This window comes from Streptomyces sp. NBC_01803 (assembly GCF_035917415.1).
GTDB lineage: Bacteria > Actinomycetota > Actinomycetes > Streptomycetales > Streptomycetaceae > Streptomyces.
Genome location: NZ_CP109073.1, coordinates 4,035,852 through 4,497,224, shown reverse-complemented (window position 1 = coordinate 4,497,224; position 461,373 = coordinate 4,035,852). Strand labels below are relative to the sequence as shown.

The window sequence follows — 461,373 nt, the reverse complement described above, 5'->3', positions numbered from 1 at the left end:
GTGAGCAGGGGACACAGGGGAACCTCCTATCGCTCGTGCGCGGACACCGTCGTTCGGCCCGGGGGCGGGCGGCATCGGCGCGTCACCTTGCACCGTGCCGACCGAGTGCGGCGCGATGCGCACTTATTTGTACGGCGGAAGTTTCTCCGGGTCAATCCCCTGGAAACAACCCTTCGATCCGAGCGAGAGGGCACAGCGGAAGAAGCCGCCGAAAAGGGATACGAGGGGGGTGAGGCTCCACTGCCCCGCGATGGGCGGAGACCCAGCCGGACCTGCTCCTGCTTGGGAGAAAGCCTTCGGCGCGGCATCGCCTCACCCTCCGGGGCGACGCATCCGCCCGTGACCAAGGGCGGCGGACCGCACGACGCGGCGAGTGATGCGCTTTTCTTGACGCGCGCAATAAATGACGACGCCGCAGGTGTCCCGGCGCCGCGCGGGCGCGCCTCAGCGCGTGGCCTGGACGGCTTCCCTGATCGCCAGGCAGGCCGCGCCGCGCGCCCACATGTCGTCGTCGGCCACGTGCGTCACCAGCTCGCAGTCGGCCGCGGCCGTGGAGAAGCCGTGCGCCGCGAGCGCGTCGCGGCAGGCCGGGCCGAAGAGGGCGTAGGCGCGCACGCTTTCACCGGTCAGCACGATCTTCTCCGGATTGACCAGGTTGCACACGGTGGCCATGGCCCGGCCCAGCGCCTCGCCCATCGCGGAGAACGCCGCCAGCACCGCCGCCTCCCCCGCCGCGGCCCGGGTCAGCGCGTCCTTGATCGAGGGGCAGGGAATGCCCGAGGTGCTCGAAATCGCCGTCAGGACCGCCGCGTCGGAGGCCAGCGCCTCCACACAGCCCCGGCTCCCGCACGAACATACGGGCCCGTCCGGCTGGATCGGCACATGGCCGAGCTCGCCGGCCAGCCCGGAGGAGCCGGTGAACAGGCCCCCCGCCAGCATCAGTCCACAGCCGATACCCGCGCCCACCGTGACCACGGCCAGCGACTCGCAGTCCCGGCCCGCGCCGAACCAACGCTCAGCCACCAGAAGGGCGTTGGCGTCGTTGTTCACGACGACGGGCAGGCCGAGCACCGCCGACAGCGGGCCGGCCACGTCGACGTCCTCCCAGCCCATGACTCCCGAGCGCACGCAACGGCCGGTGTCCGCGTCGACGTGTCCGCCGATGCCCACGCCGACGCCCAACACCCGCTCCTCCGAACGGTCTTCGGCGGCCAGGAGATAGTTCACCGCCTGCGAGGCGAGCGCCATGACCTCCTCGGGCGTGGCCCCGGCCCCCACGGGCAGCCGACTCCTGGCCACCACGGTGGCCTCCAGGTCGGTCAGGACCGCCGTGACGCTCTGCGGCGCCAGCTTGACCCCGACCACCAGGTGGCGGTCGCGGGCGACCGCGAGGATGCGCTGCGGCCGACCGCCGCCCGAGCTGCGGGCGCCGATCTCCACCAGATATCCGGTCTCGATCAGCGGGTTGACCGCCCGGGTGACCGTGGACTGGGAGAGTCCCAGCCGCCGGGCCAGCTCGGTGCGGGAGGAGGGCCCCGCCGTCAGGATCTCGGCGAAGATCGCCGCCCTGGTGTCGTCGGCGACCACCCCGGACAGCTCGGACTCGGCCGCTACCCGGCGGAAGAGAACGGGGGTGGGCCTGCTCGGCGCCGGGCCTGCTGTCATACCGGGAAGTGTAGGTGGCTGCCGTGGCATTGACCGGCCTCCCTGTCAATCACGTACACGGAAAGAATTTAGTTCTTTCTTCTTGCTTGACGCAAGAAAGCAAAGCTGGACACACTCCCGTCACCTGAAGGCAAAGGGATGGAGACACCCATGGCACTCTCCCGACGGGCGCTGATCGCGAGCGCCGGGGCCGCCGCGGCCGGCGGTCTGACGGCGGCCTCACTGGTGGGCGACGCGCACGCGAGCCCCCTGACGGCGCCCACCACCGGGGCCGGGAACGGGCTACCGGCCGGCGGGGCCGGCACGGCCGCCGCCCCGCTGCCGGTAGCGAGCCGGAACAGCGTGTTCAGCCGGCGCGGTGCCGGGCCGCGCTACTGGAGCATCTACGGCTGGAGCTTCCCGCACAACGCGCCCATCCCCGAGGACGAGTGGAAGGCCAACGTCGACTGGCTGGCCGCCGAGTTCGCCCCGTACGGCTACACCATGCCCTGCACGGACGGCTGGATAGAGGCGTCCAGCAGGACGAACGACAACGGCTACATCGTCACCTACAACGACGGCTGGCAGCACGACTGGGCCTGGTGGGCCGAGTACATCCGGGGCAAGGGCATGGACCTCGGCGTCTACTACAACCCCCTGTGGGTGCACCGGGCCGCCGTCGCGGACACCTCCAAGACCGTCATCGGCCGCCCCGACGTCCGGATCGCCGACATCGTCACCGACGGCGACTTCTTCGCCGGCGGCATCGGCGGCGACACCCTCTACTGGGCCGACGTCACCAAGGACGGCGCCAAGGAGTACATCCAGGGCTACGTGCGGTACTTCAGAGATCTCGGCGTCCCCTACCTCCGCATCGACTTCCTCTCCTGGTACGAGAACGGCCAGGACGCCAACATCGGCACCGTCGGCCTCGGTCACGGCCGCGCCCAGTACGAGACGGCACTGCGCTGGATCCACGAGGCGGCCGGCGACGACATGCAGGTCAGTCTCGTCATGCCGCACCTGTTCGACCACGGCGCCGCGGAGATCCGGTACGGCGACCTGATCCGCATCAACGCCGACGCGGACCGGGGCGGTTGGGACCGGCTCAGCGGCGGACGGCAGAGTTGGCAGAACGGCTGGTCGCAGTGGCACAACCCGTTCGCCGGCTTCACCGGCTTCGCCGACCGCTCCGGACGCGGGCAGTTCATCCTCGACGGCGACTTCCTGATGATGAACACCTTCGCCAACGACGACGAACGCCGCACCTGCGTCAGCCTGATGACCATCGCCGGCTCCCCCCTCACCATCTCCGACCTGCACAGCAACATCGGCGCACACGCCTGGGCCTACCAGAACGAGGAGGTCCTCGCGCTCAACGACCAGGGACTCGTCGGCAAGCCCTACTTCCACAGCGCCGAGCCCTACTCGACGAACCCGGGCAGCCGGGACACCGAGCGCTGGGCCGGGCAGCTCCCCGACGGCTCCTGGGCCGTCGCCCTGTTCAACCGCGGTGACACCGCCGCCACCCGCACCCTCGACCTGGCCGGCGCACTCGGGCTGACCGACAGGGCGGCGGTGCGTGACCTGTGGGAGCACCGCGACCTCGGCCGGATGAGCAGCCTCACCACCGAACTGCCCGCGCACGGCGTGCGGTTGGTCAAGGTGAGCGCGCCGGGTCACAAGCGCGTGTATCAGGCGGCGTTCGCCGCCTGGGGCGGCGGCGCCGGCTTCGGCAACACCCGCCCCGGCCACACCGCCATGGGCTACGCCGATCTGCCCGGCACCGGCGCCTCGGTCACCTTCGGCGTCGAGGCCGCCCGGACCGGCACGTACCGCGTCCGGTACCGGTACGCCGCCGACGCCGACGCGACGCTCACCGTGGGCGCCGAGGAGCTGAACCGCACGCCGGTGGGCCGCCCCAGGCAGGTGGCGCTGCCCGCGACGGGCGGCGCGTGGGCCACCGCCGAGGACGCGGTCCGGCTGACCCGGGGGACCAACATCCTCACCCTCATCAGCACCGAGGCCGACACCGGCGCCGTGTCGCTCAACTCGGTGGAGCTGCGCTGACCGCCTCCCCCACCAGGAAGCGGAAGCCGCGCAGGGCGACCGTGACGCTCGGGCGGTGTCCGGCGAGGAACGCCAACGGTCCGGTGGCCGGGGCCCGTAGCCGTTCGCGGCCGAGCCCGACCGGACCGGACAGCCGCAGGGGCACCTCGCAGACGCTCCCGTCCGGCTTCCGCTGTACGAGCCGGGTGCGCACGGGCAGCCTGACGGCGGGCAGGCGGAGCCGGTCCCGGAAGGCCGTGGTCACGGTCTCTCCGGGGCCGGTGGCCAGCTCTGCCGTGAACCCGGCCGCCGAGTCGAGGGCAAACATGCCCAACTCCTTCGGAATTCCCCATAGTTCATGCCCACCCGCCAGGGAACGCTCGTCGTCCACCCAGACGGCCACCGCCGTGACCACGATGCCGCGCCGGTGGCGGACGAGCAGCGAGACGAGGAACTCGTGGTACTCCAGCACGCTGCCCCGCTGGTAGTCGACCCAGAACGTGGTCAGGACACACCGCCCGCCCATGGTCAGCGGCCGGACCCCGGGCGGCAGGTCCCAGGCGGGAACGGAGCGGAGAGGCAGCCGCCACAGGGAGACGTACATGTCGCCCTTCAGCCGCCAGGGCGCGGGGGGATAGTCGCTCATGTACCGACTGTAGCCCCGGGATTGACACAGAGCGGTGGTGTGGCGGCCGGCGCGGGCGTCGGCCGGCGCGGCGCGCCCCCACCCCGCCCATGAGCGGCGAGAGCTGGAGCGGACCGGGCGTGAGCCGCTGACGATGGCACTGCCCCGCCACACAGCTCACGGTTGGCGCGATCACGCCTCGCGCCGCCACCGAGATCGGCGCGGAGGGCGCGTGGCACGACCCGCCCGGCCGCGCCCCCGACGAGCGGGCGCCGAACACACTGTTCCAGGTCGAGTACGGCGGGATCGCCGAGGAGTTGGTGGGAACGGCATCGCCGCGAGCCTGCGGCTGATCAACAACCTGGAGGTCGACGAAACAGGTGCTGTACGCCCGGATGAAGGACGTACGTGGAGGAGTCCACGCGCTGGAGTGACCGGCCCGCCGGGGCGCGCGCCCCGGCGCCCTCAGGGGTGCAGCCCGAGGTTCGGATCGTTGAAGAGGACGATGGCCGACTCCTGCCATTCGGTCGTCAGGCCGAGGTTTCCGCACTGGTTCGCGGGGCCGGCCACCGGCAGGGACAGCCCGAGCCCGGCGGCGCCCCGGCCCCCGCCGCTCGCACCGCCGGTGATGAAGCAGGAGCTGTCGTGGGTGCCGTTGTGGCCGCCGATGACGGTGGTCGCCGAGGCGGTGGCGGCGGACGGCAGGCCCGCCCCCACCTCGATCAGGATGAGTGCCGCGACAAGGCGGCCGTTGGGGATCACGCCGACCCCAACGAGTCCCGCAAGTCGACGGTTGCGCGGGGCTGTTGAAATCCCCCGGCGGTCACGCGGGCTGCCGGGACTCCAGGTGGGACTTGAGGCGGTCCAGCGTGGTGGCGATGTGCGCGCGGTTGGCGCCGACGCGGTCGGAAACCCCGGTGAGGACAGTGGTGATGGGCCTGAACCACCTCGGAACACGGATCCAGTTACTCTCGGTGATCACGCAACCGGTGCCGTCGGGCACCGGGTCAATGTCGTACCGCCAGAGCGACACCGGGATCCTCAGCGGAGCGGTCGCGACCTCGTAGGCGAACCGGCGGTTACGGTTCGTCTCGGTGATGGTGCAGGTGGTGACCCAACGGCGGCGCCCGTTGCGGTTGACGCCCCGGAAGCGGGCGCCCACGGTGGCGTGCGTGGCGCCACGCAGCCAGCGGGCCTCGACGGTCTCCTCGGCGAAGGTGACCATGAGGAGCGGATCACTGACGACGCGGTAAGCCTCGGCGGGAGTGACGTTGACCGTCACCCGGCCGGTGGCGACAGGGTCCTTGAACGGCATGGAGCACCCTCCCTGTTGGCGATGACTCGGTGATTACCCCACCGGATGCCCGCCGGGCAATGGCGCGGCCGATCCACAGGCACCCGGTGAGCAACGCCCCGGCCGTGCTCGTCCGGCGGCACGAGCCCCCGCGCGCGTCCGGTGACTCCCGTCCGCCGAGGTCGTCATCCGGCCGACCGTCGCCCGCCCGTGTCCGCCACGTCCGCCGCGCCTCCTTCCGCCCGGCCCCCGCGGGCCTCGCAGCCAGAACGGCGGCGGCCCGGCGGCGTGCAGCGGCGGGAGCAGGCCGATCGCGGCGGCGCCGGCCAGGTCCGTGGTCCCGGAGCCGACGCGCGGCCCGATCCGGTCGAGCAGCGGGCCGACGAGCGCCTTGCCCAGCGGGTCCGGGCGATCTCGGCGAACGCGACGAGGCCGGTGCGCACGGCGCTGCCGCTGCCGGCGCCGACCAGCACGAACCCGGGAAGGGGCGACGGCCGAGATCTTGGTGCCGGTCTGTGAGACGGGGCTGGCCGCCGACGCCCCGGCACCCCGGCCAGCGGCCGTATGCCGGGAGGACCGCTCATGGCCGGTCGGCCGGGTCGGGCAGCACATGCGACATGATCACGACCCGCTCCGCCCCGGTCGGCGCGGCGGCGGCCTCCTCCGGCGTGTCCCGCCGGAAGCCGGCGACGACGGACCGCAACTCGTCGCGCAGGCGCCGGGTCTCCGCCGGGGTGAGGAGCAGCGAGACGTCGCTCAAGGAGAGGGCCTGCCCCCACGGCTCGGGCATCGTCTCCACCTCGTTCAGCGCCTGCTGGACGCGGAGCGAGTGCGCCGCGGCGACCGACCGCAGACAGCCCAGGACGGCGTCGGGCTCGCGCGCGATCAGGTCCGGGTCGTTGAGCGAGGTCGTCCGGTGCGCCGAACGCCACCAACGTTCCCGGGCGTTCCCGCGTTCGGTGTCCTCCTCGACGAAGCCGGCGGCGCCGAGCCGGCGCAGGTGGTAGCTGGTCGCGCCGGAGGTCAGGCCCATGCGCTGGGCGAGCAAGGTGGCGGTGGCGGGCCCGCGCAGGCGCAGCAGTTCCAGCAGCCGCACCCGGACGGGGTGGGCCAGGGCGCGCAGGCCGCGCGCGTCGAGGACGACGTCGTGGCGGGGGTCGGGGCTCACTCCGGGATCCGTGGTCACTCCGGAGTCCGTGGTCACTCCGGAGTCGGGAGTCACTCCGGAGTCGGGAGTCACTCCGGGGAGCGGGCCGGAAGTCGCGTCGGTCATGGCGGCCAGCCTAGGCTCCGAAGAAGCCTTTGCGAAGAAGTCTTTGCAGCGATTTCTTGGCGATCATCCCCGGGAGGCATGCGAGAATGACACAAGATCCCTGGTCACGGCGCGCGTTTCCCGCACACGCCGGGACCGCTTGCCGGAGGAGGCATTCATGGTGACGCGACGCACCCCGCTCCCGGGCGTCGGCACCCAGTACGACATCGCGACCAAGGACGGCCGCCACATCTCGGTGGTGGTCCACGAGGACGGCCGCCGGTTCCTCGGCTTCTACCACCCCGAGGATCCTGACGCCTGCCAGGGCACCGTGCCCCTGGAGGCGGAGGAGGCCGCCCGGCTCGCCTCGATCATCGCCCCGGACCGCACGGAAGTGGCGCTGCCGGGCAGCGAGTTCGACCTCAACCTGGTGACCGAGCGCATCCCCATCGGTCCCGACTCCCCCTATCGGGGCCGGCCGATGGGTGACACCAAGGCCCGCACCAGGACCGGGTCTTCCATCGTCGCCGTGCTCCGCAGGACCGGGGCGCACCCCTCTCCCGGCCCCGACTACCGCCTTGAGGCAGGTGACACGCTGCTGGTCGTCGGCACCCGGGAGGGCGTCGACGACTTGGCCGACATCATCGCCGGCTCGTGAGCCGCGCCCGCCCCCACCACGACCCGCACCCCAACGGGCCCAAAGGAAAGGCGCGATGACCGTGCACGACACCACGACCATGCTGATCGAGCTGGGAGCCGTCGTGCTCGGCCTCGGCCTCGTCGGACGGCTGGCCGGACGGCTCGGCCTCTCCCCCATCCCCCTCTATCTGCTCATCGGCCTCGCCTTCGGCCACGGCGGGCTCGTACCGCTGTCCACCAGCGAGGACTTCATCGGAGTCGGGGCCGAGATCGGCGTCATTCTCCTGCTGTTGATGCTCGGCCTGGAGTACACCGCGACCGAGCTGGTGGACAGTCTCCGGACGCAATACCCCTCGGGCATCGTCGACCTCGTGCTCAACGCGGTGCCGGGCGCCGTCGCCGGGCTGCTGCTCGGCTGGGGACCGGTCGGCGCGCTGGCGCTGGCCGGCGTCACCTACATCTCCTCCTCCGGGGTGATCGCCAAGATCCTCACCGATCTGAACCGGCTCGGGAACCGCGAGACGCCCGTCGTCCTCGGCGTCCTGGTGATCGAGGACCTGACCATGGCGGTCTACCTGCCCGTGCTGTCGACGGTGCTGGCCGGGGTCGGCCTGGCCAGCGGCAGCCTGACCCTGGCCATCGCGCTCGGCACCGCCGGTCTCGCACTCTTCGTGGCGCTGCGGCACGGCCGCGTGATCAGCAAGGCCGTCTCCTCGGACAACCCCGAGATGCTGCTGCTGGTGGTGCTCGGGCTGACCCTGCTGGTGGCCGGGGTGGCGCAGCGGCTTCAGGTGTCGGCGGCGGTCGGCGCGTTCCTGGTCGGCATCGCGCTGTCGGGCGAGGTCGCGCGGGACACACGGCGGCTGTTCACGCCGCTGCGCGACCTGTTCGCGGCGGTGTTCTTCGTCTTCTTCGGCCTGTCCACCGATCCGAGCGCCATCCCGCCGGTGCTGGTGCCCGCGCTGGCGCTGGCCGCGGTCACGACGGTCACGAAGATCGCCACCGGCTGGTACGCGGCGCGGCGGGCCGGGATCGGGCCGCGCGGCCGGTTCCGGGCGGGCGGCGCGCTGGTGGCGCGCGGCGAGTTCTCCATCGTGATAGCCGGACTGGCCTCGGCCAGCGAGCCCAGGATCGCCCCGGTGGCCACGGCGTATGTGCTGATCCTGGTGATCGTGGGTCCCTTCGCCACCCGGTGGACGGAGCCAGTCGTGCGCCGGCTCCGCGAGCGCCGCGCGTCCCGCCGGACGACCCCCGCGGAGCTCGTCGGCGAGGTGCGGACGGCGGAGTCCGGCGCCTGACGATCGGCGCCCGATCCGACCGCCCGATCCGACCGTCCGGTCTCCGGCGCCCGGGGCCGCGCGCGGCCGTCCGCGCCGGGTACGGGCACGGCCGTCGTGTCACGGCGTCGAACACGGATGGTCACAAAGTGACCTTATGGTCTGCTCGTCCGAAAGAATGAGGCATCATCTGACCTCATGGGATTGGTCGCAGGTCTGGACAGCTCCGCCGCGGACACCCGCATCGTCGTATGCGACGCGGAAACCGGGCAGGTCGTACGGCACGGCCACGCCGAGCACCCGGCCGGGGAGGCCACTCCCGAGGCGTGGCTGTTCTCACTCGGCGAGGCCGCGGACGGCGGGCTGCTGGAGGACGTCACGGCGATCGGCGTCGCCGCCCAGGCGCAGGGGCTCGTCGCCCTCGACGCCGACGGCCACCCGGTGCGCCCCGCGCTGACCGGCACCGGCGACGAACGCGCGCGGGCCGCCGCGCTCGGCCTCGTGGACGCGCTCGGCGGCCGGGCGGCGTGGGCCGAGGCCGTCGGCTCCGTGCCGCAGCCCGGCCAGCCCGTCGCGCAGCTCCGCCGCCTGCTGCGCGAGGAGCCGGAGGCCGCCAAGCGCACCACCACCGTGCTTCAGGCGCAGGACTGGCTGGTCTGGCAGCTCCTGGGCCGCCCCAGCCGCTGGACCACCGACCGCGGCGCCGCGTCCGGCACCGGGTACTGGTCGGCCGTGGCGGAGGCGTGGCGCTACGAGCTGGCCGAGCTCGCCGTCGGCCACCCCGTCGCACTGCCCGACGTGCTCGGCCCCGCCGAGGCCGCCGGCCGCACTCCCGAGGGCCTGCTCATCTCGGTCGGCACCGGCGAGACCATGGCCGCCGCCCTCGGTCTGGGCGTCGGGCCGGGCGACGCCGTCATCTCGCTGGGCGCCTCGGGCTCGGTCTGCGCGGTGCACGACGAGGCGCTGACGGACCCCACCGGCACCATCACCTCCCTCGCCGACGCCACCGGCCGGCACCTGCCCGTCGTCCAGACCCTCAACGCCACCCGTGTCCTGCGCGGCACCGCCGACCTGCTCGGCCGCGACCTCGCCACCCTGTCGGAGCTGGCCCTCGCCTCGACACCCGGCGCCCATGGCCTGGTCTTCCTCCCCTATCTGGCGGGCGAGCGCACCCCCGAACTCCCGCACACGGCGGGCACGCTGGCCGGGCTGCGGCGGGAGAGCATGAAGCCGGAACACCTGGCCAGGGCCGCGTTCGAGGGCATGCTGTGCGGTCTGGCCGACGCCGCCGAGGTGCTGCGGGAGCGCGGCGTGCGCATCGAACGGGTCTTCCTGCTCGGCCCGGCCGCCGAGCTGCCCGCCGTCAAGGCACTGGCCCCCGGGCTGTTCGGCGCCCGCGTGGTCATCCCCGCGCCCGCCGACTACACCGCGCTCGGCGCCGCCCGGCAGGCGGCGTGGGCACAGGGCGTGGCGGACGGCACGCTGGACGACAAGACACCGCCGCCGTGGCCGTCGGCGCCCGGCGAGGTTCTGGACCCGGGCGACGAGGTCGCGGTGGGTACGGCGATCCGCCGACAGTTCACCGCAGTCCGCGACCAGACCCACCCAGGAGCCTTCGACAGATGACCGTCGTCCTCGGCGTACTCGCCTCCGCGCTCGCCCTCCTCTTCCTCGCCTCGGGCGGGGTCAAGCTGCTGAGACATCCGCGGTCGCGGCGAATACGCGACCGCTTCGGTCTCTCCCCCGCCGCCTGGACGGCGATCGGCGCCGCCGAATGCGTCGGCGCCGTCGGCCTGTTGGCCGGTCTGGTGGTCCCCCTGATCGGCCTCGTGGCGGCCATCGGCCTGACCGGCCTGATGACCGGCGCGCTCATCAGCCGCCTGCGGGTCCACGACCCGGCGGCGATGCTCCTCCTCGACGTGGCCGTGCTCGCCCTGGTCTGGGTGGTGCTGGCCCTCTACGCCTCCGACTGAGCCGTCTCGAACGCCCGCCATCGCACGGCGAGTTGCGTCCGGCTCGTGGCCCCCGTCTTCGCCAGCGCCCGCGTCAGGTGCTTCTTCACTGTGCCCACGCCGACGAACAGGCGTTGCGCGATCTGCTGGTTGGTCAGTCCACGCGCGGCCAGCCCGGCGACCTCCCGTTCGCGCGGCGTCAGGCCCAGGTCACCGGCGGCCGAGGCCACGGCCCGGTCGTCCGCGAGCAGCCGGGTCACCAGCGGCGCCAGGTGACGGCGCAGGGAACGCATCACGGCGACGTCACGTGTGGCGATCCGCTGCGCGCCCCGGACGACGACGCCGACGTACATCACGCCCTCGGCGCCGGCGTCGATGAGCAGCGCGACCTTGTCGTGAATGCCATGAGGCTTCAGAAACCGCTCGACGAAGGCGTGTTGGGCCGGAACGAGCTCCGGGTGCAGCTCGCGCAGGGTGACCACGCCTCGCTCCGCGAGGAGTTGGTGCGCGTGCGACGCCATGTAGGGGTCGGCGGTGATCCAGCGCTCGGCGTACGCCGCGAGGAACTCCCGGGAATAGCCGCTCTTGACGCCGCGCCCGTCGTAGAGCGCGGCGGCGATCGTGGGACCGTGCAGCACGGCGATCGTGGAGTACCCGAACCACTCCTCCAGCGCGCGCAGCAACCGCTCGCGGAACGCGGGCAGATCGGGCTCCCGGTCCACGGCCTCGATCACGCCGAAGAGCCGACGGTAGTCCTCGGGCGGCAGCGGCTCGCCGCCCGGCAGTCGCCTCGGGGCGCCGGGCACGGAGACGAGCGCGTGCGCGGCGGGCAACGGTCTGGGCGGTCGCGGATCGAGGGCCACCTCGCCGTTATAGGCAGGAGATGATCGCGGACGCAAGGCATTACGGGCCGGGCGTTCCACTTTCGGGCCATGTGACGGACGGCCCCTATCAGGCATGGTCGTTGACGACGCCCCTGAGACGCCTTCGAAGGAAGAGAACATGAACGCAGCACCCGCGCCGACGCCGACGCCCGACGCCCGACGCTGGCTGATCACGGGTGCCAACAGTGGGTTCGGTGCCGCCTTCACCCGGGCCGCGCTGGCGGCCGGTGATCTGGTCGTGGCGGCGGTCCGCCGCCCGGAGACCATGGCCGGCCTCGCCGCCGAACACCCGGACCGGCTCGCCGTCGTCACGCTCGACGTCGCGGACCCCGAGCAGTGCCGACAGGCCGTCGACACGACGGAACGGACGTACGGACCCATCGACGTGCTGGTCAACAACGCCGGATTCGGCACGGTCGGTGCCCTGGAGGAGACCGGCGAGGACGCGCTGCGGCACGCCATGGAGGTGATGTTCTTCGGCGCGATGCGGCTGACCAGGCTCGTGCTGCCGTCCATGCGCCGCCGCCGCAGCGGCACGATCGTGCAGGTGACCAGCATGGGCGGGCTGCTGGCGTTCGCCGGGGTGAGCAGCTACTGCGCCGCCAAGGGCGCGCTGGAGCAGGCGAGTGAGGCGCTGGCGGGTGAGACCGCGCCACTCGGCATCCGGGTGCTGATCGTCGAACCAGGCGCGTTCCGCACCGAGTTCAACTCGGCGCTCCGGACCGCCGAGTCGATCGCCGACTACGACGCGACGGTCGGCCCGGTCCGTGACGTGCTCGACTCCGCCCACGGCAAGCAGCCCGGCGACCCGGATAAGGCCGCCGCCGCCCTGCTGGTAGCCCTCGACCTCCCCAACCCGCCGCTGCGCCTGGCCCTCGGCGACGACGCGATGATCGCGATCCGCGACAAGCTCGCGGCGGTCGCCGCCGATCTCGACGCGACCGAGCACCTGGGCACGGGCGCGGCGATCAACTTCCCCTGACGCCCGCCCGCTAGGCCCTGGCGGCCTGCTCCCGCAGTGCCGCCAGGCTGGGCGCGTCGGTCTCGGAGCCCGGCACGACATGCCCGAAGCGCCCGCCACCCGCGTGCACGGTCAGCTCGATGAGCGCCTGCGACGGGGTGAGCCCGCGCGCCTTGCACACCCGCAGATGCCGCGCCCAGGAGACCCCGGCGTGGTAGGCGTCGTCCCCGCCGCCCTCCCGCGGCCGGTATCCGGCGGCGTCGTCGGCGTCCGAGATCCAGAGATAGCCGAGCACGCCGTCCTCGTTCGCCACCTGGACATAGCGGACGGGCCGCTCGGTGGTGTGCGCGTAGTGCTCCTCAGTGACCATGTGCCGCATTGTGCCGGACCGCTCCGGCCTCCCGCAGCACCTGGCGGCTGAGGTGATCGGCTCGGCGCGTCGTCTCCGGCAGCCGGTAGCGGGGCGTGAGGCGGAGAGTGTGCGCGCAGGCGTTGTCGAGCCCGATGCCGCTGCCGACGGAGACGAACACCGGCTTGACCCCAGCCCGCGTCCGCACGGCCCGCCCGACGACATCGCCGTCGTCGTCGGTGAGCGGCGCCATGGCGCCGCGCTCGGGCCCGGGCTCCTGGTACTCGAACGCGAAGGGCGACTTGGCCACCCCGAAGCACGGCACCCCGGTCACCACCCCGAGATGCACCGCGAGTCCGGCCCGGCGCGGGTGGGCGATGCCGTACCCGTCACAGACGATGAGGTCCGGCGCGGTCCGCAGCTTCTCCAGCGCGGCGAGCACGGACGGCACCTCCCGGAAGGCGAGCAACCCCGGCACATACGGAAACGCGCCCCGCCCGGCGACGGTGACCTCCTCCACCACCTCCAACGACCCGGCGTCGAGCACGACGGCGGCGGCGACGTGCCGGTCGGTGCCCTCCTCATAGGTCACATCCACCCCGACCACGGTCCCCACCTCCCCCACCCCAGGCCCAACCCCGACCGGATCCGCCGCCGCCCGCACTTCCTCCTGCACGACGAACGCCTCCTCTTCGGTGGCGGGCACATTCACCGTCCGTGGCCATACCGAGCGGGACTGGATCCCGGCGTTGTACGCCTCGTCCCCGTCAGCCACGCGCGGCACGTACCCGGCGGCGTCGTCGGCGTCCGTGAACCACACGAATCCGAGCACACCGCCGTCCTCGCGGGCCACCCGGGCGTAGCGAACGGGCCGCTCGGTGGTACGGGCGTAGTGGTCCGGCCCACGGGCCGCGGTCGGCCGCAGATCCTCGGTCATCGAAGGCGTTCATGTGATTCTCGCTGCGCCTGTGTTCCATCAACCGCGTCATCCCTCACACCGATGACCGCAAGTCGGCGGCCGGGATGCGGACGGAAAGCCTGCTCCCCGGATTAATGTAGACACTGGCCTGAGACGGAATCTCGGTCAGCAATTCAAGGAATGCCACGCGGATCAGGCTCGGGGAACGCTCGGGTGCGTGCCGGGGAGCCGTGTAGACGGGGAAGAAATCACCCCGGTCATCGGAGTATGCCACTACTCCGGCCCCTTCACCCGGAACGAGATATACGGATGAGCTCAGCAGAACGTTCCGGAGTTGGGCGTCAGTGCCGTAACCGGTGGCAGCCAACTGGAGGGCTTCATCGACAGAATCGGTGGCCTCCGGCAAACTGGCACTTCGCGGCGAAGGGCGATAATGGGGATTGTGACGGAACTCGTCCGAGAGTTGGCCGCTGGTGTCGACCCGCCATGCGCCGACGATGCCGAATGAGGGCACGGCCTCACCGGGATCGAAGTAGGGGTCGATCGAGTACACCCATCCACCGGGCCGCTTGGCCGCTTCGGCGCGCAGGGCATCGGTTACGGGTGGGACCGGCCTATGGGACTCACTCATCTCGAACGACTCCGCCATTCCTGGAACCAGGCAAGCTGCTCCTCAGGGTATACCAGCCTGTCGTGCTCCTTCGCCGGCACCTCGTCGAAGATGTCGACGGTGGCGGGCCGCCCGCCGCCCGACCATTTGTACGCCCGCCGGCCACCCCCCATCTCCCGAGCCATGCGGCTGGGGTAGACGTTCCGGCAAGCGCCTTCGACGGCCGGGCGCAAGCTTTCACGTTCCAGATCTCTGCGGACCTGGACCAGGGCATCGAAGAGGTTCCACGCGGTGTGCTCCACGGCATGTGCGTCATACGAGATGCGCACGAGATACTCGCGCTCGGATGAGCTCGAAACCAGATGTGCCCCCACGATATCCATAGGTCCGACCAGAGAGATCTGCTTGTCGTAGAGCGTCTCGCGTTGAGTGGGCACAGTCATTCCCGGGGTCGGTAATGGGGATTGGGGATGAGTTCGCCCAGTTCACCCGTGGCGTAGTCGTAGGGACGAGCGCCTCTTATGAACTCCGAACGGATTCCCCCCGGGAAGGCGATCTCCATCTCGTATTCCAATGAATGGGGGCCGATGGACTGGTTGACATCGATGCCGCCTGGCACGTCGAGCTCGTACGTGTACTTGCCGCCGAAGTCCTCGCCGATGTCCTCGCGTCGCGATGTGCTGACGAACGCTGAAGGGTCATTGTCGCTCACGTATCACGCCGGTCGGCGACGGGGCCCCGGCGTCGGCGTTCGCCGGGGCGACGGCGCGGGCGGAAGGCACGGCCGACCAGCAACTGCTGCTCACTTTCGTCACCCGGCACCCGGCCGAGCGCGAACTCCTGCTCGGCGGCGCGCTGGAGGCGGTCTGGCAGCGGCTGACCGGCGCTCCGCCCGCCGGGTGGGGTACCGCCGAGCCCGCCAGTATCCCGTGGTCGCGCGAGGAGTTGACCGCGTTGGCCCGCGACCGCGCGCCCGACCCGACCTGGCTCGTCGCCGTGGGGCGGCCGGACCGCCCGGCGATCGCGACGCTGCGGGTGACGCGCACCACGGGCGGTGTGGAGGAGGACGTCACCCTCGCCCTGGGGCGGCCGGCCGGGGCGGAGCCCGCGTTGGACGGGCCGGTGGCCGCACTGCCGGATCTGGCCGAGGAGTTGGTGACACGGCACGGGCTGGTGTCGCTGCTGGCGCAACTGCGGCGGGCCCGGGCCGACCTGACCGTTCCGGCCTGGCTCGAAGCGGCCCCCGAGCCGGTCGCGTTCGTGGTCGGCGCCGAGGATGTCCGCTCGATCGGCCTGGACAACGCCCGCCGCGCCCCGCTCGCCACGCGCCCCGCTCCCCTGGGCCCGGCGTCCCGGCCCGGCCTGTTCTACCCGCTCGCCGACGCGGGCTGGGTCGGCTTCCAGCGTCTGATGACCCACCTGCACGCCCTCGACCGTCCCGCCCGGGCCCAACGAGGGGCCGGCAGGCGCTAGTCCAGGTAGCCGCGGAGCTGCTCGGCGTAGGTGTGGTCGCGCAGTTTGCCGAGGGTCTTGTGCTCTATCTGGCGAATGCGCTCGCGTGTGACGCCGAAGAGGCGGCCGATCTCCTCCAGCGTGCGGGGACGGCCATCGACCAGGCCGTACCGCAACTCCACCACGCGCCGTTCGCGATCGGCCAGCGTGGACAGGACGCATTCGAGCTGCTCGCGCAGGAGCAGGAACGCGGCGGACTCGGCCGGGGAGGGGATGTCGGCGTCCTCGATCAGGTCGCCGAGGTTGACGTCGTCCTCGTCACCGATCGGCGTCTGGAGGGAGACCGGGTCCTGGGCCAGCCGCAGGATCTCGCTCACCCGGGCCGAGGTGATGCCGAGCAGGACGGCGATCTCCTCGGACGACGGCTCGTAGCCGCGCTCCTGGAGAACGCGGCGCTGAACGCGGATCACCCGGTTGATCAACTCCACCACGTGCACCGGCACCCGGATCGTGCGCGCCTGGTCCGCTATCGCGCGTGACATCGCCTGTCTGATCCACCAGGTGGCATACGTCGAGAACTTGAAGCCGCGGGTGTAGTCGAACTTCTCGACGGCCCGGATGAGCCCGAGGTTGCCCTCCTGGACCAGGTCCAGCATGGTCAGGCCGCGCCCGATGTACCGCTTGGCCACCGAGACGACCAGCCGCAGATTCGCCTCGATGAGCTGCCGCTTGGCCACCCGGCCGCGCACGACGAGCCGGTCGAGGTCCAGCACGAGCCGGTCGTCGAGGTCCGTGCCGGTCAGCAGCCGCTCCTCGGCGAACAGACCGGCCTCGATCCTGCGCGACAGCTCCACCTCGTCGGCCGCGGTGAGCAGCGGAATGCGGCCGATCTCGCGCAGGTACTGCCGGAAGAGGTCGCTGGACGCGCCGTTGCCCTCCGGCCGCGGGGTCACCCTGGGCCGGGCGCCGGTGGAGGAACGAGGCGCGGCCGGAGGGGAGCTGGGGAGGGTCGGGGTCTGCACGGGGAAGCCTCCAGGAATTTCGCGGCAGGCGGGAAAGGGAGGAGGGAAAAGGAGAGGAGGGGAAGCGGCGTTGAACCCCAGTGTGGCCGACAGCGCGCACCGGCCACGAGATGCGTGCGAACACTTTTTGGGACGGACGCGACGAACGCGCCTCGTTACCCAACTCCCAGCAGTTTCATGCCTGTTGGCGCGACATCCTGGTTGGCGCGACATGCTTGTCGGCGTCGACGTGCTTGTCGCGCGGCCATAGCTGTCGGCGCGCGGCCGGGCCGGTCAGCCGTAGAGGGCGGCGACGCCGCGCTCCTTCAGGGCCGTCCGGTACTGCCCCAGCGCCCACACCTCCTGGCGCGCGTCGGCCGCCGCCTGGGCGTTGTCGCCCTGGGCCTCCGCGCGGAGCGCGGTGGATTCGAGCTGGCCGATCCGCCGCTCGACGGCGGCCAGCCGCACCTTCACGAGGAACTGCCCCGCGTACAGGTCCACTTCGCGCTGTCTGCGACGCGGCAGGTTCAGCGGCTCGACGGCCAGCTCGGTGATCAGCACGCGCACCGAGTCGTCCGGCGCCGCCTCGCGGACCCGCTCCAGATAGCCGTCGTCGGCCCCCGCCGCGCCGCCCGCCTCGGCGATGGCGCGGCGCGCGACCGTGTACGGCGGCACGGTGAACTCGTCCTCGCCGTAGGCGTCGAACGCGGGCGAGACCAGCTCCGGATACTGGAGGGCGAGCTTGAGCAGCTCCCGCTCGGCCAGCGCGGCCGGACTGCGATGGTTCAGCGCGGGGCCGGAGCGCACGGCGGTGGGGGCCGCGGGCCGCGCGGCGGTCGCGGACCGAGCGGCGGGCGGCGGCGCCGGGCGCTGCCGCTCCCGCCCCCACCGGGCGAGCTGGCCGATGCGGCGCACGACGAACCCCTCGTCGGGGATGCCGACGAGCCCGGCGAGCCGGACGGCGTACTCGTGCTGGATCGCGCTGTCCTTGATCTGCGCGACGATGGGCGCCGCGAAGTCGAGCGCGGCGGAACGTCCCTCCGCCGTGTCCAGATTGTGCTGCCGGACGATCGACCGGATGGCGAACTCGAAGAGCGGCGACCGCGCCTCGATCAGATTCCGCACGGCCTCGTCGCCCTCGGCGATCCGCAGCTCGCACGGGTCCATGCCGCCGGGCGAGACGGCGATCGAGGTCCTGGCGGCGAACTTCTGGTCGTCCTCGAACGCCCGCAGCGCCGCCTTCTGTCCGGCGGCGTCGCCGTCGAAGGTGAACACGACCTCGCCGGCGCTGTGCGAGCTGGAGCTGTCCATCAACAGCCGCCGAAGGATCTTGACGTGCTCGCCGCCGAAGGCCGTGCCGCAGGTGGCGATGGCCGTGGTGACCCCGGCGAGGTGGCAGGCCATGACGTCCGTGTACCCCTCGACCACCACCGCCCGGTTCGTCTTGGCGATGTCGCGCTTGGCGAGGTCGATGCCGTACAGCACCTGGGACTTGCGGTAGATCGGCGTCTCGGGGGTGTTCAGGTACTTGGGCCCGTTGTCGTCGTCGCGGAGCTTGCGCGCGCCGAAGCCGACGACCTCGCCCGTGATGTCGTGGATCGGCCAGATCAGCCGCCCCCGGAACCGGTCGATCGGCCCGCGCCGCCCGTCCTGCGCGATGCCCGACGTCAGCAACTCGCGGTCGGTGAAGCCGCGCCCGCGCAGAAAGCGCACGAGGTGGTCCCACCCGGCCGGCGCGTACCCCACGACGAAGTGCTCCGCCGCCGCCTGGTCGAAGCCGCGCTCACCGAGAAACCGGCGCCCGATCTCGGCCTCCGGCGAGGCGAGCTGCTCGGCGTAGAACCGCGCGGCGACCTTGTGCGCCTCGACCAGCCGCGTCCGCTCCCCCTGCTGTCGCCCCGGGCTGTATCCGCCCTGCTCGTACCGGAGCGTGATCCCGGCCTGGGCCGCCAGCCGTTCGACGGCCTCGGAGAACGACAGGTGCTCCATCTTCATGACGAAGGCGAGCGTGTCCCCGCCTTCCTGGCAGCCGAAGCAGTGGAAGAGGCCCTTGCTCGGACTGACTTGGAACGAGGGGGACTTCTCGTCGTGGAAGGGGCACAGGCCCTTGAGATTCCCCCCGCCGGCGCCGCGGAGCTGGAGATACTCGGACACGACGGAGTCGATCGGGACCGCGTCCCGGACTGTCTTCACGTCCTCGTCGTTGATCCTGCCCGCCACGGCTGAAGTCTACGGCTCGGCTCGGACAGGACCGACGGGCGGTCCGGATTGGGGCGATAAGCCCACCATCACCCCCTATCTCCCCGGCGGTCGTCCGGCCAGGGGTGGCGGAGGTGGCGGAGGTGGCGGAGGTGACGGTATCCGGCCGGTGAGTACCGCGGGGACCCAGCGGTCGGCGAGCACGATCTGCCGGGTCAGGGACGGGTCCAGGGGGTCGGTCGGGGTCAGCAGGCCCGGTGGTTCGGTCGGCATCGGGACGGGTGAGGCGTCCACCAAGGCGTTCTCGATCCGCTCCGGCGGCAGGGCGGCCAGCCCGGCGGCCTGGTCGGGGGACGGCAGCTCATAGGCGACGGCCGGGGCTCCCGGACGGTCGAACGGGCTGACCGGCTCCCCCCCGGCGCGCCCCTGGGCGAGCAGGCCGCCGGTCACGCCGTGGAGCAGCCGGGCGGCGCCCTCGTTGAGCCGGGCGGCGCGCGGCATCCGCGCGGCGGCGGCGTGGTAGAGCGGCCCTTGGTGCTGGCGGGCCACGACCTCGGCGGGCGGCGCCTCCTCGGCGATCGCGTCCAGCGTCCCGCAGGCGCGCGCCAGGGCCGGGTGGATGACGCAGCCGACGGCGGCCGGTTCGGCGCCGGGCGGCCCGCCGAAGCCGGTGAGCACGAGGAATCTGCCCTGGGCCTCGGTGGGGAGGCGGCGGGTCGCGCCGGGCAGCGGTGAGCTGTCGATGAAGCATCCGATCGCCCCGGCCGCCGCCGCGTGGAACGGCGTGGTGGCGACCCGCCAGACGTGGGCCGTGCCCCACCACCCCGCGTGGACGGTATGGGCGGCGATCTCCGCGATGCCGTGGGCGCCGAGCTGGACGAGCCCGTCGTACGGCTCGTCGTCCCGGTAGCGCCGGGCGTTGTACGCGAGGACATCGCCGGCCTTGATGCGCAGCAGGCGGGCCAGGAACTCCATGGCGCCGCCGGCGTCCGGGCGGGCCAGGACCCGCCGGTACTGCGGGGCCAGCGGCAGCTCCACCGAGCCGCCGCCGATGGCGCCGACGACAGTCCGCCCGGTCCGGTGGTCGGGGGCCGAGCGAACGGCGCCGGGCGGCCCGCAGGCGACGTGGACGTAGAGGTGGCTGTCCGGGGAGATCTCGGCGGCGGTGGTCAGGCGTGCTTGGCGCCGGTCCGGCGGCAGAGGCAGGATGTGCTGTTGCAGGAACTCCCGGACGCCGTGGGCGACTTCGGCGTTGGCCGCGACGGGGTCCTCGGCCGCGCGGGCGTTGGCCGCCGCCAGGAGCTGCGGCCCGGCACCCTCGGGGAGGCCGGTCGCCGCCTTCAGCAGGTCGCGGACGTCCCCGGTGGGGAGCGGGACGTGCCGGACGCCCAGCATCATCGCCGGTATCACGCCGGGGTCGGCCCCGGCGGGGCGGCGAGTGAAGACGATCCGCGGTATGACGCCACCGTCCGGCATGGTCAGATCCCTCCGCGCGGGCCCGGGCCGCGGCGGGCGGCGGCTCCCCGGTGGCCGCCGGTCGTGGGTCTCCGCGCGCCACCGGTCGCGGGTCTCCGCGCGTTGAACGTCAACGGGCCCCCTTCCCAAGGATGTTGAGGTGCTCTTCGCGACGGTGCGGCATGTCCTCGAACCCCTCCCGACGCGCCGTCAGGGAACCAGCGAACCAGAGAACCGTCGTCACGTCTCCCTATCTCCCACGGAATTCGGGCACGAGCCGGGTCATGGGCGTGGGATGTTCCGGGGGTTGGAGCGCGCCATCCGCGTCATCCGTCCGACGCCGCCCTCCAGCACCATCCCGCTCGCCGACAGCGCGAAGCCGGTCACCATCTCGGCCTTGATCTTCGGCCGGACGGACAGGACGTTGGGGTCGGTGACGATGTCCACGAGAGCCGGTCCCCGGTGCCGGAACGCCGCGCGCGGCGCGCCGCGCGGCTCCTTCGACTTCTCCACCCGGATGCCGTGCGCCCCGGCGGCGCGGGCCATCGCGGCGAGGTCCGGGGGGCGGAACCGTCCCCGACCACTCCGTTCAGCCGCCGCACCCCGCTGCGCGCCGGGGTCTCGACGCACTGCTCCGCCGCGGTCCGCTCGGCCATCGCTCACGCACCCTCTCTCGGAGACGACACCTAAGGAATCTCACCGCTGTCGGTGATGGAGCCGATTGTGTCCACATCGCCGACGAAGACGACGTGCGGCCCGACGCCCTCGATCACGAATTCCCCGCCCACGACGGCGAAACCGTGCCGCTCGTAGAAGCCGCGGGCCACGGTCCGGCCGTTGCACCACAGCACTCCCGCACCCCGCTCCGCCGCCTGCCGCGCGGCCCCGGCCAGGACGGCCGCGCCGTAGCCCTTGCCCCGGACGGCGGGGGCGGAGGCCATGCCCCGGAAGCGGTAGGCCACGCGCTCCCCGCCCCCGGACCGGGCCTCGCCCCCCGACCGGGTCTCGTCCGCCGACCGGAGCCCGGCCGGGAGCGGGTCGGGGAAGAGCGTGAGGCAGGCGAGCACCTCGGGGCCATCGTCCTCGTACGCGGCCAGGTGCAGCGTCCCCGGCCGCCCGTCCTCGGCGAACTCGGCGGTCTCGCGCGGAAGACCGGGGCGCAGGACCGACCAGCGCAGGTCGCGTATCTCGGGCAGGGGTACGACAGCGGTACGAACGGCCATACCGCCACCCTAGGTGAGCCCTTCGGGCCGGCTCTCGGGGCGGTTCTCGGGGCCGTCCTCGATCCGCAGCACCTCGGAGACCGGCCGGCGCGGGGGCGCCGCGACCGGCGGACCGTAGCCGATGCGCAGGACGGCGTGCACCTGGCCCATCTCGGACAGCGGGTCGCGGTCCGTCCAGCGCAGGTCGGCCCACCCCATGGCGACGGCGCCGATCCCGGTGGACAGGCCGTGCCGGGTCGCCTCCAGCAGCGCGCGCTGCATCGCCTGTCCGGCCCGCACCCAGTCGGTGGGACGGTCCTCTGCCGTGCCGAGCAGCGCGAGCTGCGGGGGCGGCCCGGGGTCGGTGGCGGGCGGGTGGTCGCCGGGGGCGAGCCGGCCGGCGAAGTCCCGGGCCGGCGGACCCCCCTCCGTCGGCGCCCACTGGGCCAGCTCCTCGACCCGCCCCGGAACGGCCAGGTCGCGGCCCTCCGTGTCCTGCACCATCTCCAGCACGGTGGTGAGGTGCCAGGCGGAGGGGAAGTGGAGCTGCGCGCCCTCCCGCTCGGCGGCCTCGCGCAGCGCGGACCGCACCTGGTCGGGCACCCGCTCCTCGTCGAACGGCAGCCGGCTGCTGCGGCGGCGGCCGATCGCCGGATACAGCCCGGCCAGCGCGGCGACCTCCGGGTCGTCGCCGGCCGGCACCAACCCGACGGTGGCCAGCAGCCGGGCGTCATAGGGATCGGGCAGCAGGGTGGTGTCCGGCCGCCACCCGGCGTGGGCGGCGGCGACGCGCAGGTTGAGCAGCGCGGCACCGCAGCCCATGTGCAGGAAGCGGCCGTGCGGGTCGGAGTGCGGCAGGGTGCGGTCCAGGGAGGCCCGCACCTGGAACGTGGCGGCGCCGCGCAGATAGTGGAACCGCCACGGCTGCGCGTTGTGCAGCGAGGGGGCCGCCGAGGCGGCCTCGGCCAGCGCGGTCACGGTCCGCGTACTGGGGGTCTCGACCCGCACCTTGCTGTCCTTCCGCGCATACCCCCGCCGCCGTTCCCCTCACCATGCCGGACGATCCGGCGGCGCGCGACCGGCGATCCGGCCGCCGCGCGTGCCCGGCCGCGCGTGGCCCGGCCGGGCGGCGGGTGCCTCAGCCGTCGAGCAGCGCGGCCAGCGGCACCTCCGGATCGGCCAGCGCGGCCGGGTCGACCGGACGGCCGTCGCCGATCAGCCGCTGGATGGGGTCCGTGACGTCCCAGACGTTCATGTTCAGCCCGGCGAGCACCCGGTTCTCGCGCAGCCAGAAGGCGATGAACGTCCACTTGGCGACATCGCCCCGGAAGACCACGCGGTCGTAGGAGCCCGGCGGCGCCCATCCGGAGTACTCCAGGCCCGCGTCGTACTGATCGGAGAAGAAGTACGGCACCCGGTCGTAGGTCACCTCCCGGCCCAGCATGGCGCGGGCGGCGGCCGGGCCCGAGTTGAGCGCGTTGGCCCAGTGCTCCACGCGGCGGCCCGCGACGGCGGCCACGTCCCCGGCCGCGAAGATCCGCGGATCACTGGTGCGCAGCGCGGCGTCGACGGCGATGCCGCCGCCGTCGGCCAGGGCGAGCCCGGCGGACTGGGCCAGCGCGGTGCGCGGCCCGGCGCCGACGGCGGCGAGCACGGCCCTGGCCGGCAGCTCCCGGCCGTCCTCGGTGACCACGCCCGCGACCATGCCGTCCCGGCCGGTGATGGCGGCCAGCCGGGTGCCGAAGTGGAACGTGACGCCGTGCTCGCGGTGCAGGCCGGCGAAGACGCCGCCCAGCTCCGGGCCGAGCACCGCGTGCAGCGGCGTCGCCTCCGGCTCGATCACCACCACCTCGGTGCCCAGCGTGCGGGCGGCGGCGGCGACCTCCAGACCGATCCACCCGGCGCCCGCGATGACCAGCGGCTCGTCGCCGCCCGCGCGGCTGGTCAGCACGCCCCGCAGGTGGTCGGAGTGGGACAGCCGCCGCAGGTGGTGCACCCCGGCGAGGTCGGTACCGGGCACGCCGAGGCGGCGCGGCTCGGCGCCGGTGGCCAGCAGCAGCGCGTCGTACGGCAGGCGGGTGCCGTCACCGAGCCTGACCTCGCGGGCCTCCCGGTCGATGGAGACGGCCGGCTGGCCGAGGTGGAGCTCGACGCCGTGCAGCGTGTACCAGGCCGGCTCGTGCACGAACAGACTGTCGCGCTCGGCCTGGCCGGTGAGGTAGCCCTTGGACAACGGCGGTCGCTCGTAGGGCTGTTCGTGTTCGTCCCCGATGAGGATGACCCGGCCGGCGAACCCCTCTTCCCGCAGCGTCTGCGCCGCCTTCGCCCCGGCCAGTCCTCCACCGATGATGACGAACGTGTCGTGTGCTTCGCCCACTTGTGACCCTCCGGTCGCTCAGCCGTTCCCGTGCCGTCGCTGTTCCCGTGCGACGAGCCTGCCCGACAGCGGGCTTGGCCGGAAGAGGGCAGGTCATCCCGGGCGCGCCGGGGTCAGGCGCCGACGAGCCGGGCGTGCAGGGAACGGGCGGAGGAGTCCGTGAGTGCCGCGATCTGGTCGACCACGACCCGGAGCCGCTCCGCGTCGCCACCGGCGGCGGCGAACAGCGCCCGGTACTGCGGGTCGAGCCCGTCCGGCGCGCGGGCCAGCAGCGCGTCGCCCAGCTCGGCGAGCAGGGCCCGCTGCCGGACGCGCAGGCGCTCCTGCTCGGGGCGCTGCATGACGTGCACGTCGGCCACCGCCTTGAGCACGTCGCACTCCAGCCGGGTGGCGCGCGGCACGACCAGCGCGGCGGCGTACCGGCGCAGCGGCCCGGGGCCGAACCGGTCGCGGGTGGCGCGCTCGGCGGCCAGGCAGAAGCGGCCGATGAGCTGGCTGGTGGCGTCCTTCAAGCGGGCCTGGGCCGGTGCGCCGCCGTCGTAGCCGTCCGGCCACCACTCCTGGCCCAGCAGCCGGTCGAGGGCCCCGGCCAGCTCCTCGTGGGCGGTGCCCGGCGGGGCGTAACGCTTGGCGGCGACGCCGAAGACCTCGGCCCGCTCGGGTCCGGCGCGCAGCAGGCGCGGGTCGAGGTGGCCGGCGCGCAGGCCGTCCTCCAGGTCGTGCACGGAGTAGGCCACGTCGTCGGACCAGTCCATGACCTGGGCCTCGAAGCAGCGGGTGGCGGGCGGGGCGTCACGGCGCAGCCAGTCGAAGACGGGCAGATCGTCCTCGTACACCCCGGACTTGGCGGAGGCCGGGTCGGTGGGGTGCCCGCCGCGCGGCCAGGGGTACTTGGTGGCGGCGTCCAGGGTGGCGCGGGTGAGGTTGAGCCCGACGGAACGGCCGCCCGCCGCGAAGCGCTTGGGCTCCAGGCGGGTGAGCAGCCGCAGGGACTGGGCGTTGGCCTCGAAGCCGCCGCAGGGCGCGGCGATCCGGTCCAGGACCCGTTCACCGTTGTGGCCGAACGGGGGGTGGCCGAGGTCGTGCGCGAGGCAGGCGGCCTCCACGATGTCGGGGGCGCAACCGAAGGCGGCGCCGAGGTCGCGGCCGACCTGGGCGCACTCCAGGGAGTGGGTCAGCCGGGTCCGGGGCGCGACGTCCGCGCCGGGCGCGTCGGGGGTGACGACCTGCGTCTTGCCCGCCAGTCGGCGCAGGGCGGCGGAGTGCTGCACCCGGGCCCGGTCGCGGGCGAAGGCGGTCCGGCCGGGCCGCTTGTCGGGCTCGGGGTCGAAGCGTTCTGCGGCGGATGCGTCGTAGCCGGCGGCGTGCATACCCCGACCGTAACCGCCGGCGGTGAACGCCGGGCGGACGCTCAGGCGCTGGCGGCCAGGACCGCGCGTGGATAGGGCTCGGAGCGCACGCCCCGGGCCTGGTCGTAGCGGTGCAGCAGCAGCCGGGCCAGCGCCGGGTGGCTGCCGAGCGGGGCGGCCACCACGCCGGGCGCGGCCTCGGCGCAGCGGGTGGCGAACAGCCCGGGGGCGGTGAAGCACGAGGCGACGGCTATCTCCCGGTGGCCCCGGCCGCGGAGCTCCGCGATCGCCTCGGGCACCGTCGGGCGCGCGGCGGAGGCGTAGGCGGGCAGCACCGGGACGCCGCCGAGCCGCGCGGAGAGCATGCTCGCGGTGTACTCGGTCCCGGCCGCCGACTCCGGGTCGAGCGATCCGGCGGCGGCCAGGACGACGGCCCGGCCGCGCCGGTAGCCGGCCTCGACCAGCCGGCTGTGCAGCGCCTCGGCCAGGAGCGGGTGCGGGCCGAGGCAGCCGGCCGTCACGGCGTTCAGGTGCCCGGCGCCGGCCAGGACGGAGGGGATGTCGTGCTTGACGTGGAAGCCGCGGCTGAAGAGGAGCGGCACCAGCACGGCGCCGCCGCGCAGCCGGGCCAGGGTGTCGGCCAGCAGCGGCTCGTCGGTCTCCAGATGGCCCAGCTCGACGCGCAGCCCCGGGCGCAGGGCGCGCAGGAGCCGGATCAGCGTGAGGACGGACTGCCGGGCCCGCGGGTCCGGGGAACCGTGGGCCACGGCGACCAGGGTCGGCGTGGTACTGGCAGCGCTCATGCCGTCAGCCTGCGCCCGCCGCGTTGCGGTCGTGTTGCCGAGGTGTCACCAATGGCCGCACCGTTCCTCACCACGGGTGCCGTGACGTGCTGAGACGGCCGCACCGGCCGAGTAACGCGGAGGGTCCTCCCGTGTAACACGGACGAAGCATCATGCGTAGGTATGAGCGAGGTCATGAGCGACGGCACGAGCACGGACACCCACTGTCCGTACTGCGCCCTGCAGTGCGGGATGCGGCTGCGCCCGAACGCGGAGGCGGCCGGCGGCCTGGAGATCGTGCCCCGCACCGCGTTCCCGGTGAACCGGGGCGCTCTGTGCGGCAAGGGCCAGACCGCCAACGAGGTGCTGGCCTCCGGGGCGCGCCTGACCGAGCCGCTGGTCCGCCGGGTGCGCGGCGGCGATCTTGAGCCGGCGGGCTGGGAGGAGGCCCTGGACCGGATCGCGGCCGGGCTGGGGCGCACCCGCGCCCGCTACGGCCCGGACGCCGTCGGGGTCTTCGGCGGCGGCGGACTGACCAACGAAAAGGCTTACGCGCTGGGCAAGTTCACCCGCCTGGTGCTCGGCAGCTCGCAGATCGACTACAACGGCAGGTTCTGCATGTCCTCGGCGGCGGCGGCCGGGACCAAGGCGTTCGGCGTGGACCGGGGCCTGCCGTTCCCGATGGCCGACATCCCGCGCACCGGCTGCGTCATCCTGGTCGGCTCCAACCTCGGCGACACCATGCCGCCCGCGCTGCGGTACTTCACGGAGCTGAGGGAGAACGGCGGCACGCTGATCGTCATCGACCCGCGCCGGACCAAGACCGCCGAGCAGGCCGACCTGCACCTCGCGCCCCGGCCGGGCACCGATCTGGCGCTGGCCCTGGGGCTGCTGCACCTGGTGGTGGCCGAGGGGCGGACGGACGAGGCGTTCATCGCGGCCAGGACGAGCGGCTGGGAGGAGGCCAGGGCGGCGGCGATGGCGCACTGGCCGGAGCTGGTGGAACGGATCACCGGGGTGCCGGTGCCCCAACTGCGCGAGACCGTGCGGAAGTTCTGCGAGCCGGACGCGGCGATGGTGCTCACCGCGCGCGGCCCCGAGCAGCAGGCCAAGGGCACCGACACGGTCAGCGCCTGGATCAACCTGTGCCTGGCCACCGGCCGCGCGGGCCGCCCGCTGTCCGGCTACGGCTGCCTGACCGGGCAGGGCAACGGACAGGGCGGGCGCGAGCACGGCCTGAAGGCCGACCAGCTCCCCGGCTACCGGCTGCTCGCCGACCCGGCCGCCCGCGAGCACGTCGCGCGCGTGTGGGGCGTGGACCCGGACGTACTGCCCGCGCCCGGCCGCAGCGCCTACGAGCTGCTCGACGCGCTCGGCCGCGACACCCCCGACGGCGTCCGGGCGCTGCTGCTGATGGCGTCCAACCCGGTGATCTCCGCGCCGCGCGCCGCCCATGTCGAGGAGCGGATGCGGTCGCTCGACTTCCTGGCCGTCTGCGACGTCGTGCTCTCCGAGAGCGCGCGGCTCGCGGACGTGGTGCTGCCGGTGACGCAGTGGGCCGAGGAGAGCGGCACCATGACCAACCTGGAGGGCCGGGTGCTGCTGCGCCGCAAGGCCGCGGAGCCGCCGGCCGGCGTCCGCGGCGATCTGGAGGTGCTGCACCGGCTCGCCGCCCGGCTCGGCTGGGAGAAGGGCTTCCCCACCGACCCGGAGGAGGTCTTCGACGAGCTGCGCCGCGCCTCGGCGGGCGGCAAGGCGGACTACTCCGGCATCACCTACCGCCGGATCGCCGAGGAGGACGGCGTGTTCTGGCCCTGCCCCGAGCAGCCGGCGCCCGGCTCGCGCGGCGAGAACGACGACCCGTCCAACGACCACTCCACGCCGCCGCACCCCGGCACCCCCCGGATGTTCCTGGACGGCTTCGCCACCCCGGACGGCCGGGCGCGCTTCGCGCCGGTCACCCACCGGCCCTCGGCGGAGGAGCCGACCGCCGAGTATCCGGTGCTGCTGACGACCGGCCGGGTGCTGGCCCAGTACCAGTCGGGCGCGCAGACCCGGCGCGTGGCACGGCTCAACGCGGCCGAGCCCGGCCCGTTCGTACAACTCCACCCGAGGCTGGCGGAGCGGCTGGGCGCGGCCGAGGGCGACCGGCTGGCGGTGATCTCGCGGCGCGGCCGGGCGGTGGCGCCGGCCCGCATCTCGCGGGACATCCGGCCGGACACGGTCTTCATGCCGTTCCACTGGGGGGGCGAGGGCCGCGCCAACACGCTGACCAACCCGGCGCTCGACCCGACGTCCCGGATGCCCGAGTTCAAGGTGTGCGCGGTCCGCGTCGAGCTGGCGGAGGCCGGTGGTGACGGCGGCTAGCCGAGTTGCGGCCCGGCCGCGAGCCGCGAGCATGGAGTCATGGATCTGGATCTCACGGACAATCTGACCGCCCTCGCGGACGAGCACCTGGCCCTGGCGCGCCACTCGGACCACGGTCGCAGCGCTCATCTCTTCCTGCGCGACGGGCCGTTGCGGCAGAGCGTCATCGCCCTGACCGAGGGCGCCGAGTTGGAGGAGCACAGCGCGCCGCCGGCCGCCAGCCTCCAGGTGCTGCGCGGCCGGGTGCGGCTGCGGACGGACGCCGGGGCGGTCGAGCTGGAGGCCGGCCAGGTGATGCGCGTGCCGCAGGCACGGCACGCGCTGGGCGCCCTGCTGGACTCCGTGGTGCTGCTCACGTCGGTGACGGCGACCCCCGAGCCGGTGGTCGTATACGACACCCGGCGGGTCGGGAACCCTGCGTAGCTTCCGCACGGCGCCCGCGCGGCTTCGCCCGGCGCGCGTGCCGTCCGCGCGGCGGGGTAGGCGGGGAGGCGCGAAGCCCGCCGCCGAGGAGGGGACCAGACCATGGGACGGCTCAGCCGCCTGGACCGCCGGATATTCGAACGTGTCGCCGCCGCGCACCCACCGGGCGTCCAGTTCGTCCTGCCCCGCCTGACCCGGGCCGCCAACCACGGCCGGCTCTGGTTCGGCACGGCCGGGGCGCTGGCCGCGTTCGGCGGCCGGAACGGGCGGCGCGCGGCGGGGCGCGGGGTCGCCGCCCTCGCACTGGCCTCGTTCGCGACGAACACAATCGTCAAGTACGCGGCCAGCAGGCAGCGTCCCCTCTTGGACTCCGTACCGCTGGCGCGGCGCCTGACCCGCCAGCCGCTGACCAGCTCCTTCCCCTCCGGGCACTCGGCGTCGGCGGCGGCGTTCGCCACCGGCGTCGCCATGGAGTCGGGCCGACTGGGCGCGGCCGTCGTGCCGGCCGCCGCCGCCGTCGCGTTCTCCCGGGTCTACGTCGGCGTCCACTATCCGGCGGACGTGCTCATCGGCTGTCTGCTGGGCACCGGCGCGGCGCTGACCACCGGCCGGGTGTGGCCGCGCCGCCCGCAGCCCACGCAGCTCGTCCACCACCGGGTGCCGGTGCCCGCGCTGCCGGACGGCGAGGGACTGACCGTGGTGGTCAACGACAGCGCCGGAGCCGGCGACGCCTCGGCGGACCGGCTGCGCGCGGTGCTACCGAAGGCCGAGATCGTCGTCTGCCGGGTCGGCGAGGACGGCCCGGCCGACCTCGGGGCGCAGTTGGACGACGCGGCCGGACGGGCCGCCGCGCGGGGCGGCGCCCTCGGCGTCTGCGGTGGCGACGGCACGGTCAACGCCGCCGCCACCCGCGCCGCCGACCGGGGCGTGCCGCTCGCGGTCTTCCCCGGCGGCACGCTCAACCACTTCGCGCTCGACACCGGCATCCAGACCTTCGAGGACACGGCGGCGGCGGTCCAGGCGGGCGACGCGATCGCCGTCGACCTGGGCCGGTTCCGCCCCGCGGGCGCCGCCGCCGGGGCGCCCGCGACGCACTTCCTGAACACCTTCAGCCTCGGCATCTACCCCGAAGTGATACGCCTGCGGGAGTCGTTGGAGGTGCTGGAGCGGCGCATCGGCAAATGGCCGCTGGCCGCACTGTCGTTGGCGCGCGTGCTGCGCGGCGCCCGCCCGGTCGAGGTGGAGCTGAACGGCCGCCCGCACAAGCTGTGGCTGTTCTTCGCGGGCAACGGCCTGTACTCGCCGGAGGGGTTCGCCCCCTCTCACCGCACCCACCTGGACGACGGGCTGCTGGACGTGCGCACGGTCTCGGGCGACAAACGGTTCGCGCGCACCCGCGTGACGGTCGCCGCGCTCACCGGCACCCTGGCCCGTTCCCACGTGTACTCGGCGGCCCGGCTGCCCCGGCTGCGGCTGTCGGGGCTGCGCGCGGACAGCACCCTGGCGTACGACGGCGAGGTCGCGCCCGCGCCCGCGTCGCTGGTGCTGGACAAGCGGAAGGACAGCCTGGCGGTCTACCGCCCCGACCCGGGACCGACGCTGCTCTGAGACGCCTCCGCGCCCGCCCGGTCGCGGTACTCGCTGGGGCTGACGCCACGCTCCCGCTTGAACGCGGTGCTCAGCGCGAACGGACTGCCGTACCCGACCCGGCGGGCCACCGCCTCGACCGTGGCGTGCGGCTCGCGCAGCAGCTCGGCGGCCATCTCCAGCCGCAGCCCGGTCAGATACGTCATCGGCGGCTCCCCGACCAGCCCGGTGAAGCGCCGGGCCAACGCGGCCCGGGACACGCCCGCCTTGGCGGCCAGCGAGGAAACGGTCCACGAGTGCGCCGGGTGGTCGTGGATCAGCCGCAGCGCCCGGCCCACCACCGGGTCGCCGTGCGCCCGGTACCAGGCCGGGGCGGCGGCCTCCGGCCGGGCGAACCAGGCGCGCAGCACGGAGATCAGCAGCAGGTCCAGCACCCGGTCGAGAACGACCTCCTGCCCCGGCTCGTCCCGGATCATCTCGGCGCCGAGCAGCGTCAGCAGCGGACTGTGCCACTCGCCCGCGCGCAGCAGGAGCACGGGCGGCAGCGCGCGCAGCAGCCGCCCGCTGACCTCCCGGTGGAGCTGGTAGGTGCCGATGAGCAGCTCGGTCGGCCCGTCCGGGGCCGTGCCCCAGGTCCGCACCCCGAGATCGAACGCCTCGCACAGGTCGGTGCCGTCGCGCCCGACGCTGCACCCGCCCGGCCGGATCTGCGCCTGCGGCTCGGTGGCGGGGTCGTCGCCGACGACGTAGGGCTCCGGCCCGCGGATGACCGCGACATCGCCCGCCGCCAGCCATGTCTCGCCGCCGCCGCGGGCGATCACCGCGCCGCCCCGGGCGGCGCACACCAGCGTCAACGGCGCCTCGTCCCGCACCTCGACGGCCCACGGCGGGGTGAGGACGACGCGCATCAGGAAGGCCCCCCGGGCGCGGGGGCCGTCCAGCAGGCTGGTCAGTGCGTCCACGCCGATCAGCGTAGACGCACGCGCATGCCGGTGAGCCTCCCAACGATGTCCCGCCGACCGGTCCTCGGCTGAACTGGTGGCATGACAACGAACTTCAGCGACTCCGCGGGCCCTGCGGATATCGCGGACATCACGAACATCGCGAACATCGCGAACATCGCGAACATCGCGGACACCGTCCTGATCACCGGCGGCACCGGCAAGACCGGGCGCCGGGTGGCCGCCCGTCTCCCCGGCGCCCGGATCGGCTCCCGCGCCGGCACCCCGCCGTTCGACTGGGTCGACCGCTCGACGTGGGCCCCGGCGCTGGCGAACCGCGAGGCGGCGTATCTCAGTTACTACCCGGACATCACGGCTCCCGACGCGGCGGACGCGATCGGCGCGTTCGCGAAGCTGGCGGTCTCGCGGGGCGTGCGGCGGCTGGTGCTGCTGTCCGGCCGGGGTATGGCCAGCGCGGTGGACGCCGAGCGGGCGGTGGCCGAGTCGGGCGCCGAGTGGACGGTGCTGCGGGCGAGTTGGTTCAGCCAGAACTTCAGCGAGGAGTTCCTGCTCGACGCGGTCCTGGCCGGTGACCTGGCCCTGCCCGCGGTCCCCGGCGTGCGGGAGCCGTTCATCGACACGGAGGACATCGCGGACGTGGCGGTCGCGGCCCTGACGGACCCGCGGCACGCGGGGCGCGTCTACGAGCTGACGACGGCCCGCGCGCTGACGTTCGAGGAGGCGGCGGCCGAGATGAGCGAAGCGGCCGGCCGCGAGATCCGCTTCCGCGCAGTGTCCCCGGGCGCGTACGCGGCGTCCCTGACCCAGGGAGGCCTCCCGCCCGAGGTCGCCGAGATGCTCACCGCCCTGTTCACGGCCGTGCTCGATGGCCGGAACGCCCACCCGACGACCGATGTGGAGACGGTCCTGGGCCGCCCGCCCCTGGACTTCAGCGCCTACGCCCGGCGGACGGCGGCGACCGGGGTATGGCACGCCTGACACGGGTGTGGGGTGTGGCGGGCCTGGCGGGCGGGGGCCCGAACGACGGGGCTCCCTAGGATGTGCGCATGCCCGACAGGGCCGCCCGCCCCGGGACTTCAGCGCCTACACCCGGCGGACGGCGGCGACCGGCGTGTGGCACGCCTGACACGGGTGTGGGGTGTGGCGGGCCTGGCGGGCGGGGGCCCGAACGACGGGGCTCCCTAGGATGTGCGCATGCCCGACCACAGCGACGCCCCGGAGATCCGCCCGGCGACCGCCGCCCACCTCGGCGCCGTCGCGGAGATCTTCGCCCACTATGTGACCCAGACCGTGATCACCTTCACGGAGACCCCGCCCACCCCCGACGACTGGGGCCGCAAGCTGGCCGAACTGGCCGAGCGGAGCCTGCCGTTCCTCGTCGCCGAGGTGAACGGACAGGTGGCGGGCTTCGCCTACGCCGGTCCCTGGCGGGCGCAGCCCGCCTACCGGCACACCGCCGAGGACAGCATCTATCTCTCCCCCGACCACACCGGCCGGGGCCTCGGTCGCGCGCTGCTCGAAGCGCTCCTCGCGCGCTGCGCCGAGGCCGGGGTCCGCCAGCTCATCGCGGTGATCGCCGACGCGGACAACGACGCCTCGCCCGCGCTGCACCGGAAGTTCGGCTTCCGGGACGCGGGCCGACTGACGGCCGTCGGCCACAAGCACGGGCGCTGGCTGGACACACTGCTCCTGCAACGGGACCTGCCAAGCTCCGGACCCAACCGACCACTCCGACCGATCCGATGAAGACGCTCCCCTGAAGCGGAGACGTCCGCCGGCGGGTGGGTCACGAGGCCATGCCCCGTGGCCCGCCCCGCCGGATCACCAGACGTCGCCGTCCCGCCAGTCGCACACCAGTTCCCCCGCCACCTTCAGCCGCGCCGCCACCGGCAGGACGTACACCCCGCGGTCGTCCTCCTCCGTCCGCGCGATGCCCAGCGGCGTCAGCGCGAAGGTCGGGCCCTCCCACAGGCGCCAGCCCCGGACCGCGTAGAACGGCAGCGCCTCGTCGGACGACGACAGCGCGCCCAGGTCGTAGGCGCCGCGTATCACCTTTTCCAGCGCCGACATCAGCGAGGCGCCGTGCCCCCGCCGGCGGCGGTCCTCCCGCACGGCCACCCCTTCCACGTATCCGGCCCGCAGCGCGCGGCCCGCGTGCAGCAGGCGGCGTTGCACCACCGACGCGTGACCTATCAGCTCCGCGCCCTCCCACAGCAGCGCGTGCATGCCGCCGAGCGCGTGTTCCCAATCGTGATCGGAAAGATCTCCTTCGAAAGCCTCGTCGAGCAGGGCGCGGGCGGCGTCGAGCGCCGGCGCGTCCAGGTCTGCGGTGTGGGCGATGCGCACCTCGGTCATAGGTGTCATACCTGCCATCCTTGCGGGTCAACGGGCGCGAGCGAGGGCACGGGTGCCCGGGGCGCAGCTCGCCCGTAGGTGTGCCAGTGCGTCCGGCGCCAGGTGCCGGGAAGCGCCCTGCCGGGTGGGGTCCAGGAGGGAGCCGGCCGCCGTCAGCCAGCTCGCGTGGGAGGTCGCGCCCGCGAAGGCGGCCAGCCGGCTCAGCTCGCGGTCGGGCGCGGCGAGCAGGTCCTCGTACGCCATGGTCGTCCGCAGCCCGGGCGGGACGGCGTCGAGATGGGCGACGCCCTCGGTGATCAGCTCGGACCACAGCGCGCCGAAGCGCGTCACCGGGAGGTCACGGGCGACGGCCGCGGCCGGGTCGAACGGGACGGTGAGATCGGCGGGCGGGTCGCGCAGCAGGGAGATCACGCGGTACCCGACGTGGCGGCTCATCGACAGCGCGCAGTCGGGACCGTTCCGGTAGAGGTGGACGAAGCGGGCCGTCGGGAAGGCGGCGCGCAGCCGCGGGATCCAGTGCAGCGAGTAGCCCGACCGTTCCACGACCGCGTCGCCGCGGCCGAACCGCGCGGACAGCAGGTCGAAGAAGGCGCGGTAGTGTGCGGGCGCCGGGCGGCGCGGCCAGCGGGTGATCTCCCGGGCCAGGTCGTCCAGTACGCTGTCGGGCTCGTTGGTCAGGTGCGGCAGGGCCATCAGGCACAGGGCCGGCGCGGCCGGGCGCGGGCGGAGGAACTCCGGGAGCGGTACTCCGGCGCGGATCAGGGCGTCGAAGACCGGGTTGACGTCGGAGAGGATCCGCCAGAAGGCGTCGCCGGTGACCGGCTCGGCGGGCAGGGCCCGGTCCGGCTCCTGGAGCGAGGCGAACAGCTCGTTCAGACTGAGGATGCCGGGGTGAAGGTTGAGGATGCGGGACAGCAGCGTCGATCCGCTGCGCCCGGTGCCGACGATGAAGGTCAGGTGCCGCACGGCGGCAGCGTAGCGGGCTCACAGCCCATGGGTGGCCGAGCTGAGGGCAGCGTTGCCTATGAGAAACGGATGTGATGCGGACGGGTAACAGCGTCCCCGCACTCTCGGGTGCATGAGTTCGAAAAAGCGTGTGGTGATCGTGGGCGGCGGCATGGCCGGCGCCCGGCTCGCGCAGCAGCTCGGCACGGCTGGGGACACCGTGATCACCGTGCTGGCGGAGGAGCCGCACGCACCCTACAACCGGGTGCTGCTGGCCGATGTGCTGGCGGGCCGGTATCCAGCCGAGGTCATCGCGCTGCCGCGCCCGACCGACGCCGTCACCTGGCGCGGCGGGGTGCGGGTGGCGCGGGTCGACCGCGTCGCGCGGCAGGTCGAGTGCGAGGACGGCTCCGCCACGCCGTACGACGTGCTGGTGCTCGCCACTGGATCGAGCCCGGTACTGCCCCCGCTGCGCGGCCTGGTCGCGGGCCTGCCCGACGGCGTGCACGCCTTCCGTACCCTGGACGACTGCCTGGCGCTGCGCGAGGCGGTCGGCGAGGGATCGAGCGCCGTGGTGATCGGGGGCGGGCTGCTGGGCGTCTCGGCGGCCCGCGCGCTGGCCGCGCGCGGCGCCGGAGTCGTTGTCGCGCAGCAGGGCGAGCACCTGATGGATCGTCATCTCGACGTCGGCGCGGGCCGGTTGCTGCGGGCGCATCTGGGCGCGTCGGGCGTGGAGGTACACACCGAGTGCCGGGTGCGCGGTCTGCGGACCGAGGCCGGCCGGGTGCGGGGCGTCGAACTCGCGGACGGCTACGAGCTGGCCGCCGACCTCGTCGTGCTGGCCTGCGGCGTCCGGCCGCGCACCGGCCTGGCCCGGGAGGCCGGGCTGGCGCTCGGCGCCCGGGGCGGAATCGCCGTCGACGACCGGCTGCGGACCTCCGACCCCGACGTGTACGCGATCGGGGACTGTGCCGAGCACGACGGCGTGCTGTACGGGCTCGCCGGCGCCGCGCAGGAACAGGCCGACGTGCTGGCCGGGGTGCTGAACGGCGGTGAGAACGCGGCCGGTTACGCCGGGACGCGCTCGCTCGTCAGGCTGACGCTGCCCGACGGGCCGCTGGACCTGGCCGCGTTCGGCGAGACGACGCCGTCGCCCGGCGACGATGTCGTGCACCTCGCGGACGCCACGCGCGGTGCCTACCGCAAGATCGTCGTCCGCGGCGACCGGTTGCTGGGCGGCATCCTCGTCGGCGACCTGGGCAGCGTCGGGACGCTCGCCCGCACCTGGGAAGGCGATGAGCCGCTTCCCGCCACTCCCCTGCTCCACCTGCTCACCCACGACGGAGGGTACTGACCCATGTCCACCGCCACCGAGAACGCCCCCGAGACGATCGTCCTGATCGGGCACGGGATGGTCGGCCAGCGCTTCCTGGAGGAGCTCGCGGACCGGGGCGTCACCCAGCGGGCCCGCGTCGTCGTGCTGTGCGAGGAGCCGCGCGCCGCCTATGACCGAGTGCACCTCACGTCCTACTTCTCCGGCAGCTCGCCGGACGAACTGTCCATGGTCCCCGAGGGGTTCATGGAGCAGCACGGCATCGAGCTGCACACGGACGACCCGGCCACCGCCGTCGATCGCGAGGCGCGGACGGTGACCGCCCGCAGCGGCCGGACGTTCCGCTACGACGCGCTCGTCCTGGCCACCGGCTCCTACCCGTTCGTGCCGCCGGTGCCCGGCAAGGACAGCGCCGGCTGCTTCGTCTACCGGACGATCGAGGACGTGCTCGCGATCGAGGAGTACGCGAAGAACTGCCGCGCCGGGCTGGTCGTCGGCGGCGGGCTGCTCGGCCTGGAGGCGGCCGGCGCGCTCAAGGGCCTCGGCCTGGAGACGCACATCGTGGAGTTCAACCCGCGCCTGATGTCGATCCAGGTGGACGAGGGCGGCGGCGCCGCGCTGCGCCGCACGGTCGAGGACATGGGGCTGATCGTCCACACCGGCGTCGGCGGGCAGGAGATCAACGCCGACGGGGACGGCGCGGTGACCGGCATGGTCCTGTCGGACGGCTCGACCGTCGCCACCGACCTGGTGGTCTTCTCGGCCGGCGTGCGCCCCCGGGACGAGCTCGCCAGGGCGGCGGGCCTGGAGGTCGGGGAGCGCGGCGGCGTCGTGGTGGACGAGCTCTGCCGGACGGCGTCCGACCCGGCGGTGTTCGCGATCGGCGAGTGCGCGCGGGCCGTGGACGGCGTGGTGTACGGACTGGTCGCGCCGGGCTACGAGATGGCCGTGGCCGCCGCCGGGGCCATCGCGGACGGCGCGGCGCGGACGGCCGAGGCCAGGACGTTCGCCGGCGCGGACACCTCCACCAAGCTGAAGCTGCTCGGCGTGGACGTGGCGTCGTTCGGCGACCCGCACGGCCGGGCCGAGGGCTGCCTGGACGTCGTCTACTCGGACTCGCGCTCCGGCGTCTACAAGAAGCTGGTGATCGGCCGGGACGGCACGCTGCTCGGCGGCGTGCTGGTCGGCGACGCCGACTCCTACGGGCTGCTGCGCCCGCTGACCGGCAGCGTGCCGCCGGCCGCGCCCGAGCAGCTGGTGCTGCCGGCCGGGCTGGCGCCGGCCACCGCGATCGGCCCGTCCGCGTTGCCCGACGAGGCGATCATCTGCAGCTGCCACAACGTCAGCAAGGGCGTCATCCGGGGAGCGGTCAACGACCACGCCTGCACCACCGTCCCCGAGGTCAAGAAGTGCACCAAGGCCGGCACGGGCTGCGGCAGTTGCGTGAAGACGCTGGGCCTGCTGGTCAACGACGAGCTGGCCGCCAACGGCGTGACCGTCGACACCGGGCTGTGCGGCTGCTTCTCGCAGACCCGCCAGGAGCTGTACGAGATCGTGCTGGCGCTGCGCCTCAACTCCTACCAGGAGGTGCTGGACAACCACGGCCGCCCGGAGGCGCGCGGCGGCGACGGCTGCGAGATCTGCAAGCCGGCGGTGGGGTCGATCTTCGCCTCCCTCGCGCCCACCATCGGCGCGGACGGCTACGTGCTGGACGGCGAGCAGGCGGCGTTGCAGGACACCAACGACCACTTCCTCGCCAACATGCAGAAGAACGGCTCCTACTCGGTCGTCCCGCGCGTGCCGGGCGGTGAGATCACCCCGGAGAAGCTGATCGTGATCGGTGAGGTGGCCCGGGACTTCGGGCTCTACACCAAGATCACGGGCGGGCAGCGCATCGACATGTTCGGCGCGAGCGTCGACCAGCTCCCGATGATCTGGTCCCGGCTGGTGGAGGCGGGCTTCGAGTCGGGTCACGCCTACGGCAAGGCGCTGCGCACCGTGAAGTCGTGCGTGGGCTCGACCTGGTGCCGGTACGGGGTGCAGGACAGCGTGCGGATGGCGATCGACCTGGAGCTGCGCTACCGGGGGCTGCGGTCGCCGCACAAGCTGAAGTCGGCGGTGTCCGGCTGCGCGCGCGAGTGCGCGGAGGCGATGGGCAAGGACTTCGGCATCATCGCCACCGCCAACGGCTGGAACCTGTACGTCGGCGGGAACGGCGGCGCGACGCCGCGCCACGCGGACCTGCTCGCGCAGGACCTGTCCGACGCCGAACTGATCAGGCTCATCGACCGGTTCCTGATGTTCTACATCCGCACCGCCGACCGGCTGGAGCGGACCTCGACCTGGCTGGAGCGGATTCCGGGCGGGCTCGACCACGTGAAGGACGTGGTCGTGCACGACTCGCTCGGCATCTGCGACGAGTTGGAGGCACTGATGGCCGCGCACGTCGCCAACTACCGCGACGAATGGGCGGAGACGATCAACGACCCGGAGAAGCTGCGGCGCTTCGTGTCCTTCGTCAACGCGCCGGGGGCCCCCGACCCGACGATCAAGTTCGTGCCCGAACGCGACCAGGTGAAGCCCGACTTGACCATTCTGGCCGGGCCGGAGCTGCCCGTCCGCACGCTTGAGGGGAGCAGCCAGCGATGAAGGTGGAAGTTCAGGTGGCCGGGGACGAGTGGGTCCCGGTCTGCGGACTGGCCGAGCTGACGCCGGGGCGCGGCGTGGCGGCGCTGCTGCCGGACGGCAGGCAGGCCGCGGTGTTCCTCGACCGGCACGGCCGGACGTACGCGATCGGCAACCGTGACCCGTTCACCGGCGCCCACGTCCTCTCCCGGGGCCTGCTGGGCTCGACGGGCAACGGCGGCAGCCCGTTCGTGGCGTCCCCGCTGCTGAAGCAGCGCTTCGATCTGGCGACGGGCCGCTGCCTGGACGACCCCGACCCGGAGAAGACGGTCCCGGTGTACGCCACCCGGAGCCGCTGAAGCCCCACCGGGAGCCGCCGGCCCTCCCCCACTCGCCCGGGGGAGGGCCGTCACGGTGGCATGAGCCCATCCGGGGAGCCGGCCCGGCCCTCCCCCACCGCACGGGGGAGGGCCGCGGCGGCATGCCTCCGCGGCCGTCCCGACGCCCCGCCCGACGCCCCGCCCGACGCCCCGCCCGACGCCCCGCCCGACGCCCCGCCCGACGCCCCGCCCGACGCCCCGCCCGACGCCCCGCCCGACGCCCTGGGGAGTGATCCGGGGGCGATCTGGTTCGCCCCGGCGGTTGAAACGCGCGAGAGTGGACATACCGGAAATTTTCGGAGGATGTCCCATGACTCGTCCCATCACCGTCGGCATCGACGGCTCCGCCGAGAGCGTGACCGCCGCCGAGTGGGCCGCGCGGGAGGCCGAGCGGCGCGGCGCGCCACTGCACTTGGTCCACGCCTGGATCACCGAGCCCGTCTACGTGCCGCCGACCCCGGACGAGGGCGCGGCGCGCGGCCTGCTGATCCGGACCCGGAACCAGCTCGCCGTCCGCCACCCCGGCCTGACGATCACCACCGAGCTGGTCCCCGAGGTCGCCTCCACCGGCCTGATCGAGAAGGCCGCCGACGCCGAGATGCTGGTCATCGGCTCCCGTGGGCACAGCGCCATCGTCGGCTTCCTGCTCGGCTCGGTCGGCCTGTCCGTCCTCTCCCGCGTCAAGCGCCCCATGGTCTTCGTCCGCTCCGGCACCCAGGAGCGGGCCGACGAGGGCGACGAAGTGGTCGTGGGGTTGAAGGACACGGGCCCGCCCGCCGACGTGCTGCTCGGCTTCGCCTTCGCCACGGCGGCGGCACGCGGCGCGGCCGTGCGCGCCGTCCGGGCCTGGGGCACGCCGTCGATGTTCGGCCCCGAGATGCCGGACGGCCTGGAGGCGGTCGGCGGCAAGGACATGGAGGAGCTGGAGGGCCGCGAGCTGGCCCAGATCCTGGACCCGTGGCGGCGGCGTTACCCCGGCGTGCCCGTGGTCGAGCACCTGCGGCTCGGCAACGCCTCGGAGGTGCTGCTGACGGCCGCCGCGTTCCGGGCCGGACTGCTCGTCGTCGGCCGCCGTGTCCACCGGCCGGTGCTCGGCATGCGCGTCGGCCCGGTCGTCCACGCCGCCCTCCACCACGCCCGCTGCCCGGTCGCGGCCGTGCCGTACGAGAACTGAGAACGTACGAGAACCGAGAACCGAGAACCGAGAACGGCTGACGGCCGCGCCGCTCGCCCACCCCCTCGTACGGCCACCTCCACTCATCCGCCACCCCCCTCGTACGCCCACCTCACTCGTACGGCAGCGGCAGCAGCCGCTCCTCCCCCGGCGCGATGTCCACGGCCCGCCCGTCCAGCATCACCCGCACCGGCATCGGCGTCTCCTCCCACGCCGGCACCCCGATCCACAGCTGCCCCGGCTTCATCCGCACCCGCACCCCGATCCCCCGGTGCCGCACCGAGAAGCCGAACTCCGCCAATTCGGGCACCGGCGCCGGGTCCAGCCACAGCGCGCCCTCCCGCGTCTCCAGCCCGGCCAGCCCGCGTTGCACCAGGTCGAGCGTGCCCGCCATGGCGCCCAGGTGGATGCCCTCGGCCGTCGTGCCGCCCTGGAGGTCCGCGACGTCGCTGGCCAGCGCCTCCCTCAGATGCGTCCACGCCTCGCCGCGCCGCGCCCGGGCCAGCACCCAGGCGTGCACGACGCCGCTGAGCGTCGACCCGTGGCTGGTCCTGGCCAGGTAGTAGTCGACCGTGCGGCGCCACACCTCGTCGTCCAGGCCGTAGCCGAGCCGCGCGAAGACGTCCCGCAGCTCGCCCGGCGCGAACAGGTAGCCCAGCATCAGCACGTCCGCCTGCTTGGACGCCTGGTAGCGGTTGGCCGTGTCGCCCTCCGACTCCAGGATGCGGTCCAGCCGCCGGATGTCCCCGTACCGCTGCCGGTAGCCCTCCCAGTCCAGCTCCAGCAGCTTCCCGTAGCCCTCGAACTGGCTGATCAGGCCCTGGTGGAACGGCACCCGCAGCCGCCGCGACACCTCGTCCCAGCGCTCCAGCTCCTCCGGCCGCAGCCGGATGCGTTCGAACAGCTCCCGGCGGCGCGAGGTGGGCAGCGTGCGCGCCAGCTCCAGCGCGCGGGCGAGCACCCAGGAGGCCGTGACGTTGGTGTAGGCGTTGTCGTCCAGTCCCGGCTTCGGCGCCTCCGGATACCCCTCGTGGTATTCGTCGGGGCCGACCACCCCCCGGATGCGGTACCGCTCGTACTCGTCGTCCCACCGCGCCGTGTCCGCCCAGAAGCGGGCGATCTGGAGCAGCATCTCCGCGCCCTTGGTGTGCGTGAACTCCGTGTCCCCGGTGCTCTGTCCGTACCGCCACACGTTGTAGGCGACCGCCGAGCAGACGTGGTGCTGAAGCCGCGAGTTGTCCGGCGTCCAGCGCCCCGAGCGCGGGTTGAGGTGCGTCGGGGGGGTCTCCTCCCGGCCGTCGCTGCCGCTCTGCCACGGGTACATCGCGCCCTCGTGCCCGGCGGCGCGGGCGGCGCGGCAGGCGGCGGGCAGCCGCCGGTAGCGGTACATCAGCAGCGACTTGGACAACTCGGGGAAGTGCAGGTTCAGATACGGCAGCACGAACTGCTCGTCCCAGAAGACGTGCCCCCGGTATGCCTCCCCGTGCAGCCCGCGCGCCGGGACGCCGACGTCGAGTTCGGGCGTGTGGCGGGGCGAGAGCGTCTGGAGCAGATGGAACAGGTGCAGCCGCAAAATGTGCCCGGACTCCCCCGGCACCTCCAACTCGGCCTGCCGCCACAGCCGTTCCCAGGCGGCGGTGTGCGTCTCCAGCAGCCCGCCGAAGCCGGGCGCGCGCCGCACCCGCGCCAGGGCGGCGGAGAACGGGCCGCTGATCGCGGCGTCGCGGGAAGTGTGCAGGGCGACGGTCTTCTCCACGGTCACCGGCCGTCCCGGCGCGACGGGCAGCGTCAGCCGCTGCCCGGCCCTGAAGTCCGCGAGCGCCGTCCGCCGTTCCGCCGCGCCCTCCCACTCACCGCACGTGGTCCTGGCGGCCATGACGACCCGCACGTCCGAGTCGCTGGTCCGGCACCGCAGCCACACCGTGTCGGGCTCCTCGGCACCCGTGGTCATCCGGGTGAGGTGGTGGCTCGCGAGATCGCGGTAGCGCGCCACGCCGGTGTTGCCCACCATGCCGTCGATCGCCGAGTCCACCTCGACCGTGCCGGACCAGTCCTCGGCGGAGAACGTCGTGCGCAGCGCCGCCAGATGCGGGTCCTCCATGTGCACCAGACGGGTCTGCTCGACGCCGAAGTGGCGGCCGTGCGGGTCGCGGTAGCGCAGCAGCCGGGTGAGCGTACCGCCCCGCAGGTCGAGCACCTGCCGGTACCGCAGCAGTCCGTCGGGGTCCTGGTCCGCGCCGAACCACTGGCCGTCCGCGCCCTCGTCGGGGTGCGGCCGGAAGCGGAAGGTCAGCCAGTTGGGCAGGTTGACGATGTCCTCGTGGGAGAGCTGCCGCCCCGCCAGGGTGGTGGTCAGGCGGTTGTAGAGGCCGGCCGCGTAGGTGCCCGGATAGTGTGCCGGGCCCGCCACGGCCTCGGGGGCGGCGCCGCGTGTCGCGAAGTACCCGTTGCCCAGCGTGCACAGCGCCTCGCGCAGGCGTTCGGCGCGCGGGTCGTACCCCTCGTACTCCCAGATCCAGTCGGAGCTGGTCACCGGCCCGGTCACCTCCCCAGCAGTTCGGCGAGGTCGTTGACCACCAGGTCCGCGCCACGGCCGAGCAGGTCCCCCGCGCTCGTCGGGCCCGCCGTCCGGTCCACGCCCACGACCAGGCCGAACCCGCCGTGCCTGCCCGCCTCCACCCCGGCCAGCGCGTCCTCCACCACCGCCGCCGACCCGGCCGGCACGCACAGCCGGCGCGCCGCCTCCAGGAAGAGCGCCGGATCGGGCTTGCCCGGCAGCCCGAGACGGGCCGCGTCGTTGCCGTCGACGACGGTCTGCACCAGCGAGCGGACCCCGGCGTGGGCCAGCAGGTCACGGGCGTGGCGGGAGGCGGAGACAGCGGCGCAGCGGACGCCGGCGCCGTGCAGGGCGGTCAGCATCCGGACCGTCCCGGGGTACACGTCGACACCGCTCTCCTCCAGGATCCGGACGAACGCGGCCTCCTTCCGGGCCGCCACGGCGGAGACCGTCGCGGGGTCCGCCGGCAGCGTCCGGGCGGCGAGGAACGCGGCGGCGCCGTCCAGGCGCGCCTTGCCGTCCACGTGCCGGCGGTAGTCCTCGTGCTCGTCGAAGGGCGGGTCCACGCCGGGCACCGTGTCGAAGGCTTCCTTCCAGGCGGCGGCGTGCACCCGGGCCGAATCGGTGATCACGCCGTCGGTGTCGAACACCACCGCGCGACACGTCCACAGCTCCGGCACCTCGACCATCACCGCCTCCCGGGGTCCGTGGCACTCCCTCCATGGGAACGCGACCGGCCCGCGCCCGCAAACGGCGACGGCGCTACCGCAGGTAGACGCGCAGCCCGGTGGCCCGCGACGGGCGCAGCCGCACCCACAGATCCCGGTCGCCGGGCGCCCAGGGCTCGGTCGGCGTCGCCTCGGCCAGCCGCGCGATCTCCGCCGGGTCGGTCACCTCCCGGGCCGGGCCGACGAGCAGCACGCTCCAGCCGACCCCCTGGGCCTCGTCGAGGGCGTCCACCTCGAACGGCGTCTCCGCCGCGTCGGGGGCGAACGACGGCCCGGCCCCCGGCATGGTCCGGAACGCGACCGCGCCGTCGACCAGCCCGTAGTTCACCGGGATGATCGCCGGACCCTCGGGCGTCGTCACCGCGACCCGGCCCACGGCGTGCAGGGCGACCAGGTCGTAGCACTCGTCGGGGGCGAGCTTCACCATCTCGCCGTGCGGCGGTGGATTGCCGGAGACGACCGGCGCCTCGGCCCCGGTCAGCTCGGCGACGCTCGTCTCCAGCGCCCTGGCCACCCGGGTGAGGGACGCGACGCTGGGCGAGGAGGGCCGCTCCTCCAGATACCGCAGGTACTGCGGCGCCACCCCGGCCCGGCCCGCCACGTCCTCCCGGCTCAGCCCGAGCTGCTCACGCCGCGACGCGACGCGCCGCCCGACGTCGCTGCGGTGGTTGTGCACGTGCCCGTCCATCCCCTCAGCATCACGCGCGTCACCCGAAGAAGCCACCCGAGGCGGAGGACGAGGGCCCGGCCGGCCGCGGCGCGTGATGCCGCGCGGGCGCGGGCAACGTGGCCGGCGCACCCGCGCACTCCGGCACGCAGCCCCAGAGCCGGTACGTATACCCGTACCGGGCATGCCGCACGGTCCCCAGATCCCGCGCCCGGAAACCGAGATATCTTCCGCAGAGCGCGCAATTGACCCCGATGAGCTGCCGCTGATCCAACCGCTCGGGATCCGGCAGCCTCCCGGTCACCACGCGCCTCGCGGACGGAACGAAACGTTGATCGTGCTCATGACAGACTCCTGTCTTCGCGCCATGACCCGATACTCCATTGATCCCCGGGCAAAGGCGCTCTAAAGGTGCCCGGCCCGCATTCCGGGGTGTCGAATGTCTCCGCGCCGAAACACGGAACCACACGGCTACCAGCGGCCCACGCCGCGTGACACCGACAGGCCCCGCCGACACCTCATGTGCCTCGTCCGTCTCCTTCGCCTCTGCCGTCACCAACGCTCCGCCCCCGGCGGGGGAAACGCGTCCGGGGAAGTTCTGGGCATAGGGTTTACACACAACGCGGGGGCGGGCCATGGGGAGTTGGGGAGCTGGTTGTGGCGCGTGTGGTCGTGGTGCACGGCATAGGGCAGGAGTTCTCGGGGCCTGAGCTGATGGCGCAGCGGGTGTTACCGGCGCTGCGGGACGGCATACGGCTGGCCACGGGCGACGGCGGTCGACTGCCAGGACCGGACGACGTGGCCTGCGTGTTCTACGGGGACGTCTACAACGAGCCCGGCACGCGCTCTCTCGGCGTGCCGCCCTGGGACGAGACCGACGTCGAGGTCGGGCTCGAAGCGGAGCTGCTGTTCACCTGGTGGGAGCAGGCCGCGCGGGCCGAGCCGACGGTGAGCGGCCCGGACCAGGCCGGCACACGGAACGTGGCCGCCTGGGGCGCCTCCCGCACGCTGCTGTCGCGACGGGTCCGTGAGGCCCTGGACGCCCTCAGCGCGTCCCGCTTCTTCGGCGCGGTGCCGGATCGTGTCGTGATTCTCGCGCTCAAGCAGGTCAGACGGTACCTGCTGGAGCCGGGAATCTGTCAGGCCGTGCAGCGACGCATAGCCAGTGCCATCACCGCCGACACCCGTGCGGTGGTGGCCCACTCGCTGGGCTCGGTCGCGGCCTACGAGACGCTGTGCGCGCGAGAGGACCCGCCCGCCACGGATTTCGTCACGCTGGGATCGCCACTGGGCCTGCGCCGGGTGGTGTTCGACCGCCTTCAGCCGCCCCCCACCGACGGCACGGGCGTGTGGCCGCGGGGAGTGGAACGGTGGACGAACGTCGCCGACCCCACCGACATCGTCTCCCTCCCGGGCGCACTGGCACCGCGCTTCGGCCCCGAGGTGGACGACCGCCGCATCACCAACGGCACGCGCATGCACGACCTGATCCGCTATCTGACGGCTCCCACCACGGGCCGGGCCATCGCCCGGGCACTCGGGGAGGAGGCAGGCTCATGACGGGTCGGCGATTCCTGATCAGCATCGGCGTGGGCACCCACCATGACGAGGGCATGGTCGACCTGCCGGGAGCCCGGACGGACGCCCAACGTGTCCGCGCGCTGCTGGAACCGATGGGCTACGAGACCGTCCTGACACACCTGATGACGGACCCGACCTCGACCGACATCCGCGAGGCCATCGATGACTGGACCGACCAGGCGGACCTGGGCGGGGCGGACGTGGTCGTGGTCTATTTCGCCGGGCACGGCCACAAGGCCCCGGACCAGCACTACTTGCTCTGCGCCGACACCAAGCCGGACCGCTACACGAGCCGCGCCGTGGCCGCGATCGACCTCGCCCGGCCGCTGATGTACAGCCCGGTCGGCCATCTGCTGGTCATGCTCGACACCTGCTACGCCGGAGCGGGAGCGGGCGACATCGCCGTCCTGGCGGCGGAGCTGGCGTCGTACCAACGGAACCAGGCCGGACGCTGGATGCTCGCCGCGGCCCGCGGCAAGGAACAGGCACGCGAGCACGCGTTCGTCGACGCCCTCAGCGACGCGTTCCGGCACCCGCGGGCCGGCGCGTACCCGGAGTTCCTGGGAGTCCGTGAGGTCACCGAGCGGGTCAACGTCTACCTGCGGGCCAAGCACCCCGGCCAGCACGCACGTCTCTCCACCATCGACAGCGACGGGCGGGCCCCGTTCTTCCCCAATCCCACGCACATCCGTGACCTCCCGGCCGACGACCTCGACTTGGCCACCCTCACGCGCCTGCGCCGCCAGACGCGTGGCCACTTCGACCCGCGTGCCCGGGGACTGGACCATCTCGGGCAGCGGGGCGACTACTTCACGGGCCGCACCACCGCGCTGACCAAGCTGGCGACGTGGCTGAAGGCCGAACGACATGACCGCAAGGCCCGTGTGATCACCGGCGACCCGGGCTCGGGCAAGTCCGCCTTCGTCGGACGCCTGTTGATGCTCGCCGATCCCGATCACCCGGCCCGCGACTCCACCCCGGCCTCCGCCCTCCCCCCACCGGGCCTGCCCGTTGTGCCCTTGCACGCCCGCCGCACCAATCTGGAGCGCCTGACCGCCGACCTCGCCACCGCCCTGAACCTGCCGGAAGGCGACGTGGACTCGGTACTGGCGGCGCTGAGCGAACGCACCGAACCGCTGCTGCTGATCGTGGACGCCTTGGATGAGGCGGGCACAGCCGGCGACTCCCGTGAGGGCGCACGCATCGCCCGAGAGCTGCTCCAGCCGCTGACCAGCCTGCCCGCGCTCCGGTTGGTCGTCGGCACCCGTCGCCCCCTCATTCCCGCGCTCGGCCACGCCGTCACGGTCCTGGACATGGACGACGCCCAGCACGTGACGCACGAGGACGTCACCGCCTTCGCGCGCGCCGTACTGCTCGACGCGGCCGACCCCGACAGCGTCTCCCCCTACCGGGACCGCCCGGAACAGGCGGAGACCGTCGCCCGCGGCATCGCCACCCGTGCCGGCACCTGCTACCTCGTCGCCCGTATGACCGCCCGTGCCCTCGTGCACGGTCAGACGCTCATCGACACGACGATTCCCGGCTGGGAGAAGGCGCTTCCCAGCGACGCCGCCCAGGCGTTCGCCGCCTACCTCGCGCGCTTCGGCCCCGATCAGCCGAAGGTGGAACGGCTGCTGCGCCCGCTGGCCTACGCGCAGGGAGCGGGACTTCCATGGTCCGCGGTGTGGGCACGCGTCGCCTCGGCCATCTCCGGCGTGCCCTGCCCCGAGGACGACATCCGCTGGCTGCACGAACACGCCGGCGCCTACGTGGTCGAGACCCCGACCCCCGACGGCTCCGTCTACCGCCTGTTCCACGAGACCATGGCCGAACACCTCCGGGTGCGGGACCGAGACACCGACACGCATCGGGCCATCACCGAAGCTCTCGTCTCCCTCGTGCCTGACAACCCCCGCGACTGGACGACCGCCCACCCGTACATCCGCGACCACCTCGCCACGCACGCGGCAGCGGGGTCCCTCGACCCCCTGCTGAACGACGCCGACTACCTCACCCACGCCAACCCAGCCCACCTCGCGCCCGCGCTGAACACCGCCACGAGCACGGAAGCCCGGCTGCGCAGCGCCATCTATCGCACGTCCGCGCACGCCTTTCCCCGGTCGACACCGCGGCAGCGCGCCGACATCCTCGCCATCGACGCCACCCGCTACGGCCACCGCGACCTCGCCGAGGACCTCACCCGCGATCGCCACTGGAGGCCCCGTTGGGCCACCGGCTCCCTCGTGCACCCCGCCCTGCGGAACACACTGACGGGACACACCAACTGGGTGAACGCCGTCGCCTGCGTCACGATCAACGGCGTGCCCCACGCCGTCACCACGAGCCACGACATCACCATCCGGGTGTGGAACCTGGAAGACGGCACCCAACACGCCGCCCTCACCGGCCACACGAACGCGGTGACCGCCGTCGCCTGCACCACGCTCAAGGGCCGCCCCCACGCCATCACCGGCAGCCATGACTACACCGCCCGGGTGTGGAACCTCGAAGACAGCACCCAACGCGCCACACTCACCGGCCACACGAACGCCGTGACGTCGGTCGCCTGTACCGTCATCGGCGACCAGCCGCACGCCGTGACCACCAGCAACGACAAAACGGTCCGCCTCTGGCACCTCGAAGACGGCACCCAGCGCGCCGTCCTGAACGGCCACACGGACTGGGTGAACGCCGTCGCCTGCACCACGATCAACGGCGTGCCCCACGCCGTCACCACGAGCCACGACCACACCGTCCGCGTCTGGAACCTCGGAGAAGGAGTCCGACGCGCTGTCCTCACCGGCCACACCGACGCCGTGACCGCCGTGGCTTGCGCCGCCATCGACGGCATTCCCCACGCCGTCACCACCGGACACGATCACACCGTCCGCGTCTGGGACCTGAAAGCCGGCACCCAACGCGCCGTCCTCACCGGCCACACCGACGCGGTGACCTCGGTCGCCTGCACCACGATCGACGGCGTGCCCCACGCCATCACCACCAGCAACGACCACACCGTCCGCGTCTGGGACCTCAAGGACGGGACTCAACGCGCCGTCCTCACCGGCCACACGAGTTGGGTGAACGCCGTCGCCTGCACCACCATCCGCGACCACCCCCACGCCATCACCACCAGTGACGACCACACCGCCCGGGTGTGGAACCTCGAAGACGGCACCCAACACGCCGTCCTCACCGGCCACACGAACTGGGTGAACGCCGTCGCCTGCACCACCATCCGCGACCACCCCCACGCCATCACCACCAGTGACGACCACACCGCCCGGGTCTGGGACCTGAAAGCCGGCACCCAACACGCCGTCCTCACCGGCCACACCGACGCCGTGACCTCGGTCGCCTGCACCACGATCGACGGCATTCCCCACGCCGTCACCACCAGCAACGACCACACCGTCCGCGTCTGGAACCTCAAGGACGGAACTCAACGCGCCGTCCTCACCGGCCACACGAACTGGGTGAACGCCGTCGCCTGCACCACGATCGACGGCGTGCCCCACGCCATCACCACCAGCGACGACCACACCGCCCGGGTCTGGAACCTCGAAGAGGAGGCTCTTCGCACGATTCTCTCCGGGCACGATGACGCGGTGACGTCCGTCGTCGGCACCACTCTGGATGGCCGTCCGCACGCCATCACCACCAGCAACGACCAGACCGTCCGGGTCTGGAACCTCGAAGACGGCACCGAACACACCACCCTCAGAGGCCACAACGACTGGGTGAACGCCGTCGCCCACACCACCGTCAACGGCCGTCCGCACGCCATCACCACCAGCAACGACCACACGGTCCGGGTCTGGAACCTCGAAGACGGCACCGAACACACCACCCTCAGAGGCCACAACGACTGGGTGAACGCCGTCGCCCACACCACCGTCAACGGCCGTCCGCACGCCATCACCACCAGCGACGACCACACCACACGGGTCTGGGACCTGGCGGTGCACCAGCTCGTGGACACCATCACCCTGCCGCTGCCCGGACATGCGGTCGCGACCTGCGGCCCGTACATCGTCATCGGCATGTACAACGAAGTGGTCGTCCTCGTATGCGTCGAGGAGGCACGCCCCGACCGCTGAGCCGGCCCCCGCGCCGGCCGAGGTCTACCGCGACGGCCGACAGGATCGCGACGCAGAAGACCGCGCCCAGCTCGCGCATCGCGTTGTCGACGCCGGAGGCGACGCCCACGTCCTCGGCCGGGACCGATGACGACCCGGTTCGCGACGGGCGGGAAGACCATCGGGACGCCGATGCCCGACACCAGCAGTGGCGTGACCAACGTGCCGTAGCCGACGCCCGGTCCGGTGACGGCGGCGAGCCGGGCGAGGCCGCCGCCGGTCGCGAGTCCCGGACCTTCGGGCGGTGGGCGAAGGCACATGCGGACGCCTTCGGCGTTGGAGGGAAGTGACAAGGGGCGTCTGCCCGTTCTTCCGCGCCCCTCCGCGCCCTTGTCGGAGACCTCAGGCCGGCGGCTGTCACCTTGGATGGATGTGACATATATGAGCACGTTCCGCCCGCGTAAAGTCGTTTTCATGACCGCTTATGTGATTGCTGAAGCGCAATTGACGGGGGACCCTGCGGAGTTGGGCGAATACAGCGCCAAGCTGGTTTCGACCATAGAGCCGCACGGCGGGAAATACGTGGTGCGGGGCGCGCCGGTCGAGGTGCTCGACGGCGAGAGCGCCGGGTTCATCGGCGTGCTGGAATTCCCCAGCGTCGACGCCGTTCGCGCCTGGTACGCCTCCGACGCCTACCAGGACATCCTTCCGATCCGGCTGCGCAACACCAAGGGCAAGGTCCTGATTCTCGACGGCGTGTGACGGGTGCGGCATTCCGTCAACCGGTCGTCGTGATCCGGAAAACGGGGTGGTCGGGGGCGATATGGCGCAGGTCCTCCGCCGGGGAATCCGGGCCGACGCCGTCGAAGAAGATCCCGACCTCCGCCTTCCAGCGCTGGAGATAGGCGCGCAGCAGCTCCGGCTTTTGATCGTCGGAGATCTCCTCGGCGGTGAAAGGCTCCACCTTTTTACCGAGGTGGAGCTCACCGCCGCCGGCCGCCCGCATGTTGTACGTCCACTGGACGTGCCCCCGGGGACCCGCTGCCCGGGCCGGTGCGCGCGGAGGCCGAGGAGCTGGCCGCCGAGCACGCGCCGGGCCTGCCGGGGCCGGTGATCGCGGTGCTGGTCACCTCATGGGCACAGCTCATCGGCCTGATCGGCTTCGAGGTCTTCGGCCAGTTCAACGGCGTGGTGGGGGCCGCCCGCGCGGAATTCTTCACCCACGCGGTGCGGCGGTTGGCCCGGGATGCGGGCCTGCCCTGAGCCGGGTTGGGCCTACTCTTGGGCGCATGGGCTGGACAGTACGCGACATCCCCGAGCTCAAGGGCCGCGCGGCGGTGGTCACCGGCGCCAACAGCGGCCTGGGCTACGTCACCGCGCTGGAGCTGGCCCGGCACGGCGCGCGAGTGGTGCTTGCCTGCCGCGATCAGCGGCGCGGGCAGGCCGCGTTGGACCGGCTGCTGGGCGAAGTCCCGGAGGCCGACGCCGAGTTGCGGCTGCTGGACCTGGCCGATCTGGCGTCGGTGCGGGCGTTCGCCGAGGACTGGGGTGGCCGGCGCCTGGACATCCTCGTCAACAACGCGGGCCTGATGGCCATCCCGCGCTCCCGGACGGCGGACGGCTTCGAAACACAGTTCGGCGTCAATCACTTGGGGCACTTCGCCCTGACCGGTCTGCTGCTGGAGGGCCTGCTCGCCGCCCCCGCCGCGCGCGTGGTGACGGTCTCCAGCCTCCTGCACTGGGTCGCCAACGTCGACCTGCGCGACCTCAACGCCGAGCGGAAGTACCGTCGTTGGGTGGCATACGGCCGCTCCAAGACGGCGAACCTGCTGTTCACGCACGAGCTGGCGCGGCGCCTGAGCGGCTCCGGCGTGGTGGCCGCCGCCGTCCATCCCGGTTACGCGGAGACCGAGTTGCAGACCAAGGGCCCGCGCTTGGCCGGCAGCTCCTTCCAGGAGCGCGGCACGGCCCTGCTCACCCGGCTGGTCGCCTCCTCCCCCGATGTCGGCGCCGCACCCACGCTGTTCGCGGCCACGGCCCCGGACGTCGCGCCCGACTCGTTCACCGGCCCCAGCATCCTGGGCCGCCGCACGCTGCGCGGCGGGCCGGGCGGTCCGCTGCGCGCGCCGTGGACCCGCGACGACGCCGTCTCCGCCCGGCTGTGGAGCGCCTCGGAGGAGCTGACCGGCGTCCGCTACGTCAGGCACGCCTGACGGCGCGCGCAGCGCGCTCCACACGTGACTTCCGGCGGCTTTCGGCCCGGAACGAAAAGTGTTCGCGTGGGCGGGCGCCCATCGGGAAAGGTGGGGACGCTCGGCGCCGCTCGGGGACGGGGGGACCAGCGGACCGCTACGGCGTGCGCTGGTGACCGTGTGCCACGCCGAGGGCTCTCGCGGAGCCGCCTCTTCCGCACTTCGCGTGGCCCCCGAGCGGTCGCCGACGGCCCGGCCGGTGACCGGTACCCGATCACCGGCACTTGATCACCGGCGCTTGATCACCGACGGAGCATCGCCGGGCACCACCGGCCCGCCGACCGGGAATCGCTCACTCCCCGACGAGAAGATTCTGCGCGAGATGTGGGATTCGGGTGCACGCAGGTCATGAGTGTTGACCTTCACCGTGACCGGCGTCACGCTGCTGTCTGCCTGACTCGTCAGTAACAACTCAACGGAGAGTGTCCATGCTCGGTTCGATGCGGCGCGGCATCGCCGTCACCATAGCCCCGGTGCTCATCGCCGCCGGAGCCGTCACGGCTCTGGTCATCGGCGGCCCCTCGGCCGGCGCGACGGAGGAGTTCTATCAACCGCCCTCACCCCTGCCGGCGGGTGAGGCCGGCGATGTGATCAGGTCCGAGCCCTCCACCTTCAGCGGCGCCCGGGCCACGCGCATCATGTACCTCTCGCAGGACATCAACGAGGAGCCGATGGCGGTCACCGGCACCGTCCTCGTCCCCGACAAGCCCTGGAACGGCCCGGGTCCGCGGCCCATCGTGGCGTACGCGACGCCCACGGTCGGCGCGGGCGACCAGTGCGCGCCGTCGAAGACGATGGCGGGTGAGGGCCAGGCGAGCCTGCTCTCCGTCGCCCACAGCCTGTTCATCAACCCGCTGCTGGACAAGGGCATCGCGGTCGCGCAGACCGACTACCAGGGCCTGGGCACCCCCGGTGACCACACCTACATGATGCGCGAACCGCAGGCGCACGCCGTGCTCGACGTCATCCGCGCCGCCCAGCGCCTCCCCGGCACCGGCCTGCCGAGCGACGGCCCGGTCGGCATCACCGGCTACTCGCAGGGCGGCGGCGCCTCGGCCGCCGCGGCCGAACTCGCCGCGAGCTACGCGCCGGAGCTGGACGTCAGGGGCGCCTACGTCGGCGCCCCGCCCGCCGACCTCGCGGCGGTGGGCGCGAGCGCGGACGGCGGTTACGCCGGTGCCGTCGTCGGCCTGGCGGTCTACGGCGCGCGGGCCGCGTACCCGGAGCTGGACATCGACGCGCTGCTCAACGACCGGGGCCGGCAGGCGCTGGACGATGCGGCCGAACTGTGCCTGGTGGACGGCGTGTTGCGGTACCCGTTCCTCAACACCAAGGACATGACCGCCGACGGCCGGCCCATCTCCGAGTACCTGGCCGAGGAGCCGTACAGCACGGTGGTCGAGGAGCAGCGGATCGGGAACATCGCGCCGACCGTGCCGACCCTCGTCGAGCACACCCCGACCGACGACCTGGTCCCCTACGCCCAGGGCAAGCAGATGGCCCGTGACTGGTGCGAGTTGGGCGCCGAGGTCCAGTTCCGCGACGTGCACACCCTTCCGCTCCTCCTCTCACACGTCTCGGCGGCCCTTCCGGCCTCGGGCAACTCCGCGACGTGGCTGGCCGACCGCTTCGCGGAGCGGCCCGCGACCAGCAACTGCGGACAGTTCTGAGCACACCCTTCGACCGCCCCGGCCCCGGGTTTCTCTCCCGGGGCCGGGGCGGTCGTATGTGTGCCATACTCGGCGCCGATCGACGGGGACCGAGTGACCGGGGGAAGCGCGATGGAGCCTTTGCCTGCCGTGGTGGGGATCGCGGTGTGCCCGGGCGGCGGCGCGTGAACCGGGTGCGTCTCACGACCCCGTACCTCGACACGAGCGCCGACCAGCTCTCGTTCTCCCTGACGACGCCCGCCCGGGACGCGCTCGCCGTCACCGCGGTCGGACTCGGCGGCGTCACCGTCGAACTCCGTTTGCTGGGCGCCTCCCACCAGGTGCTCGCCGGGCCGGTGACCGAGACGCTCGCCTGCCTCCCGGGGTCACCCGGCGGCGGCCCGCCCGCCGTCGTGACGGAGGAGATCGACGGCTGGGCCTACCGGTTCACCTCGGAGCTGCGCCACCACGAGTGGCGCGAGTTCGCCGTCCGGACCGCCCGGCTGCGCGCGGAGCTGGCCGCGCACCCGGCCTCGCTGTACGGCACCTTCCCGGGCTCGCCGGACGCGATCTCCGCGCTCGCCGTGCTGCGCACCGGGGACGTCATCTCCTGGCGCACCTGGCACACCTATCCGCAGGCCGGGCAGATCGTGGAGACCCGCACCATGCTGCGGGTGCCGGGCGAGGAAGCCGAGGCGCCGCTCCCCGGGAGAGAGCCCGAGACAGCGGGCGGCCGGACGAGCGGGCCACCGAGCGGGCCACCGGGCGAACAGAAAGGTGGGGGCGGCGCCTCCGCACAGGCGCCGACTCACTGGCCCTGAGCTGGTAGATGAGCGCCCACCGACGCTCAGAGGGCACTTTAAGGGCACACTAGCCGATGATCTTGTCGATGAGTTCGGCCGTGTCGTCCTCGTCGTCCTCCCAGAGGTGCACGTACAGGTCGAGGGTGATCGACGGCTTCGCGTGGCCCAAGCGCCGCTGTACCTTCTTCACGCTCGCCCCGTGCTTGATCAGCACCGAAGCGTAGAAGTGCCGGACACGGCTTCGCCCACCTCCGCGTTCGTCCGTGAGCACTGCGAGACCGGCCCCGGCCGGGCAATCACGGTGGACGCGTTGTGGGCGGCCTGGCGCTCCTGGACAGAGGACAGCGGCATCCGGCCGGGCACCAAGCCGATGTTCGGCCGCAACCTCCAATCGGTCGTCCCCCAGGTGCGCCGAACCCGCCCACGCGGCGCGGACGGCCGACAGGTGCCCACCTACTCGGGCATCACCTTCAAAGCCCAGCCCGGTGACGCTTACAGCGGCACGGGTCGCGACTCAACGCGACTCACACCCGATGGCGAGCCGCTGAGACGCGTTGAGACGCGACCCAGCCCACTGCGGCCCCAACGCCAGAGCGCACCGGCCTGCGCCGTCTGCGGGGAGCCGATGACGGTCACCGAACCGGGCCAGACCACACACCCCGGCTGCGACACAGCATCCTGAACCGAGAGGAACAACCCCATGGACATGCTCGCGAACGAGATCAACACCATGCTGGCCGCGCTGCGCACGGCCATCGACAACCACAGCAGCGAACACCCCACCGGGACCCTGCCGTCCCCCGGCCGCGCGCAGATCCGCACCGGCACGAACACGGCCTCGACCGTAGGAACGCTGATCACCTCGGCCCACACCACGCTGGAGAAGCTCCGCTGGGACGACACGCTGTACCCGGATGGCCGCAAGCGCATGATGGGCGACGTGCTGACCGATGCCGAGGAGAAGGCACAGCAGAAGGTCAACCAGATCGACGCCAACGCCACCGTGGCCCGCGCCTCGTTCATCGTGGCCGCACTGCCCACGCTCACCAAGGGGCGGGAACTCGTCGCACGCGAGAACGCCCGGATGATCCTCGACAAGGAGGACGACCCCGTTACCGCGCTCGGCCGTCTGGCCCTGCGACAGGACGACGTCGGCGCCCTGGCGGTCACCCAGTGGGGCGCGGACTACCTGCGCTCCCGGGGATGCGATGACCGGGACATCGAGTTGGCCCAGCAGGTGATCATCGGGCACGCGCTCAACGGCGCCGCCGACCAGAACGCCGACCAGGAACGCTCAGCGGCGGCGCGCGGAGCGAGGGCAGCCGAATCGCTGCTCGGCATCCGGGACGCGGCCATGCAGACAGCCAGCATGCTGCTCCAGTCCATGCGGGAGCACTACGGCGCACCCCGGGCCGACACAGCCACACCGCGCGACCCCCGCCGCCCTGCCGCGCCCACCGTTCTGGGAGAGGCCATCGGGCCGCTCACCTTCTGACCGCACGGCCGTCACGCGGCGTTGCCCAGAACGGGCACGCCGCGTGACGGCCGGGTGGGGGGCGCCCCCCGGACGGTCGGGGGTCCGGAACGCGGGGGAGGGCGCTCGGGGGTCTGTCAAGTTCAAAGGGCGCCCATCATCACGCCGTGTCACGGGTAGGGGGGCCCGTATCCCTGGCGGAAGGGAACGCGGAACGCGGGGGTGAGCCGCCTCCCGCCCTGCCAAGTTTCACCAACCGCCGTACCCGCAACCCCCTGTGACAACAACCCACACCCGCCCCGACACCCGCGCGCCCCCGGACGGACTCAGCCCACAGCCACAGCAGCGAGCCAATCCCAGACGACATGAACGACCCCACCAACCACCCACCCCCGAACCCGCCGCTCCCGGGGGAATGGGACCTGTATTGCGCGGCCTCTCATAGAATGTACGGATCTTCGTTTACCGCTTCCCCGATATGGCGCAGGGCGTCGCGGAGGCTACTGGGTGCATCGTCCAGTGCCTCACCTCTATTGGCCACCCGTGCGAGCAGATGAAGGGTCACGTTTGAAGACATTTCACTCACTGCCGGGATGAGCTTTTCCGTTTCCTCTTCTGCCGCTTGCCACGCCTTCACCGCCAGCAAGCAGGCGAGCAGCCGGACGGATGCGACGTTTCGATATCCCACAGTTCCCGAGTCCGGTTGCATAGCTCGTTGAAGAATCGGGATGGCTGCGCCCCATTGCTCAGTTTCATGGAGTACCCGCCCTTGCTGTCTATCGATTTCGCTGTCAGTGATCCACCACGCCCAGCGCGGCGCATCATCCGGGGCACTGTCTTCAAGTAGGGAGCGCGCACGTCCGAAGGAATGATCCGCCTCAGAACTACGGCCCAGCCCTGCTAGCCCCTGTGCCTCCCTGGCTCGGAACATAGCCTCAACTCGCGGAGTCAGACGGCCCTGATCTATTACTGACCGCGCAATGGAAAATTCCTCACGCGCACGCCCGACCCATCCGGCGAGCATCCCCATGTTCTGTAGAATGAGTAGTTCCGTCGAACGGTCCCCAGAGAGCTTCGTGAGGAAAAGAGCTTCTTGGTTGAAGCGCCGGGATTCATTGAATTTTCCCGCGTTGAAGAGTGCCCAGCCTGCGATTTCCGCCAATTCTGCTGCTGCGGCGCGAATGTCCCGCTCATAGCGTGGTTCGTAGGCGCCTTCGCCAAGGCGGCGATGTACGGCTTTGAAAGCACGTGCAGCCATGTCCGCGATCGGAAGGCCGTTCATCTCATTATCGAGGACGATAAGTCGTCTCGACATTCGACGGATGGCGTGCGCGTAATCATCGCCTCTCGCGTCATCCTGATCAGGAAGCGGAACGGGTAGCTGAGTGCTTCCCCGCTGCGCCTTGAGGTCGTTCACGGTCACGCCCAGCGCCCGAGCGATGAACGGTAGCCATTCACGGGGGGTGCGCTTGCCGGTCTCGTAACGGCTGATCTCCTGCCGTCCGATCGGGTCGCCTGGGATGCCTGCCGCGCGGCATGTCTCGCGAGCAAGGCGTGCCTGACTCCAGCCCCGATCTTGGCGCAGACGGCGGATGTTGGCCCCAATGACGCTGGTCATGTCCCCATTGTGGCCGACAGTTGGCCGACACCGGGCCGCTATGCCGGCGTCACCACCGGCGGGACGGTGGGCACGGCAAGCAGGACCCCCGCGACCGTGGCGACGGCCCGGGGGCTTGGACCACCTGAGAAAGGCAGGCAGCCATGCCGGAGCCTACGTCAACCAGAATTGACCGGGGGTCCCCACTAGAGGGGACCCGGCACGGGCCCGCCGACCCCGGGAGCGGGGCGCGGCTGTTGCCGTGGCCGGACACCGATGGCGGTCCGGCCTACCTCGCGCCGGACAGCGCGGGCGAGCAACTGACCGGACTCGCTGATGAGTTGGAGGGTGCGCAGCTTGCTACCGGGGCCGAGGTGCTGCGCTGCGCCCGCGAACTGCTCGCCGATCCGGCCGCGACCGCACGGGAGTTACGGTTTGCGGCCACCCGGCTTGCCGAGTGCCTGTCGGATGCGCTGCGGGTTGCGGAGTCCCGGGGCGCGCGGCTGGCGGAAGGGAGCGGGGAGTGACCCGCGCGACATACCGGTTCCGTGAGACACCATCGGCCCCGACACCGTGCGCGGACGCCGAACCGGTCACCCACACGATGCAGTGCCGGGTGTGCGAGGAGACCGGGCCGACCGCCACGGACCCCGGGGACGGTACGGCGTGGGCGGCCCGGCACGTGAAGGGGAACCCCGGGCATCTGGCCTACCGGGAGCACGTCACCCGCCCCTACCGCTTCACGGCCGGGGAGTGGCAGTGACGCACACGATCATCAGGGGCGCCGAATGGATGCTCACCGCAGAACGGGCCGAGGGCGCCCCGGCCGGGATGTACGCGGCGGAGTGCATGACGTGCGGCGAGGCTTCACCCTGGGTGGACAACGACCCCAAGCCGGTGGGCATGTGGGCCCTCGACCACACCTACCGGCACGGACTGACACACAGTCAGTTCCTCAGTACGGCACAGCAGCACTGGCGCGTAGACCCCGTGCGCCCCGGACACGGCCCCAGCACCCGCCCCGGTGATCGGCCCCCCGGGGCTCACGCACGGCCACCGGCCCGCAGACTCCGGCGCCTGACGACGCGCGCAGGGCGCTTAGCGGGCGCGCTGGTTCTGACCGTGTCCGCACGGTGCCTGCCCCGACTGGGAGCCCGCCGGACACCCGGAGGAGCACGGGCCGACTGACGGACTCCCGCCCGGCCGGGGCCCCGACGGGCCCGCCTGAACTCAGAAACCAAAGGAAGCGATATGCCCACGCGGCGTATGCCCGCGATCCCCAGGAACGAAGCCACCCGGCTCTACCTGGACCAGAAAATCTCCGTCAACGCCCTCGCCCGCGACTATGGAGTATCCGCCCCCTACCTCACCAAACTCTTCAAGGAATGGCAGGTCCCACTCAGGGGACGCAAGGAAGCCGCACGGCTCCGCGAAGCCGATAAGCGCGAGCAGTGACCTGCGCCAAGACGCCGCCACCAACATCGACCGCCGCAATCCACCATGGCCCGCGCCCCCGCCCGCACGCCTACCTTCCCGGCGTGCGGACGGGGTGTGCCCCGGGGCACAAGGAGGGCACACGGTACCGGAAAACGACCCGAAACCATGGGAAACACTGAGAGTAGTTCCCGCAGCTCAGCCGCCAGTTGGGCGCTCATCCACAGGTCACAGAAGGTGGGGGCGGCGCCTCCGCACAGGCGCCGCCCCCGGGTGTTTCCCCTGGGACCGCTGGGCCTCTCCGCCGGTGAGGGTTTCCGGGGAGCGGGGAGAGCCGTCAGCGGTCCCCGGCGGCGGTCAGGAAGCCGCCGTTGCCGCCCGGCCGGCTTCGAGCCGGGCGATGGGGATTCGGAACGGTGAGCAGGACACGTAGTCCAGACCCACCCCATGGAAGAAGTGCACCGACTCCGGGTCGCCGCCGTGCTCGCCGCAGACGCCGAGCTTGAGGTCGGGGCGGGTTGCCCGGCCTGCGGTCGCGGCGGCCCGGACCAGGGAGCCGACGCCATCGGCGTCGATGGTCTCGAACGGAGAGACCCCGAAGATGCCCTTCTCCAGGTACGCGGTGAAGAAGCTCGCCTCCACGTCGTCGCGGGAGAAACCCCAGACGGTCTGGGTGAGATCGTTGGTACCGAAGGAGAAGAAGTCCGCGCTCTCGGCTATCTGACCAGCCGTCAGAGCGGCACGGGGAAGCTCGATCATCGTGCCGATGGGGATGGTGAGTTCGACACCGTGTTCGCGCTCGACCTCCGCGACGACGTTCTCGGACTCGTCCCGGACGATCTCCAGCTCCTGGACGGTGCCCACCAGCGGAATCATGATCTCCGGCAGCGGTGTGCCGCCCGCGAGCCGCCGCTCGGCCGTGGCCTCGGCGATCGCCCGTACCTGCATGCTGAAGAGACCGGGTACGACCAGGCCGAGGCGTACGCCGCGCAGCCCCAGCATGGGGTTCTGCTCGTGCAGCCTGCGCACGGCGGCCAGCAGCTTGATGTCGTTCTCGTCCTTCTCCAGGGCGACCCGCACCGACAGTTCGGTGAGGTCGGGCAGGAACTCGTGCAACGGCGGGTCCAGCAGCCGCACCGTGACCGGCAGGCCGTCCATCGCCTCGAAGAGGTCGAGGAAGTCGCCCTTCTGCAACGGCAGCAGGGACGCCAGCGCGGCCTCCCGCTCGTCGTCGGACTCGGCGAGGATCAACCGCTCGACCAGCTCACGGCGTTCGCCCAGGAACATGTGCTCGGTACGGCAAAGACCGATCCCCTGGGCGCCGAAGCGGCGGGCCCGGGCCGCGTCCTCGGCGGTGTCGGCGTTGGCGCGCACGGTCATCCGCCGGGCGTCGTCCGCCACGTTCATCAAACGGTGCACGGCCGCGACCAGCTCGTCGGAGTCGGCGGTGACGGTGCCCTCGAAGTACTCCATCACGGGCGACGGGACCACCGGGACCTCGCCCCGGTAGACCTTGCCGCTGGTGCCGTCGATCGACAGCAGCTCGCCCTCGCGGATCACCGTCCCGTCGGCGGTGGTGAGTTCACGCCGCGCGGCGTCGACGCGCAGCTCCTCGGCGCCGCACACACAGGTCTTGCCCATGCCGCGGGCGACCACGGCCGCGTGCGAGGTCTTGCCGCCCCGGGAGGTAAGGATGCCCTGCGCGGCGATCATGCCGTCCAGGTCGTCGGGGTTGGTCTCCCGCCGTACCAGGATGACCCGTTCACCGGCCGCGGCCCTGGCCACGGCGGTCGCGGAGTCGAAGACGGCCGCGCCCACGGCCGCGCCGGGGGAGGCCGCGATGCCGGTGACGAGGCGCTCGGCCTTCGCCTCCGCGTCGAAGCGCGGGAACATCAGGTGCGCCAACTGGCCGCCGGTGACCCGGCGCAGCGCCTCGGTCTCGTCGATCAGGCCCTGGTCGACGAGCTGCGTGGCGATGCGGAACGCCGCCGCCGCCGTGCGCTTGCCGACCCGGGTCTGGAGCATCCACAGGGTCCCGCGCTCGATGGTGAACTCGATGTCGCACAGGTCCTTGTAGTGGGTCTCCAGCACCTGCATGATCCGCATCAGCTCGGTGTAGGAGGCCGGGTCCAGGCGCTCCAGCTCGGCCAGCGGAACGGTGTTGCGGATGCCGGCCACCACGTCCTCGCCCTGGGCGTTCTGGAGGTAGTCGCCGTACACGCCCTGGTGGCCCGAGGCGGGGTCGCGGGTGAACGCGACGCCGGTGCCGGAGTCGGGGCCCAGGTTGCCGAAGACCATGGAGCAGATGTTGACCGCCGTGCCCAGGTCGTGCGCGATGCGCTCCTGGCGGCGGTAGAGCTTGGCGCGGTCGCCGTTCCACGAGTCGAAGACGGCGTGGATGGCCAAGTCCATCTGCTCGCGCGGGTCCTGGGGGAACTCGCGGCCGGTGGCATCGCGCACGATGTCCTTGAACTGCGTGACGAGCTTCTGGAGTTCGCCCGCGGTCAGCTCGACATCGGTGGCCACACCGGCGGTCTTGCGCATCTCCTCCAGACGGTCCTCGAAGAGGTCGCCCTCGATACCCAGGACGGTCTTCCCGAACATCTGGATGAGCCGCCGGTAGGAGTCCCAGGCGAAGCGCTCGTCTCCCGCCTGGGTGGCGAGCGCGCCCACGGACTCGTCCGTGAGGCCGATGTTGAGGACGGTGTCCATCATGCCCGGCATGGAGAACTTCGCTCCGGAGCGGACCGAGACCAGCAGCGGGTCGGCACCCTTGCCGAGCCGCTTGCCCATCCGCTCCTCCAGCGCGGCGAGGTGCGCACTCACCTCGTCACGCAGGGCGGCCGGCTCGGACCCGGTGCGCAGGTACTCCCGACACGCGTCGGTGGTGATGGTGAAGCCCGGGGGTACGGGCAGGCCGAGCCTGGTCATCTCGGCGAGGTTGGCGCCTTTGCCGCCCAGCAGGTCCTTGAGGTCCTTGTGGCCCTCGGTGAAGTCGTAGACGTACTTCACCGTGGGCTCCGTGGCGGCTATCGGCGGCTGGATGACGGACGTGATTTGCGTATCCGGCACGGGACTCGACTCCTCGTGAACGGCTGCCCTGACAGCGGGAGGTTACCCCGCCGACTGCTCATCTGAGCGTTTCCGTCTTCATACGTGAGGGGCATCACGCCCACAGAAGGGACATCAGGGGCCAAAGTGCAGCGATTCACCTCGGCACTCAGTGCCATCAAGACCCCGGCCAACGGGCCTTAGAGCCCTCAATACCCCCGGATCCACGCCTCACAAACGGGTGGCACCCAGGGCCACCCCCGGCACGCGCCGCCGCACCGCCGGACGTTCAAGTGATGTAGGACAGTAAGGGAGTCAGGCGGCGAGACCGTTCAGCCGCGCATCGGCCCGGTCCGGCCCGTAGAGCGACTCGACCACCATCGCGGCGGCCCCGATCAGGCCCGCCCGGTCGCCGAGGCGGGAGGTGACGACCTGGAGATAGGCCGTCGTGCGGGGCATCGCCCGCTGGTAGAGCAGCTCGCGCACCCCGGTCAGGAACGGCGGCCCGGCCAGGTCCCCGGCGATCATCAGCACCCCGGGATTGAGCAGCGTGACGACCGTGGCCAGCACCTCGCCCACCAGCCGGCCCGCGTCCCGCGCCAGCCGCAGCGCGTCCGGCTGGCCGATCGAGAGCTGGTCGCGCACCCCGGACCCCGAGGTCGTCGGCACCCCGGACCCCGTGAGCTGCTCGGCCAGCGCCCGCCCGCTGGCGACGGCGGCCAGACAGCCGTAGGACCCGCAACGGCACAGCGCGTGCGGATGGTCGCTGAGCCGGATGTGACCGATGTCCCCCGCCGCCCCGTCGATCCCCCGGTACATCTCGCCGTCCACCACGACCCCGGCGCCGATGCCGGTGGAGACCTTGATCAACAGAAAAGCGGAACAGTCCGGGAAACCCAGGCGCTGCTCCGCGTACGCCATCAGGTTGGCGTCGTTGCCCACCAGCACCGGTATGTCCTCGCCGCCGCCGCTCACCTGAGCGGCGAACGACCGGCGCATCCGCTCGGGCACCGGATACCGGTCCCAGCCCGGCATGATCGGCGGCTGCACCACCTGCCCGGAGACGGGATCCACCGGCCCCGGCACGGACAGCCCGATACCGCACACCGAGGTGGCCGCCACCCCGGCCTTGTCCAGCAGCATCCCGAACCACTGCGCCAGCCGGTCCAGCACCTCACCCGGCCCCTGGTTGATGATCAACGACCCGGAGTGCTCGGCCAGCACCGCGCCGCTCAGGTCGAGAACGGCCGCGCGGGCATGGCGGGTCTCCAGGTCGGCGCAGAGGACCACCGCGTGCGAGGCGTCGAACTCCAGCCGCAGCGCGGGTCGGCCCACGGTCGGCACGTCAACGGGATCGGCCGCGGTCTCCCGGATCCATCCGGCGCGGAAGAGCTGATCGAGGCGGTGGCCGACCGTCGACCGGGAGAGCCCGGTGATCCGTTGCAGCTCGCCGCGCGTCGTGGCCTGCCCCCTGCGGATCAGCCACAGCAGGTGCCCCGCGCTCGCCTGGTTCATGACTGCCTTCCCGGCCGGGCTGGATTTTCTCCCCCCTTTAGCTTGTGAAGTCGATATTACAGGGGTACTTTTGCGTGTTAAGTAGACGTAACTCTACGGTACCTTCGACAAAACAAACGGTGAAGCCGCGTGGCAGCGGCAAAGCCAACGTCCCATCGGAGCCCACGTGGATCGCGCTGATCAGCCGCCAAGACCCGCAACGATCGCATACAACAGCGCACGCAGTGTTCTCTCCGGCAACTGGACGGGTGCCTCCACGGTCCCCTCCCGCACCCTGTACCCCCATCAGTGGAGCTGGGACTCGGGCTTCATCGCCATCGGGCTGCGCCATCTGTCGGCCTTCCGGGCCCAGCTGGAGCTGGAGACCCTCCTCGACGCCCAGTGGTCGGACGGACGCATCCCGCACATCGTGTTCAATCCCGACGTCCCCCTCACGGCGTACTTCCCCAGTCCCGACTTCTGGCGCTCCTCGTCCGCCGGGAGCAAGGCGGGCGCGCCGGCGGCCGTCGAGACCTCCGGCATCGTCCAGCCGCCCATCCACGCGCTGGCCGCCTGGCTGGTGCACCAGGCCGATCCCGCCGCCTCCGCGCGCCGGGGCTTCCTGCGCCGGGTCTACCCGCGCCTCATGGCCTGGCAGCGGTATCTGACCGACAACCGCGACCTCGGCGGCCGGGGCCTGGCGTCCATCGTGCACCCCTGGGAATCGGGCATGGACAACAGTCCGTGCTGGGACCCGCCGCTGTCCCGCGTCGAGCCGGCCGCCACCCACACGTTCCACCGCGCCGACCTCGACCACGGCTGCCCGGCCGACCGGCCGACCGACCTCGACTACGGCCGGTATGTGCGGCTCGCGGCGCACTACCGCGACCTCGGGTACCGCGACGACGCCGCGCGCCATCTGTTCGCCGTCGAGGACCCCGGGCTCAACGCCCTGCTGATCGCCTCCGAGCACGCCCTCGGCGAGATCGCCGTCGCCCTCGGCGACGACCCCTCCGACCACCAGGTCCGCGCCGAGCAGCTCACCAACACGCTGCTCAAGCGCCTGTGGAATCCGGAGGCCGGCCTCTTCCTGTGCCAGGACGTGATCACCGGCGAGCCGATCCCCGAGCGCAGCGCCGCCGGGCTGCTCCCGCTGATCCTGCCCGGCCTGCCGGAGGACATCGTCGACACCCTGCTGCGCACGGCGGCCGGCGAGCACTTCGGCCTCGGCTCCACCACCCGGCTGGTGCCGAGCTACGACCTGACCGGCTGCGCGTTCGACCCCGCGCGGTACTGGCGGGGACCCGCCTGGTTCAACGTCAACTGGCTGCTGGAGCGCGGCCTGCGGCGGCACGGCGCGCTCCAGCCGGCCGACGCCCTGCGCGCCACCATGCTCCAGGCCGCCCGGGACTCCAGCTTCGCCGAGTACGTGGACCCGTTCACCGGCGAGGCACGCGGCAGCCGCGACTTCAGCTGGACGGCCGCTCTCACCATCGACCTGATCGCGGAGGCGGCCCGGTGATCACGACGAACCACTGTCTGCTCGTCCGGGACGGCACCTTCGTCGCGGTCGGGCCGTCCGGGGACATCACCGACGAGCGCGGCTCCCATCCCCTCGGGCTGTTCGCACGCGACGCCCGGCACCTCAGCCGCTGGCAGCTCACCGTGGACGGCTCCACCCCGACCGTGCTGGTGCCCGCCGCCTCGGCCGGCTCCTCGGCGACCGCCGTGCTGACCCCGCGCGGCTCGCGCGCCGAGGCTCCCGCGCTCACCGTGTTCCGCGAGCAGACGGTGAGCGACGGCACCCTGACCGAGCGGATCCGCCTCAGCAGCAACCGGGGGGACGCCTCCAGCGCCCTGGTCGCGCTCACCGTGAACGCCGACTTCGCCGACCAGTTCGAGCTGCGCTGGGACCACCGCTGGTACGACAAGTCGTACGCGGTACGCACCCGCGCCTCCCTGCCGGACGGCGTCGAGTTCGGGTACCGGCGCCGCGAGTGGTCCTCCCGGACGGTGGTCACCGCCCGGCCCGCGCCCGACGCGGTGGAGGAGACCGGCAGCGGCGCCCGGCGCCTGTGCTGGCTGCTCGACCTGCCGCCGCACGGCTCCGCCGAGCTGACGCTGCGCGTCGAGGCCCACCCCAACGGCGCGCCCGAGCCGCACCCCGCCGAGGCCGCCGCCGTCTTCCCGTCCACCGCCGCCAGTGAGACGGAGATCCCCGACGGCTGGCCGGAGCTGGCGCGGGCCTGCGCCCAGGGGTCCGCCGACCTGTCCGGGCTGCGGGTCGCGGCCACCGGGCCCGACGGCGAGGCGCTGCGGGTCCCGGCGGCGGGCGTGCCATGGTTCCTGACGCTGCTGGGCCGGCACGCGCTGATCACCTCGCTCTTCGCGCTGCCGAGCCGTCCCGAGCACGCCGCCGCCACCCTGCTGGCCCTGGCCGCGACCCAGGCGACGGCCGAGGACACCGACCGGATCGCGCAACCCGGCAAGATCGTGCACGAGCTGCGCCACGGCGAGCTGGCGCACTTCCGGCAGGTGCCCTACGGCCGGTATTTCGGATCGGTCGACAGCACTCCCCTCTTCCTGATGCTGCTCGGCGCGCACGCGGAGGCGACCGCCGACGACAAGCTCGCCCACCGCCTGGAGCGCAACGCGCGGGCGGCGATCGACTGGATGTTCGAGTACGGCGGGCTGCGGGAGCATGGCTATCTGCTGTACCGGGCGGACGCGGGCGGCCTGGCCAACCAGAGCTGGAAGGACTCGGCGGGCGCGATCTGCTTCGCCGACGGCACCCCGGCCAAGGGCGTGATCAGGGCCGCCGCCGCCCAGGGGTATGCCTACGACGCGCTGCGCCGCACCGCCCGGCTGGCCCGCACGGCGTGGGACGACGCCGGGTACGCGGACCGGCTGGAGGACGCCGCGCACCGGCTGCGGCTCCGCTTCCTGGCGGACTTCTGGCTGCGCGAGCACGACTTCCCGGCGCTGGCGCTGGACGGCGACGGCCGCCGGGCCGACGCCCTCGGTTCGGACGCGGGCCACCTGCTGTGGACGGGCATCCTCAGCCAGGAGCACGGCGAAGCGGTGGCCGAGCGGCTGCTGTCCGCCGAGTTCTTCACCGGCTGGGGCATCAGGACACTGGCGGCGGGCCAGGAGGCGTACCACCCGCTGTCGTATCACCGGGGCAGCGTCTGGCCGCACGACAGCGCGATCGCGGCGCTGGGCCTGGCCCGTTACGGCCTGCACGACCACGCCCGGGCGCTCGCGCGCGGCATCCTCGACATGGCCGCCCGGCACGAATACCGGATGCCGGAGGTCATCGCGGGCTACGCGCGCGCCGATCACCCCGACCCGGTGCCCTACCCGCACGCCTGCTCACCCCAGGCATGGTCGGCGGCCTCACCGTTCGCCCTGCTGACGGCCGTGACCGGCGACGGTCAGGACCCCTCGGACCGCTGACACCGGCACGCATGGCGTCGCCCGACACCCCGCCCGGCCCGAGGCCGGGCACGCGGGAGCCGCCGCGCACCACCACGCGCGGTGCCCGCCCGGCGGCGGGCAACCAGCCCGACCGCCACCGTCTCCCTGACGGGGCGGCCAAGGTGTCGGACGCCCCCCGCCCAAGGCGCCCTGCCCGCCTCCGGGCCACGAGCACCACCCATCCCCTCGGGTGGCCGACCCGCACCACGACGCCCCGCCCGGCCCGAGGCCGGGCACGCGGGAGCCGCCGCGCACCACCACGCGCGGTGCCCGGCCGCAGGCGTCGGGCGGCTCAGCCGCCCGAGGTGTCCTGTTCGGCCTCGGCGCTCACGGCCGCCTCGTCGTACGGGTCGGCCAGCCAGCCGTCCGGCAGGACCACCCGGCTCCGGCCGGAGGTCCGGCCGCGCGGGCCGTCGGCGCTCGCCGGCCACGGCTGGTCGAGGTCCAGCTCCGCCAGCAGCGCCGCCAGCTCGTCCAGGGAGGCGGCCACCGCCAGCCGTCGCCGCGCCTCGGAGCCGACCGAGAAGCCCTTGGTGTACCAGGCGACGTGCTTGCGGAAGTCGATGACGCCGCGCGACTCGTCCGCCAGCCACTCCCCCAGCAGGGCGGCGTGCCGCAGCATCACGTCCGCGACCTCGCGCAGCGACGGCCGCGCGTACGCCTCCGGCCCGCCGCCGTCACCGCCGTCGAACGCGGCGACGAGATCGCCGAACAGCCACGGCCGCCCCAGGCAGCCGCGCCCGACCACCACGCCGTCGCAGCCGGTCTCACGCACCATGCGCACCGCGTCGTCCGCCGACCAGATGTCCCCGTTCCCCAGCACCGGGATCTCGGGGACGGCCTCCTTCAGCCGGGCGATGGCCGACCAGTCGGCCTGGCCGCCGTAGTGCTGCGCGGCGGTGCGGCCGTGCAGGGCGATGGCCGTCACACCCTCCTCGACCGCGATCCGGCCCGCGTCGAGATACGTCAGGTGATCGTCGTCGATGCCCTTGCGCATCTTCATCGTCACCGGCAGCCCGCCCGCGTTCCCCACCGCGGCGCGCAGGATGGCCCGGAGCAGCGGGCGCTTGTACGGCAGGGCGGAGCCACCGCCGCGGCGGGTCACCTTGGGGACGGGACAGCCGAAGTTCAGATCGATGTGGTCGGCCAGGTCCTCCTCCGCGATCATGCGGGCGGCGCGGCCGACCGTCTCCGGGTCGACGCCGTAGAGCTGGACGGACCGGGGCTTCTCGGCGGCGTCGAAGTGGATCAGCCGCATGGTCTTGTCGTTCCGCTCGACCAGCGCCCTGGTGGTGATCATCTCGCTGACGAACAGCCCGCGCCCGCCGCTGAACTCCCGGCACAGCGTGCGGAACGGCGCGTTGGTGATCCCGGCCATGGGCGCGAGAACCACCGGCGGGTCGACCGTGTGGGGGCCGATCTGCAACGGCTGGATCATGGGCGGTCCTTCACGGGCTCGGACAGGGACGGGTGCGGCACGGATTCCCATTCTCCCCCGGGCCACACCGCCCGTGGCGCGGTCGCCGCTCCGGCCGTCTCCGGCCCGCGGATCAGCGCGTGCGGCACCGCCAGCCGCTCGCGGGACTCCTCGTCGGCCGGCACGCCTGACGGTCCGGCCCCCGAGGGGACCGGACCGGGCGTGGCCGGGGGTCAGCAGCCGATCAGGCGGGCGCCGAGGTAGGACTCGATCTGGTCGAGGGAGACGCGCTCCTGCTTCATCGAGTCGCGCTCGCGCACGGTGACCGCGTTGTCGTCCAGGGTGTCGAAGTCGATCGTCACGCAGAACGGCGTGCCGATCTCGTCCTGGCGGCGGTAGCGGCGGCCGATGGCGCCCGCGTCGTCGAACTCGATGTTCCAGTTCTTGCGCAGCGCCGTCGCCAGGTCGCGGGCCTTGGGCGAGAGCTGCGGGTTGCGCGAGAGCGGGAGCACGCCGACCTTGACCGGGGCCAGCCGCGGGTCGAGGCCGAGCACCACGCGCTTCTCCATCTTGCCCTTGGCGTTCGGCGCCTCGTCCTCACGGTAGGCGTCGAGCATGAACGCCAGCATGGTGCGGCCCACGCCGGCGGCCGGCTCGATGACGAACGGCGTCCAGCGCTCGCCCGCCTCCTGGTCGAAGTAGCTCAGGTCCTGGCCCGACCCCTTGGAGTGCGCGTTGAGGTCGTAGTCGGTGCGGTTGGCGATGCCCTCCAGCTCGCCCCACTCCGAGCCCGCGAAGTTGAAGCGGTACTCGATGTCGACCGTGCGCTTGGAGTAGTGGGACAGCTTCTCCTTCGGGTGCTCGAACCACCGGATGTTCTCCTCGGTCATGCCGAGGTCGCGGTACCAGCTCCAGCGCTGCTCCATCCAGTACCCGTGCCACTGCTCGTCCTCGCCCGGCTTGACGAAGAACTCCATCTCCATCTGCTCGAACTCGCGGGTGCGGAAGATGAAGTTGCCCGGAGTGATCTCGTTCCGGAAGGACTTGCCCATCTGCGCGATGCCGAACGGCGGCTTGCGGCGCGATGTCTGCTGCACCTGCGCGAAGTTGGTGAAGATGCCCTGCGCGGTCTCGGGCCGCAGGTAGGCGACCGAGCCGCTGTCCTGCGTCGGGCCGAGGTGGGTCGCGAGCAGCCCGGAGAACTGCTTGGGCTCCGTGAAGCCGCCCTTGTTGCCGCAGTTGGGACAGTTGACGTCCGCCAGCCCATTGGCCGGGAGGTGCCCGTGCTTCGCCTCGTACGCCTCCTCCAGGTGGTCCGCGCGGAACCGCTTGTGGCACGAGGTGCACTCGGTGAGCGGGTCGGTGAACGTGGCGACGTGCCCCGAGGCCTCCCAGACCTCGGTGGCCAGGATCACCGACGAGTCGATCCCGACGACGTCGTCGCGCGACGTGACCATGGCCCGCCACCACTGGCGCTTGACGTTCTCCTTCAGCTCCACGCCCAGCGGTCCGTAGTCCCAGGCGGCACGCTGCCCGCCGTAGATCTCACTGCTGGGGTAGACGAAGCCACGGCGCTTGCTGAGGCTGACGATAGTGTCGATCTTGTCGGCGGCCACGGTGCTCTCTTCGGGACGAAGGACGAGATGGAATTGCCTCAGGTTACCGGCGTCCGAGGGGGCCGCAGCAAATCGGTGAGCGGGAATCCGCCGGTCCCGCACCGCCCGCCCCGTCGGCCCCCGAGCGTCACTTCGGTCACATCTTCCGTCACGCCCTGTTGACACATTTGACAATGATTTCCAGTTGACTTGAAAATGGCTGTCATGACCGTAAGACGTAGCACCCGTTCCCGCGCCCGAATATCCGCCGCCGCCCTCGCCGCCGGTGCCACCGCCCTGGGGACGCTCGCCCTGACCGGCTGTGGCTCCGACGACGGAGGCGGGGACGGGCTCGACGTGGTCACCTCCTTCTACCCGATGCAGTTCCTCGTCGAGCGGATCGGCGGGGAGCACGTCACGGTGGACACCCTCACCGAGCCCGGTGTCGAGCCGCACGACCTGGACATCAGCCCGCGCCGCACCGCCGACCTCACCGAGGCCGATCTCGTCGTCTATCTGGCCGGGTTCCAGCCCGCCGTGGACGAGGCCGTCGAGCAGTCCGGCGTGGAACACGTCGTGGAGGCCACCTCGTTCACCGAGCTGGAGTCCCACGGCGAGGAGGTCCATGGCGAGGAGGGCGGGGAGGAGGAGCACGAGGAGCACGACCACGGCGAGGAGGGCCTCGACCCGCACGTCTGGCTGGACCCGCTGAAGTACGCGGAGGTCGCCGAGGGCGTCGGCGCCGCCCTCGCCGAGGCCGATCCGGATCACGCCGCCGACTACGAGCGGAACACCACGCGGCTCACCGACGAGTTGACCACCCTGGACCAGGAATTCACCGAGGGCCTGGCGACGGCCGAGAACGACACGTTCATCACCACCCATGCCGCCTTCGGCTACCTCGCGGCCCGCTACGGCCTGCACGAGGAGGCCATCACCGGCCTCGACCCGGAGTCCGAGCCGAGCGCCGCCAGGATGCGCGAGCTCCAGGAGATCGCGGAGGATGACAACGTGACCACCGTGTTCTTCGAGACCCTGGTCAGCGACGAGACCGCGCGTACCCTCGCCGGTGACCTCGGCCTGGAAACGGCGGTTCTCGACCCCGTCGAGGGAATCACCGAGGATTCCGCCGGCGCTGACTACTTCGAGGTGATGCGCGCGAACCTCCAGGCCCTCCGCGCGGCCCTGGGCACGGCCTGACCGCTGGGCCGACCCGGCGCCGACCCCGGCGCCGACCCAACCGCCGCGCGGCCAGGAGCCAGGTGGTCAGACCCCCTCGCAGGGGCCGGAAAGGAAGCACCGACATGGAGCCCGTCATATCCCTGACCGGAGTGACCGCCGAGCTCGGCGGACGCCCGGTGCTGCGCGGCGTCGACCTGGCCGTGCGCCCGGGAGAGGCGCTGGCCCTGCTGGGCGCCAACGGATCGGGGAAGTCGACGGCGGTGCGCGCCGCGGTCGGTCAGGTCCCGATCACCGACGGTGAGCTGGCCTTGTTCGGCACCCCCGTGCGCCGGTTCCGGGACTGGGCCCGCGTCGGCTATGTCCCGCAGCGCTCGACCGCGGCCGGCGGCGTGCCCGCCACCGTCCGCGAGGTGGTCTCCGCCGGCCGCCTCGCCCGGCGCCGGCTGCGCCCGCTCGGCCGCGCCGACCGGGCCGCCGTGGACCGCGCCCTGGAGCTGGTGGGGCTCGCGGACCGCGCCGGGGAGTCGGTGGGCGCCCTGTCCGGCGGGCAGCACCAGCGGGTGCTGATCGCCCGCGCGCTGACCGGCGAGCCGGAGCTGCTGATCATGGACGAGCCGCTGGCCGGCGTCGATCTGGCCAGTCAGCGGGTACTGGCCGGCACCCTCCGCGCACAGCTCGACGCGGGCGTCGCGGTACTCCTCGTGCTGCACGAGCTGGGACCGCTGGAGCCGCTGATCGACCGGGCCGTGATCCTCTCCCACGGCCGGGTGGAGCGCACGGTCGAGCACCCGGCCCAGCTTCCCGAGAACCACGCCTGCCACCCGGCGGATGCCGTGGAACCGTCCGCCGAGCCCACGCTCCAGACCGGGATCCTGTGATGCCCTGATGTTCGAAGTCCTGGACTACCCCTTCATGCAGCGGGCCCTGCTGGCCGCGCTGCTGATCGGCGTCGCCGCCCCGGCCGTCGGGATCTACCTCGTGCAGCGCCGCCAGGCCCTGATGGGCGACGGCATCGGACACGTCGCCCTGACCGGCGTCGCCCTCGGCTTCCTGCTCAGCACCAACCCGGTGTGGATGGCGGTCGCCGTCTCCGCGATCGGCGCGGTCGCCATGGAGCTGCTGCGCTCCTCGGGCCGGGCGCGCGGCGACATCGCCCTGGCCATGCTTTTCTACGGCGGCATGGCGGGCGGCGTGATGATCATCAACCTGGCGCCCGGCGGCTCCACGGCGAATCTGACGTCCTACCTCTGGGGCTCGGTCACCACCGTCTCCCCCTCCGACATCACCGCGATCACCGGGCTCGCGGCGTTCGTGCTGCTGGTCTCCCTCGGTCTGCGCCGCCAGCTCTTCGCGGTCTGCCAGGACGAGGAGTTCGCCCGCGTCACCGGCCTGCCGGTGCGCGCGCTCAACCTCCTGCTGGCCGTCACCGCGGCGGCCACGGTCACCATCGCCATGCGGGTCGTCGGTCTGCTGCTGGTCAGCGCCCTGATGGTGATCCCGGTGGTGGCGGCCCAGCAGGCGACGCGCGGCTTCGCACTGACCCTGGTGATGGCGATGGTCATCGGCCTGCTGGTGTCGGTCTCCGGGACGGTCACCTCGTTCTACGCCGACGTCCCGCCCGGGGCCACGATCGTGCTCTTCGCGCTCGGCCTGTTCGTCGTGATCTCTCTGCTCGCCCTCCCCCTCGCCCGGCACCGGGCCCGCCGGGCCGCCGCCGGGGCGGAGCAGCCGGGTGGGGAGCCCGCCCTGGCCGCCCGTCCGTGACCCCCGGGAAAGCGGATACCCTGGCCAGGCAGGGACGGCAGACGCAAGGAGGCCCACTCGTGGGGACGGCAGAACCGCCGGTGCGCGGCCGGTCGACGCGCCAGCGCGCGGCGGTGGCGGCCGCGCTCGCCGAGGTCGACGAGTTCCGCAGCGCGCAGGAGCTGCACGACATGCTCAAGCACCGCGGCGACTCGGTCGGTCTGACGACCGTCTACCGCACGCTCCAGTCCCTCGCCGACGCGGGTGAGGTCGACGTTCTGCGCACCAGCGAGGGCGAGGCCGTCTACCGCAGGTGCAGCACCGGGGAGCACCACCACCATCTGGTCTGCCGCTCCTGCGGCAAGGCGGTGGAAGTGGCCGGCCCGGTCGTGGAGAAGTGGGCGGACGCCGTCGCCAGCGAGCACGGCTTCGTGGACGTGGACCACACCGTGGAGATCGTCGGCACCTGCGGCGACTGCGCCGGCTGCCCCGACCCGCGGCGCGGCTGACCGTCCGCGGCGCGCGCACGCCGCCGGCGGCCCGGCGGCGGCATCACCCGGCGATCGGACCCGCCTGATCGGTCGGACTCGCCTGATCGGTCGGGCCCATCCGATCGGGGAAGGCGACCTCGTTGGGGATGGCGCCACCGAAGCGGCGGTCGCGGGAGGCGTACTGGAGACAGGCGTTCCACAGGTCGCGGCGGTCGAAGTCCGGCCACAGGACGTCCTGGAAGACCATCTCGGCGTAGGCGCTCTGCCAGATCAGGTAGTTGGAGACGCGCTGCTCCCCCGAGGGCCGCAGGAAGAGATCCACGTCCGGCATGTCCGGGAAGTACATGTACTCGGCCAGGGTCTTCTCGGTGACCTTCTCCGGCGCTATCCGCCCGGCCCGCACGTCGTGGGCCAGCCGCGCCGCCGCGTCCGCGATCTCCGCGCGCCCGCCGTAGTTGACGCACATGTAGAGCGTCATCGCGTCGTTGTCCCGGGTGCGCTCCTCAGCCGTCTGGAGCTTGCGGATCACCGACTTCCACAGCTTCGGCTCGCGCCCCGCCCACCGCACGCGCACGCCCATCGCGTGCAGCTCGTCGGTGCGGCGGTCGATGACGTCCCGGTTGAAGCCCATCAGGAAGCGCACCTCCTCCGGGGAGCGCTTCCAGTTCTCCGTGGAGAAGGCGTAGAGCGAGAGGTTCTTCACCCCGATCTCCAGGCAGCCCTTGACCACTTCGAGGACCACGGCCTCGCCCCGCTTGTGCCCCTCGGTGCGGGGCAGTCCGCGCTCCTTGGCCCACCGGCCGTTCCCGTCCATGACGACCGCCACATGCGAGGGCACGAGCTCGCCGGGCAGCTTGGGCGGGCGAGCGCCGGACGGGTGCGGATCGGGGGCACGGTACTCGCGACGCTGCCGCGACGACAGCATTCCGCGGGGGGCCATAGGAGAACTCCAGTAGTCGGTGCGGTCCTGCCGTCGAGCGTATCCCGGTCAGCCCTTCTCGACGAACCTCAGGGATCGCAGTCCGCGCTCCAGATGCCAGTGCAGATACGCGGAGACCAGGCCGCTGCCCTCCCGGACGTGGCGCGGCTCCGCGCCGTCGGCCGTCTCCCAGTCCCCGGTCAGCAGCGCGCCGAGCAGCCGCAGCGCCTCGGGGGACGGCACGACGCTGCCCGGCACTCGGCAGTCGCCGCACACCGAACCGCCCGCGGCCAGTGAGAAGAACCGGTTGGGTCCCGGCAGTCCGCAGCGCGCGCAGTCGGCGAAGCTCGGCGCGTAGCCGCCGACGGCGAGCGAGCGCAGCAGGAACGCGTCCAGCACGAGCCCGGGCGCGTGCGCCTCGGCGGCCAGGGTTCGCAGCGCACCGATCAGCAGCAGGTACTGCTGCACGTTCGGCTCGCCCTCGTGGTCGGTGAATCGTTCCGCCGTCTCCAGCATCGCCGTGCCCGCCGTGTACCGGCCGTAGTCGTCGACGATGTGCCGGCCGTAGGGCGCGATGGTCTCGGTCTGCGTGCACAGCGGCAGCCCGCGCCCGATCAGGGCGCTGCCCCGCGCGAAGAACTGGACGTCGACGTGGGAGAACGGCTCCAGGCGGGCCCCGAACTTCGACTTCGTCCGCCGCACCCCGCGCGCCACCGCCCGCACCCGGCCGTGTCCGCGCGTGAGCAGCGTGATGATCCGGTCCGCTTCACCCAGCTTCTGGGTGCGCAGCACGATGCCGTCGTCGCGGAACAGACTCATGCCGCCATTCTGGCCCATGCCCCGAGCGGCCCACCTCCGCCGGGCGGTCCGGCGGCGTTCCCGGATGGTGAACCCGTGAGCCCCTCGCTCCCGCGCCAACGGTGGCACCGCAGCCTGCTGTTCCCCCAACGAGCCGGTGCCGCGCATCGGCCGCTGGAACGACGCTGACCGGCGGGCTGCCGCCGGTACTGCGGGTGCCGTTCGCCGCCGACGAGACACTGCCGCTGGTCACCGACGACGTCACGGAGGCCCGCGACCCGGACGGCGCGTTCCCGCGGCTGTCCGATCATCTGGCGCGGGGCGGCGATCCGGCGCCGGGCGCGGTGGTGGCACGGGGGGAGGAGGCCGTCGTGGCCCACACGCGCGGCAGACTCGCGGACGACACCGCGATCCTGGCGGTGCGGCGGACGACTGGGGGGCGTGTGCCGCAGGAGGCCGGGGGAACTAGGCTCCGTCCATGTCGAGCGACAGGTGCCGCGGATACCGGTCGGCCGCGGGCGCGGGCGCGGCGATCTCCGTTCTGCTGACCGCGACGGGCTGCATGGGCGCGGGGGGCGCCGAAACGGCGCTGCCGGGGGTGCTGGAGCAGGTGCGGTACACGGTCCTGCCGCCGGACGGGGTGACGTTCGTGGACGCGGAGCGGGCGAACGAGCTGGTGGACGAGGACCCCGAGCGCTTCGCGTTCGTCGCGGACCTCGGCACCCCGTTGCTGGCCGGCTACGACCTGCCGGGGAACCGCTACGGCCTCGACCCGGCCGGCGCGGAGGCGACCGTGACGGTCGGCTTCCACGACCACTACGGGTACTGGGTGGGCCGCTTCGACGAGGACGATGTCACCGAGGCCCTGGAGGACGACGGGTTCGAGCGGGAGGACGGGCTCTGGCGCGACGAGGAGGCCGGGATCACGTTCCAGGTCTCCGGTGGCCAGATCGCCTGGGGCGACGAGGACTTCACGCCCGCCCGGCTGTCGGAGGGCGAATCCCTGGCCGACGAGCCCGCCTACGGCGAGGTGACGGACTGCTTGGGCGACGTCTACCGGGCCGACTTCATCCAGGGCGAGGAGGGCGCGGCGATCCCGCTGTACGCCTACGGACACGTGGCGGACTCCCCCGAGGAGACGGCGACGGTGCTGTGCGTGCTGACCGACGACGGCGGGACGGCCGACGAGGCGGCCGGGTTGCTGCGGGACACGATCGAGGCCCACCCGGAGACGTACCCGGACGCCGAGGTCACCTCGCTGGACGGCGCGGACGGCGTGCGGGTCACGGTCCCCGACACCGCTCCCGAGCAGGTGCCGGGGCGGCTGCTGAGCACGGATGTCGGGCTGATGCTGACGCTGTCGCAGCTCTGAGCACCGGGGCTCAGGAAAGCGGGACGATACGGCGGCGGCGAGCGGCGCCGCCCACGGCGCGAGGAGCGCCCTCGGCAGGGCGCGTGCTCTCCCGCGCCGGGGCGGTGGCGCCCGCCGGTCCGGTGCGGGTGGTGTCTCCACGGCCGGTGCCCCCTGGTCGGGTCTCCTTCTCGGTCGTCGTCACGGGCTGACGTCTCCGGACGTCCGACGCGCGGGAGCCGTTTCGTCACCCGGCGGACCGAGGTCCCGGGCACTGCGTACGGTGGCCAGGGGCGGCCGTCACTCCCCGTACTCCCCGGTGAGTAACGCGGTGATGAGGTGTGGCCTGTGTCTCGGATGCTGATACGGCGGGGGCCGGTGGCGCGGCCGGGGTTAGGCTTACGTTCGCGATGCGTATCGGGATGCTCCTTCTTAGCCGCCGCGGCGAGGGTCTGTAGTCATACGGCCGACCCCCTCCCCGCGGAGTTCGGCGCTGCCGTCGGCCCTTCCAACCCGCCGAAGATCCCGCGCAACGCAAGGAGATCCACCGCACCATGAGCGACGCCGTGAACAAGCCGACGCCCCTGACCGCCGCCACCGTCCGTCAGCTGCCCTCCCGGATGCCGATCCACAAGTACCGCCCGTTCGAGGCCGTGGACATCCCCGACCGGACCTGGCCGGGCCGCCGCGTCACCGAGGCCCCCCGCTGGCTGTCCACCGATCTGCGGGACGGCAACCAGGCCCTGATCGACCCGATGTCCCCGGCCCGCAAGCGCGCCATGTTCGACCTGCTGGTGCGGATGGGCTACAAGGAGATCGAGGTCGGCTTCCCGTCCTCGGGCCAGACCGACTTCGACTTCGTGCGCTCCATCATCGAGGAGGACGCGATCCCGGAGGACGTCACGATCTCCGTGCTGACCCAGGCCCGCGAGGAGCTGATCGCGCGCACGGTCGAATCGCTGGCCGGCGCGCACCACGCCACGGTCCACCTCTACAACGCGACGGCGCCGACGTTCCGCCGGGTCGTCTTCCGGGGTGGCCGGGACGAGGTCCGGCAGATCGCGGTGGACGGCACCCGGCTGGTGATGGAGTACGCGGAGAAGCTGCTGGACGACCGGACGGTGTTCGGCTATCAGTACAGCCCGGAGATCTTCACGGACACCGAGCTGGACTTCGCGCTGGAGGTCTGCGAAGGCGTGATGGACGTCTGGCAGCCCGGCCCCGGCCGCGAGATCATCCTCAACCTGCCTGCCACCGTGGAGCGTTCGACGCCGTCCACGCACGCCGACCGGTTCGAGTGGATGTCGCGGAACCTGTCGCGGCGCGAGTTCGTCTGTCTGTCCGTCCATCCGCACAACGACCGGGGCACCGCCGTGGCCGCCGCCGAGCTGGCACTGATGGCGGGCGCGGACCGGGTGGAGGGCTGCCTGTTCGGGCAGGGCGAGCGGACCGGGAACGTCGACCTGGTGACCCTCGGGATGAACCTGTTCTCGCAGGGCGTCGACCCGAGGATCGATTTCTCGGAGATCGACGAGATCCGCCGCACCTGGGAGTACTGCAACCAGATGGAGGTGCACCCGCGCCACCCGTACGTGGGCGACCTCGTCTACACCGCGTTCTCCGGCTCGCACCAGGACGCGATCAAGAAGGGCTTCGAGGCGATGGCCGACGAGGCCGCTGCGGCGGGCACCTCCGTGGACCGGCTGGTCTGGGACGTGCCGTATCTGCCGATCGACCCGAAGGACGTCGGCCGCTCCTACGAAGCGGTGATCCGGGTCAACTCGCAGTCCGGCAAGGGCGGCGTGGCATACGTCCTCCAGACGGACCACAAGCTGGACCTGCCGCGCCGCATGCAGGTGGAGTTCTCCCGGATCATCCAGGGGAAGACGGACGCCGAGGGCGGCGAGGTCACCCCGGCGCAGATCTGGAACGCCTTCCAGGACGAGTACCTGCCGGTGCCCGGCGCCGCCTGGGGCCGGATCGCGCTGCGCGAGGCGCAGACCTCGACCACCAGCGAGGGGCACGACGCCCTCACCGTCGAGGCCGTGGTGGACGGCGTGGACACCACGCTGACCGGGACGGGCAACGGGCCGCTCGCCGCGTTCTTCGACGCCCTGGCGAGGGCCGGGGTCGTGGGCGAGGACGTACGGCTGCTGGACTACGTCGAGCACACCATGAGCCAGGGCGCCGGGTCGCGGGCCGCCGCGTACATCGAGTGCGCGGTCGGTGACCGGGTGCTGTGGGGCGTCGGGATCGACCCGAACATCGTGCGGGCTTCCCTGAAGGCGGTCGTCTCCGCCGTCAACCGGGCGACGCGCCGGGCAAGTTAGCCCCTTGCTTCCGGACCGGTTTTGCCGACGCACTACTGACGCGGACGACCGGATATGGCTAGCATCACGCCCACGGCAAGGTTGCCAAACGGTAACGGAGGTACGGCGTGGTGCGCTCCAGGATGGCCCGGCTGGCGGGAGTCCGGACGGCCTGGCGGGTGGTCGACGACGGTGACTTCTTCTGCGCCGCCTGTGGCGGGGACCGCTGCTACCAGCGGCTCGACGGGCGGCGCAGGTTCACCCTGCTGGGTCTGCCGGTGCTGACACGCGGAGCGGCCGAGCCGGTCGTGGAGTGTGTGTCGTGCCGTGGCCGTTTCCCGCTCTCGGCCCTGGACGAACCGACGACCACCCGGCTGTCCGCGCTGCTGTGCGACGGTGTGCACACCGTCGCCCTCGCGCTGCTCGCCGCCGGGGGCGACGACGCCGCCGCCGCGCGCCGGACGGCGGTGGCGTCGGTGCGGGCCGCCGGGTTCGGGGACTGTACGGAGGAACGTTTATTGACGCTCCAGGCCGCGATGGGTGTGCGGAGCCTGCCGCTGCTGGACCGCGAGGTCCGCGAGGCGCTGACCGCGCTGACGCCGCACCTCGCGGCCCCCGGCCGGGAAAGCTTACTTCTCCACGGAGCGCGTATCGCCCTGGCGGACGGCCCCTACGGCGCGGCGGAACGCGAGATGCTGACGGCCGTCGGCGAGGCCCTGCGCATCCCCCCGGCCGACACGCGACGCCTCCTCGCGGCAGCGGCCCTCCCCCACTGAGACCCCGCGTGAGCACCCCGCGTGAGCACCCGCGGGGCCCGGGCCGGACGACCGACAGGACGCCCCGAGCGAACATGCCCCGGAAGAGGAGCGGTCCGGGACCCCCCAAACGCGCTCGGGCCCGCGCCGTCGACCGACGGCGACCACCGGGGCGAGCCACGGACAGGCACCCGGCGCGCTCGGGTCTGGGCCGGGTGCTCCGGGGCGAGAAGCCGTCCGGGCAAGGAGTCCGTCCGGGGCAAGGAGTCCGTCCGGGGCAAGAGGTCCGTCAGGCGGTGCGGCGGCGGAGGGTGATCGAGCCCAGGGCCAGGACGCCGAGGGCGACGCCGGCCACGACGATCACGTCGCGCGGGAAGTCGCCCGCGACGCCACCGCCGTGCAGGACCTCCGTCATGGCGTCCACCGAGTACGACATGGGCAGCACGTTGGACACGTACTCCAGGACCGGCTGCATGGTGTCGCGCGGCGTGAAGAGCCCGCACAGCAGGATCTGCGGGATCAGCAGCGCGGGCAGGAACTGCACCGCCTGGAACTCGGTGGCGGCGAAGGCCGAGACGAGCAGGCCGAGCGCGATGCCGAGCAGGGCGGTGAGCAGCGCCGCCACCAGCAGCAGCCATGGCGACCCGGCGACGTCGAGATCGAGGAACCAGATGGCGAGGGCGGTCGCCATCCCGGCCTGGACGACGGCGAACGCGCCGAGCGCGAGGGCGTAGCCGACGAGCAGGTCGCCCTTGCCCAGCGGCATGGTCAGCAGCCGCTCCAGGGTGCCGGAGGCGCGCTCGCGCAGGGTGGTGATCGAGGCGACCAGGAACATCGTGATCATCGGGAAGATGCCCAGCAGCGAGGAGCCGACCCGGTCGAAGAGGCGCGGGTCGGACTCGAAGACGTAGCGCAGCAGGACCAGCAGGAACAGCGGGACGGCCAGCAGGAGCGCGATGGTGCGCGGATCGTGGCTGAGCTGCCGCAGCACGCGGCGCGCCGTGGCGAGGGTCCGGGCGGCGTTCATGGCCGGTCACTCCTCCTCGACGAGGCGCAGGAACGCCTCCTCGATCGAGTCGCCGCCGGTGCGTTCGCGCAGCTTGTCGGGGGTGTCGTCGGCGAGGATGGCGCCGTCGCGCATCAGCAGCAGGCGGTGGCAGCGGTCGGCCTCGTCCATGACGTGCGAGGAGATCAGCAGGGTGGCGCCGCGGTCGGCGGCGAGGCGGTGGAACAGGTCCCACAGGCGGCGCCGCAGCACCGGGTCGAGACCGACGGTCGGCTCGTCCAGGACCAGCAGCTCGGGCGTGCCGAGGAGCGCGACGGCGAGCGAGACGCGGGCGCGCTGGCCGCCGGAGAGGTTCGCGGCGAGGACGCCGTCGTCCCCGGCGAGGTCGACGTCGGCCAGCACGGAGTCCACGTTGTCGCGGCGGTCGGAGTGGCCGATGCCGAGGACGGCCGCGTAGTAGTCGAGGTTCTGGCGGACGGTCAGGTCGTCGTAGACGGACGGCGCCTGCGTCACATAGCCGAGCCGGTGCCGCAGCGGCGGGCTGCCTGCCGGGCGGCCGAGGACCTCCAGGGTGCCGGTGACCTTGGCCTGCGCGCCGACGACGGCCCGCATCAGCGTGGTCTTGCCGCATCCGGAGGGGCCGAGCAGCCCGGTGACGCTGCCTTTCGGCACCGTGAAGTCCAGCTCTCTGAGCACTTCCTTCCCACCCCGCACGACACGGAGCCCGCGCGCCACAATGGCGGTCCGCGATTCCTGGGTCATGGGTCAGACACCCCCTGTCCTCTTCACCCCCAATTCCACCCGATGCCGGATGATTCCGCGCGTCGAGCACCCCCAGGAGGAGGTGGGGAAGAGGTCAGGAAGAGGTGAGGAGACAGACCGGGCGCCGTCACCACGCGCGGTCCGGGAGAGCGGACGGCGCGTGGTGACGGCCCCGGCCTCACCGGCCGGGGGCGGCACACACCGACGGCCGGCGGGCCAGAGGGGCCGGGCTACGCGCGCTCGGCGGAGAGATAGCCGTTGTGCGGACCGCCGGACGGCGGCCGGCCGTAGGACGCGGCCAGGTCGTCGTTGGCGGCGAACCGGGTCCGCCAGCCCTGGCCCTCCAGCCACTCCGGCGCGTCCGGTCCGAGCCCGCCGGCCGGACGGGCGGTCTCCTCCCGGCCCAGCAGCTCTCGGATGCCCTCAAGGCCCGGCGTGTCCGGCCGGATGTGCTCGCAGGCGAACCGGCTGCCGGGGACCGACATGGCGCCCACGGTGGTCAGCACCCGCCGGGCGGCGTCCCGGGGCAGATAGCCGAGCAGCCCCTCGGCGACCCAGGCGGTGGGTACCCCGTCCCGGAACCCCGCGCCGTACAGGGCGGCTCGCCAGTCCTCCCGCAGGTCGGTGGGGACGACGGCGCGCCGGCACGCGGGGGCGGCGGCCCGGGCGTTCAGGACTTGTTCCTTGAAGGCGAACATCTCCGGAAGGTCGACCTCGAACAGGTCGATCTGTCGCGGCCACGCCAGCCGGAACGCGCGGGTGTCCAGTCCTGCCCCGAGCAGCACGACCTGTTCGCAGCCGGCGGTGACGGCGTCGAGCAGACAGCCGTCGAAGAAGCGGGTGGCCAGGGTGCGGCCCTCGTAGAACACGTCCACCAGCCGCCGCACCGTCGCCCAGGTGTCCGCTGAGCCCGAGGGCGCCGAGGGGGCGAGGAATGCGTCCCGCGCCACGTCGGCGAACGCCTGGGCGAAGGGGTCCTCGTACAGCCGGTCGTCGCGGCCGGTCTCTCTGGCCCGGATCAGGGCGACTCCGATCGCCGTCGTACCCACTCCCGCCAGTGCCTCCGGCAGGCTCGCCGCTGCTGCCATCATCCGCTCCCTCGACTCCCGCTGGACCAGGCTGACGTGGCGAGACGCTATGCGGGATCACCCCGACCGGCCGTCGGCGTTCGCGATGATGCGCGACAGCGATGAATTCGGGGCGTGGGACACTCAGCAGCCGCTAGACGGGGTTCCGGCCAGGAAGGCGGCGATCGCCTCGCGCGGGGCCCGGGCCTCCGGGATGGCGAGGATCGGGTAGACGTGGACGCAGTCGGGCGCGACGACCAGGTCGCAGGGGACGCCCGCCGCGCGGGCGCGGTGGGCCAGGTCGCGGATCTGGGGGTGGAGCGTGTCCCGGGTGCCGGTGAAGACCAGCATGCGGCCCAGGCCCGTGAAGTCGCCGAAGAGGGGGCTGATCTCCGGGCGGGCCGGGTCGTCGGCGCCGGCCCACGCGCGCCCGCAGGCGCGCAGCCCCTCGGTGGCCAGCCAGGGATCGGCGCGGTCGTGCTCGGCGGTGTCCGGGTGGGAGAGGGTGGCGTCGACGAACGGGGAGATCAGCACCGTCTCCGGCGCGTGCCCGCCCTCGGCGGCGAGGGCCTGGGCCAGGGCCAGGGCGTAGCCGCCGCCCGCCGAGTCGCCCATCAGGACAGGCGGCGGGCCGCCCGGGCCCCGGGCCAGGTCCAGAACCCGCGGGAACGAGTCGCGCCAGGTGTGGTCCGGGGCCAGCGGGTACTGCGGGGCGATCACCGTGGCGCCGGTCCGGTCGGCCAGCGATGCCATGAACGCCCAGTGCTGGGAGACGAAGTCGTTGACGTACCCGCCGCCGTGGAGGTAGAGGACCGTGCGGCCCGGCGCCATCGCGGGCCGTTTCGGGCGCAGCGTGTGGACGGGGAAGCCGAGGGCGTCGTCGCGGGAGAGGTGGACCTTGGCACCGAGCCGACCCGGCGGCCGGGCGGGGCCCCCGGCCTGGAGCCTGCGGGCCCCGGCCAGGGTCCGCTCGCCGTCGGACAGGCGGCTCTTCATCGCGTAGAGCCGCAGGGCCGCGACGAACGCCGCCTGCTGAGCGCTGGTCATGCTCTCCCTCACCTGACTCACACGCGCGAAGACGCGCGCGGGGACGCGCTGCATCTCATCTCCTCCTCGACCGAGCCCCGGCGCAGCGAGCGGATGTCGTACAGGTAGTTCATCCGCAGCCGCCACGGCGCCCGCGCGCCCTGCTTGGGGAAGGCGTCGATGGAGCGGAGCACATACCCGGCGGTGAAGTCGAGAAACGGCTCCTCCGCGACGGACGGGTCCCGTTCGGGGACGCACTGACGGTAGCCGCGCTCGTCCATGTGCGCCAGAAGGCGGCAGACGTATGGGCTGACCAGGTCGGCCTTGAGCGTCCAGGAGGCGTTGGTGTAGCCCACGGTGAAGGCGAAGTCGGGCACACGCCTGGCCCGGATCGCGTTCGTGGAGATCCTCGCGGTGAGCGCGACGATCGACGGCGCCTGGCAGACGGTCAACACGACGTTCGTGGACACGATCCTCCAGTTCACCAAGCCTTACCTGGACACCGCCGGGCTCTCGGAGTCCGATCCGGAGATCCTCGCCATCGGGTGCTCGGGGCCGTGGTGCTGTTCGCGCGGCGGTGGGTCCTGGGCGAGCGGGCCCAGCAGATCGAGGCGCTGGTGTCCAACGCGCACACCATCGTGATGGCCGTCCTCACCCGCTTCACCGCCCCGGCTTCCTGAGCCCCGGCCGCCGCGCCCGGACCGCCCGCGCCCGGACACGCCTCCGCCGCGGACCGGCGGGGGGAGCCGGTCCACGGCGGAGGGGCCTTCGGTGGTGCCAGGAGTTACGGGACGAGCCGCAGCAGCTTGTTCGGGGAGCCGCCGCCGAGGCCGGTCAGCACGCCGCTGGTGGCGCCGTTGACGAGGGCGGTGGCGACCTGCGACGGCGTGGAGCCGGGGTGACCGGCCAGGTAGACCGCCGCCGCGCCCGCGACGTGCGGCGTGGCCATCGATGTCCCGGAGATGGTGTTGGTGGAGGTGTCCGAGGTCTTCCAGCCGGCCGTGATGTCCACGCCCGGGGCGAAGATGTCCACGATCGGGCCGTAGTTGGACCAGCTCGGCTTGGCGTCGTTCCGGTCGGTGGCACCGACGGTGATCGCCTCGGTGACGCGGGCCGGGGACGCGGTCGAGGCGTCCGCACCGCTGTTGCCGGCCGCGATGGCGTAGGTGACGCCGCTGGCGATGGAGTTGCGGACCGCGTTGTCCAGGGCCGTGCTGACGCCGCCGCCCAGCGACATGTTGGCGACGGACGGGCCGGAGTGGTTCTGGGTCACCCAGTCGATGCCCGCGATCACGCCCGCGGTGGTGCCGGAGCCGGAGTTGTTGAGGACCCGGACGCCGACGACCCGCGCGCTCTTCGCCACGCCGTACGTGGTGCCGGCGGCGGTCGTCGCGACGTGCGTGCCGTGGCCGTTGCCGTCCTGGGCGACGGAGTCGTTGCTGACGAAGTCGTAGCCGTTGAAGGCGCGGCCGGCGATGTCGGTGTGGGTGACGCGCACGCCGGTGTCGATGACGTAGACCGTCACGCCGCTGCCCGCCGAGTCGGGGTACGTGTAGGTGCCGTTGAGCGGCAGCGCGGCCTGGTCGATCCGGTCCAGGCCCCAGGGAGCGTTGGTCTGGGTGGCGTCGACGTGCACCTCGACGTCCTGGACGACGGATGCGACGGCGGGGTCCGCCGCCAGGCGCCGGGCCTCGGCGGGGCTGAGCTGGGCCGCGTAGCCGTTGAGCGCGGCCCGGTAGGTGCGCTCCACCGTGCCGCCGTACTCGGAGATGAGGTTCCGGCCCTGGCCGGAGGCGGACGCGACGCCGGCGCTCTCCTCCAGGGTGACGATGTAACTGCCGGAGACGGCGTTGGGGGAGCCGGCCCCGATGACGACGCCTTCGGCGGGGGCTGCCTCCGCCGGAAGCGCGCCGACCGCGGCTATCGCGGCCGTGGCGACGGCCGCTATGACCGTGGCGACACCGCGTCTCGGAGAGCGTGCGGGGCTCTGTGCGGAGCGCGTCAATGCCATGTGGGGTTGTCCTCTTCATCGGTGGGCGCCGTGGGTGCGGCACGCCAGTGTGGGGGTGCGCGCACGGGGTGGTGCGCACGGGCGAGGCCCGGGGTATTGGTCATACGTTCGGATTCCCGCCGTCGAAAGATTCGCGGAGCGCGGCGACGACGGCAAGACCGTCCACTGAATGTCATAGACATGACATATAGAGGCAACGTCCATGGCTGGCCGAATCGTTGACGTTCCGGAGGGTGCGGGCTCGGCTGACGGGCGCCGACGTGCAGGCGTTCGGCGATCGCCCGAGGCACGGGACAGGGGCGCTCGGGCGGATCAGCCGCCGGGCCCCGGCGGTCCGCCCGCTCCGCGCCCGCGCCGCGATCGCGCGCATCCGCCGGTGAGGCCGGTGATCCACTCCTCGACGAAGGTGCGGATCAGGCTCCGGCCGACGCCGACCTGGATGCAGTCGTGGTCAACGCCGCGCCCCGCGGCGACCGTTCGGGATCCCACTGGACACGCGCGTCGGCACGGACCACGACCGCCGGGGCCGGTCCGGCGATCGTCGGCGCGTACGCCCGGTGGACCACGATCGTCCGGGCGTCGTGGTCGGCACGGATCTCGTATGCGGGCGCCATGCGCCGCACCCTGCCACCGCGCGGCATTCCCGGCGACCGGATCAACCGCCCGGACGGTCCGTCAGAAGCCCAGCTTGCGCAGCTGCTTGGGGTCGCGCTGCCAGTCCTTGGCGACCTTCACATGCAGGTCGAGAAAGACCGGCGTGCCCAGCAGGGCCTCGATCTGGCGGCGGGCCTTCGTGCCGACGTCCTTCAGGCGGGCGCCCTTCGGGCCGATCACGATGCCCTTCTGGCTGGTGCGTTCGATGTAGAGGAAGGCGTGGATGTCCAGCAGCGGCCGGTCGGCCGGGCGGTCCTCGCGCGGCAGCATCTCCTCGACCACCACCGCGATCGAGTGCGGCAGCTCGTCCCGCACGCCCTCCAGCGCGGCCTCGCGGATCAGCTCCGCGATCATCACCTGCTCGGGCTCGTCGGTGAGGTCGCCCTCCGGGTACAGCGGCGGGCCCTCGGGCAGCAGCGGCACCAACAGATCGGCCAGCAGCCCCACCTGTCGGCCGGCGGTGGCGGAGACCGGGACGATCTCCGCCCACTCGACGCCGACCTCCTTGCCGAGCTGGTCCACGGCGATGAGCTGCTCGGCGAGCGCCTCGTTGTCCACCAGGTCGGTCTTGGTGACGACCGCCACCTTCGGCGTCCGCTTGATCTGGGACAGCTCCTTGGCGATGAAACGGTCGCCGGGGCCGATCTTCTCGTTCGCCGGGAGGCAGAAGCCGATCACGTCCACCTCGGCCCACGTGGCGCGCACGACGTCGTTCAGCCGCTGGCCGAGCAGTGTGCGCGGCCGGTGCAGGCCCGGGGTGTCCACCAGGATGAGCTGCGCTTCCGGGCGGTGCACGATGCCGCGCACCGAGTGGCGGGTGGTCTGCGGGCGGTTGGAGGTGATCGCGACCTTCGTGCCCACCAGGGCGTTGGTCAGCGTGGACTTGCCCGCGTTGGGACGGCCGACGAAACAGGCGAATCCGGAACGGTGCGGGCTGGTCGTGGTCTGCGGGCTCGGCTCAGGGGTGCTCATGACCCGGCGATGGTCGCACGAAGCCGCCCGTCGGGGCCAGCCAGGAGAACGGGGACGTCCTTGCCCCCCGGGCCACCGAGGTCCCGGACGGCCGCCAGATCGCCGTCCGGCACGGCCGCCGCCTCGCTCACCACGGCCGCCGCCTCCAGGGCCGCCGCCCCGCTGGCCACCGCCATCGCCACCGCCGTCCGGAGCGCGCTCAGCCGCAGCGAGTCGAGCGCGACCGTGGTGGCCACGTAGGTGCGGCCGGTGTCGTCGCGCACGGCCGCTCCCTCGGGGACACCGTTGCGGGCGCGGGCGCTGCGGGCCAGCGTGATGATCTTGCGGTCCTCGGGATCGAGAGCGTCGGCGGAGGCGGCGTCAGTCATACGACCGAGCTTATGTGCTCCGCCGAGCTCACAGTTCCGTGGTCCCCGGCTGGTCCGCGGGCGGCGCGGGCACCCGGCCGGCGGCGACCTGTTCGAGCTTCTCCACCGCCCGGTCCGCGATCTTCTCGACGTCGCCCGTATCGCCGTCGTCGCGCCCGGCCTGGGCGACGCGGAGGGTCTGGGCGCCGACCCGGACGATCACCAGATCGGCCACCACCGGCGTGGTGGCGCTCTCGCCGTCCAGCCGCCGGTGGAAGCGGACGGCCACGGACTCCTCGCCCAGCCGCCTCACCTCCAGCGGCGCCGCGTCGTAGGCGACGGAGACGGCCTTGTCCGCCGGCCCCTCCGGGGTGTGGAGGGTGGCGCACTCGTCGAGCGCGGCGCGGAACGCGTCCAGATCGTCTCCGGCCGCCCCGGCGTCCCGGTGCGCGGCGGCGACGGTGGTGACGAACGGGCCGCTGCGGGTCTTGGCGAACCCGGCCCGGGCCACGGTGTCGTCGCCGTCGCCGTCGCTCCCGCCCTCTCCCTCGCCCTCGCCCTCGCTGAAGTCGAAGAGGCCGTCACAGGCGGGCTCGGTCGGCCGGGGAACGCCGAAGCCGCGCTTCTCGGCGCTCTCCTCGCTGTCGCCGGCCCAGCCCTCGGGGAAGTCCACGGCGTCGAGCAGGGCCTCGTGCAACTGGTGCTCACTGAGCGCCTCCCCGGCGGTCGGCCGCCCCGGCGCCAGGGCCAGACTCAGCACGGCCAGCCCGGCGACGACGGCGGTCCGCAGCGTCCGAAGGTGGTGTGCGTACATGCCTCCCATGGCGCCACCCGAACGCCCGTACGGCCACTGCACACCCCCATTCGAGTGAACGCACGCCGGGGCGCCGGCGCCCCGGCCCCCTCAGCACGTCCGCCTCACGGCGGCACGGGACCGGCAGCGCGGGCTGGTGCCGATGCGGCACATCGGCACCGACGGATACCACGGCGGAACGAACGGCCCGGCCCGTCCGGCCCCGGAGGGACGCGACCGCCGGGCGTGAGCAGGCCGCGGGCGGGACCACCACGGCGCCCGCCAGCCGCTTCCCGTCGGCACGTCACCGGCACGGCGGCTCAGCCCCATGCCCCTACGGCCGTCCGGCCGTCCGGCCCCGGAAGGACGCGACCGGCGGCGCGAGCCGTCCCCCGCCACACCCACCCGTGCGGCGGCTCAGGGGTGGCCGTGGTCGCGGCGGGATGGGGAGGAGCCGGGGGGCTCGCCGTTGGTGGCCGGCTCGGCCGGGATGGGCTCGACCAGGACACGGTCGATCCGGTTGCGGCGGCCCGCCGCCGACTCCGCCGTCAGGCGGAGGGCCGCCAGGGGCGGGGCGGCGGGGGTGCGGCTCTGCTCCGACGACATGTCCACGACGGCCCGCGCGCCGGCGATCGGCACCCGGCCCAGGGCCTTGGCCAGCAGGCCACCGACCGTCTCCACGTCCTCGTCGTCCAGCCACAGCCCGTACAACTCTCCCAGCGCGCCGAGGTCGAGCCGGGCGGTGACCCGGTACGCGCCGTCGCCGAGCGCCTCGACCGGCGGCAGCTCCGTGTCGTACTCGTCGGTGATCTCCCCGACGATCTCCTCCAGGATGTCCTCGATGGTCACCAGCCCGGCCGTGCCGCCGTACTCGTCGATCACCACCGCCGCGTGCGTGTGGTCCCGCTGCATCTCGCGCAGCAGATCGCCCGCGTTCTTCGTGTCGGGCACGAACGTCGCCGGCCGCATCACCGTCTCCACCAGCTCGGCCTCCGCCGCCCGGCTGTCGTGCACCTTCCGGGTCAGGTCCTTCAGATACGCGATGCCGACGATGTCGTCGTCGCTCTCCCCAGTGACCGGAATCCGCGAGAAGCCCGAGCGCAGCGCCAGCGTCAGCGCCTGCCGCAGCGTCTTGTGCCGATCGATCGTGACCAGGTCGGTGCGCGGCACCATCACCTCGCGCACCAGGGTGTCGCCCAGCTCGAAGACCGAGTGCACCATCCGGCGCTCCTCGTCCTCGATCAGCGACTCCCGCTCGGCCAGGTCGACCATCGCCCGCAGCTCGGCCTCCGACGCGAACGGCCCCTTGCGGAAACCCTTGCCCGGTGTCAGCGCGTTGCCCAGGATGATCAGGAACTGCGTCAGCGGGCCCAGCACCCGCGCCAGCGGCACCAGCACGTACGCCGCCGCCGTCGTCGTGTTCAGCGGATGCTGGCGGCCGATCGTGCGCGGCGAGACCCCGACCGCCACGAACGACAGCAGCACCATCACGCCGAACGCCACCGTCAGCGCCTGCCAGACCTCGCCGAACTCCTTCAGGCAGGCGTACGCCACCAGCACCGCCGCGCCCATCTCGCTGGCGACGCGCAGCAGCAGTGCCAGGTTCAGATAGCGGGTCGGGTCGGCGGCGGCCACGGCGAGGCGGGCCGCGCCGCGCCGACCGGCGCGCACGGCCTCCTCGGCGCGGAAGCCGGTGATCACCGCGAGGCCGGCCTCCGCGCAGGAGGCCAGCCAGGCCACGGCGAGCAGGGCCACGACGGCGACGAGCAGGGAGCCGGTCATGTCGTGGTCGGGGCCGGGGACGGCCCCGTCAGGCCGCGCTCGGCGCGCCAGCCGTCGACGATGGCCTTCTGGAGGCCGAACATCTCGGCCTTCTCGACGGGCTCCTCGTGGTCGTACCCGAGCAGGTGCAGCACGCCGTGCACGGTGAGCAGCGCGAGCTCGTCGTCCATGGAGTGCTGGGTGGGGGCCTGCTCACCCTGCTTTCTGGCCACCTGGGGGCAGAGCACGATGTCCCCCAGCAGGCCCTGGATGGGCTCCTCGTCGTCCCGGGAGGGGGGCCGCAGCTCGTCCATCGGGAACGACATCACGTCCGTCGGTCCGGGCAGCTCCATCCACTGGAGATGGAGCTGCTCCATGGCCGCCTCGTCGACCGCGATCACCGAGAGCTCGGAGAGCGGATGAATGCGCATCCGGGCGAGGGCGTAGCGGGCGATGTCCAGAACGGACCGCTCGTCGATCTCCACGCCGGATTCGTTGTTGACCTCGATCGCCATGATGACGGGCGGCTACTTTCCGTTCCGGTCGTTCCGGTCGTCGAAGCGCTCGTAGGCGTCGACGATCCGGCCGACCAGCTTGTGGCGGACCACGTCCTGGCTGGTGAGCCGAGAGAAGTGCACGTCGTCCACGCCCTGGAGGATGTCCTGCACCTGCCGCAGGCCGCTCTTCGTGCCGGTGGGCAGGTCGACCTGGGTGACGTCGCCGGTGATCACGATCTTGGATTCGAAGCCGAGCCGGGTCAGGAACATCTTCATCTGCTCGGCGTTCGTGTTCTGCGCCTCGTCCAGGATGATGAAGGCGTCGTTGAGCGTCCGGCCCCGCATGTACGCCAGCGGCGCCACCTCGATCGTGCCCGCGCTGAGCAGCCGCGGGATCGAGTCCGGGTCGAGCATGTCGTGCAGCGCGTCGTACAACGGGCGCAGATACGGGTCGATCTTCTCGTACAGCGTGCCGGGCAGGAAGCCGAGCCGCTCCCCCGCCTCGACGGCCGGGCGGGTCAGGATGATCCGGGTGACCTGCTTGGACTGGAGGGCCTGCACCGCCTTGGCCATCGCCAGGTACGTCTTGCCGGTGCCCGCCGGGCCGATGCCGAAGACAATCGTGTGGGTGTCGATCGCGTCGACGTAGTGCTTCTGGTTCAGCGTCTTCGGGCGGATCGTCTTGCCGCGGTTCGACAGGATGTTCTGCGTGAGGACCTGCGCGGGGCTGGTGGCGCCGCTGCCCTCCGTGCCCCGCAGCATCGCGATCGACCGCTCGACGGCGTCCTCCGTCAGGGGCTGGCCAGTGCGCAGGACGATCATCATCTCGTCGAAGAGGCGCTGGATCAGCTCCACCTCGGCGCGGTCGCCGGTGGCGGTGATCTCGTTGCCCCGGACGTGGATGTCCGTGGCGGGGAACGCCTTCTCGATGACGCGCAGCAGCGCGTCGCCGGAGCCCAGCACCGTGACCATCGGGTGCTTCGCCGGCACGGTGAACCGGGCGGTCGCTTCAGCGGCGGGGGCCGCTGGCTGGTGTGTCGGTGTTTGTGTCATGGGCGGCCCGCTGCGGACCTGCTCATCCCTCTCTGCACTGGAGTACCGGATTCCCAGGGTACGACGCGGGACCGACAGAGCCGTAGGAAATTACGGAGCGCGATCACCCCTGTTCGCTGCGGCCTTGGCCGCCTCGCCGGTGCGCGCCGCGCCGGTATGCGTCACGCCGGCGCGCGCCGCGCCGGTCAGCGCGGCGGCACCCGTGACGGCGCTCCCGCCGGTCAGCCGCGGAACCCCAGCGTGGGCACCGCGCGCCGCCGCGCGCACGGCCGGCCGGCGGCCGACAGCAGCCCCGACAGGAACCCGTACCGCGTGAGGCTCCCGCCCATCGGCCCGTCCTCAGGGGTGAGGGCGCGCACCTCCTGCCACCAGGCCGCCACCTCGCCCCAGTCGGGCGCGGAGAGCGAACCGCCGAACTCCCGCACGGACAGCGCCGCCGTCAGCCCGGCCAGCGCCAGCCGGTCGGCCAACGGCCAGCCGGCCAGCGTGCCGGTGACGAACCCGGCCATGAAGACGTCCCCCGCGCCCGTGGTGTCCAGGGGCTCCACGAGGATGGCCGGCACCTCGGCGGTCTCCCCGGTGCGGCCGTCCACCGCGTACGCCCCCTCGGCGCCCATGGTGACCACGGCCAGCGGCACCACCTCGGTCAGCGCGTGCGCGGCGGCCCGGGGCGAGTCGGCGCGCGTGTAGCGCATGGCCTCGCCCGCGTTCGGCAGGAACGCCTCGCAGTGCGCCAGATCCGGCAGCGCCGCCAGGTCCCAGGCGCCGGTCTCGTCCCACCCGGTGTCGGCGAAGATCAGGCTGCCGGCGCCGGCGGCCTCGCCGATCCACTCCTGCCGCTCCCCCGCCCGCAGCGAGGCGACACAGGAACGGGCCGGCGGCGGGCACCGTTCCCCCGGCACCTCCTGCGGCAGCGGCGCCTCGTGACCGTGCGAGACCATGGTCCGCTCGCCGTCGTAGGCCATGGAGACCGTCACCGGCGAATGCCAGCCGGGGACCATCCGGGACCGGGACAGATCGATGCCCTCGCCCCGCTCCAGCGTCTCCCAGCAGTACTCCCCGTACTTGTCGTCCCCGAACGCCGCCGCCAGGCTGGTGCGCAGGCCGAGCCGGGCCAGCGCCGTCGCCATGTTCGCCACCCCGCCGGGGCTCGACCCCATCCCCCGTGCCCAGGACTCGGTGCCGCGCACGGGCGCGGAGTCCAGCCCCGTGAAGATGATGTCCAGGAACACGGTCCCGGTCAGATAGACGTCGCACCCCGGGTCCCCGGGGACGCGCACCGCGGCGAGCGGGTCAACTTTCTCGATGGTCACCAGTGGCTCCGGTCGTGGTTGTGGCCGGTGTCTACGGTACGTTCCGGCTCATGAGGCTCTCGATCATCGGCGGCGGCGGGTTCCGCGTTCCCCTGGTATACCGGGCGCTACTGACAACGGCCGATCGCGACGCGGCCGGCCGCTGCTCCGAGGTGACGCTGTACGACACCGACCCCGGTCGCGCCCGGGTGATCGCCACGGTCCTCGCCGCCGACGCGGCCGGCCTGCCGGACGCGCCCGCCGTGCGGATCGCCGAGTCGCTGGACGACGCGGTGCGCGGCGCGGACTTCGTCTTCTGCGCGGTGCGGGTGGGCGGCACGGCCGGCCGGACCCGCGACGAGCGGGTGCCGCTGGCCGAAGGGGTACTGGGCCAGGAGACGGTCGGCGCGGGCGGCGTGCTGTACGGGCTGCGCACCATCCCGGTGGCGCTGCGGATCGCGGCGCGCGTCCGCGAGCTGGCGCCCGAGGCGTGGCTGATCAACTTCACCAACCCGGCCGGGATGGTGACCGAGGCGATGGCGTCCGAGCTGGGCCACCGGGTGATCGGCATCTGCGACTCGCCGGTCGGCCTGGTCCGGCGCGCGGCGCGGGCGGCGGGCGCCGACCCGGACGAGGTGACGTTCGGCTATGTCGGCCTCAACCACCTGGGTTGGCTCCAGTCGTTGACGCACCACGGCACCGACCTGCTGCCGGGGCTGCTGGCGGACGACGCGGCGCTGGCGTCGTTCGAGGAGGGCCGGCTGTTCGGCGCGGACTGGCTGCGGGCGCTCGGCATCCTCCCCAACGAGTACCTGCACTACTACTACTTCGGCCGCGAGACCCTGGCGGCGGCCCGCGTGGCCGCCGAGACGCGCGGGGAGTTCCTCGACCGGCAGCAGAGCGCGTTCTTCGCGGCGGCCGGGCGCGACCCCGAGCGCGCGGCCCGGCTGTGGGAACGCGCCCGGCTGGAGCGCGAGGAGACGTACGGCGCCGAGGGCCGCGCGGCCACCGGCGGCTGGCAGCGCGACAGTTGCGACCTGGAGGGCGGCGGCTACGAGCGGGTCGCGCTCGACCTGATGCGCGCGATCGCCACGGACCGGCGCGCCCGCCTGATCCTGAACGTCCGCAACGCGGGCGCGGTCCCGGCGCTCCCCGACGACGGGATCATCGAGACCGTCTGCGATGTGGACGCCCACGGCGCCCACCCCGTGCCGTGCCTGTCGCCGGGGCTGCCGGAGCTGGGCCTGATGCTCCAGGTCAAGGCGGTGGAGCGGGCCACGATCGAGGCCGCGACCACCGGCTCCGGCGCGGCGGCCCTGCGCGCCCTCGCCCTGCACCCGCTGGTCGACTCCCCCACCACCGCCGCCCGGATGCTCAGCGCCGCGACGGGAGCGGCACCCGCATGAGGTCTTCGGCCACCGTCAGTTCGCCCTCGAAGCCGGCTTCCCTCGCCTCCCGGGCGAACGGCTCCGGGTCGGGGTAGCGCTGCGAGAAGTGCGTCAGCACCAGGTGCCGTACCCCGCTCTCGGCGGCGGCGCGGGCCGCCTGCCCGGCGGTGAGATGGCCGTACTCGTGGGCCAGCGCGAGGTCCGCGGCCAGGAAGGTGGCCTCGATGACCAGCAGATCGCAGCCCTCGGCCAGCGCGTAGACGCCGTCGCACAGCCGGGTGTCCATGACGAACGCGAAGCGCTGGCCCGGCCGCCGCACGCTCACCTCCTCCAGCGTGACGCCGCGCAGCCGCCCCGCGCGCCGCAGCAGGCCCACGTCGGGACCGGAGACGCCGTGCGCCGCGAGCCGGTCCGGCAGCATCCGGCGGCCGTCCGGCTCGACCAGCCGGTAGCCGAAGGACTCGACCGGGTGGGACAGCCGGCGGGCCGTCAGCGTGAACGCGGAAGACTCCGCCAGCACCCCTTCCCCGGCCACCGGCCGCGGCAGCAGGCGCGCGGCCTCGCGGTAGGCGGTGGCGTACCGCAGCCGGTCGAAGAACTCCTGCCCGCTCGCCGGGTAGTGGGCGGCGACCGGGTGCGGCACCTGGTCGAGGCTGATGCGCTGGATCACCCCGGCCAGGCCGAGCGAGTGGTCGCCGTGGAAGTGCGTGACGCAGATCCGGGTGAGGTCGTGCGCGCTGACCCCGGCCAGCAGCATCTGCCGCTGGGTGCCCTCGCCGGGGTCGAACAGGATGGTCTCGGCGTCCCAGCGCAGCACATAGCCGTTGTGGTTGCGGTGCCGCGTGGGCACCTGGCTGGCCGTGCCGAGCACGACCAGCTCGCGGGCGGACAACGGGCGCCTAGCCCGGCGGCCAGGTCAGACCGCGTCCCGCCAGCAGGTGGGCGTGCGCGTGGAAGACCGTCTGGCCCGCGCCCGCTCCGGTATTGAACACGACGCGGTACCCGTGGCCGTCCACCTTCTCCTGCGCGGCCACCTCACCCGCCTCGCGCAGCACGTCGGCGGCCACCTCCGGCGCGGCGGTGGCCAGCGCGGCCCCGTCCGGGTAGTGGGCCCGGGGGATCACCAGCACGTGGCACGGCGCCTGCGGGTTTATGTCCCGGAAGGCGACGGTGGTCTCTGTCTCCCGGACGATCGTCGCCGGCACGTCGCCCGACACGATCTTGCAGAACAGGCAGTCGGCCTGGGGTTCTCCCGCCATCGCCGGGGGCCCTCCTCCGAAGCGTCATCGAACGAATACCCACCGGATGCTACCCGCTGCGCGCCCCTCCCGGACGGCACGCTCTAGGATGCGGCGGGTGTGGGGGGAGCGGGTGCGCGTCGCGGGGGCGCGCGGGGTGAGCGGGGCCGGTCCGGCCGTCTTCCGCTGCGCGTTCGGGATCGCCGTCACCGTGAACGCGCTGATGTACCTGCCGGATCTGGCGGACGCCTACTACGCCGACGCCGCCTTTCACTTCGGCTATCCCCCACTGACGTTCGTCCAGCCGCCGCCCGGACCGTGGTTACGTCTGGTCTACGCGGGGATGGTCGTCGCCGGCCTGCTGATCGCGGCCGGGCTGTGGTACCGCGCGGCGTGCGCGGCGTTCTTCACGCTGACCACCTATGTGTTCCTGCTGGACTCCTCGTTCTACCAGAACCACGAGTACCTGCTGTCGCTGCTGTCATTCCTGATGATCTTCCTTCCTCTGCACAGCAGTTGGTCGCTGGACGCGCGATTGCGCCCGGCCGTCGCGTCGCCGACCGTGCCCGCCTGGGTGGTGTGGCTGCTGCGCTTCCAGATCGGCGTGCCGTACGTCTTCGGCGGCCTCGCCAAGCTCAACGGCGACTGGCTGCGCGGCGAGCCGCTGCGGGGCTGGCTCGCCGAACGCGCCGACTTCCCCCTTGTCGGTCGCTTCTTCACCGAGGAGCCGGTCGTTCTCGCGATGGCCTACGGCTCGCTCGTCTTCGATCTGACGGTCGCCGGTCTCCTGTCGCACCGCCGCACGCGCGCCTGGGCGTTCGCCGCGGCCGTCTGCTTCCACCTGGCCAACGCCCGGCTGTGGGGCCTGTTCATCTTCCCGTGGCTGATGATCCCGGCGACCACCGTCTTCTTCCCACCCGACTGGCCCCGGCGGCTGCTCCACCGCGTCCGCGAACCCACGCCCGCGCCCGCGCCCGCGCTCGTTCCCGTCCCTGTCCCCGTCCCTGTCCCCGTCACCGCCCCCGTCCCTGTCCCCGTCGCCGCCCCCGTCGCCGCCCGGCGAGCGGCCGTGCGCCCCGCCCTGGCCCTGTGCCTCGCCGCCTGGGCGACGGTCCAGATGCTGCTGCCGCTGCGCCACCTCCTCATCCCCGGCCCGGCCAACTGGACGGAGGAGGGCCACCGTTACGCCTGGCACATGATGCTGCGCGCCAAGGAGGGCACCGCCGCCTTCATCCTCACCGACGGCCGCCGGGTGTGGCGGATCGACAACGCCGACTATCTGACCCCCGAACAGGAGGCCCGGCTGGCGGGCCACCCCGAGCGCCTCGTGCTCTTCGCCCACTTCCTCTCCGAGGAGTTCGACGGCGCCGAGGTCAGGGTGCGCGCGTGGGTGGCCCTCAATGGCCGCGACCCCGCCCTGCTGATCGACCCGGACGTGGACCTGTCCCGGATCCCCGTGCCGTGGTGGGGTCACGCGGACTGGATCCTGCCGCTCGACGAGCCGCTTCCGGGGCCCTGAGGATTACCACTCGGAAAAGATTCCGCCAAGGACCTGCGGATTCCGCGATGCTTTCGCGAAACTGGACCCCAGCGCGGCGTCACAGTCGACACCGCGGCCCAGGAGGGTACTGAGCTGATGCACGGGAGCCACGTCATCCGAAGGCTCCGCTTCACCATCGCCGTCGATCCCGGTAACGGTGAAGTCTCCGCGCGCCATATCCCGTTGGGGCCACCCGCCCCGGACGGCCTGCCGATCGCGCTGGCGCCCCTGGTGGCCGCCTCGGCCCCGGCTCCCGGCGACTCCCTGAGCTACGCCCGGCTGCCGGGCGACGACGGCGCGGTGCTGTGCCACACCCCGCCCAAGGGCGGCGAGGCCGACGTGCTGTTCCTGCCGAACGGCGCCGCCGGTGACCTGCCCGCGATGTGGCCCATCGACCTGTGGCGCTCCCCCACCTGGCGCCCGGCCCGGCTGGGAACGGCTCCCGGCCGGCGGCTGGGTGAGGACACCGTGCCGCGCCCGGCCATGGAGATCACCGACGGCCGGCTGGCCGACTTCGCGCGGGCCCGGCAGGCCCGCATGATCGCCTTCCTCAGCGACGTCCGCCGCCTGTTCACCGGGTCGGCCCCCGGGCCGCGGATCGTCGTCGCCGAGGAGGACCAGGCGGCCGTCGCACTGTGGATCGCGCTCGCCTGCCGCTTCCTGCACCGGTTCGTGGACGAGTCGCACGCCCGCTCCCTGACGTTCACCACCCGCGCCCGGCGCCCGTACGAGGCGCCCCAGCAGATCGTGGGCATCGGCCCGGACACCGACTTCGACCGCAAGGACCTCGACCTCCTGACGCGCTACCGGGTACACGACGGCCTCGGCGGCGACGGCAGCCGGCCCGAGCCGGACCCATGGGTGGCGAAGGCGGCCCGCGTCTGGCTGCGCGAGCTGCCCGGACGCGCCGGCCCGGTGCCGCAGAGCCCGCCGCCCAGCACGCCGGAACGGCTGCGCCTCGCGGCGGAACGGCTGCGCGGACGCCCCCACCAGCTCCACGGCACCGGCCTCTACCGGGTGCTGGCCGCCCGCCTGCCGAACGGCGGACCGACCGACCCGGACACGCTCCTCCTGATGTACGAGCTGGTCTGGGGCACGGCGGGCCCCGACCTCAAGGGCGCGCTGGAGATCGCCCGCACCTGCCCACCCGAGCTGGTCGTCGCCGCCCGCCTGCACCTGTGGCTGACGTCCTGGCTGAGCCGCCCCGGCGAGATCACGGACGACCGCTGCGCGCTGGCCCAGGAGCTGCTGCGGCACGAGCACGTGTACCGGCTGGACGCCACCAAACGCGCGGTGGCCGAACTCCTGGTCCGGGGCCAGGACATCACCGCCGGCGGCGAAGCCGCGGACGAGGCGGAACGCCTGATCCGCGCCCGCCTGAACCGCCACGACACCCCCCTCACGACAGAGCTCCTCGCCTGGGCCCGCCGCAGACTCCGCCGCTACGAGGAGAGCGCCCGCCTCTGACCTTCACCCCCGAGCGCCCGTCAGACGACCCAGCACGCCCCACACCAACGGCCACCTCGCCCCGACGAACCACGCGAGGCCATCACACGGCGGTGCGCGGTTGGTGGCGACGACCGAGAAGCTCACCGCCGGACAGCATCACCGGGCTCTCCGCACGAGCCACCGCCCCAACCTCACGACCCGCCCACCGCGGCAGCCCAACCCCGCACACGCCAAGGGCGACCTCGCCCTCCGCACGGCGAAGCCGCCCGCGCCCCGCGAGGCCGTCAGGCGGTACGGCCCGCGCCCCGCCGCCGCCCGCGCCCCGCCGCCGCCCGCGCCCCGTCGCCGTCGCCGTCGCCGTCGCCCGAGCAGGGCACCGCGCCCTAGCTCCAGCGTCCCGTCCGGGCCAGCAGCATCGCGGTCGCGGCGGTGCCCGCCGTCGAGGTGCGCAGGACTGTCGGGCCCAGGCGGTACGCTTTCGCGCCCGCCGCCGCGAAGGCCGCCAGCTCCTCCGGTGAGACGCCGCCCTCCGGGCCGACCACCAGGACGATCTCGCCGTCCGCCGGCAGCGGCGCGGTGGACAGCGGCTCCGTGCCCGACTCATGCAACACCGCGGCGAAGGCCGCCGCCGACAGCGTCCGGGCCACCTGCCGCGTCGTCATCGGGGCCGTGACGTCGGGGACGCGCAGGCGCCGGGACTGTTTGGCCGCCTCGCGGGCCGTCGCGCGCCACTTCGCCAAAGCCTTCTCGCCGCGCTCGCCCTTCCACCGCGTGACGCAGCGGGACGCGGCCCACGGCACGACGGCGTCCACACCGGTCTCGGTCATGGTCTCCACGGCCAGCTCGCCCCGGTCGCCCTTGGGCAACGCCTGCACGACCGTGAGCACCGGCCGTGGCGGCGGCTCGTGCCGCACCTCGGTCACCGTCACCACGAGCCGGTCCCGGCCCTCGACCGCCGCCACCGCGCCGAACGCGCCGCCGCCCTCGCCGTCGGTGAGAACGACCGCCTCGCCCACCCGCAGCCGCCGGACCGAGACCGCGTGCCGACCCTCGGGGCCGTCGAGCGCGATCGTCCCGCCCACCCCGGCCGCCGCCAGCGATCCCGGCTCGGCCAGGAAGACCGGTGCCGTACTCATACGCCGCTCATACCGCCCATACCGTGCTCATCCAGCGCTCGCCTACCGGCCGTTGAAAGCATCCTTCAGACGCGAGAACAGCCCCTGCTGCCCCGGCTGGAACTGGCCCATCGGCCGCTCCTCGCCGCGCAGCTTGGCCAGCCGGCGCAGCAGCTCCTCCTGCTCCGGGTCCAGCTTGGAGGGTGTCTGCACCTCCACATGCACCACGAGATCGCCGCGCCCGGTGCTGCGCAGGTGCGTGACGCCCCGGCCGTGCAGCGGGATCGACTGGCCGGATTGCGTGCCGGGCCGGATGTCGATCTCCTCCATGCCGTCCAGCGTCTCCAGCGGCACCTTGGTGCCCAGCGAGGCGGCCGTCATGGGGATGGTGACCGTGCAGTGCAGGTCGTCGCCACGGCGCTGGAAGACGGCGTGCGGCTTCTCGCGGATCTCCACGTAGAGGTCGCCGGCGGGACCGCCGCCCGGGCCGACCTCGCCCTCGCCCGCGAGCTGGATACGGGTCCCGTTGTCCACGCCCGCCGGGATCTTCACCGTCAGCGTGCGCCGCGACCGCACCCGGCCGTCGCCCGCGCACTCGGGGCACGGCGTGGGCACGACCGTGCCGAAGCCCTGACACTGCGGGCAGGGCCGCGATGTCATGACCTGGCCCAGGAAGGAGCGTGTGACCTGGGAGATCTCGCCGCGTCCCCGGCACATGTCGCAGGTCTGCGCCGAGGTGCCGGGCGCCGCGCCCTCGCCATTGCAGGTGGCGCACACGGTGGCCGTGTCGACCTGGATCTCCTTGGTGGTGCCGAACGCCGCCTCGTTGAGGTCGATCTCCAGCCGGATCATGGCGTCCTGGCCGCGCCGCGTGCGCGACTTCGGGCCGCGCTGCGAGGCGGTGCCGAAGAAGGCGTCCATGATGTCCGAGAAGTTCCCGAAGCCGGCACCGAAGCCGGGCCCGGCACCGGCGGACGCGCCGCCGCCCAGCGGGTCCCCGCCCAGGTCGTACATCTGCTTCTTCTGCGGGTCGGAGAGCACCTCGTACGCGGTGTTGATCTCCTTGAACCGCTCCTGGGTCTTCGGATCCGGGTTCACATCCGGATGCAGCTCACGCGCCAGCCTGCGGAACGCCTTTTTGATCTCTTCCTGGGAGGCGTCCCGCTGTACACCGAGAATCGCGTAGTAGTCGCCCGCCACTTAGTTCTCCGCGAGGATCTGTCCGACGTAACGTGCCACTGCGCGCACCGCTCCCATCGTTCCGGGGTAGTCCATGCGGGTCGGTCCGACCACGCCGAGCTTCGCGACCGCCTCGTCTCCTGAACCGTAGCCGACCGAGACGACCGATGTGGACGTCAGGCCCTCGTGAGCGTTCTCATGCCCGATACGGACCGTCATACCCGAGTCCTTCGCCTCCCCGAGCAGCCTCAGAAGCACGACCTGCTCCTCCAAAGCTTCCAGAACCGGCCGGATCGTCAACGGGAAATCCTGTGCGAAGCGCGTCAGATTGGCGGTGCCGCCGATCATCAGCCGCTCCTCGGTCTCCTCCACCAGAGTCTCCAACAAGGTGGACAGCACCGTCGAGACCGTCCCCCGCTCGTCGGCGTCGAACGAGTCCGGCAGATCGGCCACCAGACGCGGCACCTCGGGGAACCGCTGGCCCGCGATCCGGCTGTTCAGCCGGGCCCTCAGCTCGGCCAGCGAGGTCTCGCCGAAGGACGCCGGGCAGTCGACCATGCGCTGCTCGACCCGCCCGGTGTCCGTGATCAGCACCAGCATCAGCCGGGCCGGGGCCAGCGCGAGCAGCTCGACGTGGCGCACGGTCGAGCGGCTGAGCGACGGATACTGCACGACGGCGACCTGCCGCGTGAGCTGGGCGAGCAGCCGGACCGTGCGGCCCACCACGTCGTCCAGGTCCACGGCGCCGTCCAGGAAGTTCTGAATGGCGCGGCGCTCGGGGGCGGTCAGCGGCTTGACGTCGGCGAGCTTGTCGACGAACAGCCGGTATCCCTTGTCGGTGGGCACGCGGCCGGCGCTCGTGTGGGGCTGGGCGATATACCCCTCCTCCTCCAGAGCCGCCATGTCGTTGCGCACGGTGGCAGGGGAGACCTGGAGATTGTGCCGCTCGGTCAGGGCCTTGGAGCCCACCGGCTCCTCGGTACCCACGTAGTCCTGGACGATGGCTCGCAACACCTCAAGCCTGCGCTCACTGAGCATGCCGCACACCTCCCGTCCGGCCGTTCGACTACGACTGCCGCCCTGGCACTCCACCACTCCGAGTGCCAACCCTGCTCCAGTGTACGGCCGGGTAGCACGGCGAGGGAACGAGCAGCCCGGAGTGAAGGCAATCCCGAGACGTTAACGTCGCAGGATGGAGACCAGTTGGGAAGAGGTCGCGCCGGGTGTCCTTCGAGTCCGGCTGCCGGGCTGGGACGAGACGGTGGGCGCGATCGCCGGGGCGGACGGGGTGCTGATGGTCGACGCCGGGCCGGCCCGCGCCACCGCCGCCGGCCTCGCCGGGCAGCTCCGCGCCCTGCTCGGGGCGCCGGTCACGCGGGTGGCGATCACGCACCCGCACTTCGACCACATCCTCGGCCTCGCGGCCTTCCCGTCGGCCGAGGCGTACGGCGCGGCCGGCCTCGGCGCGCATCTGGCGGGCGGCGGCCGGGAGGCGCTGGTGGCGGACGCGGCCCGGCACGGCGCCGACGAACGGGCGGCGGCGGCCGACGCGCCCGCGCTCACGCGGGTCTGGCACGAGGTGGACGGGCGACTCGCCGTCGAGCTGGGCGCGGGCCGGCGGGCGGTGCTGACGGACCTGGGCGCCGCGCACTCGCCGCACGACCTCGCCGTGCTGGTGCGCGGCGGCGACGGCGCGCCGCCCGTGGTGTTCTGCGGCGATCTGGTCGAGGAGTCCGGGGAGCCGCAGGCCGGCCCGGACGCCGCCCCGGCGCGCTGGCCGGCGGCGCTCGACCGCCTGCTCGCGCTCGGCGGGCCGGACGCCCGGTATGTCCCGGGGCACGGCGCGGTGGTGGACGCGGCGTTCGTCCTGGCCCAGCGCGAGGCCCTCGCCCGGCGCTTCGACGCCTCGTCCTGAGCGACCGGGCGTGATCGAATGAGGACATGCGCAGCAGACACTACGGTCCCGATCTGACGCCGCCGTGGAAGCGGCCGAAGCCCGCGCCCGAGGTGCCCGCCGACCCGGGCCTCGTCGTGGAGGAGGCCGGCACCGGCTTCTGCGGCGCGGTGATCCGGTGCGAGAAGACCGCGCAGGGCCCGACCGTGACGCTGGAGGACCGGTTCGGCGCGCACCGGGTCTTCCCCATGGAGCCGCGCGGCTTCCTGCTGGAGGGCCAGGTCGTGACCCTGGTCGGCCCCCGGCCGGACACCCGGGGCATGGCCGCCCCGGCCCGGACCGCGTCCGGCTCGCTCGCGGTCCCCGGCGCCCGCGCCCGGGTCGCGCGCGCCGGGCGCATCTATGTCGAGGGCCGCCACGACGCGGAGTTGGTCGAGAAGGTGTGGGGCGACGACCTCCGCGTGGAAAGCGTGGTCGTGGAGTATCTGGAGGGCGTCGACGACCTGCCGGCCGTGGTCCGCGACTTCGGTCCCTCGGCGCGGGCCAGGCTCGGCGTGCTGGTGGACCACCTGGTACCGGGCTCGAAGGAGTCGCGGATCGCGGCGGAGATCAACGATCCGCACGTGCTGGTCGTCGGCCATCCGTTCATCGACATCTGGGCGGCGGTGAAGCCGTCGGCCGTCGGCATCGCGCGGTGGCCCGACGTGCCGCGCGGTCAGGACTGGAAGACGGGCGTGTGCCGGGCGCTGGGCTGGCCGGAGAACACGGGCGCGGCCTGGCGGCGCGTCCTCGGCGCGGTGCGCGACTTCCGGGACCTGGACCCGGGGCTGCTGGGTCCGGTCGAGCACCTCATCGACCATGTGACGGTCGGCGGCCCGGCCGGACCGGGCGCCTAGGTGTGTTGTCCCGGGACGTTGGTGACACGCGTGCTGGGTTCTTGAACGGGTGAGGGCCTCCCGGTTCGGTGTGGATTGCGACATCTACATCGACCCGAGGAGGCCCTCGTGCCCCACCGTAATGCCCCGCTGACCGAGACCGGGCGACTTCGTCTGGCCCGCTGTGTCGTGGACGTGGTCAGGACCGCGCGGGACCTCGCCGACATCGCCGTGCCCGACCTCGCGGACTTCGTCGCCGTCGATCTGCTGGAGCCCGTGCTCCGGGGCGGCGAGCCCGCGAGCCCCGCCGGGTCCGGGGCCGGCACCGTCCCGCTGAGCCGCGCCGGGCAGCAGTCGGTGCGCGAAGACATCCCCGAGGCGGTGGTCCGCATCGGCGAGAGGGCCGACCACCACGCTGGTCGCCCCCCGCGCGCGCCCCCGTCGGCGGGCAGGCGTGGCGCCAGGAATGGCTGGACCCGGTCGCCCACGAGTGGTCGGCCACCATCCCCGGCGGCCGGGCGGCCCGGTCCAGCGGGGTCAGCCGGTACCGGGAGCGGTAGCGCTCCGTGACATCGGTGACGCTGCAGAGCACGCCCAGCGGCTCCCCCCGACTCGTCCTCCATCCGGACGGCCGACCGCGAGTGCACGCGCTCGCCCCCCGGCTCGGTGCGGGACCGCACGACGTGCTCGTGATCGCGCACGGCGGTGCCGGACAATGGGCGCATGCCCTCCACGCTCCCCGACGGCGAACCCGTCCCCGAGGACGGCGCGCTGCCCGCGTCCGCCCTGGCCGGGGCCGCCGACCGGCCGCTCGCGTTCTACCTGCACGTGCCGTACTGCGCGACCCGCTGCGGGTACTGCGACTTCAACACCTACACGGCGGGCGAGCTGCGCGGCCCCGGCGGCGCCCTGGCCTCCCGGGAGAACTACGCGGAGACCCTGGCCGAGGAGATCCGGCTGGCCCGCAAGGTCCTGGGGAACGACCCGCGCCGGGTCAGCACGGTCTTCGTCGGCGGCGGTACCCCGACACTGCTGCCGCCGGCCGACCTGGGGCGGATGCTCGACGCGGTGCGTCAGGAGTTCGGTCTGGCGGCGGACGCCGAGGTGACCACGGAGGCGAACCCCGACTCGGTGGACCCCGCCTCGCTGTCCGCGCTGCGCGCGGCGGGCTTCAACCGGATCTCGTTCGGCATGCAGAGCGCCCGCCGGCACGTGCTGGCCGTGCTGGAGCGGACCCACACGCCCGGGCGCCCACAGGCGTGCGTCGGCGAGGCGCGGGCGGCGGGCTTCGAGCACGTCAACCTGGACCTGATCTACGGCACCCCCGGCGAGAGCGACGACGACTGGCGGGCCTCACTGGACGCGGCGATCGGCGCCGGCCCCGACCACGTCTCGGCGTACTCGCTGATCGTGGAGGAGGGCACCCGGCTGGCCGGCCGGGTGCGGCGCGGCGAGGTGACGGCTCCGGACGACGACGTGCACGCCGACCGTTACCTGATCGCCGAGGAGGCCCTGTCGGCGGCGGGCTTCACGTGGTACGAGGTGTCCAACTGGGCCACCTCCCGGGCCGCCCGCTGCCGCCACAACGAGCTGTACTGGACGGGCGCCGACTGGTGGGGCGCGGGCCCGGGGGCGCACAGCCATGTCGGCGGGGTGCGGTGGTGGAACGCCAAGCACCCCGGCGCCTACGCCCAGGCCCTGTCCGAGGGCCGCTCGCCCGGGGTGGGCCGGGAGCGGCTCACGGACGAAGATGTCCGCGTCGAGCGGATCCTGCTGGAGCTGCGCCTGGCGGAGGGCTGCGAGCTGTCCCTGCTCCGCCCGGCGGGCCTGGCCACGGCGCGCCGCGCCCTGGCGGAGGGCCTGCTGCGCCCGGAGCCCTTCGCCGCGGGCCGCGCCGTCCTGACCCTGCGCGGCCGGCTGCTGGCCGACGCGCTGACCCGCGACCTGGTGGACTGACCGCCCCCGGACGCGCCGCCGCCCGCCCACCCCGGGAGGGGCGGGCGGACGGGCGGACGGACGGGCGGGCGGAGAAGGGCCCGGTGGCGTCACGCCACCGGCTTGTACATCTCCTCGATCAAGTGGCCGAACTCCCGCTCCACCACCGGCCGCTTCAGCTTCAGACTCGGGGTCAGATCGCCGTGCTCGACGTCGAGCTCACGGGGCAGCAGCTGGAACTGCTTCACCGTCTGCCAGCGCTGGAGCCCCGAGTTCAGCTCCTCGACGTACCCCTCGATGAGCTGCCGCGTCTTGCCGTTCGCGACCACCTCGGCGTACTCGCCGGCGATGCCGTTCTCCGCCGCCCAGGCCATGATCGCCTGACTGTCCAGCGCGATCAGCGCCGCGCAGTACTTCCGGCCCGACCCGACGACGACCAGCGACGACACGTACGGACACACCGCCTTGAAGCGGCCCTCGATCTCGGTCGGCGCCACGTACTTGCCGCCGTCCGTCTTGAAGAGGTCCTTCTTCCGGTCGGTGATCCGCAGGTACCCGTCGTCCGACAGCTCACCGATGTCCCCGGTGTGGAACCAGCCGTCCGCCTCCAGCACCTCGGCCGTCTTCTCCGGCAGGCCGTGGTAGCCCTGCATGATGCCGGGGCCGCGCATCAGGATCTCGCCGTCCTCCGCGATCCGCACCTCGTTGCCCGGCAGCGGCTTGCCTATCGTGCCGGTGCGGAACCCCTGCCACGGGTTGACGGAGCTGGCGGCGGCGGACTCGGTGAGACCGTAGCCCTCCAGGATCGGGATGCCCGCGCCGCAGAAGAAGTACGCGATGTCGGGGGAGAGCGCCGCGGAACCGGACACGCAGCCCCGGAGCCGGCCGCCGAAGGCGTCCCGCAGCTTCTTGTAGACCAGCCGGTCCGCGACGGCGTGCTTGGCCGCGAGCCGCGCGGGCACCGACTCCTTGCCGGTGCGCCGGAAGTTCTCCTGCGAGACCCTGGCGTACTCGCGGGCGACCTCGGCCGCCCACGAGAAGATCTTGGACTTGGCGCCACCCGCCGCCTTGGCCTTCGCCGCGACGCCGTTGTAGACGCGCTCGAAGATGCGCGGCACCGCGCACATGGTGGTGGGCCGCACCACCGGAAGGTTCTCGATGATCTTGTCGACCCGGCCGTCCACGGACATCACATGCCCGATCACGATGTGGGCGGACAGCAGCATCTTGCCGAAGACGTGGGCCAGCGGCAGCCACAGGTACTGGTCGTCGTCCTCCACCACCAGCTCGATCGCCTGGACGGCCAGCCCCATGTAGGACCAGGTGTCCTGGCTCAGCCGCACGCCCTTGGGGCGCCCGGTGGTGCCCGAGGTGTAGATGAGCGTGGCAAGCTGGTCGGCGCGCAGCCCGGCCACGGTCTCCCGCACGCAGTCGGGGTTCTTCTCCAGGTACGCCGCGCCGCGCTCGGCCAGGTCGGCCAGGGAGAGCACCCAGCCCTCCGGGTCGCCCTCGGCGGCCAGCGCGTCGGCGGGGTCGATCACCACGACGTGCCGGAGGTCGGGGAGCTCGGCGCGCCGCGCGCGGGCCTTGGCGAGCTGGGCCGCGTCCTCGGCGAACAGCACCTGGGAGCCGGAGTCGGCCAGGATGAACGCGGTCTCGTCCTCGTCGGTCTGCGGGTAGACGGTGGTGGTGGCCGCACCCGCGCACATGACGCCCAGGTCGGAGAGCACCCAGTCCACGCTGGTGGCGCCGGCGATCGCCACCCGGGCCTCCGGGCGGACCCCGAGATCCATCAGGCCGGCCGCGATGGCGAAGACCCGCTCGGCCGCCTCGGCCCAGGTGTAGGCCCGCCAGTCGTCAGGGCCGCTCGCCGCCGACGGCACCGGATAGCGGAACGCCGTCCGCTCGGGTGTGGCCTCGACCCGCTCCAGAAAGAGGTGCGCCACCGACGGCGGCCGGTTGTTGAGCGAATACTGCTTCTCGGTCACGACTTCCTCCGGGTGCCGCGCTGCAACGGGGGTAACTCACGAGTAACCTCGGGTGGCGTTCAGAGTAAAGGTCACGGGCGCCCGTTTGTAAGGGGGTGACTATTTCTTGTTCTTCGCGTCACTTCCGTCGGAGTCGGAGGAGAGAGCGGCGATGAACGCCTCCTGGGGCACCTCGACGCGGCCGACCATCTTCATCCGCTTCTTGCCCTCCTTCTGCTTCTCCAGCAGCTTCCGCTTCCGCGAGATGTCGCCGCCGTAGCACTTGGAGAGGACGTCCTTGCGGATCGCGCGCACGGTCTCGCGGGCGATCACCCGGGATCCGATCGCGGCCTGGATGGGCACCTCGAACTGCTGCCTGGGGATCAGCTCGCGCAGCTTGGCGGCCATCTTGACGCCGTAGGCGTACGCCTTGTCCTTGTGCACGATCGCGGAGAAGGCGTCCACCTTGTCGCCGTGCAGCAGGATGTCGACCTTGACCAGGGCGGCGGCCTGCTCGCCGACGGGCTCGTAGTCCAGCGAGGCGTAGCCCCGGGTCTTGGACTTCAGCGCGTCGAAGAAGTCGAAGACGATCTCCGCCAGCGGCAGCGTGTAGCGCAGCTCGACGCGCTCCTCGGAGAGGTAGTCCATGCCCCGCATGGCGCCGCGCCGGGTCTGGCACAGCTCCATGATCGCGCCGATGAACTCGCTGGGCGCGATCAGGGTGGCGCGCACCACGGGCTCGCGGACCTCGGCGATCTTGCCGTCGGGGTACTCACTCGGGTTGGTGACCGTGTGCTCGGAGCCGTCCTCCATGACCACCTGGTAGACGACGTTGGGCGCGGTGGCGATCAGGTCGAGGCCGAACTCGCGCTCCAGGCGCTCCCGGACGACCTCCAGATGCAGCAGGCCGAGGAAGCCGACGCGGAAGCCGAAGCCGAGCGCGGCGGACGTCTCCGGCTCGTACACCAGGGCGGCGTCGTTGAGCTGGAGTTTCTCCAGGGCGTCGCGCAGCGCCGGGTACTCGGAGCCGTCGATCGGGTAGAGCCCGGAGAACACCATGGGCTTGGGGTCCTTGTAGCCGCCGAGCGGCACGGTCGCCCCGTGGCGCTGCGCGGTGATCGTGTCACCGACCTTGGACTGCCGCACGTCCTTCACGCCGGTGATCAGATAGCCCACCTCGCCGACGGCCAAGCCGTCGGCCGGGGTCATCTCCGGTGAGCTGACGCCGATCTCCAGCAGCTCGTGGGTGGCGCCGGTGGACATCATCTGGATGCGCTCGCGCTTGCCGAGCCGGCCGTCGACGACCTTCACATAGGTCACGACGCCCCGGTAGGCGTCGTACACCGAGTCGAAGATCATCGCGCGGGCGGGCGCGTCCGCCTCGCCGACCGGGGCGGGGACCAGGCGGACCACCTCGTCCAGCAGCTCGGCGACGCCCTCACCGGTCTTGGCGGAGACGCGCAGCACGTCACCCGGGTCGCAGCCGATGAGGTGGGCGAGCTCGCCGGCGAACTTGTCGGGCTGGGCGGCGGGCAGGTCGATCTTGTTGAGCACGGGGATGATCGTGAGGTCGTTCTCCATCGCCAGGTAGAGGTTGGCGAGGGTCTGCGCCTCGATGCCCTGGGCGGCGTCGACCAGCAGCACACACCCCTCGCACGCGGCCAGCGAGCGGGAGACCTCGTAGGTGAAGTCGACGTGACCCGGGGTGTCGATCATGTTCAGCACGTGCGCCGTGCCCCCGGCCGCCCAGGGCATGCGGACGGCCTGGGACTTGATGGTGATGCCCCGCTCGCGCTCGATGTCCATGCGGTCGAGATACTGGGCACGCATCTGGCGCTGCTCGACGACGCCGGTGAGCTGGAGCATCCGGTCGGCGAGCGTCGACTTGCCGTGGTCGATGTGCGCGATGATGCAGAAGTTGCGGAGGAGAGCCGGGTCGGTGCGGCTCGGCTCCGGCGCGTTCGAGGGGATCGCGGGCACGCGGGGTCCTGTCGGGTCATGGCTGTGGGTCGCTTGGTCGCTCCCATCGTCCCATGCGGGCGGGGCTCCTCCGGATTGGGAGCGGGGCGGGGGCCGCTGGTACGCTGGCCCACTGTGTCTTGTCGGGGTCTTGTCGGGGTCCTGTCGGGGTCCTGCCAGGGCGCACCCACTTCCGTAAAAACCTGAGAAGGCTCATTCGTGGCGAACATCAAGTCCCAGATCAAGCGGATCAAGACGAACGAGAAGGCGCGTCTGCGGAACCAGGCCGTCAAGTCCGAGGTCAAGACCGCCGTCCGGCGTGCCCGCGAGGCCGCCGCGGCCGGTGACTACGAGCAGGCCGAGGCCGCGCGCCGGGAGGCCGCCCGCAAGCTCGACAAGGCCGTGAGCAAGGGCGTCCTGCACCCGAACAACGCCGCCAACAAGAAGTCCGCGCTGGCCGCGCAGGTCAACGCGCTCCAGAGCTGAGCCCCTTCCGGGCGCGCCGCCCGGAGAGCCTCGCTCATCACCGGTCCGGTTCCCGCGGCCCCTCTCTCCGCTCCGGCCGGCGTGCTCCGGCACCGCGTTGATCCCAAACGTTCGCCACGCGGGCGCGGTGCCCACAGTCGGGCGCATATCTTTCGCAAGGCCCCTCTCCGCCCTTCCCCGGTGGTCTGGGGCCTTCGCGCTGAACGCGGTACGTTGCCGCCATGTCGACACCGGGGGGACCGCCGCCCACCCCCTACCCGCCGTCCGGCGGCGGGCAGCAGCCGCGACCGTACGGGCCCGCGCCGAACGCGGGTTACGGAGGCCACGGGGGCCACGGGGCCGGCGGCGGCCCGCCGGGGCCGGGCGGCGGCTACGGGCCGCTGATGCCGCCCTCGCCCGGTGGGCCGGGGGGCGGCGGCGCGCGGGGCGGGACGTCCGGCTGGCTGTGCGGACTCGGCGGAGTGGTGCTCGCCTCCGCCGCGCAGGGCGGAGCGCTGTTCGCCACCGGGGTGACCGGCGCCTCGGACGACCCCGTGCTGGACTATGCCTTCGCCGAGGACTGATGCGCCGAGGCCGACATGACGGCCTTCGAGGACGACTACGACCCGTCGCCGGACGGGGAGCCGGCGTCCCGTTCGTTCGCGAGCGAGGATCTCGACCTCGGGCACTGCGAGGTCAGCCTGTCCCCCGCCGGGGCCGGCGCCGACGCATACGAGCTGGTCCACGTGTCGTACGACGCCTCCTGGCACAAGGGCAGCGACCCGGCCGGGGAGTTCGCCGCCCACGCCGAGTCCTACGCGCAGTACAACGACGACCCCGCCTGCTCGTCCTACACGTATGAGACCGAGCCGGTCGACGGCTTGGGCGACGAGGCGTACATCGTCTACGGCTCCGACATCACCGACTCCACGCTGAGCTGGGTCACCCTCTCCGTCCGCGACGGCTGGTTCACCTCCTCGGTGACGTGGAACTCGCTGGTCACCGGCGAGGAATACGTGAACGTGGCCAGCCGGGACCGCGTCACCGAGACGCTGGTGGCCGCCTCCGACGCCACGCTGCGCGCGCTCCGGGAGGGCTGAAGACCACTCAGCGCGACCGGGCGGCCCGCGCGATGGCGACCACGGCCTTCTCCAGCGCGTACGCCGGATCGTCGCCGCCGCCCTTGACCGCCGCGTCGGCGTCGGCGACCGCGCGCACCGCGACCGCCACCCCGTCCGCCGACCAGCCGCGCATCTGCTGCCGGACGCGGTCGATCTTCCACGGCGGCATGCCCAGCTCGCGCGCCAGATCGGCCTGGCGCATGCCGCCGGGGGCCGAGGCCAGCTTGCCGATGGCCCGCACGCCCTGGGCGAGGGCGCTGGTGACGAGGACGGGCGCGACCCCGGTGGCCAGCGCCCAGCGCAGCGCCTCCAGGGCGTCGGCGGTCCGGCCTTCGACGGCACGGTCGGCGACGGTGAAGCTGGACGCCTCGGCACGGCCCGTGTAATAGCGCGCGACGACCGCCTCGTCCACGGCTCCCTCGACGTCGGCGGCGAGCTGGGCGCAGGCCGAGGCCAGCTCCCGCAGATCGCTGCCGATGGCGTCGACCAGCGCCTGGCAGGCACCGGGCGTGGCGCTGCGACCGGCCGCGCGGAACTCGGTCCGGGCGAACGCCAGCCGGTCGGCCGGCTTGGTCATCTTGGGACAGGGGACCTCCCGGGCACCGGCCTTGCGGGCCGCGTCGAGGAGGCCCTTGCCCTTGGCGCCGCCCGCGTGCAGCAGGACGAGGCTGATCTCCTCGATGGGCGCCGCCAGATACGCCTTGATGTCCTTGACCGTGTCCGCCGTCAGATCGTGCGCCTGCCGGACGATCACCACCTTGCGCTCGGAGAACAGCGACGGGCTGGTGATCTCGGCGAGCGTGCCGGGCTGCAGCTCGCCCGCGGCGAGGTCGCGCACGTCGGTGTCGGCGTCGGCGGCCCGCGCGGCGGCGACCACGTCCCGCACGACGCGGTCGAGCAGCAGGTCCTCCTGGCCGACGGCGAGGGTGACGGCGGCGAGAAGGTCGTCCGCGCTGGTCGTTCTGGCAGCCATGCGCCCCAGCATCCCACGCGCCTGTGACAGCGTTCAGAATGGCCGGGTGACCGACGCGCGACACATCCTGGTGCTGCCGGACCGCGACACCGCCGAGGACGTGGCGGCCGAGCTGACCGAGCGGCTCGGCCTGCCGGACGAGCCCCGGCCGGTCCGCGAGGCCCTGGCCGGGGAGGACGACGCCGAGGACGCCCAGTGGCTGGTGGTCCTGGACGGCCTGCCGGACGGCTGCGACACGGCGGCGCTCGCGGAGCTGGCCGAGGCGTACGACGGCTGGCTGGAGACCGACTAGGCACCGGGGACCGGTCCCGTCCAGGCCGTCCGCCCGATGTCCGGCCGCCGCCTCCGGCCCATCGTGACCGATCGGCGATCGAGAAGGCCCCCCACGGGACGGCGCGGCGCGGGCGGGACGTGCTGCGACGGCTGACGGAGGACGAGGACCTCCGGATGTCCCACGGCCGACCGGAACGGTGAGCCGTGACTGGTGCCGCTGTCGTTCGTCTGGCACGAGGGGACGCTGCTGGTCGGCACGCGGGCCACCAACCCGCCGCGGTCAACGTCTGGGAGACCGGCAGGGCTGTCATCTCGCTCGGCCACACCAGGGACGTGGTGGTCATCGAGGCGGACGCCGAGGCGCTCACCAGCGACGCCATCACCGAGGCGGAGGGCGATGCCTTTGCCAGCAAGCTGAACTGGCCCGCCAGGGGCCGCCCGGCCTGGGCGTTCATCCGCTTCCGCCCCCGCGCCGTCCGCGCCTGGCGGGAGGAGAACGAGCCGGCCGGGCGGCACCTGACGGCCGACGGTGACTGGCTGGTCCGAGCCCGGCCCGGACGGCGGCCGGGCCCGCGCGGCGGCTCACTCGCGAGTGTGGCCACGCGGCCCCTCCGGTGTCCCGGTGACGGCGAGCGCGCCGTGGGTGTCCGTCCTGAGCACCGCCGCGCCCGCCGCCTCCAGTGCCGCCAGCGTGGCCGGGGCGGGGTGGCCATACGTGTTCTCCGCGCCGGAGGAGATGAGCGCCAGCCGGGGGCGCAGCCGCTCCAGCAGCGGCGGATGCTGCGCCGCCGAGCCGTGATGGGCGACCTTCACCACGTCCACCGCCGACAGTCCGGGACGCTCGGCCAGCAGCCGCTCCTGGGCGAGCGGCTCCAGATCGCCGGGCAGGAAGACGGTCAGCTCCCCGGCCCGGACCAGCAGCGTGACGCTCGCGTCGTTCGCCTCCAGCCCGGCCGCCTCCGCCGCCGATGGCGGCCACAACACCTCCCAGCTCAGCCCGTCGCCGACGCCGCCCCGCTCCCCCGGCACGGTCGGCACCACTGGCACGCCCGCCCGGGCCGCCACCCGCTCGACGAACTCCGCCTGATCCGGGGCGTCCCGCACGGTGGACGTCTGGATGGCGCCCACCGCCCGACCCGCCAACACCCCCGGCAGCCCGGCCACATGGTCGGCGTGGAAGTGCGTCAGCACCAGCAGCGGCACCCGCCGGACGCCCAGCTCCCGCAGACAGCGGTCCACCGCCGCCGGCTCCGGCCCGGCGTCCACGACCACCGCCTGGCCGCTCCCGGCGGACAGCACCAGCGCGTCGCCCTGCCCCACATCGCAGACCACCAGCCGCCAGCCGGGCGGTGGCCAGCCGGTGAGCAGCCGGGTGACCGGGGGCGGGCGCAGGACCGCCAGCAGAACCAGCAGCACGCACAGCGCCGACAGCCAGGGTCGCCCCGGCAGGCGCCGCGCCAGCGCCGGCGCGGCCAGACCGGCGGCCAGCAACAGCGCGGCGCCGCGCCAGCCGCCGGGCCAGCCCAGCTCCGCCCCGGGCAGCCCCGCGCCGCCTCTGGCCACGACGGCGATCCAGCGCGTGGGCCAACTCGCCGCCCACGCCAGGGCGGTGGCGACCGGCATCGAGACCGGCGCGGCGACCAGCGCGAGCCAGCCCAGCACCACGACCGGCGCGACGGCGGGCTCCGCCAGCAAGTTGCACGGGATGGCCACGAGGCTGAGGCTCGACGCGAAGACGGTGACGACCGGCGCGCACACCAGATGGGCCGCCGCCGCCACCGCCAGCCCCTCGGCGAGCCGGGCGGGCACCCCGCGCCGCCGCAGCGCCAGGCTCCAGCCCGGCGCGACGGTGAGCAGGGCACCGGTCGCCAGCACGGAGAGCAGGAAGCCGAACGAACGGGCCAGCGCCGGGTCGTACAGCACCAGCAGCAGCACGGCCGCGGCCAGGGCGGGCAGCAGCGAACGGCGCCGCCCGGTGGCGACGGCCAGCAGCGCGATGCCGCCGCACACCGCCGCCCGCAGCACGCTGGGCTCCGGCCGGCACACCAGGAGGAACACCACGACCAGCCCGCCGCCCGCAGCGGCCGTTGCACGCAGCGGCAGCCCCAGGCGCCCGGCCAGCCCGCCCCGCTCCGCGCGCGACGCGGTGGCCGGTCGGCCGATCAACACCGCCAGCATGATGGCGAGATGGCTGCCGCTCACCACGATGGCGTGGGTCAGCCCCGTCGCTCGCACGGCCTCCATCAGCTCGGGCGGGATGCCCGAGTCGTCGCCGACGACCAGGGCGGGCAGCAGCGCCCGGGCGTCGCCCGGCAGCCCCTCGGCGGCCTCCCGCAGCCCGGCCCGCAGCCGCCCGGCGAACCGCTGCGGCCCGCTGGGTCCCCCGGCCACCTCCGGCGGCCCGGCCTCGCCCACCCGGAGCACGGCGGCGACCTCAGCCTCACGGCCGGGCAGCGGCGCCACCACCGCGGCCCGGACCCGCAGCCGGGTCGAGGGCAGCAACTCCCGCCACTCTCCCTGGCGTTCGGCCTCCTGACCGTCGACCTCGACCACCACCAGCACCGGGCTGCGGACGGCCCGCTCGGCGCCTCCGGCGCCGATCCGGGTCGCCTCGGCGGCCAGCACGACCGGCCCCGGCCCGCCACCCGGCCGCGACTCGGTGGCCCGGGGGTCGGCGGTGAGGGTGACCTCGGCAGTGACCCGCTGCCCGACCAGCCCCGGCAGCGGCCCGCCGCGCACCCCCGCCCGGTGCAGCCCGGCCGCCCCGGCGCCCGCCGCCGCGCACAGCAGCACCATGACGAAGGCCACCGCCACCGGCCGCACCGGCCGCGACCCCCCGGTCGGCCACCGGGCCCGGACCAGGACGGTCACCGCGGCGAGCAGGCAGAGGCCCACGCAGCAGGCGGTGACCCGCCCCGGCGCGCCCAGCGCCACGGCCGCCGCCGCCCAGGCCGCCACCGCGGGCGGCACCAGCCGCAGGTCACCGGGGAGCTTCTGCCTCGGATGCGCCGCGCCCAGCCGGTGGCCCGAGGCGGCGTGCACGGGATGCCGCCCGGCCGCCGGCCGGTCAGAGACTGACACGGTCCCTGATGTCGGCCAGCCTGCGCTCGCCGATCCCGGAGACCTCGCTGAGCTGGTCGACGGAGGTGAAGCCGCCGTTCTCCTCGCGATAACCGACGATGTGCTCCGCCAGCACCGGCCCGATGCCGGGCAGGGTCTGCAACTGCTCGGCCGTGGCCGCGTTCAGACTGACCAGGCCCCCGCCCGGCGCGCCGCCCAGGGCACCGCCCGCCGCCGTGTCCCCGGCCGGTGCGGCGAGCGCCTCGGCGCCGAACAGGATCTGCTCCCCGTCGACCAGGGGCCGGGCCCGGTTGAGTCCCAGGGTCTCCGCGCCCGGCTCGGCACCGCCCGCCGCCTCGATCGCGTCCGCCACCCGGGACCCGGCGGGCAGCGTGTAGAGACCGGGCTCGCGCACCTCGCCCGTCACGTCGACCACCACCTCGGCGGGCACCTCCGCCGACGGCGACGCGACGGGCGACGCCACGGCGGGCACCTCCCGCTCGGCGACGGGCACCGGCCGGGGCCGCCCCGTCCAGTAGTGATGAAGGGCGAACACGGCCGCCACCAGGAGCACCACGGACAGCGCGGCCAGCGTCCGCGCCTCCATCCCGCACCGCGACCGGACCCACGACGGCAGCCGCTCCCCCGCGGCCAGCCGCCCCCGCCGCCACAGGGACAGCCGCTCCCCGGGCTCGGCCGGCGTCTCCGCCACCTCCCCGGGGGACCGCGCCACCACCTCCCCGGGGGGCCGAGCCGCCGACGTCCCCGGCCCGCGCACCCGCTCCTCCCAGGCCGCCGGGGTCAGCTCGCCCGTCGTCCATGTCAGCCCCGCCGGGAACAGCACCGCCGCGCGCGTCCGCGTCAGCGCCGCCCGCGCCTCGCGGGCGCGCACCGGCCGGCGCCCCGGTCCTCTGCCGGCCGGGCCGGACCCGGCTCCCCGCCTGCCTACTCGCCTTGTCTCCATGCCTCTTGACGCTAGAGCCCGCCAACGCCCCACGGCGGCCCACGGCCGGATCTGTGGACAACCACGGCTCTGTGGAAAACTTCGTCACCGAGGTGAGTACACCTGGGCCCGAGGACTTGTGCGCCCCTCACACAAGGGCAGAGGATCGCTCCATGACCACGCACGCCGTCCGCCCCGACACCGAAGTCCGGTGTCCCACGGCGGTGTGGCGTGCCCTGATGGTCCTCCTCCTGCTCGGCGGAGCCCTGTTCCTGGCCGTCCTGTTCGCGGGATCGGCACACGCCGACGAGTCCGACGACCTGCCGCCCGCGCTGGTCACGGTGTGGGACGCGCCCGCGCCCGCGCCGCCGAAGGAGCCGGTGCCCGGCGCGGTCCGGTCCGCCACCGCGACGGAAGCCACCGACACGGCGGCCGAGCCGGTCCCCACGGCACCTGGCCCGGCGGAAGCCGACCCCACGGCACCTGGCCCGGCGGAAGCCGACCCCGCGGCACCTGGCCCGGCGGAAGCCGTGGAGGGGGCCCCGGACCGGGCCCCGGTCGAGTCATCCCTGCCCGGGATAGCGGACATAGCCCGGGTGGCCGAGGCGGCGCCCAGGGTGCTTGAGCCCGTGGTGACGAGCCTGACGGACCAGCTGCCGCCGGTGCGCGTCTCCCTGCCGTCCCCCTCCCCGCCCTCCGGGCAGGCACCGGCCGAGGCCGGCGACCGCGCCGAGGACCACGACACCGGCACTCCGGACGGCCGCGACCGGGCCGCCGCCGAGCGCACCGAGCGCGAGGACCGGTCCGGAGAGCCCGGATTCGGCCCACCGGTGCCCGACCCCGATCCGCTCGCCGAGCGGTCGTCCGCCGCCGAGCGGGCCACGGCCCCGCCGCCCGCCGCGACAGCCGGGCCCGGCGGCCCGGCAGGTGGCGACGGCCACCCGTCGCCGTTCCCCTCCCGGGACCACACCGCCGACCCCGGGCGGTGTGTCTGCGACCAGACCCCGCGCGGCGTCGACCAGCCGACCGCGCTGCCGACCGGCCACCCACTGCTCTCCGGTGAGGATCAGCCCCCCACGGGGCCGGACCACCCCCTGCGCGACCGCCCGCACGGCGTTCTGGCACTCCCGGGCTGACCCGGCACCACGCGCTCCTCGCGCGTGCGTTCCGATCACCATCAGCCCGAGAAGCAGGACAGAGAGCACATCAGATGTTCATATCCCGCGAAAATCCGGCGCACCGCCCCACTCTTGTGGAGGCGCCGTGAAGAAGTCCGCCGAGGAAGTCATCCACATACTGGTGGCCTACGACGCCACCCAATGCGCGCACGCGGCGGCCAGGATCGTCGGGTGCGACCCGAAGACCGTCCGCCGCTATGTGGCGGCCCGCGACACCGGCCGCCCGGTGGCCGCCCCCATCCGCCGCCCCCGGCTCACCGACATGTACGTGGAGAAGGTCGAGGAGTGGGTCGACCGCTCCCAGGGGCGCCTGAGCGCGGCCCGTGCCCATGAGCGCCTGCGGAGCCTGGGGTTCGACGGCACGGACCGCACCACCCGGCGCCTCGTGGCCGAGGCCAAGGCCCGATGGCGGGCCGGGGTCCGCCGCACCTACCGGCCATGGGTCCCTGAGCCCGGTCTGTGGCTGGAGTTCCGCTGGACCCAGGGCCCGACCGTGCCGGGCCCGGACGGGCAGCCGCGCCGGACGTCGCTGTTCCACGCCTGGCTGCCCTGGTCGCGATTCCGCGTCGTGATCCCGGCGTGGGACCGCACGCTCCCGTCGCTGGTCTGCTGCCTGGACACCGCGCTGCGCGCCATGGGCGGCGTCCCGGAGCACCTGCTGACGGCGCCCGGCGCCGGAATCGGCATCCGGCACTCCGACCTCGCCGAGGTCGGCCTGCACTACGGCGCCCAGGCTCGGGCGCGCGTTCCGTACAGCCCGGCCTCCATGGACGACGGCAGGTGGGCCGAGATCCGGATCGCGCCGGGCGACCTGGTGCCCATCGGCACCGATCTGCGCCAGCGCTACACCTCGTTCGGCGCGCTGCGCTCGGCCTGCGCGCTGTTCACCGAGCGGGTGAACAGCGGGAACGAGCGGATCACCATGGAGCGCCGCCGCCTGCGTCCGGTGCCGTCCGAGCCGTGCGCGCTCGCCCTCGGCCGGCGGCGGACGGTGGACGGCGACCGCGCCATCGCGTACGGGGCGCGGCGCTACCCGCTGCCGCCGAGCCTGGTCGGCCGCGACGTCTGGATCCGCGCGGTGGACGGGGAGCTCGTCGTCGTCGCCGACCTGGCCGGCCCGACCCGGCTGGCGGAGGTGGCACGCCACCGGCTGCCCGCCCGGACCGCGCGGGAGCGGATGTCCCGCGTGGGCTGAGGGCGCGGGCCGGCCGCCGGACCTCCGGCGGCCGGCCCGCCCGGGCTCACCTCGGTGAGACGACCACGCCCAGCAGTCCGGGGCCGGTGTGCGCGCCGAGCACCGCGCCCACCTCACTCACGTGCAGCTCCGCGAGCCCCGGCAGGCGCCGACTGAGCCGCTCGGCCAGTTGGGCCGCCCGTTCTCCCGCCGCCACGTGGTGCACCGCGATGTCGACGGGTCCCGCTCCCGCGTGGTCGACCGCCAGCTCCTCCAGCCGCGCGATGGCCTTCCCCGCCGTCCGCACCTTCTCCCGCAACTCGATGCGGCCCTCGGTCAGTTCGAGCAGTGGCTTGACCGCGAGCGCCGAGCCGAGCAGCGCCTGTGCGGCGCCGATCCGGCCGCCGCGCCGCAGATGTTCCAGGGTGTCGACGTAGAAGTAGGCACGGGTGGCCTCGGCCCGCTTCACCGCGCCCGCCACCGCCTCGTCCAGCGTGCCGCCGACCGCCGTCACCTCGGCCGCAGCCAGCACGGCGAAACCCAGCGCCATCGCGACCATCCCGCTGTCCACCACCCGCACCGGCACCGGCGCCGCACGCGCCGCGACCACCGCCGCGTCGTAGGTGCCGGAGATCTCCGAGGACAGATGCAGCGAGACGATGCCCGTCGCGCCCGCCTCGGCCGCCGCCCGGTAGGCCGCCGCGAACATCGACGGCCCCGGCCGCGACGTCGTCACCGGCTGCCGCTGCCGCAGCGCCTGCTCCAGCCTCCGCCCCGCCTCCTCGGTGCCGTCCTCCAGCGCCTCCCGGCCCAGCACCACCGTCAGCGGCACCACCCGGATCGCGTGGCTCTCGATCGCCGCCCGCGGCAGGTAGGCCGTGGAATCGGTGACGATGACGAGAGAGCGGGACATAGAACGGAGACTAGCGGAGCCGTCCCCGGCCCCCGGCAGAGCACCGGCCCGGACGCGCGTCCGGCATGTGACGGACGCCGCCGGTAAAAGCCCAACTCCCCACACCGCACGGCGACGCGGGCCGTCCCGGACGGGCTCAGTCCGCGTCCTCGACCGCCTTGCGCTCGGCCGCCCGCTCGGCCGCCCGCTCGGCCGCTCGATCCGCCGCCCGATCGGCTGGCGGGTCGGTCACCGGCGACCAGTGCCGCAGCGCGTTCGACTCGAGCGCGATCTGCTGGTGCAGGGAGTCCAGGCCCGCGGTGCCGTCGTGACGCGCCCGGTCCTGGGCGGCCTGGCGCAGCGAGTCCGCGGACGAACGGATACGCTCCGCCCGCCGCCGCAGATCCGGCAGGCGGGCGGCGACACGGGCCCGGTCGGGCTCGGCCGCCATCAGCAGGGCCAGCTCGCCGTCCAGCCGCTCCCCGTGCTCGGCGAGCTGGTCCAGCAAACCCAGGGCCTCGCGCAGCGCCGGATCCCGCTCGGCGCCCGCGAGCAGCGTGCCGCGCGTGCTGTCCAGCGAGCTCCGCAGCTCCCGGCGCATCCGCGCCATCTCACCCACCACGCCCGGCTGGGCGGCCCGCGCGGTGAGCGCGGCGTCGGTCAGCGTGCGACGCACCTCCCGCCGGGCGCGCGTGATGCCGCGTCTGGCGGCGCGCACACCGCGCACCACCACCGCGACGAAGACGCCGAACACGACCAGGGACAGCGCGAGCAGAGCGATAGCTATCTCCATGAATCCCCAGAGTAGGTCCCCAACGGCCGGATCACGCGGGCACGATGTTGACCAACTTCGGCGCCCGCACGATGACCTTGCGGATCGCGGCGCCGCCCAGCGCCTCGACCACAGCCACGTCGGCCAGCGCCAGCGCCTCCAACTCCGCCTCGGACACGGTCGGCGCGACCTCCAGCCGAGCGCGGACCTTGCCCCTGACCTGCACCACGCACGTCACCGACTCGTCCACCACATAGGCCGGATCGGCCACCGGGAACGCCTCGCCGGTGACGCTCTCCCCGTGGCCCAACCGTCGCCACAGCTCCTCCGCGATATGCGGCGCCAGCGGCGCGATCAGCAGCACCAGCGTCTCCGCCGCCGCCCGCGGCACCCGCTCGATCTTGGTGACATGGTTGTTCAGCTCGGTGATCTTGGCGATCGCCGTGTTGAAGCGCAGCTGCTCCAGATCCTGGGTGACGCCGTCGATCGCCTTGTGCATGGCACGCAGCGTCACCTCGTCCGGCTCATCCCCGACGACCGTGACCTCGCCCGTCGCCTCGTCCAGCACGTTGCGCCACAGCCGCTGCAGCAGCCGGTACTGGCCGACGACCGCCCGGGTCTCCCAGGGCCGCGACACGTCCAGCGGCCCCATCGCCATCTCGTACAGCCGCAGCGTGTCGGCCCCGTACGCGGCGAAGATCTCGTCCGGCGCGACCACGTTCTTCAGCGACTTGCCGATCTTGCCCAGCTCGCGGGTGACCGGCTGCCCCTCGTACAGGAACGCGCCGTCCCGCTCCTCGACCTCGGCCGCCGGCACCGGGAAGCCGCGGCTGTCCCGGTAGACGTACGCCTGGATCATGCCCTGGTTGAACAGCTTGTGGTAGGGCTCGGCCGACGAGACGTGGCCCAGGTCGAACAGGACCTTCTGCCAGAAGCGTGCGTACAGCAGGTGCAGCACGGCGTGCTCCGCGCCGCCCACGTACAGGTCGACGCCGCCGGTGGACATGCCCTCGCGCGGCCCCATCCAGTACCGCTCGATCTCGGGGTCGACCAGCTTCTCGTCGTTGTGCGGGTCCAGGTAGCGCAGTTGGTACCAGCACGAACCCGCCCAGTTGGGCATGGTGTTGGTCTCCCGGCGGTACCGCTTGGGCCCGTCGCCCAGGTCCAGGGTGACGTGGACCCACTCCTCGTTGCGCGACAGCGGCGTCTCCGGCCGCGTGTCGGCGTCCTCCGGATCGAACGTCCGCGGCGAGTAGTCGTCGATCTCCGGCAGCTCCAGCGGCAGCAGCTCCTCGGGCAGCGCGTGGGCGACGCCGTCCTCGTCGTAGACGATGGGGAACGGCTCGCCCCAGTACCGCTGGCGGCTGAACAGCCAGTCGCGCAGCCGGAAGTTGACGGTGCCCTCGCCCAGACCGCGCTCCTCCAGCCAGGAGTTGACGCGCGCCTTGGCCTCGGAGACGGTCAGCCCGTCCAGACTCAGCCCCTCGGCCGCCGAGTTGACGATGCGCGCGTCCTTGGAGTTGAACGCGTCCTCCCACATCGCCGGGTCCGTGCCGCGTCCGTCGTCCGGCTCCACGACGCACCGCATCGGCAGCTCGAAGGCCCGCGCGAACACGAAGTCCCTGCTGTCGTGCGCCGGAACGGCCATGATGGCGCCGGTGCCGTAACCCAGCAGCACGTAGTCGGCGATGAACACCGGAACGCGCTCGCCGTTGACCGGATTGACGGCGAACGCGCCGGTGAAGACGCCGGTCTTCTCCTTCGCGTCCGCCTGCCGCTCCACGTCCGACTTGGTGGCGGCCTGCTTGCGGTACGCCGCGACCGCGTCGGCCGGGGTGGCGTGCCCGCCCGTCCACACCGCGTGCGTGCCCTCAGGCCAGGCGGCCGGGACGACGGCGTCGATCAGCTGGTGCTCGGGCGCCAGCACCATGTAAGTGGCGCCGAACAGCGTGTCCTGCCGGGTGGTGAAGACGGTGACGGTGCTACCGTCGCCCTCCTCCCCGACCCGGAAGCCGATCCGGGCCCCCTCGGAGCGGCCGATCCAGTTCCGCTGCTGCAGCTTGATGGCCTCGGGCCAGTCCACAGTCTCCAGGTCGTCCAGCAGCCGGTCGGCATAGGCGGTGATCCGCATGTTCCACTGCCGCAGCTTGGCCTTGAACACCGGGAAGTTGCCGCGCTCGGAACGGCCGTCGGCCGTCACCTCCTCGTTGGCCAGCACGGTGCCCAGGCCGGGACACCAGTTGACCGGCGCGTCGGAGGCGTAGGCCAGCCGGTACCCGCTCAGCACGTCGGCGCGCTCGACGGCGGTCAGCTCACTCCACGGCCGGCCGTCGGGCGTGGCCCGCTCGCCCGCCTCGAACCGCGCGATCAGCTCGTCGATGGGCCGCGCCCGGTCGGCGTCCCGGTCGTACCAGGAGTTGAAGATGCGCAGGAAGATCCACTGCGTCCAGCGGTAGTAGTCCGCGTCGATGGTGGCGAACGAGCGCCGCTGGTCGTAGCCCAGGCCCAGCCGCCGCAACTGGGTCTTGTACGTCCTGATGTTCGCTTCGGTGGAGACCCGCGGATGCGTGCCGGTCTGCACCGCGTACTGCTCGGCGGGCAGCCCGAAGGCGTCGAACCCCAGGGTGTGCAGGACGTTGTGCCCGGTCATCCGCTGGAAGCGGGCGTAGACGTCGGTCGCGATGTACCCCAGCGGATGCCCCACGTGCAGCCCGGCGCCCGACGGGTACGGGAACATGTCCATGATGAACTTCTTGGGCCGGGCGGCCTGCTCCGGATCGTCCGCCAGATCCCCGATCGGGTTGGGCGTCTCGTACGTGCCGTGCCGCTCCCAGTAGTCCTGCCAGCGAGCCTCGATGTCCGCGGCCAGGGCGGCGTCGTACTTGTGTGTCTCGCTCATCGTCTTCGAACTCCATGGGTCGTCTCTGCCACGCAATGAAAAAACCCCTCACACAGGAGGGGATGGCCGCGCTGGCGTCGTGTCCGACGTTCGTCAGCGCGGCCGCGTAAGCAGAAGGCGTACGGCACGCATGCCGACAGGGTAGCGCACTGCCCGAAACCGCCCCCACCGAACAGACCGGGCCCCGCCATGCGAGGCGAAGCCGAGCGGAAACAACAAGAGCGAGGCCGCTCGCGCTTTCCCGGCACACGCCCCGCCCCCACCCCCCGGGGGGCGCGGGTGGCGAAGCCCCCGCCATGCGAGGCGAAGCCGAGCAGAAATGACAAGAGCGAGGCCGCTCGCGCTTTCCCGGCACACGCCCCGCCCCCACCCCCCGGGGGGCGCGGGTGGCGAAGCCCCCGCCATGCGAGGCGAAGCCGAGCAGAAATGACAAGAGCGAGGCCGTTCGCGCTTTCCGCGAACACACCTCGCCTCTCGATCTTGTGGAGCTAAGGAGAATTGAACTCCTGACCTCTTGCATGCCATGCAAGCGCTCTACCAACTGAGCTATAGCCCCTTGTCGCGACGCTTTGGGCTTTCCCTTCCGGGCTTTCCCTCGGCGGCGATGCCTACTGTACACGCCCCCTGGGCTCGTTTGCCAAATCGGTTCCGGCCGGGGTCAGACGCTCGCGAACGAGTAGAAACGCTTCAGCGCGCAGTGCTCGTCCAGCAGCCGGCCGTAGATCGGCTCGCCCTCCAGCTCGCGGTACACCTCGATCGGGTCGCCCTTTATGATCAGCGCCCGCGCGCACTCCACACACCAGTACTGGTAAGCCACGTTGACGGGTTGCAGGTCGCGGACGATGGGCGTACCCGCTCCGCACCAGTCGCACTTTCTGCTGTGTGCACCCATGCGCCTATCAGCTCCACCCTCGGTTGTGGGCCGTGCACACGAGGCATACCCCTCCGTCGAGTCGGTGATCACAACCGGGAGGTCCCGCTCCCGGCGTAGTGACGATTCTGCCATGGCAGGAGCCTGCGGATAAGCCTTGTGATCCCGCCTCCGCACCAAGGGAGACGGGATCGATACACAGGGCTCAGCGGGTCTTCGCGCGGTTCAGCGCCCCGGCCGCCACACCCGCCGCGGCCGTCACACCGAGCACGAGCGTTGTCACCCACAGTCCGTCCGCCGACGACAGCGTGCTCTCCGTCCGGTTGAGGTAGAGCGTGCCGAACGTCGCGATGCCCACCAGCATGCCCAGCTGTGTCATCATCGCCGTCACCCCGCTCGCGTCGGCCGCGTCCTCCGGCCGGACCGAGGCCAGCGAACGGGTCAACGTCGGGCTGTAGGCCAGCGCGTTGGCCGCGCCGTTCACGCCGAACGCCACCAGCGCCACCGGCCCCACGTCGTCGCCGTCGCGCAGCGCGAGGCCCATCACCAGGATCGCCAGGGCGGAGACCGCGAACCCACCGGGCACCAACAGGCCGTGCCAGCGCCCCGGTATGCCGCGCCACATCAGCGAGACGGCGCCGAACGTGACGGCGGTGGGGATGAAGATCAGCCCGGCGTGCAGCGGGCCGTATCCCAGCGCCGCGCCCGCCTCCGCCCCCTGGAGGTGCAGCGACAGGGCGAACATGACGCCGCTGTTGGTCGCCATCACCAGGAAGATCCGGACGGCGGCCAGCGGCATGCCGGGGCTGCCGAGCACCCGGGGCGAGATCAGCGGGGCCCCACCGCGCCGCGCGAGCCGCAGCTCGTAGGTGACGAACAGCGCCACCAGCACCGCGCTGGCCGCCAGCGAGAGCCAGCACCACAGCGGCCAGTCCTCTTCCTGGCCGAGCACCAGCGGGATGGTGAACAGCATGACGGCGGCGGTCAGCAGCGTCAGCCCCGGCAGGTCGAGGGAGCGGGCCCGCTCGGTGCGCGCCGGGCGGTCCAGCGGCACGACCCGCAGGCCGAAGAAGAGCAGCGCCGCGCCGATCGGCACGTTGACCAGGAAGATCGGGCGCCAGCCCCAGCCGAACAGGTCGGCGTCGATCAGCGCGCCGCCCGCGATCTGGCCGGCGGCGGCGCCGGTCGCGATCACCGCCGAGTAGAGGGTGAGCGCTCTGGCCCGCGCGGTGCCGGTGAAGGTGCGCTGGATGAGGCTGAGCACCTGCGGCAGCATCATCGAGGCGCCGGCGCCCTGGAGGAAGCGGAAGGCGATCAGCTGCCCGGTGCCGACAGCCAGGCCGCAGGCGAGCGAGGCGAGGGTGAAGAGTGCCAGCCCGCCCAGGAGCAGACGCCCGGGACCGTACCGGCCGCCGAGCCGGGCGCCGGTGATGAGCAGGACCGCGTAGGAGATGGTGTAGCCGGCGATGACGAGCTGCAACTCGCCGCCGGAAGCGTGGAGATCGGACTGGATCGTGGGTGCGGCGACGTTGACGATGAAGACGTCGAGCAGTGCCATGAACAGTCCGGCGAGGACGATGGTCAGCAGCCAGCCCGGCCGTCCGGCCGGACGGCCCCCCGTGGCCCGCCCGGCCGGCGTGATCGTCGATGTCGTGGTCATGCCCACCAGCGTGCGCCCGACGCGATACCGGTAACGAGAGCCCCTCGATACTGGTATTGACAGCACCTGGCAGCCGGTGCCGGGGAACGGCAAGGTGGGAGACGTGACGACCATGACGCCCGTGACGCGCGGTACGGCGAGCGACCGCCGCAGGCTGGAGCTGGCCGCCTTCCTGCGCGGCAGGCGGGCCCGCATCACCCCCGCCGATGTCGGCATGCCGCCCGGCCTGCGCAGACGCACGCCCGGCCTGCGCCGCGAAGAGGTCGCGCAGCTCGCGGGCGTGGGCATCACCTGGTACACGTGGCTGGAGCAGGGCAGACCGATCAACGCCAGCGCGCAGGTCCTGGACGCGATCGCCCGCACGCTGCGGCTGGACGCCGTCGAGCGCGAGCACCTGTACCACCTGGCCGAAGTGCCCTGCGTCCCCGGGCCCGAGGACGGCACACCGGGCGTGGACACCGTCGACGACGGCATGCGGGTGGTGCTCGACGCCCTCAATCCGCTGCCCGCCGTCGTCTACAACGCGCGCTACGACGTGCTGGGGAACAACGCCACCTACCGGGCGCTCTTCCCCGACGCTTACCAGAGACGGCACGGACCGCGGAATGTGCTGTGGACGCTGTTCACCACGGATCCCGTGCGGTGCCCGGTCGTCCTGCGGGAGCACGAGCTGAAGATCATGGTCGCCACCCTGCGGGCCTCCTACGGCAGCCACGTCGGGGAGCCGGCCTGGGAGTCATTCGTCCGCGAACTGTGCGCGGCGAGCCCGGAGTTCGCCGCGATGTGGGCCAGCGGCGACGTCGCGCCGCCCGGACCGCGGGTGAAGACCTTCCGGCACCCGGACATCGGGGAGATCCGGCTGTGCTCGCAGTCCCTGTCCGTCAACGGCATGCCGGATTCCCGGCTGGTCGTGTACACCCCGGGCGACGAGGAGAGCCGGCGGTACGTCGAGTCGCTCGCCGCCGGGGCCGACCCGCTCTAGACGTCGTCGCCGATGACGGGCTCGGGCAGCGAGCTCGCGTTGTGCTCCAGCAGCCGCCAGCCGCGCACGCTCTCGCCGAGCACCGACCAGCAGCAGTTGGACAGCCCGCCCAGCGACTCCCAGCTCCCCGGGGGCAGCCCGAGCAGCCGGCCGATGGTGGTGCGGATGGCCCCGCCGTGGCTGACGACGACCAGCGCCCGGCCGGGCGGCAGCTTCTCCGCCGTGCGCTCGATGAGCGGTGCCGCGCGGTCCGCGACCTCCGTCTCCAGCTCGCCGCCCCCGCGCCGCACCGGCTCACCGCGCTTCCACGCCGCGTACTCGTCGCCGAAACGGGCGATGATCTCCTCGTGGGTGAGCCCCTGCCAGGCGCCCGCATACGTCTCCCGCAGCGCCTCGTCATAGGTGACGTCGAGCCCGGTCACCTCCGCCAGCTCGGCGGCCGTGTCCCGCGTGCGGCGCAGATCGGAGGAGACGATGGCGAACGGGTCGAGGCGGGCCAGCTGCCCGGCGGCGCGGCGCGCCTGGGCCCGGCCGATGTCGGTCAGCTCGATGTCCGTGGTGCCCTGGAACCGGTTCTCCAGGTTCCACGGCGTCTGACCGTGCCGCCACAGCACGATCCGGCGGACGCCGTTCGCGCCGCTCAGCGCCGCTCACCGCCCTCGCCGACCTCCACCGCGTGCTCGGCGGCGCGGCCCCGGGTGGCCTGGGCGTCCTCGGGCAGCTCCAGCAACGGGCAGTCCTTCCACAGGCGCTCCAGCGCGTAGAACACCCGCTCCTCGGCATGCTGCACATGCACCACGACGTCGACGTAGTCCAGCAGGACCCAGCGGCCCTCCCGCTCGCCCTCGCGGCGGACCGGCTTGATGCCCAGCTCCTTGGACAGCCGCTCCTCGATGCCGTCGACGATCGCCTTGACCTGGCGGTCATTGGGAGCGGAGGCCAGCAGGAAGGCGTCGGTGATGGCCAGGACGTCACTGACGTCGTAGGCGATGATGTCGTGCGCGAGCTTGTCGGCGGCGGCCTGGGCGGCGACCTCGATCAGCTCGGTGGCGCGGTCCGTGGCGGTCACAGGTGCAGCAATCTCCTCGATGTCGCGGGCGGGGGCCCGTCCGTGCTGTCCAGGGTCTCACGCCGCGCCGACCCTCACTCCCCAAAATCCTCGCCCAGGGTGATCGTCACATCGGCATTGCCCGCACCTTCACCCTGGGTGACGGCCTCCTCGGACAGGCCCAGCGTCCTGGCCACCTCGACGGCGGTCCCCCGGTGCGCCTCGTCCGCGTACACCACCGACGACTCGGCGCTCGTCTCGCCCGCCGCGCGGCTGTCGACCACGCTGAAGCCACCGTTGACCAGGGTGACCCTCGCCTGCTCGGTCGAGCCCTGGCCGCCACCGGCGTCCCGGATGCCGACCCGTGGCGCCGCGCCCGGGGCGGCGTCGCTGACGGTGCCGCCCAGCACGTCCGCCACGAGCCCGTCCGCGGTCTCGTCACTGAGGGTCCCGCCCTCCTCGACGGGGAGCTGCTCCGTGGTGTATTCGCCCGCCTCCGCGTAACCGGCGAGCCGGGCGAGGCTGGCGCCGAGCTCCTCCTCGGTCAGCGAGGGGTCGGTGATCTGGGAGAGCGCCTGCACGATCCGGACGGCGCCGCCCTCGGTGTCCGGCATCCTCTCCAGAACCGCCCGCATCACCTGGCCGAACCGCGCGAGCTGCGCGCTCTGCGGCTCGTCCTCGGCCCGGTAGGTGGCGTAGGCGACGGCGGCCCCGCCGTCCAGCGCGACGTCCTCGCCGAGCGGGACCAGCGGTCCCTCGCGCGCCTCGCCTCCCTCGCCTTCATCGTCTCCCTCGCCCGCCTCGCCCGCCTCGTCCGGCACCTCGGTGTCGGTGGTGAGGGTGATGCCGCCGACCAGGTCGACCAGGTTCTCCAGGTAGGGGGTGTCCAGCCGCCAGGTGCCCTTGATATCGGCGCCGAGCAACCCGCCGACGGCCTCCCGCACGGATCCGGCGGCCTCGTCGAGAACGGCCTGGCCGAGCGTGGTGGGGCCGTTGTCGGGGGTCACGGCCAAGTCGTTGGGGAGCAGCAGCATGGTGCCCGCCGAGGTGGTCTCGTTGGCGACCAGCAGGGCGGTGGCGGTCTCGTCGGAGTCGAGCTGGCGCAGGTGGACCACGATCACGTCGCGCTCCTGGGCCTCGGCGGAGGTCCCGGCGCCGCCGGCACCGGGCACGAACGGCAGCCGGTCGGTGGCCCACAGATACCCGGCGCCGCCGAGCAGTGCCAGGACCAGCACCACGGCGAGCAGCCGGCGCCGGTTCCGGCCGCGCCGCTTGGCCTCCTCGCGGCGCTCGGTGCGGCTCTCGGTGAACTTCAGCCAGTCGATGACGTCTTTTGACTCCTCGTCGGGCTCGTCGACGAAGGAGAACTGCTCGGTCTGGTAGTCGTCGTCCGGCGGCTGTCTGGGCGGCGGCACGGCCCCCGGCTGCTCGGCGGGCTCGGGCGGCGCCGACTCGGCGGCGGCGGGCTGCCCGGCGGGCTGCCCGGCGGTGCCGTAGTCGTAGCCGTAACCCGCGTAGACGTCCGTGGCGGGCGGTTGCTGCGCCGTACCGTACTCGTACCGCTGCCGCTGGTGGGCGTCCGGGTGGCCCGTGGCGTACGCGCCGTACCCGTAGCTCTCGTGCGCGGCGGGCTGCTCCCGCTGCTGTTCCTGTTCCTGTTGCTGTTCCTGTTGCTGTTCCTGTTGCTGTTCCTGCTGTCCCCGCTGCTGCTGGGGAGGGGCCGGCATGTAGAGCGGGCGCCCGTATTCGTCGTATCCGTAGACCTGCCCGTACGGATCCTGTCGGTCGTTCACAGTGCCGCCCTTCAAGCCCGCTCAGCGTGTGGGTTCGGTGAGGTCCCGGTACAGCGCACGCTTGTTGATGTAGCGCACGACCCCGTCGGGCACCAGATACCAGACAGGATCGCCGCGGGCGACCCGTTCGCGGCAGTCCGTGGAGGAGATCGCCAGCGCGGGCACCTCCACCAGCGACACGCCGCCCTGCGGCAGGCCCGGGTCGGCGAGGACGTGGCCCGGCCGGGTCACCCCGATGAAGTGCGCGAGCGAGAAGAGCTCGGCGGCGTCGCGCCAGCCCAGGATCTGGGCCAGCGCGTCGGCGCCGGTGATGAAGAACAGGTCCGCGTCCTCGTGTTCGGCGCGCAGCTCCCGCAGGGTGTCGATCGTGTACGTCTTGCCGCCGCGGTCGATGTCGATCCGGCTGACGGAGAACTGCGGATTCGACGCCGTCGCGATGACCGTCATCAGATAGCGGTCCTCGGGCGGGGACACGGACCGGTGCCCCTTCTGCCAGGGCTGCCCGGTCGGCACGAAGATGACCTCGTCGAGGTGGAAGCGTGCGGCCACCTCGCTGGCGGCGACCAGGTGCCCGTGGTGGATCGGGTCGAAAGTCCCGCCCATCACGCCCAGCCGCCGCTTGGCGTGGCCTATCTTCTCGCGCATGCGCCGACCTTAGCGGTCGCGGTTGAGCCGCGTCGTGATCCAGAGCAGAAGAAGCAGGGCGGCGAAGGCGCCACCGCCGACGGCGTAGGCGTTGAGCGTGCTCTCGTGACCGCCCTCCTCGGCGAGGGTGCGCAGGGCCGAGGCGGCGGGCGAAGCGGTGAGGTGGGTCATCGCGAACCTATCCGGGAACGGGACGGCATGGACTCGGTGCCTGTCATCGTATGCGGACCCGTCCGCGACAGCCTCCCGCCCCCACGCTCGCGCGCGCGGCCCGCCGGTCAGCGGCCGTCCGGGGTCGGCATTCCCCCGGCCGGGAAGCTGCCGCACGGCGCGGGCCGATGCTCCTCCAGCACGTACGGATCGAAGCCCGCGGACGGCGGCAGCGAGGCGCGTTCCCCGGCGAGCAGCGGGGTGAGCACGGCGGAGGTGTCGGCGCCGCAGTCCATCGGCCCGGCCACGGTCTCCGTCTGCCGCAGCACCACGTCGCGGTCGCGCAGCTCCTCCTTGCCGAACTGGAGCCGCACCAGCCGCCGCACGGTGAACAGCGCCGCCTCGGTGTCCAGGGCGCCCGGCGGACGCAGCGCGTAGACGAAGACGTGGCGGCCGTCGACCTGGAGGATGTCCTCGGTGACCTGGGTGAACGTGAAATCACCGGCCACCCGCACCTGCGGGTCGGCGAGCAGGGCCTCGTCGGCGTCGAAACGGATCAGCCAGTCCGTGGCGTCCGAGTGCGGATCCCGCCCGCCCACGGCGCTGTCGAACTGCCGCTGCTGCTCGGCGCCGAGCAGCTCGCGCACCGGCGCGGTGGTCGCCCCGGCGAGCACGTTGGGGGTGAGCGCGCTGGCCACCACGTACTCCTTGGCGAGGGTCAGCGCGGTGAGGACCTGCTCGCGCGAGAAGTCCGCCGTCTGCCGCGGGTCGGGCAGGCGCACTCCCCCGGCCCCGGCGCCGTAGTCGTCGGCCGGGCTGCTCGCGTACAGCTCGGCGGCGTCGGCGGACCCGGGCACCTCGCCCCCTGGGGCGAGCGCGACCAGGCTCCCGGCCGGCGGATCGGCGTGAAGGGCGCGATCGACCTCGTACGGATTGTTGGCGCCCAGAAAGATCGCGGCGGCGAACGCCATCAGGACGATCAGCCCCAGCGCGAAGCCCTGCTTCGGCACCGTCCTGCCGAAGCCGTGCCCCGATGCGGCCGGTCGTCTTCGGACGGCCGTGGTGTGATCCTCAAGCCGCTCCTGCGCGGAGAATTCCTCCAGGCGCGCAGCTCTGACGAACGACTCGTCGAAGACGGTCGATTGATATTCCTCGTCCCCGGCTCCCGGAGTGCCCCCGGGAGTCCCTTCTGGAGGGTCGGTCCGCCCGGCCACCCTTTTAGCGTAGGTCGCGGACCCAGGCGTAAACAGACCTCCCGGGCAGGCAATTTCACCGTTCCCGTGCGATGTGCGTACCGCGCGCGGCCCCAACGCCCGTACGGCACGGGCGGCCAGGGAGCTGGAGGGACGGGAAGGATCAGGGGGACCCGGGGGGACCGGAACCGCTAGGGTCCGCCGTCCGGTCCGTTGTCCGCGGACTCCACGTCCTCCGTGGTCCGGCCGCCGCCGTCGCCGTCCGACTCGCTGGCCGGGGCGGGCGGGCCGGGAACCCGGGGCTGGGCGGCACCGGCGCGCTGGATGGCTATGAGCGCGAAGGCGATGACGCTGATGCCCATCACCATGGCCAGCACACAAGCCACGGGGCGCTGCCAGCGGCCTGGCGCGCCGCCCAGACCGCCGCGCGGTCTCGGGGCGGGCCGCCAAGCCGCCGGGGGCGGCTGGGCCTCCCGGCCGCCGGGGCCGCGTATCCCGTCCGCGCCATAGCCGCCGTACGCGGTGAACGAGCCGAACGTCGGCCTGTCCTCGTCGTCCTCGTCCGGCAGATAGCGGGTGTAGTCGGAGCGGTCGAACCGCCCCTCGTCGTCCACGTCGTCGTCACCGTCGAAGCCGCCCAGCCCGTCGGAGGCGCCGGGGTCCAGGTCGGGGTCCCGGTAGAACCCGACTTCTCCGCCGGCTTCGGACTCGGCACGCTCCATCGCCGCGTAGAGGATCCGCTCGGCCGCGGTGGGCTCGTGGATCCGGGCGGCCTCGACGAACGCCTCGTCGAGCACCACGGAGGCGAACGCCTCCTCGGCTGCCCCGAGGTCATGGCTGTCGGGCCCTTCACCGTTCGGGAACGGCTGGCCCCCCACGTCGTCCGGCACGCTTCCCAGCGTAGGCGCAATGAGTCCGCAGGGGGAGGGCCATCCGGATATCGCTGCCGGACCGGACATCAGTCCCGGAGGTGACCGTCCCCGGTGACCACGTAGGTGGTGGAGGTGAGCTCCGGCAGGCCCATCGGTCCCCGGGCGTGCAACTTCTGCGTGGAGATGCCGATCTCGGCGCCGAAGCCGAACTGCCCGCCGTCCGTGAAACGGGTGGAGGCGTTCACCATCACGGCCGAGGAGTCCATCAGCGAGACGAAACGGCGGGCGGCGGACGTGTCCTTGGTGACGATCGCCTCCGTGTGGCCCGACGCCCAGCGGCGGATGTGCGCCGCCGCCGCGTCCAGGTCGGGCACCACGGCGGCGGCGATGTCGTAACTCAAGTACTCCGTCGCCCAGTCCTCGTCGGTCGCCGCGGTCACCTCGGTGCCCGCCGCCCGGCCGGCCGCGCGCCACGCCTCGTCGCCGTGCACGGTGACCCCGGCGGCGGTGAGCGCGGCGAGCGCGCGTGGCAGGAAGCGGTCGGCGATCCCGGCGTGGACGAGAACGGTCTCCGCCGCGTTGCACACGCTGGGCCGCTGGGCCTTGGAGTTGACGAGGATGTCCACCGCCATCTCCAGGTCGGCCGACTCGTCCACGTACACATGGCAGTTGCCCACGCCGGTCTCGATGACGGGGACCGTCGACTCGTTCACCACGGTCTGGATCAGCGAGGCCCCGCCACGCGGGATCAGCACGTCGACCAGGCCGCGGGCGCGCATCAACTCGTGCACCGCCTCCCGGCCCTCGCCCGGCACCAACTGCACTGCGTCGGCGGGCAGTCCGGCCTTCTCGACGGCGTCCCTGAGCACGCCGACCAGCGCTGTGTTGGAGGCATACGCGGAGGAAGAGCCGCGCAGCAGCACGGCGTTGCCCGACTTCAGGCAGAGCGCTGCGGCGTCCACCGTCACGTTGGGCCGGGCCTCGTAGATGATGCCGACGACACCGAGCGGGACCCGGACCTGCCGCAGCTCCAGGCCGTTCGGCAGCGTGGAGCCGCGCACCACCTCGCCGACCGGATCGGGCAGCGCCACCACGTCGCGCACGTCGGCGGCGATCGCGGCGACGCGCCGCGGGGTGAGCGTGAGCCGGTCCACGATCGACTCGGCGGTGCCGGCCGCGCGGGCCTTGACGATGTCCTCGGCGTTGGCCGCGACCACCTCGTCGGCGCGCGCCTCCAGGGCGTCGGCGATGGCCACCAGCGCCGCGTCCCGCGCCGAGCGGGGCAGCGGCGCCAGCGCGGCGGCGGCTTCCTTGGCCCGGCGTGCGGTGGCGAGGACGGGAGAGGTGCCGATGGGGTGTGCGGGACTGCTCATGTCATCAAGCGTAGCCGCCGTCCGGCGGACCCCGGAACGGGCTCGGAGCGGGCACGGACCGGTGCCCCGAGCGGCATGGACCAGTGCCCCGAACGGGCGCGGACCGGTGCCCCGAACGGGCGCGGCACCGGCTCAGAACGGGTGCACGCCCACCGGAACGGCCGGCGGCGGACCGTACCCCTCGGCGACCCGCTGGTGGTACGTCTCCCGGCCGATGACCTCCAGACCGACGATCTCCCAGGGCGGCAGCTGCGCGGTGCGCCGGTGCTCGCCCCACAGCCGCAGCGCGACGGCCGCCGCGTCGTGCAGGTCCCGCGCCTCCTCCCAGTACCTGATCTCGGCGTGGTCGTGGGCGTAGCGGCTGGTCAGGAGGAACGGGTGGTCGTTGGCGAGCTTCTCCAGGGCGCGCCTGACGTCCGTCAGCGGCGCGGCCTCGCCCGCCACGCTGAGCGTGATGTGCCACAGTCGCGGGGTCTCGCGGGTGGGCTCCTCGCGCGGCTGCGCTCCCCCGGAGGGTCCGACGCTGGCCAGTCGTCTCACCGGTGGCCTCCTGACATGGTGCTGGTGCGGTGCGGGTACGGGACTCGGTGCGGGCGCGACATCACTCAAAAGTTGACCAGCTCGCGCGCGACGGCGCGGCCGTTTCCCGGAACCTTCCGTGGAAAGACTGGTCTTTCACAGCTCCGGCACCGGTCCGGCCGCGCCCGTCGCGAGGCTCGCCCCATGGACTATGCCCGCAACAGCACCAGGTCATCGCGGTGTACGACTTCTCTTTCGTAGGCCGGGCCGAGCTCGCGGCCCAGCTCGTGGGTGGAACGGCCGATCAGTCGCGGGATCTCCGCGGCGTCGAAGGTGACCAGCCCGCGCGCCACCGGACGACCCGATTCGTCGCGCAGCTCGATCGGATCACCGGCCACGAAGTCGCCCTCCACACCGGTGATCCCGGCCGGCAGCAGGGAGCTGCCGCGCTCGGTGATGGCCCGCACGGCCCCGGCGTCGAGCGTGACCGAGCCGCGCGGGGCGGAGGCGTGGGCCAGCCACAGCAGCCGGCCGGCCGACCGGCGCCCGGTGGCGTGGAAGTACGTCCCGGCGGCGGACGAGCCCGACAGCGCGTCGGCGGCCCGGCCCGCCGAGGTGAGCACCACCGGGACACCGGCGCCGGTGGCGATCGACGCGGCCTCGACCTTGGTGACCATGCCGCCGGTCCCCACCCCGGCCCGGCCCGGCCGGCCCAGCTCGATGCCCTCCAGATCGGCCGGTCCCGTGACCTCGTGGATCAGCCGGGTACCGGCGCGGGACGGGTCGCCGTCGTAGAGGCCGTCCACGTCGGAGAGCAGCACCAGCAGGTCGGCGCGGACCAGGTGGGCGACGAGCGCGGCGAGCCGGTCGTTGTCGCCGAAGCGGATCTCGTCGGTGGCCACGGTGTCGTTCTCGTTGACGACCGGGATCACGCCCATCGCCAGGAGCTGGTCGAGAGTGCGGTAGGCGTTGCGGTAGTGCGCGCGGCGGCGGGTGTCGTCGGCGGTGAGCAGCACCTGGCCGACGCGGCGGCCGTACCGGGCGAACGAGGCGGTGTAGCGGGCCAGCAACAGCCCCTGCCCGACGCTGGCGGCGGCCTGCTGCCGCGCGAGGTCCGCCGGGCGTCGCGGCAGCCCGAGCGGGGCGAGGCCCGCGGCGATCGCACCGGAGGAAACCAGTACGATCTGCCTCCCGTCCTGTTTCACCAGCACATCGACGAGTGCGTCCACCCGGTCGGCGTCAAGCCCGCCGACCGCGGTGGTCAGCGAGGATGAGCCGATCTTGACGACGATCCTGCGGGCATCGGAGACACCCTGCCGTACCGCTGCGCTCACTGCGTCTCCCTGCTCTCCCCCAGGCTCCGCCCGGGGGTGCCGCCGGCCCCCGCGCGGCGACCGTTCGGGCGTCCTCGGGACCCGCGACCGGACAGCCGCGCGTGCGTCGCTCACCGGGGTACCCCTGCGTTCGTTCGTTCCCGGTCAAACCGGACTGCCGTCCGTAATCTATGCCACCACGCCGATAGGCCGCTCCCTCATATAGGCGCATCTCGCGTCACCCCCTTCCCCGGCGTCCCCCACGCCCCGCTGCGATTGCCGCCCGGGGTCGTCCGGCCTACGCTCGGTGCTGGACCAGCGCATATCCGCATGCCGGGTGACACATCCCCACATCCCCACATCCACCCCATTCCGGAGCCTCACTGTGTCTGCGGGACCGTCGCTTCGTCGCGGCGCGCGATGGATCGCCCTCGCCGCCCTGCTGTGTGCCTTCTTCCTCCAGTTCGTCGGCGCCCTGCTGCCGAACGCCCCGCTGCTGTGCGCGGCGGCGGCCGTCGGCATCGGACTCGACTTCCTACTGCGCCGCTGGCAGCCCGGCATCCTGGCCCTGCTCACGAAGCTGCACTGCGACGAGGCGGTCCGGCAGCTCCTGCGCGACCTGCTGATCGTCGTGGGCCTCGGGCACCTCTCCGGGCTGGCCACCGGCGCGCGGCTGGCCCTCGTCGGCGGCCTGCTCGCCTGCTACGCGGCGCACTTCCTGTGCCGCGCGCTGGCCGTCCTGGTCCGCCGCTCGCGCACGCTGCCGATCGTCACCCGCAACATCGACACCGCCGCGCTGCGCCTGTCCCCCGCGCCGCCCCGGCCGCTGATGCGTCCCGGCCGCCGGATGCCGCTGTTCGCCGTGCCGGCCACCGCCGGGATGCTGGCGACGGCGCTCACCGACCGCACTGCCTGGGGCCTGCTCGGGATCGCGATCTCCCTCGCCCTGTTCGCGGGCGGTACGGCCTACCTGGCGACGTGGCTGCTGCCGGGCAAGCGCCCGCCGGACGACGAACGGACGCTGGCGTGGTTCGAACGCTGGCTCGCGGCCTACCGCCCCGACGTCGGTCTGTACTTCTCCGGCGGCTCGGGCACCGCCTACCAGGCGAACATGTGGCTCTCCACGCTGGCCGCCCTGGACGCCCACCCGCTGGTCGTGCTCCGCGAGCGCGGCATGGTGCAGCAGATCGCCGCGACGGACGTGCCGATCGTGTGCCTGCCGAAGGTCGCGCACCTGATGCTGCTGGAGCACTCCTCGCTCAAGATGCTGCTGCACCCGGCCAACGCCCCCAAGACCTCGCAGGTCCTGCGCATCCCGACGATCAAGCACGCCTTCACCAACCACGGCGAGAGCGACAAGCTGTCGAGCTGCAACCCCTACGCCAAGGTCTACGACGAGGTGTGGGTCGCCGGCCCCGCCGCGCGCAAGCGGTACGCCCTCGCGGACGTCGGCGTGGACGACCGGGACGTGGTCGAGGTCGGCCGCCCGCAGCTCGCGCCGATCCGGCCCGCCGCCGGCCCGCCGGACCCCGCCGGGCCCGTGACCGTGCTGTACGCGCCCACTTGGGAGGGCTGGACCAACGACCCGGGCAACACGTCCGTGCTGCTGGCCGGCGAGAACATCGCCCGCGCCCTGCTGGCCGACCCCCGGGTGCGACTGCTCTACAAGCCGCACCCGATGACCGGCTCGGTGAACCCCGAGGCGGGCGAGGCCGACGCCCGGATCCGCGCGCTGGTCGAGGAGGCCAACGCCGCCGCCGCGCCACACGCCCCGGCCCGGCCGGCGGCTCTGCCCACCCGGGGCGCCGCCGCCGAACGCGGCGCGCTCGCCGCCCCGCCCCTGGGCGGCGAGGCGCGGGAGGCGGACACCGCCGCTCCCGGGCCGCGGGCGCTGGGTGTCAGCGTGCCCGCCGACGGTCGCGGGCCCGCCGCGCAGGCCCACCTCCTGGCGGAGCTGGAGCGCCGCACGGGGGAGCTGGACGCGCTGACCGCCCGCGCGTTCCGTCCCGGAGCGGACGAGGTCGAGCGCATGATGCGGCAGACCGCCCCCGAGCCGGGCCGCGCCGAGGCGGTGGCGGCGGCCACCGAGGCGTGGCGGGCGGCGTTCTGGGCCGCCCAGCCGCCCCGCGCCCATCTGGTGCTCACCGGGGCGCGCCCCGACATCTACTCCTGCTTCAACGAGGCCGATCTGCTGATCTCCGACGTCTCCAGCGTCGTCGCGGACTTCCTGGCCGGCGCCAAGCCGTACGCCGTGGTGAACACCAGCGGCCTGTCCGAGGCCGACTTCCGCGCCGCCAATCCCACCGTCCGGGCGGCCACCGTGCTGTCCCCGGACGCCGAGGGCGTTCCGGCGCTGCTCGACGCGGTGCTCGACCCCGCCCGGGACACGCTCACGGCGGAACGGGCGGCGCTCAAGGAGTATCTGCTCGGGCCGTCCGAGCCGCCGTCGCTCGCCCGCTTCCAGGACGCGGTCCGCGCCCTGTGCGCCGCCTCCGACGCCCGCCGCGCGCGCCAGGCTCGTCTGATCTCCGACACCCCCGTGGAGCTGCCCATAGCGCGCCCGTCGGCGCCTCCGCCGGGCCGGGCGCGCCCGTCAGGCCAGGGTGTGCCGCAGTAGCCGGCCGCTGTCCGGGCCGATGACGGCGGCCGGCGCCTCCTCCCGCGAGACGCCCGCGCTTGTGGGCACCGCGAAGCCGTGATCCCCGTCGGGCACCTCGATCAGCTCCGTGCCGCCCGCGCCGTGCCGCCCGCACCGTGCCGCAGGGTCGGCACGGCGGCACGAGCGGCACGGTCTCCGGGAGCGGTGTGCCAGGTGATACGGGCGCCCCCGGCGGGGGTGCGAACAGTCCGGACCAGGTGCCCGGTCCGCTCCTCGCGCCCGCCGTCACCCGAGGCGACACCGGGCCGTCATCTCCCGTTAAGGTGCCTGGGTGACCCACTCCAGGCAGCTCCCGGCCACCCCCACCGTCGCCCTGCCCCGCCAGAGCGCGACCGTGACCGGGACCGGCGACGCGACCGGGGGCGGCGGCCCCAAGGAGCGCGACGCCTTCTTCGACAACGCCAAATATCTGGCCATCGTGCTCGTCGCCCTCGGCCACGCCTGGGAGCCCCTGCGCGACGGCTCGCGGACCGTCACGGCCCTCTACATGGCCGTCTACGCCTTCCACATGCCCGCGTTCATCCTGATAGCCGGGTATTTCTCGCGGAGCTTCGACGGACGGGCCGACCGGGTCCAGCGGCTGATCACCGGCGTCGCCGTGCCGTACGCGGTCTTCCAGATCGCCTACGTCCTCTTCCTGCGATGGCTGGACGACAGCCGGAACACCTACATCCCGCTGCTGGAACCGCGCTGGCTGCTGTGGTTCCTGATGGCGCTGTTCATCTGGCGGCTCACCGTGCCGCTCTGGAAGGCGCTGCGGTGGCCCGTGCCGGTCGCGCTGGCCGTCGCCGCGCTCGGCGCCGTCTCGCCCTCCCTCGGCGGCGACCTCCAGATCCAGCGGGTTCTCCAGTTCCTGCCGTTCTTCGTGCTGGGCCTGACGCTCAGGGCCGAGCACTTCCGGGCCGTGCGCCGCCGCGCGGTGCGGCTGGCGGCGGTGCCCGTCTTCGCGGCGGCGCTGCTCGTCGCGTACTGGGCGGTCCCGCGCATGGACCACGCCTGGCTCTACCGCAAGGAGAGCGCCCAGGAGCTCGGCGAGCCCTGGTGGACCGGCGTCGTGATGACGGTGCTCCTCTTCGGCTGCGCGCTGCTGCTGACCGCCTGCTTCTTCGCCCTGGTGCCCGGCCGGCGCACCTGGTTCACGGTGCTGGGCGCGGGCACCCTGTCCGGCTACCTGCTGCACGGCTTCCTCATCCGGGGCTCGCGCGCGTGGGGCTGGTACGACCCGGACGTGATGCGCGAGCAGCCGGCGGCCTTCCTCATCGCCAGCGCGATCGCGGCCGTCGGCGTCAGCCTGCTGTGCGCGCCGGTGGTGGGGCGGGTGTTCCGGCCCGTGATGGAGCCGAAGCTGCACTGGCTCTTCCGCCGCCCGCCGGCCACCGGCGCCTGAGCGCCCGAACGCCTGAGCGCCCGGGCCCCGGCTACGCGCCCGGGGGCGGAGCGATCTCCAGCATCCGGTCCACCACCCGGGCCGTCGCCAGCCCGTCCGAGGGCCGGCAGAAGTCCTCGACGAACGCCGCGTACTTGGCGGCGTGGTCCGCCCGCACCCGGTCGATGTTCCGGATCGCGTCGACCAGGTCCGCCGACGTCTTGATCAGCGGCCCCGGGGCCTTCTCCGTGAAGTCGAAGTAGAAGCCCCGCAGGGTGTCCCGGTAGTGCTCCAGGTCATAGGTGAAGAACAGCATCGGGCGCCCGGAGTGCGCGTAGTCGAACAGCACCGACGAGTAGTCCGTGATCAGGACGTCCGCGATCAGGTACAGCTCGGCGATGTCCGGATAGGACGAGACGTCGTAGACGAAGCCCTGCCCGGCCCCCGGGATCGCGTCGAGGATCTTGGGGTGCTTGCGGAACAGGAAGACGTGGTCGTCGCTCAGCGCCTCCCGCGCCGCCGTCAGGTCCACCTGGAGGTCCAGCTTGAACTTCGACGCGGTGTGCCGCTGGTCGTCCCGCCAGGTCGGCGCGTACAGCACCACCTTGCGCCCCTCGGGGATGCCGAGCGTCGCCCGCACCTGCTGCGCGATCTTCTCCCGGTCCTCCCGGTGGAAGATGTCGTTGCGCGGATAGCCCGACTCCAGGATCTCGCCCTCGCAGCGGAAGGCGTTGCGCATGATCGGCGTCGTGAAGGCGTTCGGCGACACGACGAGGTCGAACTGCCGGAAGCGGTGCGGCAGGCTGTCGATGTACGCCGGGTTCGCCTTGGGCGTGCCCAGCAGGTCGGCGCCGATCTTCTTCAGCGGGGTGCCGTGCCAGGTCTGCACGACGCACTGGCCGTCCCGGCGCTCGTACCACTCGCCGAGGCCGACGTTGGTCACCACGTACCGGCTGCGCGCCAGCGCCTCGTACCACTCGCGGCTGTGCCACTCCACCGGCCTGACCCCCGGCGGCAGGCTCACCTGCGCGTCGGCGACCGACCACAGGTGGTCCACCTCGACGCCGCGGCGGGCGAACTCCTCGTAGACCGCGCGCGGCGAGTCGGAGAACTGCTTGCCGCCGAAGCTGTTGTAGAAGACGGCGTCCCGCAGCGGCTCCCGCTGGAAGCGCGGGAAGTGGACCTGGCGCAGCTCCCGCTGCCGGTACGCGCCCCGCTCCTCGCCGGAGAGGACCGGGCCCGCGCCCAGGAAGATCCGGTCGAAGAAGCGGCGGTTGACGGTGTACGTGCGGCCCGCCACACGCTTGCGCAGCGGCAGCCTGTCGATCAGGTCGGCGCGCAGCTTCACCGGCACGTCCGCCGAGTGCCCCCAGGCGTCCTTGTCGCGCAGCGAGAAGTACCAGCGCCCGGCGCGCAGCGACAGGATCGCGTCGTACGTCGTCATCCGGTGCGGGGCCACGGACACGCTGAACCGGCCGTCGGCCCAGGTCAGCGGCAGCAGGTGCTCCTCGTACCGCTCGCCGTGCCGCAGCACGAAACGCATCCGGTCGCCGGGCCCGGTGTATGAGCCCTCGATCAGCAGCTCGCCCTTGCCGGTCCACCGCAGCGAGTCCACGACGGCCTGCCGGGCCCGGTCGTGCAGCTTGAGCAGCCCGGGGCCGTCGGTGGTGACGGCGATCTCCCGGCCGAGCGGGCGCGGGTGGCGGCCGGGCGCGAAGCCGTCGACCACGGTGGCCCGCCGCGAGGTGCCGTCGGCGAACTCGATGTGGGCGATGAAGTCCAGGGTCTTGGTCCGCTCCGCGGTGGCCCGGGACAGGTCGGCCAGCGGGATGTCGACGGTCCAGCGGCTCCAGCGGGCGTCGCCGGCCGCCTCGTCGCGGCGGGCCTCGTGCACCGCCCCGTCCTTCTCACCCTTGAGCGCGACGCGCAGCCCCCGCGGCTCCTTGCCACCGGCCGGGGACCGCAGGCCGAGCCGGAGCGCGTCCCCGGCGGCGGACTGGTCCACCACCTCGGCCTCCGGGGTGTCGACGGTGATCTGGAACCGGTCCTCCGAGAAGCCGGCCACCAGCCGCGCGCCGTCACCGAGGTCATGCGCCTGGGAGTGCCCGGCGGAGCCGATGTCGGTGCGCTCCACCTTGCCGGGGACGTAGCCGCCCGGCCGGGGCAGGGCCAGCGTCAGCCCCCAGGTGCCCGCCCGCCACCGGCCCCGGGTCTTCAGCCGCTCGGGGTCGATGACGATCTCGAACCCGGCGTCGTCGTAGTTGTGCAGCGCCTGCTTGGAGTCCCGGGTGGCCCGCTGCGCCTCCTCGGGGCGGAACTTGACGGGCACCCGGCCGCCGCCCGGCCGGCGCAGCCACGCCAGCCGGGGCATCGGGCCGGTACGGCCGCCGGGGATGTTCTGCACGTAGGCGTAGCCGCGCAGAATCACCTTGCCGTCCCGCCAGAGCACCTCCGTGGCCCTGGCCCGCGCCGGCATCTCGCGCGGGCGCAGGCGGGCGACGGAGGACGGCAGCACGCGGTCGTCCACGCCGGGGATCGAGACGTACGGGCGCAGCCGCCCCTGCACGGGGAACGCCGAGGGGTTCTCCCGCTCGAACCGCAGGACCGTGAGCAGCTCCTCCAGCCGCCGCTCGCGGGCCAGGTACCACTTGACGCGGGCCAGTGGCGGAAGCTTGGTGAGCTTGGCCGCGTCGGCCGACGCCAGGAAGTCCGCGGCCTCGGCCAGGAAGCTCGCGCGGTCTTCGGCGGACGCCTCCGGCAGGAAGCGCATCCGGCGCCGGAGGTCCTCGGGAATCATGTCTTCGGGCTTGGCCACCACGGACGTGCCTTCTCTTCCTGCTGCTAGGGGGTCGTCACCACGGCCGTGGCGCCGGTCTCGCCCTGGGCCTGGTTGCGTGCCTCGGCCCGTGCCGACAGGGCGGCGATCGCCCTGTCGAACCGCTCCAGCGAGGTCGGCTCGTCGGGGCCGAGAAGGTAGTGCTTCAGCTCGATTCGGTCGGCCGCCAGCGGGTCGGCGCCGGGCGTGTGCACGGCGTCGAGCAGCTCCTCCAGCCGGGCCGCGTCGTTGGCCAGGATCACCGCCGCGCGGACGGCGGTGTTCTGCCGGCGGAACTCGTCGGCCCCGAGCCCGGCCGAGTCGGTGACGGCGTACGGCTTGCCACTGGCGATGAAGTCCGACACGACGCTGGAGATGTCCGAGACCAGGGCGTCCGCCTCGTTGAAGCAGTCGAAGAGCTGCGGGTGGGAGCCGGTGATCACGCGGTGCTCCCACCAGCCCTGCGACCGCCAGTACGCCTCGTTCCCCTCCTGGAGCCGGCGCTCCTCGGCCGCGGCGGTCTCGGGCGGCGTCTGGGCGTCTCGGGAGACCGAGGCGTCGTCCCAGACCCCCGCCACGGCGACGCCGGGCAGGCCGCCCGCGTCCTCGACGGCCCGCAGGGTCGCCCGGGCCCGCGCCCGGTCGGCCTCGGTCTGCTCGACCGCGGCGCTCCAGCGCGGGTCGGCGGCCCGCTCGACGGCGGCCCGCTCGATCATCGCCGTGATCCGCTGGTGGACCGCCCCGGCCTCGGGGTCGCGTGAGCCGGTGAACGGGTGGGGCTTGTACAGCACCCGCACGGGCCGCTCGGAGGCGAGCAGCCGGCGGACGATGTTCTCGCCGGCCAGCAGCAGCGAGGTGTTGCCCGGGTCGTCGGTCCAGCCCTCCCAGGTGGGGGCGTACAGGATCGTCGGGATACGGCCGTGCGGCACGTCCGAGGCGGGCCTGATCGGCGCGAGCTGGGGGCGGCCGACCTCCACGATGTCCTCGTCCCGGACACCGACATCGGCCAGCGCGAACCGGTCGCGGCCGGCCCGGCCGGCGGTCCACACCTCGTCGTACGCCTTGGCGTACGGGTTGATGCTGGCGATCTTGTCGCTGTCGCCGTGGCCGATGAAGACGTGCTTCATGGTGGGGACGCGCAGCAGGTGCAGGTTCTTGCCGACGTTCGCCGGGTAGAGCCCGACCCGCAGCATGGACAGGTCCATGTTCATCAGGTCGACCGCGCTGGGCACGCAGACCACGGGGACCGTGGTGGTGGCCAGCCGGTTGTGGATGGCGCGCTCGCGCAGGATCACCAGCGGCCTGGCGTTCAGCCTGGCCATGGTGTCCAGCCACATGTTGACCTGGTAGACGGCGTCCTTGGAGCCGGAGAAGTACAGCGCGACGGTCGGCCGGTAGTCGCGCAGCCAGCCGTCGAACCACTCCAGCGTCTTGTCGGGCCCGGGCGGCAGCCGCCGGGGGCTCAGGTAGGGCAGCAGCGCGACCAGGTAGACCAGCGCCAGCGCGAGCGTCACCGCCGTCCCCGCGTAGCCGAAGCCGGTCGTGTCCGTGAGCACGACCGCCACCAGCCCGGCGAACATCGGCGCCTCGGTGTGCAGCACCTTCTCCACGGCCCGGTGCGTCAACAGGCGCGGGGCGCCGTCGGGCACGCGCAGCGTGGACAGGTCGATGTTGCGGGTGGCGATGGGCAGCCGCCGCTTCCTGCGCAGCATCATGATCAACGCGGTGTGCGGCGCCTGGACCGCGTAGAACGCCAGCAGGCCCACGACGGCGACGTGGAAGACCGTCTCCTCCGCCCAGTCCGAGCGGGCCATCAGCAGCAGGAGCATGAGCTCCCGGAGCAGGAAGCGGATGGTGAGGCCGACCCTGGCCTTGCCGAGCCGGACCAGCAGATAGCTGCCCCTGCGGTGCAGGTAGTGGTCGCCGCCGTACGACAGGACCGCGGCGGCGGCGAACGCGCCGGCCGACGGCAGCAGCGCGGCCAGCAGCAGCAGCGGGTAGCTCACCAGCATCAGCAGGGCGGCGGACAGCTCGGCACCGCCGGTGACGCCGGCCAGCCGGTAGAGCGTTGCCCGGGTCATGCCGTCCCTCCCGCCGCTTGGGCGTTGAGGGAGGCGGCCAGGGCCCGCTCGAAGGAGTCGGCCTGGCTGGCGTCGGCGGTGGGGTCCTGCTGGCGCACGTCGATGACGTGGCCGGTCATGGGCGACAGCAGCACGTCGAGGGAGGTGCGGGCGACGGCCTCGGACGACAGCAGCGTGCCGGCCGGCTCCTCGCCGAAGGCGCGGGTGCGCATCGGGGTCGCGGTCCGCTCGGGGTTGACGCAGTTGACGCGGATGCCGTCGGCGGCCCACTCGTCGGCCAGGGCCTGGGTGAGGTTCACCATGGCGGCCTTGGTGGAGGAGTAGAGGCTGTACTCGGCGCGGCCGCGCGTGTAGCTGCTGGAGGTGTACAGCAGGAGCTGGCCGCCGGTCTCGGCGAGGTACTTGTAGGAAGCCCGGGCTATGCGGACCGGCGCGAGGTAGTTGACGGTCAGCGCCTCCTCGATGACCGCGTCCTCGGTCTCGGCCAGCTTGCCGATCCGCAGCACTCCGGCGGTGTTCACCACGAAGTCCACGCGGCCGGTGTCCGCGTACGCCTTGGCGAGGGCCCCCGCGATGTCCCCGGGGTTCTCGACGTGGGTGCCGGTGGTGGAGCGGCCCAGCGCGTAGACGGTCGCGCCGTACCGCTCGGCGAGGTCGGCGATGTCCTTGCCGATGCCGTAGGAGCCGCCGAAGACGACGACGGTCTTGCCGGCCAGCCGCTCCCGGTAGGCATCCTCGTCGGACTGGGCGGGAGCGGCGGTGGAGGCGAGCTGGAAGAGCTTGTCCGCGATGAACACGTCGACGGGCTGGGTGACCTTCATGTTGAACTCGTCACCCTGCACCACGTGGATCGGCACGTCCGGCAGGTACTTCAGGACGACGGAGCAGTCGTCGGTGGCCTGGAAGTTCGGGTCCTCCGCGGCGATCTCGTAGGCGCGGCGGATGGTGGACAGCCGGAACGCCTGCGGGGTCTGACCGCGTCGCAGCCGCGAACGGTCGGGCACGTCGGTGATGAACTCGCCGTCCTCACCGTGGGTGCGCGTGACGATGATCGTGTCGGCCGACGGTATGGCGACATCCACGGCTCGATACCGGTCGAGGGCGGCCACGCAGTCGGCTATCACGCGCCGGGAGAGCAGCGGGCGGACGGCGTCGTGGAAGAGCACGTAGCGCTCCTCGCCCTCGCCGAGGCCCTCGCCCAGCACGGCTATCGCGCGCTCGGTGGTCTCGTTGCGCGTGGCCCCGCCCTCCACGACCCGGGTGACCTTGCCCAGACCGCTCTTGGCGACGATCTTCTCGACCTCGTGCGCGTAGCCGGGGGCCATCATGACCAGGACGTCATCGATTTCCTCGGCCTCTTCGAAAACGGCCAGGGTGTGCTCGATAACGGCCTTGCCCGCGATCTTGATCAGTTGCTTCGGTATGGAAAGACCCACACGCTGGCCCGTGCCACCGGCGAGGACGACCGCGGTGGTGTGGGGGGACGGTCCATGGGGATGGATGGTCAAGGAAGCTCCTGCCGGGTATCAAGAAGTGTCGCCTACGCGAGGAGAAGGTTAACCCTTGCGGAAGCTTGACCCCCAAGCCCGATGTGCCGTTGTCGGCCGTTACCCGTTTGTGACAGGACGGAGGTGCCCTGCGGCCACCGCCGCAGGGCGCCTCATGTCCGGTATTTCAGTCGAAAGGCGTGAATTCCTCAAATTCCCGCTGTGCTTCGTCGAGGCGCTGCGCCTCCCGGTCCCGCCGCCGCGAGGCCGCCGGGCGCAGCGGGGTCATCCGGTGATCCTCGCCACGCCGGCCCAGCATCTCCGCGCCGCCGGTCATCGAGGGCTCCCAGTCGAAGACCACGGCGTCGTCATCGCCGCCGATCGCCACCCCGTCGCCTTCCCTGGCCCCGGCCTTGAGCAGCTCCTCCTCGACCCCGAGCCGGTTCAGGCGGTCGGCGAGATACCCCACGGCCTCGTCATTGGTGAAATCGGTCTGCCGCACCCAGCGTTCCGGCTTGTCGCCCCTGACCCGGTAGAGCCCCTCGCCTTCCATGGTCACCGTGAAGCCCGCGTCATCGACCGCCTTCGGCCGGATGACCACGCGCGTCGTGGTCTCCTTCGGCTTCGCCGCCCGCGCTTCGGCGACCCGCGCGGCGAGCGCGTAGGAAAGATCCTTCAGACCTTTTCTGGACACCGCGGAAACCTCGAATACGCGAAGACCTCGCGCTTCGAGATCGGGGCGCACGATTTCGGCGAGATCCTGCCCCTCGGGGATATCCGTCTTGTTCAGCACGACCAGCCGCGGCCGGTTGTCCAGGCCGCCGTACTGCGCGAGCTCGTCCTCGATCACATCGAGGTCGGTGAGCGGGTCCCGGTCCGATTCCAGCGTCGCGCAGTCCAGCACATGCACGAGCACCGAGCAGCGCTCCACGTGCCGCAGGAACTCCAGGCCCAGGCCCTTGCCCTGGCTGGCACCCGGGATCAGCCCGGGAACGTCCGCCATGGTGTAGACGGTCGTACCGGCCGTCACCACGCCGAGGTTGGGCACCAGCGTGGTGAACGGGTAGTCCGCGATCTTCGGCTTGGCCGCCGACAGCACCGAGATCAGCGAGGACTTGCCCGCGCTGGGATAGCCGACCAGCGCCACGTCCGCGACCGTCTTCAGCTCCAGGACGATGTCCCGCGCGTCGCCCGGCTCCCCGAGCAGCGCGAAGCCCGGCGCCTTGCGCCGCGGCGAGGCGAGCGCCGCGTTCCCCAGCCCGCCCCGGCCGCCCTGGCCGGCGACGAACGTGGTGCCCGCGCCGACCAGGTCGGCCAGCACCTCGCCGTCGTTGCCCAGCACGACGGTGCCGTCCGGCACCGGCAGCAGCAGGTCCTGCCCGTCCGCGCCCGTGCGATTGCCGCCGGCGCCCGGCTTGCCATTGGTGGCCTTGCGGTGCGGCCGGTGGTGGTACTCCAGCAACGTGGTCACGTCCGGGTCCACGACGAGCACCACGTTCCCGCCGCGCCCGCCGTCACCGCCGTCCGGGCCGCCCAGCGGCTTGAACTTCTCCCGGTGCACGGAGGCACAGCCGTGGCCCCCGTTACCCGCGGCGACGTACAGCTCGACGCGGTCGACGAAGGTGGTCATGACGGTGCCTCCAAATGCTTGCTCATACGGTGCTGAACGCGGCAAGGGCGGACCAGCTTCCCGGCGTGGGAAGGCGGTCCGCCCTCGGAAGTGCTGGTGCGGTCGGTCGACTACTCGGCGACGGCGACGGCGACCGGCACGATGTTCACGACCTTGCGGTCACGGGACCGGCCGAACTGCACGGTGCCGGCCTGGAGCGCGAACAGCGTGTCGTCGCTGCCGCGGCCCACACCCTTGCCGGGGTGGAAGTGCGTGCCCCGCTGCCGGATGAGGATCTCACCAGCGTTGACGAGCTGACCGCCGAAGCGCTTCACGCCGAGGTACTGGGGGTTGGAGTCGCGGCCGTTCCGGGTGGACGACGCGCCCTTCTTGTGTGCCATCTTCGCTCAGTCCCTTACTTCGCGGCCGGGGCGGGGATCTCGGTGACCTTCAGCGCGGTGTGGAGCTGACGGTGGCCCATCCTCCGACGGTAACCGGTCTTGTTCTTGAACTTCTGGATCCGGATCTTGTCACCCTTGTGGTGGTCGAGGACCTCGGCCCTGACCTTCACGCCCGCCAGCACCCACGGGTCGCTGGTGACGGTCTCGCCGTCCACGACGAGCAGGGTGGAGAGCTCGACGGTGTCGCCGACCTCGCTGGTGGAAATCCGGTCAACCTCGATGACGTCGCCCACAGAAACCTTCTGCTGACGACCGCCGGTGCGCACGATCGCGTACACGCGGAACTCTCTCTCACTCGATTCGGAGCCCCTGATGCCAGCGACGGGCGAGCCCGGCCTCTCCCCGGCACGGGAACCGTGCGCGCATCGGGGAGGAAGGTGCTCAGGAGCATGGCGCGCCGGAAACGACACACCAGCGGTCAAGAATACGGAGGCGCCGACAAGGCGGTCAAATTCACCGCCCGGCCGACGCCTCCGCCCGGTCAGTCCTCGGTCGACGCGGACACCGACGGCGGCTGCGGCTGCTCCGCCGCCGCGGTGGCCTTGGCCGCCTTCTTGGTGGGGGCCTTCTTCGCCGCCTTCTTGGTCGCGGCCTTCTTGGCGGTCTTCTTGGCCGGAGCCTTCTTCGCCGCCTTCTTGGCCGGAGCCTTCTTCGCGGGCCCGGCCGTGACGACGGTCACGACCGCCTCCGTGGCACCCTCCGGCGACCCCGCCGGGGCCGACGCCCGGCGCACCGCGCGACGGCGCGGCGGCGCGGCGGCGACCACCGGCTCGGGCGTCTCCGCGGTCGGCTCGGGCGCGACGGCCCCGGCCGGCGGCTCGGCGGGAGCGACGACCAGCACCTCCGGCTCCTCGGCCGCCTTGGGCGCCCCGGCCGGGACGGTGACCTTACGGCTCCCCCGGCGCCGCGCGGGCGCGGGGGCGGGCTCCGCTTTCTCGGCGGTCGGCTCCGGCGCGGCGGCCTCGGCCGGCGCGGCCGGTGTCGCCGCCGCCGGGATCTCCGGCTCCGGGGACGGCTCGGCGGTGACCACGGTCACGGCCGCGTCCTCCGCCTCGGCCGCCGCCGTCTTCGGCGGACCGGCGGGCGCGCTCACCTTGCGGCTGACCCGGCGGCGCCTGCGCGGCTCGGGAGCGGGCTCGGGCTCGGGCTCGGGCCGCGTCCCCGCCGCCTCGGCGGCGGGCTCCACGACCTCCACGGCCTCGACCCGCTCGTCGGCCGGCTCGGCGTCCACCGGCTCGACGGGCTCCATCCTGTCCACCATCGCGGCGTGCACGATCGGCTCGACGGGCTCCTCGGTCTCCAGCGGCTCCAGGAGCGGCTGCGGCTCCTCGGCCGCCGCCTTGCCCCGCTTGCGGCCCTTCTTGCCGCCCCCGCCGCCGACCGGCGCGTGCACGTGCTCCACGTGCACGATGACGCCCCGGCCGTTGCAGTGCACGCACGGCTCGGAGAACGACTCCAGCAGCCCCTGTCCGACCCGCTTCCGCGTCATCTGGACCAGGCCCAGCGAGGTGACCTCGGCCACCTGGTGCTTGGTACGGTCCCGGCCCAGGCACTCCAGCAGCCGCCGCAGGACGAGATCCCGGTTGGACTCCAGCACCATGTCGATGAAGTCGATCACGATGATGCCGCCGAGGTCGCGCAGCCTCAGCTGGCGCACGATCTCCTCGGCCGCCTCCAGGTTGTTCCTGGTGACGGTCTCCTCCAGGTTGCCGCCCTGCCCGGTGAAGCGGCCGGTGTTCACGTCGACCACGACCATCGCCTCGGTCCGGTCGATCACCAGCGAACCGCCGCTGGGCAGCCACACCTTCCGGTCCAGGGCTTTCATGAGCTGCTCGTCGATCCGGTACGTGGCGAACACGTCCACGTCCGAGGTCCACCGCTGGAGCCGCTCGCCGAGGTCGGGCGCCACGTGCGCGACATAGCCGTGGATGGTCTCCCAGGCTTCGTCGCCGCTGACGATCACCTTCGAGAAGTCCTCGTTGAAGATGTCGCGGACCACCCGGACGGTCATGTCCGGCTCGCCGTACAGCAGCGTCGGGGCGTTGCCCTTCTTGGCCTTCTTCTGGATATCGGCCCACTGCGCCTGGAGCCGCTCGACGTCGCGGGTCAGCTCGTCCTCGCTCGCGCCCTCGGCGGCGGTGCGCACGATGACGCCCGCGTCCTCGGGGACGATCTTCTTCAGGATCTGCTTCAGCCGGGCCCGCTCGGTGTCGGGCAGCTTGCGGCTGATGCCCGTCATCGACCCCTCGGGGACGTAGACGAGATACCGGCCGGGCAGCGAGATCTGGCTGGTCAGCCGGGCGCCCTTATGGCCCATCGGGTCCTTGGTCACCTGCACGAGGACCGGCTGCCCGGACTTCAGCGCCGACTCGATACGGCGCGGGCCGTGGCCCATGCCGAGCGCCTCGAAGTTCACCTCACCGGCGTAGAGCACCGCGTTGCGGCCCTTGCCGATGTCGACGAACGCCGCCTCCATCGAGGGCAGCACGTTCTGCACCTTGCCGAGGTAGACGTTGCCGACGTAGGAGGACGACTGCTCCTTGTTGACGAAGTGCTCGACCAGCACGTTGTCCTCAAGAACCGCGATCTGGGTGCGCTCGCCGCTCTGCCGCACCACCATCACCCGCTCGACCGACTCCCGGCGTGCCAGGAACTCGGCCTCGGTGATGATCGGCGCCCGGCGGCGGCCCTGCTCGCGGCCCTCGCGGCGGCGCTGCTTCTTCGCCTCCAGACGGGTGGAGCCCTTGATGGACTGCACGCCGTCCGAGCTCTCGATCGCCTCCTCGCGCCTGCGGCGCGGCTCGCGGACCTTGACGACCGTGCGCTCCGGGTCCTCGCCGGGCGCGCCGGACTCGGCACCCTCGGCGGCGTCCCCGTTGCGCCGCCGGCGGCGACGGCGACGGCGGGAGCCCGCGCCCTCCTCCTGCGGCTCGTCCGGTCCCTCGGCGGCCTCGGCGGCGGCCTCCGGCTCCTCCTCGATGCCGAGGTCGGCCTCGGCCTCCTCCTCGCCCCCGGCGGCGGCCTCGGCGGCGCGCTCCGCGGTCTCCCCGCGGCGGCGCCTGCGGCCACCCCGGCGGCGGCGGCGCGCCGGACGGTCGGCCTGAGCCTCGTCCTCCTCGTCCTCCTCGTCGGCGATGCCGATGATGTCGTCGAGTTCCTCGACGTCCTGCTCGTCCTCCTCCGCCTCGGCGGGGGCGGCCTCGCGCACGGCCTCCTCGGCGGCACGCTGCGGCGTCTGGAACATGGGCGGCTGGAAGACCGGCGCCTGGAAGACGGCGGTCGTCGCCACCGGCACGACGGGCGGCAGCGGAACGGTGCTCTCGTCGGTCTCGACGGCCTCGGGGGCCGCCTCCGCCTCGGCCCGCGTCGCACGGCGGCGCTTGCGCGGCGGGGCGGGCTCAGGCTCCGGCTCGGCCTCGGGCGCGGCGGCCTCCGGCTCCGGCGCCGTCCGGGCACTCGTCGCACGACGCCTGCGGCGCGGCGGAGCGGGCTCCGACTCGGGCTCCGGCTCCACCTCGGCCACCGGAGCGGCCTCGGCGGCCGTCTCGGGCGCCGCCTCCACCGGCTCGGGCGCGGCCTCGGCCCGCGTCGCACGGCGGCGCTTGCGCGGCGGGGCGGGCTCAGGCTCCGGCTCGGCCTCGGGCGCGGCGGCCTCCGGCTCCGGCGCCGTCCGGGCACTCGTCGCACGACGCCTGCGGCGCGGCGGAGCGGGCTCCGACTCGGGCTCCGGCTCCACCTCGGCCACCGGAGCGGCCTCGGCGGCCGTCTCGGGCGCCGTCGCCGCGGCGGTGGCGCGACGCCGCCTGCGCGGCGGAGCGGCCGGGGCCTCTTCCGCTCCGGCGATCGCCTCGGGCGCCTCTGCCGCGGCCTCGGGCGCCTCGGCGGCCTCCGCGGCCGACGCCACGCGCGTCACACGACGGCGCTTGCGCGGCTCAGGCGTGTCCGCCGCTTCGGCGGACGGCTCCGCGGCGGCCGGTGGTCCGGCCGGGCGGGATGCCGCGCGCCGACGGCGCGGCGGCAAGGTGTCACTCGGTGTAGTCGTTGTGGTGGTCTGGTTCTCGATGCGGCCGGCACCGTCCGCTTCCGCGGACTCGTTGGGCTCTTGCATGCGGGCGGTTCTCCCGTCACGCTCCCGGGCGCCTCGCGAAACTGAGCGGGCGCCGCTCGGGAGCTCTCGTTATCACTCGCCGGTTCCGGACCATACGGCCCGGCTACGGCGAAAGTCTTCTGGTCGGTGCGTCGCCCGGAACAGCCGGACCCGAGTGGCTCCCTGGCACCAGGCGGTTCGGCGGCGCAGCAACGGCATCGCTAAACGATGACCCCCGGCACCGCCGCAGCCCGCTGCCCGGCGACCTTGGTCGAGGCGGCCCCGGCAGCTTCGCGGTCAGGCGCGAACGGGTCGGTCACCGTACCGGTCTCCTCATCGAGCGGCCCCTGCGCCAGCCTGGTCACCGCTGCGGGGACCGGCGGCGCCAGGTCGGCCGTAGCGCGGAGACCGGACAGGACGTCGTCGGGTCGCACGGCAGGTGTGAGGTGCCGTACTACCAGCCGCAGTATCGCACAAGGGAGGGGGTGTGGCCCACGGGACCCTGCCGACAGCTCCTCGGAGGGCGGCACGGCGAGCGATACGACCGCCGCGCGGGCGTCGAACGTGCGCAGGCCCTTCTTCGTCTGCCGCCGCACCTCGACGGCCTCCGCGGCCAGGAACGCCTTGACGGCGACCTCGGCCTCGGCCGGCGCCACGCGGTCCAGCCGCAGCTCCCAGTAGGACGCCGCGAGCTGCTCGGCGAAGTCACCGGTAAGGGCCTCGACGGCGTCGGCGATGTCGAGGCCGTCCGGCAGCGACTCGTCGAGCCGCGCCCGCAGCTCCGCGATGTCCCGGCGCTCGGCCAGGGCGATCTCCAGATACTCCGCCTCGCTCGCCGTACCGGTCGGCGCGGCGTTCGCGTAACTGACCTTCGGGTGCGGGGTGAATCCGGCGGAGTACGCCATGGGCACCTCGGCCCGGCGCAGCGCGCGTTCGAAGGCACGCTGGAAGTCGCGGTGGCTGGTGAACCGCAGGCGCCCGCGCTTGGTATACCGCATCCGCACACGCTGCACCGCCGGAGCGGGCGGCGGGCCTACGGGCTGTCGCTTGCCCAGTTCTGTTCAGTCCCTCGTACGTACTGCTTCCCGGGGCCCGGCTACGGGCCGTTGCTTGACTCCAGGTTACGTGCCACACGGACGTCACGCTGTCGCTATGCCATAACGCCGCTCATCCCACCCCCCGCGTTCAGGCCACCGACCGCCGTCCGCCACCTCGTCCGGCGCCGCTGTCCAGGAGCGCGGCTTCTCCGCCCGCTGGGCTGGAGCCCCCACCGCCACCCTCGCACCGTCCGGCGACCGACCGTCAGGCCACCGACCCGCCGTCCGCCGCCTCCTCCGGCGCCGCTATCCAGTAGCGCAGCTTCTCCGCCCGCTGGTCCTCGAAGACTCCCCCGCACGCCTCGATGACCTTGCGGGAGGCGACGTTGTCATGGTCGCAGGTGACCAGCACCCGCTCGTGGCCCAAGGCGCGGGCGACCGGGAGGGATTCGCGCAGCATCGCCGTGGCGTGGCCGCGGCGGCGGGCGGAAGGGCGGACGTCGTAGCCGATCAGGCCGCCCCAGTCCAGCAGCCGGCGGGTGAGCCGGTGCCGGATGGACAGCCGCCCGAGGAAGGTGTCCCCCGCCACGTACCACAGGATCGTGGAGGGCACGAACCCCTGCGGGCGCGGACTGTTCTTCCGGGCGTCCGCGATCGTTCGCTCGACGTACTCCGCGAACGCCGCCGGCTCCCGCCAGCGCGGCCCGTAGACCGCGATATCGCGGCCCAGCATCGAGTTGTCCTGGAGGGTGCCCCGCCCCTCCGCCGTGAACTCCTCGACCGCCTCCAGGAACGAGACGTGGACGGCGGTGGTGGGGACGACGAGCTCCGGCATCGCCTCATCCTCCGTCGGGGAACCCGCGGCGGCAACCCGTCGATTCACGACTGTGCCCGGCCGCCGCCCGGGCGACGGCTCACTTCACGACCGTCAGCGGCAGCAGCTTCTTCCCCGTGGGCCCCGTCTGTGGCCAGGTATCGAACTGCGGGCACACGCCGCAGTCGAAGCACGGCGTCCAGCGGCAGTCCTCGACCTCCGTCTCGTCGAGCGCGTCCTGCCAGTCCTCCCACAGCCAGTCCTTGTCCAGACCCGAGTCGAGGTGGTCCCAGGGCAGGACCTCCTCGTACCCGCGCTCCCGCGTCGTGTACCAGGCCACGTCCACGCCGAACGGCTCCAGCGCGGGCCCGGCGCAGGCCATCCACTGGTCGTAGGAGAAGAACTCGCGCCAGCCGTCGAACCGGCCGCCCGCCTCGTACACCGCGCGGATCACCGCGCCCACCCGCCGGTCGCCGCGCGAGAGCAGGCCCTCGACCGTGCCGGGCTTGCCGTCGTGGTACCGGAAGCCGATGGAACGGCCGTACCGCTTGTCGCCGCGGATCGCCTCCCGCAGCTTGGCCAGCCGGGCGTCGGTCTCCTCGGCGGAGAGCTGCGGCGCCCACTGGAACGGCGTGTGCGGCTTGGGCACGAAGCCCCCGATGGAGACCGTGCAGCGGATGTCGTTGGAGCCGGAGACCTCGCGGCCCTTGGCGATGACCTTGGTCGCCATCTCCGCGATCCGCAGCACGTCCTCGTCGGTCTCGGTCGGCAGCCCGCACATGAAGTAGAGCTTCACCTGCCGCCAGCCGTTGCCGTAGGCGGTGGCGACCGTGCGGATCAGGTCCTCCTCGGAGACCATCTTGTTGATCACCTTGCGGATCCGCTCGCTGCCGCCCTCCGGGGCGAACGTGAGACCCGAGCGGCGGCCGTTGCGCGTCAACTCGTTGGCCAGGTCGATGTTGAAGGCGTCGACCCGGGTCGAGGGGAGCGACAGGCCGATCTTGTCCTCCTCGTACCGGTCGGCCAGGCCCTTGGCGACCTCCGCGATCTCGCTGTGGTCGGCGGACGACAGCGACAGCAGGCCGACCTCCTCGAAGCCGGTGGCCTTCAGCCCCCGGTCGACCATGTCACCGATGCCGGTGATCGAACGCTCCCGCACCGGCCGCGTGATCATGCCCGCCTGGCAGAACCGGCAGCCGCGCGTGCAGCCGCGGAAGATCTCCACCGACATCCGCTCGTGCACCGTCTCCGCCAGCGGCACCAGCGGCTGCTTCGGATACGGCCACTCGTCCAGGTCCATCACGGTGTGCTTGGCGACCCGCCACGGCACCCCCGACCGGTTCGGCACGACGCGCGCGATCCGGCCGTCCGGCAGGTACTCCACGTCGTAGAAGCACGGCACGTACACCCCGCCGGTCCGCGCCAGGCGCAGCAGCAGCTCCTCGCGCCCGCCGGGGCGGCCCTCCCCCTTCCAGGCCCGCACGACATCGGTGATCTCCAACACCGCCTGCTCGCCGTCGCCCAGGACGGCGCAGTCGATGAAGTCCGCGATGGGCTCGGGGTTGAACGCGGCGTGCCCGCCGGCGACCACCACCGGGTGGTCCTCGGTGCGCTCCTTCGCCTCGATCGGCACACCGGCCAGGTCGAGCGCGGTCAGCAGGTTGGTGTAGCCGAGCTCGGTGGAGAACGAGACGCCGAGCAGGTCGAAGGCGCCCACCGGCCGGTGCGCGTCCACCGTGAACTGCGGGACGCCGTGCTCGCGCATCAGCTTCTCCAGGTCGGGCCAGACGCTGTAGGTGCGCTCGGCGAGGACGCCCTCGCGCTCGTTGAGCACCTCGTAGAGGATCATGACGCCCTGATTGGGCAGCCCCACCTCGTAGGCGTCGGGGTACATCAGCGACCAGCGGACGTCGCAGGCGTCCCAGTCCTTCACCGTGGAGTTGAGCTCTCCGCCGACGTACTGGATCGGCTTCTGGATGTGCGGGAGGAGGGCCTCCAGGCGCGGAAAGACCGACTCGACAGGCATGACTGTTTCTTTCGGGAGCTGTTGGGGGCGTGTCCGGGGGCACGGAGCTGACCATCCAGCCTACCCGGACCCGGCGACAGTGGGAGTACCTCCCAGGCCCCAAGGGGCCCGGGGGATCAAGCGGCGGACAACGGTCGTTTCATGCGCACGGACTGGAGCAGCCCTATGCCGATCCAGGAGGCGAACATCGCGGTACCCCCGTAGGAGAGGAACGGCAGCGGGACGCCCGCGACCGGCATGATGCCCAGCGCCATGCCGATGTTCTCGAAGCACTGGAACGCGAACCAGGCGACGATCCCGGCCGCGATGATCGTGCTGTAGAGGTCGGTCGCGCCGCGCGCGATGCGCAGGGCCCGCCACAGGATGAGGCCGACCAGCAGGATGATCCCGCCGGCGCCGAGGAAGCCCAGCTCCTCGCCGGCCACGGTGAAGATGAAGTCGGTGTGCTGTTCGGGCACGAACTGGCCGGTGGTCTGGGTGCCGTGGAAGAGCCCGGTGCCGTTGAGCCCGCCGGAGCCGATGGCGATACGGGCCTGGTTGGTGTTGTACCCGACGCCGGACGGGTCGCGGGACGGGTCGGCGAACGCCGCGAAGCGGTCGAGCTGGTACTGGTCGAGGACGCCGAGGGTCCAGACGAGCACCGCCGCCGCCACCCCGGCCAGGATGAGCCCGATGGACCAGCGCAGCGGCGCGCCCGAGGCGAGCAGGATGCCCAGCACGATGACGCTGAGCACCATGGCCATGCCCATGTCGTCGATGACCACGATGGCCAGCGGCGCGGCGGCCAGGGCCAGGGACTGCCAGATCGCACGGCTGCCGGGCCGCTCGCTGTCCCCGGCGTCGACCTGCGCGGCGAGGATCAGGGCCATGCCGAGGGTGATGGCGACCTTGGCGAACTCGCCGGGCTGCAGGGTGTAGCCGCCGACCGACAGCCAGGCGCGCTGGCCGTTGATCTCGGTGCCGAGGGGGCTGAACACCAGGAGCATCGCGCCCATGGAGAAGGCGAAGAAGAACGGGACCGCGCTGCGCAGCCGGTGGTGGCCGAGCCACATCACGCCGAGGGCGAGCGCGATGCCGACGGCCAGGTTGATCACCTGGCGTATCAGGAAGTACTGCGGGTCGCCGTTGGTTATCTCCGTGCGGTTGCGCGTGGCGGAGTAGATCAGCAGCAGGCCGAGGACGGACAGCGCCGCGGCGGCCAGCAGCAGCACCCAGTCGACGCGGCGCGCCGCGGAGTCCCGCGCGGAGAGCCGGCGCCAGGCGCCGCCGCGCTGCGCGGGCAGGGTCAGGGTGTGAACGCTCACCGGTTCCTCGTCACTCGTTCCGCTCGTCGCGCTGCGGGACGATCGTGCCGTTCTCGTCGATCTCCGGCAGCTCCCGGAGCGGCTCCGGCAGCAGGGCGGCGTCGCGGTCGATGGAGCCGTCCTCGCCGACGCCGTAGATGGCCTCCCAGATGTTCCGCACGGCCGGTCCGGAGGCGCCGGAGCCGGTGCCCGCCTGGGCGATGGTCATCACCACGGTGTAGTCGTCGGAGTAGGTGGCCAGCCACGAGGTGGTCTGCTGGTCGCCGGACGCCTCCGCGGTGCCCGTCTTGCCGTGCAGCGGGATCTCGCCCTGTGGCCAGCCGCCGAACCGCCAGGCGGCGCTGCCCGTGGTGATCACCGAGGCGGTGGCGTCGCGCAGGTTCTCGATGGTCTCCTCGTCGGCCGGCAGCTGACCGGACGGCTGCGGGTCGAACTCCTCGACCACCGTGCCGTCGGCGGCGACCACGGCCCGGCCCACGGTCGGGGTGTAGAGCGTGCCGCCGTTGCCGAGCGCCGCGTAGATGGTGGCGAGCTGGATCGGGGTGACCAGCACGTCGCCCTGGCCGATGGCGAAGTTGAGCATGTCACCGGCGCGCATATTCATGCCCTCGGTGCAGTTCTCCCGGGCGATGCGGGCCTCGTAGTCCTGCCGGTCGGAGTCCGCGAGCTCGCACCAGGTCTCCTCGTTGGTCTCCCAGTAGTCCTGCTTCCACTCGCGGTCCGGAATCCGGCCGGCGGCCTCGTTGGGCAGGTCGATGCCGGTGGGCGCGCCGAGGCCGAACTCGTGGGCGGTGCGGAACAGCCAGTCGTCGGGGTTGTCCACCGGGTCGGTGCCGCCGTCGGCCAGCCACTCGCGGTGCGCGATGCCGTAGAAGACGGTGTTGCAGGAGACCTCGATGGCCCGGGCCAGGGTGATCGGGCCGTAGGAGGAGGACTCGAAGTTGCGGAACCGCTGGCCGCCGACCTCGTAGGTGGACGAGCAGTCGTAGGTGCCGTCGAAGTCGTACCCGGCGTTGACCGCCGCGGTGGTGGTGACCACCTTGAACGTCGAACCGGGCGGCCCCTGGCCCTGGATGGCCCGGTTGAGCAGCGGGTTGTCGGAGTCCTCGCTGGTCAGCCGCTCGTACTCGCGGGCGGAGATGCCGCCGACCCACACGTTGGGGTCGTAGTCGGGCGCGGAGGCCATGGCGACGACGCGGCCGGTGTCGTTCTCCAGCACGATCGCGGCGCCGGAGTCGGCCTCGAAGTTCCGCCCGGAGACGTCGTCGTGCGTGTCGCGGGCGGTCTCGATGGCCTGCGCGAGCTCGTCCTCCACCACGCCCTGGACCCGGGAGTCGATGGTGGTGATGAGGTTCGCCCCGGCCTCGCCCGGCTCGCTCTCCGACTCGCCGAGCACGCCGCCGAACTTGTCGACCTCGTACCGCGTGATGCCCGCCCGGCCGCGCAGATAGCTGTCGTAGGCGCGTTCGAGCCCGGAGCGGCCGATCTGGTCGGACCGCAGCAGCGGCGCGTCGGTGTCCTCGGTCTCCGCGACCTCGTCGTCGGTGACCGGCGAGAGGTAGCCCAGCACCTGGGCGGCGTTGGCGTTGTCCGGCGAGGGGTAGCGGCGCACGGCGGTCGGCTCGGCGCTGATGCCGGGGAAGTCCTCGGCCCGCTCCCTGATCTGGAGCGCCTGCTGCGTGGTCGCCTCGTCGGTGATCGGGATCGGCTGGTACGGCGAGCCGTTCCAGCACGGCTGCGGCGTCTCGGCGTCACACAGCCGCACCCGGTTGGTGACCTCCTCGACGGGCATGCCGAGCAGCTCGGCCAGCGCGGCCAGCACGCCTTCGCCGTCGTCCGGCAGCCCGCTCAGCTCCGTGCGGTCGGCGGAGACGACGAGTCGCGTCTCGTTGTCCGCGATCGGCACGCCGCGCGCGTCGAGGATCGAGCCGCGCACGGCCGGCTGCACGACCTGCTGGACGTGGTTCCCCGCGGCCTCGGCCGCGAACTCGTCGCCCTGGCGGATCTGCAGGTACCACAGCCGCCCGCCCAGGGTGAGCAGGAGCGAGAAGACCAATATCTGGATGACGACCAGCCGAATCGTGATCCGGGAAGTCCGGCCCGTCTCGGGGATGTTGGTCACAGCGTCTTCCTCGTGGCTTCTCCGCCCGCGCCCCGGCGGGGCGCGGTCATCGTCACGGTCCGCGGCCCGGCGGCCGCGTGTGCGTCGCTCACAGGCGCTTGACTCCCTTGATGCGTCCCGCCTTGTTCCGGGCGGATCGGCTGAGCAGTGTCGAGCGCTGGCCGAGCCGGGCGGCCTTGCCGTACCGGCGGCGGCGCGGGGCGCGGGTCCGCAGGCCGGTGCCGACACCGCCGAGCCAGCGCACGCTGACGTCGGCGCCGCCGATCGGGCCCGGGCCGCCGTCGCCGGACAGCGGATCGCTCTCCAGGCGGCGGGCCATGGCCATCACCAGCGGCACGGTGAACGGGGCCAGCAGCAGGTCATAGATGGTGGCGGTGAAGAGCAGCTTGCCGAGGCCGGCGTCCTGGACGGCGGTGTCCCCGACGAGCGTGCCGACGAGCGCGTACAGCAGCGTGGAGCTGACCGCCCCGGCCGCGACGACGAACATCGGCCCGGTGGCCGAACGGTGCTGCCCCGTATCGGGCTTGGTGAGCCCCGCCGCGTACCCGATGACGCACAGCACCAGCGCGTACCGGCCCACCGCGTGGTCGGCCGGCGGCGCCAGGTCCGCGAGCAGGCCGGCGAAGAAGCCGACCAGGCAGCCGCCGACGGGCCCGTAGACCAGGGCCAGCGCCAGCACGGTGAGCAGCAGCAGGTCGGGGACGGCGCCCGGGAGTTGGAACCGGGCGAGCACGCAGACCTGGAAGACCAGGGCCGCGACCACGAGCACGGTCGCGAGCAGGGTGCGGGACACGCGCATCGATCAGCTCCTGGTGGCCGGGTCGTCGTCTTCATCTTCGCCCGCGGCGTCACCGGCGGCTTCGGTCGCGTCGGCGCCCACGTTCTCGTCGGCGTCCGCGTTCTCCTCGGTGTCCACCATCTCGTCGGCGTCCACGGTCTCCTCGGCGTCCGCCACGTTCCCGTCGGCGTCTTCCGCCTCGCCCTCCCGGGCGACGGCGCCCTCGGCGTTCTCCTCCGGCTCCTCCTCGCGCGCCTGGTCCTCCGGCCCCTCGGGCCGGGGCGGGAGCACGGAGTCGCGCGGGTTGTCGCGCGGCGGCTCGACCACCACGCCGACCAGGTCGAGCTGGGTGAACGTCACGTAGGGGCGCACCTGGACGATCCGGGTCAGGTCGCCGGTGGTGCGGTCCACGCTGATGACCTCGCCCACCGGGACTCCGGGCACGAACGGCTTGTTGTCCGAGGAGCCGAAGGTGACCATCCGGTCACCCTCCTCCACCCGGGCCTGCTGGTTGAGCAGCTGGACGTCCAGCGTGTCGTCGCCGCGGCCGGTCGCGAAGCCCAGCTCCTGGCTGTCCTCCAGGCGGGTGCCGACCGTGAAGTCCGGGTCGTTGGCCAGCAGCACGGTCGCGGTGCCCGGTCCGACCGTGGTGACCCGGCCGACCAGGCCATCTCCGTTGAGCACGGTCATGTCGCGGGCGATGCCGTCCTCGCTGCCCGCGTCGATGGTGACGGTCCACGAGAAGCCCTGGGCGGCGCCGATCGCGATGACCTGGGCGCCGACGATCCCGTACTGTCCGGCGCCCGCCGTCCGGAGCAGCTCGTCCAGCTGGTCGACGCGCGACTCGCGGTGCTCCTCGCTGCCCAACTGCTGCCGCAGCTCGGCGTTCTCCCGCTCCAGCTCGCTGATCCGGTCGTGCCGGTCGCCGGAGTCGCGGACGGCGGAGATGGCGTTGGCCACCGGGTCCACCGCGCCGGCCATGCCCTCCTCCACGGGCCCGAAGACGGAGGCCGCGGCATCCCTCGCGCCGTCGAGCGGGGAGTCGTCCCCGCCGCGGATGTCCATCGTGATGAAGGCGAACGCGATGGAGATCAGCAGGACGAGAAGAAGCCGGCTCTCTCGGGTGTCCCTCACGTGCGGCGGCCGTGCCTTTCTGGGTCGTTCCTCGATGCCTGAGCTGATTCGGTGGTGCTAACGATCCGCCACGCGGATTGGTGTCCCGCCACGCGGCGGACCCGCGGCGAGGAGCCGGCTCGCGGGCCGCCGGGTCACCGCCGGGGCTGGGCGTCCAGCACCTGCTGCAGCGCCTCGAACTCCTCCACGCACTTCCCGGAGCCCAGCGCCACCGAGTCCAGCGGGTCCTCGGCGATGTGGATGGGCATGCCGGTCTCCTTGCGGAGCCGCTCGTCGAGGCCGCGCAGCAGCGCGCCACCACCGGTGAGCACGATGCCGCGGTCCATGATGTCGCCGGACAGCTCGGGCGGGCACTTGTCCAGCGTGGTCTTCACCGCGTCCACGATGGCGTTGACCGGCTCCTCCATCGCCTTGCGCACCTCGGCCGAGGAGATCACCACCGTCTTGGGCAGGCCGCTGACCAGGTCGCGGCCCCGGATCTCGGTGTGCTCGTCCGCGTCCATCTCGTGGGCCGAGCCGATGGTGATCTTGATGCTCTCGGCCGTCCGCTCACCGAGGAGGAGGCTGTACTCCTTCTTGATGTGCTGGATGATCGCGTTGTCCAGCTCGTCGCCGGCGACCCGGATCGACTGGGCGGTGACGATGCCACCGAGGGAGATGACCGCGACCTCGGTGGTACCGCCGCCGATGTCGACCACCATGTTCCCGGTCGCCTCGTGCACGGGCAGACCCGAGCCGATCGCGGCGGCCATCGGCTCCTCGATGATGTGCACCTGACGGGCACCCGCCTGGGTGGACGCCTCGATCACCGCGCGCCGCTCCACCCCGGTGATACCGGAGGGCACGCAGACGACGACCCGGGGGCGGGCCAGATAACGGCGCTTGTGGATTTTCAGAATGAAGTAGCGGAGCATCCGCTCGGTGATCTCGAAGTCGGCGATGACGCCGTCCTTGAGCGGACGAACCGCGACGATGTTGCCCGGGGTCCGGCCGATCATCTTCTTGGCCTCGGCGCCGACCGCGAGAATGCCACCGGTGTTGGTGTTGATGGCGACGACGGACGGCTCGTTGAGGACAATCCCGCGACCTCTGACGTACACCAGCGTGTTGGCCGTCCCGAGGTCGACTGCCATGTCACGTCCGATGAACGACATATTGTTCGCCATAGGGATACATCTGGCCTTCCAGCTGGAGCGATTTGTGCGGGGAGGTCGGCAGGGGGTGCGATGAACTTGCGCTGGCGGAGTCCCTCCCGTCCGGGGGAGAGAGTCGCGGCGTAGCCATCGTATCCACGGCCGGTCGAACACGGAGCGCCGGAGCGCCGCTTTCGCCATTGTCGGCGGAACGTGGCTCACCCTCCATCATGGTGACGTCGTGTTCGGGTGAAGGGTTCCCACGTTCGACTGTATCCAGTGCTCCGAAAGACTGCATTCAGACGTACACCTCGGGTGACACCCCCGCTCCCGCGGACGCGCATTCAGCGGATGATCAGGCGAGACCGGGGAAGAAAATCTTGAGTTCCCGTTCGGCCGACTCGGGCGAGTCGGAGGCGTGGATCAAGTTCTCCCGCACGACCGTGCCGTAGTCCCCCCGAATGGAGCCGGGGGCCGCCGCGATCGGGTCCGTGGGACCGGCCAGCGCCCGCATTCCCTCCACGACCCGCTCTCCCTCGACCACCAGCACCACGCTCGGGCCGGACGCCATGAACTCCAGCAGCGGCTCGTAGAACGGCCGACCGACGTGCTCGGCGTAGTGCGTCCGCAGCGCCTCCAGGTCCAGGGTCCGCAGCTCCAGCGCGGTGATCGCCCAGCCCGCCTTGCGCTCGACGCGGCCGACGATCTCGCCGATCAGACCTCTCCTGACCGCGTCGGGCTTCAGAAGGACAAGCGTGCGCTGGCTCATGGGCGGCGGCTCCCGGAAGATCGTGTGGTGCGGGCGAGCAAGATTACCGTGGCGGTCAGCCCGTCCCGGCGGCGGCCTCCGCCCCCGCGCGGGCGGCCTTGATCTCGTCCACCCGGCGGCCGTAATGGATCGAGGCCCACCACAGCGCGGCGAAGGCGCCGCCCAGCAGGAACAGCACCGGCAGCACCAGGCCGCCGGCGATCAGCGCGGCCTGGAGCGTCCACCCGAGCTGCACGAAGCCCGGCCGGTCGGCCAGACCGCACAGCAGCAGGCACAGCGCCATGGCCACGCCGCTGACCGTCCAGACCGTCCCCGTCCCGGCGGACACGTCGGTCAGCCGGGTGGCCGCGAGGGCGGCCAGGCCGATGACGATGAACTCGGCGATGAGCGTGCTGGCGCAGAGCGTGCGCATCAGCGGGACCTCCCCAGCAGCAGGCGGGCCTCGCCCACCGTGACGACGGAACCGGTGACCAGCACCCCGGCCCCGGCGTACTCGTGCTCCTCCTCGGCCAGCGCGATGGCCGCCTCCAGCGCGTCGTCCAGGCGCGGCTCGACCTGCACCCGGTCCTCGCCGAAGACCTCGACGGCGACGGCGGCCAGCTGGTCGGGGTCCATGGCTCGATGGCTGGCGTTGCTGGTGATCACCACCTCGCTGAAGACCGGCTCGAACGCCTCCAGCAGGCCGCGCGCGTCCTTGCCCTCGCTGGTGCCGACCACGCCGACGAGGCGGCTGAAGGAGAACGACTCCATGATCGCCGCGGCGGCGGCCTGCGCGCCGGGCGGGTTGTGCGCGGCGTCCAGCACGACGGTCGGGCTGGTGCGGACGACTTCGAGCCGGCCGGGCGAGGTGACGGAGGCGAAGGCGGTCCTGACCACGTCGACGTCCAGCGTCGTGGCGGGCCGGTCGACGCCGACACCGAAGAACGCCTCGACGGCGGCCAGCGCCACGGCGGCGTTGTGCGCCATGTGCTCCCCGTACAGCGGGAGGAAGATGTCCGGGTACTCGCCACCCAGGCCGCGCAGGGTCAGCATCTGGCCGCCCACCGCGTTCTCCCGGGCCAGCACGCCGAATTCCAGGCCCTCCCTGGCCACCGTGGCGTCCACCTCGACCGCCCGCCGGAGCACCACGGCGGCGGCGTCGATCTGTTGCTGGGCGAGGATCACCCGGGCGTCGGACTTGATGATCCCGGACTTCTCCACGGCGATCTGCTCCGGCGTGGTGCCGAGCCGGTCGGTGTGGTCCAGGGCGATCGGCGTCAGGACGGCGACCTGGCCGTCGACCACGTTGGTCGCGTCCCAGGTGCCGCCCATGCCGACCTCCACGATCGCCACGTCCACGGGCGCGTCGGCGAAGGCGGCGTACGCCATGCCGGTGAGCACCTCGAAGAACGACAGCCGGAAGCCCTGTCGGGAGTCGACCAGCTCGATGTACGGCTTGAGGTCCTCATACGTCTCGACGAACCGCTCGGGCGCGATCGGGGCGCCGTCCAGGCTGATCCGCTCGGTGATGGACTGCACATGCGGGCTGCTGTAGCGGCCGGTGCGCAGGTCGAAGGCGCCGAGCACCGCCTCGATCATGCGGGCGGTGCTGGTCTTGCCGTTGGTGCCGGTGATGTGGATGGCCGGATAGGCGCGCTGCGGGTCGCCGAGCAGGTCCATCAGCGCCTGGACGCGGACCAGCGACGGGTCGAGCTTGGTCTCCGGCCACCGCTTGGCCAGCTCCGCCTCGACCTCACGCAGCGCCCGGTCGACCTCGGGGTCCGCCGGCCGGGTCGGCAGATCCTCCGCGTCCGGTGCCCCGGCTCGGGCCCGCAGCGTACGGCTGCCCGCCTCGATCATGGCGAGATCGGGGTCACGGTCTCCACCGGGCTCCCCGGGGGAGGCCATGGTCTCGTCGAAGGACTCGTCTCCGTCACTGTGTGGGTCGCTCACGGTGCCAGTCTACGAACCACGGCCGGGCCCCGACGCCACGCGCCGGGCCGCCGCCCCCCGGTGCGGGGGGCGGGGCGGACGCGATGGGTCAGGGCAGCCGCGAAAGCTGGTCCGTGATCCGGGAGATGTCCGACTCCGCCGCCGCGCGACGGGCGCGGATCTTGTCGACCACGTGGTCGGGGGCCTTGGCCAGGAACGCCTCGTTGCCCAGCTTCGCCGTCGTCTGGGCCAACTCCTTCTCCGCCACCGCCAAGTCCTTCGTCAGGCGCTTGCGCTCCGCCTCGAAGTCGATGGCGCCGGAGAGGTCCAGGGCCACCGTGGCACCCGCGACCGGGAGGGTGGCCGTGGCCGCGAAGTCCTCACCGGCGGGCTGGAGCCGGAGCAGCGAGCGGATCGCGTCCTCGTGGGCGGCCAGACCCGCGGCGGCGGTCAGGTCGAGGGTGGCCGGGACCCGTTGGCCGGGCTGGAGGCCCTGGTCGGCGCGGAAACGGCGGACCTCGGTGACGAGCTGCCGGACGGCGTCGATCTCCCGCTCGGCCGCCGGGTCGCGGAAGCCGGAGTCCCGCGGCCACGCGGCGACGACGACCGACTCGCCGGACGTCAGCGTGGTCCACAGCTCGTCCGTGACGAACGGCGTGACCGGGTGCAGCAGCCGCAGCGTGACGTCGAGGACCTCGCCCAGGACCCGCCGCGTGATCTCCGCCGGACGGCCACCGGCCGCGAACGTCGTCTTGCTCAGCTCGACATACCAGTCGAAGACCTCGTCCCACGCGAAGTGGAACAGGGCGTCGCTCAGCTTCGCGAACTGGTAGTCGTCGTAGTAGGCGTCGACCTCGGCGACGACCGAGTGGAGCCGGGAGAGGATCCACCGGTCGGTGGACGACATCTCCTCGGGGGACGGCAGATCGCCCTCGACGGTCGCGCCGTTGAGCAGGGCGAAGCGCGTGGCGTTCCAGATCTTGTTCGCGAAGTTCCGCGACGCCTGGACCCAGTCCTCGCCGATCGGGACGTCCACCCCGGGGTTGGCGCCCCTGGCGAGGGTGAAGCGGACGGCGTCGGAGCCGTAGGCGTCCATCCAGTCCAGCGGATTGACCGTGTTCCCGAAGGACTTGGACATCTTCTTGCCGAACTGGTCGCGGACCATGCCGTGCAGGGCGATGGTGTGGAACGGCGGGACGCCGTCCATCGCGTACAGGCCGAACATCATCATCCGGGCGACCCAGAAGAACAGGATGTCGTAGCCGGTGACCAGGACGGCGTTCGGATAGAACCTCGCCAGGCTCTCGGTCTCCTCCGGCCAGCCGAGCGTGGAGAACGGCCACAGGCCCGAGGAGAACCAGGTGTCCAGGACGTCTGTCTCCTGGTGCCAGCCCGCGCCCGACGGCGGCTCCTCGTCCGGGCCGACGCAGACCGTCTCGCCGTCCGGCCCGTACCAGACGGGGATGCGGTGGCCCCACCACAACTGCCGCGAGATGCACCAGTCGTGGAGGTTGTCCACCCACTCGAAATACCGCGCGGACATCTCCTTGGGGTGGATGGTCACCCGTCCGTCGCGGACCGCGTCGCCGGCCGCCTTGGCCAGCGGGGCGACCTTGACCCACCACTGCATGGACAGCCGCGGCTCGATCGTGGTCTTGCAGCGCGAACAGTGCCCGACCGAGTGCCGGTAGGGGCGCTTCTCGTCGACGATCCGGCCCTCGGCGCGCAGCGCGGCGACGACGGCGGACCTGGCCTCCAGCCGGTCCAGGCCCAAGAACGGCCCGTGCGCGGTGATGATGGCGTGCTCGTCCATGATCGTGAGCTGCGGCAGGCCGTGCCGGCGGCCGATCTCGAAGTCGTTCGGGTCGTGGGCCGGGGTGACCTTGACCGCTCCGGTGCCGAACTCCGGGTCGACGTGCTCGTCGGCGATGACCGGGATGGACCGGTCGGTCAGCGGCAGCCGGACCGTGCGGCCGACGAGGTGCGCGTACCGCTCGTCGGCGGGGTGGACCGCGACCGCCGTGTCGCCGAGCATCGTCTCGGCCCGGGTGGTGGCGACGACGAGCGAGTCCTCGCCCTCGCCGTACCGGATGGAGACCAGCTCGCCGTCGTCCTCCTGGTACTCGACCTCGATGTCGGAGATGGCCGTCAGACAGCGCGGGCACCAGTTGATGATCCGCTCGGCGCGGTAGATCAGCCCGTCGTCGAAGAGCCGCTTGAAGATGGTCTGGACGGCCTGGGACAGGCCCTCGTCCATGGTGAAGCGCTCACGGGACCAGTCGACGCCGTCGCCGAGGCGGCGCATCTGCCCGGAGATCTGGCCGCCGGACTCCGCCTTCCACTGCCAGACGCGCTCGACGAACGCCTCTCGGCCAAGGTCGTGGCGGGACTTGCCCTCCTTGGCCAGCTCGCGCTCGACGACGTTCTGGGTGGCGATTCCGGCGTGGTCCATGCCGGGCTGCCACAGCGTCTCGAAACCCTGCATCCGCTTGCGGCGGGTGAGGGCATCGATCAGCGTGTGTTCAAAAGCATGCCCGAGATGAAGACTTCCGGTGACATTCGGCGGCGGGATGACGATCGCGTACGGTTCCTTTTCGCTTTTCGCGTCCGCGGCGAAGTAACCCCGTTCCACCCAGCGCTCGTACAGCTTCCCCTCTACATCGGCCGGCGTGTACTGCGTCGGCAGGTCGGTGGAGGCGCTGTGGGGCCCGTACGCGGGCGGCTGGGTCTTCTCGGTCACGGCGTCAGTCTAAAGGCGCGGATGTCATGCCCTCGAACCGATTCCAGGGGCGGATGTACAGAGCGGCATCTTGTCAGACAGGATGTGCGGAAGTGTTGAGGTAAAGGCTCTTGAGGGGAAGCACATGAGTTACAACCAGCCGGGACCGTACGGGCAGCAGCCCCCACAGGGCCCGCCCGGACAGCCCGGCCCGTACGGGGCGCCGCCGCCGCAGGGTCCGCCGCCGCCACCCGGCGGCCCGGCCCCCTACGGACAGGGCGGGGCCCCCGGTGCTCCCGGAGCCCCCGGCTACGGCTACCCGCAGCAGCCGGGCCAGCAGCCGGGTCCCTACGGCCAGCCCCAGGCGCCCGGCCCGTACGGGCAGCAGCCGCCCGGTGCCCCGGGCCAGTTCCCCGGGCAGCCGCCCTACGGCCAGGCGCCGCCGCCCCCGCCGGCGAAGGGCGGCAAGCGCACGGCGATCATCGCGATCGCCGTCGTCGCCGGGCTCGCCGTCATCGGCGCCGGCGCCTTCTTCCTGATCGGCGGGGACGAGGAGGGCGGCGGCCCGTCCGCCGACGACCCGCGTTACAGCCTGGCCATGCCCGACACCACCGGCGAGTTCACGCTGGTCCCGGGTGCCGAGGACGAGTTCTTCACCGAGGAGGACCTTGAGGCCGCGGGCGTGTCCGGCATGGAGCAGGACACCGCCAGCTACATGAACACCGACCCCGACGCCCAAGTCCCCGAGCCAGGCACGATCGTGCTCCAGACGGGCGGCGCCTGGGGCGAGGTGCGGGACCCCGAGGCGGCCGTGGACGGGCTCTTCGCCACGGTGGGCGAGGGCGACAGCGGCGAGGAGTTCGAGGGCGAACTCATCGGCGAACCGACCGACTTCTCCGACGACGGCGCGATCATCAAATGCCAGACGGCGCAGGGCACCGAGCCCGACCCGGACTTCGGCTACCCGCTGGAGGCGGCGATCTGCGTGTGGGGCGACTACAGCACGCTGGGCGCCACCGTCATCCTGCCGATGCCCGAGTTCCCCACGAACTTCGACCCCAACTCCTCGGATATCCCGGAGTTCACCGCGCCCGCCCCGGTGAGCCTGGAGACCGCCGCCGAGTACACCCGGCAGCTGCGGCTGGACGCCCTGGTCGAGGTGGAGGGCGGCGCCACCCCCACCGCTGACGGCGGGAACAGCGGCGACGCAGGCAGCGGCGGGGACTTCGGCGACATCGAGGTCCCGCCGCCGTCCACCGAGTGAGCGCGGGCCCGTGACGACGCCCGCGGGGCCCGGACCGAATCGCTCGGTCCGGGCCCCGCGGGCGTCTGTGTCGGCGGTGCCCGGCGCGCGCCTCAGGCCGTCTTCTCGTGCGGCGCCGCGCTGCCGCCGCGCTGCTTGGTCAGCCGGGAGCGCGGGACCAGCGTGGGGTTCACGTTGGACCTGACGACGTCCTCGGTGATCAGCACCTGGCCCACGTCCTGGCGGGACGGCACCTCGTACATCACCGACATCAGGACCTCCTCCATGATCGCCCGCAGGCCGCGGGCGCCCGTGCCGCGCAGGATCGCCTGATCGGCGATGGCCTCCAGCGCGGGGAGGTCGAACTGCAGCTCCACACCGTCGAGCTCGAACAACCGCTGGTACTGCTTGACCAGCGCGTTGCGCGGCTCGACCAGAATGCGCAGCAGCGCCTCACGGTCCAGGTTGTGCACGGAGGTGATGACCGGCAGCCGGCCGATGAACTCCGGGATCATGCCGTACTTGACCAGGTCCTCCGGAAGGGCGTCCGTGAGGATCTGGCCCGAGTCGCGGTCGCGCTTGGAGCGGATGTCCGCGCCGAAGCCGATGCCCCGACCGCCCGACCGGGCCCGGATGATGTCGTCCAGCCCCGCGAAGGCGCCGCCCACGATGAACAGGACGTTGGACGTGTCGATCTGCAGGAACTCCTGGTGCGGGTGCTTGCGCCCGCCCTGCGGCGGCACCGCGGCGGTGGTGCCCTCCAGGATCTTCAGCAGCGCCTGCTGGACACCCTCGCCGGACACATCGCGGGTGATCGACGGGTTCTCGCTCTTGCGGGCGACCTTGTCGATCTCGTCGATGTAGATGATGCCCTGCTCGGCCTTCTTGATGTCGTAGTCCGCGGCCTGGATGAGCTTGAGCAGGATGTTCTCCACGTCCTCGCCCACATAGCCCGCCTCGGTCAGCGCCGTGGCGTCCGTGATGGCGAAGGGGACGTTGAGCATCCGGGCCAGCGTCTGGGCCAGCAGCGTCTTGCCGGAGCCCGTCGGGCCGAGCAGCAGGATGTTCGACTTGGCGAGCTCGATCTCCTCGTCACGCGACGAGGCGTCGGCCTCGCTGGCCCGCACCCGCTTGTAGTGGTTGTAGACAGCCACCGAAAGGGCCTTCTTGGCGTCTTCCTGGCCGACCACATAACTTTCCAGGAAGTCGTAGATCTCGCGCGGCTTCGGGAGCTCGCTCAGCTCCGACTCGGGTGACTCGGCGAGCTCCTCCTCGATGATCTCGTTGCAGAGATCGATGCATTCATCGCAGATGTAGACCCCCGGACCCGCGATGAGCTTCTTCACCTGTTTCTGACTCTTGCCGCAGAATGAGCACTTGAGCAGATCGCCGCCGTCACCGATGCGTGCCACGAGGTGCTTCCCCTTCGCCTGCGCACCGCCGGGGAGACGGTGCCTAGTGCTTTCTGAAGACGACGGTACCCTGTCGCCCCGGCGGAATGGTCCCCCCTCGACGGGAATCCCGCTCGGCGGGGCCTTCCCGTCGAAAGGGGGTGGCCAGTCGTTGTCTTGCGTTGTCGTGCCGGGTGATGCTTGAGAGTGCTGCCGGTGAGCGATCAGACCGCCGTGGTGGAGCGGGTGGTGACGATCTGGTCGATCAGTCCGTACTCCACGGCTTCCTCGGCGGTGAGGATCTTGTCCCGCTCGATGTCGTCGCTGATCTGCTCGATCGGCCTGGTGGAGTGCTTCGCGAGCATCTCCTCAAGCTGATTCCGCATCCGCTGGACCTCGCGCGCCGCGATCTCCAGGTCGGAGACCTGACCGCGTCCGGTCTCGCTGTAGGGCTGGTGAATCAGGATACGCGCGTTCGGCAGGGCCATGCGCTTGCCCCGGGTGCCGGCCGAGAGGAGCACGGCCGCGGCGGAGGCCGCCTGGCCCATGCAGACCGTCTGGATCTCCGGCTTGACGAATTCCATCGTGTCGTAGATCGCGGTCAGCGCCGTGAAGGAGCCGCCGGGGCTGTTGATGTAGATCTGGATGTCGCGGTCCGGGTCCATCGACTCCAGGCACAGGAGCTGCGCCATCACGTCGTTGGCCGAGGCGTCGTCGATCTGCACGCCGAGGAAGATCACCCGCTCCTCGAAGAGCTTGGCGTACGGGTCGTACTCACGCACACCCTGCGAGGTGCGCTCGATGAAGCGCGGGACGACGTAGCGCGACTCGGCCGGGAGACGGTCGTAGATGCCGGAGCCGGGGATGTAGTTCATGAGGTGTGATACCGCCTTGGGTTTCGGTCTGCGGACGGGGGCTGCGGGCGGGCCGGATCGATCGTGGCGATCAGGCGCCCGTGCCACCGCCGCCCGCGATGTCCGACGCACTGGTGATGACCTCGTCCAGCAGCCCGTAGTCCCGGGCCTCCTCGGCGGAGAACCAGCGGTCCCGGTCGGCGTCGCGCCCCCACTGCTCGATGCTGACACCCGAGTGCTGCGCGGAGAGGCGGGCCATCTTCGCCTTGGTGCGCAGAAGCTGCTCGGCGTGGATCTTGATGTCCGAGGCGGAACCGGCCAGGCCCGCGGAGGGCTGGTGGATCAGCACCTCGGCGTTCGGCAGCGCGTACCGCTTGCCGGGGGCACCGGCGGTCAGCAGGAACTGGCCCATCGACGCGGCCAGGCCCATGGCGATGGTGACCACGTCGTTCTTGATGTACTGCATGGTGTCGTAGATCGCCATGCCGGCCGTGATCGAGCCGCCCGGGCTGTTGATGTAGAGGAAGATGTCCTTGTCCGGATCGGCAGCCAGGAGAAGCAGCTGCGCGGTGATCCTGTTGGCGATGTCATCGTCGACCGGCTGGCCCAGGAAGATGATCCGCTCGCCGAGCAGCCGGTTGTAGACCTGATCGCCGAGGCCGCCACTGATCGGCTCCGCTGCGGCGGAAGGCATCAAGAGCGTCACGTATCCACCTGCTCATTCTCGGACGGCCCCGCTTTCGCCGGCCGTCGCTCGACATCTGCGTTGTATCTACGGACCCTAACGCGCTGGCCTCACGGACCCTGCCCGACCTGGGAACTGTTCGCTGTCAGCGCAGGGTCGGCCGGGGCGCGGGAAAGCCCGCCGACAACGGACGGGGCCGGACGCGCGCTCCCGCGTCCGGCCCCGTACCGCCAGCCTCAGTCCTCGGTCTTCTCGCTGGTCCCAGCGGCCTCGGCGACCTCCGCCGGGGCCTCGCCCTCGGCGGCCTCGACGGCCTCGACGGCCTCCGCCGTCTCCACGCCGGTCTCGTCCTCGTCCTCCAGGCTGACCGGCTCACCGTTGCTGTCGGTGACGGTGACCGACTCCACGACGGTGGCCAGCGCCTTGCCCCGGCTGACCTCGCCGACCAGCATCGGCACCTGGCCGCCCTCGACGACGGCCTTGGCGAACTGGTCGGGGCTCATACCGGAGGACTGGGCGCGCCGCATGAGGTGCTCGGTCAGCTCGGCCTGGCTGACGTTGAGGTTCTCCCGCTTGGCGATCTCGTCCAGCACGAACTGGGTGCGGATGCCCTTCTCGGCCTGCTCCCTCAGCTCGGCGTCGAACTCCTCGGCGGTCTTCTCCTGGAGCGCCAGGTAGGCGTCGATGTCCATGCCGAGCTGCGACAGCTGGTGGTGCTCAAGGTTGTGCTTGCGGGTCTGGATCTCGTCCGCGAGGAGCTTCTGCGGCATCGGGACCTCGACCAGCTCCAGCAGAGCCTCCAGGACCTTCTCCTGGGCCTCGGTGGCCTGCTGGTACTTCTTCTCGTCGGCCAGCCGCCGACGGCTGTCCTCGCGGAGCTCCTCCAGCGTGTCGAACTGGCTGGCGAGCTGGGCGAAGTCGTCGTCCAGGGCCGGGAGCTCGCGGGCGGAGACGGTCTCGACCGCGACCGAGATCTCGGCCTCCTGGCCGACCGCGGAGCCGCCCTTCAGCTCGCTGGCGAAGGTGGCCGTGCCGCCGGCCTCCAGGCCGGTGACGGCCTCGTCCAGGCCGTCGAGCATCTGTCCGGAGCCGATCGTGTAGTTCACCCCGGTGGCGACGCCGTCCTCCAGCACCTCGCCGTCGACCCGGGCCTCCAGGTCGATTTTGACCACGTCGCCGTCGGTGGCGGCGCGTTCGACGACGGTGGTGGAGGCGAAGCGCTCGCGAAGCCGCTCGATGCTGGCGTCCACGTCCTCGTCGGAGACCTCGATCGCGTCGACCGTGACCGCGATGCCCGAGTAGTCCGGGATCTCGATCTCGGGGCGGATGTCGACCTCGGCCGTGAACGTCAGGAGCTCGTTGTCCTTGAGCTCCGTGATGTCGACGTCGGGCTGGCCCAGCGGGCTGAGCTCGCCCTCGGAGACGGCATCGCTGTAGAACTTGGGCAGCGCGTCGTTCACCGCCTCCTCCAGCACCGCCCCGCGGCCGAACCGCTGGTCGATGATGCGGGCCGGGATCTTGCCCTTGCGGAAGCCGGGCACCTGCACCTGCTGGTTGATCTTCCGGTACGCCGCGTCGAGGCTGGGCTTGAGCTCCTCGAAGGGCACCTCGACAGTGAGCCGAACCCGGGTGGGGTTCAGGGTCTCCACGGCGCTCTTCACGGTCGGTCTCCTTGGGGCTGGCAGCGGGAGGGGGGCACTGTTCCTGGGCCGCGCGGGACGCGGACACACCACAGGCAGGCAGGCTACTCATAGTACGTGGTCGGGGTGGCCGGATTCGAACCGACGGCCTTCCGCTCCCAAAGCGGACGCGCTACCAAGCTGCGCCACACCCCGCGGAGGCTCCGGACGCGAACCGTAGCGTACAGGGCCGCGCGGGTGCGGTCTGCCGGGAAGCCAAGCCCTGTTGGGGCGCTGGTACGATGCAGACCGTGCCGGCCGACCAGAATCGCCGGCCGACGCGGGCGTAGCTCAATGGTAGAGCCCTGGTCTTCCAAACCAGCTACGCGGGTTCGATTCCCGTCGCCCGCTCGCGCGGCCCGGCCCGGCTCCCTCCAGGGTGCCGGGCCTTCGCCTTCGGCTCACTCGCCGTTCGAGCTGTTGATCGAGTCATCGACCTCGTTGACGCCGTCCGTCACGGACTGCAGGAAGTCCTGTATCGGCTCCGCGGCTCCCGTGGAGGCAAGAGAGAAGCCGAAGAGGATCGCCACGATGGCCGGCCCCCACTTGATTGTCCCGGCGCGGATCAGGAAGAACATGATCACGCCGAACAACAGGGCCAGAGAGAACGAGATAACCACAACTGATCACACCTTCGGAAAGTTCGCCTCTGCTCCATCAGGGGCTTGACCACCTCCGCCGCACCCCCGCAGACACCATCGTGCCATCAACCGCAGCCGACGTGGAGAGTGCTGACCGACCGTCTACTCCCAGCTGTGTCCGGGGGGCCACCCTGCGTACCGAGGTGCTCCGTTACCTGTCCGTTAGCCGCCGGGGCCATCCGACCGGGTATTCCCCGTGTTCCGCCGGGGTGTTCCGGATTTCCCCTCCGATGGAAGGCGGCGCACTCTTTGGCATCGCCGGACGAGATGATTCGCCCCATTTGAGATGACAAAATGCCGTCATTTCGGACGCATCGGCCGGACGTCGGGCCGAATTCCCGATAATGGCGCGGCATACCGGGACGAGAATTTACGAATCGCGGCGCGCGCACTATCGTGCGGTCAATGTTGCACGTCCGTAATCAAGGAGCCCCCCTGCCCGCGGCCCGGGCGACGGTGGCTGACCCCACACCGGCAGTCACGGACGCCCCGTCGGAAGTCAAGCCGCGTGACCCCTACTTCGACAACGCGAAGTACCTGGCGATCGTCCTGGTCGCCGTGGGCCACGCCTGGACGCCACTGCGGGACGACTCCCGCGCGGCCTCGGCGCTGTACCTGTTCGTCTACACGTTCCACATGCCGGCGTTCATCCTGCTCGCCGGGTACTTCTCCCGCGGTTTCACCGGCCGCCCGGCGCAGCTCAAGCGGCTGATCAGCGGGATCGGTGTGCCGTACGTCATCTTCGAGGTCGCCTACATCCTCTTCAAGCGGTGGGGCGACGACGACCCGGACTACCCCTTCAGCATCCTCGACCCCTACTACGTCACCTGGTTCCTGATCGCGCTCTTCGTCTGGCGGTTCACCTCACCCGTCTGGCGGATCGTCCGCTGGCCGCTCCCGGTGGCGCTCGGCGTGGCCGCGGTCGCCGCCGTCTCCCCCCACCTCGGCGACGACCTCAACATCCAGCGTGTGCTGCAGTTCCTGCCGTTCTTCGTCCTCGGGCTGCTGCTGCGCGGCGAGCACTTCGCGCGCGTGCGGCGGCCGGAGGTGCGGGCCGCGGCGGTGCCCGTGCTGGTGGCCGCGCTGGCCACCGCCTACTGGGTGGTGCCGCGCGTGGACCACAGCTGGTTCTACCGGACGCACAGCGCCCAGGAGATGGGCGCGCCGTGGTGGGCCGGGGTGACGACGACGTTCGCGCTGACCGGCTGCGGGCTGGCGCTGACGCTCTGTTTCCTGGCCTGGGTCCCGGCCCGCCGCACCTGGTTCACGAGCCTGGGCGCGGGCACGATCTACGGCTATCTGTTGCACGGATTCATCGCCAAGGGCTCGCGGTGGTGGGACTGGTACGCGGCGGACTGGGTCAACTCGCCCGCCGGCCGGGTGGTGGTCACGCTGATCGGCGCCGCGGTCATCACCGTGCTGTGCACGGCCCCGGTGCGCCGGGTGTTCCGTTTCCTGGTGGAGCCCTCGATGGACTGGGCGTTCCGGCAGGAGGCCCTGCGGGCCGACCACCACCCGGCCCCGTCCGGGTGGTCCAAGGCGCGTTAGCGAGGGGCTAGTCGATGGTGACCCCATGGTCGGCGAGGTAGGCGATGGGGTCGACATCGGTGCCGTACTCGGCGCCCGCCCTGACCTCGAAGTGCAGGTGCGGACCGGTGCTGTTGCCGGTGTCGCCGGTCTCGCCGACCTGGTTGCCGGCCTTCACCTGCTGGCCCTCGCGGACCGAGATCTCCGACAGGTGGGCGTAGAGGGTGTAGTACCCGTCCGTCATCTTGACGATCACGAGCTCGCCGTAGTCGCCGGAGTTCTCGGCCAGCATCACCGTGCCGGGGCCGACCGAACTGACCGTGGTGCCGATCGGCGTGGCGAAGTCCACGCCGGTGTGGTGACCGGCCGCCCAGGAGCCGGGCGTTCCGTAGGGCTCGGACACCGGGTGGCCGCTCACCGGGGCCACCCAGGCGTCGGCGTCGCGGACCACCGGCGGGCGCGGCTCCTCCCGGCGCGCGGCCGGGTACGGGCCGAACGGCGCCTCGTAGAGCCAGGTCGACTCGCGCGGCTCGGGACCGCGCGCCGCGGGCGACTCGGAGCGGTCGGCCGCCGGCCGGTCGTGACCGGCGGCCTCGGCGGTCCACGGTCCCGCTATCACCAGCGCTCCCAGCAGCGTGCTGCCGACGGCGCGGCGGGCCAACCGGACCGGGGTGGCGCGGGGCCGCCGGCGCCGGTGCCGCGTCACGGGACGTGCCGGGGGCGCGAAGATCGTGCGTTCGCTCATGACCACGAGCCAAAGTCAGCCCGGGGGCCGCCGCATCCCGCCGCGCGGCCCCGGGCTCCGCCGATCGGCGGACAGGGCGGGTACCGGGCGGGCGTCATCGGCGCAGCTCAGCGCGGCCTGTCGGCGGAGCGGGACGGAGCGTATGCGATCCGCTCCGCCGGGTGATCACTCCCGGCTGATCAGGAGCAGCGCGCGGTCGTCGTTGACATCCTTGGCGACGGACTCGATGAGGTGCCAGGCCGCGCCCCGGAATCCGGTGGTGACATAGCGGTCGGCCTCGCCGGTGAGACGGTCGATGCCCTCGGACAGGTCGCGGTCGGACCGCTCCACGAGGCCGTCCGTGAAGAGCATCAGCACGTCTCCGCGCCGCAGCGTGCCCTTGGCCGGGTGGAACTCGGCGCCGTCGTACACGCCGAGCAGTGGGCCTTCGGCCTCGACCTGATGCCAGCGCCCGGTGCCGGCGTTGAGCTGGACGCCGGGCAGGTGGCCCGCCGAGAGCAGCTCGTAGTCGCCGGTGTCGAGGTCGAGCACCAGGTGGATGGAGGTGGCGAAGCCCTCGTCCCAGCTCTGCCGCAGCAGATAGCCGTTGGCGGCGGGGAGGAAGGAGTGCGGGGGCAGCGAGCCCAGCAGACCGCCGAAGGCGCCGGAGAGCAGCAGGGAACGGGAAGCGGCGTCCATGCCCTTGCCGGACACGTCGGTGAGCACGACCTCCAGGGTGCGCTGTTCGGGCCCGGTGCGGGTGGCGACCACGAAGTCGCCGGAGAACGACTGGCCGCCCGCCGGGCGCAGCGACATCTCCCGGTGCCAGCCTTTGGGCAGGCGCGGCAGCGCGCTCTGGGCGCGGATGCGTTCGCGCAGGTCGAACAGCATGGTGCCGCCGCGCCGCCAGGGCACGCCGACCCGGCTGCGGAACTGGGCGATGAGCAGGCCGATCAGCGCCACCGCGGCCACCACGAGGATGCTGCCCGGGGTGACCGGGTCGGGCATCGAGCGGCGGGCGTCGATGAGCGCGGTCTCCAGCACCAGCGCGGTGGCGGCGACGGCGTAGAGGCCCAGCAGGCTGGCCGGGCGCAGCAGCAGGCCGCCCGCGACCAGGGGCAGCACCAGCGCCTCGGGCGAGCACCACTCGGGCCAGATGACGGTGGCCCAGCCGAGCAGCGGCACGGTGAGCAGCAGGGCGGCGAAGGCGATCCAGTCGGAGCCGCCGCCCCGGAAGTAGTCGACGGCGGAGCGCCGCAGTCCTACGCGGACGCGGTGAAAAGCCTTGTGGGCCCCGGGTCTCCGGGCCTTCCGGGGTGCCGTCTCACTGCCGCGCGCCATGACCTCGGACCCTACCCACCCGTTCGGCGGCGCGTCGAACCCTTGCCATGCCCGGATATCCGTGCGGACCGGCACCGGCCCGGAAAATGTGTCGCTCCACGCGGGAAGCGTTGATAGGCATGGCCCCATGACGATGGAACCGCGCCGCCTCGACGCATCCGAGTGGGACACGTGGTACCGGGCGCTCGAATGGGCGTTCGGCGGGCTGGCCGAGTCCCCCGAGGAACGCGGGCTGTGGCGGGAGCTGACGGAGTACGACCGGACGCTGGCGCAGTGGGACGGCGACCGGGTGGTGGGCTCGATCGGCGCCTTCTCGCTGGGCCTGTCCGTGCCGGGCGGGGCCGTCGTGCCCACGGCCGGCGTGACCATGGTGGGGGTGGCCGCCACGCACCGGCGGCAGGGCATCCTGCGCGAGCTGATGCGCCGGGCGCTGGAGGACTACCGGGAGGGCGACGAGCCGCTGGCCGCGCTGACCGCGTCGGAGGCGGGGATCTACGGCCGCTTCGGCTTCGGGGTCGCCACCCGGTCGGTGGCCGTGGACATCGACACCGCGCGGGTCACGCTGAACGTGCCGCCGGGGACCGACGCCGTCCGGCTGCGGGTGGAGGAGCCCGGAGCCGAACTCGACCGGTGCGAGGCGCTGTACGCGGGGCTGGTCGGCGGCCGTCCCGGCATGCTGGAGCGGCGGCCCGGCTGGGAGAAGGTGGCCCTGCTCGACCCGCCGCAGGACCGCGAGGGAACCTCGGAGATGCGCCTGGTCCTGGCGGAGCGGGACGGCGAGCTGGTCGGCTACGCCCGCTACGCGCTGAAGCCGGACTGGGCGGGCGGTCTGCCCGACGGCACGGTGCTGGTACGGGACCTGGACGCCGTGGAGCCGGCCGCGTACGCCGCGCTGCTGCGCTTCTTCCTGGGGACCGACCTGATGGGGACGGTGGCGCTGCGCAACCGGCCGGAGGACGACGCGCTGCTGCACATGGTCTCGGACATCCGGCGCTGCCGGCCGCGGCTGATGGACCGGCTCTATCTGCGGCCCGTGGACGTCGGGGCGGCGCTGGCCGCGCGGACGTATCTCACCGACGTGGACGTGGTGCTGGCGGTCACCGACGACTTCTGCCCCTGGAACGAGGGGCGTTGGCGGCTGAGCGGCGGCGCCAAGGGGGCGGTGTGCGAGCGGACCAACGACCCGGTCGATCTCGCCGTTCACGTACGGGCGTTGGGCACGGCCTACTTGGGCGGTCCCTCGCTGTCCGGACTGGCCGCGGCGGGGCTGGCCCAGGAGCTGCGCCCGGGGGCGCTCACCGCCACCGCGACGGCCTTCCTGTCGCCGGTCGCTCCCTGGCTGCCGCACGGCTTCTGACCGCCTCGATCGTTCGGTTGGTAAACGCGCGGGACCCGGATGTCCGGATTCCGGGCCCACTTGAGGAGAACGCACCGCCCACCCCCTGACGTTGTGAAGGCCGAGGATACGGGTCGGTGCCGGGCACCGGAATAGTCAACGAGGCTGACACGCCGGACACCAGAAGAGATTGCGCGCGGCGAGGGCGGCGGTGCGGACCTCGCCGCCGCAGACGTGGCACGCGGCGCCGGTGCGGCGGTAGACGTACACCTCGCCGCCGTGGCCGTCGCGGCGGGGCGGGCGCCCCATGGCTTCGGGGGTGTGCTCGGGCCGGACCGTGTCGATGCGGCCGAGCCGCACCCCCTCGCGCATCAGGGCCGCCAGATCGGCCCAGAGCGCGTCGAACTCGGCGCGGGTCAGGCTCCGGCCGGGGCGGTGGGGGTCGATGCCCTGCCGGAACAGGGCCTCGGCGCGGTAGACGTTGCCGACGCCGGCGATCACGGCCTGGTCGAGCAGCAGCGCGGCGACGGCGGACGTGCCGGCGGAGATCCGGCGCCAGGCCCGTTCCGGGTCGGCATCGGCCCGCAGGGGGTCGGGGCCGAGGCGGTGGACGACGGCCCGCCGCTCGTCGGGGGTGATCAGGGCGCAGGTGTGGGGGCCGCGCAGCTCGGCGTAGCCGTCGTCGTTCCGCAGGCGCAGCCGCACCTGCCCCACGGGCGCGGGGGCCGGGCCGGTGCCGAAGAACACCTTGCCGTACAGGCCGAGATGGATGTGCGCCCAGCTCGCGCCGCCGGTGAAGCCGAGGAAGAGGTGCTTGCCGTGCGCCTCGGTGGCGGTGAGGGTCTGGCCGTCGATGAGGGCGGCGCCGTCGGCGAACTTGCCCTGCGGGCTGTCGGCCCGCACCGGTCGGCCGCCGAACCGTTCCCGGTAGTCGGCGGCCAGCCGGTGGATGGTGTGCCCCTCGGGCATCAGCTCTGCTCGGGCAGGGGTGGCAAGGTGCCGTCCGTCTCGTACGCGCCGAGCATGCCGATGCGGCGGCTGTGCCGCTCCTCGCCCGAGTAGGGAGTGGCGAGGAAGGCGGCGACGAACGCGGTGGCCTCGTCGGCGGTGTGCATGCGGGCGCCGACGCTGATGACGTTGGCGTCGTTGTGCTGGCGGCCGAGGCGGGCGGTCTCCTCGCTCCAGGCGAGGGCGCAGCGCACGCCGCGCACCTTGTTGGCGGCGATGGCCTCGCCGTTGCCCGAGCCGCCGATGACGATGCCGAGGGCCTCGGGGTCGGCGGCGGCGCGCTCGGCGGCGCGCAGGCAGAACGGCGGGTAGTCGTCGTCACCGTCGTACTGATGGGGGCCGCAGTCCACCGGCTGGTGGCCCTGGCCCTTGAGCCAGTCGATCAGGTGGCTCTTGAGGTCGAAGCCGGCGTGGTCGGAACCCAGATAGACGCGCATGGGGAGGAGTCTGACATGGGCGCCCCCGGCGGCGGCCATCAGTCCCGGTCGCCCCGGCCGACCAGCTTCCAGGCGGCGGGCAGGGCGCCCATGGCGAGGGCGGCCTTGAGCGCGTCGCCGATGAGGAAGGGCACGAGCCCCTTGTCGGCGGCCTCGGTGAGCGACATGTCGGCGGCGACCGCGAGATAGGGCACGCCGACGGCGTAGATGACGGCCGTGCCGAGGGCCATGGTCGCCACGGTCCTGGGCACCGTCCGGTCGCCGCCGCGCGCCGCGAGGGCGCCGACGAGGGCGGCGGCCAGCGCCATGCCGATGACGTAGCCGAAGGTCGGCATGCCGTACCCGGAGGTGCCCTCCGCGAACCAGGGCGTCCCGGCCATGCCGGCGAGGGCGTAGAGCGTGAGGGAGAGCAGCGCGCGGTGGGTGCCGAGGGACGCGCCGATGAGCAGCGCGGCGAACGTCTGGCCGGTGACCGGCACGGGCGAGCCCGGCACCGGGACGGCGATCTGGGCGGCGACACCGGTGAGCGCCGCGCCCCCGAGGACCAGCGCGGCGTCCCTGACCCGGGCCCTGGGCGCGGTGGCGGCGGGCAGCAGATCGGCGAGGACGGCGGTGCTCATGGGGCGACTCCATGGTTCTGGGGGACGGAGACGCTCCCGACGCTAACCGACCCCGTGCGCGATCCCGGCGTGATCTTCGCGACACCGGAAGGGGTGGGCGCGCGTCGCCGCTGATAGGTTGTTACTGCAAGTGGATCGCATTTACGGGAGATGGGCAACGGTATGGCCACGCACATCCCAGCAGCTGGAAGAGGCGCGGAAGACCGGTGACGGTGGCGGTGAGCCCTTGGAGGGGGACGGCACGGAGGTGCCGGTCCGCGAGCCGGTCACCGGGCGGCCGGTGCGGGAGCACGGGCGGCCGGTGCTGGAGCGGATCCACGACCACCGGCGGGACGTGGACCAGGTCCCGGCAGCGGGGCGCGGCGTCCACCTCCGGTACCGCGACCGGAAGGTCGACTTTCCCGAGGCCCTGTGGCGCGTGATGAACTGGCAGGATGTGACGGCCCGTTACCCGGCGGCGAAGGAGCGGGTCGGCGCACCGCCGCCCCCGGGCCACCCACCGGACCCGCTTCCCCGGACTCCCTGCCGCCTGGATCGTCTTCTCACCCATCGGGCGGGCGGGGACACGGAACGGCCCCCGCGCGAAGGCGTCGCGCGGGGGCCGTCTCCGAGGCCCGGCGATCCGCCGGGGCCGGCCGGGCTCAGTCGAAGCTCGGCTCGGTGTCCCGGGTCCGCTTGATCTCGAAGAAGCCGGGCGTGGACGCCACCAGCAGCGTGCCGTCCCACAGCCGGGCGGCGGCCTCGCCCCTGGGCGTCGGGGTGACGACCGGGCCGAAGAACGCCGTCTGCCCGCCGTCGGCGCCCGGCACCGCGATGACCGGCGTGCCGACGTCCTGGCCGACCAGGTCGATGCCGGACTTGTGCGAGGCGCGCACCTCGGCGTCGTAGCGGTCGGACTCCGCCGCGTCGGCCAGCCCGGCCGGCAGGCCGGCCTCGGCCAGGGCCTCGACCAGCGTCTCGCGGTTCCGCTCCTTGCCCTGGTTGTGGTAGCGGGTGCCCAGCGCCGTGTAGAGCGCCCCGAGCACCTCGGGGCCGTGCTCCCGCTCGGCGGCGACGCACACCCGCACCGGGCCCCAGGCCGTCTTCAGCAGCGCGACGTACTCCTCGGACATCTCACCGAGGCGGGGCTCGTTGAGCACGGCCAGGCTCATCACGTGCCAGCGCACCTCCACCGGGCGCACCCGCTCGACCTCCAGCATCCAGCGGGAGGTCATCCAGGCCCACGGACAGAGCGGGTCGAACCAGAAGTCGGCGGGGGTCTTCTCGGGCATGCGGGTCTCCTCGTCGGCCGGGGCGGGCGGTCACGCGGGGAACACCACGGCACCCCGGCCGCATTCCGCGTGCGCTCCCCGGAACGCCCGTGACATGCTGACTCGCGCCCGCAAGAGCGAAGGGAAGTCGACCGTGCCCGGAGAGAATCTGACCCGCGACGAGGCCCGCGAGCGGGCCGGGCTGCTGACCGTGCACGGGTACGAGGTCTCCCTCGACCTGCGGTCCGCGACCGAGCCGCCGCCGGCCACCGGGCCGCGCACGTTCCGCTCCACCACGACGATCCGCTTCGCCTGCGCGGCGGAGGGCGCGGACAGCTTCGCCGACCTGCTCGCGCCGCATGTGCACTCCGTGACGCTCAACGGCGTGCCGCTCGTGGTCGACCAGGTCTTCGACGGCACCCGCGTCGCGCTGGCCGGGCTGGCCGCCGAGAACGAGCTGATCGTCGACGCCGCCTGCGCCTACAGCCACACCGGGGAGGGACTGCACCACTTCACGGACCCGGAGGACGGCGAGACGTATCTGTACACCCAGTACGAGCCGGCCGACGCGCGCCGTGTCTTCGCCACCTTCGAACAGCCGGACCTGAAGGCGCCGTTCGCGCTGAAGGTGACCGCCCCCGCGCACTGGACGGTGCTCGGCAACGGCGCCGAGACCGGCCGTGAGGAGCTGCCCGGGACGTCCGCCGCCACCTGGACGTTCGCCCCCACGCGGCCGATCTCCACCTACATCACGGCCGTGCTCGCCGGGCCCTACCACCACGTGCGCGACCACTACACGCGCGAGCTGCCCGACGGCTCGCTCCTGGAGATCCCGCTCGGCGCGCTGTGCCGCAAGGGGCTCGCCCGGCACTTCGATCCGGACGAGATCTTCGCGACCACCAAGCAGGGCTTCGACTTCTTCCACGAGCACTTCGGATATCCGTACCCGTTCGGCAAGTACGACCAGGCGTTCGTGCCGGAGTACAACCTCGGCGCGATGGAGAATCCGGGGCTGGTGACGTTCCGCGAGGAGTACGTCTTCCGGGGCCGCACCACGCGGGCGGCGTACCAGGGCCGGGCGAACACGCTGCTGCACGAGATGGCGCACATGTGGTTCGGCGACCTGGTGACCATGGAGTGGTGGGACGACCTGTGGCTCAAGGAGTCCTTCGCGGACTTCATGGGCGCCTTCTCGCTGGTGGAGGCGACACGGTTCGAGGAGGGCTGGATCACCTTCGCCAACCGCCGCAAGGCGTGGGCCTACCGCGCGGACCAGCTCCCCTCGACCCACCCGATCACCGCGGACATCCGCGATCTCCAGGACGCCAAGCTCAACTTCGACGGCATCACCTACGCCAAGGGCGCCTCGGTCCTCAAGCAGCTCGTCGCCTACGTGGGCCGCGACGCCTTCCTGGAGGGCGCCCGGCGCTACTTCCGGCGCCACGCCTACGGCAACACCCGGCTGGAGGACCTGCTGACGGTGCTGGCGGAGACCTCCGGCCGCGACATGGGCGAGTGGGCCAAGGCGTGGCTCCAGACCGCCGGGGTCAACTCGCTGACGCCGCACGCCACCTACGACTCCGCCGGGCGCGTCACCGAGCTGTCCGTGCTCCAGGAGGCGGCCGAGAGCCATCCCACGCTCCGCCCGCACCGCGTCGCGATCGGCTTCTACCGGCGCGCGGAGCCCGGCGGGCCGCTGGTGCGGTACGCGCGGGCCGAGGCCGATGTGACGGGCCCGCGCACGGTCGTGCCCGCGCTGGCCGGGGCCGAGCGGCCGGAGCTGATCCTGGTCAACGACGAGGACCTGACGTACTGCAAGACCCGGTTCGACGAGGGCTCGCTGGACACCCTGCGGGCCCGGCTCGGCGAGATCACCGACCCGCTGGCCCGCGCGCTGTGCTGGTCCGCGCTGTGGAACCTGACCCGCGACGGCCTGATGCCGGCCCGCGACTTCCTGGGGCTGGTACGGGACTTCGCGGGGACGGAGACGGAGATCGGCGTGCTCCAGATGGTGCACGCCTGGGCACACGTCGCCCTGGATCACTACACTCCCCCGGCCCGGCGCGCGGCAGCGGGCGCGGAGTTGGCGGCGGCGGCCCTCGGAGAGCTGCGGCGGGCCGCGCCCGGCGGTGACCACCAGCTCGCGTGGGCCCGTTTCTTCGCGGGCAGCGCCGTCTCCGACGCCGACTTCCAGCTGCTGGCCGGGCTGCTGGCGGGTACCGCCAGGATCGAGGGGCTGGACGTCGACCAGGAGCTGCGCTGGCTCTTCCTGCTGCCGCTGGCCACCCACGGCCACGTCGGCGAGGACGGTCTCGCCGCCGAACTCGCCCGCGACGACACGGCGTCGGGGAAGCGCCACCAGGTGCGCTGCCTGGCGGCCCGGCCGTCGGCCGAGGTGAAGGCGGCGGCCTGGGCGCAGGTCCTGGAGACGGACGAGCTGTCCAACGCGCTGGTCGAGGCGACGGTCGACGGCTTCGCGCGCAGCGGTCAGCAGGCGCTGCTGGCGCCGTACACGGCACGGTACTTCGCGGCCGTGGACCGGGTGTGGCGGGAGCGCACGATCGAGATCGCGATGACGATCGTGCGCGGCCTGTTCCCGGCACTCCAGGGCGACCGCGCCACGCTGGACGCCACGGACGCCTGGCTGACGTCCCACGAGAACGCGCCCCCGGCGCTGCGCCGCCTGATCCTGGAATCCCGCGACGACCTGGCCCGCGCCCTGCGCGCCCAGGAACGGGACGCCTGACCCCTGAACCCCGACGGCGCGCGGACGTCACCGTGGTGCTCATCGCGCGCCCGAACGTCAGTTCATTTTGAGCGGGGTTGTCCCTGTTTACCAACGGATGGGTAACGGAGGTTGCCTGAGTGCCCGTCAGGGGGAATCGGCCGGACATGACCGAGAACTCGCCGCTCACCCCTCGCCCGCTCCGCCAACTCGCCGATGTACAGCGGCTCGTGATGACCAGCCAGCAGCTGCGGGCGCACGGGGTGTCGCTCGCCGCCGCCCATGAGCGCTGCCGGCCCGGAGGCCCCTGGCAGATGCCGCTGCCCGGGGTCTTCCTGCTGCACGCCGGACCGCCCACCGGTGACGAGATCCTGCACGCCGCCCTCGGCTACATCGGCGGGCGGGAGGGCGAGGCCGTGGTCAGCGGACTGGCCGCGCTCGCGCTGCACGGCTTCACCGGGGCGCCGCCGCTGACCGCGCTGGACCGGGTGGACGTGCTGGTGCCGCGCACCCGGCGGCTGCGGACGGCCGGGTTCGCCCGCGTGGTACGGACCCACCGGCTGCCCCGGCCGGTGGAACTGGGCGGGTTCCCGGTCGCCCCCGTGCCCCGGGCCCTGGCCGACGCGATCGCGCGGCTGCCCGACCAGCTCGCCGTCCGGCGGCTGCTGACCGAGGCGGTGCGCGGCGGGCACTGCGATCCCCAGGCGGTCATCAGGGAGCTGACCCGCGCCCGGCTGCTGAGTCATCCGCACGTGGCCACCGCCATCGACGCGCTGCTGGTGGAGGGCCGGACCATGGCGGAGGAGAGGCTGCTGGAGACGGTGCGTGCGGCCGGGCTGCCCGATCCGTGCTGGAACGTGGCCCTGTGGCTGCCGGACGGACCCTTCCTGTGTGCCATGGACGCCTACTGGCCGGAGCAGGCGGTCGCCGTGGAGATCGACGCCCGGGGCCCCCGGCAGCGGGCCGACGACGCGGAGCGGACCGAACACGACCGCACCCGGCAGACCCTGACCGGGCTGGGCATCACGGTGATCCGGACGACCCCGCGCAAGCTCCGCGAATCGCCCGGGCACCAGGCCGACGCCGTACGCCAGGCGCTGCGCGCCGCCGCCGGACGGCCGCCGGCCACTTATGTCGTGGTCATGCCGCGCTGAACGCCGGGCGCCGGAACCCGGCTTCACGCAAACGTAACTGGCCGGAATGCGTCAAGTTCCCGTCAGACGCTTTTCCCCGCACGCCTCTTCCGTATGATGACCGGTCATCCCGCTCCGCATTCCGAACAAGGATGCTCATGCCATTGAGACACCAGCCCATAACCCCACCGGTCGGCGAACCCGGCCGCGGCCGGCTGCGCCGGACGGCACTCGCCGCCGGTCTGGTGGCGGTTCTCGCGCTGACCGGCGCCACCCCTGTCCTGGCGACCGACGACGCGGCCAACACCGGGCCGGACAAGCCGCTCGGCGAGAAGTTCGGCACCCAGGACGCGGCCCTGCTCGCCGAGGCCAGGGCCGCCGACAAGCCGTTCGTCACCCTGCTCGTCGCCGCCGAGCCGGGTGAGACGGCCGAGGTGGCCGATCAGCTCGACGCCGTCACCGGAGCCTCCGTCGGCTTCACCGACGACGAGATCGGCTACGTCCGGGCCACCGTCCCCACCGGCCGGGCCCAGGCCGCCATCGACGAGGCCACCGAGCTGTCGTCGGTGCTCGCGATCGACCTGAACGACGTCATCCAAGTGCCGGACCCCCAGCCCGAGTCCGCCTCGGGCGACCGGGCCACCGCGGAGCGGAGCTACCCGGGGCCCGACGAGGACACCCCGGCCACCAACCCCTACCAGCCGGCCTTCGAGACCGGCGCCGTCGACTTCGTCGAGGACAACCCCCGGTACGACGGACGCGGCATCACCATCGGCGTGCTCGACAGCGGCGTCGACCTGGCGCACCCCGCGCTCCAGGAGACCACCACGGGCGCGCGCAAGATCACGGACTGGGTGACCGCCACCGACCCGATCATCGACGGCGACGGCTCGTGGCGCGCGATGGTCACCTCGGTCACCGGCCCCTCGTTCGCCTACGCCGGGCGGCAGTTCACCGCGCCGACCGGAAGCTACCTGATCAACACCTTCCGCGAGTCCGTCGCGATCGGCGAGGTCGGCGGCGACGTGAACCGGGACGGCGACACCACCGACTCCTGGCCGCTGCTGTACGACCCGGCGGCGGGCACGGTCCGCGTCGACCTCGACGCCGACGCCGACTTCACCGACGAGGCCGTGCTGGACCCCTACGGCGAGGACCACGAGGTCGCCTACTTCGGCACCGACGACCCGGGCACCGAGGTCGCCGAGACCATGCCGTTCGTGGTGGAGATCCGCGAGGACGTCCCGATGGACCCCTACGGCGGCGACTGGGTCGGCCAGGTCCGTGACTTCGTCAACATCGGCATCGTCGCCAGCGACCACGGCTCCCACGTGGCGGGCATCACCGCCGCCAACGGCCTGTTCGGCGGCGCCATGAACGGCGCGGCGCCGGGCGCGACGATCGTCTCCTCGCGCGCCTGCCTGTTCAGCGGCGGCTGCACCTACACCGCGCTCTTCGAGGGCATGATCGACCTCGTCGTCAACCGCGACGTCGACCTCGTCAACGTCTCGATCGGCGGCCTGCCCGCCCTCAACGACGGCAACAACGCGCGGGCCCGGCTGTACGCCGAGCTGATCGACACCTACGACGTGCAGCTCTTCATCTCCGCGGGCAACGACGGCCCCGGCACCAACACCGTCGGCGACCCGTCGGTGGCCGAGCGCGTGGTCAGCGTCGGCGCCGGCGTCTCCCGCGCCACCTGGGCCGCCAACTACGGCTCCGGCGTGCGCACCGACTACGCGATGATGCCGTTCTCCAGCGTCGGCCCGCGCGACGACGGCGGCTTCAAGCCGACCATCGTCGGCCCCGGTGCCTCCATCAACACCATCCCGACCTGGATGGAGGGCGCCCCGGTCGCCGAGGCCGGCTACGACCTGCCGCCCGGCTACGGCATGCTCCAGGGCACCTCGATGTCCTCGCCGCAGGTCACGGGCGCGTCCGCGCTGCTGCTGTCCGCCGCGAAGCAGCGGGGCATCGACCTGTCCGCCGCCGATCTGCGGACCGCGCTGACGAGCTCCGCGGACCCGATCGAGGGCGTCCAGGCACACGAGCAGGGCACCGGCCTGATGGACACCGAGGGCGCCTGGCGGCTCATCACCCGCGGCGCCACGGCCCGCGAGTACACCGTGTCGGCCCCGGTCGACCACACCCTCGACGGCTTCCTGGACACCCCGGGCTCCGGCGACGGCGTCTACGACCGCGAGTCCGCTCCGGCGGTCGGCGCGTCCGAGACCTACGAGGTCACCATCACCCGCACCACCGGCCCCAACCGCCCCGTGTGGCACGAGCTGGAGCTGGTCAACAACGACGAGAACACCTTCCGGCTCGTCGGCTCCGACACGGTCCAGCTTCCGCTGAACGTGCCGGTCACCGTGAAGATCCAGGCCAAGCCGCGCTCGGCCGGCGCGCACAGCGCGATCCTCACCGTGGACGACTCCTCGACCCGGGGCGTCGACAAGCAGATCCTGTCGACCGTCGTCGTGCCGGAGAAGCTGAGTGGACCGAGCTACGCCGTCTCCCGCTCCGGCACGGCCCAGCGCAACAGCACCACCTCGTACTTCGTCACGGTGCCGGAGGGCACGGCGACGCTCCAGGTCGCGATGAGCGGCCTGGCCGAGGGGAGCCAGACCCGCTGGATCGCCATCTCCCCCGAGGGCACTCCGGCCGACGTGAGCTCCACGCCCTACTGCTACCCCAACTACGACAACCCGGCCAACACCTGCCGGCCCGACCTGCGTTCCTACGCCAACCCCACCCCGGGCGTGTGGGAGATCGAGGTCGAGTCGCGGCGGACCTCGCCGCTGCTGAACAACCCGTACACCGTGACGGCCACCGCGCTCGGCGCGGCCTTCGAGCCGGAGACGGTGACCGTCGAGGAGGCCCAGGTCGGCACGCCGGTCCCGGTCACCTGGGACGTCACCAACGGCTTCGCACCGATCGAGGGTTCGCTCGCGGCCGGTGAGCTGGGCTCCGCGCTGGCGGCCACGCCCACCATCACGCCCGGCGAGTACGTCACCAGCGAGGTCGAACTGCCGGAGGGCGTCTCCTCGTTCACCGTCGAGATCGACTCCGCGTCCGACCCGGGCGCCGACCTCGACCTGTACGTGTACCTGGACGGCGAGGAGGTCGGCGCCTCCACCAGCCCGACGGACGACGAGGTCGTGCGCTTCGACGACCCGGCGGCCGGCACCTACACCATCGAGGTGCACGGCTACGCGGTGCCCAGCGGCAGCACCACCTTCGCCTACCGCGACTCGTACCTGAGCGCGGGCCTGGGCGCGGTGGCCGTGGACACCGAGCGGGCCGTGGACCTGGCCACCGGCGCGTCGGCCGAGGTCGCGGCGGAGGTCACGGTCGCGGAGGCCGCGCTCGCGGCCGGCGCCGACCGCCAGGTCTTCGGCGAGGTCAGTCTGCTCAACGAGGCCGGCACGCTCGTCGGCACCGGCCACATCCTCGTGGAGCACGTGACGGAGTGACCCTCCAGCACGGCATCACCAGCACCTTTGGGCACAACCCACCGGGGCGGGCGCGGCGCATCCTCCGCACCCGCCCCGGTGGCGCGTGTCGTGGAAGGATGGCGGCGAGACGTACGACGAAGGAGACCACCAGGTGCCTGGCACGAATCTGACCCGGCAAGAGGCGCAGGAGCGGGCACGGCTGCTCAGCGTGGACAGCTACGAGATCACCCTGGATCTCTCCGGCGCGCAGGAAGGGGGCACCTTCCGCTCGGAGACGACCGTGCACTTCACAGCCCGCGAAGCCGGGACGACCTTCATCGACCTCATCGCCCCCGATGTGGAGGAAGTGGTCCTCAACGGCGTGCCCCTGACGCCGTCCGAGGTCTTCGCCGACTCCCGCGTCGCCCTGCCCTCGGTGGCCGAGGGCCACAACGAGCTGCGGGTCGTCGCCGACTGCGCCTACACCAACACCGGTGAAGGGCTGCACCGTTCGGTCGACCCCGTGGACCAGCAGGCGTATCTCTACACGCAGTTCGAGGTACCGGACGCGCGGCGGGTGTACGCCTGCTTCGAACAGCCGGACCTGAAGGCGTCGTTCCAGTTCACCGTGACCGCCCCCGAGGGATGGACGGTCATCTCCAACTCCCCGACGCCCGAACCCCGGGACAACATCTGGCGGTTCGAGCCGACGCCCCGCATCTCGTCGTACATCACGGCGCTGATCGCCGGCCCGTACCACTCGGTGCACAGCAGCTGGCAGGGCGAGGGCCGCACCGTGCCGCTCGCCGTCTACTGCCGGCCCTCGCTGGCCGAACACCTCGACGCGGAGGCCATCTTCGACGTCACCCGGCAGGGCTTCGACTGGTTCCAGGAGAAGTTCGACTACCCGTACCCGTTCGCCAAGTACGACCAGCTCTTCGTGCCCGAGTTCAACGCGGGCGCGATGGAGAACGCGGGCGCCGTCACCATCCGCGACCAGTACGTCTTCCGCTCCAAGGTCACCGACGCGGCCTACGAGATGCGGGCCGAGACCATCCTCCACGAGCTGGCCCACATGTGGTTCGGCGACCTGGTCACCATGGAGTGGTGGAACGACCTGTGGCTGAACGAGTCGTTCGCCACGTACACCTCCATCGCCTGCCAGGCGCACGCCCCGGGCAGCCGCTGGCCGCAGGCGTGGACCAGCTTCGCCAACTCCATGAAGACCTGGGCCTACCGGCAGGACCAGCTGCCCTCCACCCACCCGATCATGGCGGAGATCCAGGACCTGGACGATGTCCTGGTCAACTTCGACGGCATCACCTACGCCAAGGGCGCCAGCGTGCTGAAGCAGCTCGTCGCCTACGTCGGGGAGGACGAGTTCTTCCGGGGCGTGCGGACGTACTTCAAGCGGCACGAGTGGTCCAACACCCGGCTCGCGGACCTGCTGACCGCGCTGGAGGAGACCAGCGGCCGGGACCTGAAGGCGTGGTCGAAGGCGTGGCTGGAGACCGCGGGGATCAACATCCTGCGGCCCGAGATCGTCCTCGACGAGGCGGGGAACATCGCGGAGTTCGCCGTCCGGCAGGAGGCCCCCGCGCTGCCCGTCGGCGCCAAGGGCGAGGCCGTGCTGCGCCCGCACCGCATCGCCATCGGCCTGTACGAGCTGACCGGCGGCGCCCTGGTCCGCACCGAGCGCGTCGAGCTGGACGTGGACGGCGAGCTGACGAAGGTGCCGCAGCTGGAGGGCCGGGCCCGCCCGGCCGTCGTGCTGCTCAACGACGACGACCTGTCGTACGCCAAGGTGCGCCTCGACCCGGAGTCCACCGCGGTGGTCGCCCAGCACCTGGGCGATTTCACCGAATCGCTGCCGCGCGCGCTGTGCTGGGCCTCGGCCTGGGACATGACACGCGACGGCGAGATGGCCGCCCGCGACTATCTGTCGCTGGTGATCTCCGGGATCACCAAGGAGACGGACATCGGCGTCGTGCAGTCGCTGCACCGGCAGGTGAAGCTGGCCCTCGACCTGTACGCCGCGCCCGCGTGGCGCGAGACGGGTCTGGCGACCTGGTCCGCGACGGCCCTGGAGCAGCTCCGGGCGGCAGCGCCCGGCAGCGACCACCAGCTCGCCTGGGCCAGGGCGTTCGCGGCGACCGCCCGCACCGACGAGCAGCTCGCCCTGCTGGCCGCACTGCTGGCCGGCGGCGAGACGATCGAGGGGCTGACCGTCGACACCGAGCTGCGCTGGGCGTTCCTCCAGCGGCTGGCCGCCACCGGCCGGGCCGACGAGCCGGAGATCGCGGCGGAGCTGGAGCGCGACGCCACCTCGGCGGGCGAGCGCCACGCCGCCACGGCCCGCGCCGCCCGCCCCACGGCCGAGGCCAAGGCCGAGGCGTGGGCGTCGGTGGTGGAGAGCGACAAGCTGCCCAACGCCGTGCAGGAGGCGGTCATCGGCGGCTTCGTGCAGACGGACCAGCGGGAGCTGCTGGCGCCGTACACGGAGAGGTACTTCGAGGTGCTCAAGAGCGTCTGGGAGAGCCGCAGCCACGAGATGGCGCAGCAGGTGGCGGTCGGCCTCTACCCCGCCGTCCAGGTCTCCGGGGCCACCCTTGAGGCCACCGACGCCTGGCTGGCCTCGGCCGACCCGAGCCCGGCCCTGCGCCGCCTGGTCACGGAGTCCCGCGCGGGCGTCGAGCGCGCGCTGAACGCCCAGGCCGCGGACGCGGCGGCGGCCGTCTGACACCTCCCGCCACCCGGGTGCGGCGGCCCACCGGCCGCCGCACCCGGAGGGCGTTGCCCGCCCTGGGAGTTCGGGAAAAATCCCAAAGGAATTCAGCGTCGTGTCGTCCCCTCGGCTTCGTCAGCAATGGGGGCCGGTGAGGCACTGTCCTTGGGGCCTGTCCGGAGAAGCGAGTGGGGCGATGGGCGCGGTCCTGGACAGCACGTCGGACAAGCAGGCCATGCTGAACTCGTCTCCCGCATCAACGAACTCACCGTGGCCAACCAGGAACTGGGCATCAAGCTGGTCCGCGCCGAAGCGGACCGGGACGGCCTGCAGTCCGCGCTCACCGAGGCCCAGGACGATCTGATCTCCGCCCGGCAGGCCCAGCGGAACATGATGCGCGACCAGAACCGCCCCAGCGAGTGACAGCGCGATACCGGGCGGCGACCGCGAGAAGTTCGTACCCTGTCCGCTCGAGGCCGCCCCGCATCAGCGCGTTCAGGGCACTGTTCTCCCGGCCGTGGACCCAGATCCCCGAGGCCGGGGTGCGGAACGGGATGACGCCGACCCCGATGGCGTCGAAGCATTCCGTCTTGAGGTACTTCATGCCGCCGGTCCCGCACAGATAGCTGCGGGCGCCGGTGGCTTCGGTGAGGTCGGCGAGCCGCTGGGACCGGCCCTGGCGGGCGGGAAGCCGACTGCTGCGGAGGATCTGGCCCCTCCAGCCGAGCAGGTCCAGCAGGAGACGAGTAGAGGCTTCGGCGACCTCGGCGGTCTTGTCATTGGTCTCGAACAGGTCAAGCACCACCGCCAGTTCCCCTCGCAGGGCCGGCCAGTGCGGGCTGGCTCCGTAGTACTGCGGCAGCATCTGGGCCACCCGCCGCCGCGACCGGACCGGATCGGCGATCAGGGCCTCTCGGACGGCCGTCCGGCGGCCGTGAGGCAAGTGGGTGGGGATGGTGAGCCACTGGCGCCGATACGGGTCGTCCAGTACGGCCAGGCGGGTGCGGTGCTGGTAGTCGCGGCGGGTGAACTGCACGTCGTCGAGAATGATCCAGTAGTCCGCCGCAAACAGCTTCGCCAGGGTGGTCAGCCGGGGGAAGAAGTTGGGCTGGTGGATGGCGCACAGCTCGCCCGGCGGCGGGAGGTCAGGGTTTGATGAGGCGGCTGTCGAAGCCGTCGTTGAGGAGAGATTCGTACGCGGCATGCACGTCCTCCGGGACGTCCTGATCGATGGCGAACCCGAGTTTCGGATACTCGATCACCCGCTGCAGGTCGCCGACGAGTTGGTCGGTGACGAGCTTCTCGTCACCGATGCTCTTGAGGTAGTCGTCGAACTCCAGCGGCTCCGAGGCACAGATCACCCCGACCTCGGGCCACATTTTGCGGGCGGTGGCGAAGGAGCGTCGCTCCATATAGGGCATGGAGATCAGCAGCACCGTGCTGGGCGTGATCCCGGCGGCGGCCAGGACCTCACGGGAGAGGGTGATGTTCTGGCCCGTGTTGCGGGCGCTGGGTTCGAGCAGGATCGCGGCGTCGGGGACGCCGAGCCCGAGGGCGTGCTCGCGGAAATGGACGGCCTCGCCATGGGGGAACCGCTCGGGCGCGGTTGGGTTGGGGCCGCCGGTGAAGACCAGGGTCGGGAAGAGCCCGGCGCGATACAGCTGGGCACAGAACGCGGGTACTCCAAGATCGTGGCTGCCCAGGCCGATCGCGGCGTCGCAGGGCCACACGTGGTGGTGCATCTGGTGGTAGTCCCAGATCAGCTTGGCCTGCTGCCGCTGGTCGTCGGTGATGGCCCGCTGGTTTTCCGTCACTCGCCTGTCTCCCTGGTCACCGTCGCCGGGGGCCCGATGCCCCCTCGGTCGTCATCCGGATGCCCTCGATGCTGCGTAGCTGATGGCTCAGGCCGAACTTGGCGGCCAGCTTCGCGGTGTCGTCGAGCACGCGCAGCCCATCATTCCGGGTATCCGGGTCCGACAGCAGGATGTGACCATGAGCGGTGTCCAGACGCACGCGTTGCATCGGCGAATCGGTCACGCCGGTGCCGCGGGCGATGTCGATGAAGTACAGGGCGGTGCTCAGGTCGCCGACGCCACGGTGAGCGAGGGCGAGTTTCTGATGGGCGACCGACCAGTCGTCGGGCTCGGATAGATCCTCGAACTCGCGGGTCGCGGCCAGCATGACGCGGACGGCATAGTCGTGGTTGCCGTCCTTGCTCAGAGCGGTCCCCACCCACAGTCGGGCCCTTGCGCGGTCGCGGCGGGAGAGCCGATCATCGACGGCGAGGGTTTCGTAGTGGCGAGCGGCGATCTCCAGCTTGCCCGACATCTCCGCGACCACCGCCAGGGACAGGTCGAGCTGCGCGACGCGGCGGGGGATGTCGAGCTGGGTGAAGACCGAGCGTGCGCCCGCATACGAGTGCTGGGCCGACATCGGTCCGATCACGGCGCCCTGATCGCGCTGGAGATCGCCGAGCAGGGCGGTGGAGCGGGCGAGCAGATACTGGCCCTTGTCGTCCAGCTCCAGCGTCTTGAAACGGGCAAGCCACCGGCGAAGCAGGTTGTCGGCGAAGGCGAAGTTCTGGCGGGACAGCGCGACGAGGGTGCGGTCCAGGTCGTCGCTCCACGACTCGTACTCCCATGCCCGCGGACCGGTCACGGCCACTCTTCGGCCTGGCCCTGATGTGGGGCGTCCAGCCTCGGACAGGTTCGTCTCGAACCGCAGATGCACCGCGGCGTCTGCTCGGGCGAGCGCGGTGTCCAAGATGGCCTGGGTGTCGGGCCTGGGCTCGGTGGCGGTGAGGAGCTTCTCCCACTTGGAGACGGTACGGACCCCGACGCCAAGGTGTTCGGCAAAGGCTCGAACGCTCAGCCGCAGCGCGAAACGCAGGGCCCGGGCCTCCAGGCCGGTCCAGTGGTGCACGGTCGCCACGCGTCGCTCCCTTCCGGTCATCATCGAAACACGCCGCGTGCAAGCGGGGGGACGGAAGTGCGACGGAAGTGCAACAGCCTGTCATTCCCGGTGCGTTGAGTCGCAGTCAGACTCGGAGTGCCACTCCTTTCCGAGCCCTTGGACGGTCACGAGCATGGAAACCCTCACCGAGCATCGCAGCGTCGCCGACCCGGTCGTCTATGGCTATCTGCGGCTGGTGCGAGTCTCCACTGCCCGGCAGAAGGCCCTGGCAGCGTCGCTGGCTGAGTACTGCCGCCAGCACGAGCTCCTGCTGTCCGGAGTGTTCACCGAACGCTCCACCACCGCGATGGCCCCGGCGTTCACGGGGCTACTGGACGTGCTCGCGCTGCCCGACACCTACGGCGTCGTACTGCCCGCCGCCTCCCACCTGGGGCCCAAGGTGATAGCAGCGGGGCGTGAGCAGCATATCGAGGCGGCCCGAGCCCGGCTGCTGTTGGTCCGCGGGGCCCGCAAGCCCCGCCCAGCCGCACACCGCACCACCAGCCCGCCCAGCGGCCCCACCCGCAGCAGCAGCACGGGATGCACACCTGCCTTGGACACCGAAACATGAGGCCAGCCATGTCCGAGGTGATGCAGAAGTACTTCGACGCGAAGCCGGAATCCGTGGACCTGGCACGCGAGTTCGCCACCTCGCCCCTGACGGCCTGGGGGCTGGACGGGCCCGCGGAGGACAACCGGCTGTGTATCTCCGAGCTGGCCTCAAACGCGCTCGCCCACGGGAGCGAGCCTGGGCACGGCTTCTTGGCGAGGCTGGCTGTCGACGACGACTTCGTACGCGTGGAAGTGCATGACAGCCGAAGCCGCCGATGCGGCGACCAGCGGCCACAGGTCCATCACCCGACATCCTCAGAGACCTCCGGGCGGGGCCTACTGATTGTCGAGACGCTCGCGGACGGCTGGGGAGTCGAGGACCGACAGCCGCTCGGGAAGCGCTTCAAGGCTGTCCCCGCCCTCCGGGAGGCGGCATGCTGACCCGCCTCCTGCCTGCGGCTTCCGACGCACCCCCGCCGGACCGAGCTGGTCACCAGCAGGGGGACAGCAGTTGTGCTGGTCGGCTGGACGCACTGCCGCAGCCGGCGGACGCCGCACGCATCGACACCGCCCTCGCTGCCGACGGGCTTCTGTTCGTCTGGCCCGCATCACATGAACGCCTCAGCCTTCCCACGCACGATCCGCACTGACGGATGAGAGGGAACTGTCATGGAATCCTTTGAACGCGCTCGGTTGGACTCCTACTTCGCCAAGATCGCCACCCAGTTCACCCCCAAAGAACCGGCGGCGTCGTTCCTGGTCACGCACCTGCTGCCGGAGAGGCCCGGCTTCGTCCGCGCGGTCGCGGCGGTGAGCCGGCTGCGGGCAGTACTGCCCAAGCCCAAGTCGATCAGCCCGGCCGCCCGGCGCGAGGTCGAGCATACGGTCCCGGTTGACACGCTCTCCCGCGACCTGTTCGCCGACTCGGATGCCGCACTGGAGTACTTCGAATCGCGGGCGGCCGGCGAAACGGTCGTGCTGCTGGACGTCGGCGGCTATTTCGCACCCGTTATCGAGGATCTGCACGGCCGGTTCTCCGGCCGCATCGCCGGAGTGGTGGAGGACACCGAGAACGGCCACCGCCGCTACCAGGAGATCAACAAATTGCCCTGCCCGGTGGTCTCGGTCGCCCGCTCGCCGCTGAAGGAGCCCGAGGACTTCCTCGTCGGCCAGTCGGTGGTGTTCTCCACCGAGGCGCTGATGCGCGGCCGGGGCGACATCCTGCACGGACGGCCCGCTCTGGTGATCGGGTTCGGCAAGCTCGGCTCCTCGATCGCCCGGCTGCTGCACGCAAAGGGCGTCCACGTCACCGTGTTCGACATCGACCCCGTCCGCCGCACCCAAGCCCTCTCCCAGGGCTTTACCGTTGCCCGCGACCGCGAGGCCGCCCTGGCGGGGGCCGGGCTGGTGCTCTGCGCGACGGGATCGGTCTCGCTGCACGGCGAGGACTTCCCGCACCTGCGCAACGGCGCCTACATCGCCACCGTCACCAGCAGCGAAGACGAACTCGACCTCGCCGGACTGCCGGACGTCTACACCCGCACCCAGGTCCGCGACCACATCACCCGCTACCAGACCACGGGCTCCTACTTTTACCTGCTCAACGGCGGAAACGCCGTCAACTTCCTACATGGCGCGAGCGTCGGCCCGTTCATCTTTCTCGTCCAGGCCGAGATCCTCGCCGGGATCAGAATGCTCGCCCGCGACGACCTCAATGCCGGTATGCATGAGGCCGACCCCGCAGACCGGGCCGCCATCGCGGCGACCTGGCTGGGCTATTTCAACCGCTGAAGGAGACCACCTTGCCGATCACGGCAGACCACATCCACGCGACGGTCAACGCCTACCTCAACGACCACCCGAACGAGAAGGCCGACCTCGCCCCCGTCCTCGACCTGCTCGACGACCACGCGGACATCTCCACCCGCAAGGAGTTCCGCGGCCACGCGACCGCCGGGGCGATCCTCGCCGACCCCGACGGGCGAATCCTGCACATCCACCACCTCGCCCTGGACAAGTGGCTCCTGCCCGGCGGCCATCTGGAAATCTCCGACACCACGCTGCGGGAGGCGGCCCTGCGTGAACTGTCCGAGGAGACCGGCATCCCCGCGGACGCCGTCACGCCGGTCAGCGACCACCCCATCCACATCGACATCCACCCCATCCCAGCCAACGACACCAAGGGTGAGCCGGACCACCAGCACTTCGACTTCCGGTTCCTCTTCCGCACCAGCACCGACATCCGCCAGCTCCAAGCTGAGGAAGTCACCGACGCCGCCTGGCGGGCGATCGACACCCTCCACGACGAGCGGCTGCGGCACCGCGTCACCCAGGCTCTGCGCTGACGCCCAGAGCCGGCCGCCCCCGCGCTGCCCGTCGGCGCCAAGGGCGAGGCCGTGCTGCGCCCGCACCGCATCGCCATCGGCCTGTACGAGCTGACCGGCGGCGCCCTGGTCCGCACCGAGCGCGTCGAGCTGGACGTGGACGGCGAGCTGACGAAGGTGCCGCAGCTGGAGGGCCGGGCCCGCCCGGCCGTCGTGCTGCTCAACGACGACGACCTGTCGTACGCCAAGGTGCGCCTCGACCCGGAGTCCACCGCGGTGGTCGCCCAGCACCTGGGCGATTTCACCGAGTCGCTGCCGCGCGCGCTGTGCTGGGCCTCGGCCTGGGACATGACACGCGACGGCGAGATGGCCGCCCGCGACTATCTGTCGCTGGTGATCTCCGGGATCACCAAGGAGACGGACATCGGCGTCGTGCAGTCGCTGCACCGGCAGGTGAAGCTGGCCCTCGACCTGTACGCCGCGCCCGCGTGGCGCGAGACGGGTCTGGCGACCTGGTCCGCGACGGCCCTGGAGCAGCTCCGGGCGGCAGCGCCCGGCAGCGACCACCAGCTCGCCTGGGCCAGGGCGTTCGCGGCGACCGCCCGCACCGACGAGCAGCTCGCCCTGCTGGCCGCACTGCTGGCCGGCGGCGAGACGATCGAGGGGCTGACCGTCGACACCGAGCTGCGCTGGGCGTTCCTCCAGCGGCTGGCCGCCACCGGCCGGGCCGACGAGCCGGAGATCGCGGCGGAGCTGGAGCGCGACGCCACCTCGGCGGGCGAGCGCCACGCCGCCACGGCCCGCGCCGCCCGCCCCACGGCCGAGGCCAAGGCCGAGGCGTGGGCGTCGGTGGTGGAGAGCGACAAGCTGCCCAACGCCGTGCAGGAGGCGGTCATCGGCGGCTTCGTGCAGACGGACCAGCGGGAGCTGCTGGCGCCGTACACGGAGAGGTACTTCGAGGTGCTCAAGAGCGTCTGGGAGAGCCGCAGCCACGAGATGGCGCAGCAGGTGGCGGTCGGCCTCTACCCCGCCGTCCAGGTCTCCGGGGCCACCCTTGAGGCCACCGACGCCTGGCTGGCCTCGGCCGACCCGAGCCCGGCCCTGCGCCGCCTGGTCACGGAGTCCCGCGCGGGCGTCGAGCGCGCGCTGAACGCCCAGGCCGCGGACGCGGCGGCGGCCGTCTGACACCTCCCGCCACCCGGGTGCGGCGGCCCACCGGCCGCCGCACCCGGAGGGCGTTGCCCGCCCTGGGAGTTCGGGAAAATCCCAAAGGAATTCAGCGTCGTGTCGTCCCCTCGGCTTCGTCAGCAATGGGGGCCGGTGAGGCACTGTCCTTGGGGCCTGTCCGGAGAAGCGAGGGGGGCGATGGGCGATTAGGTGGACGAGACGACCGGCCGGTGAACGGCGCGCGAGAGGTGGCGTGTCGTCATCGGGACTCTCGGTCTGCCCGTGGCCATCGTCGCCTGTGTGGGGCAATTCACCCGCTGACGCGGCGGGGGAACTGCCGGAGGTCCGGACGCGGCCGGAGCACGCGCAACGCGGCGAGTCCGGCTAACGGGAGAGTGCCCGGACCGCCCCATGCCGCGGCTGCGGGTGGCGGGGAAGATCAGGGGGGCCTTGGGGTCAGGCCAAGAGCAGAAGGCTGCCCCAGGAGGCGGGCGGTGCGGGGGCGAGGAGACCGGCGTAGTCGGCGAGAGCCAGGGCGGTTCCAGCAGCACCGGAGAGAAACCCGGGGTTGTCGTGGGCAGTTCCCCTCTCAAGGTGGGGAAAGCCGAAGGGGCGTTGGCGGTCATGGTGGGAAGCGGTGTACTCGGCGGCCCGCCGGGCTGTCGCTTCGCATCCGATCTGGGCAGCGGCTTGGAGGACTCCGGCCGATCCGTAACACAGCCCGGGACCTTCGGTGTCCCAGCGGGCGGGGGCTCGTTCGGCCAGGGCAGCGACGGCGGTGCGGCCGACGCGGCACAGGTCGGGGTCATCCAGGGCTTGGCCTGCGAGAGTGAGGGCGCGGCCAATGCCCGGAGTGCCGTAGCACCAGGCGTTTCGCCTACCGCTCGTGCTCGGCAGGCGGCGTGTTCCTGGATCGGGCGGGTTCTCCAGGTCGTTGCCGCTGATGCATGGTGACCAGGAGCCGGTGGGTTCTTGCCAGGTGAGCAGCCACATTGCGGCAGTACGGATGGCTTCGGCCTGCCCGGGGACGGTGCGGCCGGCGGTGTGGGCGATTGAGAGGAGAGCGAGAGGGCCGGCGATGCCGTGAGCCAGGCCGGTGGTGGCCGCACCAGAGGGGTGGACGGTGACGGATTCGGGGTGGTCGGAGGCCGGAAGCCACCATCCGGGCCGGGAGCCGCACCGGGTCTGGATCAGAGCCGTAAGGGTGGTGAGTGCGGCGGTCAGGCCCGGTTCCGCCGCCTTCTGGTACCCGGCGGTGTGGGCGGTCAGGAGGACGCGGCCGATCCCGGCCAGTCCCCTGATCGCGTCGTACACCGCCCAGGGGGCACCCGGCTGTCCGCTGTCCATGCGTCGCTTCTGGTGGCGGGCGAGTCCCTGGGCACGGGCAGACAGCCAGGCGGTGGCTTTCCGTGTGGTGGCGTGGTAGGAAGCGGGGTCAGGGAGGTAGGCGGAGCCGGTGATCAGGGATGCGGCCAGGGCACCGGGGCCGGTGTGGATGCCATTGGGTGGCGCGTGGCCGCGCAGGCGAGCGGCAGCTTCCCAGTGTCGCGCGGCTGCGGTGGTGAACTCGGGGCTGGTACGGGCCAGGCAGGCGTGCAGGAGGGCGGTGCCTGCCAGGCCGTCGGACAGCGTTGCGGCGGCCTGCGGGGTGAGGGCCGCGGCGACCCGTTCCGGGTCGAGAAGGGCGTGGGCCACGGCCACGGCCTGCTCGACCATGGTGTCAGTGCTGGTGGGCATGAGGTTGTGTGTGCAGAAGGTCGGTGGCCAATGAGCGGGCGACGCGTTCGTGCGCGGGGTCGGAGCCGAGGAGACGGTTGCAGTGCATGTGCACCAAGTCGGAGGCGCACAACGCGGACACGTGCGGGTCGGTGAGCGTGGCCTGGTAGGCGGTCAGTGCTCCGTGCCGTGTGCGCCAGGAAGCGGAGAGGACGGTGGGGAAAAGGGAGGTGGGCTCGGCAACCGCTGCACGCAGTCTGGGACGTAGGGCATCGTGGGTGCGGCGGTTGTGGGGGGTCAGCTGGTGGCCGCGCAGTGCCGTGTGGGGCTGGTCGGTCACCGTGCGGGCGATGTCCGCGGCGGACGCGGCGGCGATCACCAGCCGGTCGTCCGTGGAAGTGGTGAGGGTCAGGCCGTGGACGACGAATACGCTGTCGGCGGCGAAGACCTCTTCGGCGGCTCCGATGGCTTCCGGGCCGCCGTAGCGTTCGATCTCCGGCTCGTAGGGCTCCAGCACCATCCGGCCCCCGAGCCGTCGGTCGGCCAGTGCGGAGCACCAGGCAGTGAGCAGCGGCAGGACGTGGACCGCGATGACCTCGGGGTCGCCGTGGGCACGAATGCGCAGATGATCACCCAGAGCCGGGGTGTGGTAGCGCAGCCAGAACCAGCGGTTGAGGTGGTCGGCCGCAGGCGCGAGCACGTCATAGAGTTGCCTGAGCACCCGGTCTTGATGCTCGGCTGGCACCGGGACGGCGGCCGAGAGCCAGCTCCCGCCCGGAAGGTGCACGGTGGCACGGCGGCGAGGTGCGGAACGCGGATCCCGGTGCGGCGTTGGAGGCTTGTCTCGGCGGGAGAGATTCACCACCAGTTCCACAGCGTGCCGACCGCCCGGCCCGTCGAGGACCGCACCGTCCGCATCAGGGCCACCGAGGAGTTCGGTGACGGCCCGCGCTCCGCGTCCCACGCTGCGGCGCAGCAGTTCGCGGTCTTCGTTCTGCCGTAAGTCCAGAGGGATTTGGCGGTCCGACTCCTGGACCACCACGACATCCGGGGACGGCGGAACGGCGTCGGTCCGCCAGGCGGCGAGCGCCTTGTCCCAGGCATGACGGTCGGAGGCGGCGCCGACGAGATCGTCCGGGAGTCTCCAGCGGGCGGGGGCGAGGAGGGTGTTCTTGTACCGGACGCGGGGGGTGAAGGGGGCATAGCCGGCCGGTCCCCAGGACCAGGCGTGCCAGGGCCGGATTCCGGCATGCCCGATCAAGCGCAGGACCTGGGCTGCTGGGGGCAGTAGATCACGGGTCAGGCGGGTGAAGAGCACCGGTATGACAGGGCGCTCGTGCCGGGCGGACCACATGACAAGGTGACGGCCGGTGGTGCCGATCAGTAGCTCATCTGGAGTCAGATCGTATGTATGTTCGGGAACGCCGAGGGGGATCCGGTATTCGGCGAAGCCGGTCTCGACCGCCAGAGCGGCGGGCGCCCCGGTGCGGGGACGGCAGACGACCTCCGCGACCATCGGCCCCTCCGGCCCGGCTGTCTCCGGCGCGAGCCGGGGAAGCCAGTGGGCGAAGCGCCCGGCGGCCGAACCGGCATCCTGCGACCCCATGTCGCAAACCGCTATCCGCAATTGGCCACCGTGGCGAAGTAACCGCACATGGATCTCCGCCGTCCGTGGCGGGACAGCGCCAGCGGTGTGCCCCAACTGATCGGCCAGGTCGTCGTCGAGGGTGATCTCGGCCTGTCCCCGGGCGGTGGCCTCGGCCAGCAGGCGGGCCAGCACCCCGGCCACGCGAGGTTCGATGTCACTCTGAGCGCCGATGTCGTCGGCGTCGTCGGGCGGACCGATACCGATGGCGGGGTCGATGACCTCCAGCAGCGGTACCAGGCGGTGATGCCCATAGGTGCGGACGAATTTCTCGTGGTAAAGGGCCCCGGGAGGGGGCGTCCGGCTGATCCGCCACAGGATGCCGGCAGCCTGCGCGGCCTGTTGCCCGATCGTGTGGGGGAGGGTGAGGGTGGCGTCGGCCAGCGTGTCCACCGCTAATGGGCGTTCGACCGTCACGATCTCGTCGGCGGCCTGTCGGGCGGAGCGCAGCAGCTCCAGCCGTTCCGGCGCGCCGACGGCCAGCTCATCGGCGCGTGCGAGCAGATCTCGCAGGCGTTCCAGAGCAGGTCGCAGCGTGGCCGACGCAGGGAGCCGGGCAAGGAGGTGGCCGAGCGGGTCGTCTCGCATGTTGGCGGGAAGAAGGTCGGCCAGGAGCAGACCCGCGCGGAGCATCTGCCGCACCGCAGTGTTGATCGTGGCCTCACCCGCTGACGGATACCGGGCTGCCAGGCCCCCAAGCACTTCCTCGGCCGGCGCCCCCCTTCGGCAGGTGTCCAGCACCCACACGGATACGTCGGTGGCACGGACGCTGCTGCGCTGGGCGGTCCCGCCGTTCGGCGCCGGATGGTCGGCTTCCAACCGGTCCGCGCGCCGCACGCCCAGGTTGTTGGACGTCAACGTCAGGCGAAGCAGCAGCTCCTCGTCATCCATGATTTGATCTGCCACGGCAATCAGCCATGACGGAGTCACGGTGGTGATGGTCCGGTGCCGGGAGCCGAGACGGAGCGTGGCAGCCTCGCTGGTGAAGGTCGCGGGGGCGACGCCGGAGAATACTCCGTGCGGGGTGGCGCGGGCCCGGGAGCGGATGTCATAGGCGCGCCAGGTAGCCGCGAGACGTGGACTGTTGGCCGCTTGCTCAGCGTCGACGGCCCGGGACAGGGAACGGGAGGCGAGGAACATGCCCTCGGCCAGCAGGCCCGCGCAGTCCCCGGCTGGGCCGGGTACGACCGGGCGCAGCGGAATGCGGGCCATGGCCACCCGCTGGTGGGTGAACACACGGCGGACCAACGTGGGTCTTCCTCCTGTGAGCGAAACGCGCCGTGTGGCATGAAGCTCGTGCCACACACGGCTACTTGCGAGAGGGACGCGAGACGAGGCTGGGGCCTACACGAGGTTGCAGCCGCCACCGTTGCCCAGCACCGGGCCGTCCGGTGCGGCGCACCCCGTGGTGGGGCCGGTGGTGGGGGACGGTCCACAGCCGTCCTGCGTGCACGGCTCGGAATCGGCGAGTGCCGAGCCGATGGAGGACAGGTCGGTTGTCTCCGGGGCAAGGTCGAAGGCGTCATCCAGTGCCGACGCAGCGCTCTGAGGTGTCATGGCTTCCGCAGCTCCTTGAACGGATGGATTGTGGAGACACCCGGCACAAGAGCCGGGAGTCGACGAGGATCAGTAAAGTGGCGTCAGGGCAGGGAGACGACGAGCCGGGAGTAGCGGTTGGTGATGACCCGTCCAGGAGGGAGCCGGTCTTCCGGAGTAGTGGCCGGGTAGACGCGGACGGTCGGTTCCACCGCGCCTCGGTAACCGCTGCTGTCCCAGGCACGGATGTGCTCCGCGAGTCGTTCCGCCAGAAGAACGCGATCAGGGCCGCAGGCGTGCGCGCCGAGTTCGAAGCCGTCATGACCTCCCGTGGTGTTCGGGCGGATCGTGAGGTAGGCGAGGGTGCTGCTCTCCCACGTGGCACTGGTGGCGATCGTCCAGCCGGACAAGCCGCGTTCCACAGCCCTGGTGCTGGCGTAGATCCGCGCACAGGGATCGACGGTGCTGATCAGCCACAGATCCAGCGAGGGCAGGGCGCCCTCGTTTCCGCGCAGGGTCACCCCGGTCCACACGGTGCTGTGTGATGAGGACGCTACTGCGGAGCGGAGCGCCTCGGCGTCGGCCTGCTGGTCGTCGCCCAGACTCAGCCGCAGGTCTTCGCCACTGACGTCGATGGTGTGACCGCCGTGGCGGTTGTCCCCGCGCATGCCGACGAAGCCGCACTCGGTCCGCCCACGGCTGCGCAGATGCCCGCCCTCGTGTTCAAAAGCGAAAACCTGGCGGGTACCTCGAAGGCTGAGCGGCACCACAAGCCGCCCCTGCCCGGCGAGTTGCTCGGACCAGGCCGGCGGTAGATCGGGCGCCTGAGCCGTGACCACGATGGCGTCGAAACCGCTTCCCGGGGCCAGCTTTCCGGCTCCGTAGGTGCCGTCGGCACACAGCACCCGCACGCGGTCGTAGCCGGTCTGTGCCAGCAGCTCGGTCGCCCGGTCGGTCACCTCCTGATCGATATCAACGCTGACGACCTCACCTTGCTCACCGACCAACTCGGCCATCAGGGCGGCGTTGTAGCCACCGGCCCCGATCTCCAGCGCGCGCATTCCGGGACCGAGTCCCGACAGCTCCAGCATCCGGGCCTGCACCCAGGGCGACGACACGGAGCTGATCGGAAAGCCTCGTTCATTTCGCTTGGTGATCACGGAGTCGTTGGCGTACGCCTCTTCCAGCGAAGCGCCCGGAGTGAAGCGGTGCCGCGGCACCGCCGCGAAGGCCGCGGCAACTCGGTCACTGCGCACATCACCCTTCTCGCGTAGTTCCTCGATCAGCTTCTTGCGCAGTGAGTCCGCGTACGCTGCCTGGTCGGTGGTTTCGGCGCTCATAACTGTGAGTGTAGTCCCGTATCGAGTTTCGTTATCGATGATGTGCGGGGCCCATCCTGCCGACATGGCCCATGAATTCGTCGAGAGCTGCTCAGTCCCTTGTCGCGCCATCCGGCCACAGGACGTGCACGGGGACGCCGTTGGCCTGTGCGTAGGCGACAACGTCGGCGGTGCCGCCGTGGCCTCGTGCCGGTTTGCCGTCCCAGACGGCCAGAAGTGCGTCGGAGAGCCCGACCAGGATTTCGCTTCCCGCCATGTGTGCCTGTGAGTCGGACTCTTCCAGGCCGGTGTCGTGCATCTGGGTCGCGCGCCGCAGGAGTTCGTCGTAGGCGGGGTGGTGCCACTCCGGCAGGTCGTCCCGGTACTTCACAGCGGGGACGACGACCTCGATCCGGCCCCCGAGGTCAAGCACGATATCGGCGAACCAGGCGTCGGGGCCGTCGGCGATGCAGGAGACGCCGATGAGTTGGTCCGGTGCGTAGGTGACGAGCTGGGAGCGGAGCAGTTCCCGGACGCGGACCGCGACGTTCTCCGGCAGCCCCCGGTGGCCGGTGATTCCTACTCGCATGTCGGTTACCCCTTGCCTTCGCTCACATGTAGACGCCGTGCAGCCGTTCGTCGAAGTCGCGGACCACTCGCGGAGGAGTGGGCGAGGTGTAGGCCCTGCGCAGGGCGCGAGCCCGTTCCACGGTGCGGCCCGAACGGTAACGAAGACCGGTCTCCAGCGCTCGCATGCCGAGCGTGAATGCGCCATCCAGTCGACCGGCGGCGAGATGGCCGAAGGCGATATCGAGCACCAGTTGTGCCCGTTGCTTGTCGTGGCCCGACGACAGGGCGGCTGCGGCGGCGTCCTGGGCGGAGAAGACCCACTCGTGCAGCCCCAGGCGCGCTCCGCAGGAGAGGCGGCAGGCGGCTACCTTGCTCTCGTTGAAGGCGAACACCCAGGGCCAGGGCGGAGGCTCCTCGCTGTGGATGCTCGCCGCCGCGTCCCATGCGGCGCGCAGTGCCCGATCGGCCGCCGGGGCCGCATGGGCCGACGCGTGGGCGAGGGCCTCGATGGTGAGAAGCCAGGCGTCGGCGATCGCGGGCCTTTCGCTGCCGAGTTGCTGCCTCGCGGACCGGACGAGCGCCAGACTCTGGGGGGCGTTGCCGACATGTGCTTCGAGCTGCGCGAGGCTTCCGAGCTGGTAGGCGGCCAGAAGTCGATCGGAGGAGCGTCGAGCGGCGGTGATGGCGCTGCCGTACCACGTCCTTGCGGATCCGTGGTCTCCCATGTCCCACGAGAGCCAGCCGGCGAGGCTGGCGGCCTCGCTTCCCGCAGCGGCGAGCCGCCCGCGATGCTGATCGTCAGCGGCTTCCGAGGCGAGCTTCTGCGTCAGCCGCAGGTGCGCCAGGACGGGTTCGATCAGGTGGCGTGATGGTGTGGTGCCGTCCAGCCGCCGGAAGGCTGTCGTCGCCGTGCGCAGCGTCGCTGCCTGTCCGTCCGTCGCGTGGCTGCCGGGGGTGGATGAGCCGAATACGGGGACCGCAGCGATCACCGCGCCAGTCGCCAGAAAGTTGCGCCGTTCCACGTCTCCGTCCAATACAGGGAGGGAAGCCAGGTGATCGGCGAGGCCGAGCAGCCGTGGCGGGATGTGCAGATGTGTGGCGGCCCGGGCCAGGACCGTCATGTCGTAGGAACCGGTCCCGTGGGCCTCCAGCCGCGAGACAGCCGATTGGCTGAGGCCGCATGCCTCGCCGAGTTGTTTCTGCGATACGCGGGCGTCCAGTCGCGCGAGTCGGACGACGCGTCCGTAGTCGCCGGTCCTCGATGCATCGCGAATGGCCTGCGTCGACCAGTTCATATGTGTGTGTCCCAACGATTCGTACAGCGCGCTGTCTGGATTCCGTTCATGCCTATGCGGGGGGCGCATAGGCGCATGCGACGGCCGGGTCATTTCTGGTTCGCTCAGGATCGCCTGCGGTTCGGTGAGTGCGCTACCCACTGTCGAGCAGTGGACACCCCCCGTCAGCAGGGGCGTCCCGGGAGGTGTCACGTATGTCGACCACCGCGTTGTTTCTCCGCTGGCCCGTCCTTGAGCCCGATTCGCGGGCCTGCCCCGTAGGCCGTTCTCTCAACGTCGCGCTGTGGTTCCGGCGCCGGTACCACCTGAGGATGATGTTCGGGCAGCGGCCCGCCTCCGCTGTGTGCGGCGGATCTCCCGGCTCCGAGGACGGCTCGGTGTCGTCCGTATCCTCCGAGTGTCGCTTCGCGGTCACACTGCCTGCCGAAAAGCAGTCGACGGGCGAGTTGCGGCGGGCGGTGCGGGAGCATGCGGGCTGGTGGGGTCTGACGGACTGTTCGGATGCCGTGCTCGTGGCGAGCGAGTTGTTCGCCAACGCGGTCGAACACGGCAGCCCGAGCCACGGCACCGTCGACGTCGAGGTCAAGCACCAGGGCGGGTTCGTGTGGATCGCTGTGACGGACCGGCGCCCGGACCGGGTTCCGGTACGGCGTGCCGCGACGGCGGACGCGGAGTCCGGGCGTGGCGTGGTACTGCTGGACGAACTCGCAACCGTGTGGGCCACCACCATCGACGCCTGCACAAAGACGGTATGGGCCCAAGTCCCGGTCAACGCCGCATGACCAAGCCACATGCGCCCGTGACGCACGAGCAAGCGACCGCCGAGCTCAAGGCCGCTGGTTATGACCCGGTGGACCGTTACCCCGGAACCGCCACCGCTTCGTGGAAGGTGCGCTGCGTCCACCCTGCCTGTCGGCAGGTGAGGCGGGTGTGGCTGGCCCACCTCCGCATGGGCCTGCGCCGCTGCGGCCACCGGCCACCGGTCCGCGAGCGTGTTGACCACACCAAGGCTGCCCAGGAGCTGGGGCGGGCGGGCTTCGAGCCACTGGAACCCTACCCCGGCAACGCCACCGTGCCCTGGCGCATGTGCTGCACCCAGCCCGGCTGTCCGGTCGGCGACCGCTTCATCCCGCTGGAACGGATCAGGGTTGGCCAGCGCTGCGTCCACCGCAGGCAGCCCCGCCCTCGCGTGACCCCTGACCAGGCCGCCAGGGAGATGCGTGCCGCCGGCTACGAACCCCTCCAACGCTATCCAGGCCGTACATCCCTACCCTGGACCTCCCGCTGCACCACCTGTGGCAGGACCCGACGCACGTCACTTGGCGCCGTCCGCCATGGCATACGCTGCGCTCACCGATATCCGGACAAGACGACCTGAAATGTCGAACACGCGTTGCTGTCCCTCACCCCTGGCGCGGAGCGGAGACGGCTCACCATGGGCGGGCCGTCCGGTCGCCTCGCGGCGGGCCAGGTCACATGGTCAGGTCCGCCGCGGACGTCACCCGTCCCGTTCCTGTGCCCGCAGCGCGCTGGCCAGGTCGTCGCGGGATTCCAGGACCAGGCGGCGCAGGGCCGGGGGCCTGTCCTCGTGGGACGCGATCCACGCGTCCGTCGCGTTCAGCGTGGCCCAGTCGGCCTGGAGGGTGGGGAACAGGCCGCGCACGACGGGCTGTTCCGGCTCATCGTAGTGCTCCCCGGGGTGGGTCTGGCCCGTGATCGCGTGCCGCAGCTCCGCCCCCGAGGTGAGGCGGAGCTTGATGCCGAGCGGGCGGCGGGTGCCGTTTCGTTCCACGGCTCGGCGGTGGCAATGCCGGGTGCCTTCGCACAGACCCGAGGGCGCACCGACAGACAGGTGACGGCAGTCTACGGAGGGGCGCGCCCCCGTGGCTCAGCGCTTGCGGTCGCTCAGGACCACCAGGCCGGCGATCACGGCGAAGAGCAGGATGGGGGTCACCACGAAGAGACCGAGCGTCTCGGCGACGCTCAGGCCGCTGCCCGGGTCGTCGCCGTCGTCCCGGTTCAGTGCGTGGGCCGCCGGGGATGTCATCAGCGTCAGCAGCACCGTGCCGAGGGAGACGGCGACGGCGCGCTTCTTGTTCAGGTTGACCACGGACACCACAGTAACGAACGCCCTCCGCCGCCTCCTCACGGCCCCGCCATCTCGTCGCGCACCGCCCTCACCAGGGCCGCGACCCGGGACGAGCCGGTCAGCTCCTCCAGGGTCACCGGCCGGCCGGTGCCGTCCGCGACGGGCAGCCGCCAGTTCGGGTACTCCCGCCAGGTGCCCGGGAGGTTCTGCGGGCGGCGGTCGCCGATCGCGTCCGGCAGCCAGATGCCGACCATCGCGGCCGGGGTGCGGGCCAGGAACCGGTAGGCGGCGGCGATCCGCTGCTCCTCGGGGGCCGCGCGCGGCAGCAACCCGAGGCGGGCGAAGGTGTCCAGCCACTCGGCGTTCTCCGCCATCAGCGAGCGCAGCGCCTCGGCCGGGTCGGCCTGGAGGCCGAGCCGCTCCTTGAGCCGGACGTAGGAGCCGTCCAACCGGGCGGCGGTCGGCGGCAGGTCGTGCGTGGTGACCGCCGCCAGACAGGCCGAGCGCCACTCCTCCGGGCGCAGCGGCGGCTGTTTCCGCCGCTCCCAGTGCCGCTCGAACCACAGCACCGAGGTGCCGAGCACGCCGCGCTCGGCCAGGTCGGCGCGCACGCCCGGCTCGACCGTGCCCAGGTCCTCGCCGATGACGGCGACGCCGGCGCGGTGCGCTTCGAGCGCGAGGACCCCGAGCATGGCGTCCGCGTCGTACGCGACGTAGGTGCCCTCGTGCGGCGCGGCGCCCTCCGGGATCCACCACAGCCGGTACTGGCCCATCACATGGTCGACGCGCAGCGCGCCCGCGTGCTGGGTCAGCCCGGCCACCAGCTCGCGGTAGGGGGCGTAGCCGCGCTCGGCGAGCGCGTCCGGGCGCCAGGGCGGCAGGCCCCAGTCCTGGCCCCGGTCGTTGAAGGCGTCCGGCGGCGCGCCCACCGACATGCCGGTGGCCAGCACGTCCTGCTGGGCCCAGGCGTCGGACCCGTGCGGGTGGACGCCCACGGCCAGGTCGTGGACGAGGCCGATCGGCATGCCGGCCAGCTCGGCGGTCCGCTGGGCGCGGGCGAGCTGGATGTCGGTGAGCCAGGCGAGCCAGCTGTGGAAGTCGATGCGCCCCAGGTGGTCGCCCCGGGCCCGGGCGGTCTCGGGCGACCGCGGATCGCGCAGCCCGGCGGGCCAGGCGCGCCAGTCGGGCCCGTACAGCTCGGCCAGGGCGGACCAGGTGGCGTGGTCCTCCAGGGCCTGGCCCTGGCGGGCGAGGTAGGCCCAGTACGACGCGGCGCGGCCGGGGCTGAGCGGGACGCGGCGGACGATCTCCAGCGCTTCCTGCTTCAGCGTCCACACGGCGTCGCGGTCGATGGGCGCGCCCTTGCCGAGCACGGCGGCCCGCAGCGCGGCGGCGCGGGAGAGGATCTGGTCGGCGCGCCGCCGGGCGTCGGCGTCGAGGTAGGCGTACTCGGGGATGTCCTCGACCCGCAGGTAGACGGGGTCCGCGAAGCGGCGCGTGCCGGGGCGGTAAGGGGAGGGGTCGGTGGCCTCGCCGGAGGCGCCGGGGACGGCCGCGTGCAGGGGGTTCACCTGGATGAACCCGGCGCCCAGCGTGTGGCCCGCCCAGCTCGCCAGGTCAGCGAGATCGACCAGGTCGCCCATGCCCCAGGAACGGTGGGACAGCACCGAGTAGAGCTGGACCAGGAACCCGGCGGTGCGGCCCGGCGGGCCGGGCAGCCGGGCCGGGGCGGCGATGAGCGTGGCGCGGGCGGCGCGGCCGTCGGGGGTCTCGGCGCGCAGCGTGTGGCAGCCGAGCGGGAGCGGCGCGCCCGCGTAGTCGCGGGTCTCGCCGTCCTCGGTCTCGACCCGCAGCGCGGTGCCCTCCGGGAGGGCGGACAGGGCGGGCGGCGCCGCGGCCCGGCCGGTGTCGCGCACCACCACGGTGGGCGGCAGGAGCCGGGGCCGGGCGGCGGGTCCGGGGTCGTCGGCGGCCACGCCCAGCGCGGCCAGGACGGCGACGACCGTGTCCCTGGGCACCTTGACCCGGCGGCCGGGCGCCGGTTCGTAGGAGGTGGCGACGCCATGCGTCGCGGCCAGGCGCGACAGCCGGTCCATCAGCCCTCGCCGGCCTCCGCGCCGCCGCGGCCGTTGGGCTCCGCGGTGAGGGGGGGCAGGATGGCCAGCGGCTGTTCCGCGGTGAGCGGGGTGAGGTCGCCCAGCGGCGGCTCGCTGGTCAGCGGGACCTCACGGGCGGAGGTGCCCTCGGACATACGGATCAGGGCGGGCCCGTCGGGATTGGGCACCGTCCATGGGGGTATCCGGGGAGGCACTGCCAGGTCGTGTGCCGGATCATTGATGACCCGGGCGGCTCCTGCCACGGGGGACTCCGTTCGCTGACGGCGGCGGACTGTAGGGAGTGCTCTTACCCAGTCAACGCCACCGCACCCTTTCCCGCGACGGGAAAGCGACGCAGCTCACATGCCTTGCGGCGGAAAATTTGCCGCGACGGCGGCGTCGGGGCGGGATTTTTCCCGAGGGGCGGTGGTCAGGCGTGTCTGCCCTCGATTCTGGCCAGCGCGTCGTCGGCGCCGTACGGCCGCAGATACGGGAGCCACCGCGGGTCACGGTGGCCGGTGCCGATGATGCGCCAGGCCAGCCCCGTCGGCGGCCCGGGCGTATGTCGGAGCCGCCAGCCGAGCTCGGCGACATGCCGGTCGGCCTTGATGTGGTTGCAGCTGCGGCAGGCGGCGACGACGTTGTCCCAGGCGTGCTGACCGCCCCGGCTGCGCGGGATGACGTGGTCGACGCTGGTGGCGGCGCCGCCGCAGTAGGCGCAGCGACCGCCGTCGCGGGCGAAGAGCGCCCGCCGGGTGAGCGGCACGGCGGTGCGGTACGGGACGCGCACGAAGCGCTTGAGCCGCACGACGCTCGGGGCTGGTATAGCGTCGGTGGCACTGCGCATCAGGGCCCCGGAGTCCTCAAGACTCACGGCCTTGTCGTTGAGCAGCAGGATCAGTGCGCGGCGGACCGGTACGACCCCAAGTGGCTCGTACGACGCGTTGAGGACCAAGACGTGTGGCACGAAAACGCCCTCCGTTTCCGTCGGCGGCACGTGGCTCGCGCCGGGACGATCTCCCCCAGTGTGTCCCGCGCACCGCCGCCCGCGCCACCACGATCGCGATATGTACTGATTGTGTCGTTCACCACAGGGCTCCCTTGCCTCCCGCTTTTCCCACCTCCCCGCCGTGGCTGATCCCTTCCGCGCAGGGGCGCGGTGAGGTGGCGCTGAAGGCCGGCGTCGACGGCGCGGATCAGCTCCTCGCGATCCATCGACGCCACTGGCTCCAGCCTCAGTACCTAGCGGACCAGCGCCACGCCCAGGCCCCGGGTGAGGACCAGGCCGGCGCGCGTCTCGATGTCCGGATCCGCCGGGAAGGCGGCTCGCGGGGCGGGGAGGATCTGTTCCGCCGAAGGCGGTCCGGACACTCCGCGCCGCCTCGGGGTGGGTGGGGCCGCGCGGAGCACGGCCCTCTCGGACTTGCTCTCGCCGCGCTCCCAGCGGCCGAGCATGGCCCGCGCGCGAACCGCTCCCCGCTCTCCTCGCCGCGCATCCCACCTCCGGCGGCCGGCCCCGTGGCACCCGCGCCGGCGACGCCCCTTGACCGCGTGCCCTCGCGGAAATGGGCGCCGACCGGGGAACGTGACTACCGTGGGCCGGTGACCGGGGAAGCGGGAGAGGACTGAAGAGGACCGCATGCGAGACAACTGGGAAGCCTGGCTCGCGTCCGGGCTGCGCGTCCTGCTGATCCTGGGCATCGCGTTCACCGCGCGCTTCGTCGTGCGCCGCGCCATCACCCGGCTCATCGCGCGGCTGAACCGCGAGGACAGCGACAAGCGGCGCTCGGCCGCGCTCGGCGGACTGCTGGTCAACCCCGAACGGCGCAGGCAGCGTTCGGAGACGATCGGCTCGGTGCTGCGCAGCACGGCCTCGGTGCTGGTGCTCGGCACGGCGGCCCTGATGGTGCTGGACGAGCTGGGGGTGCGGCTCGGCCCGCTGATGGCCAGCGCGGGCATCGCGGGCGTGGCGATCGGCTTCGGGGCGCGCAGCCTGGTGGCGGACGTGCTGAGCGGCCTGTTCATGCTGCTGGAGGACCAGTACGGCGTCGGGGACACCATCGACGTCGGTGAGGCCAGCGGCACGGTGCTGGAGATCGGGCTGCGGGTGACGACCCTGCGCGGCGACACCGGCGAGACCTGGTATGTCCGCAACGGCGAGATCAAGCGGGTGGGCAACCTCAGCCAGGGCTGGGCCACCGCCGGCGTCGACGTCACCGTGGAGGCGGACGCCGACCTCGACCAGATCCGTAAGCTCATCGCCATGGTCGGCGACGACCTGTCCGACACCGCGCCCTGGGACGAGCTGCTGTGGGAGCCGGTGGAGGTGCTGGGCGTCGAGTCGGTCGCCGGCGAGCAGCTGGTGCTCCGGGTCATCGTCAAGACCCAGCCGGGCAAGGCTTCGGTGGTGGAACGGGAGCTGCGCTGGCGGATCAAACGGGTCCTGGGCGGCGCGGGTATCACCCAGCCGGAGGCATCGGGTCCGTCGCTTTCCCCTGGTCCCCCGGCAGCGGCGGGGGGCGGCGGCCCGGCCGCGGCGGACAGCGCGGGCGGAGGCGGGGGCGGCGGCGGAGCCGCGGAGGGGTAGCGCGGAGCGGCGCGCGTCACTCCGGCAGGGCGCCGGGGTCCGGCGCGTGCTCCCACGTCATCAGCGTGAACCGGTGGTGCGTGCCGTCCCTGAGCATCGGCTCGTCGTCCGTGAGCCGGTAGCCGACGGCGCGCGCCACCGCGTTGCTCGCTTCGTTCTCCCGGTCGATCCGCAGCACCACGCGGGCGGGTGCCAGCTCGCGGTGCGTGAAGTCCGTGAGCACCGTCAGCGCGCGCCGCGCCAGCCCCTGGCCGCGGTGGCGGCGGCCGACCATGTAGCCCAGCTCCACTTCGCGGCGGCCGTCCTCGCCCGGCAGCAGCACGACCTCGCCCAGCGGCGCCAACCCGTCCGTGGTGACGGCCAGTTGGATACGGGTGCCGGCCGACTGGCGGGCCAGCGCGTTGCTCAGGTACTCACGGGCGGCGTCCTCGTCGAACGGGGAGCGCAGCGGCGTCCACCGGGCGATGTCCGGGTCGTCGAAGAGCTCCGTCATGGTGTCGGCGTCCTCGGGCAGCCAGTGCCGGAGGTGGACGCCGTGCCCGGAGAGCCGGACGGTCATGGGCAGCGCGAAATCGGGCTGACTGGTCATACGACGATCCTGCCGCGTGCCGGGAACCACCGGACCGCCGCCCGCGTGATTGCGGGGAAGGGGCTCGCGGCGCCCCACACATCGCGATCACGACAAGATCTCGGCAAGGGCTGTGTGCCCGCTCCGGCCGAACGGCATACTGCTGGCCGTGGCCCGTGCCGGAAACGTGAGGGGGAGGGCCCGGAACGTGACTCACCCGCCCGCTCCGCCAACCGCGCCGCCCGTCCCGGTGGCGCCACCGGCGCCCCTCCGGCCGGCTCCCGCCGCCCCGCCCGAGGTGCCGCGTCGCCGTAGCGCCTTCGCCGAGGGCGTGGCCCGGCTGCGGGCCGCCGCGCGGACCGAGCCGGGCCGGCTGCGGATCATCGGCGCCGTCGTCGCCGGGCTGCTGCTGCTCCTGGGCGGCGTCACGTTCGCCGAGATCTCCGCCCGAGCCGACGACGCCGACACCGTGCGCGGCAGCAGCCAGCCGCTGAGCGCCCGCGCCGCCGAGATCTACCGCTCGCTCGCCGACGCCAACACCACCGCCGCCGCGGGCTTCCTGGCCGGCGCGGACGAGGACCCGGAGATGCGCCGGCGGTACGAGCGGGACATCGACACCGCCGCCGAGCTGCTCGCCGAGGCCGCCGCCCACAGCTCGGGCTCGGCGGAGGCCCAGCGCCACATCGCCCTGCTCAACGAGGCGCTGCCCGACTACACGGGCCTGGTCGAGACGGCCCGCACGAACAACCGGCAGGGCCTGCCGCTGGGCGGCGCCTATCTGCGGTACGCCGACGAGCGGATGCAGCAGACGATGCTGCGCGCCGCCGAGGCGCTGTACGCGCTGGAGACCGAGCGGTTCCAGCAGGACCTGGACGACGCGAGGGCCTGGCCGTTGGCGTCGATGGTCATCGGGCTGACGGTGCTGGCGGTGCTGCTCTGGGCGCAGCGCCGGGACTATCTGCGGACCAACCGGGTCTTCAACCAGGGCCTGCTGGCCGCCACCGCCGCGACCACCGTGCTGCTGCTGTGGCTGGGGGGCGCCCACGCCATGGCCCGCTCCGCGCTGACCGACGCGGACGAGAACGCGGCCCAGTCGCTCAGCTCGCTCTACGGCGCCTGGACCGAGGCGCTGAAGGCGCGCGGCGACGAGAGCATCACCCTGGTGGCGCGCGGCGCGGGCAGCGAGTCCGAGAACAGCTACCAGGCGCACATGGCCCGGCTCGCGGGCGAGGAGGGGCCGGCCGACAGCCTGCTCAACCGCGCGCGGGAGCTGGCCGACGACGCCGATGGCCGCGACCCGGTGGAGCGGGCGATCGACGCCACCGAGGACTGGCGGGCCCGGCACACCGAGGCCCGCCGACTCGAACTCGCCGGGGAGTACCAGGAGTCCGTGGAGATGGTGATCGGCGTCGAGGACTCCACGGGCGAGAGCTTCGACGCGGTGGACGCGTCGCTGGCCGAGGCGGTGGACCACGAGCAGTTCGAGTTCACCCGGGGGGCGAACGACGGTCACGCCGCGCTGGGCGGCCTGCGGGGCGGTGCCGTGCTGCTGACCCTGCTCGGCGCCGCGGGCGCCGTGCTGGGCATCGGCCGCAGACTGTCGGAGTACCGGTGAGGGCGCGGGAGGTGCGGACCATGCCGGAGAACGGACCGCGGGCGTCGGCCGACCGGCGCGCGGCGCACGGCGGCGGGCGCGCGGGGCGCCGCGACGTGCGGGCGCTGCTCCTCGCCGCGGCCGGGCTCGCGCTGGCGGGCAGCGTGCTCGCCGGCTCGCTGCCGCCCGATCTCCTCGCCGGGCCGCCGGCCGCGCCGCACGGCCGGTCCGCCGAGGCCGAGTACGCCGACGACAGGGCGCCGTCGGCCGCGCGCGAGCGGTGCGCCGACGGCCGGGACCCGGCCGAGAGCTTCCCGCCGGGCCGGGTCCGGGGCGCGGCCGTCGAGGAGATCCAGGAACGCGGCCAGCTCGTCGTCGGCATCGACCAGAACAGCTATCTGTGGGGCTACCGCTCCCCGCAGACCGGCGACATCGTCGGCTTCGACATCGACTTGGTGATGGCCATCGCGGAGGACCTGCTCGGTCCGGACCCGGACGTCAGGTTCCTGGCCATCCCCACCGACCAGCGCATCCCGGCGGTCCAGGACGGAACGGTGGACATGGTGGTGCGGACCATGTCCATCACCTGCGAGCGCTGGCAGGACGTCGCGTTCTCCACCGCCTACTTCGAGACCGGCCAGCAGCTCCTGGTGCCGGCCAACTCCTCGATCCAGGGATTCGACGAGTCGCTCGACGGCATGCGGGTGTGCAGCGCGAACGGTTCGACCGCGAGCAAGCGGCTGGAGAGCGAGAGCCACGGCGCCGATCTGGTGGGCGCCGACAACCACTTGGACTGCCTGGTCCGGGTCCAGCTCGGCCTGGCCGACGCCCTGATGACCGACAGCGCGCTGGCGGCCGGGCACGTGGCGCAGGACCCCTCGATGCGGCTGGCCGACGACCCGCTCACCCAGGAGTCCTACGGCGTCGCGATGAACCTGGCCAACACCGATCTGGTCAGCTGGGTCAACGCCGTGCTGGAGGATTACCGGGAGCCCGGTCCGGACGGCACGCGCAGCGAGTGGCGGCAGTCCTACGACCGATGGCTCGCCCGTTATCTCTACGACGAGGAGACCGATCCCCCGCCCGCGCCGCCGCGACCGCAGTACCGAGACTGATCCGATCCGTGACTCCTCCCCGGACGGGGAAGAGATCCAGCCGACGCCGTACCCCGGCGCACCGGCGGACGGCACGGCGTCGACCGGACATGAGCCCACACGACACACCAGGACTTCACAGAGGGGAGAGCGATGGCCCCGGATTCCGGCGGGCAGGTGCTGAGCCGGGAGGAGGTGGACCGCGCGCTGGCGCGGCTCGGCGCCGAGCACGAGGCGATCGAGTCCTCCCTGCTCGCGCTGCAGGACCACGCGGGCCGCAGACTCCTCGAAGGCGCCCAGCTCTCGGGCGTCACCCGGGAGCGGTGGGCACGGGCCGAGCCGACGGCCTCCCGGCTGTGGACGTACTTCGACACGTGCACCGACGCCCTGGAGACGGCCCGGGAGCTGCGGGCCCGACGCCGATTCCCCGGCCGGGACGACCTGCTCCAGCTCAGCATGCTGCTGGACGGCGACCATCTGATGGTCTCCGGCGAGGGCCGGCTGGCCGAGCGCCTGAGCTGGGCCGACCTGGTCGAGCGGATGAACGCGGGCTATGCCGAGGTCCTCGACATCGTGATCGCCGCCGACTCCGTCTGGTCGGCGCTGCCCGCGCGGATAGACCTGCTCTCCGCCGAGTTGCGCCGGCTGAGCGAGCTGGCGCACTCCGTCGGCGTGCGCCCCGGCGCGCATCCGGCGGGCGACGATCTGCAGCGGGTCACCGGCGAGCTGACGGAGCTGCGCGCCGAGGTGATCGCGGACCCGCTCGCCTTCTGGATCGCGGACGGCGGCAGCAGCGCGCCCGGCGGCGGGCGGCCCGACACCGTGCGCTACGACCGCGCCGCGCGGGCCCTGGACGACATCCGGCGGGAGGTGGACGCCGTCATCGGCGTGCGCAAGGACGCCGAGGAGCGGCTGATCCGGCTGCGCGACGTGCTCTCCCGGGCCGACCGGACCCTGGCCGAGGCGCGCACCGCGCGCGGCGAGGTGCTGGCGAAGATCGCGGCCTCCGAGGTGCCCGCGGTCAGCGGCCCGGCCAGCGCGCTGCATGAGCAGCTCGCCACGGCGGCCGACTACCGGCGGCGCGCCCAGTGGCACCGGCTGTCGCCGCTGCTGGAGTCGCTGGAGCAGCGCGCCGAGGAGGAGCTGGACCGGGCCCGCGCCTCGCTGTCGGCGGTCACCGCGCCGCTGGCCGTGCGCGCGGAGCTGCGCGGCCGGCTCGACGCCTACAAGGCGAAAGCCACCCGGCTGGGCAAGGCCGCGGAGCCGATGCTGGCCGAGCGCTACGACCAGGCTCGGCGGCTGCTGTGGACCGCGCCCTGCGACCTGCGCGCCGCCGAGAACGCGGTCCGGCGCTACCAGCGGGCGACGGCCGAGGTCCTGGCCTCCGGCGAGGAGGACCCGGCGGACGGGAGGCGTGAGCGGTGACGGAGTGTCAGCGGCCGGACTGCTCGGGGACGTACGAGGACATGGGCGGCGGCGAGCTGTACTGCGGCGTCTGCGGGCTGGCCCCCGTCGTCTCGCCGGAGGGCATGATCGGCTCCGTCGCGACCGGGGTGACCGGCTCGGTCCGGAGCGCGGACAGCGGCGGCCCGTTCTCCGGCGGCTCGGGGGGCTTCTCGGGGGAGGGCTCGGGGAGCGGGTTGGGCAGCGGCAGCGGCTCGTCGCGCTCGCAGTTCTCCCGCCGCTCGGTCTCCGGACGGCTGTGGCGGGCCGCCTCCGGCGGGCTGCCGGGCCGTTCGGTCACGGTGCGCAGCTCGCGCACGATCACCAGTACCTCGGCGCGCTCCCGGCTGGGCGCGGGCCTGGTCACGATGCCGGAGGTGCCCCGGCCCGACCCGCTCTCCGCCGTCCTGGAGGACCCGGAGGTCCCCGAGCGCAAGCGGTTCTGCGGCAACAGCGACTGCGGCGCGCCGGTCGGCCGCTCCCGGGGCGGGCGGCCCGGCCGCACCGAGGGCTTCTGCACCAAGTGCGGGCACCCCTACTCGTTCATCCCCAAGCTGGAACCCGGCGACGTGGTCAGGGACCAGTACGAGATCGCGGGCTGCCTGGCCCACGGTGGCCTGGGGTGGATCTATCTCGCCATCGACCGGGCCGTCTCGCACCGCTGGGTGGTGCTCAAGGGCCTGCTGGACACCGGTGACGAGGACGCGATGGCCGCCGCGATCTCCGAGCGCCGCTTCCTGGCCGAGATCGAGCATTCGAGCATCGTCCGCATCTACAACTTCGTCGAGCACCTCGACCGGCGCACCGGCAGCGTCGACGGCTACATCGTGATGGAGTACGTCGGCGGCAAGTCGCTGAAGGAGATCGCCAACGCGCGCCGTGCCCCGGACAGCCGCCGCGACCCGCTGCCGGTCGAGCAGGCGTGCGCGTACGGGATCGAGGCGCTCGACGCGCTCGGCTATCTGCACAGCCGCAACCTGCTGTACTGCGATTTCAAGGTGGACAACGCCATCCAGCAGGACGACCAGCTCAAGCTGATCGACATGGGCGCGGTGCGGCGGATGGACGACCACGAGAGCGCCATCTACGGCACGGTGGGCTATCAGGCGCCCGAGGTCGCCGAGATCGGCCCGTCCGTCGCCTCCGACCTCTACACGGTGGCCCGCACGCTGGCGGTGCTGACGTTCGACTTCCAGGGCTACACCACGGTCTTCGCGGACAGCCTGCCCGAGCCGGAGAACATCGAGGTCTTCCAGCGGTACGAGTCCTTCTACCGCTTCCTGGTGCGGGCCACCGACCCCGATCCGCGCCGCAGGTTCGCCTCGGCGCAGGAGATGGCCGACCAGCTGACCGGCGTGCTGCGGGAGATCGTCGCGATCAGGACCGGGCAGCCGCGGCCCGCGCTGTCGCAGCTCTTCGGGCCGGAGTCCCGCGTGGTGCACACCGAGCTGGTGCCGCCGCCGAGCGGCCCGGTGTCGCGGCTCGGCACCCGGGCGCGGGGGCGGGGCACCGCCGGCGCGGGGGCCGCCGCCGCGCTCGTCGCGACGGTGCCGCCGCCCCGGCCGGCCGCGCCGCCGCTGCCCACCGCGCCGCAGACCGTCGCGCTCGACCTGCGGCAGATCGCCCTGGCGCTGCCCGTGCCGCGCGTGGATCCGGGCGACCCCAACGCCGGCTTCCTGGCGGGCCTGGCGGCCACTTCCCCCGCCGACCTGGTGGTGGCGCTGCGCTCGGCGCCCACGGACTCGGTGGAACGCCGGGTCCGCGAGCTGCGCGCCCATCTGGGGATACCGGGCGAGGAGGCGGAGCGGGCCGGCCGGGAGACGCTGGCCGCGCTGGCCGCCCGCAACGCGAGCGACTGGCGGGTCGTCTGGTACCAGGGGCTGGCCGCGCTGGTCGGCGAGGACTGGGAGCTGGCCGCGCTCTCCTTCGACGCGATCTACGACGCCTTCCCCGGCGAGGTGGCGCCCAAGCTGGCACTCGCCGTGTGCGCCGAGGCGCTGGGGCAGCTCGACAACGCGGCGGACTACTACGAGCTGGTGTGGACGAGCGACCCGGGCCACGTCAGCGCCGGCTTCGGCCTGGCCCGGGTGCGGTTGGCGGCCGGGGACCGGCGGCGGGCGGTCGCGGCCCTGGAGTCGATACCGGAGACGTCCGCCCACTGCACAGCCGCGCGCGTCGCCGCCGTACGCGCCCGGCTGCGGCAGCGGGCGGCCACCGAGGATCTGCTGCCCGACCTGCTCGCCGCCGGACAGCAAGTTGCCAGTTTGCGTCGCGCCGGGCTGGAACCATCACTGGGTGAACAACTGTCCTGTGAAGTGCTGGGTTGCGCGCTGGACTGGGTATTGTCCCAACCTCCCGGACAGTCCCGTCAGCAAACGGAGCACCAGAGCGAGCTCCTGGGTGCCGCGCTGGACGAGACCGGTATCAGACTGGGCCTGGAACGCTCCTACCGGCGCCTGGCCCGGCTGGCGCAAACCAGTAGTGAACGGACCGAACTGGTGGAAGCGGCCAATCGCTTCCGCCCGAGGACATGGGTGTGACGATGCCACAGCTCGATCAACTCTCCGCCTGCCCCGGCTGTGGCGAGCCCCTTGAGGACGACGACCGCTTCTGCGGAGTGTGCGGCAGGGATCTGCGAACGGCCGCCCGCCGCCTCCGGTCCCAGGCGCCCGGCGGGGCGGCGGTGACCGCCCCGCCCCCGCAGACGTACACACCTACCGAGCACGACTTCGCCCTGCCGCCGCCGCTGCCCCCGTTCGAGTCGGAGCACCCGCGGGTCGCCGGGACCGCGCCCGGGGCCGGGCCGCCGGCCGGGGCGGGCGACCGGGCCGGGGAGGGCGACCGGGCCGGGGCGGAGCCCGAGCACCGGCACGCGGCGGAGTCGGCGCCGGAGCCCGAGCCAGAGCCCGAGCCGCGGGCGGCGCCCGCCGCGCCGTACCCGCCCATGCCGACGGCGCCGCCGCGCGTCCCGGCCGCCGATCCGCGCGCGGTCGATCCGCGCGCGCCGCTCGCCGCCGACCAGGCCGCCCCCCGGCCCCTCTGCGCGGTGTGCGGCAATGGCGAAGTCGCCGCGGACGGTTACTGCGTGGAGTGCGGGCGCCCGCAGCCCGGCGAGCGCGACCACGTGGAGCGCGCGCTCAGCGGCGTGGCGGCCGTCAGCGACCTGGGCCTGCGCCACCATCGCAACGAGGACTCGTTCACCGTCTCGGCCACCGCGCTGCCCGACGGCTCCCCCGCCGTCATCGCCGTCGTCTGCGACGGCGTCTCCTCTTCCAGCCGCCCGGACGAGGCGTCGGCGGCGGCGGCGGAGACCGCCGGGGAGTTCCTGCTGGACACGCTGCCGCGCGGCGTGGACAGCCGGCGGGCCATGCACGAGGCGCTGGTCGCCGCGGCGGGCGCCGTCAGCGCGCTGGCCGACCCGGCCGAGCAGGAGCCCGGCCGCAACGCCCCGGCCTGCACCATCGTCAGCGCGATCACGTCCGGCCGCACCCTGACCATCGGCTGGATCGGCGACAGCCGCGCCTACTGGGTGCCCGAGGAGGAAGGCGCGGCGCCCGCCCGCCTCACCCAGGACGACTCGTGGGCGGCACAGATGGTCGCGGCCGGGCTGCTCAGCGAGGCCGAGGCGATGAACGACCACCGGGCGCACGCCATCACCGCCTGGCTCGGCGCCGACGCGCAGGAAGTCGAGCCGCACACCCGCTCGTTCGAGCCGGACCGGCCGGGTGTCGTCATCGTCTGCACCGACGGCCTGTGGAACTACGCGGAGACCGCCGAGGAGATGGCCCGCGTGGTGCCCGCCAAGGCGCGGTCCGCGCCGCTGCCCAGCGCCCGGCACCTGGTGCGGCACGCGCTCGACTCGGGCGGCCACGACAACGTGACGGTGGCGGTCATCCCCTTCCCGGTCGAGGCGGACCGGCCCGGGACGGCCTGACCCGCGGGCGTTCCCCAGGTTCTGTCCGGGCTCGCGACACGGCGTCAGGAGGGCACGGCCATAGCCGACTTCGAGAAGTCGCACACCCCGCGGTTCACCGTGGACGTGTACCAGAACGAGTATCTGCCCCGCGGCGCGCGGGAGGTGCACGCGATCGTCACCGTCACGGCCACCGGGAGCGGTGGCCGGCCGGTGCCCGCCGACGGGTCGCCCCGGGCCGCCGTGGTCCTCATGGTCGACTGCTCGGGCTCGATGAACCGGCCGCCGGACAAGCTGCGTCACGCCCGGCTCGCCACCGAGGCGGCGATCGGCGCGCTGCGCGACGGGGTGGCGTTCGCCGTCGTCGCCGGCACCCACCGGGCGGCCGAGGTCTTCCCCGGCGGCGGCCGGCTCGCCGTCGCGGACGACGCCACCCGCGCCGCCGCGCGGGCGGCGGTACGCGGGCTGACCGCCTCGGGTGGCACCGCCATCGGTGCCTGGCTGCGGCTGGCCGGGCGGCTGTTCGACGCCTCGCCTGCCGCGATCCGGCACGGCGTGCTGCTCACCGACGGCCGGGACGAGCACGAGACACCCGAGCTCCTGCGGGAGGCCCTGGACGCCTGCGCGGGCCGGTTCACCTGTGACGCGCGGGGTGTGGGCACGGACTGGGACGTGACCGAAGTCGCTGGCATCGCCTCCGCGTTGCTCGGCACGGCCGATATCGTCGCCGAACCGGAGGCCCTGGCCGCCGACTTCACCGCGATGATGGCGACCACGATGGGCAAGGAGATCGGCGATGTCGGCCTGCGGCTGTGGACGCCGCGCGGGGCGTCCGTCCGGTACGTCAAACAAGTGGCGCCCACCGTCCAGGACCTGACGGGGCGCCGGAGCGAGTCCCCGCCACACTCCGGCGACTACCCGACCGGCTCCTGGGGCGACGAGACCCGCGACTACCACGTCTGCGTGCTGGTGCCCGACGCCGGCGTCGGCCGGGAGCTGCTGGCCGCCCGCGTCGCGCTCGTCGTCCGGGAGCCCGGCGATCCCGCCGGGCCGCCCGCCGCCACGCTCGGCCACGGCCTGATCCGGGCCGTGTGGACGGACGATCTCGCCGCCGCGACAGCCGTCAATCCGGCGGTCGCCCACTACACCGGCCAAGCCGAACTGGCCCGCGCCATCAGGGAAGGGCTCGACCTGCGCAGGCGCGGCGACACCGCCGGAGCCACCGCCCGCCTCGGCCGCGCGGTGCGCCTGGCGCACGCCTCGGGGAACGAGGCGACGGCGAAACTGCTCGCCAAGGTGGTGGACGTGGAGGATGCCGCGACCGGTACTGTTCGACTGAAGGCTAGAGTCTCCGAGGCCGATGAGATGACCCTGGAGACCAGGTCGACGAAGACGGTCAGAGTGAAGAAGACGAGCGAAGACGAGTGACGCGAGTGACGTGAGGGGGAGGCATCACCATGCCGACTTGCCCGAACGGCCACCAGTCGGTGGCCGAGGACTGGTGCGAGGTGTGCGGGCACCGCATGCTCGCACCCGCCGCCGTCCCTCCGCCACCGGCACCGCCCGGCTACCCCGGCAGCCAGGGCCAGGGACCGCCGCAGCCGCCACCGTACCCGGGCGCCGGCGCACCCGGCGCACCCTCCGGTCACCCCGGCTATCCCGGCCAGGGCGCCCCGGCCACCGCGCCGATGGCGCGGACCGAGCTCTGCCCTCAGTGCCACACCCCGCGCGAGGCGCAGGCGCCGTTCTGCGAGGAGTGCCGGTACAACTTCCTGACCAACTCCCCCACCACGTACATACCGCCTACGCCGCCCGGCCCCCGGCAGCCGGTGTACGGCCAGCAGCCGCAGGCGTCCGCGCCGCCGCGACAGCAGCAGCACCACCCGCAGCACACCGAGCACTCGCTGCACACCCAGGCGCCGCCGCAGCCGAGCGGCGACTGGATGCTGCCGCCGCCGTCCCACCAGCCGCCCCCGCAGTACCAGGCCCCGCCACGGCACCAGGCCCCGCCCGGGTACCCGTCGGCGCCCCAGCCACAGCAGACCGCGGGCTGGCTGGTCACCATCGGACCGGACCCGGCGTACTTCGCGGCGATGATGAGACGCTCGGGCCCCGAGGCGGCCCAGCTCACCCTCCCCGCGTACGCGCCCGAGCAGCGGCTGCCGCTGACCGGACCGCAGGTCACGATCGGCCGCCGCCGCCAGTCCACGGGCGAGGCCCCCGACATCGACCTCGCCCAGGCCCCGGAGGACCCGGGCGTCTCCCACCAGCACGCCGTCCTCGTCCAGCAGCCGGACGGCGGCTGGGCCGTGGTGGACCAGGACTCGACCAACGGCACCACGGTCAACGGCGCCGAGGACCCGATCCAGCCCTTCGTCCCGGTCCCGCTGCACGAGGGCGACCGCGTCCACATCGGCGCCTGGACGACCCTCACCCTCTACCGGGGTTGACGAGCTCGCGCGTGGTTGGCCGCCGGCGGGCCGCGAGAGCGTCCCGGCTCGGGACGGGCACCCGCACCTGCCCGAGTTCCTGAGGTCCGGGGGCCCTAACATCACCCGGGTGAGTGACACAGGAGCCGCGATCGCGGTCGAGGGACTGCGGAAGCGGTACGGGGATGTCCAGGCCGTGGACGGGGTGACGTTCGAGGTGGGCCGGGGCGAGTTCTACGGCATCCTCGGCCCCAACGGCGCCGGGAAGACCACGACGCTGGAGCTGGTCGAGGGGCTGCGCGAGCCCGACGAGGGCAGTGCGCGGCTGCTCGGCCACCCCTCCTGGCCACGCGATCCGCGCCTGCTGCGCCGGATCGGGGTGCAGCTCCAGGCGTCGGCGTTCTTCGACAAGCTCACGGCCCGCGAGCAGATCCGTACCTTCGCCGCGCTCTACGGCGTCCCGGCCGGGCGGGCCGACGCCATGCTCGCGACGGTCGGGCTCGCGGACAAGGCCGGCGTCCGTGACGACAAGCTCTCCGGCGGTCAGGCCCAGCGGCTGTCCATCGCCTGCGCCCTGGTCCACGACCCGGAGCTGGTCTTCCTGGACGAGCCGACCACCGGCCTCGACCCGCAGGCCCGGCGCAACCTCTGGGACCTGTTGCGGGAGATCAACGCGGCCGGCCGCACGGTGGTCCTCACCACGCACTACCTGGACGAGGCCGAGCTGCTGTGCGACCGGGTCGCCATCATGGACGCCGGCCGTGTCCTGCGGGTGGGCGCCCCCGCCGAGCTGATCGGCGAGCTGGGCGTGGCCACCCTGGAGGACGTCTTCCTCCGGCTCACCGGACGGGAGTACCGCGGATGAGCGCGTTCACCAGCCTGTCCCGGGCGATGGCCCTCGGCCTGATACGGGACCGCTCGGCGGTCTTCTTCATGCTGATCTTCCCGCTGATGTTCCTCGCGCTCTTCGGGGCGCTGCTCCAGGACGACGGGGTGTCCCGCTCCACGGTGATCCAGGTGGGCGACGTGAGCGTCCTGGACGACATGCCGGACGAGCGGCTCACCGAGTTGTCCGACGCGCTGACGATCCAGCGGACCGGCGCCCTCGGCCCGGCTCTGGAGGACGTGCGCGCCGGGGACGCGGACGCGGTGCTGTGGGAGGAGGCCGGGCGGCTGCAGCTGCGGTACTCGGCCGCCGACCCGGCCCGCGCGGGCACGGTGGTCGGCCTGCTGGAGTCGATCGTGCAGACTGCCAACGTGGCGGCCACCGGGCAGCCGCCGGCGTTCGAGCTGACCACCGGGCAGGTCGAGGACGAGTCCATCAAGCCCATCCAGCACCTCACCCCGGGACTGCTGGGCTGGGCGGTCGCGACGGGCGCCTCGTTCATGTCGGCCTTCACGCTGGTGAACTGGCGCAAGAAGCGCATCCTGCGGCGGCTGTGGCTGGCGCCGGTCAGCCCGGTCACGGTGATCGGGGCCCGGGTCGGGGTGAGCCTGGGCCTGGCCTTCGCGCAGACGGCGATCTTCCTGGCCGTCGCCACCATCCCGTTCTACGGGCTGCGGCTGGCCGGCTCCTGGTGGCTGACGCTGCCGCTGGTCGCCTGCGGCGCGCTCGCCTTCATGTCGATCGGCCTGCTGGTCGGCGCCTGGGCCAAGACCGAGGAGGCGGCCAACGGCGCGGTGCAGGTGGTCATCCTGCCGATGGCGTTCCTGTCCGGCTCCTTCTTCCCGACCGACGACATGCCCGGCTGGCTGCGGACGGTGTCCGACGCGCTGCCCCTGAAGTACCTCAACGAGGCGATCCAGGACGTGCTGACCCGCGGCGAGGGCTGGGGCGCGGCGCTGCCGACGGCCGGCGGGCTGCTGCTGTTCACCGCCGTCCTGACGGCGATCGCGGCCCGGATCTTCCGGTGGGACGACGCCTGAGGCCGGGGGCCGGGGCGCCGCGGGACCGGGGCGCCGCGGGACCGGGGCGCCGCGGGGCCGGGTCGCCGGGAGCCGGGGCGCCGGGAGCCGGGGCGCCGGGAGCCGGGGCGCCGGGGCGCCGGGTCGCCGGGTCGCCGGGCTCAGTCCGGGGTGTTGATCATCGAGCCGGCCGCATAGACCAGGTAGGCCCAGAGCCGCTGTTCGTACTCGGGCGTCAGGCCCAGCGAATCCACGGCGTCGCGCATGTGCCGCAGCCAGGCGTCGTGGGCCGCCTGGTTCACCGCGAAGGGCGCGTGCCGCATCCGCAGCCGGGGGTGTCCGCGACCGTCGCTGTAGGTGCGCGGCCCGCCCCAGTACTGCATGAGGAAGAGCGTCAGCCGCTCCTCGGCGGGGCCGAGATCCTCCTCGGGGTACATCGGCCGCAACACCGGGTCCGCCGCGACTCCCTCGTAGAAGCGGCGGACGAGCTTGCGGAACGTCTCCTCGCCCCCGACCTGCTCATAGAACGTCTGCTGGTCCGTCACCCCTCCATGGTCGCAGATCCCCGACACGCCCAATCGTTATCGATCGTTCACCCCTGCGGGGCATCCCACCCTCCGGGTCACGTGTCTAATTCATGTGAAAGGACGACCGCGCAGCCCCTCGCGCCACCGGAAAACCATGACGAAGAGCCGCGATCCGCACTGGGACAACTTGCGGTACATTTCCGGCACTCTGGTGATTTTCGGGCATCTGACCGATACGGTCATGGACCGTGACGGTCTCCGCTGGCTCCAAATAGCCACCTGGGCGCTGCGCGTCCCCGTCTTCGTCATGGTCGCGGGCTACTTCAGCCGGGCCGACGCGCTCACCGCCCGCGAGGCCAGACGGCTCACCGAGTCGATCCTCGTCCCCTATCTGGCCATCGGCTTCCTGCACACCCTGGAACAGCGGTACTTCTGGGGCGACTGGACCTTCCAGATCGCCCAGCCGCCGTGGGCGATGTGGTTCCTGCTGTCGCTGCTCTTCTGGCGCATGGGGCTGCCGTACCTGGCCCAGCTCCGCCACCCGCTGACCACCTCCGTCGTCGCCGCGCTGGCCGTCGGCTACCTCGCGGACTTCGGCGACTTCCTGTCGCTGTCCAGGACGGTCTGCTTCCTGCCGTTCTTCCTGCTCGGCTGGAAGCTCCGGCAGGGCCTGTTCGCCGAGGCGCTGCGCGCCGAGTGGAGCCGCTGGGCCGCCCTCGCGGTGATCGGCGTCACCTGCGTGACCGCGTGGTTCGTCCGGTCGGACGTGCAGTTCAGCTGGCTGCGCATGAGCAAGCCCTACGACCGCTCCTACGAGCTGCCCATCCTGTGGGACTGGGTGATCCGCGGCGGCGTGCTGTTCCTCGGCACGGTCATCGCGCTCGCCTTCGTCCGGCTGGTGCCGCGCCGGAAGCTGCCGCTGATCACCTACCTCGGCGCGGGCGGCCTCTACATCTACCTGCTGCACCCGCTGGTGCTGCGCCCGGTGCTGCGCTGGTGGGGCCTCGACTGGGTCGGCCCCTGGTACGAGCAGGCGCTGATGCCGCTGTTCGCCATCGCGCTCTCCCTCGTGCTGGGCTCGGCCCCGGCGCGCCGGCTCGCCCGGCCGTTCGTCCAGCCCCGGCTGCCCTGGCTCTTCCGCGACGAGCCCCCGAGGCCCGACCGCGCCGAGGCCACGACCGGCACCGGGGCCGAGCCGACGGTCCCCGGACAACGGAAGACCCCGGCCCCCACGCGGAGCTAGCCGGCCCGCCTCGCCCCGGCGAACCGGTGTGGGTGGAAGAGCCCGATGGGGTGCGCGGTGGCGCCGGTCAGGGCCAGGTCGGCGAGGATCTCGCCGACCACCGGCACGAACTTGAATCCGTGCCCGGAGAACCCGCAGGCCACCGTCACCGCCCCCGCGTGCGCCGGGTGCGGGGCGATCACGAAGTGCTCGTCGGGGGTGCGGGTGTACACGCAGGTCGTCGCGCGCAGCAGGCGCCCGGGGAGGGTCGGTACCCGGGGCGCCGCGCACGCCGCCAGGGCCGCCGTCTCCGCCGGGCGCACCGCGCGGTCGACGGTCTCCGGCGCGCACTCCTCGCCGTCGCCGTGCAGCGCGACCTTCACTCCCCCGTGCGGTCCGTCGATCGCCGGGAAACCGTAGAGCGCGGCGCCCTCCTCGCGCTCCCAGAGCCAGACCGGGTGGCGCTCGGGCGCGTAGGGCGCGAGCCCGCCGGCCGGCTGGAACCAGAACATGACCTGCCGCCGCACGGTGAACGGCACGTCCAGGTCGGCCAGCTGCTCCGCCGCCCAGGCGCCGGGGCAGACCACCAGGTGGCCCGCCTCGTACCGGCCGGCCGCCGTGCGCACGCGGACGCCCGCCCCGCCGGGCAGCACCTCCCAGCGGAGCACCGGCTCGCCGAACCGCAGCTCGGCCCCGGCCGCCGCGGCGAGTCGCAGCTGCGCGGCGACGGTGGCCTCGGGCCGGACCAGACCCGCCTTGTCCTCGTAGAGCGCGACCTCGTCGTCCCGGGGATCCAGGGTCGGGAAACGCCGCCGCAGCTCGGCCGCGTCCAGCAGCTCGTGCGGCAGGTCCCACAGCCGGGCGGCGTGCAGGCCGCCGGTGACGACCTGGCCGTCCCGACGGCCGATCATCAGCCCGCCGCACAGCATGGACAGCTCGCGCCCCGACTCCCGCTCCAGCCGCTCGAACAGCTCGTAGGAGCGCAGCAGCAGGGGAACGTACCCGGTGCCCTCGAAGTACGCCTGCCGGATGATGCGGGAGCCGCCGTGGCTGGACCCCTGGTCGTGGGCGGGGCCGGACCGCTCCAGCCCGAGCACCCGAGCGCCGCGCGCGGCCAGGTGGTCCGCGGCGGCGCTGCCCATGCCGCCGAGGCCCAGCACGATGACGTCGTAGGTGGAAGCCATGAGTGAGATGGTCCTCCGTCGCCGGGACCGGTTCGCGGCGGGGTCTACAGCGGCGTCACGGACAGCCCCGGCGGGGCGGCCCGGCGGACCGCTATCGACCCCATGCCGGTGCGCAGCCGCAGCCAGGAGCCGCCGCTGACCACCCGCGCCGGCGCTCCCGGCGGCAGAAAGCCGAGGGCGTGGGCGGCGTGCACGGCGCGCAGCGGCAGGGGGGTGCCCGGCAGCGTCCGGGACCACAGCTCGTCGGCGAGGGCGTCCAGCGCGGCGCGGGTGCGGTCACCGGGCGCGAGCCGTTCGGTGCGTTCCTTGAACTCGGCGACGACGGACACGGCCGCCGACCGCACCACCTCGTCGCCGACCTCGGCCAGCGGGCGCCAGCCGCCGCGCGGCGGCAGCAGCCCGGCCCACGGCGGGCCGGTGACGGCGGCGGGCACGGCGACGCTCCCGGCCGCCTCGTCGACGGCTTCCAGCAGCTCGCCGGCCGAGACGGTGACGTCGAGGCCGACGGGCTCGCGCAGCCGGGCGGAGCGGACGGCCAGCACGTCGAAACGGGCCGGCCGGGTGAACACGGCGACCACCTCGCCGTCCGCCCGGAGGCGGGCGGCGGCTGTGCGGTCCCAGCGGAGCTGGCGGCCGAGGAACGCCGCGAGCCGCGCCGCCTCGCCCTCGTCGGCGAAGAACAGCTCCTGGTGGCCGGTCATCCGAGGGGTACGCCCCCCGCCTCGTCGTCCCGGTACTTCTCCAGGAACGTTTTCTCCTCCGCGCTCAGCCGGCGCGGGCGGCCGTGCGCGAGGTCGAAGGGGACGATCACGGTCCGGGCGCGGGCGTAGATCGTCTCCCCGTCCTTCACCTCATAGCCCACGGTGACCGAGGCGTTGCCCAGCTCGGTCACCCAGGTCTCGATGAGCACGGGCTCGTGCCGGTGGAGGAGCGGCTTGAGGTAGTCGATCTCGTGCCGGGCCACCACCGAGCCGCCGGTGAACGCGGTGGACGCGGCCTGCCGCGCCAGCCGGAACATGAAGTCGATCCGGGCCTCCTCCAGATAGCGCAGGAAGGAGACGTTGTTGACATGCCCGAAGGAGTCCATGTCCGACCAGCGGAGCGGGCACTGAAACGCGTGGCGCACGGTCAGCCCCGGGTCAGCTTCTTGTGCGAGGCCCGGTGCGGGCGCGCGGCCTCCGGCCCGAGGCGCTCGATCTTGTTCTTCTCGTACGACTCGTAGTTCCCCTCGAACCAGAACCACTTGGACTCGCCCTCGTACGCCAGGATGTGCGTGGCGACGCGGTCGAGGAACCACCGGTCGTGGGAGACGACGACCGCGCAGCCGGGGAACTCCAGCAGCGCGTTCTCCAGCGAGGAGAGCGTCTCCACGTCGAGGTCGTTGGTGGGCTCGTCCAGGAGCAGCAGGTTGCCGCCCTGCTTGAGGGTGAGCGCGAGGTTGAGCCGGTTGCGCTCGCCGCCGGACAGGATGCCGGCCGGTTTCTGCTGGTCGGGGCCCTTGAAGCCGAAGGCGCTGACGTAGGCGCGGGACGGCATCTCGACCTGGCCGACGTTGATGTAGTCGAGGCCGTCGGAGACGACCTCCCACAGCGTCTTCTTGGCGTCGATGTTGGCCCGGCTCTGGTCGACGTAGGAGATCTGCACGGTGTCGCCGACCCGGACCGAGCCGGAGTCGACCGGCTCCAGGCCGAGGATCATCTTGAACAGCGTGGTCTTGCCCGCGCCGTTGGGGCCGATGACGCCGACGATGCCGTTGCGCGGCAGCGTGAAGGACAGGCCGTCGACGAGGACCTTCTCGCCGAACGCCTTCCCCAGCCGGTCGGCCTCGACCACGATGTTGCCCAGGCGCGGGCCCGGCGGGATCTGGATCTCCTCGAAGTCGAGCTTCCGGGTCTTCTCCGCCTCCGCGGCCATCTCCTCGTACCGGGCGAGGCGGGCGCGGGACTTGGCCTGGCGGCCCTTGGCGTTGGAGCGGACCCACTCCAGCTCTTCCTTGAGCCGCTTGGCGCGCTTGGCGTCCTTCTGGCCCTCGACCTTCAGGCGGGACTGCTTGGTCTCCAGGTACCTCGAGTAGTTCCCCTCGTAGGCGAAGGCCCGGCCGCGGTCGAGCTCCAGGATCCACTCGGCCACGTTGTCCAGGAAGTACCGGTCGTGCGTGATGGCGACGACGGTGCCGGGGTACTTCGCGAGGTGCTGCTCCAGCCACTGGACGGACTCGGCGTCGAGGTGGTTGGTGGGCTCGTCCAGGAGCAGCAGGTCGGGCTGCTCCAGCAGGAGCTTGCACAGCGCCACGCGGCGCTTCTCGCCCCCGGAGAGGGTGGTCACGGGCCAGTCGCCGGGCGGGCAGCCGAGGGCGTCCATGGCCTGTTCGAGCTGGGCGTCGAGGTCCCAGGCGCCCGCGTGGTCGAGCTGCTCCTGGAGGGTGCCCATCTCCTCCATCAGCGCGTCGGTGTAGTCGGTCGCCATCTGCTCGGCGATCTCGTTGAACCGGTCGAGCTTGGCCTTGGTCTCGGCCACGCCGTCCTGCACGTTCTGCAGGACGGTCTTGGACTCGTCGAGCGGGGGCTCCTGGAGCAGGATGCCGACGCTGTAGCCGGGGGTGAGGAAGGCGTCGCCGTTGGAGGGCTGTTCCAGCCCCGCCATGATCTTCAGAACGGTCGACTTGCCGGCGCCGTTGGGGCCGACCACACCGATCTTGGCCCCTGGCAGGAAACTCAACGTCACGTCGTCGAGGATCACCTTGTCGCCGTGCGCCTTGCGCGTCTTGCGCATGGTGTAGATGTACTCAGCCAAGAGAAACCGTCCGGCAGGGTTCGTCAGTGGGCATACCGCAGATACCTCCATCCTGCCGCATGTTCCGGCCACGGCGGAAACCGGCGGCCTGGCCCGACACGAAGGGGCGGGCCCGACCGGGCCCGCCCCTGGTGTCCGGGTGAGACGGCTCACGCCGCCGCTCACCGTCCGCCGGGTGTCACTCCTGCGATCCGGCGCCCGCCGCGGCGGTCCGGCGGCGGATGAAGAAGACCGCGCCGCCGCCGACGGCCAGCAGCGCGACGGCGATGCCGACGATCAGGCCGGGGTTGGTGCCGCTGCCGGTCGCGGCCAGGTCGGTCGAGTCGCCGGGGGTGTCCGCGCCGCCCGCGCCGCCGGTGGAGGCGGGGGCGGGCTCGTTGCCGGTGCCGTCGTCGGTGGCGGCGCAGTCGAGGACGTCGCTGAACTCCCAGTCCGCCTCGCCCTCGACCGGGTTGTCGATCACGATGTCGTACGCCTGTCCGTCGGCGACCGGCACGAGCACGGACTCGCTGCCGTCGGCCGCGACCTCGACGGTCTCGCCCGCGAGCTCGAACGCGAAGGGCTCGTCACCGTTGTTGGTGACGGTGACCTCGACGCCGCCCTCGGCGCAGACCTCCTCGGCGGTGATCGACGGGGACGGCTGTCCCGGCGCGGCCCAGGAGACCGAGGCGCCGACGGGGATGGACGCCAGGGAGGTGTCCGCCAGGATCATGGTCTGGGTCGGGTGCTCGGCGTCGGTGCCGGTGAAGGCGCGGCCGACGGGCACCTCGGCGCTGGCGGTGGCGGTCAGCGAGGCGCTGCCGTCCGTCGCGTCCTCGGGGACCGAGAAGTACAGCTCGGTGCCGTCGGCGACGGGCTGGTCCTCGGCGATCAGCTCACCGTTGGCGTCGACGACGGTGACGCCCTGCTCGACGGCGCTCAGGTCGGGGGTGACCACGACGGCGTCCGCGGTGGTGGTCACGGTCACCGGGCCGATCACCTGGCCAGGCTGCCCGGACACCTGCGGCGGGGTCAGCTCCAGCGACACCTCGGGCTCGGCGAGGTCCTGGGCCTGCCCGAGCAGCCACTCGCTCAGCGCCCGCGCCTCCGCGTCGTGCGGCACGGCGGTGACCTCGTCGGAGAGCTGCCAGATCGCCGCCTGCGTGCCGGCCGCGGCGTCCTCCTCGGTCAGGTCCCCGGTGATCCCGGCCGTGCCGGCCAGGGCGTGGACGTCGACCGTGGGGTAGGAGTTCTGGAGGATCCAGTGGATCTTCCCGGCGTCCTCGTCGCCGGACAGGGTGGAGGAGGCCCAGTCGGTCTCCTCGTACACCGCGTCCGGCTGGGTGTGGGTGTTGTAGTCGATGCAGTACGTCAGGAACGTGCCCGCGCCGCCGGGGGCCGTCAGACGGAACAGACCGCCGTTGACCTCCTCGTCCTCACCGCCGTCCGGGAAGGAGACGGTGACCTCCCCGAACACCTCCAGCCCCTCCAGGGTGGCGGTGGCGCCGCCGCCCACCGGCACCTCGTCGGCCGCCGCCGACCCGGCGGTCGCGATCGTCCCGGCCGCGAACAGCCCGGCGGCGAGTGCGGTGGCCGCGAGGCGGGGAGCTGTGCGCCCGCGCACAAGCATCATGTGTGGTCCCTCCACGAACTCACGGGCGCGAGGCCGTATTTCCGGGCCCCACGCTCATTCTGACGTCCCATGTGCAGGCAGGATCGTAGAGAGGGGGTCAGCCAATATGCCCAGTCACCCCATGACTTACACATCTCCGTAAGCAATCGTTATCTGCCCGGCCGTCGGTTCGTCCGGCCAAGTCGGCAGATCACCGGATGACGGTGGGGGCCAAGGTGGGGGACAACTCCGTGCCGCCGGTCGGCGAGGCGGCGATGACGTACCGCTCGCGGACCTCCCGGTAGCGCATCAGCTCGGACGCCACCGGCTCCAGGACCTGGCTGCGCCCGCGGTCGGCCGCCAGCCGCCGCAGCCGCCACTCCTCCTGCTGTCCCCAGGCGCGGGCCGGGCCCCGCGCGGCGATCCGGCAGGCCCAGGCCAGCAGCGGGCCGCCGACCGAGCCGCCGAACAGCAGCGTGAACGGCAACCAGCGGCCCACCACCGGCTGGCTCGCCACGGCGGTCACCAGCCAGCACAGGCCGAGGAACTGAGTGGCCAGCAGCACCGCCTGCCCGATCGCCGCCACCGACCACCAGCGGGGGCGGGGCGCCCGGCCGCGCTGTCCCGGCCGGCCGGCCGCCTGCTCCTCCAGGCCGCTCTCCAGGGCCTGCGGCAGGCCCTCCGCGCCCTGCCAGGCCGCGTCGCGCACGGTGGCGGCCCACGGCTCGGGCAGCCCCTCGGTGGCGTCCTCGGTGAGCTGCCGCACGGCCTGCTCGACGGCCGCCCGCGCCACCACCGGGGGGCTGGCGGTGCGGGTCCGCTTGGCGGCCAGCGCGGGCGGCTCGCCCCGGCGCTCGGCGTGGTGGTGCGCCAGGCGGCGCAGGAGCTGCGCCCACGGCGTGCCGCAGGCGCGGTCGGCGCGGCGCAGCCAGCCGCGCTCGGCGGCCTGGCCGGCGGCCGGGGCGCCGATGGCGGCGGCGAGCCGGTCCTCGAACTCCTCACGGGTCCGCGCGGTCAGCCCGGCCGGGGCCTCGGCGGCGTCAGCGATGTAGACCGGGGCGAGGCGGCGGGCGACGCCGTCCACGTCGGCCGCCAGCCGCCGTCCGGGGGCCGTCCGGCCGGCCACCAGCTCGCCCACGGCCTGCCGCAGCTCGGCCACGCCGTCACCGGTGAGCGCGGAGACGGCGAGCACCCCGGCGCCCGGCTCGCCGTGCTCGCCGAGCGCGACGCCGCGCTCGTCCAGCAGCCGCCGCAGGTCGTCCAGGACGGCGTCCACCGCGTCGCCGGGCAGCCGGTCGGCCTGGTTGAGCACGATCAGGGAGACGTCGGCGTGACCGGCGAACGCGCGCAGGTACCGCTCGTGCAGCACCGCGTCCGCGTACTTCTCCGGATCGACCACCCAGATGACGGCGTCCACCAGCGAGAGCAGCCGGTCCACCTGGTCGCGGTGGGCGGTGTCCACGGAGTCGTGGTCGGGCAGGTCGAGCAGGACCAGGCCGCGCAGCCCGGTGTCCACCACGTGGGCGCGGCGGCGGGCGCGGGCCGGGACGGCGAGCCGTTCGAGCAGGCTCTCGGCGCTCTGCCCGGTGCCCGCGTCCCAGGTGCAGGAGACGGCGGTGGCGGTGGTGGGGCGGCGCACCCCGGTCTCGGAGAGCTGGGCGCCGGCCAGGGCGTTGAACAGCGTCGACTTCCCGCTGCCGGTGGCGCCGGCGATGGCGACGGCCGTGTAGGAGTCCGGCAGCCGCTCGCGGGCCGCCACGTCGTCCAGGACCCGGCCGGCCTCGGCGAGGACCTGTTCGTCGAGGCGGGTGCGGGAGAGCCCGACCAGCTCCCGCAGCGCGCCGAGCCGGACGCGCAGGGCGCCGTGCCTCCCGTCCGGTGCCCCGGTCCGTGCCCGGTCCTGCGTCCCTTCCTGTGTCCCGGTCGGTGTCCCGTCCTGTGTCCCGGTCGGTGTCTCGGTGTAGGCCATGGTGAGATCTCCGGTCGCTGTGGCGGTCGTGGGGAATACGGCGCCGGGGCGTACGGCGCGGGGGCGTACGGCTGCGTCATGCGGCGGTACGGGGCTGCCGGGCCTGGACGGCGGACAGCGCGGCGACCAGCTCGACCTGCGGCTCCGCGGTGATGCCGAGGTCGTGCAGCGGGGCGCCCCGGCGTTCGCGCTCACCGGTGAGCACCCGCTCCACGCAGGCGCGCACCTGCCGGGCGCCCTGGTCGCGCAGCTTGACGGCCGCGCGCGGGCCGAGCACGCCGGCCAGCGCCTGCTGCGCGACGTTGCCGGTGCGTCCGCCGAGCAGCGCGGCGGCCAGCAGCGCCGCGGTCTCGGCGTCCTCGCCCGGCTCGCCGCGCGCCCCGACGGCCGCCCTGGCCTCCTCGGTCAGCTCCTCCAGGCAGCGCCGCAGCCGGCGCACGAGCAGGCCGACACGCTCGCGGATCGCCTCGCTCCCGTCGTCGCCGCCCCCGGGCGCGCCCGGCTCGCGCCGCCAGGCGGCGGAGACGCGCTCGTCGGCGGCGGAGACCGCCTCGACCAGCAGCCCGGTGAGACCGCCGGTCAGCGAGTCGAGGAGCTCCTCGGCGCTGGCGTCCTCCGGGAAGGCCAGCCAGTGGGCGCGGGCCTGCCCGGTCAGCAGCCCGCCGCCGGACAGGCAGGCGCGCACCCGTCGGTCGGCCTCGGCATAGGCGTCGGTGAGCCGCTGGTCGAGGCGGACGGCGGCGGCGTACTGGGCGGCGCCGGCCGAGGCGAGGGCGGCGATCCGGCCGCGCAGCGAGCCGAGGGCGCCGGTCGCGGTGCGGGCGGCGGCGGTGGCGCGGATGGCGGGGTCCTGGGCGCGGCGGCCGAGCCACTCGCGCAGGCCGGCGACGGCGGTGGCCGGCAGCAGCCCGGAGCCGCCGCCGGCCGACTCGGGCAGCTCGGGCACGGTGAAGCGGGGGATGTCGCCGAGGCCGGCGCGGTCCAGCATGCTGTCGTAGTGCCGGGAGACCTCGGCCGCGATCTGGTGCGGCACCCGGTCCAGGACGGTGGCGAGGGTGACGTCGTACTCGCGGGCGCTGCGCAGCAGGTGCCAGGGGACCGCGTCGGCGTACCGGGACGCGGTCGTGACGAGGACCCAGATGTCGGCGGCGCAGATGAGGTCGGCGGCGAGGTCGCGGTTGGCGGCGACCAGGGAGTCGATGTCGGGGGCGTCGAGGAGGGCGAGCCCGGCGGGCAGGGCGCGGCTGGTGACCAGGGCGAGCGCGAGCGGCCCCTCGGCCTCCTGGCGGGGGCCGACGACGCGGCCGAGCTGCGGGAGCACGCGGCGGCCGGAGAACCAGTGCTGGTCGTGGGGGTGGCAGACGAGCACCGGTGTCCTGGTGGTGGGCCGCAGCACCCCGGCCTCGGTGACGTGGGAGCCGACCAGCGAGTTCACCAGCGTGGACTTCCCCGCGCCGGTGGAGCCGCCGACGACGGCGAGCAGCGGCGCCTCGGGGTGGCGCAGCCGGGGCAGCAGGTAGCCGTCGAGCTGGGCGAGCAGCTCGGCGCGCGACCGCCGTGCCCGCTCGGCGCCGGGCAGCTCCAGCGGGAAGCGCGCGGCAGCGAGCCGCTTGCGCAGTTCGGTCAGCGCGTCCAGCAGTTCGGGCCGTGCGTGCAAGATCGCCACATGCGCAGAATGCCTAATTTCAATCCATTTCCCTAGCATTTCCGCCCGAACGCGCCCCAAAGCGGGCGGGCGGCGGCATGCCCGCGGGATAACGAGTACGCAACACCCCTGGCCCGACGGGCCAAAAACGCTGCGCTCCTCGCACTCGCCTGCGATTATCAGGGCTGCTTCACTGGATCTCCACACGAGGGTGTTGCCGTGAAGCAACCGGGACGATCCCCTTGAAGCCCTATCCTGTGCGCGGCGAGGTCACCAGGGGGCACCGTCCCACGCCATGACCGAGACCGGCCCCCGTAGCTCAGTGGATAGAGCAGGCGCCTTCTAAGCGCTTGGCCGCAGGTTCGAGTCCTGCCGGGGGCACGCCCACACTTTGCGTATTCGCACAGGCGAGCGGCGCCCGTCCGGCCTTTCCGCAGGTCTGCCCGGTTGCGGGGCCGGGGCGCGGCCCGCTCCCAACCTCCTTGCCAACGACCGGAGTTCGCGCGGGTGAGCGTCGCCGGGGCCAAGCCGACCGCCCTCTGTCACCCGTGGGGTTGATCTCATCGCGCCGTTCCGCGCCCGGCGCGGCCGTCACGTTCCGCGATGGCCGCTGCTCATCGCGGCTCCGTCCGGGCCCGGAATAGCGCGTCGGGGCCGCCGCGGTGGCCCGGACGGCCCGTTTCGCCCTCCACCGTCTTCACGCCCCGCACCCGAACCAGCACGCGCTCACCGCTGTGCGGGTGATTCCGTGTTTCCCGGGTTTCCGGGGTTTCCGGGACTCCCGGGCGGAGAGCGCCGCCACGCGGACCCGCCTCCGGCCGGGGGTCGGTCCCGGCCGGGGGCGGACGGCGGGGGCGGACGGCGGGGGGCGGGGCCGCCCGCGGTCAGGAGGCCGCGGCGGCGTCCCACAGGTCGTGGTGGCGTCGCCGCCCGCGGCGGCGGTGCGCGGCTGGAGCCCGCCGCCCGGGTGGGAGCCCTGCTCCGGCATGCCCTCCCGGCCCGCGGCGCGCGGCGGCGGGCCGTGGACGAAGGAGTAAGGAGTAAGGAGCGAGGAGGAGCAGATCCGCCTCGCCGGCACCGAGTCGGAGGCCCGGCGCCCAGACGGAGCGGTTCCGTGCCCGCGATATCCGCGAGGAGCCCCGGCCCGCCGGGCCCGGACCGCGCGCGGAGGGTGCGGATGCTCGACCACGTCCACGACGACGGGGGCCGCGCCTCACCGCACCTGTACGGTGGCTGGAGGAGACATTCGTCGAGCTGACGGGTGGGGTGACGGGGTGGGGTGCCGGGGTGAGCGCGCCGACGAACGCCACGCGGTCGGCGAGGACTTGCCAAAACGAGCGGTTTCGGACCTGTGGCGGAAAACCATGCCACCCGTTAACATCGCCGCGCGAGAGGTTATCGCTCACGTGACGACGCGGTGAACGTACGCGGAAGGCCGCGATGTCTCGTGTCCCGCCGCTGAGGGCGACCCCCGGAGTCGCGGCGACCGGGGCAGTGGCCGCGCCCCTCCTCGCACTCCGGTCCACGGAGCAGCGCCTCTCCTCATCACATCTATCTTCGCCAGGCTGGTCGGGAGCCGGGTCGCCCCCCTGTGAGGCGGCGGTACCGCGGCGGCTCCGGGCGGGCCCGCGCGCCGCGATCGAGGAGCAGGGTGACAGGCAGCAGCAAGAGGTGGCTGAGGGCGATAGCCCGGTCGCGGCGCCACGGCAGCATCCGGCTTTCCCTGGTCCTGCTCGTGGTCGTACCCGTGTGCGCCATGACCGCGCTCTGGGGCGCCGGTTCGGCCGTGCTCCTGGACCCGTGGCAGCGGCTCAGCGAGAGCCGGGGGGACTTCCGGGCGACGGAGGCGGTGTGGAATCCGCTCCGGCAGGCGTTGCAGGCCGAACGGCGGCAGACCCTGGTATGGCTGGCCACCGGCGACGGCCGGGAGGAGCTCGAAACGCTGCGGCACGAGACGGACGCCGCGATCGACGGCTACGGCCACGCCGACCTGAACGATCTGTGGCCCGAGGTGACCGGCTTCCCCGCCGCCTCCTCCGAACTGGCGGGCCGGCTCACGGAACTGGAGGCCGCCCGCACCGCGATCGACGGCGAGCGCCTTACTCGCCTGGACGCCTTCGACGCCTACACCCGGGCCGTGGAAGCCGCCAACAACCTGTTCCAGCCCCTCGTGCGGCACGCGGACTTCGGCAGTGAGCTGACCGAGGCGCTGTTCGACCTGCTGTCGCTGATCGAGACCGGCGAGCTGCTGTCCCAGGAGAACGCGCTGCTCGGCGCGGCCACGGTGACCGGCACCATCAGCACCGGGGAGCGGGAGGCGCTGACCTCCGCCGTCGCCGTGCGGCGCCACCTGGTCGAGCGGCTCATTCCGCAGCTCCCCCGCGATCAACAGAGGCTGTTGGAGGAGACGTTCGCGCTCGACGACGGAGCGGCGCTGGCCCTGCTGGAGTCCGCGGTCATCTCGGGCGCCACCCCCGCCGGCTCCGGAGCGGACGGTGAACTGGCGCTGCCCCGCCTCGAACCGGCGTGGGCGCAGGCGCCCGCCGCCGTCGGGGAGTCGTTCGGGCGGCTGGCGCTCACCCGCCGGGCCGCGCTCACCGATCAGGCCACCCACGACGAGGAGGGGTTCCTGCGGCGCGTCCTCATCAGCAGCGCCATCGGCCTGGCGGGCGTCATCGCGTGCGGCCTCGTCTCGTTCCGGATCACCCGGTCGTTGCTGACCCGGATGTCCGGTCTGCGGCGAGCCACGCTGGAGTTGGCCGAGCAGCGGCTGCCCGAGCTCGTGGACCGGCTGCGGCGCGGCGAGCACGTTCCCGAGGCGGACCGGGTGCCGACTCTCGACTTCGGCAGCGACGAACTCGGCAGGGTCGCCAAAGCGTTCGGAACGGCGCAGCGGACGGCAGTGGCCGTCGCCCTGGAACAGGCCGAGTTGCGCGAGGGCACCCGCCGGATGTTCCTCAACATGTCGCGCCGTACGCAGGTGCTGCTGCACCGCCAACTCGGCGTCATCGACGGCATGGAACACAAGACGACCGATCCCGGGGATCTCGCCGATCTGTACGCGATCGACCATCTGGCCGCCCGCATGCGGCGGAACGCCGAGAGCCTGACCATCCTCAGCGGCGCGACGCCGGGCCGCCGCTGGCACACCGCGGTGCCGCTGAGCGAGATTCTGCGCGGCTCGGTCTCGGAGATCGAGAACTACACACGTGTCGTGCTCGACGGCACCGCCGACCACGCGGTCATCGGGCCCGCCGTGGGGGACGTCATCCACCTGCTGGCCGAACTGATCGAGAACGGCACGATGTTCTCCCCGCCGCACACCGAGGTGCACGTCCGGCCGGTCCCGGTCGCGCAGGGCGTGGCGGTCGAGATCGAGGACCGCGGCCTGGGCATGCCGCCGGCGGATCTGGAGGCCGCGAACCACCTGCTCGCCGCTCCACCGGAGTTCAGCCTCACCACCCTGGGCGTGGACCCCCGGCTCGGGCTCATCGTCGTGAGCCACCTGGCCCGGCGGCACGACATCACCATCACCCTCAGACCCTCCTCCTACAAGGGACTTCTCGCCGTCGTCCTGCTCCCGAACGCCATCCTCGAAGAGCCCGTCGCCACCGTGGGCATCCCGCACGACGACCGTGCCGAGCGCCACCTCGCCTCGGTCCCCCACGGCGAGAGCGGCAGACACCGGCGGGTGCTCCCGGCCGTCCCGGGGGGCGATCCGATCGAGCGCGTCGACGCGGCGCCCCCCGGCCCGCCGCCCCCGGCGGCCGGCCTGCCGCGCCGGGTGCGCATGACCCATCTGGCCCCGCAGCTCCTCGACGGCCCCCCGGCCCCGCGACCGGCGGGCGCACCCGGAGCACCCGGAGCACCCGGACCGGGGAGACCGGCGGAGCCGGGAGGACCGGCCGGGAAGACCGCGGCGGACGAGGCCCGGGAAGCCGCCGAGGCCGAACGGAGCGCGGGCCAGGCGCGGGCGGTGCTGCTCGCCCTGCGGCGCGGCACCCGCCGGGCCCTGGACGAACCGTCCCCCCTCGGCCCTCCGCACCCACTTTCCCAACCGGATTCGACAAGGAGACCCCATGACGGCGACCCAAGCCGGTGAGGGCGGGCTGAGCTGGCTGCTGGACCGTCTGGTGGCCAAGACGCCCGGCACCCTGCACGCCATCGTGCTGTCCGAGGACGGTCTGCTGGTCGGCGCCTCCGCCTCGCTGGCCCGGGACGACGCCGAGCAACTGTCCGCCATCGCCTCGGGATTGCAGTCCCTCGCCCAAGGCACCAGCCGCCACTTCGAGGGCGGCGCGGTGCGCCAGACGATGATCGAGATGGACGACCTGTTCCTCTTCGTCACCGCCGCCGGAAGCGGCGCCCGGCTCGCCGCCCTGGCCACCTCGGCCGTCGACATCGGGACGATCGCCTACGAGATGACCCTGCTCGTCCGGCAGGTGGGCACCTTCCTCACGGCCCCGCCCCGGGTCCCGGAGAACGGGCGGCGGGCGGACGCCGCGGGCGGTGAGCCTGGATGACGCACTGGTCGGAGGACTCCTGGGACGAGGAGCGGAGCGGGCCGATGGTCCGCCCCTACGCCCTCACCCGGGGCCGCACCCAGCCCAGCCGGCCGGACATCGAGCTGATCTCCCTGGTCAGCACCGTCCGGCTGCCCGGCCGCGCGATCCGGCTCCAGCCGGAACAGCTCAGGACCCTGGCCCTGTGCCGCACGCCGACCGCCGTGGTGGAGGTCGCCGCGCATCTCGCCCTGCCGGTCTGCGTCGTCAAGATCCTGCTCGGCGACCTTCTCGACCACGAGCTGATCGTCCTGTCCTCCCCCGACGCCTCGACCGCGTCGGACGTCCGATTCCTCCAGGCGGTGATCGATGGCATCCGCAGGCTCTGAGCTCGTCCCCAGCCCGGACGCGGCGACGGGCAAGATCGTCATCGCGGGCGGCTTCGGCGTCGGCAAGACCACGTTGGTCGCCTCCGTCAGCGAGATCGCGCCGCTGCGCACCGAGGAGCTGATCACCGCGACGAGCGCGGGCGTGGACGACCTCGCCGGCGTCGAGGGGAAGACGACGACCACGGTCGCGATGGACTTCGGCCGCATCACGATCGATCGCGAGATGATCGTCTACCTCTTCGGCACGCCGGGCCAGAACCGTTTCTGGTTCATGTGGGACGACCTCGCCCGTGGCGCGCTGGGCGCCGTGGTCCTCGTCGACGCGCGCCGTCTGGACGTCAGCTTCGCGGCCGTCGACTTCTTCGAGCACCGGGGCATCCCGTTCGTCGTCGCGGTGAACTGCTTCGACGGGCACCAGGTCGCGGCGCTCGCCGACATCGGCGCGGCACTCGACCTCACCCCCGGCACGCCGATCACGCTGTGCGACGCGCGCGACCGCGCGTCCACGAAGGAGGTCCTGCTGACCCTCCTGCACCACGTCCTACGCACGGCCGCGGCCTGACCCGGGGCGGTGCGCGGCGCCGTCAGACCTCAGGGGCGGCGTCGGCGAGCGCGGACGCCGCCGGCTCCGGCTCCGGCTCCGGCGGGGCGTCCACGGCGCCCCGGATGAGCAGGCGGGCGGTGTGCGCGATGTGCTCGCGCAGCAGCCGGGCGGCCAGGTCGGCGTCGCGGGCGACGGCGGCGGCCAGCAGATCGCGGTGCTCGCCGACGATGTCGCGGTGCGGCTCCTGCCCGAAGGAGACCGACCAGTGGAGGTACAGCTCGGCCTCCTCGCGCAGCGCGCGGGCGATGGAGAGCATCCGGCGGTTGCGGCAGCCGTCGAGGAGGGCGAGGTGGAACGCGGCGTGGGCCGTCGCCCACTCGTCGGACGGGTGATCGGCGTCGTCGGGGTCGAAGAAGGGCGTGCGGTCCAGCACGTGGAGGGCGGCGACGAGACGGGCCTCCCACCGCATGTCGCCGTCGAGGACCGAGAGCCGCAGGACGGCTGACTCGATCTCGGTCCTGGCTAAGATCAGATCGGCCAGGTCCTCGTAGGAGAGGGGCGTGACCGAGAACCCCTGGTGCGACTGGCCGGTGACGAACCCCTCGGCCATCAGCCGGGTCAGCGCCTCGCGGGCGGCCCCCACGCTGGTGCCGTAACGCGCGCACAGCTCGGGGAACTTCAGCCGCTGCCCGGGAAGGAGACGGCCGCCCAGGATGTCGGCGCGCAGCCGGGCGTAGAGCTGCCCGGCGCGGGTGGTGCCGTTGCCGTTCTTGACCATGGCGTCAACGTAGCAGGGCTGCGAAAGCTTCCGGGAGTTTCGCATCTGATGGGTTTCGAATTTTTTTATGAGATTCGCAAGGCGCTGCGTCGTCCGCGGGCGGTGTTCGCGCGGTGGGCGGAGTTCCGCCTCTGGGCTCACCCGCGCCCGTGCCCGCGCCCGCGCCGCGGCAGGTGCTGGCGGTGGGGCCCCACGACGCAGGGGCGGCCACAGACGCGCCCGTGGCCCAGCCCTGACCCGCCGGGCGCGAAAGGAGCCGCCGGCACGCGACACGCGCGCCGACGGCTCTTCCCCGTGCGAGGGAACGTCAGGGGGTCAGGGACCACCCGATCTTGACCCCGGTGGGGGTGCCCAGGGTGCCGCGGCCGTAGTTGACGCCGCCGGACAGGAGCAGGCCCGAGCCGCCGGAGTCGATCTGGAGGATCACGCCGTTGGCGGCGTCCTCGCCCTCCGCGCCGATCGCCAGGTCCCCGCGGCCCCAACCGGAGAGGTCGGCGAGCAGCACCGACGAGCCGAGCCGGTCGCCGGACTCGGTGGAGCCGGGGACCCCGGCGGTGTCCTGGGTCAGGCTCGTGGCGCCCGAGGCGGTCAAGCCCGAGGCGGAGCCGCGCAGCAGGAGCGCCGCGCCCGCGTTGGAACGGTTGGTCCCGTCGCGGGTGATGTCCTCGCCGGGCAGGCCGGCGAGGACGTCGGCGTAGCCGTCGAGGTCGTAGTCGCCGGCCGTGACCGAGTACCCCATGCCGTCGCCCGACTCGGCGCCGCCGGGGACGCCGGAGGTGTCCTGGTGGACGACCTTCTTGCCGGTGCCGGTGAAGCCGCCGGAGGCACCGCGGATCACGGTCACCTGGCCGCCGCGCACGGCGTCCGGCTGGCCGACGACCAGGTCGTCGTAGCCGTCGGCGTCGGTGTCGCCCGTGGCGACGGAACGGCCGCCCGGGCTGCTGAGCAGGGTGCCCGCGGTGAGGCCGTCGGCCGAGCCCTTGTGGAGGGTCAGCCGGTCCTTGCCGTCGGCGTCCCGGTGGTTGACGACGACGTCCGCGTAACCGTCGCGGTTGAAGTCGCCGCTGGTGGCGTCGAGGTTGGTGACGGCTCCGGCCGCGCCGGTGGCGAGCGGGCCGCCGGCCGAGGTGCCGTCCGCGACGTCGAACGCCCACCAGCCCGCCGGTCCCTGCCGGGAGGCGGTGAAGACATCGGCCGTGCCGTCGCTGTCGAAGTCGCCGACCGCGACGGCCGAGCCGAGCCGGGCGCCGGCGGCCAGGCTGCCGGCCGGGGCGGCGAGGAGCGCGCTGTCGTTCAGGCCGGGGCCGTACACGACGGTGACCGCGCCCGCGTCCGCGTAGCCGGTGGCGTCCTCGCCGGGGGCGCCGACGACGAGGTCGGCGTAGCCGTCGCCGTTCACGTCGCCGTAGGCGGTGGCCGCGCCCCAGGAGTCGCCCTGCTGGGAGGCGCTGATGATGCCCCCGCTGGACTGGCTGAGGCTGATCCGGGCGGCGCCGACCGGGCCGTCCACGCCGCCGGGCACGATGTGCACCGCGCCGGCCCAGGTGTAGCCGTTCACGGTCTGGGACGGGGTGGCGGTCAGCAGGTCGGTGAGGCCGTCGCCGTTGACGTCGGCGGTGGGCGTGGCGGAGCTCGCGGCCGGACTCGCCGCGAAGCGGCGGATCTCGTCGAGCCGGGCGTAGAGGGTGTCGCCGGGGCACTCGGTGGCGAAGGCGTCGCGGTGGCCGGAGACGGTGCGGAGCGTGGCCTGCTCGCCCTCCTCCCACACCCCGGTGTCGCCCATGGCGGTGAGGGTGACCGAGCCGGTCGGGCTCACCCCGTACTGGCCGAGCTTCCAGGCGGCGACGCGGGCGACGGCGTCGGTGATCACGCGGGTGGGCGTGCCGTCGGTCGCGAAGTTGCCGATGACGGCGATGCCGGTGGAGTAGCTGTTGAAGCCGTAGGTGTGGGCGCCCATGACCGGCAGGTCGGTGCCGCCGCTGCGACCCTCGTAGACCGTGCCGCACTTGTCGACCAGGAAGTTGTAGCCGATGTCGTTCCAGCCCAGCGACTGCACGTGGTATTGCATGATCGACCGGATGATCGCGGGGGCGTCGGCGCAGCTGTAGGCGTTGTCGTCCGTGGTGTGGTGGACGAAGGCCGTGTCGATCCGCTCGATGTAGCCGGAGGGCTCCTCGACCATCGACTCGTCGGCGCCCCAGCCGGAGCGAGGGACGATCGCGGGCCGGGTGACGGTCGACGCGGGGGCCGTGGGTGCCTCGCCGGCGAGGGCCTCGGTCTCGATCTCGGCCTCGGTCTCGATCTCGATCTCGGGGGCCACGTTCTCCGAGGTGGCGGCGGTCGTGGTGGCGCTGGTGAGCCGGGTCGGGGCGGCCGGGTCGACGGCCTGTTCGACCTCGTCCTCGGTGACGCCCGGGTCGATCAGGTCGAGCCGCATGCCCTCCGGGAGTCCCGAGGCGGTGCCGTCGTCCGCCACCACGCGGGCCTCGACGCCGTCGGACTCGCCCACCCAGTGCGGGTGGGTGCCGCCGCGGGCCTCGCTCTCCCGGCCCTCCTCGGTCTCGGGGGCCTCGCTGTCGGCGTCCAGCGGCTGCCAGTCCGTCCACTCCCCCGTCACCGCGCTGCGGACCCGGACCTCGACGCGGCCGTCCAGCTCGGCGGCCGAGTCCGGCCACGATATGCCCACACTGCTGAACGGCTCGGTGTCGCGGCTGGCGACCCCGCGTTCGGCCGCTCCCCGGTCCTCCAGCCGCACGCTGTGCAGCGTGGCCGGGCGCTCGGTGACCGGCGGGCCGCCGGAGCCGTGTCCGGATGACGCGGAGGGGTCGGCGGAGGGGTCGGCGACGGCGACCGTGACCACTCCGGCGCCCGCCGCGGCCACCGCCGCCACCGTCAGATACACGCGGGCCTTGACGCTCAGCGTCCTTCGCGCACGTGGGTTACGCGGCTTCACTCGCGCCGCCTTTCTCTTCTCTTGTTCGAGCGGCTCGAAACAGCCCGATGGATCAGCGGAGTTCACGGTACCAGCGGGTAGAACATGTCAAATCACCGCATTTCGCCGAGAACACGGGCGGGCTGCCACGCCCGGCGGGGCAACCCTCACAGCATCCGGGGTCCGCGATGTCGCGGGACGTCCACGACCCGCCTCCCCCTCCGCGCGATCGTGGCCCGCCGGGTGTGGACCACCCGTCCCGGGTTGATAGTCATAGGACGCACAATCCGCGGGTCCGCCCCCGCGCGTGGATGACAAGACCCGGGGGCCGTCGGTGCGCGATCATCGTCTGCTGGTCATGCTGCTGACGAGGTCGCGGGCCAGGTCAGAGGGGACGGAGACGGAAGATGCCGGAGTCCGGAAGGCGGGCGGACAACGCGCCCTGGCTGCAGTTCTATCCGGCCGGGGTCCCGCACGACGTCCGAATACCGGACGCTCTTCTTTACTCACTGCTGGACGACGCGGCACGGGCGTACGGCGGCCGGACCGCGCTGGTCTTCTTCGGGCGGCGGGTGAGCTACGGCGCGTTGCGGCGCGCGGTCGACCGTTTCGCCGCCGGCCTGCGTGACCTGGGCGTCTCGCCCGGCGACCGGGTGGCGCTGGTGCTCCCCAACTGCCCACAGTTCGTGGTCACGTTCTTCGCCGCGCTGCGGATCGGCGCGGTCGCCGTGCCGGTCGGCCCGCAGCTGAGCGAGCGGGAGCTGCGGCACCAGCTCGCCGACAGCGGCGCGGTGGCCGCCGTCGTCGTCGAGGGCGCGCTGCCCAAGGTGCGGCCCGTGCTGCGGCACACCGCGCTCAAGCACGTCATCAGCACCTCGCTGGACGAGGCGCTGCCGATCCGGCTGAGGCTGGTCCTGCGGCTCCCGCTGGCCAGGTCCCGCGCGGCGCGCAGGCGCTTCTCGCCGGGGGTGCCGCGCGGCCTGGACACGATCCCGTGGCATGAGGTGGCCCGGCACGCGCCACTGGGCGAGGCGGCCGGGGAGCCGGCCCCGGCGCGGCCGGACGACATGGCCGTGCTCCAGTACACGGGCGGGACCACCGGCGCCCCCAAGGGCGTGGTGCTCACCCACCGGAACCTGCTCGCCAACGCGCACCAGGTCGAGGCGTGGCACGCCCCGCTGCGCGGCAAGCGGGAGACGACGCTCGCGGTGCTGCCGTTCTCCCACGTCTACGGCCTGACGCTGAGCCTGGGCGCCGGAATCCTGAACGGCGCCCGCACGGTGTTGCTGCCCGCGCCGGACACCGGCCGGCTGCTGCGCGCCGCGCGCCGCTGGAAGCCGACGCTGCTGCACGCGACGCCGCCGGTCTTCGAGGACCTGCTCGCCCGTCCACCCCGGGAGTTGGAGGCGCTGCGGACGCTGCGCGGCTGCGTGTCCGGCGCGCTGCGGCTGTCGCCGGACGCGGTGAGCCGGTTCGGCGAGGTGGGGCGGGCCCGGCTGGTGGAGAGCTACGGGCTCACCGAGGCCGCCCCCGTGGTGCTGGTCAATCCGCTGAACGCCAACGCCAGGCCCGGCACCGTCGGCATCCCGCTGCCGGGCACCGAGATCCGCATCACCCGCGAGGACGACCCGGCGACCGACGCCGGGCCCGGCGAGGCGGGCGAACTCCTGGTGCGCGGGCCGCAGGTGTTCGCCGGGTACTGGAACGATCCCCGGGCCACGGCGGGGAGGCTGCGCGACGGCTGGCTGAGGACCGGGGACATCGCCGTGATGAGCCCGGACGGCTTCGTCACGCTCATCGACCGGAGCGTGGACGTGATCCACATGGCCGGGGCGCAGGTCTTCCCGTCCGAGATCGAACGGGTGCTGTGCGAGCACCCGGCGGTGCGCGAGGCGGCGGTGATCGGCGCGCCGAACCCGGCGGACCGGGGCCTGGGCCAGGTGGTACGGGCGGTGGTGGTGATGGAGGGCGGCCAGGCGGTGAGCAGGTCAGCGCTGATCGAGCACTGCGCGGCCCGGCTGCCCGCCTACAAGGTGCCGGCGCTGATGGAGTTCCGCGGCTCGTCGCTGCCGCGCGGCCAGGTCGGGAAGATGCTGCGCCGGGAACTGCGCGAGACGCCGCCCGCGTAGCGTCAGGCGCCGCCCTCGGCGGCGGTCTCGATCGCCCCTGCGGGTGGCGGCGGCAGGGCGAGCGGCGCCGAGGTGGCGGTCTCGGCGGCGGTCTTGGTCGGCGCGCCCGGTGGGCGCGCCGGAGCGGCCCCGGACGGAGCGGCCCCGGACGGAGCGGCCCCGGACGGAGCGGCCCCGGACGGAGCGGCGTACGCGATCGGCCGCGTCAAAGGAGTGACCGGCCGCGCGAAGCCGTCGGTATCGGCCGGGGTCGGCGCGTCCGCCGGGACGTGTTCCGCCGACCCGGCCCGCGCGGCCGGCCCGACCGATGGGATCGGCGCGCGGCGGCGGGCCCGGTGGCGGCCCGGGCGGCGCAGGGCGACCACGGTGATCAGCGCGCCCAGCAGCACGCAGCCGGCCGCGAGCTGGAGCCCGGTGTCGTAGCCGTGCAGGAACGCGGTGGCCGGGTCCGCCCCGTCCTCGATCGCGGACCGCTCGCGCCGGGTCAGCACCACGCCGACGAGCACCACCCCGAACACGCCGGACACCTCCCGAGCCGCGCTCACCACGCCGGTGGCCATGCCGGTGCGGGTGACCGGCACGCCGTCGAGCGAGCGGATCGTGAGCGGGGTGGTCAGCGCCGACCCGGCCCCGATCAGCAGCAGACCCGGCTGGAGGCTGCCGTACGTCGCGTCCGCGCCCTGCTGCGACACCAGCACCAGGCCACCCGCGACCGCCGCCAGCCCGACGGCGATCACCCGGTGGGCGCCCAGCGTCTTCGACCAGCGCTCCGCGTAGGGCGTGGTGACCAGCAGCGCCGCCGCCAGTGGCAGGAAGGCGAGCCCGGCCTTGGTGGGCGAGAAGCCCAGGATCTGCTGGAGGTAGAGGGCGGTGAAGAAGAACACCCCGTTGACGCCGATCCCCCACAGCACCTGGGCGGCGGTGCCGCCGCTGAGCGCGCGGTTGCGGAAGAGCCCGGGATCGACCAGCGGCAGGAACGTCCGCGACTCCACGATCAGGAACAGCAGGCCCGTCACGGCCGCGCCGATCAGGTACTGCGGCACGGGCGCGGTGCGGAAGCCCTCCGCGCCGCCCTCCACGAGCCCGTACGTCAGCAGGTACAGCGCGAGCGAGGACAGCAGGACACCCGGCACGTCGAGCACGCTCACCAGGCGGCTGTCGTCGTTCTCCGCGCGGGGCACGGCCGGGACGGCGAGGGTGAGCAGGAGCGCGGCGGCGCCGAAGGGGACGTTCAGGTAGAACACCCACTCCCAGCCCCAGTGCTCGGTGATGATGCCGCCCGCCAGCGGGCCCAGCGCCAGCGCGATGGCCAGCGCCGACGTCCACACGCCGATCGCGAAGGCGCGCCGCCGCTCCGGGAGGTCGGTGGCGACGACCGCCAGCGAGGCGGGGATGACCAGGGCGGCGCCCACGCCCTGCGCGGTCCGGGCCGCGATCAGGGATGAGCCGCTTCCGGCCAGCCCGACGAAGACCGAGGAGACGGTGAAGATCACCAGCCCGGTGGCCAGCACGGGCCGACGGCCCAGCAGGTCGGCGAGCCGGCCGCCGACCAGCAGCAGGGCGCCGAAGCTCAGCACATAGCTGGTCGCGACCCACTCCAGGTCCTTCAGGCTCAGGCCCAGGTCGCGTTGGACGGACGGCAGCGCGACGTTGATCACCGTGTTGTCGAGCGTGGTGATGAACCCGGCCAGAGCGATCATGGCCAGCACCGCGAGCTGCCTGCTTCTGCCCACCGTGGCTCCTTCCCTCCCTGTGCCGGGACCATACTCGCGTAGCGGGGCAAGACCCTTGTGTCCGAAGTGACAAAGAGCGATGCGGGAACTGTCATCAGGTTCTCTAACCGACGCGAGCACCGCGCCAGAACCTTCTCTTTGGGGTCACGATCGGGTCTGCGTCGCATACGGATGCCCTGACCCACCCGTTCGTGCCGCACTCGGCAGTCCCCCCATCGCCCTGCCTATGGAGCGTCATGCCACCGAAGTTGATGTCAGAACCGCCCGCCGAGTTTCGTCCGCTGACCGCGGAGTTGCGGCGTTGGTCGGCCGAGCGCGGGCATCTCCGCGCGTTCACCTTTGTGGAGTTTCCCGAGGTGGATTCTCCCGGGGTTCACCGCAGCCTGTCCTGGCAGCGGGTGTACCAGCGTGCGCAGGCGGTCGCCGAGCGGTTGTCCGGGACGGTGCGTCCCGGGGACCGGGCGGCGTTGATGCTGCCGCAGGGGCTGGACTACGTGGTCGCGTTTCTGGGCTGTCTGTACGCGCGCGTGATCGCGGTGCCGTTGTTCAGCCCGGATCTGCCCGGTCATCAGGGGCGGCTGGCGGCCGTGCTGGACGACTGTGAGCCGGCGTGTGTGCTGTCGGACGCGGCGACCGCGCCGTTGGTGCGGGCGTTCGCGCAGGAGCACGGGAACCCGGCGGTGCCGGTGGTGCTGGTCGACGAGCTGCCGGACGCGGCGTCGGAGGAGATCGTGGTGTCCCCGGACGCGGACGACATCGCCTACCTGCAGTACACCTCGGGCTCCACCCGTACTCCGGCCGGGGTGATGATCAGCCACGGGAATGTGGCGGCCAACGCGTTGCAGACGATCTCGGCGTTCGACGGGCACCCGGACCGCTCCACCACGGTGGGGTGGCTGCCGCTGTTCCACGACATGGGGCTGGTGCTGAGTGTCGCCGCGCCGATCGTGTGCGGGGTGCCGTCGGTGCTGATGGACCCGGTGTCCTTCCTGGAGGAGCCGGTGCGCTGGCTGCGGCTGCTGGGCTCCTACCGGGGAACGATCAGCGCGGCGCCGAACTTCGCCTACGACTACTGCGCCTCCCGGATCGACGCGGATCAGGCGGCGGGTGTGCGGGGTCTGGAGCGGGTGCGGACGCTGATCAACGGCAGCGAGCCGGTGCGCACCGGCACGATCGACCGTTTCCAGGAGGTGTTCGGCCCGGCGGGGCTTCCGGCGCAGGCGCACTGCCCCTCCTACGGGCTGGCGGAGGCGACCGTGTTCGTGGCGGCCGATCCGCTGGACCGGGTGCCGCACGCGGTGGTGTGCGAGCGGGAGGCGCTGACGCTGGGCCGGATCGAGCCGGTGGAGGTGTCGGACCCGGCGGCGACCTCACTGGTGGCCTGCGGGGGGCCGGTCGGCCAGGAACTGTGCGTCACCGACCCGGACACCGGCACGGTGCTGCCGGAGGGACGGATCGGGGAGATCCGGCTGCGCGGGCCGAATATCGGCCTGGGCTACTGGAAACGCTCGGAGCGCTCGGCCGACTCCTTCGGCGCCCTCATCCCGGGAACGGGCGAGGAGCCGTGGCTGCGCACCGGGGATCTGGGCGCGGTGTTCGAGGGGCAGCTGCTGGTGACCGGGCGGCTGAAGGACCTGATCATCGTGGACGGCCGCAACCACTACCCCCAGGACCTGGAGGAGACCGTCCAGTCCACGGTCGACGCGGTGCGCCGTGACCGGCTCGCCGCGTTCGCCGTCCCCACCGACGCCGACGGCGACGGCGACGGCCCGGACCGGGTGATCGTGGTGGCCGAACACCGCCGCGACATCGACCCCACCCCCGCCCTGCGCGAAACCTCCGAAGGCACCGCCCGCGCCCAGGTCTCCCGCGCCCACGGCGTGCGCCTGGACCGCCTCCTCCTGGTACCGCCGGGCACCGTCCCGCGCACCTCCAGCGGCAAAGTCTCCCGCAGCGCCTGCCGCGCCCAGTACCTCACCGGCGCCTACGCCGGAGCGGAGGGGAATGTTTCCCACCTCCGCGTGGTGGCGGACGACGGCGCGGAGCCCCGGGAACAGCAACAGCAGGAGGCGCAGTGAGTGTGAGTGTCGGGGAGTCCGTGCGCCGCACGGTCGTGGCCAGGCTCAATGAGTGGTACGGGCTGAGTGCCGATCAGGTGACGGATGACCGGCCGTTCGCCGAGCTGGGGCTGACCTCCCGTGACGCGGTGGCGTTGGCCGCCGATCTGTCGACGGTGACGGGGGTGCGGTTGCCGCCGACGTTGATGTGGGAGGCGTCGTCGCTGGCGCGGTTGACGGCGCTGGTGAACGAGGCGGTCAACGACATCGCCCCGGCCGTTGAGGTGGCGCCCGCGCCCGTTGTCGGTGGTCCGGTGGGTTCCGCCGCGGTGGCGGTGATCGGTCTCGGGTGCCGGTTGCCGGGTGGGGTGAACGGGCCCGGGGCGTTCTGGGATCTGCTGTGCCGGGGTGGGGATGTGGTCGGCACGGTCCCGGAGGGGCGGTGGGATCCGTTCATGCCGGAGGGCGGGGAGGCGGAGCTGGCCGGGGTGAGCCGGCACGGCGCGTTCCTGGGCGGGATCGGGGAGATCGCGGGGTTCGACGCGGAGTTCTTCGGGATCGCGCCGAACGAGGCGGTCGCGATGGACCCGCAGCAGCGGATGCTGCTGGAGGTGGCCCGCGAGAGTCTGGACCACGCCGCGCTGTCCGCGACCGCTCTGGCCGGCTCACGCACCGGTGTGTATGTCGGGATCAGCGGGAACGAGTACGCGCGGCTGACCACGGCGGAGCTGGAGCGGATCGACGCGTGGACGCCGCCGGGCGCGGCGTTGTCGATCGCGGCCAACCGCCTGTCCTACGCGCTGGATCTGCGCGGCCCCAGCATGGCGATCGACACCGCGTGTTCGTCCTCGCTGGTCGCCATCCATCAGGCGGCCCGCGCGCTGGCGGGGGGTGAGATCGACACGGCGCTGGCGGGGGGTGTGAATCTGCTGCTCACCCCGGGGCTCACTCTGGGGTTCCAGCGGGCGGGGGCGACGGCGGCGGACGGGCGGTGCAAGACGTTCGACGCTTCGGCCGACGGCATGGTCCGTGGCGAGGGCTGCGGCGTGGTCGTGCTGAAGCGGCTGGCGGACGCGGAGCGGGACGGGGACCGGATCCTGGCCGTGATCCGCGCCTCGGCCGTCAATTCCGACGGTCGTTCCAACGGGCTGCTCGCCCCGAACGCGCAGGCGCAGCGCGCGCTGCTGGCCGAGGCCCACGCGGGCCTGGGGCCGGTGGCGCCCGGGCTGGTGGACTATGTGGAGGCGCACGGCACGGGCACCGCGCTGGGCGATCCGATCGAGGCCACCTCACTCGGCCGGGTCCTGGGCGCGGGCCGGGAGGTGGACCGGCCGCTGCTGATCGGCAGCGCCAAGACCAACCTCGGCCACCTGGAGGCCGCCGCCGGGGTGACCGGGTTCATCAAGACCGTGCTGGCCCTGCACCACGGGGAGATACCCCCGCACCTGCACTTCACCCGGCCCAGCCCCTACATCGACTTCGACGACCTGACCCTGCGGGTGGTCACCGACGCCGAACCCTGGCCACGCTACTCCGGCACCGCCACCGCCGGGGTGTCCGCGTTCGGGTTCGGCGGCACCAACGCCCACGTCGTCCTCCAGGAACACACCCCGCCCACCACCCGCGCCGCCCGCTCGGCCGCGGGGGCGCCGGCGGTGGTGCTGGTGGACGCGCCCAGCGAAGCCAGGCTGCGCCAGGACGCCGGGGATCTGGCCGGGTGGCTGGGGTCCGCGACGGGCCGACGGGCGCGGGCCGCCGATATCGGCCGGACCCTGGCGGGCCGCATCGGGCGCGGCCGGCACACCGCCGCCGCCGTCGCGCACACCCCCGCCGAACTCGCCGACGCGCTGGCCGCTTTGGCCGGGGGGCGGGCGCACCCGGCGCTGGTCACCGGCTCCGGCCGCCGCACCGCCCCTGGGCCGGGCGCGGTATGGGTGTTCTCCGGCTACGGCTCCCAGTGGCCCGGCATGGCCCAGCGCCTCCTGACCACCGAACCCGCCTTCGCCGAAGCCGTCGACCGCCTCGAACCCCTCATCCAGCGCCACGCCGGCCTGTCCCTGCGCGCCCACCTGCGCCCCGACGCCGAACTCGACATGCCCTCCGTCGTCCAGCCCGTCCTGTTCGGCATCCAGGTCGCCCTGGCCGAACTGTGGCGCTCCCACGGCCTGGAACCCGCCGCCGTCATCGGCCACTCCATGGGCGAAGTCGCCGCCGCCGTCGCCGCCGGAGCCCTCGACATCGACACCGGCGCCCGCGTCATCGCCACCCGGTCCTGGCTCCTGGACAGCCTCAGCGGCGGGGCCATGGCCGTCATCGGACTGTCGGAAACCGACGTCCTCACCAAGGCCACCGGGCTCGACAGCGTGCAGATCGCGGTGCACTCCTCACCCGGGCAGTGCGTCGTCACCGGCACCACCGACGACATCCACCGCCTGGTCCAGGACGTCACCGCCGAAGGCGGCCTGGCCCGCGTCATGCCCGCCGGCGGCGCAGCCGGACACTCCCCCCAGATCGACCCCCTCCTCGGGCCTCTGCGGCGGGAGCTGGGCACCGTCCCCCACTCCGTCCCCCGCCACCGCTTCTACTCCACCGTCGAGGACGACCCCCGCGACACGGCCACCTTCGACGCCGACTACTGGGCCGCCAACCTCCGCCGCCCCGTCCGGTTCGCCCAGGCGGTGACGGCCGCCGCCGAAGACGGCCACCGCGTGTTCGTCGAACTCGCCCCCCACCCCACCCAGCTCCACCCCCTCACCGAAACCCTCCACACCACGGGCGCCCAGGACACCCTCGTCCTGCCGACCCTGCGCCGCGACACCGACGACGCCATCGCCTTCCGCCGCGCCCTGGCCACCCTCACCGTCAACGGCGTCACCACCCCGCCGTCCGCCCTGCACCCGGGCGGCACCGTCATCGACATCCCCGGCCCCCGCTGGCGCCACCACCGCTACTGGGCCACCGACATCACCACCCAGCCCACCGTCGCGACCGAGCCAGAACCCGGCAGCGCCCCCGCCACCACCACCGACCGGCTGCGGGCGCGGGTCGCCGCGATCATGGGCTACCCACCCGACAGCATCGGCCCCGACGTGCCGCTGACCGACCTCGGCCTCGATTCCCTCATGGCCGCCCGCATCATCGCGGCCGTCGCCGACGAGTTCGGCACCCGCGTCGACCCCCGCGTCCTGCTGCGCCAGGGCACCCTCACCCAGGTCGCCGCGCTGCTGGACGGCGCGGACGAAGGCGCGGACGCGGGCGCGGGCGAGGGCGCGGACGCGGTGATCACGCCCGGGGTGGCTGCCGGCGGGCCCGCGCCGCGGGACGAGGCCGAGCGGCTGGTCGCGCACACCTGGCAGGCCCTCACCGACGGGCCGCCCCCCGGCGCCCTCACGGACCTGCGGCTGGCCGAGGCCGACCCGGAGCTGGTGCGCCACCTCGCGGCAGCGCTGTCCGAAGGCACCGGCACCCTGGTGCCCGTCGAGGACCTGACCCGGCCGCCGACCACCGTCACCGCCCTCGCCACCCGCATCCGCCCCGCTCTCACCCCCACCACCGCCACCGGCCCCCTCACCACCCTCGCCCCCGGCACCGGCCTGCCCCCCCTCTTCCTCGCCCACCCCGCCGGCGGCACCACCGCCGTCTACCGCACCCTCGTCCAACGTCTGGGCGCCGACCGCCCCGTCTACGGACTCGAACGCCTGGGCGGCATGGCCGACGTCAGCGAACGCGCCGCCGCCTACGCCGATCTCATCCGCACCACCCACCCCGACGGACCCTGGATCCTCGGCGGCTGGTCCTACGGCGGACTCGCCGCCCAGGAAACCGCCCGCCTGCTGACCGCCGACGGCGGCACCGTCACCGCCCTCGTTCTCATCGACTCCGTCCTCCCCCTGCCCGCCACCGGACCGGCCCTCTCACCCGCCGACGAGGCCCGACGCCGCTTCAGCGCGTTCGCCGCCTACATCCAGCAGACCTACGGCGCCGAACTTCCCCTCCCCTACGACGAACTCGCCGAACTCAGCGACGACGAGCAGGTCCAATGGGTCGTCAAGGCCCTCGAACAGGCCATCGACCTGCCCCCCGCCATCGCCGAACACCAGCGCACCTCCTACCTCGACCTGCGCAGCGCCGAACGCCACACCCCCAGCCCCTACACCGGCCGCACCCTGCTCTACCGGGCCATGGAAGAGGCGCCGCACACCGTCCGCGACGCCCGCTACGAACGCGCCGACGAGGCACTGGGCTGGGACGCGCACTGCGCCGACCTCACCATCACCCCCCTGCCCGGACACCACATGTCGCTCCTGGAACCCCCCGTCGTCGACATCCTCGCCGGGCTGCTCGCTCGCGACCTGGCCGAGAGCTGAGGAGAGAACACCCGCATGTCCGCACAGCACCCGCGCAGACGCGCCGCCACCCGCGCCGCCGTGGCGAGCGCGGCCACCCTGGCCGCCCTGGCCGGTCTCGTCTACGCCCCCGACGCCATGGGCACGGGAACCGGGACCACGGTCACCGCCGGGCCCGCCGTCACCGCGAACGACGGCGCCCGCGTCGTCTCCGAGACGTGGCTGGGCGACCGGACGGTGGATCTTCAGATCCAGTCCCCCGCCGTGGGGAAGACCGTCCCGACGCGGGTGCTGCTCCCGGAGGGCTGGTCGGCGGACGCGGACCGCACCTGGCCCGTGCTCTACCTCCTGCACGGCGGTGGCGACGACTACGACTCGTGGACACGCGAGACGGACATCGAGGAGTTCATGGCGGGCCGGGACGTCATCACCGTCATGCCGTCGGCCGGGCGCACCGGCATCACCGCCAAGTGGCAGGACGGCAAGGACTACGTCACGTTCCAGGCGGACGAGCTGGCGCAGCTCCTCCAGCGCGGCTACCGGGCCGGGACCGACCGGGCCGTGGGGGGCATCTCCACCGGCGGGTACGCGGCGTTCGCGCTCGCCGCCCAGCGGCCCGGCACGTTCGACGCGGCGGCCTCGTACAGCGGCATCCTGCACACGCAGTTCCCCGGGGTGCCGACCCTGCTGACGGCGATCCTCGCCCGGGAGGGCCTGCTGGCCGGCGCGCTGTGGGGCTACCCGTTCCTGAGCTGGTCCACCTGGCAGGCCAACAACCCGTACAACCAGGTCGAGAAACTGCGCGGCACCTCGCTCTACATCTCCGCCGGCAGCGGCCTGCTCGGCAGCGCCGGGGACCTCCTCGGCGAGGGCCTGGAGAGCGCGCTGTGGCCGTCGACGCAGGCGTTCGCCCAGCGGCTGTCGTCACTCGGCATCCCCGCGCAGACCCACTTCTACTCGGGCGGTTCCCACAACTGGCAATACTTCAACCGGGAGTTCGAGAGGTCTTGGCCGATGCTCGCCGAGGCCCTGGGGCTGCCCGCCTGACGCGCCATCCACTCCGCCCACCCCCCAACCCTCACCCTCACCCCTGGAGGGGATCCATGGCACAGCCCACCACCACACCCGGCCCCGAAGCCCTGTGGGGCGACCGGATGGGGACCCGTGACCGCGTGATCGTCGGCATCTTCGTCGGCATCCCGTTCCTGGCCGTCATCGCCTCCGTCGCCGTCCTGTGGGGCTGGGGCGTGTCCTGGCACGACCTCGTGATCGCCGCCGTCATGTACCTCATCGTCATGCACGGCGTCACGATCGGCTACCACCGCCTCTTCACCCACAAGGCGTTCAAGGCCAGCCGGCCCCTCAAGATCACCCTCGCCGTGGCCGGCTCCCTCGCCGTCCAGGGCGACCCCATCACCTGGGTCGCCGACCACCGCCGCCACCACCAGTTCGCCGACCAGCCGGGCGACCCCCACTCACCCTGGCGCTTCGGCACCTCCGTCCCCGCCCTCCTCAAAGGCATGGTCTGGGCCCACATCGGCTGGACCATGAACAACGAGAAGACCAACGAACGCCACTACGTCCCCGACCTCCTCGCCGACCGCGACCTGGTCATCATCCGCTACCTCCAACTCCCCCTCGTCCTCATCACCTTCGGCGCCCCCGCCATCGTCGGCGGCCTGTGGGGCGACGGCACATGGGACAGCGACGCCGCCTGGTCCGCCTTCTTCTGGGCCGGACTCGTCCGCGTCGGACTCATCCACCACGTCACCTGGTCCATCAACTCCATCTGCCACATGGCCGGCGCCCGCCCCTTCAAATCCCGCGACAAATCCGGCAACGTCTGGTGGCTGGCCCCCCTCTCCGGCGGTGAAGCCTGGCACAACCTCCACCACGCCGACCCCACCTCCGCCCGCCACGGCGTCCTGCGCGGACAGATCGACTCCAGCGCCCGCCTCATCCAGCTCTTCGAGAAATTCGGCTGGGCGCAGGAGGTCCGCTGGCCCGACCAACGCCGCATCACCGCCAAGTCCGTGTCGCCCGACACGGTGGCGCACAAGTCCCTGGTGAAGGACGCCGGGAAGTGAGCACGACGGCGTTTCCGCCGCCGGGCGTCCGGCGGTCGACCCGCGCGTATCAGCCGGTTCTCACCCGGTGCGGACGGGAGGCGTTCCCCGCGCCGGGGCGGTAGTCCGGGTCGTCATGTGGTGCCGGCGGTGCCCGGTGTGCCAGTCTCGTCGCATGGACGAGGACGTCGACGCGGCGCTGCGCACGTCGGGCGCGCTCGACGAGTTGATCGACGAGCGGCACCAACTGGCCCTGCTGCTGGACCGGGTGGCGCTGCTGCGGCGGGTCGCCGACGCGGCGCGCGAGGCCGGCGGCGTGGACATCGGGATGGTCGGTGATCCGGGCGGCGGCGACGAGGTCGTGCTGCGCGGGCTCGTGGGTGTCGAACGCGAGTGCCTGCGCGACCTGGTGGTGCCGCGCGGTCTGGGCCTGGGCGGCAAGGCCGCCGCGCTGCTGCGCCCGGTGTGGGTGCAGGACTACGTGCTCAGCGGCACGATCACGCACGACTTCGACGCGCCGGTCACCGAGGAGGGCCTGCGGGCGCTGCTGGCCCTGCCGATGCGCTTCGGGGAGCAGTTCACCGGCGTGCTCTACGTGGGGTTGCGGCGACCGGCCCGGTTCGGCGACGACGCCATCACGCGGCTCCAGCGGATCGCGGACGAGGGCGCGGAGCGGTTCTTCGTGGCGGACCGGCTGGAGGAACGCACCGAGGCGGCGGTGGCCGCCGAGCGCGCGCGGATCGCGGCGGGACTGCACGACTCGGTGGGCGCGATGCTGTTCACCGCCGGGGCCGAGCTGCGCGACCTGCGGACCGATCCGGGCCTGAGCCCGCAGGTGACGGCGCGGCTGCGGAGCGTGGAGCGGCGGATAGCGGAGGCGGCCTCGCTGTTCAGGGAGTCGCTGGCCGGGATGGACGACACCGCGCCGCGCCAGGAGCTGCACGCCACGCTGGTGGCGGACTGCAAGGTGTTCGGGGAGCGGACCGGGATCGTGGCGCGGTGCGTCGTGGTGACGCCCGTGCCGGAGCTGGACGCCGGGCGGCGCGGCGCGCTGGTCGGGGTGGCGCGGGAGGCCCTGCTGAACGTGGAGAAGCACGCGCGGGCCTCGTCGGTGGTGGTGAGCCTCGCGGGCATCGACGGCGGCGTCAGCCTGGCCGTCGCGGACGACGGCGTCGGCTGGAACGACGACTCGCGCGATCCGGCGGTCTCCTCCGGGCGCGGCCTGCCGATGGCCAGGGAACGGCTGGAGCGGCTGGGCGGTTCGCTGTCCGTGGTCTCCGACGAGGACGGCGGCCTGACCGTGCGGGGGTGGCTGCCGTGAGCACGGCCGAGGCGCCGCTGCGGCTGCTCGTCGTGGACGACCACCCCGTGGTGGCGGGCGGCGTCCAGCTCCTGCTGCGTCCCGACCCGACGATCGTGATCGCGGGCACGGCCCGTTCCGGGCGCGAGGCGGTGCGGGTGGCGGCCGAGGTGGCGCCGGACCTGGTCCTGCTGGACCTGCGGCTGCCCGACATGCTCGGCACCGAGGCGATCGGCGCGCTGCGGGCACGGGTGCCGGGCGTGCGGATCGTGCTGTTCACCGCGTACGCCGAGCACGCGGCGCTCCCGGCGGCACTCGCGGGCGGCGCGGACGGGTGTCTGCTGAAGGACTCCTCGATCACCGACCTGGCGGCGGCGCTGCACCGGATCGCGAGCGGGGTGCGGGTGATCGACCCCCGGCTCGGCACCGACGCGGCCAGCCGGGTGACCGAGGCACTGATCCGCACCGGGCTGACGCCACGCGAGTACGAGGTGCTGCGGTGGGTGGCGGTGGGCCGCACCAACCCGGAGATCGCCGAGCAGCTCGGGCTGACGCGGAACACGGTGAAGGCGTACCTGCAGAGCGCGATGGCCAAGCTCGGCGCGCACAACCGGGTCGAGGCGGTCGCCCGCGCCGGCCAGGAGCGACTGCTGTAACGGGCCGGTGGCACCGGTCAGTTGATGCCGCGCTGGTGGCCGACCCAGTACGGCTGGCGCAGCTTGTACTTCTGGAGCTTGCCGGTCGCCGTGCGGGCCAGCTCGGGGCGGAACTCCACGGAGGTGGGCGCCTTGAACCCGGCCAGCCGCCGCTTGCAGTGGGCGATCAAGTCATCCTCGGTCACCGCGAAGCCTGGCTTGAGGACCACCAACGCCTTGACCGTCTCTCCCCACTTGTCGTCCGGCACCCCGATCACCGCCGCCTCGGCGACGGCCGGGTGCGCGAACAGAACGTCCTCCACCTCGATGGACGAGACGTTCTCGCCGCCGCTGATGATGACGTCCTTCTTGCGGTCGCTGATGGACAGATAGCCGTCCTCGCCGATCGTGCCGCCATCGCCCGTGTGGAACCAGCCGTCGCCCAGGGCCTGTTCAGTGGCCTCCGGCTGTTGCCAGTACCCGCGCAGGACGACGTTGGACCGGGCCAGGATCTCGCCGGACCCGGAGGTGCGCAGGCTGACGCCCAGCGCGGGGGTGCCCGCCCGGACCAGCTTCTCGGCTCGGGCCTGGACGTCGAGGCCGTCCCATTCGGCGCGGGTGCGGTTGATCGTCAGCAGCGGGGAGGTCTCGGTGAGGCCGTAGATCTGGATGAACTCCCAGCCCAGCTCGTACTCCACGCGCGCGATGGTGGTGGTAGGCGGCGGGGCGCCGGCCACGATGACGCGCACCCGGTCGCGCCCCGGGATCTCGCCCTCCCACTCGCGGGCGGCGGCCAGCACGGCGTTGACGACGGCCGGTGCCGCGCACATCACGGTCACCCCGTGCTCCGCCACCCGGCGCAGTATCTCGGCGCCGTCGATCCGGCGCTGCACCACCTGCTTGACGCCGAGGCCGGTCATCGCGAACGGCATGCCCCAGCCGTTGGCGTGGAACATCGGCAGCGTGTGCAGGTAGACGTCGCGGTCGGTGACCCCGGCGTGCAGCGCGAACGTCACCGCGTTCACCCAGGAGTTGCGGTGGGTGATCTCCACGCCCTTGGGGCGGGCGGTGGTGCCGCTGGTGTAGTTGATGGTGGCGAGGGCGTTCTCGTCGGCCTCCCACGGCACCGGGGCCACGCCGAACCGGTACAGCTCGGCGTCGGCCTCGGCACCAAGGGTGAACCGGTGCTTGACGGGCAACGCGGCCAGCGGCCTGGCCAGTTCGGGATCGACCAGAAGCACGTCGGCTCCGGAGTGCTCCACGATGTACGCGATCTCGTCCGGCTTGAGGCGGAAGTTGACCGGGACCAGGACCCTGCCGTGCCCGGCCACGCCGAAGAACGAGGTGAGCAGCCGGGCGCTGTTGTGGGAGACGACCGCGATCCGGGCGCCGGGGCCGACGCCGAGCGCGTCCAGCCCGGCGGCCTGGGCGGCGGCCAGCTCGCCGAGCCGGGCGTAGGTCAGCTCTCCCCAGGACTCGGCGGGCTGCGCTGGCTCGTCCACGACCCCGGTGCGCGTGCCGTACACCGCGACGGCGCGGTCGAGGAAGTCGCGGACGCTGAACGGCACGAACATGCCGGCCTCCATCTTCTGTGACTCATGCGGCTGTTGCCGTGCGCTTATCGGGCCATGAACGGGCGATTGCGAACACCCCCAAATGGGTGGGGCGTGGAAGCACTCAGTTCGGCATTGCCGAACGGAGTTTGGGAACTGTACGCTCGCCTCGCTTTCTGGGCCAGGGCTGGAGGAGAAGATGACGGACGCGCGCGAGCACACTTTCACCGGCGCCGGCGGCGGCGAGATCGTCGTGCGGGAGTGGCCGCACGAGCGACCCCGCTATGTCGCCCTCCTGGTGCACGGCTACGGCGAGCACATCGCGCGCTACGAGCACGTGGCGGACGTGCTGGTGCGGCACGGCGCCGCCGTCTACGGCCCGGACCACGCCGGGCACGGGAGGTCGGCGGGCGAACGGGTGCTGATCGAGGACTTCGAGCGGGTGGTCGACGATGTGCGCACCGTGGCGTCGCGCGCCCGCGCGGACCACCCCGGGGTGCCGGTCGTGGTGATCGGCCACTCGATGGGCGGCATGATCGCCACCCGTTACGCCCAGCGGTACGGGCAGGAGCTGGCCGGCCTGGTGCTGTCCGGCCCGGTGATCGGCTCCTGGGCCGCGCTGGAGGCGCTGCTCGCCCTGCCCGAGATCCCCGACATCCCGATCGACCCGACCGCGCTCTCCCGCGACCCGGCGGTGGGCACCGCGTACGCCGGTGACCCGCTGGTGTGGCACGGCCCGTTCAAGCGCCCCACGCTGGAGGCGCTGGACCGGACGCTGGCCACCATCGCGGCGGCGGGCGACCTCGGCAAGCTCCCGGTGCTGTGGATGCACGGCGACGCCGACCGGGTCGTGCCGCTCGCGGGCAGCAGGTGCGGCATCGAAGCGGTGCGCGGCACGGACCTGACCGAGCGTCTCTACCCGGGCGCGGAACACGAGATCTTCAACGAGACGAACAAGGACGAGGTCCTGACCGACACCACCCGCTTCATCGACCGCGTCCTGTCCAACGCGACGTGACCAACGCGCGTCCTGACGAACGCGCGTCCTGACAACGCGACGTGTTCAGCGCGCCCTGTTCAACGCGACCTGACGGACCCGGCCCGGATGTCGGAGCGGGCCGGCCCGGATGTCGGAGCGACCCGGCCCGGATGTCGGAGCGACCCGGCCCGGATGTCGGAGCGACCCGGGCCGGATGTCGGGGCGGGGCCGGATGCCGGGCCGGGCCGGGCCGAATGGGCGGGGCGGGCCGGATGTCGGGCCGGGCCGGGCCGAATGGGCGGGGCGGGTGTCGGGGCGTGGCCGGATGTCGGGGCGTGGCCGGATGTCGGGGCGTGGCCGGATGTCGGGGCGTGGCCGGATGTCGGGGCGTGGCCGGATGTCGGGGCGTGGCCGGGTGTCGGGGCGTGGCCGGGTGTCGGGGCGGGCGGTGCTCGGGAGGTCGTCTCCGGGCCGCCTCCGGTGGGGCGGCATCTCCGGGGACGTGCCGCGCCGGAGGCGTCGTCCGGCTCTTCGTGGATCGGCCGCGTCACCCCGGGCGCCCGGCTCGCGGGCGCGTCAGCCCTTGACCACGCCGATCGGCACCAGGCGGGCCACCTTGCCGCACAGGCCCGCCGTCTCGCTCGCCGCCACCACCGCGTCGATGTCCTTGTAGGCGCCGGGCGCCTCCTCCGCCAGGCCGCGCGGTGTCGAGCCCCGGACCGCCACGCCGGCCGCCTCCAGGTCCGCGCGCAGCCGGTCGCCGCGCACCTCGCGGGCCGCGCTGTGCCTGCTGCGCACCCGGCCCGCGCCGTGGCAGGTGGAGTGCCACGCGTGGCCGCCGTCCGGGCGGCCGGCGAGGACGTACGAGGCGGTGCCCATGGTGCCCGGGATCAGCACTGGCTGCCCGGTCGCGGCGAGATCGGGCGGCAGGTCCGGGTGCCCGGCCGGGAGCGCGCGGGTGGCGCCCTTGCGGTGGACGCACAGCCGGTGCTCGACGCCGTCCACGGCGTGCGTCTCGATCTTGGCCAGGTTGTGCGAGATGTCGTACACGAGGTCCAGGCCCGTCCCCCCGGCGTGCCGCTCGAACGCCCGACGGGTCGCCTCGCCCAGCAACTGCCGGTTGGCGCGGGCGTAGTTGGCCGCCGCCGCCATCGCCGCCAGATACGCGGCGCCCTCCTCGGAGCCGACCGGGACACAGGCGAGCTGCCGGTCGGGCACCCGGATGCCGTAGCGCGGCATGGCCCGTTCCATCGCGCGCACGTGGTCGGTGCAGATCTGGTGGCCGAGCCCGCGCGAGCCGCAGTGGATCATCACGCAGACCTGTCCCTCCCGCAGCCCCATCGCGCGGGCGGCGGGCTCGTCGTAGACGGTCTCGACGGCCTGCACCTCCAGGAAGTGGTTGCCCGAGCCGAGGCTGCCGAGCTGCCCGAGGCCGCGTTCCAGCGCCCGGTCGCTCACCTCCGCCGCCGCCGCGGCGCCGGGCAGCGTGCCGCCGTCCTCGCAGCGTTCGAGATCACGCTCCACACCGTGGCCGCGCTCCACCGCGTACCGCGCGCCCTCCGCCAGCACCCGGGCCAGCTCGCGCCGACCCAGATGCCAGACGGCGCCGCGCCCCGCGCCGCGCGGGACGGTCCGGCCGAGGGCGTCCATCACGGCCTCCAGCCGGGGCGCCAGCGCGTCGCGGTCGCAGCGCGCGGCCAGCAGCCGGACGCCGCACGAGATGTCGAACCCGACGCCGCCCGGCGAGACCACGCCCCCGGCATCGGCGTCGGTGGCCGCCACGCCGCCGATCGGGAAGCCGTAGCCCCAGTGCACGTCGGGCATGGCGTACGAGGCGCCGACGATGCCGGGCAGCGCGGCCACGTTCACCACCTGGTCCAGCGCCTGGTCACCGGCCGCTTCGGGAAGCAGCTCGGGGGCGGCGAAGACGACGCCGGGTACGCGCATGCCGCCCCGCTCCGGAATCCGGAACCGGCAGGGTCCTTCTTCGATCAGCTCCACGACGCCTCCTCTCCCGTCTCACACGTCCAGCGTTACCGAGCACCGCCAGCCGTCCGGCCCCGGCCCGAAGGCCAGGCCGTGCAGCGTCACCGCCTTGGGCACGGCCCCGACCAGCGGCAGCGCGCCCACGTCCGCCGTCCGCCAGACGGCCCGCACGCCGCCGGGGACGGCCTCGGCCCGGACGTCGAGCGGGACCTCGCCCGCCGTGTCGAGCCGGTAGACCAGCTCGTCCATAAGCCCGGTGAGCAGGTCCTCGTCGTCGTCGGCGCGGACGACCGTCTCCCACGGCTGCCCGCCGCCGCCGGCGTCGCCGTCCACCACGCCGGTCACGTCGACGAACGCCTCCACGACGCCGCGCACCGCCTCGGCCAGGCACTCCTCGCGCGTCGGTGCCCACGCCTCGACCCGCAGGTCGGCCGTGTGGGGGACGCCCCGGTGGCCCGCTCGCCGTTCTTCCACCTCTCCATGGTCGACCCGAGGCGCGGAACGCGCGAACCGGCACAGACTGGACCTGATGAGACTCTTCGTCGCGGTCCTCCCGCCCGCCCCGGCCCTGGCCGAGCTGGCCGCCACCGTGCGGACCCTGCGCGGCCTGCCGGGCGCCGACCGGCTGCGCTGGACCGAGGAGGCCGGCTGGCACCTGGCGCTCGCGTTCTACGGCGAGGTGGCGGAGGAGGCGCTGCCCGGACTGCGCGCCCGGCTCGCGCGCGCCGCCGCCCGCCACCCGGCGCCGGGACTGCGCCTGGCCGGCGGCGGGCGGTTCGGGGACCGGGTGCTGTGGGCGGGCGTCGCGGGCGGGACGGATGTGTTGCGGCGGCTGGCGGGAACGGCGTCGGCCGCCGCTCGCCGCGCGGGCGTGCCGACGCCGGAACGCCGCCCGTACCACCCGCATCTGACCCTGGCGCGCGGCGGCCGGACGCGGGTCGCGCTCGGCCCGTTCGCGGCCGGGTTGGCGGCGTTCGCGGGCACGGAGTGGACGGCGTCCACGGTCAGCCTGGTCCGCAGCCACCTGCCGACCGCCGGCCCGGCGGGGCTGCGACCGCGTTACGAGACGCTCGACGCCTGGCCGCTGACAGGCGAGCCGAGGCCGGGCCAGGGGCGGAGCCCCGAGCTGGAACCGGGGCCCGAGCCGGAACCAGGGCCCGAGCCGGAGCCGGGGCCCGAGCCCGGGCCGGGGCCTCCGGAACCGGGGCCAGAGCCGGGGCCGGGGCCCGAGCCAGAGCCGGGGCCGGAACCGGGCGGGTGCTCGGCGAGCCAGCGCTGAAGCTCCTGGTGGCGGAACGGGTACGCCGCCCCGTCCGGACTCTCCGCCGGTTCCCCGGCGTTCGTCGCGCACAGCCACGCGACGACATACGCGAATCGCGCGTCCGCACCGTTCATGGACGCCCCCTCGCATCGGACCGAGCGGCGCACTCCTCGGCTGACACTCCCTCAGTCCTGCTCTGGAGGCCGGAGTACAGCCATCCGACGCCTTCCGCCGGGGCGCGTTCGCGGCAGGTGGTACCCCCGTCCCTCGCGCCGGGTGAAGTCCTCGGCCGCCGACATCTCCAGGGGCCCGTCGCGGAATCCAGCTCCCCCGGTATGTCGCCACGGCAACGCGGCTCGGCCGGGCGGGTGATCCTCGCTCCCGGGGTCGTACCGGGTGGAGGGCGTGGGTCGTTGAAGGCGTCGTGCCGCGCATGCGCCCCGTTCTCGCGGCCGTTGTCCTGGCCGCGCTGGGCACGACGGCCGGATGTGTCACGCCCGGCCCGGCGGGGACCGGCCCGACGGGGACCGGCCCGACGGAGGCCGCGCCGGAGCCGTCCGCCGCCGCGCCCCGCACGCGCGCGGCCGAGGCCCCGACCACGCCGGAACCGACCCCGCCGCAGGGGCCGTTCACGGAGGGCCTGACCCCGCCGTCCCCCACCGCCACCGCGCGGGATTCGCCCCCGGCGCCGTCGCCGTCCCCGCCCACCGCCGGGTCCCGGACGGAGCCGGCGCCCCGTTCCGGTGGGATGTGCGAACTGGGCGCACGGGCCGGCCCGTTGGAGGACGAGGAGCTGCGGTCGATGTGCGGCCTGGTGTTCGGTCCGGTCGGCTAGCCGTACGGACCCACGGGAGACCGGGCCCGGCCCTGACGCGCCGCCGGCGAAAGACTTCGGTGAGCGCTCCGGTGGAGCTGACGCGTGCGCCGGCGTGTGGGAGCGTGAAGAGACACATCTCCGGGTGGGGGACAGTCGGATGGCCGACGAGGGGCACGGGCCGAAGCGGAGAGTCGGGCAGGGGCACGGCGGACGGCTGAGGGCCCGCGCGGCACTCCCCGGCGCGCCGCCGTTTCACCGCGCGAGGGGCCGGGCACCCGGTGCGGGTACGTTTCCGAGCCGCACACCGGAGGGCGCGTCGCGATGACCACCCCACGCCCCGACCCCGTTCCGCCGACCCCCACGCCGCCGCCGGAGCCGGGCGGCCCCGAGCCGGGACCGGCGCCGGGACCCCGGCCAGGACCGGTGCCGGCGCCTCCGCCGCCGCCGAGCCCGCCGCCCGGCCCGCCCCCGGGACCGGCGCCCGACCCCATCCCCCCGGCGCCGCCGGGCCCGGATCACCCGGAGCCGCCCGGTCCGACGCCGCAGCCCACACCGCCGCCGATGTAGGAGCCGACTGCCACCGGGCCGGCCTCAGCCGGCGCCGCGACCGCCGTCGTTCGCCTCCGCCTCGGCCCGCCCCGGCCCGCGATGTCCGCCGAGCGTGATCCATGAGCTGAGTCGCCCACTCTCGTGAGGGAACCGGCCCACGCGCGCCTATCGCCCGTGGCCTCGACGCGGATCAACGCGGCGGCCGGCCCACAGCACGGTCGTGCGGCGAAGGGTGAACGACTCGCCGGTGGTGAAATCCAGCCGCTTGGCACCCCCGGCCGAGCAGGTTCACGTCCCGGACCGTGAACACCCGCCCACCGACAAACAGTTGATCGGAGATTCGGCGCTAATAGTGGCCTCTGACCTGCGGTGTTGCGCCCCCTGGAAACCGTTACCGATCCATGGTGCCGGCGGCTCGGGGTGCGCAAAGTGGCTGGTGAGCGGCTGCCCGGGGCTCGTCATGGTGCGTAACCCCTACGGTCGTCACCGTGTCCTGCGGGGTGCGCACAGAGGCGGCAGCAGGTGCGTTCTGACCTCAGCCGCGCGTTCACCGGTCATCACCGCGCTACCGGGCTGTACCCGGCAGGTACGGCGGTACGGCGGCCCATCCATGACAGACGTGGCGGTCGGGAGTGTGACGGGATCTTCGCTCGGTTCACCCACGCTGCGGCCATGACAAAGGTGTGAGTTTCAGGCTGTTTGACAGGAACATCCGCAAGGGGCTGGTCAAAGATCAGGCCCCGGCCGACAGGAATGGGCAAGTTCATCTGGACCAGTAGGTAATGTGCCGCGCAATCCTTGATCGGAGTTCCACGAGGCACGTTGCTGCCGGGGAGAACCGGGCCGTTCTCCCCGGGGAGCCGTACGAACAGGATGTAGGGGCAGGAGTCCTGAACGCGCTGTGCCTGTCTTTTACTGGGCTCGATACGGGTTCACGCCGGGGCCTCGCAGTGCGGAAGCTTCTGCCCTTCCGCGTCGGGGCACGCCCCAAGCGTCGAACTGGCGGGAAAGCCACGTGGCCGAAACGTTGAGGTTCAGCGCCAGACGGCTCATCGGCTCCTCACCGAAGATGTATCGGTCGACGACTTCCCTTTCATGGGCGACCACCCACTCCCGGGCATCTTTGCCGCTCAGGTTGTGAACCATGCCTCGCCCTCCTTGCGCTCGGGTCGCTTTTCCGTATCGGTAGAAACGGGCGGATCCCAGGGTAGGTAGATGACCATCTTGCAGGAAGGGCATCGCTTTCCCTCCGGAGAATCATCCAGTTGAGAACCCGGGTGCTCGCATTGGCTGCCCATCGCCCAGTCCTTCTACATCTGTGAGTGGTCGGAAATGATGAAGATGTGGATCAGGGCAGGTATCACGGTAATGCGTGACCGGGTAAGCAAGGGGCCTGCCAGAGCGGAGAGAAGGCCGGTGCGCACGATGGGCAGGATCACGACGCCTCTCCGATAAATTCGATCTCCTCGGGGTCTGTGCTCCACTCGCACCCGCCGCCGGTGGGGCGGATGTAGATCTCAGTCGCTCCTCGCTTCTCCTGGCCCATGCTGTTGGCCTTGAACCGCACCAACGCTTCCCGCAGCGTGCCTTCTCGCCCGGTCGCCCGGTCGCGGACCCGGCGGAGTTGGAACGAACCGAGCCGGGGCGTGAGGCTGGCGTACACCAGCCGCAAGAACGCCTCCTCGTCGGCCTGAAGCGGTGGAGGGGAGGCGAGTACCGCCCCTCGGCCCGTAGGCTTCATCATGGCTGCCTGCCTCTCAGGTGGTCCATGCCCCCGGACTGGTCGCACGGTCGCGGGGTGCTGCATTTGCCTGACACACAGTCAACGATCTTCGTCGCCTGCCAACTTGCACATCTCTTGCACAGTTGAGATGCCGGACGGTTGAGAGGGTGGCAGCATTGATGTTGCAGTTCCGAGCGATCGATGGAAGATGATCATGAGCGGACCACCATCAGAGGTGCCGGGGCCCGGCCGGAACGTCGCCATGCTCCGTAAGGCCAGCGGGATGGGACAGACGGCTTTGGCCCGGAAGGCTGGTATCTCCGCTTCGCTCCTCAGCAAGATCGAGGTGGGCGACCGGGCGCTGAGTCAGGGTGTAGCGGCTTCGATTGCTGCGGCGTTGGGCTGCACGCTCAACGAATTGCTAGGAAAAGCCTCCACTGAACCGGCGAACAAGGAGAAGCTGACCGAACTTAGGGGAGTCATCAGACGATTCGACTGTCCCGGCGATCCACCTAGTGGTTCGGAGAAAATCCAAGCTGGACTGTCTGACCTGTTCAAACTTCGCGGTGAGGCAAACCTGGGAGGCGTTCTCAATCACCTCCCGAACCTCCTTGAATCTGCCACGAATTATGCTCATTCAGTCGGCACGCCCGATGCATGGTCCAGCGTGGCCGATGTGTACTCAGGCGTGTACTGGCTTGCCGCACGGCATCGCTGGATGGATCTTGCGGACCTAGCGGTCGTGAGACAGCGCATGGCAGCAGAACGGGCGAATCCGCTGACGGTGGCAATCGCCTCACGTGACGAGGCAGGCACCTTTCTCAACGGTGGCGACTTCGCGACGGGGCTTGCGGTCGTGGATCGGGCAGTCACAGAGGCGGAGGGACGCCTGTCGGGGAAAGCGCGCGCTTTCGGACTCGGCATCCTGCACCTTCGCGGCCTCACTCTTGCCGGTCGCATTATGGATAAAAGGGTCGCTGCTCGTCACCAGCAAGAAGCTCTACGCTGGGCGGATGAAATCCCCCAGGACGTGGGCGATCATGGAATTCATTTCGGGCCAGAGAACACAGCAACACATGTCATGGCTACGTATGTGGACATGGAGAGATATGCCGACGCCATCTCGACAATGGAAGGGATCGAGCGGGAACCGATCACTCTCCCTGCGACGAGGGTCGGCCCTCTACATATGAACGCGGCTAGGGCGCACCTTGCTCTGGGGAATCGTGAAAAAGCTCTCGACTCGCTCTCTGAGGCGTGGGAGATCGCTCCTCAAATGGCGCGCGTTCATCCCCACAGTCAGGAAACACTGCGCGTCCTGACGTCTCTGCACCGCAGAAGTAACAGGCGCCTGATGGCGCTGGCCAAGCGAGCGGGCATCCCGCACTGAGTTCGCTGTAGGTCTGCGAAGCCTGGCCCGTGAGGCACACTTTCCCGTGAGTCTGACCTGATCGGCCGTGTGTGAGCCCCGCTGCGCCTGCCGGTGGTGTGGCGAAGCTTCGTGCCGCCTGAGCGCGCGGTGTGCATCGGGGGGAGCGTGATGACCGGCGGCGGCCAGATCGGTCATGCGCTGGAGATGGTCCGAGCGGCGAAGAAGCGCGAGTCCTGTCCGCCGGTGGTGTTCGGCGGACCCCACGTGAACGTATTGGGCGAACAGACCGTCCGGCATGAGCTGGTGGATGCGGTACCGGTCGGACCGGGACAGAACTCCTTGCCCGGTTCGTGGCGTCCTTCCTCGGCCGGTTGCCGCCGCAGGATGTGCCGGGCCTGCTCACGTGCCGTGGCGGCGAGTTGTTGCGTGGCCCGGTCAATCCGCCGCGCACCGGCGTCATGGGGGCGTATCCGTGACATCTGCTGACGGTGGCGGACTACATCCGCGATGACCCCACCGTGGCGAGCAAGACGCTTCCACTACGTCTCGTCTCAGGGCTGCGTCCACAAGTGCCAGTTCCGCACCTTCATCGTCGGCTTCCCCGGCGAGAGCGAGGCGGAGCAGGAGGAGACCTACGCGTTGATCGAAGAGCTGCGACGTCTGACACCCACCCCGGAGACCCGGGCACACCTGTTCGCCCCTTACCCGGGCGACCCCGCTCTACGGCGACGCACTGCGGCTTGGGTTCACGACGGCTGCGGCGGCGGGCAGTGCGTGGGGCTACCCGGAGGAGACGGGGAGGACAGCGCCTCCGGATCGGGGGCCTCCCGCGATCCCGAAGGCATTCGCCCAGATGTCACTTTCCGTTGGGAAACGGACAACGGCCTTCCTCCTAGGGTGACAGAGCTCTCTCCAGCCCCCCTCGTCCCCGAGAGGACTGCCATGACCGACTCTTCCGCCGAAAGATCCGCCGGCTCCGCTTCCGACTCCGGTTCCGGTTCCGGTTCCGGCTTCGAGCGGCGTTCGCTCCTGCGCGGCGCCGCCGTGGCCGCGACGGCCACCGTGTCGTTCCAGGCGCTCAGCGCGCGGGCCGCCGCCGCCGCGCCCGCCCGGCGCGCCGCCGACACCGGGTACGGTCCCCTGCGCCCGGTCAAGGATCAGGCGACCGGTCTCGAACTGCTGGCGCTCCCAAGCGGGTTCGAGTACATCTCCTACGGCTGGACGAACGACGTCATGGACGACGGGACGGCCACCCCGGGTTCGCATGACGGCATGGCCGCCTTCCGGTACGGCGACAAGCTGCACCTCGTCCGCAACCATGAGCGCGGCGCCGGTGTCGCCTTCACCTCCCCGGCGTACAACCCGGCGGCCGGCGGCGGCACCACCACGCTGGTCTTCGACCCGAACGCCGGGCGGTGGCTGGAGTCCTACGGCAGCCTCAGCGGCACCATACGCAACTGCGCCGGCGGCCCGACCCCGTGGAAGACCTGGCTCACCTGCGAGGAGACCTTCAGCACGACGGCCGGCGTGCGCCACGGCTACATCTTCGAAGTGGCGTCCGAGGGCAAGGGAAATCCCGTTCCCTACACGGCCATGGGCCGGTTCAACCATGAGGCCGTCGCCATCGACCCGGCGACCGGCTACGTCTACGAGACCGAGGACCGGGGCGACGCCGCGCTGTACCGCTTCGTTCCGGCGGTGCCCGGCGACCTGTCCAAGGGCGGCCGACTGGAGGCGATGCGCATCGGCGCCGCCCCCTACGACACCCGCCAGGACGGCGAGAAGTCGTACGGCACCGTCTCCTGGGTCCCCGTCGACGATGTCGACCCGGACGCCGACACCGTGCGTTACCAGGCGCAGGCCGCGGGCGGGGCGGTCTTCGCCCGGCTGGAAGGCGCCTGGTACGGGAACGACCGCATCTACGTGATCAGCACCAACGGCGGCCCGGCCGGGCAGGGTCAGGTCTTCGAACTGGACCCGGAAACGGATGAGTTCCGGGTGCTCTTCGCGTCCCCGGGCGCCGAGGTGCTCAACGCCCCGGACAACATGTGCGTCAGCCCCCGTGGCGGCCTGGTCCTCTGCGAGGACGGCGACGGCACCGAGTACGTCCACGGACTGACCACGGACGGCGAGATCTTCCCCTTCGCGGCGAACACCGTCGACCTGCGGTCCGGCACCGCGGGCAAGAACGTCCCCGCGGTCAATCACACGAGCTCCGAGTGGGCCGGCTCGGTCTTCGAGCCGACGAACGGCAACTGGCTCTTCGTGAACGTCCAGAGCCCGGGCATCACGTTCGCGATCACCGGCCCCTGGCGCCGCGGCGCCCTCTGAGGCGCCGCCGCACGGCAACCGAACGAGCTGAGCCATCCCGAGCCGGCCCGTGGCGGCGGCGAATCCGCCGCTGCTACGGTCGCCGGGTGGCTGAGGTGGGGATCTGGGTGCTGGCGATACCCGGTCCGGGGGCGGCGGTTGACGAAGCCGTGCTGGACGGGGGCGAGGCGGCCCGGGCGGCGGCGTTCCGGAATGCGGCGGACCGGCGGCGTTACGTCGTCGCGCACGTCGCCCTGCGGCAGTTGCTCGGGGCGCGGCTCGGAGTCGGCCCGGCCGAGGTCGTGTTCGCGCGGGAGCCCTGCCCCATGCCGGGGTGCGGTGAGCCGCACGGGCGGCCGGTCGTGGCGGGCCGTCCCGACGTGCGGTTCTCCCTGTCCCATGCCGCCGATGTCGCGTTCTACGCGGTGGCGGAGGCCGACGTGGGCGTCGATGTGGAGGCGGCGGCCGTGGCCGGGGCCGGGGCGGCTCGCAGGCTCGGCGGCATGCTGCACCCCGGCGAGCGGGCCGCGCTCGACACGCTGCCCGAAGAGGTGCGCGACGACGCGTTTCTGGGGTGCTGGGTGCGCAAGGAGGCGTTTCTCAAGGGGCTCGGCACCGGCCTGGCCGGGGACACCCGGGCCCATCACGTCGGCCTGCCCGGGGAGTTCGCCACGGCGGGCGCCGACGACGGCCCCGAAGGCTGGGCCATCGCCGACGTGGCGGCGCCGGCCGGGTACCGGGCCGCCGTCGCCGTGCGGTCGGAGAACGGTGAACCCGCCGTGCGAGTCCGGCCGTTCGTCCTCAGGCCGTCGGCTCCGCGGCGGCGTTCGCCGCGGCCACCACGCGGTTGAGGCGGTCCATCCGGGTGGCCAGCGTCATACGTCCCTCCAGCCGAAACGCCGGGGGCCGCTTGCCGTCCACATCCTGGAAGTCGTAGTGCACGGCCAGGTCTCCGGTGCTGACGACCTGTCCGGACCACTCCGCGACCGCCGGGTCCGCCAGCAGCGAGGCGACCGCGCGGCCGACGTACTCCGGGGTGTGGACCACGGCCGCCGGGCCGCTGCCCAGCGCCTCCCAGGCGGCCTCGACGCGCTCGGTGCGGACGAAGCCGGGGTGCAGGGAGAGCGCGGTGACCTTGCTCTTGCGCAGGTCGTAGGCGAATCCCTTGCACATGCGGTCGGAGGCCGTCTTGAAGACGTCGTAGCCGACCTGTCCGAGGTAGATGTCGCCGTCCGAGAAGCTGATGCCGACGATCAACGACCGTTCCATGGGCAGCATCAGCGGCGTGAGCTGCTGCGTCACGTTGTACTGGGCGCGCAGCGAGCCCTCGAAGAGCTCGTAACGCCACATCGGCTGCTTCCAGTAGGCGGCGTCGAACGGCACCTCGGCCGAACGCTCGTAGCCACCCCAGGCGTTGTTGACCAGCAAGTCGAGCCGACCGTGGTCAGCGCTGATCCGCTCAGCCAGCGCCGCGTTGTCGGCCGGGTCGCGGTGGTCGCAGCGCACGGCGATGCCCTTGCCGCCGCGTGCGGTCACCTCGTCGGCCGTCTCGTCGACCGTTCCGGGCAGCGCCTCGGTGCGGTCACCGTCGCGCGTGCTGCGGCCGGTCACGTAGACCGTCGCGCCGGCGTCGCCGAGCGCGAGGGCGATGCCCCGGCCCACGCCCCGGCTGGCGCCCGTGACCACGGCCACCGAGCCGCCGAGGTCGGGGGCCTTCCATCCGTCGTTCACGCTGAGTCCTTCCATGGTGGAGCGAATTGAGCGAGTGGAGCGAGTCGGGCGGGTGTCAGCTCAGGTGGTCCGAGGCGTACGTGAGGCTGCGCTGATAGGCCACGGTGTCCGCCACGTACGGCACGCCGTAGCGTTCCCGCAGCTCGGGCATCGAGGTGGGCAGCACGCCGCCGCTGCACCAGGTGACTTCACTGACGTCGCACAGCACGGACAGAAAGGAGCGGCTCATCGGCGGCAGCCGTTCCAGCTCCTCCTGGTCGATCCGGCCCGGATCCACGGTGGGCGGGATCCTCAACATCCGGCCGCGCGCGGCGGCGTGCTTGGCGAGGACCTGGAGGCAGCCGTCGACATCCATCGCCTCCTCGCCGTAGGTGACCCAGAAGTCGCCCTTGTCGTCGCCGAGTTCGATAGCGCGCAATACGGCCTTGGAGAGCAGGTCCTGCGGCACGAAGTCCATCCGGATGCCGGGGTGGGCAGGGATGAACGGCGCCCGGCCGCGGCCGATCCAGTCGGACATGAGCTGCACGATCTGGCCCTGGGAGGTCCAGCCGGTGGTGGAGTCACCGACCAGGTTGGTGGGCCGGAAGACCGTGTGCGGGATGCCGCTCTCGGCGAGCAGGTCCTCGGCCGCCTGCTTGGAACTGATGTAGTTCCGGCAGACGTTGGCCGCTCCCAGGGGCGTCGGGGCGGTGTCCGCGAGGGCGGCGACAAAGGCCGTGCTCATGAAGTGCACGACGGCGTCGGCCCGTTCGGCGAACTCGATGATCCGGCGGGTGCCGTCGATGTTGATCGGCTGGTAACGCTCTGCGGGCAGGCCCCATTCGGTCAGCCCGGCGGAGTGGATGACGACATCCACCTCCTCCGCCAGCGCCTCCCAGCCATCGGCGCCGAGCCCGAACCACTCGGCCGTCATGTCCAACGACACGGTGGGGCCGGGGGCTTCGGGCACGGCGCTGCTGTGCGAGGCGGCGATCAGCCGTAGGTCGCCGGGACCGCCGTCGCCGCCACCCCCCGGAAGCCCCCGCGACTCCCGGAGAATGGAGCGGCCGACGACGCCGGAGGCTCCGGTGAGCAGAACGGTGCGTGGGCGTGTACTCATGCCCGCGAGTCCTTCCAGTCCATCAGCCGGGTCACCACACGCGAGCCGATGTAGAGCAGGGGCTCGGGCGGATACGCGGCGGGGGGCTTGCGGTCCTCGTTGTCGACCACGAGCAGGCGGGTGTAGTCGCTGTCCTTCCCGAGGACGAGGTCGCGCAGGACCTTGCCGCCGAGGTGGGTCATGGCGATGCCGTTGCCGCAGTACCCGTAGCCGTAGTAGACGCCATCCCCGATGGTGCCGAAGTGGGGGGCGTAGTCGCGCACCACGTCGGCGGTGCCGCCGTACGCGTAGGTGAACTCGACGTCCCGCCACATCGGGAAGAACCGCAGGAACTCCCGGTGGATCTCGGCGTAGACCTGCTCGCGGTTCATATTGCGCTGCCGCCGGTCGCGGCCCCAGTAGTACGGAGCCGGGCCGCCGGCGAACATGATCCGGTTGTCGTGGGTGAAACGGGCACAGGTCAGCAGGGACTTGGCCTCGACCAGGCCCTCCCGGCCCGCCCACGGCACGCGGGCGAGCTGCGCGTCGGTGAGGGGTTCGCTCACCATGGCGTAGGTCCAGATGGGCACGACCTTGTTGCGGAAGGCCGGGAAGGAGTCCATGTGGACGTTGGTGGCGAGGACCACCTTGTCGGCGGTGACGCGCCCGCCGGGCGTGACGACGGTGGAGCGGACGCCCCGTTCGACGTCCACGCAGGGTGTGTCGTCGTAGATGGTGACGCCCTGGTCGCGCAGCACGCGGGCCAGGCCACGGGTCAGCTTGAACGGATTGACCAGCGCGCCGCCGATGCGCATGCTCGCCTGCACCGCCGGCGAGCCGACGACGGCCTGGCTGTCGGCGCGCGACAGGATCTCGGGCGCGACACCGCCGATCCGCTCGGCCAGGGTCCGGTCGTGCTCCAGGCGCCTCACCTGAGCCGGGTCGGTGGCCACCATGAGGTAGTCGTTGGCCTCGTACTCGGCGTCCACCTTGTTCCGGCGGGTGAATCGGCCGATTTCCAGGATCGAGCGCCCGACGGCCTGGGTGGCCTCCAGAGCGCGCTGCGTCCCGAATTTGTCGACCAGCGCCTGGATGTCCTTGCCGACCGTCGGCGTGACGAATCCATCGGCCCGGCCGGAAGCGCCGTAACCGGAGTGTTTCGCCTCCACGATCCGGATGTCCAGGGCGGGTTCGGCCTCTTTGAGGAAGAAAGCCGTCCACAGGCCGGTGAAGCCGCCGCCGACGATGCAGACGTCGCAGTCGACCGTTTCCCGCAGGGCGGGGCCGGGCACGACGGGTTCCGTGTCGTGCCAGTACACGACGTGTTTTCGATCGCTCAATTGGTGCCCCTTCGCCTTGCTGTGGGAGCTGCCTTCAGACCGCTTCGAGAATCAGCCTGGACAGGCCCAGGTGACGGTTCCGGAAGTGCCCGACAGTGGCGCCCAGATACCTTTCGTAGTTGGCGACGTTCAGCTCTCCGGCGCACTCGACCGCGCGATCCCGGTTGGCCCGCAGCCGGTCCAGCCATTCCTGGCAGGTTCGACTGTAGTGATCCGGGTCGTTGCGCACGGTGACGATGTCGAAGAGCTTTTCGCTGCCCTCGATGACCTCGGACAGAGCCGGAATCTCCGACTCCGGGAAGATGGTCTCGATGATGAACATCAGGTCGCGGACGGCCTGCTTGTCCATGAGCACGTTGTTGCCCTTGATGTTCGTCTGCAGGGCGATTCGGCCCCCCTTGGGGAGCCATGACCGACACCGGGCGAAGAATTCCCGGTATGCCGCCACCCGCTCGGTCCGGGAAAGTCCGGTTCGTGCGAAGTGTTCGAAGGCTCCGATTGAGATGATCGCGTCGTACTTCTCGTCCGGCTCGTGGTCGAGCCAGTTCTCGACGCGCACCTCGGTGCGGGGCAGCTCCCTGGCCCGCAGCAACTCGGCCTGGCTGTCGCTGAGGGTCAGTCCGACGGCCTGACCGACGGCGTGCTCTCCGACCAGCCGGTTCAGCAGGCTTCCCCAGCCGCAGCCGACATCGAGCACCCGGCGGGCACCCGTCGCGCGAGCCCCCTCGATAAGGTAATCGAGCTTCCGGCGCTGCGCGTCCTCCAGCGTGTCACCCTCGCCCCACAGCGCGCAGGTGTAAGTCAGCGAGGCGTCCAGCCACAAGGCGTAGAAGTCGTTCGAGACGTCATAGTGATGCCTGATCGATTCCGCCGTGGCGCCCTGGTAGTCGACCGTCGTCACGCCTCGACGCTGCCCAGCTTCGTCGTCTCCGCGAGGCGCACGAGGTCGCCCACGGTCTTCACCGACGCCGCTTTGCTGGGGTCGAATTGGATCTCCAGGTCGTCCTCGATGGTGTAGACGATGTCGGCGATCTGGAGGCTCGACAGGCCGACCTCGTCGAAGGTCGTACCCTCGTTGAGGGTGAACGAATCCGCCTTGCTGCCGAGCTTCTTGGCTATGAGGCCGCACACTTCTTCAGCGGTGATCACGTAATTAACCTCTCCTTAAGAGTGAATTAATGGGTCCGCCTCGCCACCGTAACGGAAATGAAACCGGGATGGGGCGGGCCGACTCTTCTCGCTCGCGGTCAGGCTTCTCGTGGCCGGCTGGTCCGGCGCTACGCCGCGACATCGCGGCTGGGAAAAGAACTCTGTGACCCGAGGTGGGGGTGGCCACCGGAAGGCACCCTTTGGTTGAACACGCGATGACAAACTCAGGTCAATCCGCGCGTCCCCCGTGGAGCGCCGTGGGCCATCTTGCACGACCGGGGAAGCCATCGCCAGTATCTTCGGCCAACTCATTGCATGAATTTGTGAGTTCGGCGGGAAGGGGGTGCGACGGCGGGTCGTTCGGTGTACTGTCGGCCACCACCGATGGCTACGCACATCGGGTTATCGCCATACACCGCCCTGAAGACGACCACCCTGACCAGGTATGACCAGGTCGTCATCCGGGCCGTATTTCAACGACCACGGGGGTCGAAGATGGCTGAGGTGGAGCTGTCCGCCGGCACCATCGAGTACGAGGACACGGGGACCGACGGTCCCGTCGTGGTGCTTCTGCACGGCGTCGCGATGAACGGCTCGCTGTGGCGGCACGTGGTGGCCGACCTGCGCTCCGGCTTCCGCTGCGTCGTCCCGAACCTGCCGCTGGGCGGCCACCGTCGGCCCATGCGCCCGGACGCCGATCTGTCGATCCTCGGAGTCGCCCGCCTCGTCGAGGAGTTCCTCGACCGCCTTGACCTGCGCGATGTCACGCTCGTCATGAACGACTGGGGCGGCCCGCAGACGCTCGTCGCCGAGGGCCGCGACCAGCGGATCGGCCGACTGGTCATCACCTCGTGCGAGGCGTTCGACAACTACCCGCCCGGCCTCCCGGGCAGCAATCTCCTCGCCGCCGCCAGACTCCCCGGCGGCCTCAACGGCGCCTTCGGGCTGCTGAAGTTGAAGCCCATGCGGCGACTGCCCATGACCTGGGGACGGATGAGCAAGCGGCCGGTCCCGCACGACGTCATGGACGACTGGTTCCACCCGCTGTGGACGTCCAAGGAGATCCGCCGCGACCTGCGCAAGTATGTCTTGAGCGTGCCACCCAAGGCCGAACTCCTGGCGTGGTCCGAGCGGTTACGCGACTTCGACCGCCCCGCGCTCGTCGCGTGGGCCGCCGAGGACAAAGTCATGCCACCCGAGCACGGGCGGCGCCTCGCCGAGCTACTGCCGCACGGCGAACTCGTGGAGATCGCGGACAGCTACACGCTGATCCCCGAGGACCAGCCCCAGCGACTCGCCGGACACATCCGGGAGTTCCTGCTGAAGCGGCCGGCCGGAGCCGGCTGATCCGCCTGCTTCCGCAGGACGACGAACGCCCGACGCCTTCAAGCGCGCGACCGGAGAGCACGGGACCGGACCGGGGGACCAAACGTGGAGGGTGACATGGCTGCTGCTCATTCGGCTGATCGTTCGGACGACTCCGTGGCGCGGATCCATCCGTTCGCGGCCCGCCTCACCGACCTGCCCGACGACGACCGGCACCCGGCCGTGCTCCAGTTGGTCCGGGAGCAGACCGCCGGGCTGCTCGGCACCGCCCCCCACACCATCGACCCGGACCGCGCGTACCGCGACTACGGCTACAACTCCCTGGCCGCCGTCGAGTTGACCGGCCGGCTCGGCAAGGCGGTCGGCCTCAAGCTGCCGCTCACCCTCCTCTTCGACCACCCGACCCCCGCCGACGTGGCCGGGCATCTGCTCTCGCTGCTCGGCTTCCCGCCCGTGTCCACCACCGCCGCGCCCGACGAACCCGAGGCGCCGACGGGCGAGTCGAGCACCGACGAGGACGACGACCCGGTGGCCGTCGTGGGCATGGCCTGCCGCTATCCCGGCGGTGTCGGCTCCCCGGCCGAGCTGTGGGACGTGGTCGCGCGCGGCCTGGACGTGGTCGGGGACTTCCCCACCGACCGTGGCTGGGACCTGGACCGGCTCATCGACCCCGACCCGGACCGGCCCGGCACGAGCTACGCGGCATCCGGCGGATTCCTCGACGGCGTCACGGAGTTCGACGCGGACTTCTTCGGCATCGGCCGGACCGAGGCACTGGCCATGGACCCGCAGCAGCGGCTGCTGCTGCAGACCGTCTGGGAGACCCTGGAGGACGCCGGGCTCGACCCGACGTCGCTCAGACGATCCCCCACCGGCGTCTACATCGGCAGCAGCGGCCAGGACTACGAACAGGTCGCCCGGTTCGGGCCCGGGGAGTTGGAGGGGTACTGGGGGATCGGCTCGGCGGGGAGCGTGCTCTCCGGCCGGGTCTCCTACGTCTACGGCCTCGAAGGACCGGCCCTCACCGTCGACACCGCCTGCTCCTCTTCCCTCGTCAGCGTCCACCTGGCGGCACAGGCCCTGCGGCGCGGCGAATGCTCCCTCGCCCTCGCCGGCGGTGTCGCCGTGATGGCGACGCCCAAGATCTTCACGGAGTTCAGTCGCCAGCGCGCCCTCTCCCCCGACGGCCGGTGCAAGTCGTACGCCCAGGCCGCCGACGGCACCGGCTGGTCCGAGGGTATCGGCGTCATCCTGCTGGAACGGCTCAGCGACGCCCGGCGCAACGGCCACCGCGTCCTGGGCCTGATCCGCGGCACAGCCGTCAACCAGGACGGCGCGAGCAACGGCCTCACCGCGCCCAACGGCCCGTCCCAGACCCGCGTCATCACCCAGGCCCTCACCGACGCCCGGCTGAAGCCGCGGGACATCGACGCCGTCGAGGGTCACGGCACCGGCACCACTCTCGGCGACCCCATCGAGATCGACGCCCTCCACACCGCCTACGGACAGCACCGCGAGCCGGGCCAACCACCCCTCCACCTCGGCTCGTTGAAGTCCAACATCGGCCATAGCCAGGCGGCGGCCGGGATCGGCGGACTGATCAAGATGCTGATGGCCCTCCGCCACGAGACGCTGCCCGCCACCCTCCACGTCGACCGGCCCACCGGCAACGCGGACTGGCCGGGCACCGTCAGCCTCCTCACCGAGCCCCGGCCCTGGCCCCGCACCCCCGACCACGCCCGCCGCGCCGCCATCTCCGCGTTCGGCGTCGGCGGCACCAACGCCCATGTCATCGTGGAAGAGCCACCCGGCGCGGCGGACGAACCCGCGCCGGACGACGCCAAAGCCGGACCGGTGGCCTGGACGCTGTCCGCCAAGTCCGAGGCGGCGCTGCGCGATCAGGCCCGCCGCCTCCACACCCACCTCACCACCCACCACCCGGACGCCGCCCCGGCCGACATCGCCACCGCCCTCGCCCACACCCGGACCCATCACCCGCACCGGGCCGCCGTCACGGGCGAGACCGCGGATGAACTCCTCGCCGCCCTCGACACCTTCGCACGCGACGAGCTGCCGCCGGGCGCCTTCACGGGCCGGGCCACCACCGGCAGGACGGCCTTCCTCTTCCCCGGCCAGGGCACCCAGTGGCTCGGCATGGGCCGCGAACTCGCCGCCGCCCACCCCCACTTCGCCGAAACGCTGCGGGCCTGCGCCGACGCGCTCGCCCCGCACACGGACTGGTCGCTGGACGAGGTGCTCAGCGGCGCGCCCGGGGCGCCGCCGCTCGACCGCGTCGACGTCGTCCAGCCCGCGCTGTGGGCCGTGATGGTCTCGCTGGCCGAGCTGTGGCGCCACCACGGGGTGCGGCCGGACGCGGTCGTCGGCCACTCGCAGGGCGAGATCGCCGCCGCCTGCGTGGCGGGCGGCCTCTCCCTCGAAGACGCCGCCCGCGTCGTGGCGTTGCGCAGCCGCGCGATCCGCGCTCTGGAGGGCCAGGGCGGCATGGTGTCCGTGACCGCCCCGTCCGGGCGGCTGCTGCCGCTGCTGGCGCCGTGGGGTGACCGGATCTCCGTCGCGGCGGTCAACGGCCCTTCCTCCACCATCGTTTCCGGCACGCCGGAGGCCCTGACCGGTCTGCTCGACACGTGCGCCGAGGCCGGGGTCTGGGCCCGGCGCATCAACGTGGACTACGCCTCACACTCCGCGCAGGTCGAGGGCCTGCGGGCGCGGCTGGCCGAGGACTTGGCACCGGTCACGCCGCGCGGCGGTGACGTGCGTTTCCACTCCACCGTCACCGGCGGCGAGTTCGCCACGGGGGGGCTCGACGCGGGCTACTGGTTCCGCAATCTGCGGCAGACCGTCCGCTTCGAGGAGACCGTGCGGGGCCTGCTCGCCCAGGGCTACACCATGTTCATCGAGGTCAGCCCGCACCCGGTGCTCGGCGTCGCGGTCGAGCAGATCATCGAGACGGCGGGCGCCGGGGACGAGCCGGCGAGCGTCATCGGCTCCCTGCACCGCGACGACGGCGGCCCCCGCCGGTTCACCGCCGCGCTCGCCGAGGCCCACACGCACGGCGCGCCCGTGGCGTGGGCGACGGTCCACGACCCGGCCCGCGCCCGCCGCGTCACGCTGCCCACCTACCCGTTCCGCGCCGAACGCTTCTGGGCCGCGCCGCGCGCCACCGCCGACGGCGCCGACGGCGACGTGGCCGGGGCTGGGCTGCGGTCCACCGGGCACCCGCTGCTGGCCGCGGCCGTCGAACGGGCCGACGGCGACGGGTGGTTGTTCACCGGTCGGCTCTCCCGCGACACCCACCCCTGGCTCACCGACCACGCCGTCTACGGCACGGTCCTGGTGCCCGGCACCGCCTTCGTCGAACTGGCCGCGCACGCCGGGGCGCAGACCGGCTGCGGGGTGGTCGAGGAGCTGACGATCGAGGAGCCGCTGGCCATCGCGGACGGCGGCGCGGTCGATCTCCAGACCTCGGTCGGGGAGCCGGACGCCCTCGGGCGCCGCCCGATCGCCGTCCACTCCCGCCCCACCGGCGGCACTTCCGGCGCGGACCCGGCCGACTGGACCCGGCACGCCACCGGACTCCTCGCGCCCGACGCCGGGCAACCCACCCCCGACGCGGCGACCTTCGCCGCCTGGCCGCCGCCGGACGCCGTGCCGCTGCCCGTCGATGGCCTCTACGACGAACTCGCGGACCGGGGCTTCGGCTACGGCCCGGTCTTCCAAGGACTGCGCGCGGCCTGGCGGCGCGGCGACACCCTGCTCGCCGATGTCGAGCTCGGCGCGGAGGCCGGCGCCTTCGGCCTGCACCCGGCGCTGCTCGACGCCGCGTTCCACGCCCGGCTGACCGAACTGACCGGCCCGGGCGCGGAGTCGGGACAGGCGTGGCTGCCGTTCACCTGGTCCGGCGTGCGGCTGCTGCGGCCCGGGGCGACCCGGCTGCGGGTCACCCTGGCCCCGCTCGGCGCGGGCACCGGCCCGGGAACGGTCCGGATGACGGCGGCCGACGAGACCGGCACACCGGTCGTCTCGGTCGACGCGGTGGTCGCCCGGCCGGTGAGCCAGGCCCAGTTGGCGTCGCTGCGCACCACCGCCGATTCGCTGTTCCGGCTCGACTGGACGCCGCTGCCCGCCGTTTCCGTCTCGTCCGCGTCACCGGCCGTCCACTGGGCGGTGCTCGGTGACGCCCTGCCCGAGGCGTCCGACGCCGACGCGCCGCGTCACGCCGACCCGGCCACGCTCGCCGGGGTCATCGCCGAGGGAACGGCCGCCCCCGAAGCGGTGCTGGTCGCGGCCGGTCACCCCGACCCGCACGACACCGCGCACCGGACCTTCGCCCTGCTGCGGGCCTGGCTGGACGAGGAGCGACTGGCCACGACCAGGCTGGTGTTCGTCACCCGGGGCGCCGTGGCCACCGCGCCCGGGGCCGATGTCGACACCGGCCAGGCGCCGTTGTGGGGCCTGGTCCGCTCGGCCCAGTCCGAACACCCCGGGCGGTTCGTCCTCGCGGACCTCGACGGTGACGCCGCCTCCTGGCAGGCGCTGCCCGCCGCCCTCGAATCCGGCGAACCACAGCTCGCGATCCGCGCCGGCCGGCCGCACGTTCCCCGCCTGGTCCGGGCCCGGGGCGCGGCGGGCGGCCCGCTGGCGTTCGACCCCGACGGCACGGTCCTGATCACCGGCGGCACCAGCGGCCTCGGCGCCCTCGTCGCCCGGCACCTGGCCGCCGAACACGGCGCCCGCCACCTGCTGCTGGCCAGCCGGCGCGGCCGAGCCGCCCCCGGCGCCGCCGCGTTGGCGGAGGAGCTGGCCGCGCTCGGCGCCGGCGTCACGGTAGCCGCCTGCGACGTGGCCGACCGCGACGAGGTCGCGGCGCTGCTGGCCGCCGTGCCCGCCGCGCACCCACTGACCGCCGTCGTCCACTCGGCCGGAGTGCTGGACGACGGCCTGATCGAGTCCCTCACCCCCGAGCGGCTGGACCGGGTGCTGCGCCCGAAGGTCGACGCCGCCCGACACCTGCATGAACTGACCGCGAACGCCGAGGGCTTGGCGTCGTTCGTGCTCTTCTCCTCGGTCGCGGGCACGGTCGGCGGCCCCGGACAGGGCAACTACGCCGCCGCCAACACCTTCCTGGACGCCCTCGCCCAATCGCGCCGCGCCCGGGGCCTGCCCGCCGTCTCGCTCGCCTGGGGACTGTGGGAGGAGGCCAGCGACATGACCCGGCACCTCGGCGGCTCCGGCGTGGACCGGCTGGGCCGCTCCGGGCTCGCGCCGCTGACGAACGAGGAGGGGCTGCGGCTGTTCGACGCCGTGCACGGAACGGCCGACGCGCTGCTCGTCCCGGCCCTGCTCGACACCGCCGCGCTGCGCGCCCAGGCCCGGGACGACGCGCTGCCCGCGACGCTGCGCGGGCTGGCGCCCGCCGCGGCGGCCCGCCCGGCCGACGCCTCCTCCGGGGCGGCGCTCGCCGCCCGCGTCGCCGCCGCTCCGGAGGAGGAGCGCGACGCGCTGGTGCTGGAGGTGGTCGCGGCCCAGGTCGCGGAAGTGCTCGGGCACACGGGCGCCGACGCGGTGGCCCCGGAACGGGCGTTCCAGGAGATGGGGCTCGACTCGCTCGGCGCCGTGCGCCTGCGCAACCGCCTCCAGCAGGCCACCGGCCTCACCCTGCCGTCCACTCTCGCGTTCGCGCACCCCACCGTCGCGGCGCTGGCCCGGCACGTCAGGTCGCTGATCGAGGAACGCTCCGACGTGGGGGCCGCCGCACGGGAGTCCGGGGTGCTCGGGGAGCTGGACCGACTCGCCGGGCTGCTGGCTTCGGTCCCGGCGGCCGAGGTGACCGGGATCAGCGCCCGACTGCGCTCCCTGCTCGGTGAGTTGGAGAGCCGGAACGGCGACGCCGGCGCGCCAGCCACCGGCGACCGGATCGAATCGGCCACCGCCGACGAGATCTTCGACCTGATCGACAACGACCTGGGGGTGCGCTGACCGATGTCCGACGTCAACAACGACAAGGTGCTGCGCTATCTCAAGCGCGTCACCGCCGAACTCCAGTCCACCCGCGAGCAGATGCGGCTCACGGAGCAGCGGGCCACCGAGCCCGTGGCGATCGTGGGCATGGCCTGCCGCTATCCCGGCGGTGTCGGCTCCCCGGCCGAGCTGTGGGACGTGGTCGCGGACGGGCGCGATGTGATGTCGGAGTTCCCGGCCGATCGCGGCTGGGACCTGGAGTCCCTGTTCCATCCCGACCCCGACCACGCGGGCACGAGCTACGCGGCGGCGGGCGGATTCCTCGACGGCGCCACCGAGTTCGACGCGGACTTCTTCGGCATCGGCCGGATCGAGGCGCTGGCCATGGACCCGCAGCAGCGGCTGCTGCTGCAGACCGTCTGGGAGACCCTGGAGGACGCCGGGCTCGACCCGGCCGCGCTGCGCGGCTCGCGGACGGGTGTCTACGTGGGCACCACCGGTCAGGACTACTCGTTCCTCTCGGCCGCCGGGCCCGGGGAGTTGGAGGGGTACTGGGGGATCGGCTCGGCGGGGAGCGTGCTCTCCGGCCGGGTCTCCTACGTCTACGGCCTCGAAGGACCGGCCCTCACCGTCGACACCGCCTGCTCCTCCTCCCTCGTCGGCGTCCACCTGGCGGCACAGGCCCTGCGGCGCGACGAGTGCTCGCTCGCCCTGGCGGGAGGCGTGACCGTGATGGCGACGCCCAAGACCTTCACGGAGTTCAGCCGCCAGCGCGGTCTGGCCCCGGACGGCCGGTGCAAGTCGTACGCCCAGGCGGCGGACGGCACCGGCTGGTCGGAGGGGGTCGGCCTGGTGCTGCTGGAGCGGCTCGGCGACGCCCGGCGCAACGGCCACCGCGTCCTGGGCCTGGTGCGCGGCACGGCGGTCAACCAGGACGGCGCGAGCAACGGCCTCACCGCGCCCAACGGCCCGTCCCAGACCCGGGTGATCGCCCAGGCCCTCACCGACGCGCGCCTCGAACCCCGGGACGTCGACGCCGTCGAGGGTCACGGCACCGGCACCACTCTCGGCGACCCCATCGAGATCGACGCCCTCCACACCGCCTACGGACAACACCGCGAGCCGGGCCAACCACCCCTCCACCTCGGCTCGTTGAAGTCCAACATCGGGCACACCCAGGCGGCGGCCGGGATCGGCGGACTGATCAAGATGGTCATGGCCCTCCGCCACGAGACGCTGCCCGCCACCCTCCACGTCGACCGGCCCACCGGCAACGCGGACTGGCCGGGCACCGTCAGCCTCCTCACCGAGCCCCGGCCCTGGCCCCGCACCCCCGACCACGCCCGCCGCGCCGCCATCTCCGCGTTCGGGATCAGCGGGACCAACGCCCACATCGTCATCGAGGAGGCGGCCGAGGAGGACGTGGCCGGGGAGCCGGCGGGAGAGCCCGCCCGGGGCCCGGTGGCGTGGGCGTTGTCCGCCACGTCCGGGGCGGCGCTGCGCGATCAGGCCCGCCGCCTCCACACCCACCTCACCGCCCACCACCCGGACGCCGCCCCGGCCGACATCGCCACCGCCCTCCTCCACACCCGGGCACGGCACCCCCACCGGGCCGCGATCACCGGCGGCACCCGTGACGAACTCCTCGCCGCCCTCGACACCTTCGCGCGCGGCGAGCTGCCGCCGGGCGCCTTCACGGGCGAGGCCACCACTGGCCAAACCGCCTTCCTCTTCCCCGGCCAGGGCTCGCAGCGCCCCGGGATGGGCCGCGAACTCGCCGCCGCGTACCCTCACTTCGCGCAGGCACTTGACGCGGTCTGCGCGGAGCTGGACCCGCGCCTGCCACGGCCGCTGCGCGAGGTGATGTTCGCCGCCGAGGGCACCCCCGAGGCGGCGCTGCTGGACCAGACGGGATACGCCCAGCCCGCGCTGTTCGCCGTGGGGGTCGCCCTCTACCGGCTGATCGAGTCCTGGGGCTTCCGGCCGGATCTGCTGCTGGGCCACTCGGTCGGGGAGATCGCCGCCGCCCACGTCTCCGGCGCCCTCGCCCTGGGCGATGCCGCCGCCCTGGTCGCCGCGCGCGGCCGGCTGATGCAGGCGCTGCCGCCCGGCGGCGGGATGCTCGCCGTCGAGGCGACCGAGGAGGAGATCCGCGCCGCCCTGGCCGACACCGGCACCGGCACCGACTCCGACACCGACGGCCGGCTCGGCGTCGCGGCGGTCAACGGCCCCCGCGCGGTGGTCGTTTCCGGTCCCGCCGACGCGCTCGCCGGCTTCGAGCCGCGGTGGCGGACCCTCGGCCGGCGCACGCGGCGGCTGCGCGTCAGCCACGCCTTTCACTCACCGCACATGCTGCGCCCGATGCTCGGCGAACTCGCCACCGTCGCACGGGAACTGAGAGCCGGCCGACCCACGATCCCAGTCGTCTCCAACCTCACCGGCAAGCCGCTCGACGCCCACACCCTCGCCTCACCCGACTACTGGGTGCGCCACGCGGAACAGCCGGTCCGCTTCCACGACGGCGTGCGGGCCCTGGAGGACGCGGGCGCCACGGCCTACCTGGAGATCGGCCCCGGCGGAGTCCTCACCGCCATGGCCCGCGACTGCCTCGCCGCCCCCTCGATGGCCGTGCTGGCGCCGACGCTCAACGCCAAGCGCCCGGAACCGGATTCGCTGCTCGGCGCGCTGGCCGAGCTGCACACGCGCGGCGCGGCCGGGGATCTCGCCGGGCTCTACGACCCGGCCGCCGCCCGCCGCGTCACGCTCCCGTCCTACGCCTTCCAGCGGCGGCGCTACTGGCTCGACGCCGCTCCCCCGGCCCGGACGGCCGCCATCACGCCCGACGGCGCCGCGTCACCCGGCACCGCGGAGACGCCCGGCACCGCGGAGACGCCCGGCACCCCACAGACTTCCCAAACCGCCGAGGCGCCCCGCGACATGCTCGCCGTGGTCACCGCCGAGGCGGCCGGCATCCTCGGCTACGACCCCGGCGAGACCGTCGACGCCGACCGCACCCTGCTGGAGCTGGGCATCGACTCCATGGGCGCGGTCAGGCTCCAGCAGCGACTCACCGCCGTCACCGGCCTCGACCTCCCCCCGACCCTCCTGGTCGACCACCCCACCCCGGCCGCGCTCGCCGCCCATCTGCGCACGCTGCTCGGCCAGGACGACACTCCGCCCCTGGCACAGCCCGAACCGACGCCGGGCGGCGGCACGTTCACCGGGCTGCTGCGGGCCGCCCACGCGCACGGCGAACTCGCGGGCGCCGTACCACTGCTGACCGCCGCCGCCGCGTACCGCCCGGCGTTCACCGACCCGGCCGAGCTGCCCGAACCGCCCGCCGCCGTCCTGGTCTCCGACGGGCCGGCCCGGCCCGCCGTCGTCTGCGTGCCGTCGTTCCTCGCCGGTTCCGGACCACACCAGTTCGCGCGCCTCGCCGCCGCGTTCGAGCCCAGGCTCCGCACCTCCGCGCTGACCCTCCCCGGCTTCGGCGGTGCCCTTGGCACGCCACCGCCCGCCACCTGGCGGGCCGCGATCGACGCGCTCGCCGCCGGGGCGCTGGCCGCCGCCGAGGGCCAACCCCTCCTGCTCGCGGGCCACTCCATCGGCGGCGTGCTCGCCCACGCCGTCGCCGCCACCCTCGAACGCGCCGGACACCGCGTCGCCGGCGTCGTCCTGATCGACACCTACGAGCCCGATCCCGCCCAGCGCGCCGAGGTGTTCGGGTGGGCCATGGGCCACATCCTCGGCCGCGACCACGCCTACATCGACATCAACGACGACAACATCCTGGCCATGGGCGGCTATCTGCGGCTGTTCGACGGATGGGCGGCCGAGTCGGCCGACCGGCTCGACGCCCCGGCGCTGCTCCTGACCGCCGCCCGCCGCCCGGACGCGCCGCGCGCCGGGACCTGGACCCTGTGGCGCGCGGTGGACACCGTCGAGCCCGTGCCGGGCGACCACTTCTCCCTGCTTGAGGACGACGCGGCCCTGACCGCGCGGACGGTCGGAGACTGGCTTCGAAAGGAAACAGCATGCAACACCTGGGCATAACCGACTTCGGGAGCTATCTGCCCGAGAACGTGGTGGCGCCCGACTTCTTCCTGGACGAGGACGCCCCGCAGGACCCGCTCGCCGCCCTGCCCCTCTTCAAGGTGCCCCCGACCCGCCGCCACGTCGGCCCCGGCGACTCCGCCGCCGACATGATCGCCAAGGCCGCCCGCCCGATTTTCGAACGCCTCGGCCGCGAGCCGGCCGGCCAGGTCGACGTCCTGCTCACCAATGTGCTGCTGCCGGACGAGCCGTTCATGGGCGTCGGCGCCCAGGCCGCCAACCGCCTCGGCATCAGCCCGGAATGGATCGTGGACCTCCACAACGGCGGCTGCGCCTCGTTCATGTACATGGTGTCGCTGGCCCGGAAGATCATGGCGGACGGCTCGGCCCGCACCGCGCTGATCGCCAACGTGCAGAACACCGCGGGCCAGATGTTCGCCCAGCCGGGCGTGCGGAAGAAGCCGCACGCCGCCGTGCCCGGCGACGGCTGCGGGGTCGCCTATCTGGAGCTGGGCGGCCCCTCGCCGGTCCTCGGCGTGCGGACCCGCTCCGTCCCCGCCCACTCGGTGGATCTCGGCATCGCGACCCCGGACGGCCGCAAGTACTGGGAGCCGGGTACGAGCGAGATGGACATCAGGTTCGACGACACGAAGACGACGGAGATCCTCGAACGCGGCAACACCCTCGTTCCCGAGCTGGTCACCGAACTCCTCGACGGGCTGGGCGAGTCCCCGTCCGCGATCGACGTGCTCGTCACCAACCAGCCCAACCGGATCTTCCTCAAGAACTGGCGGGAGGCGCTGGACCTGGACGCCAAGCACCACTTCGACACGTTCGACACCCTGGGCAATCTCTACGGCGCGGCCGTCCCCATCACGCTCGACCAGGCCGCCCGCGCCGGGGAGTTGCGCGACGGCGACCTCGTCGTGATGTCGGGCTTCGCCCACGCGGGGGACTTCGCCGCCGCCGCGGCCGTGCGCTGGAACGCCGCATGAGCGCCCCGGAGGGCCAGGAGCCCCTGGACGTGGTGATCGTCGGCGCCCGCTGCGCGGGCTCCTCGCTCGGCGCGCTGCTCGCCCGCCGCGGCCTGCGGGTCGCCGTGCTGGACCAGGCGACCACCATCGGCTTCACCCTCTCCTCCAACATCCTCCAGGCCGACTCCCTCGCCTTCCTCGACCGGCTCGGCCTCACCGGCCGGCTGCGCGAGGCCGGAGTGCGGCCCATGCGGCGCGTCGACATGCGCCTGGGGGACTTCCGCTGCCTGGTCGACTTCCCCGACCGCGCGGGTGACGTCGGCGGCGCGGCCTGTATCCGCCGCGAAGTCCTCGATCCCCTGCTGGTGGAAGCCGCCCGCGAGGCCGGCGCCTCGGTCCGGCTCGGCACCAAGGTCACCGGCCTGGTGCGCGGAACGGACGGGCGCGTCACGGGAGTCGAGATCGCGGAGCGCGGCGGCGGCCGGGCCGAGCTGTCGGCGCGGCTGGTCGTCGGCGCGGACGGCCGCGCCTCGACGGTCGCCCGCCTGACCGGCGCCCGGCAGTACCACGTCACGCGCAACGAACGGAACTACTACTGGACGTACTTCGAGGGCGTCGACACCGGCGAGGCCCCGACGTTCGTCTTCCACCGCTGGGGCGACCGGCACATACTCGGCGGCACGGCCGACAACGGCCTCTACATCGTGGGCGTTTCGCCCGAGCGGCATGAGCGGGAAAGCTTCCAGGACGACCTGGAGGGCTCGCTCACCGCGCACGCGATGAGCTGCGAGCCGATCGCCAAGGCCATCGCCAGCGCCCGCCGCGCCACCCGCGTCTACGGAATCCGCCGCTTCTCCGGGTACTTCCGCGAGGCGTCCGGGCCCGGCTGGGTGCTGCTCGGCGACGCCGGGCACTTCAAGGACCCGGCCGGCGGGCGCGGCATCGGGGACTCCTTCCACCAGGCGGAACGGCTCGCGCCCGCCATCGAGACGGCGCTCGCCGGGCGCCGCTCCGGGGCCGAAGTCGACAGCGCCACGGCCGCGTTCGGCCGCTGGCGGGACCGCACCTACGCCGAGTACTACGGGCTGGCCGCCGACCTGGGCGTGGCCGGGCCGATCGCCGGGGTCGTCCCCGAGGTCGTCTCCCGGCTCCACGCGCGCGGCAAGGCCGACCAGGTGCTCGATCTGCTGAGTCACCGTGTCACGGTCCTCGGCGTCCTCACCCCGGCCCGCGTCCTCGGCGCCACCGGCCGGATGCTGCGCGACGGCAACGCGAACGGCGGCGGCCGGCGGGCGCTGCTGGCCGAGCTCGGCAGCCTCGGCGCCACCGAGATCCGCCGCCGCCGCGCGATGCGCAAGCCCGAGTACGCGGCGGTGCCGCCGCACGCCGAAACGGAGTTGAGCGTATGACCACCTCGGCCAGCACCCTGCTGCCGCCCGGCGTCACGCTGGGGTTCGAGCAGACCGTACCGCGCGCCCTGGCGCACCGCCGCCAGATCGGCGAGGTGTTCGTCGCGGACTCCGCCCAGGTGGGCGCCGACGACTTCTATCTCTCCTTCGAGATCCCCCGCGCGCACAGCCTCTGGTCCGACCAGCACCCGGCCTTCCACGACCCGTTCGCCTCCGCCGAGGCGGCCCGTCAGGCCATCTTCGTCTTCCTCCACCGGCACGTGGGGATCGAGGTCGGACTGCCGTTCAGCCTCCAGCGGATCAGCTTCCGCGTCGAGGACCCGGAGGCGTACCGCAACGACGGCCGCACCGCGATGCGCGGCCATCTGCACTACCGCATCGCGGAACGCGCCCACCGCGGCGCGGACGTGACCGGCATGACCCTCCGGGGCGCGATGGAGATCGGCGGCCGGCGCGCGATGACGCTCACCGCCCACCTCGCGTTCATGTCGAAGGCCGACTACGACGTCTTCCGCGCCTTCCAGCGCGCCCAGAAGCCGATCGCCGCCGCCCGCCTCACCACGGCCCGCCGCCTCGTCCCCGAGCTGGTCGGCCGCGCGATCCCGCGCAACGTCGTCATCGGCGTGCCCGAAACCGCCACCGGCGACGGGCCGTTCCTGCTCGCCGCCGACACCGCGCACCCGGCGTTCTTCGACCACGAGTACGACCACATCCCCGGCCCGCTGATGGCTGAGGCCATGCGGCAGACGGCGGTCGCCGCCGCGCACACCGCCGGTGTCCTGCCCACCCCGCACGCCCTGATCGTCGGCTGCGAGGCCGCGTTCCTGGACTTCGCGGAGTTCGAGGCGGACCTGGTGTGCGAGGCGAAGGTCGGCCGGACGGCGGACGTCGACGGCCGGCTGCCGGTCGAGGTGGCCCTGCGCCAGTTCGGAAAACAGGTGGTCGAGGGACGCGTCGAGCTGCTCCCCGACCCGCAAGCCGTAGCTAGGGAGAACTGACGGATGCCCAAGGACGCAACAGGAAATCAGCGGCGCGTCGCCGTGGTCGGTGCCGGGATCTCCGGACTCACCGCGGCCCTCCGCCTCCAGCTCGCCGGCCACGACGTCGAGTTGATCGAGGCGGACGAGACACTGGGCGGCCGGTTCGGCGTGGGCCGCCTCGGTGACCGGCAGGTGATGACGGGCGGCAAGAACATCGGCCGCCGCTACCGCACGTTCCGCTGGTTCACCTCCGAACTCGGCGTGGACGCCTACGAGTCGTTCGGCTACAACGCCTCCCGCGTCAAGGACGGCCGGGTGCTGACGCTGGACAGCGAGCGCCGGGGCCAGACCCTCCAGAACATCCGCCGGATGGGCTCGGCCCGCGACGTGGCCCGGCTGGCGACGATGGCGGCCCGCATCCGCGCGGACGAGTCCAATCGATTCCTCGGCTCCCGCTACTTCGGCGGGATCTCGCGCCGCCACGACGACGCCCCGCTCGCGGCCTACTTCGGCCGCGAGATGACCGAGTCGCTGATCCGCCCCATGGTGATCCGCAACAACGGCGCCGAGCCCGACGAGGTCTACCCCGGCACCTTCGGCACCAACCTGGCGATGCTGCTCGACCACTACGACCAGCTCGCGGGCGGCATCCAGCCCGCCCTGGACGCGATCGCCAAGCGCGTCACCATCCGCGCCGGCGCCCGCGCCGAGGGCCTGGTCGTCAACCGCCTCGGCCGCGTCACCGGGCTGCGGATCTCCGAGGGCGGCGGGCCCGCCGAAGCCAGCGAGTACGACGGGGTGGTGCTGGCCACCCCGGCCCACGCCACCGCAGGGATCGTCACCGAGGCCCGGCCCACGATGGCCGAACGGCTGCGGCGCGTGCGGTACTTCCCCTCCACCGTGGTCCTGGTCGAGTACGACGAGCCCGTCTTCACCAGCGAGGTGCGCGCGCTGGCCATGGACGACGGCCCGTGCAGCAACGCCGGCTCCTACGGCAAGGAGGAGCGCCACATCGTCCGTTACACCTACAGCGGACGCCAGGGGCGCCTGACCGACCCCACTCCGGAGCTGATCGACAAACTGACCAGCGAGAGCGAGGACTTGCTCGTCAAGTACCTCGGGACGCCGCGCGCCACCCGCCTCAACGTCCTGGTCAAGCACTGGCCCGCCGCCTACAGCGGTTACCTGCCGCACCACCCGGCGTTCCTGCGCGAGCTGCGCGCGGACGTCGAGACGCTGCCGGGCCTGGAGCTGGCCGGCGACTACATCCAGGGCGTCTCCATCGAGGCGTGCTCCCGCACCGGCAGCGCGGCGGCGAGCCGCCTCGCGGCCCGGCTGGCCGGAGCCCCGGTATGACCGGCGTGACCGGCGACTCGGCGGGCGCGGGCGCGCCGGACCGCCGCTGGGCCGTGGTCACGGGCGCCTCCTCCGGCATCGGGGAATGGCTCGCCCGGGGCCTGGCCCGGCGCGGCCACAGCCTGTGGCTGGTGGCCCGCACCACCGACGCCCTGGAGCGCCTCGCCAAGGAGCTGACCGGCGACCACCCGGGCATCGAGGTCCGGGTCCGCCCCTGCGACCTCGCCGACCCGGTGGCCCGCAGCCAACTGTCGGACGAGCTGACCGAGTTCCCCGTCTCGGTGCTGTGCGCCAACGCCGGCTTCCCGACCTGCGGCGCGCTCACCGAGAACGACCCCGCCCGCGAACTGGCCGAGATCCAGGTCAATGTCGTGGCTCTGCACCAACTGACGCTCGCCGTCCTGCCGGGCATGCTGGAACGCCGCTCGGGCCGCGTTCTCGTCACCGGCTCTGCGGCCGGGCTCCAGCCCGTACCGACCGCCGCCACCTACGCGGCCACCAAGGCGTTCGCCAACACCTTCGCCGAGTCGCTCCACGCCGAGCTGCGCGGCACCGGCGTCACCTGCACGCTGCTGTTGCCCGGCCCGGTGCGGACCAACTTCTATGAGACCGGCGGGATCCCGCGCCTCACCGAACAGCGGATTCTCGCCTGGCTGACGCCCCGGCGCGTCGCCGAAGCCGGCCTGGACGCCATGGCGCGCGGACGCCGCGTCGTCGTCCCCGGGCCGGTCGCCAAAGTCCAGGCATTCGCCGGACGCAACACCCCGCGGGCGCTGCTCTTCCCGGTGCTGCGCACCGCGTTTCTTCCCCGTCTCAGGAAAGCGAGGAGCAATGGACGGTAGAAAGCACCGTTGGTTCATCCTGGGCGCCTCCGTGATACCGCTGATCGCGGTATTCGGCGCCATGGTTCTGCTGTGGAACTCGATCTTCGGCTGGTCGGACATCGTCGTCCTGGCCATCATGTACGCCATCTCCGGCTTCGGCATCTCCACCGGCTACCACCGGATGCTGACCCACCGGTCGTTCGAGACGTACAAGCCCATCCGCATCGCCCTCGCCACGGCGGGCGTCACCGCCGGCCAGGGCCCGCCCATCATCTGGGCCGCCCACCACCGCAAGCACCACCGGGTCGCGGACAAGGAAGGCGACCCGCACAGCCCGCACCTGGACTTCGAGCCCGGCTTCAAGGGCACGATGGCGGGCCTGTGGCACGCCCATCTCGGATGGCTGTTCGACACCAAGCTCACTTCGGACCCGATCCGTTACTGCCCCGACCTGGTGCGCGAGAAGCCCATGCGCTGGCTGAGCGAGAACCTGCTGCTCGTCACCGCCGCCAGCGTCGTGTTCCCCGGCCTCCTCGCCTTCGCCATCACCGCCGGCGACTGGAAGGCGGGCCTCACCGGCATGCTGTGGGGCGGCCTGGTCCGCATCTTCCTGATCAACCACATGACGTACGCGGTGAACTCGGTCGGCCACGTCTTCGGCCGCCGCCGCTTCACCACCACCGACGAGTCCCGCAACGTCGCCTGGCTCGCCATCCCCTCGTTCGGCGAGGCGTGGCACAACAACCACCACGCGTTCCCGCGTTCGGCGCGGCACGGCATGAAGTGGTACGAGGTCGACCTGAGCGCCATCCTCATCTGGACCATGGAGAAGACCGGCCTGGCCTGGAAGGTCATCCGCATCGACCCCGAGCGCCTGACCATGCGCGAGGCCAACATCAGCCGGGTCGACGGCTCTTCGCTCGACCGGCAGGAGCTGCTCCAGAGCCAGCAGGCGCTGGCCCCGATGGCGGAGCGGTCCAAGGAGAACGCCACCGCCTCGGTCGTCGACGTCGAATAGTCCCCGCCGCGCCCCAGCACCGAACAGAAAACGGGGAAAGACCTCCATGCAGTTGTGGAACGCACTGACCAACGGCTCCTCGCATGGCACTTTGCACGTCTGGGCCGGCGAGGACTTCGAGCACACCCCCTGGCGGGAAGTGGCGGCCGACGCCCATGGCATGGCCGCCGCCCTGCGCGGCGCCGGGGTACGCCCCGGCACGCGGGTGGCGACCATCCTGACCAACACTCCCGCGACCGTCCGCGGACTCCTCGCGATCTGGCTGGCCGGCGGGGCGGTGGCGTCACTGCCCCTGCCGACGCGCGGCCAGAGCACCGACGAGTACGGGCGCCAGCTCACGGCTCTCTGCGCCCGCCTCGACCCGGCGCTGCTCCTCGTGGACGACTGGATCGTCCCGATGATCCCCGGGGATCTCACCACTCAACTCCCCACCTGGCCCTGGACCCTGGCCGGACTGCCCGCCGCCTCGGGCCCGTTCGAGCCGAGCCCGCCCGGCCCGGACGACCTCGCGTTCATCCAGTACTCCTCCGGCAGCACCAGCACACCCAAGGGCTGCGCGCTCACCACACGGGCCGTCGAGCGGCAGATGGAGATCATCCTGCACCTCACGGGAGGGCGGCCCGGCAACGACACCGTCACCTCCTGGCTGCCCCTCTCGCACGATATGGGCATGTTCGGCTGCCTGCTCTACGCATGGTCGTACGACTTCGACTTCGTCCTCTCCACGCCGGACCGCTTCGGCATGGCGCCCCGTACGTGGTTCCGGGACATGTCCGAGTACCAGTCGACGATGACCGCCGGCACCAGCACCGCCGTGTACCTCGCGGCGCGCGCCCAGGGCCGGGCCGAACTGCCGCGCGGGCTCGCCTCGTTGCGCGCGGCGGTGATCGGCGCGGAGCGCGTCGACTGGGACACGCTGGCCGCCGCCGGCGAGAAGTTCCGCCCCTACGGCCTGTCGGAGACGGCGTTCCAGCCGGCCTACGGCATGGCCGAGGCGACCCTCGCGGTGACCGGCAAGCCGTGGGCGCGGGCCCCGCGTTCGGTCGTCTTCGACGGGGCGGCCCTGGTCGACGGCACCGTGACCGAGGTGGATCCCGACCACCCGCGCGCCACCCGGCTGGTGTCCAACGGCCTGACGCTGCCCGGCGTCTCGGTCGACACCGGCACCCCGGGCGCGGTCTCGGAGATCGTCGTCGGCTCCCCGAGCCTCGCCCAGGGGTACTACGCCGACCCCGAGCGCACCGCCGCCCGTTTCCCGGACGGGCGGCTGCGGACCGGGGACCTCGGCTTCTCGCACGAGGGGGAGCTGTACGTCGTGGGCCGGGCGGATGACATGCTCTCGGTCGGCGGCCGTAAAATCTACGCCTCCGAGATCGAGTCGGCCATCGACACCCACGCGCAGGTCCGCAAGGGCTGCGTGGTGGTCGTGGACGTCGGCACCTCCGGACTTCCCCGGCTCGTCCTGATGCTCGAACCCCAGGGCAGGCCGCGGGACTTCCAGCCCATCGCCGATCACGCGGCGGCGGTGGCGCTGGAGAAGTCCGGAGTGGCTCTGTCCGAGTGCCTGTTCCTGCCGCGCGGGGTGCTGCCAAAGACCCCGAGCGGGAAGATCCAGCGGTTCCGCTGCCGCGCGCTGCTGGACGAGGGCCGGGTCGACCCGCTGGCCCGCGTCACGTTCGCCTGAGGAAGGACCGTACATGAAGGCGCGGATCACCCCCGCCCCACGACCCGCGGCGGTCGGCTCACCGCACGCCCGCATCCTCGGCGTGGGCGGCTACCGCCCACGCCGGGTGGTGACCAACGACGAGGTGTGCGAGCGCATCGACTCGAACGACGAGTGGATCCGCACCCGCACCGGCATCGTCACGCGGGCGTGGGCGGGGCCCGACGAGACCCTCGCCGACATGGCCGTGTCCGCGTCGGGCAAGGCCCTCGCGGCGGCGGGGATCACGGCGGACGCCCTCGACTGCGTCATCGTGGCCACGTTCACCCACCTCTGGCAGACACCCGCCGTCGCCACCGAGATCGCGCACCGGCTCGGCGCCCACACCGCCGCCGCGTTCGACATCTCGGCCGGCTGCGCCGGGTTCGTGCACGCGCTCGCCCTGGCCGCGGACACCGTCCGCGGCCGGGGCGGGCACGTCCTGGTCATCGGCGCCGAGCGGATGTCCGACCTGCTCGACCTCGACGACCGTTCCACGGCCGTCATCTTCGGCGACGGCGCGGGCGCCGCCGTCGTCGGCCCCTCCTCGACTCCCGCCATCGGCCCGGTGATCTGGGGCGCGGACGGCTCCCAGGCGGACGCGGTCACCCAGACCGTGCCGTGGGACGCCCTCCGCGACGACCGCGACCTGCGCTGGCCGGCCCTCACGCAGAAGGGCCAACAGGTCTTCCGCTGGGCCGTGTACGAGATCTCCAAGGTCGCCCGCCAGGCCCTCGACGCGGCCGGCGTCACCGTGGACGACCTCGACGTGTTCATCCCGCACCAGGCCAACGTCCGCATCATCGACGCGATGGCGCGCAACCTCGGCCTGCCGGACACCACCGTCATCGCCCGCGACGTCACCACGTCCGGCAACACCTCGGGCGCGTCCATCCCCCTGGCCATGGACGCGCTGCTGGCCAGCAACGAGGTCAGCCCCGGCGACCTGGCGCTCCTCATCGGCTTCGGCGCGGGCCTGTCCTACGCCGCCACCGTGGTCGCGCTGCCGTGACCCGGCCCGCCGTCCCACGGGCGGCGGGCCTCCGGGGGTCGGCCTCCGGGGACGGGCCTCCGGGGGCGGGCAACGGCGAGCGGGCAACGGCGAGCGGGCGTGGCCATCTTGCGCCCTGGAGCGATGATCGTCCGTACGGTTACGCTGGTCGGGTGGCCGAACTGAGCAGCACCGCGGTGACGTCCGAGAGCGACCCGCCCGCTTGGCGGGTTCTGTTCGGCTATGTCCGGCCGCACCGCGGCGCGTTGGTCCTCGGGGCGCTGCTCTCGCTCGCCACCGGCGCCACCGGGCTCGCACTGCCGCTGGTGGCCCAGGAGTTGATCCAGAGCCTGTCCGACGACCGGTCGATCTCGGGCGCGTTGATCCTCATGTCCCTGCTCGTCGCGGGGAACGCGGGCATCGGCGCGCTCGGCGCGTATGTCCTGCAGCGCACCGCCGAGTCGGTCGTGCTCACCGCGCGCCGCACCCTGACGTCCTACCTGCTGCGGCTGCGGATATCCGCCGTGGACGCCACCGAGCCCGGCGACCTGCTGTCACGGGCCACCTCCGACACCACGCTGCTCCGCGCGATGACCACGGAATCGCTGATCGGCTTCTCGACCGGCGGACTCACGCTGGTGGGCACGCTGGTGATGATGGGCACCGTCGATCTGGTCCTGCTCGGCGTCACCCTCGGCGTGATCGCCCTCGCGGCCACCGTCATGGGCCTCATCGTGCCGCTCATCCACAAGGCCAGCAAACGCGCCCAGGAGTCCATCGGGCAGATGGGCGCCGCGCTGGAGCGGGTCCTCGGCGCGCTCCGCACGGTGAAGGCGTCCGGCGCCGAGGACCGCGAGCGGCGGACCGTGCACGCGGCGGCCGAGGAGTCCTGGCGGCAGAGCGTGCGCGCCGCCAAGTGGCAGGCTCTGGCCGGGAACACGGCCGGGCTGTCGATGCAGGTCGCGTTCATCACCGTGCTCGCGATCGGCGGCGCCCGGGTCGCCACCGACACCATCGACATCGGCGCCCTCGTCGCCTTCCTCCTCTACGTCTTCTATCTGATGGCGCCCATCCAGCAAGTGGTCAGCGCCATCACCCAGTACCAGATCGGCGCGGCGGCCATCGGCCGCATCCAGGAGGTTCAGCGGCTGCCCAGCGAGCCCGTCCACTCCCCCGCCCCGCTCCCGGCGCCCGGCGCGACGCCCGCGACCGTCACGTTCGACGGCGTCCGCTTCCGCTACGCGCCCGAACTGCCGTATGTGCACCACGGGGTGAGCTTCACCGTGCCGCCGCGCGGCATGACCGCGTTCGTCGGCCCGTCCGGCGCGGGCAAGACGACCGTCTTCGCGCTCATCGAGCGTTTCTACGACGCCACCGACGGCCGCGTGCTGCTGGACGGAAAGGACGTCCTGGACTGGGACTTCGGCGAGCTGCGCGCGGCCATCGGCTATGTGGAGCAGGACGCGCCCGTGCTGTCCGGCTCGCTGCGCGAGAACCTGCTGTTCGGCACGCCCGGCGCGGACGACGACGCGGTGCGCGAAGTGCTGCGCACCACGCGGCTGGACGGCCTGATCGCCCGGCTGCCGGACGGCCTGGACACGCTCGTCGGCCACCGCGGCACCAAGCTTTCCGGCGGCGAGCGGCAGCGCGTCGCGATCGCCCGCGCCCTGCTGCGCCGCCCCCGGCTGCTGCTGCTGGACGAGGCCACCTCGCAGCTCGACGCGGTCAACGAGGCCGCCCTGCGCGAAACGGTCGCCGAGGCGGCCCGGGAGACGACGGTCATGGTGGTGGCCCACCGGCTGTCGACCGTCACCTCGGCCGACCGGATCGTGGTGATGGACGCGGGCCGCGTCCAGGCCGTGGGCACGCACGCCGAGTTGGTCGCGGGCAACGCGCTCTACGCCGAGCTGGCCGCCACCCAGTTCCTGGCGACGACCGTGGAATGAGCCACCCCGTGAGCAGCGCCACGGCTCACGCGGCGTGAAGCGCTCTTCCTCCGGCGCCCCGTCCGTCACATGCTGGCTCCATGCGTATTGGCACGCTTGCCCACGCCGCGGGAGTGACGACCAAGACGGTCCGGTTCTACGAACAGGCCGGTCTCCTCCCCGAGCCGCCACGCACCCCCTCCGGATACCGGGACTACCCAGCGGAGTTCGCCGACCGGCTGGTGTTCATCCGGGGCGCGCAGGCTGCCGGGCTGTCCCTCGCCGAGATCCGCGACGTCCTCGCCGTGGGCGACAGCGGCCAGCCGCCCAACGGTCCGGCCGCCGAGCTCATCGCGACCCGGCTCCGCGCCATCGAGACGCGGCTGGCGGAGCTGATCCACACCCGCGACGCGCTGCGCGCCCTGGCCCGTGGCGGTGCCGACGCCCTCCGGTGAGCCCGGCGGTCACGGAGTGCCGCCCGCCATCTCCTCGGTGCCGTACGAGCCCAGCACCGGCACCCCGGCCGCCCGCGCCGTCTCCACCAGCGCGTTCGACACGTCGGGCCGCAGCGCCAGGAACGCCGTGGTGTACATGCACGCGCGCACCGTCCGCTCCCGGCCCAGCAGCCCGCGCGTCACGAACTCGCAGGCGACATCGGGCCCGTTCTCCTCGGACCCGTTCTCCTCGGACCCGTTCTCCTCGGACCCGTTCTCATCCCGTCGGCGCGCCGACCGCTCCCGCAGCTTCGCCACGAGTGTCTTCAGCCCGCCCGCGATCTTGCCCAGCGCCCACCTGCGGCCGGGCAGCGGCGGCAGCAGCGCCCGCAGCCGCTCGCTCTCCGCCTCGATCGAGTGCGCGGCGACCGCCGTGACCCCGTTGTGCAGCCGGATGTGGACGATCTTCTCCCACGGCACGTCGTCCTCGCCGTCGAACCCGAGCCCCTCGGGCCCGATCCGGACCGAGCCCAGCCCGTCCAGCGCGCCCAGCGGCTTGGCGAGCGCCTTCGGCACACGCGGATGGCGGGCGATCAACGCGCCCACGCTGAACTCCCAGGGTTCGCCCACCGGAACGGCGACCGGCCCCGGATAGGCGGACATCCGCGCCACCATCCAGGAGCCGGACGCGGCGACGGCGGACCGGGCCGAGGCACCGAGTCCGCCGAGCCGTCTGCCGATCTCCATTACGGCGCGGGCGTTGTCACGGTGAACGGCACGCCGTCGCCCAGGTGCAGGATCGCCCGGCCCGGCGTCGGCTGCTCACTCGCCGCGCTGCGCGGCAGTTTGGCGCCGATCAGCTCGCCGTGCCGGTGGCTCGACGGCGACAGCAGCACACCGCGACGGGCCTTCTTCGCGTCGACCTGCCAGCCCGAGAAGCCGCCGCAGATATCGCCCTCGTCACCGGCCAGCACCAGGTAGCGGCCCAGCTCGGAGCCCTGCGTGATGATGTTCTTCAACTCGTCGCCGCCGTCCGCGCGCCGCAGGTCCTCACCGTCGTCCACCAGGAAGACGATCGGGTGGTCGGGGGACGACGTGCTCATCGCCTCCCGCACCTCGGCCTCCGAGATGTCGTCGCCGGTGAACACCTGGATGACGCCCTCCTGGCCGGCCAGATCGCGCAGCGGCGACGGCCGGGGCGCGGCGATGACCAGCCGGACGCCCTGCGCCAGATACGACTTGGCGAGCATCAGCATCACCGTGGACCGGCCGGACTTCGCCGGCCCGGCGATGATGAACGCCGGGGTGCCCTGCGCGAGATCGGGACCGTAGCCCATCAACTCGTCGCCGCCGACGCCGATCAGGCCCCACAGCCGGGACTCCGAAGCCTCCGGGTCGCGCATCTCCCAGGCGTCCGCGAAGGTCAGGCGGCTGGGCAGCACATCCACCCGGAACGGCCGCCTGCCACGCGCCACCGCCGCGTCGCGCTGGGTGGCCCAGTCCCCGATGGCCGTCAGCGCCGCCGCCTGTGCCTGGCCGGACAACTCCTCAGCCAGCACCGCGACCTGAATTTCCGTCAGCGCCTGGTTGCGGAACATCCGGCCGTCCGCGATCTCCTCGGGCACCTTGCGGGCGGGCATCCCGATGTTGGAGTAGTCGCTCCGGTCGGACAGCCGGAGCGTGTACCGCTCCTCGGTCAGGGCGCTGATGCGGCCCGACAGCACGGTGCGGTCGCCGGTGATGATGAGGTGGATGCCGACGCTGGCGCCCTCGCGGAGGATCACGAACAGCTCGTCGGTCAGCGCGCCGTGGTCGATCTCGCCCAGAGTGCTGACCCAGCCCTCCCAGCGGTCGAGCAGCACCACGATGTGCGGCAGCCGCTTGTCGGGCTCGGCGGCGGCCCGCTGCTCGCCGATGTCGGCGAGCGCGTCCTGCCCCAGGATCTCCTGGCGGCGGTCGACCTCCGAGCGCAGCCGCTTGATGAGGCGGCGGACGCGCTCGGTCTGGTTGCGGTTGACGACGGCACCGCAGTTGGGCAGCCGGGTCAGGGCGTTGAGCGCGCCGTTGCCGCAGTCGATGCCGTACAGGTGGACGTCGGCCGTGGAGTGGATCCACGACAGCGAGCCCGCGATCGTGCGCAGGAGCTGGGACCGGCCGCTGCGCGGCGCGCCACCGACGATCATGTGGCCGAAGACCTTGAAGTCGATGGCGACGGACCGCCTGGCCTGCTGCTCGGGCAGGTCCTCCACTCCGTAGGGCGCGGCGGGCAACGGTCCGGCCGGGGCCGGGTGTTCGAGGTCGCGCAGCAGCACCTTGTCGCCGAGCGCGGGCAGCCACGGGCTGTGCTGCTTGACGAAGCCGAGCTGCCGGTCGGCCTCGATGACGGAGTCCACCAGCACCTTCAGATCGGTGATCTCCTCCTCTTCCGCCTTGGCGCCCGCCGGACGCTTGAGCCGGCCCCGGCCGAGGTCGTTCCACTCCAGACGCCCGGCCCACGGGCGGGCCACCGCCGGGTCGACCGCGCCGGGCCGGCGTCCGCCGACGCGGCCGGACTGGAACGGCACCAGCGAGGTGTGACCGAGCCGCACATAGGCCCGTCCCGGCGTCGACTTCGCGATGAACCCGGCGTCGGGCGCGTCGATGACGTCCGACGACTCACTGGCGTCGGTGACGCGCAGCGCGATCCGGAGGTTGGTGTTGGCGCGGATCTCCGGGGAGACCACACCGCTCGGCCGCTGGGTGGCCAGCAGCAGGTGAATGCCGAGGGACCGGCCGCGCTGCGCGATGTTGACCAGACCCTTCACGAAGTCCGGCAGCTCACGGACCATCGAGGCGAACTCGTCGATGACGATGAGCAGTCGGGGCATCGCGACGAGCTGCCCCGGCGAGCGGCGCATCAAGTCCTGGTAGTCCTCGATGTCCTTGGCGCCGACCCCGGCCAGGATGTGCTCGCGGCGGGTCAGCTCGGCGCCGAGGGAGGCCAGCGCGCGTTCCACCAGATGGTTGTCGAGGTCGGTCACCATGCCGACGGTGTGCGGCAGTTGGACACAGTCCTTGAACGCGGAGCCGCCCTTGTAGTCGACCAGGACGAACGTCATGTTCTCGGGGGTGTTGGCCACCGCCAGCGAGGCGACGATCGTCTGGAGCAGCTCGGACTTGCCGGAGCCGGTGGTGCCGGCGATCAGACCGTGCGGGCCGTCGCGGCGGATGTCGATGGCGAACGCCCCGTCGTAGGACTCGCCGATCACCGCTTCCGTCGACTGGCCGCCCAGCCGCCAACGGGCCGCGATCGCGCCCGCCGTCGGCGGCTCCATCTCGATGACGTCCAGGAGTCGGCTGGAGGACGGGATCGCCGCGTCCTCGGACTCGCCGCTGATGTCGCGGATCGGGGAGAGCGAACGGGCCAGCAGCTCGCACCACTCGGACCGTACCCAGTCCGGCCGGACGTTCCTGATGCGCCAGGCACCGGTCTGCTCGACGCGCAGCCGGTCCGCGAGCTGGGCGGGCGCGGGACCGGCGAACTGGCCGGGCCCGGGGGCGCCGCCGGGAACGGCGAGGAAGGTGTGGAAGCCGGTGGCGTAGCCCGGCTGCCGGGCGCCGCCCTGCCCGCCGACGCGGTCCGGGTTGGGCTCGGCGATGACCACGGCCTGACACTCGCCAGGCAGGAAACGCTCCTCATCGTCCAGGCACAGCGCGAAGATCGAGGCGTCAGGCCCCTCGCGCAGCAGCCGGATCACACCGGGCAGCGACCGCATGCGGCGCGAGCCGTCGAAGATGACGACGATGTCCGGGTCCTTGAAGGTGGTGGCGCCCTGCGAACGGGCCTGCTTGGCGGCCTTCTGCCGGGCGTCGAGCAGGCCGGTCAGCTCCGCGATACGGGCGCCGATGGTCTCCGCGTCGGTGCCGATCAGCGCGTTGATCTCGTGCTCGGGCGTGGGCCTGACATGCGGCAGCCAGCGCATCCAGTCCCAGCTGTGCTGGCCGGAGCCGTCCGTCAGCAGGAAGAACTGGACATCGACCGGGCTGTGCAGCACGGATATCTGGCCGACCGCCCAACGGGCCAGCGCGCGGGCCGAGTCACCGGGACCGGCGAGGCCGACGACCCCGAGGGTCCGCAGCGGCAGCGTGACGGGCGCGTCCGCGATCTTCCAGAACACCTGCCGCTTGTGCTCGTCCTGCTCCGGGTCGTTCAGGACGACTTCGGAGTCCAGCTCGACGGTGCCGACACGGATGAGGAGATGATCGTTGTCGGTGCGCCGGCGCTCCCACAGCCGGGTGCGCGGGCCGGTGGCCTGCGTCAGCACGGTCGCCGGGTCGGGGGCGGCGTGCCGACGGGCGAAGCGCTCCGCGATGAGCGCGTCCCGGGCGTCCTTCTCGATCCGGGCCTTGCGCTCCCCGTACTCCTCGACCTTCTTGGCGTGGGATATGCGCCCGCGCTTCTTGTCCATCATGTAGTTGGACAGCATCATGATGGGGCTCATGAAGGCCATCATCAGGAAGATCCAGCGGCCGGTGATGCTGGCCATGGCGACCGCGCCGACGACGGGCAGAAGCGCCATCAGGATCGGCAGGGGCCGCTTCTCGCGCTCGCCGGGCGGCCGGGGCAGCGTGAACTTGGTCTGCCGCTCGGGCGGCAGGAGCCTCGGCGGCCGGTTGTAGTCGAGACCGCCGCCGTCCTCGGAGACCTTCAGCGCGGCGTCCGGCGGGAAGTACGGCGTGAGCTCGAAGAGGGAGTCCCCGACAGCGAGTTGCTTGCCGAGCTTCCAGTCGCCGCGATCACCCTCGGTGTGTGCGAACGGCTCGCCGTCGATCAGCGGCTGCGTCTCGCTGTAGACGGTGACCTTGCAGGTGCCCTCGGCGGCGACGCGCAGCGTCATCGCGTGTTCGGGGAGGGTGGGGTCCTCGACCCGGATGTTCATGTTCTGCCCGCTGCCGATCTCGACGCGGCCGACACCCATGCGGTGCACCGCGCCGGCGGCCGGCCCGCCGACGACGCGCAGCTCGACGATGCCCTGGGGCTCGCCGGGCCAGCAGCCGCTGGGGTTGTGCAGGCTGATGACGGTGCCCTCACGCAGCGGGGACTGGGCGAGGGTGAGGGAGGGATCGACGTACTCACCGTTGACGAAGAGGTGCGCCGCGCCGACCACGTCCCCGGGCATGCCCTGCCCGGCCATCGCGACCGGCTGGCTGAACCGGCTCCCGACCAGACGCGTGAACTCGGGCGCCAGGTCGCCGATCTGCGTCTCGGGGGCGGCATCGATCACGGTGTCGGCACTCAGACCCCCGACTGGGTCGACGACTGTCAGCGTCAGGCGCACGCTGTTCCTCCCGTTGTGACACAGCAAAGTGCTTCGCTGGACATGACCATAATCGCATCTTGCGTGGGTGTGACAACGGGTGCTGGGAGTTGGTGCAACCGCAACGCGACCGACGGCGTCCTACGTTCCGCCGAGGCGCTCGGGCGCCCTCTTGACCGGGGGTACCGCCCTGTGCGTCACGGACGTAGTCTGAGTGCGCGTGGCACCTGTGCCGGTTCACGAGGGCCACGCGACACACCGGTATCCAGCGGAGGGACCGGCCCTCCGCCCCACATCAGAAGGGGGATTCGTCATGGCCGATATCAATGTGACATATGACGACATGCGGGAGGCGGGCGACCGGCTCGTCTCCGAGTACGAGACCATGGACGCCAAGCTCGAAGAGCTTCAGGGCTACATCGATGGTCTGGTGGCGGACGGCTATGTGACGTCGCGGTCGTCGCGTGCCTTCGACGAGTCCTACCGGGAGTTCACCCAGGGTGCCAAGAAGGTGCTTGAGGGTCTCCAGGGCATGGGCCAGTTCCTGAGGACCGCGGCCGACACGATGGAGGAGACCGACACCGGTCTCGAAAGCGCCATCCGCGGCGGCTGACACAGCCCCGTCCCCCGCAGGGCGGTGCCCGACCACGTACCCCGTGGTCCTGGGCGCCGCCCTGCGGCCGTTGTGAACATGTGCGAATCCGGCGAAGATTTTGAGTGCGCCCGGTCAGCCCTTGAGATGCCCGACGAAGGCTTCCCACGCCCGCGCCGGGACAACGAGCCGCCCGCCCCACCCCGGCCGGCCTGGAGCAGGCGGTGCTGATCGTGGCCCGCCAGGACCTGGCCGCCGTCGCATCCGCCTCCCTCCCCTGGCGGCACCGGACGAACTCACCTCCTACGTCTGCGTCCTGAAGCGGAGCCTGGGCAAGTGCTCCAGCTCTTCGCCGAGATCGGAGCCAACGACCGATGACCACCCGAGCCGGCATCCTGGCCCCGATCGACATCGACGCCTCAACGGTGCGCCCCGACGACAAACTCCTCATCGGCGGCCAGGTCTTCACGGTCCGAGCCCTGACCCCCTCCACGGCGGCGGCAGCCGCCTGGACTTCACCACCGGCGAGTCCCTGACCCTCCGCCGCACAACAGTCCTCCGGGCCACCCGCCTGATCTCCCCCGGACTCCCCACCCGCACCAGGAAATGAACAGCCGCCGCACCCACCTCACCGCGACAGCCCGTGTCTCCGGTCAGACGGACTGCCATCGTCCTCTCCCCCGAGTACGACGAGCCGTTCGTCGTTGCGACTTAGCGTGACGCCGTCCATGTGCGTTTGATCTCGGCCCAGCGGGCGGCCTGTTCGGGTGTGAGACGGCCGCGCAGTTCGGCCAGCTTCAGCAGGTTCGCCTCCGCGCCCGTCGTCAGTGTCTGGGCCTCGGCCAGGTAGTGGTCATCGATGACGGCCTCCAGCTCCGCGTCGTCCATCACCGGCACGATCCGTTCCGCCAGCTTGTTGGTGTTGCGGTACGAGCCCTGGAGGCGGAACGGCGGCTCGGTGCGGGTCACGTCATCCTGGCCGGCCGAGGCGATGTAAGCCGCGTTCACCTTCAACGTGGTGCGCTGGACATGCAACAGCTTCCGCAACACGCTCAGGATCTGGTCCCGTTCGGCGGGCGTGTAGGGGTGGCTCAGCCGTTCGGCCGAGGCCGTCCCGTCGCCGCGCGCCAAGCGGACCAGCAGGTCGATGTCGTCGCGTTCGCGGGCCGCGAGCGGAGCGAGCACGGGGTTGGCGGTGAGCGCGTTCTCGATGTGGCTGAGGGCGAACAGGTCCTCGCGGCCGGTCAGTACGTCCCCCAGGTTCCACACGTCGGCGCGGTTGGCGAGCATGTCGGGCAGGCGGAAACGGGAGCCGGACTCGGTGAACGGGTTGCCCGCCATCGAGACCGCGAAGCGCTTGCCGCGCAGGTCGTGGGCGCGCACGCCGTCCACCCGCCGCTGCGCGTCACACAGCGGGATGAAGCGCTGGAGCAACTCGGGCGACGTGTGCTGGATGTCGTCCACATGGAGCAGGACGTTGTTGCCCATCTCCAGCGCGAAGTTGATCTTCTCGACCTCACGGCGGGCCGCGCCGTCGGGGGCGGCGGCCGGGTCCAGGGAGGTCGTGCCGTGGCCGAGGGCGGGGCCGTCGACCGTGACCAGCACCAGACCGAGGCGCGCCGCGACGTACTCGACCAGCGTCGTCTTGCCATAGCCGGGCGGGGAGAGCAGGAGCAGCAGGCCCTGGCTGTCGGTGCGGCGGGTGTCCCCGGCGGTGCCGATCTGCTTGGCCAGGTTGTCCCCGATCAGCGGCAGGTACACCTCGTCCAGCAGCCGGTTGCGGACGAACGCGGGCATGACGCGCGGCCGGTGGGCGGTCAGCCGCAGCCGGTCGCGCTCGGCGTCGAGGAGCGCGTTGCGGCGGCGGACGTAACGGCGGTGGGCCGGTACGCGGTTCAGCCGGAAGTCCGTGGTGCGGGTCAGGAACTCATCCAGCCGGACCGTCAGTTCGCCGCCGCTGATCCTCGGGTGGCTGCCGAGCAGGCCACGGGCCGTGGCGGCGATCGGGGCGTCGACCGTCCGGTGCTCGACGGCGTCGGCGCACAACTCGACGGCCGCCGCCTCGGGCAGGTCGGTGGTGTCGCGGCCGGTGGCCTCGGCGAACGCGCCCAGCCAGGCGGTGACGAGCTGCCGCCGGGCGGCCGGGTCGGCGGCGAGCGCGGTCAGCTCCTGGGCCAGCTCCTTCCGCCCGGTGGCGCCGAGGGCCGCCCGGAAGTCGTCCAGCAGCGACCGGGCCGTGGCGCTGACGACGAACGCCGGTCCGCCGATGGCCAGTTCCTCGAAGAGATACGCACCCGACGCGGCGGACACCTCCGTCACACTCGACGCGGCGGACGCCCCCGGCCCCAGATACGCGGCAACGGCGGAAGCGAGCTCCGCCGTCAGCGCGGGAATCGCGGCCGGGGTGCCGCCGAACGTCGCACGGGCGCGGGCCAGCGACTGGGCGCGCAACGCCCAGGCGCGGCGCGCCGGTTCGTCGCAGCCGAGGGCCCAGAAGAGCTGGGCGGCGGCCCGCGCGTCCGGCGGGTGGCGCAGCAGGTCCGCGCCCTCCCGCAGCCGCAGCAGCACGGTCAGGATCTCCACCGCGTCATGGTCGTGGACGCCCCGGTCGTAGCCCTCGTCGTAGGCCGACTCGGCGGCCCGCCGGACCAGTTCGACAGCGTCCCCGGAAACGGGGGCCGAGGCGAAGACGGTCGCCGCCAGGTGCTCCGACCGGTAGACCTCGGGCGACTCCGAGACCAGCGGCTGGTCCCAGAAGCCGCGCGCGGCGGCCAGCTCCGGATCGGCCACCGGCGCCCGGTAGTCGGTGCCGGTGACAGCGAACGCCAGCCCGTCGCCGTGCGGCACCAGCGTCAGGTCGATGGGCTGGGTGGTGACGGAGAAACGGTGACGGCCGAGCCGGACCGTGCCGTCCGCGCCGTACAGGTCGGCCCGGTCGCGCAGCGCGCGGCCCGCCTCCTGCCGGGCGGCCTTCAGCCGCCCGTCCAGCTCGTCGGCGCGGACCGTCTCGCCGATACCGCGCAGTTCGCCCGCGGTGGTACGGACGCGGGCGACGAGCGGGTCGGCGGCGAAGTAGGCGTTGACCTCGTCCAGGGTGTCCAGCGCGGTGGCCCGGCGGACGACCGTGGTCAGCACCCGGTCGGCGGAGTCGGCCAACCGCTGTGCGTGGCGGGCGCGTTCGTCGAGCTGCGCCTGCTTGCGGGCGGCGAAGGTTTCGTAGATCTCGTCGCGCTGCCGGGTGAGCTGTTCGAGGTAGTCATCGAACATGCCGAAGCGGGCGGTCAGATTCTCCGCCTGGAGCAGCAGCCGGCCGAGGTGCTCGTCGCACTCCTCCGGAGTGCGGGCGGCGGCGAGCGCGGCGATGACGGCTTGGCCCAACAGCGCGTACTCGGCGGCGAACTCGGCGCGCCCCTCGCTCTCCAGCAGCTCACGGCGGCGGCCGTCGAGGACGGCGCGGGCACGGTTGACCGCGCTCATCACCTCGCCGATCCGGGTCAGCAGCTCGGTGCGGACGGTGGCGTCCCCGATGTCGAGCCCGCCGATGACGTCGGTCACCGTCCGCAGCGCGTCGGCCTGTTCATGGATCTCGGCGGCCAACGGCTCGGCGTGGCCGGTGGTCTCGACCTCGGCGGCGCGCTCGGTGAGGCGGGTGACAGCGGCGTGGCTGTCGTCGAAGGCGTCGGCCCCGGACAGGAACGTGACCGCCCGGCGGCCGGTCGCGGCCAGGGATTCGGCCAGCCTCGCCGCGATCCCGTCGATCGCCGCGAGGTCGGCGTACCGCAGCTCCCGCAGGGACTCCACCGAGCCCTGGGCGCGGCGCAGTTCGGTGAGGAGGGCCACCCACTGGGCGGCGCTCCTCGGCGCCTCGCCGCGGGCCCGCCGCAGCAGGGCGGTGACCTCCGTCCCGGCCTCGGTGACGGCGGTCCGCGTCTGCCGCCGGAGCTGGCGGACGCGCTCGTACTCCGCGATGACCTGGGCGGCGGTGGCGCGCAGCGTCGCCACGGGCTCGTGCAACGCGGCGAATCCGTCCAGCGCCAGCCAGTGGTACTGGTCGGTGAGCCGGTCGCAGGCGGCGACGACCGCTTCGAAGACGGCGGTGTCGGGGGCGAGTTCGGTGGCGAGGCGGGCGACGGTCAGCGCGTCCGAGATGCCGCGCACCAGCTCGGCGTTGCCGACGCGGGCCAGCGGCCCCTCGCCCGGCGGCCGGGCGGCGGCGTGCGCCTCGGAGACGAACGGCGTGCGCCACAGCTGCACCGCGTGCACGCGGCCCGGCTCGGGGGCGTCGGCGCGGCACAGGGCCATGGTGCCGTCGTCCAACAGCGCGAAGCCGTGGGCGGTGAGCGGGGCGGCGATCTCCTTGCGGATGAGGTTGTAGGGCAGCAGCAGCGCGCGGTTGGTGGCCGGGTCGCGGAAGACGTACAGCACGTCCTCGCCGTTGGGCGAACGGACCGCCGCGTCGAACGTCAGCCCGCGTGTGTCGGTGTCGAAGGTCCGGGCCGCGGCGCCGGTGGGCGCGGCGGCGAGGTAGTACCCGCCAGGGAAGACGAGACCCTGGTCGTCGGGGAGCGCCCGGCACGCCTGGCCGATGCCGTCGAGGCGGACGACCTCCCTGGTACGGGTGTTGTGGACGAGGTAGCGGTGGGCCGTCTCGTTGTACGGCAGGACGCGCAGCAGCACCAGCGGGCCGACGCGGGCGGTGGAGACCTGCGCGTCGGCCAGCGACTGGAGCGGATCGTCCACCGGCTCGCGGTACGCGACGGCCGCCTCGTCCTCCCCGGCGGTGACGGTGAGTTCACCCCCGACCGTGGAGACGGTCAGCCCGCCCCCGGCCGGCCCGCCCCCCGGCAGCCCGCCGCCGATCGCGATGTGCGGACGCGGCCCGTCCGCGACGTGCTGCTCGCGGCTCGTCGGCGTCCAGGCGAAGTCATGGGCGGCGGCGGGGACATCGTCGCGTTCGCCCTTGGCGTCGAGATACTCGGGCCGACCGTCCGGGCGCAGCCGCCAGCGCAGCACGCGGGTGTCGGTCGCCGCCTCGCCGGTCTGGAACACGGCGAGCAGCAGCGAGCCGACGGTGCGCAGGCGGCGCAGGCGCGCGCCCCGGTAGTAGCGGTACAGCTCCTCGACATCGCGTTGGAACGCGGGGTCGTCCAGCAGCCCCGGCACCGCGTCGGGCGGCGCCGGAGCGAGGGATCCCTCGCCCGAGGTGCGGTGGAGGGTGAGGGTGTCGCGGCCGGCGGGCACGTGGTGCCCGAACAGCAGCAGCCCGCCGACCTGCGCCACATCGCGCGGCAGGGCCGGGAGTTCGGTACGCACCCGGTCCGTCGCGACGAGTTCGAGCCCGGAGCCGCCGAACGTCTCGGTGCGGCGCTCGTTCAACGTCCGGGCGCGTCCCGCGAGTCCGGCGGCGGCGGCCGTCATGCGGTCGCGCAGCACCTCATAGCTGCCGGAGTCCATGTCCATCCCGTCGGCCCCGGTCACTTGCCGAGCGGCACGGACGGCACGGCCGGTCCCGAAGTCCCGCCCCCCGTGGAGCCGTTGAGCCGAATGTCGGCCAGCCCCTGCGCCCGCACGGTCTCCAGCAGACCGCCCAGCGCGCCGGAACGGTCGCCGCCGTGGCTGATGAGCGCGGTCAGCAGCCCGGCAAGGGTGAGGTCGCGCACCCCGCCCGCGCCCAGCCCGGCGAGCATCGCGCCGAGGTCACGGGTGAACGTGGAGCCGTCCTTGTCCAGCCAGGGCCCGGCCATCGTCCGCACGTGCTCGGAGTGTTCGACGAAGGCGTCCACGCCCTTGCCCGCCGAGATGGCGCCGATCAGCCGGTCGAAGAAGACGGAGTCCCCGCCGACGATGTCGATCTTCGCGTTCTCCAGCCCCGCGCTGACGACGGCGGCCTGGGCCTCCGCGATCTGCCGCCGCACGTCGATGCCGGCGATCCGGATCTCCTTCTCCGCCTCCAGACGCAGCCGGTACTCCTCGTGGTCGCGGCTGGCGGCGTCGAGGACGGCCATCGCACCGGCCTTGTCCCGGATGCCGACGGCCTCGGCGACCATCTTCTCGCGCAGCGCCTCGGCCTCCGCCAGGCCCATCTCCTTGGCGGCCTCGGCCTCCGCGTGCCTGGTCCGGGCGATGGCGTCGGCCATTCGCTCCTGCACCTCGGCCTGGGCGAGCCCCTCGGCGGCGACATCCGCGCGCCTGCCCTCCGCGAGGCGGATGGCGGCCTGGGCGTCGAGGTCGGCGGCCTTGCGGCGGGCCTCGGCCATGGTCAGGGTCTCGCGGGCGCGGTGTTCGGCGGCCTGCTCGGCGGCCTCGGCGGCCTTGATGTCCTTGACCAGGCGCTCCTGTGCCTCGGCCTCGGCGTGGATGACGAGGGACTGCCGGTCGCGTTCGGCCTCCTCGACGGCGCGCAGCCTCTTGATGTCCTCCTCCTGCTGCGCGACGGTCTTCTCGACGGCGATCCGCTCCCGGATGACGTCCGCGATCTCCCGCTTCTCGCCCTCCAGTTCCTTGTCCTTGGCGATGCGCCGCAGCTCGGTGTCACGCTCGCGGGCGATGACCTCCAGCAGCCGGTCCTTCTCGATCCGCTCGTTCTCGATGGCGACGACCCGGTCCCGGTTGAGCCGGGCGACGACGATCTCGCGCTCGCGGTTCTCGTTCTGGACGCCGAGCTGCTCCTCGGTCTTGATGGCGGCGGTCTCCGAACGCAGCCGCTCCTCGGCCTGGATGCGGGCGGTCTCGGCCTCCTCGCGGGCACGGGTGGTCTCGATCTCGCGCCGCTGCTTGATCTCGGCGTCGGCCTGGCGTCGTTCGAGTTCGAGGACGGCTTCCCGGGCGTCGACGTTCTGCCGGGTGATCTCCTTCTCCTCGTTGCGCCGGAAGTCGTTGGTGAGGACGTTCTGGGCGGCGGTCAGCTCGGTGATCTTGCGGATGCCCTGGGCGTCGAGGATGTTGTTCTTGTCGAGGGCGCTGAGCGGGGTCTGTTCCAGGTAGTCGATCGCCGCGTCCTCCAGGCTGTAGCCGTTGAGATCGGTGCCGATGACGGCGATGATCCGGTCGCGGAACTCCTCGCGCTTGGTGTAGAGGTCGGCGAAGTCGAGCTGCTTGCCGACGGTCTTGAGCGCCTCGGAGAACTTGGCGTTGAACAGCTCCTGGAGCGTGGCCCGGTCGCTGGCGCGCTCGGTGCCGATGGCCTGGGCGACCTTGATGACGTCGGAGACCGTCTTGTTGACCCGGACGAAGAACGAGATCCGGATGTCCGCCCGGATGTTGTCCCGGCAGATCAGCCCCTCCCGCCCGGTGCGGCCGATCTCGATCGCCTTCACGGAGATGTCCATCACCTCCGCCTTGTGCAGCACGGGCAGCACGACGGCGCCGGTGAAGGTGACGTCCACCCTGCGCACCTTCGAGACGATCAGCGCCTTGCCCTGCTCCACCTTGCGGAAGAGCCGGCTGAGAATGAACACGACGGCCAGGGCGATGATCAGCAGCGAGGCGATGAGCACCCCGAGGCTTGTGCCGATGGTCTGCATGGTGAAAAGAGGCCCCCCTCGTGAAGCCGTGATTCCCGTCCCGTGAAGGACGTGTCAGGCCGGTGTCCGGTTCTCCTCGGGCCCCAACTCCCCTGATCCGCCGAGGTCGTAGGGGGCCACCCAGAAGAACTCGCGGTCCGCCTCGTAGCCGAAGATGAGCGCGCGGCGCCCCGAGGTCAGCTCGGCGGCCTCCGGTCCCTCGGCCCGCACCTGGATGATCGAGGTGCCGCCGTCGTCCGCCGCGACCTCGGCCTGGCCGAAGCCGGCGGTGACGCGGCCGGTGCGGATGACGCAGACCCGGCCCACGAAGTCCTCGTGGTAGATGCCGTGTTCGGCGGGGAACGTGCGGCGCAGCGGCAGCACCAGCAGGCGGGCGCCGGCCCAGCCGGCGAACAGCGCGGCGGGCAGGGTCAGCGCCCGCCGCCATCCGGCGTCGAGCAGCTCGGTCCCGGCCATGGCGGTGAACCAGCCCAGCGCGATGATCAGCGAGACGGGCACGGCGGCCGGGACCCCGCCGAGGCCGAGCAGCGCGAGCCCGCCGGCGAAGCCGCCCGGCGCCTCCGGCCCGGCGGCGGCCTCCGCGACGCCCGTTCCGACCCCGAAGAGGACGGCGAAGATCCAGTACGCCAGGACGACGCCGAGCGGAAACGTGAAGACAACAGCCGGGAACTGCAAGGCGGTCGAGCAGAAGTCGCCCATGTTCCACCCCCTCGCGACCACACCCGTCATCTTTATACGTCAGCGGCGCCACGGCCCGGTAGCCCCACGGAATCGGCAGGGGCACGTCAGGTGCGCGTTAGGGTGTCTCACCGACCACACGAACCAGCAGAACGGAACGACGTGGCGACGCCCCTCTTCAGACCCCGGCGCCGGTGGGTCATGGACACCCACCCGGCCCGCATGGTGGCCCTCGCCTTCGGCGTCACCGTCGTCATCGGCACCACCCTGCTCGCCCTGCCCGTCGCCGCGCAGGACGGCACCGCGCCGCCGCTGCTGACGGCGCTGTTCACGGCGACCTCGGCGGCGTGCGTGACCGGGCTGGCGGTGGTCGACACCGGCGGGTACTGGAGCGGCTTCGGCGAGGGCGTGATCCTGGTGCTGATCCAGGCCGGCGGCTTCGGGATCATGACCCTGGCCTCGCTGCTGGCGCTGCTGATCGCGGGCAAGCTGCGGCTGCGGATGACGCTGCACGCGCAGGCCGAGACGAAGATCGGCATCGGGGATGTCCGCCAGGTGCTGCTGCGGGTCGGGACCATCACCGTGGTCGTGGAGTCGGTCACGGCGCTGATCCTCACGCTCCGCTTCCACTTCGGGCACGGGGACCCGTTCGGCCGGTCCGTCTACCACGGGATCTTCCACTCGGTCGCGGCGTTCAACAACGCGGGCTTCGGACTGCGCGCGGACAACCTGGTGCACTACGCCGAGGATCCGTGGGTGCTGCTGCCGGTGGCGTTCGCCGTGATCATGGGCGGGCTCGGGTTCCCGGTGATCATCGAGCTGCTGCGGCACCGTGCGCGGCGCCGGGCCAGCGGGCGGCGCAACTGGTCCCTGCACCTGAAGCTCACCGTGCTGATGACGGCGGTGCTGCTGGTCGCGGGCACGCTGCTCACGCTGGGCCTGGAGTGGGGCAACCGGGGCACGCTGGGGCCGCTGGCCGTGGACGACAAGGTGGTCGGGGCGTTCTTCCACTCCACGGTGAGCCGTACCGCCGGGTTCAACGCGACCGACATCGCGGCGATGGAACCGGCGACGCTGCTGGGGACCTCGGTGCTGATGTTCATCGGCGGCGGCAGCGCGGGCACGGCCGGCGGCATCAAGGTGACCACGTTCGCGGTGCTGGGCGCGGCGATCATCGCGGAGGTGCGCGGCGAGCCCACCTCCGGCGCCTTCCGGCGCAAGCTCGCCCCGCACGTGCTGCGGCAGGCGCTGACGATCGCGCTGCTCGGCGTGGGGGTGGTGATCGTCTCGACGCTGGCCCTGCTGACGCTGGTGGACGCGTCGACGGACGCGGTGCTGTTCGAGGCGGTGTCAGCGTTCGGCACGGTGGGACTGACCGCCGGGCTGACGCCGACCCTGCCCGGCGGCGCGCAACTGATCATCATCGCTCTGATGTTCATCGGGCGTGTCGGGCCGATCACCATGGTCTCGGCCCTCGCCCTGCGGGAACGGAAACGGCGCTACCAGCATCCGGAAGAACGTCCGATCATCGGTTAGGCACACCACACAGTCGGGACGACCATGAGCAACTACCTGCACTCGATCCGCCGCCGCCGCGACAAACGGCTCGCCCAGACCTACGCCCAGCGCGACAGCGGCGACCAGCGGATCGCCGTCATCGGTTTGGGCCGCTTCGGCAGCTCCCTGGCCGAGGAGCTGATGCGCCGGGGCTGGGAGGTGCTGGGCGTGGACGAGGACGAGCGGATCGTGCAGCAGCACGCCGACGCCCTCACCCACGCGGCGGTGGCCGACTGCACCGACAACGAGGTGGTGCGGCAGCTCGGCGTGCACGAGTTCCCCAGCGCGGTCGTCGCCATCGGCACGGACATCGAGGCGAGCATCCTCGTCACCTCCAACCTGCTGGAGGACGGCGTGCCGAACATCTGGGCCAAGGCGATCAGCCGCCAGCACGGCAAGATCCTGGAACGGCTCGGCGCCCACCACGTCGTCCTCCCGGAGCACGAGATGGGCGAGCGCGTCGCCCACCTGGTCACCGGCCGGATGCTGGACTTCATCGAGTTCGACGACGATTTCGCCCTGGCCAAGACGGTGGCCCCGGACGTCGCGACCGGCGTCCCGCTCGGCGTCAGCGCGGTCCGGACGAAGCACGGCGTGACCGTCGTCGGCATCAAGCGGCCGGGGCAGGACTTCACCCACGCCACCGCCGAGACGGTCGTGGAGCCCGGCGATGTGATCATCATCACCGGGAAGACACAGGCCGTGGAGGCGTTCACCGACCTCGGGTGAACGTCCCCGCGTGCGCGGCGCCGGGTGAACGGTTCCCCGCGTGCGCGGTCCCGGGTGAACGTCCCCGCGTGCGCGGCCCCGGGTGAACGGTTCCCCGGGTGAACGTCCCCACGTGCGCGGCCCCGGGTGAACGTCCCCACGTGCGCGGCCCCGGGTGAACGTCCCCACGTGCGCGGCCCCGGGTGAACGTCCCCACGTGCGCGGCCCCGGGTGAACGTCCCCACGTGCGCGGCCCCGGGTGAACGTCCCCACGTGCGCGACCTCGGGTGAACGTCCCCGCGCGCGGCCCCCCGCGCGCGGCCCCACGTGCGCGGCCCCCGGGGTGAACGGCCCCCAGGTGACCCGGCGGGCGACCCGGGGTACGGTGTGAAGGCGGCGTCACCATCCCCTCCCCGACGCCGAAGGTGCGCCGGGAAGTCTGGTCGGCAACGGAACGAATCCGTCCGCTCCCGACGAAAGGCCGCCTCCCATGACGCCGCGACACAGCGCCGGGCCCCCGTTCCGCCTCACGCGGGACCCGAGGGCCGAGGAGGAGCGCAGCCGCCGCTCGGTGGCGGAGTTCCTGCGGCTGGAGACCACCGGCGGGATGCTCCTGCTGGCCGCGGCGGCACTCGCGCTGGTGCTCGCCAACTCCCCGATCGGTGACACCTACTTCGACCTGCGCGACCACCACCTCGACATTCCCGCGCTCGGCCTGGAGCTGTCGGTCGGCCACTGGGCCTCGGACGGCCTGCTCGCCGTCTTCTTCTTCATCGCGGGCATCGAGCTGAAACGGGAGCTGGTCGTCGGCGAGCTGCGCCGCCCGGCCGCCGCCGTGCTGCCGGTCGTCGCCGCCCTGGGCGGCATGATCACACCCGCCCTGGTCTACGTGGCGGTCGCCACCGCCGGCGGCGGGGACCTGACGGGCTGGGCGGTGCCGATGGCCACCGACATCGCCTTCGCGCTCGGCGTGCTGGCCGTCGCCGGCCGCCACCTGCCCTCGGCGCTGCGCACGTTCCTGCTCACCCTCGCCATCGTGGACGACCTGATCGCCATCGTGGTCATCGCCATCTTCTTCACCACGGACCTCGACCTGTGGGCGCTGCTCGGCGCCGTGGCCGGGTTCGTCGTCTTCGCGATCCTGCACCGGCGGAACGTGGGCGGCTGGTACGTCTACGTCCCGCTCGCGGTGGCGATCTGGGTGCTGATGTACAACAGCGGCGTGCACGCGACCGTCGCGGGCGTGGTGCTCGGCATGCTGCTGCGGAGCACGGCGGGGCCGCTGGAGAAGGAGTCCCCGGCCGAACGGGTCGAGCACGTCGTGCACCCGTTCTCCGCCGGGATCGCCGTGCCGGTGTTCGCCCTGTTCGCCGCCGGCGTGCGGGTCTCGGCGGGCACCTTCGGGGACATGGTCCGCGAGCCGGAGGCACTGGGCGTGACACTGGGACTGATCGCCGGGAAGATGATCGGCGTCCTCGGCGCCACCTACCTGGCCGCCCGCTTCACGGGGGCCCGGCTGCACCCGTCCCTGACCTGGCCGGACGTGGCCGCGGGCGCGATGCTCGCGGGCATCGGCTTCACCGTGTCGCTGCTGATCGCGGAGCTGGCCTTCGCCGAGGCGCCGCACCTGGAGGAGCACGTCAAGGTCGCCGTGCTGGTCGGCTCGGTGCTCTCGGCGCTGCTGGCGAGCCTGCTGCTGGTCGTGCGCGGCCGGACCCACCGGCGGACGGCGGCTCAGGACCCGGGCAGCAGCGTCCGCGCGTAGCTCTCCAACGACCGCTGGTAGCGCGGCAGATGGGGCACAAGCGCGCCGAGCGCCACCGCGACGGCCTCCCGCTCCCGGCCGGCGTCGACCAGGGCCAGCGCGAGGAACGCCCGGACGGCGTCGTCCAGTTGATCCGATCCGGTGGACAGCTCGGCGGACAGCAGCTCGACGCTCTCCGCCGCCCGCCCCGCGTCCCGCAGCGAGCCGGCCAGCGCGATCACCGCGCGCCGCCGCCGTTCACCGGTCAGCCCTTGGTCGAGCGCCCGCCGGAACAGCGGCTCGGCGCGGCCGGGCCGGCCGGTCGCGTCCAGCGCGGCGGCGCGCTCGAAGAGTCCCACGGGGCTGTCCGGCGGCAGCTCGGCGGTGAGCTTCTCGATCGTCGCCACGAACTCCGCCGCGGACGCCGCCCCGCCGTGCCGGTCGTTGGACGCCCAGGCGTTGGCCAGCCGCCGCTCCCACTCAGCTCCGCTCACCGGCTCACCCTCGCACCCGTTCACCGCCGCGGCCGAGGTGCCGACCTTGAAGGCGAGCCACACGGTCTTGCCGACCGGGTGCTCCGTGAAGCCGTAGGCGTCGGCCAGCTCGGCTATGAGCGACAGCCCGCGCCCGCCGTCACCGTCCGGGCGGAAGGCCCGGGGCACGGGCCGGCCGGAGCCGGTGTCCTGGACCGCGATCCGTAACCAGTCCGCGTCCGCTTCGAGCCGCACGCCGAACTCCCGTCCCGTGGGGGCGCCGTGCAGCAGCGCGTTGGTCGCCAGCTCGGACACGCACAGCCGGGCGTCGTCGCGCCGGTCGGCCAGCCCCCACTCGGCGAGCGTGGCCGCGGCGAAATCCCGCGCGGCGCGAACGGACGTGAGGTCCTGGGGGAACCACCGTTGCCGTGAACGGGACCGTGACAGGGACACGGTGCATCACCGCCTTGCCGAAGGGTGTTTACCCGCGTAGAAACCGTACCGCTCTTCGCGAAAGGCAACAAGGGGCGGACGACGGAGTTGATACGAAGAGCGGGTCGCCTACGGTGTATGAGGCAGAGACGCACCAGCGTGCCAGCCATGCGGGAGGACGCCGTGAGCAGCAGCGATTGGGTCAACACCTCCGCGCCGTACCTGACTCCCCGGGAGGAGGGCGGGCGCGACGCCTGGAGCGAGGAGACAGCGGCGCGCGGACGGCGCGGACGACAGCGCGTCGTGCATGCCGGGGAGATCCCGGCGCCGCCGGATGTCGCCGCGCTGCTGGACACCGCCGGAGGGCAGCCGGTCGTCGTGCGCCGCCGGATCATGTATCTGGACGACTTGCCCTGGGAATTGACGGATACGTACTATCCGGCGCACATCGCCGTCGGCACCCGCCTGGCCGGCACGGCGAGGATTCCCGGCGGCGCCGTGACGCTGCTCGCCGCACTCGGCCACGTGGGCGCTCTGGTGCGCGAGGACGTGACGGCCGGGATGCCGAGCGAGGAGGAACGCGGGCTGCTGCGCGCCGGCCCGGGAGAGCCGGCGTTACGGCTGACGCGGCTCACGCTGGACGGCGCGGGGGTCCCGATCCAGGTGGACAAGATGACCATGCCCGCGGGGCGCCAGCGGCTTCGTTACGAACTCCGGATTGGATGACCTTGCCCAGGACAACCCCACGCGTCGAGGCGGACGCCGCCGACCCCCGCTCGCTGCACGAGCGCATCGCCGCCGACCTGCGCGACGAGATCATGAGCGGGGACCTGGCCCCGGGCGCCAACCTGCCCTCCACCGCCCAGTTGACCAGCCGCTTCGGCGCGTCGAACGCGACGGTACAGAAGGCCCTCGCGCTGCTGAAGGAGGAGCGCCTGGTCGTCGGCCGGGCCGGCGCGGGCGTCACCGTGCGCGAGCACCGGCAGCGCACCATGCGACCCGCCGCGTACATGGCCCCGGTGGCGACCGGGGAGCCGTACCGCTGGCTGGCCGAGGCGGAGAAGCTGGGTCTGCGGGCGACCGGCGAGCTGCTGGAGGTGCGCGAGACGACACCGCCCGCGGACGCGGCGGCGGCCCTGCGGCTCCCGGCGGGCGGCCGGGCGCTGCTGCGCAGCCAGGTGCTGCTGCTGGACGAGGAGCCGGTCGAACTGGTCAAGTCCTACTACCCGTTGGAGATCGTGCGGGACACCGCGCTGACGGAGCACCGGAGAATCAGGGGCGGCACCCCGACGCTGCTGGCCGAGCTCGGCTATCCGCCCCGGCTGAGCGTGGACCGGGTCTCGGCCCGGATTCCGACCCAGGAGCAGTACGCGCTGCTGCGCCTGCCGGGCGAGCTGCCGGTGCTGCGGACGCTGCGCGTGGTCTACAGCGACGGCGATGTCGCGATCGAGGCGTCGATCCTGGCGAAGGCGGGTCATCTCTACGAGCTGCGCTACGACTTCGGCCCATCGTCACCTCGGGGCGGAGACATCCCGTAGCGCCTGGGTGGCCGTCCGTACGAGCTCGGGTGGCAGATCGGCGAAGAGCTTCTCGTGAGCGGCCGAGTTCGCCCTGACGGCGGCCTCGGCCAACCGTCTTCCCTCGGCGGTGAGCCGGATGCGGGTGCCGCGCCCGTCGGCCGGATCGGCCTCGCGCCGGACGAGAGCGCGCGCGGTGAGGCGGTTGACGATGTTGCTCGTGCCTCCGGTGGAGAGCAGGAGGGCACTGCTCAGCTCGCTCGGCCGCAGCCGGTAGGGCGCGCCGGACCTGCGCAACGCCACCAGCACGTCGAACTCGGCCGGAGTGAGCCCGAATTCCGGCAGCACGCTTCGGGTGGCGGCGGCCAGCTCCCCGGCCAGCACGGTCACCCGCTTGATGAGCTCCGCCGCCGGGCCCAGCACGTCCGGCAATTCGGCCCGCCAGGCCGCGATCAGCTCGTCCACCAGATCCTTCACGTCCGACAGGGTAAGCCACCGGCAATTACCTTTTAGAAAAGCTTTCAAGTGAACTAAGTTGCTCCCGAGGGCCTTCTCCTCCGTGACGCCCCGCTCATCGACACCGAGCCCACCGCCCGCCCGCCCCGGCCACGATCCGCTGATCCGCTGATCGACGCGACCGGCCGGATGGCGCTGCCCGGCTTTGTCGCCCCCCACCGGCACACCACGGCGAGGTCATCTCCGCCGCCTCGAAATCCGTCCCCATGGTGGTCCCGCGCCCATGCGACCGGGAACACCCGGCATTTCTGTCAGGCTTGCCGTGTCGCCGCCGGCCACACCGGGGTGGGGCCCCGGCGCGTGGCCGCCAGGACGTCGTAGTCGTGGCGCGCGATCGCGCGCAGGATCTCCTCGTAGTACGTGATGCCCATCGTCCACACCACCTGGATCCGGAACGGCAGCGCCGGGAGTGCCGCGCGGCACTCCGTCCACAGGGGGTGGGCGCGTTCCGTCTCGAAATGGATCAGGGCGCGCACGGCCGGTGTCGCCCGGGAGCGGCACAGGTCGGCGGGGGTGACGCCGAAACGGTCCAGGTCTTCGCCGGGCAGATAGACGCGGCCCAGCCGACGGGCGTCGTCCCCGGTGTCACGGATGAAGTTGGTCAGTTGCTGGGCCCGCGCGAGCAGCGCGCAGTGCTCCCGCAGGCGGTCGGCGGGGAGGTCCAGGACCCGCAGCAGCCAGTCGGTGAACGGGACGGCCACGTCCGCGACATAGCGTTCCAGGTCGGCGTAGGTGGCGTAGCCCGTCGTGGTGAGGTCGGCGCGCAGCGCGGCCAGCCAGGCCAGATAGCCGGCCGGATCGATGCCGCAGGACCGCATGGTGTGCAGCCAGGCACGGGCGACCGGGTCGGGCGTCTCGCCCCGGGCGACGGCGTCGCGCACCAGCCCGGCCCAGGCGTCGAAATCCGCGCGGCGGACGGCGGTCGGGCCGTCGGTGTCCAAGAGGTCGTCGGGGTGGACGACCGCCTGGACCCACGCCCACAGGTGCGGGCGGCGCTCGCTGGGCACGCAGCCGGCGCCGGCGCCGAACAAGGCGCCCTCCCTGGCCAGCGTCATCTGCCGGCAGTAGGCGTACGAGGCGCGCAGGGCCGGGTCGTCGATGCCGGCCCCGAGCGGTGACCAGCACCCGTCGAACCTCATGCGGACGCGCCGGGCAGCCGACCGTGCGTACGAGTGCGGGCCGCGTAGATCTCGACGGCCCGCCACAGATCGCGTCGGTCGATGTCCGGCCAGAGCGTGTCCAGGAAGACCAGCTCGGCGTAGGTGGCCTGCCAGGGAAAGAAGTTGGAGACGCGCAGCTCGCCGGCGGTGCGGATGAGCAGGTCCACGTCGGGCAGTTCGGGAACGCTGAGGTAGCGGGCGAAGCACTGTTCGTCGATGCTCTCGGCCGCCACGCGCCCGTGGTAGACGTCCTTGGCCAGCGCCGCGGCGGCCTCGGTGATCTCGGAGCGGCCACCGTAGTCCACGCACACGGTCAGGGTGAGAACGGTGTTGTTCCGCGTCCGGTCCTCCAGGCGCCCCAGCGCGTCGGCGACATAGCCGGGAACGCGGGAACGCCGCCCGGCCCACCGCACGCGGACGCCCATCTCCTCCAGCTCGCGCTGGCGCGCCGCCGCCAGCACGCGGCGCGCCAGGGCCGAGAAGATGTGCCGGACCTCGACCTGCGGCCGTCCCCAGTTCTCCGTCGAGAAGGCGTAGAGCGACAGATGCGTCACGCCCGCCTCGATCGCGCCGTGCACGACTTCCCACCCCGAGCGTGCCCCGGCCTCGTGCCCGTCGGTGCGGGGCAGTCCGCGGTCGGTGGCCCAGCGGCCGTTGCCGTCCATGATGATCGCGACGTGCCGGGGCACCCGGTCGGCGGGCAGCCGAGGGGGCCGATCACCGGAGGGGCGCGGACCGGGACGGTGCCCGGGAAGGGCGCGCGACGATGTGACGTCCATGGAAAGGAGACTCCTTTCTGACCGTAGATAACAATTCAGCTTCGCCCTGAATATGCCAGGCGTATCAGGGCGTGAATCGTGGCGCGCGAGGCCGACAGCGGCGCCCGGGGGCGCGTATCGGAAAAGGGCGTCGCCCGCGCCGCCCCGGAAACCGGAAACGCGCTGCCGCGTTCGAGCCATCCGGCGACCGGAGGGAATCCCGGAGGAATCCGGAGGAATCCCGGGCACCTCCGGGAAAACGTGGCCCGGGCGGCACCCTCTCGCATGCCCGGGGCAAAGTGACGCGCCTTCTTCACCCCCGCGATACGTGGCGCCCAGGACGACACCCCCTCCGGCGCCGACCACGCACACCGTACGCACAGGCGTTTGGCCGAAAGCACACGAGCGAAGGCACGGCAAAGGGGGTAATCACCCACTAGGTCCGCACTCTCACGCGCGGGCCAGGGGCCGGGGGCCGTACCACCGTCGACCGGACGTGGGTGCGGGAAGGGGGGAACGGGGTGTTCCGTCATGGCTGCCGTCGACGCGCCCGCAATACCCGCGCGGGCGCCGACGGGAAAATCACTTCTTCACCGTGCGGAGACGTCATCACCGCCGGGAAGAGCCGCTCACGCCGAATCCGGTGACGAGGATGGGTACTCAGGCGTATTGATCCGAGGGCGGGCGCCCGACACCCGGCGCCCGGCATCCGGCATCCGGCATCCGGCATCCGGACGTGCCTTCCCTCATCCCTCCGGTATCACTGTCAAGCCACTTTCACCCGAGGGGATCGCAGAAGATGAGCAGAGACAGAGCGCGGAACATCCTCACCGCGACGGGCACGCCACGTCGCCGCATCATGGCCGCCGCCGCGCTGGCTCCCCTGCTGGCCGGGACGGTGGCGGGCGCGAGCGCGACCACCGCCGGCGCCCAGGACCACGGCCACGCCCACGAGCCGGAGCCGGAGCCGGAGCCGGGCGAGATGATCGAGCCGGTGACGACGACCGAGGCGGACTGGCAGGACGTCCAGGAGATTCTGGGTCGGCCGGGCGACATGCGGCGCCAGATGCTCTGGCACACGCCCTTCCTCCGCGACGACCTGCACGTGGTCTCGCAGGGCATCCGCATCAGCTCGGCACTGGCCCTGGGCACGCACGTGTCCTTCGTCCGCTATGCCGACGGCAGCACGATGCTGATGGGCGATCTGGTGGTCGCCGAGGACGAGCTCCAGCCGGTGACCGACGCGCTGCGCAAGCACGGCGTCGGGCAGACCGCCATCCACAAGCACCTGTTGACGCAGAGCCCCGCCGTCTGGTGGACCCACGTCCACGCCCACGGTCACGACCCGCTGAAGATGGCCCGCGGCCTGCGCGCCGCCATCGACCGCACCACCACCCCGCCGCCGACGCCACCGGGCCGCCCCGACCTCGACCTGGACACCGAGGCCATGGACGCCGCGATGGGCATCAGCGGCGTCCAGGACGACACGGTCTACAAGTACTCGTTCATCCGGAGCGAGACCATGACGGAGGGCCACCTGATCCTCCCGCCCGGCCTCGGCTCCACCACCGCCCTCATCTTCCAGCCCACGGGCCGCGGCCGGGCCGTGCTGAGCGGCGACCTCGCGATGGTCGGCGACGAGGTCCAGGACGCGCTGGTGGCCCTGCGGCGTGGCGGCATCAATCTGGTGACCCTGCACAACCACGGCCTGCGGGACGATCCGCGGCTGTTCTTCTTCCACGTCTGGGCCGTGGGCGACCCGGTCAGGATAGCCGGGACCCTGCGCCGCGCGGTGGCCACGACCAACGTCGAGCCCATCAACTGAGGTGCTGGGAGGCCGTGGCGGGAATCGAACCCGCGTAACTCGCTTTGCAGGCGAGTCCCTGAACCACTCGGGCACACGGCCGTGCGCTTTCGCGTGCTCACGACTCTGCCGCCCCGGCCTCCCGACGGTCAACCGAACCGGGCGAAGCGTAACGAAACCGTCAAGCGCCGTTCTCGGCAGTTCATGAAATCTCGGCCGTACGGGGAAATCGGGAAGCGTGAACGGGGGAAGCGGAGAGGGGGAGGAAGGGCCGGCGGGGCGGGAGACGCCCGCTACGGGCGGATCAGGAGCTGGAGCTCGAACGTATAGCGCGAGGCCCGGTAGAGATGCGAACCGTACTCGACCGCCCGGCCCGTGTCGTCGAACGCGGTGCGCTGCATGCTCAGCAGCGGCGCGCCCTTCGGCTCGGTCAGCAGCTCCGCCTCCTCCCGGGTGGCCGCGCGGGCGCCGATCGACTGGCGGGCGCTGTGCAGGGTGGTGCCGGAGGCGCGCATCAGCCGGTACAGCCCGGTGGATTCGAGCTCGGCGGCGGTCGGCTCCAGCATCCGCAGCGGCAGGAAGTTCCGCAGGTAGGCGATGGGGTCGCTGTGCGTGAGCCGGAGGCGCTCGATGCGGTGCACCTCCGCGCCCTCCGGGACGCCGAGGGCGGCGGCCACCTCGGCGGGGGCCGGGACGACGGAACAGTCCAGGACCCGGGTGGCGGGCCGCTGGCCGGCGGCCTCCAAATCCTCGTAGAGGCTGCTCAGTTCGAGAGGGCGCCGGACCTGGCTGCGCACGACCTGGGTGCCCACGCCCCGGCGGCGCACCAACAGGCCCTTGTCGACCAGCGCCTGGATGGCCTGACGGACCGTCGGGCGGGACAGGCCCAGCCGGCCGGCGAGCTCTATCTCGTTTCCCAGGAGGGTGCCGGGGAGCAACTTGCCGTGTTCGATAGCCGCTTCGAGCTGCTGGGACAACTGGAAGTACAGCGGCACCGGGCTGGTGCGGTCGATGCGAAACGCCACATCCACCGGGTCCTCCTTCCCCACGTTCGGAGCCTACCGCCACCCGGTGACATCCACTGTCAGGACGGGAAGGAAGGGCGATCGATCATCCGCACGGGCACCCGGCGGCCCGTGCGCCGCGCCTCGATCCCGGCCTCGCAGGCGGCGGCGACCGCGTAACCGTCCCAGGCGCCGGGCCCGGTGACGTACCCGCGCCGCGTCGCGTCCACCCACGCCTGCACCTCACGGTCGTAGGCGGCGGCGAACCGGGCGAGGAAGTCGGGCGCGATCGCACCGCCCCACCGCCCGGCGGTATTGGTCATCAGCCCGTGCGCCTCCCCGATCCGCGCGGTGCCGCGCTCGCACACCGCCTCGGCCTGCACCTGGTAGCCGAAGCCACTGTTGACGAAGATCTCCACGTCCACGATCGAGCCCCCGTCGGTCTCGAAGACGACGAACTGCGGGTCACCGAGCCCCGCCGGGGCGTGCGCGCTCGGCACCGGGCGCAGCACCTGGACGGCCGTGATCTCCTGGCCGAGCAGCCAGCGCGCCGCGTCGAACTCGTGCGAGACCGAGTCGTTGATCAGCATCTCGTCCGTGAAGTACCGGTGCACGGACAGGTTCCGGTGCCGGCAGTGCAGCATCAGCGGGCGGCCCAGCTCGCCGCTGTCCAGCAGCACCTTGAGCTGGACGTACTCGGCGTCGTAGCGGCGCATGTAGCCGACCTGTATGCGGCGGTGGCCCAGGCGGAGTTCGGCCTCCAGCACGCGCAGCGCGCTCTCGCTGCCGGTGGTCAGCGGCTTCTCGCACAGCACCGGCAGATCGCGCGCCAACGCGGTGAGCAGCGTCTCCTCGTGGGCGGGTCCCGGGGAGGCGATCAGCACCGCGTCGACGCCGGGCGCGGACATGGCCTCGGCCGGGTCGGTGTAGGCGCCGCAGCCCTCGATCCCGGCGGCCATGTCCTTGGCGCGGCCCTCGTCGATGTCGGCGACGGCGGCCACCCGGGCGCCGCTGATCACCTCGTCGATGCGGCGCACGTGGTCCGCGCCCATCATCCCGGTGCCGATCACGGCCACGCCGAGCCGCGGCCTGGCGTCGTTCGTCATGCGGAACTCCTCAGCTTCATCGGGGGGTTCATGCCCCGCACGCCGCCAGGAAGCGGCGGGTGCGGCGGGCGACGGGCAGCGGCCGGCCGGGTGGGCAGGGGTACATGTCCTGCTCGACGATGGCGAAGAGATCCACGCCCAGCCGCTGCGCGGCGGCCAGGACGGGCGGCAGCGCCGGGACCCCGGCGGGCGGCTCGGTCATCACGCCGCGCCGCACGGCCGGGCCGAACGGCAGCCCCTCGGCGACCACCTCGGCCAGGACCGCCGGGTCCACCTGCTTGAGGTGCAGATAGCCGAGGCGTTCGCCGTAGGTCTCGATGAGCCGGACGCTGTCGCCGCCGCAGTAGGCGTAGTGCCCGGTGTCCAGGCAGAGGCTGACGGCGCCGGGGTCGGTGGCGTCCAGGAAACGGGTCACGCTCGCCTCTCCGTCGATGTGCGTGTCCGCGTGCGGGTGGACGACGATCCGCAGGCCGAACTCCTCGCGCACGCGCCGCCCGAGGCGTTCCATGCCAGCCGTCAGATCCGCGAACGCGGCGGGGCTCAGGCGCTCGTCGTCGGTCCGCTCGCCGGTCACCGGGTCGCGCCAGAACTCGGGGATCACCACCAGGTGCGCGGCGCCCATCGCCCGGGTGAGCGCGGCGACTTCGCGCACGTGCGCCCAGGTGGCGTGCCAGACGGCGGGGCCGCGGTGCAAGGCGGTGAAGACCGTGCCCGCCGAGACGCGCAGGGCCCGGCGGGCCAGCTCGTCGGCGAGCCGGACCGGGTCGGTCGGCAGATATCCGTAGGGGCCGAGCTCTATCCACGGGTATCCGGCCTCGGCGACCTCGTCCAGGAAGCGGTCCCACGGCACCTGCTCCGGGTCGTCCGCGAACCACACACCCCAGGAATCGGGCGCCGAGCCGACCCGGATGCGGTCAAGAGCCTTCGTCACCGTCGTCCTCCCGCGCTTCGTCCGCGCCGCCCGCCCGGGCCAGCTCGTGCTGGAGCGCCGCCAGTTCGGCGCCGCCCGCCATGTGTGTGATCAGCTCCGCCGGCGTCACCGCGTCGCGCGCCGCGCTCAGCTCGACGGCGCCCAGCCGAAGGACGGTGAAGTGGTCGCCGACCAGATGGGCGTGGTGGGGATTGTGCGTGATGAAGACGACGCCCAGGCCACGCTCCCGCGCCGCCGCGATGTACTTCAGCACCACGCCGGACTGCTTGACGCCCAGCGCGGCCGTGGGCTCGTCCAGCACCAGCACGCGGGCGCCGAAGTGCACGGCGCGGGCGATGGCGACGGACTGCCGCTGGCCGCCGGAGAGCGAGCCGACGGGCTGTTCGAGGTCGTCGAGCGCGATCCCCATGCGGCGCAGCTCGGCGTCGGCCGTCCGCTTCATGCGCGCGATGTCCAGCCGCTGGAACGGCCAGGGGCCGCGCGTGAGTTCGGAGCCGAGGAAGAAGTTCCGCCACACCGGCATCAGCGGCACGGTGGCCAGGTCCTGGTAGACGGCGGCGATGCCCCGGTTGAGCGCGGCGCGCGGGCCGGAGAGCCGCACCGGCTCGCCGTCCACGCGGAACTCGCCCTCGTCGTGCCGGTGCAGCCCGGAGATGATCTTGATGAGGGTCGACTTGCCCGCGCCGTTGTCGCCCAGCACGCACGCCACTTCGCCCGCCCGCACGGTGAGATGGACATCGCGCAGTGCCCGGACGGGCCCGTAGCCCTTGCCGACGCCGACCAGCTCGACCAGCGCGGGAGCAGAGGTCTCGGCGATGTCGGGGATATCGGGGTTATCGGTGGTCACGCCCGCTTCACCTCCTCGCGCCCGGCTCCGCGTCCGCGCCGGGCGGCCGTGGCCTGTTTGCGCACGTACAGGTTGAGCAGCGTGGCGAGCAGCAGCACCGCACCGAGGAAGAACATGAACCAGTCGGGGTCCCAGTCCGCGTAGACGATGCCCTGGGAGACCATGCCGAACAGGAACGCCCCCACCACCGGCCCGAAGACCGAGCCGTAGCCGCCGGTCAGCAGGCAGCCGCCGATGACGGCCGCCGCGATGTAGAGCAGCTCGTTGCCGACACCCCCGCCCGACTGGACGGTGTTGAACGCGAAGAGCTGGTGCATGCCGACGAACCAGGCCGTGAAGCCGACCAGCATGAACAGGCTGATCTTGACGAACGTCACCGGCACCCCGACCGCCCGCGCGCTCTCCTGGCCGCCGCCGACGGCGAAGATCCAGTTGCCGTACTTGGTGCGCAGCAGCACCCAGGTGGCCAGGCAGGCGAAGCCGAGCCACCACAGCACGGTGATCCGGATGTCGGTGCCGCCGACCGTGAGGGTGGCCGCGAAGACGTTCTTCGCCTGGTCGAAGCCCTCCATATCACTGATGGAGTCGGTGGCCACGGTTCCCGTGATCGCCTTCGTCAGCGCGAGGTTGAGGCCCTGGAGCATCAGGAAGGTGCCCAGCGTGATCAGGAAGCTGGGCAGCCGGGTCCGCACCAGCAGCACGCCGTTGAACGCGCCGATCGCCAGCGAGAGGAGGAGCGCGACGAGCACGCCCGTCCAGACGTTCAGGGTGAGCTGGAAGGCGATCATGCTGGCGGTCAGGGCCGAGGAGACGACGGCGACACCGGCCGACAGGTCGAACTCGCCGCCGATCATCAGCAGCGCCACGGACAGCCCCATGATGCCGAGCGTGGAGGACTGATAGAGCACGGTGGACAGCGAATCGAGCTGCCGGAAGGTCGGCGCGACCGCGTAGAAGAGCAGATAGACGGCCAACGCACCGATCAGCACGCCCGTTTCGGGGCGGGCGAGCAGGCGCCGCGACCGGGCGGCGGCGGACACGGCGCGGCTCACCTCGTCCCGTTCCTGGCGAACCCGGCGATCTCCTCGATGTTCTCGCGGTCCACGAAGGCCGGGCCGGTCAGCACCGGTTCGACGCCGCCGCCGCTGAAGTTGCCGTTGTTGTGGAAGAGCCACAGGGCGTCGACGGCCAGGTAGCCCTGGAGGTACGGCTGCTGGTCGACGGCGAACTCCATGTCCCCGTCCTCGATCGCCGTGACCAGCTCGGGGTTGAGGTCGAACGTGGCGATCCGCGCGTCGCTGGCCGCGTCGTCCACCGAGCCCACGGCGGCGAGCGCGAACGGGGCGCCCAGCGCGACCACGTAGTCGACCGAGGAGTCCTGCCGCAGCTTGGCCTCGATGGTGGAGCGCACCGACGGCATGTCGGCGCCGTCGACGTAGAGGATCTCGCTCTCGCCCTCGAAGGTCGCCGCGACGCCGTCGCAGCGCGCCTCCTGGTCCACGTGGCCCTGCTCGTGGATGACGCAGACGGCGTGCTCGGCGCCGGTCTCGTTGAGCCGCTCCCCGAACGCCTCACCGGTCAGGCGCTCGTCCTGGCCGAAGTAGGAGAGCAGGTCCATCTCCCGCCAGGCGTCCATTCCGGAGTTGAGGCCGACGACCGGGATGCCCGCGTCCTCGGCCCGGCGGATGGCGTCGGCGAGGCCCTCGGGATGGGCGAGGGTCACCGCGATGCCGTCCACGTCCTGATCGATGGCGTTCTGGATGAGGCCGGCCTGACCGGAGACCTCGGGGTCACTGGAGTAGACCAGCTCCGCGTTGCTCTTGTGGGCCGCCGCCTCCGCTCCCTCGCGCACGGTGTCCCAGAAGGTGTCGCCAGGCGCGCCGTGGGTGATCATCGCGACCTTCATCCGTGGCGTGTCGGCCTGGCCCATGGCGTTCTCGGCCGCCTCCTCGGCGGCCTCCCGGGCACGCTTGCCACCGGTGTCGCTGCTGCAGCCGGACAGCAGCAACGCGCCGGCGGCACAGGCGGCCACCAGCGCGGCGTATCGGACGGTGTTCATCGGCCGGATCCTCACTTCGCTGTGAGAGCTCGGGGGGACATCGCGAGTCGCGGATCGTTTGTCCGGACGATACTGCCCATCACAAGCCCTATTGTCCATATGTCAGGACAAATCATTGACAGCCCTCCGGTACGCGACTACATGTGGGGGTGTCCCGCCCACCCGCCGAAAGGGCACCCGCATGGCCGGACCGCTCGACGTGATCACCATGGGACGCATCGGGGTGGACATCTACCCGCTCCAGACCGGCGTACCGCTCGCGGACGTCGAGACTTTCGGCAAGTTCCTCGGCGGCTCCCCCACCAACGTGGCCGTCGCCGCCGCCCGCCTCGGCCGCTCCGCGGCGGTCATCACCCGCACCGGACGCGACCCGTTCGGCGACTACTGCCACCGCGCGCTGCGGGAGTTCGGCGTGGACGACCGCTGGGTGACCGACGTGCCCGGCTCCCCGACCCCCGTCACGTTCTGCGAGATCTTCCCGCCCGACGACTTCCCGCTCTACTTCTACCGCCAGCCCACCGCCCCCGATCTGGTCATCCACCCCGACGAACTCGACCTGACGGCCATCGCCGCCGCCCGCGTCTTCTGGATGACCGGCACCGGGCTGTGTGCCGAGCCCAGCCGCACCGCGACACTCACCGCCCTCGCCGCCCGCCACGCGGCGGGCGACACCGACCGGGCCGCCACCGACCGGGCCACCGACCGGGCCGCCACCGACCAGGTAGCCACCGTCTTCGACCTCGACTGGCGGCCGATGTTCTGGCCCGACGGCTCGCCGGAGCGGGCCCGCCCCCACTACCGCGAGGCCCTGGCCCACGCCACCGTCGCGGTCGGCAACGTGGCCGAGTGCGAGGTCGCCACGGGCGAACGCGAGCCGCGCGCCTGCGCCGAGGCCCTGCTCGACGCCGGCGTCCGGCTGGCCGTCGTCAAGCAAGGGCCGCGCGGCGTCCTGGCCATGGACCGCGACGGCACCGTCGTCCAGGCCCCGCCGCACCCGGTCGAGGTGGTCAACGGCCTCGGCGCGGGCGACGCCTTCGGCGGCGCGCTCTGTCACGGGCTGCTGGCAGGCTGGGCACCGGACCGGCTGACGCGCTACGCCAACGCGGCCGGCGCGATCGTCGCCGGGCGGCTCGCCTGCTCGGCCGCCATGCCGCGCGCCGCCGAGGTCGACGCCCTCCTCGCCGCCGCGGCGCCCCACCCCGCACCCCCGCACTCCCGCACCACCCGGCACTCCCGCACCACCCCACCACCCCACCACGAGGAGAGGTTCCCTTGACCATCAGCGTCTCCGAGATCGCCACGGTGCGCGCCCGACATCCCGAGGCCATCGCCGAGGCCGCCGCCCGCCGGCACCGGCGCCCGTTCCTCGGCGAGCGCGGTCGGCTGATGATCGTCGCCGCCGACCACCCGGCGCGCGGCGCGCTGCGCGTCGGGGACCGGAAGCTGGCCATGGCCAGCCGCGTCGACCTGCTGGAACGGCTGACGCTCGCCCTCTCCCGGCCGGGCGTCGACGGGGTCCTCGCCACCGCCGACGTCCTGGACGACCTGCTGCTGCTCGGCGCCCTCGACCGCAAGCTCGCCATCGGCTCGATGAACCGCGGCGGACTGGCCGGCGCCGCCTTCGAGCTCGACGACCGCTTCACCGGTCACCGCGCCGAGTCGCTGGAGCGGCTGGGCTTCGACGGCGGGAAGCTGCTGCTGCGCATCGACTACGCCGACCCCGGCTCGCTCGCCACCCTGCACGCGACCGCCCGCGCCATCGACGAGATGGCCGAACGCCGCCTGCCCGTCTTCGTGGAGCCCTTCATCTGCCGCCGGGTGGACGGCAAGGTGAGCACCGACCTGAGCGCCGAGGCGGTCGCCACGTCCCTCGCCATCGCCTCCGGCCTCGGCGGCACCTCGGCCTACACCTGGCTGAAGGTGCCGGTCACCGCGGACGCCGCGGAGATGGGACGGGTCATGGAGACCTCCACACTGCCCGCCGTGCTGCTCGGCGGCGACGTCGGCCGCGACCAGGAGGGCACGTACGAGCGGTGGCGCAAGGCGCTGCGCCTGCCCACCGTGCACGGCCTGATCGCCGGCCGCTCGCTGCTCTACCCGGCGGACGGCGACGTGGCACGCGCCGTGGACACGGCCGCCGGACTGCTGTGAGGATCTGAGGCGCCCATGACCAGAAGCCCCAACGGACCGAGCCCCCACTCCCGTTACCACCTCCCGGCGGGCTCGGCCGCCGCCGACCCGTATGCCCTCGACATCTCGCCGGAGCGCGCCGGCTGGGGATTCACCTCGCTGCGCGTGCTGCCGCTCGCCTCCGGCGCGCACCACACGTTCCACACCGGCGACAGCGAGTGGATCGTGCTGCCGCTGGCCGGAAGCTGCGTGGTGACCGTCGCCGACGGGGGAGACCCGTTCGCACTGCGCGGGCGGCCCGATGTCTTCGCCGGGGTCAGCGACTTCGCGTACGTGCCGCGCGACGCCGAGGTGACCGTCGCCTCCACCGGCGGCGGGCGGTTCGCGCTGGCCGGCGCCCGCTGCGCCCACCGGCTGCCCGCCCGCCACGGCCCGGCGGAGGCCGTGCCGGTCGAGCTGCGCGGCGCCGGCGCCTGCACCCGCCAGGTCAACAACTTCGCGGCGGCGGACGTCTTCGAGGCGGACCGGCTGATCGCGGTCGAGGTGCTGACCCCTGGCGGGAACTGGTCGTCCTATCCCCCGCACAAGCACGACGAGGCCCGCCCGGGCGAGGAGTCGGAGCTGGAGGAGATCTACTACTACGAGATCGCGTCGGCCCCGGACGAACGCGCGGCCGACGGCGTCGGGTATCAGCGCGTGACCCCCTCCGGCCGGGGTATCGGCACCGACCTGCTGGCAGAAGTCCGCAGCGGCGACGCCGTGTTGATCCCGGACGGCTGGCACGGCCCGGCCATGGCCGCGCCCGGTCACGACATGTACTACCTCAACGTCATGGCCGGCCCCGGCACCCGGCGCGAATGGCTCATCAGTGACCACCCCGACCACACCTGGATCAGGGACACCTGGGCCGGGCAACCACCCGACCCCCGGCTGCCGCTCACCGGGCCGCCCCCCAACGAGACGCCGGAGGCCCGCCGATGACCGCGCACCCCGTCCGACTGACCGTGGCGCAGGCCCTGGTGCGCTTCCTGGCGAGCCAGTACACCGAGCGGGACGGCGAACGGCACCGGCTGATCGACGCCTGCTGGGGCATCTTCGGCCACGGGAACGTCGCCGGGATCGGGCAGGCGCTGATCGAGAGCGGCCAGGGCCCGGGCGCCCGGCTCCCCTTCCACCAGGGCCGCAACGAACAGGCCATGGTGCACGCCGCCGTCGGCTTCGCCCGCCAGCGCAACCGCCTGTCCGCCCAGGCCGTCACCACCTCCATCGGCCCCGGCGCGACCAACCTCGTGACCGGCGCCGCCCTCGCCACCATCAACCGGCTGCCCGTTCTCCTGCTGCCCGGCGACACGTTCGCCACCCGCCCCGCCGACCCGGTGCTCCAGCAGCTCGAACACCCCCTGGCCGGGGACGTCTCCGTCAACGACGCGCTGCGCCCGGTCAGTCGGTGGTTCGACCGCGTGCACCGCCCGGAGGCGCTGATCCCCGCCGCGCTCGCCGCCGTCCGCGTGCTGGCCGACCCGGCGGCAACCGGCGCGGTGACCCTGGCCCTGCCGCAGGACGTGCAGGCCGAGGCGTTCGACTGGCCGGCCGCGTTCTTCGCCGAGCGCGTCTGGCGCGTGCCCCGGCCGGCCCCGGACGCCGAGGCGCTCGCCGACGCGGCGCGGGCGGTCCGGGCCGCCCGCCGGCCGCTGCTGATCGCGGGCGGCGGGGTGCACCACAGCGAGGCGGAGGACGCGCTGCGCGCGCTGGCCGACGCCACCGGCATCCCGGTGGCCTCCACCCAGGCCGGGAAGGGCTCGCTGCGTCACGACCACCCCTGCGACGTGGGCGGCGTCGGCCACACCGGCACGGCGGTGGCCGATGACCTGGCCCGCACCGCCGACCTGGTGATCGGCGTCGGCACCCGGTACACGGACTTCACGACCGCCTCCGGCACGCTCTTCGCCGCGCCCGGCGTCCGGTTCGTCAGCCTCACCATCTCCCCCGCCGACGCGCACAAGCTCGGCGGCCTGGCCCTGGTCGGCGACGCCCGCGCCGGGCTGACCGCGCTGACGGCGGCCCTGGCCGGCCACCGGGTCGAGGCCGCGTACGCCGCCGAGTACGCGGCGGGCAAGGCTCGTTGGGACCGCGTGGTGGACGCGGCCCTCACCCCGCGCGACCCGGGCGCCCGCCCGACCCAGACCCAGGTGATCGGCGCGCTGGACGCGGTTGTCGGGGACGACGACATCGTGATCAACGCGGCCGGCTCCCTCCCCGGCGACCTGCACAAGCTGTGGCGGGCCCGCTCCCCGCGCCAGTACCACCTGGAGTACGGGTACTCATGCATGGGCTACGAGATCCCGGCCGCCATCGGTGTGCGCCTGGCCGCCCCCGACCGCCCGGTGTGGGCGCTGGTCGGGGACGGCACCTATCTGATGATGCCGACCGAGCTGGTCACGGCCGTCCAGGAGGGCGTGAACATCAAGCTGTTGCTGATCCAGAACCACGGCTACGCCTCCATCGGCGGCCTGTCCGAGGAGACCGGAGCCGAACGCTTCGGCACCGCCTACCGGTTCCGCGCGCCCGACGGCTCCTACACCGGCGACCCGCTGCCGGTCGACCTGGCCGCCAACGCCGCCTCGCTGGGCCTGACGGTCTTCCGCGCCGGGACGTACGGTGAGCTGCGGGAGGCGCTGGCGGCGGCCCGCGCCCTCGAACGGCCGTGCTGTGTCCACGTCGAGACGGACACCGCCGCCGCACCCACCGCGCCACCCGCGCAGGCGTGGTGGGATGTGCCGGTGGCGGCGACCGCCACCCGCCCGGCGGCGCGCGCGGCCCGCGCGGAGTACGAACGGCGCTCGGCCGCCCGGCGCCGGCACCTGTGAGACCCACGACACCCGAAGACCCACGACACGTGACGTCCCCAAGACCTGGAGGCCCTACGGCATGAGGACCATCGGCCACTTCATCGGCAACAAGCCCGTCGAGGGCACCTCCGGCCGGTTCGCCCCGGTCTGGGACCCGGCGACCGGCGCGCGGGCTACGCGCGTCGCGCTGGCCTCCGCCACCGAGGTCGACCAGGCCGTCGCGGTGGCCAAGGAGGCCGCGGCGGCCTGGCGTTCGGCCTCCCTGGCCCGCCGCACCGCGCTGCTGTTCCGGTACCGGGAGCTGCTCGTCGCGCACCGGGACGAGCTGGCCCGGCTGATCACGGCGGAGCACGGCAAGGTGCACAGCGACGCGCTGGGCGAGATGGCGCGCGGCCTGGAGATCGTCGAACTGGCCTGTTCCATCCCGGAGAAGCTCAAGGGCGAGCTGTCCACCGAGGTCTCCACGGGCGTGGACGTGTCCTCGATCCGCCAGCCGCTGGGCGTGGTGGCCGGCATCACCCCGTTCAACTTCCCGGCCATGGTGCCGCTGTGGATGTTCCCGGTCGCCGTGGCCTGCGGGAACACGTTCGTGCTCAAGCCCAGCGAGAAGGACCCGTCCGCCGCGCTGCGGCTGGCCGAGCTGGCGGCCGAGGCGGGCTTCCCGGACGGCGTGCTGAACGTCGTCAACGGCGACAAGGAGGCCGTGGACCGCCTCCTCGCCCACCCCGACATCGCGGCGGTCAGCTTCGTCGGCTCCACGCCCGTCGCCCGCGCGGTCCAGCTCGGCGCGATCGGGCACGACAAGCGCGTCCAAGCCCTGGGCGGCGCCAAGAACCACATGCTGGTGCTGCCCGACGCGGACCTGGACCTGGCCGCGGACAGCGCGATCAGCGCCGCCTACGGCTCGGCCGGCGAGCGCTGCATGGCCGTCTCGGTGGTGGTCGCGGTGGGCGAGGAGACCGCCGACGCGCTGGTCGCCCGGCTGGCCTCGCGCGCGGCGGCCGTGCGCGTCGGCCCCGGCACCGACCCGGACGCGGAGATGGGCCCGCTGATCACCCGGGAGCACCGGGACACGGTCGCCTCCTACGTCGGCGGCGCGCGCGACCAGGGCGCGGACGTCGTGGTGGACGGCACCGGTTACACGGTGCCGGGCCATGAGGAGGGCTTCTTCCTCGGCGTCTCGCTGCTGGACCGGGTGACGCCGGACATGGACGCCTACCGCGACGAGATCTTCGGCCCGGTGCTGTGCGTGGTCCGCGCCGGGACGTACGAGGAGGCGGTGTCGCTGATCAACGACTCGCGCTGGGGCAACGGTTCGGCCGTCTTCACCCGCGACGGCGGCGCGGCACGGCGCTTCCAGCTGGAGGTGGAGACCGGGATGGTGGGCGTCAACGTGCCGATCCCGGTGCCGGTCGGCTACCACTCCTTCGGCGGCTGGAAGGACTCGCTCTTCGGCGACCACCACATCTACGGCAACGACGGGGTCCGCTTCTACACCCGGGGCAAGGTGATCACCACCCGCTGGCCCGACCCGGCCGACACGGACGCGGGCATCGATCTGGGCTTCCCCAGGAACCAGTAGCGCACACCTTCCCGACCGCGACAGAACGTCAGGGTTCCGCGACAGCCGTCACCGTTACGCGCCTTACCCGTCACAGATGGTCGACAGGCCCATGCGCCACTTCTCACCCCGTCGTTCACCGGGCGCAGGCTCAGTGATCATCGGTCCCACGCCCGCGTCACAGCGGGTTTCCGAGGAGGTGCGAAGAGTTGACGGATCGCGGACTCTGGTCGTACAAGGAGATCGCCGCGCATATCCGCGTGCGGCCGGACACCGTGCGCTCCTATCGGAAGCACGGTCTGCTGCCCCCGCCGGACGTGGTGGAGAACGGGCGCCCGTTCTGGTACCCGGACACCATCAAGCAGTGGGTCAGCCGCCGGCCGGGCCATCGGGGTGGGCGACGGGACTGATCCCGGCGGGGGACGGCGCCGTCCGGCCGGCTCTGCTCATCAACTGGGCGACGCCCGCGACGAGGAGGGAGACGGCGAGGCCGATGAGGAGCGCCGACCAGGTGCTGCCGAGCGCGGAGCCGCCCCAGTAGCCGAGGGCGACGCTGTAGGAGGCCCAGATGACCTCGGCCAGCCCGGCGCCCAGCAGGTAACGCCCGGGGTGGTAGCGGACGATGGCGGCGGTCAGGCCACCGACCAGCCGCCCGCTGGGCAGGAACCGGATGCCGACGACGAACGGCACGCCGTGGGTGCCGATCCGGTCCGCCGTCCAGGTGAGGGCCGCCTTGCGGCGGGCGGCGCGGGAGAGCCATCGCACGACCCGACCGCTGGCCAGCCGCCCGATGCCGTACACCGCCGCGTCGCCGGCCAGCGCACTGACGGCGACCACGAACAGCACGAGTCCCAGGCTGAGTTCACCCGCCTCGGCGAGCGCGCCGGCGGACGCTATCAGCGCCGCGTTGGGCACCAGCGGCGGGGCTGTCGTCAGCGCCAGGAGGACGTACATCCACAGTGCGCCGTCCATGCCGAAGTCCCCGTTCCGTCGCCGCGGGCCGATGCCCGGATCCTCAACCTGGCAACCACGCTGACATGTTGAGACGTGAACGCGATAGGGCACCTGACTCATTCCCGGGGCGGCACCGGGTTACCCCTAGGGGCGCCGCGACACAACTCCTACCACCCGGTAGACTTATACCCCGTCGGGGTATAAGTCCCGCGCGACGGAACACTCCGGGAGCGGCCGGAGAAGAGCGGAGAGACGAGGCAGGTCCATGAGCAGCACCACGACGTACAAGGTCTCCGGCATGAGCTGCGGCCACTGTGAGGGCGCCGTCACGGCCGAGGTGAAGGCCCTTCCCGGCGTCACCGACGTGACGGCCGTCGCGAGCACCGGCCTGGTCACCGTCACCGCCGAGGCCCCGCTGGACGACGAGACGGTCCGCTCCGCGGTCGACGAGGCCGGCTACGAGCTCGTCGGACGCGCCTGAGGCGCGCCCGACGGGCCGGGCGCGCGGAGAGGCGGGCCGGAAGCGGAGACCGGCGGGAAAGGAAAAGCGCCCCGCCGACGGGTCCCCCCACAGGGCCCGGCACGGGGCGCTTCCTGCCGTCCTGCTCAGAGCGTCCCCCCACGGGACCCCGGCTGGACGGCGGTCGGCGTGGATCCAGCCGAATCCGCGCCAACACTGACCGGTTAGACCCACAGCTCCATCAAAGGTTGCGCACGAGGTGCTGTGACCCGCGTCACATCTCTACGGGGTCGCTACCGCTGCTCGACCGGCTTGTAATCCCGCTCCACGATGCCCGTGTAGACCTGCCGCGGCCGGCCGATGCGGGTGCTCGGGTCGGTGATCATCTCGTGCCACTGGGCGATCCAGCCGGGCAGCCGGCCCAGCGCGAACAGCACGGTGAACATGCTGGTCGGGAAGCCCATGGCCCGGTAGATCAGGCCGGTGTAGAAATCGACGTTCGGGTAGAGGTTGCGCGAGACGAAGTAGTCGTCGCTGAGCGCGTGCTCCTCCAGGGCCAGGGCGATGTCCAGCAGTTCGTCGGACTTGCCGAGCGCGGAGAGGACGTCGTGCGCCGCCGCCTTGATGATCTTCGCGCGCGGGTCGAAGCTCTTGTAGACGCGGTGCCCGAAGCCCATGAGCCGGACGCCCGACTCCTTGTTCTTGACCTTGCGGATGAAGGCGTCGACGTCGCCGCCGTCCTTCTGGATGCCCTCCAGCATGTCCAGCACGGCCGCGTTGGCGCCGCCGTGGAGGGGACCCCAGAGGGCGTTGACGCCCGCCGAGATGGACACGAAGAGGTTGGCCTGCGAGGACCCGACGATCCGCACGGTGGACGCGGAACAGTTCTGCTCGTGGTCCGCGTGCAGGATGAACAGCTTGTCCAGGGCACTGGCGACCACCGGGTCGGCCACGTACTCCTCGGCGGGGACCGAGAAGGTCATCCGCAGGAAGTTCTCCACATAGCCCAGGTCGTTGCGCGGATAGACCATGGGATGGCCGATCGCCTTCTTGAAGGCGTAGGCCGCGATCGTGGGGAGCTTGGCGAGCAGCCGGATGGTCGAGAGGTGCCGCTGCCGCTCGTCGAACGGGTTGTGGCTGTCCTGGTAGAACGTGGACAGCGCGCTGACCACCGAGGAGAGCATCGCCATCGGGTGGGCGTCCCGGGGGAAGCCGTCGTAGAAGCGCTTGACGTCCTCGTGCAGGAGCGTGTGCTGCGTGATCTCGTTCCGGAAGCTGGCCAGCTCGTCCACGGTGGGAAGCTCACCGTGGATCAGCAGGTATGCGGTCTCCAGGAACGTGCCGTGCTCCGCGAGCTGCTCGATCGGGTACCCCCGGTAGCGGAGGATGCCTTTCTCCCCGTCGAGGTACGTGATGGCCGATTTGCACGCCGCGGTGTTGCCGTAACCGGAGTCCAGGGTCACCAGACCGGTCTGGGCACGCAGCTTGCCGATGTCGAAGCCCCGGTCACCGACCGTGCTGTCCACCAGCGGGTAGCGGTACTCGCCGTCTCCGTACCGCACTACTACTGCATTGTCTGCATTGTCGCCGTAGCGGTTTTCGCTCACGTCATCCCTCACCGACGTTGTGCCTCTTCCTCGAGGTGCCCTGACTCCTTCCACTGTCCCCCATCTGGGCCCAAGATGTGCACTCGGGGTCGGCCATCCGACCGTAATTTGGCACGGCGTGCCGCGATAAACTGGACGTTGCGGAACCTTACGGAATAATCCCCCCGGCCAGCCGCGCGTCCAGCGCCGTGCAGCGACGACCTGCGGAAACGCTCCGGACGGCCTGACCGAGCGCGCGGCGTGACCCCACGAGCACGACAAGTCGCTTAGCTCGTGTCACAGCGGTATACAGCAGATTTCGCTGAAGCATCATCCATGCGCTCACCGTGACCGGAATGACCACGCAGGGATACTCACTGCCCTGGGAACGGTGAATGGTGACGGCATAGGCGTGGGCCAACTCGTCCAGCTCGCCGAAGTCGTACGCCACCTCCTCGTCCTCGTCCGTCCGCACGGTCAGCCGCTGATCGTCCACGTCGAGCCCGGTCACCACACCGACCGTGCCGTTGAAGACGCCATTGGCGCCTTTCTCATAGTTGTTACGGATTTGGGTGACTTTGTCGCCGACGCGGAAAACCCGCCCGCCGAACCGCTTCTCCGGCAGCCCCGGCCGGGCCGGCGTGATCGCCTGCTGGAGCAGCCCGTTGAGCACCCCGGCGCCCGCGGGCCCCCGGTGCATCGGCGTCAGCACCTGCACGTCCCGCCGCGGGTCCAGGCCGAACTTCTCGGGGACGCGCCGCGCCGCCACGTCGACCGCGAGCTTCCCCGCCTCCTCGGTGTCCTCCTCCACGAAGAGGAAGAAGTCGGACAGCCCCTGGGTCACCGGCGGCATCCCCGAGTTGATCCGGTGCGCGTTGGTCACCACGCCCGACTCCCGCGCCTGCCGGAAGATCCGCGTCAGCCGCACCGCCGGGACCGGCCCGCCCGGCGCCAGCAGATCGCGCAGCACCTCACCCGCGCCGACCGAGGGCAGCTGGTCCACGTCCCCCACCAGCAGCAGATGCGCTCCCGGCGCGACCGCCTTCACCAGCTTGTTCGCCAGCAACAGGTCGAGCATCGACGCCTCGTCCACCACCACGAGATCCGCGTCCAGCGGCCGGTCCCGGTCGTACGCCGCGTCCCCGCCCGGCTTCAGCTCCAGCAGCCGGTGCACCGTGGACGCCTCGGCCCCGGTCAGCTCGGCGAGCCGCTTGGCGGCCCGCCCGGTCGGCGCGGCCAGCAGCACCTTGGCCCGCCGGGCGCGCGCCAGCTCCACCACGGACCGCACGGTGAACGACTTCCCGCAGCCCGGGCCGCCGGTCAGCACCGCCACCTTCTCGGTCAGCGCCAGCCGCACCGCCTGCTCCTGCTCGGCGGCCAGCTCGGCCCCGGTCCGTCGCGCCAGCCAGGCCAGCGCCTTCTCCCAGTCCACGTCGCGGAACGCGGCCAGCCGGTCCTCCTCGCTCGCCAGCAGCCGCCGCACCTGCCCGGCCAGCGACAACTCGGCCCGGTGGAACGGCACCAGGTAGACCGCCGTCGCCTTCCCCTCCGGGCCGTCGGGACCGTCCGGATCGGGCACCGCCTCCCGCACCACGCCCTCGGGGTCCGCGGCCAGCTCGCCCAGGCAGTCGATGACCAGGCCGGTGTCGACCTGGAGCAGCTTCACCGCGTCCGCGATCAGCCGCTCCTCGGGCAGATAGCAGTGCCCCTGGTCCGTCGCCTGCGACAACGCGTACCGCAGCCCGGCCTTCACCCGCTCGGGGCTGTCCTGCGGTATGCCCACGGCCCGCGCGATGCGGTCGGCGGTCAGGAAACCGATGCCCCACACGTCGGCCGCCAGCCGGTACGGCTGGTTCTTCACGACGGAGATCGACGCGTCGCCGTACTTCTTGTAGATCCGCACGGCGATGGAGGTGGAGACCTCGACGCTCTGGAGGAAGACCATGACCTCCTTGATGGCCTTCTGCTCCTCCCAGGCCGCCGCGATCAGCGCCGTGCGCTTCGGGCCCAGGCCCGGCACGGCGATCAGGCGCCGCGCATCGGCCTCGATGACCTCCAGCGTCTCGGCGCCGAAGTGCTCCACGATGCGCTCGGCGGTCTTCGGGCCGATGCCCTTGATCAGCCCGGAGCCCAGATAGCGCTGGATGCCCTGCACGGTCGCGGGCAGCACCGTCGTGTAGTTCTCCACGGTGAACTGGCGGCCGTACTGCGGATGGGAGCCCCACCGGCCCGTCATCCGCAGCGACTCGCCCACCTGCGCGCCCAGCAGCGAGCCGACCACCGTCAGCAGCTCGTCCCCGCCGCGCCCGGTGTCGACACGGGCGACGGTGTACCCGTTCTCGTCGTTGGAGTATGTGATGCGCTCAAGGACTCCCTCAAGCACCGCGACGGTCTGCGACATGCCCCGACGTTAGCGGCCACCACCGACAACTCCGAAGGGCCTGGCCCCCCCAGGTCCAGGCCCTTCGCTCCCCTCCTGCCTCTACGAGACCCACGACGGACCGGAATGGTTGCACGACCGACCGCATTCTTCCGCGCGTAACTGTCAAGAATCAGTGACGTACCGCGATGACGCGCCGCGTCCGGGGAATTTCCGACCCACCTCGTCACGCTGTCAGGTAACGACGAGTTCCTCGGCGTCTCTTCGGAGGGCACAGGGATCGTAGGAGGCGGACGATGCACGGAGAAGACATCGAAGTCAGAGACGACGGTCCGCGCACCATCACCGCGGGCGTCACCCTCCCACTCACCGACCCGCGCGCACAACGCGCGGCACTCACCGGAGGCAAGGCCGCATCCCTGGCCAAAGCCGCCGGGGCCAAGCTCCCCGTCCTGCCGGGCTTCGTCGTGCTGCCCCCGGGGACCAGCCACCGGGGCCAGGATCTCCGGGAAGCCTGGCGGCAGTTGAGCGACGACGGTAACACGCCGCTGATCGTGCGCTCGTCGTCGGCCGCCGAGGACACCGAGGAGTCCTCCATGGCGGGCCAGTTCACCTCGGTTCTCGACGTGCGCGGCTGGGACGCCTTCCGCGGCGCGCTGCACACCGTGCGGGCCTCGTCCGAGGAGCCGATGGCCGTCCTCGTCCAGCCGATGGCGCGCTCCCGCGTCGGCGGCGTGCTCTTCGGCGCCGACCCGGTGGCCGGGCGCACCGACCGGCTGCTGATCAGCGTCGTGCCCGGCGGCCCGGACAGCCTGGTCAGCGGTGAGCAGCCGGGCACCGAGTTCCGCCTCACCCGGCACGGAAGACTCCTGCGCACCGAGCCGGGCGACCCGGCCGATCGCCTGCTCCACCCGGCCGAGTTGCATCGGCTGGCCGCGCTCGCCCGCAAGACCCGCCAGGTCTTCGGCCGCCCGCAGGACATGGAGTTCGGCTTCGACGAACAGACCGACGAGCTCTGGCTGTTCCAGTCCCGGCCGATCACCGCCATGGCCCCGCGCCCGGCCCGCCGCGCGCGGCTGCTCGGCCCCGGCCCGGTCGCCGAGACCCTGCCGGGCCTGCTGCGCCCGCTGGAGGAGGACCTGTGGGTGGTGCCCATGGCGCACGGCCTGGCGACCGCCCTCGACCTCGGCGGCACCGCCGCCCGGCACACGCTGCGCACCGTCCCGGTCGTCAGTACGGTCACCGGGCGGGCCGTCGCCGACCTCGCGCTGCTCGGCATGGTGCCGCCCCGGCACCGCTGGCTGGCCCTGCTCAACCCGCTCCCGTCCGCGCGCCGGCTGGCCGCCGCCTGGCGCGTGGGCCGGCTGCGCTCCTCGCTCCCGCACCTGGCGACCTCCCTGCAGGCCGACGTGGACCGGCAGTTGTCCGAGGCGCCGCCCCCGGCCGAGCTGACTCCGGCCGGGCTGACCGCCGCGCTGCGCTGGAGCCGGAGCGCGCTGGTCGCGCTGCACGCCCAGGAGGCGCTGGCCGGCGCGTTGCTCACGGACGACCGGCCCGGCGCCACGGCCGCCGCGGCGGCGCTCGCCGCGCTGCACCACGGCCGCACCGAGGGGCTCACCGACGCGCAGATCGTGGCCGCGCGGCCGGAGGTGCTGGCCCTGGTGCCACCCAGCCTCACCGAGCCGCTCCGGCTCCCGGCGCGCGGCGTGGCGGGCACGGGTCCCGGCACCGGCACGCTCACCGCGCGCGAGGCGCTCCGCATGCGCGTCCGGTGGGTGCAGGAGTTCCAGGCGGCGCTCGTCCGCGAAGTCGCCTCGCACAGCGTCGACGTGGCCCTGATCGCGCTGCTGCGCTGGCCCGAGCTGGTCTCCGTCGCCGAGGGCGGCCCGCTGCCGGCCGACCTGGCGCAGCGGCAGCCGCCGGCCGAGGGGACGCCGCTGCCGGACGCCTTCCGGCTGACGGACGACGGCGCGGTCGTCGCCCGCCGCGACCCCGCCCGGCAGGGCGGCGAGGGCGGCCAGGGCGTCTCCGGCGGGCGCGTCGAAGGCGTCGTCTGGGACGGCACCGGCGAGCCGCCCGAGGACGCGGTGCTGATCGTGCGGAACCTGGACCCGACCCTGGCCCCGCTGCTGCCCCGGCTCACCGGGCTGATCGCGCAGACCGGCAGCCCGCTGTCCCACCTGGCGGTGCTGGCCCGGGAGTTGAGGCTCGCGGTGGTGACCGGCGCGTCCGGCGCGGTGGACCGCTACCCGCCGGGCACCCGGGTCCTGCTGGACGGCGCGACCGGCGAGGTGAGCGTCCGGGAGCACGCGGAGCAGGGGGCCCTGTCATGAGAAGCGCGCGGCTGGCCGGGTATCTCTTCGGTGGCGCCGCTGCGTCGGGCGCCGCGATCTATGTCGTGATCTATCTCTACCGCTGGCAGTGGCAGCGGACGATCATCTGCGGGGTCCTGCTGCTGGTGATCGAGGTGCTGCTGCTCGGGCTCGCCACCCTCGACCGCGTCTCCCGCCTGGAGCAGCGGATCAAGGACGGCGACCGGCGGCAGGACGAGATCCTGGCCCAGCTCCGCCAGGCCGACCGGGAGACGGGCGACGGTGGGCGGCCCGCGGCCGGCCGGCCGCGGTTCGCGTGGCTGGGGGACGCCGAGGGGCGGACGTTCGTCTTCGTCCCGGTCCTGATGGCCGCGGGCGTGGCGCTGTCCGGTCTGGCGTGGGTGGTGGAGCGCGTGGCGCGCACGACCGTGCGGCCCACGGCCCAGCGGCGCCTGGCCGGGCGCCTGGCCCCCTTGGCGGCCCCGCCCGGCGGGCTCCACGCCTCGACGCCCGACCTTCCCGTCCAGCCGGTCGTGGGCTCCGGCCCGCCGCGCGGCCGGGTGAAGCGCGGGGCGGCGCTGGCTCTGGCGGTGGTGGCGTGCGTGGGCCTGTTCGCGGGCCTGCAGGAGATGACCGAGACCCAGCCGCCCGAGCGCGGCACGGGCGAGGCGACGTCGTTGCTGTTCACGATCGACGGCAACGGGGTCAACGACTCCCGCGCCACGCTGGCCGCCCAGCAGCTGTGGGAACGCTGCCGCGACGCCACGGCGATGCCCCTGATCCAGGCGGGCATGACCTCCCTGAACGACGGCCTGTTCGCGGCGACGATCCACCCCTCCCTGAGCGAACACGACGAACTCCGCCTGCTGGGCTGCCTGGAGGACGCCAGCGTGGACCGCGTCCAGCTCCACGTGGTCGGCTCCGGCTCCATAGAAGCCGGCTGACCGCGCCCCCGGGCGCGAGCCGCGCCAGCGGCCCGCGCCCCGCGCGCGCCCGACGACCAGCTCCCCGCCCCGTCCACGGCGGACCCCCGCCCCCCACACACAGACGGGAGCGGCGCCCGCCGACCGACACCCGACCCCGACCCCGACCCCGACGCCGACGCCGACGCCGACGCCGACGCCGACCGGTAGGGCTACCGCCGGAAGCCCGGCATGGCCCGGCCGTTGCCCAGTTGGTGGACCAGCATGGCGACCGCCCGCAGGTACGGCTCGTTGTCCACGTGCGCGGTCGCGCCGCGCGCGCACACCTCGGCCAGTTTGATCGCGTGCTCGTCCCCCGTCTCCACGGCCGCCGCGATCCCCTCCCGGAGGCTCGGCACCGGCCCCGGGGCGCCGCCGCGTCGGCGGCCCTCCGCCGGCAGGTGCCCGGCGAACGTGCGGAAGATCGCCCCCGACGCGATCAACGCCTGCCGGTACGCCTCCTGGTGGAGCGACAGCGGCAGCATCGGCAGCATCATGTCCACGGCCATCGGGATCGTGACGGAGTGCACGATCGGCACCGCCGGCGCGGGCGGCCGGTCCGCCAGCGTTCCCGCGACCCGCGCGGTGGCCTCGACGAGCGCCCGCCGCGCGTCCTCGGCCGCGGGAGCCGCCGACGCCCCGGGCGGTAGGGTCCCGGGCGGTAGGGCCCCGCCGCCCGGCGGCACCCAGAACTTCGCTGCCCACAGCGCCAACCCCTGTGCGAACTCGCCCAGTTGCACAGCCGTCGGCTCCCCGGCCAGGTCCAGCCCACGTGCCGCGTGGGCGGCCCTGATCAGCCCGTGCCCGAGAATCCCCGCGCCGCCCGGCAGTAGCCTCGGCCACCACTCCAGCAGCACGTCCCGCCACGCCCGCTCGGCCAACTCCCGTTCGAAGAGCGCCACCCAGTCCGCGAACCGCCCGAAGTCCCCCAGCGCCGCGTCCTGTCCGGCCCGGTCCCCGGCCACCAGCGGCTCCCGCGACTCCGGCAGCACCGCGTACCGCCGGTCGGTCCGGTACCGCTCGACCCACCGGGGCACCTCGTCGTAGAACCCCAACGACGCCAGCGCCTCCGCCGCCATCGGAGCGTGCGCGGCCAACCCCGGCCCCCACACCGGCCCGTCCCCCGCCAGCCGTTCCAGCGCGTCGTTGACGGCATCGGCGTAACGCCCCTGATCCACACCTGACATGGTCGCCTCCGTAGCGCGGTCGGTGCCTCTCGGCAACGAGTCTAGGAACCGGGGCGTGACACCCCCGGCGCGAAGGCCGACGCCCACGTATCGCACGATTCGCCCTCTTTGCCGCATTCGCCGTCTACGATGCGGAATGCCGCGCGCACAAACGAAGGGCTGGGAAACGCCATGCACAGTTCGGTGGAGACGAGCCGATCCGGGCGGCCGTCGCCGGCGGAGCCACGGACCGACCGCGTCGTCTTCGGCGTCGCCGCCGGGCTGACGCTCGCCTTCGTGCTCTGGGGCTGCGTCGCCACCGACTCGCTCGCCGACGCCTCCGGGGAGGCGCTGGACAGCGTCATCCACAACGTGGGGTGGGGCTTCGTGCTCGTCTCGTCCGGGCTGGTGGTCTTCGCCCTCTGGCTGGCCATCAGCCGCTACGGGCGCGTCACCCTCGGGGAGGAGGGGGAGGAGCCGGAGTTCCGGACGGTGTCCTGGGTCGCCATGATGTTCAGCGCGGGCATGGGCATCGGCCTGATGTTCTACGGCGTGAGCGAGCCGCTCAGCCACTTCGACAGCCCACCGCCGGGCACCGCCCCGCTCGACACCGGGGAGCGGATGTCGACGGCGATGGCCACCACTCTCTTCCACTGGACCATCCACCCCTGGGCCATCTACGCCGTCGCCGGCATGGCCATCGCCTACAGCGCCTTCCGGCGCGGGCGCCGCCAGACCATCAGCGCCGTCTTCACCCCGCTGATGGGCGAACGGCGGGCCAACGGCGGCGCCGGCCGCGTCATCGACATCCTCGCCATCTTCGCCACGCTCTTCGGCTCCGCCGCCTCCCTCGGGCTCGGGGCCCTCCAGATCGGCGGCGGCGCCGAGGAGCTGGGCTGGGTGTCGGACATCGCGACCGGCGTCCTCGTCGTGATCATCGCGGTCCTGACATCGGCCTTCGTCCTGTCGGCCATCTCCGGCGTGGACAAAGGCATCCAGTGGCTGTCCAACATCAACATGGTGCTGGCCGCGCTGCTCGCCTCCTTCCTCTTCCTCGCGGGCCCGACCGTGCTGATCCTCGACCTGATCCCGACCTCGATCGGCTCCTACGCCGACGCCCTCCCCGCGATGGCGGCCCGCACCGAGGCCAGCGGCGGCGAGGACATCGCGGGCTGGCTCTCGGGCTGGACCGTCTTCTACTGGGCCTGGTGGATCTCCTGGACGCCGTTCGTCGGCATGTTCATCGCCCGCATCAGCCGGGGCCGGACGATCCGGCAGTTCGTCGGCGGCGTGATCCTGGTGCCGAGCACGGTCAGCCTGCTGTGGTTCACCATCTTCGGCGGCACGGCCATGCGCCTGGAGGCGGACGGCGCGGGCATCACCGATGAGGCCACCGCCGAGGGGCGGCTGTTCACGGTCCTCCAGGACTACCCCGTGGCCGGCCTGACGACCATCGTGGTGATGATCCTCGTCGGCATCTTCTTCGTCTCCGGAGCGGACGCGGCCTCGATCGTGATGGGCACGCTCTCGCAGCACGGCACCCTGCGGCCGAACCACCTCGCCGTCGTCTTCTGGGGCGTGCTCACCGGGGCGGTCGCCGCCGTCATGCTGCTGATCGGCGGCGGTGGGTCCAGCGCCCTGGACGGCCTTCAGAACCTGACCATCCTGGCCGCCGTGCCGTTCACCCTGGTCCTGATCGGCCTGTGCGCGGCCCTGATGCGCGACCTGCGTCACGACACGGTCATCGTGCGCGGCGAGCAGGCGGAGGAGGCCGTGGAGATGGCGGTCATCGCCGGACACGAGCGATACGCGGGCGACTTCGAGATCCGCGTCGGCCCCGGTACCGGCGCCCTCGACATCACGGTCACACCGGAGGGACCGAAGCCGGCCCACTGAGCGCGCCGCCGGGGCCGCCGGGGCCGCCGGGGCGGCGCATGCACACCAGCCCGTCCCGGCCGTCCCAGGACGTGACCTGGGCGAAGCCCAGCCGCTCGTACAGGGCGCGGGCGCCCGTCCGCCATCCCCACACCGTCAGCCGGACCGCCGCCCCCTCGGCGCGGGCCAGCGCGGCCCGCGTCAACGCCGACGCCACTCCCCGGCCGCGCGCCGCCGGGTCCACCCACAGCCGCTTGAGCTCCGCCTCGCCCGCCACCGGGGCCGTCAGCACCACACACCCGACGGCCGCGCCACCGTGCCAGGCCACCAGCACCGTGTCGCCGGCGAACGCGCCCGCCGGATCGCGGATCTCCTTCCGATACCGGTCGGTCAGCTCCGCCTCGCCCTTCTCCCGCTGGGTCGCCCGGTGGTAGCTCGCCAGCAGGTCCCCCAGCTCCGCCTCCCCCGCCCACGGCGCGACGGCGGCGGGCAGGCTCTTGCGGTAGTAGCTGGTCGGCCGCAGGACCCCGTCCGGGTCGGCCGCGTGGCCGGGCACCTCGCCGAACTTGATCCACCCCGCCGACCGGTACAGGTGCTCGGCGCCGCTGTCCTTCTGGGTGTCCAGGAGCAGCAGCGTCACCCCGGCGTCGGCGGCGGCCCGTTCCGCCACCGCGAGCAGCGCGCGGGCCACGCCGCGCCGCCGCGCCGCGCCGCTCACCAGCAGCTTGGCGATCTCCGCGCGGTGCCGCCCGTTGGGCTTGGGCTCGAAGACGAGGGAGACCGTCCCGATCCACCGCTTCCTCTCCTCCTTCTTCTGCCCCTTCTCCCCCTCCTCCCCGTCCTCCGCCGCCGCCCAGACCGCCGTCCGCCCCTCCGCGACGGCCGCCGCGTGCCCGGCCCACCACCGCGCCGCCTCCCCGGCCGTGAACGGCCGCAGGAAACCGACGGACGCCCCGTTCTCCACGGCGTCCACCAACAGCTCGGCCAGCCCCGGCAGCTCCCCGGCTCCCAGCCGTACGATCCTCACGGCAGCACCACCACGACGGCGTACCGGACGGGCTCCGGGCCGGGGCAGCGGTACCGCGAGGCCCCCCGGAGCCGGAACCGCAAGCAGTCCCCCGGCTCCAGCACATGCTCGTCGTCCCCGACCCGCAGCTCCAGCGGGCCGCCCGCGAGCACCCAGACGTGGTGTTCGAGCCCGGGCACCGGCGGCCGGTCGTACGGCACCTCGGCGCCCGGCTCCAGCAGTCCTTCGATCACCTCGCCGCGCAGCCCGGCGTGCGGCGGGGACACCGCGCGCCGCACGAACCCCGCCTCCTCGTCCCGCCACACCGCCTGCCGCGCGGCCCGCACCAGGCCCGGCGGCTCCTCCTCGACCTCCATCAGCAGCCGCGACATCGTCCGCCCGTACACCGAGCAGAGCCTGCCGAGCAGCGCGGCGGTGGGGCTGATCTCGGCCCGCTCCAGCCGGGACAGCGTCGAGCGGCTCACGCCGCTGCGTTCGGCCAGCTCGTCCAGGGACCAGCCGCGCTCCCCGCGCAGCTCGGCCAGCCGCGCGGCCAGCCGGGAATCGATGGAGTCCGCGTCGGACACCAGCACGACCTCTCTCATATCCGGGAGGTTATCCCATATAAGAGAAGCGCTTCGCGGCGCCGGTCACCGCTCGCCGGCGAGGAACTCCGTGAGGCTGCCCAGGAGGATGAGGGTGCCCTGCTCGGCCTCGGCGCACTCCTCGGCCGTCCGGCACTCCTGCCGGATCACCAGCCGGGTCCGCCGGCCGCCGTCCAGCTCCTCCAGCACCATGTCCATCAGCGCCGGCTCGTCCTGGCCCGGGATGTCCATCGCGGTCACCAGCCGCCGGCGCGGCTCCACCACGGGGTAGGTGCCGGTCAGCGGATACTCGTTCCCCTCCGGGGCCACCAGCGTCGAACGCCACGCCCCGCCCGGCCGCACGTCCAGCTCGACGGACGGCAGCGGCGCCCCGAACCACTGGGCGAACCGCTCCCGCAGCGTCCAGGCGTCCCACACCTCCGCCACCGGCGCGTCCAGCTCCCGCGTCACGGTGTAGCCCGTCGTCGTCGCGCTCATGGTGATCAACTCTCCTTCGCCCCGGCCCCGCCCGCTGCGAGCACCGCACACCAGGACAGACCACGGCCCCGCCGGAAACTCATCGGCGGCTAGGCTGCGCGGCATGAGCGACTCCCCGGCCCCCCTGGCCACCGGCCCGCTGGGCATGCGGCTGCTGGCCTTCGAACGCCTCCCGGAGGACACCGGCTTCACCGAGGCACCCGTCGCCTACAGCCTGGTGGCGCTGTGGCACGCGGGTCTGCTCCTCATGGTCCATGTCCGCCACCGGGACTGCTGGGAGCTGCCCGGCGGTTCGATCGACCCGGGCGAGACGGCGCGCGAGGCGGCGGTCCGGGAGCTGCGCGAGGAGACGAGCCACCCCATCGCCCCGGCCGCCCTCACCTTCGCGGGCTTCGCCAAGACGTCCCTGCCCACCAAGCGCGTTTTGCGCGGCGCGCTCTACCACGCCGAGACGGCGCACCCCACCGCGTTCGAGCCCAACGACGAGATCTCCGCGATCCACTGGTGGAACCTGGAAGACCCGCTCCCGTACGGCCGGTTGCAGACCGTGGACAGCTATCTGGCCACTCTGGTCCGCGCCTGAGGACGGGAGATAGGCGGACCCGACGGCTTCACGTACACCGAACACCCCGACGGCACCGTGCGGATCACCCACCACGGCCGCCGCGCCACCACCCCGCGCGGAGATCGCGCCGAACGTTTCCTCGCGGAAGTGGCAGCTGGCGACCCTCAGTTGGTCATGGCCCGCTGGACGGGCAACTACCGAGGCGGCAACGAACGCACCGCCACCGACCACCCGCGCAACCGCCGCGGCTAGTAACGCCGCACGCGGCTGGCCACGGCGTTGCCGAGGAAGAGGTACACCAAGGCCGCCAGCCCGTAACCGCAGACCACGCGAGCCCACTCGTCGTTGAAGGTGAACAGGTCGTGCGACCAGCTCGCCAGCCAACGCGAGGCATCGTGAAGGAAGTTCACGAGGTCGTTGCCCGGGTTGGCATCCAGCAGATACATCAGGATCCACAGCCCGATGATGAAGGCCGCGACATCCGCGACAACCGCGATGGCGGCCGCCACGGGACCGAGTCTCAGATTTCTAGCGGACATGACATCCCGGGTTGCCCGGCGCGCGGTCGCCAAACTCACGCCGACGGCACGAGTTTCCGCCCCGGGCACTCATCACGCCCCCACCACCGTCGCCGGTCCCCGGCAAGGCACCGACGCCCACGGTCGCCCGCCCGGCTACGACGGGCTGTACCGCCCGGACTCCGCCCTGATGCCGGGCTCCACCGCCGCGGTCAAGCCGGTGCCGACCACCGCCGCCGCCGTCCAACGGCGCCTGACCGCATCATCGGCGACTTCGCCTCCTGACGCCGCGTCCGCCGAGAAAGGGAAACGCCCACATCCCGCGCCCGGCCGCCCGGCCCGCCGCACACCGTCCACCGTCAACCGTCAACCGTCAACCGTCAACCGCCCACCGTCGTGGGCTCCCCCACGTACGTGCGCCACAGCTCCGCGTAACGCCCGTCCGCCGCCACCAGTCCGGCGTGGGTGCCGTCCTCCACCACCCGGCCGTGGTCCAGCACCACCACCCGGTCCGCCCGCGCCGCCGTCGTCAGGCGGTGGGCGACGACCAGTGTCGTGCGGCTGCCCGCGAGCCGGTCCGTGGCCTGGTTCACCAGCGCCTCCGTCGCCAGGTCCAGCGCCGCCGTCGCCTCGTCCAGCAGCAGGACGTCCGGCTTCACCAGCTCGGCCCGGGCCAGCGCGACGAGCTGCCGCTGCCCCGCCGAGAGGTTCCGTCCGCGCTCGCCGACCCGGTACCGGTACCCGCCCTCCAGCGCCGCGATCATCCGGTGCGCGCCCACCGCCCGCGCCGCCGCCACGACCTCGGCGTCCGTCGCGTCCGGCCGCCCGTAGGCGATCGCGTCCCGAACCGTGCCCGGGAAGAGATAGGGCTCCTGCGGCACCACGCCCAGCCGGTGCCGGTACCCGGCCAGGTCCAGCTCGCGCAGATCCGTGCCGTCCACCCGCACCGCGCCCGCCGTCGGATCGTAGAAGCGGGCCACCAGCTTCACCAGCGTCGATTTGCCCGCGCCCGTCTCCCCGACGAACGCGACCGTCTGCCCGGCCGGAATCCGCAGCGTGATCCCGGACAACGCCTCCTCCTCCGCGCCCTCCTCGCCCCGGTAGGCGAAGCGCACCCCGTCGAACTCCAGCTCCCCGCGCAGCGAACGGACCGCCACCGGAGCGGCCGGCGCCGGCGTGCTCGTCGGCTCGCGCAGCAGCTCCTGGATGCGGCGCAGCGAGACGACCGCCTGCTGGTAGCCGTCGAAGACCTGCGAGAGCTGCTGGACCGGCGCGAAGAACAGCTCGATGTACAGCAGATACGCCACCAGCGCGCCCGCCGTCAGCGACCCGTCCCCGACCCGCCCGGCCCCGACGATCAGCACCCCGGCCGTGGCGAGGGTGGCCAGGAGCTGGACGAACGGGAAGTACACCGAGATCAGCCACTGCCCGTGCACCCGCGCCTGCCGATAACCGTCCGACCGGGCGGTGAAGCGCTCGTACCCGTCCCGCTCCCGCCGGAACGCCTGCACCATCCGCAGCCCGGCCACCGACTCCTGCAGATCGGCGTTGACGCCGCTGACGCGCTCCCGCGCCAGTTCGTAGGCGCGGACGCTGAGCCGCCGGAAGAAGACCGTGCCGACCACCAGCGGCACCAGCGTGGCCAGCACGACCAGCGCGAGCTGCCCGTCGATGACGACGAGCACGCCCATGATCCCGAAGAACGTCAGCACCGCGACCAGCGCCTGCGTCAGCCCGGTCTGGAGGAACGTGGTGAGCGCGTCCACGTCCGTCGTCATCCGCGTCATCACACGACCGGTCAACTCGCGCTCGAAGTAGTCCAGGCCCAGCCGCTGGAGGTGGGCGAAGATCTTCACGCGCAGCGAGTACAGCGCCCGTTCGCCCGTCCGGCCCACCGCCCGGATCGCGCCGTACTGCGCGGCCCACTGCGTCAGCACCACGGCCAGCGCCAGCCCGGACGCCACCCACACCGCGCCCAGCGCGTCGCGCTGCACGCCCTGGTCGATGCCGTGCCGGATCAGGACCGGCAGCAGGAGCGAGGCCACCGCGTCCGCCACGACCAGCAGCAGCGCCAGCAGCAATGGCCGGCGCAGCCCGCCGAGCAGCCGGCGCAGCCCGTAGCTGGTCTCGGGGCGGGCGGCCCGTTCCTCGTCCACGTCCGGCGCGTCGTCCGCCGGCGGCAGCGCGGCGACCCGCGCCAGCAGCTCGGGCGTGGCGCCCGCCGCCGGGTCCTCTTTCTCCTCTTTCTCCTCTTTCTCCCCTTCTTCGCCTTCTTCCCCTTCTTCGCCTTCCCCCTCTCCCACGCCCCACAGCCCGGCCGCGTCGTCGTCCTCGGCCCCGTGCGCGTCGCCGCGCGCGTCCTCGTCCGCCGCGAGCCCGGCCGGGTCCCGCTCGACCCCGCCCAACTCACCCGGATCGGCCAGCAGCCGCCGGTACGGCTCGCAGCGCGCCACCAGCTCCTCGTGCGTGCCGGTGTCCACCAGCCGCCCGGCGTCCAGCACGGCGATCCGGTCCGCGAGCTGGAGCGTCGACTGCCGGTGGGCGATCAGCAGCGTGGTCCGCCCGGCCATCACCGACCGCAGCGCGCCGTGGATCTCGTGCTCGACCCGCGCGTCCACGGCCGAGGTCGCGTCGTCCAGGATCAGCAGCCGGGGGTCGGTGAGGATCGCGCGGGCCAGGGCGACGCGCTGCCGCTGCCCGCCGGAGAGGGTGAGGCCCTGCTCCCCGATCACGGTGTCGTAGCCGGCGGGCAGGTCGCTGATGAACCCGTCGGCCTGCGCCGCCCGCGCGGCGGCCCGGACGCGCTCCTCGGTCGCCTCGGGGTGCCCGTAGGCCAGGTTGGCGCGGATGGTGTCGGAGAAGAGGAAGCTGTCCTCGGGCACCAGCCCGATCGCGGACCGCAGCGAGTCGTACGTCAGCGTCCGCACGTCCTCGCCGCCGATCCGGACGGCACCACCGTCCGGATCGTAGAAGCGCGGCAGCAGCAGCGAGACGGTGGACTTGCCGCTGCCCGAGGTGCCCACCACGGCCAGGGTCTCGCCCGGGTCGATGCGCAGCGACAGCTCCCGCAGCACGGGCCGGCCCGCGCCGTACCCGAAGCTGACCCGGTCGAACTCGACGGTGGCCGGGGCGTCGGCGGGCAGCGCGTGCGCGTCCGGGGCCTCGCGTATCTCGGGCTCGGTGTCGATGAGTTCGAGCACCCGCTCGACGCCCGCGCGGGCCTGCTGCCCCACGGTGAGGATGACGGTGAGCATCCGGACCGGGCCGACGAGCTGGGCGAGGTAGGTGGAGAACGCCACGAAGGTGCCGAGCGTGATCTGCCCCCGGGTGGCCATCCAGCCGCCGAGCGCCAGCATCGCGACCTGCCCCAGGGAGGGCACGGCCTGGAGCACGGGCGTGTAGCGGGCCGACAGCCGCACGGTCCGCATCCGGGCACCGAACAGCCGCCGCCCGGCCGCGCGCAGCTTGCCGGTCTCCTGCTCCTCCTGCCCGAAGCCCTTCACGACGCGCACGCCGGTGATCGCGCCGTCCACGACGCTCGCGACGGCGCCCGCCTGGTTCTGCGCGACCCAGGTGGCGGGGAAGAGCCGGGTGCGGCTGCGGTCGGCGACGAACCAGAGGGCCGGCGCCACGGCCAGCGCGACCAGCGTGAGCGGCGGCGACAGCACCGCCATCACCACGAGCGAGACGACGAAGAGCATCAGGTTGCCGATGGTCATCGGCATCATGAAGAGCAGCCCCTGGATGAGCTGGAGGTCGCTCGTCGCCCGCCCGACGACCTGCCCGGTGCTGAGCTGGTCCTGCCGCCGCCCGTCGAGGCGGGTGATGGTGCGGAACATCTCGGTCCGCAGGTCGTGCTGCACGTCGATGCCGAGCCGGCCCCCGTAGTAGCGGCGGATGAACGTGAGCGCGTACACGACGACAGCCGCCGCGATCAGCAGCCCGATCCAGAGCCCGAGGCCGCCCTTCTCACCGATCACGACGTCGTCGATGACGACCTTGACGATCAGCGGCATCAGGCCCATGACACCCATGCCGACGAGCGAGGCACCGATCGAGAGGAGCAGGTTGCGGCGGTACCGCCAGCAGTAGCCGGTCAGCCGCCGTATCCAACCACCGTCTCGCGCCGCCTGTCCCACCACAGAACGCCTCCCGCTCCTCGTCGTGCCGCCGCCATCGCTAGCCAACGTCTGGGCGTGCGCGTTTCATCCCACCGCAACACTGTGAAAGGCCGTCCGCCACCGGAAAAATCATGTGCGGCCCGCGCGGGAGCCCGCCCACGGTCCGGGCCATGGGTTTCCAGCAGATCCTGATCGGCGGTTCGAGCGCCTTGGCGCCGACCGGCGGCTGGAGCCCGCTCCGGACCCGTCGTCCGCGGCGCGGGCGCCCGACCCCGGTCTGAGTCCTCCTCCTCCCGGCCCAGGGCCGTCCGGGTGTCCCCACCGCCCCGGACAGGCCGCCGCTCCGCGCGGGCCCGTCCTCACACACGAGGACGACGACGCCCGTGGCTTCCGGCCGCAAGACCCTCTCGCGGAACTGCCTGAACGACGCCCGCGTGCTCAGCCGGATCGTGACCGCCGCCGGCCGCCCGGATCAGTCCGCCGGGGCGTCCGGGCGGCGGGTGTTGTCGATGCGGACACCACCGTGGATCACGGCGGCGGCGATCGAGCCGCGGTCGGCGCGGATCGTCATGTCGCCGCCCACCACGAGCCCGTCCGCCGCCCCCTCCCGCAGCAGATCCCGCAACCGGTCGGCGAGCGCCTCCCGTTCGCGCTCGTCGGCCACACTCTCGAACAGCGTCTCGAACCGGGTGCGCCAGGCCGTCTGCTGCTCGATCCGGACCAAGTCGCCCCCGGCCCCGTCCGCCAGCGCGGCGGCCGTCCGCTCCAGCCGCTCCAGCTCGGCCCGCTCCCGCGCCTCGTCGCCGCGCCCGAACCACCCGGCCACCCGGGCCCTGAACCCGGCCCACGCGTCGGTCCCCGCCGCCTGCACCACGGCCGTACCACCCGCCGCCGCCAGCGCCGTCCACGCTTCCGCGAGCATTCGCCCACCCACCTCACTCGTATCCGCCACCCAGGTACACGTCCGGCGACCGCCGCGGGTTCCGATGAGTTCCGCCGCGCGCCCGGGTCTCAGTCTCCGTCCCTACCGAAAGGAATGACCCGTGTTCAAGAACACCAAGGCGTTCAGCGGATTCTCCGTGGACGACATCCGGGCGGCCAAGCGGTTCTACGGCGAGACCCTCGACATCGACGTCTCCGAGGAGAACGGGCTGCTCATCCTGCGCCTCGCGGGAGACCGCGACCACCTGATCTACCCCAAGCCGGACCACACCCCGCCCACCTGCACCCTGCTCAACTTCCCGGTGGACGACATCGAATTGGCCGTCGACCGGCTCACGGAGCGCGGCGTGGTCCTCGAACGCTACGAGGGCGCCGACGAGAAGGGCATCCACCGAGGTCACGGCGGCCCACCGATCGCCTGGTTCCGCGACCCGGCGGGGAACTATCTCTCGGTCCTCCAGGAATCCTGAGACGCAGGCGGGGACATCCCCTCGTGGAGATTCCCCGCCGCGTTCGGTGAAGAACAGGCCGCGCGGGCACCGGGGATGGTCGGTCCGGCCGTTGTCGGGGTGGCCGGCGTCGCCGCAGAACGCGACGCCGGCCGCGCCGCCGCCGTCACCGGCCCGGTCGCCGTTCACCGGATCACCCTCGGGGTGCCACACGTACACCCGCGCCACGTCGGCACCCGGTACACCACGCTCTTTCCGGCCGCCGCCGCGCTGGTCCTGGCCGCCGGCCCGGTCGCCACGGCCCTGGTCACGGCGGGCGTCGTCCCGGCCCACCGGGGACCGGCGCCCGCCGAGATCACAGCTCGGGCACTTCCCCGCCGTAACCAGGTCATCGGGGCGATACTGGCCGTATGCCGACGACCGCCGTCCCATCCAGAGCGGAACTGATCGACCATCTGATAAGCACCCGCATCGCGGGCGACGTGGCGACCCCGCGCGAGAACAACCTCTCCCATTACCGGGAGCTGGCGAACGGCAACCGGTATTTCTGGCTCGGCCTCGAATTCGGCGACCGGTGGACCGACGAACAGGACGTGCTGGCCGTGATGGCCGAGCGCTGCGGCGTGGACGAGGACCCGGGGCACCGGCAGGGCCAGGACACCATCGACCCGGAGCTCACCGTCGACGGGCTGCACCGGGCGGCGACGCTGCTGCGCAAGGCCGTGGAGGCCGGACAGCGGGTGCTGGTCGCCACCGGCCACCCGGGCGGGCTGCTCGACGTGCACGCCCGCACCGCCGCCGCCCTGGAGGCCGCCGGCTGCGACCTGGTCCGCGTGCCGATCGGGCTGACGGCCGACGAGGGCGTCGTCGCCCAGATGGCGGGCGTGGCGATGTACGAGCGGGGCGCGACGCTGTGGCACACGCACTCCCCGCAGCCCATGGCCGAGATCCTCGACGCCCTGCCGCTGGCGGGCGAGGCACTGCCCGACCTGGTGATCGCCGACCACGGCTGGGCGGGCCGCGCGGCGCGGCAGGGCATCGACACCATCGGCTACGCGGACTGCAACGACCCGGCCCTCTTCCTCGCCGAGGCCGAGGGCACGCTGTCGGTGTGCGTGCCGTTGGACGACCACGTCGCGAATCCTCGGTACTACGAGCCGCTGACCGCCTACCTGCTGGACGCCGCCGGGCTGGCCCAGGAGTGAGGCCCCGGGCCACCAGCCCGGACCGGCCCCTGCCGGAGCCCGTGCCGGGCGACGTACCCCTGTCCGTGCCGGGCGCCGAGGGCCTGTACCGCCGTCACCGGCCCGACCCGGAGTCGTTCGACGCGAGCTGGAACGCGGCCGACGTGCACCGGCTGCACGCCCACCTCACCGGCCCCGACCGGCCCGCCGCCCTGGACCGGCTGCTGACGGCGTGGGAACGGGCGATGCCGCGCTGGCCGCGCGGCGCGGACGCCGAGGCGGTGCTCACCCGGCCGAGCCGCGATGTCGCGCTGACCCCGGTGCTGCTGGCCCACGGCATGATCCCGAAGCGGATCGCGGCCGTCCGCCCGGCCGCCCACCGAGCGCCCAGGCCGGGTCCCTGCCCCCGGGCGCTGATCCGGCCGCTGGAGACACCCGACGCGGAGTGGGCGGCCCGGCTGTGGCTGGACGGGCTGCGCTGGGACGCGCAGTTCGGCTCCTGCGCGATCCGCGCCTCGTCGGCACGGAACATCGGGCAGCGGCTGGCCACCACCCTCGTCTGGGTCGCGGAGATCCGCCGCGAGGTGGTCGGCCTGCTGGCCGTGGACGACCCGGCGCGGGAGACACGGCTCCTCGGCGGCATGGGCTACCTGACGTCCCTGATGGTCGCCGCCCCGCACCGCGGCGAGGGCATCGGCACGGCCCTGGCCCACACCGCCCACACGGCCCTGGCGGAAGCGGGCTGCACGCGAACGATGCTCCACTACGCGGCCCTGAGCCCGGTCTCCGCGCCGTTCTGGCACCACCACGGCTACCGCCCCCTGTGGACGACGTGGGCCCGCCGCGCACCGCCGCGCTGAACGGAGCGGGTGCGCCCGGGCTCACGCCCGGGCGCGCGGGACCCGCATCAGGCCCTCCTGTATCACCGAGACCGCCAGCCGGCCGTCCCGCGTGAAGATCCGGCCGTGCGCCAGGCCCCGGCCGCCCTGGGAGGTCGGGGAATCCGTGTCGTACAGCAGCCACTCGTCCGCCCGGAACGGCCGGTGGAACCACATCGCGTGGTCCAGGCTCGCGCCCACGATGTCGCCCGTCATCCAGCCGCCGCGCCCGTGCGCGAGCAGCACGGAGTCCAGCAGCGTCATGTCCGAGACGTACGTCCCCAGGCACAGGTGCGCCACCGGGTCGTCGCGGTCCCCGTCGAGCTTGCCGTTGATCCGGAACCACACCTGCGCCCGCGCCTCGCGCGGCTCCCCCGCCGTGGCGAACGGCGGCTCCGCGACGTACCGCAGGTCGATCGCCCGTCTCGCCTGGAGCAGCAGCTCCATCGCGCCTCGGTCGAAGAAGAGGTCCGCGTAACGCGGCAGCAGCTCCTCGGCGGGCGGCAGCGTCTCCGGGTCCGGCGCCGACGGCATCGGGTCCTGGTGCTCCAGTCCCTCCTCGGCCACCTGGAAGGACGCCGACAGGTGGAAGATCGGCTGCCCGTGCTGCACGGCCACCACCCGGCGGGTGGTGAACGAGCGGCCGTCGCGGATGCGGTCCACCGTGTAGACGATGGGCGAGCCGGGGTCGCCGGAGCGCAGGAAGTACGAGTGCAGGGAATGCGGCAGCCGGTCCTCCGGCGCGGTGCGGCAGGCGGCGACGAGGGCCTGTGCGGCGACCTGCCCGCCGAAGACCCGGGGGATGACGGAAGCGTGACTGCCGCCCCGGAAGATGTCCCGTTCGATCCGTTCCAGATCCAGCAGGTCGAGCAAGTACTGAAGAGTGGCGTCCATACCGGTGATTCTCGCGCACGGACGCGCGGACGCGCGGACGCGCGGAAGCCCGGATCCTGGTCAGGATCCGGGCTTCCGGTTCAGTAGCGGGGACAGGATTTGAACCTGCGACCTCTGGGTTATGAGCCCAGCGAGCTACCGAGCTGCTCCACCCCGCGTCGTGATGTCTTTACCCTAGCGCCACCCGGAGGCCGCGTGCAAATCGGCGGTCAGCCACGCCCGGCGGAGGTCACCGCGGCGACGGCGACGACGGCGACGCAGTCGGGGCAGCGCCCGTAGTACGTCACGGCCACGTCCGAGACCGAGAAGCCGAACCGCTCCTCGGCGGGCAGCGCGGACAGCGGGTCGGAGGTGATCCGCACGTCCCGCATCAGGCCGCAGCCGGAGCAGACCAGATGCTGGTGCGGGTGGTGCGCGTTCGGGTCGTACCGCTTGGCCCGGCCGTCCGTGGTGACCTCCAGGACCTCGCCGAGCGCGACCAGCTCGCCCAGCGTGTTGTAGACGGAGGCACGGGAGATCTCGGGCAGCCGCTCGACGGCCAGCGCGTGCACCTCGTCCGCGGTGAAGTGGACATGCTCACCATCCAGCACCTCGGCGATGACGCGCCGCTGGGCGGTGAGTCGCCAGCCGCGGTCCCGGAGTCGCTGAAGCAGGTCACTCATGCCATCCACCCTAACGCGGGACGAACCTTGACCCGACCGTGTACGGATCGAGGAGCCGTCTTGACTTGGACATAGTCCAATATAGGATCTGGACCATGCGACGGCCAAGGGCCTGAGCAGCACAGATCAGCTGAACACCTGAAAGGCGTGACAGGCAGATGACCGACCAGATCGCGGCGGGACCGCTCACCACGGAGTCCGGCGCCCCGGTTGCCGACAATCAGAACAGCCAGTCGGCCGGCGTCGGCGGCCCCGTGCTGATCCAGGACCAGCTCCTGATCGAGAAGCTGGCCCACTTCAACCGCGAGCGGATCCCGGAGCGGATCGTGCATGCCCGCGGCGCCGGCGCGTATGGCACGTTCACCCTCACCGCCGACGTGTCGCGGTACACCCGGGCGAAGTTCCTGTCCGAGGTCGGCAAGCAGACCGAGGTCTTCCTCCGCTTCTCCACCGTCGCGGGGAATCTGGGAGCGGCCGACGCCGTGCGCGACCCGCGCGGTTTCGCGATCAAGTTCTACACCGAAGAGGGCAATTACGACCTGGTCGGCAATAACACGCCCGTCTTCTTCATCAAGGACGCGATCAAGTTCCCGGACTTCATCCACACGCAGAAGCGCGACCCGTACACCGGCTCCCAGGAGGCGGACAACGTATGGGACTTCTGGGGTCTGTCCCCCGAGTCGACGCACCAGGTGACCTGGCTGTTCGGTGACCGCGGCATCCCCGCGTCCTACCGCCACATGAACGGGTACGGCTCGCACACCTTCCAGTGGACCAACGAGGCCGGCGAGGCGTTCTGGGTCAAGTACCACTTCAAGACCGACCAGGGCATCAAGAACCTCACGACCGAGGAAGCCAACGTCCTGGCCGGCACGGATCCCGACAGCCACCAGCGGGACCTGCGCGTCTCCATCGAGAACGGCGAGTTCCCGTCCTGGACCGTGCAGGTGCAGATCATGCCCGCGGCCGAGGCCGCGAGCTACCGGTTCAACCCGTTCGACCTGACCAAGGTCTGGCCGCACGCGGACTACCCGCCGATCACCATCGGCAAGCTGGAGCTCAACCGGAACCCGGAGAACATCTTCGCCGAGGTCGAGCAGTCGATCTTCTCCCCGCACCACTTCGTGCCGGGCATCGGCCCCTCGCCCGACAAGATGCTCCAGGGCCGCCTGTTCGCCTACGGTGACGCCCACCGGTACCGCGTGGGCATCAACGCCGACCACCTCCCGGTGAACCGGCCGCACGCCACCGAGGCCCGCACCAACGGCCGCGACGGCTTGTCCTACGACGGCCGTCACGGCGGCGCGAAGAACTACGAGCCGAACAGCTTCGGCGGCCCGGTCCAGACCGACCGCCCGCTGTGGGAGGCGGTCCCCGTCACCGGGTACACGGGCGACCACGAGGCTCCCTCGCACACCGAGGACAATGACTTCGTCCAGGCGGGGTACTTGTACCGACTGATGACGGACGAGGAGAAGGACCGTCTGATCGAGAATCTCGCGGGTTTCATCGCGAAGGTCTCCCGTGACGACATCGCCGAGCGGGCCGTGGAGAACTTCCGCGAGGCGGACGAGGACTACGGCAAGCGGCTCACGGCCGCGGTCCAGGCCCTCCGCGGCTGATATCTCGCATATCGCCGCTTGCCGTAATACCCCGGAGCGGCCGGACGCCCTGAGGCTCCGGCCGCTCCGGACTGTGCGGGGCGCTCCGGGCTGTTCGGGTCGCTCAGGCCCTGCCGACCACCGGGGTCCAGCAGTTGATGATGTCGCGCACCGAGACGATGCCGATCGGCTCGTTCGCGTCGAGGACGATCAGATGCCGGAAGCCGCCCTGCGCCATCGCGGACGCCGCGTCGGCGAGCGTCCACTGCGGGGCGGCGAAGACCACATCGGTCGTCGTGTGCGCGCCCGCCCGCTCGCGGTCGGGGTCCTGGCCCCGGCCGACCGAGGCGAGGACATCGCGTTCGGTGAGGATTCCCACGCCTGAGGTCTCGGGGTCGAGCACGACCGCCGCGCCGACCCGGCGGGCCGACATCAGACGGGCCGCCTGACGGAGTGTGTGAGTCGGGCCAATGGTGAGGACGACGGTGCTCATCGCGTCGCGGACCAGCATGGATGAGCCACCTCCTGCCATGAGAAGGGGGGTGAGGGTTGGGGGTGGAGCGGAGAAATCCGGAGGAAAAGGGAGAAGCGGGTGGCACTCGCGAAGGGATTCACAAGGCCACAAGTGGGGGGGATTCTCATGCTCACACGTCGCCACCGCCCCAACAAGGGTCTGTACCGCGGAAAACCGGGAGGCGGTCAGGAGCCCAGGTACCCCAGCAGTTCTCCGTGCAGGAGCCCGTTGGACGCCGCGGCGTCTCCGCCGAGCGGGGTGTCCCGTCCGTCCAGCCCGGTGAACCGGCCGCCCGCCTCCCGCACCACGATCGCGCACGCCGCCATGTCCCACAGCGACAGCTCCGGCTCGGCGCAGATGTCCACCGCCCCCTCGGCGACCATCATGTAGGACCAGAAGTCGCCGTACGCCCGCGTCCGCCAGCAGGCCCGCGTCAGCTCCAGGAACCCGCCCAGCCGATCGCGTTCCTCCCAGCCCGACAGCGACGAGTACGAGAATGAGGCGTCCGCCAGCCGTGACACCCCCGACACCCGCAGCCGTGTCGCCGACGTCAGGCTCCGGCCCGTGTACGCGCCGCCGCCCAGCGCGGCCCACCAGCGGCGCTGGAGCGCCGGTGCCGAGACCACCCCCACCACCGGCCGGTCGCCGCCCTCGCCCCGCTCCATCAGCGCGATCAGCGTGGCCCACACCGGCACGCCGCGCACATAGTTCTTGGTGCCGTCGATCGGGTCCACGATCCAGCGGCGCGGCCCCTGCCCGACGCTCCCGAACTCCTCGCCCAGCACCGCGTCCCGTGGCCGGGCACGCTGGAGAACGCCCCGGATCAGCTCCTCGGCGCCCCGGTCCGCCTCGCTGACCGGTGTCATGTCCGGCTTCGTCTCGACCTTCAGATCAAGGGACTTGAACCGCTCCATCGTCGCGGCGTCGGCGGCGTCGGCCAGGACGTGCGCGAGGCGCAGATCATCGTGGTAATCGGACATGCCCCACAGTATGCGGCCACCGGAGGACCGCCCCGGATGCCGGACGTCTTGACACCTCCCGCCCCTCGCGTCAATCCTGTCCCGCACCAGTCGGAGCCGCCCTTCGAAGGCGAGGACGCGACGTTGCCCACCGCGCGCGAGTCCCTGTTGCGAGCCGCCAGGGACGCTCTCGAACGGCGTCCCTGGCCGATGGTCAGGATGGTCGAGATCGCCACCGACGCCGGAGTGTCCCGGCAGACGCTCTACAACGAGTTCGGTGACAAGGCCGGCCTCGGCTCCGCGCTGGCGGAGCGTCAGGTCACCGCGCTACTCGACGAGTTCGGCTCGTTCTGCGCCGACGAGCACCGCACGCCCGCCGCGATCCTGGCCGGGACGACGGACTGGATCGTGCGCGCCGCCCACGCGGACGTCCTGGTCCACGGCGCCCTCGTGGGCTGCCCGGGCGCCCGGCTGCCGCGGTCCGCCTGGGGACCGGGCGCGCTGATCGCGGAGCTGCGCGACCGGGCCGTGCGCGCCCTGGCCCGCCGGACCCCGCCGGCCGAGGCGGCCGGTCTCCCTCACCGCTGCGAGACGGCGATCCGCCTCGCCGTCTCCCACCTCGTCGCCCCGGCCCCCGGGGGCCGCTGATCCGGGCGACCGCCGCGCGCCAGCCCCTCGCTCCCTAGTCCCCCTCGCGCCGCTCGCGGGTGGCCAGCAGGCGGCGCAGGGAGTACAGCCGGGCCGGGTCCGCGTGGCCGGCGACCACCCAGGCGTCCAGCGCGCACTCCGGCTCGTCATGACTGCACGCGCGCGGGCAGTTCTCCGTGCCCGGCTCAAGGTCGGGGAAGGCGAGGATGACCCGCGAGGGGTCGACGTGATGCAGACCGAACGACCGCACGCCGGGCGTGTCGATCACCCAGCCCGAATCGTCCGGCAGCGGCAGGGCGAGCGCCGAGACGGTGGTGTGCCGGCCCCGGCCGGTGACGGCGTTCACCTCGCCCGTGGCTCGCTGCCGCTCCGGCACCAGCGCGTTGACCAGCGTCGTCTTGCCCACCCCGCTGTGCCCGACGAACGCCGTGACGTGCCCGGTCAGCAGCTCCCGCACCCGGCCCACGGCCTCCTCGTCGAACTCCTCACGGGTGGTCACCACATGCTGGATGCCGAGCGGCGCGTAGGTCTCCAGCAGCGGCCCGGCCGGGGCCAGGTCGGATTTGGTGAGGATCAGCAGCGGATCGAGTCCGGCGTCGAACGCCGCGACCAGGCAGCGGTCGATCAGCCGCGGCCTCGGCTCGGGGTCGGCGAGGGCGGTGACGACGGCGAGCTGGTCGGCGTTGGCGACGACCACCCGCTCGAACGGGTCGTCGTCGTCCGCCGTCCGGCGCAGCGCGGAGCGGCGCTCCTCGACCCGCACGATCCGCGCCAGGGTGTCCTTGGCGCCCGACATGTCCCCGACAATGGCCACCCGGTCGCCGACCACGACCCCCTTGCGGCCCAGTTCGCGCGCCTTCATCGCGGTGACCGTGCGGTCCTCGACCAGGCAGGTGATCCGGCCCCGGTCCACGGTCAGGACGAAGCCCTCGGCCGCGTCCTCGTGGGCCGGACGCCGGTTGGTGCGCGGCCGGGTGCCCCGGCGGCTGGGACGGAACCGGATGTCGTCCTCGTCGATGTTCTTCCCGTACCGGCGCATGGCGGCGCGGGCCCTAGTCACTCTCTCCCGAGAGCATCCGGTGCCACAGATCGGGGAAATCGGGCATCGTCTTGCCGGTGGTGGCGATGTCCTCGATCTCGACGTCCTTCACCAGCAGGCCGATGATCGCGCCCGCGGTGGCGAGCCGGTGGTCCTCATAGGTGTGGAAGACGCCGCCGTGCAGCGGGCGCGGCCGGATGCGCAGGCCGTCGGAGGTCTCGGTGACGTCGCCGCCCAGCGAGTTGATCTCCTTGGTGAGCGCGGCGAGCCGGTCCGTCTCGTGCAGCCGCAGGTGCGCGACGCCGCGCAGCACCGACTCCGAATCGGCCAGCGCGGCGACGGCCGCGATCCCCGGGGTCAGCTCCCCGACCTCGCTGAGGTCGGCGTCGATGCCCCGCACCCGCCCGGTGCCACTGAACGTCAGGCCCCGATCGTCCAGGGTGCAGCGGCCCCCCATCTCGGTGAAGATCCGGCGCAGCGCGTCACCGGGCTGCGTGGTCCGCCGTGGCCAGTCCGGGATGGTCACCGTGCCGCCGGTGACCAGAGCGGCGGCCAGGAACGGCTGCGCGTTGGACAGGTCGGGCTCGACCACGAGGTCGCGTCCGAGCAGCGCGCCCGGGGTCACCCGCCACACGTTGGGCTCGCCGCCGGAGTCCGGGGAGTCCACCTGGGCGCCCGCCTTGCGCAGCATGTCCACGGTCATGCGGATATGGGGCATGGACGGCAGGACCCGGCCGGTGTGGCGGACCTCGATGCCCTGGTTGTACCGGGGCGCGGAGAGCAGCAGGGCGCTGATGAACTGCGAGGAGGTCGAGGCGTCGACCTCCACATAACCGCCGTCGAGCGACCCGACGCCGTGCACGGTCATGGGCAGCGCGCCGCGCCCGTCGTCCTCGACACGGGCGCCGAGGGCCCGCAGGGCCGCGATCAGGCCGCCCAGCGGGCGCTCGTGGGAGCGCGGGTCGCCGTCGAAGCGGACCGGCCCCTCGGCGAGCGCGGCGAGCGGCGGCAGGAAGCGCATGACGGTGCCCGCGTTCCCCACGTCGACGGCGGCCGGCGCCTGGGGCATGGCCGGGATCACGCGCCAGGACTCGCCGCGGCCGCGCGGCAGCCCGGAGACGGCGGAGCTGGACGAGACGGTCTCCTCGATGCCGATGCCGAGCGAACGCAGCGCGTCGGCCATCAGGAGGGTGTCCCGGGAGCGCAGTGGCCGGCGCAGCCAGCCGGGGTCGGCGGCGAGCGCGGCGAGGATCAGGGCCCGATTGGTGACCGACTTGGATCCGGGCACCGTGACGGTCGCGGCGACCGCGCCGGAGGCGAGCGGCGCGGGCCAGAGCGCGAGGGTTTCACTGTGGTCGGTCATAAACACTCACTCTAGTGCGCGACGCACCGTGACCACCCGGATCACATGCCGAACAGCCATCGGCCGCCGCCGATCAGGGAGGTCAGGGTGACGGCGTGGAAGAAGAAGAACCACATCGGGGCGGGCACGTGCGTGAGCCGGGACAGCTGGTCGGCGTCGGAGTCCCGGGCCGCGCCGCGCCGGCGTTTGGTCTGGAGCTCGAACACCGGCCGGACCCCGCCCAGCAGCAGGAACCAGACCACCAGGTAGGCGAATCCCGCCTGCACGTCCGGCTCGGTGAGCCAGGACACCAGGAGGAACGCGGCCCCGGTGAGGAGCACGGTCAGCATGCCGTAGGCGTTGCGGACCATCACGAGCAGCGCGAGCAGGAGGCCGGTGGCCCCCCACAGCAGGGCGGTGATGCGCCCCTGGGAGAGGAGCGCCGCGCCGCCGAGCCCGAGCAGCGAGGGCGCGGTGTACCCGGCGGCGGCGGTGAGGATCATGCCGAACCCGGAGGGCTTGCCACGGGAGACGGTCAGACCGGAGGTGTCGGAGTGCAGGCGTATGCCCTCCAGCCGCCGGCCGGTCAGCAGGGCCACCAGCCCGTGGCCGCCCTCGTGCGCGATCGTGATCGTGTTCCGGGACAGGCGCCAGACGCCGAACGGCGTGACCGCCGCGAGGGCGAGAGCGGCGGTCACGAGGATCAGCCAGAGCTCGGGCTCCGGCTGCGTGCCGGTCACCCGGTTCCACAGCTCGTCGATGTCAGCGATGTCCATAGCGGGCCGATTTTACGGGTCCGCCGGTAGGCGTGGGGTCAATTCCCCGATTGTGTGATCGCCTGTTCTATGCGGGCCACCAGGGCATCGGCGTCCACGCTCGGGTCGCCGGCCGCCAGAGTGCCGGCCAGCTCCGCCACGGTGGCGCGCAGCGCCGTCACCTCGGCGACCAGGGCGGTCAGGTAGCCCCAGGCGTCCTTGGTGGCGCCGTCGCCCTTGAACTGCCAGGTGTGGTGCGGCGACGAGGCGTCGTCCCACATCTGGCGGGCGTCCCTGCTGTCCAGCCGGGTGTCCTTGTAGAGCGCGACCTTCCGCGCGGCGGCGGTCGCGATCTTCTCGATGTCGTCGTCGGACACGGCCATGTCGTCCTCCTCCTCCGGATTCCAGCCGGCGGCATGCTTGAGCCGCTCGGCCACGCGCTTGCGCACGTCGCCCATCGAGATGCCGGGGCCGCGCGGGTCGATCTTCCCCGGCTGCCACTCCAGGTGGCCGATGACCGAGGTGTCCCCGCCCTTGCCCCAGCCGTGCGCCCGGCAGAGCGCCGCGGAGGCGCGCACGATGGCCTCCACCTGCTCCGGGGGCCAGGGGTCCTTGTTGTCGCCGAGGTTGACGCACTCGAACCCGTAGAAGTGGATGTTGCCGTCGGTGTCGGTCTCGTTGTCGGCGGGCAGCGCCTTCTCGGCGATGACGGCGGCGAGCACGTCGCCGTCGCCCGAGCCCGCGTGGTTGGCCCGGCCGTGACCGACCAGGTAGACGGTGCCGGACTTGGCGACGACACCGTGGCACAGCGGCCCCGGCAGGTCCGAGCGGCCCACGTAGCACAGCTCGACCGTCGCGTCGGTCCCGGTGGTGACGGTGTGATGGATCATCACACCGTTCACCGGCCCCCACGGCCCCTTGTGATTACGGTTGTTCGTCCGCCACGACTTGTACTCGACGACCTTGACGCCCTCGTCCTTCAGAGCTTTCAGCAGAGTGTCGGCGGAGAGCGGAGTAGCCATAGCCATCCCCCTTCGCTCCGGGGCAGGGCGCCCCGGACGCTGTAACCAGATTGCCACGGAGAGTGGCACTCCGTGCCCAACTTGACGGAAATAACAGGCTATTGACGGTGTCGTACCGGTCCCGCCAGCGCGGCGGCGCGCGAACCGGCGTGTTCCGCCGGTTGCGCCCGCGCCTGTTGGGCAGGGAGAGGAGAGGGCCGGCGCCTCGGCCCGTGATCGTCGAGCAGGGGGTTCCCGTGTCGGTCCTGATCATCGGCCGCAGACGGCGCGTGGTGGACAAGGCCGCCACCGCCCTGCGGGGCGAGGGCTTCGCGGCGGCGGGTGTCACGGCCGACGAGGACGCCGCCCGACTGCTGGCGGCCGGCGGCGTCACGGCACTGGTGATCGGCGGCGGCGTGGGCCCGGTGAGCCGCGAGCGCCTGGCCGGGCTGGCCCGCGCGGCGGGCGCGGCGGTGATCCACGGCCGCATCGGGTTCGGCGGCGTGCGGAGTTATGTGCGCAAGCGGCTGATCCCGGAGTTGAGGCGCGGCCCGGCGGCCTGAGCCCGTGCCGCCGTGCGCCGCGGCACCGTGGCGCCGGAAGCGGCGAAAGGCCCGGCCGCGTCGGACGCGGGCCGGGCCCTTCATGACCTGGGGTGAGTGACGGGACTTGAACCCGCGGCCACCTGGACCACAACCAGGTGCTCTACCAACTGAGCTACACCCACCATGACCGCCACGCGCGGGAAGAGACCTTTCCGCACCGGTCGGGTTATGAGTGTACAGCCTCCCCGAGCCCGCCGGTGCCACGGTTTCTCAGCGCACCACGTGCTGGGCGGCGATCCGTTTGGCGGCGTCCGAGTCGGGGCCCGGCTGCGGCACGAAGATCGCCTCGCGGTAGTACCGGAGCTCGGCGATGGACTCCTTGATGTCCGCCAGCGCCCGGTGGTTCCCGCTCTTCTCCGGGCTGTTGAAGTAGACCCGCGGATACCAGCGGCGGACCAGCTCCTTCACCGAGGAGACGTCGATCACGCGGTAGTGCAGGTGCGACTCCAGCCGCGGCATGTCCCGGGCGAGGAAGCCGCGGTCGGTCCCGATCGTGTTCCCGCACAGCGGCGTCTTCCCCGCCTCCGGCGCGTGCTCGCGCACGTAGTCAAGGACCAGCCGCTCGGCGTCGGCCAGGGTGGTGCCGCCCGCCAGCTCGTCCAGGAGCCCGGAGGCGGTGTGCATGGCGCGCACCACCTCCGGCATGGACGCGAGCGCGCCCTCCGGGGGGCGAATCACCACGTCCACCCCCTCGCCGAGCACGTTCAGCTCGGAGTCGGTCACCAGCGCGGCCACCTCGATGAGCGCGTCGTCGGCCAGCGAGAGCCCGGTCATCTCGCAGTCGATCCACACCATGCGGTCGTTCATGCGAACAACCTTACGTTGCGGGACCCGACCGGCCCGCGAGCGTCGCTCACCCCGCGGGCCGCCCGCGCTGGCCGGGCAGGCGGGGCGAGAAGCCGTCACCCACCGGCTTGCCGCGCTCCGCCGTGTCCTGCTGACGCGCCCGGTACGCGGCCCGGTAGGCGGCCGGCGAGGCGCCGAGCTGCCGCCGGAAGTGGCCGCGCAGGGCCACTGGCGAGCGGAAGCCGCAGCGGCCCGCGACCTCGTCCACCGAGTAGTCCGAGACCTCCAGCAGCCGCTGCGCCTGGAGCACCCGCTGGGTGATCAGCCACTGCAGGGGCGCGCTCCCGGTCAGCGCCCGGAACCGGCGGTCGAAGGTGCGGCGGCTCATGTAGGCCCGCGCGGCCAGGGTTTCGACGTCGAACTGCTCGTGCAGGTGCTCCAGTGCCCAGGCGACGACCTCGGCCAGCGGGTCGGCTCCGATGTCCTCTGGTAAAGACCGGTCGAGATGCCGGTGCGGGGTCGCCTCGGTGCCGGTGCCCCGGCGAGGCGGCAGCACCAGCCGACGGGCCAGCGCGGCGGCGGCCTCCGGACCGTGGTCGGTGCGGACGATGTGCAGACAGAGATCGATCCCGGCCGCGGTACCGGCCGAGGTCAGGATGTCGCCGTCGTCCACATAGAGCTCCCTGGGGTCCACGTGGACCGACGGGTAGCGCTTGGCGAGCGTCGGGGCGTACATCCAGTGGGTCGTCGCGGGGCGCCCGTCGAGCAGCCCGGCGGCGCCCAGCGCGAAGGCCCCCGTGCACAGCCCGACGATCCGGGCCCCCTCGGTGTGCGCGCGGCGCAGCGCCGCGAGCGCGGGGGCCGGCGGCGGGCCCGTGATGGACCGCCACGCCGGGACGATGACGGTGCCGGCCCTGGCCACGGCGGTGAGGCCGTAGGGGGCACGCAGTTCGAGACCGCCCGTGGTGCGCAGCGGTCCTTCCTCTCCGGCGCAGGCGAGCAACCGGTAACGCGGCACCCCGGCATCCTGGCGATCGACGCCGAAGACGGACAGCGGGATGGAGCTTTCGAACATGGGACTGCCGCTGAACAGCACCACCGCGACGACTTCGCGGCGGCGGCGGGCAGCCAGCTTGACGGCGGGCTCGGGGCCGTGCGTTGGGTCCTGGTTCATGCTCCTCAGTTCCCTCGGTCGTCGCATCCTCTCGGTCCTGCCACGTTTCCCCCGACGTCATTGCCAAGATCGAATCTACTGTGTCGGTTGAGGTTGGCGGGACAAGTTCACCACTCAGCGCTAAGTCGACATGACAACGTGGCGTGAAGCATTCGATCAGGAAGCGTTACATGGACGAGCAGTTGGGGGAAGTGGGCCTCACCTCGGCACTCGTCGCCGATGGCCCCCGGGACCGGCGCCGGCACACCGCCCGGGCCTGCGAAAGGTGTTGTGGGGGCGGGTGGGCAAGGTGGTTCAGCTGTGGGGAAGTTGGCTGAAAATAAAAGCCGTCAGCACGACTGTCCGACCGCGAGCGGGGCGTACGCCGGGGCTTTCGGCGGTGAGCGGTGCTGTAGTTCCCCGGCCACCCTCAGCGAGCCGCCGCTGTTCGGCGGCGGGGCGCGGACCGTGCCGGAATCCCGGGCGCACGGCGGCCCGGGGGCCGGTCACGCTCCGGAGGCGGCCGTATCGGGATGTGTCCGAAAGCATTGCGCGGCCCGGCGCCCGTAGGGCATGCTGCTCGGTCACGGCGCCAACGCTCGGCCCCGGGGGTCGCACCGCTCCACCCTTGGGAACCAGCCGCCTGACGCCGTACCCTGGAAGTGTCACCACGGGAAGAGTGAGGGATCTTCTCCGCTTCTCCGTGAGTCACCTCCATCACCGACACATTCACGAGGTTTCCTCGCCGACCCACCGCTGAGGCTCCGATGGCTGGATACGAGTTTCCCGAACCAGCGGATCGCAGGCCGGTCGCCGACCCCACCTCCCCGCCCGACCCGGCGGAGGACGTGCGGACATCGCGCGACCCGGCCTTCCAGCACGGTGTCGTCGTCGGCTTCGACGGATCGATGTCGAGCGAGCGGGCGCTGGCCTACGCCGTGGGGATGGCCCGGCGGTCCCGCTCCGGTCTGATCATCGTCCATGTGGCCAACCGCCTACCCACCACCGTCTGGGCCGGCTGCGAGCCGCCCGCGCTGGTCGACGTGCCCGACCACAGCACCGAGGTGCTGGGGCTGGAGCTGTCGTGCGCGGAACACCTGTCGGACGTGCCCTGGGTGCTGCTGGAGCGCGGCGGGGACATCTGCCACGAGCTGGAGGAGGTCGGCCGGGAGTACTCGGCGGACGCCATCGTCGTGGGCGCCACGCACGGGCTGCTGGGCCGTCTCTTCGGCTCGGTCTCGGGCCGGCTGGCGCGCCGGGCCCAGCGCCCGGTGATCGTCATCCCCTGACGGGCCGCCGCGGGCGCCACGGGCGCCCCCAATTCCGTGACGGAACCGCAGCTCACCGGGTATTCACCAAATTCGTCCCCCGCCAGGGGTGGATTGTGCGTTTGTGATGGGCATAAAGGGGACATCGACTGAGCTTGAGCCGCTCGGCGGGAGGTGACGGACCCGTCGACGGCTTCTCCCCGCCGGCGTAATGGGCGACGCCGGCGCACATGGCGGCCCCCGGGGGTGCGTATGGTGGCACGCACTCCGGGGGCCGCCGCGTGTCGTCTCACTCCACGGTGACGGACTTCGCCAGGTTGCGCGGCTTGTCGATGTCCCGGCCGAGGGCCAGGGCCGTGTGGTAGGCGAGCAGCTGCAGCGGGATGCCCATCAGCACCGGGTCCAGCTCGGGCTCGTTGCGCGGCACCACGATGGTGTCGTCGGCCTTCGGCTGCTCCTCGTGCGCCACGGCCAGGATGCGGCCCGAGCGGGCCTTGATCTCCTCCAGCGTGGCGCGGTTCTTCTCCAGCAGCTCGTCGGTCGGCATGATCGCCACCGTCGGCACGGCGGGCTCGATCAGCGCCAGCGGGCCGTGCTTGAGCTCGGAGGCCGGGTACGCCTCGGCGTGGATGTAGGAGACCTCCTTCAGCTTCAGGGACGCCTCCTTGGCCACCGGGAAGCCGCGCACCCGGCCGACGAACATCATGCTCTTCGACTCGGCGAACCCGGCCGCCACCTTCGCGATGCGGTCCTCGTCCCGGAGGATCTCCGCGATCTGCTCGGGCAGCTTGCGCAGGCCGTCGATGATCCGTTTGCCGTCCGCCACCGACAGGTCGCGGATGCGGCCGAGGTGGAGCGCGAGCAGCGCGAAGGCGACGGCCGTGTTGGTGAAGCACTTGGTGGACACCACGCACACCTCGGGCCCGGCGTGGACGTAGACGCCGCCGTCCGTCTCGCGGGCGATCGCGGAGCCGACGACGTTCACCACGCCCAGCACCATGGCGCCCTTGCGCTTGAGCTCCTGGACGGCGGCCAGGGTGTCGTACGTCTCACCGGACTGGCTGACCGCGATATAGAGCGTGTCGGGGTCCACCACGGCGTTGCGGTAGCGGAACTCGCTGGCCGGCTCCGCGTCGGCCGGGATGCGCGCCAGCTCCTCGATGAGCTGGGCCCCGATCAGACCCGCGTGGTATGCCGAGCCGCAGCCGAGGATCTTCACCCGCCGTACGCCGCGCGCGGCGCGGGCGTCGAGATTGAGCCCGCCGAGCCGGACCGTGGCGAACCGGTCGTCGATCCGGCCGCGCAGCACCCGGTCGACGGCGTCCGGCTGCTCGGCGATCTCCTTGTGCATGTACGTGTCGTGGCCGCCCATGTCATAGCTCTCGGCCTCCCACTCCACGGTGGTCGGGGAGGCGGCGGTGCGGCTGCCGTCGGTGGTGTACGTGCGGTAGTCGTCGGCCTTGATGGTGGCCATCTCGCCGTCGTCCAGGGTGATCACCTGGCGGGTGTGGCTGATGAGCGCGGCCACGTCGGAGGCGACGAACATCTCCTTCTCGCCGATGCCGAGCACGACGGGCGAGCCGTTGCGGGCCACCACGATCCGGTCGGGGAAGTCGGCGTGCAGCACGGCGATGCCGTAGGTGCCCTCGATGTACCGCAGCGCCTCGCGGACCTTCTCCTCCAGCGTCTGCGCCTGGGCGCGGCCGATCAGATGGGCCAGGACCTCGGTGTCGGTGTCGGAGGCCAGCTCCACGCCGTCGGCGGCGAGCTTGGCGCGCAGTTCGGCGGAGTTGTCGATGATGCCGTTGTGCACGACGGCGACCTTGCCCGGGCCGTCCAGGTGCGGGTGGGCGTTGACGTCGTTGGGCACGCCGTGGGTGGCCCACCGGGTGTGCGCGATGCCGCAGCCGCCGGAGAACCGGGCCGGTACCTTGCCCTCCAGGTCCCGCACACGCCCGGCGTTCTTCACGGTCTTCAGACCGCCGCCCTTGCCGCTGCTGTGGATGGCGATGCCGGCCGAGTCGTAGCCCCGGTACTCCAGCCGCTGGAGACCCTCCAGGAGGAGGGGGGCCACATCTCGTTTCCCGATATATCCGACGATCCCGCACATAGGCGTTCCTCCTGCTGGTCTCTTGGTCAGGTGTCTCAGCCGTACACGATCCGCCGGAGCTGCCGCAGCGACAGCCCCGGCGGCGCCACCGCGCGGCGCGGCAGCTCCTCCGCGATCCGCCCGAAGATCGCCTCATTGGTCAGCCCCCGGGCCCGCAGCTCCCGGTGCCGCCTGCGGACGAACTCCTCGGCGGTCTCGTCGAAGTACGCCAGAACGTCCAGGACCACCCGGGCGGCCTCCCCGCGAGCGAGCGGGGTGCTGCGGACCAGGTGATCCACGAGATCGTCGTGGGGCGTACGGCGTTCGAGCACCCCTCGATACTGCGGAGCCGTGATGCTTTTCGCAACAATCCTGCCCGATATCGGGCACGGGCGTGTCGTTCCCCGCCATTCGAAGTGCTATCGGATGATGGTCACATGAAACGGGTCGCCCCCTCCTGCTGCTCGGCGCGCTGCTGTGCGCCCCCACCCTGACGGCCTGCGGCGAGGAGACGGCCACCGACTCGGCGGCGGCCGACCGCCCCGGCCTGGCGGCGCGGGCGACCGCCCTGGAGACGGTGCTGGAGCACGTGTACGTCATCGAGGTCCCCGGCTTCGAGCGCGCGGAGCAGTCGGTCGCCCCCTCGGGCGCGGACGGCTACCAGAGCACCTACGTCTCGGCGGAGACCGGTGCGATGATCCATCTGGTGGTGGACCGCGGGACGGTCGACGAGGCGGCGTGCGGCTGCGAGCGGGACGGCGACGCCTGGTACCGGGCGGGCGGCACGCACGCCTGGCTGCGAGCGGAGGACGGCCACACGGTGACGGTCGACGCGGACGCCGCCACGGTGGACCGGGACACGCTCCGGGCGGCCCTGACATCGGCCCGCCCGGCGACGGACGCGGAGCTGGACGAGATCCTCCCCGAGACCGGCTCCCGGCGCCCCGTGGAGCGCGGCGACCTACCCCCCGCCGGCGACGCCGCCCCCCAGGACCCGGAGAACGCGTCGGGCTGAGCGGGCGCCGGCGTCACCCCACGCTCAGCTCGCGGGCGATCAGCATGCGCTGGACCTCGCTCGTGCCCTCGCCGATCTCCAGGATCTTCGCGTCGCGCCACATCCTCGCCACCGGGTATTCGTTCATGAAGCCGTAGCCGCCGTGGATCTGGGTCGCCTCGCGGGCGTTCGTCACCGCCACGTCGGAGGAGTGGAGCTTCGCGATCGCCGCCGCCTTCTTGAACGGCTCGCCCGCCAGCAGGCGGGAGGCCGCGTCGCGCCAGGCGGTGCGGGCCGTGTGGGCGCGGGCCTCCATGTCGGCCAGCTTGAACTGGACGGCCTGGTTGGCGCCGATCGGGCGGCCGAAGGCCGTGCGGGTGCGGGCGTAGGCGAGGGACTCGTCCACACAGCCCTGTGCCAGGCCCGTGGAGAGCGCCGAGATCGCGATGCGGCCCTCGTCCAGGACGCTCAGGAACTGGGCGTAGCCGCGGCCCTCCTCGCCGAGCAGGTTGGTGGCGGGGACGCGGACGTCGGCGAAGGACAGCTCGTGGGTGTCCGAGGCGTTCCAGCCGACCTTGGAGTAGGGCGGCGCCACCGTGAGGCCGGGCGTGCCGGCCGGGACGATGATCGTGGAGATCAGCGGCGCCCCGTCCGGCTTGCGACCGGTGACGGCGGTGACGGTCACGAAGCCGGTGATGTCGGTCCCGGAGTTGGTGATGAAGCTCTTGGTGCCGTTGATCACCCAGGCGTCACCGTCCCGGACCGCCGTGGTGCGGGTGCCGCCCGCGTCCGAGCCACAGCCGGGCTCGGTCAGGCCGAACGCGCCCAGGATCTCGCCCGCGCACAGGCGCGGCAGCCACGCGCGCTTCTGCGCCTCGGTGCCGAAGCGGTGGATCGGCATGGCGCCCAGCGAGACGCCCGCCTCCAGGGTGATGGCGACGGAGGAGTCGACGCGGGCCAGCTCTTCCAGGACGAGGCACAGGGCGAGGTAGTCGCCGCCCATGCCGCCGTACTCCTCGGGGAACGGCAGGCCGAACAGGCCCATCTGCCCCATCTCCCGGACGATCTCGTAGGGGAACGTGTGGCGCTCGTAGTGCTCGGCGATCCTGGGGGCGACGACGTCGTGCGCGAAGGCTTCGACGGTCCGGCGGAGCTCCTCGTGCTCGGGTGACAGGCGGTGGTCCACGTCAGTCCTCACTCCTGGGTGGGGGATGGGGAGAGTGCGCGCACGGTGCGGGACGGGCTGGGCCGACCGAGGTGATCGGCCAGCCAGCGGCTGGTGGCGACGAGCCGACCGAGGTCGACGCCGGTCTCGACGCCGAGGCCGTCGAGCATCCACAGCAGGTCCTCGGTCGCGAGGTTGCCGGTGGCGCTTCCGGCGAACGGGCAGCCGCCCAGCCCGCCGGCCGAGGCGTCGACGGTGGTGACGCCGTGCCGGAGGGCGGTCAGGGTGTTGGCGAGCGCCTGCCCGTAGGTGTCGTGGAAGTGGACGGCGAGCCGGTCGTCCGGGACGCCGGCCTCGTTGAGCGCGGTGAGCAGCTCGGTGACCCGGCCGGGGGTGGCGACGCCGATGGTGTCGCCGAGGCTGAGCTCCGCGCAGCCGAGGTCGACCAGGCGGCGGGCGACGCGAACCACCTGGGCCACGGGCACCTCACCCTCCCACGGGTCGCCAAAGCACATCGACAGATAGCCGCGCACGGGCACCTCGGCGTCGATCGCCCGCGCCACCACGGGGGTGAACATGACCAGGGACTCGTCCACCGTGCGGTTGAGGTTGGCCCGGGCGAACGATTCGGTGGCGCTGGCGAAGACGGCGACCTCGCGGGCACCGAGGGCCAACGCGCGGTCCAGGCCGCGCTCGTTGGGGACGAGGACGGGCAGCCGGACGCCGTCGAGGTCGCGCAGGAGGGGGAACAGCTCCTCGGCGTCCGCCAGTTGGGGCACCCACTTGGGGTGCACGAAGCTGGTCGCCTCGATGGTGGTGAGCCCGGCGTCGGCGAGCCGGTGGACGAACTCGGCCTTGACGGCGACCGGGACGACCTCCGGCTCGTTCTGCAGGCCGTCCCTCGGGCCGACTTCATGGATACGGACCCGGGCCGGGTAGCCGTCGGGGACAGCCATCACGCCTCCTCGGGGGTGACCTGGACGAGGACTTGGTCGATGGCGACCGTGGAGCCGACCGTCACGTCCAGCCCGGTGACGGTCCCGTCGTGCGGGGCCGCGATGACGTGCTCCATCTTCATCGCCTCGACCACCAGCAGGCTCTGACCGGCCGTCACCTTGTCCCCCTCGGCCGCTTTGACGACGGTGACCGTGCCGGGCATCGGGGCCGTGAGCGTGTCCGTGCCCGCCGTCTGGCCGCCGCCCGCGGCGGCGACCGGGTCGTGGCCGTGCACGTGCCAGGCGTCGCCGTCCCGGCCGAGCCAGTGGCCCGCCCCGATGGCGGCGTGGGCGAAGCCGTGCGTGGCCCCGGCGTACTCCATCCGCACCCCGTTCTCGTCGGCGGCGTCCAGCAGCCGGGCCGGAACGGGCCCCCCGTCCCCGACGCGCACCTCCCCGGGCCGCACCAGGACCCGCACCGGCTCCTGGCCGGAAATCCGCAGCCGGTGCTCGGTCCAGACGGGCTCGCCGCCCAGCCGCCAGCCGGACGGCACGCCGAACGGGTCGGTCCACCCGCCGGCGTCCGGGCGCGGCGCCAGGGCGGCGTGGCGCAGCAGCGCCGCCGCCGCGTAGACCTCGTCGGGGACGCCGGCGGGCACCAGCGACGCGGCCACGCCGTCGATCAGGCCGGTGTCCAGGTCGCCGGAGACCACGGCGGGGTGGGCCAGCAGGCGGCGCAGGAAGCCGGTGTTGGTGTCGACGCCGAGCACGGTGGTGCGGGCCAGCGCGGCGCGCAGGCGGCGCAGCGCGGTGGCCCGGTCGGGGCCGTGCGCGACGATCTTGGCGAGCATCGGGTCGTAGGCCGTGGAGACCACGGTCCCGGCGGCCAGCCCCGAGTCGACCCGGACGCCCTCGCCCGCCGGCTCGCGGAGCAGGAGCACCGGGCCCGCCGAGGGCAGGAAGTCGACCCGCGCGCCCCCCTCGGCCACCCGTGCCGTCTCGGCGCAGATCCTGGCCTCGACGGCGTGCCCGGTGACGGTGACGTCGTCCTGCCCGAACGACAACGGCTCGCCCGCCGCGATCCGGAGCTGCCACTCGACCAGGTCCAGACCGGTGATCAGCTCGGTGACCGGGTGCTCGACCTGGAGCCGGGTGTTCATCTCCATGAAGTAGTGCGTGGCGCGGTCGCCGCCCGGCACGATGAACTCCACGGTGCCCGCTCCCCGGTAGCCGCAGGCCCGGGCCGCCCGCACGGCGGCGGCGCCCATCGCGGCCCGGGTGGCGGCGTCGAGCAGCGGGCTCGGGGCCTCCTCGACGACCTTCTGGTGCCGCCGCTGGAGGGAGCACTCGCGCTCCCCGAGGTGGACGACGGTGCCGTGGCCGTCGGCCAGGATCTGGATCTCGATGTGCCGGGGCCGGTCGATCCACCGCTCCACCAGCAGCGTGTCGTCGCCGAAGGAGGCCAGGGCCTCGCGGCGGGCGCCGGCGATCTGCTCGTCCAGCCCGGCCGCGTCGCGGACCAGCCGCATGCCCTTGCCGCCGCCGCCCGCCGACGGCTTCAGCAGCACCGGCATGCCCATGGCCCGCGCGGCGTCGGCCAGGCGGTCCCCGTGCGCCCCGGGCACCACGGGAACGCCCGCGGCGCGGACGGTCTCCTTGGCGCGGATCTTGTCGCCCATCACCTCGATGGCCCCGGCGGGCGGGCCGATGAACGTCAGGCCCGCGTCCGTGACGGCGCGGGCGAAGGCGGCGTTCTCGGCCAGGAAGCCGTAGCCGGGGTGCACGGCCTGGGCGCCGGTCCTGGCCGCCGCCGCCAGCAGCCGCTCGGCCGACAGATAGCTCTCGGCGGCCGGGGCCGGGCCGATGCGCACGGCGGCGTCCGCCTCGGCCACGTGCCGGGCGTCCGCGTCGGCGTCGCTGTAGACCGCGACCGAGGCGACGCCGAGGCGGCGCAGGGTGCGGATGACACGGACGGCGATCTCGCCGCGGTTGGCGACGAGCACCCTCTCGAACATCCCGGACTTCACCAGGTCCCCTCCCTCACATCCGGAAGACGCCGTAACTCGTGGCGGGCAGCGGCGCGTTCGCACAGGCCGTCAGGGCCAGGCCCAGCACGGCGCGCGTTTCGAGCGGGTCGATCACGCCGTCGTCCCAGAGGCGGGCCGTCGCGTAGTAAGCGCTGCCCTGCTCCTCGTAGCGGGCGCGGATGGGCGCCTTGAACGCCTCCTCGTCCGCCGCGCTCCATTCCTCGTCCCCGGCGAGCTGGTCGCGCTTGACGGTGGCGAGCACGGCGGCGGCCTGCTCGCCGCCCATCACGGAGATCTTGGCGTTGGGCCACATCCACAGGAACCGCGGGGAGTACGCCCGGCCGCACATCGAATAGTTGCCCGCGCCGTAGGAGCCGCCGACGACGACGGTCAGCTTGGGCACCCGCGCGCAGGCCACGGCCGTCACCATCTTGGCGCCGTGCTTGGCGATGCCGCCCGCCTCGTAGGCGCGGCCGACCATGAACCCCGAGATGTTCTGGAGGAAGAGCAGTGGGATGCCCCGCTGGTCGCACAGCTCGATGAAGTGCGCGCCCTTCTGGGCGGATTCGGAGAAGAGGATGCCGTTGTTCGCCACGATGCCGACCGGGTGACCGTGGACGTGGGCGAAGCCGGTGACCAGCGTGGTGCCGAACTCGGCCTTGAACTCCTGGAAGCGCGAGCCGTCCACCACCCGGGCGATCACCTCGCGCACGTCGTACGCGGTCCGCGGGTCGGCCGGGACCACGCCGTACAGCCCGGCCGGATCGACAGCGGGCTCCTCGGCCGGCCGCACGGTCCAGGGCAGCGGACCGCGCGCGGGCAGGGTCGCGACGATGGAGCGGACGACGCGGAGCGCGTGCGCGTCGTCCTCGGCGAGGTGGTCGGTGACGCCGGAGACCCGGGAGTGGACCTCGCCGCCGCCGAGCTCCTCGGCGGTGACGACCTCGCCGGTGGCGGCCTTCACCAGCGGCGGGCCGCCGAGGAAGATCGTGCCCTGGCCGCGCACGATGACCGCCTCGTCGCTCATCGCCGGGACATACGCGCCGCCCGCCGTGCAGGAGCCGAGGACGGCGGCGATCTGCGGGATACCCGCGGCGGACATCCGCGCCTGGTTGTAGAAGATGCGGCCGAAGTGCTCGCGGTCGGGGAAGACCTCGTCCTGGAGCGGCAGGAACGCGCCGCCCGAGTCGACCAGGTAGAGGCACGGCAGCCGGTTCTCCAGCGCCACCTCCTGGGCGCGCAGATGCTTCTTGACGGTCATCGGGTAATACGTCCCGCCCTTGACCGTCGCGTCGTTCGCCACGACGACCGTCTCGCGCCCGCTCACCCGGCCGATCCCGGCGATGACGCCGGCCGCCGGGGCCTGGCCGTCGTACATCCCGTCGGCGGCGAGCGGGGCCAGCTCCAGGAACGGCGAGCCGGGGTCGAGGAGAGCGTCCACCCGGTCGCGCGGCAGCAGCTTCCCGCGCGCGGTGTGCCGGGCGCGGGCGCGCTCCCCGCCGCCGAGGCGGGCGGTGGCGAGCTTCTCCCGGAGCCGGGCCGCCAGCTCGCGGTGCGCGGCCTCGTTGGCCCGGAAGGTGTCGGACGTGGGGTCGGCGGTGCTGGTCAGCGTCGGTGCCTGCCGCATGCCTGACAGGTTAACGCTCGCTAACCGCTGTGTCTACAATGGGTTCTCATGACCACCACCTCGCCCGCCGGCCCGGCTTCGACCCGTCGGGACCAGATCCTCCGGGAAGCCTCCCGGCTCTTCGCCGAACGCGGCTTCCACGGCGTCGGCGTGGACGAGATAGGCGCCGCGGTCGGCATCAGTGGTCCCGCGCTCTACCGGCACTTCACGGGCAAGGACGCGATGCTGACCGAGCTGCTCGTCGGGATCAGCAGCCGGCTGTGGGACGGCGGGCGCCGCCGCGTCGAGGAGGCCGCCGCCACCGGGAGCCCGGCCGAGGCGGCGCTGGACTCCCTGATCGCCGGGCACATCGACTTCGCGCTGGACGACCGCGCGCTGATCACGCTGCACGACCGGGAGCTGGACCGGCTGCCCGAGACGGAGCGCAAGCGGGTGCGGCAGCTCCAGCGGCAGTACGTGGAGCTGTGGGTGGACGTGGTGCGGAAGGTGCACGTCCGGCTGCCCGAGGACCATGCCCGCACCTGCGTGCACGCCGTCTTCGGCCTGCTCAACTCCACTCCGCACCTCTTCCGCCCCAGCTCGCTCCCCGACCGGGCCGCGACCGCCGCGCTGCTCCACCGGATGGCCCGGGGCGCCTTCGCCTCGGCGGCTGGGCCGTCGGCCTGACCGGCGGCCGTCGCCGGTCAGGCCGGCGATCCGGCCACCGGTGGGCGGCGGCTAGGCCGTGAGCTCCTGACGCAGGGCGTCGCGCAACCGGGCCGCGCGCTCGGTGACCTCCGTGGGGCCGAGCTCCATCGCCCGGGTGCACCACGTGCCGCCGCCCGCCAGGTCGCCCCGGCGCGAGGCCAGCAGCGCCAGCCGCAGCGCCGCCCGGCCGTGGCCGGCCTCGGCCGCCCGCGTCCACCACAGCGCCGCCTCCGGCTCGCTGCCCTCCCGGGCCAGCAGCAGCCCGAGGTTGAACGCGCCGTTGCTGCTGCCCGCCTCGGCCGCCGAGCGGTACCAGCGCGCCGCCTCCACCACGTCGCCGCGCGCCGCCGCGCACATGCCGAGGCGCACCTGGGCGCGCCGGTGCCCCTGGTCGGCCGCTCGGGCGTACCAGCCCTCGTGGTCCGCCCCGTGGCCGTCGCGCCGCTCCAGCAGCACGGCGAGCCGGAACGCGCCCTCCACGCTGCCGCCCTCGGCGGCCTGCCGCAGGCACTCCTCGGCCCGCGCCTGGTCCTCCTCGGACGCCGCGTTGCGCAGCAGGCCGACGGCGATCTGAAGCGCCGCCTCGGCGTGCCCGGCGGCGGCGGCCTGCTCGTACCAGTGCAGCGCCTGCTCCTCCTCACCGCGCCCGGCGTGCAGGATGCCCAGGTTGAACGCCGCGTCCACGCTGCCCGCCTCGGCGGCCTTCGAGAACCACGGCTCGGCCCCCGACGCGTCGCCGCGCTGGAGCAGCAGGACGGCCAGCGCGTTGGCCGCCTCCCGGTGCCCGGCGTACGCCGCGTGCCGGTACCACTGCTCGGCCTGCGCCATCCGGCCCTGCGCGGAGCTGAGCAGCGCGAGGTTGAACGCGCCGTTGACGTCCCCGGCGTCCACCGCCGCGCGGTACCAGCGCCGCGCCTCCTGCCGCTCGCCGCGCTCGGCGTGCAGCGCGCCCAGCGCGTTGGCCGCCGGGCCGTCGTCGTCGCGGGCCGCCCGGCGCCACCACCGCTCGGCGCCGACCTCGTCGCCCGCGTCGCGCAGCAGGAAGCCGAGCGCGCTGGCGGCGCGCGCCTCGCCCGCCTCGGCCGCCTCCACGTACCAGCGACCGGCCTCGGTCATCTCGCCGCGCTCCTCCAGCAGCGAGCCGAGCCGCAGCGCGGCGCGCCGGTGCCCACGGGCCGCGGCCTGCCGGAACCACGGCTCGGCCGCCGCGCCGTCCTGCCGGGCCAGCACACAGGCGTACCGGTACGACGCCTCGCGGTGGCCGCGCTCGGCCGCCGAGCGGAACCACCGCTCGGCGTCGGGGGCCCCGCGGTGGTCGAGCAGGTCGGCCAGGGCGTAGGCGCCGGAGGCGTGGCCCGATTCGGCGGACTGCCGCAGCCAGTACTCGGCGGCGACCTCGTCCCCGCGCTCACGGTGGTGACGGCCCAGCGCGTGCGCCGCCGCGGCGGAACCCGCGACCGCGGCGATCCGCCACCATTCCGAGGCTTCCTGGACCCGGCCCGACTGATGGAGCAACACCCCGAGGTTGTTGGCGGCGGAGCGCTCCCCGTCGGACGCGGCGGCGCGCAGCGGCGCCTCGGCGCGGTCCAGATCGCCAAGACGCAGCAGCCGCGCACCCTCCCGCGCGGCCGCACGACTGCTCTCGAACCTTGCCATGTCCCCCATAAGGTCCATAGTGGCACCACCTGAAACCTGCGTACACCTGGTATACCGCAGCCCATGAAGTAACTTCAGCGGTTTGTCGACTTCCCGATATGGATACACCCAAACACAGTTCTGGCGGACGTGGGCCAGGTTTCCCCGGGATCTTCCGAGGGGCATGACACCCCGTCGCATCGCAGCAGGTCAACGCCCGCTCACGGGCAAATGCCGAACACCTGCGCAAGGTTGATAAAAGGGACGAGGGGTCCGCGAGTCACCCGGACTCGCGGACCCCTCGTCAGCGCCGTGCGAACGGCCGGGGTTCGGGGACGCTAAGCGCCGCCGTCCCCCCCGTCGTTGGCGTCGCCGCCGTCGGCGTCACCGCCGTCACCGCCGTCACCGCCGTCACCCTCCAGCTCGGCCAGGCGGTTGAGCGCTTCCTCCAGCCGCGCCTGGGCCTCGCCGTACGCCTGCCAGTCGCCCTCGGCGAGGGCGTCCTGACCGTCCTGCCACGCCTCCTGGGCGTCGTTGACGGCCGCTTCGAGCGTGGGGTCACCCGCCGGTGGGTCCTCGCCCCCGTCGGGTGGCGGTGGTTCCTCCTCGCCCGGATCCTCGCCGGACTCGCTCACCTCGAACACGGCGTCGAGCGCCTCGTCGAGCGACTCCTCGAAGACGATGCGTTCGCCGTAGGCCACCAGCACGCGCTGCAGCAGCGGGTAGTCCTGACCGGCACCGAGGACGTAGACCGGCTCGACGTACAGCAGACCGCCCTCCAGCGGGACCGTCAGCAGGTTGCCGTACTCGACCTCGGAGTCGCCGCGTCTCAGCAGGTTGATGGACTCGGCGATGTCCGGATCGGAGTTGAACCGGCTCTGCACCTGCTGTGGACCCCACACCGTCGTGGTGGACGGCAGCGTGAGGATCCGCATCGTGCCGTAATCCTCGCTTCTGGCGTCCGCCTCGACCGCCATGTAGGCGGAGAGCGTATCTCGGTTGAGCGGAGTGAACGTCGTGGTCAGCGAGAAGACCTGACCGTCCTGGTCCGGCATCTTCATGCTGAGGTAGTACGGCGGGACGGACTGGCCCTGGTGGGTCGGGTCGTCCGGCACCTCCCAGCGCTCCGAACCGCTGTAGAACTGCGCCGCGTTGTTCACGTGGTACCGCTGGAGGAGATCACGCTGGACCTTGAACAGGTCCTGCGGGTACCGCAGATGGTCCATCAGCTCGTCGCTGATCCGGTCCTTGTCCTGGATCACGTCGGGGAACGCCGAGCGCCAGGTCTTGAGCACCGGGTCTTCCTCGTCCCACTCGTAGAGGTCGATCTCGCCCGAGTAGGCGTCCACGGTCGCCTTCACCGAGTTCCGGATGTAGTTGACCCGGTTCTCCTGGGCGATGACCTCGCCCTGGTTCTCCGTAAGGGAGGTCTCGGTGACGTCGCCCAGCGTGGTCCGCGCCGCGTAGGGATAGCCATTGGTCGTGGTGTAGGCGTCCACGATCCACAGGATCCGGCCGTCCACCACCGCGGGGTACGGGTCGCCGTCGATCGTCAGCCAGGGGGCCACGGCCTCGACGCGCTCCTTGGGCGTGCGGTTGTACAGGATGCGCGAATCGGCACCGATCGCCCCGGAGTACAGGATCTGCGGCTCGCCCATCGTCAGCGCGTAGGCGGCCCGGTTGAACCAGTTCCCCAGGCTGACGCCGGCGTCGCCCTGGTAGCTGTACTCGACCTCGCCGTCCTCGCCCGCGTAGTCGATCTCCTGCTGCGGGCCGCCGACGATCGAGTACTGCGTGGTGTACTCGCCGAAGTAGATCCGCGCCTGGTAGTCGCCCAGCTCGCCTGTCGGTGGCAGGTCCCGCTCGGTGAACAGCGGCTGTCCGTCCTCCACTTCGGTGCCGCTGGCGGCCACCATGCCGAAGCCGTGCGTGTAGCGGAAGTGCTCGTTGATCCAGTTCCGCTCGGGGATCTCGTTGACGTTCATCTCCCGCAGACCGACCACGGTGTCCTGGTCACCGTCCTCGGTGGGATACCGGTCGACATCCAGCGCGGCGGGGAACTGGTAGTACCCGCGCACCTGCTGGATCTGCTGGAACGCGGGCGAGACCACGCTCGGGTCCAGCAGCCGGATGCTGGCCGTGGTGTTCACGGCGTCGCGCAGGGTCTCCGGCTCCGCCTCGCTGGTGCCCGAGTAGTCCTCGATCTGGGCGTCCGCGATGTCGTAGGCGTCCTTCGTGGACTCCATGTGCTTCTGGATGTACTCGGTCTCCTTGGCCTGCTCGTTCGGCCGCACCTGGAACTGCTGCACCAGCGCCGGGTAGACACCGCCGATGAGCACCGCCGAGAGCACCATGAGCCCGAGCCCGATCACCGGGAGCTGCCAGCCGCGCCGCCAGAGCGTGGCGAAGAACAGCACGGCGCAGATCGCCGCGATGATGGTCAGGATCGACTTGGCCGGAAGGTAGGCGTTCGCGTCCACGTACCGCAGGCCGGTCCAGCCCTCGGCGTTGCGGAAATCGCCGCTCTTGAGCGCCAGTCCGTACCGGTCGAACCAGTACGCCACGGCTTTCAGCGCCACGAACAGGCCCAGCAGCACCGACAGATGGCCGGTGGCCGACTGCGTGATGCGGCTGCCGGGCGTGGTCAGCCGGATGCCGCCGTACAGGTAGTGCGTCAGCGCGGCGGCCAGCGTGGACAGGACGACGACGGCGAAGCCGAAGCCGAGCAGGAAGCGGTAGAACGGGTAATCGAACGCGAAGAACGCGACATCCATCCCGAACTGCGGGTCCTTCACCCCGAACGACGTCCCGTTCACCCACGCCAGCCACGTCCGCCACTGGCCGGAGGCCGAGCCGCCCGCGATCAGGCCGATCAGGAGCGAGACGGCGACGAGCACCCAGCGCTTGTACGGCGCGATGCTCATCCGGTACCGGTCGAGGTTCTGCTGCTCCATCGACATCGCGCTCAGCGGCGGACGCAGCCGGTGAGCCAGCCAGATGTTGAACCCGACGGCGAGCGTCATCACGGAGCCGAAGACGGCGAACATGGTGGCCCGCGTCACCAGCTCCGTCCGGTACACGCTCGTGTAATCGACCGAGCGGTACCACAGCCAGTCGGTCCAGAATCCGGCGAACATCGCGAAGAGAATGGCCAGTCCGGCCAGAATCGCCGCCGTGATCAACAAGGACTTGGCGCCTCTGGGCGGGCGTCCGACACTGAACCGCGGCCCGCCCGGACCTCTGGGACCTCTTGGCCCGTTCGGACCATTGGGGCGACCCGAGCCCCGGTCCGGCATCTGGAAAGCCAACGCGCGCACCTCAACGATTCGCAGTGTTCGTAAGCCAAGCAGGCCAGGAATCGGCCCACCCGCCTAACTTACTCAAGCTTTACTCGGTTCCCGTTTTCGGGGTGTGAGACGGCACGATATGCCCATGGACAACACTCCCCCCGACGTACCCCAGCCGACACGGACGGCCACCCCGCCGCTGACCAGGGCCGTACTCGAAATCGATGAATACGCCGCCGGGCTCGGCTGGGACCGCCCGGCACAGCTTTTCGCCCTGGTCGACACGGCGCGACTGCGCGCCGAGGAGCCGGGGCTGGCCGAGCAGCTGGAGATCGAGGGCGACAGCGGCCTGACCCCGGTGGAGCAGGACGAACTCCCCGACGGGCTGCCCCTGGACGAGTTCCTCGCGACGATCGCCTGGCCGGACGCGGTGGCGGGCTGCGCGCTGACCGTGGAGCGCCTGATGCTGCCGCCATCCGCCGAGGCCACCATCCCCGACGGCCTGCCGGGACCGGAGCTGGCGAAGTGGGTCGCGGAGCACCCGGAGCGGCAGGAGGTGCGGCTGACGGTCGGGGTCCTGCGGGACGGACGGCGCGAGTCGGCCATCCGGCTGAGGGAGAAGGACGCCACGACCGAGGTCCTGACCGGTGCCGGGCTGGTGCCGGGACTGGCGGAGGCGCTCGCCGCGACGTTCGAGGGGTAGCGCCGGGCGGCCGGGAGGGGCCACCCGGCCGCTACCCGGCTACTCCGTCTCGCACAGCGACAGCTCGTCCGTGTTCTCCGCGCGGATGTCGGCGAGCGCGGCCAGCGCGTCGTCCAACGTGCCGACCCGCACCAGGGTCAGCCCGTCCGGCACGCTCTCGGCCGCCGTCGCGCAGTTGTCCTCTGGGGTCAGGAAGAAGTCGGCGCCGACGTTCCTGGCCGCGATCGTCTTCATCGTCACGCCGCCGATCGGGCCGACCACGCCCTCGTCGTCGATCGTGCCGGTGCCCGCCACGAAGGCGCCGCCGGTCAGATCCTCCGGCGTGAGCTTGTCCATCAGTCCGAGGGTGAACATCAGCCCGGCGCTCGGGCCGCCGACATCGGCCAGCTTGATGTCTATCGGGAACGGGAACGTGTGGCTGACCCCGGCCTGTATCCCGACGATGGCCCGCTGGTCGTCGGACGCCTCGGTGGTGGTGATGGTGATGTCCCCGGTGTCGGACGGCAGGTCCTCGCCGCTCTCCCGCGCGGCCTGCGCCTGCTCGGCGGGGACGATCGTGAAGACGACGTCCTCGCCGGCCTCGTGCTGGGTCACCAGCTCGGCGACCTGCTCGGGCTCGGTGACCTTCGTGCCGTCCACGGCGACGATCGCGTCGCCGGCGTGCAGCCGGCCCTCGGCCGGGCTGTCCCGGACCACCGCGGCGACGATGGTCTGCTCCTCCACCTCGTATCCCAGCTCGCGCAGGGCGGCGACCTTGGCGCTCTCCTGCGACCGGCTGAACTCCTCGGCGTTCTGCTCCTGCACCTCGTCGGCGGAGACGTCCTCCGGGTACAGCGTCTCGTGCGGCACCACGGCGTGGTCGTCGGAGAGCCAGCCCGCGACGGCCTCCACCAGGTTCATCCGGTAGTTCACTCCGGTGACGCGCACGGTCGTCATGTTGAGGTGGCCGGACGTCTCGTACGTCTGCTCGCCCTCGATGTTCAGCACGGGCTCGCCGTCGTGCTCCCCCAGCGTGTTCACCGTGGGTCCCGGCGACATCTCGGCGTACGGCACGTCGATGAGGAGTCCCGCGCAGAGCAGCCCTATGAGCAGCAGAGTCGACGTCAGCAGCGTCGCGGTCCGGCGTGGCATGACTTGACAGTACGTGACCGCACTGTCAGCCGTCCGCCGGGGCCCGTTCCATCGCGGCCCGGAACGCTTCGTACCCCCGGACGCCGGCGGCGTCCGCGACCCCGCCCGCATTGGTGCCCCGGCGCGTGGCCCACATGCTCCACACCACGGCCACCAAGGCCCCGGCGACGGGGATCAACAGCCATACGAGAACCGACATGACCTACCTCCCACCTCGGCGACGTACCTCCAACGCTCCGCTGGTCAAACGCGGTACGCAACCGGAGTAGTGCCCGTCCGGACCAACTTTTTTCCGAGGATCCCACGAACGGCCGCGGACCGATCAGCGAACACCTGAGGCGGGCTCCGGGAACCCCCAGGGGCGCCACCTCGATGGGGGCGGAGCTAGGAGCAAGCCCCTACCCACTCCTGGGTGCCGTCCATGAAGGTCTGGTGTTTCCAGATCGGGACCTGGTGTTTCAGGTCGTCGATCAGGCGGCGGGAGGCCGCGAACGCCTCGCCGCGGTGGGCGCAGGACACCGCGACCACCACCGCCAGGTCGCCGATGGCCAGGTCGCCGACGCGGTGCGCGGCGGCCAGCGCGATCACCGGGAAGTCCGCCGCGACCGCCTCCGCCACCCGCCGCAACTCGGCCTCCGCGCTGGGATGCGCCACATAGGCCAATGAGGTGACGGCCGCGCCGTCCGCGTGGCCGTCGTGGTCCCGGACGGTGCCGACGAACAGCGTCGTGCCGCCCGCCGCCGCGCCGCCCACGGCCGCGAAGACCTCGTCCACCGAGAGCGGGGTGTCCCGGATCGCCAGCAGCCTGATGGGGTCGGTCGTCATGCGCTCAATCCTCTCTCACCTGCGGCGCGCCCGGCGGGCGCGCCGGACCAGGGCCGCGGTGCCCACCAGGGCGACGGTGGCGCCCGCGGCGCCCAGCGTCGTCGCCGCGTCCTTGCGGCCGAGGCGGCGCCCGGCGACGGTGTGCCGGCCGGCGACCTCGGCGAGCAGCTCGGCCAGCACCTCCTCGTTGCTCCAGCGCGGGCGCCAGCCCGCCTCGTAGAGCTTGCTGCCGCTGACGACCCACGGGTGCATCGTGTACGCGAGGTCGCCGGCCGGGGACGGGGTGAGGCCGAGCCGGTGCAGCCTGGTCGCCGCGCCCAGCGCCACGGACGACGGCAGCTCCATGCGGCGGATGCCGGAGAGCTCCTCGATCTCCTCCTGCTCCAGCCAGCCGTCGCAGCCCACCGCCAGCTCGCCGTCGACCAGTTCGAGCGCGGCGAACTCCAGCGCGCTGACCAGGTCCTCGACGTGACAGAACTGCCAGCGCGGCCGGGAGCCGGCGACCACCAGCAGCCGCGGGGACTCGAAGTAGCGGGTGAGCGCGGTGTCGGTGCCACCGACCAGGACGGCCGGGCGGAGCACCGTGACGTTCAGGCCCGGGTGGACGCGCGGCGCGCGGCGGGCGAGGCGTTCGATCTCCAGCAGATCGCCCAGGCACGTGGCATCGGCGGTGGCCCGCAGCTCGGCGTCCTCGGCGAGCGGCACCGCGTTGTCGGGCAGCGCGCCGTAGACCATGGCGGAGGTGCACAGCACGACCCGGCGGACGCCCGCCGCCGCGGCGGCGGTCAGGACGGTCTGGGCGCCGCGCACGTTGTACGCGGTGCGGGCGGCCGGGTCCGCCTCCAGATCCAGGTCGAGAGCGAGGTGGACGACCACGTCGACCGGGCCCGACGACTCCCGGTCGCGGCTGTCCAGGGCCGTGGCGTCGCGGGCGGCGCCCGCGGTGCGGAGGAGATCGGCGATGGCCGGGTCGCGGACGTCGAGGGTGTGCCACTCGGCGCCCTTGACGTCGCCGAGGCGCTCGTCGAGACCGAGGACCCGTTTGACGTCGGCGGAGGCGAGCAGCCGCTCGACGAGCAGTGCTCCGACCCCTGTCGCCGCCCCGGTGACCGCGACGGTCAGCGGGGCGCCGGGGCCGTTTCGCGCTGCGCGAACGGCTGGTTCCGGGGAACTCACAAGACCTCTCCAGCGGTTGTTTCGGTACGACGTGCGCAGGCCCATCCTGCCTGAGAGGTGTCTAGGCTGGAGGCACGGACCGGCGATTCGCAGACACGTCGGTCCCGTCCCACGACACAGACCCGAGGATTCCCGTGAGTGACTTCCCATTCGGATTCCGTCTCCCGGAGGAGCCGGACGACGGCGAGTCCGGCAAGAAGGACGACGGTCAGGGGCCGGCGGACAACCCGCTGGCCGCCATGTTCGGCTTCGGCCCGGGCGGCCCCGCCGGGATGAACCCCCGGGATCTGGGCGCCGCCTTCCAGCAGCTCGGACAGATGCTGTCGTACGAGGGCGGCCCGGTGAACTGGGAGCTGGCCCAGACGGTGGCCCGTCAGACGGTCGCGCGGGGCGCGCAGGACGGCTCACGGGACGCCAGCGTCGGCGCGCACGACCGCTCGCAGGTCGAGGAGGCCGTCCGGCTGGCCGACCTGTGGCTGGACGGCGTCACCTCGCTGCCCTCGGGCGCGGGCACGGCGGTGGCCTGGAGCCGGGCCGAGTGGGTCGAGGCGACGCTGCCGGTGTGGCGCGAGCTGGTCGACCCGGTGGCGGAGCGGGTCGGGGCGGCGATGGGGAATGTGCTGCCCGAGGAGATGCAGGCCATGGCCGGGCCGCTGCTCGGGATGATGCGCTCGATGGGCGGGGCCATGTTCGGCACCCAGATCGGGCAGGCCGTGGGCGTGCTCGCGGGCGAGGTCGTCGGGTCGACGGACGTCGGGCTGCCGCTGGGACCGGCGGGCAAGGCGGCGCTGCTGCCGCAGAACGTGACGGCGTTCGGCGTGGGTCTCGGCATCCCGCAGGAGGAGGTGCGGCTGTATCTGGCGCTGCGCGAGGCCGCGCACCAGCGGCTGTTCGCGCACGTGCCGTGGCTGCGGTCGCATCTGTTCGGCGCGGTGGACGGGTACGCCCGGGGCATCCAGGTGGACACCGCGAAGCTGGAGGACCTGGTCGGGCAGCTCGACCCGTCGCGGCCCGAGGAGCTCCAGGAGAAGCTTCAGCAGGGTCTGTTCCAGCCGGAGGACACGCCGCAGCAGAAGGCGGCGCTGGCCCGGCTGGAGACGGCGCTGGCGCTCGTGGAGGGCTGGGTCGACGCGGTGGTGCACGCCGCCGCCGAGCCCCACCTGCCGTCGGCCTCGGCGCTGCGGGAGACGCTGCGGCGGCGCCGGGCGACCGGCGGGCCGGCGGAGCAGACGTTCGCCACGCTGATCGGCCTTGAGCTGCGGCCCCGGCGGCTGCGGGACGCGGCGCGGCTGTGGGCGTCGCTGACGGACGCGCGCGGCGCGCAGGGCCGGGACGCCCTGTGGGCGCACCCGGACATGCTGCCGACCGCGGAGGACCTGGACGACCCCGACGGCTTCGTCCACCGCGAGCAGCTCGACTTCTCGGAGCTGGACCGGATGCTCGACGACGGCCCGGTGGAGGACACCGGGACGGACGGGACGAACCAGAAGGACCGCAAGGACGAGACGGACGACGAGGGCGGCCGGGAGGAGTGAGTCTGCACGGGGACGCGGCGCGGGTGCTGCGGGAGTGGACGGCGCCCGACGCCGCGCAGGACGAGTTGCGGCGGGCCTACGCGGCCCATCTCGCCGCGCACGCCGACGGCGTGTGGAAGGCGTGCGCGGCCGGGCACATCACGGCGAGCGCCATCGTGGTGGACCCGGCGCGCGGCCGGGCGCTGCTGACCCTGCACGCGAAGCTGGGGCGGTGGCTCCAGACCGGCGGGCACTGCGAGCCCTCGGACGCCTCGCTGGCCGCGGCGGCGCTGCGCGAGGCGACCGAGGAGTCGGGAATCGAGGGGCTGCGGCTGCTGCCCCGGCCCGTGGTCCTCGACCGGCACAGCACACCGTGCGCGACGCACCTGGACGTGCAGTACGCCGCGCTGGCGCCGCCCGGGGCGACGGAGATGATCAGCGACGAGTCGCTCGACCTGCGCTGGTTCACCTTCGACGAGGTGGCGGAGGTGGCGGACCCGTCGGTGGTCCGCCTGCTGGCCCGCGCCCGCGCGCTGCTCTGATCCTCCGGTCCGGGGCTACCGTCCCCAGGCGCCGCCCTGGCCGAGGCCCGGCGCGCCCTGCCCGGGCCGGAGCTGCCCGCGCAGCAGGTCGCCCGCGGCCGTCTGGGTGGGCGGCAGCATCTCGCTGGGCTGGACGACGACGTGCCCGTCGCCCATGAAGTTCAGCTCCCAGCCCTCGCCCGTGTTGCCGCGCCGACGCCAGATCGGCTTGCTGCTGGTCTGGGCCTGCATCTGCACCCGGAGCGAGGAGGACCAGGCCACCACGGCGTCCGCGTCCGCGCTGCAATAGCGGTCGGGCGTGACCCGCAGTGCCAGGGGCCGTCCCGAGGTGGTGATGGCCACCTTGCCCTGCCCGCTGATGTTGAGGTTGTACGCGCCCACGCCGGGAATGCCGTACTGGCTCTCGACGGAGACGACGTCCCAGTGCAGGTGGGCGTCGAGCGCGAGGACGTAGGAGCTGTCGACGGTCAGGCCCTCGTGGTCGACATCGAGCACATGCACGTTCTGCGCGAGGTTGGCGAAGTAGATCGCCCCCTGGCCGAAGCAGCGCATCAGCGGCAGCACCTCGCCGGCGGCCTGCTGGCGGCGGCGCTGGCCCGGCGGCTGGTACTCGGGGTCGAACTCGATCATGCCGTCGTAGGCGACCATGCTGCCGGCCCTGGCCACCACGTCCTCGCCGCGGCTGAGATTCACCCGCAGCATGTGCTCACCCTGGAGGGCGAAGCGGTCCTGGGACTGCGTCACGGTGTTGTTGAAAATCGGACTCTGCATGCCGGCACTCCCCCGTCAGTTCTGCTGGCCCTGAGTGAGCCGGTCGGTGCTGTCCTCGCTCGGCTGCACGATCACGAACCCCTGGCCCGAGAAGGCCAGCTGGAACGCCTCGCCGCTGCCCCGGCCGACCAGCGAGGACGCCTTGAAGCTGCGCTTGCCCTCCACGCGCAGGCCGGTGGACCAGGCCACCAGGGCGTCGGGGTCCACACAGGTCTCCCCGGACTGCCCGCAGTCCACGACGATGGGCATGCCCCGGCTGGTGATGGCGACCCAGCCCGTCCCGGATATACCAAGGTTGAACAAGCCCTGTCCGGCGAGCTTGGCGATGCCCTTCACCCGCTGCACGCCCCATTCGAGGTGGGCGTCGAAGGCGAGGACGTTGGTGGCGTTGACCGAGATGTTCTCGTTCTGGAGGGGGAGGCAGACCACGTCGGCCCCGTAGTCGGCGAGATAGAGCAGGCCGTCGCCGTGGCAGCGCATCAGCGGGACGCTCTCGCCGGTCATGCGGCCGGCGAACGCCTGGCGCAGCGCCGTCGGGTTCGACTCGTACTGGATGTAGCCCTCGTAGGCGATCATCGAACCGGCTCTGGCGAACAGGTCGTTGCCCGTCTGCATGGCGATCCTGGCCATGGCCGGGCCGTGGTTGTCCATGCGGGCGGCGGGGGCGGCCGGGGCGTACCCGGCGATCATCCGTTGATCCATCACGGGCTCCCGTCAGATCTCGTAGGGCTGGACGATGGCGAAATTCCCCGGGGCGCCGCGGAACTGGAGCTGGGTCGTCTCGCCGGTGTGGCCCGGATAGGCGTGCCGGCGCACCCGCACCTGGCTGGCGACGAGCACCTGGGCCGCGGCGGACCAGGCGATCACGGCGTTGGCATCGGCGAAGGTCATGGGGGTGACCGGGAGGACGAGCGGCTCGCCCTTGGTGGTGAGCACGAGGGTGCCGTGGCCGCGGAACTCCATGGCGAACAGCACCCCGCCCGGCAGGCCGTGGCCCTCGATGCGACGCACGTCGAATTCGAGGGACTCGTCGAAGGCGAGCACACGCTGCGCGGACACGCACAGCGCGTCGCCCTGGAGCTCGACGGGGTGCAGCCGGGTGGCCTGCTCCGCCAGGTAGACCTGGCCGTTGCCGGTGCAGCGCATCAGGGAGGGCAGGCCCTCGCCGGTCAGCTTGGACTTGACCCGGTTCATGATGCCGGCGCCCTTGAAGCCGAAGTCCACGTCGCCCTGGTACAGCACCATGCTGCCTTGGCGGGCGAGGACCGGGCGGCCGTCGAGGCCGAGGTCGGCGCGGACGAGCTGCGGGTTCTGCAGGCTCCAGCGCTGCCGGTCGGCGGAGCCCCGGTACTTGTTGAGCACGGCGTTCATGCCGCCGGCCGCGCCCGCCCCGGCCTGCTGCGGGATGCCCGGCGCCTGCGGCGCGGCGGGCACGGGCACGGGGGCGCCGGGCGCGAACGGCTGCTGCGGCGGGAACGGCTGCTGCGGAGCCGGGGGTTGCCCGTACGGCGCGGGAGCCGGCGCCGGCGGGGCGGCGAAGCCGCCGGGGGCCGGAGCGGGCACGGGGGCCGCGAAGGGCTGCGTCGGCGCGGGCTGCGGGAAACCGGGCTGCTGGAAGCCCGGCTGCGGCACGGCCGGCGCGGGAGCCGGCGGAGGCGCCGGGGCGGGCGCGGGGGCCGGCGGAGGCGCCGGGGCCGGCGGAGGCGCGGCACCGCCGGGCGGAGGCGCGAAGCCCGGCGGCCCGGCCGAGCCGCCCGGCGGGGGCGCGAAGCCGGGAGTGGCGGCGGGCCCGGGCGCCGGAGCCGACTCCTCTTCCTCCACCTCGCCGCCGAAGTGCTTCAGCAGCGCGGCGAGGCCGCCGTCGAAGCCCTGCCCGACCGCGGCGAACCGCCAGCCGTCCTTGCGGTAGAAGTCGCCGAGCATGACGGCGCGTTCGGTGGTGAAGGCCGAGCCGTCGAAGGCATAGCGCGCGACCTCCTCACCACCCGCGACGATGCGCAGATGGCCGGGGGCCGCCTGGGCCATGGTGCCGTCGCCGTCGATCGTCGCGGTGAAGGCGAGCCGGTTGATCGAATCGGGCAGCCGGTCCAGGGTCACGCGGAACGACTCGGTGTCCCCGGCCTGCCCGCCGAGGAGCTGGACGGCTTCCTCGGGCGACTTCGGCTGGTTGTAGAAGATGAAGTAACGGTCGTCGGAGAGCCGTTCGGCCGCGTCAAGACCGAAGCAACTGATGTCGAAGGTCAATCCGGGGCCCGAGATCTGCACACCCACATACAGATCGGTACCCAGCGTCAGTTCGCTGAGCCTGGTTTTCTGGCCCCGCTGGAAGTGCGTCACCATACGTAAACGTCCGTCCCCCATCCGATAAGACAAACATTCGGCGGGGCCAGACTAACCGCTCGCACCGACAGGCACGGCCGGATGTCCAGCGGTTGCTCAGTCGGTGCGCAGCCAGGGGATGTACGGCAGGCGCTCGGCGGCGACCACGCCCTCCAGGAAGCCCCGGGCCCGCTCGGTGCGCGGATAGCAGTCGAGCAGCTTCCAGAAGCCGGGGCCGTGGCCGGGAACGAGCAGGTGGGCCAGCTCATGCAGCAGCACGTAGTCGATCACGTACTCCGGCATGCCCTGGAGGCGGTGCGAGAGGCGGATGCTGCCCAGCGCGGGCGTGCAGGAGCCCCAGCGGGCGTTCTGATTCGTCACCCAGCGCACGCTGTCGGGGCGCGCGCGCCCCTGGAGATATCGCTCGGAGAGCTCGGCCGCGCGGTGGGCCAACGCGTCGTCACCGAGAATGCGGCGCTCTTCCTGGGCGGCCAGCTTGTCCAGCATCACCGTCACCCAGCGCCGCTCCTCCTCGGCCGTCATCCGAGCCGGGATGAGCACGATGGTGCGGTCACCCTCGCGGTAGGCGGAAACGGTGCGTCTGCGGCGGGCGCTGCGGCGCACCTCGACGCGCTCGTGGCGCCGCTCTCCGTCCAGCATCACCCGACCCGCCGGGGGCATGCGCTGCGGCGGGCCGGCGCTGTTCAGCGGATCGGCGGGCACACCTTGACGTTACCCGGTGGGGGCCTGCTATGTCCCGCCTGCCGAACAGCGGACGGAGAGTAACGCCAGGAGGCGGAAACAACACCCTTTCCGATCGCCCTATTTATAGGACTTTCTCTGCTTCCTGTGGAAAACATCACACACGACCGCTCCATCCCGTTCCATCATGGCGCCATGCATCCGATGATCAAGCCCTCGCTGCGCCGCGGCTGGCGCGACCGGCAGACCGTCCGCTACGGCGTGACGCCCGCGCACTCCGTCCTCTTCGGCCCGTTGGACAGCGCGACGGAGAGCTTCCTCTCCCTTCTCGACGGCACCCGGGGACTGCCCGTGCTGCGGGACGCCGCCACGACGCTCGGGCTCGGCCGGGAAGCGGCGGACCGGCTGGCCGGCCGGCTGGCGGCGGCCGGCGTGCTGGACGACGCGACCGCCGACCGGGAGGCGGCCGCCCAGATCACCGACGGGCTGCGGCCCGATCTGGCGACGCTGTCCCTGCTGCATCCCGCGCCGGGACACGGGCTGCGCCGGCTGACGGACCGACGCCGGGCCCGGGTGCAGGTGCGGGGCGCGGGCCGGGTCGGCGCCGCCGTCGCGGCGACCCTCGCGCACGCCGGGGTGGGGCGGGTCGACATGGTGGACGGCGGCCGGGTCGAGCCGCAGGACACGGTGCCCGGCGGACTGCGGCCGGAGCACGTCGGGGAGCGGCGGGCGACGGCGGGCGACGGCCTGGTGCGCGCGGCCCGGCCCTGGCACGGCAAGCCGCCGCCCGAGGAGCCGGACGGTCCGCTGCTGGTGATCTTCGCGCCCCGCGACGGACTCGCCGCGTACGCTCCGGACCCCGCCGCGGCCGAGGAGGTCATCGCGGCCGGCACCCCTCATCTGTACGCGGGCGTCGTGGAGGCGACCGGCTTCGTCGGACCACTGGTCTGGCCCGGGGCGACCGGCTGTGCCGGCTGCCTGCTGCGGGCCCGCGCCCAGCGCGAGCCGTCCTGGCCGCTGCTGGTGGCCCAGTGGCGCAACGGCCGGCGGCCGGGCGTTCCCGCCTGCGACGGCGCGCTGGCCACGGCGGTCGCCGGGCTGACGGCCTGCGCGGCGCTGGCCTTCCTGGACGGCTCCGCGGCGCGCTCCCCCAGCATCCGCACGGAGTTGACGCTGCCCGGTCTGGCCGTGACGAGTCAGACGATCGAGCCGCACCCGGAGTGCTCCTGCGGTGCGGCCGACGCCGCCCGGACCGCCCGGTCGCCGTAGGCGGGGTCCACAATGAAGAGGTACGAGCTGAAGCCGTGCATCCGCACACCACGGCGCACGAGGTGGTCTCGGGGCACTGTATGGGAGTTGGAGGGGACGATATGTCTGACCTGCCCCGCAAGGCGGTGACCAGGACCGCGAAGCTCGCGACTCTGCCACTGAGTTTCGCCGGCCGGGCCACCTGGAGTCTGGGCAAGCGCATCGGCGGGCGCTCGGCCGAGCTGGTGAGCAGCGAGCTGCAACAGCGCACCGCCCAGCAGCTCTTCTCGGTGCTCGGCGAGCTCAAGGGCGGCGCCATGAAGTTCGGCCAGGCCCTGTCGGTCTTCGAGTCGGCCCTGCCGGAGGCCGTGGCCGCGCCGTACCGGGCGGCGCTGACCAAGCTCCAGGACGCGGCGCCGCCGCTGCCGGCGGCCACGGTGCGCGCGGCGCTGGCCGAGCGGCTGGGCGCCGACTGGCGCGACCGGTTCCGGGAGTTCGACGAGAAGCCGGCGGCGGCGGCGTCCATAGGACAGGTGCACCGGGCGGTGTGGCACGACGGGCGCGAGGTCGCCGTCAAGATCCAGTACCCGGGCGCGGGCGAGGCGCTGCTGTCCGACCTGACCCAGCTCGGCCGGTTCGCCAGGCTGCTCGGCCCCCTCATACCGGGCATGGACATCAAGCCGCTGATAGAGGAGATGCGCGAGCGGGTCGCCGAGGAGCTGGACTACCGGCTGGAGGCGGAGTCCCAGCGGACGTACGCCGAGGCGTTCCGCGACGAGTCGTGGGTGAAGGTGCCGGAGGTCGTCTGGCAGGGCGACCAGGTGCTGATCACCGAGTGGCTGGAGGGCGTGCCGCTGTCGCGGGTCATCAACGACGGCGCCCAGGAGGAGCGGGACCGGGCCGGGCAGCTGCTGGCCCGCTTCCTCTTCTCCGGCACGGCGAGAACCGGGCTGCTCCACGCCGACGCCCACCCGGGGAACTTCCGGCTGATCCCCGTCGGGGACGAGCCGGCGTCGCGGTGGCGGCTGGGCGTGCTGGACTTCGGCGCGGTCAACCGGCTGCCGGGCGGGCTGCCGCCCGTCATCGGCCGGGCGCTGCGGCTGACGCTGGACGGACAGGCCGACGAGGTCTACGACCACTTGGCCGCCGAGGGCTTCGTGAAGCCCGACATCGAGCTCGACCCGGAGGCCGTGCTGGACTATCTGACCCCGATCATCGAGCCGGTGCGGGTGCCCGAGTTCCACTACACCCGCGACTGGCTGCGCCAGCAGGCCGCGCGGGTGGCCGATCCCCGGTCCGCCGCCCACCAGTTGGGTCGCCGGCTCAACCTCCCGCCGTCCTATCTGCTGATCCACCGGGTGACGCTCAGCACCACCGGGGTGCTGTGTCAGCTCGGCGCCCGGGTGCGGATGCGGGAGGAGATGGTCCGCGGACTGCCCGGGTTCGCGGACGGGGTGGAGGACGACAGCCGACGGCCGGCCTGAGCCGGGGATTCCCGGCCCAGGCCGGCCGGCCTGTGGGGTGTGCCGCGGTGGGGTGGTGGTCCCCGGGCGGTGCCCGGAGGGCTACTGCATGACCGCCTGGGCCAGGGCCCGGCGGGCGAGGCGCGAGGCGCGCTCCGCCCGGGCCTGGAGCCGACGGGACTTGCGATCCAGGCGGCGGGCCCGGGCGAGCCGACCGGCGAGGCGTTGGGATTCGGCTTCCTGAACCCGTTCCATATGGGAACGGGCCAAGGCTTCTGGGATGAGTTGCAACTTTCTGGTCCTGTTCTGTTCCTGGCGCGGCCGGTGGGCCGGCGCCGGGGTGAAGTCCTGATGGTTCGTCATGTCCGGGTCTTGTCGCGGGCCGTGTGCCGTCGGCCGTCCGATGGTGCCGAGGATGTTCATGCCGTGACCGGGTTCTTGCGGGGACGGCCACGCGGGCGCTTGCGCGGCACGACGACGCCCTGGACGAACAGCTCGCCGCCCCAGACGCCCCATGGCTCGCGGCGGTCCTTGGCGCCGGCGAGGCACGCCTCACGGAGCGGACAGGCGCCGCAGAGGGACTTGGCGTATTCGACGTCCTCGGGCGATTCGGCGAAGAACACCTCGGGGTCGTAGGAACGGCAGGGCACGCGATCGTCGAGCTGCTCGATGGCCTCGTCGAGCTCGTTCAGCGTGAACAGCGGGGTCACAGAATTCTCCGGATCCGGTGGTGAGGTCAGGTCGGGTCGGGCATACGGCGCGAGTGGCATGGTCTGGTCCTCGTGTCGTGGTTGTCGGTCTGCCCGGCTGGTGGCCGGCTGGCTGGCAAAAACAGAAGGGCCGCGGATCCCTGTGTGGGTTCCGCGGCCCTGGAAGGTGCCGACCTGATCTCGCCGATCAGGCTGGATCACTCCGGGGATTGAGCCCGCGGAGGGCCCACATCGTGTGAAGCTGCGTCTTCTGCTGTCCAAAGATCTGGTGGCCGGCGCCGGCGACATTGGTGACGGGGACATAGGCACCGCTGGGTGCCGCTGCCACTACCGCTGCCGTGGGCGCCTGCGTCGGTCGCTCGCTGACGGACGCCTCGCGCGTCGCGAGGGTCGCCGGGCGCGCGGCCGTGGCACCGGACACACCGGTGCCCGACAGGCGAACGCCACCGGGCATGCAGAGGCTGACGGACCCAAGGCCGGTCAGTTTGCTCATGATGAAAATGGCCACGGGTCTCGCCTCCTCTACGGTGTCTCGGTGGGAAGGAATTCTCCTGCCCAAGTAGTACACATCAGTACAGCATGGCTCCGAGGGAAGGGGAACCCTCCCCGGCGCCATGTGCAGAACGCTATGCGGTGGTCTCCGGCACGCGCAAACTATTTTTCCGGGGAAACTTCCGGGAGTTGGGAGTCGGCCGCCGGGACCGGCTCGCCGGCGCACAGGGCCAGCACATCGGCGCCGAACTGCCGCAGCTTGTGCGGCCCCACACCTGAGATCCCGGCCAACTCACCCTCGCCGCCGGGCATGTTTTCCGCGATGGCCATCAGCGTCACATCGGTGAACACCGCGTAGGCCGGTCTGCCCAGCTCCTTGGCCCGCTCCACGCGCCACTCGCGCAGCCGCTCGTACAGCTCCTCGTCCATCGCCGACGGGCAGTCCGCGCAGCGCCGCAGCTTGATCTCGGCCGCCTCGGTCAGCGTCCGCCCGCACACCCGGCACGGCACCGGCCCGCGCGGCTTGCGCCCCCGGGACCCGCCGCCGCGCTCGACGCTCCCGCCGCCGCCCGCGGCCCGGGATCCGGCCGGGCCGGATCCCGGCCGCAGCCCGTCCAGGAAGCGGCTGGGCCGCCGCCCGGCCCGGCCGCCCGGCGAACGCGCCAGCGCCCACGACAGCATCAGATACGACCGCGCGCGGGTGACGCCCACATACAGCAGCCGACGCTCCTCCTCCACCTGCTCGGGCGTCTTGGCATAGGTGATCGGCAGCATGCCGTCGGTCAGCCCGACCAGGAACACCGCGTCCCACTCCAGGCCCTTGGCGGTGTGCAGCGAGGCCAGGGTGACGCCCTCGACGGTCGGCGCGTGCTGGGCGGCGGCCCGCTCCTCCAGCTCGGCCACGAAGGCGGCCAGCGTCGCGTCCGGGGTGGCCCGCTGGAAGTCCTCCGCGAGCCGCACCAGCGCCCGCAGCGACTCCCACCGGTCCCGCACCGCGCCCGACCCCGCGGGCGGCTCCGGCGTCCAGCCCGTGCTGCCGAGCACCGCGCCCACCTGCCCGGCCAGGCCGTCGGCGTCCAGGAGCGCGCTGTCGTTCCCCCCGGCCCTGGCCGCGCCGCGCAGCGCCAGCCCGGCTTGCCGGATCTCCGGCCGCTCGAAGAACCGCTCGGCTCCGCGCAGCTGATAGGGCACCCCGGCGTCGGCGAGCGCCTGCTCGTAGATCTCCGACTGCGCGTTCACCCGGTACAGCACGGCGATCTCGCTGGCCGGGACGCCCGCGCCGCCCTCCGCCACCGGCGTGAGCAACTCCCGGATCCGCCGCGCGGTGGCCTCGGCCTCCGCCGGCTCGTCCGCGTGCTCGGAGAAGTCCGGCTCGGGCCCGGCCGGCCGCTGCGAGACCAGCTCCAGCCGGTGCTCGGCGGCCCGGCCGCGCGCCTGCGCCAGCAGACCGTTGGCCAGGTGGACGACCTGCGGCGTCGAGCGGTAGTCCCGCACGAGCTTGACGAGCGTCGCCTCCGGGTGCCTGGCCCGGAAGTTCAGCAGGTGGTCGGGGGTGGCCCCGGTGAACGAGTAGATCGTCTGGCTGGCGTCGCCCACCACGCACAGGCTGTCCCGCTCGCCCAGCCACAAGTCCAGCAGCCGCTGCTGGAGCGGGCTGACGTCCTGATACTCGTCGACGGTGAAGTGCTGGTACTGGCGGCGGACCGTCTCGGCGATGTCCGACCGGTCCTGGAGGATGCCGACGGTCAGCAGCAGCACGTCCTCGAAGTCGATCGCCCCCCGGTCCTGCTTGAGCTGCTCGTACGTCGCGTAGATCCGGCGGGTCTCGGCCGGGTCGCGCGGCGCCTCGCGGCCGGACTTGGCGAGCGCCGCCGGATAGTCCTCCGGCGTGGTCTGCGTCACCTTGGCCCACTCGATCTCGCCCGTGACATCCCGCAGCTCCAGCCGCTCCAGCCGGATGCGGCTGCGCGCGGCGGCCTCCGCGACCAGCGTGACCTTGCGCTCCAGCAGCCGGGGCGGCTCACCGCCCACCGCCTTGGGCCAGAAATAGTGCAGCTGCCGCAGCGCCGCCGAGTGGAACGTCCGGGTCTGCACCCCGCCCGCGCCGAGCTGCCGCAGCCGGCCGCGCATCTCCCCCGCCGCCCGCTGCGTGAACGTGACGGCCAGCACCGTGGCCGGCTGGAACACCCCGGCCAGCACGCCGTACGCGATCCGGTGCGTGATGGCGCGCGTCTTGCCCGTCCCGGCGCCGGCCAGCACGCACACCGGCCCGCGCAGGGTGGTGGCCACGGCGCGCTGCTCGGGGTCGAGCCCTTCCAGCACGGCGTCCGCCGAGTCCGGCACGGGTGGGAACGGAGTGGGCCGCGTTACTGATGTCACCCGGCCATGCTGCCAGGTCCCGGAAGCCGGGTGGGTCGGGTCGTCCACAGCCGGGCGGGATTACTCATACCGCGCCGCGTGTTCTGCTGACGCGGGACTGAGCGAGGACGCCCCGGCGTCAACGACTCGGACGACACGGACGACATGAAGGAGCGCGGGACGATGCAGGGCACCGTGACGATGTACAGCACGACCTGGTGTGGCTACTGCCGCCGGCTCAAGAGCCAGTTCGAGCGTGAGGGCATCACCTACACGGAGATCGACATCGAGCAGGACCCGACGGCCATCGCCCTGGTGGAGAAGGCGAACAACGGCAACCGCACGGTGCCCACGGTCGTCATCGCCCCCGGCAGCGGCGCGGGCGAGGTCACCATGACCAACCCGTCGCTGATCGACGTCAAGCGGGCGCTGGCCGCCTGAGCCGGGCCGCCGCGGGCGCGGCGGACGCGAGCGGGCACGCGGTCACCAGGCCGTGGGCCCCAGCGGCTTGCCGTACCACTGCTCGACCAGGTGGGCGGCGATGGAGATCCCCGAGGGCGCCAGCACCTCGCCGGACTCCACCGCCGCCCGCAGGTCGTCCCGGGAGAACCAGCGGGCCTCCTCGATCTCGTCGCCGTCCGCCCGCAGTTCGGTGGTGGTGGCGCGCGCCACGAAGCCCAGCATCAGACTGGACGGGAAAGGCCACGGCTGGCTGGTGACATAGGCGACCTCGCCGACCGTGACACCGACCTCCTCGGCGACCTCACGGATCACCGCCTGCTCTATCGACTCACCCGGCTCCACGAATCCCGCGAGGGTGGAGAAGAGCCCCTTGGGCCAGTGCACCTGCCGCCCGAGCAGCGCCCGGTCGTCCTCGTCCACGACCAGCATGATCACCGCCGGGTCGGTGCGCGGGTAGTGCTCCGCGCCGCACGCCTGGCAGCGCCGGATGTGTCCGGCCGCCGCGATCACCGTCCGCTCGCCGCAGCGCGAGCAGAACCGGTGCAGCCGCTGCCAGTTCTCCAGGGCGACGGCGTGCACCAGCAGCTCGTTGTCCCGCTCCGACAGCAGCGCCGCCGCCTCCCGCAGCCCGGCGGGCCTGGCCACGTCGTCCATCCGCCCCGGCAGGCTGTCCTTCTGCAGCGCGAAATACCGCACCCCGTCGGGGTCCGTGCCCAGGAAGTACCGGTGGGCCTCGGTCAGCGGCGCCTCGAACGACGGCATCATGACCAGCTCGGTCCGGCCGCCGTCGGTCTCCTCGATCAGCGCCTGGCCGCCCGAGACCACGAACACCCGGGTCGTCGGATGGCTCCACGCCGCCGCCAGCCACGCCTCGTCGAGACGGTGACCCGCGCCACGGTCGATGCCACCGGTGCCGGTGAGCGGGATCGGCTGGACGGCGTTGTCCGAGGATGCCGGGGTGGGACGCATGGGTAAGAGCCTAACCGGGGTCGTTCGGCTCCCAGGAGTCCTCCCCCAGCAGCAGACGCTCCAGACCGCGCCGTCCGGGCAGCACCGTGGGGCGGACGAGCTCGCCGCTGCGGACGTAGAGGAACGCCGCGCTCACCGCCGACAGCGGCAGGCCGTGCCGCTCCGCCCACGCCACCCGGTAGATCGCCAGCTGGAGCGGATCGGCGTCCTGGCGGCGGGCGGTCTTCCAGTCGATGATGTCGAAGCCACCGGTGGCCGTCCGGTACACGGCGTCGATGCGGCCCCGGATCACGCGCCCGGCGAGCTGGACGCGGAACGGCGCCTCCACCCGGTACGGCGTCCGTGTCGCGTACGGCGTGCGGCTGAACGCCTCCTTCAACGCGGCGAGTTCACGCTCGTCGCGGATCTCGGCGTCCTCCTTCGGATCGCCGCCCGGCAGCTCGTCCAGACCCAGCATGGGCAGCGGCAGCGCCTCGAACCGCGACTCGACCCAGGCGTGGAAGCGCGTTCCGCGCCGCGCGGCCGGCTGCGGGGGGCGCGGCATGGGGCGGGCCAGCTCGCGGGCGAAACCCTCCGGATCGGCGGCGAGGCGCTGCACCTGCGAGGCGGACAGCGAGAGTGGCAGCTCGACATCCCGGACCGCCGCCCTGGCCTGCCGCAGCTCGCCCGCCAGCGCGGTCAGGTCCCGGTCCCAGGAGGCCACCGCCCGCTGCTCCTCCGGGGTGAGTGTGAGATCCCCGACATCCGCGACGTCCTGTGCGACGGCCTGTGCGACATCCTGTGCGACGGCCGCGGCGTCCACGGCCTCCTCCCGGGGCGACGGCACGACGCCCCGCAGCCGCGCCAGCACCGCGGCCGCGGCCTCCCGGCGGCGGGCCAGCGCCACCTCGTCCAGCGGCAGCGGCCAGGAGTGCTCCCGCGCGCCGGCCAGCGCCGGGTTCTCCTCGTCGTCGCCCGGCGCCTCGGCCCACCGCTCGACCTCGCCGTGCGCCGGGTCGGCCTCGCAGTGGGCGCGCAGCGCCTCCAGGAACGGCGACGGGCCGCGCCGCTTCTTCTGACTCGGCCCCCACCAGTGCCCGGAGCCGAACAGCAGCGAACGCGGCCGGGTGAACGTCACATAGCCGAGCCGCAGCTCCTCCAGCCGCTGGTGGCCGGTCACGGCCGCGACGTGCTCCTTGTACGCCGCCGCCGTCCACTCCTCGATGCCGGGCAGCGTCCCGGCGTCGCCGCGCAGCGACCGCGGCAGCGCCCTGGCGTGCCGCAGCCAGGAGTCGCGGGAGCCCTTGGCGGGGAAGGAGTCTGCGCACAGCCCCGGCACCACCACCACGTCCCACTCCAGCCCCTTGGCCTTGTGGGCGGTCAGCACCTTCACCGTGTTCTCGCCGCCGGGCAGCGAGCCGTCCAGGCCCCGGTCGTACTGAGCGGCGGCGCGCAGGAACGCGAGGAACGCCGGCAGCGTCGCCTCACCGTCCACGGCCGTGCCGGCCCGCCCGGCCGCGAAGCCGGCGGCCACGTCGAGGAACGCGCTCAGCGTCTCGCGCCGCCTGGCGGCCAGCGCCCGCGGCGACGCGGACAGCTCCACCTCCAGGCCGGTGGCGGCCAGCACCCGGTGCAGCACGTCCATCAGCGGATCGCCGAGCGCACGCCGCAGCTCGCGGATCTCGGCGGCCAGGTGCGCGAACCGCACCCGCGCCGCCGCCGAGAACGGCAGGCCGTCGTCCGGCTCGCCCCCGCCGCCCTCGACGAACGTGTCCAGCGCGTCCGCCAGCGAGGTGATCTCGGCCGGGTCGGTGCCCTCGACGGCGGCGGCCAGCGGCTCCGTGCCCTCGGCCGGATCGGCGCGGCGCACCAGCAGGCGGGCGCGGCGGCCGAGCAGGGCCAGATCGCGCGGGCCGATCCGCCAGCGCGGTCCGGCGAGCAGCCGGACGAGGGCGGCGTTGGCCGTGGGGTCGGCCAGCACCTGGCAGACGGCGACGAGGTCGGCCACCTCCGGCAGATGCAGCAGCCCGGACAGGCCGACGACCTCGACCGGCACGTCACGGGCGACCAGCGCGCGCTGGATCTCGGGGAAGTCGCCCGCCGTGCGACACAGGACGGCGATCTCGCCGGGCGGGGTGCCGGTGCCGACGAGGTGGGCGACGGAGTCGGCCAGCCACTCCAGCTCCTCGGCGTGGGTGGGCAGCAGGGCGCAGCGCACCCGCCCGGCCAGCTCGGCGCCCTCGGCGGGGCGGAGCGGCACGACGGCCGGGTGGCGCTCGCGGAGCGGGGCGGCCAGTTCGTTGGCCAGGGCGAGGAGCCGGCCGCCGCTGCGGCGGTTCTCGCTGAGGCTGTCACGCCGGGCCGGGGTGCCGTCGCGGTGCGGGAAGTGCTCGGGGAAGTCGTCCAGGTTGGCCACCGAGGCGCCGCGCCAACCGTAGATGGCCTGGCAGGGGTCGCCCACGGCGGTCACGGCGTGCCCGGTGCCGCCGCCGAACAGCCCGGCGAGCAGAACCCGCTGGGCCACGGAGGTGTCCTGGTACTCGTCGAGCAGGACGACGGTGAACTGCTCGCGCAGCGCCCGGCCGACCTCGGGGATGTCGCGGGCCAGGGTGGCGGCCAGGGACATCTGGTCGCCGAAGTCGACCAGGTCCCGGCCGCGCTTGCGGGCCCGGTACTCCTCGACCAGCGTGAGCAACTGGCCCCGGCCGCGGGCGGCTTCGGGGATGAGGCGGAGGTCGGCGTTGGTCAGGGCGGCGTGCTCCAGCTCGGCCAGGAGTCCGGCGTCGAAAGCGCGCAGCCGCTCGGGGGTGACCAAGTGCTCGGCCAGCTCGCCGTCGAGCGCGATGAGATCGGTGACGAGCGTGGTGAACGAGGCGCTCGGCGGCTCGAAGTCGGCGGGCGCGGCCCGCAGCACCTCGGCGGCGAGCTGGAAGCGCCCGGCGTCGGCCAGCAGCCGCGCGGCGGGCTCGACGCCGAGCCGCAGCCCGTGCTCGGCGAGCAGCCGCCCGGCGAAGGAGTGGTAGGTGGAGATCTGCGGCTCGCCGTCCTCGGACCCGTCGACCCCCGCCCGGGCCAGGGCCTTGCGCACGCGCTCCGAAAGCTCGCCCGCGGCCTTGTTGGTGAACGTGAGCCCGAGCACCTGCTCCGGCGCGGCCTGCCCGGTGCCGGTGAGCCACACGACGCGGGCCGCCATGACGGTGGTCTTCCCCGACCCGGCCCCGGCCACGATCGCCTGCGGAGCGGGCGGCGCGGTGATACACGCCAACTGCTCCGGAGTGAACGGGATCCCGAGCAGCTCCCTGAGCTCCTCGGGACGGCTGAGTCGAGCGGGCACCCGAGTGAGACTAGCCGCCGGGTCGGACACCCACGCCCCACCGCCCGCGCGCCCCACGCCGAACGGCCCTGTCGCGGCACACGGGTGCGCCGGCGTCGGCGTGACGGCGTCGGCGTGACGGCGTCGGCGGGCCAGCCTCGTGGCCGGGCCGTCCCCGGGCCCCCGGCGGGCGCGTCACCCGACCGATCGAGCGGCGGCCGGCCGCGCTCTCCTCCGCGCCCGGGCCCCTCTTCGGGCCTCACCGTCCTTACGCCTTACGCCCTTACGTCCGGGCTCCCCGCCCTCCGCGACCACGACGCGACGGCGCCCATGGCCCGCGCCCGCCGGCCGCATCGTGTCCGAGGGCACGCCCGTGTCCCCCGAGGTCCGGGGGCCGCTCCCACGTGCCCGGCACCGGACCGACCCGGGGGCCGCCGGAAGGCGCGGTGTCACCACGGCGTCGCACGCCCCGGGATGCCGGATCGGCACTCGGCTCGGGCGGGTCGGCCGCGCGACGGCACCGGGACGGCGGCAGGACAGCGGTGGGACGGCGGGCGCGACGGCCGCGCGACGGCGCCGGGACGGCGGCAGGACAGCGGTGGGACGGCGGGCGCGACGGCAGCGCGACGGCAGCGCGACGGCGCCGGGACAGCGCCGGGACGGCGGCAGGACAGCGGTGGGACGGCCGCGCGACGGCCGCGCGACGGCAGCGCGACGGCGCCGGGACAGCGCCGGGACGGCGGGCGCGCGACGGCAGCGCGACGGCCGCGCGACGGCGGCGCGACGGCGCCGGGACAGCGCCGGGTCAGCGGCGCGACGGCCGCGCGACGGCGGGCGCGACGGTCAGAGGTCAGTCCACCGCGTGACGGCCCTCCGGGCGGGCGCTGCAGGTGCCGTGGAAGGCGCAGGAGCCGCAGTGCCGGCCGGTGGAGGCCGTGAAGCGTTCGTCCAGGACGCGGCCCGCCGCCCGGGCCAGCAGGTCGCCGACCCAGTCGTCGCCCGGTTCGCGGGTCAGCGGCTCCTGGCGCTGGACGGTGGGGAGCACGTCGCCGCCGTCCCGTTTGAGCGCGCCCTGACGCAGGTGAACCAGCTCCGCGCCCGCCACCTCGGCGGCGGCCTCGCCGTGCCGGACGGCGAGCTGGTAGACGGCGAGCTGCGGATGCCGTTCCACCTCCTCGCGCGTCGGCTTGGTCCGGCCCGTCTTGAAGTCCACGACGTACGCCCGGCCCTCGGCGTCCCGCTCGACACGGTCCAGCACGCCGCGGATGCGGACCTGGTGCTCGCCGGCCTCCAGGGTGATGTCGAACTCGGCCTCGCTGGCGGCCGGTTCGCGGCCGTTCGCCTGCTGGAGCACGTGCCAGCGCAGGAATCGCTCCAGCGCCGCCCGCGCCTCCGCCTGTTCCCTCCGCGACTGCCAGGGCGCCTCGAAGGCGAGCGAGTCCCAGACTGTGTCCAGGCGCTCCATCAGCACCGCCAGGTCGGCCGGGGCGGTGCCGGAGGCGACCTCGTCGGCGAGCACGTGCAGCACGTTGCCGAAGCCCTGCGCCGTCGTGGCCGGCGCGTCGGCGTGCACCTCACGGCCGAGGAACCACTGGAGCGAGCAGGTGTTGACGAGCTGGTCCAGCGCGCTGCCGGACAGAATGACCGGCGCCCCGGGGTCGCGCAGCGGCGCGTCGGAACGGGTCGGCTCGCGCAGTCCCCACCAGCGTTCGGGGTGGGCGGCGGGCGCCAGCGCGTAGCCGTCGTCGTCGCGCAGCGCGGCGAGGTCGGCCAGCCGCCGGGCCGCGGCCCGGCGCAGCGCGGGCGAGGCGCCCGGGTCGACCGTGGTGGCGCGCAGCTCGGCGATCAGCGCCGCCAGCGCGAGCGGCCGGCGCGGCCGGCTGCTCACCGCCACCGGCTCCACGCCGAGTTCGCGCAGGAACCGCGACGGCTGGTCGCCGTCGTCCGCGCCGCTCACCGCCGTGACGACCAGCCGCCGCTTCGCGCGGGTGGCGGCGACGTAGAACAGCCGCCGCTCCTCGGTCAGCAGCGCGGCCGGGCTCAGCGGCTCGGCCAGCCCGTCGCGGCCGATGCGGTCCGCCTCCAGCAGCGAGCCCCGGCGGCGCAGGTCGGGCCAGAGCCCCTCCTGCACGCCGGCGACCACCACCAGGGACCACTCCAGGCCCTTGGCGCGGTGGGCGGTCATCAGCCGTACGGCGTCGGGGCGCACGGCGCGCGCGGCGAGCGTGTCGGCCGCGATGTCGTGCGCTCCCAGCTCCTCCAGGAAGATCAGCGCTCCCCGCCCGCCGATGCGTTCCTCCGCCCGCGCCGCCACCTCGAACAGCGCGCAGATCGCGTCCAGGTCGCGGTCGGCGTTGCGGCCCGCCGCGCCGCCGCGCCGGGCGGCGCGCTCCAGCCGCCGCGGCCACGTGGTGCCGTCCCACAGCAGCCACAGCGCCTCCTCGGCGCTGCCGCCGCCGGTCAGCAGCTCGCGCGCCTTGCGCAGCAGCAGCCCGAGCCGCTGCGCGCCCGCCGCGTACACCGGGTCGTGCGTGACCAGCCGCTCGGGCTCGGCCAGCGCCGAGGCGATCAGCTCGTCCGAGGGGCGGGGCACGGTGACGCCCGCCGCGCGCTCCTCGTTCCGCAGGGCGCGCCCGAGGCGGCGCAGGTCGGCGGCGTCCATGCCGCCCAGCGGCGAGGTGAGCAGCCGGACCGCGGTCTCCGGGTCCGGCACGCCGCCCGGCTCGGCCACCACGCGCAGGGCCGTCAGCAGCGGCGCGACGGCCGGCTCCCGGCGCAGCGGCAGGTCGTCGCCGTCCACCTCCAGCGGGACCCCGGCCGAGGTGAGCGCCCGGCGCACGCCGGGGATGAACAGGCTGCCGGCGCGCACCAGGACCGCCATCTCGCCCCAGGGCACGCCGTCCTCCAGGTGGGCCCGGCGCAGCAGGTCCGCGATGTTCTCCAGCTCGGCGCCCGGGGTGGGGTAGGTGAACACCTCGACCCGGCCGCCCTCGGCCTCGGCCGCGAGCGCCCGGTGGCGGCGGACCGCGTCGGCGGGCAGCCGGGCCAGCGGCATGCGCTGGGTGAGCAGCCGGGTGGCGGCCAGCAGCGCGGCGCCGCTGCGCCTGTTGGTGGTGAGGACGGCGACGGGCGCCGGGTCACCGGCCGCCGTGCGGAAGGCGTCGGGGAAGCCGAGGATGCCGCCCACGTCGGCGCCGCGGAAGGCGTAGATGGACTGGTCGGGATCGCCGAAGACCATCAGGTCGCGGCCGTCCCCGGCCAGCGCCCGCAGCAGCGCGACCTGCGCCGGGTCGGTGTCCTGGTACTCGTCGACGAACACCGCGTCGTACCGGGCGCGTACGGCGGCGGCCGGCCCCGGCTCCGCCGCCAGCCGGGCCGCGCCGCGCACCAGCTCGGTGTAGTCGAGCACGCCCTGCGCCCGGGTGACGTCGAGGTATTCGGCGAGGAAGTGGGCGGCGGCCTCCCAGTCCGCGCGCCCGGTGCGGCGGGCGAAGTCGGCCAGGGTGCCCGGCTCCAGGCCCAGTTCGCGGCTGCGCGCGAGAACGGCCCGCAGCTCGTCGGCGAAGCCGCGGGTGGTCAGGCAGGCGCGCAGCTCCTCGGGCCAGCGCAGGCCCCGTCCCTCGCGCTCCAGCTCGCGGTGGCCGGCCAGCAGCTCCCGCAGGTAGAGATCCTGCTCGGGCCCGGACAGCAGCCGCAGCGGCTCGGCGAACAACTCCCGGTCCTGGTGGGCGCGGAGGAAGCCGTAGGCGAAGGAGTGGAACGTGGTCGCCTGCGGCGACAGCCCCCCGAGCCGGGCCGTCAGCCGGTCCCGCAGCTCGGCGGCGGCCTTGCGGCTGAAGGTGAGCACCAGCGTCCGGTCGGGGTCTGCGCCGTCCGCCACCCGGCGGGCGCACGCCTCCACCAGCGTGGTGGTCTTGCCGGTGCCCGGCCCCGCGAGCACGAGCAACGGTCCGCCCGGGTGGTCAACCACGGCGCGCTGGCTTGCGTCCATTGCCACAGTGCGCGCGTCGGTGAGCGGGGCACGCACCAGTCGGTACGCTCCCGGGGCGGGCCGCCGGTCAGTGGACGGGACGGAGAGGTTCACGTGCATCGCGGATTCTCGGGGACATCGGAGGAGACGCTACGCCAGTCGGCTCCCGGGGCGCAGCGTTTCCCAGCCGTACCCCGGACGGACGGTCCGCCGCCTGTCCGGTCGGGCCATGACGGAAGCTGGTGTCTGTGAGCCGCAGCCGTTCAGCCGCCGTCCCACCGGGCGCGCCGGAGGTCGAGGCGGGGCATGTCGCCGGGGGCCGTCCCGTCGCGCAGCGGGGTGCCCTCGGCGCGGTACCGCTCCAGCGCGCGTCGCTCGTGCCCCGGCAGCAGCCGCCCGTCGGCGCGCACCACGCGCCACCACGGCACGGCCGCGCCGTACAGCGCCATCACCCGGCCCACCTGCCGGGGGCCACCCTCGCCGAGGCGCCGGGCGATGTCCCCGTACGTCAACACCCGTCCGGGCGGAATCACTTCGGCTGCCGTCAGAACTCGATCGGCGTATTCGGGAAGGCTGTGGGTGGGTCCTGCCATGGCGCCCATGGTGCCGTATGTCACGGACGCGCCCTCGGCGGATGGCTCACATGCCACTATCGTCGCACCGTCGGGGGGAGCTGGTCGGCAGTTCCAGCACGAGGAGAAGCGCAGGGAAGCGGCCGGTGATACGGGGCGAAGAAGAGCGGACACAGCGGCCGGAGGACCGTCCGGAGAGCGGGCCGGACAGCGGTCCGGCCGCGCCAGGGGCACGGCCGGCGGACGACGGGCCACCGGTGGCGTCGTCAGCATCGACCGAGACGGCGATGGCAGGGGAACCCGCGTCGGCATCCGCACCGGCACTGGCCCCCGCCGACCATCCGGCCGAGCTCGCGCACCGGTCCGGGCGCCTGGCCGTGGACGAGCCGATCCTCGCCGCCCGCGTCCACCGCCCCGCCGATCTGCTGCGCGTCCTGCTGGGGCTGGCCGGCATCGGCATCGTGCTCGCCCTGGCCACCTTCGCGATCGGCACCACCGAGGGCATCGAGCAGGACGTCGACAAGGGCGCGGGGCAGGCCCCGTCGCTCCTGATCAGCTTCGCCGGCTTCGCCTCCAGCGTCGCCGTCCTGGTCGTCCCGGTGGCGTTCGCCATCCAGCGGCTGGTGAAACGGGACGGGCTGCGGATCGCCGACGGCGTGCTCGCGGCGGTGCTGGCGCACGGTGTCTCGCTCTCCTTCAGCCTCTGGGTCGCCCGCATGTCCCCGGAGTCCGTGCAGAACGCGCTGACCAGGGACGCCCCGGGCGGCGGCCTGACGGAGCCGGTGCACGGATATCTGGCGCCGGTCATCGCCTACGCCACGGCCGTCGGCATGACCCACCGGCCGCGCTGGCGGCTGGCGATGTGGTCGGTGCTGCTGCTGGACGCGCTGGCGGTGCTGGTGGCCGGCTACACCACCCCGTTCTCGATCGTCGTCACCGTCCTCATCGGCTGGACCATCGCCTACGGCACGCTGTACGCGGTCGGCTCGCCCAACGTCCGCCCCACCGGGCAGCAGCTCCTCGCCGGGCTGCGCCGCGTCGGCTTCCGCCCGGCGAGCGCGCTGCGCGCCGAGGAGCCGGACGAGGCCGAGCGCCAGGCCCGCAACGAGCGGGCCGCCGAGCCGACCCGCCGCTACCTGGTCACGCTGGAGTCCGGGCCGCCCCTGGACGTGACCGTGGTGGACCGCGCGCAGCAGGCGCGCGGCTTCTTCTACCGCGCCTGGCGCCGCCTGGCGCTGCGCGGCGTCGCCCACCGCCGGAGCCTGCCCTCGCTGCGCCAGGCGCTGGAGCAGGAGGCGCTGCTGGCGTACGCGGCCATCGCCGCCGGGGCGAACGCGCCCAAGCTGATCGCCACCTCCGAGTTGGGCCCGGACGCGGTGATGCTGGTCTACGAGCACACCGGCGGCCGGCGCCTGGACACCCTGCCGGACGACGAGATCACCGACGAGCTGATGGAGGCCGCCTGGGGCCAGGTGGCCGCCCTCCAGTCGCGCCGGATCGCGCACCGCCGGCTGGACGGCAGTTCGCTGCTGGTGGACCGGGCCGGCACCGTCTTCCTCACCGATCTGCGCGGCGGCGAGATCGCGGCCGGGGATCTGTCGCTGCGGATGGACGTGGCGCAGCTCCTGACCACCTTCGGCCTGCGGGCCGGAGCCGAGCGGGCGGCGGCGGCGGCCGTGTCCGTGCTGGGCCCGGACACAGTGGCCGACAGCCTGCCGCTGCTCCAGCCGATCGCGCTCAGCCGCCACACCAGGGCCGCGCTGCGCCAGCTCGCCCGGGAGCGCGCCCAACGCGAGCGGCAGGCGGTGCTGGACGCGACGGACGCGTACCGCGAGGCGCGCGGCAGCCTGCCGGAGAACGCGGACCGCAGGACGATGAAGGCGGCCAAGCAGGCGGAGAAGCAGGTCATGGAGGTCGCCCTGGAGAACGCCAGGGAGCCCGACCTGCTCTCGCTCATCCGCCGGCAGGTGCTGCTGATCAGGCCGCAGGCGGCCATAGAGCCGGCGCGCATCGAGCGCATCAAGCCACGCACGCTGCTCAGCCTGGTCGCCGCCGCGTTCGCCGCGTACATCCTGACCTCGCAGCTGATCAACCCGGAGTTCCAGCGGGTCTGGGACGACGCGAACTGGGGCTGGGTGCTCATCGCGGCCGGCTTCTCCGCGCTGACGTACTTCGCGGCGGCGCTGAGCCTGCTGGGCTTCGTGCCGGAGAAGGTCAGCTATCCGCGCACGGTGCTGGCGCAGCTCGCCGGCTCGTTCGTCAAGCTGGTCGCGCCCGCCGCGATCGGCGGCGTCGCGCTCAACGCCCGCTATCTGCAGCGCCAGGGCCTTCGCCCCGGCCACGCGGTCGCCAGCGTCGGCGCCTCCCAGCTCTTCGGGCTCGGCAGCCACATCATCCTGCTGCTGTCGTTCGGCTACCTCACCGGCACCGAGCACACGCCCACGCTCTCCCCGTCCCGCACGGTCATCGCGGGCCTGCTGACGGTCGCGGTCGGGGTGCTGATCGTCACCGCCGTGCCCAGCCTGCGCAAGGCCATCTCGGAGCGGGTCCGCACCCTCTTCGCGGGGGTCGTGCCGCGCATGCTGGACGTGGTGCAGGAGCCGAGGAAGCTGCTCAGCGGCATCGGCGGCATGCTGCTGATGACGCTGGCGTTCGTGATGTGCCTGGACGCCTCGCTGCGCGCGTTCGGCGAGGAGATGAACTACGCGACGATCGCCGTCGTCTTCCTCGCGGGGAACGCGCTGGGCTCGGCGGTGCCCACCCCGGGCGGCATCGGCGCGATCGAGCTGACGCTGAGCACGGGCCTGTCCGCGTTCGGCGTGCCGTCCAGCGCGGCGCTGGGCGCGGTGCTGCTGTTCCGGCTGATGACCTTCTGGCTGCCGGTGCTGCCCGGCTGGCTGGCGTTCACCCACCTCACCCGCAAGGAACAACTCTGACCCCACGGGCCGCGTCTGCGAGCCCCCAGGAGGGAACGCCCTTGCGTCTGCGGCCCCCTGGCGCATAATGTCCCGCACATGCGGTCTTACAGCATAGGGCGGGCGGCCAGGCTGCTCGGCGTCAGTCCGGACACGGTGCGCCGCTGGGCCGACGCGGGCCGGCTGCCCACGCGGCGGGACGAGGCGGGCAAGCGGCTGATCGACGGCCGGGACCTCGCGGCGTTCGCGGTGACGCTGGCGGCGGAGGCGCCGAGCGGTGCCGCCGAGCCGGGCGGCGAGCCGTACACCAGCGCCCGCAACGCCTTCCCCGGCATCATCACGGCCGTCCGGCTGGGCGACGTCGCGGCCCAGGTCGAGATCCAGGCCGGGCCGCACCGCCTGGTCTCGCTGCTGACCCGGGAGGCCGTGGAGGAGCTCGGTCTGGCGGTCGGCGTGGAGGCCGTGGCCCGGGTGAAGGCCACCAGTGTGCACATCGACAGGACGTGAGACATGAGCCCGGCCCCTTCCACCGCGCCCCGATTCCTGGTCGCCGCGCTGCTGCTCCCGCTGGCGGTCGCCTGCGGCGGCTCGGGCGACACGGGCGGCTCGGGCGACGGTGACGGCGGTGACAGCGCCACGCTCACCGTGCTGGCCGCCACCTCCCTCACCGACGTCTTCACCCGGGCGGGCGAGGTCTACGAGGACGCCCACCCCGGCGTCACCGTCCGGTTCTCCTTCGCCGGCTCCCAGGAGCTGGCCGCCCAGGTCACCCAGGGCGCCCCCGCCGATGTCCTGGTCACCGCCGACGCCCGGACCATGGCGGACGTCGCGGGCGAGACCGGCGAGCCGGCGGTCATCGCCCGCAACGAGCTGGTCATCGTCACCCCGCCGGACAACCCGGCGGACGTCGCCGACCTCGCCGACCTCGCCGACCCCGCGCTCCGCCTGGTGCTCGCCGCGCCCGAGGTTCCCGCCGGCCGCTACGGGCAGCAGATCCTCGACGCCCAGGGCCTCGACGTCACCCCCGACTCCCAGGAGCCGAACGTCCGCGCCGTCCTCGGCAAGGTGCAGCTGGGCGAGGCGGACGCCGGCCTGGTCTACGTCACCGACGCCACCGCCGCGGGCGACGCCGTGCGGGCCGTCCCCATCCCGGCCGGGCAGAACGTCACCGCCGAGTACCCGGCCGCCGCCCTGAACGGCTCCGACCACGCCGACCAGGCCCAGGAGTTCGTCGACTGGCTCACCACCCCCGAGGCGGAGGCCCTGCTCACCGACGCGGGCTTCCGCGCCCCATAGGCGGCCGACGACCGTGAACCGCCGCCCGCCCCTGCTCCTGGCGCTCCCCGCCCTGCTCGCCGTCGCCTTCCTCCTCGTCCCGCTGCTCGGCATCGCGGCCGACGCGCCCTGGTCGGACCTGGCGGACCGGCTGACCGCGCCCGCCGTCACCGAGGCGCTCGGCCTGTCGCTGCTGGTGTCCGGCTGGGCGTTGCTGATCTCGCTGGCGCTCGGCGTGCCGCTGGCCTGGCTGCTGGCCCGCGCCGACTTCCCCGGGCGCACCCTCGTGCGCTGCCTGGTGATCCTGCCCATGGTGCTGCCGCCCACGGTCGCGGGCGTCGCGCTGCTCCAGGGCCTGGGGCGGCGCGGCCTGCTCGGCGGTCCGCTCGAAGCGCTGGGCATCACGCTGCCCTTCTCCACGGCGGGCGCGGTCGTCGCCGCCGTCTTCGTCTCCATGCCGTTCCTGGTGGTCAGCCTCGAAGGCGCGCTGACCGGCCTCGACCCGCACTTCGAAGAGGCCGCCGCCACCATGGGCGCGGGCCCGCTGCGCACCCTGCGCCTGGTGACGCTGCCCATGACGGGCCCGGCCCTGGCGGCGGGCGCGGCGCTGTGCTGGGCGCGGGCGCTGGGCGAGTTCGGCGCGACGATCACCTTCGCGGGGAACCTGCCGGGCACCACGCAGACCCTGCCGCTGAAGGTCTATCTGCTCCTCCAGGACGACCCGGCGGGCGCCACCGCCGTCTCGCTGCTGCTGCTGATGATCGCCGCCGCCGTGCTGTTCGCGCTGCGCGGGCGCTGGCTGGGGCCGCCGCGCTCATCACCCGACTGACCGGGCCCCGGGTGCGGCGGGGCACCCGGTCGGCCGACGATGAGCCTGTCGGAGCGAACGATGGGAGCCCTCGCCATGACCCGAGTCCGACCGCCCAGGCCCGTGCTCGCGCCGTGCCTCCTCGCCGCCGCGGCCCTGCTGACGGCGGTCTCCTGCTCCCCGTCGGACCCGGTCGGATCGGCACCGGCCGCCGCCGGATCGGGCCCGACCGACACCTCCGACCTCCCCGGCTCCCTCACCGGGCAGGATCTCGACTGGTCGGCCTGCGAGCCACCCGATCCGGCGCAGGGCGACGCCCAGATGTCCCCCGGCGCGCTGCCGGACGGCGCCGAGTGGGAGTGCGCGACGATGACCGCGCCGCTGGACTACGCGGATCCCGAGGGCGAGACCATCGACATAGCCATGATCCGCGCCCGGTCCGCCGCGCGCGGTGACAAGCGCGTGGGCTCCCTGCTGTTCAACTTCGGCGGCCCCGGCGGCTCCGGCGTCGTCACGCTGCCCGCCTTCGGCCAGGACTACGCGACCCTGCACAAGCGGTACGACCTGGTCAGCTTCGACCCGCGCGGCGTCGGCGACAGCGAGGGCGTCCGGTGCCTGAGCGACGCCCGCCTCGACGAGTTCTTCGCCGCCGACCCGGTTCCGGACAACGCCCGGCAGCGGCGCGCCCTGAAGGACCGGCTGAAGGAGTTCGCGGACGGCTGCGAGGAGTCGGCCGGCGATCTGCTGCCCCACCTCACCACCACCGCCACGGCCCGCGACATGGACCTGATGCGCGAAGTGCTCGGCGACGACAAGCTCCACTACTTCGGCATCTCCTACGGCACCGAGCTGGGCGGGGTCTACGCCCACCTCTTCCCCGAGCGCGTCGGCCGGGCCGTCTTCGACGCCGTGGTGGACCCCACCGGCGACAGCGAGGAGGGCTCACTCGGCCAGGCGGCCGGCTTCCAGCTCGCCCTGGGCAGCTATCTGGACCGCTGCGCCGAGAACGACGACTGCCCCCTCGGCGGCGACCCCGAGGAGGGCGAGGACCGGCTCGCCCGCTTCCTCGACAAGCTGGCCGACGACCCGCTGCCCACCCAGGACCCCGACGGCCGGAAGCTGACCCAGGCCCTGGCCTGGAACGGCGTGGCGCAGGCGCTGTACTCCGAGGAGTTCTGGCCCTATCTCACCCAGGGCCTGGACGACGCCCTGGCCGGGGACGACCCCGACGGCACCGTCCTGCTCGCCCTCGGCGACGCGATGAACGGCCGCAACCCGGACGGCACGTACAGCACGCTCCAGTCCTCGCTCACCGCGATCAACTGCGCCGACTCCAAGCGGCGGTACACGGTGGACGACGTGCGCGACGCCTTCGACGATTTCGAGGACGCCTCCCCGGTCTTCGGCCCGCCGATGGCCTGGTCGCTGCTGAGCTGCACCTACTGGCCGGTCGACGGCCGGCGCGACCACCCCGACGTCGGCGCGGCGGGCGCCGCGCCGATCCTCCTGGTCGGCACGACAGGCGACCCGGCCACGCCGTACGAGGGCACCCGGCACATGAAGGAGGCCCTGGGCGACGACGTCGGCGTGGAGCTGACGTACGAGGGCGAGGGGCACGGCGCGTACAACGGCGGCAACGAGTGCGTCCGTTCGACCGTCGACGCCTATCTCCTGGAGGGCGACGTCCCCGAGGACGGCAGGACCTGCGACTCGTAACCCCCCACGGCCGCCGGGGTACTCTCCGGTAACGACAGTGGGGGTGGGGATGAACACGGGCGGCCGGACGCGCGCCGCGGCGCTCGCGGCGGCGCTCGCGCTGGCGGCGGGCGCGTGCAGTGGCGGCGGCCCGTCGGACGACGGGCCCGGCCGGAGCCCGACACCCGGGCGGACCGGGGACATCGGCGGGGCCGACGCCCGTACCGGACCACCCGAGCTGCCCGCCGAGTTCACCGATCAGCGGCCGGCGTGGGAAACGTGCGCCGCGCCCACCCCGGTGCAGGGCACCGGCCCGGCCCCCGGTCCCGACTGGGAGTGCGCCACCCTGACCGTTCCGCTCGACTACGCCCACCCCGACGACGGCGAGACGATCGGCATCGCTCTCATCCGGACCCGGTCCGCCCCGCGGACGAACCGCGTCGGCTCCCTCGTGTTCAACTTCGGCGGCCCCGGCGGCTCCGGCGTCGCCACGCTCCCCCGCGTCGCCGACCGTTACACCCGGCTGCGGGACGGCTTCGACCTGGTCAGCTTCGACCCGCGCGGCGTCGGCGAGAGCGAGGGCGTCGTCTGCCGGACCGGGCCCGAGCTCGACGCCGCCGCCCAGGAGGACGACGGCCCGCCGGCCGGCCCGGCCGAGGAGCGCGAACTCCTGGCCGACAGCCGCGCGTACGCCGAGGACTGCGAGGAACGCGCCGGCCGGCTGCTCCCCCACCTCACCACCGAGAACACCGCCCGCGACCTCGACCTGCTGCGCGCCGGGCTCGGCGACGACCAGCTCCACTACTTCGGCGTCTCCTACGGCACCAAGCTCGGCGCCGTCTACGCCCACCACTTCCCCCAGCACGTCGGCCGCACCGTCCTCGACGCCGTGGTCGACCCCACCCGCGACCTGGTCCAGCGCGCGCTGCTCCAGACCGAGGGCTTCCAGCTCGCCCTGGACGGCTACCTCGCGGACTGCGTGACGGAGGCCGACTGCCCCACCGGCCCGGCCACCGGCGACCCGGCCCACGCCGCCCTGACCGCCCTGCTGGACGACCTGCGCGAGCGGCCCCTGCCCACCGCGACCGGCCGCGACCTCACCCAGGGCCTCGCGGTCACCGCCCTGCTCGCCCTGCTCTACTCCGAGGACTCCTGGCCCTTCCTCACCCAGGGCCTGACCCAGGCCCTGGACGATGGCCGCGGCGACCTGCTGCTGGCCGCCGCCGAGCAGTACAACGGCCGGGACGACGAAGGCCGTTACCGGAATCTCCAGGCCGCCAACAACGCCGTCACCTGCGCCGACTTCGCCTCCCGCCCCACCCTGGAGACCGTCCACGACAACGAGGCCGCGTTCGCCGCCGCCTCGCCCGTCTTCGGCCCGCACCTGGTCTGGTCCCTGCTCTCCTGCGCCTCCTGGCCGGTGACCGGCGAGCGCGACCGGCCCGAGGTGTCCGTGGACGGCGCCCGCGTGATCCTGCTGCTGGCCACCACGGGGGACCCGGCCACCCCGTACGCCGGCGCCGGGCGCATGCGCGAGGCGATGGGCGGCCCCGGGGCGGCGGCCCTGCTCACCTACGAGGGGGAGGGCCACGGCGCCTACTCCTCGGGCGACGCCTGCGTCACCGCCGCCGTGGACGCCCATCTCCTCTCAGGAGCCACCCCGGCCGACGGTACTGTCTGCACCTGACACCCATCTCACCGAGGAATCATGATCAGATATCCGCGCCGTCCCCTCATCCTCTCCACCGCCACCGCCCTGGCCGCCGCCCTGCTGGCCACCGCGTGCACCGGGGAGGGTTCGAGCGACGACGACGCGCGTCCGGACGACGCGGCCGAGGAGTCCATACCCCTGGCCGACACCTACCCCGGCCTCCCCGACGAGCTCGCCCGACAGCGCCTGAGCTGGGACCGCTGTCCCGGCCCCAGCACCCTCCAGGGCGCCGACGGCGGCCGGCCCAACCAGCTCCCCGACGGCACTCCCTGGCAGTGCGCGGACCTCACCGTTCCCCTCGACTACGAGGACCCCGAGGGCGAGACGATCGAGATCGCCCTGATCCGGGCGGTGACCTCGGCCCCCGAGGACGAGCGGATCGGCTCCCTCGTCTACAACTTCGGCGGCCCCGGCGGCTCCGGCGTCGCCACCCTGCCGAGCCTGGCCGAGGACTACGAGACGCTCCGCGACGGCGGGTTCGACCTGGTGAGCTTCGACCCGCGCGGCGTCGGCGAGAGCGACGGCGTCGTCTGCCTGAGCGGCGACGAACGGGACGCCGCCGCCGAACGACTGCCCGCCCCGCCCGAGACGGCCGCCGAGGAGCGCCTCTACGAGGAGCTGGAGGGCGAGTACATCGCGGCCTGCCAGGAGCACTCCGGCGACGTGCTCCCCCACGTGACCACCGCCAACACCGCCCGCGACATGGACCTGCTGCGCCACGTCCTCGGCGACGAACGACTCAACTACTTCGGCGTCTCCTACGGCACCGAACTGGGCGCCGTCTACGCCCACCTCTTCCCCGGGCACCTCGGCCGCACCGTCCTGGACGCCGTGGTGAACCCGGCCGTCGACCCGATCGAGAGCAGCCTCAACCAGACCGAGGGCTTCCAGCTCGCCCTCGACCACTACCTCGCCGACTGCACCGGGCAGTCCGACTGCCCGCTCGGCGACACCCCGCGGGAGGCCACCGACACGCTGACCCGCGTGCTCGACCACCTCGGGGACCACCCGATGCCCACCGCCGACCCCGACGGGCGGGAGCTGACCGCCGACCGGGCGCTGACCGGCATCGCCACCACGCTGTACTCCGAGGAGAGCTGGGAGTACCTGACCATGGCGCTGGAGCAGCTCATGGCGGGCTCCGGCGACGCGCTCCTGGGCTTCTCCGACCTCCTCAACGGCCGGGACAGCCAAGGCGAGTACAGCAACCAGAGCGACGCGCAGACCGCCATCACCTGCGCCGACTACTCGTACGGCATGGACATCGACGAGCTGGACCCGTACCGCGACGACTTCCTCGACGCCTCCCCGGTCTTCGGCGACTCCATGGTCTGGGGCCTCACCGGCTGCGCGGGCTGGCCGGTGACCGGCGCCACGACCGGGGCGCTGGACGTGAGCGTCGAGGACCCCGCCGCCACGATCCTGCTCGTGGGCACCACGGGCGACCCGGCCACACCTTACGAGGGCGCCGCCAGCATGCAGGAGGCGATGGGCGGCGAGGATGTCGCGTCGCTGCTCACCTACGACGGCGACGGCCACGGCGCGTACAGCCCGGACCACCCGTGCGTCGCCGAGGCGGTCGACGCCCACCTGCTGACCGGCGACACCCCGGAGAACGGCCGGGTCTGCGCATGACCCGCCGCTGAACGCGGATCGGCCCCCGGGCGCGCGCCGCGCCCGGGGGCCGATCCGTCAGCCGTCCGCCGTCAGTAGACCGGCTTCTGCGGCTCGATCTGGTTGACCCAGCCGATGACACCGCCACCGACGTGCACGGCGTCGGCGAAGCCGGCGTTCTTCAGCACCGCCAGCACCTCGGCCGACCGCACGCCCGTCTTGCAGTGCAGGACGATCCTGCGGTCCTGCGGCAGGTCGCTGAGCGCGTTCCCCAGCAGGAACTCGTCCTTCGGGATCAGCCGCGCGCCCGGGATGGCGACGATCTCGTACTCGTTGGGCTCCCGGACGTCGATGATGTCGATCTTCTCGTCGGCGTCGATCCACTCCTTGAGCTGGAGCGGGGTGATGGTCGAGTCCTTCGCCGCCGCCTGGGCCTCGTCCGACACGACGCCGCAGAACGCCTCGTAGTCGATCAGCTCGGTGACGGTCGGGTTCTCGCCGCAGACCGCGCAGTTGGGGTCCTTGCGGATCTTGACCTGCCGGTAGTTCATCTCCAGGGCGTCGTAGATCATCAGCCGGCCGACGAGCGGGTCGCCGGTGCCCGTCAGGACCTTGATCGCCTCGGTGACCTGGATCGACCCGATCGACGCGCACAGCACGCCGAGCACGCCGCCCTCGGCGCACGAGGGGACCATGCCGGGCGGCGGCGGCTCGGGGTACAGGCAGCGGTAGCACGGGCCGTGCTCGGACCAGAACACGGACGCCTGGCCGTCGAAGCGGTAGATCGAGCCCCACACGTACGGCTTGCCCAGCAGCACGCACGCGTCGTTGACCAGGTAGCGGGTGGCGAAGTTGTCCGTCCCGTCCACGATCAGGTCGTACTGCGCGAAGAGCTCCATCACGTTCGACGAGTCCAGGCGCTCCTCATGGACGTTCACCTGGACGTACGGGTTGATGCCCTGCACGGTCTCCATGGCGGAGACCGCCTTGGGCTTGCCGATGTCCGCCTGGCTGTGGATGATCTGCCGCTGCAGGTTCGACTCGTCGACCACGTCGAACTCGACGATGCCCAGCGTGCCGACCCCGGCCGCGGCCAGATACATCAGGGCGGGCGACCCCAGTCCACCCGCGCCCACACAGAGGACCTTGGCGTTCTTCAGCCGCTTCTGCCCGGCCATCCCGACATCGGGGATGATCAGGTGGCGGGAGTACCTGCGGACCTCGTCGACGGTGAGCTCGGGGGCCGGCTCTACCAGGGGTGGCAGCGACACGGTGACTCCGTTGGGTCATAGGGACAGTCGTTCCGGCTTCAACACTGCCATGCGCGGTCCCATTCCGAGACACCCGTTCCAGAGTCCGGGCAGCACTCGTCCGGACCGGGCCGCCGCGTGCTCCCCTCACATCCGGCAGGCGGCCTCCATCCAGATGTCGGCCAGCGACTCCTCCAGGCCGATCCTGGCCCGCCAGCCCAGCCGGTCCCGGGCGGTCCGCACGTCGGCCTGCTGCCAGACGCCGCAGCCGTCCGGGTAGGGCGCCCCCGACGCCAGGTGCCCGGGCGGCAAGCTCTCGCCGGCCGGCGGATGCCGGGGCGCGGGCGGGCTCTCCAGATCGTGCACGGCCCCGCCGTAGCCGGAGATCCGCGCCAGCGCGGTCGCCGCGTCGCGCAGCCGCACCGCGTGCCCGGTACCGATGTTGACCACGCCCTGGGCCGCCGAGAGCGTCGCCGCGTGCACCGCCCGCGCCACGTCCCTGACGTCCACGAAGTCGCGCTGCACGCCGAGGCCGCCGAGCTTCAGCTCACTGTCGCCGTGCTGCATCGCGCGCCGCAGTGAGTCGGCCAGCCGCCCCAGCGGCGAACCGGCCGGGGTGCCCGGCCCGGTCGGCGAGAAGACCCGCAGCACGATGGCGTCCAGCCCGGAGCCCAGCACCAGCTCGGTGGCGGCCAGCTTGCTCACGCCGTACGGACCGCCGGGCCGCGCCACGGCGTCCTCGGCGATCGAGGAGCCGTGCTGCGAGGGGCCGTACTCGGCGGCACAGCCGAGGTGCACCAGCCGGGCACGGCAGCCGCTGCGCCGCATCGACTCGCACAGCGTCGCCGTGGCCACCGTGTTGTGCCGGGCCAGCTCGCTGGCCGTGCCGCGGATGGCCCCCGCGCAGTTGACGACGACCCCCGGGTGCACCGCGTCGAGGAAACGGGTCAGCGCGCCGGGGCTGCCGGTGGACAGGTCGAAACGGACATCGGCGTCGTCACCGCGGCCGAGCGCGGTGAGCTGGACGGCGGGATCGGCGAGCAGCCGGTCGGCGACGAACCGGCCCAGATAGCCACCCGCGCCGAGAAGCAGCACTCTCATCGGAGGGCCTCCCGCGCGGGATTGCGGACGCCGGCCAGTTGTGGGGTCATCGGTTCCTTGCTCCTTGCTGAGTGACACGTGGGTTGAGGGAGGAGAGAAGTGGTCTAGTGGCGGACGGCCGTATGGCACAGCAGCCCGGCCGCGGCGGCGCCGCAGGCCAGCACGGGCACGGCGGCGAGGCCGTGCGCGGCGACCAGGGCCGCGACCGGACGTCCGAGCCGCTCGCAGCCGGGCAGCCACGAGCCGCTGGCCAGCGCCACGGCCAGCAGCTCCGCGGCGCCCGCGGCGGCGAGGGCGAACGCGGCGGCGCGCCGCGCCCCCCGGCCGGCGACCGGCACGGCCGCCGCCAGCAGCACGGCGGCGGCGGCGTGGCCCCCCGCCCAGAGCGCCGCGGCGCCCAGCCCGGCCGCCAGGACGGCGAACCGGCCGCGCGGCCACCCGGCGGACAGCGGGGCGGAGGCGACGGCGGGCGCGAGCACCAGCACGACGCGCGGGAGCCCGCCGCCGGGCGCGTCCTGGGGACCGGGCAGCAGCTCGGCGAGCACGGCGTCGCCCACCAGCGCGTAGCCGAGCACCGGCAGCCCGCACAGCACCGCGAGCCCCAGCGGCCCGCGCCGCCGCACTCGGCCCGCGGCGGCACCGGCCGCCGCCCGCCACCCGCGCCCGGCGGCCGACATCCGGACAAGGACGGCCAGCCGCGGCGACACGGCCGTCGCGCCCGCCCCGGCCACCGGATCCGCGGCGGGGCTCACGTCGGCTCACCCCGTCCGGCGGTGACGGCGGTGGCCGCCGGGGCGGCGCCTGTCGGCTCTTTCGCCCCCGGCCCGCGGACGGCCCGGGAGGCGTGCCCGGCGCCCGCGAGCAGCTCGGAGTAGACCGCGCGGAAGACGGCGACGTTCCGCTCGACGGTGAACAGCTCCAGCGCGCGGGCGCGCGCGCCCGCGCCGAGCCGCGCCCGGCGCCCGGGATCGCGCAACAGCGGGAGGCACGCCGCCGCGAGCGCGCCCGGATCGCGCGGCGGAACGACGAGCCCGGCGCCGCCGACGATCGCCCGCACCGCGCCCGCGTCGGCCGAGACGGTGGCCCGCGCGCGGAGCATCGCCTCGACCAGCGGCACCGGGAAGCCCGCCGCCGCGCCCGGCCGCACCACCACGTCGTCGCGGCCGGCGGCGAACGCGGCGGCCGGGCCGCCCGGCGCCGTGAACGCGACCGCGTCCGGCGCCCCGGGGAACAGCCGCGCGGCCAGCGCCCGGCACCGCCCGAGGTAGGCGGCGTCGCCCCGGCCGCCGCCCGGCGGCACGGCGGCGATCCGCAGCCGGGCGGCGGGCTCGGCCGCGCGGACCCGGTGGAAGGCGTGCAGGAGATCGGTCAGGCCCGCGCCCGGCTCCGCGCGGCCGGCCCAGACCAGCGCGGCCGGCGCCCCGGCGCCCGCGGCCTCCCGGTCGGCACCGCGCCGCGCCAGCCAGCGTCTGGCCAGCGTGTCGCCCGGGGTGACCAACTCGGCTCGCGCGTACGCCTCGTGGGCCAGCCGGGTCTGGAAGGCGGCCAGCAGGGCGCGCACCGGAGCGCCCGGCGCCGAGGGCGCGAGGGTGTGCGCGGCGCCCACCGCGGGGGCCGGGACGGCGACGGCTGCCCCGTGGTGCTCGCCCAAGCGGGCGTCGTACTCGGTGACCAGCAGCGGCGTGCCGCGGAAGTGCCGGGCGAGCAGGCCGGGCAGCACGGCCGGCCCGGCGCCCACGGCATGGCACAACCCCGCCGACGCGGGCCCGTCCGGGCCGTACCAGTCCAGGGAGAGCGGGCGCAGCGCCCGCTCCAGTCGCCCGGCGACGGCGAGCAGGTCCGGCATCCGCGCCGCGCGGACTGCGCGCGGCACGCCGTCCGCGCGGCAGGCGGCCTCCAGGACGCGCACGGCGTGCTCCGAGCAGAGCCACGCGCCGAGGCCGCCGTGCTCGGCGGCCAGCGCGGCGAGCCCGTACAGGCCCGCGGCGAAACGGTCCCCCGGCCGGCCGCCCTCCTCCTCGCCGGGCGGCCGGGGCCCGGGGCTCAGCGCGGCGGTCAGCTCCGCGAAACACTCGCCGAAGCGGCGGCCGAGCGCCGCGGACACGAGCCTCCCGTCGGCCGGCGGCCCCCACAGGGGGGCGGTACACACCCGCCGCACGGTGGACGGCAGCGGGCGGCGGGGCCCCCCGGCCTGCTGCCGGCTGCGGCTGAGGGCGCCGATGTCGAAGCGGATGCCCAGGCCATGGCCGGCCAGACCGTGCAGCAGCCGGTCGCACCACGCCACCGACTCGCCCTGTGCGTACGGGTATCCACCCTCTGTGAGCAATGCGACGCGCACTCACGCACCCCTTGTCTCCGTGTCCGTGACGGCAAGACGGTATGTCTACATGTGCCTGTCGCGGCGGACGGTTGTCCGTCACACCACCGGAAGGGGTGAAGAATCGTGTCTTTCCGACGAGTTCAGTCGTTAACGCGCCGGACGCGGCTCAGTTCTCGGGGTGCGGCCACGGATTGGGGCGGCACGTCACCCCGTTCGAGTCGAGGAACTTGGTCTGCTGCATCATCACCGGCGCCGGCTCGCCCTCGCCCGGGCACAGCACGTGCCCGTAGCCGAGTCGGTGGCCCACCTCGTGGTTGACGAGCATCTCCCGGTACCCGCCGATGTCGTTGCCATAGGTCTCCGACCCCTGTGCCCAGCGCCAGGCGTTGATCATCACGCGCTCGGTGCTGGAGGAGTTGCAGGAGACGTTGTCCTCGGTGATGTCGAGGCCCGAACGGGCGCACCAGTCGGCCGTCGTGCCCGGGCTGGCCAGGGTGACCACGAAGTCGTGATCACCGGCCGAGACGCGGGCGAAGGAGCGCTCGCCGGCGTTACCCCAGCCGCGCTGGTCGTTGAGGGTGCGGTGGACGACCTCGGCGAAGAACTCGGGATCGAGCCCGAGCCCCTCCTCGACATCCACCCGGTACCGCAGCACCGTGGCCGCCTCGGGATCCGCCGCCGCATCGCTGCCGCCGACGGGGACGAGCTCCCCCGAGCCGGTCAGCTCGGGATCGAGCTCGAACAGCGTGTGCATCAGCTCGTCGTACGTGGGCTCCGCGTCCGCGCCGCCCGAGGGCGCCCCCTGCCGGGGCTCGGGCAGCACCTCGCCGACCCTCTGCTCGCCGCCACTCTGCTCGCCGGCCTCGGCCGAGGGCCGTTCGGCGTCGGCCACATCGCCGCTCGCCGCGTCGGGACCGACCCCCCGCACCGCGATGAAGACGGCGAGCGCCGTCACCGCCGCGGCGGCGGCCACTCCCGTGAGCTTCCGGCCCCGGCCCCGCTTCCGTTCGGCGCGGTGACGCGGGCCCGGCCGCCTATCCCCGGGACCGGACCGGCGGACCGGCGTCTGGCCGCTCCACCCGGCCGTCGGCGGAACCTCCCCCGGAGGCGGGAGATCGCTCCACCCCGGACGCCGCTGTCCGGGGACGCGGCTTCCGTGGGTGTGCTGGTCGTCGAAGGCATCGAGGTACTCCTGACGAGGGCCTGGAAACGGTGCGGGTCCCGGTCCGTGGGGCACCGCCGCCTCGGGCGGCGGAATCGGCGGTATCGGGGGGTCACGGTGGTCCATCCGGCCCCCTAGCCGCCCTCTGCCGCGGCGGTCGCGACGACGAACTCCCGGAAGGAGCGCGCCACCTCGGCCGGATACTCCATCATCGCCACGTGCCCGGCCTCGGGCATGACCACCAGCCGCGAGGACGGGAAGGCCCGGCTGGCCCGCTTCGCCATTCTGAACGACACCAGCCGGTCCCGCACCCCGTACACCAGCAGGGTCGGCGCGAGCACCCGCTGAGCCTGGCGCCACAGCGAGTGCTGACCGGTCAGCGTGTAGGCGTTGACGATGCCGCGCGCCGTACGGCTGAGCGAGTCCCAGAAGTACGGCAGCGCCTGCCGCCGCTCCAGCTCCGCCTCCGCCGCGGTGAACTCGTCCAGCGTGATCCGCGCCGGGTCGCCGTAGCAGAGCCGCAGCACCTGGCGGGCGCGGTGCGCGGCCGGCAGCTCCCGCGTCATCCGGCGCATCAGCCGGGGCATCCCCGGCATGCCGAGCAGCCCGGTGGGCAGCGCGGTGCGCTGCGGTGGCAGCTCGGGGAGCGCGGGCGAGATCAGGGTGACGGTGCGCACCAGGTCGGGCCGCAGCGCCGCGACCCGGGTGGCGGCGGCACCGCCGAGCGAATTGCCGAACAGGTGAACGGCTCCCCGGCCGCTCGCCTCCAGACAGCGGATGACCGCTCTGGCGTGTCCGTAGACGGAGTAGTCGCCGTTGTCGGGTGGTGGCGAGGCGCCGAAGCCCGGCAGGTCCATGGCCTCGCACTCGACCTCGGTGGACAGCAGCTCCATGAGCGCCGACCAGTTGCGTGACGAGCCGCCGAGGCCGTGGACGAAGAGGGCGGGTTCGAGGCCGTCGCGCGCCGCCGCGCGGCGGCGCACCGCCAGCGTCATTCCGGGCAGCGCGACAGTCCGCAACGTCTCTCCGTCCCGGACTCCCGGCCAGCCCTCCGCGGCGGCGAGTGCGGCCTGGGTCCGCAGCTCCTCGATGGTTGGCATGGGCGCAATATTACGAGCCCGTCACGCTCCTTACACGCACCCGTCCGCGTCCGGCGGCGATTCGTGAGTTCGCCTCCGTCCCATCACCCACCTAGGCTGGGCCTTCCCCCCACGCGCTCCTTCGGAGGTCGAAGACATGACCCAGGATCCGAAAGAACCCGAGTCGCTCGACGAGTTTCTCGACGAGGAGCAGGAGGAGGAGCTGTTCGAGGAGGGCCTGGCCGACGAGGCCCCCGAGGCGGACACCGCCGAACAGCGCCTTGAGCTGCTGCAACGCCACGACCGCCCGCTCTCCGAGCGGGGTCCGGAGGACGCGGACCCGGCCGACGCGGCCGAGCAGGCGCGGGTCGTCGACCCGGGCGACGATGAGTACCGGTGAGGCGCGGACTGTCCGCAGAGTGAAATCCTCCCCCCGCGCAGCACTCTGCGCGACTACTCGAAAGTAGGATGACGAGACGGCGTTCGATCGGACGCCTTTTTCGTGCAGACCACGACCACCGGGAGGCGGCGTGACAGCCACTGAGCACACGGAGGCGCGCCCACGCGGCACGCGCCTACCGCGCCGGGCCAGACGGAATCAACTGCTGGGCGCGGCGCAGGAGGTGTTCGTCGCTCAGGGATACCACGCGGCGGCGATGGACGACATCGCGGACCGCGCCGGCGTCAGCAAGCCGGTGCTCTACCAGCACTTCCCCGGCAAGCTCGAGCTGTATCTCGCGCTTCTCGACCAGCACTGCGACGCGCTGGTACAGGCGATCCGCAAGGCTCTGGCCTCGACCAGCGACAACAAGCAGCGCATCGCCGCCACGATGGACGCCTACTTCGGGTTCGTCGAGCACGAGGGCGGCGCGTTCCGGCTGGTCTTCGAATCCGACCTGACCAACGAGCCCGCGGTGCGCGAGCGCGTCGACCAGGTCTCGCTGGACTGCGCCAAGCTGGTCTGCCCGCTGATCACGGAGGACGCCGATCTGCCCGAGGACCAGTCGATGCTGCTGGCCGTGAGCCTGTGCGGCATGGCGCAGATCACCGCGCGGCACTGGCTCCGGTCGGGGCAGAAGCTGCCCCGCGACATCGCGAGTTCGCTGACCGCTTCGCTGGCGTGGCGCGGCATCGCGGGCTACCCGATGCAGCACTGAGCTGTTCGCTCTGGGCGTGGCCCGGCCGTCGACGGGCACGGGAAACGCGCGGCTAACCTGTGCTCAGTACGGCGCGGACCATCGCGCACGTCATGGACCAGCGGAGGGACAAGCCGTGGAGATCAAGATCGGCGTTCAGCACACGCCGCGCGAGATCGTTCTCGAAAGCGGGCAGTCTGCCGAGGAGGTGGAGACCTCGATCGCCGAGGCGCTTGCCGGCACCGGCAAGCTGCTCACCCTGGTCGACGAGCACGGCCGGAAGATCCTGGTCCCCGCGGACCGGGTGGCGTATGTGGAGATCGGCCAGCCGGCCCAGCGCCGGGTGGGCTTCGGGGCGCTCTAGGACACGCCCGCACGACATCGGGACGGCGGCCGGCGGGTGTCGGCCGCCGTCCCGTTTGGCATGGAACGAGGAGGAGGGGCCGTGTCCGCCACCGGCACCCGCCGCGCCGGCGCCGCGCGGGCGCCCGCGTCCGCCGCGCGAGCGGCCGGGACCCGGCTCGACGCCGCGCTGCTCGCGGTCGCGGTCGGCGGCGTCTCGCTCTCCGGCCCGCTGGTCGCGGCCACCGCCGCCCCGGCGTTGGCCGTCGCCTTCTGGCGCAACGCCCTGGCCGTCGCCGGGCTCGCCCCCGTGGTGGCCCTGCGCGGGCGGCTGCGGACGGAGCTGGCCGGTGTCGGCAGCCGGGCGCTGCTGCTGTCCCTGGCCGCGGGCGCGGCGCTGGCGGCGCACTTCGCGCTGTGGCTGCCCAGCCTCCGCCTCACCTCGGTCGCCTCGTCCGTCGCGCTGGTCACCACGACACCCATCTGGACCACCCTGCTGCTGCGCCTGTCCGGCCACCGGCCGCCCGTGGCGGTCGGGCTCGGCTCGGCGGTCGCCTTCGCCGGGGTGCTGCTGCTGACCGGCGTGGACCTGGCCGTCTCCGCCGAGGCGCTGGCCGGCGACGCGCTGGCGCTGGCCGGCGGCATCACGGCCGCCGGCTACGTGCTGATCGGCGCGGAGGTCAGGCGCACGGTGAGCACCACCGCCTACACCTTTCTCTGCTACACCACGACCGCCGTCCTGCTGCTCGCCGTCTGCCTGATGGTGGGCGTGTCGCCGGTCGGCGGCTACAGCGGCGAGACGTGGCTGAAGCTGGGCGTGCTCACCGTGGCCGCCCAGCTCCTCGGCCATTCGCTGCTCAACCGGGTGGTCCGGGGCCTCGGCCCGTCGATCACCTCCACCGCGCTGCTGCTGGAGACACCGGGCGCCGCCCTGGTCGCCGCCGTGTGGCTCGGCCAGCTCCCGCCGGCCGCCGCCTGCCCGGCGCTCGCCGTGATCCTGCTCGGCCTCGCTCTCGTCATCCGAGGTGAACGGACGCCATGACCGACACGACCGACCTGCTCCCCCGCGTGGAGGAACGGCTGCGCGCCACCCTCGGCGAGCCCGACGCCCGCGCCGCGGTGACGTTCGTGGGCACCGACCGGATCCAGGTGCTGCGCTTCGCCGACCCGGACCAGGGCCTGGTGCGGTACGCGACGCTCGGCATGTCCGCCGCGCCCATGACCGACCCCACCGCCGTCCTGGCCGACCCGGTCCGCGGCCCGCGCGCCGAGCTGGTGCTGTCACTGCGCGCCGGGCGGGCGGCGACGGACGAGGTGCTGCGTCCGCTGGCCGTGTTCGCGGCGTCCCCGCAGGTCGAGGGGGTGGTGGTGGCGCCGGGCGGCTCGCTGGAGCTGGGCGGGCCGCTGTGGCCGGACGCCTCGTTCACCTCGGTGCTGGTGGCCGAGCCAGGCGGGCTGGTGCCGGACCTGGAGCTGCCCGAGCCGTACGACCCGGTCCGTTTCCTGCCGCTGCTGCCGATGACGCCGAACGAGGCCGCGTGGAAGCGGGTGCGCGGCGCCGCCGCCCTGGAGGAGCGCTGGCTGATCAACGGGACGGATCTGCGCGACCCGCGCCGCACTGGGGTGCCCCTGACGGACTGACCCGCTTGACGGACGGGCGGCACGGAGGGACTGTTGTACCCCATGAGGGGCGAACCCAGTTGCCCGAAATGCGGTGGACGGGTGAGAGCACCCGGTCTCTTCGCCGACTCCTGGCAGTGCGCCACGCACGGCGCCGTCCATCCGCTCCAGCCCATCATCCCGCCCAGCGTCAACGCGCTCACGGTGGTCGTGAACCATGCCCGGGTCCCGGTGTGGATGCCCTGGCCGCTCCCGGTCGGCTGGCTGTTCACCGGCGTGGCCCGCGCCGGGGACGACCGCGACGGGGGGCGGGCCACCGCCGTCGCGTGCTCGGGCCCCGGACCGCTGGGCGGCCCCGGTGAGCTGCTGCTGATCGCCGAGGAGCTCGGCGTCGGCCTCGGCGCCCGTTACGCGGGCGTGGCCGGGCCCGATCCGGCCCCGTATCTGGACGTGTCGAAGCAGCCGCCGGTCAAGGTGCTGGCCGCCGGGCGCCCCACGCCGCTGTGGCTGGCCAGGGGCACCCCCGAGGACCGGGCGGTGTTCGTGGGCGAGGCGATGGGGCTGTGGCTGTGGGCGGTGGTGTGGCCGCAGCAGTCCGGGCTGTTGATGTACGACGAGATCGTCCTGGCCGACCTGCGCGACGCGGGCGCGGAGATGGACCTCGTGCCGTGCGGTGCCCTGTCCCCCCGGATCATCTCCTGAGACGGCCCGATACCCTGGCCGGGTGCGCATCGATCTGCACACTCATTCGACGGCCTCGGACGGCACGGATTCGCCCGCCGAGCTGGTGCGCGGCGCCGCGGCGGCCGGGCTCGACGTGGTGGCCCTGACCGACCATGACACGGTCGCCGGCTGGCCGGAGGCCGCGGCGGCGCTGCCCCCCGGGCTGACGCTGGTCACCGGCGCGGAGATCTCCTGCCGCCTGGACGGCATCAGCCTGCACATGCTTGCGTATCTGTTCGACCCGGACGAGCCGGAGCTCGCCCGCGAGCGGGACCTGCTGCGCGACGACCGGGTGCCGAGGGCCAAGGCCATCGTCGCCAAGCTGCGCGAGTTGGGTGTGCCGGTCACCTGGGAGCGCGTCCGCGAGCTGGCCGACGGCGCGGTCGGGCGCCCGCACATCGCGACGGCGATGGTGGAGACCGGGGTGATCCCCGACGTGTCGGCCGCGTTCACCAGCGAGTGGATCGCCGACGGCGGCCGGGCGCACGTGGAGAAGCACGAGCTGGACGCCCGCACGGCCGTCCGCCTGATCCGCAACGCGGGCGGCGTCGCGGTCTTCGCCCACCCCCTCGCCGCCCGGCGCGGCCGGATCGTCTCCGACGAGGCGATCACCGAGCTGGTGGCGGCGGGCCTGGACGGCGTCGAGGTCGACCACATGGACCACGACCCACCCACCCGCGACCGCCTCCGCGCGATGGCTCGCGACCTGGGCCTCCTGACCACGGGTTCGAGCGACTACCACGGCACGCGCAAGACGTGCGTGCTCGGCGAACACACGACGTCCCCCGAGGTCTACGACGAAATCACCACTCGCGCGAAGGGCACCCGCCCCATCACCGGCTGACCGACCGCACCAGGCCGGCACGGCCCGGGCGACGGGCACCCGCCGGCCGGCCACCGGCCTCACCCGCCACCCATCCGCGACGCCGCGACAGCACCAGCCGGGCACGCCGACCCCGGGCCGAGACCCGGGAGATTCCCCGCCCCCTCCCAAGGCAGCCGCACCAAGCCGGCACGGCACAGGCGACGGGCACCCGCCCGCCGGCCACCGACCGAGACCGGGCGACGGCCCGGACCGCCCGGCTCAGCGGGACGGCACCGGGACGGACAAGGCTCCCGCCCCGCGCCGACCAGCCGCCGAGCACGACACCTCGTCCGTCGCCGGCCGCCTCGCGCGGAGACCGCGGACCGGGAGGTGTCCCGCGCGCCCGCCGAGCGCGATCGCACCGCACTGGCGGGTCACCCACCCGACCGGGACACCGCCCTCGCCGTACCGACGCGACGCGGTTTCCCTGACAGACGCCATCCGCGCCGTCGGCCGTCCCCGGCCTGGGCCCTGTCGAACGCCGGGCACCCCACGTTCGCCGACCCCCGCGCCGCCACAACGGGAGCCGTCGCGGCCGTCGCTACAGCTCGGTCCAGAAGTCGATCAGGGCGGCGGCCGTCGCGGCGGGCTGTTCGGCGTTCGGGGAGTGTTCGGCGTCCTTGATCACCGTGCGGCGCGCGTTCAGCCGTCGCGCCATCCGGTCCAGCAACGGCACCGGCCACGCGCCGTCCCGTTCGCCGGAGAGCACGTGCAGGGGCAGGCCCGCGGCGGCGAGCCGTTCCACGCGATCCGGTTCGTACCGCAGCGTGCGGCCCGTGGCCCGGAGCTGGGCCGGCGCGTTGGCCAGCCAGCGGCGCAGCATGAACTCGCCGATCTCGCCCGGCTCCTCACGCGGATGCCACACCCGCCACACCGCGCGCGGCCCGAACACCGGCAGTCCGGCCGTCAGCGCGCGCACCTTCCAGCGCGGCCAGCGCGCGACCCGCCCCGGGCCCGAGCCGATCAACGTCAGCGAGGCGAACGGCGACCGTCCGGCCGCCGACGCCCGCAGCACCGCGCCACGCGAGATCAGACCGCCCAGCGAGTGCCCGACCAGGTGCGCCGGCCCCCCGGCCAGCGCGTCGGCCTGGGCCAGCACGTCCTCCGCCAGCGCGCCGATCCCGAACGCCACGCGCCCGTCCGCGCACAGCGACTCGTACTGTCCGCGCCCGTCCACCGCCACCGCCCGGAACCCCGACTCGGCCAGCGGCGCGAGCAGGGCGATGAAGTCCTCCTTGCTCCCGGTGTACCCGGGCACCAGCAGCGCCGTCCCGACCGGCTCGCACTCCGGAGCGGCGTCGAGCACGGCGAACTCCCCACGCCTGGTGGCGAGCCGATAGGCCCGCACACCGGCGGGCGGCACACAGAACGGCGGTCTGCTCACCCCTCGACAGTAACCGAGGCGACACCCGTGAGGGGTGGCCCCCAACAGCCCGTTCCGCCAGGAATCCAGGCGCGTTACGACCTGCTCACCGGCCGCGCGCTCCTTCGTCCTGACCCCGGCGGGCGGGGCCATCGATCCGCGGGCCCTCACTCACGCCGACCACGTCCCGGACTACACCTACGCCGTCGGCGGCGGCGTCACGTACGGCATCGACACCGCCCAGCCGGCCGGATCGCGCGTCACCGGCCCGCGGTTCGCGGGCGAGCCGGTGGCCGACGACGCCGAGTTCGTCCTCGCGGTGAACAACTACCGGGCCAACGGCGGCAACTTCCCCCACATCGCGGGCGCCGAGCGGATCTGGTCGGACTCCGACGAGATCCGCGACACCCTCATCGACTGGGCGCGGACGAGCGGCCGGATCGACCCGGCCGCCTTCGCCTCGGTGGACTGGCGCCTCACCAGGGACGGCGCACCCGTCTTCTGACGGACGGGCCGCCGCGCGCTCAGCCCTCGGCGCCGGCGCCCGAGCCCGCGGCTCCCGCCTGCTCACCGCGGGTGCGGCGGCGCCGGCGGCGCGGGGTGCGCGGAGTGCTCGCCTGCTCCTCGGACGCGGCCGGGGCCGCCCCCTCGGCCGACACCTGGGCGGCGCCCCGGGTGCTCTCACCGGCGTCCACGACCGCGACCGCCTCCGCGCCCTCGGCGGGCGCCGACCCGCCACGGGTGCGGCGGCGCTGCCGCGGGGTACGCGGCTGCCGCTGCGGCTGCGGACGGCTCTCCCGCGGGCCGGCGCCACGGCGCCGGCCGTCGGAACCACCGAGGTCCTCGACCTCCTCCGCCTCCAGACCGGCCCGCGTCCGCTCGGCGCGCGGCAGCGTCCCCCTGGTGCCCTCGGGGATGCGCAGCGCCTCGAACAGGTGCGGCGAGGTCGAATACGTCTCGGGCGGGTCGGGGAACGCCAGCCCCAGCGCCTTGTTGATCAGCTGCCAGCGCGGGATGTCGTCCCAGTCGACCAGCGTCACCGCGATGCCGGTGGCCCCGGCGCGGCCGGTGCGGCCGATGCGGTGCAGGTAGGTCTTCTCGTCCTCCGGCGTCTGGTAGTTGATCACGTGGGTGACGCCGTCCACGTCGATGCCGCGCGCGGCGACATCCGTGCAGACGAGCACGTCGACCTTGCCGTTGCGGAACGCGCGCAGCGCCTGCTCACGGGCCCCCTGCCCGAGGTCACCGTGGACGGCGGCGGCGGCGAAGCCGCGCCGGCCGAGCTGCTCGGCGACATCGGCCGCCGTGCGCTTGGTGCGGCAGAAGACCATGACGAGCCCCCGGCCGTCGGCCTGGAGCATGCGCGCGACCATCTCCGGCTTGTCCAGCGAATGGGCCCGGAAGACGTGCTGCGTGATGTTGGCCACAGTGGCGCCCTCGTCATCGGGCTCCGTGGCGCTGATGTGTGTGGGCTGGCTCATGTACCGGCGGGCCAGGCCGATGACCTGCCCCGGCATGGTCGCGGAGAACAGCATGGTCTGCCGCTTCGCGGGCAGCCGCTCCATGATCCTCTCCACGTCGGGGAGGAAGCCCAGGTCCAGCATCTCGTCGGCCTCGTCGAGGACGAGGCAGCGCACCTCGGACAGGTCCAGCTTGCGCTGCCCCGCCAGATCCAGCAGCCGGCCCGGCGTGCCGACGACGACGTCGACGCCCCTGGCCAGTGCCTCGACCTGCGGCTCGTACGCACGGCCGCCGTAGATGGACAGGACCCGGACGTTGCGGACCTTGCCGGCGGTCAGGAGGTCGTTGGTCACCTGCTGGCACAGCTCGCGGGTGGGGACGACCACGAGCGCCTGGGGCGCGTCGGTGAGCTGATCGGGCCGGGCGCGGCCGGCCTCGACGTCCGCCGGGACCGTGACGGCCTCCAGCAGAGGCAGACCGAAGCCGAGCGTCTTCCCGGTGCCGGTCTTGGCCTGGCCGATGACGTCGCAGCCCGCGAGAGCGACGGGGAGGGTCATCTCCTGGATGGGGAAGGGCGTGGTGATTCCGACGGCCTCAAGGGCCTCGGCGGTTTCGGCCAGAATTCCGAGATCTCGGAATGTGGTGGTGATAGCGGACAGGGTGATTGCCTCTTCTGTGTGACGCGGCACACGGCGGCGAGGCGGGTCGTGCTTACCGCGCCTGGTACCGGCGGCCCCCGGAAAGGGGCCGGCCGTCCGGCGCGGGACCCGGTCGTCTCGCTCAAGCGCTTGCACCGCGCGAGCGGGTCCCTCGTGCCGCGAGCTGTGCGGGGGCCTCGGACACCGTCCGGGGCTCCCCCACCGCACCGCGCGGAGGGCTGGTCAGGTCGGAGCCGATCGGGCCACCGACCGGGCATCCGCGGGGGGTCCCGGGGCTCCGTACTTACCGGGCCCAGGAAACTCCAGCATGGGGACGGACCCACCACATACAAGTGGGCCTCTCTAGCACTGTACCCCGGAACCGCGCATATGTGTCAGGCCCCGTACGTGAACGATCCGGCCACGGTCGGCACAGGGCCGTCACCGGGCTATTGTGCACAGGCATGGAGACGCCGCAGACCCCAGAGACCTCACCAGCGCCCGAGACCGGGGTCGCCGCGACGGACTGGGCGCAGGCGTCCGCCGACCCGCGGTACCGGGCGGCCGTGGTGGATCTGCTGGGCGCGCTGGCCTACGGGGAGCTGGCGGCCTTCGAGCGCCTCGCTGACGACGCCAAGCTGGCTCCCACCCTCGCCGACAAGGCGGCGCTGGCCCGGATGGCGACCGCCGAGTTCCACCATTTCGAGCAGCTCACCGAGCGGCTGCGCCGGATCGACGAGGACCCGACGACGGCGATGGAGCCGTTCGCCATGGCCCTGGACGAGTTCCACCGGCTGACCGCGCCGTCGGACTGGCTGGAGGGCCTGGTCAAGGCGTACGTCGGGGACGCGATCGCCGCCGACTTCTACCGTGAGGTGGCCTCGCGGCTCGACTCGGACACCCGGTCGCTGGTGCTGAGTGTGCTGGACGACACAGGGCACGCCTCGTTCGCCGTGGAGAAGGTCCGCTCCGCGATCGAGGCGGAGCCGCGCGTCGGCGGTCGGCTGGCCCTGTGGGCCCGTCGGCTGATGGGCGAGGCCCTGTCCCAGGCCCAGCGCGTGGTCGCGGACCGGGACGCGCTGTCCACGATGCTGGTGGGGGGCGTGGCGGACGGCTTCGACCTCGCGGAGATCGGCCGGATGTTCTCCCGCATCACGGAAGCCCACACCAAACGCATGGCAGCCCTCGGCCTGTCCGCGTAACCCCGGCCCGCCGGAAGCCCACCCCGGGGGCTCGGCCCACCTCCCCGAGCCCCCGAGCCCCCCGCCCAAGGCATCGGGCGGAGCCCCGCCGCCCTGCCGCGACCCCGGACGTCCTGCCGCGCCCCCCGCAGCCGGCCGCGCGGCGCGGAACGCGCTTCCACGCCTGGGTCGAGTCGCGGTTCGAGGCGCTGCCGCTGCCCATGCTGGGTCTGGACGAGCTGCCGGGCGGCGATCCGAAGGAGGACGCCGAGATCCGCGACGAGCGTGAACTCGCCGCGTTGAAGGAGGCGTTCAGCCGCACGCCGTACGCGACACGGACGCCGTACCGGGTGGAGGCGCCGTTCCGCGTCCAGCTCGCCGGGCGCGTGATCCGGGGCCGCATCGACGCCGTGTACCGGACGGCCACCGGTGGCTTCGACATCATCGACTGGAAGACCGCCCGCCGCCAGGACGCCGATCCGCTCCAGCTGGCGATCTACCGGGTGGCGTGGGCCCGGGAGGGCCCTATGCTCGGGCCATGGTGACCGCGTTCGATCTGGCTCTGATCGAGGAGTCCGCGAAGAAGTCCTCGCTGGTGTGGGTGCGCGGCTCCGAGGGGGTGGCGCGGGGCTTGTGGCATGTCTGGCACGACGGTGCCGTATGCCTCGTCGGTGGGCCCGGCGAGCAGCCGTTCGACGGGCTCGGGCTGGCCGACGGGGGTCCGGCGACGGTGAGTTGCCGGAGCAAGGACAAGGGGGGCCGACTGATCGTCTGGCCCGCCCTGGTGGCCGAGCCGACGCCGGACGGCGAGGTGTGGCGGGCGGCCGTGAACGAGCTGCGGGGCAAGCGGCTGAACGCGCCCGAGACCGCGGAGGCCCTGGCCGCCCGCTGGGCCACCGAGTGCCGGGTCCTGCGGCTGACGCCGTCCGGCGAACCGCTCCAGCGCCCCGACACCATGCCCACGGCCTCCCCCGCCGCCGCGCCGCCGCCCACCCCCGCCAGCACCCGGCTCCCGGTCCCCTCCGGCCTCCCGGCCCGCCGCCGACCGGGCCGGTCGCGCCAGCGCTAGTCGCCCGGGGTGATGATGTCGTCGCCGTAGTCGACGATGTCGTCCTCCTCCGGCGCGCGCAACGCGAACGCCTCGCCCCAGTCGTCCATCATCAGCTCGCCCGCCGCGCCGCCACGCTCCAGGCGCATCGGATAGGGGGCGCCGTCCAGGGAGACGTCCATCGCCCCGCCCTCGCCGCCGTCCGCCTCGACGCGGATCGTCCGAACGCCCTCGACCTCGCCGCGCTCGCCCGTCTCCCGCTCGCCGTCCAGCGTGAGCAGCCCCTCCAGCAGGGTCTCCTTGTCGGTGAAGCCGGTGAGCTGCCCGTAGGCCGGGTCTTCGGGGGCGACGCGGACGTACTTGCCGTCCAGCTTCTCGGCCGGATCGGACTCCAGCTCCTCCGGGATGCCCTCGCTCTCCCAGAACGCCTCGTCGGCCTTGATGTACAGGTCCTCGCCGACCCGCAGCAGCTCGAAGGTGGCGCCCTCGGCGGACACCTCGCCGACGGCGCCCTCCTCGCTGAGCCGGACGTCGAGCCGATAGGACTGGCCTTCACTGATGACCGTGCCGGACAGCCGGACCGCGGAGGCGTCCACCGCGGCCTGCCGGGCCTGCTCCTCGATCTCGGTGGCGGGCAGGTCACCCATGCCGTTGGTGCCCTCGTCCGGGTCGCCGGAGCCGCAGCCGCCCAGGGTCAGGGCGAGCGCTCCCGCGCACGCCGCGGCCACCGGAATCCTGCGCCACCTGAGGAGCGATGCGGAGGCGGGTGGTGTCACGTCGGCTGCTCTCCTCGGCGATGCGCGGCTGCTCGCCCCGCAGCGTACCCGCACCCCCGGCACCCGCTCCAAGGGCCGGTCTCCTCCACTCGCTACCGAGCCGTACCATCGGGTGCATGGCTACCGACACTCCCCCAGCCTCGGGCGCGACCGGCGAGGTCCCCACCGAGGATGCCGTGCGCGCCGCGCTGAAGCGGGTGAACGACCCCGAGATCCACCGGCCCATCACCGACCTCGGCATGGTCAAATCGGTGGACATCGCCGCGGACGGAACGGTCACGGTGGGGGTGTACCTGACGATCCAGGGCTGTCCGATGCGGGAGACGATCACCACCGAGGTGAGCCGGGCGGTGCTCGGCGTTCCCGGGGTGACCGACGCGCGCGTCGAGCTTGACGTGATGAGCGACGCGCAGCGCAAGGAGCTGGCCGTCACGCTGCGCGGCGGGCAGGCCGAGCGCGAGGTGCCGTTCGCCAAGCCGGGCTCGCTGACCCGGGTGTACGCGGTGGCCTCGGGCAAGGGCGGCGTCGGCAAGTCCTCGGTGACGGTCAACCTGGCGGCGGCGATGGCGGCCGACGGGCTGAAGGTCGGCGTGGTGGACGCGGACATCTACGGCCACTCGGTGCCGCGCATGCTCGGCACCGACGCGCGCCCCACCCAGGTGGAGAACATGATCATGCCGCCCTCGGCGCAGGGCGTGAAGGTGATCTCGATCGGGATGTTCACGCCGGGCAACGCCCCCGTGGTGTGGCGCGGCCCGATGCTGCACCGCGCGCTCCAGCAGTTTCTCGCGGATGTCTACTGGGGCGATCTCGACGTACTGCTGCTCGACCTGCCGCCGGGCACCGGTGACATCGCCATCTCGGTCGCCCAGCTGGTGCCGGGCGCGGAGATCCTGGTGGTGACCACGCCGCAGCAGGCGGCGGCCGAGGTCGCGGAGCGGGCCGGCTCGATCGCGGTGCAGACGCACCAGAAGATCGTCGGCGTGGTGGAGAACATGGCGGGGCTGCCCTGCCCGCACTGCGGCGAGATGGTCGACGTCTTCGGCTCCGGCGGCGGGCGGCGGGTGGCCGAGGGACTGACGCGGACGACCGGCACCGAGGTCCCCGTGCTGGGCTCGATCCCGATCGACGTGCGGCTGCGGGAGGGCGGCGACGAGGGGAAGCCGGTCGTGCTCTCCGACCCCGACTCCCCGGCCGGCGCGGCGCTGCGGAAGATCGCGTCCTCGCTCGGCGGACGGACGCGCGGTCTGGCGGGGCTGTCGCTCGGCATCACGCCGCGCAACAAGTTCTGACGGCCGGGCCGGTCGTGGTGGGTGGGCAGCCGAGCACCGCCCACCCGCGCGCCCGCCGCCGGACGGCTAGGCGTAGCTCTCGATGTCCGTGACCACGGAGAAGCCCAGGCCGTAGGCGCTCATACCGCGCCCGTAGGCGCCGATGTGGACGTCGTGCTGGGCGGCGCCGGCCAGTACCCAGCCGTACTCGGACTCGCGGTAGTGGAAGTCGGTCGGCACACCGTCGACGGGCAGGGAGAGCGACGACCAGCCGCCCCCGCGCAGATCGTCGGCCAGCTCCCAGGCGATGGCTGTCTGCTGTTCGAGCCAGTCCTGTCGCAGGGCCCGCTCCATCTGGGGCGGCCAGGTGCACGAGAGCAGTCCGGAGCCGGCCAGCCAGGCGGCCGAGGAGACCGAGGTGGCCTCCAACACGCCCATGCCGTCCGGGCTGCGCCGCACCGGACGGCTGGCGACGGTCACCACGACGGCGAACCGCTGCTCCTCCTGGCCGATCTCACCGCGCAGCGACGGCTCGTCCCCGTGGCCGGTGGAGCCATACTCGACCGCGCCGTCGGCCGCGACCCCGACCTGCATCAGCCAGCGCGGCCCCGTGAACGCCTCGTCCAGTCCGTACCAGGGGAATCCGGCCATCAAGTAACCTTCCAGCGCACGGCGCGCTCCAGGCACCCCCTGCGGACCGGCCTGCCCCCCGGACGCGCCTGGGCCGCCTGTCGCGTCATGCGGCTCCGCCCGACTCGTCGTCTCCATGTAACGCGACGCCTCCTCATTGCCCTGTCCTGGGCACACCCCGGACATAGGGAGGATAGCCATCCCCATCCGGGGTGTCGGGCAGGCCGGGAGATCGGTCGGGGTCATATCCCCCCGAAACCGCGCGTTTCCACTCAGGTGGCGTCGGCGTCGAACGGCGGGGGCTCCTCGGGCGGCGCGGGGCGGGCGGCGCCGTCGCCGTCCTTGCCGAGCCGGACCCGGCCACCGGGCTGCTTCCCGAGGTCGGCGCGGTCGGCCGGGCGGCCGTTGATCGCGTCGGTGACCTCGGACAGCTCCTTGCGCATGTCCAGGTTGCTCGTGAGCTCCTTGAGACCCAGGTCCTCGTTGTCCAGCAGGTGCTTGCGCGCGAATGTCCTGGGGTTGAGGTCCTCGAAGTCGAAGTCCTTGAACTCCGGGCCGAGCTCGCTGCGGATGTCGCGCTTGGCGCTGTCGGAGAATTCGCGGACCTTGCGCAGGAACCCGGCGGTGTCCTGGATCATCTTCGGCAGCTTCTCGGGACCGAAGACGAGGATGGCGAGGACGACCAGCGCGATGAACTCCAGGGACCCTATATCGAAGAACACCTGACAGCTCCCTTACGCATGCGGTAGATGGCCACGGTACCCGCCGGGGGCGGTCAATGGGAGACGCCAGGGGACACGGCGCGGTGAACGACGGCCGTCAGTCACCGGTCGACTCCCCCAGCACGACCGTCAGGGTCCGTGCGTCGCCGCCGCGCTCGATGGTCAGGGTCAGCTCGTCGCCCGGCCGGTGGCTGCGGATCTTCACGATCAGCTCGTCGCTGCCCCGCACCGGCGCGCCGTCGACCTCGGTGATGACATCGCCCTCCCGGACTCCGGCCTCGTCCGCCGGGCCGCCCGGCACGACGGCCGGGTCGCCGGTGGAGCTGCCGACGCGGGCACCCTCGCCGAGATATCCGGTGTCGAGGGTGACCCCGATGACGGGGTGGGTCGCGCGGCCGTGGTTGATGAGCTGCTCGGCGACGTCCTTGGCCTGGTTGACCGGGATGGCGAAACCCAGGCCGACGCTGCCCGACTGGCCGGCCTCGAAGCCGCCGCTGTCGGCGGTGCGGATCGCGCTGTTGACACCGATGACCCGGCCGTTGAGGTCGACCAGCGGACCCCCCGAGTTCCCCGGGTTGATCGGGGCGTCGGTCTGGAGGGCGTTGACATAGCTGATGTCGGATCCGTCCGCCTCCTCGCCGCCGGCCGTGATCGGGCGCTCGGTGGCGCTGATGATGCCGGAGGTGACGGTGCCCTCCAGGTCGAACGGGGCGCCGATCGCGACCACCGGATCGCCGACCCGCACCGCGTCGGAGTCCCCCAGCGTCAGCGGGCTCAGCCCGGAGACGCCCGAAACCTTGACCACGGCCAGGTCGTAACCGCTGTCCTGGCCGACGACTTCGGCCCGCGCCCGGTCGCCACTGCCGAAGGTGACCTCTATCACGCCGCTCTCCCCCGCCGGGCGCACCACATGCGCGTTGGTGAGGATGTGGCCGTCGTCGTCCAGGACGAAGCCGGTGCCGGTGCCGGCCGCGCCGCCGCCCGAGACGTGCAGGGTGACCACGCCGGGCAGCACCGCGTCCGCGATGCCGGCGATGCTTCCCGCCGGCCGCGGCGTCTCCTCCTCGGCCACGGCCTGCGGCAGCCGCACCTCGTCGAACGCGCCCTCGCGCTCCAGCAGGACCCCGATGCCGCCGCCGAGGATGCCGGCGAGCAGCGCGATCACCGCCGCGCCGGCCACCAGTGGTGCGGCCCGCGGCCGGTCCTGGTCCGGACCGGCCGGGGGCGCGGCGGCGGGCGGCGGGGCGAGAGCCTGCGGCGGCAGCGTCGCCGTCGCTCCCGCGGCGGCCCACGGGTCGTACCGGCTGGGCGGCTCGCCGCCGGGCAGGGCGGTGCCTCGGGCAGGAGTGGTCATGGGCGGCGACGACTGCGGGAGCGGTGGGGGCGGGACGTGCGTGCCCGCGGGCGGCGTGGGGCTGGGCCGCTGGACAGGGGGCGCGGGCGCCCAGGGACCGGGCTGTCCGTAGGGCGGGGTGCCGTAAGGATCGTGGCCCGGCCGTGCCTCGGGGTCGTCCCCCTGGCTCTGCCCGGAGGAGCCCCAGGAGGCGCCGTTCCCCTTGTCCATAGCCGCCGTCCCCATCGTGTCCGCGTCGTCCTGTCCCGGTATTGCATTCAACCAGGTCAGTCGGCCGAAATCAGCGGGGGCTCACGGCTCCGAAAAGGCTCGGTCCCGGCGTGGCGGCCGACCCCGGCGCGGAGACGGAGCCCAGAGCGAGGCTGGCCCGGAAGAGCGGGAACAGCTGTCCGCTCGGCATGACCGGCCCGGCGGGCGCGCTCAGGACGGCCAGCCCGGCCGCCTGGGCCGTGGTCAGCACCGCGGGCAGCCGCGACTCCTCGTCGGAACGGCCGACCACCGTGCGGGCCCCGCTCACCGGCGTCGCGCCGCTGCCCGCGACGCTGCTGGCCGTGGAGGAACCGGCGGTGACCGTGCCGCCGCCTGGACCGGCGGTGGTCATGGCGCCGCCGATGGCGAACGCCGCGAGGGAGACCGCGCCCGCGGCGGCGAAGGCGAGCCGGTGGCCTCGGTGCGCTCGCGGGACCCCCGGCTCGTGTATGCGGAAGCCGCGCGCGGTCCCGAGGGGGGGCGGAGCGAGCAGCGACTCGCGCTGCCTGCCGCCTGGCAGCAGCCCCAGGCTTAACGTCGAGGACCGGTCGGCCGGCGATCCGGCCGGGCTGGTGCGGCCGGTGGGCTCCGGGGGCTCGGCGGACGAGGCGTCGTCGGCGGCGGACGGCAGCCCCTGCAATCTGGCGAGCAATCCGTCAGAGGGGGTGGGCAGCGAGCTGGCCGCGAAGACGCTCTTCAGCTCCCGCTGCGCGTCCGCCTCGGCCTTGCAGCTCGGACAGGTCGCGAGGTGCGCCAGCACGCGGTCGCGGCTGTCATGGGACAACTCACCGTCGACGAGCGCGGCCAGACTCTCCCCGAGGTGGTGGTCGGCCGGGCCGGTCTCAGCGGCACTGGTCACGCCGCCCCGCCTTCCCCGGCACACGGCGCGGCGGGCACCGCGGCGAGAACGGCGTCGGCCCGCTCGGCGCGCACGCGCGGGGAGCGGTGGCGCAGGGCCTTGCGCAGGTGCGAGCGGCCGCGGTGGATCCGGCTGCGGACGGTGCCGAGCTTCACGCCGAGCGTGGTGGCGATCTCCTCATAGCTCAGGCCCTCGATGTCGCAGAGGACCACGGCGGCCCGGAAGTCCGGCGCCAGCGTGTCCAGTGCCTGCTGCACGTCGGCGTCGAAGTGCGTGTCGTTGAAGTACTGCTGGGGGGTGGGCTCGCGACTCGGCAGCCGGTCGGCCGCGTCCTCGCCCAGGGCGTCGAAGCGGATGCGCTGCTTGCGCCGCACGGAGTCCAGGAACAGGTTCGTCGTGATGCGGTGCAGCCAGCCCTCGAACGTACCGGGGGTGTAGGTGGACAGCGAGCGGAAGACCCGGACGAAGACTTCCTGCGTCAGGTCCTCGGCGTCGTGCTGATTCCCCGTGAGCCGGTACGCCAGCCGGTAGACCCGGGCACTGTGTGTGCTGACGATCTCTTCCCAGGACGGCGGGGCCCACGTCGTGCCGTCGGCGCCCTCGTTGAACGTGGCGACGGCGGTGGTGGTGCCGTCAGCCGCATCGGTAGTGGCCTGCGCGCGGTCGGCGTCAGCGATCTCGGTCACGGAATTCGGCCCGCCGGAAGACCTCAGGAGGCGTTTCAGCATCCCCCGGCCAGTGGACGTGGCCGCACCTCCCCTATCGGCTCTGGTGGTGTCCAGTGGAGTCCCTACCATAGCCACCTGCCCCGTTAGCTCCGGATAAGCATTCCCGCTCGGTTTTTCGTGGCCGATACGCTCCGCGCTGCGGCCCGTAGCATCCAACGTCCGATCCGGGCGCCCTGTTCCCCGGCGGAGTCGATACAGTCAAAGCGCGTGAAAGACGGGGGACAGGAGAGGGCCATTACCGGCAACCGGCTGACGAGCTGGGCGTTCGCCGAGGCGTACGGTGCGCCGGACGCCGAGACCCCCATGGGGGCGGCGCTGCGCTGGGCCCGTGACCGGTCGCGGGAGGCCGGGGTCCGCCCGGTCTCGCCGGGCACCGGGGACACCCTGCGGCTGCTGGCCACCGCCTCGGGCGCCCGGGCGGTTGTCGAGATCGGCACCGGCACCGGCGTGTCCGGGCTCTATCTCCAGGCAGGCATGCGGCCGGACTCGGTCCTCACCACGGTGGACACGGAGCCGGAGCGGCAGCACTTCGCCCGGCAGGCGTTCCGCATGGCGGGCTTCGCCGCCAACCGCGCCCGCTTCATCCCCGGCCACGCCCTCGACGTCCTGCCCCGGCTCACGGACGGCGGCTACGACCTGGTGTTCTGCGACGGCGACCGCCTGGAGTACCTGGAGTGCCTCGCAGAATCGTTGCGGCTCCTGCGGCCCGGTGGGCTGCTCTGCTTCGCGGGGGTCTTCGCCAACGGGCGCACCGTCGACTCGGCGGCCCAGCCCACCGAGGTGCGCAAGCTGCGCGAGCTGCTGCGCACGGTCCGGGAGACCAAGGACCTCGTGCCGGCACTGCTGCCGGTCGGCGACGGTCTGCTGTGCGCGGCGCGGGCCTGACCCGGAGGGGCCGGAACGGGCGGCGGGAACGGCCGGAACGAGCGGCGGCGACAAGACGGCGCTGCCCCGGAACACGATCCGGGGCAGCGCCGAAAGGCCGAGGGAATCAGCTCGGAGCGCGGCGGCTCAGCCGGTCACCTTCTTGAGTTCCTCATCGAGCGCGACCGCCTCGTCCGGGGTCAGCTCGACGACGAGTCGGCCACCGCCCTCGAGCGGAACGCGCATGATGATGCCCCGCCCCTCCTTGGTCACCTCAAGCGGACCATCGCCCGTCCGCGGCTTCATGGCCGCCATGCTCGTTCCCCTTCCTGGACCAGCTCGTCGCAGCCGGCGAACGCGAGCGCCACCGGCGTCGAACACATTGCTTCAGGTCATTATCCCGCATGGAACGTCCCGATGACCAACATTGGGCGGTCTCCCTTCGGCAACACGCACGCGCAAAACCACTCAATTCACCGATTGTCTCGCCATACCGCGGAGCCCTCGGTCATGCTGTGCGCCATGGCCGACACCGTGCTCTACGAAGTGACCGACCGTCTCGCGACTGTCACGCTCAATCGCCCGGAGGCGATGAACGCCCTCAATGTCGCGATGAAGGAAGCACTGCGGGACTCCTTGCGGCGCGCGGCGTCGGATTCCGGGGTGCGGGCCGTTCTGCTGACGGGCAACGGCCGCGCGTTCTGCGTCGGCCAGGATCTCAAAGAACACATCGGGGCGCTCGACGAAGAAGGCGATCCGCTGCGGACCGTGGGTCTCCACTACAACCCGATCGTGGACGCGATCACCGGAATGCGGAAACCCGTCGTGGCGGCGGTGAACGGAGTGGCCGCGGGGGCCGGATTCGGCTTCGCGCTGGCCGCCGACTACCGCGTGGTGGCCGAGAGCGCCTCATTCAGCACCGCCTTCGCGGGAATCGCGCTGACGGCGGACTCGGGCCTTTCCTGGACGCTGCCGCGCGCCATCGGCCCGGGGCGGGCGGCGGATCTGCTGCTGTTCCCCAGGAAGGTGGCCGCGGCCGAGGCCGAGCGGCTGGGCATCGCGCAGCGCGTGGTCCCGGACACGGAGCTGCCGGGGGCGGCCCGGGAGGTCGCGCTGCGGCTGGCCCAGGGGCCGACGCTGGCCTACGCCGCGATCAAGGAGTCGCTGGCGTTCGCCGCCGGTCACCCCCTGGCCGAGACGCTGGAGGTGGAGGCCAGGCTGCAGAGCCAGGTCGGCGCGTCGGCCGACCACCGGGCCGCCGTCGCCGCGTTCGTGCGCAAGGAACGGCCCACGTTCCGGGGCGAGTGAGCCCCCGGCGAGCGAGCCGCCGGGGCCGCGCGGCGGTCACTCCTGCTCGGACGGCGGCGCCTCCTTCTGCGCGGGCGCCATCGCCTGGGCGCCCGCCAGCGCCGTCTCCAGCTCGGTGATCCGCGCGTCCCGCTCGGCCAGCTCGGCGGCGAGCCGGTCCAGCACGTCGTCCACCTCCGCCATCCGGTAGCCGCGCGGGGCCACCGGCAGCCGCACCTTCACCACGTCCGCCGGGCCGACCGGCCGGTCCACGGGCAGCGGATCGGCCAGCCGGTCCGGCTCGGCGTCCGCGAGCCCGCCGGTCGCCGACCCGCCGGAGCCGTCACCGCTGCCGAGCACCGCCAACGTGACCGCCGCGATCACGACGACCATCGCGGCCATCAGAAACCAGAACACCCGTGCCTCCCCTGGGCATCGTTCTCCTGCTGTGCCGATCGTCGCATGCCGCGGTGACAGCGGCGCGCGAACGGGCGGGTAGGTTCAGCGGGAACGCCGACGCCACGCGGGAACGGAGAGCTGAGCGGGATGCTGCGCCTTGGCACACGAGAGTTCGCGGCGGACGAGCCGGTGATCATGGCCATCGTGAACCGCACTCCCGACTCCTTCTACGACCGGGGCGCCACGTTCGACGACGGCCCGGCCCTGGCCCGGGTGGAGCGGGCGGTGGCCGAGGGCGCCGCGATCATCGATATCGGCGGCGTCAAGGCGGGCCCGGGCGCCGAGGTGGACGTGGCGGAGGAGATCCGGCGCACGGCCGGCTTCGTCGCCGAGGTGCGCCGCCGCCACCCGTCCGTGGTGATCAGCGTGGACACCTGGCGGCACGAGGTGGCCGAGGCCGTCTGCGCCGAGGGCGCGGATCTGCTCAACGACGCCTGGGGCGGGGTCGATCCGCTGCTGGCCGAGGTGGCGGCCCGGCACCGCGTCGGCCTGGTCTGCACCCACGCGGGCGGGGCCCGGCCCCGCACCAGGCCGCACCGGGTGACGTACGAGGACGTGATGGCGGACATCCTGCGGGTCACCGTGGGCCTGGCCGAGCGGGCGGTGGCGCTCGGGGTGCGCCGCGACGCCGTGCTGATCGACCCGGGCCACGACTTCGGGAAGAACACCCGGCACTCGCTGGAGGCGACGCGGCGGCTCGGCGAGATGACCGCGACCGGCTGGCCGGTGCTGGTGTCGCTGTCGAACAAGGACTTCGTCGGCGAGACGCTGGATCTGCCGGTCAAGGAGCGCCTGATCGGCACGCTGGCGACCACCGCCGTCTCCGCCTGGCTCGGCGCCCGGGTCTACCGGGTGCACGAGGTGGCCGAGACGCGGCAGGTGCTGGAGATGGTCGCCTCGATCGCGGGCCGGCGCCCGCCGGCCACGACCCGCCGCGGTCTGGCCTGACCCCGGCGGCGGGCCGCCGGCAACCCGCTACGGCTTGGTGACCAGCTCGATCGCCTCGTCCACGTCGTCGGTGACACGGAACAGGCCGTCGTCGTGCGCCGACGCCTTGCCCTGGGCGATCACCGTGTCGCGCAGCCAGGCCGCCAGCCCACCCCAGTACTCCGTGCCGACCAGCACGATCGGGAACCGGGTGACCTTGCGCGTCTGCACCAGCGTCAACGCCTCGAACAGCTCGTCCAGCGTGCCGAGGCCGCCGGGCAGCACCAGGAATCCCTGCGCGTACTTCACGAACATGGTCTTGCGCACGAAGAAATACCGGAAGTTCACGCCGATGTCGACGAACTCGTTCAGCCCCTGCTCGAAGGGCAGCTCGATGCCGAGGCCGACCGAGACGCCGCCCGCCTCGCTCGCGCCCCGGTTCGCCGCCTCCATCGCGCCGGGGCCGCCGCCCGTGATCACCGCGAAGCCCGCCTCGGTCAGGCCCCGCCCGATGCGGATGCCCAACTCGTACTCGGGCGAGCCGGGCGCGGTGCGCGCCGAGCCGAAGACGCTTACGGCCGGGCCCAGTTCGGCCAGCGCGCCGAAGCCCTCGACGAACTCCGACTGGATCCGCAGCACCCGCCACGGATCGGCGTGCACCCATTCCGACGGTCCCCTGGTGTCGAGCAGCCGCTGATCGGCCTGGCCCGGCGTCATCTGGCCGCGCCGACGCAGCACCGGGCCCAGGCGCTGTTCGCGTCGCTCACCGGACTCGGGGGTCCCGTCGCTCATCTGCCGTGCTCCTCTTCTCGTGCGTCTACGGACCCGATGACCGGGCCTGTCAAGCAGCGTACGGTCACCCGGCCGGGGGAGCGCTCAGCCAGGCGCGCAGCCGCTCCTCGCAGCGCAGGACGGTCCCGGTCGCCACCCGCTCGTCCCGCTTGTGGGCGAGATTCGGGTCGCCCGGGCCGTAGTTGACCGCGGGGACGCCCAGGGCGCTGAAGCGGGAGACGTCGGTCCAGCCGTACTTGGGGCGCGGCTCGCCGCCGACCGCCTCGATGAACGCGCGGGCGGCCGGGTGCGACAGCCCGGGCAGGGCACCCGGCGAGTGGTCGTCCACGGTGAACTCGGCCACGCCGCAGTCCGCGAAGACCTCCCGGACGTGAGCCACGGCCTCGTCCTCGCCGCGGTCGGGCGCGTAGCGGTAGTTGACGGTGACGACGCACTCGTCGGGGATGACGTTCCCCGCCACGCCGGCCTCGACACGCACGGCGTTGAGCCCCTCGCGGTACTCCAGCCCGTCGATGACCGGGCGGCGCGCCTCGTAGGCGGCCAGCCGGGCGAGCACGGGGGCCGCCGCGTGGATGGCGTTGGAGCCGGTCCAGCCGCGCGCGGAGTGCGCCCGCTGGCCGGCCATGCGCAGCAGCACGCGCAGCGTGCCCTGGCAGCCGCCCTCCACCTGGCCGTCGGAGGGTTCGAGGAGGACGGCGAAGTCCCCGGCCAGCCAGTCGGGATGGGCGGCGGCGAGGTGGCCGAGCCCGTTGCGCGCGGCCTCGACCTCCTCGTTGTCGTAGAAGACGAAGGTCAGATCGCGGTTGGGGCGGGGAACGGTAGCGGCGACGCGGAGCTGGACGGCCACCCCGGACTTCATGTCGCTGGTCCCGCAGCCCCACAGCACGCCGTCCGCGTCGAGGCGGGAGGGCACGTTGTCCGCGATCGGCACGGTGTCGATGTGCCCGGCGAGGATCACCCGTTCGTCGCGGCCGAGGTCGGTGCGGGCCACCACGTTGTTGCCGTGCCGGTCGACGCGCAGCCACGGGAGGTCGCGCAGCGCGGTCTCGACGGCGTCGGCGAGCGGCTTCTCCGAGCCGCTGACGGAGGGGATGTCGACGAGCCGCGCGGTCAGCGCGGCGGCGTCGAGGCCGAGGTCGAGGTCGAGGTCGAGCACACCGGTTCCGGTCGCGGGGGATCGCATGGGCTCACCGTACCCGGGCAGGGCCCACGGACCGGGGGGACCCGTTACCCTCGTCGCGTGCCCGAACGGACATCCGCCCAACGAAGCCACCGCGCGGTCCGCGGCGCGTTCACCGTGCTGCTGCTCGCCGGGATCGGCGCGGGCGGGTACGCGGTCGTGCAGCTCCGGGAGGACTCGCCGGAGCCGCCGCACTGCTCGGTGGCACGAGCGGACGGCGAGCGGGCCTTCACGCTGGACACCCAGCAGACCGCCAACGCGGCGACCATCGAGGCGGTGGCCTCCTCCCGGGGGCTGCCCGAGCGCGCGGTGACCATCGCCATCGCCACCGCGATGCAAGAGTCCGACCTGCGCAACCTGCGCTATGGGGACCGGGATTCGCTCGGCCTCTTCCAGCAGCGGCCCTCGATGGGCTGGGGCACGGAGGATGAGGTCACCGACCCGGTGTACGCGGCCGGCGCGTTCTACGACCGGCTGGTCGAGGTGCCGGACTACGAGACGATGCCGCTCACCGAGGCCGCGCAAGAGGTGCAGCGCAGCGCCTATCCGGACGAGTACGCCAAGCACGAGGACAAGGCGTCGCTGCTGGCCGGCGCGCTGACCGGGCGCGCGGCCGAGGCGCTGAGCTGTGTGTGGGACCCCGACGACCCGGAGGACCCGGACGGGGTGTCGGGCGATCCGGCCGAGGTGCGCGAGCGGATGGTGCGGGAGTTCGGCGAGGGGGTCCGCCCGGTCGGCGACGGCTCCGGGCTGACCGTGCCGGTGGCCACGGACGGGGCGCCCGGGCGCGGGTGGGAGCTGGCGCACTGGGCGGTGGCGCACTCTGCCGGACTGGGAATCGAACAGATCGTCTACGGAAACCGCATCTGGGAGGCGGACCGCTCGTCGGACGGCTGGCGGGAGTTTTCCGAGGACGCCGGGAACGGGGACGACGGCGAGAACTCCGGAGAGACCGCCGCGGCTTCCACCGCCGAGGTCCGGCTCTCCGTCCTGGCACCGGAACGCTAATCCACCCCGCACAGATGTGCGGCGATTCTTACCGCCCGCAGGAGACACCCCTCTGAATTCCCCCGGGATTTCCGACGATTTCCCCGACGCCTCGGCGGAGCCCCCGGAAAATACCGTGGATATGACGTTACGTCAAACCAAAAGACGGCGGCGATTTCTCGTTCCGGGCGCCCCGGATAATGCGACGCATTACCAATCCTTTACCATATCCGGCCGCAACCTCACCATGCCCGCGACCGATAGGCACAGCGTCCGAACGCACCACTCCGGCAAAGGACCATCATGTCCGACTCCCTGAAGCGCCATCTGGCCAAGGCCGCGCTGCTGCTCGCGGCGGGCGCGGCCCCCGTCGTCGCCACGGCCGGCCACGCGGGCGCGGCGGAGCAGCCGCAGTCCACGGGCCTGAGCGGGCTCACCTCGTTGGACAACGAAGGACTCGGCGAGACGCTGGACAGCGCGACGACGACCACCACCAACCTCGCCGAGGAGGTCGGCGGCGACGACGCCGTCAAGACCGCCATGCCGATCGTCGCGCCCCTGGCCCACCAGGCCGTCTCGGAGACCGGTCGGACCACCAGCTCGCTGGCCGAGGACCTCACCCACATCCTCGCCGAGCGGGGCGCCGACCCCGAGAACCTCGACGCGCTCGTGCCCAACCTCGCGGACCAGAAGCTCAACGAGTTCAGCCTGCTCTGAAGGCGGGAAGCCGCGCCGCACGCGGCACCGTACGGCCCCGGGCACCGGACACACCGGCCCGGGGCCGACTCACGCCAGGCGGCGCACCGCCTCGGCCACCCGCTCGTCGGTCGCGGTGAACGCCACCCGCACGAACCGGTCCCCGACCGGACCGTAGAAGTCCCCCGGCGCGACGAGGATGCCCAGCTCGCTCAGCGCGGCCACCGTCTCCCAGCACGGCTCGTCCCGCGTCGCCCACAGATACAGCGACGCCTCGCTGTGCTCGATCCGGAACCCGCGCCCCACCAGCGCGTCCCGCAGCGCCGCGCGCCGCGCCGCGTACCGCGCGCGCTGCTCCCGCACATGCCCGTCGTCCCCGAGCGCCGCGATCATGGCGGCCTGCACCGGCGTGGGCAGCATCATCCCCGCGTGCTTGCGGACGCCCAGCAGCTCGCCCAGGACCGCCGCGTCACCGGCCAGGAACGCCGCCCGGTACCCGGCGAGGTTGGACCGCTTCGAGAGCGAGTGCACGGCCACGACGCCCTCCGTGCTCCCGCCGCACACCTCAGGACGCAGCACCGAGACGGGCTCGGCCGTCCAGCCCAGCTCCAGATAGCACTCGTCGCTGACGACCAGCACCCCGTGCGTCCGCGCCCAGGCCACGACGGCGCGCAACTCCTCCAGCGGAATGACCCGACCGCTGGGGTTCGCCGGGGAGTTCAGCCACAGCAGCCGCAGCCCGGCCGGGTCCAGCTCCAGCGGCGCCCCCCGGTAGGGCACCGGCTCGGCGCCCGCCAGCCGCGCGCCGACCTCGTACGTCGGATAGGCCGGCTCGGGGAAGGCCACGCGGTCGCCCGCGCCGAGGCCGAGCTGCGCGGGCAGCGAGGCCACCAGCTCCTTGGAGCCGATCACCGGCAGCACGTTGCCGTGCCCGAGGCCGCGAGCGCCGGTCCGGCGCTCGCACCAGCCGATGATCGCGTCCCGCAGCGGCGGGGTGCCCCACACCGTCGGATAGCCGGGGCTGTCGGACGCGGCGGCCAGGGCCTTCTGGATCAGCTCGGGCACCGGGTCGACCGGGGTGCCGACGGACAGGTCGACGATTCCGTCGGGGTGCGCGGCGGCGGTGGTCTTGTAGGGCTCCAGCCGGTCCCAGGGAAAGACCGGCAGGCGGGCGGAGACAGACGGCACGCGGATGCTCCCTCACCTCAACGATGCGGTCCCGTACGGCGGGACGCCGCACGGGACCGGTGACTGATGTCAAAGGCGGTGACGCCGAGCGTCACTCGTCGTGCTCCTGCGGGGGCAGCGCGGCGATCAGCGGGTGGTCACGCTCGATCAGGCCGAGCTTGCTCGCGCCGCCGGGCGAGCCCAGCTCGTCGAAGAACTCGACATTCGCCTTGTAATAGTCCTTCCACTCCTCCGGGGTGTCGTCCTCGTAGAAGATGGCCTCGACGGGGCAGACGGGCTCGCACGCGCCGCAGTCCACGCACTCGTCGGGGTGGATGTACAAGGAGCGCTGTCCCTCATAGATGCAGTCGACAGGGCACTCCTCGATGCATGCCTTGTCCTTCAGGTCGACACAAGGCTCCGCGATGACGTAGGTCACGCTTCAGTCCTCCTCGTTGGGGGCGGCGATCCGCCATGGTGCGCGCGGGAGCGCGGCGTCGTCGATGCTCAGCCTTAGTATCGCCGGTTGAGCATGGTAGACGTACACGAGGGGGCGCGGAAGACGGTGGAAATCTCCGGGAGCGCGCGCCTATCCGTCCGCATCACGGCCGCTGACGTGGGCAAACGGGTCTCGGTCCGGACACTGACCGGTACGGGTGGCCAATCGGCGCGTTTTACCGACACCATCGGCGTTCTCACATCCTGGACGGGTGGTGTGGTGAGCATCACACGCCGCGACGGGCGCGTCGTCCGGCTCGCGGAGTCGTCGCTGGTGGCCGGCAAGGTCGTACCCCCCACCCCGGCCCGCCGACGCGGCATGCCGGCGGCGGGCATCGCCGAGCTGACCGCGGTCGCGGCGCGGAGCTGGGCCGCGCCCGAGAGCGAGCGGATCGGCGACTGGCTGGCCAGGGCGGGCGGCGGCTGGACGCGGCGGGCCAACTCGGCGCTGCCGCTGGACGAGGGCGCACCGGACCTCGACCGCCTCACCGCCTGGTACCGGGAACGCGGCCTGCCCGCCGCCCTCCAGCTCATGACCGGCGCCGAGCTGCTCGCCGCCGAGCTCGACGGGCGGGGCTGGACCGCGTCCGGCCACACGGTCGTCCAAGTGGCGCCGCTCGCGCCGCTGGCCGATCGCCTACCCGATCAACGGGTGACCGTCGGCCGCGCGTTGACCCCGGAGTGGCTGAACGGCTGGCCCCGGGCCGCGGCGGCCCCCGAGATGGCGCGCCGGATCCTGACCGCCGGTCCCTCGGTGTGGTTCGCCACGGCCACCGGCCCCGACGGCCGCCCGGCGGCGGTCGGCCGCTGCGTGGTGGACGGCCGCTGGGCCGGCTACGCGGCGCTGCGGGTGGACCCGGCCCACCGCCGCACGGGCCTCGCCACGGCGGTGATGGCCGAACTGGCCCGCACGGCGCTGGCGGACGGCGCCAGCGCCGCCTGTCTCCAGGTGGAAACGGACAAAACGGCTGCCCGCACCCTCTACACCCACCTGGGCTTCGCGGACCACCACCACTACCACTACCGGACCGAGCCCCGCTCGGGCCCGGCGGTCACGGACGCTTGATGCGCGAGAGGGCCACGTATCCCTCAATGCCCTGGTGGCCCTGGTAGTCGATCTCGGTCCTGAAGCATCCGCTGGTGTAGCCGCACGCCGTGTACGTGCCGCCCTCGATGGCCGCGCCGCGGGTCGCCCCCGCCCCCTCGGGGAACGGTCCGAGGGCATCGGACGGGGTCGTCGCCCGCTCCCGGATCCTCACGCTCTCGACTGCGACGCAGTTGACGGCCTGAGCCGTGGCCTCACCGGGCGCCTGGGCCCCGGTCGGAGGAGCGGCGAACGCCGGGCTCGCCGCGGTGAGACCGCCCAGCGCCGCGCCCACCCCAGTTCGCGCATGACAACTTCCTGGCAGACGCAGGCCCGGGCGTGTCCCGGTCCTGCGTCTGCCACGCCAGGAGCCGTGCGGAGGCCGTTCAACGCCCCTCCGCATGTCTGGCCCGATCGCGTCGCCGTGGCCGTGGCCGTGGCCGTCGATCGAGACGGAATCGGCCTCCGCGATCAGCTCGTTCCCAGCACCGCGCCCTCGACCTCCGCGATCCGCCTGTCCTCGCCCTGGTCGGTGGTCGCCGGCTCGCGCAGCGCGGGGATCAGGGCGGCGGCGGCGTGCTCCGGGGTCATCCGCACCAGGCCGGTGCCCGCGTCGATCATCACGCTGTCGAACGTGCGACCGTACGTCACGGCGAGCACGTCCATGTCGATGAACGGCTGGAGGGTGCCCTGTTCGCTCGGCCGCATGGTCAGGAAGTCGTCCAGCGTCTCCGGGCTGATCGGCAGTTCGATGCCCGCCGCCGAGAGCCAGACCCAGCCGGACATCGCCGGCTCGCCGAACTCGGCCAGCGCCTGCCGGACCTGGTCCTCACCCACCCGGGGCTCCTGGGCGGCGGTCGGCAGCTCGATCGCCGGGTTCCGGCCGGTGGCGGCCCGTTCCCGGAACGCCGCCTCCACCACGTCCGCCGCGGCTTCCACGTCGACGGCGGTGCCCGGCTCGCCCATCCTGCCGATCGCCGTGCCGTTCTCGAAGACGACCGTCCCCTCGACCGGGCCGCCGGAGCCCGAGGGACCGGCGAGGTCCTCCAGCGCCACCGTCAGCTTCTCGCGGTCCACCGCGAAGACCGCCTCCTCGGTGCGCGCCGCGCCGAAGAGGGAGCCGATCACGGAGACCGGGCTGTAGTCCTGGCCGGAGGAGTCGCGGACCGTGGCCTCGGTGTCCATCGCCAGGCCGGCCACGCTGGGCTTCAGCTCCACCTCCCGGTCGCCGATCAGCAGCGTCAGGGGGGCGTTGTTGGCCGTCTCCAGCTCCGCGTTGAGGCGGTTGAGCGCGTCCTGGGAGTCGAGGCCGCCGATGTCGATGCCCAGCACCGTGGTGCCCTTGGGCACGTCCTCCGGGCTGAGGAACAGCCCCGCGCCGTAGGCGATCACGGAGACCCCGACGACGGCGGTCACCAGTGGGCGCAGCAGCCTGCCGCGGCTCTTGCGCTTGGCCGCCGGGGGCGCCGGCTTCGGCGCGGGGGCGGGCTCGGGCTCCGGCTCGGCCGCCGCCGGGGGGCGCGGGCCGGGCGGCGGGACCGTCACCCGCGGCATCGGGCCGGAGGAGAAGGGGTCGGAGAGCGCGGCCATGGGTCCGGTGGCCGTGACGTCGGGCGGCGGCGCGGGCGGGAAGGGGCCGCCCAGGTCCATGGTGGTGGTGACCGGGTCCTCGTCCTCCAGCACCGGGCGCACCGGGGGCGCGGGCGGTCCCGCCAGCGGCATCTCGCCGGTGCCCGGGCCGCTGGTCGGGCCGACCGGCCGCGGCGGCAGGCCGCCCACGTGGGGCGTGCCCACGTGGGGCGTGCCGCCCGGCGGGGTGTCGGGGTGCTGGCGGAACCAGGAGGCGGGGATGCCGTCGGCCGGGGTCTCGGCCACGGCCGGGTGGCCGCCCGCCGGGGTTTCCAGGTCTCCGGCCCTCGGCTCCGGTGGCTTCTTCGGCTCGAACCAGGAGCTGGTCTTCTTGCCCGCGCCGCCGCCCGCCGGATGCGCGGCCGGGGTCGGCGCCGACCCGGCGGCCGGTGCCGCCGCCGAACGAGACGGCGGCGGCGGGACGTCGCGCGCGGCCGGGGTCTCGACCGTCTCCCGCACCACGATCGGCGGGATCGGCCGGGACCCGGGAATGTTGATCCGGGCGCGTGTCGTCAGCGTCGTCTCGGTCTT

General features: G+C 72.9%; 391 protein-coding genes, 7 tRNA genes and 4 pseudogenes (2 of these 402 running past the window's edge). 172 read left to right on the top strand and 230 right to left on the bottom strand.

The annotated features are described in order from the left end of the window. Positions 1–15 carry the start of a glycoside hydrolase family 13 protein gene (locus tag OIE51_RS20425; RefSeq protein ID WP_326599189.1) on the bottom strand. It extends 1,737 nt beyond the left edge of the window, so only the first 15 of its 1,752 coding nucleotides appear in the window; it begins with the start codon at positions 13–15; its stop codon lies off the left edge, out of view. Positions 16–444: 429 nt separating this feature from the next. Further along, the gene (locus OIE51_RS20420) at positions 445–1,665 is read right to left on the bottom strand and encodes an ROK family transcriptional regulator (protein ID WP_326599188.1); all 1,221 of its coding nucleotides are present in this window, start codon (positions 1,663–1,665) and stop codon (positions 445–447) included. A gap of 150 nt (positions 1,666–1,815) precedes the next feature. Here OIE51_RS20420 and OIE51_RS20415 point away from each other — a divergent pair, with 150 nt between their 5' ends. Further along, positions 1,816–3,714 (top strand): hypothetical protein, encoded by a 1,899-nt coding sequence (locus OIE51_RS20415; protein ID WP_326599187.1) that lies wholly within the window; start codon positions 1,816–1,818, stop codon positions 3,712–3,714. Here the strand turns inward: OIE51_RS20415 and OIE51_RS20410 are convergent. From OIE51_RS20410 to OIE51_RS20395, 4 genes are all read right to left on the bottom strand, one after another. Then, positions 3,692–4,339 (bottom strand): acetoacetate decarboxylase family protein, encoded by a 648-nt coding sequence (locus tag OIE51_RS20410; protein WP_326599186.1) that lies wholly within the window; start codon positions 4,337–4,339, stop codon positions 3,692–3,694. The genes OIE51_RS20415 and OIE51_RS20410 overlap by 23 nt on opposite strands. A gap of 444 nt (positions 4,340–4,783) precedes the next feature. Then, complete coding sequence (locus tag OIE51_RS20405; protein ID WP_326599185.1) at positions 4,784–5,080, bottom strand: hypothetical protein; 297 nt, start codon at positions 5,078–5,080, stop codon at positions 4,784–4,786. A 61-nt stretch (positions 5,081–5,141) separates the two neighbouring features. After that, the gene (locus OIE51_RS20400; RefSeq protein ID WP_326599184.1) at positions 5,142–5,633 is read right to left on the bottom strand and encodes an SRPBCC family protein; all 492 of its coding nucleotides are present in this window, start codon (positions 5,631–5,633) and stop codon (positions 5,142–5,144) included. A 559-nt stretch (positions 5,634–6,192) separates the two neighbouring features. Then, positions 6,193–6,885 (bottom strand): winged helix-turn-helix domain-containing protein, encoded by a 693-nt coding sequence (locus tag OIE51_RS20395; RefSeq protein ID WP_326599183.1) that lies wholly within the window; start codon positions 6,883–6,885, stop codon positions 6,193–6,195. A gap of 157 nt (positions 6,886–7,042) precedes the next feature. Here OIE51_RS20395 and OIE51_RS20390 point away from each other — a divergent pair, with 157 nt between their 5' ends. The 4 genes from OIE51_RS20390 (at position 7,043) to OIE51_RS20375 (ending at position 10,753) form a co-directional block, all read left to right on the top strand. Further along, positions 7,043–7,522, top strand: a complete 480-nt coding sequence (locus tag OIE51_RS20390; RefSeq protein WP_326599182.1) for a cation:proton antiporter regulatory subunit — start codon at positions 7,043–7,045, stop codon at positions 7,520–7,522. A 61-nt stretch (positions 7,523–7,583) separates the two neighbouring features. After that, the gene (locus OIE51_RS20385; RefSeq protein WP_326600720.1) at positions 7,584–8,801 is read left to right on the top strand and encodes a cation:proton antiporter; all 1,218 of its coding nucleotides are present in this window, start codon (positions 7,584–7,586) and stop codon (positions 8,799–8,801) included. A 177-nt stretch (positions 8,802–8,978) separates the two neighbouring features. Next, a complete protein-coding gene (locus OIE51_RS20380; protein WP_326599181.1) occupies positions 8,979–10,406 on the top strand; it encodes an FGGY family carbohydrate kinase in 1,428 nt (475 codons plus the stop codon). Further along, a complete protein-coding gene (locus OIE51_RS20375) occupies positions 10,403–10,753 on the top strand; it encodes a DoxX family protein (RefSeq protein ID WP_326599180.1) in 351 nt (116 codons plus the stop codon). Before OIE51_RS20380 ends, OIE51_RS20375 begins: the two co-directional genes overlap by 4 nt. Here OIE51_RS20375 and OIE51_RS20370 read toward each other — a convergent pair. Further along, on the bottom strand, positions 10,738–11,595 hold the full coding sequence (locus OIE51_RS20370; RefSeq protein ID WP_326599179.1) for a helix-turn-helix transcriptional regulator: 858 nt from the start codon (positions 11,593–11,595) through the stop codon (positions 10,738–10,740). The genes OIE51_RS20375 and OIE51_RS20370 overlap by 16 nt on opposite strands. A gap of 139 nt (positions 11,596–11,734) precedes the next feature. Between OIE51_RS20370 and OIE51_RS20365 the strand changes: the two genes are divergently transcribed. Continuing rightward, positions 11,735–12,598: an oxidoreductase gene (locus tag OIE51_RS20365; RefSeq protein WP_326599178.1), complete on the top strand. Its 864-nt coding sequence runs from the start codon at positions 11,735–11,737 to the stop codon at positions 12,596–12,598. A 10-nt stretch (positions 12,599–12,608) separates the two neighbouring features. Here OIE51_RS20365 and OIE51_RS20360 read toward each other — a convergent pair whose 3' ends face one another. From OIE51_RS20360 to OIE51_RS20340, 5 genes are all read right to left on the bottom strand, one after another. Beyond that, positions 12,609–12,947, bottom strand: coding sequence for a hypothetical protein (locus tag OIE51_RS20360; protein ID WP_326599177.1), 339 nt, complete (start codon positions 12,945–12,947; stop codon positions 12,609–12,611). Continuing rightward, on the bottom strand, positions 12,937–13,668 hold the full coding sequence (locus OIE51_RS20355) for an endonuclease V (protein ID WP_442812067.1): 732 nt from the start codon (positions 13,666–13,668) through the stop codon (positions 12,937–12,939). The genes OIE51_RS20360 and OIE51_RS20355 overlap by 11 nt, the downstream gene beginning before the upstream one ends. A 250-nt stretch (positions 13,669–13,918) precedes the next feature. Then, positions 13,919–14,398 (bottom strand): type VII secretion system-associated protein, encoded by a 480-nt coding sequence (locus OIE51_RS20350; RefSeq protein ID WP_326599176.1) that lies wholly within the window; start codon positions 14,396–14,398, stop codon positions 13,919–13,921. A 74-nt stretch (positions 14,399–14,472) separates the two neighbouring features. Continuing rightward, on the bottom strand, positions 14,473–14,898 hold the full coding sequence (locus OIE51_RS20345) for a hypothetical protein (protein WP_326599175.1): 426 nt from the start codon (positions 14,896–14,898) through the stop codon (positions 14,473–14,475). After that, positions 14,895–15,167, bottom strand: coding sequence for a scabin-related ADP-ribosyltransferase (locus OIE51_RS20340; protein WP_326599174.1), 273 nt, complete (start codon positions 15,165–15,167; stop codon positions 14,895–14,897). Before OIE51_RS20340 ends, OIE51_RS20345 begins: the two co-directional genes overlap by 4 nt. Between OIE51_RS20340 and OIE51_RS20335 the strand changes: the two genes are divergently transcribed. Continuing rightward, complete coding sequence (locus tag OIE51_RS20335; protein ID WP_326600717.1) at positions 15,146–15,928, top strand: DUF6177 family protein; 783 nt, start codon at positions 15,146–15,148, stop codon at positions 15,926–15,928. The two genes, OIE51_RS20340 and OIE51_RS20335, sit on opposite strands and share 22 nt — an antisense overlap. Here the strand turns inward: OIE51_RS20335 and OIE51_RS20330 are convergent. The 9 genes from OIE51_RS20330 to OIE51_RS20290 form a co-directional block, all read right to left on the bottom strand. Further along, positions 15,925–16,947 carry an RNA polymerase sigma factor gene (locus OIE51_RS20330; protein ID WP_442812066.1) on the bottom strand — a complete coding sequence of 341 codons (1,023 nt, stop codon included), beginning with the start codon at positions 16,945–16,947 and terminating at the stop codon, positions 15,925–15,927. The two genes, OIE51_RS20335 and OIE51_RS20330, sit on opposite strands and share 4 nt — an antisense overlap. A 255-nt stretch (positions 16,948–17,202) precedes the next feature. Next, entirely contained in the window at positions 17,203–19,128 is a 1,926-nt protein-coding gene (dnaG, locus tag OIE51_RS20325; protein ID WP_326599173.1) for a DNA primase, read from the bottom strand. A gap of 75 nt (positions 19,129–19,203) precedes the next feature. Beyond that, positions 19,204–20,583, bottom strand: coding sequence for a hypothetical protein (locus OIE51_RS20320; RefSeq protein WP_326599172.1), 1,380 nt, complete (start codon positions 20,581–20,583; stop codon positions 19,204–19,206). A gap of 261 nt (positions 20,584–20,844) precedes the next feature. After that, complete coding sequence (locus tag OIE51_RS20315; protein WP_326599171.1) at positions 20,845–21,192, bottom strand: thiamine pyrophosphate-dependent enzyme; 348 nt, start codon at positions 21,190–21,192, stop codon at positions 20,845–20,847. A gap of 56 nt (positions 21,193–21,248) precedes the next feature. Next, positions 21,249–21,785 carry a GNAT family N-acetyltransferase gene (locus tag OIE51_RS20310; protein ID WP_326599170.1) on the bottom strand — a complete coding sequence of 179 codons (537 nt, stop codon included), beginning with the start codon at positions 21,783–21,785 and terminating at the stop codon, positions 21,249–21,251. Positions 21,786–21,794: 9 nt separating this feature from the next. Beyond that, positions 21,795–22,772 (bottom strand): Acg family FMN-binding oxidoreductase, encoded by a 978-nt coding sequence (locus tag OIE51_RS20305; protein WP_326599169.1) that lies wholly within the window; start codon positions 22,770–22,772, stop codon positions 21,795–21,797. 130 nt (positions 22,773–22,902) lie between these two features. After that, positions 22,903–24,141, bottom strand: coding sequence for an NAD(P)/FAD-dependent oxidoreductase (locus OIE51_RS20300; RefSeq protein ID WP_326599168.1), 1,239 nt, complete (start codon positions 24,139–24,141; stop codon positions 22,903–22,905). Between the two features lie 113 nt (positions 24,142–24,254). Continuing rightward, positions 24,255–25,511: a deoxyguanosinetriphosphate triphosphohydrolase gene (locus OIE51_RS20295; RefSeq protein WP_326599167.1), complete on the bottom strand. Its 1,257-nt coding sequence runs from the start codon at positions 25,509–25,511 to the stop codon at positions 24,255–24,257. Positions 25,512–25,552: 41 nt separating this feature from the next. Continuing rightward, the gene (locus OIE51_RS20290; protein ID WP_326599166.1) at positions 25,553–26,293 is read right to left on the bottom strand and encodes a sirohydrochlorin chelatase; all 741 of its coding nucleotides are present in this window, start codon (positions 26,291–26,293) and stop codon (positions 25,553–25,555) included. A gap of 174 nt (positions 26,294–26,467) precedes the next feature. On the opposite strand from OIE51_RS20290, the gene OIE51_RS20285 reads away from it, so the two are divergent. From OIE51_RS20285 to OIE51_RS20275, 3 genes are all read left to right on the top strand, one after another. Beyond that, the gene (locus tag OIE51_RS20285) at positions 26,468–28,639 is read left to right on the top strand and encodes a molybdopterin oxidoreductase family protein (RefSeq protein WP_326599165.1); all 2,172 of its coding nucleotides are present in this window, start codon (positions 26,468–26,470) and stop codon (positions 28,637–28,639) included. Positions 28,640–28,678: 39 nt separating this feature from the next. Further along, complete coding sequence (locus OIE51_RS20280; RefSeq protein ID WP_326599164.1) at positions 28,679–29,062, top strand: cupin; 384 nt, start codon at positions 28,679–28,681, stop codon at positions 29,060–29,062. A gap of 102 nt (positions 29,063–29,164) precedes the next feature. Next, the gene (locus OIE51_RS20275) at positions 29,165–30,670 is read left to right on the top strand and encodes a bifunctional phosphatase PAP2/diacylglycerol kinase family protein (RefSeq protein ID WP_326599163.1); all 1,506 of its coding nucleotides are present in this window, start codon (positions 29,165–29,167) and stop codon (positions 30,668–30,670) included. Here OIE51_RS20275 and OIE51_RS20270 read toward each other — a convergent pair. Continuing rightward, the gene (locus tag OIE51_RS20270) at positions 30,637–31,611 is read right to left on the bottom strand and encodes an AraC family transcriptional regulator (RefSeq protein ID WP_326599162.1); all 975 of its coding nucleotides are present in this window, start codon (positions 31,609–31,611) and stop codon (positions 30,637–30,639) included. The two genes, OIE51_RS20275 and OIE51_RS20270, sit on opposite strands and share 34 nt — an antisense overlap. Positions 31,612–31,692: 81 nt before the next feature. On the opposite strand from OIE51_RS20270, the gene OIE51_RS20265 reads away from it, so the two are divergent. Both OIE51_RS20265 and OIE51_RS20260 read left to right on the top strand, forming a co-directional pair. Next, on the top strand, positions 31,693–32,589 hold the full coding sequence (locus OIE51_RS20265; protein WP_326599161.1) for an NmrA family NAD(P)-binding protein: 897 nt from the start codon (positions 31,693–31,695) through the stop codon (positions 32,587–32,589). A gap of 216 nt (positions 32,590–32,805) precedes the next feature. Continuing rightward, on the top strand, positions 32,806–33,357 hold the full coding sequence (locus OIE51_RS20260; RefSeq protein WP_326599160.1) for a GNAT family N-acetyltransferase: 552 nt from the start codon (positions 32,806–32,808) through the stop codon (positions 33,355–33,357). Positions 33,358–33,432: 75 nt separating this feature from the next. Here OIE51_RS20260 and OIE51_RS20255 read toward each other — a convergent pair whose 3' ends face one another. Further along, positions 33,433–33,975 carry a GNAT family N-acetyltransferase gene (locus tag OIE51_RS20255; protein ID WP_442811977.1) on the bottom strand — a complete coding sequence of 181 codons (543 nt, stop codon included), beginning with the start codon at positions 33,973–33,975 and terminating at the stop codon, positions 33,433–33,435. 18 nt (positions 33,976–33,993) lie between these two features. Continuing rightward, positions 33,994–34,932 carry a sulfotransferase family protein gene (locus OIE51_RS20250; protein ID WP_326599159.1) on the bottom strand — a complete coding sequence of 313 codons (939 nt, stop codon included), beginning with the start codon at positions 34,930–34,932 and terminating at the stop codon, positions 33,994–33,996. A 112-nt stretch (positions 34,933–35,044) separates the two neighbouring features. Here OIE51_RS20250 and OIE51_RS20245 point away from each other — a divergent pair, with 112 nt between their 5' ends. The 4 genes from OIE51_RS20245 to OIE51_RS20230 all read left to right on the top strand — a co-directional run bounded on the left by OIE51_RS20245 (position 35,045) and on the right by OIE51_RS20230 (position 40,423). Beyond that, positions 35,045–36,265 (top strand): NAD(P)/FAD-dependent oxidoreductase, encoded by a 1,221-nt coding sequence (locus OIE51_RS20245; protein ID WP_326599158.1) that lies wholly within the window; start codon positions 35,045–35,047, stop codon positions 36,263–36,265. A 3-nt stretch (positions 36,266–36,268) separates the two neighbouring features. After that, positions 36,269–38,893 carry a nitrite reductase large subunit NirB gene (gene nirB / locus OIE51_RS20240; protein ID WP_326599157.1) on the top strand — a complete coding sequence of 875 codons (2,625 nt, stop codon included), beginning with the start codon at positions 36,269–36,271 and terminating at the stop codon, positions 38,891–38,893. Beyond that, positions 38,890–39,228, top strand: a complete 339-nt coding sequence (locus OIE51_RS20235) for a nitrite reductase (NAD(P)H) small subunit (protein ID WP_326599156.1) — start codon at positions 38,890–38,892, stop codon at positions 39,226–39,228. The genes nirB and OIE51_RS20235 overlap by 4 nt, the downstream gene beginning before the upstream one ends. Before the next feature lie 331 nt (positions 39,229–39,559). Beyond that, positions 39,560–40,423, top strand: coding sequence for a universal stress protein (locus OIE51_RS20230; protein ID WP_326599155.1), 864 nt, complete (start codon positions 39,560–39,562; stop codon positions 40,421–40,423). A gap of 112 nt (positions 40,424–40,535) precedes the next feature. On the opposite strand, the gene OIE51_RS20225 is transcribed toward OIE51_RS20230, so the two are convergent. The 3 genes from OIE51_RS20225 to OIE51_RS20215 form a co-directional block, all read right to left on the bottom strand. Continuing rightward, positions 40,536–42,956, bottom strand: a complete 2,421-nt coding sequence (locus tag OIE51_RS20225) for a glycoside hydrolase family 65 protein (RefSeq protein ID WP_326599154.1) — start codon at positions 42,954–42,956, stop codon at positions 40,536–40,538. Positions 42,957–42,964: 8 nt separating this feature from the next. After that, positions 42,965–43,669 carry an HAD family hydrolase gene (locus OIE51_RS20220; protein WP_326599153.1) on the bottom strand — a complete coding sequence of 235 codons (705 nt, stop codon included), beginning with the start codon at positions 43,667–43,669 and terminating at the stop codon, positions 42,965–42,967. 73 nt (positions 43,670–43,742) lie between these two features. Beyond that, on the bottom strand, positions 43,743–44,396 hold the full coding sequence (locus OIE51_RS20215) for a helix-turn-helix domain-containing protein (RefSeq protein ID WP_326599152.1): 654 nt from the start codon (positions 44,394–44,396) through the stop codon (positions 43,743–43,745). Between the two features lie 636 nt (positions 44,397–45,032). Between OIE51_RS20215 and OIE51_RS20210 the strand changes: the two genes are divergently transcribed. From OIE51_RS20210 to OIE51_RS20200, 3 genes are all read left to right on the top strand, one after another. Next, positions 45,033–45,935: an antibiotic ABC transporter ATP-binding protein gene (locus tag OIE51_RS20210; RefSeq protein WP_326599151.1), complete on the top strand. Its 903-nt coding sequence runs from the start codon at positions 45,033–45,035 to the stop codon at positions 45,933–45,935. Then, the gene (locus tag OIE51_RS20205; protein ID WP_326599150.1) at positions 45,932–50,056 is read left to right on the top strand and encodes a caspase family protein; all 4,125 of its coding nucleotides are present in this window, start codon (positions 45,932–45,934) and stop codon (positions 50,054–50,056) included. Before OIE51_RS20210 ends, OIE51_RS20205 begins: the two co-directional genes overlap by 4 nt. A gap of 453 nt (positions 50,057–50,509) precedes the next feature. Further along, positions 50,510–50,797, top strand: coding sequence for a DUF1330 domain-containing protein (locus tag OIE51_RS20200; protein WP_326599149.1), 288 nt, complete (start codon positions 50,510–50,512; stop codon positions 50,795–50,797). 16 nt (positions 50,798–50,813) lie between these two features. Here the strand turns inward: OIE51_RS20200 and OIE51_RS20195 are convergent. Then, positions 50,814–51,071 (bottom strand): annotated as a pseudogene (locus OIE51_RS20195) (deazaflavin-dependent nitroreductase); the annotation flags it as partial. 17 nt (positions 51,072–51,088) lie between these two features. Here OIE51_RS20195 and OIE51_RS20190 point away from each other — a divergent pair. The 4 genes from OIE51_RS20190 to OIE51_RS20175 all read left to right on the top strand — a co-directional run bounded on the left by OIE51_RS20190 (position 51,089) and on the right by OIE51_RS20175 (position 54,757). Beyond that, entirely contained in the window at positions 51,089–51,298 is a 210-nt protein-coding gene (locus tag OIE51_RS20190; RefSeq protein ID WP_326599148.1) for a WHG domain-containing protein, read from the top strand. 26 nt (positions 51,299–51,324) lie between these two features. Then, complete coding sequence (locus OIE51_RS20185) at positions 51,325–52,248, top strand: oxidoreductase (protein WP_326599147.1); 924 nt, start codon at positions 51,325–51,327, stop codon at positions 52,246–52,248. A 467-nt stretch (positions 52,249–52,715) separates the two neighbouring features. After that, entirely contained in the window at positions 52,716–53,957 is a 1,242-nt protein-coding gene (locus OIE51_RS20180) for a lipase family protein (protein WP_326599146.1), read from the top strand. A 173-nt stretch (positions 53,958–54,130) separates the two neighbouring features. Then, entirely contained in the window at positions 54,131–54,757 is a 627-nt protein-coding gene (locus OIE51_RS20175; protein WP_326599145.1) for a DUF2617 family protein, read from the top strand. A 49-nt stretch (positions 54,758–54,806) separates the two neighbouring features. On the opposite strand, the gene OIE51_RS20170 is transcribed toward OIE51_RS20175, so the two are convergent. Further along, complete coding sequence (locus tag OIE51_RS20170; protein WP_326599144.1) at positions 54,807–54,953, bottom strand: integrase; 147 nt, start codon at positions 54,951–54,953, stop codon at positions 54,807–54,809. A gap of 486 nt (positions 54,954–55,439) precedes the next feature. Between OIE51_RS20170 and OIE51_RS20165 the strand changes: the two genes are divergently transcribed. After that, positions 55,440–56,234, top strand: coding sequence for a hypothetical protein (locus tag OIE51_RS20165; RefSeq protein WP_326599143.1), 795 nt, complete (start codon positions 55,440–55,442; stop codon positions 56,232–56,234). A 418-nt stretch (positions 56,235–56,652) separates the two neighbouring features. Here the strand turns inward: OIE51_RS20165 and OIE51_RS20160 are convergent, their stop codons facing one another. Then, positions 56,653–57,831 (bottom strand): helix-turn-helix transcriptional regulator, encoded by a 1,179-nt coding sequence (locus OIE51_RS20160; protein WP_326599142.1) that lies wholly within the window; start codon positions 57,829–57,831, stop codon positions 56,653–56,655. A 236-nt stretch (positions 57,832–58,067) separates the two neighbouring features. On the opposite strand from OIE51_RS20160, the gene OIE51_RS20155 reads away from it, so the two are divergent. The 4 genes from OIE51_RS20155 to OIE51_RS20145 all read left to right on the top strand — a co-directional run bounded on the left by OIE51_RS20155 (position 58,068) and on the right by OIE51_RS20145 (position 59,265). After that, positions 58,068–58,337: a hypothetical protein gene (locus tag OIE51_RS20155; RefSeq protein WP_326599141.1), complete on the top strand. Its 270-nt coding sequence runs from the start codon at positions 58,068–58,070 to the stop codon at positions 58,335–58,337. After that, positions 58,334–58,573 (top strand): DUF7848 domain-containing protein, encoded by a 240-nt coding sequence (locus tag OIE51_RS20150; protein WP_326599140.1) that lies wholly within the window; start codon positions 58,334–58,336, stop codon positions 58,571–58,573. The genes OIE51_RS20155 and OIE51_RS20150 overlap by 4 nt, the downstream gene beginning before the upstream one ends. Beyond that, on the top strand, positions 58,477–58,998 hold the full coding sequence (locus OIE51_RS27020; RefSeq protein WP_442811976.1) for a DUF7848 domain-containing protein: 522 nt from the start codon (positions 58,477–58,479) through the stop codon (positions 58,996–58,998). The genes OIE51_RS20150 and OIE51_RS27020 overlap by 97 nt, the downstream gene beginning before the upstream one ends. Positions 58,999–59,061: 63 nt before the next feature. Then, positions 59,062–59,265 (top strand): hypothetical protein, encoded by a 204-nt coding sequence (locus OIE51_RS20145; RefSeq protein ID WP_326599139.1) that lies wholly within the window; start codon positions 59,062–59,064, stop codon positions 59,263–59,265. A gap of 336 nt (positions 59,266–59,601) precedes the next feature. Here the strand turns inward: OIE51_RS20145 and ppdK are convergent, their stop codons facing one another. Further along, a complete protein-coding gene (gene ppdK / locus OIE51_RS20140; protein WP_326600713.1) occupies positions 59,602–62,256 on the bottom strand; it encodes a pyruvate, phosphate dikinase in 2,655 nt (884 codons plus the stop codon). Positions 62,257–62,610: 354 nt separating this feature from the next. Then, complete coding sequence (locus OIE51_RS20135; RefSeq protein ID WP_326599138.1) at positions 62,611–63,810, bottom strand: ROK family transcriptional regulator; 1,200 nt, start codon at positions 63,808–63,810, stop codon at positions 62,611–62,613. A gap of 166 nt (positions 63,811–63,976) precedes the next feature. Here OIE51_RS20135 and OIE51_RS20130 point away from each other — a divergent pair, with 166 nt between their 5' ends. Together OIE51_RS20130 and OIE51_RS20125 are read left to right on the top strand one after the other, a co-directional pair. Next, positions 63,977–65,311 (top strand): MGH1-like glycoside hydrolase domain-containing protein, encoded by a 1,335-nt coding sequence (locus tag OIE51_RS20130; RefSeq protein ID WP_326599137.1) that lies wholly within the window; start codon positions 63,977–63,979, stop codon positions 65,309–65,311. Further along, entirely contained in the window at positions 65,311–67,245 is a 1,935-nt protein-coding gene (locus OIE51_RS20125) for an amylo-alpha-1,6-glucosidase (RefSeq protein ID WP_326600712.1), read from the top strand. The genes OIE51_RS20130 and OIE51_RS20125 overlap by 1 nt, the downstream gene beginning before the upstream one ends. Before the next feature lie 313 nt (positions 67,246–67,558). Here the strand turns inward: OIE51_RS20125 and dusB are convergent, their stop codons facing one another. The 3 genes from dusB to OIE51_RS20110 are packed head-to-tail and all read right to left on the bottom strand — an operon-like array spanning position 67,559 to position 70,299. After that, positions 67,559–68,704 (bottom strand): tRNA dihydrouridine synthase DusB, encoded by a 1,146-nt coding sequence (gene dusB / locus OIE51_RS20120; protein ID WP_326599136.1) that lies wholly within the window; start codon positions 68,702–68,704, stop codon positions 67,559–67,561. Then, positions 68,701–68,868: a hypothetical protein gene (locus OIE51_RS20115; protein ID WP_326599135.1), complete on the bottom strand. Its 168-nt coding sequence runs from the start codon at positions 68,866–68,868 to the stop codon at positions 68,701–68,703. The genes dusB and OIE51_RS20115 overlap by 4 nt, the downstream gene beginning before the upstream one ends. Positions 68,869–68,916: 48 nt before the next feature. Continuing rightward, positions 68,917–70,299 carry a glycine--tRNA ligase gene (locus tag OIE51_RS20110; RefSeq protein WP_326599134.1) on the bottom strand — a complete coding sequence of 461 codons (1,383 nt, stop codon included), beginning with the start codon at positions 70,297–70,299 and terminating at the stop codon, positions 68,917–68,919. A 204-nt stretch (positions 70,300–70,503) separates the two neighbouring features. On the opposite strand from OIE51_RS20110, the gene OIE51_RS20105 reads away from it, so the two are divergent. The 4 genes from OIE51_RS20105 (at position 70,504) to OIE51_RS20090 (ending at position 73,712) form a co-directional block, all read left to right on the top strand. Continuing rightward, the gene (locus OIE51_RS20105; RefSeq protein ID WP_326599133.1) at positions 70,504–71,478 is read left to right on the top strand and encodes a metal ABC transporter substrate-binding protein; all 975 of its coding nucleotides are present in this window, start codon (positions 70,504–70,506) and stop codon (positions 71,476–71,478) included. A 104-nt stretch (positions 71,479–71,582) separates the two neighbouring features. Continuing rightward, positions 71,583–72,338 (top strand): metal ABC transporter ATP-binding protein, encoded by a 756-nt coding sequence (locus OIE51_RS20100; protein ID WP_326599132.1) that lies wholly within the window; start codon positions 71,583–71,585, stop codon positions 72,336–72,338. 7 nt (positions 72,339–72,345) lie between these two features. Beyond that, positions 72,346–73,224 (top strand): metal ABC transporter permease, encoded by an 879-nt coding sequence (locus OIE51_RS20095; protein ID WP_326599131.1) that lies wholly within the window; start codon positions 72,346–72,348, stop codon positions 73,222–73,224. A gap of 59 nt (positions 73,225–73,283) precedes the next feature. Then, on the top strand, positions 73,284–73,712 hold the full coding sequence (locus tag OIE51_RS20090; protein WP_326599130.1) for a Fur family transcriptional regulator: 429 nt from the start codon (positions 73,284–73,286) through the stop codon (positions 73,710–73,712). A 43-nt stretch (positions 73,713–73,755) separates the two neighbouring features. On the opposite strand, the gene OIE51_RS20085 is transcribed toward OIE51_RS20090, so the two are convergent. Then, entirely contained in the window at positions 73,756–74,634 is an 879-nt protein-coding gene (locus tag OIE51_RS20085; protein ID WP_326599129.1) for an isoprenyl transferase, read from the bottom strand. A gap of 48 nt (positions 74,635–74,682) precedes the next feature. Beyond that, on the bottom strand, positions 74,683–75,432 hold the full coding sequence (gene recO, locus OIE51_RS20080) for a DNA repair protein RecO (RefSeq protein WP_326599128.1): 750 nt from the start codon (positions 75,430–75,432) through the stop codon (positions 74,683–74,685). 101 nt (positions 75,433–75,533) lie between these two features. On the opposite strand from recO, the gene OIE51_RS27015 reads away from it, so the two are divergent. The 4 genes from OIE51_RS27015 (at position 75,534) to OIE51_RS20065 (ending at position 79,847) form a co-directional block, all read left to right on the top strand. Next, positions 75,534–75,959, top strand: coding sequence for a SpoIIE family protein phosphatase (locus OIE51_RS27015; RefSeq protein ID WP_442811975.1), 426 nt, complete (start codon positions 75,534–75,536; stop codon positions 75,957–75,959). Continuing rightward, a complete protein-coding gene (locus tag OIE51_RS20075) occupies positions 75,890–76,783 on the top strand; it encodes a hypothetical protein (protein WP_326599127.1) in 894 nt (297 codons plus the stop codon). Before OIE51_RS27015 ends, OIE51_RS20075 begins: the two co-directional genes overlap by 70 nt. Before the next feature lie 533 nt (positions 76,784–77,316). Continuing rightward, positions 77,317–79,092 (top strand): 2-isopropylmalate synthase, encoded by a 1,776-nt coding sequence (leuA, locus tag OIE51_RS20070; protein WP_326599126.1) that lies wholly within the window; start codon positions 77,317–77,319, stop codon positions 79,090–79,092. Positions 79,093–79,214: 122 nt separating this feature from the next. Further along, positions 79,215–79,847, top strand: a complete 633-nt coding sequence (locus OIE51_RS20065; protein ID WP_326600711.1) for a TerB family tellurite resistance protein — start codon at positions 79,215–79,217, stop codon at positions 79,845–79,847. Positions 79,848–80,115: 268 nt separating this feature from the next. On the opposite strand, the gene OIE51_RS20060 is transcribed toward OIE51_RS20065, so the two are convergent. The 5 genes from OIE51_RS20060 to OIE51_RS20040 form a co-directional block, all read right to left on the bottom strand. Further along, the gene (locus OIE51_RS20060; RefSeq protein WP_326599125.1) at positions 80,116–80,853 is read right to left on the bottom strand and encodes an ABC transporter permease; all 738 of its coding nucleotides are present in this window, start codon (positions 80,851–80,853) and stop codon (positions 80,116–80,118) included. A gap of 6 nt (positions 80,854–80,859) precedes the next feature. Next, positions 80,860–81,594 carry an ABC transporter ATP-binding protein gene (locus OIE51_RS20055; RefSeq protein WP_326599124.1) on the bottom strand — a complete coding sequence of 245 codons (735 nt, stop codon included), beginning with the start codon at positions 81,592–81,594 and terminating at the stop codon, positions 80,860–80,862. Between the two features lie 230 nt (positions 81,595–81,824). Then, the gene (locus OIE51_RS20050) at positions 81,825–82,682 is read right to left on the bottom strand and encodes an SAM-dependent methyltransferase (protein ID WP_326599123.1); all 858 of its coding nucleotides are present in this window, start codon (positions 82,680–82,682) and stop codon (positions 81,825–81,827) included. A 123-nt stretch (positions 82,683–82,805) separates the two neighbouring features. Beyond that, the gene (locus OIE51_RS20045; protein ID WP_326599122.1) at positions 82,806–83,708 is read right to left on the bottom strand and encodes an alpha/beta hydrolase; all 903 of its coding nucleotides are present in this window, start codon (positions 83,706–83,708) and stop codon (positions 82,806–82,808) included. Positions 83,709–83,725: 17 nt separating this feature from the next. Beyond that, entirely contained in the window at positions 83,726–84,157 is a 432-nt protein-coding gene (locus OIE51_RS20040; protein WP_326599121.1) for a hypothetical protein, read from the bottom strand. Between the two features lie 87 nt (positions 84,158–84,244). On the opposite strand from OIE51_RS20040, the gene OIE51_RS20035 reads away from it, so the two are divergent. After that, positions 84,245–84,367, top strand: coding sequence for a hypothetical protein (locus OIE51_RS20035; RefSeq protein WP_326599120.1), 123 nt, complete (start codon positions 84,245–84,247; stop codon positions 84,365–84,367). Positions 84,368–84,471: 104 nt separating this feature from the next. On the opposite strand, the gene OIE51_RS20030 is transcribed toward OIE51_RS20035, so the two are convergent. The 9 genes from OIE51_RS20030 to OIE51_RS19990 form a co-directional block, all read right to left on the bottom strand. Next, the gene (locus tag OIE51_RS20030; protein ID WP_326599119.1) at positions 84,472–85,698 is read right to left on the bottom strand and encodes a S8 family peptidase; all 1,227 of its coding nucleotides are present in this window, start codon (positions 85,696–85,698) and stop codon (positions 84,472–84,474) included. Between the two features lie 413 nt (positions 85,699–86,111). Then, positions 86,112–86,312: a hypothetical protein gene (locus OIE51_RS20025; protein ID WP_326599118.1), complete on the bottom strand. Its 201-nt coding sequence runs from the start codon at positions 86,310–86,312 to the stop codon at positions 86,112–86,114. Positions 86,313–86,373: 61 nt separating this feature from the next. Continuing rightward, on the bottom strand, positions 86,374–87,324 hold the full coding sequence (gene era / locus OIE51_RS20020; RefSeq protein WP_326599117.1) for a GTPase Era: 951 nt from the start codon (positions 87,322–87,324) through the stop codon (positions 86,374–86,376). Beyond that, positions 87,321–87,692 (bottom strand): cytidine deaminase, encoded by a 372-nt coding sequence (locus tag OIE51_RS20015; protein ID WP_326599116.1) that lies wholly within the window; start codon positions 87,690–87,692, stop codon positions 87,321–87,323. The genes era and OIE51_RS20015 overlap by 4 nt, the downstream gene beginning before the upstream one ends. A 28-nt stretch (positions 87,693–87,720) precedes the next feature. Next, the gene (locus tag OIE51_RS20010; protein ID WP_326599115.1) at positions 87,721–88,485 is read right to left on the bottom strand and encodes a hypothetical protein; all 765 of its coding nucleotides are present in this window, start codon (positions 88,483–88,485) and stop codon (positions 87,721–87,723) included. A 396-nt stretch (positions 88,486–88,881) separates the two neighbouring features. After that, a complete protein-coding gene (locus OIE51_RS20005; protein ID WP_326599114.1) occupies positions 88,882–90,246 on the bottom strand; it encodes a hemolysin family protein in 1,365 nt (454 codons plus the stop codon). Next, positions 90,243–90,740, bottom strand: a complete 498-nt coding sequence (gene ybeY, locus OIE51_RS20000) for an rRNA maturation RNase YbeY (protein ID WP_326599113.1) — start codon at positions 90,738–90,740, stop codon at positions 90,243–90,245. The genes OIE51_RS20005 and ybeY overlap by 4 nt, the downstream gene beginning before the upstream one ends. A gap of 12 nt (positions 90,741–90,752) precedes the next feature. After that, positions 90,753–91,775, bottom strand: coding sequence for a PhoH family protein (locus OIE51_RS19995; RefSeq protein WP_326599112.1), 1,023 nt, complete (start codon positions 91,773–91,775; stop codon positions 90,753–90,755). 221 nt (positions 91,776–91,996) lie between these two features. Continuing rightward, positions 91,997–93,091, bottom strand: a complete 1,095-nt coding sequence (locus OIE51_RS19990) for a PfkB family carbohydrate kinase (RefSeq protein ID WP_442812065.1) — start codon at positions 93,089–93,091, stop codon at positions 91,997–91,999. Positions 93,092–93,138: 47 nt separating this feature from the next. Between OIE51_RS19990 and OIE51_RS19985 the strand changes: the two genes are divergently transcribed. Further along, positions 93,139–94,473 carry a family 4 glycosyl hydrolase gene (locus OIE51_RS19985; RefSeq protein ID WP_326599110.1) on the top strand — a complete coding sequence of 445 codons (1,335 nt, stop codon included), beginning with the start codon at positions 93,139–93,141 and terminating at the stop codon, positions 94,471–94,473. Here OIE51_RS19985 and OIE51_RS19980 read toward each other — a convergent pair. Both OIE51_RS19980 and OIE51_RS19975 read right to left on the bottom strand, forming a co-directional pair. Further along, positions 94,442–95,347, bottom strand: coding sequence for a ribonuclease Z (locus OIE51_RS19980; protein WP_326599109.1), 906 nt, complete (start codon positions 95,345–95,347; stop codon positions 94,442–94,444). The two genes, OIE51_RS19985 and OIE51_RS19980, sit on opposite strands and share 32 nt — an antisense overlap. A 7-nt stretch (positions 95,348–95,354) precedes the next feature. After that, positions 95,355–95,714, bottom strand: coding sequence for a histidine triad nucleotide-binding protein (locus OIE51_RS19975; RefSeq protein ID WP_326599108.1), 360 nt, complete (start codon positions 95,712–95,714; stop codon positions 95,355–95,357). A 97-nt stretch (positions 95,715–95,811) separates the two neighbouring features. On the opposite strand from OIE51_RS19975, the gene OIE51_RS19970 reads away from it, so the two are divergent. Both OIE51_RS19970 and OIE51_RS19965 read left to right on the top strand, forming a co-directional pair. Further along, positions 95,812–97,212 (top strand): HTTM domain-containing protein, encoded by a 1,401-nt coding sequence (locus OIE51_RS19970; RefSeq protein ID WP_326599107.1) that lies wholly within the window; start codon positions 95,812–95,814, stop codon positions 97,210–97,212. A gap of 117 nt (positions 97,213–97,329) precedes the next feature. Then, entirely contained in the window at positions 97,330–98,700 is a 1,371-nt protein-coding gene (locus tag OIE51_RS19965) for a GTPase-associated protein 1-related protein (protein ID WP_326599106.1), read from the top strand. Between the two features lie 365 nt (positions 98,701–99,065). Here the strand turns inward: OIE51_RS19965 and OIE51_RS19960 are convergent, their stop codons facing one another. Genes OIE51_RS19960 through hrcA form a run of 3 tightly spaced genes read right to left on the bottom strand, consistent with a single transcriptional unit; the run spans position 99,066 to position 102,014 of the window. Further along, positions 99,066–99,818, bottom strand: coding sequence for a 16S rRNA (uracil(1498)-N(3))-methyltransferase (locus OIE51_RS19960; RefSeq protein ID WP_326599105.1), 753 nt, complete (start codon positions 99,816–99,818; stop codon positions 99,066–99,068). Between the two features lie 42 nt (positions 99,819–99,860). After that, a complete protein-coding gene (gene dnaJ, locus OIE51_RS19955) occupies positions 99,861–100,997 on the bottom strand; it encodes a molecular chaperone DnaJ (RefSeq protein ID WP_326599104.1) in 1,137 nt (378 codons plus the stop codon). Continuing rightward, positions 100,998–102,014 carry a heat-inducible transcriptional repressor HrcA gene (gene hrcA, locus OIE51_RS19950; protein WP_326599103.1) on the bottom strand — a complete coding sequence of 339 codons (1,017 nt, stop codon included), beginning with the start codon at positions 102,012–102,014 and terminating at the stop codon, positions 100,998–101,000. It lies immediately after the preceding gene. 154 nt (positions 102,015–102,168) lie between these two features. Between hrcA and OIE51_RS19945 the strand changes: the two genes are divergently transcribed. The 4 genes from OIE51_RS19945 to hemW all read left to right on the top strand — a co-directional run bounded on the left by OIE51_RS19945 (position 102,169) and on the right by hemW (position 105,701). Further along, positions 102,169–102,891 carry an MBL fold metallo-hydrolase gene (locus OIE51_RS19945; protein WP_326599102.1) on the top strand — a complete coding sequence of 241 codons (723 nt, stop codon included), beginning with the start codon at positions 102,169–102,171 and terminating at the stop codon, positions 102,889–102,891. A gap of 26 nt (positions 102,892–102,917) precedes the next feature. Further along, positions 102,918–103,766 carry a DUF3097 domain-containing protein gene (locus OIE51_RS19940; protein WP_326599101.1) on the top strand — a complete coding sequence of 283 codons (849 nt, stop codon included), beginning with the start codon at positions 102,918–102,920 and terminating at the stop codon, positions 103,764–103,766. Positions 103,767–103,874: 108 nt separating this feature from the next. Further along, positions 103,875–104,315 (top strand): hypothetical protein, encoded by a 441-nt coding sequence (locus tag OIE51_RS19935; RefSeq protein ID WP_326600825.1) that lies wholly within the window; start codon positions 103,875–103,877, stop codon positions 104,313–104,315. Positions 104,316–104,468: 153 nt separating this feature from the next. Further along, a complete protein-coding gene (gene hemW / locus OIE51_RS19930; protein WP_326599100.1) occupies positions 104,469–105,701 on the top strand; it encodes a radical SAM family heme chaperone HemW in 1,233 nt (410 codons plus the stop codon). An 89-nt stretch (positions 105,702–105,790) separates the two neighbouring features. Here hemW and OIE51_RS19925 read toward each other — a convergent pair whose 3' ends face one another. Then, complete coding sequence (locus tag OIE51_RS19925; RefSeq protein WP_326599099.1) at positions 105,791–107,668, bottom strand: AMP-dependent synthetase/ligase; 1,878 nt, start codon at positions 107,666–107,668, stop codon at positions 105,791–105,793. Between the two features lie 99 nt (positions 107,669–107,767). After that, a complete protein-coding gene (gene lepA, locus OIE51_RS19920) occupies positions 107,768–109,627 on the bottom strand; it encodes a translation elongation factor 4 (protein ID WP_326599098.1) in 1,860 nt (619 codons plus the stop codon). Between the two features lie 198 nt (positions 109,628–109,825). Here lepA and rpsT point away from each other — a divergent pair, with 198 nt between their 5' ends. From rpsT to OIE51_RS19905, 3 genes are all read left to right on the top strand, one after another. After that, complete coding sequence (rpsT, locus tag OIE51_RS19915) at positions 109,826–110,092, top strand: 30S ribosomal protein S20 (RefSeq protein WP_326599097.1); 267 nt, start codon at positions 109,826–109,828, stop codon at positions 110,090–110,092. A 221-nt stretch (positions 110,093–110,313) separates the two neighbouring features. Further along, positions 110,314–110,655 carry a hypothetical protein gene (locus OIE51_RS19910; RefSeq protein WP_326599096.1) on the top strand — a complete coding sequence of 114 codons (342 nt, stop codon included), beginning with the start codon at positions 110,314–110,316 and terminating at the stop codon, positions 110,653–110,655. Positions 110,656–110,670: 15 nt separating this feature from the next. Next, positions 110,671–111,171: a hypothetical protein gene (locus tag OIE51_RS19905; protein WP_326599095.1), complete on the top strand. Its 501-nt coding sequence runs from the start codon at positions 110,671–110,673 to the stop codon at positions 111,169–111,171. 7 nt (positions 111,172–111,178) lie between these two features. On the opposite strand, the gene holA is transcribed toward OIE51_RS19905, so the two are convergent. Beyond that, positions 111,179–112,165: a DNA polymerase III subunit delta gene (gene holA / locus OIE51_RS19900; RefSeq protein ID WP_326599094.1), complete on the bottom strand. Its 987-nt coding sequence runs from the start codon at positions 112,163–112,165 to the stop codon at positions 111,179–111,181. Between the two features lie 46 nt (positions 112,166–112,211). Between holA and OIE51_RS19895 the strand changes: the two genes are divergently transcribed. Next, positions 112,212–112,457, top strand: a complete 246-nt coding sequence (locus OIE51_RS19895; RefSeq protein ID WP_326599093.1) for a hypothetical protein — start codon at positions 112,212–112,214, stop codon at positions 112,455–112,457. A 563-nt stretch (positions 112,458–113,020) separates the two neighbouring features. Here OIE51_RS19895 and OIE51_RS19890 read toward each other — a convergent pair. Together OIE51_RS19890 and OIE51_RS19885 are read right to left on the bottom strand one after the other, a co-directional pair. Further along, positions 113,021–115,519 (bottom strand): ComEC/Rec2 family competence protein, encoded by a 2,499-nt coding sequence (locus OIE51_RS19890; protein ID WP_326599092.1) that lies wholly within the window; start codon positions 115,517–115,519, stop codon positions 113,021–113,023. Further along, the gene (locus OIE51_RS19885) at positions 115,506–116,390 is read right to left on the bottom strand and encodes a ComEA family DNA-binding protein (RefSeq protein WP_326599091.1); all 885 of its coding nucleotides are present in this window, start codon (positions 116,388–116,390) and stop codon (positions 115,506–115,508) included. Before OIE51_RS19885 ends, OIE51_RS19890 begins: the two co-directional genes overlap by 14 nt. Before the next feature lie 224 nt (positions 116,391–116,614). Here OIE51_RS19885 and OIE51_RS19880 point away from each other — a divergent pair, with 224 nt between their 5' ends. Further along, complete coding sequence (locus OIE51_RS19880; protein WP_326599090.1) at positions 116,615–117,577, top strand: hypothetical protein; 963 nt, start codon at positions 116,615–116,617, stop codon at positions 117,575–117,577. Between the two features lie 127 nt (positions 117,578–117,704). Further along, on the top strand, positions 117,705–118,814 hold the full coding sequence (locus OIE51_RS19875; protein ID WP_326599089.1) for a hypothetical protein: 1,110 nt from the start codon (positions 117,705–117,707) through the stop codon (positions 118,812–118,814). Between the two features lie 46 nt (positions 118,815–118,860). Here the strand turns inward: OIE51_RS19875 and OIE51_RS19870 are convergent, their stop codons facing one another. From OIE51_RS19870 to OIE51_RS19845, 6 genes are all read right to left on the bottom strand, one after another. After that, positions 118,861–119,706: a DegV family protein gene (locus tag OIE51_RS19870; protein ID WP_326599088.1), complete on the bottom strand. Its 846-nt coding sequence runs from the start codon at positions 119,704–119,706 to the stop codon at positions 118,861–118,863. A 136-nt stretch (positions 119,707–119,842) separates the two neighbouring features. Then, positions 119,843–120,478, bottom strand: a complete 636-nt coding sequence (locus tag OIE51_RS19865) for a hypothetical protein (protein WP_326599087.1) — start codon at positions 120,476–120,478, stop codon at positions 119,843–119,845. Between the two features lie 31 nt (positions 120,479–120,509). Further along, complete coding sequence (leuS, locus tag OIE51_RS19860) at positions 120,510–123,356, bottom strand: leucine--tRNA ligase (protein WP_326599086.1); 2,847 nt, start codon at positions 123,354–123,356, stop codon at positions 120,510–120,512. Between the two features lie 483 nt (positions 123,357–123,839). Beyond that, a tRNA-Ala gene (locus tag OIE51_RS19855) sits at positions 123,840–123,912 on the bottom strand. Positions 123,913–124,014: 102 nt separating this feature from the next. Further along, positions 124,015–124,248 (bottom strand): hypothetical protein, encoded by a 234-nt coding sequence (locus OIE51_RS19850; protein WP_049575784.1) that lies wholly within the window; start codon positions 124,246–124,248, stop codon positions 124,015–124,017. Between the two features lie 184 nt (positions 124,249–124,432). Beyond that, the gene (locus OIE51_RS19845; RefSeq protein ID WP_326599085.1) at positions 124,433–125,887 is read right to left on the bottom strand and encodes an MFS transporter; all 1,455 of its coding nucleotides are present in this window, start codon (positions 125,885–125,887) and stop codon (positions 124,433–124,435) included. A gap of 112 nt (positions 125,888–125,999) precedes the next feature. Here OIE51_RS19845 and OIE51_RS19840 point away from each other — a divergent pair, with 112 nt between their 5' ends. Continuing rightward, positions 126,000–126,869, top strand: coding sequence for a helix-turn-helix transcriptional regulator (locus OIE51_RS19840; protein WP_326600710.1), 870 nt, complete (start codon positions 126,000–126,002; stop codon positions 126,867–126,869). On the opposite strand, the gene OIE51_RS19835 is transcribed toward OIE51_RS19840, so the two are convergent. The 10 genes from OIE51_RS19835 to proB form a co-directional block, all read right to left on the bottom strand. Next, entirely contained in the window at positions 126,866–127,483 is a 618-nt protein-coding gene (locus OIE51_RS19835) for a histidine phosphatase family protein (protein WP_326599084.1), read from the bottom strand. The genes OIE51_RS19840 and OIE51_RS19835 overlap by 4 nt on opposite strands. A 26-nt stretch (positions 127,484–127,509) precedes the next feature. Then, entirely contained in the window at positions 127,510–127,938 is a 429-nt protein-coding gene (gene rsfS / locus OIE51_RS19830; protein WP_326599083.1) for a ribosome silencing factor, read from the bottom strand. A gap of 74 nt (positions 127,939–128,012) precedes the next feature. After that, complete coding sequence (locus OIE51_RS19825; protein ID WP_326599082.1) at positions 128,013–129,710, bottom strand: LCP family protein; 1,698 nt, start codon at positions 129,708–129,710, stop codon at positions 128,013–128,015. 21 nt (positions 129,711–129,731) lie between these two features. Beyond that, positions 129,732–130,355, bottom strand: coding sequence for a nicotinate-nucleotide adenylyltransferase (nadD, locus tag OIE51_RS19820; RefSeq protein WP_326599081.1), 624 nt, complete (start codon positions 130,353–130,355; stop codon positions 129,732–129,734). Between the two features lie 9 nt (positions 130,356–130,364). Next, on the bottom strand, positions 130,365–130,526 hold the full coding sequence (locus OIE51_RS19815) for a hypothetical protein (RefSeq protein WP_326599080.1): 162 nt from the start codon (positions 130,524–130,526) through the stop codon (positions 130,365–130,367). A 107-nt stretch (positions 130,527–130,633) separates the two neighbouring features. Beyond that, complete coding sequence (locus OIE51_RS19810; protein ID WP_442811974.1) at positions 130,634–131,719, bottom strand: SCO2583 family membrane protein; 1,086 nt, start codon at positions 131,717–131,719, stop codon at positions 130,634–130,636. A 170-nt stretch (positions 131,720–131,889) separates the two neighbouring features. After that, positions 131,890–132,588, bottom strand: a complete 699-nt coding sequence (locus OIE51_RS19805; protein ID WP_326599078.1) for an SCO2584 family spore wall biosynthesis protein — start codon at positions 132,586–132,588, stop codon at positions 131,890–131,892. 68 nt (positions 132,589–132,656) lie between these two features. Beyond that, positions 132,657–133,943 carry a glutamate-5-semialdehyde dehydrogenase gene (locus OIE51_RS19800; protein ID WP_326599077.1) on the bottom strand — a complete coding sequence of 429 codons (1,287 nt, stop codon included), beginning with the start codon at positions 133,941–133,943 and terminating at the stop codon, positions 132,657–132,659. Between the two features lie 132 nt (positions 133,944–134,075). Then, positions 134,076–134,552, bottom strand: coding sequence for a hypothetical protein (locus OIE51_RS19795; protein ID WP_442811973.1), 477 nt, complete (start codon positions 134,550–134,552; stop codon positions 134,076–134,078). 119 nt (positions 134,553–134,671) lie between these two features. Then, positions 134,672–135,796 (bottom strand): glutamate 5-kinase, encoded by a 1,125-nt coding sequence (proB, locus tag OIE51_RS19790; RefSeq protein ID WP_326599076.1) that lies wholly within the window; start codon positions 135,794–135,796, stop codon positions 134,672–134,674. A 364-nt stretch (positions 135,797–136,160) separates the two neighbouring features. Here proB and OIE51_RS19785 point away from each other — a divergent pair, with 364 nt between their 5' ends. Both OIE51_RS19785 and OIE51_RS19780 read left to right on the top strand, forming a co-directional pair. Next, a complete protein-coding gene (locus OIE51_RS19785) occupies positions 136,161–138,392 on the top strand; it encodes a hypothetical protein (RefSeq protein WP_326599075.1) in 2,232 nt (743 codons plus the stop codon). A 313-nt stretch (positions 138,393–138,705) separates the two neighbouring features. Next, positions 138,706–139,821, top strand: a complete 1,116-nt coding sequence (locus tag OIE51_RS19780; RefSeq protein ID WP_442811972.1) for an acyltransferase family protein — start codon at positions 138,706–138,708, stop codon at positions 139,819–139,821. Between the two features lie 31 nt (positions 139,822–139,852). Here the strand turns inward: OIE51_RS19780 and OIE51_RS19775 are convergent, their stop codons facing one another. The 19 genes from OIE51_RS19775 to OIE51_RS19685 all read right to left on the bottom strand — a co-directional run bounded on the left by OIE51_RS19775 (position 139,853) and on the right by OIE51_RS19685 (position 168,108). Continuing rightward, entirely contained in the window at positions 139,853–142,615 is a 2,763-nt protein-coding gene (locus OIE51_RS19775; RefSeq protein WP_442811971.1) for a CDP-glycerol glycerophosphotransferase family protein, read from the bottom strand. Positions 142,616–142,641: 26 nt separating this feature from the next. Beyond that, a complete protein-coding gene (locus OIE51_RS19770) occupies positions 142,642–144,696 on the bottom strand; it encodes a hypothetical protein (RefSeq protein ID WP_326599074.1) in 2,055 nt (684 codons plus the stop codon). Beyond that, entirely contained in the window at positions 144,693–146,198 is a 1,506-nt protein-coding gene (locus OIE51_RS19765; RefSeq protein WP_442812064.1) for an SDR family NAD(P)-dependent oxidoreductase, read from the bottom strand. Before OIE51_RS19765 ends, OIE51_RS19770 begins: the two co-directional genes overlap by 4 nt. Before the next feature lie 172 nt (positions 146,199–146,370). Continuing rightward, on the bottom strand, positions 146,371–147,813 hold the full coding sequence (gene obgE, locus OIE51_RS19760; protein ID WP_326599072.1) for a GTPase ObgE: 1,443 nt from the start codon (positions 147,811–147,813) through the stop codon (positions 146,371–146,373). Positions 147,814–147,923: 110 nt separating this feature from the next. After that, entirely contained in the window at positions 147,924–148,193 is a 270-nt protein-coding gene (gene rpmA, locus OIE51_RS19755; RefSeq protein ID WP_326599071.1) for a 50S ribosomal protein L27, read from the bottom strand. A 14-nt stretch (positions 148,194–148,207) separates the two neighbouring features. After that, a complete protein-coding gene (gene rplU, locus OIE51_RS19750) occupies positions 148,208–148,531 on the bottom strand; it encodes a 50S ribosomal protein L21 (RefSeq protein ID WP_326599070.1) in 324 nt (107 codons plus the stop codon). 203 nt (positions 148,532–148,734) lie between these two features. Then, positions 148,735–152,361 carry an Rne/Rng family ribonuclease gene (locus tag OIE51_RS19745; protein WP_442811970.1) on the bottom strand — a complete coding sequence of 1,209 codons (3,627 nt, stop codon included), beginning with the start codon at positions 152,359–152,361 and terminating at the stop codon, positions 148,735–148,737. 200 nt (positions 152,362–152,561) lie between these two features. Beyond that, positions 152,562–153,338 carry a TIGR03936 family radical SAM-associated protein gene (locus OIE51_RS19740; RefSeq protein ID WP_326599069.1) on the bottom strand — a complete coding sequence of 259 codons (777 nt, stop codon included), beginning with the start codon at positions 153,336–153,338 and terminating at the stop codon, positions 152,562–152,564. A 304-nt stretch (positions 153,339–153,642) separates the two neighbouring features. Beyond that, a complete protein-coding gene (locus OIE51_RS19735) occupies positions 153,643–154,212 on the bottom strand; it encodes a GNAT family N-acetyltransferase (RefSeq protein WP_326599068.1) in 570 nt (189 codons plus the stop codon). A gap of 79 nt (positions 154,213–154,291) precedes the next feature. Next, on the bottom strand, positions 154,292–156,217 hold the full coding sequence (locus tag OIE51_RS19730) for a TIGR03960 family B12-binding radical SAM protein (RefSeq protein WP_326599067.1): 1,926 nt from the start codon (positions 156,215–156,217) through the stop codon (positions 154,292–154,294). 116 nt (positions 156,218–156,333) lie between these two features. Beyond that, positions 156,334–157,521 (bottom strand): FtsW/RodA/SpoVE family cell cycle protein, encoded by a 1,188-nt coding sequence (locus OIE51_RS19725; RefSeq protein ID WP_326599066.1) that lies wholly within the window; start codon positions 157,519–157,521, stop codon positions 156,334–156,336. Between the two features lie 10 nt (positions 157,522–157,531). Further along, positions 157,532–159,643, bottom strand: coding sequence for a penicillin-binding protein 2 (gene mrdA, locus OIE51_RS19720; protein WP_326599065.1), 2,112 nt, complete (start codon positions 159,641–159,643; stop codon positions 157,532–157,534). A gap of 88 nt (positions 159,644–159,731) precedes the next feature. Next, complete coding sequence (mreD, locus tag OIE51_RS19715) at positions 159,732–160,442, bottom strand: rod shape-determining protein MreD (protein ID WP_326599064.1); 711 nt, start codon at positions 160,440–160,442, stop codon at positions 159,732–159,734. A gap of 3 nt (positions 160,443–160,445) precedes the next feature. Beyond that, positions 160,446–161,555 (bottom strand): rod shape-determining protein MreC, encoded by a 1,110-nt coding sequence (gene mreC / locus OIE51_RS19710; RefSeq protein ID WP_326599063.1) that lies wholly within the window; start codon positions 161,553–161,555, stop codon positions 160,446–160,448. Positions 161,556–161,689: 134 nt separating this feature from the next. Further along, on the bottom strand, positions 161,690–162,709 hold the full coding sequence (locus OIE51_RS19705) for a rod shape-determining protein (protein ID WP_326599062.1): 1,020 nt from the start codon (positions 162,707–162,709) through the stop codon (positions 161,690–161,692). A gap of 334 nt (positions 162,710–163,043) precedes the next feature. Then, on the bottom strand, positions 163,044–163,457 hold the full coding sequence (gene ndk, locus OIE51_RS19700; RefSeq protein WP_326599061.1) for a nucleoside-diphosphate kinase: 414 nt from the start codon (positions 163,455–163,457) through the stop codon (positions 163,044–163,046). Positions 163,458–163,512: 55 nt separating this feature from the next. Next, complete coding sequence (locus OIE51_RS19695) at positions 163,513–163,869, bottom strand: DUF4233 domain-containing protein (protein WP_326599060.1); 357 nt, start codon at positions 163,867–163,869, stop codon at positions 163,513–163,515. Further along, on the bottom strand, positions 163,869–165,344 hold the full coding sequence (gene folC / locus OIE51_RS19690) for a bifunctional tetrahydrofolate synthase/dihydrofolate synthase (RefSeq protein ID WP_326600705.1): 1,476 nt from the start codon (positions 165,342–165,344) through the stop codon (positions 163,869–163,871). Before folC ends, OIE51_RS19695 begins: the two co-directional genes overlap by 1 nt. A gap of 133 nt (positions 165,345–165,477) precedes the next feature. After that, positions 165,478–168,108 (bottom strand): valine--tRNA ligase, encoded by a 2,631-nt coding sequence (locus OIE51_RS19685; protein WP_326599059.1) that lies wholly within the window; start codon positions 168,106–168,108, stop codon positions 165,478–165,480. A gap of 124 nt (positions 168,109–168,232) precedes the next feature. Here OIE51_RS19685 and OIE51_RS19680 point away from each other — a divergent pair, with 124 nt between their 5' ends. Beyond that, positions 168,233–169,351, top strand: a complete 1,119-nt coding sequence (locus OIE51_RS19680; protein WP_326599058.1) for a hypothetical protein — start codon at positions 168,233–168,235, stop codon at positions 169,349–169,351. A 92-nt stretch (positions 169,352–169,443) separates the two neighbouring features. On the opposite strand, the gene clpX is transcribed toward OIE51_RS19680, so the two are convergent. The 5 genes from clpX to OIE51_RS19655 all read right to left on the bottom strand — a co-directional run bounded on the left by clpX (position 169,444) and on the right by OIE51_RS19655 (position 174,095). Next, entirely contained in the window at positions 169,444–170,742 is a 1,299-nt protein-coding gene (clpX, locus tag OIE51_RS19675) for an ATP-dependent Clp protease ATP-binding subunit ClpX (protein WP_326599057.1), read from the bottom strand. 203 nt (positions 170,743–170,945) lie between these two features. Beyond that, positions 170,946–171,596 carry an ATP-dependent Clp protease proteolytic subunit gene (locus OIE51_RS19670; protein WP_326599056.1) on the bottom strand — a complete coding sequence of 217 codons (651 nt, stop codon included), beginning with the start codon at positions 171,594–171,596 and terminating at the stop codon, positions 170,946–170,948. Positions 171,597–171,666: 70 nt separating this feature from the next. Beyond that, on the bottom strand, positions 171,667–172,281 hold the full coding sequence (locus OIE51_RS19665) for an ATP-dependent Clp protease proteolytic subunit (RefSeq protein ID WP_326599055.1): 615 nt from the start codon (positions 172,279–172,281) through the stop codon (positions 171,667–171,669). Between the two features lie 215 nt (positions 172,282–172,496). Beyond that, positions 172,497–173,921: a trigger factor gene (gene tig, locus OIE51_RS19660; protein ID WP_326599054.1), complete on the bottom strand. Its 1,425-nt coding sequence runs from the start codon at positions 173,919–173,921 to the stop codon at positions 172,497–172,499. Between the two features lie 97 nt (positions 173,922–174,018). Further along, positions 174,019–174,095 (bottom strand) — tRNA-Pro (locus tag OIE51_RS19655). Between the two features lie 124 nt (positions 174,096–174,219). Here OIE51_RS19655 and OIE51_RS19650 point away from each other — a divergent pair. Next, a tRNA-Gly gene (locus OIE51_RS19650) sits at positions 174,220–174,290 on the top strand. Positions 174,291–174,340: 50 nt separating this feature from the next. Here OIE51_RS19650 and OIE51_RS19645 read toward each other — a convergent pair. Next, the gene (locus OIE51_RS19645; protein WP_326599053.1) at positions 174,341–174,559 is read right to left on the bottom strand and encodes a hypothetical protein; all 219 of its coding nucleotides are present in this window, start codon (positions 174,557–174,559) and stop codon (positions 174,341–174,343) included. A gap of 426 nt (positions 174,560–174,985) precedes the next feature. On the opposite strand from OIE51_RS19645, the gene OIE51_RS19640 reads away from it, so the two are divergent. Beyond that, the gene (locus OIE51_RS19640; protein WP_442811969.1) at positions 174,986–176,128 is read left to right on the top strand and encodes an acyltransferase family protein; all 1,143 of its coding nucleotides are present in this window, start codon (positions 174,986–174,988) and stop codon (positions 176,126–176,128) included. A 7-nt stretch (positions 176,129–176,135) separates the two neighbouring features. Here the strand turns inward: OIE51_RS19640 and OIE51_RS19635 are convergent, their stop codons facing one another. Together OIE51_RS19635 and OIE51_RS19630 are read right to left on the bottom strand one after the other, a co-directional pair. After that, on the bottom strand, positions 176,136–176,852 hold the full coding sequence (locus OIE51_RS19635; RefSeq protein WP_326599051.1) for a M23 family metallopeptidase: 717 nt from the start codon (positions 176,850–176,852) through the stop codon (positions 176,136–176,138). A gap of 165 nt (positions 176,853–177,017) precedes the next feature. Continuing rightward, positions 177,018–178,172, bottom strand: a complete 1,155-nt coding sequence (locus OIE51_RS19630) for a PP2C family protein-serine/threonine phosphatase (protein ID WP_326599050.1) — start codon at positions 178,170–178,172, stop codon at positions 177,018–177,020. 127 nt (positions 178,173–178,299) lie between these two features. On the opposite strand from OIE51_RS19630, the gene OIE51_RS19625 reads away from it, so the two are divergent. Beyond that, entirely contained in the window at positions 178,300–179,529 is a 1,230-nt protein-coding gene (locus tag OIE51_RS19625; protein WP_326599049.1) for a GNAT family N-acetyltransferase, read from the top strand. Positions 179,530–179,664: 135 nt separating this feature from the next. Here OIE51_RS19625 and OIE51_RS19620 read toward each other — a convergent pair whose 3' ends face one another. From OIE51_RS19620 to OIE51_RS19605, 4 genes are all read right to left on the bottom strand, one after another. Beyond that, positions 179,665–180,477, bottom strand: coding sequence for an Fpg/Nei family DNA glycosylase (locus OIE51_RS19620; protein WP_326599048.1), 813 nt, complete (start codon positions 180,475–180,477; stop codon positions 179,665–179,667). Continuing rightward, a complete protein-coding gene (locus OIE51_RS19615) occupies positions 180,477–180,953 on the bottom strand; it encodes a ribose-5-phosphate isomerase (RefSeq protein WP_326599047.1) in 477 nt (158 codons plus the stop codon). The genes OIE51_RS19620 and OIE51_RS19615 overlap by 1 nt, the downstream gene beginning before the upstream one ends. Positions 180,954–180,991: 38 nt before the next feature. Beyond that, positions 180,992–181,573 (bottom strand): biotin transporter BioY, encoded by a 582-nt coding sequence (locus OIE51_RS19610; protein WP_326599046.1) that lies wholly within the window; start codon positions 181,571–181,573, stop codon positions 180,992–180,994. Between the two features lie 641 nt (positions 181,574–182,214). After that, the gene (locus tag OIE51_RS19605; protein WP_326599045.1) at positions 182,215–182,844 is read right to left on the bottom strand and encodes a DsbA family oxidoreductase; all 630 of its coding nucleotides are present in this window, start codon (positions 182,842–182,844) and stop codon (positions 182,215–182,217) included. A gap of 133 nt (positions 182,845–182,977) precedes the next feature. Here OIE51_RS19605 and pepN (OIE51_RS19600) point away from each other — a divergent pair, with 133 nt between their 5' ends. The 4 genes from pepN (OIE51_RS19600) to pepN (OIE51_RS19585) all read left to right on the top strand — a co-directional run bounded on the left by pepN (OIE51_RS19600) (position 182,978) and on the right by pepN (OIE51_RS19585) (position 192,858). After that, complete coding sequence (gene pepN / locus OIE51_RS19600) at positions 182,978–185,569, top strand: aminopeptidase N (protein WP_326599044.1); 2,592 nt, start codon at positions 182,978–182,980, stop codon at positions 185,567–185,569. 146 nt (positions 185,570–185,715) lie between these two features. Continuing rightward, positions 185,716–186,702 carry a hypothetical protein gene (locus OIE51_RS19595; RefSeq protein WP_326599043.1) on the top strand — a complete coding sequence of 329 codons (987 nt, stop codon included), beginning with the start codon at positions 185,716–185,718 and terminating at the stop codon, positions 186,700–186,702. 137 nt (positions 186,703–186,839) lie between these two features. After that, on the top strand, positions 186,840–190,157 hold the full coding sequence (locus OIE51_RS19590; protein WP_326599042.1) for a S8 family serine peptidase: 3,318 nt from the start codon (positions 186,840–186,842) through the stop codon (positions 190,155–190,157). Between the two features lie 133 nt (positions 190,158–190,290). After that, on the top strand, positions 190,291–192,858 hold the full coding sequence (pepN, locus tag OIE51_RS19585) for an aminopeptidase N (RefSeq protein ID WP_326599041.1): 2,568 nt from the start codon (positions 190,291–190,293) through the stop codon (positions 192,856–192,858). Between the two features lie 325 nt (positions 192,859–193,183). Here pepN (OIE51_RS19585) and OIE51_RS19580 read toward each other — a convergent pair whose 3' ends face one another. The 3 genes from OIE51_RS19580 to OIE51_RS19570 are packed head-to-tail and all read right to left on the bottom strand — an operon-like array spanning position 193,184 to position 195,774. Then, positions 193,184–194,047, bottom strand: coding sequence for a WbqC family protein (locus OIE51_RS19580; RefSeq protein WP_326599040.1), 864 nt, complete (start codon positions 194,045–194,047; stop codon positions 193,184–193,186). After that, the gene (locus tag OIE51_RS19575; protein WP_326599039.1) at positions 193,989–194,657 is read right to left on the bottom strand and encodes a YdcF family protein; all 669 of its coding nucleotides are present in this window, start codon (positions 194,655–194,657) and stop codon (positions 193,989–193,991) included. The genes OIE51_RS19580 and OIE51_RS19575 overlap by 59 nt, the downstream gene beginning before the upstream one ends. Positions 194,658–194,673: 16 nt before the next feature. Further along, entirely contained in the window at positions 194,674–195,774 is a 1,101-nt protein-coding gene (locus tag OIE51_RS19570) for a helix-turn-helix domain-containing protein (RefSeq protein ID WP_326599038.1), read from the bottom strand. A gap of 154 nt (positions 195,775–195,928) precedes the next feature. On the opposite strand from OIE51_RS19570, the gene OIE51_RS19565 reads away from it, so the two are divergent. The 5 genes and pseudogenes from OIE51_RS19565 to OIE51_RS19545 all read left to right on the top strand — a co-directional run. Continuing rightward, a complete protein-coding gene (locus OIE51_RS19565; RefSeq protein ID WP_326599037.1) occupies positions 195,929–196,366 on the top strand; it encodes a hypothetical protein in 438 nt (145 codons plus the stop codon). Positions 196,367–196,374: 8 nt separating this feature from the next. Beyond that, positions 196,375–196,788, top strand: a complete 414-nt coding sequence (locus tag OIE51_RS19560) for an ATP-binding protein (RefSeq protein WP_326599036.1) — start codon at positions 196,375–196,377, stop codon at positions 196,786–196,788. Between the two features lie 228 nt (positions 196,789–197,016). Next, on the top strand, positions 197,017–198,138 hold the full coding sequence (locus tag OIE51_RS19555) for an adenosylhomocysteinase (protein WP_326599035.1): 1,122 nt from the start codon (positions 197,017–197,019) through the stop codon (positions 198,136–198,138). Between the two features lie 11 nt (positions 198,139–198,149). Beyond that, positions 198,150–198,692, top strand: a complete 543-nt coding sequence (locus OIE51_RS19550; protein ID WP_326599034.1) for an NUDIX hydrolase — start codon at positions 198,150–198,152, stop codon at positions 198,690–198,692. A gap of 15 nt (positions 198,693–198,707) precedes the next feature. Then, positions 198,708–199,856, top strand: a pseudogene (locus tag OIE51_RS19545) (ERAP1-like C-terminal domain-containing protein); the annotation flags it as partial. A gap of 438 nt (positions 199,857–200,294) precedes the next feature. Here the strand turns inward: OIE51_RS19545 and OIE51_RS19540 are convergent. From OIE51_RS19540 to OIE51_RS19515, 6 genes are all read right to left on the bottom strand, one after another. Continuing rightward, positions 200,295–201,575 carry a lanthionine synthetase C family protein gene (locus tag OIE51_RS19540; RefSeq protein WP_326599033.1) on the bottom strand — a complete coding sequence of 427 codons (1,281 nt, stop codon included), beginning with the start codon at positions 201,573–201,575 and terminating at the stop codon, positions 200,295–200,297. Further along, entirely contained in the window at positions 201,559–204,447 is a 2,889-nt protein-coding gene (locus OIE51_RS19535) for a lantibiotic dehydratase (RefSeq protein WP_326599032.1), read from the bottom strand. Before OIE51_RS19535 ends, OIE51_RS19540 begins: the two co-directional genes overlap by 17 nt. Before the next feature lie 96 nt (positions 204,448–204,543). After that, positions 204,544–204,756, bottom strand: coding sequence for a hypothetical protein (locus OIE51_RS19530; RefSeq protein WP_326599031.1), 213 nt, complete (start codon positions 204,754–204,756; stop codon positions 204,544–204,546). Positions 204,757–204,839: 83 nt separating this feature from the next. Beyond that, entirely contained in the window at positions 204,840–206,075 is a 1,236-nt protein-coding gene (gene fxlM / locus OIE51_RS19525) for a methyltransferase, FxLD system (protein ID WP_326599030.1), read from the bottom strand. A gap of 91 nt (positions 206,076–206,166) precedes the next feature. Next, positions 206,167–206,643, bottom strand: a complete 477-nt coding sequence (locus tag OIE51_RS19520; protein WP_326599029.1) for a hypothetical protein — start codon at positions 206,641–206,643, stop codon at positions 206,167–206,169. A 22-nt stretch (positions 206,644–206,665) separates the two neighbouring features. Beyond that, positions 206,666–207,919, bottom strand: coding sequence for a helix-turn-helix domain-containing protein (locus tag OIE51_RS19515; protein ID WP_326599028.1), 1,254 nt, complete (start codon positions 207,917–207,919; stop codon positions 206,666–206,668). A gap of 194 nt (positions 207,920–208,113) precedes the next feature. On the opposite strand from OIE51_RS19515, the gene OIE51_RS19510 reads away from it, so the two are divergent. Then, positions 208,114–208,701 carry an ATP-binding protein gene (locus tag OIE51_RS19510; protein WP_326599027.1) on the top strand — a complete coding sequence of 196 codons (588 nt, stop codon included), beginning with the start codon at positions 208,114–208,116 and terminating at the stop codon, positions 208,699–208,701. 716 nt (positions 208,702–209,417) lie between these two features. Here the strand turns inward: OIE51_RS19510 and OIE51_RS19505 are convergent. The 6 genes from OIE51_RS19505 to OIE51_RS19480 form a co-directional block, all read right to left on the bottom strand. Beyond that, the gene (locus tag OIE51_RS19505) at positions 209,418–209,711 is read right to left on the bottom strand and encodes a hypothetical protein (RefSeq protein ID WP_326600824.1); all 294 of its coding nucleotides are present in this window, start codon (positions 209,709–209,711) and stop codon (positions 209,418–209,420) included. 96 nt (positions 209,712–209,807) lie between these two features. Then, positions 209,808–210,029 (bottom strand): hypothetical protein, encoded by a 222-nt coding sequence (locus OIE51_RS19500; protein WP_442812083.1) that lies wholly within the window; start codon positions 210,027–210,029, stop codon positions 209,808–209,810. Positions 210,030–210,064: 35 nt separating this feature from the next. Then, entirely contained in the window at positions 210,065–212,104 is a 2,040-nt protein-coding gene (gene malQ / locus OIE51_RS19495) for a 4-alpha-glucanotransferase (RefSeq protein ID WP_326599026.1), read from the bottom strand. Next, entirely contained in the window at positions 212,104–212,292 is a 189-nt protein-coding gene (locus tag OIE51_RS19490; protein ID WP_326600823.1) for a hypothetical protein, read from the bottom strand. Before OIE51_RS19490 ends, malQ begins: the two co-directional genes overlap by 1 nt. A gap of 242 nt (positions 212,293–212,534) precedes the next feature. Beyond that, positions 212,535–213,071 carry an HNH endonuclease gene (locus OIE51_RS19485; protein ID WP_326599024.1) on the bottom strand — a complete coding sequence of 179 codons (537 nt, stop codon included), beginning with the start codon at positions 213,069–213,071 and terminating at the stop codon, positions 212,535–212,537. Between the two features lie 275 nt (positions 213,072–213,346). After that, complete coding sequence (locus OIE51_RS19480; RefSeq protein ID WP_326599023.1) at positions 213,347–213,475, bottom strand: hypothetical protein; 129 nt, start codon at positions 213,473–213,475, stop codon at positions 213,347–213,349. 268 nt (positions 213,476–213,743) lie between these two features. Here OIE51_RS19480 and OIE51_RS19475 point away from each other — a divergent pair, with 268 nt between their 5' ends. Next, entirely contained in the window at positions 213,744–214,691 is a 948-nt protein-coding gene (locus OIE51_RS19475; RefSeq protein ID WP_326599022.1) for a mechanosensitive ion channel family protein, read from the top strand. Between the two features lie 16 nt (positions 214,692–214,707). On the opposite strand, the gene OIE51_RS19470 is transcribed toward OIE51_RS19475, so the two are convergent. Next, complete coding sequence (locus tag OIE51_RS19470) at positions 214,708–215,280, bottom strand: GNAT family N-acetyltransferase (RefSeq protein WP_326599020.1); 573 nt, start codon at positions 215,278–215,280, stop codon at positions 214,708–214,710. 187 nt (positions 215,281–215,467) lie between these two features. Here OIE51_RS19470 and OIE51_RS19465 point away from each other — a divergent pair, with 187 nt between their 5' ends. The 3 genes from OIE51_RS19465 to OIE51_RS19455 all read left to right on the top strand — a co-directional run bounded on the left by OIE51_RS19465 (position 215,468) and on the right by OIE51_RS19455 (position 219,372). Beyond that, entirely contained in the window at positions 215,468–216,874 is a 1,407-nt protein-coding gene (locus tag OIE51_RS19465) for a hypothetical protein (protein WP_442811968.1), read from the top strand. Positions 216,875–216,894: 20 nt separating this feature from the next. Then, complete coding sequence (locus OIE51_RS19460) at positions 216,895–217,968, top strand: glutamate ABC transporter substrate-binding protein (RefSeq protein ID WP_326599018.1); 1,074 nt, start codon at positions 216,895–216,897, stop codon at positions 217,966–217,968. A 132-nt stretch (positions 217,969–218,100) separates the two neighbouring features. After that, positions 218,101–219,372 (top strand): hypothetical protein, encoded by a 1,272-nt coding sequence (locus tag OIE51_RS19455; RefSeq protein WP_326599017.1) that lies wholly within the window; start codon positions 218,101–218,103, stop codon positions 219,370–219,372. 7 nt (positions 219,373–219,379) lie between these two features. Here the strand turns inward: OIE51_RS19455 and OIE51_RS27010 are convergent, their stop codons facing one another. Continuing rightward, positions 219,380–219,757, bottom strand: a complete 378-nt coding sequence (locus tag OIE51_RS27010) for a hypothetical protein (RefSeq protein WP_442812082.1) — start codon at positions 219,755–219,757, stop codon at positions 219,380–219,382. A gap of 1 nt (position 219,758) precedes the next feature. Between OIE51_RS27010 and OIE51_RS19450 the strand changes: the two genes are divergently transcribed. The 6 genes from OIE51_RS19450 to OIE51_RS19425 all read left to right on the top strand — a co-directional run bounded on the left by OIE51_RS19450 (position 219,759) and on the right by OIE51_RS19425 (position 227,658). Beyond that, entirely contained in the window at positions 219,759–221,930 is a 2,172-nt protein-coding gene (locus OIE51_RS19450) for a tetratricopeptide repeat protein (protein WP_442812063.1), read from the top strand. Continuing rightward, on the top strand, positions 221,921–223,324 hold the full coding sequence (locus OIE51_RS19445) for a protein phosphatase 2C domain-containing protein (protein WP_442811967.1): 1,404 nt from the start codon (positions 221,921–221,923) through the stop codon (positions 223,322–223,324). The genes OIE51_RS19450 and OIE51_RS19445 overlap by 10 nt, the downstream gene beginning before the upstream one ends. A 60-nt stretch (positions 223,325–223,384) precedes the next feature. Beyond that, positions 223,385–224,731 (top strand): vWA domain-containing protein, encoded by a 1,347-nt coding sequence (locus OIE51_RS19440; protein WP_326600699.1) that lies wholly within the window; start codon positions 223,385–223,387, stop codon positions 224,729–224,731. Positions 224,732–224,760: 29 nt separating this feature from the next. Beyond that, a complete protein-coding gene (locus OIE51_RS19435; RefSeq protein ID WP_326599016.1) occupies positions 224,761–225,753 on the top strand; it encodes an FHA domain-containing protein in 993 nt (330 codons plus the stop codon). 109 nt (positions 225,754–225,862) lie between these two features. Further along, on the top strand, positions 225,863–226,597 hold the full coding sequence (locus OIE51_RS19430) for an ABC transporter ATP-binding protein (protein WP_326599015.1): 735 nt from the start codon (positions 225,863–225,865) through the stop codon (positions 226,595–226,597). Then, a complete protein-coding gene (locus tag OIE51_RS19425; RefSeq protein ID WP_326599014.1) occupies positions 226,594–227,658 on the top strand; it encodes an ABC transporter permease in 1,065 nt (354 codons plus the stop codon). The genes OIE51_RS19430 and OIE51_RS19425 overlap by 4 nt, the downstream gene beginning before the upstream one ends. 140 nt (positions 227,659–227,798) lie before the next feature. On the opposite strand, the gene OIE51_RS19420 is transcribed toward OIE51_RS19425, so the two are convergent. Next, entirely contained in the window at positions 227,799–228,182 is a 384-nt protein-coding gene (locus tag OIE51_RS19420; RefSeq protein WP_326599013.1) for a globin, read from the bottom strand. A gap of 136 nt (positions 228,183–228,318) precedes the next feature. Between OIE51_RS19420 and OIE51_RS19415 the strand changes: the two genes are divergently transcribed. Beyond that, on the top strand, positions 228,319–229,407 hold the full coding sequence (locus OIE51_RS19415) for an acyltransferase family protein (RefSeq protein ID WP_326599012.1): 1,089 nt from the start codon (positions 228,319–228,321) through the stop codon (positions 229,405–229,407). Here OIE51_RS19415 and solA read toward each other — a convergent pair. From solA to OIE51_RS19380, 7 genes are all read right to left on the bottom strand, one after another. Beyond that, positions 229,404–230,570, bottom strand: coding sequence for an N-methyl-L-tryptophan oxidase (gene solA / locus OIE51_RS19410; RefSeq protein ID WP_326599011.1), 1,167 nt, complete (start codon positions 230,568–230,570; stop codon positions 229,404–229,406). The two genes, OIE51_RS19415 and solA, sit on opposite strands and share 4 nt — an antisense overlap. A 44-nt stretch (positions 230,571–230,614) precedes the next feature. Continuing rightward, complete coding sequence (locus tag OIE51_RS19405; protein WP_326599010.1) at positions 230,615–231,271, bottom strand: hypothetical protein; 657 nt, start codon at positions 231,269–231,271, stop codon at positions 230,615–230,617. After that, positions 231,268–231,657, bottom strand: coding sequence for an acyl-CoA thioesterase (locus OIE51_RS19400; RefSeq protein WP_326599009.1), 390 nt, complete (start codon positions 231,655–231,657; stop codon positions 231,268–231,270). The genes OIE51_RS19405 and OIE51_RS19400 overlap by 4 nt, the downstream gene beginning before the upstream one ends. A gap of 41 nt (positions 231,658–231,698) precedes the next feature. Further along, on the bottom strand, positions 231,699–233,363 hold the full coding sequence (gene ettA, locus OIE51_RS19395) for an energy-dependent translational throttle protein EttA (protein WP_326599008.1): 1,665 nt from the start codon (positions 233,361–233,363) through the stop codon (positions 231,699–231,701). 178 nt (positions 233,364–233,541) lie between these two features. Beyond that, positions 233,542–234,975 carry a thioester domain-containing protein gene (locus OIE51_RS19390; protein WP_326599007.1) on the bottom strand — a complete coding sequence of 478 codons (1,434 nt, stop codon included), beginning with the start codon at positions 234,973–234,975 and terminating at the stop codon, positions 233,542–233,544. Positions 234,976–235,165: 190 nt separating this feature from the next. Then, a complete protein-coding gene (locus OIE51_RS19385) occupies positions 235,166–236,923 on the bottom strand; it encodes a GTPase (protein WP_326599006.1) in 1,758 nt (585 codons plus the stop codon). Positions 236,924–236,999: 76 nt separating this feature from the next. Then, on the bottom strand, positions 237,000–238,580 hold the full coding sequence (locus OIE51_RS19380) for a dynamin family protein (RefSeq protein WP_326600698.1): 1,581 nt from the start codon (positions 238,578–238,580) through the stop codon (positions 237,000–237,002). 296 nt (positions 238,581–238,876) lie between these two features. On the opposite strand from OIE51_RS19380, the gene OIE51_RS19375 reads away from it, so the two are divergent. The 5 genes from OIE51_RS19375 (at position 238,877) to OIE51_RS19355 (ending at position 244,021) form a co-directional block, all read left to right on the top strand. After that, positions 238,877–238,949, top strand: a tRNA-Arg gene (locus OIE51_RS19375). 1,270 nt (positions 238,950–240,219) lie between these two features. Next, positions 240,220–242,670, top strand: a complete 2,451-nt coding sequence (locus OIE51_RS19370) for a sensor histidine kinase (RefSeq protein WP_326599005.1) — start codon at positions 240,220–240,222, stop codon at positions 242,668–242,670. Beyond that, positions 242,648–243,091: a roadblock/LC7 domain-containing protein gene (locus tag OIE51_RS19365; RefSeq protein ID WP_326599004.1), complete on the top strand. Its 444-nt coding sequence runs from the start codon at positions 242,648–242,650 to the stop codon at positions 243,089–243,091. The genes OIE51_RS19370 and OIE51_RS19365 overlap by 23 nt, the downstream gene beginning before the upstream one ends. Further along, positions 243,088–243,459 carry a DUF742 domain-containing protein gene (locus OIE51_RS19360; protein ID WP_326599003.1) on the top strand — a complete coding sequence of 124 codons (372 nt, stop codon included), beginning with the start codon at positions 243,088–243,090 and terminating at the stop codon, positions 243,457–243,459. Before OIE51_RS19365 ends, OIE51_RS19360 begins: the two co-directional genes overlap by 4 nt. Further along, the gene (locus tag OIE51_RS19355; protein WP_326599002.1) at positions 243,440–244,021 is read left to right on the top strand and encodes a GTP-binding protein; all 582 of its coding nucleotides are present in this window, start codon (positions 243,440–243,442) and stop codon (positions 244,019–244,021) included. The genes OIE51_RS19360 and OIE51_RS19355 overlap by 20 nt, the downstream gene beginning before the upstream one ends. Before the next feature lie 22 nt (positions 244,022–244,043). On the opposite strand, the gene OIE51_RS19350 is transcribed toward OIE51_RS19355, so the two are convergent. Together OIE51_RS19350 and OIE51_RS19345 are read right to left on the bottom strand one after the other, a co-directional pair. Then, positions 244,044–244,781, bottom strand: coding sequence for a GntR family transcriptional regulator (locus tag OIE51_RS19350; protein ID WP_326599001.1), 738 nt, complete (start codon positions 244,779–244,781; stop codon positions 244,044–244,046). Positions 244,782–245,088: 307 nt separating this feature from the next. Then, the gene (locus OIE51_RS19345; protein WP_326599000.1) at positions 245,089–247,734 is read right to left on the bottom strand and encodes an FG-GAP-like repeat-containing protein; all 2,646 of its coding nucleotides are present in this window, start codon (positions 247,732–247,734) and stop codon (positions 245,089–245,091) included. Positions 247,735–248,120: 386 nt separating this feature from the next. Here OIE51_RS19345 and OIE51_RS19340 point away from each other — a divergent pair, with 386 nt between their 5' ends. Further along, a complete protein-coding gene (locus OIE51_RS19340; RefSeq protein ID WP_326598999.1) occupies positions 248,121–249,842 on the top strand; it encodes an AMP-binding protein in 1,722 nt (573 codons plus the stop codon). A 2-nt stretch (positions 249,843–249,844) separates the two neighbouring features. Here OIE51_RS19340 and OIE51_RS19335 read toward each other — a convergent pair whose 3' ends face one another. Beyond that, a complete protein-coding gene (locus OIE51_RS19335; RefSeq protein ID WP_326598997.1) occupies positions 249,845–251,575 on the bottom strand; it encodes an MFS transporter in 1,731 nt (576 codons plus the stop codon). Positions 251,576–251,826: 251 nt separating this feature from the next. Here OIE51_RS19335 and OIE51_RS19330 point away from each other — a divergent pair, with 251 nt between their 5' ends. The 6 genes from OIE51_RS19330 (at position 251,827) to OIE51_RS19305 (ending at position 262,000) form a co-directional block, all read left to right on the top strand. Beyond that, positions 251,827–253,653, top strand: a complete 1,827-nt coding sequence (locus tag OIE51_RS19330) for a fatty acyl-AMP ligase (RefSeq protein ID WP_326598996.1) — start codon at positions 251,827–251,829, stop codon at positions 253,651–253,653. Beyond that, positions 253,650–257,999: an acyltransferase domain-containing protein gene (locus OIE51_RS19325; protein WP_326598995.1), complete on the top strand. Its 4,350-nt coding sequence runs from the start codon at positions 253,650–253,652 to the stop codon at positions 257,997–257,999. Before OIE51_RS19330 ends, OIE51_RS19325 begins: the two co-directional genes overlap by 4 nt. A gap of 15 nt (positions 258,000–258,014) precedes the next feature. After that, positions 258,015–259,025, top strand: coding sequence for an alpha/beta hydrolase (locus OIE51_RS19320; RefSeq protein ID WP_326598994.1), 1,011 nt, complete (start codon positions 258,015–258,017; stop codon positions 259,023–259,025). Positions 259,026–259,081: 56 nt separating this feature from the next. Then, positions 259,082–260,065 carry an acyl-CoA desaturase gene (locus OIE51_RS19315; RefSeq protein WP_326598993.1) on the top strand — a complete coding sequence of 328 codons (984 nt, stop codon included), beginning with the start codon at positions 259,082–259,084 and terminating at the stop codon, positions 260,063–260,065. A gap of 154 nt (positions 260,066–260,219) precedes the next feature. Next, positions 260,220–261,365, top strand: coding sequence for a GAF domain-containing sensor histidine kinase (locus OIE51_RS19310; protein WP_326598992.1), 1,146 nt, complete (start codon positions 260,220–260,222; stop codon positions 261,363–261,365). Continuing rightward, on the top strand, positions 261,353–262,000 hold the full coding sequence (locus OIE51_RS19305; protein WP_326598991.1) for a response regulator transcription factor: 648 nt from the start codon (positions 261,353–261,355) through the stop codon (positions 261,998–262,000). The genes OIE51_RS19310 and OIE51_RS19305 overlap by 13 nt, the downstream gene beginning before the upstream one ends. 17 nt (positions 262,001–262,017) lie before the next feature. Here the strand turns inward: OIE51_RS19305 and OIE51_RS19300 are convergent, their stop codons facing one another. Next, positions 262,018–263,553: an AMP-binding protein gene (locus OIE51_RS19300; RefSeq protein ID WP_326598989.1), complete on the bottom strand. Its 1,536-nt coding sequence runs from the start codon at positions 263,551–263,553 to the stop codon at positions 262,018–262,020. Between the two features lie 178 nt (positions 263,554–263,731). Between OIE51_RS19300 and OIE51_RS19295 the strand changes: the two genes are divergently transcribed. Next, positions 263,732–264,550, top strand: coding sequence for an alpha/beta hydrolase (locus OIE51_RS19295; RefSeq protein ID WP_326598988.1), 819 nt, complete (start codon positions 263,732–263,734; stop codon positions 264,548–264,550). 537 nt (positions 264,551–265,087) lie between these two features. On the opposite strand, the gene OIE51_RS19290 is transcribed toward OIE51_RS19295, so the two are convergent. Beyond that, the gene (locus OIE51_RS19290) at positions 265,088–266,512 is read right to left on the bottom strand and encodes an RtcB family protein (RefSeq protein WP_326598987.1); all 1,425 of its coding nucleotides are present in this window, start codon (positions 266,510–266,512) and stop codon (positions 265,088–265,090) included. Between the two features lie 18 nt (positions 266,513–266,530). Further along, complete coding sequence (locus OIE51_RS19285; RefSeq protein ID WP_326598986.1) at positions 266,531–266,971, bottom strand: archease; 441 nt, start codon at positions 266,969–266,971, stop codon at positions 266,531–266,533. 55 nt (positions 266,972–267,026) lie between these two features. Between OIE51_RS19285 and thpR the strand changes: the two genes are divergently transcribed. After that, positions 267,027–267,776, top strand: a complete 750-nt coding sequence (gene thpR / locus OIE51_RS19280; RefSeq protein WP_326598985.1) for an RNA 2',3'-cyclic phosphodiesterase — start codon at positions 267,027–267,029, stop codon at positions 267,774–267,776. 415 nt (positions 267,777–268,191) lie between these two features. Continuing rightward, positions 268,192–268,593, top strand: coding sequence for a hypothetical protein (locus tag OIE51_RS19275; protein ID WP_326598984.1), 402 nt, complete (start codon positions 268,192–268,194; stop codon positions 268,591–268,593). A 1,443-nt stretch (positions 268,594–270,036) separates the two neighbouring features. On the opposite strand, the gene OIE51_RS19270 is transcribed toward OIE51_RS19275, so the two are convergent. Next, on the bottom strand, positions 270,037–270,270 hold the full coding sequence (locus OIE51_RS19270; protein ID WP_326598983.1) for a hypothetical protein: 234 nt from the start codon (positions 270,268–270,270) through the stop codon (positions 270,037–270,039). Between the two features lie 289 nt (positions 270,271–270,559). Then, positions 270,560–270,796: a hypothetical protein gene (locus tag OIE51_RS19265; protein ID WP_326598982.1), complete on the bottom strand. Its 237-nt coding sequence runs from the start codon at positions 270,794–270,796 to the stop codon at positions 270,560–270,562. A 334-nt stretch (positions 270,797–271,130) separates the two neighbouring features. Between OIE51_RS19265 and OIE51_RS19260 the strand changes: the two genes are divergently transcribed. From OIE51_RS19260 to OIE51_RS19250, 3 genes are all read left to right on the top strand, one after another. After that, entirely contained in the window at positions 271,131–272,237 is a 1,107-nt protein-coding gene (locus tag OIE51_RS19260; protein WP_326598981.1) for a helix-turn-helix domain-containing protein, read from the top strand. Positions 272,238–273,161: 924 nt separating this feature from the next. Then, a complete protein-coding gene (locus OIE51_RS19255) occupies positions 273,162–274,550 on the top strand; it encodes an alkaline phosphatase PhoX (RefSeq protein ID WP_326598980.1) in 1,389 nt (462 codons plus the stop codon). 86 nt (positions 274,551–274,636) lie between these two features. Beyond that, complete coding sequence (locus OIE51_RS19250) at positions 274,637–275,380, top strand: 4'-phosphopantetheinyl transferase family protein (protein ID WP_326598979.1); 744 nt, start codon at positions 274,637–274,639, stop codon at positions 275,378–275,380. Here OIE51_RS19250 and OIE51_RS19245 read toward each other — a convergent pair. From OIE51_RS19245 to OIE51_RS19225, 5 genes are read right to left on the bottom strand one after another with little or no spacing between them, the layout of a single operon-like run. Continuing rightward, positions 275,331–276,260: an SDR family NAD(P)-dependent oxidoreductase gene (locus OIE51_RS19245; RefSeq protein ID WP_326598978.1), complete on the bottom strand. Its 930-nt coding sequence runs from the start codon at positions 276,258–276,260 to the stop codon at positions 275,331–275,333. The genes OIE51_RS19250 and OIE51_RS19245 overlap by 50 nt on opposite strands. Before the next feature lie 55 nt (positions 276,261–276,315). Further along, entirely contained in the window at positions 276,316–277,359 is a 1,044-nt protein-coding gene (locus tag OIE51_RS19240) for an SDR family oxidoreductase (RefSeq protein WP_326598977.1), read from the bottom strand. Next, positions 277,356–278,678: an NAD(P)/FAD-dependent oxidoreductase gene (locus OIE51_RS19235; RefSeq protein ID WP_326598976.1), complete on the bottom strand. Its 1,323-nt coding sequence runs from the start codon at positions 278,676–278,678 to the stop codon at positions 277,356–277,358. The genes OIE51_RS19240 and OIE51_RS19235 overlap by 4 nt, the downstream gene beginning before the upstream one ends. Positions 278,679–278,712: 34 nt before the next feature. Further along, positions 278,713–279,579 carry a cyclopropane-fatty-acyl-phospholipid synthase family protein gene (locus OIE51_RS19230; RefSeq protein WP_326598975.1) on the bottom strand — a complete coding sequence of 289 codons (867 nt, stop codon included), beginning with the start codon at positions 279,577–279,579 and terminating at the stop codon, positions 278,713–278,715. Next, complete coding sequence (locus tag OIE51_RS19225) at positions 279,576–279,827, bottom strand: acyl carrier protein (protein WP_326598974.1); 252 nt, start codon at positions 279,825–279,827, stop codon at positions 279,576–279,578. Before OIE51_RS19225 ends, OIE51_RS19230 begins: the two co-directional genes overlap by 4 nt. 495 nt (positions 279,828–280,322) lie before the next feature. On the opposite strand from OIE51_RS19225, the gene OIE51_RS19220 reads away from it, so the two are divergent. From OIE51_RS19220 to OIE51_RS19160, 13 genes are all read left to right on the top strand, one after another. After that, positions 280,323–281,174: an alpha/beta fold hydrolase gene (locus OIE51_RS19220; protein WP_326598973.1), complete on the top strand. Its 852-nt coding sequence runs from the start codon at positions 280,323–280,325 to the stop codon at positions 281,172–281,174. 96 nt (positions 281,175–281,270) lie between these two features. Continuing rightward, positions 281,271–287,150 (top strand): type I polyketide synthase, encoded by a 5,880-nt coding sequence (locus OIE51_RS19215; protein WP_326598972.1) that lies wholly within the window; start codon positions 281,271–281,273, stop codon positions 287,148–287,150. A gap of 3 nt (positions 287,151–287,153) precedes the next feature. Then, positions 287,154–291,185: a type I polyketide synthase gene (locus tag OIE51_RS19210; RefSeq protein ID WP_326598971.1), complete on the top strand. Its 4,032-nt coding sequence runs from the start codon at positions 287,154–287,156 to the stop codon at positions 291,183–291,185. Next, positions 291,167–292,180: a 3-oxoacyl-ACP synthase III family protein gene (locus tag OIE51_RS19205; RefSeq protein WP_326598970.1), complete on the top strand. Its 1,014-nt coding sequence runs from the start codon at positions 291,167–291,169 to the stop codon at positions 292,178–292,180. Before OIE51_RS19210 ends, OIE51_RS19205 begins: the two co-directional genes overlap by 19 nt. Continuing rightward, on the top strand, positions 292,177–293,568 hold the full coding sequence (locus OIE51_RS19200) for an NAD(P)/FAD-dependent oxidoreductase (protein ID WP_326598969.1): 1,392 nt from the start codon (positions 292,177–292,179) through the stop codon (positions 293,566–293,568). The genes OIE51_RS19205 and OIE51_RS19200 overlap by 4 nt, the downstream gene beginning before the upstream one ends. Beyond that, on the top strand, positions 293,565–294,566 hold the full coding sequence (locus tag OIE51_RS19195) for an AfsA-related hotdog domain-containing protein (protein WP_326598968.1): 1,002 nt from the start codon (positions 293,565–293,567) through the stop codon (positions 294,564–294,566). Before OIE51_RS19200 ends, OIE51_RS19195 begins: the two co-directional genes overlap by 4 nt. 3 nt (positions 294,567–294,569) lie before the next feature. Then, on the top strand, positions 294,570–295,904 hold the full coding sequence (locus OIE51_RS19190; protein WP_326598967.1) for a protoporphyrinogen/coproporphyrinogen oxidase: 1,335 nt from the start codon (positions 294,570–294,572) through the stop codon (positions 295,902–295,904). Continuing rightward, a complete protein-coding gene (locus OIE51_RS19185) occupies positions 295,901–296,746 on the top strand; it encodes an SDR family oxidoreductase (protein WP_326598966.1) in 846 nt (281 codons plus the stop codon). Before OIE51_RS19190 ends, OIE51_RS19185 begins: the two co-directional genes overlap by 4 nt. Continuing rightward, positions 296,736–297,746, top strand: coding sequence for an acyl-CoA desaturase (locus tag OIE51_RS19180; protein ID WP_326598965.1), 1,011 nt, complete (start codon positions 296,736–296,738; stop codon positions 297,744–297,746). Before OIE51_RS19185 ends, OIE51_RS19180 begins: the two co-directional genes overlap by 11 nt. Positions 297,747–297,792: 46 nt before the next feature. Further along, positions 297,793–299,430, top strand: coding sequence for an AMP-binding protein (locus tag OIE51_RS19175; RefSeq protein ID WP_326598964.1), 1,638 nt, complete (start codon positions 297,793–297,795; stop codon positions 299,428–299,430). Between the two features lie 13 nt (positions 299,431–299,443). Further along, positions 299,444–300,460: a beta-ketoacyl-ACP synthase III gene (locus OIE51_RS19170; RefSeq protein WP_326598963.1), complete on the top strand. Its 1,017-nt coding sequence runs from the start codon at positions 299,444–299,446 to the stop codon at positions 300,458–300,460. A 152-nt stretch (positions 300,461–300,612) separates the two neighbouring features. Next, positions 300,613–302,385, top strand: coding sequence for an ABC transporter ATP-binding protein (locus OIE51_RS19165; RefSeq protein WP_442811966.1), 1,773 nt, complete (start codon positions 300,613–300,615; stop codon positions 302,383–302,385). Positions 302,386–302,465: 80 nt separating this feature from the next. Then, positions 302,466–302,819 (top strand): MerR family transcriptional regulator, encoded by a 354-nt coding sequence (locus OIE51_RS19160; RefSeq protein WP_326598962.1) that lies wholly within the window; start codon positions 302,466–302,468, stop codon positions 302,817–302,819. A 9-nt stretch (positions 302,820–302,828) separates the two neighbouring features. Here the strand turns inward: OIE51_RS19160 and OIE51_RS19155 are convergent, their stop codons facing one another. Together OIE51_RS19155 and OIE51_RS19150 are read right to left on the bottom strand one after the other, a co-directional pair. Further along, positions 302,829–303,545 carry a hypothetical protein gene (locus OIE51_RS19155; protein WP_326598961.1) on the bottom strand — a complete coding sequence of 239 codons (717 nt, stop codon included), beginning with the start codon at positions 303,543–303,545 and terminating at the stop codon, positions 302,829–302,831. Then, positions 303,545–308,116 carry an FtsK/SpoIIIE domain-containing protein gene (locus OIE51_RS19150; RefSeq protein ID WP_326598959.1) on the bottom strand — a complete coding sequence of 1,524 codons (4,572 nt, stop codon included), beginning with the start codon at positions 308,114–308,116 and terminating at the stop codon, positions 303,545–303,547. The genes OIE51_RS19155 and OIE51_RS19150 overlap by 1 nt, the downstream gene beginning before the upstream one ends. Positions 308,117–308,408: 292 nt before the next feature. Between OIE51_RS19150 and OIE51_RS19145 the strand changes: the two genes are divergently transcribed. Together OIE51_RS19145 and OIE51_RS19140 are read left to right on the top strand one after the other, a co-directional pair. Further along, on the top strand, positions 308,409–308,708 hold the full coding sequence (locus OIE51_RS19145; RefSeq protein ID WP_326598958.1) for a WXG100 family type VII secretion target: 300 nt from the start codon (positions 308,409–308,411) through the stop codon (positions 308,706–308,708). A 353-nt stretch (positions 308,709–309,061) separates the two neighbouring features. After that, positions 309,062–309,223, top strand: coding sequence for a hypothetical protein (locus OIE51_RS19140; protein ID WP_326598956.1), 162 nt, complete (start codon positions 309,062–309,064; stop codon positions 309,221–309,223). A 175-nt stretch (positions 309,224–309,398) separates the two neighbouring features. Here OIE51_RS19140 and OIE51_RS19135 read toward each other — a convergent pair whose 3' ends face one another. The 3 genes from OIE51_RS19135 to OIE51_RS19125 are packed head-to-tail and all read right to left on the bottom strand — an operon-like array spanning position 309,399 to position 316,939. After that, positions 309,399–314,147, bottom strand: coding sequence for a DNA repair ATPase (locus OIE51_RS19135; RefSeq protein ID WP_326600696.1), 4,749 nt, complete (start codon positions 314,145–314,147; stop codon positions 309,399–309,401). 14 nt (positions 314,148–314,161) lie between these two features. Continuing rightward, on the bottom strand, positions 314,162–316,210 hold the full coding sequence (locus OIE51_RS19130) for an SPFH domain-containing protein (RefSeq protein WP_326598954.1): 2,049 nt from the start codon (positions 316,208–316,210) through the stop codon (positions 314,162–314,164). A gap of 54 nt (positions 316,211–316,264) precedes the next feature. Next, positions 316,265–316,939, bottom strand: coding sequence for a hypothetical protein (locus OIE51_RS19125; protein ID WP_326598953.1), 675 nt, complete (start codon positions 316,937–316,939; stop codon positions 316,265–316,267). A 150-nt stretch (positions 316,940–317,089) separates the two neighbouring features. Here OIE51_RS19125 and OIE51_RS19120 point away from each other — a divergent pair, with 150 nt between their 5' ends. From OIE51_RS19120 to nhaA, 3 genes are all read left to right on the top strand, one after another. After that, positions 317,090–318,424, top strand: coding sequence for a TrkH family potassium uptake protein (locus OIE51_RS19120; RefSeq protein ID WP_326598952.1), 1,335 nt, complete (start codon positions 317,090–317,092; stop codon positions 318,422–318,424). 24 nt (positions 318,425–318,448) lie between these two features. Continuing rightward, on the top strand, positions 318,449–319,174 hold the full coding sequence (locus tag OIE51_RS19115; RefSeq protein ID WP_326598951.1) for a potassium channel family protein: 726 nt from the start codon (positions 318,449–318,451) through the stop codon (positions 319,172–319,174). A gap of 469 nt (positions 319,175–319,643) precedes the next feature. Next, complete coding sequence (gene nhaA / locus OIE51_RS19110) at positions 319,644–320,918, top strand: Na+/H+ antiporter NhaA (RefSeq protein WP_326598950.1); 1,275 nt, start codon at positions 319,644–319,646, stop codon at positions 320,916–320,918. Here nhaA and OIE51_RS19105 read toward each other — a convergent pair. Next, the gene (locus tag OIE51_RS19105; protein ID WP_326598949.1) at positions 320,888–321,823 is read right to left on the bottom strand and encodes a tetratricopeptide repeat protein; all 936 of its coding nucleotides are present in this window, start codon (positions 321,821–321,823) and stop codon (positions 320,888–320,890) included. The genes nhaA and OIE51_RS19105 overlap by 31 nt on opposite strands. A gap of 162 nt (positions 321,824–321,985) precedes the next feature. Here OIE51_RS19105 and OIE51_RS19100 point away from each other — a divergent pair, with 162 nt between their 5' ends. Both OIE51_RS19100 and OIE51_RS19095 read left to right on the top strand, forming a co-directional pair. Beyond that, positions 321,986–322,528, top strand: a complete 543-nt coding sequence (locus OIE51_RS19100; protein ID WP_326598948.1) for a GntR family transcriptional regulator — start codon at positions 321,986–321,988, stop codon at positions 322,526–322,528. Beyond that, positions 322,525–323,340 (top strand): GntR family transcriptional regulator, encoded by an 816-nt coding sequence (locus OIE51_RS19095; protein WP_326598947.1) that lies wholly within the window; start codon positions 322,525–322,527, stop codon positions 323,338–323,340. The genes OIE51_RS19100 and OIE51_RS19095 overlap by 4 nt, the downstream gene beginning before the upstream one ends. Here the strand turns inward: OIE51_RS19095 and OIE51_RS19090 are convergent. From OIE51_RS19090 to uppS, 3 genes are all read right to left on the bottom strand, one after another. Further along, entirely contained in the window at positions 323,314–323,796 is a 483-nt protein-coding gene (locus OIE51_RS19090) for a MarR family winged helix-turn-helix transcriptional regulator (RefSeq protein WP_326598946.1), read from the bottom strand. The two genes, OIE51_RS19095 and OIE51_RS19090, sit on opposite strands and share 27 nt — an antisense overlap. 290 nt (positions 323,797–324,086) lie before the next feature. Beyond that, a complete protein-coding gene (locus tag OIE51_RS19085; protein WP_326598945.1) occupies positions 324,087–324,974 on the bottom strand; it encodes a phytoene/squalene synthase family protein in 888 nt (295 codons plus the stop codon). After that, positions 324,971–325,774 carry a polyprenyl diphosphate synthase gene (gene uppS / locus OIE51_RS19080; protein ID WP_326598944.1) on the bottom strand — a complete coding sequence of 268 codons (804 nt, stop codon included), beginning with the start codon at positions 325,772–325,774 and terminating at the stop codon, positions 324,971–324,973. The genes OIE51_RS19085 and uppS overlap by 4 nt, the downstream gene beginning before the upstream one ends. Before the next feature lie 778 nt (positions 325,775–326,552). Between uppS and OIE51_RS19075 the strand changes: the two genes are divergently transcribed. Further along, positions 326,553–327,578 carry a DUF1259 domain-containing protein gene (locus tag OIE51_RS19075; protein ID WP_326598943.1) on the top strand — a complete coding sequence of 342 codons (1,026 nt, stop codon included), beginning with the start codon at positions 326,553–326,555 and terminating at the stop codon, positions 327,576–327,578. 9 nt (positions 327,579–327,587) lie between these two features. On the opposite strand, the gene OIE51_RS19070 is transcribed toward OIE51_RS19075, so the two are convergent. From OIE51_RS19070 to OIE51_RS19040, 7 genes are all read right to left on the bottom strand, one after another. Continuing rightward, positions 327,588–327,659, bottom strand: a tRNA-Cys gene (locus OIE51_RS19070). Positions 327,660–327,850: 191 nt separating this feature from the next. Next, positions 327,851–328,606, bottom strand: a complete 756-nt coding sequence (locus OIE51_RS19065; protein ID WP_326598942.1) for a GntR family transcriptional regulator — start codon at positions 328,604–328,606, stop codon at positions 327,851–327,853. Between the two features lie 35 nt (positions 328,607–328,641). Next, positions 328,642–329,667: a Gfo/Idh/MocA family protein gene (locus OIE51_RS19060; RefSeq protein WP_326598941.1), complete on the bottom strand. Its 1,026-nt coding sequence runs from the start codon at positions 329,665–329,667 to the stop codon at positions 328,642–328,644. Between the two features lie 28 nt (positions 329,668–329,695). After that, on the bottom strand, positions 329,696–330,598 hold the full coding sequence (locus tag OIE51_RS19055) for a sugar phosphate isomerase/epimerase family protein (RefSeq protein ID WP_326598940.1): 903 nt from the start codon (positions 330,596–330,598) through the stop codon (positions 329,696–329,698). Beyond that, on the bottom strand, positions 330,582–331,445 hold the full coding sequence (locus OIE51_RS19050; RefSeq protein WP_326598939.1) for an ATP-binding cassette domain-containing protein: 864 nt from the start codon (positions 331,443–331,445) through the stop codon (positions 330,582–330,584). Before OIE51_RS19050 ends, OIE51_RS19055 begins: the two co-directional genes overlap by 17 nt. Beyond that, positions 331,442–332,497, bottom strand: a complete 1,056-nt coding sequence (locus tag OIE51_RS19045; protein ID WP_326598938.1) for an ABC transporter permease — start codon at positions 332,495–332,497, stop codon at positions 331,442–331,444. Before OIE51_RS19045 ends, OIE51_RS19050 begins: the two co-directional genes overlap by 4 nt. Continuing rightward, the gene (locus OIE51_RS19040) at positions 332,494–333,504 is read right to left on the bottom strand and encodes a sugar ABC transporter substrate-binding protein (protein ID WP_326598937.1); all 1,011 of its coding nucleotides are present in this window, start codon (positions 333,502–333,504) and stop codon (positions 332,494–332,496) included. Before OIE51_RS19040 ends, OIE51_RS19045 begins: the two co-directional genes overlap by 4 nt. Positions 333,505–333,685: 181 nt before the next feature. Between OIE51_RS19040 and OIE51_RS19035 the strand changes: the two genes are divergently transcribed. From OIE51_RS19035 to OIE51_RS19010, 6 genes are all read left to right on the top strand, one after another. Continuing rightward, on the top strand, positions 333,686–334,780 hold the full coding sequence (locus OIE51_RS19035) for a 5-dehydro-2-deoxygluconokinase (protein WP_326598936.1): 1,095 nt from the start codon (positions 333,686–333,688) through the stop codon (positions 334,778–334,780). Further along, a complete protein-coding gene (locus tag OIE51_RS19030; RefSeq protein ID WP_326598935.1) occupies positions 334,777–335,655 on the top strand; it encodes a Cgl0159 family (beta/alpha)8-fold protein in 879 nt (292 codons plus the stop codon). The genes OIE51_RS19035 and OIE51_RS19030 overlap by 4 nt, the downstream gene beginning before the upstream one ends. A 15-nt stretch (positions 335,656–335,670) precedes the next feature. Next, a complete protein-coding gene (gene iolB, locus OIE51_RS19025; protein WP_326598934.1) occupies positions 335,671–336,615 on the top strand; it encodes a 5-deoxy-glucuronate isomerase in 945 nt (314 codons plus the stop codon). Beyond that, positions 336,612–338,501: a 3D-(3,5/4)-trihydroxycyclohexane-1,2-dione acylhydrolase (decyclizing) gene (gene iolD / locus OIE51_RS19020; protein ID WP_326598933.1), complete on the top strand. Its 1,890-nt coding sequence runs from the start codon at positions 336,612–336,614 to the stop codon at positions 338,499–338,501. The genes iolB and iolD overlap by 4 nt, the downstream gene beginning before the upstream one ends. A gap of 61 nt (positions 338,502–338,562) precedes the next feature. Continuing rightward, the gene (locus OIE51_RS19015) at positions 338,563–340,065 is read left to right on the top strand and encodes a CoA-acylating methylmalonate-semialdehyde dehydrogenase (RefSeq protein WP_326598932.1); all 1,503 of its coding nucleotides are present in this window, start codon (positions 338,563–338,565) and stop codon (positions 340,063–340,065) included. 188 nt (positions 340,066–340,253) lie between these two features. Beyond that, complete coding sequence (locus tag OIE51_RS19010; protein ID WP_326598931.1) at positions 340,254–340,454, top strand: MerR family transcriptional regulator; 201 nt, start codon at positions 340,254–340,256, stop codon at positions 340,452–340,454. Here OIE51_RS19010 and OIE51_RS19005 read toward each other — a convergent pair. Beyond that, positions 340,414–341,016 (bottom strand): DedA family protein, encoded by a 603-nt coding sequence (locus tag OIE51_RS19005; RefSeq protein ID WP_326598930.1) that lies wholly within the window; start codon positions 341,014–341,016, stop codon positions 340,414–340,416. The two genes, OIE51_RS19010 and OIE51_RS19005, sit on opposite strands and share 41 nt — an antisense overlap. Before the next feature lie 247 nt (positions 341,017–341,263). Here OIE51_RS19005 and OIE51_RS19000 point away from each other — a divergent pair, with 247 nt between their 5' ends. Continuing rightward, entirely contained in the window at positions 341,264–341,479 is a 216-nt protein-coding gene (locus OIE51_RS19000; protein ID WP_326598928.1) for a heavy-metal-associated domain-containing protein, read from the top strand. 272 nt (positions 341,480–341,751) lie between these two features. Here OIE51_RS19000 and OIE51_RS18995 read toward each other — a convergent pair whose 3' ends face one another. Together OIE51_RS18995 and recD2 are read right to left on the bottom strand one after the other, a co-directional pair. Continuing rightward, positions 341,752–343,065 (bottom strand): citrate synthase, encoded by a 1,314-nt coding sequence (locus tag OIE51_RS18995; protein WP_326598927.1) that lies wholly within the window; start codon positions 343,063–343,065, stop codon positions 341,752–341,754. A 148-nt stretch (positions 343,066–343,213) separates the two neighbouring features. Further along, on the bottom strand, positions 343,214–345,445 hold the full coding sequence (gene recD2 / locus OIE51_RS18990; protein ID WP_326598926.1) for an SF1B family DNA helicase RecD2: 2,232 nt from the start codon (positions 345,443–345,445) through the stop codon (positions 343,214–343,216). Between the two features lie 275 nt (positions 345,446–345,720). Between recD2 and OIE51_RS18985 the strand changes: the two genes are divergently transcribed. Both OIE51_RS18985 and OIE51_RS18980 read left to right on the top strand, forming a co-directional pair. Continuing rightward, positions 345,721–347,757 carry a PEP/pyruvate-binding domain-containing protein gene (locus tag OIE51_RS18985; protein WP_326598925.1) on the top strand — a complete coding sequence of 679 codons (2,037 nt, stop codon included), beginning with the start codon at positions 345,721–345,723 and terminating at the stop codon, positions 347,755–347,757. After that, on the top strand, positions 347,754–348,680 hold the full coding sequence (locus tag OIE51_RS18980) for a hypothetical protein (RefSeq protein ID WP_326598924.1): 927 nt from the start codon (positions 347,754–347,756) through the stop codon (positions 348,678–348,680). The genes OIE51_RS18985 and OIE51_RS18980 overlap by 4 nt, the downstream gene beginning before the upstream one ends. Positions 348,681–348,871: 191 nt before the next feature. Here the strand turns inward: OIE51_RS18980 and OIE51_RS18975 are convergent, their stop codons facing one another. Next, positions 348,872–349,885 (bottom strand): hypothetical protein, encoded by a 1,014-nt coding sequence (locus OIE51_RS18975; RefSeq protein ID WP_326598923.1) that lies wholly within the window; start codon positions 349,883–349,885, stop codon positions 348,872–348,874. A 171-nt stretch (positions 349,886–350,056) separates the two neighbouring features. Between OIE51_RS18975 and OIE51_RS18970 the strand changes: the two genes are divergently transcribed. Beyond that, on the top strand, positions 350,057–351,760 hold the full coding sequence (locus tag OIE51_RS18970; protein ID WP_326598922.1) for a BCCT family transporter: 1,704 nt from the start codon (positions 350,057–350,059) through the stop codon (positions 351,758–351,760). Here OIE51_RS18970 and OIE51_RS27005 read toward each other — a convergent pair. From OIE51_RS27005 to OIE51_RS18950, 3 genes are read right to left on the bottom strand one after another with little or no spacing between them, the layout of a single operon-like run. Beyond that, positions 351,729–352,766: a GNAT family N-acetyltransferase gene (locus OIE51_RS27005; protein ID WP_442811965.1), complete on the bottom strand. Its 1,038-nt coding sequence runs from the start codon at positions 352,764–352,766 to the stop codon at positions 351,729–351,731. The genes OIE51_RS18970 and OIE51_RS27005 overlap by 32 nt on opposite strands. Next, positions 352,763–353,350 (bottom strand): helix-turn-helix domain-containing protein, encoded by a 588-nt coding sequence (locus OIE51_RS18955; protein WP_326598921.1) that lies wholly within the window; start codon positions 353,348–353,350, stop codon positions 352,763–352,765. Before OIE51_RS18955 ends, OIE51_RS27005 begins: the two co-directional genes overlap by 4 nt. Before the next feature lie 45 nt (positions 353,351–353,395). Continuing rightward, on the bottom strand, positions 353,396–353,827 hold the full coding sequence (locus tag OIE51_RS18950; RefSeq protein WP_326598920.1) for an SRPBCC family protein: 432 nt from the start codon (positions 353,825–353,827) through the stop codon (positions 353,396–353,398). A 103-nt stretch (positions 353,828–353,930) separates the two neighbouring features. On the opposite strand from OIE51_RS18950, the gene OIE51_RS18945 reads away from it, so the two are divergent. Next, positions 353,931–354,410, top strand: coding sequence for an NUDIX hydrolase (locus tag OIE51_RS18945; RefSeq protein WP_326598919.1), 480 nt, complete (start codon positions 353,931–353,933; stop codon positions 354,408–354,410). A 9-nt stretch (positions 354,411–354,419) separates the two neighbouring features. Beyond that, a complete protein-coding gene (locus OIE51_RS18940) occupies positions 354,420–354,644 on the top strand; it encodes a hypothetical protein (RefSeq protein ID WP_326600694.1) in 225 nt (74 codons plus the stop codon). On the opposite strand, the gene OIE51_RS18935 is transcribed toward OIE51_RS18940, so the two are convergent. The 3 genes from OIE51_RS18935 to OIE51_RS18925 form a co-directional block, all read right to left on the bottom strand. Further along, positions 354,641–354,931: a hypothetical protein gene (locus tag OIE51_RS18935; protein WP_326600693.1), complete on the bottom strand. Its 291-nt coding sequence runs from the start codon at positions 354,929–354,931 to the stop codon at positions 354,641–354,643. The genes OIE51_RS18940 and OIE51_RS18935 overlap by 4 nt on opposite strands. Positions 354,932–355,290: 359 nt before the next feature. Continuing rightward, positions 355,291–359,052 carry an ABC transporter ATP-binding protein gene (locus OIE51_RS18930; protein ID WP_326598918.1) on the bottom strand — a complete coding sequence of 1,254 codons (3,762 nt, stop codon included), beginning with the start codon at positions 359,050–359,052 and terminating at the stop codon, positions 355,291–355,293. 451 nt (positions 359,053–359,503) lie between these two features. Next, entirely contained in the window at positions 359,504–359,953 is a 450-nt protein-coding gene (locus OIE51_RS18925; RefSeq protein ID WP_326598917.1) for a hypothetical protein, read from the bottom strand. Positions 359,954–360,074: 121 nt separating this feature from the next. Here OIE51_RS18925 and OIE51_RS18920 point away from each other — a divergent pair, with 121 nt between their 5' ends. The 4 genes from OIE51_RS18920 to OIE51_RS18905 all read left to right on the top strand — a co-directional run bounded on the left by OIE51_RS18920 (position 360,075) and on the right by OIE51_RS18905 (position 362,466). After that, positions 360,075–360,443, top strand: a complete 369-nt coding sequence (locus tag OIE51_RS18920) for a VOC family protein (RefSeq protein WP_326598916.1) — start codon at positions 360,075–360,077, stop codon at positions 360,441–360,443. 99 nt (positions 360,444–360,542) lie between these two features. Further along, a complete protein-coding gene (locus OIE51_RS18915; protein WP_326598915.1) occupies positions 360,543–360,869 on the top strand; it encodes a hypothetical protein in 327 nt (108 codons plus the stop codon). Beyond that, positions 360,833–361,627 carry a phosphatase gene (locus tag OIE51_RS18910; RefSeq protein ID WP_326598914.1) on the top strand — a complete coding sequence of 265 codons (795 nt, stop codon included), beginning with the start codon at positions 360,833–360,835 and terminating at the stop codon, positions 361,625–361,627. The genes OIE51_RS18915 and OIE51_RS18910 overlap by 37 nt, the downstream gene beginning before the upstream one ends. A 41-nt stretch (positions 361,628–361,668) precedes the next feature. Then, positions 361,669–362,466 (top strand): GNAT family N-acetyltransferase, encoded by a 798-nt coding sequence (locus OIE51_RS18905; protein WP_326598913.1) that lies wholly within the window; start codon positions 361,669–361,671, stop codon positions 362,464–362,466. Positions 362,467–362,487: 21 nt separating this feature from the next. Here the strand turns inward: OIE51_RS18905 and OIE51_RS18900 are convergent, their stop codons facing one another. From OIE51_RS18900 to OIE51_RS18890, 3 genes are all read right to left on the bottom strand, one after another. Next, positions 362,488–363,378 carry an acyl-CoA thioesterase gene (locus OIE51_RS18900; protein WP_326598912.1) on the bottom strand — a complete coding sequence of 297 codons (891 nt, stop codon included), beginning with the start codon at positions 363,376–363,378 and terminating at the stop codon, positions 362,488–362,490. An 84-nt stretch (positions 363,379–363,462) separates the two neighbouring features. Further along, positions 363,463–363,536: transfer RNA gene (locus tag OIE51_RS18895), tRNA-Met, on the bottom strand. 51 nt (positions 363,537–363,587) lie between these two features. Beyond that, complete coding sequence (locus OIE51_RS18890) at positions 363,588–364,040, bottom strand: Fur family transcriptional regulator (RefSeq protein ID WP_326598911.1); 453 nt, start codon at positions 364,038–364,040, stop codon at positions 363,588–363,590. A 158-nt stretch (positions 364,041–364,198) separates the two neighbouring features. Between OIE51_RS18890 and OIE51_RS18885 the strand changes: the two genes are divergently transcribed. Beyond that, the gene (locus OIE51_RS18885) at positions 364,199–365,662 is read left to right on the top strand and encodes a catalase (RefSeq protein WP_326598910.1); all 1,464 of its coding nucleotides are present in this window, start codon (positions 364,199–364,201) and stop codon (positions 365,660–365,662) included. Positions 365,663–365,765: 103 nt separating this feature from the next. Here the strand turns inward: OIE51_RS18885 and OIE51_RS18880 are convergent, their stop codons facing one another. Further along, positions 365,766–366,152 (bottom strand): CBS domain-containing protein, encoded by a 387-nt coding sequence (locus OIE51_RS18880; protein ID WP_326598909.1) that lies wholly within the window; start codon positions 366,150–366,152, stop codon positions 365,766–365,768. 188 nt (positions 366,153–366,340) lie between these two features. Continuing rightward, on the bottom strand, positions 366,341–367,135 hold the full coding sequence (gene hisN, locus OIE51_RS18875) for a histidinol-phosphatase (RefSeq protein WP_326598907.1): 795 nt from the start codon (positions 367,133–367,135) through the stop codon (positions 366,341–366,343). Positions 367,136–367,171: 36 nt separating this feature from the next. On the opposite strand from hisN, the gene OIE51_RS18870 reads away from it, so the two are divergent. After that, complete coding sequence (locus OIE51_RS18870; protein ID WP_326598906.1) at positions 367,172–367,762, top strand: TetR/AcrR family transcriptional regulator; 591 nt, start codon at positions 367,172–367,174, stop codon at positions 367,760–367,762. Between the two features lie 34 nt (positions 367,763–367,796). On the opposite strand, the gene rsgA is transcribed toward OIE51_RS18870, so the two are convergent. Genes rsgA through OIE51_RS18850 form a run of 4 tightly spaced genes read right to left on the bottom strand, consistent with a single transcriptional unit; the run spans position 367,797 to position 371,920 of the window. Beyond that, a complete protein-coding gene (gene rsgA, locus OIE51_RS18865) occupies positions 367,797–368,801 on the bottom strand; it encodes a ribosome small subunit-dependent GTPase A (protein ID WP_326600692.1) in 1,005 nt (334 codons plus the stop codon). Positions 368,802–368,814: 13 nt separating this feature from the next. After that, complete coding sequence (gene aroA, locus OIE51_RS18860; RefSeq protein ID WP_326598905.1) at positions 368,815–370,164, bottom strand: 3-phosphoshikimate 1-carboxyvinyltransferase; 1,350 nt, start codon at positions 370,162–370,164, stop codon at positions 368,815–368,817. 41 nt (positions 370,165–370,205) lie between these two features. Beyond that, on the bottom strand, positions 370,206–370,919 hold the full coding sequence (locus OIE51_RS18855) for a M50 family metallopeptidase (protein WP_326598904.1): 714 nt from the start codon (positions 370,917–370,919) through the stop codon (positions 370,206–370,208). A gap of 38 nt (positions 370,920–370,957) precedes the next feature. Beyond that, positions 370,958–371,920 carry a peptidoglycan recognition protein family protein gene (locus OIE51_RS18850; protein ID WP_326598903.1) on the bottom strand — a complete coding sequence of 321 codons (963 nt, stop codon included), beginning with the start codon at positions 371,918–371,920 and terminating at the stop codon, positions 370,958–370,960. Between the two features lie 212 nt (positions 371,921–372,132). Here OIE51_RS18850 and OIE51_RS18845 point away from each other — a divergent pair, with 212 nt between their 5' ends. Continuing rightward, positions 372,133–372,462, top strand: a complete 330-nt coding sequence (locus OIE51_RS18845; RefSeq protein WP_326598902.1) for a hypothetical protein — start codon at positions 372,133–372,135, stop codon at positions 372,460–372,462. A gap of 88 nt (positions 372,463–372,550) precedes the next feature. On the opposite strand, the gene OIE51_RS18840 is transcribed toward OIE51_RS18845, so the two are convergent. The 3 genes from OIE51_RS18840 to OIE51_RS18830 form a co-directional block, all read right to left on the bottom strand. Beyond that, a tRNA-His gene (locus tag OIE51_RS18840) sits at positions 372,551–372,626 on the bottom strand. Positions 372,627–372,714: 88 nt separating this feature from the next. Continuing rightward, positions 372,715–373,311 (bottom strand): oligoribonuclease, encoded by a 597-nt coding sequence (gene orn / locus OIE51_RS18835; RefSeq protein WP_326598901.1) that lies wholly within the window; start codon positions 373,309–373,311, stop codon positions 372,715–372,717. A 46-nt stretch (positions 373,312–373,357) separates the two neighbouring features. Beyond that, positions 373,358–374,464 carry a GlxA family transcriptional regulator gene (locus tag OIE51_RS18830; RefSeq protein ID WP_326598900.1) on the bottom strand — a complete coding sequence of 369 codons (1,107 nt, stop codon included), beginning with the start codon at positions 374,462–374,464 and terminating at the stop codon, positions 373,358–373,360. 746 nt (positions 374,465–375,210) lie between these two features. On the opposite strand from OIE51_RS18830, the gene OIE51_RS18825 reads away from it, so the two are divergent. Beyond that, positions 375,211–375,732 carry a universal stress protein gene (locus OIE51_RS18825; RefSeq protein ID WP_326598899.1) on the top strand — a complete coding sequence of 174 codons (522 nt, stop codon included), beginning with the start codon at positions 375,211–375,213 and terminating at the stop codon, positions 375,730–375,732. A 268-nt stretch (positions 375,733–376,000) separates the two neighbouring features. Here the strand turns inward: OIE51_RS18825 and glmS are convergent, their stop codons facing one another. Next, positions 376,001–377,821, bottom strand: coding sequence for a glutamine--fructose-6-phosphate transaminase (isomerizing) (gene glmS, locus OIE51_RS18820; protein ID WP_326598898.1), 1,821 nt, complete (start codon positions 377,819–377,821; stop codon positions 376,001–376,003). A gap of 35 nt (positions 377,822–377,856) precedes the next feature. Then, positions 377,857–378,132: a hypothetical protein gene (locus OIE51_RS18815; RefSeq protein WP_326598897.1), complete on the bottom strand. Its 276-nt coding sequence runs from the start codon at positions 378,130–378,132 to the stop codon at positions 377,857–377,859. A gap of 245 nt (positions 378,133–378,377) precedes the next feature. Here OIE51_RS18815 and OIE51_RS18810 point away from each other — a divergent pair, with 245 nt between their 5' ends. Beyond that, positions 378,378–378,815 carry a hypothetical protein gene (locus OIE51_RS18810; RefSeq protein WP_326598896.1) on the top strand — a complete coding sequence of 146 codons (438 nt, stop codon included), beginning with the start codon at positions 378,378–378,380 and terminating at the stop codon, positions 378,813–378,815. A 13-nt stretch (positions 378,816–378,828) separates the two neighbouring features. Here OIE51_RS18810 and OIE51_RS18805 read toward each other — a convergent pair whose 3' ends face one another. From OIE51_RS18805 to OIE51_RS18790, 4 genes are read right to left on the bottom strand one after another with little or no spacing between them, the layout of a single operon-like run. Next, on the bottom strand, positions 378,829–379,980 hold the full coding sequence (locus OIE51_RS18805) for an acyl-CoA dehydrogenase family protein (protein ID WP_326598895.1): 1,152 nt from the start codon (positions 379,978–379,980) through the stop codon (positions 378,829–378,831). An 8-nt stretch (positions 379,981–379,988) separates the two neighbouring features. Beyond that, the gene (locus OIE51_RS18800) at positions 379,989–380,915 is read right to left on the bottom strand and encodes a hydroxymethylglutaryl-CoA lyase (protein ID WP_326598894.1); all 927 of its coding nucleotides are present in this window, start codon (positions 380,913–380,915) and stop codon (positions 379,989–379,991) included. Then, the gene (locus tag OIE51_RS18795) at positions 380,915–382,909 is read right to left on the bottom strand and encodes an acetyl/propionyl/methylcrotonyl-CoA carboxylase subunit alpha (RefSeq protein ID WP_326600691.1); all 1,995 of its coding nucleotides are present in this window, start codon (positions 382,907–382,909) and stop codon (positions 380,915–380,917) included. The genes OIE51_RS18800 and OIE51_RS18795 overlap by 1 nt, the downstream gene beginning before the upstream one ends. Before the next feature lie 25 nt (positions 382,910–382,934). Further along, the gene (locus OIE51_RS18790; RefSeq protein WP_326598893.1) at positions 382,935–384,548 is read right to left on the bottom strand and encodes a carboxyl transferase domain-containing protein; all 1,614 of its coding nucleotides are present in this window, start codon (positions 384,546–384,548) and stop codon (positions 382,935–382,937) included. A 48-nt stretch (positions 384,549–384,596) separates the two neighbouring features. Between OIE51_RS18790 and OIE51_RS18785 the strand changes: the two genes are divergently transcribed. Then, positions 384,597–385,214 carry an SACE_7040 family transcriptional regulator gene (locus tag OIE51_RS18785; protein ID WP_326598892.1) on the top strand — a complete coding sequence of 206 codons (618 nt, stop codon included), beginning with the start codon at positions 384,597–384,599 and terminating at the stop codon, positions 385,212–385,214. A 51-nt stretch (positions 385,215–385,265) separates the two neighbouring features. On the opposite strand, the gene OIE51_RS18780 is transcribed toward OIE51_RS18785, so the two are convergent. Together OIE51_RS18780 and OIE51_RS18775 are read right to left on the bottom strand one after the other, a co-directional pair. Further along, positions 385,266–386,900: a tetratricopeptide repeat protein gene (locus OIE51_RS18780; protein WP_326598891.1), complete on the bottom strand. Its 1,635-nt coding sequence runs from the start codon at positions 386,898–386,900 to the stop codon at positions 385,266–385,268. Between the two features lie 308 nt (positions 386,901–387,208). Continuing rightward, positions 387,209–390,166: a UPF0182 family membrane protein gene (locus OIE51_RS18775; RefSeq protein ID WP_326600690.1), complete on the bottom strand. Its 2,958-nt coding sequence runs from the start codon at positions 390,164–390,166 to the stop codon at positions 387,209–387,211. A 130-nt stretch (positions 390,167–390,296) separates the two neighbouring features. On the opposite strand from OIE51_RS18775, the gene OIE51_RS18770 reads away from it, so the two are divergent. Continuing rightward, positions 390,297–390,860, top strand: coding sequence for a PPA1309 family protein (locus tag OIE51_RS18770; protein WP_442811964.1), 564 nt, complete (start codon positions 390,297–390,299; stop codon positions 390,858–390,860). Positions 390,861–390,899: 39 nt separating this feature from the next. Here the strand turns inward: OIE51_RS18770 and OIE51_RS18765 are convergent, their stop codons facing one another. From OIE51_RS18765 to OIE51_RS18750, 4 genes are all read right to left on the bottom strand, one after another. Then, entirely contained in the window at positions 390,900–391,991 is a 1,092-nt protein-coding gene (locus tag OIE51_RS18765; protein WP_326598889.1) for a YlbL family protein, read from the bottom strand. Between the two features lie 25 nt (positions 391,992–392,016). After that, entirely contained in the window at positions 392,017–392,190 is a 174-nt protein-coding gene (locus tag OIE51_RS18760; protein ID WP_326598888.1) for a hypothetical protein, read from the bottom strand. Positions 392,191–392,375: 185 nt separating this feature from the next. Next, complete coding sequence (locus OIE51_RS18755) at positions 392,376–392,816, bottom strand: molybdenum cofactor biosynthesis protein MoaE (protein ID WP_326598887.1); 441 nt, start codon at positions 392,814–392,816, stop codon at positions 392,376–392,378. A gap of 15 nt (positions 392,817–392,831) precedes the next feature. Then, positions 392,832–393,992: an NAD-dependent epimerase/dehydratase family protein gene (locus OIE51_RS18750; RefSeq protein WP_326598886.1), complete on the bottom strand. Its 1,161-nt coding sequence runs from the start codon at positions 393,990–393,992 to the stop codon at positions 392,832–392,834. A 134-nt stretch (positions 393,993–394,126) separates the two neighbouring features. Here OIE51_RS18750 and OIE51_RS18745 point away from each other — a divergent pair, with 134 nt between their 5' ends. Continuing rightward, complete coding sequence (locus OIE51_RS18745; RefSeq protein WP_326598885.1) at positions 394,127–395,527, top strand: zinc-dependent metalloprotease; 1,401 nt, start codon at positions 394,127–394,129, stop codon at positions 395,525–395,527. Beyond that, positions 395,524–396,048, top strand: a complete 525-nt coding sequence (locus OIE51_RS18740) for an NUDIX hydrolase (protein WP_326598884.1) — start codon at positions 395,524–395,526, stop codon at positions 396,046–396,048. The genes OIE51_RS18745 and OIE51_RS18740 overlap by 4 nt, the downstream gene beginning before the upstream one ends. 15 nt (positions 396,049–396,063) lie before the next feature. Here the strand turns inward: OIE51_RS18740 and OIE51_RS18735 are convergent, their stop codons facing one another. From OIE51_RS18735 to OIE51_RS18720, 4 genes are all read right to left on the bottom strand, one after another. Further along, positions 396,064–396,819: an AIM24 family protein gene (locus OIE51_RS18735; RefSeq protein WP_326598883.1), complete on the bottom strand. Its 756-nt coding sequence runs from the start codon at positions 396,817–396,819 to the stop codon at positions 396,064–396,066. A gap of 15 nt (positions 396,820–396,834) precedes the next feature. Next, the gene (locus OIE51_RS18730) at positions 396,835–397,521 is read right to left on the bottom strand and encodes an AIM24 family protein (RefSeq protein WP_326598882.1); all 687 of its coding nucleotides are present in this window, start codon (positions 397,519–397,521) and stop codon (positions 396,835–396,837) included. 12 nt (positions 397,522–397,533) lie between these two features. Continuing rightward, positions 397,534–399,159 carry a TerD family protein gene (locus tag OIE51_RS18725; protein ID WP_326598881.1) on the bottom strand — a complete coding sequence of 542 codons (1,626 nt, stop codon included), beginning with the start codon at positions 399,157–399,159 and terminating at the stop codon, positions 397,534–397,536. A 96-nt stretch (positions 399,160–399,255) separates the two neighbouring features. Further along, complete coding sequence (locus OIE51_RS18720) at positions 399,256–399,861, bottom strand: M48 metallopeptidase family protein (RefSeq protein WP_326598879.1); 606 nt, start codon at positions 399,859–399,861, stop codon at positions 399,256–399,258. 174 nt (positions 399,862–400,035) lie between these two features. Here OIE51_RS18720 and OIE51_RS18715 point away from each other — a divergent pair, with 174 nt between their 5' ends. Together OIE51_RS18715 and OIE51_RS18710 are read left to right on the top strand one after the other, a co-directional pair. After that, complete coding sequence (locus OIE51_RS18715; RefSeq protein WP_326598878.1) at positions 400,036–401,109, top strand: ThiF family adenylyltransferase; 1,074 nt, start codon at positions 400,036–400,038, stop codon at positions 401,107–401,109. 101 nt (positions 401,110–401,210) lie between these two features. After that, positions 401,211–402,572 carry an ABC1 kinase family protein gene (locus OIE51_RS18710; protein ID WP_326598877.1) on the top strand — a complete coding sequence of 454 codons (1,362 nt, stop codon included), beginning with the start codon at positions 401,211–401,213 and terminating at the stop codon, positions 402,570–402,572. Between the two features lie 81 nt (positions 402,573–402,653). Here the strand turns inward: OIE51_RS18710 and OIE51_RS18705 are convergent, their stop codons facing one another. The 4 genes from OIE51_RS18705 to OIE51_RS18690 all read right to left on the bottom strand — a co-directional run bounded on the left by OIE51_RS18705 (position 402,654) and on the right by OIE51_RS18690 (position 406,132). Further along, positions 402,654–402,974, bottom strand: coding sequence for a hypothetical protein (locus tag OIE51_RS18705; RefSeq protein WP_326598876.1), 321 nt, complete (start codon positions 402,972–402,974; stop codon positions 402,654–402,656). Then, entirely contained in the window at positions 402,971–403,321 is a 351-nt protein-coding gene (locus OIE51_RS18700) for a WhiB family transcriptional regulator (RefSeq protein WP_326598874.1), read from the bottom strand. The genes OIE51_RS18705 and OIE51_RS18700 overlap by 4 nt, the downstream gene beginning before the upstream one ends. 127 nt (positions 403,322–403,448) lie before the next feature. Then, positions 403,449–403,769: a hypothetical protein gene (locus OIE51_RS18695; protein WP_326598873.1), complete on the bottom strand. Its 321-nt coding sequence runs from the start codon at positions 403,767–403,769 to the stop codon at positions 403,449–403,451. Positions 403,770–403,915: 146 nt separating this feature from the next. Then, complete coding sequence (locus tag OIE51_RS18690; RefSeq protein WP_326598872.1) at positions 403,916–406,132, bottom strand: ATP-dependent DNA helicase UvrD2; 2,217 nt, start codon at positions 406,130–406,132, stop codon at positions 403,916–403,918. A gap of 162 nt (positions 406,133–406,294) precedes the next feature. On the opposite strand from OIE51_RS18690, the gene OIE51_RS18685 reads away from it, so the two are divergent. Next, the gene (locus OIE51_RS18685) at positions 406,295–406,552 is read left to right on the top strand and encodes a glutaredoxin domain-containing protein (RefSeq protein ID WP_326598871.1); all 258 of its coding nucleotides are present in this window, start codon (positions 406,295–406,297) and stop codon (positions 406,550–406,552) included. 42 nt (positions 406,553–406,594) lie between these two features. On the opposite strand, the gene nudC is transcribed toward OIE51_RS18685, so the two are convergent. From nudC to OIE51_RS18665, 4 genes are all read right to left on the bottom strand, one after another. Further along, positions 406,595–407,542, bottom strand: coding sequence for an NAD(+) diphosphatase (nudC, locus tag OIE51_RS18680; protein ID WP_326598870.1), 948 nt, complete (start codon positions 407,540–407,542; stop codon positions 406,595–406,597). A gap of 10 nt (positions 407,543–407,552) precedes the next feature. Next, positions 407,553–410,855 carry an ATP-dependent DNA helicase gene (locus tag OIE51_RS18675; RefSeq protein WP_326598869.1) on the bottom strand — a complete coding sequence of 1,101 codons (3,303 nt, stop codon included), beginning with the start codon at positions 410,853–410,855 and terminating at the stop codon, positions 407,553–407,555. An 829-nt stretch (positions 410,856–411,684) separates the two neighbouring features. Beyond that, entirely contained in the window at positions 411,685–414,924 is a 3,240-nt protein-coding gene (locus tag OIE51_RS18670; RefSeq protein ID WP_442811963.1) for an ATP-dependent helicase, read from the bottom strand. 143 nt (positions 414,925–415,067) lie between these two features. After that, a complete protein-coding gene (locus OIE51_RS18665; protein ID WP_326600689.1) occupies positions 415,068–415,406 on the bottom strand; it encodes an MGMT family protein in 339 nt (112 codons plus the stop codon). Between the two features lie 257 nt (positions 415,407–415,663). Here OIE51_RS18665 and OIE51_RS18660 point away from each other — a divergent pair, with 257 nt between their 5' ends. The 7 genes and pseudogenes from OIE51_RS18660 (at position 415,664) to OIE51_RS18630 (ending at position 425,415) form a co-directional block, all read left to right on the top strand. Continuing rightward, the gene (locus OIE51_RS18660) at positions 415,664–418,312 is read left to right on the top strand and encodes a lysylphosphatidylglycerol synthase transmembrane domain-containing protein (protein WP_326598867.1); all 2,649 of its coding nucleotides are present in this window, start codon (positions 415,664–415,666) and stop codon (positions 418,310–418,312) included. A gap of 78 nt (positions 418,313–418,390) precedes the next feature. Next, the gene (locus OIE51_RS18655) at positions 418,391–418,798 is read left to right on the top strand and encodes a TOBE domain-containing protein (protein WP_326598866.1); all 408 of its coding nucleotides are present in this window, start codon (positions 418,391–418,393) and stop codon (positions 418,796–418,798) included. A 3-nt stretch (positions 418,799–418,801) separates the two neighbouring features. Beyond that, positions 418,802–419,587, top strand: coding sequence for a molybdate ABC transporter substrate-binding protein (gene modA, locus OIE51_RS18650; protein WP_326598865.1), 786 nt, complete (start codon positions 418,802–418,804; stop codon positions 419,585–419,587). Positions 419,588–419,600: 13 nt separating this feature from the next. After that, a pseudogene (locus OIE51_RS18645) lies at positions 419,601–420,380 on the top strand (ABC transporter permease); the annotation flags it as partial. 90 nt (positions 420,381–420,470) lie between these two features. After that, the gene (locus OIE51_RS18640) at positions 420,471–422,090 is read left to right on the top strand and encodes an alpha/beta hydrolase (protein WP_326598864.1); all 1,620 of its coding nucleotides are present in this window, start codon (positions 420,471–420,473) and stop codon (positions 422,088–422,090) included. 49 nt (positions 422,091–422,139) lie between these two features. After that, the gene (locus OIE51_RS18635) at positions 422,140–423,756 is read left to right on the top strand and encodes an alpha/beta hydrolase (protein WP_326600688.1); all 1,617 of its coding nucleotides are present in this window, start codon (positions 422,140–422,142) and stop codon (positions 423,754–423,756) included. A gap of 21 nt (positions 423,757–423,777) precedes the next feature. Then, a complete protein-coding gene (locus OIE51_RS18630; protein ID WP_326598863.1) occupies positions 423,778–425,415 on the top strand; it encodes an alpha/beta hydrolase in 1,638 nt (545 codons plus the stop codon). A gap of 71 nt (positions 425,416–425,486) precedes the next feature. Here OIE51_RS18630 and moeZ read toward each other — a convergent pair whose 3' ends face one another. The 6 genes from moeZ to OIE51_RS18600 all read right to left on the bottom strand — a co-directional run bounded on the left by moeZ (position 425,487) and on the right by OIE51_RS18600 (position 432,222). Beyond that, positions 425,487–426,665, bottom strand: a complete 1,179-nt coding sequence (moeZ, locus tag OIE51_RS18625; protein ID WP_326598862.1) for an adenylyltransferase/sulfurtransferase MoeZ — start codon at positions 426,663–426,665, stop codon at positions 425,487–425,489. Between the two features lie 126 nt (positions 426,666–426,791). After that, entirely contained in the window at positions 426,792–427,745 is a 954-nt protein-coding gene (locus OIE51_RS18620; RefSeq protein ID WP_326598861.1) for an NAD-dependent epimerase/dehydratase family protein, read from the bottom strand. Between the two features lie 104 nt (positions 427,746–427,849). After that, entirely contained in the window at positions 427,850–428,497 is a 648-nt protein-coding gene (locus tag OIE51_RS18615) for a hypothetical protein (RefSeq protein ID WP_326598860.1), read from the bottom strand. Continuing rightward, a complete protein-coding gene (locus OIE51_RS18610; protein WP_326598858.1) occupies positions 428,494–430,083 on the bottom strand; it encodes a DUF3492 domain-containing protein in 1,590 nt (529 codons plus the stop codon). The genes OIE51_RS18615 and OIE51_RS18610 overlap by 4 nt, the downstream gene beginning before the upstream one ends. Positions 430,084–430,231: 148 nt before the next feature. Continuing rightward, positions 430,232–431,038, bottom strand: coding sequence for a DUF3152 domain-containing protein (locus OIE51_RS18605; protein ID WP_326598857.1), 807 nt, complete (start codon positions 431,036–431,038; stop codon positions 430,232–430,234). A 323-nt stretch (positions 431,039–431,361) separates the two neighbouring features. Then, complete coding sequence (locus OIE51_RS18600; protein WP_326600687.1) at positions 431,362–432,222, bottom strand: alpha/beta fold hydrolase; 861 nt, start codon at positions 432,220–432,222, stop codon at positions 431,362–431,364. Positions 432,223–432,463: 241 nt separating this feature from the next. Between OIE51_RS18600 and OIE51_RS18595 the strand changes: the two genes are divergently transcribed. The 7 genes from OIE51_RS18595 (at position 432,464) to OIE51_RS18565 (ending at position 436,971) form a co-directional block, all read left to right on the top strand. Continuing rightward, on the top strand, positions 432,464–432,706 hold the full coding sequence (locus tag OIE51_RS18595; protein WP_326598856.1) for a hypothetical protein: 243 nt from the start codon (positions 432,464–432,466) through the stop codon (positions 432,704–432,706). A 130-nt stretch (positions 432,707–432,836) separates the two neighbouring features. Further along, positions 432,837–433,463 (top strand): TetR/AcrR family transcriptional regulator, encoded by a 627-nt coding sequence (locus OIE51_RS18590; protein WP_326598855.1) that lies wholly within the window; start codon positions 432,837–432,839, stop codon positions 433,461–433,463. A gap of 115 nt (positions 433,464–433,578) precedes the next feature. Further along, complete coding sequence (locus OIE51_RS18585; protein ID WP_326598854.1) at positions 433,579–433,806, top strand: DUF3107 domain-containing protein; 228 nt, start codon at positions 433,579–433,581, stop codon at positions 433,804–433,806. Positions 433,807–433,887: 81 nt separating this feature from the next. Beyond that, the gene (locus OIE51_RS18580; RefSeq protein WP_442811962.1) at positions 433,888–434,826 is read left to right on the top strand and encodes a DMT family transporter; all 939 of its coding nucleotides are present in this window, start codon (positions 433,888–433,890) and stop codon (positions 434,824–434,826) included. After that, entirely contained in the window at positions 434,823–435,425 is a 603-nt protein-coding gene (locus tag OIE51_RS18575; protein WP_326598853.1) for a suppressor of fused domain protein, read from the top strand. The genes OIE51_RS18580 and OIE51_RS18575 overlap by 4 nt, the downstream gene beginning before the upstream one ends. A 42-nt stretch (positions 435,426–435,467) precedes the next feature. Next, on the top strand, positions 435,468–436,106 hold the full coding sequence (locus OIE51_RS18570) for a DUF6758 family protein (protein ID WP_326598852.1): 639 nt from the start codon (positions 435,468–435,470) through the stop codon (positions 436,104–436,106). 22 nt (positions 436,107–436,128) lie between these two features. Further along, on the top strand, positions 436,129–436,971 hold the full coding sequence (locus OIE51_RS18565; protein WP_326598851.1) for a PHP domain-containing protein: 843 nt from the start codon (positions 436,129–436,131) through the stop codon (positions 436,969–436,971). Between the two features lie 562 nt (positions 436,972–437,533). On the opposite strand, the gene OIE51_RS18560 is transcribed toward OIE51_RS18565, so the two are convergent. Next, positions 437,534–438,376 carry an alpha/beta fold hydrolase gene (locus OIE51_RS18560; RefSeq protein ID WP_326598850.1) on the bottom strand — a complete coding sequence of 281 codons (843 nt, stop codon included), beginning with the start codon at positions 438,374–438,376 and terminating at the stop codon, positions 437,534–437,536. Between the two features lie 34 nt (positions 438,377–438,410). On the opposite strand from OIE51_RS18560, the gene OIE51_RS18555 reads away from it, so the two are divergent. Continuing rightward, positions 438,411–438,860: a 5'-nucleotidase C-terminal domain-containing protein gene (locus tag OIE51_RS18555; RefSeq protein WP_442811961.1), complete on the top strand. Its 450-nt coding sequence runs from the start codon at positions 438,411–438,413 to the stop codon at positions 438,858–438,860. Between the two features lie 19 nt (positions 438,861–438,879). Here the strand turns inward: OIE51_RS18555 and OIE51_RS18550 are convergent, their stop codons facing one another. After that, a complete protein-coding gene (locus tag OIE51_RS18550) occupies positions 438,880–440,373 on the bottom strand; it encodes a DEAD/DEAH box helicase (RefSeq protein ID WP_442811960.1) in 1,494 nt (497 codons plus the stop codon). A gap of 545 nt (positions 440,374–440,918) precedes the next feature. Here OIE51_RS18550 and OIE51_RS18545 point away from each other — a divergent pair. The 3 genes and pseudogenes from OIE51_RS18545 to OIE51_RS18535 all read left to right on the top strand — a co-directional run bounded on the left by OIE51_RS18545 (position 440,919) and on the right by OIE51_RS18535 (position 442,704). Then, positions 440,919–441,656, top strand: a complete 738-nt coding sequence (locus OIE51_RS18545) for a ferritin-like fold-containing protein (protein WP_326598848.1) — start codon at positions 440,919–440,921, stop codon at positions 441,654–441,656. A 113-nt stretch (positions 441,657–441,769) separates the two neighbouring features. After that, a pseudogene (locus OIE51_RS18540) lies at positions 441,770–442,156 on the top strand (PD-(D/E)XK nuclease family protein); the annotation flags it as partial. 17 nt (positions 442,157–442,173) lie between these two features. Then, positions 442,174–442,704, top strand: coding sequence for a hypothetical protein (locus tag OIE51_RS18535; RefSeq protein WP_326598847.1), 531 nt, complete (start codon positions 442,174–442,176; stop codon positions 442,702–442,704). Here OIE51_RS18535 and OIE51_RS18530 read toward each other — a convergent pair. Continuing rightward, positions 442,701–443,459: a hypothetical protein gene (locus OIE51_RS18530; RefSeq protein WP_326598846.1), complete on the bottom strand. Its 759-nt coding sequence runs from the start codon at positions 443,457–443,459 to the stop codon at positions 442,701–442,703. The genes OIE51_RS18535 and OIE51_RS18530 overlap by 4 nt on opposite strands. A 116-nt stretch (positions 443,460–443,575) precedes the next feature. On the opposite strand from OIE51_RS18530, the gene OIE51_RS18525 reads away from it, so the two are divergent. Continuing rightward, positions 443,576–444,751: an Mrp/NBP35 family ATP-binding protein gene (locus OIE51_RS18525; protein WP_326598845.1), complete on the top strand. Its 1,176-nt coding sequence runs from the start codon at positions 443,576–443,578 to the stop codon at positions 444,749–444,751. Between the two features lie 66 nt (positions 444,752–444,817). Here the strand turns inward: OIE51_RS18525 and OIE51_RS18520 are convergent, their stop codons facing one another. The 5 genes from OIE51_RS18520 to sigE all read right to left on the bottom strand — a co-directional run bounded on the left by OIE51_RS18520 (position 444,818) and on the right by sigE (position 449,341). Then, complete coding sequence (locus OIE51_RS18520; RefSeq protein WP_326598844.1) at positions 444,818–445,498, bottom strand: hypothetical protein; 681 nt, start codon at positions 445,496–445,498, stop codon at positions 444,818–444,820. Between the two features lie 134 nt (positions 445,499–445,632). After that, positions 445,633–446,082, bottom strand: coding sequence for a sec-independent translocase (locus OIE51_RS18515; protein ID WP_326598843.1), 450 nt, complete (start codon positions 446,080–446,082; stop codon positions 445,633–445,635). A 97-nt stretch (positions 446,083–446,179) separates the two neighbouring features. Further along, a complete protein-coding gene (locus OIE51_RS18510) occupies positions 446,180–447,646 on the bottom strand; it encodes a S1C family serine protease (protein ID WP_326598842.1) in 1,467 nt (488 codons plus the stop codon). 70 nt (positions 447,647–447,716) lie between these two features. Continuing rightward, positions 447,717–448,544: an anti-sigma factor family protein gene (locus tag OIE51_RS18505; protein WP_326598841.1), complete on the bottom strand. Its 828-nt coding sequence runs from the start codon at positions 448,542–448,544 to the stop codon at positions 447,717–447,719. Beyond that, positions 448,541–449,341 carry an RNA polymerase sigma factor SigE gene (sigE, locus tag OIE51_RS18500; protein ID WP_326598840.1) on the bottom strand — a complete coding sequence of 267 codons (801 nt, stop codon included), beginning with the start codon at positions 449,339–449,341 and terminating at the stop codon, positions 448,541–448,543. The genes OIE51_RS18505 and sigE overlap by 4 nt, the downstream gene beginning before the upstream one ends. A 138-nt stretch (positions 449,342–449,479) precedes the next feature. Between sigE and OIE51_RS18495 the strand changes: the two genes are divergently transcribed. After that, positions 449,480–450,157, top strand: coding sequence for an O-methyltransferase (locus OIE51_RS18495; RefSeq protein WP_326598839.1), 678 nt, complete (start codon positions 449,480–449,482; stop codon positions 450,155–450,157). A 126-nt stretch (positions 450,158–450,283) separates the two neighbouring features. On the opposite strand, the gene OIE51_RS18490 is transcribed toward OIE51_RS18495, so the two are convergent. Continuing rightward, complete coding sequence (locus OIE51_RS18490) at positions 450,284–450,451, bottom strand: DUF3117 domain-containing protein (protein ID WP_019434894.1); 168 nt, start codon at positions 450,449–450,451, stop codon at positions 450,284–450,286. A gap of 207 nt (positions 450,452–450,658) precedes the next feature. On the opposite strand from OIE51_RS18490, the gene OIE51_RS18485 reads away from it, so the two are divergent. After that, positions 450,659–451,444 carry an enoyl-CoA hydratase/isomerase family protein gene (locus tag OIE51_RS18485; RefSeq protein ID WP_326598836.1) on the top strand — a complete coding sequence of 262 codons (786 nt, stop codon included), beginning with the start codon at positions 450,659–450,661 and terminating at the stop codon, positions 451,442–451,444. A gap of 36 nt (positions 451,445–451,480) precedes the next feature. Here OIE51_RS18485 and OIE51_RS18480 read toward each other — a convergent pair whose 3' ends face one another. Continuing rightward, the gene (locus OIE51_RS18480) at positions 451,481–451,840 is read right to left on the bottom strand and encodes a DivIVA domain-containing protein (RefSeq protein ID WP_326598835.1); all 360 of its coding nucleotides are present in this window, start codon (positions 451,838–451,840) and stop codon (positions 451,481–451,483) included. A gap of 129 nt (positions 451,841–451,969) precedes the next feature. Between OIE51_RS18480 and folP the strand changes: the two genes are divergently transcribed. Then, positions 451,970–452,830, top strand: coding sequence for a dihydropteroate synthase (gene folP / locus OIE51_RS18475; protein ID WP_326598834.1), 861 nt, complete (start codon positions 451,970–451,972; stop codon positions 452,828–452,830). Between the two features lie 27 nt (positions 452,831–452,857). Here the strand turns inward: folP and OIE51_RS18470 are convergent, their stop codons facing one another. Both OIE51_RS18470 and dapE read right to left on the bottom strand, forming a co-directional pair. Beyond that, positions 452,858–453,601 carry a TIGR00730 family Rossman fold protein gene (locus tag OIE51_RS18470; protein WP_326598833.1) on the bottom strand — a complete coding sequence of 248 codons (744 nt, stop codon included), beginning with the start codon at positions 453,599–453,601 and terminating at the stop codon, positions 452,858–452,860. 64 nt (positions 453,602–453,665) lie between these two features. Next, a complete protein-coding gene (dapE, locus tag OIE51_RS18465; RefSeq protein WP_326600685.1) occupies positions 453,666–454,757 on the bottom strand; it encodes a succinyl-diaminopimelate desuccinylase in 1,092 nt (363 codons plus the stop codon). Positions 454,758–454,841: 84 nt separating this feature from the next. On the opposite strand from dapE, the gene OIE51_RS18460 reads away from it, so the two are divergent. Both OIE51_RS18460 and OIE51_RS18455 read left to right on the top strand, forming a co-directional pair. Continuing rightward, positions 454,842–455,789 carry a hypothetical protein gene (locus OIE51_RS18460; RefSeq protein ID WP_326598832.1) on the top strand — a complete coding sequence of 316 codons (948 nt, stop codon included), beginning with the start codon at positions 454,842–454,844 and terminating at the stop codon, positions 455,787–455,789. 282 nt (positions 455,790–456,071) lie between these two features. Further along, a complete protein-coding gene (locus OIE51_RS18455; RefSeq protein WP_326598831.1) occupies positions 456,072–456,485 on the top strand; it encodes an ATP-binding protein in 414 nt (137 codons plus the stop codon). A gap of 69 nt (positions 456,486–456,554) precedes the next feature. On the opposite strand, the gene dapC is transcribed toward OIE51_RS18455, so the two are convergent. Together dapC and fdxA are read right to left on the bottom strand one after the other, a co-directional pair. Beyond that, positions 456,555–457,652 (bottom strand): succinyldiaminopimelate transaminase, encoded by a 1,098-nt coding sequence (gene dapC, locus OIE51_RS18450; protein ID WP_326598830.1) that lies wholly within the window; start codon positions 457,650–457,652, stop codon positions 456,555–456,557. Positions 457,653–457,743: 91 nt separating this feature from the next. Further along, positions 457,744–458,070, bottom strand: a complete 327-nt coding sequence (gene fdxA, locus OIE51_RS18445) for a ferredoxin (RefSeq protein WP_326598829.1) — start codon at positions 458,068–458,070, stop codon at positions 457,744–457,746. Positions 458,071–458,196: 126 nt separating this feature from the next. Between fdxA and OIE51_RS18440 the strand changes: the two genes are divergently transcribed. Continuing rightward, entirely contained in the window at positions 458,197–459,195 is a 999-nt protein-coding gene (locus tag OIE51_RS18440; RefSeq protein ID WP_326600684.1) for a GNAT family N-acetyltransferase, read from the top strand. Here the strand turns inward: OIE51_RS18440 and OIE51_RS18435 are convergent. Further along, entirely contained in the window at positions 459,182–459,388 is a 207-nt protein-coding gene (locus OIE51_RS18435) for a hypothetical protein (RefSeq protein WP_326598828.1), read from the bottom strand. The genes OIE51_RS18440 and OIE51_RS18435 overlap by 14 nt on opposite strands. Before the next feature lie 296 nt (positions 459,389–459,684). After that, positions 459,685–461,373: the 3' portion of a hypothetical protein gene (locus OIE51_RS18430; RefSeq protein WP_326598827.1), read on the bottom strand. It continues 120 nt past the right edge of the window; only the last 1,689 of its 1,809 coding nucleotides appear in the window; the start codon falls outside the window, past its right edge — the gene reads right to left on this strand; its stop codon occupies positions 459,685–459,687.

What these genes read in the sequence shown, in the direction of transcription:
- OIE51_RS20420 (WP_326599188.1), bottom strand. Translation starts at nt 1,665, where the DNA reads ATGACAGCAGGCCCGGCGCCGAGCAGGCCCACCCCCGTTCTCTTCCGC.
- OIE51_RS20415 (WP_326599187.1), top strand. Translation starts at nt 1,816, where the DNA reads ATGGCACTCTCCCGACGGGCGCTGATCGCGAGCGCCGGGGCCGCCGCG.
- OIE51_RS20410 (WP_326599186.1), bottom strand. Translation starts at nt 4,339, where the DNA reads ATGAGCGACTATCCCCCCGCGCCCTGGCGGCTGAAGGGCGACATGTAC.
- OIE51_RS20400 (WP_326599184.1), bottom strand. Translation starts at nt 5,633, where the DNA reads ATGCCGTTCAAGGACCCTGTCGCCACCGGCCGGGTGACGGTCAACGTC.
- OIE51_RS20395 (WP_326599183.1), bottom strand. Translation starts at nt 6,885, where the DNA reads ATGACCGACGCGACTTCCGGCCCGCTCCCCGGAGTGACTCCCGACTCC.
- OIE51_RS20390 (WP_326599182.1), top strand. Translation starts at nt 7,043, where the DNA reads ATGGTGACGCGACGCACCCCGCTCCCGGGCGTCGGCACCCAGTACGAC.
- OIE51_RS20380 (WP_326599181.1), top strand. Translation starts at nt 8,979, where the DNA reads ATGGGATTGGTCGCAGGTCTGGACAGCTCCGCCGCGGACACCCGCATC.
- OIE51_RS20375 (WP_326599180.1), top strand. Translation starts at nt 10,403, where the DNA reads ATGACCGTCGTCCTCGGCGTACTCGCCTCCGCGCTCGCCCTCCTCTTC.
- OIE51_RS20365 (WP_326599178.1), top strand. Translation starts at nt 11,735, where the DNA reads ATGAACGCAGCACCCGCGCCGACGCCGACGCCCGACGCCCGACGCTGG.
- OIE51_RS20360 (WP_326599177.1), bottom strand. Translation starts at nt 12,947, where the DNA reads ATGGTCACTGAGGAGCACTACGCGCACACCACCGAGCGGCCCGTCCGC.
- OIE51_RS20345 (WP_326599175.1), bottom strand. Translation starts at nt 14,898, where the DNA reads ATGACTGTGCCCACTCAACGCGAGACGCTCTACGACAAGCAGATCTCT.
- OIE51_RS20320 (WP_326599172.1), bottom strand. Translation starts at nt 20,583, where the DNA reads ATGCCGGACGGTGGCGTCATACCGCGGATCGTCTTCACTCGCCGCCCC.
- OIE51_RS20310 (WP_326599170.1), bottom strand. Translation starts at nt 21,785, where the DNA reads ATGGCCGTTCGTACCGCTGTCGTACCCCTGCCCGAGATACGCGACCTG.
- OIE51_RS20295 (WP_326599167.1), bottom strand. Translation starts at nt 25,511, where the DNA reads ATGCACGCCGCCGGCTACGACGCATCCGCCGCAGAACGCTTCGACCCC.
- OIE51_RS20290 (WP_326599166.1), bottom strand. Translation starts at nt 26,293, where the DNA reads ATGAGCGCTGCCAGTACCACGCCGACCCTGGTCGCCGTGGCCCACGGT.
- OIE51_RS20285 (WP_326599165.1), top strand. Translation starts at nt 26,468, where the DNA reads ATGAGCGACGGCACGAGCACGGACACCCACTGTCCGTACTGCGCCCTG.
- OIE51_RS20280 (WP_326599164.1), top strand. Translation starts at nt 28,679, where the DNA reads ATGGATCTGGATCTCACGGACAATCTGACCGCCCTCGCGGACGAGCAC.
- OIE51_RS20275 (WP_326599163.1), top strand. Translation starts at nt 29,165, where the DNA reads ATGGGACGGCTCAGCCGCCTGGACCGCCGGATATTCGAACGTGTCGCC.
- OIE51_RS20265 (WP_326599161.1), top strand. Translation starts at nt 31,693, where the DNA reads ATGACAACGAACTTCAGCGACTCCGCGGGCCCTGCGGATATCGCGGAC.
- OIE51_RS20260 (WP_326599160.1), top strand. Translation starts at nt 32,806, where the DNA reads ATGCCCGACCACAGCGACGCCCCGGAGATCCGCCCGGCGACCGCCGCC.
- OIE51_RS20255 (WP_442811977.1), bottom strand. Translation starts at nt 33,975, where the DNA reads ATGACACCTATGACCGAGGTGCGCATCGCCCACACCGCAGACCTGGAC.
- OIE51_RS20245 (WP_326599158.1), top strand. Translation starts at nt 35,045, where the DNA reads ATGAGTTCGAAAAAGCGTGTGGTGATCGTGGGCGGCGGCATGGCCGGC.
- nirB (WP_326599157.1), top strand. Translation starts at nt 36,269, where the DNA reads ATGTCCACCGCCACCGAGAACGCCCCCGAGACGATCGTCCTGATCGGG.
- OIE51_RS20235 (WP_326599156.1), top strand. Translation starts at nt 38,890, where the DNA reads ATGAAGGTGGAAGTTCAGGTGGCCGGGGACGAGTGGGTCCCGGTCTGC.
- OIE51_RS20230 (WP_326599155.1), top strand. Translation starts at nt 39,560, where the DNA reads ATGACTCGTCCCATCACCGTCGGCATCGACGGCTCCGCCGAGAGCGTG.
- OIE51_RS20220 (WP_326599153.1), bottom strand. Translation starts at nt 43,669, where the DNA reads ATGGTCGAGGTGCCGGAGCTGTGGACGTGTCGCGCGGTGGTGTTCGAC.
- OIE51_RS20215 (WP_326599152.1), bottom strand. Translation starts at nt 44,396, where the DNA reads ATGGACGGGCACGTGCACAACCACCGCAGCGACGTCGGGCGGCGCGTC.
- OIE51_RS20205 (WP_326599150.1), top strand. Translation starts at nt 45,932, where the DNA reads ATGACGGGTCGGCGATTCCTGATCAGCATCGGCGTGGGCACCCACCAT.
- OIE51_RS20200 (WP_326599149.1), top strand. Translation starts at nt 50,510, where the DNA reads ATGACCGCTTATGTGATTGCTGAAGCGCAATTGACGGGGGACCCTGCG.
- OIE51_RS20185 (WP_326599147.1), top strand. Translation starts at nt 51,325, where the DNA reads ATGGGCTGGACAGTACGCGACATCCCCGAGCTCAAGGGCCGCGCGGCG.
- OIE51_RS20180 (WP_326599146.1), top strand. Translation starts at nt 52,716, where the DNA reads ATGCTCGGTTCGATGCGGCGCGGCATCGCCGTCACCATAGCCCCGGTG.
- OIE51_RS20165 (WP_326599143.1), top strand. Translation starts at nt 55,440, where the DNA reads ATGGACATGCTCGCGAACGAGATCAACACCATGCTGGCCGCGCTGCGC.
- OIE51_RS20160 (WP_326599142.1), bottom strand. Translation starts at nt 57,831, where the DNA reads ATGACCAGCGTCATTGGGGCCAACATCCGCCGTCTGCGCCAAGATCGG.
- OIE51_RS20145 (WP_326599139.1), top strand. Translation starts at nt 59,062, where the DNA reads ATGCCCACGCGGCGTATGCCCGCGATCCCCAGGAACGAAGCCACCCGG.
- OIE51_RS20135 (WP_326599138.1), bottom strand. Translation starts at nt 63,810, where the DNA reads ATGAACCAGGCGAGCGCGGGGCACCTGCTGTGGCTGATCCGCAGGGGG.
- dusB (WP_326599136.1), bottom strand. Translation starts at nt 68,704, where the DNA reads ATGATCCAGCCGTTGCAGATCGGCCCCCACACGGTCGACCCGCCGGTG.
- OIE51_RS20105 (WP_326599133.1), top strand. Translation starts at nt 70,504, where the DNA reads ATGACCGTAAGACGTAGCACCCGTTCCCGCGCCCGAATATCCGCCGCC.
- OIE51_RS20100 (WP_326599132.1), top strand. Translation starts at nt 71,583, where the DNA reads ATGGAGCCCGTCATATCCCTGACCGGAGTGACCGCCGAGCTCGGCGGA.
- OIE51_RS20095 (WP_326599131.1), top strand. Translation starts at nt 72,346, where the DNA reads ATGTTCGAAGTCCTGGACTACCCCTTCATGCAGCGGGCCCTGCTGGCC.
- OIE51_RS20085 (WP_326599129.1), bottom strand. Translation starts at nt 74,634, where the DNA reads ATGGCCCCCCGCGGAATGCTGTCGTCGCGGCAGCGTCGCGAGTACCGT.
- recO (WP_326599128.1), bottom strand. Translation starts at nt 75,432, where the DNA reads ATGAGTCTGTTCCGCGACGACGGCATCGTGCTGCGCACCCAGAAGCTG.
- OIE51_RS20075 (WP_326599127.1), top strand. Translation starts at nt 75,890, where the DNA reads ATGTCGAGCGACAGGTGCCGCGGATACCGGTCGGCCGCGGGCGCGGGC.
- leuA (WP_326599126.1), top strand. Translation starts at nt 77,317, where the DNA reads ATGAGCGACGCCGTGAACAAGCCGACGCCCCTGACCGCCGCCACCGTC.
- OIE51_RS20065 (WP_326600711.1), top strand. Translation starts at nt 79,215, where the DNA reads ATGGCCCGGCTGGCGGGAGTCCGGACGGCCTGGCGGGTGGTCGACGAC.
- OIE51_RS20060 (WP_326599125.1), bottom strand. Translation starts at nt 80,853, where the DNA reads ATGAACGCCGCCCGGACCCTCGCCACGGCGCGCCGCGTGCTGCGGCAG.
- OIE51_RS20055 (WP_326599124.1), bottom strand. Translation starts at nt 81,594, where the DNA reads ATGACCCAGGAATCGCGGACCGCCATTGTGGCGCGCGGGCTCCGTGTC.
- OIE51_RS20050 (WP_326599123.1), bottom strand. Translation starts at nt 82,682, where the DNA reads ATGGCAGCAGCGGCGAGCCTGCCGGAGGCACTGGCGGGAGTGGGTACG.
- OIE51_RS20045 (WP_326599122.1), bottom strand. Translation starts at nt 83,708, where the DNA reads ATGACCAGCGCTCAGCAGGCGGCGTTCGTCGCGGCCCTGCGGCTCTAC.
- OIE51_RS20030 (WP_326599119.1), bottom strand. Translation starts at nt 85,698, where the DNA reads ATGGCATTGACGCGCTCCGCACAGAGCCCCGCACGCTCTCCGAGACGC.
- OIE51_RS20025 (WP_326599118.1), bottom strand. Translation starts at nt 86,312, where the DNA reads ATGGCGCCCGCATACGAGATCCGTGCCGACCACGACGCCCGGACGATC.
- era (WP_326599117.1), bottom strand. Translation starts at nt 87,324, where the DNA reads ATGAGCACCCCTGAGCCGAGCCCGCAGACCACGACCAGCCCGCACCGT.
- OIE51_RS20015 (WP_326599116.1), bottom strand. Translation starts at nt 87,692, where the DNA reads ATGACTGACGCCGCCTCCGCCGACGCTCTCGATCCCGAGGACCGCAAG.
- OIE51_RS20010 (WP_326599115.1), bottom strand. Translation starts at nt 88,485, where the DNA reads ATGTACGCACACCACCTTCGGACGCTGCGGACCGCCGTCGTCGCCGGG.
- OIE51_RS20005 (WP_326599114.1), bottom strand. Translation starts at nt 90,246, where the DNA reads ATGACCGGCTCCCTGCTCGTCGCCGTCGTGGCCCTGCTCGCCGTGGCC.
- ybeY (WP_326599113.1), bottom strand. Translation starts at nt 90,740, where the DNA reads ATGGCGATCGAGGTCAACAACGAATCCGGCGTGGAGATCGACGAGCGG.
- OIE51_RS19995 (WP_326599112.1), bottom strand. Translation starts at nt 91,775, where the DNA reads ATGACACAAACACCGACACACCAGCCAGCGGCCCCCGCCGCTGAAGCG.
- OIE51_RS19985 (WP_326599110.1), top strand. Translation starts at nt 93,139, where the DNA reads ATGAGGCTCTCGATCATCGGCGGCGGCGGGTTCCGCGTTCCCCTGGTA.
- OIE51_RS19975 (WP_326599108.1), bottom strand. Translation starts at nt 95,714, where the DNA reads ATGGCGGGAGAACCCCAGGCCGACTGCCTGTTCTGCAAGATCGTGTCG.
- OIE51_RS19965 (WP_326599106.1), top strand. Translation starts at nt 97,330, where the DNA reads ATGCACGGGAGCCACGTCATCCGAAGGCTCCGCTTCACCATCGCCGTC.
- OIE51_RS19960 (WP_326599105.1), bottom strand. Translation starts at nt 99,818, where the DNA reads ATGAGTACGGCACCGGTCTTCCTGGCCGAGCCGGGATCGCTGGCGGCG.
- hrcA (WP_326599103.1), bottom strand. Translation starts at nt 102,014, where the DNA reads ATGCTCAGTGAGCGCAGGCTTGAGGTGTTGCGAGCCATCGTCCAGGAC.
- OIE51_RS19945 (WP_326599102.1), top strand. Translation starts at nt 102,169, where the DNA reads ATGGAGACCAGTTGGGAAGAGGTCGCGCCGGGTGTCCTTCGAGTCCGG.
- OIE51_RS19940 (WP_326599101.1), top strand. Translation starts at nt 102,918, where the DNA reads ATGCGCAGCAGACACTACGGTCCCGATCTGACGCCGCCGTGGAAGCGG.
- hemW (WP_326599100.1), top strand. Translation starts at nt 104,469, where the DNA reads ATGCCCTCCACGCTCCCCGACGGCGAACCCGTCCCCGAGGACGGCGCG.
- OIE51_RS19910 (WP_326599096.1), top strand. Translation starts at nt 110,314, where the DNA reads ATGTCGACACCGGGGGGACCGCCGCCCACCCCCTACCCGCCGTCCGGC.
- OIE51_RS19905 (WP_326599095.1), top strand. Translation starts at nt 110,671, where the DNA reads ATGACGGCCTTCGAGGACGACTACGACCCGTCGCCGGACGGGGAGCCG.
- holA (WP_326599094.1), bottom strand. Translation starts at nt 112,165, where the DNA reads ATGGCTGCCAGAACGACCAGCGCGGACGACCTTCTCGCCGCCGTCACC.
- OIE51_RS19880 (WP_326599090.1), top strand. Translation starts at nt 116,615, where the DNA reads ATGACCACGCACGCCGTCCGCCCCGACACCGAAGTCCGGTGTCCCACG.
- OIE51_RS19870 (WP_326599088.1), bottom strand. Translation starts at nt 119,706, where the DNA reads ATGTCCCGCTCTCTCGTCATCGTCACCGATTCCACGGCCTACCTGCCG.
- OIE51_RS19865 (WP_326599087.1), bottom strand. Translation starts at nt 120,478, where the DNA reads ATGGAGATAGCTATCGCTCTGCTCGCGCTGTCCCTGGTCGTGTTCGGC.
- leuS (WP_326599086.1), bottom strand. Translation starts at nt 123,356, where the DNA reads ATGAGCGAGACACACAAGTACGACGCCGCCCTGGCCGCGGACATCGAG.
- OIE51_RS19850 (WP_049575784.1), bottom strand. Translation starts at nt 124,248, where the DNA reads ATGGGTGCACACAGCAGAAAGTGCGACTGGTGCGGAGCGGGTACGCCC.
- OIE51_RS19845 (WP_326599085.1), bottom strand. Translation starts at nt 125,887, where the DNA reads ATGACCACGACATCGACGATCACGCCGGCCGGGCGGGCCACGGGGGGC.
- OIE51_RS19840 (WP_326600710.1), top strand. Translation starts at nt 126,000, where the DNA reads ATGACGCCCGTGACGCGCGGTACGGCGAGCGACCGCCGCAGGCTGGAG.
- nadD (WP_326599081.1), bottom strand. Translation starts at nt 130,355, where the DNA reads ATGCGCGAGAAGATAGGCCACGCCAAGCGGCGGCTGGGCGTGATGGGC.
- OIE51_RS19815 (WP_326599080.1), bottom strand. Translation starts at nt 130,526, where the DNA reads ATGACCCACCTCACCGCTTCGCCCGCCGCCTCGGCCCTGCGCACCCTC.
- OIE51_RS19800 (WP_326599077.1), bottom strand. Translation starts at nt 133,943, where the DNA reads ATGAGCAGTCCCGCACACCCCATCGGCACCTCTCCCGTCCTCGCCACC.
- OIE51_RS19770 (WP_326599074.1), bottom strand. Translation starts at nt 144,696, where the DNA reads ATGACCCGGGCAACGCTCTACCGGCTGGCCGGCGTCACCGGCGGTGCC.
- obgE (WP_326599072.1), bottom strand. Translation starts at nt 147,813, where the DNA reads ATGACCACCTTCGTCGACCGCGTCGAGCTGTACGTCGCCGCGGGTAAC.
- rpmA (WP_326599071.1), bottom strand. Translation starts at nt 148,193, where the DNA reads ATGGCACACAAGAAGGGCGCGTCGTCCACCCGGAACGGCCGCGACTCC.
- OIE51_RS19745 (WP_442811970.1), bottom strand. Translation starts at nt 152,361, where the DNA reads ATGCAAGAGCCCAACGAGTCCGCGGAAGCGGACGGTGCCGGCCGCATC.
- OIE51_RS19740 (WP_326599069.1), bottom strand. Translation starts at nt 153,338, where the DNA reads ATGCGGTATACCAAGCGCGGGCGCCTGCGGTTCACCAGCCACCGCGAC.
- OIE51_RS19735 (WP_326599068.1), bottom strand. Translation starts at nt 154,212, where the DNA reads ATGCCGGAGCTCGTCGTCCCCACCACCGCCGTCCACGTCTCGTTCCTG.
- OIE51_RS19730 (WP_326599067.1), bottom strand. Translation starts at nt 156,217, where the DNA reads ATGCCTGTCGAGTCGGTCTTTCCGCGCCTGGAGGCCCTCCTCCCGCAC.
- mreD (WP_326599064.1), bottom strand. Translation starts at nt 160,442, where the DNA reads ATGCGCGTGTCCCGCACCCTGCTCGCGACCGTGCTCGTGGTCGCGGCC.
- OIE51_RS19705 (WP_326599062.1), bottom strand. Translation starts at nt 162,709, where the DNA reads ATGTCGTTCATCGGACGTGACATGGCAGTCGACCTCGGGACGGCCAAC.
- ndk (WP_326599061.1), bottom strand. Translation starts at nt 163,457, where the DNA reads ATGAGCCAGCGCACGCTTGTCCTTCTGAAGCCCGACGCGGTCAGGAGA.
- OIE51_RS19695 (WP_326599060.1), bottom strand. Translation starts at nt 163,869, where the DNA reads ATGCGCACGCTCTGCGCCAGCACGCTCATCGCCGAGTTCATCGTCATC.
- folC (WP_326600705.1), bottom strand. Translation starts at nt 165,344, where the DNA reads ATGGCCTCCCCCGGGGAGCCCGGTGGAGACCGTGACCCCGATCTCGCC.
- OIE51_RS19680 (WP_326599058.1), top strand. Translation starts at nt 168,233, where the DNA reads ATGAGTTACAACCAGCCGGGACCGTACGGGCAGCAGCCCCCACAGGGC.
- OIE51_RS19670 (WP_326599056.1), bottom strand. Translation starts at nt 171,596, where the DNA reads ATGAACTACATCCCCGGCTCCGGCATCTACGACCGTCTCCCGGCCGAG.
- OIE51_RS19640 (WP_442811969.1), top strand. Translation starts at nt 174,986, where the DNA reads ATGTTGCACGTCCGTAATCAAGGAGCCCCCCTGCCCGCGGCCCGGGCG.
- OIE51_RS19635 (WP_326599051.1), bottom strand. Translation starts at nt 176,852, where the DNA reads ATGAGCGAACGCACGATCTTCGCGCCCCCGGCACGTCCCGTGACGCGG.
- OIE51_RS19630 (WP_326599050.1), bottom strand. Translation starts at nt 178,172, where the DNA reads ATGGCGCGCGGCAGTGAGACGGCACCCCGGAAGGCCCGGAGACCCGGG.
- OIE51_RS19625 (WP_326599049.1), top strand. Translation starts at nt 178,300, where the DNA reads ATGACGATGGAACCGCGCCGCCTCGACGCATCCGAGTGGGACACGTGG.
- OIE51_RS19620 (WP_326599048.1), bottom strand. Translation starts at nt 180,477, where the DNA reads ATGCCCGAGGGGCACACCATCCACCGGCTGGCCGCCGACTACCGGGAA.
- OIE51_RS19615 (WP_326599047.1), bottom strand. Translation starts at nt 180,953, where the DNA reads ATGCGCGTCTATCTGGGTTCCGACCACGCCGGCTTCGACCTCAAGAGC.
- OIE51_RS19610 (WP_326599046.1), bottom strand. Translation starts at nt 181,573, where the DNA reads ATGAGCACCGCCGTCCTCGCCGATCTGCTGCCCGCCGCCACCGCGCCC.
- OIE51_RS19605 (WP_326599045.1), bottom strand. Translation starts at nt 182,844, where the DNA reads ATGCCCGAGAAGACCCCCGCCGACTTCTGGTTCGACCCGCTCTGTCCG.
- OIE51_RS19595 (WP_326599043.1), top strand. Translation starts at nt 185,716, where the DNA reads ATGACCGAGAACTCGCCGCTCACCCCTCGCCCGCTCCGCCAACTCGCC.
- OIE51_RS19590 (WP_326599042.1), top strand. Translation starts at nt 186,840, where the DNA reads ATGCCATTGAGACACCAGCCCATAACCCCACCGGTCGGCGAACCCGGC.
- OIE51_RS19580 (WP_326599040.1), bottom strand. Translation starts at nt 194,047, where the DNA reads ATGCCGCGTACGAATCTCTCCTCAACGACGGCTTCGACAGCCGCCTCA.
- OIE51_RS19565 (WP_326599037.1), top strand. Translation starts at nt 195,929, where the DNA reads ATGGAAACCCTCACCGAGCATCGCAGCGTCGCCGACCCGGTCGTCTAT.
- OIE51_RS19560 (WP_326599036.1), top strand. Translation starts at nt 196,375, where the DNA reads ATGTCCGAGGTGATGCAGAAGTACTTCGACGCGAAGCCGGAATCCGTG.
- OIE51_RS19555 (WP_326599035.1), top strand. Translation starts at nt 197,017, where the DNA reads ATGGAATCCTTTGAACGCGCTCGGTTGGACTCCTACTTCGCCAAGATC.
- OIE51_RS19540 (WP_326599033.1), bottom strand. Translation starts at nt 201,575, where the DNA reads ATGCCCACCAGCACTGACACCATGGTCGAGCAGGCCGTGGCCGTGGCC.
- OIE51_RS19530 (WP_326599031.1), bottom strand. Translation starts at nt 204,756, where the DNA reads ATGACACCTCAGAGCGCTGCGTCGGCACTGGATGACGCCTTCGACCTT.
- fxlM (WP_326599030.1), bottom strand. Translation starts at nt 206,075, where the DNA reads ATGAGCGCCGAAACCACCGACCAGGCAGCGTACGCGGACTCACTGCGC.
- OIE51_RS19520 (WP_326599029.1), bottom strand. Translation starts at nt 206,643, where the DNA reads ATGCGAGTAGGAATCACCGGCCACCGGGGGCTGCCGGAGAACGTCGCG.
- OIE51_RS19515 (WP_326599028.1), bottom strand. Translation starts at nt 207,919, where the DNA reads ATGAACTGGTCGACGCAGGCCATTCGCGATGCATCGAGGACCGGCGAC.
- OIE51_RS19510 (WP_326599027.1), top strand. Translation starts at nt 208,114, where the DNA reads ATGTCGACCACCGCGTTGTTTCTCCGCTGGCCCGTCCTTGAGCCCGAT.
- malQ (WP_326599026.1), bottom strand. Translation starts at nt 212,104, where the DNA reads ATGGACCGGCTGTCGCGCCTGGCCGCGACGCATGGCGTCGCCACCTCC.
- OIE51_RS19475 (WP_326599022.1), top strand. Translation starts at nt 213,744, where the DNA reads ATGCGAGACAACTGGGAAGCCTGGCTCGCGTCCGGGCTGCGCGTCCTG.
- OIE51_RS19470 (WP_326599020.1), bottom strand. Translation starts at nt 215,280, where the DNA reads ATGACCAGTCAGCCCGATTTCGCGCTGCCCATGACCGTCCGGCTCTCC.
- OIE51_RS19460 (WP_326599018.1), top strand. Translation starts at nt 216,895, where the DNA reads ATGCCGGAGAACGGACCGCGGGCGTCGGCCGACCGGCGCGCGGCGCAC.
- OIE51_RS19455 (WP_326599017.1), top strand. Translation starts at nt 218,101, where the DNA reads ATGGCCCCGGATTCCGGCGGGCAGGTGCTGAGCCGGGAGGAGGTGGAC.
- OIE51_RS19450 (WP_442812063.1), top strand. Translation starts at nt 219,759, where the DNA reads ATGCCGGAGGTGCCCCGGCCCGACCCGCTCTCCGCCGTCCTGGAGGAC.
- OIE51_RS19445 (WP_442811967.1), top strand. Translation starts at nt 221,921, where the DNA reads ATGGGTGTGACGATGCCACAGCTCGATCAACTCTCCGCCTGCCCCGGC.
- OIE51_RS19435 (WP_326599016.1), top strand. Translation starts at nt 224,761, where the DNA reads ATGCCGACTTGCCCGAACGGCCACCAGTCGGTGGCCGAGGACTGGTGC.
- OIE51_RS19425 (WP_326599014.1), top strand. Translation starts at nt 226,594, where the DNA reads ATGAGCGCGTTCACCAGCCTGTCCCGGGCGATGGCCCTCGGCCTGATA.
- OIE51_RS19415 (WP_326599012.1), top strand. Translation starts at nt 228,319, where the DNA reads ATGACGAAGAGCCGCGATCCGCACTGGGACAACTTGCGGTACATTTCC.
- solA (WP_326599011.1), bottom strand. Translation starts at nt 230,570, where the DNA reads ATGGCTTCCACCTACGACGTCATCGTGCTGGGCCTCGGCGGCATGGGC.
- OIE51_RS19405 (WP_326599010.1), bottom strand. Translation starts at nt 231,271, where the DNA reads ATGACCGGCCACCAGGAGCTGTTCTTCGCCGACGAGGGCGAGGCGGCG.
- OIE51_RS19400 (WP_326599009.1), bottom strand. Translation starts at nt 231,657, where the DNA reads ATGGACTCCTTCGGGCATGTCAACAACGTCTCCTTCCTGCGCTATCTG.
- OIE51_RS19390 (WP_326599007.1), bottom strand. Translation starts at nt 234,975, where the DNA reads ATGATGCTTGTGCGCGGGCGCACAGCTCCCCGCCTCGCGGCCACCGCA.
- OIE51_RS19385 (WP_326599006.1), bottom strand. Translation starts at nt 236,923, where the DNA reads ATGGCCTACACCGAGACACCGACCGGGACACAGGACGGGACACCGACC.
- OIE51_RS19365 (WP_326599004.1), top strand. Translation starts at nt 242,648, where the DNA reads ATGACGGCGACCCAAGCCGGTGAGGGCGGGCTGAGCTGGCTGCTGGAC.
- OIE51_RS19360 (WP_326599003.1), top strand. Translation starts at nt 243,088, where the DNA reads ATGACGCACTGGTCGGAGGACTCCTGGGACGAGGAGCGGAGCGGGCCG.
- OIE51_RS19355 (WP_326599002.1), top strand. Translation starts at nt 243,440, where the DNA reads ATGGCATCCGCAGGCTCTGAGCTCGTCCCCAGCCCGGACGCGGCGACG.
- OIE51_RS19350 (WP_326599001.1), bottom strand. Translation starts at nt 244,781, where the DNA reads ATGGTCAAGAACGGCAACGGCACCACCCGCGCCGGGCAGCTCTACGCC.
- OIE51_RS19340 (WP_326598999.1), top strand. Translation starts at nt 248,121, where the DNA reads ATGCCGGAGTCCGGAAGGCGGGCGGACAACGCGCCCTGGCTGCAGTTC.
- OIE51_RS19330 (WP_326598996.1), top strand. Translation starts at nt 251,827, where the DNA reads ATGTCAGAACCGCCCGCCGAGTTTCGTCCGCTGACCGCGGAGTTGCGG.
- OIE51_RS19320 (WP_326598994.1), top strand. Translation starts at nt 258,015, where the DNA reads ATGTCCGCACAGCACCCGCGCAGACGCGCCGCCACCCGCGCCGCCGTG.
- OIE51_RS19315 (WP_326598993.1), top strand. Translation starts at nt 259,082, where the DNA reads ATGGCACAGCCCACCACCACACCCGGCCCCGAAGCCCTGTGGGGCGAC.
- OIE51_RS19310 (WP_326598992.1), top strand. Translation starts at nt 260,220, where the DNA reads ATGGACGAGGACGTCGACGCGGCGCTGCGCACGTCGGGCGCGCTCGAC.
- OIE51_RS19300 (WP_326598989.1), bottom strand. Translation starts at nt 263,553, where the DNA reads ATGTTCGTGCCGTTCAGCGTCCGCGACTTCCTCGACCGCGCCGTCGCG.
- OIE51_RS19295 (WP_326598988.1), top strand. Translation starts at nt 263,732, where the DNA reads ATGACGGACGCGCGCGAGCACACTTTCACCGGCGCCGGCGGCGGCGAG.
- thpR (WP_326598985.1), top strand. Translation starts at nt 267,027, where the DNA reads ATGAGACTCTTCGTCGCGGTCCTCCCGCCCGCCCCGGCCCTGGCCGAG.
- OIE51_RS19275 (WP_326598984.1), top strand. Translation starts at nt 268,192, where the DNA reads ATGCGCCCCGTTCTCGCGGCCGTTGTCCTGGCCGCGCTGGGCACGACG.
- OIE51_RS19270 (WP_326598983.1), bottom strand. Translation starts at nt 270,270, where the DNA reads ATGGTTCACAACCTGAGCGGCAAAGATGCCCGGGAGTGGGTGGTCGCC.
- OIE51_RS19260 (WP_326598981.1), top strand. Translation starts at nt 271,131, where the DNA reads ATGGGACAGACGGCTTTGGCCCGGAAGGCTGGTATCTCCGCTTCGCTC.
- OIE51_RS19255 (WP_326598980.1), top strand. Translation starts at nt 273,162, where the DNA reads ATGACCGACTCTTCCGCCGAAAGATCCGCCGGCTCCGCTTCCGACTCC.
- OIE51_RS19240 (WP_326598977.1), bottom strand. Translation starts at nt 277,359, where the DNA reads ATGAGTACACGCCCACGCACCGTTCTGCTCACCGGAGCCTCCGGCGTC.
- OIE51_RS19220 (WP_326598973.1), top strand. Translation starts at nt 280,323, where the DNA reads ATGGCTGAGGTGGAGCTGTCCGCCGGCACCATCGAGTACGAGGACACG.
- OIE51_RS19215 (WP_326598972.1), top strand. Translation starts at nt 281,271, where the DNA reads ATGGCTGCTGCTCATTCGGCTGATCGTTCGGACGACTCCGTGGCGCGG.
- OIE51_RS19210 (WP_326598971.1), top strand. Translation starts at nt 287,154, where the DNA reads ATGTCCGACGTCAACAACGACAAGGTGCTGCGCTATCTCAAGCGCGTC.
- OIE51_RS19205 (WP_326598970.1), top strand. Translation starts at nt 291,167, where the DNA reads ATGCAACACCTGGGCATAACCGACTTCGGGAGCTATCTGCCCGAGAAC.
- OIE51_RS19200 (WP_326598969.1), top strand. Translation starts at nt 292,177, where the DNA reads ATGAGCGCCCCGGAGGGCCAGGAGCCCCTGGACGTGGTGATCGTCGGC.
- OIE51_RS19195 (WP_326598968.1), top strand. Translation starts at nt 293,565, where the DNA reads ATGACCACCTCGGCCAGCACCCTGCTGCCGCCCGGCGTCACGCTGGGG.
- OIE51_RS19190 (WP_326598967.1), top strand. Translation starts at nt 294,570, where the DNA reads ATGCCCAAGGACGCAACAGGAAATCAGCGGCGCGTCGCCGTGGTCGGT.
- OIE51_RS19185 (WP_326598966.1), top strand. Translation starts at nt 295,901, where the DNA reads ATGACCGGCGTGACCGGCGACTCGGCGGGCGCGGGCGCGCCGGACCGC.
- OIE51_RS19180 (WP_326598965.1), top strand. Translation starts at nt 296,736, where the DNA reads ATGGACGGTAGAAAGCACCGTTGGTTCATCCTGGGCGCCTCCGTGATA.
- OIE51_RS19175 (WP_326598964.1), top strand. Translation starts at nt 297,793, where the DNA reads ATGCAGTTGTGGAACGCACTGACCAACGGCTCCTCGCATGGCACTTTG.
- OIE51_RS19170 (WP_326598963.1), top strand. Translation starts at nt 299,444, where the DNA reads ATGAAGGCGCGGATCACCCCCGCCCCACGACCCGCGGCGGTCGGCTCA.
- OIE51_RS19160 (WP_326598962.1), top strand. Translation starts at nt 302,466, where the DNA reads ATGCGTATTGGCACGCTTGCCCACGCCGCGGGAGTGACGACCAAGACG.
- OIE51_RS19155 (WP_326598961.1), bottom strand. Translation starts at nt 303,545, where the DNA reads ATGGAGATCGGCAGACGGCTCGGCGGACTCGGTGCCTCGGCCCGGTCC.
- OIE51_RS19145 (WP_326598958.1), top strand. Translation starts at nt 308,409, where the DNA reads ATGGCCGATATCAATGTGACATATGACGACATGCGGGAGGCGGGCGAC.
- OIE51_RS19140 (WP_326598956.1), top strand. Translation starts at nt 309,062, where the DNA reads ATGACCACCCGAGCCGGCATCCTGGCCCCGATCGACATCGACGCCTCA.
- OIE51_RS19135 (WP_326600696.1), bottom strand. Translation starts at nt 314,147, where the DNA reads ATGGACATGGACTCCGGCAGCTATGAGGTGCTGCGCGACCGCATGACG.
- OIE51_RS19130 (WP_326598954.1), bottom strand. Translation starts at nt 316,210, where the DNA reads ATGCAGACCATCGGCACAAGCCTCGGGGTGCTCATCGCCTCGCTGCTG.
- OIE51_RS19125 (WP_326598953.1), bottom strand. Translation starts at nt 316,939, where the DNA reads ATGACGGGTGTGGTCGCGAGGGGGTGGAACATGGGCGACTTCTGCTCG.
- OIE51_RS19120 (WP_326598952.1), top strand. Translation starts at nt 317,090, where the DNA reads ATGGACACCCACCCGGCCCGCATGGTGGCCCTCGCCTTCGGCGTCACC.
- OIE51_RS19115 (WP_326598951.1), top strand. Translation starts at nt 318,449, where the DNA reads ATGAGCAACTACCTGCACTCGATCCGCCGCCGCCGCGACAAACGGCTC.
- nhaA (WP_326598950.1), top strand. Translation starts at nt 319,644, where the DNA reads ATGACGCCGCGACACAGCGCCGGGCCCCCGTTCCGCCTCACGCGGGAC.
- OIE51_RS19095 (WP_326598947.1), top strand. Translation starts at nt 322,525, where the DNA reads ATGACCTTGCCCAGGACAACCCCACGCGTCGAGGCGGACGCCGCCGAC.
- OIE51_RS19085 (WP_326598945.1), bottom strand. Translation starts at nt 324,974, where the DNA reads ATGAGGTTCGACGGGTGCTGGTCACCGCTCGGGGCCGGCATCGACGAC.
- uppS (WP_326598944.1), bottom strand. Translation starts at nt 325,774, where the DNA reads ATGGACGTCACATCGTCGCGCGCCCTTCCCGGGCACCGTCCCGGTCCG.
- OIE51_RS19075 (WP_326598943.1), top strand. Translation starts at nt 326,553, where the DNA reads ATGAGCAGAGACAGAGCGCGGAACATCCTCACCGCGACGGGCACGCCA.
- OIE51_RS19060 (WP_326598941.1), bottom strand. Translation starts at nt 329,667, where the DNA reads ATGACGAACGACGCCAGGCCGCGGCTCGGCGTGGCCGTGATCGGCACC.
- OIE51_RS19040 (WP_326598937.1), bottom strand. Translation starts at nt 333,504, where the DNA reads ATGAACACCGTCCGATACGCCGCGCTGGTGGCCGCCTGTGCCGCCGGC.
- OIE51_RS19035 (WP_326598936.1), top strand. Translation starts at nt 333,686, where the DNA reads ATGGCCGGACCGCTCGACGTGATCACCATGGGACGCATCGGGGTGGAC.
- iolB (WP_326598934.1), top strand. Translation starts at nt 335,671, where the DNA reads ATGACCAGAAGCCCCAACGGACCGAGCCCCCACTCCCGTTACCACCTC.
- iolD (WP_326598933.1), top strand. Translation starts at nt 336,612, where the DNA reads ATGACCGCGCACCCCGTCCGACTGACCGTGGCGCAGGCCCTGGTGCGC.
- OIE51_RS19015 (WP_326598932.1), top strand. Translation starts at nt 338,563, where the DNA reads ATGAGGACCATCGGCCACTTCATCGGCAACAAGCCCGTCGAGGGCACC.
- OIE51_RS19005 (WP_326598930.1), bottom strand. Translation starts at nt 341,016, where the DNA reads ATGGACGGCGCACTGTGGATGTACGTCCTCCTGGCGCTGACGACAGCC.
- OIE51_RS19000 (WP_326598928.1), top strand. Translation starts at nt 341,264, where the DNA reads ATGAGCAGCACCACGACGTACAAGGTCTCCGGCATGAGCTGCGGCCAC.
- recD2 (WP_326598926.1), bottom strand. Translation starts at nt 345,445, where the DNA reads ATGTCGCAGACCGTCGCGGTGCTTGAGGGAGTCCTTGAGCGCATCACA.
- OIE51_RS18985 (WP_326598925.1), top strand. Translation starts at nt 345,721, where the DNA reads ATGCACGGAGAAGACATCGAAGTCAGAGACGACGGTCCGCGCACCATC.
- OIE51_RS18980 (WP_326598924.1), top strand. Translation starts at nt 347,754, where the DNA reads ATGAGAAGCGCGCGGCTGGCCGGGTATCTCTTCGGTGGCGCCGCTGCG.
- OIE51_RS18975 (WP_326598923.1), bottom strand. Translation starts at nt 349,885, where the DNA reads ATGTCAGGTGTGGATCAGGGGCGTTACGCCGATGCCGTCAACGACGCG.
- OIE51_RS18970 (WP_326598922.1), top strand. Translation starts at nt 350,057, where the DNA reads ATGCACAGTTCGGTGGAGACGAGCCGATCCGGGCGGCCGTCGCCGGCG.
- OIE51_RS18955 (WP_326598921.1), bottom strand. Translation starts at nt 353,350, where the DNA reads ATGAGAGAGGTCGTGCTGGTGTCCGACGCGGACTCCATCGATTCCCGG.
- OIE51_RS18950 (WP_326598920.1), bottom strand. Translation starts at nt 353,827, where the DNA reads ATGAGCGCGACGACGACGGGCTACACCGTGACGCGGGAGCTGGACGCG.
- OIE51_RS18945 (WP_326598919.1), top strand. Translation starts at nt 353,931, where the DNA reads ATGAGCGACTCCCCGGCCCCCCTGGCCACCGGCCCGCTGGGCATGCGG.
- OIE51_RS18935 (WP_326600693.1), bottom strand. Translation starts at nt 354,931, where the DNA reads ATGTCCGCTAGAAATCTGAGACTCGGTCCCGTGGCGGCCGCCATCGCG.
- OIE51_RS18925 (WP_326598917.1), bottom strand. Translation starts at nt 359,953, where the DNA reads ATGCTCGCGGAAGCGTGGACGGCGCTGGCGGCGGCGGGTGGTACGGCC.
- OIE51_RS18910 (WP_326598914.1), top strand. Translation starts at nt 360,833, where the DNA reads ATGCCGACGACCGCCGTCCCATCCAGAGCGGAACTGATCGACCATCTG.
- OIE51_RS18900 (WP_326598912.1), bottom strand. Translation starts at nt 363,378, where the DNA reads ATGGACGCCACTCTTCAGTACTTGCTCGACCTGCTGGATCTGGAACGG.
- OIE51_RS18890 (WP_326598911.1), bottom strand. Translation starts at nt 364,040, where the DNA reads ATGAGTGACCTGCTTCAGCGACTCCGGGACCGCGGCTGGCGACTCACC.
- OIE51_RS18885 (WP_326598910.1), top strand. Translation starts at nt 364,199, where the DNA reads ATGACCGACCAGATCGCGGCGGGACCGCTCACCACGGAGTCCGGCGCC.
- OIE51_RS18880 (WP_326598909.1), bottom strand. Translation starts at nt 366,152, where the DNA reads ATGCTGGTCCGCGACGCGATGAGCACCGTCGTCCTCACCATTGGCCCG.
- hisN (WP_326598907.1), bottom strand. Translation starts at nt 367,135, where the DNA reads ATGTCCGATTACCACGATGATCTGCGCCTCGCGCACGTCCTGGCCGAC.
- OIE51_RS18870 (WP_326598906.1), top strand. Translation starts at nt 367,172, where the DNA reads ATGCCGGACGTCTTGACACCTCCCGCCCCTCGCGTCAATCCTGTCCCG.
- rsgA (WP_326600692.1), bottom strand. Translation starts at nt 368,801, where the DNA reads ATGCGCCGGTACGGGAAGAACATCGACGAGGACGACATCCGGTTCCGT.
- aroA (WP_326598905.1), bottom strand. Translation starts at nt 370,164, where the DNA reads ATGACCGACCACAGTGAAACCCTCGCGCTCTGGCCCGCGCCGCTCGCC.
- OIE51_RS18855 (WP_326598904.1), bottom strand. Translation starts at nt 370,919, where the DNA reads ATGGACATCGCTGACATCGACGAGCTGTGGAACCGGGTGACCGGCACG.
- OIE51_RS18850 (WP_326598903.1), bottom strand. Translation starts at nt 371,920, where the DNA reads ATGGCTACTCCGCTCTCCGCCGACACTCTGCTGAAAGCTCTGAAGGAC.
- orn (WP_326598901.1), bottom strand. Translation starts at nt 373,311, where the DNA reads ATGAACGACCGCATGGTGTGGATCGACTGCGAGATGACCGGGCTCTCG.
- OIE51_RS18830 (WP_326598900.1), bottom strand. Translation starts at nt 374,464, where the DNA reads ATGAACCAGGACCCAACGCACGGCCCCGAGCCCGCCGTCAAGCTGGCT.
- OIE51_RS18825 (WP_326598899.1), top strand. Translation starts at nt 375,211, where the DNA reads ATGGCTGGATACGAGTTTCCCGAACCAGCGGATCGCAGGCCGGTCGCC.
- glmS (WP_326598898.1), bottom strand. Translation starts at nt 377,821, where the DNA reads ATGTGCGGGATCGTCGGATATATCGGGAAACGAGATGTGGCCCCCCTC.
- OIE51_RS18800 (WP_326598894.1), bottom strand. Translation starts at nt 380,915, where the DNA reads ATGGCTGTCCCCGACGGCTACCCGGCCCGGGTCCGTATCCATGAAGTC.
- OIE51_RS18795 (WP_326600691.1), bottom strand. Translation starts at nt 382,909, where the DNA reads ATGTTCGAGAGGGTGCTCGTCGCCAACCGCGGCGAGATCGCCGTCCGT.
- OIE51_RS18790 (WP_326598893.1), bottom strand. Translation starts at nt 384,548, where the DNA reads ATGCGGCAGGCACCGACGCTGACCAGCACCGCCGACCCCACGTCCGAC.
- OIE51_RS18785 (WP_326598892.1), top strand. Translation starts at nt 384,597, where the DNA reads ATGACCACCACCTCGCCCGCCGGCCCGGCTTCGACCCGTCGGGACCAG.
- OIE51_RS18780 (WP_326598891.1), bottom strand. Translation starts at nt 386,900, where the DNA reads ATGGGGGACATGGCAAGGTTCGAGAGCAGTCGTGCGGCCGCGCGGGAG.
- OIE51_RS18775 (WP_326600690.1), bottom strand. Translation starts at nt 390,166, where the DNA reads ATGCCGGACCGGGGCTCGGGTCGCCCCAATGGTCCGAACGGGCCAAGA.
- OIE51_RS18770 (WP_442811964.1), top strand. Translation starts at nt 390,297, where the DNA reads ATGCCCATGGACAACACTCCCCCCGACGTACCCCAGCCGACACGGACG.
- OIE51_RS18765 (WP_326598889.1), bottom strand. Translation starts at nt 391,991, where the DNA reads ATGCCACGCCGGACCGCGACGCTGCTGACGTCGACTCTGCTGCTCATA.
- OIE51_RS18760 (WP_326598888.1), bottom strand. Translation starts at nt 392,190, where the DNA reads ATGTCGGTTCTCGTATGGCTGTTGATCCCCGTCGCCGGGGCCTTGGTG.
- OIE51_RS18755 (WP_326598887.1), bottom strand. Translation starts at nt 392,816, where the DNA reads ATGACGACCGACCCCATCAGGCTGCTGGCGATCCGGGACACCCCGCTC.
- OIE51_RS18735 (WP_326598883.1), bottom strand. Translation starts at nt 396,819, where the DNA reads ATGCAGAGTCCGATTTTCAACAACACCGTGACGCAGTCCCAGGACCGC.
- OIE51_RS18730 (WP_326598882.1), bottom strand. Translation starts at nt 397,521, where the DNA reads ATGGATCAACGGATGATCGCCGGGTACGCCCCGGCCGCCCCCGCCGCC.
- OIE51_RS18725 (WP_326598881.1), bottom strand. Translation starts at nt 399,159, where the DNA reads ATGGTGACGCACTTCCAGCGGGGCCAGAAAACCAGGCTCAGCGAACTG.
- OIE51_RS18715 (WP_326598878.1), top strand. Translation starts at nt 400,036, where the DNA reads ATGCATCCGATGATCAAGCCCTCGCTGCGCCGCGGCTGGCGCGACCGG.
- OIE51_RS18710 (WP_326598877.1), top strand. Translation starts at nt 401,211, where the DNA reads ATGTCTGACCTGCCCCGCAAGGCGGTGACCAGGACCGCGAAGCTCGCG.
- OIE51_RS18705 (WP_326598876.1), bottom strand. Translation starts at nt 402,974, where the DNA reads ATGAACATCCTCGGCACCATCGGACGGCCGACGGCACACGGCCCGCGA.
- OIE51_RS18700 (WP_326598874.1), bottom strand. Translation starts at nt 403,321, where the DNA reads ATGCCACTCGCGCCGTATGCCCGACCCGACCTGACCTCACCACCGGAT.
- OIE51_RS18685 (WP_326598871.1), top strand. Translation starts at nt 406,295, where the DNA reads ATGCAGGGCACCGTGACGATGTACAGCACGACCTGGTGTGGCTACTGC.
- nudC (WP_326598870.1), bottom strand. Translation starts at nt 407,542, where the DNA reads ATGCGTCCCACCCCGGCATCCTCGGACAACGCCGTCCAGCCGATCCCG.
- OIE51_RS18670 (WP_442811963.1), bottom strand. Translation starts at nt 414,924, where the DNA reads ATGCACGTGAACCTCTCCGTCCCGTCCACTGACCGGCGGCCCGCCCCG.
- OIE51_RS18665 (WP_326600689.1), bottom strand. Translation starts at nt 415,406, where the DNA reads ATGGGCGCCATGGCAGGACCCACCCACAGCCTTCCCGAATACGCCGAT.
- OIE51_RS18660 (WP_326598867.1), top strand. Translation starts at nt 415,664, where the DNA reads ATGGCAGGGGAACCCGCGTCGGCATCCGCACCGGCACTGGCCCCCGCC.
- OIE51_RS18655 (WP_326598866.1), top strand. Translation starts at nt 418,391, where the DNA reads ATGCGGTCTTACAGCATAGGGCGGGCGGCCAGGCTGCTCGGCGTCAGT.
- modA (WP_326598865.1), top strand. Translation starts at nt 418,802, where the DNA reads ATGAGCCCGGCCCCTTCCACCGCGCCCCGATTCCTGGTCGCCGCGCTG.
- OIE51_RS18640 (WP_326598864.1), top strand. Translation starts at nt 420,471, where the DNA reads ATGACCCGAGTCCGACCGCCCAGGCCCGTGCTCGCGCCGTGCCTCCTC.
- OIE51_RS18635 (WP_326600688.1), top strand. Translation starts at nt 422,140, where the DNA reads ATGAACACGGGCGGCCGGACGCGCGCCGCGGCGCTCGCGGCGGCGCTC.
- OIE51_RS18630 (WP_326598863.1), top strand. Translation starts at nt 423,778, where the DNA reads ATGATCAGATATCCGCGCCGTCCCCTCATCCTCTCCACCGCCACCGCC.
- OIE51_RS18620 (WP_326598861.1), bottom strand. Translation starts at nt 427,745, where the DNA reads ATGAGAGTGCTGCTTCTCGGCGCGGGTGGCTATCTGGGCCGGTTCGTC.
- OIE51_RS18600 (WP_326600687.1), bottom strand. Translation starts at nt 432,222, where the DNA reads ATGACGCTGGCGGTGCGCCGCCGCGCGGCGGCGCGCGACGGCCTCGAA.
- OIE51_RS18595 (WP_326598856.1), top strand. Translation starts at nt 432,464, where the DNA reads ATGACCCAGGATCCGAAAGAACCCGAGTCGCTCGACGAGTTTCTCGAC.
- OIE51_RS18575 (WP_326598853.1), top strand. Translation starts at nt 434,823, where the DNA reads ATGACCGACACGACCGACCTGCTCCCCCGCGTGGAGGAACGGCTGCGC.
- OIE51_RS18570 (WP_326598852.1), top strand. Translation starts at nt 435,468, where the DNA reads ATGAGGGGCGAACCCAGTTGCCCGAAATGCGGTGGACGGGTGAGAGCA.
- OIE51_RS18550 (WP_442811960.1), bottom strand. Translation starts at nt 440,373, where the DNA reads ATGACCCTCCCCGTCGCTCTCGCGGGCTGCGACGTCATCGGCCAGGCC.
- OIE51_RS18545 (WP_326598848.1), top strand. Translation starts at nt 440,919, where the DNA reads ATGGAGACGCCGCAGACCCCAGAGACCTCACCAGCGCCCGAGACCGGG.
- OIE51_RS18535 (WP_326598847.1), top strand. Translation starts at nt 442,174, where the DNA reads ATGGTGACCGCGTTCGATCTGGCTCTGATCGAGGAGTCCGCGAAGAAG.
- OIE51_RS18525 (WP_326598845.1), top strand. Translation starts at nt 443,576, where the DNA reads ATGGCTACCGACACTCCCCCAGCCTCGGGCGCGACCGGCGAGGTCCCC.
- OIE51_RS18520 (WP_326598844.1), bottom strand. Translation starts at nt 445,498, where the DNA reads ATGGAGACGACGAGTCGGGCGGAGCCGCATGACGCGACAGGCGGCCCA.
- OIE51_RS18510 (WP_326598842.1), bottom strand. Translation starts at nt 447,646, where the DNA reads ATGGACAAGGGGAACGGCGCCTCCTGGGGCTCCTCCGGGCAGAGCCAG.
- sigE (WP_326598840.1), bottom strand. Translation starts at nt 449,341, where the DNA reads ATGGTAGGGACTCCACTGGACACCACCAGAGCCGATAGGGGAGGTGCG.
- OIE51_RS18490 (WP_019434894.1), bottom strand. Translation starts at nt 450,451, where the DNA reads ATGGCGGCCATGAAGCCGCGGACGGGCGATGGTCCGCTTGAGGTGACC.
- OIE51_RS18485 (WP_326598836.1), top strand. Translation starts at nt 450,659, where the DNA reads ATGGCCGACACCGTGCTCTACGAAGTGACCGACCGTCTCGCGACTGTC.
- folP (WP_326598834.1), top strand. Translation starts at nt 451,970, where the DNA reads ATGCTGCGCCTTGGCACACGAGAGTTCGCGGCGGACGAGCCGGTGATC.
- OIE51_RS18470 (WP_326598833.1), bottom strand. Translation starts at nt 453,601, where the DNA reads ATGAGCGACGGGACCCCCGAGTCCGGTGAGCGACGCGAACAGCGCCTG.
- OIE51_RS18455 (WP_326598831.1), top strand. Translation starts at nt 456,072, where the DNA reads ATGTCCGACTCCCTGAAGCGCCATCTGGCCAAGGCCGCGCTGCTGCTC.